Source organism: Kiloniella antarctica (assembly GCF_042682825.1).
Classification (GTDB): domain Bacteria; phylum Pseudomonadota; class Alphaproteobacteria; order Kiloniellales; family Kiloniellaceae; genus Kiloniella; species Kiloniella antarctica.
In genome coordinates this window covers 636,621-1,031,310 of the sequence record NZ_JBHUII010000004.1, presented here as the reverse complement: position 1 = coordinate 1,031,310, position 394,690 = coordinate 636,621, and the positions used below count along the sequence as shown (strand labels likewise).

The 394,690-nt window shown below is 45.1% G+C and carries 356 protein-coding genes (1 of these 356 running past the window's edge); 194 read left to right on the top strand and 162 right to left on the bottom strand.

Annotated elements, in window-relative coordinates; all coding sequences use genetic code 11:
- Positions 1-64 precede the first annotated feature (64 nt).
- Positions 65-1,816 carry a sensor histidine kinase gene (locus ACFSKO_RS11840; protein WP_380251769.1) on the bottom strand — a complete coding sequence of 584 codons (1,752 nt, stop codon included), beginning with the start codon at positions 1,814-1,816 and terminating at the stop codon, positions 65-67.
- Positions 1,817-2,341: 525 nt separating this feature from the next.
- Between ACFSKO_RS11840 and ACFSKO_RS11835 the strand changes: the two genes are divergently transcribed.
- From ACFSKO_RS11835 to ACFSKO_RS11825, 3 genes are all read left to right on the top strand, one after another.
- A complete protein-coding gene (locus ACFSKO_RS11835) occupies positions 2,342-2,695 on the top strand; it encodes a methyl-accepting chemotaxis protein (protein WP_380251767.1) in 354 nt (117 codons plus the stop codon).
- A 154-nt stretch (positions 2,696-2,849) separates the two neighbouring features.
- Positions 2,850-3,830, top strand: a complete 981-nt coding sequence (locus tag ACFSKO_RS11830) for a DMT family transporter (RefSeq protein WP_380251765.1) — start codon at positions 2,850-2,852, stop codon at positions 3,828-3,830.
- A 3-nt stretch (positions 3,831-3,833) separates the two neighbouring features.
- Positions 3,834-4,196 carry a hypothetical protein gene (locus ACFSKO_RS11825; protein WP_380251763.1) on the top strand — a complete coding sequence of 121 codons (363 nt, stop codon included), beginning with the start codon at positions 3,834-3,836 and terminating at the stop codon, positions 4,194-4,196.
- Here ACFSKO_RS11825 and queG read toward each other — a convergent pair.
- The 4 genes from queG to ACFSKO_RS11805 form a co-directional block, all read right to left on the bottom strand.
- The gene (gene queG, locus ACFSKO_RS11820) at positions 4,157-5,377 is read right to left on the bottom strand and encodes a tRNA epoxyqueuosine(34) reductase QueG (RefSeq protein ID WP_380251761.1); all 1,221 of its coding nucleotides are present in this window, start codon (positions 5,375-5,377) and stop codon (positions 4,157-4,159) included. The genes ACFSKO_RS11825 and queG overlap by 40 nt on opposite strands.
- An 82-nt stretch (positions 5,378-5,459) precedes the next feature.
- Positions 5,460-6,632 carry a tRNA guanosine(34) transglycosylase Tgt gene (gene tgt, locus ACFSKO_RS11815; protein ID WP_380251759.1) on the bottom strand — a complete coding sequence of 391 codons (1,173 nt, stop codon included), beginning with the start codon at positions 6,630-6,632 and terminating at the stop codon, positions 5,460-5,462.
- Positions 6,629-7,681, bottom strand: coding sequence for a tRNA preQ1(34) S-adenosylmethionine ribosyltransferase-isomerase QueA (gene queA, locus ACFSKO_RS11810; protein ID WP_380251757.1), 1,053 nt, complete (start codon positions 7,679-7,681; stop codon positions 6,629-6,631). Before queA ends, tgt begins: the two co-directional genes overlap by 4 nt.
- A gap of 150 nt (positions 7,682-7,831) precedes the next feature.
- Positions 7,832-8,470, bottom strand: a complete 639-nt coding sequence (locus tag ACFSKO_RS11805) for a hypothetical protein (RefSeq protein WP_380251755.1) — start codon at positions 8,468-8,470, stop codon at positions 7,832-7,834.
- 221 nt (positions 8,471-8,691) lie between these two features.
- Here ACFSKO_RS11805 and ACFSKO_RS11800 point away from each other — a divergent pair, with 221 nt between their 5' ends.
- The 3 genes from ACFSKO_RS11800 to ACFSKO_RS11790 are packed head-to-tail and all read left to right on the top strand — an operon-like array spanning position 8,692 to position 10,538.
- Positions 8,692-9,906, top strand: a complete 1,215-nt coding sequence (locus ACFSKO_RS11800; RefSeq protein ID WP_380251753.1) for an O-antigen ligase family protein — start codon at positions 8,692-8,694, stop codon at positions 9,904-9,906.
- 18 nt (positions 9,907-9,924) lie between these two features.
- Positions 9,925-10,308, top strand: a complete 384-nt coding sequence (locus ACFSKO_RS11795; protein ID WP_380251751.1) for a DUF423 domain-containing protein — start codon at positions 9,925-9,927, stop codon at positions 10,306-10,308.
- A 2-nt stretch (positions 10,309-10,310) separates the two neighbouring features.
- Positions 10,311-10,538 carry a sulfurtransferase TusA family protein gene (locus tag ACFSKO_RS11790; RefSeq protein ID WP_380251749.1) on the top strand — a complete coding sequence of 76 codons (228 nt, stop codon included), beginning with the start codon at positions 10,311-10,313 and terminating at the stop codon, positions 10,536-10,538.
- Here ACFSKO_RS11790 and ACFSKO_RS11785 read toward each other — a convergent pair.
- From ACFSKO_RS11785 to ACFSKO_RS11775, 3 genes are all read right to left on the bottom strand, one after another.
- Positions 10,535-11,269 carry a DUF4336 domain-containing protein gene (locus tag ACFSKO_RS11785; RefSeq protein WP_380251747.1) on the bottom strand — a complete coding sequence of 245 codons (735 nt, stop codon included), beginning with the start codon at positions 11,267-11,269 and terminating at the stop codon, positions 10,535-10,537. The genes ACFSKO_RS11790 and ACFSKO_RS11785 overlap by 4 nt on opposite strands.
- A 105-nt stretch (positions 11,270-11,374) precedes the next feature.
- Complete coding sequence (locus tag ACFSKO_RS11780; protein WP_380251745.1) at positions 11,375-14,581, bottom strand: efflux RND transporter permease subunit; 3,207 nt, start codon at positions 14,579-14,581, stop codon at positions 11,375-11,377.
- Positions 14,581-15,780 carry an efflux RND transporter periplasmic adaptor subunit gene (locus tag ACFSKO_RS11775; RefSeq protein ID WP_380251743.1) on the bottom strand — a complete coding sequence of 400 codons (1,200 nt, stop codon included), beginning with the start codon at positions 15,778-15,780 and terminating at the stop codon, positions 14,581-14,583. Before ACFSKO_RS11775 ends, ACFSKO_RS11780 begins: the two co-directional genes overlap by 1 nt.
- 347 nt (positions 15,781-16,127) lie before the next feature.
- Here ACFSKO_RS11775 and ACFSKO_RS11770 point away from each other — a divergent pair, with 347 nt between their 5' ends.
- The 7 genes from ACFSKO_RS11770 to ACFSKO_RS11740 all read left to right on the top strand — a co-directional run bounded on the left by ACFSKO_RS11770 (position 16,128) and on the right by ACFSKO_RS11740 (position 24,642).
- Complete coding sequence (locus ACFSKO_RS11770) at positions 16,128-17,063, top strand: histone deacetylase family protein (RefSeq protein ID WP_380251741.1); 936 nt, start codon at positions 16,128-16,130, stop codon at positions 17,061-17,063.
- Between the two features lie 139 nt (positions 17,064-17,202).
- Complete coding sequence (locus ACFSKO_RS11765; RefSeq protein WP_380251739.1) at positions 17,203-17,466, top strand: exodeoxyribonuclease VII small subunit; 264 nt, start codon at positions 17,203-17,205, stop codon at positions 17,464-17,466.
- Positions 17,467-17,494: 28 nt separating this feature from the next.
- Positions 17,495-18,382: a polyprenyl synthetase family protein gene (locus ACFSKO_RS11760; RefSeq protein WP_380251737.1), complete on the top strand. Its 888-nt coding sequence runs from the start codon at positions 17,495-17,497 to the stop codon at positions 18,380-18,382.
- Between the two features lie 165 nt (positions 18,383-18,547).
- The gene (dxs, locus tag ACFSKO_RS11755; RefSeq protein WP_380251735.1) at positions 18,548-20,485 is read left to right on the top strand and encodes a 1-deoxy-D-xylulose-5-phosphate synthase; all 1,938 of its coding nucleotides are present in this window, start codon (positions 18,548-18,550) and stop codon (positions 20,483-20,485) included.
- A gap of 217 nt (positions 20,486-20,702) precedes the next feature.
- Entirely contained in the window at positions 20,703-22,127 is a 1,425-nt protein-coding gene (locus tag ACFSKO_RS11750) for an MATE family efflux transporter (protein WP_380251733.1), read from the top strand.
- A gap of 10 nt (positions 22,128-22,137) precedes the next feature.
- Positions 22,138-22,878: a TlyA family RNA methyltransferase gene (locus tag ACFSKO_RS11745; protein WP_380252269.1), complete on the top strand. Its 741-nt coding sequence runs from the start codon at positions 22,138-22,140 to the stop codon at positions 22,876-22,878.
- A gap of 321 nt (positions 22,879-23,199) precedes the next feature.
- Positions 23,200-24,642 (top strand): HAMP domain-containing sensor histidine kinase, encoded by a 1,443-nt coding sequence (locus ACFSKO_RS11740; protein WP_380251731.1) that lies wholly within the window; start codon positions 23,200-23,202, stop codon positions 24,640-24,642.
- 80 nt (positions 24,643-24,722) lie between these two features.
- On the opposite strand, the gene sppA is transcribed toward ACFSKO_RS11740, so the two are convergent.
- Positions 24,723-26,531 carry a signal peptide peptidase SppA gene (gene sppA / locus ACFSKO_RS11735; protein WP_380251728.1) on the bottom strand — a complete coding sequence of 603 codons (1,809 nt, stop codon included), beginning with the start codon at positions 26,529-26,531 and terminating at the stop codon, positions 24,723-24,725.
- A 218-nt stretch (positions 26,532-26,749) separates the two neighbouring features.
- On the opposite strand from sppA, the gene rlmD reads away from it, so the two are divergent.
- A complete protein-coding gene (rlmD, locus tag ACFSKO_RS11730) occupies positions 26,750-28,093 on the top strand; it encodes a 23S rRNA (uracil(1939)-C(5))-methyltransferase RlmD (RefSeq protein WP_380251726.1) in 1,344 nt (447 codons plus the stop codon).
- Between the two features lie 45 nt (positions 28,094-28,138).
- Here the strand turns inward: rlmD and ACFSKO_RS11725 are convergent, their stop codons facing one another.
- Positions 28,139-28,453 (bottom strand): hypothetical protein, encoded by a 315-nt coding sequence (locus ACFSKO_RS11725; protein WP_380251724.1) that lies wholly within the window; start codon positions 28,451-28,453, stop codon positions 28,139-28,141.
- A gap of 252 nt (positions 28,454-28,705) precedes the next feature.
- Between ACFSKO_RS11725 and hemH the strand changes: the two genes are divergently transcribed.
- A complete protein-coding gene (hemH, locus tag ACFSKO_RS11720) occupies positions 28,706-29,737 on the top strand; it encodes a ferrochelatase (protein WP_380251722.1) in 1,032 nt (343 codons plus the stop codon).
- Positions 29,738-29,815: 78 nt separating this feature from the next.
- Here hemH and aroC read toward each other — a convergent pair whose 3' ends face one another.
- Together aroC and fabI are read right to left on the bottom strand one after the other, a co-directional pair.
- Entirely contained in the window at positions 29,816-30,898 is a 1,083-nt protein-coding gene (gene aroC / locus ACFSKO_RS11715) for a chorismate synthase (RefSeq protein WP_380251719.1), read from the bottom strand.
- A gap of 104 nt (positions 30,899-31,002) precedes the next feature.
- Positions 31,003-31,839, bottom strand: coding sequence for an enoyl-ACP reductase FabI (gene fabI / locus ACFSKO_RS11710; protein ID WP_380251717.1), 837 nt, complete (start codon positions 31,837-31,839; stop codon positions 31,003-31,005).
- Between the two features lie 183 nt (positions 31,840-32,022).
- On the opposite strand from fabI, the gene ACFSKO_RS11705 reads away from it, so the two are divergent.
- From ACFSKO_RS11705 to ACFSKO_RS11695, 3 genes are all read left to right on the top strand, one after another.
- Positions 32,023-33,279 carry a YihY family inner membrane protein gene (locus ACFSKO_RS11705; protein WP_380251715.1) on the top strand — a complete coding sequence of 419 codons (1,257 nt, stop codon included), beginning with the start codon at positions 32,023-32,025 and terminating at the stop codon, positions 33,277-33,279.
- A gap of 130 nt (positions 33,280-33,409) precedes the next feature.
- Positions 33,410-33,658, top strand: a complete 249-nt coding sequence (locus ACFSKO_RS11700; protein WP_380251713.1) for a hypothetical protein — start codon at positions 33,410-33,412, stop codon at positions 33,656-33,658.
- Between the two features lie 12 nt (positions 33,659-33,670).
- Positions 33,671-34,171: a questin oxidase family protein gene (locus ACFSKO_RS11695; protein ID WP_380251711.1), complete on the top strand. Its 501-nt coding sequence runs from the start codon at positions 33,671-33,673 to the stop codon at positions 34,169-34,171.
- A gap of 234 nt (positions 34,172-34,405) precedes the next feature.
- Here ACFSKO_RS11695 and ACFSKO_RS11690 read toward each other — a convergent pair whose 3' ends face one another.
- From ACFSKO_RS11690 to ACFSKO_RS11680, 3 genes are all read right to left on the bottom strand, one after another.
- Positions 34,406-34,726, bottom strand: a complete 321-nt coding sequence (locus ACFSKO_RS11690; RefSeq protein ID WP_380251709.1) for a hypothetical protein — start codon at positions 34,724-34,726, stop codon at positions 34,406-34,408.
- Between the two features lie 187 nt (positions 34,727-34,913).
- Positions 34,914-35,894 carry a DnaJ C-terminal domain-containing protein gene (locus ACFSKO_RS11685; RefSeq protein ID WP_380251707.1) on the bottom strand — a complete coding sequence of 327 codons (981 nt, stop codon included), beginning with the start codon at positions 35,892-35,894 and terminating at the stop codon, positions 34,914-34,916.
- Positions 35,895-36,204: 310 nt separating this feature from the next.
- Positions 36,205-36,672, bottom strand: coding sequence for an RT0821/Lpp0805 family surface protein (locus tag ACFSKO_RS11680; RefSeq protein ID WP_380251705.1), 468 nt, complete (start codon positions 36,670-36,672; stop codon positions 36,205-36,207).
- A gap of 305 nt (positions 36,673-36,977) precedes the next feature.
- On the opposite strand from ACFSKO_RS11680, the gene pdxH reads away from it, so the two are divergent.
- The 7 genes from pdxH to ACFSKO_RS11645 all read left to right on the top strand — a co-directional run bounded on the left by pdxH (position 36,978) and on the right by ACFSKO_RS11645 (position 44,651).
- The gene (pdxH, locus tag ACFSKO_RS11675; RefSeq protein ID WP_380251703.1) at positions 36,978-37,583 is read left to right on the top strand and encodes a pyridoxamine 5'-phosphate oxidase; all 606 of its coding nucleotides are present in this window, start codon (positions 36,978-36,980) and stop codon (positions 37,581-37,583) included.
- An 80-nt stretch (positions 37,584-37,663) separates the two neighbouring features.
- Positions 37,664-38,626, top strand: coding sequence for a cation diffusion facilitator family transporter (locus tag ACFSKO_RS11670; RefSeq protein WP_380251700.1), 963 nt, complete (start codon positions 37,664-37,666; stop codon positions 38,624-38,626).
- Complete coding sequence (locus tag ACFSKO_RS11665) at positions 38,616-39,428, top strand: SDR family NAD(P)-dependent oxidoreductase (RefSeq protein ID WP_380251698.1); 813 nt, start codon at positions 38,616-38,618, stop codon at positions 39,426-39,428. The genes ACFSKO_RS11670 and ACFSKO_RS11665 overlap by 11 nt, the downstream gene beginning before the upstream one ends.
- Before the next feature lie 48 nt (positions 39,429-39,476).
- Complete coding sequence (gene modA, locus ACFSKO_RS11660; RefSeq protein WP_380251696.1) at positions 39,477-40,256, top strand: molybdate ABC transporter substrate-binding protein; 780 nt, start codon at positions 39,477-39,479, stop codon at positions 40,254-40,256.
- A gap of 32 nt (positions 40,257-40,288) precedes the next feature.
- A complete protein-coding gene (gene modB / locus ACFSKO_RS11655; RefSeq protein ID WP_380251694.1) occupies positions 40,289-40,954 on the top strand; it encodes a molybdate ABC transporter permease subunit in 666 nt (221 codons plus the stop codon).
- Entirely contained in the window at positions 40,951-42,096 is a 1,146-nt protein-coding gene (gene modC / locus ACFSKO_RS11650) for a molybdenum ABC transporter ATP-binding protein (RefSeq protein WP_380251692.1), read from the top strand. The genes modB and modC overlap by 4 nt, the downstream gene beginning before the upstream one ends.
- A gap of 383 nt (positions 42,097-42,479) precedes the next feature.
- Positions 42,480-44,651, top strand: a complete 2,172-nt coding sequence (locus ACFSKO_RS11645) for a CHASE3 domain-containing protein (RefSeq protein WP_380251690.1) — start codon at positions 42,480-42,482, stop codon at positions 44,649-44,651.
- Positions 44,652-44,743: 92 nt separating this feature from the next.
- Here ACFSKO_RS11645 and ACFSKO_RS11640 read toward each other — a convergent pair whose 3' ends face one another.
- Positions 44,744-45,169 (bottom strand): Lrp/AsnC family transcriptional regulator, encoded by a 426-nt coding sequence (locus ACFSKO_RS11640; protein ID WP_380251688.1) that lies wholly within the window; start codon positions 45,167-45,169, stop codon positions 44,744-44,746.
- A 149-nt stretch (positions 45,170-45,318) separates the two neighbouring features.
- Here ACFSKO_RS11640 and ACFSKO_RS11635 point away from each other — a divergent pair, with 149 nt between their 5' ends.
- A complete protein-coding gene (locus ACFSKO_RS11635) occupies positions 45,319-46,089 on the top strand; it encodes a carbon-nitrogen hydrolase family protein (RefSeq protein ID WP_380251686.1) in 771 nt (256 codons plus the stop codon).
- A 119-nt stretch (positions 46,090-46,208) separates the two neighbouring features.
- On the opposite strand, the gene ACFSKO_RS11630 is transcribed toward ACFSKO_RS11635, so the two are convergent.
- From ACFSKO_RS11630 to ACFSKO_RS11620, 3 genes are all read right to left on the bottom strand, one after another.
- Positions 46,209-46,742, bottom strand: a complete 534-nt coding sequence (locus ACFSKO_RS11630; RefSeq protein ID WP_380251685.1) for a hypothetical protein — start codon at positions 46,740-46,742, stop codon at positions 46,209-46,211.
- 116 nt (positions 46,743-46,858) lie between these two features.
- Positions 46,859-48,070, bottom strand: a complete 1,212-nt coding sequence (gene hemA / locus ACFSKO_RS11625; protein ID WP_380251683.1) for a 5-aminolevulinate synthase — start codon at positions 48,068-48,070, stop codon at positions 46,859-46,861.
- Positions 48,071-48,362: 292 nt separating this feature from the next.
- Entirely contained in the window at positions 48,363-49,745 is a 1,383-nt protein-coding gene (locus ACFSKO_RS11620) for an aspartate aminotransferase family protein (protein WP_380251681.1), read from the bottom strand.
- Positions 49,746-50,059: 314 nt separating this feature from the next.
- Between ACFSKO_RS11620 and ACFSKO_RS11615 the strand changes: the two genes are divergently transcribed.
- The 5 genes from ACFSKO_RS11615 (at position 50,060) to ACFSKO_RS11595 (ending at position 54,370) form a co-directional block, all read left to right on the top strand.
- The gene (locus tag ACFSKO_RS11615; RefSeq protein WP_380251679.1) at positions 50,060-51,265 is read left to right on the top strand and encodes a response regulator; all 1,206 of its coding nucleotides are present in this window, start codon (positions 50,060-50,062) and stop codon (positions 51,263-51,265) included.
- Positions 51,266-51,622: 357 nt separating this feature from the next.
- A complete protein-coding gene (locus ACFSKO_RS11610) occupies positions 51,623-52,075 on the top strand; it encodes a hypothetical protein (RefSeq protein ID WP_380251677.1) in 453 nt (150 codons plus the stop codon).
- 3 nt (positions 52,076-52,078) lie between these two features.
- Positions 52,079-52,606, top strand: coding sequence for a hypothetical protein (locus ACFSKO_RS11605; RefSeq protein WP_380251675.1), 528 nt, complete (start codon positions 52,079-52,081; stop codon positions 52,604-52,606).
- A 3-nt stretch (positions 52,607-52,609) separates the two neighbouring features.
- Positions 52,610-53,311: an SCO family protein gene (locus ACFSKO_RS11600; protein ID WP_380251673.1), complete on the top strand. Its 702-nt coding sequence runs from the start codon at positions 52,610-52,612 to the stop codon at positions 53,309-53,311.
- 105 nt (positions 53,312-53,416) lie between these two features.
- Positions 53,417-54,370 carry an AEC family transporter gene (locus tag ACFSKO_RS11595; RefSeq protein ID WP_380251671.1) on the top strand — a complete coding sequence of 318 codons (954 nt, stop codon included), beginning with the start codon at positions 53,417-53,419 and terminating at the stop codon, positions 54,368-54,370.
- Between the two features lie 32 nt (positions 54,371-54,402).
- On the opposite strand, the gene ACFSKO_RS11590 is transcribed toward ACFSKO_RS11595, so the two are convergent.
- On the bottom strand, positions 54,403-54,945 hold the full coding sequence (locus ACFSKO_RS11590; RefSeq protein ID WP_380251669.1) for an Lrp/AsnC family transcriptional regulator: 543 nt from the start codon (positions 54,943-54,945) through the stop codon (positions 54,403-54,405).
- 68 nt (positions 54,946-55,013) lie between these two features.
- Between ACFSKO_RS11590 and ACFSKO_RS11585 the strand changes: the two genes are divergently transcribed.
- Positions 55,014-56,183 (top strand): MFS transporter, encoded by a 1,170-nt coding sequence (locus tag ACFSKO_RS11585; protein WP_380251667.1) that lies wholly within the window; start codon positions 55,014-55,016, stop codon positions 56,181-56,183.
- 51 nt (positions 56,184-56,234) lie between these two features.
- Here ACFSKO_RS11585 and ACFSKO_RS11580 read toward each other — a convergent pair whose 3' ends face one another.
- The 9 genes from ACFSKO_RS11580 to ACFSKO_RS11540 all read right to left on the bottom strand — a co-directional run bounded on the left by ACFSKO_RS11580 (position 56,235) and on the right by ACFSKO_RS11540 (position 63,623).
- The gene (locus tag ACFSKO_RS11580; protein WP_380251665.1) at positions 56,235-56,810 is read right to left on the bottom strand and encodes a hypothetical protein; all 576 of its coding nucleotides are present in this window, start codon (positions 56,808-56,810) and stop codon (positions 56,235-56,237) included.
- A gap of 209 nt (positions 56,811-57,019) precedes the next feature.
- Positions 57,020-57,376 (bottom strand): nitrile hydratase accessory protein, encoded by a 357-nt coding sequence (locus ACFSKO_RS11575; protein WP_380251663.1) that lies wholly within the window; start codon positions 57,374-57,376, stop codon positions 57,020-57,022.
- On the bottom strand, positions 57,373-58,035 hold the full coding sequence (gene nthB / locus ACFSKO_RS11570; RefSeq protein WP_380251661.1) for a nitrile hydratase subunit beta: 663 nt from the start codon (positions 58,033-58,035) through the stop codon (positions 57,373-57,375). The genes ACFSKO_RS11575 and nthB overlap by 4 nt, the downstream gene beginning before the upstream one ends.
- Positions 58,032-58,676, bottom strand: a complete 645-nt coding sequence (nthA, locus tag ACFSKO_RS11565; RefSeq protein ID WP_380251659.1) for a nitrile hydratase subunit alpha — start codon at positions 58,674-58,676, stop codon at positions 58,032-58,034. Before nthA ends, nthB begins: the two co-directional genes overlap by 4 nt.
- Before the next feature lie 220 nt (positions 58,677-58,896).
- Positions 58,897-60,219, bottom strand: coding sequence for a chromate efflux transporter (gene chrA, locus ACFSKO_RS11560; protein WP_380251657.1), 1,323 nt, complete (start codon positions 60,217-60,219; stop codon positions 58,897-58,899).
- Between the two features lie 3 nt (positions 60,220-60,222).
- On the bottom strand, positions 60,223-61,041 hold the full coding sequence (locus tag ACFSKO_RS11555) for a chromate resistance protein ChrB domain-containing protein (RefSeq protein WP_380251655.1): 819 nt from the start codon (positions 61,039-61,041) through the stop codon (positions 60,223-60,225).
- 203 nt (positions 61,042-61,244) lie between these two features.
- Positions 61,245-62,288 carry a permease gene (locus ACFSKO_RS11550; protein ID WP_380251653.1) on the bottom strand — a complete coding sequence of 348 codons (1,044 nt, stop codon included), beginning with the start codon at positions 62,286-62,288 and terminating at the stop codon, positions 61,245-61,247.
- A 97-nt stretch (positions 62,289-62,385) separates the two neighbouring features.
- Positions 62,386-62,682 (bottom strand): ArsR/SmtB family transcription factor, encoded by a 297-nt coding sequence (locus ACFSKO_RS11545; protein WP_380251651.1) that lies wholly within the window; start codon positions 62,680-62,682, stop codon positions 62,386-62,388.
- 269 nt (positions 62,683-62,951) lie between these two features.
- Positions 62,952-63,623, bottom strand: a complete 672-nt coding sequence (locus ACFSKO_RS11540) for an orotate phosphoribosyltransferase (RefSeq protein WP_380251649.1) — start codon at positions 63,621-63,623, stop codon at positions 62,952-62,954.
- Positions 63,624-63,894: 271 nt separating this feature from the next.
- Between ACFSKO_RS11540 and ACFSKO_RS11535 the strand changes: the two genes are divergently transcribed.
- Positions 63,895-64,686 carry an enoyl-CoA hydratase/isomerase family protein gene (locus ACFSKO_RS11535; RefSeq protein WP_380251647.1) on the top strand — a complete coding sequence of 264 codons (792 nt, stop codon included), beginning with the start codon at positions 63,895-63,897 and terminating at the stop codon, positions 64,684-64,686.
- A 74-nt stretch (positions 64,687-64,760) separates the two neighbouring features.
- Here the strand turns inward: ACFSKO_RS11535 and ACFSKO_RS11530 are convergent, their stop codons facing one another.
- On the bottom strand, positions 64,761-65,765 hold the full coding sequence (locus ACFSKO_RS11530) for a zinc-dependent alcohol dehydrogenase family protein (RefSeq protein WP_380251645.1): 1,005 nt from the start codon (positions 65,763-65,765) through the stop codon (positions 64,761-64,763).
- A 137-nt stretch (positions 65,766-65,902) separates the two neighbouring features.
- Between ACFSKO_RS11530 and ACFSKO_RS11525 the strand changes: the two genes are divergently transcribed.
- Positions 65,903-66,859: a LysR family transcriptional regulator gene (locus ACFSKO_RS11525; protein WP_380251643.1), complete on the top strand. Its 957-nt coding sequence runs from the start codon at positions 65,903-65,905 to the stop codon at positions 66,857-66,859.
- A 272-nt stretch (positions 66,860-67,131) separates the two neighbouring features.
- Positions 67,132-67,518: a PAS domain-containing protein gene (locus ACFSKO_RS11520; RefSeq protein ID WP_380251641.1), complete on the top strand. Its 387-nt coding sequence runs from the start codon at positions 67,132-67,134 to the stop codon at positions 67,516-67,518.
- 3 nt (positions 67,519-67,521) lie between these two features.
- On the opposite strand, the gene ACFSKO_RS11515 is transcribed toward ACFSKO_RS11520, so the two are convergent.
- Entirely contained in the window at positions 67,522-67,938 is a 417-nt protein-coding gene (locus ACFSKO_RS11515) for a PaaI family thioesterase (RefSeq protein WP_380251639.1), read from the bottom strand.
- A 58-nt stretch (positions 67,939-67,996) separates the two neighbouring features.
- Positions 67,997-68,476 (bottom strand): Lrp/AsnC ligand binding domain-containing protein, encoded by a 480-nt coding sequence (locus ACFSKO_RS11510; RefSeq protein ID WP_380251637.1) that lies wholly within the window; start codon positions 68,474-68,476, stop codon positions 67,997-67,999.
- Positions 68,477-68,626: 150 nt separating this feature from the next.
- On the opposite strand from ACFSKO_RS11510, the gene putA reads away from it, so the two are divergent.
- Positions 68,627-71,764 (top strand): bifunctional proline dehydrogenase/L-glutamate gamma-semialdehyde dehydrogenase PutA, encoded by a 3,138-nt coding sequence (gene putA, locus ACFSKO_RS11505; RefSeq protein WP_380251635.1) that lies wholly within the window; start codon positions 68,627-68,629, stop codon positions 71,762-71,764.
- 123 nt (positions 71,765-71,887) lie between these two features.
- Positions 71,888-72,400, top strand: a complete 513-nt coding sequence (locus ACFSKO_RS11500) for a hypothetical protein (RefSeq protein ID WP_380251633.1) — start codon at positions 71,888-71,890, stop codon at positions 72,398-72,400.
- A 49-nt stretch (positions 72,401-72,449) separates the two neighbouring features.
- Here the strand turns inward: ACFSKO_RS11500 and prfH are convergent, their stop codons facing one another.
- The 3 genes from prfH to ACFSKO_RS11485 form a co-directional block, all read right to left on the bottom strand.
- The gene (gene prfH, locus ACFSKO_RS11495) at positions 72,450-73,082 is read right to left on the bottom strand and encodes a peptide chain release factor H (RefSeq protein ID WP_380251631.1); all 633 of its coding nucleotides are present in this window, start codon (positions 73,080-73,082) and stop codon (positions 72,450-72,452) included.
- Complete coding sequence (locus ACFSKO_RS11490; protein ID WP_380251629.1) at positions 73,082-74,239, bottom strand: RNA ligase RtcB family protein; 1,158 nt, start codon at positions 74,237-74,239, stop codon at positions 73,082-73,084. Before ACFSKO_RS11490 ends, prfH begins: the two co-directional genes overlap by 1 nt.
- Before the next feature lie 366 nt (positions 74,240-74,605).
- Positions 74,606-75,157, bottom strand: coding sequence for a cysteine hydrolase family protein (locus ACFSKO_RS11485; RefSeq protein WP_380251627.1), 552 nt, complete (start codon positions 75,155-75,157; stop codon positions 74,606-74,608).
- 100 nt (positions 75,158-75,257) lie between these two features.
- Between ACFSKO_RS11485 and ACFSKO_RS11480 the strand changes: the two genes are divergently transcribed.
- Positions 75,258-76,247 carry a GlxA family transcriptional regulator gene (locus tag ACFSKO_RS11480; protein ID WP_380251625.1) on the top strand — a complete coding sequence of 330 codons (990 nt, stop codon included), beginning with the start codon at positions 75,258-75,260 and terminating at the stop codon, positions 76,245-76,247.
- Between the two features lie 40 nt (positions 76,248-76,287).
- Here the strand turns inward: ACFSKO_RS11480 and ACFSKO_RS11475 are convergent, their stop codons facing one another.
- On the bottom strand, positions 76,288-76,884 hold the full coding sequence (locus ACFSKO_RS11475; RefSeq protein ID WP_380251623.1) for a hypothetical protein: 597 nt from the start codon (positions 76,882-76,884) through the stop codon (positions 76,288-76,290).
- A 166-nt stretch (positions 76,885-77,050) separates the two neighbouring features.
- Here ACFSKO_RS11475 and ACFSKO_RS11470 point away from each other — a divergent pair, with 166 nt between their 5' ends.
- The 6 genes from ACFSKO_RS11470 to ACFSKO_RS11445 are packed head-to-tail and all read left to right on the top strand — an operon-like array spanning position 77,051 to position 82,546.
- Entirely contained in the window at positions 77,051-77,980 is a 930-nt protein-coding gene (locus ACFSKO_RS11470) for a glycosyltransferase family 2 protein (protein ID WP_380251621.1), read from the top strand.
- Between the two features lie 15 nt (positions 77,981-77,995).
- Positions 77,996-78,766, top strand: a complete 771-nt coding sequence (gene rfbF, locus ACFSKO_RS11465) for a glucose-1-phosphate cytidylyltransferase (RefSeq protein ID WP_380251619.1) — start codon at positions 77,996-77,998, stop codon at positions 78,764-78,766.
- A 39-nt stretch (positions 78,767-78,805) separates the two neighbouring features.
- Entirely contained in the window at positions 78,806-79,876 is a 1,071-nt protein-coding gene (gene rfbG, locus ACFSKO_RS11460; protein ID WP_380251615.1) for a CDP-glucose 4,6-dehydratase, read from the top strand.
- A complete protein-coding gene (locus ACFSKO_RS11455) occupies positions 79,876-81,108 on the top strand; it encodes a methyltransferase domain-containing protein (RefSeq protein WP_380251613.1) in 1,233 nt (410 codons plus the stop codon). Before rfbG ends, ACFSKO_RS11455 begins: the two co-directional genes overlap by 1 nt.
- Positions 81,105-81,638, top strand: a complete 534-nt coding sequence (rfbC, locus tag ACFSKO_RS11450) for a dTDP-4-dehydrorhamnose 3,5-epimerase (RefSeq protein WP_380251611.1) — start codon at positions 81,105-81,107, stop codon at positions 81,636-81,638. The genes ACFSKO_RS11455 and rfbC overlap by 4 nt, the downstream gene beginning before the upstream one ends.
- A complete protein-coding gene (locus ACFSKO_RS11445) occupies positions 81,635-82,546 on the top strand; it encodes an NAD-dependent epimerase/dehydratase family protein (protein ID WP_380251609.1) in 912 nt (303 codons plus the stop codon). Before rfbC ends, ACFSKO_RS11445 begins: the two co-directional genes overlap by 4 nt.
- A 105-nt stretch (positions 82,547-82,651) precedes the next feature.
- Here ACFSKO_RS11445 and ACFSKO_RS11440 read toward each other — a convergent pair whose 3' ends face one another.
- Positions 82,652-84,043: an aldehyde dehydrogenase family protein gene (locus ACFSKO_RS11440; protein WP_380251607.1), complete on the bottom strand. Its 1,392-nt coding sequence runs from the start codon at positions 84,041-84,043 to the stop codon at positions 82,652-82,654.
- Positions 84,044-84,487: 444 nt separating this feature from the next.
- Between ACFSKO_RS11440 and ACFSKO_RS11435 the strand changes: the two genes are divergently transcribed.
- On the top strand, positions 84,488-85,510 hold the full coding sequence (locus ACFSKO_RS11435; protein WP_380251605.1) for a hypothetical protein: 1,023 nt from the start codon (positions 84,488-84,490) through the stop codon (positions 85,508-85,510).
- Positions 85,511-85,625: 115 nt separating this feature from the next.
- Here ACFSKO_RS11435 and ACFSKO_RS11430 read toward each other — a convergent pair whose 3' ends face one another.
- The 4 genes from ACFSKO_RS11430 to nth all read right to left on the bottom strand — a co-directional run bounded on the left by ACFSKO_RS11430 (position 85,626) and on the right by nth (position 88,938).
- Complete coding sequence (locus ACFSKO_RS11430) at positions 85,626-86,378, bottom strand: SDR family NAD(P)-dependent oxidoreductase (RefSeq protein WP_380251603.1); 753 nt, start codon at positions 86,376-86,378, stop codon at positions 85,626-85,628.
- 118 nt (positions 86,379-86,496) lie between these two features.
- On the bottom strand, positions 86,497-87,540 hold the full coding sequence (locus ACFSKO_RS11425) for a M48 family metallopeptidase (RefSeq protein WP_380251601.1): 1,044 nt from the start codon (positions 87,538-87,540) through the stop codon (positions 86,497-86,499).
- A gap of 45 nt (positions 87,541-87,585) precedes the next feature.
- Positions 87,586-88,146, bottom strand: coding sequence for a LemA family protein (locus ACFSKO_RS11420; protein ID WP_380251599.1), 561 nt, complete (start codon positions 88,144-88,146; stop codon positions 87,586-87,588).
- Positions 88,147-88,284: 138 nt separating this feature from the next.
- Positions 88,285-88,938, bottom strand: coding sequence for an endonuclease III (gene nth, locus ACFSKO_RS11415; RefSeq protein WP_380251598.1), 654 nt, complete (start codon positions 88,936-88,938; stop codon positions 88,285-88,287).
- 148 nt (positions 88,939-89,086) lie between these two features.
- On the opposite strand from nth, the gene ACFSKO_RS11410 reads away from it, so the two are divergent.
- Positions 89,087-91,312, top strand: coding sequence for a methyl-accepting chemotaxis protein (locus ACFSKO_RS11410; RefSeq protein WP_380251595.1), 2,226 nt, complete (start codon positions 89,087-89,089; stop codon positions 91,310-91,312).
- A gap of 119 nt (positions 91,313-91,431) precedes the next feature.
- On the opposite strand, the gene ACFSKO_RS11405 is transcribed toward ACFSKO_RS11410, so the two are convergent.
- Positions 91,432-92,346 (bottom strand): DMT family transporter, encoded by a 915-nt coding sequence (locus ACFSKO_RS11405; RefSeq protein WP_380251593.1) that lies wholly within the window; start codon positions 92,344-92,346, stop codon positions 91,432-91,434.
- A 230-nt stretch (positions 92,347-92,576) separates the two neighbouring features.
- Here ACFSKO_RS11405 and ACFSKO_RS11400 point away from each other — a divergent pair, with 230 nt between their 5' ends.
- The 6 genes from ACFSKO_RS11400 (at position 92,577) to pgmG (ending at position 98,836) form a co-directional block, all read left to right on the top strand.
- Positions 92,577-93,413: a division plane positioning ATPase MipZ gene (locus ACFSKO_RS11400; protein ID WP_380251591.1), complete on the top strand. Its 837-nt coding sequence runs from the start codon at positions 92,577-92,579 to the stop codon at positions 93,411-93,413.
- Between the two features lie 214 nt (positions 93,414-93,627).
- Entirely contained in the window at positions 93,628-94,338 is a 711-nt protein-coding gene (locus ACFSKO_RS11395; protein WP_380251589.1) for a VWA domain-containing protein, read from the top strand.
- A 67-nt stretch (positions 94,339-94,405) separates the two neighbouring features.
- Entirely contained in the window at positions 94,406-95,131 is a 726-nt protein-coding gene (locus ACFSKO_RS11390; protein WP_380251587.1) for a J domain-containing protein, read from the top strand.
- Positions 95,132-95,194: 63 nt separating this feature from the next.
- Positions 95,195-96,064, top strand: a complete 870-nt coding sequence (gene galU, locus ACFSKO_RS11385) for a UTP--glucose-1-phosphate uridylyltransferase GalU (protein ID WP_380251585.1) — start codon at positions 95,195-95,197, stop codon at positions 96,062-96,064.
- Positions 96,065-96,101: 37 nt separating this feature from the next.
- Positions 96,102-97,427 (top strand): UDP-glucose dehydrogenase family protein, encoded by a 1,326-nt coding sequence (locus tag ACFSKO_RS11380; protein WP_380251583.1) that lies wholly within the window; start codon positions 96,102-96,104, stop codon positions 97,425-97,427.
- Between the two features lie 29 nt (positions 97,428-97,456).
- Positions 97,457-98,836: a phosphoglucomutase/phosphomannomutase PgmG gene (gene pgmG / locus ACFSKO_RS11375; protein ID WP_380251581.1), complete on the top strand. Its 1,380-nt coding sequence runs from the start codon at positions 97,457-97,459 to the stop codon at positions 98,834-98,836.
- Positions 98,837-98,960: 124 nt separating this feature from the next.
- On the opposite strand, the gene ACFSKO_RS11370 is transcribed toward pgmG, so the two are convergent.
- The gene (locus ACFSKO_RS11370; RefSeq protein WP_380251579.1) at positions 98,961-100,202 is read right to left on the bottom strand and encodes a serine hydrolase; all 1,242 of its coding nucleotides are present in this window, start codon (positions 100,200-100,202) and stop codon (positions 98,961-98,963) included.
- A 237-nt stretch (positions 100,203-100,439) separates the two neighbouring features.
- On the opposite strand from ACFSKO_RS11370, the gene ACFSKO_RS11365 reads away from it, so the two are divergent.
- From ACFSKO_RS11365 to clpA, 4 genes are all read left to right on the top strand, one after another.
- Positions 100,440-101,138, top strand: a complete 699-nt coding sequence (locus ACFSKO_RS11365; protein ID WP_380251577.1) for a hypothetical protein — start codon at positions 100,440-100,442, stop codon at positions 101,136-101,138.
- Between the two features lie 539 nt (positions 101,139-101,677).
- Positions 101,678-102,247: a phasin family protein gene (locus ACFSKO_RS11360; RefSeq protein ID WP_380251575.1), complete on the top strand. Its 570-nt coding sequence runs from the start codon at positions 101,678-101,680 to the stop codon at positions 102,245-102,247.
- A gap of 270 nt (positions 102,248-102,517) precedes the next feature.
- The gene (clpS, locus tag ACFSKO_RS11355; RefSeq protein WP_380251573.1) at positions 102,518-102,844 is read left to right on the top strand and encodes an ATP-dependent Clp protease adapter ClpS; all 327 of its coding nucleotides are present in this window, start codon (positions 102,518-102,520) and stop codon (positions 102,842-102,844) included.
- Positions 102,845-103,193: 349 nt separating this feature from the next.
- The gene (gene clpA, locus ACFSKO_RS11350; protein ID WP_380252267.1) at positions 103,194-105,512 is read left to right on the top strand and encodes an ATP-dependent Clp protease ATP-binding subunit ClpA; all 2,319 of its coding nucleotides are present in this window, start codon (positions 103,194-103,196) and stop codon (positions 105,510-105,512) included.
- A 113-nt stretch (positions 105,513-105,625) separates the two neighbouring features.
- Here the strand turns inward: clpA and ACFSKO_RS11345 are convergent, their stop codons facing one another.
- From ACFSKO_RS11345 to creD, 3 genes are read right to left on the bottom strand one after another with little or no spacing between them, the layout of a single operon-like run.
- On the bottom strand, positions 105,626-105,994 hold the full coding sequence (locus ACFSKO_RS11345; protein WP_380251571.1) for a hypothetical protein: 369 nt from the start codon (positions 105,992-105,994) through the stop codon (positions 105,626-105,628).
- Positions 105,995-106,048: 54 nt separating this feature from the next.
- Positions 106,049-106,327, bottom strand: a complete 279-nt coding sequence (locus ACFSKO_RS11340; RefSeq protein WP_380251569.1) for a hypothetical protein — start codon at positions 106,325-106,327, stop codon at positions 106,049-106,051.
- 52 nt (positions 106,328-106,379) lie between these two features.
- Positions 106,380-107,864 (bottom strand): cell envelope integrity protein CreD, encoded by a 1,485-nt coding sequence (gene creD, locus ACFSKO_RS11335; RefSeq protein ID WP_380251567.1) that lies wholly within the window; start codon positions 107,862-107,864, stop codon positions 106,380-106,382.
- A 219-nt stretch (positions 107,865-108,083) separates the two neighbouring features.
- On the opposite strand from creD, the gene ACFSKO_RS11330 reads away from it, so the two are divergent.
- Positions 108,084-108,686, top strand: a complete 603-nt coding sequence (locus ACFSKO_RS11330) for a DUF1287 domain-containing protein (protein WP_380251565.1) — start codon at positions 108,084-108,086, stop codon at positions 108,684-108,686.
- 4 nt (positions 108,687-108,690) lie between these two features.
- On the opposite strand, the gene ACFSKO_RS11325 is transcribed toward ACFSKO_RS11330, so the two are convergent.
- The 4 genes from ACFSKO_RS11325 to ACFSKO_RS11310 all read right to left on the bottom strand — a co-directional run bounded on the left by ACFSKO_RS11325 (position 108,691) and on the right by ACFSKO_RS11310 (position 116,249).
- The gene (locus ACFSKO_RS11325; RefSeq protein WP_380251563.1) at positions 108,691-109,869 is read right to left on the bottom strand and encodes a GNAT family N-acetyltransferase; all 1,179 of its coding nucleotides are present in this window, start codon (positions 109,867-109,869) and stop codon (positions 108,691-108,693) included.
- 219 nt (positions 109,870-110,088) lie between these two features.
- Positions 110,089-110,556 carry a RidA family protein gene (locus ACFSKO_RS11320; protein ID WP_380251561.1) on the bottom strand — a complete coding sequence of 156 codons (468 nt, stop codon included), beginning with the start codon at positions 110,554-110,556 and terminating at the stop codon, positions 110,089-110,091.
- Positions 110,557-111,031: 475 nt separating this feature from the next.
- Positions 111,032-114,667, bottom strand: coding sequence for a vitamin B12-dependent ribonucleotide reductase (locus ACFSKO_RS11315; protein WP_380251559.1), 3,636 nt, complete (start codon positions 114,665-114,667; stop codon positions 111,032-111,034).
- Positions 114,668-115,310: 643 nt separating this feature from the next.
- Entirely contained in the window at positions 115,311-116,249 is a 939-nt protein-coding gene (locus tag ACFSKO_RS11310; protein WP_380251557.1) for a DMT family transporter, read from the bottom strand.
- A 259-nt stretch (positions 116,250-116,508) separates the two neighbouring features.
- Between ACFSKO_RS11310 and ACFSKO_RS11305 the strand changes: the two genes are divergently transcribed.
- The 5 genes from ACFSKO_RS11305 to ACFSKO_RS11285 all read left to right on the top strand — a co-directional run bounded on the left by ACFSKO_RS11305 (position 116,509) and on the right by ACFSKO_RS11285 (position 119,250).
- Positions 116,509-117,348: a hypothetical protein gene (locus ACFSKO_RS11305; protein ID WP_380251555.1), complete on the top strand. Its 840-nt coding sequence runs from the start codon at positions 116,509-116,511 to the stop codon at positions 117,346-117,348.
- 214 nt (positions 117,349-117,562) lie between these two features.
- Positions 117,563-117,943, top strand: coding sequence for an NADH:ubiquinone oxidoreductase subunit NDUFA12 (locus ACFSKO_RS11300; protein ID WP_380251553.1), 381 nt, complete (start codon positions 117,563-117,565; stop codon positions 117,941-117,943).
- Between the two features lie 102 nt (positions 117,944-118,045).
- A complete protein-coding gene (gene mlaD / locus ACFSKO_RS11295) occupies positions 118,046-118,495 on the top strand; it encodes an outer membrane lipid asymmetry maintenance protein MlaD (protein ID WP_380251551.1) in 450 nt (149 codons plus the stop codon).
- Between the two features lie 61 nt (positions 118,496-118,556).
- Positions 118,557-118,793: a hypothetical protein gene (locus tag ACFSKO_RS11290; protein WP_380251549.1), complete on the top strand. Its 237-nt coding sequence runs from the start codon at positions 118,557-118,559 to the stop codon at positions 118,791-118,793.
- Complete coding sequence (locus tag ACFSKO_RS11285) at positions 118,750-119,250, top strand: DUF2155 domain-containing protein (RefSeq protein ID WP_380251547.1); 501 nt, start codon at positions 118,750-118,752, stop codon at positions 119,248-119,250. The genes ACFSKO_RS11290 and ACFSKO_RS11285 overlap by 44 nt, the downstream gene beginning before the upstream one ends.
- Before the next feature lie 21 nt (positions 119,251-119,271).
- Here ACFSKO_RS11285 and aat read toward each other — a convergent pair whose 3' ends face one another.
- The 6 genes from aat to ACFSKO_RS11255 form a co-directional block, all read right to left on the bottom strand.
- Positions 119,272-119,940, bottom strand: a complete 669-nt coding sequence (gene aat, locus ACFSKO_RS11280; protein ID WP_380251545.1) for a leucyl/phenylalanyl-tRNA--protein transferase — start codon at positions 119,938-119,940, stop codon at positions 119,272-119,274.
- 65 nt (positions 119,941-120,005) lie between these two features.
- Entirely contained in the window at positions 120,006-121,355 is a 1,350-nt protein-coding gene (accC, locus tag ACFSKO_RS11275; protein WP_380251543.1) for an acetyl-CoA carboxylase biotin carboxylase subunit, read from the bottom strand.
- Between the two features lie 22 nt (positions 121,356-121,377).
- The gene (locus ACFSKO_RS11270; protein WP_380251541.1) at positions 121,378-121,815 is read right to left on the bottom strand and encodes an acetyl-CoA carboxylase biotin carboxyl carrier protein; all 438 of its coding nucleotides are present in this window, start codon (positions 121,813-121,815) and stop codon (positions 121,378-121,380) included.
- Entirely contained in the window at positions 121,815-122,270 is a 456-nt protein-coding gene (aroQ, locus tag ACFSKO_RS11265) for a type II 3-dehydroquinate dehydratase (RefSeq protein ID WP_380252265.1), read from the bottom strand. The genes ACFSKO_RS11270 and aroQ overlap by 1 nt, the downstream gene beginning before the upstream one ends.
- 154 nt (positions 122,271-122,424) lie before the next feature.
- Positions 122,425-123,189 carry a DsbA family protein gene (locus tag ACFSKO_RS11260; protein WP_380251539.1) on the bottom strand — a complete coding sequence of 255 codons (765 nt, stop codon included), beginning with the start codon at positions 123,187-123,189 and terminating at the stop codon, positions 122,425-122,427.
- Between the two features lie 137 nt (positions 123,190-123,326).
- Positions 123,327-124,694, bottom strand: a complete 1,368-nt coding sequence (locus tag ACFSKO_RS11255) for a M48 family metalloprotease (protein ID WP_380251537.1) — start codon at positions 124,692-124,694, stop codon at positions 123,327-123,329.
- Positions 124,695-124,754: 60 nt separating this feature from the next.
- On the opposite strand from ACFSKO_RS11255, the gene ACFSKO_RS11250 reads away from it, so the two are divergent.
- Entirely contained in the window at positions 124,755-126,362 is a 1,608-nt protein-coding gene (locus ACFSKO_RS11250) for a gamma-glutamyltransferase (RefSeq protein WP_380251535.1), read from the top strand.
- A gap of 61 nt (positions 126,363-126,423) precedes the next feature.
- The gene (locus tag ACFSKO_RS11245; RefSeq protein WP_380251533.1) at positions 126,424-127,569 is read left to right on the top strand and encodes a pyridoxal phosphate-dependent aminotransferase; all 1,146 of its coding nucleotides are present in this window, start codon (positions 126,424-126,426) and stop codon (positions 127,567-127,569) included.
- Between the two features lie 171 nt (positions 127,570-127,740).
- Here ACFSKO_RS11245 and ACFSKO_RS11240 read toward each other — a convergent pair whose 3' ends face one another.
- Positions 127,741-130,743 carry an Rne/Rng family ribonuclease gene (locus tag ACFSKO_RS11240; RefSeq protein WP_417457762.1) on the bottom strand — a complete coding sequence of 1,001 codons (3,003 nt, stop codon included), beginning with the start codon at positions 130,741-130,743 and terminating at the stop codon, positions 127,741-127,743.
- Between the two features lie 545 nt (positions 130,744-131,288).
- Between ACFSKO_RS11240 and ACFSKO_RS11235 the strand changes: the two genes are divergently transcribed.
- The 3 genes from ACFSKO_RS11235 to prfB all read left to right on the top strand — a co-directional run bounded on the left by ACFSKO_RS11235 (position 131,289) and on the right by prfB (position 136,652).
- Positions 131,289-132,548, top strand: a complete 1,260-nt coding sequence (locus ACFSKO_RS11235) for an N-acetylmuramoyl-L-alanine amidase (RefSeq protein ID WP_380251529.1) — start codon at positions 131,289-131,291, stop codon at positions 132,546-132,548.
- Positions 132,549-132,940: 392 nt separating this feature from the next.
- Positions 132,941-135,439, top strand: a complete 2,499-nt coding sequence (locus ACFSKO_RS11230; protein ID WP_380251527.1) for a penicillin-binding protein 1A — start codon at positions 132,941-132,943, stop codon at positions 135,437-135,439.
- 75 nt (positions 135,440-135,514) lie between these two features.
- Positions 135,515-136,652, top strand: a protein-coding gene (gene prfB, locus ACFSKO_RS11225) for a peptide chain release factor 2 (protein ID WP_380251525.1) whose coding sequence is annotated in 2 segments (ribosomal slippage) — positions 135,515-135,583 and positions 135,585-136,652 — 1,137 coding nt in all. Because the reading frame shifts where the segments join, the coding sequence is not laid out codon by codon here.
- Between the two features lie 252 nt (positions 136,653-136,904).
- On the opposite strand, the gene ACFSKO_RS11220 is transcribed toward prfB, so the two are convergent.
- Positions 136,905-137,222: a DUF1127 domain-containing protein gene (locus ACFSKO_RS11220; RefSeq protein ID WP_380251523.1), complete on the bottom strand. Its 318-nt coding sequence runs from the start codon at positions 137,220-137,222 to the stop codon at positions 136,905-136,907.
- Positions 137,223-137,365: 143 nt separating this feature from the next.
- Here ACFSKO_RS11220 and ACFSKO_RS11215 point away from each other — a divergent pair, with 143 nt between their 5' ends.
- On the top strand, positions 137,366-138,259 hold the full coding sequence (locus ACFSKO_RS11215; RefSeq protein ID WP_380251521.1) for a LysR family transcriptional regulator: 894 nt from the start codon (positions 137,366-137,368) through the stop codon (positions 138,257-138,259).
- 37 nt (positions 138,260-138,296) lie between these two features.
- Here the strand turns inward: ACFSKO_RS11215 and ACFSKO_RS11210 are convergent, their stop codons facing one another.
- From ACFSKO_RS11210 to ACFSKO_RS11180, 7 genes are all read right to left on the bottom strand, one after another.
- Positions 138,297-138,983 (bottom strand): MATE family efflux transporter, encoded by a 687-nt coding sequence (locus tag ACFSKO_RS11210; protein WP_380251519.1) that lies wholly within the window; start codon positions 138,981-138,983, stop codon positions 138,297-138,299.
- Complete coding sequence (locus tag ACFSKO_RS11205) at positions 138,980-139,729, bottom strand: MATE family efflux transporter (protein WP_380251517.1); 750 nt, start codon at positions 139,727-139,729, stop codon at positions 138,980-138,982. Before ACFSKO_RS11205 ends, ACFSKO_RS11210 begins: the two co-directional genes overlap by 4 nt.
- Positions 139,730-139,812: 83 nt before the next feature.
- Positions 139,813-142,302, bottom strand: a complete 2,490-nt coding sequence (locus ACFSKO_RS11200) for a cation:proton antiporter (protein ID WP_380251515.1) — start codon at positions 142,300-142,302, stop codon at positions 139,813-139,815.
- A 138-nt stretch (positions 142,303-142,440) separates the two neighbouring features.
- Positions 142,441-143,985 carry a PAS domain-containing sensor histidine kinase gene (locus ACFSKO_RS11195; RefSeq protein WP_380251514.1) on the bottom strand — a complete coding sequence of 515 codons (1,545 nt, stop codon included), beginning with the start codon at positions 143,983-143,985 and terminating at the stop codon, positions 142,441-142,443.
- A 199-nt stretch (positions 143,986-144,184) separates the two neighbouring features.
- The gene (locus ACFSKO_RS11190; RefSeq protein WP_380251512.1) at positions 144,185-145,573 is read right to left on the bottom strand and encodes an MATE family efflux transporter; all 1,389 of its coding nucleotides are present in this window, start codon (positions 145,571-145,573) and stop codon (positions 144,185-144,187) included.
- Positions 145,574-145,890: 317 nt separating this feature from the next.
- A complete protein-coding gene (locus ACFSKO_RS11185; protein ID WP_380251510.1) occupies positions 145,891-146,733 on the bottom strand; it encodes a ferritin-like domain-containing protein in 843 nt (280 codons plus the stop codon).
- Between the two features lie 71 nt (positions 146,734-146,804).
- The gene (locus ACFSKO_RS11180; RefSeq protein WP_380251508.1) at positions 146,805-147,713 is read right to left on the bottom strand and encodes a hypothetical protein; all 909 of its coding nucleotides are present in this window, start codon (positions 147,711-147,713) and stop codon (positions 146,805-146,807) included.
- 326 nt (positions 147,714-148,039) lie between these two features.
- Between ACFSKO_RS11180 and ACFSKO_RS11175 the strand changes: the two genes are divergently transcribed.
- On the top strand, positions 148,040-148,705 hold the full coding sequence (locus ACFSKO_RS11175) for a hypothetical protein (protein WP_380251506.1): 666 nt from the start codon (positions 148,040-148,042) through the stop codon (positions 148,703-148,705).
- A gap of 110 nt (positions 148,706-148,815) precedes the next feature.
- Here the strand turns inward: ACFSKO_RS11175 and bcp are convergent, their stop codons facing one another.
- Positions 148,816-149,298: a thioredoxin-dependent thiol peroxidase gene (gene bcp / locus ACFSKO_RS11170; RefSeq protein ID WP_380251504.1), complete on the bottom strand. Its 483-nt coding sequence runs from the start codon at positions 149,296-149,298 to the stop codon at positions 148,816-148,818.
- Between the two features lie 135 nt (positions 149,299-149,433).
- Here bcp and ACFSKO_RS11165 point away from each other — a divergent pair, with 135 nt between their 5' ends.
- The gene (locus ACFSKO_RS11165; RefSeq protein ID WP_380251502.1) at positions 149,434-150,270 is read left to right on the top strand and encodes a hypothetical protein; all 837 of its coding nucleotides are present in this window, start codon (positions 149,434-149,436) and stop codon (positions 150,268-150,270) included.
- A 30-nt stretch (positions 150,271-150,300) separates the two neighbouring features.
- On the opposite strand, the gene ACFSKO_RS11160 is transcribed toward ACFSKO_RS11165, so the two are convergent.
- Positions 150,301-153,264 (bottom strand): bifunctional [glutamine synthetase] adenylyltransferase/[glutamine synthetase]-adenylyl-L-tyrosine phosphorylase, encoded by a 2,964-nt coding sequence (locus ACFSKO_RS11160; protein ID WP_380251500.1) that lies wholly within the window; start codon positions 153,262-153,264, stop codon positions 150,301-150,303.
- Between the two features lie 163 nt (positions 153,265-153,427).
- On the opposite strand from ACFSKO_RS11160, the gene ACFSKO_RS11155 reads away from it, so the two are divergent.
- The gene (locus tag ACFSKO_RS11155; protein ID WP_380251498.1) at positions 153,428-156,739 is read left to right on the top strand and encodes a YhdP family protein; all 3,312 of its coding nucleotides are present in this window, start codon (positions 153,428-153,430) and stop codon (positions 156,737-156,739) included.
- Between the two features lie 110 nt (positions 156,740-156,849).
- Here ACFSKO_RS11155 and tyrS read toward each other — a convergent pair whose 3' ends face one another.
- The gene (tyrS, locus tag ACFSKO_RS11150; protein ID WP_380251496.1) at positions 156,850-158,118 is read right to left on the bottom strand and encodes a tyrosine--tRNA ligase; all 1,269 of its coding nucleotides are present in this window, start codon (positions 158,116-158,118) and stop codon (positions 156,850-156,852) included.
- 206 nt (positions 158,119-158,324) lie between these two features.
- On the opposite strand from tyrS, the gene ACFSKO_RS11145 reads away from it, so the two are divergent.
- From ACFSKO_RS11145 to ACFSKO_RS11135, 3 genes are all read left to right on the top strand, one after another.
- The gene (locus tag ACFSKO_RS11145; protein WP_380251494.1) at positions 158,325-159,392 is read left to right on the top strand and encodes an anhydro-N-acetylmuramic acid kinase; all 1,068 of its coding nucleotides are present in this window, start codon (positions 158,325-158,327) and stop codon (positions 159,390-159,392) included.
- A 233-nt stretch (positions 159,393-159,625) separates the two neighbouring features.
- The gene (locus tag ACFSKO_RS11140; protein WP_380251492.1) at positions 159,626-159,970 is read left to right on the top strand and encodes a hypothetical protein; all 345 of its coding nucleotides are present in this window, start codon (positions 159,626-159,628) and stop codon (positions 159,968-159,970) included.
- 28 nt (positions 159,971-159,998) lie between these two features.
- Positions 159,999-161,465, top strand: a complete 1,467-nt coding sequence (locus ACFSKO_RS11135; RefSeq protein ID WP_380251490.1) for a methyl-accepting chemotaxis protein — start codon at positions 159,999-160,001, stop codon at positions 161,463-161,465.
- A gap of 129 nt (positions 161,466-161,594) precedes the next feature.
- On the opposite strand, the gene ACFSKO_RS11130 is transcribed toward ACFSKO_RS11135, so the two are convergent.
- Together ACFSKO_RS11130 and ACFSKO_RS11125 are read right to left on the bottom strand one after the other, a co-directional pair.
- Positions 161,595-161,840: a prolyl oligopeptidase family serine peptidase gene (locus ACFSKO_RS11130; protein WP_380251488.1), complete on the bottom strand. Its 246-nt coding sequence runs from the start codon at positions 161,838-161,840 to the stop codon at positions 161,595-161,597.
- Positions 161,841-162,027: 187 nt separating this feature from the next.
- Positions 162,028-162,624, bottom strand: coding sequence for a TetR/AcrR family transcriptional regulator (locus ACFSKO_RS11125; RefSeq protein ID WP_380251486.1), 597 nt, complete (start codon positions 162,622-162,624; stop codon positions 162,028-162,030).
- Positions 162,625-162,826: 202 nt separating this feature from the next.
- Here ACFSKO_RS11125 and ACFSKO_RS11120 point away from each other — a divergent pair, with 202 nt between their 5' ends.
- The gene (locus tag ACFSKO_RS11120; RefSeq protein WP_380251484.1) at positions 162,827-163,216 is read left to right on the top strand and encodes a RidA family protein; all 390 of its coding nucleotides are present in this window, start codon (positions 162,827-162,829) and stop codon (positions 163,214-163,216) included.
- A 147-nt stretch (positions 163,217-163,363) separates the two neighbouring features.
- Here ACFSKO_RS11120 and ACFSKO_RS11115 read toward each other — a convergent pair whose 3' ends face one another.
- Positions 163,364-164,014 carry an alpha/beta hydrolase gene (locus tag ACFSKO_RS11115; RefSeq protein WP_380251482.1) on the bottom strand — a complete coding sequence of 217 codons (651 nt, stop codon included), beginning with the start codon at positions 164,012-164,014 and terminating at the stop codon, positions 163,364-163,366.
- A gap of 243 nt (positions 164,015-164,257) precedes the next feature.
- Between ACFSKO_RS11115 and cysE the strand changes: the two genes are divergently transcribed.
- The 4 genes from cysE (at position 164,258) to ACFSKO_RS11095 (ending at position 168,096) form a co-directional block, all read left to right on the top strand.
- A complete protein-coding gene (gene cysE / locus ACFSKO_RS11110; protein WP_380251480.1) occupies positions 164,258-165,028 on the top strand; it encodes a serine O-acetyltransferase in 771 nt (256 codons plus the stop codon).
- Positions 165,029-165,107: 79 nt separating this feature from the next.
- A complete protein-coding gene (locus tag ACFSKO_RS11105; RefSeq protein ID WP_380251478.1) occupies positions 165,108-165,620 on the top strand; it encodes an Rrf2 family transcriptional regulator in 513 nt (170 codons plus the stop codon).
- A 141-nt stretch (positions 165,621-165,761) separates the two neighbouring features.
- On the top strand, positions 165,762-166,880 hold the full coding sequence (locus ACFSKO_RS11100) for a cysteine desulfurase family protein (RefSeq protein ID WP_380251476.1): 1,119 nt from the start codon (positions 165,762-165,764) through the stop codon (positions 166,878-166,880).
- 19 nt (positions 166,881-166,899) lie between these two features.
- The gene (locus ACFSKO_RS11095) at positions 166,900-168,096 is read left to right on the top strand and encodes an aminotransferase class V-fold PLP-dependent enzyme (protein WP_380251474.1); all 1,197 of its coding nucleotides are present in this window, start codon (positions 166,900-166,902) and stop codon (positions 168,094-168,096) included.
- A 17-nt stretch (positions 168,097-168,113) separates the two neighbouring features.
- Here ACFSKO_RS11095 and ACFSKO_RS11090 read toward each other — a convergent pair whose 3' ends face one another.
- Positions 168,114-170,144 carry a TRAP transporter permease gene (locus tag ACFSKO_RS11090; protein ID WP_380251472.1) on the bottom strand — a complete coding sequence of 677 codons (2,031 nt, stop codon included), beginning with the start codon at positions 170,142-170,144 and terminating at the stop codon, positions 168,114-168,116.
- A 141-nt stretch (positions 170,145-170,285) separates the two neighbouring features.
- Positions 170,286-171,299 (bottom strand): TAXI family TRAP transporter solute-binding subunit, encoded by a 1,014-nt coding sequence (locus ACFSKO_RS11085; protein WP_380251470.1) that lies wholly within the window; start codon positions 171,297-171,299, stop codon positions 170,286-170,288.
- A gap of 490 nt (positions 171,300-171,789) precedes the next feature.
- Here ACFSKO_RS11085 and ACFSKO_RS11080 point away from each other — a divergent pair, with 490 nt between their 5' ends.
- Together ACFSKO_RS11080 and tenA are read left to right on the top strand one after the other, a co-directional pair.
- Positions 171,790-172,104: a ferredoxin family 2Fe-2S iron-sulfur cluster binding protein gene (locus ACFSKO_RS11080; RefSeq protein ID WP_380251468.1), complete on the top strand. Its 315-nt coding sequence runs from the start codon at positions 171,790-171,792 to the stop codon at positions 172,102-172,104.
- Positions 172,105-172,198: 94 nt separating this feature from the next.
- Positions 172,199-172,879 (top strand): thiaminase II, encoded by a 681-nt coding sequence (tenA, locus tag ACFSKO_RS11075; protein WP_380251466.1) that lies wholly within the window; start codon positions 172,199-172,201, stop codon positions 172,877-172,879.
- Positions 172,880-172,996: 117 nt separating this feature from the next.
- Here tenA and ACFSKO_RS11070 read toward each other — a convergent pair whose 3' ends face one another.
- Entirely contained in the window at positions 172,997-174,256 is a 1,260-nt protein-coding gene (locus tag ACFSKO_RS11070) for a cation:proton antiporter (protein WP_380251464.1), read from the bottom strand.
- Positions 174,257-174,533: 277 nt separating this feature from the next.
- Between ACFSKO_RS11070 and ACFSKO_RS11065 the strand changes: the two genes are divergently transcribed.
- From ACFSKO_RS11065 to ACFSKO_RS11055, 3 genes are all read left to right on the top strand, one after another.
- Positions 174,534-174,905 (top strand): diacylglycerol kinase, encoded by a 372-nt coding sequence (locus ACFSKO_RS11065; RefSeq protein WP_380251462.1) that lies wholly within the window; start codon positions 174,534-174,536, stop codon positions 174,903-174,905.
- 164 nt (positions 174,906-175,069) lie between these two features.
- Positions 175,070-175,654, top strand: a complete 585-nt coding sequence (locus ACFSKO_RS11060; protein WP_380251460.1) for a phosphatase PAP2 family protein — start codon at positions 175,070-175,072, stop codon at positions 175,652-175,654.
- Positions 175,655-175,756: 102 nt separating this feature from the next.
- Positions 175,757-176,200, top strand: a complete 444-nt coding sequence (locus tag ACFSKO_RS11055) for a methyltransferase family protein (protein ID WP_380251458.1) — start codon at positions 175,757-175,759, stop codon at positions 176,198-176,200.
- A gap of 52 nt (positions 176,201-176,252) precedes the next feature.
- Here the strand turns inward: ACFSKO_RS11055 and ACFSKO_RS11050 are convergent, their stop codons facing one another.
- Complete coding sequence (locus ACFSKO_RS11050) at positions 176,253-176,735, bottom strand: DUF2000 domain-containing protein (protein WP_380251456.1); 483 nt, start codon at positions 176,733-176,735, stop codon at positions 176,253-176,255.
- A gap of 176 nt (positions 176,736-176,911) precedes the next feature.
- Between ACFSKO_RS11050 and ACFSKO_RS11045 the strand changes: the two genes are divergently transcribed.
- Positions 176,912-177,808, top strand: a complete 897-nt coding sequence (locus tag ACFSKO_RS11045; RefSeq protein WP_380251454.1) for a LysR family transcriptional regulator — start codon at positions 176,912-176,914, stop codon at positions 177,806-177,808.
- Between the two features lie 129 nt (positions 177,809-177,937).
- A complete protein-coding gene (locus tag ACFSKO_RS11040; protein WP_380251452.1) occupies positions 177,938-178,729 on the top strand; it encodes a substrate-binding periplasmic protein in 792 nt (263 codons plus the stop codon).
- Positions 178,730-178,816: 87 nt separating this feature from the next.
- Here the strand turns inward: ACFSKO_RS11040 and ACFSKO_RS11035 are convergent, their stop codons facing one another.
- Positions 178,817-179,200: a tautomerase family protein gene (locus ACFSKO_RS11035; protein WP_380251450.1), complete on the bottom strand. Its 384-nt coding sequence runs from the start codon at positions 179,198-179,200 to the stop codon at positions 178,817-178,819.
- A gap of 140 nt (positions 179,201-179,340) precedes the next feature.
- On the opposite strand from ACFSKO_RS11035, the gene ACFSKO_RS11030 reads away from it, so the two are divergent.
- A complete protein-coding gene (locus ACFSKO_RS11030; protein WP_380251448.1) occupies positions 179,341-179,934 on the top strand; it encodes a TetR/AcrR family transcriptional regulator in 594 nt (197 codons plus the stop codon).
- A gap of 28 nt (positions 179,935-179,962) precedes the next feature.
- Here the strand turns inward: ACFSKO_RS11030 and ACFSKO_RS11025 are convergent, their stop codons facing one another.
- Positions 179,963-180,832, bottom strand: coding sequence for a LysR family transcriptional regulator (locus tag ACFSKO_RS11025; protein ID WP_380251446.1), 870 nt, complete (start codon positions 180,830-180,832; stop codon positions 179,963-179,965).
- A 74-nt stretch (positions 180,833-180,906) separates the two neighbouring features.
- Here ACFSKO_RS11025 and ACFSKO_RS11020 point away from each other — a divergent pair, with 74 nt between their 5' ends.
- The 5 genes from ACFSKO_RS11020 to ACFSKO_RS11000 all read left to right on the top strand — a co-directional run bounded on the left by ACFSKO_RS11020 (position 180,907) and on the right by ACFSKO_RS11000 (position 185,121).
- On the top strand, positions 180,907-182,193 hold the full coding sequence (locus ACFSKO_RS11020; protein ID WP_380251444.1) for a four-carbon acid sugar kinase family protein: 1,287 nt from the start codon (positions 180,907-180,909) through the stop codon (positions 182,191-182,193).
- Complete coding sequence (pdxA, locus tag ACFSKO_RS11015; RefSeq protein ID WP_380251442.1) at positions 182,183-183,205, top strand: 4-hydroxythreonine-4-phosphate dehydrogenase PdxA; 1,023 nt, start codon at positions 182,183-182,185, stop codon at positions 183,203-183,205. The genes ACFSKO_RS11020 and pdxA overlap by 11 nt, the downstream gene beginning before the upstream one ends.
- Entirely contained in the window at positions 183,205-184,263 is a 1,059-nt protein-coding gene (locus ACFSKO_RS11010) for a cupin domain-containing protein (RefSeq protein WP_380251440.1), read from the top strand. Before pdxA ends, ACFSKO_RS11010 begins: the two co-directional genes overlap by 1 nt.
- Before the next feature lie 30 nt (positions 184,264-184,293).
- Positions 184,294-184,503, top strand: a complete 210-nt coding sequence (locus ACFSKO_RS11005; RefSeq protein ID WP_380251438.1) for a cyclase — start codon at positions 184,294-184,296, stop codon at positions 184,501-184,503.
- Positions 184,504-184,572: 69 nt separating this feature from the next.
- Positions 184,573-185,121 carry a GNAT family N-acetyltransferase gene (locus ACFSKO_RS11000; RefSeq protein WP_380251436.1) on the top strand — a complete coding sequence of 183 codons (549 nt, stop codon included), beginning with the start codon at positions 184,573-184,575 and terminating at the stop codon, positions 185,119-185,121.
- 89 nt (positions 185,122-185,210) lie between these two features.
- On the opposite strand, the gene ACFSKO_RS10995 is transcribed toward ACFSKO_RS11000, so the two are convergent.
- The gene (locus tag ACFSKO_RS10995; protein WP_380251434.1) at positions 185,211-186,974 is read right to left on the bottom strand and encodes a vWA domain-containing protein; all 1,764 of its coding nucleotides are present in this window, start codon (positions 186,972-186,974) and stop codon (positions 185,211-185,213) included.
- A 307-nt stretch (positions 186,975-187,281) separates the two neighbouring features.
- On the opposite strand from ACFSKO_RS10995, the gene ACFSKO_RS10990 reads away from it, so the two are divergent.
- Entirely contained in the window at positions 187,282-188,052 is a 771-nt protein-coding gene (locus ACFSKO_RS10990) for a substrate-binding periplasmic protein (RefSeq protein ID WP_380251432.1), read from the top strand.
- A 97-nt stretch (positions 188,053-188,149) separates the two neighbouring features.
- On the opposite strand, the gene ACFSKO_RS10985 is transcribed toward ACFSKO_RS10990, so the two are convergent.
- The 3 genes from ACFSKO_RS10985 to ACFSKO_RS10975 are packed head-to-tail and all read right to left on the bottom strand — an operon-like array spanning position 188,150 to position 189,090.
- On the bottom strand, positions 188,150-188,524 hold the full coding sequence (locus ACFSKO_RS10985) for a RidA family protein (RefSeq protein WP_380251430.1): 375 nt from the start codon (positions 188,522-188,524) through the stop codon (positions 188,150-188,152).
- A gap of 36 nt (positions 188,525-188,560) precedes the next feature.
- Positions 188,561-188,779, bottom strand: a complete 219-nt coding sequence (locus tag ACFSKO_RS10980; protein WP_380251428.1) for a DUF2798 domain-containing protein — start codon at positions 188,777-188,779, stop codon at positions 188,561-188,563.
- 17 nt (positions 188,780-188,796) lie between these two features.
- Complete coding sequence (locus ACFSKO_RS10975; RefSeq protein WP_380251427.1) at positions 188,797-189,090, bottom strand: putative quinol monooxygenase; 294 nt, start codon at positions 189,088-189,090, stop codon at positions 188,797-188,799.
- A 110-nt stretch (positions 189,091-189,200) separates the two neighbouring features.
- Here ACFSKO_RS10975 and ACFSKO_RS10970 point away from each other — a divergent pair, with 110 nt between their 5' ends.
- Positions 189,201-190,109, top strand: a complete 909-nt coding sequence (locus ACFSKO_RS10970; protein WP_380251425.1) for a LysR family transcriptional regulator — start codon at positions 189,201-189,203, stop codon at positions 190,107-190,109.
- Between the two features lie 21 nt (positions 190,110-190,130).
- Here ACFSKO_RS10970 and ACFSKO_RS10965 read toward each other — a convergent pair whose 3' ends face one another.
- Both ACFSKO_RS10965 and ACFSKO_RS10960 read right to left on the bottom strand, forming a co-directional pair.
- A complete protein-coding gene (locus ACFSKO_RS10965; protein ID WP_380251423.1) occupies positions 190,131-191,603 on the bottom strand; it encodes an ATP-binding protein in 1,473 nt (490 codons plus the stop codon).
- A 183-nt stretch (positions 191,604-191,786) separates the two neighbouring features.
- Positions 191,787-192,704 (bottom strand): LysR family transcriptional regulator, encoded by a 918-nt coding sequence (locus ACFSKO_RS10960; protein ID WP_380251421.1) that lies wholly within the window; start codon positions 192,702-192,704, stop codon positions 191,787-191,789.
- 126 nt (positions 192,705-192,830) lie between these two features.
- On the opposite strand from ACFSKO_RS10960, the gene ACFSKO_RS10955 reads away from it, so the two are divergent.
- Positions 192,831-193,469 (top strand): DUF2306 domain-containing protein, encoded by a 639-nt coding sequence (locus ACFSKO_RS10955; protein ID WP_380251419.1) that lies wholly within the window; start codon positions 192,831-192,833, stop codon positions 193,467-193,469.
- 139 nt (positions 193,470-193,608) lie between these two features.
- Here the strand turns inward: ACFSKO_RS10955 and ACFSKO_RS10950 are convergent, their stop codons facing one another.
- The gene (locus ACFSKO_RS10950; protein ID WP_380251417.1) at positions 193,609-194,397 is read right to left on the bottom strand and encodes a hypothetical protein; all 789 of its coding nucleotides are present in this window, start codon (positions 194,395-194,397) and stop codon (positions 193,609-193,611) included.
- Between the two features lie 305 nt (positions 194,398-194,702).
- On the opposite strand from ACFSKO_RS10950, the gene ACFSKO_RS10945 reads away from it, so the two are divergent.
- Positions 194,703-195,146 (top strand): organic hydroperoxide resistance protein, encoded by a 444-nt coding sequence (locus ACFSKO_RS10945; RefSeq protein ID WP_380251415.1) that lies wholly within the window; start codon positions 194,703-194,705, stop codon positions 195,144-195,146.
- Positions 195,147-195,474: 328 nt separating this feature from the next.
- The gene (locus ACFSKO_RS10940; protein WP_380251413.1) at positions 195,475-195,951 is read left to right on the top strand and encodes a MarR family winged helix-turn-helix transcriptional regulator; all 477 of its coding nucleotides are present in this window, start codon (positions 195,475-195,477) and stop codon (positions 195,949-195,951) included.
- Between the two features lie 63 nt (positions 195,952-196,014).
- On the opposite strand, the gene ACFSKO_RS10935 is transcribed toward ACFSKO_RS10940, so the two are convergent.
- From ACFSKO_RS10935 to ACFSKO_RS10920, 4 genes are all read right to left on the bottom strand, one after another.
- The gene (locus ACFSKO_RS10935; protein ID WP_380251411.1) at positions 196,015-196,740 is read right to left on the bottom strand and encodes a response regulator; all 726 of its coding nucleotides are present in this window, start codon (positions 196,738-196,740) and stop codon (positions 196,015-196,017) included.
- 659 nt (positions 196,741-197,399) lie between these two features.
- Positions 197,400-199,868: a GcvT family protein gene (locus ACFSKO_RS10930; protein WP_380251409.1), complete on the bottom strand. Its 2,469-nt coding sequence runs from the start codon at positions 199,866-199,868 to the stop codon at positions 197,400-197,402.
- A gap of 160 nt (positions 199,869-200,028) precedes the next feature.
- Positions 200,029-200,655 (bottom strand): helix-turn-helix domain-containing protein, encoded by a 627-nt coding sequence (locus ACFSKO_RS10925; RefSeq protein WP_380251407.1) that lies wholly within the window; start codon positions 200,653-200,655, stop codon positions 200,029-200,031.
- Positions 200,656-200,933: 278 nt separating this feature from the next.
- Complete coding sequence (locus tag ACFSKO_RS10920; RefSeq protein ID WP_380251405.1) at positions 200,934-201,380, bottom strand: MarR family winged helix-turn-helix transcriptional regulator; 447 nt, start codon at positions 201,378-201,380, stop codon at positions 200,934-200,936.
- Between the two features lie 106 nt (positions 201,381-201,486).
- On the opposite strand from ACFSKO_RS10920, the gene ACFSKO_RS10915 reads away from it, so the two are divergent.
- Positions 201,487-201,909 carry a DoxX family protein gene (locus ACFSKO_RS10915; protein ID WP_380251403.1) on the top strand — a complete coding sequence of 141 codons (423 nt, stop codon included), beginning with the start codon at positions 201,487-201,489 and terminating at the stop codon, positions 201,907-201,909.
- A 268-nt stretch (positions 201,910-202,177) separates the two neighbouring features.
- Here the strand turns inward: ACFSKO_RS10915 and ACFSKO_RS10910 are convergent, their stop codons facing one another.
- The 4 genes from ACFSKO_RS10910 to gstA all read right to left on the bottom strand — a co-directional run bounded on the left by ACFSKO_RS10910 (position 202,178) and on the right by gstA (position 204,481).
- Positions 202,178-203,140, bottom strand: a complete 963-nt coding sequence (locus ACFSKO_RS10910; RefSeq protein WP_380251401.1) for an NAD(P)H-dependent flavin oxidoreductase — start codon at positions 203,138-203,140, stop codon at positions 202,178-202,180.
- Positions 203,141-203,263: 123 nt separating this feature from the next.
- Entirely contained in the window at positions 203,264-203,479 is a 216-nt protein-coding gene (locus ACFSKO_RS10905; protein WP_380251399.1) for a tautomerase family protein, read from the bottom strand.
- 10 nt (positions 203,480-203,489) lie between these two features.
- Entirely contained in the window at positions 203,490-203,873 is a 384-nt protein-coding gene (locus ACFSKO_RS10900) for a nuclear transport factor 2 family protein (protein WP_380251397.1), read from the bottom strand.
- On the bottom strand, positions 203,870-204,481 hold the full coding sequence (gstA, locus tag ACFSKO_RS10895; protein ID WP_380251395.1) for a glutathione transferase GstA: 612 nt from the start codon (positions 204,479-204,481) through the stop codon (positions 203,870-203,872). The genes ACFSKO_RS10900 and gstA overlap by 4 nt, the downstream gene beginning before the upstream one ends.
- Before the next feature lie 138 nt (positions 204,482-204,619).
- Between gstA and ACFSKO_RS10890 the strand changes: the two genes are divergently transcribed.
- Positions 204,620-205,510 carry a LysR family transcriptional regulator gene (locus ACFSKO_RS10890; RefSeq protein WP_380251393.1) on the top strand — a complete coding sequence of 297 codons (891 nt, stop codon included), beginning with the start codon at positions 204,620-204,622 and terminating at the stop codon, positions 205,508-205,510.
- A 250-nt stretch (positions 205,511-205,760) separates the two neighbouring features.
- On the opposite strand, the gene aqpZ is transcribed toward ACFSKO_RS10890, so the two are convergent.
- Positions 205,761-206,447, bottom strand: coding sequence for an aquaporin Z (gene aqpZ / locus ACFSKO_RS10885; protein ID WP_380251391.1), 687 nt, complete (start codon positions 206,445-206,447; stop codon positions 205,761-205,763).
- Positions 206,448-206,814: 367 nt separating this feature from the next.
- On the opposite strand from aqpZ, the gene ACFSKO_RS10880 reads away from it, so the two are divergent.
- The gene (locus tag ACFSKO_RS10880) at positions 206,815-208,824 is read left to right on the top strand and encodes a bifunctional metallophosphatase/5'-nucleotidase (RefSeq protein WP_380251389.1); all 2,010 of its coding nucleotides are present in this window, start codon (positions 206,815-206,817) and stop codon (positions 208,822-208,824) included.
- A gap of 91 nt (positions 208,825-208,915) precedes the next feature.
- Here the strand turns inward: ACFSKO_RS10880 and ACFSKO_RS10875 are convergent, their stop codons facing one another.
- Positions 208,916-209,680: an SDR family oxidoreductase gene (locus ACFSKO_RS10875; protein ID WP_380251387.1), complete on the bottom strand. Its 765-nt coding sequence runs from the start codon at positions 209,678-209,680 to the stop codon at positions 208,916-208,918.
- A gap of 262 nt (positions 209,681-209,942) precedes the next feature.
- Between ACFSKO_RS10875 and ada the strand changes: the two genes are divergently transcribed.
- The 3 genes from ada to ACFSKO_RS10860 all read left to right on the top strand — a co-directional run bounded on the left by ada (position 209,943) and on the right by ACFSKO_RS10860 (position 213,610).
- The gene (ada, locus tag ACFSKO_RS10870; RefSeq protein WP_380251385.1) at positions 209,943-211,025 is read left to right on the top strand and encodes a bifunctional DNA-binding transcriptional regulator/O6-methylguanine-DNA methyltransferase Ada; all 1,083 of its coding nucleotides are present in this window, start codon (positions 209,943-209,945) and stop codon (positions 211,023-211,025) included.
- Positions 211,022-211,720, top strand: coding sequence for a 2OG-Fe(II) oxygenase (locus ACFSKO_RS10865; protein WP_380251383.1), 699 nt, complete (start codon positions 211,022-211,024; stop codon positions 211,718-211,720). The genes ada and ACFSKO_RS10865 overlap by 4 nt, the downstream gene beginning before the upstream one ends.
- A gap of 180 nt (positions 211,721-211,900) precedes the next feature.
- A complete protein-coding gene (locus ACFSKO_RS10860) occupies positions 211,901-213,610 on the top strand; it encodes a methyl-accepting chemotaxis protein (RefSeq protein ID WP_380251381.1) in 1,710 nt (569 codons plus the stop codon).
- Between the two features lie 32 nt (positions 213,611-213,642).
- Here the strand turns inward: ACFSKO_RS10860 and murI are convergent, their stop codons facing one another.
- Together murI and ACFSKO_RS10850 are read right to left on the bottom strand one after the other, a co-directional pair.
- Complete coding sequence (gene murI, locus ACFSKO_RS10855) at positions 213,643-214,617, bottom strand: glutamate racemase (protein WP_380251379.1); 975 nt, start codon at positions 214,615-214,617, stop codon at positions 213,643-213,645.
- Positions 214,607-214,978, bottom strand: a complete 372-nt coding sequence (locus ACFSKO_RS10850) for a hypothetical protein (RefSeq protein WP_380251377.1) — start codon at positions 214,976-214,978, stop codon at positions 214,607-214,609. Before ACFSKO_RS10850 ends, murI begins: the two co-directional genes overlap by 11 nt.
- A 145-nt stretch (positions 214,979-215,123) precedes the next feature.
- Between ACFSKO_RS10850 and ACFSKO_RS10845 the strand changes: the two genes are divergently transcribed.
- The 4 genes from ACFSKO_RS10845 (at position 215,124) to ACFSKO_RS10830 (ending at position 219,288) form a co-directional block, all read left to right on the top strand.
- The gene (locus ACFSKO_RS10845) at positions 215,124-216,182 is read left to right on the top strand and encodes an ankyrin repeat domain-containing protein (protein ID WP_380251375.1); all 1,059 of its coding nucleotides are present in this window, start codon (positions 215,124-215,126) and stop codon (positions 216,180-216,182) included.
- 233 nt (positions 216,183-216,415) lie between these two features.
- The gene (locus ACFSKO_RS10840; RefSeq protein WP_380251373.1) at positions 216,416-217,129 is read left to right on the top strand and encodes a GcrA family cell cycle regulator; all 714 of its coding nucleotides are present in this window, start codon (positions 216,416-216,418) and stop codon (positions 217,127-217,129) included.
- Positions 217,130-217,471: 342 nt separating this feature from the next.
- The gene (locus ACFSKO_RS10835) at positions 217,472-217,819 is read left to right on the top strand and encodes a hypothetical protein (protein WP_380251371.1); all 348 of its coding nucleotides are present in this window, start codon (positions 217,472-217,474) and stop codon (positions 217,817-217,819) included.
- Between the two features lie 224 nt (positions 217,820-218,043).
- Complete coding sequence (locus ACFSKO_RS10830) at positions 218,044-219,288, top strand: amidase (protein ID WP_380251369.1); 1,245 nt, start codon at positions 218,044-218,046, stop codon at positions 219,286-219,288.
- 282 nt (positions 219,289-219,570) lie between these two features.
- On the opposite strand, the gene ACFSKO_RS10825 is transcribed toward ACFSKO_RS10830, so the two are convergent.
- Positions 219,571-220,089: an adenine phosphoribosyltransferase gene (locus tag ACFSKO_RS10825; protein ID WP_380252263.1), complete on the bottom strand. Its 519-nt coding sequence runs from the start codon at positions 220,087-220,089 to the stop codon at positions 219,571-219,573.
- A 477-nt stretch (positions 220,090-220,566) separates the two neighbouring features.
- Between ACFSKO_RS10825 and ACFSKO_RS10820 the strand changes: the two genes are divergently transcribed.
- The 5 genes from ACFSKO_RS10820 to ACFSKO_RS10800 all read left to right on the top strand — a co-directional run bounded on the left by ACFSKO_RS10820 (position 220,567) and on the right by ACFSKO_RS10800 (position 224,762).
- Positions 220,567-221,070, top strand: coding sequence for a DUF302 domain-containing protein (locus ACFSKO_RS10820; RefSeq protein ID WP_380251367.1), 504 nt, complete (start codon positions 220,567-220,569; stop codon positions 221,068-221,070).
- Between the two features lie 160 nt (positions 221,071-221,230).
- Complete coding sequence (locus ACFSKO_RS10815) at positions 221,231-221,935, top strand: class I SAM-dependent methyltransferase (protein ID WP_380251365.1); 705 nt, start codon at positions 221,231-221,233, stop codon at positions 221,933-221,935.
- 103 nt (positions 221,936-222,038) lie between these two features.
- Positions 222,039-222,848, top strand: coding sequence for a substrate-binding periplasmic protein (locus tag ACFSKO_RS10810; protein WP_380251363.1), 810 nt, complete (start codon positions 222,039-222,041; stop codon positions 222,846-222,848).
- Positions 222,849-223,149: 301 nt separating this feature from the next.
- Positions 223,150-224,259: a SpbR family protein gene (gene spbR, locus ACFSKO_RS10805; RefSeq protein WP_380251361.1), complete on the top strand. Its 1,110-nt coding sequence runs from the start codon at positions 223,150-223,152 to the stop codon at positions 224,257-224,259.
- A 260-nt stretch (positions 224,260-224,519) separates the two neighbouring features.
- Positions 224,520-224,762, top strand: a complete 243-nt coding sequence (locus ACFSKO_RS10800) for a hypothetical protein (protein WP_380251359.1) — start codon at positions 224,520-224,522, stop codon at positions 224,760-224,762.
- A 101-nt stretch (positions 224,763-224,863) separates the two neighbouring features.
- Here ACFSKO_RS10800 and ACFSKO_RS10795 read toward each other — a convergent pair whose 3' ends face one another.
- The 6 genes from ACFSKO_RS10795 to ACFSKO_RS10770 all read right to left on the bottom strand — a co-directional run bounded on the left by ACFSKO_RS10795 (position 224,864) and on the right by ACFSKO_RS10770 (position 231,496).
- Positions 224,864-226,567, bottom strand: a complete 1,704-nt coding sequence (locus tag ACFSKO_RS10795; protein WP_380251357.1) for a methyl-accepting chemotaxis protein — start codon at positions 226,565-226,567, stop codon at positions 224,864-224,866.
- A gap of 111 nt (positions 226,568-226,678) precedes the next feature.
- On the bottom strand, positions 226,679-227,572 hold the full coding sequence (locus tag ACFSKO_RS10790) for a DMT family transporter (protein WP_380251355.1): 894 nt from the start codon (positions 227,570-227,572) through the stop codon (positions 226,679-226,681).
- A 167-nt stretch (positions 227,573-227,739) separates the two neighbouring features.
- Positions 227,740-228,462, bottom strand: a complete 723-nt coding sequence (locus ACFSKO_RS10785; RefSeq protein WP_380251353.1) for a hypothetical protein — start codon at positions 228,460-228,462, stop codon at positions 227,740-227,742.
- A 102-nt stretch (positions 228,463-228,564) separates the two neighbouring features.
- Positions 228,565-229,182 (bottom strand): LysE family translocator, encoded by a 618-nt coding sequence (locus tag ACFSKO_RS10780; protein ID WP_380251351.1) that lies wholly within the window; start codon positions 229,180-229,182, stop codon positions 228,565-228,567.
- A gap of 230 nt (positions 229,183-229,412) precedes the next feature.
- Positions 229,413-230,438 carry a polyprenyl synthetase family protein gene (locus tag ACFSKO_RS10775; RefSeq protein ID WP_380251349.1) on the bottom strand — a complete coding sequence of 342 codons (1,026 nt, stop codon included), beginning with the start codon at positions 230,436-230,438 and terminating at the stop codon, positions 229,413-229,415.
- Positions 230,439-230,755: 317 nt separating this feature from the next.
- Positions 230,756-231,496, bottom strand: coding sequence for a glutathione S-transferase family protein (locus tag ACFSKO_RS10770; RefSeq protein ID WP_380251347.1), 741 nt, complete (start codon positions 231,494-231,496; stop codon positions 230,756-230,758).
- Between the two features lie 94 nt (positions 231,497-231,590).
- Here ACFSKO_RS10770 and ACFSKO_RS10765 point away from each other — a divergent pair, with 94 nt between their 5' ends.
- The 9 genes from ACFSKO_RS10765 to ppdK all read left to right on the top strand — a co-directional run bounded on the left by ACFSKO_RS10765 (position 231,591) and on the right by ppdK (position 242,022).
- A complete protein-coding gene (locus tag ACFSKO_RS10765; RefSeq protein WP_380251345.1) occupies positions 231,591-232,511 on the top strand; it encodes a LysR family transcriptional regulator in 921 nt (306 codons plus the stop codon).
- Between the two features lie 218 nt (positions 232,512-232,729).
- Complete coding sequence (locus ACFSKO_RS10760; protein WP_380251343.1) at positions 232,730-233,494, top strand: substrate-binding periplasmic protein; 765 nt, start codon at positions 232,730-232,732, stop codon at positions 233,492-233,494.
- A gap of 253 nt (positions 233,495-233,747) precedes the next feature.
- Positions 233,748-233,966, top strand: a complete 219-nt coding sequence (locus ACFSKO_RS10755; protein WP_380251341.1) for a putative signal transducing protein — start codon at positions 233,748-233,750, stop codon at positions 233,964-233,966.
- Complete coding sequence (locus tag ACFSKO_RS10750) at positions 233,963-234,736, top strand: tRNA1(Val) (adenine(37)-N6)-methyltransferase (protein ID WP_380251339.1); 774 nt, start codon at positions 233,963-233,965, stop codon at positions 234,734-234,736. Before ACFSKO_RS10755 ends, ACFSKO_RS10750 begins: the two co-directional genes overlap by 4 nt.
- Positions 234,737-234,871: 135 nt before the next feature.
- Positions 234,872-235,747: a S49 family peptidase gene (locus ACFSKO_RS10745; protein WP_380251337.1), complete on the top strand. Its 876-nt coding sequence runs from the start codon at positions 234,872-234,874 to the stop codon at positions 235,745-235,747.
- Between the two features lie 186 nt (positions 235,748-235,933).
- The gene (locus tag ACFSKO_RS10740; RefSeq protein WP_380251335.1) at positions 235,934-236,185 is read left to right on the top strand and encodes a hypothetical protein; all 252 of its coding nucleotides are present in this window, start codon (positions 235,934-235,936) and stop codon (positions 236,183-236,185) included.
- A 92-nt stretch (positions 236,186-236,277) separates the two neighbouring features.
- The gene (locus ACFSKO_RS10735) at positions 236,278-237,267 is read left to right on the top strand and encodes a glycine--tRNA ligase subunit alpha (RefSeq protein WP_417457598.1); all 990 of its coding nucleotides are present in this window, start codon (positions 236,278-236,280) and stop codon (positions 237,265-237,267) included.
- Positions 237,268-237,271: 4 nt separating this feature from the next.
- Entirely contained in the window at positions 237,272-239,353 is a 2,082-nt protein-coding gene (gene glyS / locus ACFSKO_RS10730) for a glycine--tRNA ligase subunit beta (RefSeq protein WP_380251333.1), read from the top strand.
- Between the two features lie 8 nt (positions 239,354-239,361).
- Positions 239,362-242,022, top strand: coding sequence for a pyruvate, phosphate dikinase (gene ppdK, locus ACFSKO_RS10725; RefSeq protein WP_380251331.1), 2,661 nt, complete (start codon positions 239,362-239,364; stop codon positions 242,020-242,022).
- A gap of 60 nt (positions 242,023-242,082) precedes the next feature.
- Here the strand turns inward: ppdK and ACFSKO_RS10720 are convergent, their stop codons facing one another.
- The gene (locus ACFSKO_RS10720) at positions 242,083-243,003 is read right to left on the bottom strand and encodes a DMT family transporter (RefSeq protein WP_380251329.1); all 921 of its coding nucleotides are present in this window, start codon (positions 243,001-243,003) and stop codon (positions 242,083-242,085) included.
- A 421-nt stretch (positions 243,004-243,424) separates the two neighbouring features.
- Here ACFSKO_RS10720 and ACFSKO_RS10715 point away from each other — a divergent pair, with 421 nt between their 5' ends.
- From ACFSKO_RS10715 to ACFSKO_RS10705, 3 genes are all read left to right on the top strand, one after another.
- Positions 243,425-244,576 carry an ABC transporter substrate-binding protein gene (locus tag ACFSKO_RS10715; protein WP_380251327.1) on the top strand — a complete coding sequence of 384 codons (1,152 nt, stop codon included), beginning with the start codon at positions 243,425-243,427 and terminating at the stop codon, positions 244,574-244,576.
- A gap of 92 nt (positions 244,577-244,668) precedes the next feature.
- Entirely contained in the window at positions 244,669-245,730 is a 1,062-nt protein-coding gene (locus tag ACFSKO_RS10710; protein ID WP_380251325.1) for a FecCD family ABC transporter permease, read from the top strand.
- On the top strand, positions 245,727-246,500 hold the full coding sequence (locus ACFSKO_RS10705) for an ABC transporter ATP-binding protein (RefSeq protein WP_380251323.1): 774 nt from the start codon (positions 245,727-245,729) through the stop codon (positions 246,498-246,500). Before ACFSKO_RS10710 ends, ACFSKO_RS10705 begins: the two co-directional genes overlap by 4 nt.
- 14 nt (positions 246,501-246,514) lie before the next feature.
- On the opposite strand, the gene ACFSKO_RS10700 is transcribed toward ACFSKO_RS10705, so the two are convergent.
- Entirely contained in the window at positions 246,515-247,033 is a 519-nt protein-coding gene (locus ACFSKO_RS10700; protein ID WP_380251321.1) for a hypothetical protein, read from the bottom strand.
- A gap of 471 nt (positions 247,034-247,504) precedes the next feature.
- On the opposite strand from ACFSKO_RS10700, the gene amaB reads away from it, so the two are divergent.
- From amaB to ACFSKO_RS10685, 3 genes are all read left to right on the top strand, one after another.
- Positions 247,505-249,010: an L-piperidine-6-carboxylate dehydrogenase gene (amaB, locus tag ACFSKO_RS10695; protein ID WP_380251319.1), complete on the top strand. Its 1,506-nt coding sequence runs from the start codon at positions 247,505-247,507 to the stop codon at positions 249,008-249,010.
- 172 nt (positions 249,011-249,182) lie between these two features.
- The gene (locus tag ACFSKO_RS10690) at positions 249,183-249,659 is read left to right on the top strand and encodes an L-2-amino-thiazoline-4-carboxylic acid hydrolase (RefSeq protein ID WP_380251317.1); all 477 of its coding nucleotides are present in this window, start codon (positions 249,183-249,185) and stop codon (positions 249,657-249,659) included.
- A gap of 81 nt (positions 249,660-249,740) precedes the next feature.
- Positions 249,741-250,352: a HutD/Ves family protein gene (locus ACFSKO_RS10685; protein WP_380251315.1), complete on the top strand. Its 612-nt coding sequence runs from the start codon at positions 249,741-249,743 to the stop codon at positions 250,350-250,352.
- 18 nt (positions 250,353-250,370) lie between these two features.
- Here the strand turns inward: ACFSKO_RS10685 and ACFSKO_RS10680 are convergent, their stop codons facing one another.
- Positions 250,371-251,114: a TetR/AcrR family transcriptional regulator gene (locus tag ACFSKO_RS10680; RefSeq protein ID WP_380251313.1), complete on the bottom strand. Its 744-nt coding sequence runs from the start codon at positions 251,112-251,114 to the stop codon at positions 250,371-250,373.
- 227 nt (positions 251,115-251,341) lie between these two features.
- On the opposite strand from ACFSKO_RS10680, the gene ACFSKO_RS10675 reads away from it, so the two are divergent.
- The 4 genes from ACFSKO_RS10675 to ACFSKO_RS10660 all read left to right on the top strand — a co-directional run bounded on the left by ACFSKO_RS10675 (position 251,342) and on the right by ACFSKO_RS10660 (position 256,677).
- Positions 251,342-253,684, top strand: a complete 2,343-nt coding sequence (locus ACFSKO_RS10675) for an efflux RND transporter permease subunit (RefSeq protein ID WP_380251311.1) — start codon at positions 251,342-251,344, stop codon at positions 253,682-253,684.
- 32 nt (positions 253,685-253,716) lie between these two features.
- Positions 253,717-254,556, top strand: coding sequence for an outer membrane lipoprotein-sorting protein (locus ACFSKO_RS10670; protein ID WP_380251309.1), 840 nt, complete (start codon positions 253,717-253,719; stop codon positions 254,554-254,556).
- Positions 254,557-254,583: 27 nt separating this feature from the next.
- The gene (locus tag ACFSKO_RS10665) at positions 254,584-255,867 is read left to right on the top strand and encodes a hypothetical protein (protein WP_380251307.1); all 1,284 of its coding nucleotides are present in this window, start codon (positions 254,584-254,586) and stop codon (positions 255,865-255,867) included.
- Between the two features lie 261 nt (positions 255,868-256,128).
- Positions 256,129-256,677 carry a DUF1697 domain-containing protein gene (locus ACFSKO_RS10660; protein ID WP_380251305.1) on the top strand — a complete coding sequence of 183 codons (549 nt, stop codon included), beginning with the start codon at positions 256,129-256,131 and terminating at the stop codon, positions 256,675-256,677.
- Between the two features lie 108 nt (positions 256,678-256,785).
- On the opposite strand, the gene ACFSKO_RS10655 is transcribed toward ACFSKO_RS10660, so the two are convergent.
- Together ACFSKO_RS10655 and ACFSKO_RS10650 are read right to left on the bottom strand one after the other, a co-directional pair.
- Positions 256,786-257,217 (bottom strand): VOC family protein, encoded by a 432-nt coding sequence (locus ACFSKO_RS10655; RefSeq protein ID WP_380251303.1) that lies wholly within the window; start codon positions 257,215-257,217, stop codon positions 256,786-256,788.
- Positions 257,218-257,257: 40 nt separating this feature from the next.
- The gene (locus tag ACFSKO_RS10650) at positions 257,258-258,139 is read right to left on the bottom strand and encodes a class I SAM-dependent methyltransferase (RefSeq protein ID WP_380251301.1); all 882 of its coding nucleotides are present in this window, start codon (positions 258,137-258,139) and stop codon (positions 257,258-257,260) included.
- Positions 258,140-258,397: 258 nt separating this feature from the next.
- Between ACFSKO_RS10650 and meaB the strand changes: the two genes are divergently transcribed.
- Together meaB and ACFSKO_RS10640 are read left to right on the top strand one after the other, a co-directional pair.
- Positions 258,398-259,369 (top strand): methylmalonyl Co-A mutase-associated GTPase MeaB, encoded by a 972-nt coding sequence (meaB, locus tag ACFSKO_RS10645; protein ID WP_380251299.1) that lies wholly within the window; start codon positions 258,398-258,400, stop codon positions 259,367-259,369.
- An 83-nt stretch (positions 259,370-259,452) separates the two neighbouring features.
- Positions 259,453-259,851, top strand: a complete 399-nt coding sequence (locus tag ACFSKO_RS10640; RefSeq protein ID WP_380251297.1) for a DMT family transporter — start codon at positions 259,453-259,455, stop codon at positions 259,849-259,851.
- 8 nt (positions 259,852-259,859) lie between these two features.
- Here the strand turns inward: ACFSKO_RS10640 and ygfZ are convergent, their stop codons facing one another.
- The gene (ygfZ, locus tag ACFSKO_RS10635) at positions 259,860-260,753 is read right to left on the bottom strand and encodes a CAF17-like 4Fe-4S cluster assembly/insertion protein YgfZ (protein ID WP_380251295.1); all 894 of its coding nucleotides are present in this window, start codon (positions 260,751-260,753) and stop codon (positions 259,860-259,862) included.
- A gap of 148 nt (positions 260,754-260,901) precedes the next feature.
- Here ygfZ and ACFSKO_RS10630 point away from each other — a divergent pair, with 148 nt between their 5' ends.
- Positions 260,902-261,861, top strand: a complete 960-nt coding sequence (locus ACFSKO_RS10630) for a glycosyltransferase family 9 protein (protein ID WP_380251293.1) — start codon at positions 260,902-260,904, stop codon at positions 261,859-261,861.
- A 30-nt stretch (positions 261,862-261,891) separates the two neighbouring features.
- Positions 261,892-262,701: a glycosyltransferase family 2 protein gene (locus ACFSKO_RS10625; protein WP_380251291.1), complete on the top strand. Its 810-nt coding sequence runs from the start codon at positions 261,892-261,894 to the stop codon at positions 262,699-262,701.
- 48 nt (positions 262,702-262,749) lie between these two features.
- Here the strand turns inward: ACFSKO_RS10625 and ACFSKO_RS10620 are convergent, their stop codons facing one another.
- The gene (locus ACFSKO_RS10620) at positions 262,750-263,775 is read right to left on the bottom strand and encodes a glycosyltransferase family 9 protein (protein ID WP_380251289.1); all 1,026 of its coding nucleotides are present in this window, start codon (positions 263,773-263,775) and stop codon (positions 262,750-262,752) included.
- Between the two features lie 417 nt (positions 263,776-264,192).
- Here ACFSKO_RS10620 and ACFSKO_RS10615 point away from each other — a divergent pair, with 417 nt between their 5' ends.
- The 3 genes from ACFSKO_RS10615 to ACFSKO_RS10605 all read left to right on the top strand — a co-directional run bounded on the left by ACFSKO_RS10615 (position 264,193) and on the right by ACFSKO_RS10605 (position 267,564).
- Positions 264,193-265,353, top strand: a complete 1,161-nt coding sequence (locus tag ACFSKO_RS10615; protein WP_380251287.1) for a glycosyltransferase — start codon at positions 264,193-264,195, stop codon at positions 265,351-265,353.
- Entirely contained in the window at positions 265,350-266,696 is a 1,347-nt protein-coding gene (locus ACFSKO_RS10610) for a dihydroorotase (protein ID WP_380251285.1), read from the top strand. Before ACFSKO_RS10615 ends, ACFSKO_RS10610 begins: the two co-directional genes overlap by 4 nt.
- A gap of 166 nt (positions 266,697-266,862) precedes the next feature.
- Positions 266,863-267,564: an MOSC domain-containing protein gene (locus tag ACFSKO_RS10605; RefSeq protein WP_380251283.1), complete on the top strand. Its 702-nt coding sequence runs from the start codon at positions 266,863-266,865 to the stop codon at positions 267,562-267,564.
- Positions 267,565-267,623: 59 nt separating this feature from the next.
- On the opposite strand, the gene ACFSKO_RS10600 is transcribed toward ACFSKO_RS10605, so the two are convergent.
- Positions 267,624-268,235: a 2-hydroxychromene-2-carboxylate isomerase gene (locus ACFSKO_RS10600; protein ID WP_380252259.1), complete on the bottom strand. Its 612-nt coding sequence runs from the start codon at positions 268,233-268,235 to the stop codon at positions 267,624-267,626.
- 441 nt (positions 268,236-268,676) lie between these two features.
- On the opposite strand from ACFSKO_RS10600, the gene ACFSKO_RS10595 reads away from it, so the two are divergent.
- Both ACFSKO_RS10595 and ACFSKO_RS10590 read left to right on the top strand, forming a co-directional pair.
- On the top strand, positions 268,677-275,246 hold the full coding sequence (locus tag ACFSKO_RS10595) for a DUF5801 repeats-in-toxin domain-containing protein (RefSeq protein WP_380251281.1): 6,570 nt from the start codon (positions 268,677-268,679) through the stop codon (positions 275,244-275,246).
- A gap of 546 nt (positions 275,247-275,792) precedes the next feature.
- Positions 275,793-278,507, top strand: coding sequence for a type I secretion C-terminal target domain-containing protein (locus ACFSKO_RS10590; protein WP_380251279.1), 2,715 nt, complete (start codon positions 275,793-275,795; stop codon positions 278,505-278,507).
- A gap of 124 nt (positions 278,508-278,631) precedes the next feature.
- On the opposite strand, the gene ACFSKO_RS10585 is transcribed toward ACFSKO_RS10590, so the two are convergent.
- The 13 genes from ACFSKO_RS10585 to ACFSKO_RS10525 all read right to left on the bottom strand — a co-directional run bounded on the left by ACFSKO_RS10585 (position 278,632) and on the right by ACFSKO_RS10525 (position 291,555).
- Positions 278,632-279,528, bottom strand: coding sequence for a DMT family transporter (locus ACFSKO_RS10585; protein WP_380251277.1), 897 nt, complete (start codon positions 279,526-279,528; stop codon positions 278,632-278,634).
- 1 nt (position 279,529) lies between these two features.
- On the bottom strand, positions 279,530-280,417 hold the full coding sequence (locus ACFSKO_RS10580; protein ID WP_380251275.1) for an ABC transporter permease: 888 nt from the start codon (positions 280,415-280,417) through the stop codon (positions 279,530-279,532).
- A gap of 15 nt (positions 280,418-280,432) precedes the next feature.
- Complete coding sequence (locus ACFSKO_RS10575; protein WP_380251273.1) at positions 280,433-281,386, bottom strand: ABC transporter permease; 954 nt, start codon at positions 281,384-281,386, stop codon at positions 280,433-280,435.
- Positions 281,383-282,159: an ABC transporter ATP-binding protein gene (locus ACFSKO_RS10570; protein WP_380251271.1), complete on the bottom strand. Its 777-nt coding sequence runs from the start codon at positions 282,157-282,159 to the stop codon at positions 281,383-281,385. Before ACFSKO_RS10570 ends, ACFSKO_RS10575 begins: the two co-directional genes overlap by 4 nt.
- Positions 282,152-282,964 (bottom strand): ATP-binding cassette domain-containing protein, encoded by an 813-nt coding sequence (locus ACFSKO_RS10565; RefSeq protein ID WP_380251269.1) that lies wholly within the window; start codon positions 282,962-282,964, stop codon positions 282,152-282,154. The genes ACFSKO_RS10570 and ACFSKO_RS10565 overlap by 8 nt, the downstream gene beginning before the upstream one ends.
- Positions 282,954-284,519 carry an ABC transporter substrate-binding protein gene (locus ACFSKO_RS10560; protein WP_380251267.1) on the bottom strand — a complete coding sequence of 522 codons (1,566 nt, stop codon included), beginning with the start codon at positions 284,517-284,519 and terminating at the stop codon, positions 282,954-282,956. The genes ACFSKO_RS10565 and ACFSKO_RS10560 overlap by 11 nt, the downstream gene beginning before the upstream one ends.
- Positions 284,520-284,811: 292 nt before the next feature.
- Positions 284,812-285,126, bottom strand: coding sequence for a hypothetical protein (locus tag ACFSKO_RS10555; RefSeq protein ID WP_380251265.1), 315 nt, complete (start codon positions 285,124-285,126; stop codon positions 284,812-284,814).
- Positions 285,127-285,133: 7 nt separating this feature from the next.
- Positions 285,134-286,612: a hypothetical protein gene (locus ACFSKO_RS10550; protein ID WP_380251263.1), complete on the bottom strand. Its 1,479-nt coding sequence runs from the start codon at positions 286,610-286,612 to the stop codon at positions 285,134-285,136.
- Between the two features lie 79 nt (positions 286,613-286,691).
- Positions 286,692-288,332, bottom strand: coding sequence for a GMC oxidoreductase (locus tag ACFSKO_RS10545; RefSeq protein WP_380251261.1), 1,641 nt, complete (start codon positions 288,330-288,332; stop codon positions 286,692-286,694).
- Positions 288,333-288,809 (bottom strand): hypothetical protein, encoded by a 477-nt coding sequence (locus ACFSKO_RS10540; protein WP_380251259.1) that lies wholly within the window; start codon positions 288,807-288,809, stop codon positions 288,333-288,335.
- Positions 288,810-288,822: 13 nt separating this feature from the next.
- Complete coding sequence (locus ACFSKO_RS10535) at positions 288,823-289,542, bottom strand: phytochelatin synthase family protein (protein WP_380251257.1); 720 nt, start codon at positions 289,540-289,542, stop codon at positions 288,823-288,825.
- Complete coding sequence (locus ACFSKO_RS10530; protein WP_380251255.1) at positions 289,539-289,931, bottom strand: c-type cytochrome; 393 nt, start codon at positions 289,929-289,931, stop codon at positions 289,539-289,541. Before ACFSKO_RS10530 ends, ACFSKO_RS10535 begins: the two co-directional genes overlap by 4 nt.
- Before the next feature lie 88 nt (positions 289,932-290,019).
- Complete coding sequence (locus tag ACFSKO_RS10525; RefSeq protein ID WP_380251253.1) at positions 290,020-291,555, bottom strand: multicopper oxidase domain-containing protein; 1,536 nt, start codon at positions 291,553-291,555, stop codon at positions 290,020-290,022.
- A 407-nt stretch (positions 291,556-291,962) separates the two neighbouring features.
- Here ACFSKO_RS10525 and ACFSKO_RS10520 point away from each other — a divergent pair, with 407 nt between their 5' ends.
- The 11 genes from ACFSKO_RS10520 (at position 291,963) to ACFSKO_RS10470 (ending at position 303,538) form a co-directional block, all read left to right on the top strand.
- On the top strand, positions 291,963-292,535 hold the full coding sequence (locus tag ACFSKO_RS10520; protein WP_380251251.1) for a 2OG-Fe(II) oxygenase: 573 nt from the start codon (positions 291,963-291,965) through the stop codon (positions 292,533-292,535).
- A 353-nt stretch (positions 292,536-292,888) separates the two neighbouring features.
- Positions 292,889-294,016: a TIGR04552 family protein gene (locus ACFSKO_RS10515; RefSeq protein ID WP_380251249.1), complete on the top strand. Its 1,128-nt coding sequence runs from the start codon at positions 292,889-292,891 to the stop codon at positions 294,014-294,016.
- 75 nt (positions 294,017-294,091) lie between these two features.
- Positions 294,092-296,143 carry a methyl-accepting chemotaxis protein gene (locus ACFSKO_RS10510; protein WP_380251247.1) on the top strand — a complete coding sequence of 684 codons (2,052 nt, stop codon included), beginning with the start codon at positions 294,092-294,094 and terminating at the stop codon, positions 296,141-296,143.
- A gap of 56 nt (positions 296,144-296,199) precedes the next feature.
- Positions 296,200-296,505, top strand: coding sequence for an STAS domain-containing protein (locus ACFSKO_RS10505; RefSeq protein ID WP_380251243.1), 306 nt, complete (start codon positions 296,200-296,202; stop codon positions 296,503-296,505).
- Positions 296,506-296,983: 478 nt separating this feature from the next.
- Positions 296,984-299,170 carry a methyl-accepting chemotaxis protein gene (locus ACFSKO_RS10500; protein ID WP_380251245.1) on the top strand — a complete coding sequence of 729 codons (2,187 nt, stop codon included), beginning with the start codon at positions 296,984-296,986 and terminating at the stop codon, positions 299,168-299,170.
- A gap of 56 nt (positions 299,171-299,226) precedes the next feature.
- Positions 299,227-299,532 carry an STAS domain-containing protein gene (locus ACFSKO_RS10495; protein ID WP_380251243.1) on the top strand — a complete coding sequence of 102 codons (306 nt, stop codon included), beginning with the start codon at positions 299,227-299,229 and terminating at the stop codon, positions 299,530-299,532.
- 8 nt (positions 299,533-299,540) lie between these two features.
- A complete protein-coding gene (locus ACFSKO_RS10490) occupies positions 299,541-300,323 on the top strand; it encodes an ATP-binding protein (protein ID WP_380251241.1) in 783 nt (260 codons plus the stop codon).
- Between the two features lie 2 nt (positions 300,324-300,325).
- Positions 300,326-301,555 carry a PP2C family protein-serine/threonine phosphatase gene (locus ACFSKO_RS10485; RefSeq protein ID WP_380251239.1) on the top strand — a complete coding sequence of 410 codons (1,230 nt, stop codon included), beginning with the start codon at positions 300,326-300,328 and terminating at the stop codon, positions 301,553-301,555.
- 272 nt (positions 301,556-301,827) lie between these two features.
- Complete coding sequence (gene parS, locus ACFSKO_RS10480; protein ID WP_380251237.1) at positions 301,828-302,247, top strand: type II RES/Xre toxin-antitoxin system antitoxin; 420 nt, start codon at positions 301,828-301,830, stop codon at positions 302,245-302,247.
- A 14-nt stretch (positions 302,248-302,261) separates the two neighbouring features.
- Positions 302,262-302,723 (top strand): RES family NAD+ phosphorylase, encoded by a 462-nt coding sequence (locus ACFSKO_RS10475; protein ID WP_380251235.1) that lies wholly within the window; start codon positions 302,262-302,264, stop codon positions 302,721-302,723.
- A gap of 425 nt (positions 302,724-303,148) precedes the next feature.
- The gene (locus ACFSKO_RS10470; RefSeq protein WP_380251233.1) at positions 303,149-303,538 is read left to right on the top strand and encodes a glutaredoxin domain-containing protein; all 390 of its coding nucleotides are present in this window, start codon (positions 303,149-303,151) and stop codon (positions 303,536-303,538) included.
- Between the two features lie 354 nt (positions 303,539-303,892).
- Here ACFSKO_RS10470 and ACFSKO_RS10465 read toward each other — a convergent pair whose 3' ends face one another.
- Positions 303,893-304,279, bottom strand: coding sequence for a cupin domain-containing protein (locus ACFSKO_RS10465; RefSeq protein WP_380251231.1), 387 nt, complete (start codon positions 304,277-304,279; stop codon positions 303,893-303,895).
- Positions 304,280-304,762: 483 nt separating this feature from the next.
- Here ACFSKO_RS10465 and ACFSKO_RS10460 point away from each other — a divergent pair, with 483 nt between their 5' ends.
- Positions 304,763-306,139, top strand: a complete 1,377-nt coding sequence (locus ACFSKO_RS10460) for a tryptophanase (RefSeq protein WP_380251229.1) — start codon at positions 304,763-304,765, stop codon at positions 306,137-306,139.
- A 152-nt stretch (positions 306,140-306,291) separates the two neighbouring features.
- Here ACFSKO_RS10460 and ACFSKO_RS10455 read toward each other — a convergent pair whose 3' ends face one another.
- Positions 306,292-307,674, bottom strand: a complete 1,383-nt coding sequence (locus ACFSKO_RS10455; RefSeq protein ID WP_380251227.1) for a hypothetical protein — start codon at positions 307,672-307,674, stop codon at positions 306,292-306,294.
- Between the two features lie 259 nt (positions 307,675-307,933).
- Positions 307,934-308,605 (bottom strand): LysE family translocator, encoded by a 672-nt coding sequence (locus ACFSKO_RS10450; protein WP_380251225.1) that lies wholly within the window; start codon positions 308,603-308,605, stop codon positions 307,934-307,936.
- Positions 308,606-308,922: 317 nt separating this feature from the next.
- Between ACFSKO_RS10450 and ACFSKO_RS10445 the strand changes: the two genes are divergently transcribed.
- Together ACFSKO_RS10445 and ACFSKO_RS10440 are read left to right on the top strand one after the other, a co-directional pair.
- Positions 308,923-309,750, top strand: a complete 828-nt coding sequence (locus ACFSKO_RS10445) for an IclR family transcriptional regulator domain-containing protein (RefSeq protein ID WP_380251223.1) — start codon at positions 308,923-308,925, stop codon at positions 309,748-309,750.
- Positions 309,751-309,893: 143 nt separating this feature from the next.
- Positions 309,894-310,712: a cyclase family protein gene (locus tag ACFSKO_RS10440; RefSeq protein ID WP_380251221.1), complete on the top strand. Its 819-nt coding sequence runs from the start codon at positions 309,894-309,896 to the stop codon at positions 310,710-310,712.
- Between the two features lie 334 nt (positions 310,713-311,046).
- On the opposite strand, the gene ACFSKO_RS10435 is transcribed toward ACFSKO_RS10440, so the two are convergent.
- From ACFSKO_RS10435 to ACFSKO_RS10415, 5 genes are read right to left on the bottom strand one after another with little or no spacing between them, the layout of a single operon-like run.
- Complete coding sequence (locus ACFSKO_RS10435; RefSeq protein ID WP_380251219.1) at positions 311,047-312,147, bottom strand: MBOAT family O-acyltransferase; 1,101 nt, start codon at positions 312,145-312,147, stop codon at positions 311,047-311,049.
- 4 nt (positions 312,148-312,151) lie between these two features.
- Positions 312,152-313,093 (bottom strand): sulfotransferase family protein, encoded by a 942-nt coding sequence (locus ACFSKO_RS10430; RefSeq protein WP_380251217.1) that lies wholly within the window; start codon positions 313,091-313,093, stop codon positions 312,152-312,154.
- On the bottom strand, positions 313,090-314,937 hold the full coding sequence (locus ACFSKO_RS10425; protein ID WP_380251215.1) for an AMP-binding protein: 1,848 nt from the start codon (positions 314,935-314,937) through the stop codon (positions 313,090-313,092). The genes ACFSKO_RS10430 and ACFSKO_RS10425 overlap by 4 nt, the downstream gene beginning before the upstream one ends.
- A complete protein-coding gene (locus ACFSKO_RS10420) occupies positions 314,934-315,803 on the bottom strand; it encodes a hypothetical protein (protein ID WP_380251213.1) in 870 nt (289 codons plus the stop codon). Before ACFSKO_RS10420 ends, ACFSKO_RS10425 begins: the two co-directional genes overlap by 4 nt.
- Positions 315,804-315,821: 18 nt before the next feature.
- A complete protein-coding gene (locus ACFSKO_RS10415) occupies positions 315,822-316,874 on the bottom strand; it encodes a hypothetical protein (protein ID WP_380251211.1) in 1,053 nt (350 codons plus the stop codon).
- 204 nt (positions 316,875-317,078) lie between these two features.
- Between ACFSKO_RS10415 and ACFSKO_RS10410 the strand changes: the two genes are divergently transcribed.
- The 7 genes from ACFSKO_RS10410 (at position 317,079) to ACFSKO_RS10380 (ending at position 324,703) form a co-directional block, all read left to right on the top strand.
- A complete protein-coding gene (locus ACFSKO_RS10410; RefSeq protein WP_380251209.1) occupies positions 317,079-317,678 on the top strand; it encodes a dienelactone hydrolase family protein in 600 nt (199 codons plus the stop codon).
- Positions 317,679-317,967: 289 nt separating this feature from the next.
- Positions 317,968-318,831, top strand: coding sequence for a delta-class carbonic anhydrase (locus ACFSKO_RS10405; protein WP_380251207.1), 864 nt, complete (start codon positions 317,968-317,970; stop codon positions 318,829-318,831).
- Between the two features lie 229 nt (positions 318,832-319,060).
- Entirely contained in the window at positions 319,061-320,131 is a 1,071-nt protein-coding gene (locus ACFSKO_RS10400) for a lipid A deacylase LpxR family protein (protein ID WP_380251205.1), read from the top strand.
- Positions 320,132-320,215: 84 nt separating this feature from the next.
- Positions 320,216-320,623 carry a carboxymuconolactone decarboxylase family protein gene (locus ACFSKO_RS10395; RefSeq protein ID WP_380251203.1) on the top strand — a complete coding sequence of 136 codons (408 nt, stop codon included), beginning with the start codon at positions 320,216-320,218 and terminating at the stop codon, positions 320,621-320,623.
- Positions 320,624-320,696: 73 nt separating this feature from the next.
- Positions 320,697-321,674 carry a quinone oxidoreductase family protein gene (locus ACFSKO_RS10390; RefSeq protein ID WP_380251201.1) on the top strand — a complete coding sequence of 326 codons (978 nt, stop codon included), beginning with the start codon at positions 320,697-320,699 and terminating at the stop codon, positions 321,672-321,674.
- 185 nt (positions 321,675-321,859) lie between these two features.
- Positions 321,860-323,488, top strand: coding sequence for a sensor histidine kinase (locus tag ACFSKO_RS10385; RefSeq protein ID WP_380251199.1), 1,629 nt, complete (start codon positions 321,860-321,862; stop codon positions 323,486-323,488).
- Between the two features lie 318 nt (positions 323,489-323,806).
- Positions 323,807-324,703, top strand: a complete 897-nt coding sequence (locus tag ACFSKO_RS10380) for a branched-chain amino acid aminotransferase (protein WP_380251197.1) — start codon at positions 323,807-323,809, stop codon at positions 324,701-324,703.
- 57 nt (positions 324,704-324,760) lie between these two features.
- Here ACFSKO_RS10380 and ACFSKO_RS10375 read toward each other — a convergent pair whose 3' ends face one another.
- Complete coding sequence (locus ACFSKO_RS10375) at positions 324,761-325,996, bottom strand: class I SAM-dependent DNA methyltransferase (protein ID WP_380251195.1); 1,236 nt, start codon at positions 325,994-325,996, stop codon at positions 324,761-324,763.
- Positions 325,993-326,529, bottom strand: coding sequence for an O-acetyl-ADP-ribose deacetylase (locus tag ACFSKO_RS10370; protein ID WP_380251193.1), 537 nt, complete (start codon positions 326,527-326,529; stop codon positions 325,993-325,995). Before ACFSKO_RS10370 ends, ACFSKO_RS10375 begins: the two co-directional genes overlap by 4 nt.
- Positions 326,530-327,093: 564 nt before the next feature.
- Here ACFSKO_RS10370 and ACFSKO_RS10365 point away from each other — a divergent pair.
- Positions 327,094-327,918 carry a substrate-binding periplasmic protein gene (locus ACFSKO_RS10365; protein WP_380251191.1) on the top strand — a complete coding sequence of 275 codons (825 nt, stop codon included), beginning with the start codon at positions 327,094-327,096 and terminating at the stop codon, positions 327,916-327,918.
- Between the two features lie 46 nt (positions 327,919-327,964).
- Here the strand turns inward: ACFSKO_RS10365 and ACFSKO_RS10360 are convergent, their stop codons facing one another.
- The gene (locus ACFSKO_RS10360) at positions 327,965-331,030 is read right to left on the bottom strand and encodes an ATP-binding protein (RefSeq protein ID WP_380251189.1); all 3,066 of its coding nucleotides are present in this window, start codon (positions 331,028-331,030) and stop codon (positions 327,965-327,967) included.
- A 123-nt stretch (positions 331,031-331,153) separates the two neighbouring features.
- On the opposite strand from ACFSKO_RS10360, the gene ACFSKO_RS10355 reads away from it, so the two are divergent.
- Positions 331,154-331,573 (top strand): RidA family protein, encoded by a 420-nt coding sequence (locus ACFSKO_RS10355; RefSeq protein WP_380251186.1) that lies wholly within the window; start codon positions 331,154-331,156, stop codon positions 331,571-331,573.
- A gap of 79 nt (positions 331,574-331,652) precedes the next feature.
- Here the strand turns inward: ACFSKO_RS10355 and ACFSKO_RS10350 are convergent, their stop codons facing one another.
- Both ACFSKO_RS10350 and ACFSKO_RS10345 read right to left on the bottom strand, forming a co-directional pair.
- Complete coding sequence (locus ACFSKO_RS10350) at positions 331,653-333,671, bottom strand: ATP-binding protein (RefSeq protein ID WP_380251184.1); 2,019 nt, start codon at positions 333,669-333,671, stop codon at positions 331,653-331,655.
- A gap of 54 nt (positions 333,672-333,725) precedes the next feature.
- On the bottom strand, positions 333,726-334,736 hold the full coding sequence (locus ACFSKO_RS10345; RefSeq protein ID WP_380251182.1) for an ABC transporter substrate-binding protein: 1,011 nt from the start codon (positions 334,734-334,736) through the stop codon (positions 333,726-333,728).
- Between the two features lie 486 nt (positions 334,737-335,222).
- Here ACFSKO_RS10345 and ACFSKO_RS10340 point away from each other — a divergent pair, with 486 nt between their 5' ends.
- Entirely contained in the window at positions 335,223-336,776 is a 1,554-nt protein-coding gene (locus ACFSKO_RS10340; RefSeq protein ID WP_380251180.1) for a sensor histidine kinase, read from the top strand.
- A gap of 82 nt (positions 336,777-336,858) precedes the next feature.
- Positions 336,859-337,353, top strand: a complete 495-nt coding sequence (locus ACFSKO_RS10335) for a PAS domain-containing protein (protein ID WP_380251178.1) — start codon at positions 336,859-336,861, stop codon at positions 337,351-337,353.
- Between the two features lie 192 nt (positions 337,354-337,545).
- Here the strand turns inward: ACFSKO_RS10335 and ACFSKO_RS10330 are convergent, their stop codons facing one another.
- Entirely contained in the window at positions 337,546-337,773 is a 228-nt protein-coding gene (locus tag ACFSKO_RS10330; RefSeq protein ID WP_380251176.1) for a DUF1127 domain-containing protein, read from the bottom strand.
- A 607-nt stretch (positions 337,774-338,380) separates the two neighbouring features.
- On the opposite strand from ACFSKO_RS10330, the gene ACFSKO_RS10325 reads away from it, so the two are divergent.
- The gene (locus tag ACFSKO_RS10325; RefSeq protein WP_380251174.1) at positions 338,381-339,082 is read left to right on the top strand and encodes a glutathione S-transferase N-terminal domain-containing protein; all 702 of its coding nucleotides are present in this window, start codon (positions 338,381-338,383) and stop codon (positions 339,080-339,082) included.
- Positions 339,083-339,119: 37 nt separating this feature from the next.
- Here ACFSKO_RS10325 and ACFSKO_RS10320 read toward each other — a convergent pair whose 3' ends face one another.
- The 3 genes from ACFSKO_RS10320 to ACFSKO_RS10310 form a co-directional block, all read right to left on the bottom strand.
- Positions 339,120-340,001 (bottom strand): HAD hydrolase family protein, encoded by an 882-nt coding sequence (locus ACFSKO_RS10320; protein ID WP_380252257.1) that lies wholly within the window; start codon positions 339,999-340,001, stop codon positions 339,120-339,122.
- 190 nt (positions 340,002-340,191) lie between these two features.
- Positions 340,192-340,731: a hypothetical protein gene (locus ACFSKO_RS10315; RefSeq protein ID WP_380251172.1), complete on the bottom strand. Its 540-nt coding sequence runs from the start codon at positions 340,729-340,731 to the stop codon at positions 340,192-340,194.
- 374 nt (positions 340,732-341,105) lie between these two features.
- Positions 341,106-341,927: a DUF2189 domain-containing protein gene (locus tag ACFSKO_RS10310; RefSeq protein WP_380251170.1), complete on the bottom strand. Its 822-nt coding sequence runs from the start codon at positions 341,925-341,927 to the stop codon at positions 341,106-341,108.
- Positions 341,928-342,356: 429 nt separating this feature from the next.
- On the opposite strand from ACFSKO_RS10310, the gene ACFSKO_RS10305 reads away from it, so the two are divergent.
- A complete protein-coding gene (locus ACFSKO_RS10305) occupies positions 342,357-342,785 on the top strand; it encodes a hypothetical protein (protein WP_380251168.1) in 429 nt (142 codons plus the stop codon).
- A gap of 175 nt (positions 342,786-342,960) precedes the next feature.
- Here the strand turns inward: ACFSKO_RS10305 and ACFSKO_RS10300 are convergent, their stop codons facing one another.
- Positions 342,961-343,311 carry an Hpt domain-containing protein gene (locus tag ACFSKO_RS10300; RefSeq protein WP_380252255.1) on the bottom strand — a complete coding sequence of 117 codons (351 nt, stop codon included), beginning with the start codon at positions 343,309-343,311 and terminating at the stop codon, positions 342,961-342,963.
- A 390-nt stretch (positions 343,312-343,701) separates the two neighbouring features.
- Here ACFSKO_RS10300 and ACFSKO_RS10295 point away from each other — a divergent pair, with 390 nt between their 5' ends.
- Positions 343,702-344,871 (top strand): acetyl-CoA acetyltransferase, encoded by a 1,170-nt coding sequence (locus tag ACFSKO_RS10295; protein WP_380251166.1) that lies wholly within the window; start codon positions 343,702-343,704, stop codon positions 344,869-344,871.
- Between the two features lie 147 nt (positions 344,872-345,018).
- Here ACFSKO_RS10295 and ACFSKO_RS10290 read toward each other — a convergent pair whose 3' ends face one another.
- The gene (locus ACFSKO_RS10290; protein ID WP_380251164.1) at positions 345,019-345,489 is read right to left on the bottom strand and encodes a hypothetical protein; all 471 of its coding nucleotides are present in this window, start codon (positions 345,487-345,489) and stop codon (positions 345,019-345,021) included.
- A gap of 304 nt (positions 345,490-345,793) precedes the next feature.
- On the opposite strand from ACFSKO_RS10290, the gene ACFSKO_RS10285 reads away from it, so the two are divergent.
- From ACFSKO_RS10285 to ACFSKO_RS10275, 3 genes are all read left to right on the top strand, one after another.
- Complete coding sequence (locus ACFSKO_RS10285) at positions 345,794-345,997, top strand: hypothetical protein (protein WP_380251162.1); 204 nt, start codon at positions 345,794-345,796, stop codon at positions 345,995-345,997.
- 521 nt (positions 345,998-346,518) lie between these two features.
- On the top strand, positions 346,519-347,460 hold the full coding sequence (locus ACFSKO_RS10280) for a hypothetical protein (RefSeq protein ID WP_380251160.1): 942 nt from the start codon (positions 346,519-346,521) through the stop codon (positions 347,458-347,460).
- Between the two features lie 16 nt (positions 347,461-347,476).
- Entirely contained in the window at positions 347,477-347,956 is a 480-nt protein-coding gene (locus tag ACFSKO_RS10275) for a hypothetical protein (RefSeq protein WP_380251158.1), read from the top strand.
- Positions 347,957-348,086: 130 nt separating this feature from the next.
- Here ACFSKO_RS10275 and ACFSKO_RS10270 read toward each other — a convergent pair whose 3' ends face one another.
- Positions 348,087-348,845, bottom strand: coding sequence for a tetratricopeptide repeat protein (locus ACFSKO_RS10270; protein ID WP_380251156.1), 759 nt, complete (start codon positions 348,843-348,845; stop codon positions 348,087-348,089).
- Between the two features lie 356 nt (positions 348,846-349,201).
- Here ACFSKO_RS10270 and ACFSKO_RS10265 point away from each other — a divergent pair, with 356 nt between their 5' ends.
- On the top strand, positions 349,202-349,831 hold the full coding sequence (locus ACFSKO_RS10265) for a DUF1638 domain-containing protein (RefSeq protein ID WP_380251154.1): 630 nt from the start codon (positions 349,202-349,204) through the stop codon (positions 349,829-349,831).
- A 23-nt stretch (positions 349,832-349,854) separates the two neighbouring features.
- On the opposite strand, the gene ACFSKO_RS10260 is transcribed toward ACFSKO_RS10265, so the two are convergent.
- Entirely contained in the window at positions 349,855-350,538 is a 684-nt protein-coding gene (locus ACFSKO_RS10260) for a helix-turn-helix transcriptional regulator (protein WP_380251152.1), read from the bottom strand.
- Positions 350,539-350,684: 146 nt separating this feature from the next.
- Between ACFSKO_RS10260 and ACFSKO_RS10255 the strand changes: the two genes are divergently transcribed.
- The 10 genes from ACFSKO_RS10255 to ACFSKO_RS10210 all read left to right on the top strand — a co-directional run bounded on the left by ACFSKO_RS10255 (position 350,685) and on the right by ACFSKO_RS10210 (position 358,978).
- Positions 350,685-351,620: a DMT family transporter gene (locus tag ACFSKO_RS10255; RefSeq protein WP_380251150.1), complete on the top strand. Its 936-nt coding sequence runs from the start codon at positions 350,685-350,687 to the stop codon at positions 351,618-351,620.
- Positions 351,621-351,858: 238 nt separating this feature from the next.
- Entirely contained in the window at positions 351,859-352,425 is a 567-nt protein-coding gene (locus ACFSKO_RS10250) for a helix-turn-helix domain-containing protein (RefSeq protein ID WP_380251148.1), read from the top strand.
- Positions 352,426-352,432: 7 nt separating this feature from the next.
- Complete coding sequence (locus ACFSKO_RS10245) at positions 352,433-352,963, top strand: GNAT family N-acetyltransferase (RefSeq protein ID WP_380251146.1); 531 nt, start codon at positions 352,433-352,435, stop codon at positions 352,961-352,963.
- Between the two features lie 112 nt (positions 352,964-353,075).
- Positions 353,076-353,300, top strand: coding sequence for an Imm63 family immunity protein (locus ACFSKO_RS10240; protein WP_380251144.1), 225 nt, complete (start codon positions 353,076-353,078; stop codon positions 353,298-353,300).
- 260 nt (positions 353,301-353,560) lie between these two features.
- On the top strand, positions 353,561-354,190 hold the full coding sequence (locus ACFSKO_RS10235; RefSeq protein ID WP_380251142.1) for a hypothetical protein: 630 nt from the start codon (positions 353,561-353,563) through the stop codon (positions 354,188-354,190).
- A gap of 73 nt (positions 354,191-354,263) precedes the next feature.
- Positions 354,264-355,268, top strand: coding sequence for a hypothetical protein (locus ACFSKO_RS10230; RefSeq protein ID WP_380251140.1), 1,005 nt, complete (start codon positions 354,264-354,266; stop codon positions 355,266-355,268).
- A gap of 13 nt (positions 355,269-355,281) precedes the next feature.
- Positions 355,282-355,548, top strand: a complete 267-nt coding sequence (locus tag ACFSKO_RS10225; RefSeq protein ID WP_380251138.1) for a hypothetical protein — start codon at positions 355,282-355,284, stop codon at positions 355,546-355,548.
- 93 nt (positions 355,549-355,641) lie between these two features.
- A complete protein-coding gene (locus tag ACFSKO_RS10220) occupies positions 355,642-355,905 on the top strand; it encodes a hypothetical protein (RefSeq protein ID WP_380251136.1) in 264 nt (87 codons plus the stop codon).
- 115 nt (positions 355,906-356,020) lie between these two features.
- A complete protein-coding gene (locus ACFSKO_RS10215) occupies positions 356,021-357,793 on the top strand; it encodes a hypothetical protein (protein ID WP_380251134.1) in 1,773 nt (590 codons plus the stop codon).
- A 402-nt stretch (positions 357,794-358,195) separates the two neighbouring features.
- On the top strand, positions 358,196-358,978 hold the full coding sequence (locus tag ACFSKO_RS10210) for a siderophore-interacting protein (protein WP_380251132.1): 783 nt from the start codon (positions 358,196-358,198) through the stop codon (positions 358,976-358,978).
- 298 nt (positions 358,979-359,276) lie between these two features.
- On the opposite strand, the gene ACFSKO_RS10205 is transcribed toward ACFSKO_RS10210, so the two are convergent.
- Positions 359,277-360,056, bottom strand: coding sequence for a tetratricopeptide repeat protein (locus ACFSKO_RS10205; RefSeq protein WP_380251130.1), 780 nt, complete (start codon positions 360,054-360,056; stop codon positions 359,277-359,279).
- A 388-nt stretch (positions 360,057-360,444) separates the two neighbouring features.
- On the opposite strand from ACFSKO_RS10205, the gene ACFSKO_RS10200 reads away from it, so the two are divergent.
- On the top strand, positions 360,445-360,906 hold the full coding sequence (locus tag ACFSKO_RS10200; protein WP_380251128.1) for a GFA family protein: 462 nt from the start codon (positions 360,445-360,447) through the stop codon (positions 360,904-360,906).
- A gap of 147 nt (positions 360,907-361,053) precedes the next feature.
- Here the strand turns inward: ACFSKO_RS10200 and ACFSKO_RS10195 are convergent, their stop codons facing one another.
- The 3 genes from ACFSKO_RS10195 to ACFSKO_RS10185 form a co-directional block, all read right to left on the bottom strand.
- Positions 361,054-361,566 (bottom strand): response regulator, encoded by a 513-nt coding sequence (locus ACFSKO_RS10195; protein WP_380251126.1) that lies wholly within the window; start codon positions 361,564-361,566, stop codon positions 361,054-361,056.
- 308 nt (positions 361,567-361,874) lie between these two features.
- Entirely contained in the window at positions 361,875-362,834 is a 960-nt protein-coding gene (locus tag ACFSKO_RS10190) for a DMT family transporter (RefSeq protein WP_380251124.1), read from the bottom strand.
- A 405-nt stretch (positions 362,835-363,239) separates the two neighbouring features.
- The gene (locus ACFSKO_RS10185) at positions 363,240-363,812 is read right to left on the bottom strand and encodes a MarR family winged helix-turn-helix transcriptional regulator (RefSeq protein WP_380251122.1); all 573 of its coding nucleotides are present in this window, start codon (positions 363,810-363,812) and stop codon (positions 363,240-363,242) included.
- A 101-nt stretch (positions 363,813-363,913) separates the two neighbouring features.
- On the opposite strand from ACFSKO_RS10185, the gene ACFSKO_RS10180 reads away from it, so the two are divergent.
- Both ACFSKO_RS10180 and ACFSKO_RS10175 read left to right on the top strand, forming a co-directional pair.
- Positions 363,914-364,702 (top strand): hypothetical protein, encoded by a 789-nt coding sequence (locus ACFSKO_RS10180; RefSeq protein WP_380251120.1) that lies wholly within the window; start codon positions 363,914-363,916, stop codon positions 364,700-364,702.
- Positions 364,703-364,845: 143 nt separating this feature from the next.
- Positions 364,846-365,469, top strand: a complete 624-nt coding sequence (locus tag ACFSKO_RS10175) for a peroxiredoxin family protein (protein ID WP_380251118.1) — start codon at positions 364,846-364,848, stop codon at positions 365,467-365,469.
- A gap of 47 nt (positions 365,470-365,516) precedes the next feature.
- On the opposite strand, the gene ACFSKO_RS10170 is transcribed toward ACFSKO_RS10175, so the two are convergent.
- The 3 genes from ACFSKO_RS10170 to ACFSKO_RS10160 all read right to left on the bottom strand — a co-directional run bounded on the left by ACFSKO_RS10170 (position 365,517) and on the right by ACFSKO_RS10160 (position 368,014).
- Positions 365,517-366,560 carry a succinylglutamate desuccinylase/aspartoacylase family protein gene (locus ACFSKO_RS10170; protein ID WP_380251116.1) on the bottom strand — a complete coding sequence of 348 codons (1,044 nt, stop codon included), beginning with the start codon at positions 366,558-366,560 and terminating at the stop codon, positions 365,517-365,519.
- Positions 366,560-367,465 (bottom strand): 30S ribosomal protein S6--L-glutamate ligase, encoded by a 906-nt coding sequence (rimK, locus tag ACFSKO_RS10165; protein WP_380251114.1) that lies wholly within the window; start codon positions 367,463-367,465, stop codon positions 366,560-366,562. The genes ACFSKO_RS10170 and rimK overlap by 1 nt, the downstream gene beginning before the upstream one ends.
- Before the next feature lie 63 nt (positions 367,466-367,528).
- On the bottom strand, positions 367,529-368,014 hold the full coding sequence (locus ACFSKO_RS10160; RefSeq protein WP_380251112.1) for an ATP-dependent zinc protease family protein: 486 nt from the start codon (positions 368,012-368,014) through the stop codon (positions 367,529-367,531).
- Positions 368,015-368,539: 525 nt separating this feature from the next.
- Here ACFSKO_RS10160 and ACFSKO_RS10155 point away from each other — a divergent pair.
- From ACFSKO_RS10155 to ACFSKO_RS10145, 3 genes are read left to right on the top strand one after another with little or no spacing between them, the layout of a single operon-like run.
- On the top strand, positions 368,540-369,949 hold the full coding sequence (locus ACFSKO_RS10155) for an aminotransferase-like domain-containing protein (protein WP_380251110.1): 1,410 nt from the start codon (positions 368,540-368,542) through the stop codon (positions 369,947-369,949).
- 46 nt (positions 369,950-369,995) lie between these two features.
- The gene (locus ACFSKO_RS10150) at positions 369,996-370,814 is read left to right on the top strand and encodes a fumarylacetoacetate hydrolase family protein (protein ID WP_380251108.1); all 819 of its coding nucleotides are present in this window, start codon (positions 369,996-369,998) and stop codon (positions 370,812-370,814) included.
- A gap of 1 nt (position 370,815) precedes the next feature.
- Positions 370,816-371,988 (top strand): pyridoxal phosphate-dependent aminotransferase, encoded by a 1,173-nt coding sequence (locus tag ACFSKO_RS10145; RefSeq protein WP_380251106.1) that lies wholly within the window; start codon positions 370,816-370,818, stop codon positions 371,986-371,988.
- A gap of 144 nt (positions 371,989-372,132) precedes the next feature.
- On the opposite strand, the gene ACFSKO_RS10140 is transcribed toward ACFSKO_RS10145, so the two are convergent.
- Positions 372,133-373,710 carry an alanine/glycine:cation symporter family protein gene (locus tag ACFSKO_RS10140; protein ID WP_380251104.1) on the bottom strand — a complete coding sequence of 526 codons (1,578 nt, stop codon included), beginning with the start codon at positions 373,708-373,710 and terminating at the stop codon, positions 372,133-372,135.
- 11 nt (positions 373,711-373,721) lie between these two features.
- Complete coding sequence (locus ACFSKO_RS10135) at positions 373,722-374,159, bottom strand: universal stress protein (protein WP_380251102.1); 438 nt, start codon at positions 374,157-374,159, stop codon at positions 373,722-373,724.
- A 384-nt stretch (positions 374,160-374,543) separates the two neighbouring features.
- Between ACFSKO_RS10135 and ACFSKO_RS10130 the strand changes: the two genes are divergently transcribed.
- The gene (locus ACFSKO_RS10130) at positions 374,544-375,455 is read left to right on the top strand and encodes a DMT family transporter (RefSeq protein WP_380251100.1); all 912 of its coding nucleotides are present in this window, start codon (positions 374,544-374,546) and stop codon (positions 375,453-375,455) included.
- 128 nt (positions 375,456-375,583) lie between these two features.
- Here the strand turns inward: ACFSKO_RS10130 and ACFSKO_RS10125 are convergent, their stop codons facing one another.
- Positions 375,584-376,192: a short chain dehydrogenase gene (locus ACFSKO_RS10125; RefSeq protein ID WP_380251098.1), complete on the bottom strand. Its 609-nt coding sequence runs from the start codon at positions 376,190-376,192 to the stop codon at positions 375,584-375,586.
- A gap of 197 nt (positions 376,193-376,389) precedes the next feature.
- Here ACFSKO_RS10125 and ACFSKO_RS10120 point away from each other — a divergent pair, with 197 nt between their 5' ends.
- Positions 376,390-377,301 carry a LysR family transcriptional regulator gene (locus ACFSKO_RS10120; protein WP_380251096.1) on the top strand — a complete coding sequence of 304 codons (912 nt, stop codon included), beginning with the start codon at positions 376,390-376,392 and terminating at the stop codon, positions 377,299-377,301.
- 39 nt (positions 377,302-377,340) lie between these two features.
- Here ACFSKO_RS10120 and ACFSKO_RS10115 read toward each other — a convergent pair whose 3' ends face one another.
- Positions 377,341-378,279 (bottom strand): LysR family transcriptional regulator, encoded by a 939-nt coding sequence (locus ACFSKO_RS10115; RefSeq protein WP_380251094.1) that lies wholly within the window; start codon positions 378,277-378,279, stop codon positions 377,341-377,343.
- Positions 378,280-378,655: 376 nt separating this feature from the next.
- Here ACFSKO_RS10115 and ggt point away from each other — a divergent pair, with 376 nt between their 5' ends.
- From ggt to ACFSKO_RS10095, 4 genes are all read left to right on the top strand, one after another.
- Positions 378,656-380,422, top strand: a complete 1,767-nt coding sequence (gene ggt, locus ACFSKO_RS10110; protein ID WP_380251092.1) for a gamma-glutamyltransferase — start codon at positions 378,656-378,658, stop codon at positions 380,420-380,422.
- Positions 380,423-380,667: 245 nt separating this feature from the next.
- Positions 380,668-381,399, top strand: coding sequence for a transporter substrate-binding domain-containing protein (locus ACFSKO_RS10105; RefSeq protein WP_380251090.1), 732 nt, complete (start codon positions 380,668-380,670; stop codon positions 381,397-381,399).
- A 30-nt stretch (positions 381,400-381,429) separates the two neighbouring features.
- The gene (locus tag ACFSKO_RS10100; RefSeq protein ID WP_380251088.1) at positions 381,430-382,107 is read left to right on the top strand and encodes an alpha/beta fold hydrolase; all 678 of its coding nucleotides are present in this window, start codon (positions 381,430-381,432) and stop codon (positions 382,105-382,107) included.
- A gap of 1,062 nt (positions 382,108-383,169) precedes the next feature.
- Entirely contained in the window at positions 383,170-385,986 is a 2,817-nt protein-coding gene (locus ACFSKO_RS10095; protein ID WP_380251086.1) for a ligand-binding sensor domain-containing protein, read from the top strand.
- Positions 385,987-386,107: 121 nt separating this feature from the next.
- On the opposite strand, the gene ACFSKO_RS10090 is transcribed toward ACFSKO_RS10095, so the two are convergent.
- The 6 genes from ACFSKO_RS10090 to ACFSKO_RS10065 all read right to left on the bottom strand — a co-directional run.
- Complete coding sequence (locus ACFSKO_RS10090; RefSeq protein ID WP_380251084.1) at positions 386,108-386,947, bottom strand: hypothetical protein; 840 nt, start codon at positions 386,945-386,947, stop codon at positions 386,108-386,110.
- Positions 386,948-387,407: 460 nt separating this feature from the next.
- A complete protein-coding gene (gene trpS / locus ACFSKO_RS10085; protein ID WP_380251082.1) occupies positions 387,408-388,415 on the bottom strand; it encodes a tryptophan--tRNA ligase in 1,008 nt (335 codons plus the stop codon).
- A 230-nt stretch (positions 388,416-388,645) separates the two neighbouring features.
- A complete protein-coding gene (locus tag ACFSKO_RS10080; RefSeq protein WP_380251080.1) occupies positions 388,646-389,659 on the bottom strand; it encodes a C45 family autoproteolytic acyltransferase/hydolase in 1,014 nt (337 codons plus the stop codon).
- A gap of 116 nt (positions 389,660-389,775) precedes the next feature.
- Positions 389,776-391,281: a biotin carboxylase gene (locus ACFSKO_RS10075; protein ID WP_380251078.1), complete on the bottom strand. Its 1,506-nt coding sequence runs from the start codon at positions 391,279-391,281 to the stop codon at positions 389,776-389,778.
- Positions 391,282-391,321: 40 nt separating this feature from the next.
- A complete protein-coding gene (locus tag ACFSKO_RS10070; RefSeq protein ID WP_380251076.1) occupies positions 391,322-394,126 on the bottom strand; it encodes an aminotransferase class I/II-fold pyridoxal phosphate-dependent enzyme in 2,805 nt (934 codons plus the stop codon).
- Positions 394,127-394,423: 297 nt separating this feature from the next.
- On the bottom strand, positions 394,424-394,690 hold the 3' end of the coding sequence (locus tag ACFSKO_RS10065; protein WP_380251074.1) for a carbon-nitrogen hydrolase family protein. Its footprint extends 603 nt past the window's final position; only the last 267 of its 870 coding nucleotides appear in the window; its start codon lies beyond the right edge, outside the window; its stop codon occupies positions 394,424-394,426.

The following is a 394,690-nucleotide window of genomic DNA, read 5'->3' as shown; positions in this document are numbered from 1 at the left end:
GTTGTTTAAACAACGGGCCCTTTTTTATATTTAGGATTTAATCGTTTGTCGCGTTTAAACGAGCTTAAGCATTACTGCTCAATATGGTTTGGTCGAATGGTGTGGTACCCGGCCTTTCTAATACTCGAGAGGCAGGGAAAGTGATGGTCGCTGTGGTACCTTTGCTTATTTGGCTAGATAAACTTAAGGTGCCGTCATGTTGCTCCATCAAAGATTTTACAAGCGGAAGACCTAGACCGGTTCCTTCAAAAGCACGTGTCATTGGTGTATCTGCGCGGATAAAGGGCTCGAGAATGCGTTCAAGTTCGTGTTTTGGGATACCAATCCCTGTATCTCTGATTTGAATAGAGAGACTGTGATCTGAATTCTTCATCGCTGATAGGACCACTTCACCGCCTTGTGGCGTGAACTTGACAGCATTGGAGAGGAGATTAAGCAGGATCTGTTTTACAGCTCGTAAGTCCGCTTTTACATAAGGTAGATCGGCTGGAATATCGAGATTAACGGGAACAAAATCTGATGTACTTTGCCCGACGACGAGCTTATGGGCTGCGCGTGCTGTTTGGGCGAGGTCGACTGACTCGTCTTGAAGTTCAAAGGCGCCAGCTTCAATTTTTGATAAATCAAGGATATCGTTAATCAAATCAAGCAGGTGTGTTCCAGATGAATGAATATCATGACAATAAGATTTGTAATGATTAGAGCCTAAAGGTCCCATTAATTCACTCTTCATAATCTCTGAGAAGCCCAGAATAGCATTGAGTGGTGTACGTAGTTCATGGCTCATATTGGCAAGGAATTGTGACTTGGCGGTATTCGCCTGATCAGCAATTTCTTTTGCCCGGCGAATTTCACGCTCTTGGTTCATAAGCGGCGTAATATCGGTAGCGAGAACTACGATCTCTTTGGCGGGAGTTCGTCTGTGGTTAAACTGTAACCAAGTGCCATTACTGAGATGAAGGATCATACGTTCTTGCAAAGACACATGGCCAGAACAGGTTTCTTTGATAAATTCTTCTTCGCGGCCTTCTGTACCAACAAAATCGCCAGCGTACACGAGTTCACGCATAAGGTCTTCAAAGCGAGAGCCAAGAGTAATAATACGTGCTCGTTTGGCAGAAATGTTACGATAGTTACTGTTGCAAAGAACCAGCTTGTCATCTTGGTCATAAAGAGCAAAGCCCTCAGACATGGTTTCGATGGCTTGAGTTAATTGAGCTTCTGAACGCTTGGCACGGAGTTCGCTGGCTTTAACGGCTGCTTCGTAGGCAGATTGTTTTTGTAATAGGTCGTTATAGGCGGTTACGACAGCTCCGAGTTCATCATCTGATTTCCAGTTAACTGCAACACGATTTTTGTGTTGTTTTTCTGTCTGGATGGATTCAAGTAGGAGCTTGAGAGGGATGCCGATATAGGAGTTAGCCCCGAGAAAGGTCAGAGCTGATAGGACTAAAATTGTGACGACCATAACGAGGCCATCAAATATCAAACGTTCCCTTATCTCCGCAGTGATCAAGGCGTCGTGAAAAAGAACTTTGACTGTCCCAATTGTTTCAAGGCGATCAAATGAATTGTGTTTAATCGCGGTTTCTCGAGAAAGAGCGGCGTCTATGGTTTGTGCCGTTTCGCTGGTCAATTCCGCAAGAATTAATCCATCTGTATCGTAAACCTGAGCAGAATGGAATTCGGGGTTTCTAGACAAGGCAAGCAGGATAGCTTGGATAGAATCCAAGTCATAATTCCAGACAGGTGTCGAAAGTGCTGTCCCTTGAATGTCGACCATTTTGTCTAAACGCGTTCCAAGCTCAGAATTCAACTTGTGAATATTCCGGCTTTCCAAAACGGTAAAGAGAAGCAATAAGCTTATGCTAATCAATGGTATATATATTGATAGCAGCTTTCCACAAATGGAGTTGCGTATTTTTAAATTCAACCGGCGCTCCACACCCTAACGATAATTTGCCTTATGCGTTTATCCTGCTCATTTTTCTAATAGAAAAGGCTGCCCCAAAAGTAACAGCATCCCCTTAAGCAAAAATGAATATACGGGCTTCTCGTATTTAGAACAATAGATTGTAACAGTCCTAGATATCAACCTTCAGCGAGAATTTAATAATTTTTATCTCTTTTAACGAGTTATTCTCTCGATATTTGTAAAATAACTTATGGTTGGATTGTGATAATTAATTAATATGAATAGTCGTAACTATTCATCACTGTGATTATGTGGGTTTCTATCAGTAAAAAAGTTATTCAAAAAGCAAGATTTTTCATCGCGGTTAATCTCGCGTTAATGGCAAATTGCTATCAGTGTGGTTCTGTTTAATGGGAGCAAGTGTTAATGAATTCGAATCAGGGTGTTTTAGAGCAAAGTATAGATAAAATTTTCGAGGAAATCGCTCAACTGAGTGTTGAAATTGAAAATGTGGGTAATGTGGCCCAACAAATTGACGCCATTGCGCGTCAAACAAATCTTCTTGCACTGAATGCTACAATTGAAGCTGCCCGTGCCGGGGATGCAGGTAAGGGGTTTGCTGTTGTGGCTGGAGAAGTTAAACAGCTAGCTGGACAAACGAGCCAAGCGACCACAGAAATCGGTGGTATTGTGCAATCTCTTTCATCTCATGTGGAACAGCTTAAGGTGATTAGCACGAAAGCAAAAGATGGCCTTCCTACAGCAGATAATGCAGCTTAAATGAGATAATAATTTTTTACCGATTGTCCACAATCAAGAAATATCTACTCAGCATATTAATTTTGGTTCAGCCTCTAGGGAATTGAATCCACATTACTTTGACTAAAGATGCACAAGCTATTTGCGTTTAAGCGGGTTTCTTGGAACATTGGGGGTGAAATTATTATTGACCCCCATTGGATCCTTATACGAAATGCTCTCAGATAAACCAAAATTCCATCATTACCTTTTGCTTGTACTGTTGGGAGCGATTTGGGGGAGCTCTTTTTTTCTTATTAAAGTTACTTTAGAAACGGTGTCTCCGGTTACTCTTACAGCTTTTCGGCTTTTTTTCGCGTTTCTGGCTCTTACAGCCTTAGTGATGGTGTTGGGAAAGAAATTTCCGACTGACATGGGGACTTGGCGGCGGTATGGCATTATTGCCGTAACGGGAAATATTTTACCGTTTATCCTTATTTCCTGGGGCGAGCTTCATATCGATTCTGGGTTGGCGGCGATTTTAATGTCTGTGGTGCCGTTGACTGCTTTATTTGTTGCACATTTTTGGACCGATGACGAAAAAATGTCCCTACCCAAGATTACTGGCACCTTAGTCGGATTTTGTGGTGTTATACTTTTGGTGGGTCCTGATGTGTTAAAAGGATTGGGAGATTCTGTATTAGGACAGTTGGCCGTAGCTTTCGCCTCTTTTTGTTATGGGGCGACATCCGTTTATGCACGTAAAACCGGCCTGGTTAAACTAGACCCAATTGTGAATGGTTCTGCGATTTTGTTGTGTGCGTCCGTTATGGCCATTCCGATGGCCTTTATTCTTGAAGATCCGCTGTCTTTGGATCCAACTTTAGAGAGTATTGGAGCGCTGATCAGCCTGGCTGTTCTTTCTACCGCGATTGCTTATATTATTTTATATTATTTGCTGGGCTCGGTTGGAGCCAATTTTACAGCATTGAATAATTATTTGGTGCCTGTATTTGGGATGGTGTGGGGGTATATGTTTCTCTCAGAAAGTTATGGTATGGATGCCTTTGTTGCATTGGCGGTTATCCTTTTTGGTATTATCATTACTCAATTGGGAAAAAAACGCAGAAAAATACTTGGCGGCCCTGTGCTTGCTAGTGGGAAAACGGGGGAATAACCGATGCCAATCAGAAACAACGTAATTATACGATATGTGGTCGGGATCTTTGTCCTGCTATTGTCGGCCTGCGCGAATGAGCCCATCAAGGTCGGAGCATCTCGCCCAGTCGTAATGGCCGTGGGTAAGGGCGCGCAAATTTATGGTACAAATGACTATACCCCATGGGCGTTTGGGGTCTGCTATGGCAAGAGTGTTAACACACCTGCACAGATACTCGCTTTTGCAAGAGAGACTTGTGAAGGAGGCCGGATTGAACTTAGAGATGAGGATGCTTTTTGGAATGAATGCCCTGTAATTCAAAAGGTACGGGCATCATTTGTTTGTTATCCTAAAGGCCCGAAAGCATCAGCCTCAGGAGGGTAAGGAGACTTTTCAGAAGAAAGCTCTACCTTTGAAGATTCTGGTGTAGCCCACTCTTTCAAGACATCGGCGTCTTCTTCTTCTTTCGAGTAGGTTGTACGCAAAATTTCGAATTCATTAGATTCTTTTAATCTACCCAAAGCCCACACGGCCATCGCACGAACGAAGGGAGATGGATCTTTCAATAAAGGTTCTATCCGTGGTGTAACTCTGTTGTCGTTACAATTGCCAAGCCCGATCAAAACATTGCGAATAAATCGATCTCGCCCAATTCTTTTTATAGGGGATCCAGAAAAAATTTGTCGAAAATTTGCGTCGTCAAGTTCAACAAGGTCAGCTAATCGTGGCGCAGTAAGCTCAATACGCGGAAAAACATTCTCTTCCGTTGTTGGTTCCGCAAACTTATTCCAAGGACATACCGCGATGCAATCATCGCATCCATAGATATGATTTCCCATTGGGATCCGAAATTCCCGGGCAATGTGGCCGTGGTACTCAATCGTTAAGTAGGATATGCAGCGTTTTGCGTCCAGAACATAGGGCGCAGGAAAGGCGTTGGTAGGACAAATGCTTATGCAGCGGTTACAAGACCCACAATGATCCTCTTCTTTCAGGTCGGTTTTGAGATCCAGAGAAGTATAAATTTCACCAAGAAAAAGCCAAGATCCGTGCTCCCGAGATACCAGATGTGTATTTTTACCCTGCCAACCGATCCCGGCCTGAGCGGCTGCAACCTTTTCTAAAACGGGGGCAGTATCGACAAAGACCTTCACCTGGCAATCAAGGTTTTCAACCATCCAGCGGGCAAGGGCCTTTAGCCGCTTTTTGATAAAATCGTGATAGTCTTTGTTTCGTGCATAAACTGAAATGTTTCCACGATCATCGAACTCAAGATTGGCAAGAGGCGGGTCGGCTGGGCCATAGTTGACGCCAAGAACAATAATGCTTTTGGCGTCGTCCCACATGGCAGTCGGATTTTCACGCCATTCAATACGGTTTTCCATCCAGCCCATGTCGCCATGATAACCTCTTGCGAGAAATTCTCGAAGGTTCGCCTTGGTTTTCTCTCCAATTTCAGCAGGAGAGAACCCAACGGCATCAAACTGTAATTCAAGTGCTTTTTGGCGAATAGCAGCTGCTGGATCAGAAGGGTAAGACAGAGAGTTTTTGATTTTTTTACTCATTTCTCATCCCTCCTTCGTTCATGTTTTTAAAAGACTTTGTTCTGATTACAGTGTTTGTTTTGTAAAAAAGAATAGCACGCGGTTATGTGTGAGAAAAATCTCCATCCAATTCAGGGATGTCGCCCCCTTCTTGCAGACGGTAAAACTCTTCTTGGAAAGTCTTGAAAGTACCGGCTGCAATGGCATCGCGCATACCAGCCATAAGTTCTTGATAGTAGGAAAGATTGTGGATGGTTAGAAGGACGGGACCCAACATCTCTTTTGCTCTAAAAAGGTGTCTCAGATAAGCGCGGCTGAACTGGGTACAGCAGGTGCATTTGCATTGATCATCAACAGGACGGTGATCATCTTCATGACGTTTGTTCCGCATGTTAAGAGCGCCACGACGGGTAAAGGCTTGTGCGTTTCGACCTGATCTTGTCGGTAGGACGCAGTCAAACATGTCGATCCCTCGGGCAACAGCGCCTACAAGGTCTGAAGGTTTACCAACACCCATAAGGTACCTGGGCTTGTCTTTGGGCAAGTGTGGCATGGTGTGGTCGAGCACTTCGAACATCACCTCTTGTCCTTCACCAACGGCGAGGCCCCCGACAGCATAGCCTTCAAAGCCAATATCGATGAGGGATTGCGCAGATTCTTTGCGCAAATCTTCGTAAGTAGAACCCTGTACAATACCAAAGAGACCATAGCCATCACGATCGCGGAAGGCTTTGCGGCAACGTTCAGCCCAACGCATGGAGCGACGCATGGAATCAGCCGCTTCTTTGTGGGTTGCAGGATAGGGGGTGCACTCATCCAGAACCATGGTGATATTTGAATCAAGAAGGTCCTGAATCTCCATGGATCGTTCGGGGGTCAGATTGTGTTTACTACCGTCGATATGAGATTGGAATTTCACGCCTTCTTCGGTGATCTTGCGCAATCCGGACAAAGACATCACTTGGTAGCCACCTGAATCCGTCAGAATTGGATGAGGCCAATTCATAAACTTGTGGAGGCCGCCATGGCGATCAACCAATTCAGCGGTTGGACGCAACATCAAATGGTAAGTGTTGCCGAGTACGACTTCTGCACCTGTGGAGCGGAGTTGCTCAGGTGTTATGCCTTTTACGGTTCCAGCTGTCCCAACGGTCATAAAAGCGGGGGTTTGGAATGTTCCGTGAGCTGTGGTGACTTCTCCGCGGCGTGCAAGGCCATCTGTGGCTTGAAGTTCATAACCAAATTTAGCTGATTTACTTTTTTCTTGATCACTCATAGACGATCCTCACGCTGCAACAGACTGCAGTCCCCGTAGGAATAAAAACGATAGCCATTCTGGATGGCGTGTTGATAGGCCGCGCGCATGCGATCTAACCCGGCAAATGCAGATACAAGCATAAATAAGGTTGAACGAGGCAAATGAAAGTTGGTCAATAGCAGATCAACGATTTTGAATTTGTAACCTGGTGTGATGAAAATATCGGTTTCACCATCAAAGGGGTGAAGAGTGCTGTTATTATCTGCGGCGCTTTCAAGTAAGCGAAGCGCAGTAGTTCCAACGGCAATAATTCGACCACCTCTGGCGCGAACGGTATTGATACGTTCTGCAGTTTCTTTACTGATATGGCCAATTTCGCTGTGCATTTTGTGGTCTTTGAGATCGTCAACCTTTACAGGCAAGAACGTTCCTGCACCGACATGTAAGGTCAAGGTGAGGTGTTCAATTCCCTTTTCTTCGAGGGCTAACATAAGGCGATCAGTATAGTGTAAACTGGCTGTGGGAGCTGCAACAGCACCCCTGTATTTGGCAAATCGGGTTTGATAATCACCCGCGTCCTGGTTATCTGAGCCAGCTTCTCTTTGAATATAAGGTGGCAATGGCATTTTGCCGTATTCTTCCAGATAGGGATACAGTTCTTCCGGTGGCAAATCAAAGGCAAGGAGTACTTCACCGCCATCAAGTTTGTTTTCGACTCTGGCTGTGAAACCATCAGCAAAACGTACGATGTCATCCGGGCGTAATTTTTTTGCAGGTTTGGCAAAAGTCCACCAGCGCGCCCCACCGTCTGGACTTGGCGGTTCTTGCTTGTGTAACGTAACTTCAATACCAGCTTCTCCCCGTTTGCCTTTTAGGCGTGCAGGGATGACTTTTGTGTCATTAAAGACAAGTAAATCACCAGGCTGAATAAGCTCTGGTAAGTCTATCATTCTGTGATCTTCAAAGTCCTTGCCAACGGACAGGAGCTTGGCCATGTCGCGTGGGTTTTCCGGTCGGTGGGCAATTACCTCACGGGGGAGCTCGAAGTCAAAGAGATCCGTTTTCATCTATTCGTATCCTGTTGCTCATCCTGGATCTTGAAACGATCAAAGAGCTATCGGGCGATTGGTATCAGAAGATAGCGCAGGACGCAAAGGGCAGGTGTTATTAACTGCTATGCTTTGCAGGTATAGTTGCCAAACTAAGTGCGATTTGAATTATTGCGCTTTCATTTCGGGTTCTTTGACGTTGTATCTGAGACCATAGCCTACGCGTTCTTTGGTCACGCCTTCGACAAAATGAAATGGGCGCTCTTCTATCCGGGCAAAATTTTTGCCACGCATTAATATCATAACACCTGCTTTTGCTGTCATGCGGGTCGCATTGGTTTTGTTTCGATCATCACAAATATAAAATCCGGCTTCACCTGCAAGTGTTAATATCGCGATTACAGCTTCAAAGCAGATAAGATCGCGGTGCGGTGAGATCCCCATTGAACCTTCGTCATAACGAAGGGCTGCTGTATCATTAAAGGCAAAAGGTGTTTTATAAGGTTGAGGCGTCATCAACTTAAAAGCAGCGTTCAGTTGTTGCTCAAAAGCGATTTGATAATCATTTAGGGCTGAGTGTCCATCGAAATTCATACAAATGCTAAAATCTTGCCGAACTTCATTCCCAGGAGATCCAACCACGGGTGTACCGTTTCTAAATGTGAGATTTTCTGTCGCCTGGAGCATCTTTTCGCAGCCTGCCTCATCGACCAGTGGAAAAGCCGCGGCCCCCTCAAGTGGAAGGCGTTCCATTGCTTTGGCAAGAGAATTCGGGGTTGTTAAAAGGTGTTGGGCAAAAATCGTCATGATTATAATTTCTAAAGAGCAAGAGTAGACGTTAACAAGAAGGCTATTATTTAAGTAAAAGTTATAACCTATTTGTAAAATAATAATGTGCCAAATGCGTCATTATGAAGCTGGTATTGGAGAATGAGATTAAAGGGCAGTTCCCTGTACTGTACAGTTTTGAGAAAGCGGTTTATAGATATTCCCAAGACAATTTTTGTTCATTTTTAAGTGTAGATTTTATGAATAGTCATTTATTGCGACTGTTTTTTTTCGCCGTTCCCACGATCAGTGTTTTCAGCTCAAACGCTTTGGTGCCTGTTGTTGCTTTCGTTGGTGTTGCAACAGCTGTTATCACCTATTTTAAAGATAAAAAAATGCCCAAGTTCAGCAAATTGCAACTTGGATTATTAGTCGCGGTTTTTGGATGGATAACGATCTCTACCTTCTGGACAATTAACCCGCTGAACGCTTTAAAGCTGGATTTGCGGTTATTTGCTTTAACTCTTTGCGGATTATTACTTATTTCTTCGGTTGAATCCCAGTCTGTGCACACGCATAGAGCTTTGGCCAAAGCGCTGTTGATTGGATGTGTTTTGGCGGCACTTTTTTTGCTGGTTGAATCAACTCTAAGTGCGCCAATTACGAAACTCATAAAGGGAAAATCACTTGATTATGGCATGAACCTTTCGCGTTTTAATCGTGGTGCAACATTTTTGGGGATTACAGCTTGGGCCTTGTTTTCCATTTATGGGACACGGCTTTCGTTGTTCTTAAAGTTATTGCTTCCCGTTGTACCTTTGGTGGTCTTATTTTTTGCCCCAAGCGAGAGCACGTTGTTTGCGGTTCTATTGGGATCAATCTGGTATTTATTGTTTTTTGCCATGCCGAGGTTTGGGTTTAAGCTTCTCCCGGTATTACTCGTCGCTTCTGTTCTTGTTATGCCGTTGGTTGCTAAATTTGCGGCCCCGTTACATGGACCAGAATCTTCTCAATCTATTCCTTTTTCAGCAAAGCATAGGTTTTTTATCTGGGAGTTTGTGGGGACGCAAATTTTTGAAAATCCTATTGTGGGATGGGGCTTTGATGCGGCTAGAGATTATCCTAATAAGGGGGTGGAAAATTATGTTCATGTTGATGGAAACGATAAGGAGAGAGCCCTTGGTGGGCGGATAATCTCTCTGCATCCACACAATTTCTCTCTTCAGGTTTGGTTAGAGCTTGGCGGGATAGGTGCTGTTTTGGTGTCATTGATAATCTGGAACTTATTTGGCTATTTAAAAAGAAACGGTTTGGGCGAAGATGCAGCTATTCAGGCAATGGTGGTGTCGACCTTCATTATCGCTTTGTTGGGGTATGGCATCTGGCAAAATCGTTGGTACGTAATGTTCTTTGTTTTTGCTTCCATGGTACCTCTGGTCCGTTCCTGTACTCAGGTCGATAAGAGAAATAAGTAATACGGATATTTGAATTAAATGAATAAATTTTGGATTATTTTTGCCGCCCTTTGGGGGGCAGTATCTGTTGCAGTTGGCGCTTATAGTGCACATGGTTTTAACGGAGATGAAGCCAGAGTTTTGTGGGCGCAAACGGGGAGTTCTTACGGATTTGTCCACGTTCTCGCGCTCATCGGGCTAATTGCGTTGGCGCAGGTCGGTAATGGATGCTCGCGTGCTAAATTTGGCGCGAGCTTATGCTTTTCTCTTGGCTTGATATTCTTCACGGGAGGCTTATTTATGAAAGCCTTGTTTGATGTCTCTCTCGGGGGGCCTTATATCCCGATTGGTGGCAGCCTTTATATTCTGGGTTGGTTACTGGTTGCGGCTTACGGTTTTACATTTAAGGCTAAAGAGGTTTAGATATGGCGGAACATCTACTCGATGCTACGGGGTTAAAGTGTCCTATTCCGGTATTGCGCGCCCGAAAGGCGATGAAGCCTCTGGTATCTGGGGATGTGTTGGAAATTCACGCCACAGACCCAAGTGCGCTGATGGATTTTAAGAATTTTTGTGAAACCACTGGGCATGAGCTGGTTTCATCTCAAGAGCGTGAAGATGACGTGCTGGTTTTATTAATCAAGAAAAGTTAAGTCAGCAACCAGCGAAAGGCACGCTTGAGCTCCGCTGTTCCATTACTGTCGTACCATCTGCCGTGAGAAATTATTACTTTCTCTGGAGCCCAGGAAATCATACGTTCAATGGCTCTTTTTGCATGAGAACGTCCGCTGGAAAAAGCCATCCGCATGTCGATCGGCGCTTTCCCGTCGGGGTCAAGATTTCCTGCCAATTTACAAAGTAAGGTAAAATACCAAGGTAATTTTTTTGCTTCAAAATTTTCAATAAGATCTGTAAGAATCAAGGTTTTGGTTGGCTTATGAAAAAAGTCGATTTCATGCAGAAATTTATTTCCACGTACATAAACCTGATTAATTTCATTTTTCCAATCGGCAGGCGCCGTATCATTTAATTCCTGAGCTACGGGAAAGTTTATCTTATATTCTGAAGCTCTCTTTAAAACATCTGGGGCGGCCCAGACTTGCGCGTTTGGATAATGTTCTTTCCAGCTCCCTACAGAGAGATAGTGAATGTTGTTGGGGGCGATGAGATGCTTAACTCCTCCCAATTGATCGATTTCGTTCAAAAGATTAGGGAGTGGGGCTGTGGGGGAGTGTACCCAAAGATCTCCATTGGCTAAACGGATCAAGGTCATTCTTGTTGGAAAGGGAATACCGTAAAAGGAAACATGGGGACCATCCACGATCCATATATTTTCACCAACGGGCTTTAGTGTGTTGATAGGGGCATAGAGTTTTGTCGTCATCTATTCTCGGTCGCCGATAAATTATTAAGTTAATGTTGCGCCTATAAAAAGAAGCCTTTGGGAACCAAAGGCTTCTTTTTATTGTCAGGTTATGTATTCCCTAAGTTACTCTGCAGCATTAGCCAAACCAGGGCGGGCTTTAAGCGTCTGATTATGCTTGCGATCAATCTCCAGAGTTTTTTCCATCAAGGAAAGCATCGGGGGGATAATGAGCAATGTGAGTACAGCTGAAAGGGAAAGCCCACCGATGACAACTGAGCCCAAACCACGATAGAGCTCAGAACCTGCACCAGGGACAAGAACCAATGGCATCATGCCAACCACAGAAGTAAGTGTGGACATGAAAATAGGCCGAATACGATTTCGCGTGGCTTCCAATATCGCAGCCTGTGCAGGCATGTTTTCCACCCGCAAGTGATGCAAGGTTTGGTGAACCACAAGTATGGCATTGTTGACAACAATCCCGACCAGAATAACAAAGCCAAGCAGGGTGAGCATATCCAGAGGTTGGAAAGTGACAAGGTTGAGGAACACGAGACCTGCGACCCCGCCTGCTGTTGCCAAAGGTACCGCCAGTAGGATGATTAAGGGGTAGAGGAAACTTTCAAACAATACCGCCATTACGAGATAGACAATCACGATTGCCAAAAGCAGATTGACCACCATGGCATCCCAAGTTTGTGCAAGATTATCTGCCGTACCACTCAGGCTTATCTTTACATCACTGGGGAGTCCGGCTGCTTCAAGTGGTGCGATGATTTCAGCGTGAAGCGTATCCAGAGCTTGTTCCAGAGGAACACCCGCAGATGGCCTGAGTTCCAGTGTAATCGTACGTAGGCGTTCGCGATGTCGAATCTCTGTTGGTCCCGACGTCAGGATGATTTCAGCGAGACTGGAAGCTGGAAGAATTGTGCCATCTGACGTAACCACAGGCAGATTTGCAATGCCTTGCGTCTGCGTGATTCCATCCGTGGGTCCTTTAAGAGTCAAATCTAATCGTTTGTTACCGATCGTGATTTCTTCAACACGAAGACCGTCATTAAACACATCAATTGCAGTTCCAAACTCGTTAACGGATACACCGTTATCTGCCAATCTAATTCTATCGGGTAGTATACGGACTTCCGGTGCGCCAAGCTCCAGACCCGGACGTGGTCTGAACTGGTTACCTTCACTGGTTGGAAAGACAGCAAGCATCTTTCCTGTGGCTTGACCAGCAATAGCCAGAATTTCATTTAAGTCGGAACCGGAGATGTCGAGGTCGATTTTCCTTCCCCCACCAATGCCACGACCAAAGAGAGAGGGCTGGTTGATAAACCCAAAAGTGCCAGGTTCTTTGAAAACGGGTTCCTGCAGCACAGGAATAAGCTCGGCTACTCTTTGTCCGTCAACGGCAACAGCGCCTAAGAAAGTATTTGATCTGGTGGCAACAAAGAAGAACCGCTCCATTTTGACTGGTTCACCTTCTTCAGACTCCGGACCTGTTTCAGAGGCCCATAAACTGCGAATGGAGTTCTCAACTTCAATGGCAATGGAGGTCATGGTATCGAGATTATATCCTGGAGGAGGGATGATGACACCAAAGACGAGGTTTCGGTTGCCTTCTGGCAGGTATTCAAGTTTTGGTAAAAATTTCCATGTGCCAAGCGAAGCAATGACGGTAATCGCACCAACCAGTCCAATGGCCATAATTTTCTTTTTCACGACGATGGTCTGAAAGGCCATAACAAAATTAACAAAGCCTCTACCGAACTGGTCAATACCAGGAAGATGAAGACGTTTGACCGTATCACTTCCATCAGTGTCGTGGTCTCTTAAAAAGCGACGAGAGAGTGCAGGAATTACAGTGATAGAAACAACAAGTGAGAGTGTAACGGAAACAGAGATCGCAACGGCGATATCACGGAAGAGTTGCCCTACTTCGAGTTCCATCACTAAAATTGGAATGAAGACCATGACGGTGGTGAGCGCTGAGACAAGGATCGCGCCCCAAACTTGCTGTGCTCCCTCATAGGCGGCAACAGCAGGGGACTTACCTTCTTCTTTAAGCCGGAAGATGTTTTCGAGCACAACAATTGCGGCATCCACAACCATACCGACAGCGAAGGCTAAGCCAGCTAAAGATATTACGTTGATGGACCGTCCTAATACAGCCATAGCAACAAAGGATCCAATTACTGAAACCGGAATAGCCATGGAAATAATGAGTGTGGCCCTAACTGAGCGCAGAAAGATCAAGAGGATAATTGCCGCGAGGACACCACCGAACCATATATTCTGTCTGACCAGTTCAATTGCAGAGCTGATATAGACGGTTTCATCATAAACTTGTTCGAGCTTCAAACCGGCATTGGGAACAGCTTTTGCGTTAAGATCGTCAATGGCCTGGTAGATACCATCCATGGTTTCGATAACGTTTGCACCCGTTTCCCGGGTCGCATTAAAAGCCAAGGCAGCATTGCCAAGCATTCTAATGTTAGAGCTTGGATCTTTGTAGTTAAAGTTAACTCTGGCGATATCCCCGACGGTTACCCGTGCTACGCTACCTGTAAGAGAATCCTGGTAACTGCGAAGAACGACCTGTTTGACCGCTTCAACAGTATTAAGATCACCTTCGGTTCTAACAATGTAACGTCGTTTTCCTTCGTCAACATCGCCGGCGGAGATTGAGGAGCTAGCCGCGCGTAAAGTAGAAACCACCGAGCTTGCGGTTAGACCGTAACGCGCAAGCAATTCAGGAAGAACAACAATCTCGATCTCGCGTTCACTACCACCGTAAATGTTAACGCCACTTATCCCAGGAACGCGTTCCAGACGATCTTTGACAATATCTTCAACAAAATCACCATAGTGATAAATTGGGGTCGTGTTACCTTCTTCGCGAGTGAGGATAAACCAAGCGATGGGATTATCTTCTGCGCCAGCTGTATCCAGTGTTGGTTCGTCAGCTTCAGCAGGGTATCCGTTGACACGGTCCAATCTGTTTGCAGTTAGAAGCAGGGCTTTACCCATATCTGTACCGACATTGAATTCCAGTGTAACCCTACCGGAGCCGTAGGCCGAATTACTAACCATGCTATGAAGGTTTTCCAAACCCTTCAACTTATCTTCTTGCTGGGTAATAATCTGGCGTTCGACCTCTGCAGGAGCTGCACCGGCCCAGTTTGTGCGAATGGTTATAACAGGACGATTTACATCGGGTGTCAGTTGGATTGGAATAACCTGAAGCGCAACAGCACCAAATAGCACGATCATAATCACAGCAGAAATTACCGCGATTGGCCGTTCGATGGATATCTTAATAAGGTTCATTACGAGGCCTCCTCGCTTTTCGTCTTATCTGACTCGCTTGATGTTTGGTCGTCAGATTCTTCCTTTGTCGGGTTAGGCTTTGTTTGCCCGGCTTCATTTATTAGAAGTGGTATGCCCGGGAAGAGCCGTTCGTTTCCTCTGGTTACGACTTGGTCCCCCACTTGGAGGCCATAGATTACTTCAATCCGGTTTCCAATTTGTTGTCCCAATTGGATAGGCCGTGGCTGAGCGTGCCCTTCTGCGTTAAGAAAAACCATAGGACCGTTGGCACTTTGAATGACTGCGTCCTTATGTACGGTGGCAACATCACGTTTGGCTCCGGCTGGAACCCGTAAGGTTATGCTCTGATTGTCTGCGAGTGTTTCAGGATTGGGGAGTTGTGCGCTTAATCTGACTGGGCGGGTTCTCGTTAAAGGATTTTCGCGCGGTAAAATTGCTCTGATGGTTGCCAATAAGGGTGTGCCATCTTCTAGACTAAGGGAAAATTCCATACCAGCTTTTATGGCTTTAAGGCGGCGAGCAGGGACATCAACTTCGATTTCTAAACTGTCCCGAGATAGCAAATCAGCCACGGGATCACCTGCTTGAACATAAGATCCTGCCTCGGTTTCTTTTGAAATAACGACAGCATTATAGGGAGCTTTAATCTCTGTGTAAGCGAGATTAATTTCTGCCCTACGTAGTTTGGCTTTTGCAGTATTAATATCAGCGCGAGCTTGGGAAACTTCGGCCTTGGCTATAACACTGTTTTGTATGGAATCTTCATATTTTGATTTGTTGAATGCAGCAGATTTTTTTAATTTTTCAAATCTTTTAAGTTCTTGATCTGCCAGAACGAGCCGAGCTTGAAAAGTGCTTAATCTACTACTGGAAGCCTGTACTTCACTTGTCGCAAGATCACGGTCAGCACGAAGTGTTGCAGAATTGAGACGCGCAATTACCTGGCCAGTTGTGACGTTGTCGCCAACTTCAACCAAAACCTCCTCCACGGGTCCTGCAATACGTGCGGATACCTTGCCACTTTGGCGTGCAACCAGACGTCCTATAACGGGGACTGTCTGGTCCATTGTTTCTGTGCGAACTTCATCAACTTGAACCAGAGAAGCTTTTTGGGCCGACGCTGTAATTGGGATCGCGATTGAAAAGGTCGTCAGGCAAAACGCCATCAGAAGATTTGAAGTTGTTAGCAGCTGGCGCAACCCGGCCTCCTAAGATGATGCTCAAGCAGAGCTTGGCATTTTATGGTGGTTTGGTTCTGATGGCCAAGACAGGGCCTTAAACAATCAGTGGCTTCATAGGGAGATTGACGGTTTGGTTGCCCTCAGCAACGCCGTTCTCTTTTTGTACTTTAGTAGAGAGGATGGTAATCTGTAAAGGCTAACTCCAGATATTAAAACATTATGTTATTTTTTGATTTGATTGATACTGTTATGAATATTAAACGAAATAAATGAAAAAATCCGTCGGCAGTTTGTGTAATTAGTGTCACAATTATTTTTTTAGTAAAACCGAACTCTAGAAAATGGATTTTATCAGGAGGGTATAGATGGCTACAGCCTTGTTCAGTCACCCTGTCAGTCAATTGCATGACCCTGGGTTGCACCATCCTGAGTCTCCCCAACGCATCGAAGCAATTCTCAGGGCGCTTGCGGAGCCAGATTTCGATGGATTAGATCGCAGGATTTCTCCTTTAATAGATAAGAAAAAACTTCACTGGGCGCATACCGCAGAACATATAAAAGATGTATTTCGCGCCATTCCTGATACAGGCTACGTTGCTATTGATGGCGATACGGTTGTTTGTAAAGATTCTGGCGAAGCCGCTTTACGGGCTGCTGGAGGAATCTGTGCTGCAGTGGATGCGGTTATAAATAAAGAAGTTGATAATGCCTTTTGTCTGAGCCGTCCACCGGGCCATCACGCTGAACGAAACCGTGTGATGGGGTTTTGTCTATTCTGTAATCCTGCCATAGGAGCCTATCAGGCTCGACATGAACATGGTTTGCAAAAGATTGCAGTGATAGATTTTGACGTTCATCACGGCAACGGAACTCAGGATATTTTATGGGACGATCCAGATATGTTTTATGCTTCGACCCATGAATCGCCGTTGTTCCCAGGTACAGGAAGTCTGGGGGAGATTGGTGTTGCGGGAAATGTTTTGAACACACCACTGCCGTCTGGGGCAGGATCATATGAATTTCGCAAAGCCATGGAAGATAGGGTTTTTCCTGCGGTGAGAAATTTTGCTCCTGAAATGATCATTGTTTCGGCAGGCTTTGATGCACACCGAGAAGATCCGTTGGCCTCTATCAATCTGGAAGATGAGGACTTTGGCTGGGTGAGCAAACGGATTGTTGAGTTGGCTGAGGAGCTTTGTGAAGGACGTCTCGTTTCTATCTTAGAAGGGGGGTATAATGTGGAATCTTTGGCACGTTCGGTATCTTTGCATGTGATGGCAATGATGAATGCCGCTGATTAAATATATTCAAAAGTGACGGTTTGAATATGTCGGGATTTCCCAGTTTAAGTATTTTGGGTAAGTATTTTCTGGGACAAATCCTTGTCTGGCTTACTTTGAAGACGTAGAGTGCGGCTGACATAAATTCTCGAGGTTCTCCATGACGGAAAATTCAAAAGCAGTTGATAATGCGGCTGCCATTCAGGCTATGAGCTTTGAAGCAGCACTCGCCGAACTCAAAATGATTGTTGAACGTTTGGAACAGGGTGAAGGCAAGCTTGATGAAGCAATTGATGCGTATGATCGCGGTGCTAAATTAAAGGCCCATTGCGAATCAAAACTTCGGGAAGCTCAGGAAAAAATTGAAAAAATTACCATTGGTCCCGATGGCGAGCCCCGCACAGAACCTTTCGATGTGGCTTAATAAAGCCTGCTAACGGAGTTGTCTTCTTATGCAGGACGTTAAATCAGCCCTCGTTATACGCGCTACTGCTGTTCAAGCTCGGCTTGATGCCTTGCTGCCCCTGATATCGACCCCCGAAGGGGAGGTTGTCGAGGCCATGCGTTATAGTGCCTTGGGCGGTGGGAAACGGTTACGACCTTTTTTGGTTATGGAAACTGCGGCCCTTTTTGATGTCGAGGAAACCTACGCTCTTGAGGTCGCGGCTGCTTTGGAAATGGTCCATTGTTATAGTCTTGTTCATGACGACCTTCCGGCAATGGATGATAGCGATTTAAGACGTGGTCGTCTGACCGTTCATAAAAAATGGGACGATGCCACGGCGATCTTGGCTGGAGATGGCCTTTTGACCGAGGCTTTTGGCGTTTTGGCTGATAGTAAAAGCCATCCCGATGCCGAAGTGCGTCTTAAATTAATAGCCGGATTAGCGACGGCTTCTGGCGCGGCAGGAATGGTGGGGGGGCAAATGATTGACTTGTCGCCAAGCCGTGCAGAATTAGACCTCAATGGGATTACCCGCCTTCAGGCTATGAAAACGGGAGCGCTCATCCGTTTTGCTTGCCAGGCCGGGGCGATTTTGGGGAAAGCGGGAGACGAGGAATATAAAGCTTTGAGTCTCTTTGCTGAGGATATTGGTCTGGCTTTTCAAATTGTCGATGATTTATTGGATCATGAGGCGACACCAGAAGAAACAGGAAAGCCAACAGGCGTTGATTCTGACGCTGGAAAGGCAACTTTTGTTGGGCAGCTTGGTTTGCAAGTTGCGCGAGAAAGGGCTGAGGAATTAGTGCACTTGGCTAAATCTAGACTTGATATTTTCGCAGGAAAGGCGCAGTTACTTCGCGACACTGCCACATTTGTATTAGAACGTAGGTCCTAAGTTAATTGCGGCCCTGTTTAAGGTTACTTTAGCAAGTCGCTTTAAAGTTAATGTGGATTTATTAAGCCGACCAGGAGTATAATTTATAACTGGTTGTCGAGGGATCTAAAAAAATTCATATGCCTTGCAGAAGGTATGTGAGAGATAAAGTTGATGGAGAGACGGGTGAGTCAGTACGGCCATAATCGCCAGACCCCTCTGCTGGACACAGTAAAAAATCCTGCAGACCTACGTACATTAGACGAAAGCCAATTGCCTCAGTTGGCAGAAGAAGTTCGTCTGGATATGATCAATGCCGTGTCCCAGACCGGTGGTCATCTTGGTGCTGGATTGGGTGTTGTTGAGCTGACTGTTGCTATTCATCACGTCTTTAACACGCCGGATGACAAGCTTATCTGGGATGTAGGACATCAATGCTATCCTCATAAAATTCTTACAGAACGTCGGGAACAGTTAAGTACAATCCGTCAAGGCGGTGGAATTTCTGGCTTTACGACCCGTAAGGAAAGTATCTACGACCCCTTTGGGGCGGCACATAGTTCGACCTCAATCTCGGCAGGACTTGGCTACGCTGTTGCGCGGGACCTCGCGGGGAAAACCAATAACGTTATATCCGTTATTGGGGATGGATCCATGACGGCTGGCATGGCCTATGAAGCCATGAATAACGCGGGTGCCATGAATTCCAGATTGATTGTTATTCTTAATGATAATGATATGTCGATCGCCCCACCTGTTGGGGCTTTGAGCGCTTATCTGTCTCGCTTGATTTCTGCCAAACCTTATCAATCTATGCGCCTTTTGGCGAAGGAAATTATCAGTAAATTTCCGCCACGTATTGAGACAGCGGCCAAACGCGCGGAAGAATATGCCCGTGGATTTTTTACGGGTGGAACATTGTTTGAGGAACTTGGTTTCTTTTATATTGGCCCCGTTGATGGACACGACTTTTCGCACCTTCTTCCTGTTTTGAAGAATGTTCGTGACTGTGGATTTGATGGACCTGTTCTTATCCATGCCGTGACCCAAAAGGGTAAAGGCTACGAGCCGGCTGAACAGGCTGCTGATAAATATCATGGTGTTTCTAAGTTCGATGTTGTCAGTGGTAAGCAGCAAAAAACACCACCTAAAGCGCCATTATATCAGAATGTCTTTGCCAAAGCTTTGATTGCTGAAGCCAAACACGATGACAAGATCGTAGCTATGACCGCCGCGATGCCAACAGGAACCGGAATTAATTTGTTCGAAGAAGAGTTCCCTGATCGTACGTTTGATGTGGGCATTGCAGAACAACACGGCGTGACTTTTTGTGCTGGTATGGCCTGTGACGGCTATAAGCCGTATGCAACAATTTATTCTACTTTTTTGCAGCGGGCTTATGATCAAGTGATTCATGATGTTGCGATCCAGAGCTTGCCTGTTCGCTTTATTATTGATCGGGCCGGGATGGTTGGTGCTGACGGCGTGACCCATCAGGGAAGTTATGATCTTGCTTATCTTGGGTGTATCCCGGGTATGATTATTATGGCGCCTTCTGATGAGCTTGAATTGATGAACATGGTGGCGACTTCTGCTGTGATCGACGATCAACCATGTGCTATCCGTTTTCCGAGAGGCGAATCAACCGGACGGATTGAACTGCCAGAGCGGGGAAGCGTCCTTGAGATTGGAAAAGGTCGTATCATTCGTGAAGGCTCTCACGTTGCTATTCTCGCTCTTGGTACGCGGTTGGAAGATTGCCTCAAAGCTGCAGATAAGCTAGCGGCACATGGGTTCAGTACGACCGTTGCAGATGCTAGATTTGCCAAGCCTTTGGATGCTGATCTCGTTCGCTTGCTTGCTAAGAACCATGATGTGTTCTTAACTGTAGAAGAGGGGTCTATTGGCGGGTTCTCTTCCTTGGTTTCTAATTTACTTGCGAACGAAGGCCTGTTCGATAAAGGGCTCAAATTTCGCCCGGTTTGCATGCCAGATATATTTATCGATCACGATACTCCGGCCAAACAGTTGGAACAGGCCGGCCTAGATGCCCAAGGAATATTTAATAAAGCAATGTCTGCTCTTGGTAAGGAAGTTGTGACGTCTTCATCGTCGATTGCCTAAATTCATTTAGTCGTTTTAATCGATTTTGGCATACTGATCCTTGCTGTTCCTTTTCAACGATAGAGACTTTTAAAAAGCTCTATACAACTCTAGTTCAACCCGCTAGGGTGATTTCAAGATCAAGTTTTTAAATTTGCCTAGGCCCCAAATACGGGTGGCGACGAACAACCTTACAGGCTGCGTGCGTCGGTAGATTTCTCATTTAGGAATCAAGTTAATGTCAACCGGACTGTCTTCGGACAGGGCTCTAGAGGCCCCTGATCAATTTTTGTCGCCCTCGATTTTATGGGGCGATGAACTGAAAGCTAGTTTTAAACTTTCTTGGCCGCTGGTCATTGCTCAATTGGCGCAAATGTCACTCTATACAACAGATGTTATTATGATGGGATGGCTTGGGCCCAAATCACTTGCCGCAGGTACGCTTGCGACAACACTTATGAGCCCTTTTCTTTTGTTTGGTATAGGTTTGATTACAGCCGTGGCTCCCATGATGGCACAAGCTATTGGTGCGCTCGATTTTAAATCAGTACGGCGAACAACCCGTCAGGGATTTTGGGCGGCAGTGTTCATTGCGACGATACTGGTTGCTTTGATTTGGAATGCAGAATTTATTTTCCTGATCCTTGGCCAAACATCAGAAAATGCATCGAAGGCCCAGGGTTATATTCGGTTTGCTGTGTGGAGTTTCTTCCCTGCTTTTCTATTCCTTGTTTTACGGTGCCTGCTTTCTTCGCACGGGAAAACATCGGTAGTTTTATACATTACGATTGCTGGTATCATTGTGAATGCGCTGGGTAACTATGCCCTTATGTTTGGTAATTGGGGATTCCCAAGGTTGGAATTACTTGGCGCAGGTATTAGTACAACGTTTGTGAATACTATTATGTTTGTGTTGATTTTGACGTATATCCTTATGCACAGACGATATAAAAGGTACGCTATTCTTGTAAGGTTTTGGAAACCCGATTGGTCACGGTTTCGGGAAATTTTTCGTATCGGCCTTCCGATTGGCTTTACTCTGACTGCCGAGACAGGTTTATTTACGGCTGCAGCTATTCTTATGGGGTGGTTGGGTACCAATGAACTCGCCGCGCATGCTGTTGCTCTTCAATGTGCAGCCCTGGCCTTTATGGTTCCTCTTGGTATTAGTCAGGCTGCTACAATTCGGGTTGGTTTGGCGTATGGTAAAAAGAACCATGACGGTATACGTAAAGCTGGTTGGGTTTCTATTGCCATGGGAACTGGCTTTATGATCTTTACCTGTTTGGCTTTTTGGTTCATTCCAACAACGTTGGTTTCTTTTTTCCTTGATCCAGCTCTTCCAGAAAATAAAGTTACTCTTGGGCTTGCTGTTTCGTATCTTGCCGTTGCGGCACTTTTTCAACTTGTTGACGGATGTCAGGTTGTTGCATCAGGTGCCCTACGTGGGCTTAGTGATACAAAAGTTCCAATGTTTCTAGCAATATTTGGCTATTGGGTACTGGGCCTTCCAATTTCCTATGTTGGTGGATTTGTCCTTGGCGGCGGTGGCCAGGGGATTTGGTTAGGGCTTGCAGCAGGGCTTGCATTTGTGGCAGTGGTTTCTGTTATACGTTTCACACTCCGTGATCGTTTCGGATTGACTAATTACAAGAGCATTTAACGTGGCAAAGATTGGCAAAAAACGTGCGGATCAACTCCTTGTTGATCGTGGCTTGGTTGAAAGTAAAACCAAGGCGCAAGCACGAATCATGGCTGGGCAAGTCTATACCGATACGAAGCGTGTCGATAAGCCAGGTCAACCTCTTGCGGAGGATGCACCTTTAACGGTCAAAGGCGAAGATCACCCCTGGGTTAGCCGGGGTGGTCTTAAGCTTCAGAAGGGTTTGAAGACTTTCAATGTTGATCCTACTAATTTGACATGTATGGATGTTGGAGCTTCTACCGGAGGTTTCACCGATGTCCTTTTGACCAATGGTGCGAGCAAGGTTTACGCAGTCGATGTCGGACACGGTCAACTGGCTTGGAAAATCCGTAAAGATGAACGTGTTGTGGTGTTGGAGCGCACAAATGCGCGGCATTTAACACGAGAACAGATTCCTGATGCCATTGAGATGATTGTTTGTGATGCCAGTTTTATTGGTTTAGAGACGATATTACCTGCGTCTATGGCATTAGCAGAGCCCGGAGCTTTAATGATTGCTTTAATCAAACCGCAGTTTGAGGTTGGAAAAGGACGTGTCGGTAAGGGCGGAGTTGTCCGTGAACCCGAGCTTCATCAAGAGGTTTGTGATCGGATTGAGAGTTGGCTTACGCATGAAACGGATTGGACAGTCCTAGGAGTGACTGAAAGCCCGATTAAAGGGCCAGAGGGAAACATTGAGTTTCTCATTGGGGCAAGAAAGTTCCTGTAAAACTAAGCGGGATAACTCATCTAACATTCTTAAATTTTGTCATACTTCAAATAACCGTAACTACTTGGTAATTTTTCGTTTATGACCTGTTAACCGACTCAAGGTATCTTATTGTGTAAGGATAATAAGATAGTATCTCAGTTGGGCTGCTCTTTTACTTTGGCCGTGTATGCTAAGTATAGAGCTTCAAGAAAATATCCGAAAAGTGATATAATAGAGTGATACTTAGATGGTTAGCAGGGGAATGATATATGTACGAGATTATAAAGTATCGATGTTTGAATAATATTTTTGTGAAATTAGATGGGTAATTAGATCACAATGGTCTTTAAATCTGTCCGAACGAAGTTGTTGATCATCTGTACTTTGTCTGTCCTTGTAACAGGGCTGATCCCTTTTTTGTTTTTTGAAGTTCGTTATTTTCAAATCGAAGAAGAGCGGATTGCTCAACGTGCTTTGGATGTTGCGAACAAAGTGTCTGTACCTTTATCGCGCTCTCTTTGGGATTATGATGAAAGTACTGTTTTACTCGTTCTTGACACCTTGATGAGAGATCCTGACTTAGTTCAGGTACGGATTATTTTGCCTGATAATGGTGGAGAATTCCTTCCCGCGGCTGATCATGATACGGAAAACATTGATCTAACAGACACGAAATTCATACGTATTCCCTTAACGTATACGGTTTTTGATAGTGATGAAGTACTTGGGCATCTAGAGGTTGGTTATACCACAGGACGTGCTTTTATTGATGTGTGGACACGGGTCTTTTTTGATGCCCTGATTTTTTTATTCATTTTGTTAACCCTTGGAGGTGGTGCTGCGGTTGCGATTAACCGTGCCGTTGGACGCCCACTCAGATTATTGTCTCTCTCGATTGAAGAGATGGCCACGCAAAAGAAACCTGTTCTTGTTAAATGGCGTTCCGATGACGAGCTTGGTCAAACTGTTGAAGCTTATAATAATATGCTGATTACAATTGATCAACATGAACGGGTTCTTACCGAGGCTAAAGAAACAGCGGAAATTGCTAACCGAGCCAAGACGTCTTTTCTTGCGAACATGAGTCATGAGTTAAGGACACCTTTGAACGCAATCATTGGGTTTTCTGAGATATTGATGAAAGAAAAAGACTATAAAGTCGATGATGAACGGAGAGAGGAGTATCTTGGTTACATTTTCGAGGCCGGTTCTAGCTTGATGACAATGGTGTCTGACATTCAACAAATTTCGCGACTGGAATCTGCAGAAGCTGGTATTCAGGATGAAGCGCTGGATATCAATGATGAAATTCTTGGCTGTATTCGTGCATTAGAACTGCGGGCTACCGATAGCGGGGTTATCGTTGAAAGTTCAATACAAGAGGAAATCCCTTATTTGAGGACCAATGCTCAAGGCTTTAAGCAAATTGTCGTCAACCTATTGAGTAATGCCATTCATTTCACGCCACGGGATGGTCGCGTGGAAGTTTCCGCTTTGTTTGATGATTATCACGGTTTGAGTATACGCTTTTCTGATACAGGTGTGGGTATTAAAAAAGAAGATTTACCTTTTATCACTGATCCTTTCTGGAAATCGTCATCCGGCGGTGAAGAACGTAGTGGGTTGGGACTTAGTATTGTGAAAGCAATCACAGAGAGAAATCAGGGCACCCTCTCTATTGATAGCGAAGTTGGTAAAGGGACTTCAGTCACGGTTAATTTTCCAACCGAACGTCTGGTAGAGAGATCCAAGCTGCTCAATAATAAAGCTGAGGCTTCTTAACTTATATCAAAAAACCTTGCCTCAGATTTAGTCTGTGACAAGGTTTCCAGAAATCTTAAATCATATAATTTAAGGGATCGTTACTTCCCTATGGGCTGTATCCCAGAGTTAAGAACCGAGACGCGCGGGTCTTGGGTTGCCTGTTCAATTCCTTGTAACATCGGTGAAGCTATCTTCAACAGACTCTTAATGGACTGTAGAACTGCGGGATCACTGAGGATCATTGGTCCGCCCATCACATTTTCCAGAAGTTCTTCGATGGGATCACGCGGAGTTGGGAAGGCGACCAGTTCATGGGCGATATCATCATGGATCATCGCAGCATCACGGGCAGCCTGTACAGCCTGCCTAAAACCGCCAAGTTCATCGATCAAACCATTTTCTTTTGCTTGCAGTCCGCTCCAGATTTGCCCTTTGGCTATGGCGTGTATTTCGGGCTGACTTTTACTCCGTCCTTCCGCGACCTTAACGGTAAAGTCTTCATAAATACGATCAAGAGAACCTTGCAATCGTGCCCAACCTTCGTTGGTGAACTCTTTGTTGGCACTATAGAGATCAGCATTATCGCCGGCTTTAACGCCGTCCCAGTTAACACCAACTTTATCCCATAGTCCGCTTAAGACCATTTTACCGCCAGCAACACCAATAGAGCCTGTGATGGTAACGGGATTGGCCAAAATTTTATGTGCGGGAGCCGAGACGAAATATCCGCCTGAAGCCGCGACTTCACCCATAGAAATAATAACGGGTTTACCGACCTCTTTGGCGCGAACAACTTCGCGCCACATAACATCAGAAGCCACGTAAGATCCACCAGGACTGTCAATACGTAGAAGTATTGCTTCGATTGATGGATCATCAATAGCATCAGCGATGGCTTGTGCGATGGTATCTGATCCCATTGACATGCCGCCACCAAAGAAGGGGTCACCTTTACTTTCGCCAAGGTGAATCTCGCCCTGACCGTAAATCAAGGCGATACGTGAAGCATTTTCGGGGATTTTTGGTTCAGTACTAAAAGCATAATCAGCGATACTCACAAATTCTCTATCGCCAACCAGAGCTTCGCTACGGACTTCATCCCAATAGCCAACCCGGTCAATAAGGTCGGTATCAATCGCTTCTACAGCACTTAAAGGAGAGCGGTTCATCAACGCACCGATTTCACCGGGTTTTTCTCTGCTTATTGAAATTTCTTTTTCTATTTGGGCAAAGATTGAATCGAGAACTCCCTGGGTATTTTTACGTACAGGTTCGGGCATTTTATCGCTGGTGAACATGTTCATCACGCCCTTGTATTCATGGCGTTGACTGAATTGTGGAAGAACACCAATTTCATCAAGAACAGGACGTAGATATGGACTTTCCATACTGAAGCCGGAAATATCAAGATCGCCGGATGGCTGTATCCAAACATTTTCTGCAGCACTGGCTAAGTAGTAATGAAGAGTTCCGTGGCCTGCTTCACCAAATGTTTCTGCGAAAGAGGCGCTCCATTTTCCAGTTTTTGTAAAGTCTTTGATTGCCTGACGTAATTCCTGTGCCTGTGCCAGACCAAGTGGGCCTCTTCCTGCACGTATCAGTATGCCTTGGACACGAGCGTCGTCCTGCGCGCGGTAAAGCGCATTGATAGCATCATGCAAAGGAATGCCGGGTTGTTGAAAAGAGTTACTCAAGTATGAAGACTTGTATGGTCCCTCCCAAATACCTTGGGAGAGATCAAGGGTCAGGATCATTTCTAAAGGCAGATTTTGATTGTCGACTTTTTTCCCGAGTTCATCAGCATTGTTAATCATGACGCCAATAAGAACCGTGATTAAAATGACAAGGAGACCAAGTGCAGCAAAAAGGCCTACAATGCCTTTAAATAGAAATCGAAAAAATGACATGACCTAAAAGATCCAAAAGTTATAAAAAATATCTTAGGGGGTAAGATGATGACCTAGGGACTTTTTTGCAAGCTTGGGATGAGTTTTCTTCACATTTATTCTAAGGGTTGAGCGAATAAGACTGACCTTGAGATTGCGGCTTTGGAAAAAACTGTTAGATTGGCGGAAAATTACCAGAGAAAAGCTGGTACAATTATAAAATATTAGGTGTCAGGAATATGCGACGTAAGGCACGCCGAGGCGGCGGAAAACAGATCGAAATTGAGATCAAGACACTCGGTGCGCGTGGTGATGGTGTCAGTGATCATGACGGAAAACCCGTCTTTGTTCCCATGACATTGCCTGGCGATCGCCTGCTTGTGAAGCTAGTTGGAGAACGTGCCGGTGGTTTGAAGGCCGAAATTTTAGAGCTGCAAGAACAAGTTGCAGATCACGTTGATCCTCCTTGTCAACATTTTGGACCTTGTGGTGGGTGTACAGTGCAGCACGCCAGTCCTGAATATTATCAACGATGGAAAAAAGATATCGTTATTCAAGCGCTAAGGCGTAAAGGCTTTAGTGGGGGAGAAGTCGCGGATCTGATTCAGATTGATGCGGGGACACGGCGGCGCGCAGTTTTTGCTGCCGAAGCTCGGGGTAAAAAGATTGATCTTGGTTTTCATGAACGCGAAAGCCACAAAGTAATAGATGTTAAAGATTGTTTGATCCTGACATCTTCACTTGGTCAAATTCTTCCTCCAATGAGAGAGCTTCTGAAGGTTCTGCTGGGGCCTGATCAAGCAAAAGCTGATATAACGGTTATTGATTCAAAAGCCGGGCTCGATATTTTGATTGCGACAGATGCCAGTTTAACCCTGGTTGGCCGAGAAGCTATCACAGCTTTTTCTGATGCAAACAATATAGCTCGATTTGCTTGGAGCCGTCCTAAAGGAATAGCCGAGCCAGTCGCTATTCGAGATCAACCAATTCAGATGTTTGGTGATGTGCCTGTTCTGCCACCAGAAGGGGCCTTCCTTCAACCAAGTCAAGAAGGTCAAGATATTTTGACCAAGCTGGTTTTGGATTATTTGCCGGATGACGTTGAAACTGTTGCTGATTTGTTTTCTGGCTGCGGAACCTTTACGTTCCCTCTATCCAAAAGGGCTCACGTCCACGCAATTGAAGGCGATGAACGTGCTATTGCTGCGCTAACATCAGCCTCTAGACGTAATGATACGGCACACAAAGTAACAACCGATTGTCGTGATTTGGTTAAAGATCCTGTCACCGCGGATGAATTACTTGGTGGAGATTGTGTTGTTCTCGACCCTCCAAGAACCGGTGCGAAAGAACAATGTTACGAGCTTGCGCAATCTGACATTAACACAATTATCTATGTTTCGTGTAATCCAACGACCTTTGCCCGGGATGCAAAAATTCTTGTCGAAAGCGGATATGTGTTGAAAGAAGTAACACCTGTTGATCAGTTTGTTTGGAGTGGCCACTTAGAAATTGTCGCGTGTTTTGAGGCCGAAGGCTACGAAGATGATGATCTTGAGGGGGTTGGAGAAGAACTGGAATAAGACTGTTCTTTAGCTTTCTTTAGGGGATCTTCGTTCTGTTTTTTTCTATGGTTTAGAAGAAGGAAGATTCTCTAGCGAGGAAAGATGATCTTCTGGTACCGTCATTGAAATTTCTGCCTGTTTACTGGTGAGGGTAGTGCGCATTGTTTCTTTTTCTTTCTCTGTCAGAACAGAGTGGGCAAAGGCCCTTGGATCTCTCTTTGGGGCCGGAAGTAAGAGGTCGTCAGTTACGACAAGTTTTACTTCTGGATGACGTCGATTGGTACAATCTCTCATTTGCATGATCTGGTCTTGGTGAGGAATACCTGAAGCAAAGGCTTCGGTACGATGTTCCAGATTATCCCAAAGAGCGTTGGCCAAGTAGCTGCCAGTATCTGATTTATGCAGACGTGCGCCCCGCCGGAACCTTCTTTTTCTTTTAAGCAGAGTGTAACTTCCTTCCAGGCAGATATATGATGGCCTGCATGAGGCATATTAGCACAATTACATGAATTTAGAAACTCGGGCTTTGCATGAAACAGCTTTGACACTATATTTCAGATGATTGATTTGCGAAAATTTACCACGATAATTGATCAAACCTGTTTGTTTTTAAGCCCTATTGAGAGATCTATGACAAAGCAATCCCTACCTGGTGACCATCCTAAAGTTCCAACAGCGAAGGTTGGTGTGTTGTTAATGAATTTGGGAACTCCTGATGGGACTGACTATTGGTCCATGCGGCGTTATTTAAGTGAATTCCTTAGCGACACGCGGGTGATAGAAGCTCCGAAATGGTTGTGGCAGGTTATCTTGCAGGGAATTATTTTGACAACCCGCCCCAGTAAAAGTGGGGAGGCGTATAAGCAGATCTGGAACAAGGAAAAAGACGAATCTCCTCTTCGGACGATTACCCGAGATCAAGCTGAAAAACTGCAAGAATTATTGTCTAAGACACACTCCAACGTCATCGTTGACTGGGGATGGCGATATGGAAATCCTGGTGTGAAAGGGCGTATTAATGCCTTGAAAGAGCAGGGGTGTGATCGTATCTTGCTCTTTGCATTGTATCCGCAATATTCGGCAACGACGATGGCGACAGCATACGACAAGTGTTTTGATGCTTTGAAAGAAATGCGCTGGCAGCCTGCGGTTCGGTGTGTTCCCGCGTACCATGATGAGCCGGTCTATATCGATGCCTTGGCAAAATCGGTAGAGGAAGGTGTTGCGAAGTTATCCTGGAAACCTGATGTAACCATCGCTTCATTCCATGGACTTCCTGTCGAATACCATGAAAAGGGTGATCCTTATTATTGCCACTGTGCAAAAACAACGCGATTACTTCGAGATCGTCTTGGCTTGTCAGAACAAACACTCAAACTTTGTTTTCAGTCTTTGTTTGGCCCTAAAGAATGGCTTAAGCCTTATACCCAACCAACCGTCGAGGAAATGGCTCGCAATGGTGTGAAGAATTTAGTTATTCTCACGCCCGGATTTTCAGTCGATTGCGTTGAAACTCTGGAAGAGATCGATATTGGTGTTCGTGAAGCTTTTCTTGAGAATGGCGGCGAGAACTTTGCCTTTATCCCATGCCTTAATGCTGATCGAGGAGGCATGGATGTTATTGAACAAATCACTCTCCGCGAATTACAGGGGTGGATTTAGCAAACAAGTTTGTTCGATTTACAGGTTCGTCTTTTAAGACGAAAAAACCGGTAATGTGATTACACATACCCGCTTTTTTTATCTGTTTTGTGCCTTATGACGGAGCCAATGATCCGCGAGAGTCAGGGCCATCATAGCTTCGCCGACGGGAACGCCACGGATACCTACGCACGGATCGTGGCGGCCTTTTGTGAAGATTTCAGCCTCTTCACCATCAGTGGTCACCGTTTTACGAGTTTGCAAAATTGAACTGGTCGGTTTGATGGCAAAGCGGACAACGATATCTTGTCCTGATGAAATACCACCTAGGATTCCACCTGCATGATTACTGGTGAAGTGAGGTTTGCCATCAACCATGCGGATTTCGTCGGCGTTTTCCTCACCGCTATAGGCTGCAGTGCCAAAACCATCGCCAATTTCAACACCCTTTACTGCGTTGATTGACATCATGGCTTTGGCAAGGTCAGCATCAAGTTTGTCATAAACAGGATCACCAAGGCCGACGGGAACATTACTGGCGACGACTTCGATCACGGCTCCCAAGGATGACCCAGCTTTACGGGCAGAATCGAGATAGGTTTCCCACTCTTTTGCGGCAATGGGATCAGGGCACCAAAACGGATTGTTGTTCACCTCACCCCAATCCCAACGGGTGCGGTCTATCTTATGAGGCCCCATTTGGACCAGTGCGCCACGAATTTGCACACCGCCCTCGATCTGGGTGTCTAGAACTTTACGTGCAATGGCTCCCGCTGCAACACGCATTGCCGTCTCGCGTGCTGAAGAACGCCCACCACCACGATAATCGCGAATACCGTATTTTTCCCAATAGGTATAATCAGCATGTCCGGGGCGGAATTTTTTCGCGATATCCCCGTAGTCTTTGGAACGTTGATCGGTATTTTCTATCAGTAATCCAATAGGTGTCCCTGTTGTTTTACCTTCAAAAACACCAGAAACTATTTTTACCAGGTCAGCTTCCTGCCGCTGAGTTGTAAAGCGATTTTGGCCGGGTTTTCGCGCATCAAGATAAACCTGAATTTCTTCCTCGGTAATATCTATAAGCGGCGGTGTCCCATCGACAACACACCCTATGGATGGCCCGTGGCTTTCGCCCCAGGTTGTAAAACGGAAAATTTCACCAAATGAATTGCCAGCCATGATGCTCTCGCAGCGATTAAAATTATCGTAAAAAAGGGAGCGGCAGCTCAGCCACGCTCCCCTATAGAGTATATCTCATAAAACTGGATGAGATATTGTCGATATTATTGCGGGTTAAAGTTCGCCAGCAATTCAGACAGTTCCTTGGCTTTATCCACATTCATCATGCCGACAACATGATAGCCTGAATCGACGTGGTGGATTTCACCTGTAACACCGCCGGACATATCAGAGAGAAGGTAAAGACCCGCTCCTCCAACTTGTTCAATACTAACGTTACGCTGCATCGGGGAGTTCAGTTCGTTCCACTTGAGAATGTGGCGGAAGTCACCAATACCGGACGCGGCCAAGGTTTTGATTGGACCAGCAGAAATTGCGTTCACACGAATATTATCTGGGCCGAGGTCATCAGCCAGGTATTTCACAGAAGCTTCAAGCGCGGCTTTGGCGACACCCATTACGTTGTAATGTGGCATTACCTGTTCTGCGCCGTAATAGGTTAAAGTGACAAGACTGCCACCATCTTTCATCAAAGGTGCAGCGTGTTGCGCAATGGATGTAAAAGAATAACAGGAGATATCCAGGCTTTGAAGGAAGTTTTCACGGCTGGTATTGAGATACTTGCCTTTCAACTCTTCTTTGTCTGCATAAGCAATCGCATGGACAAGAAAGTCGAGCTTGCCCCATTTTTCTTCAATTGCGCGGAATGTAGCTTCAACGCTTGCGTCGTCGGTGACATCACACTGAAGAAGAATATCGGATCCAACGGATTCTGCGAGCGGTGCAACGCGCTTTTTTAATGCATCACCTTGATAGGTAAAAGCAAGTTCAGCGCCTTGATCAGCAACCGCTTTCGCGATTCCCCAGGCGATTGAGCGATCGTTGGCAACGCCCATAACTAGGCCGCGTTTTCCAGCCATTAACGGTTGTGGGTTGGACATAGGGTTCCTCGCTGTGAGATTGTCCTAAAAATTAAGGTGCAGCATCCTACAACATTGCCGAGATTGGTCAAAGAAATGGCAACGTGTAGAGTGTAATTCTGACTTTTTAGCTGGGAATTTACCATTCTGCCAGCGATAGTTAGCTTTAAAGGCTAAATTGGGTATGATTGGGGGGTACATTCGATGATAGATTCGACTTTTAAGCGGCTTTTCGTGCAAGTTCGGAGAATCGCTCAAGAACTGGATCTGAAAACAACTTTTCGATTTATGGGGTACGTCTTTAAGCGTTTTGGTAAAGATAAAGGAACCAGGGTCGCGGCCTCGTTGAGCTACTCATCTCTTTTAGCAATTGTGCCGATGATGACGATTGCTTTGGCGCTTATGTCGGCTTTTCCAGGGTTCGAAGATTCAAAGGATGAATTACAAGCAACCTTGCTAAACAACTTACTTCCGTCTGCGGAATTTGAGATAGCAGTACAACTCAACACCTTTGTTGCAAATGCCAGCGATATGACTGCGATCGGAGTTCTGGCCCTCGCTGTCACGGCGATCATGTTACTTTACACCATATCCAGCTCCTTTAATGCGATATGGCGGGTTCAGGAAAAGCGACCGATTTTTAATCTTATTCTGGTTTATTGGGCTTTACTGACACTTGGCCCTTTAATGCTTGGTGCATCAATTACAGTCTCAAGCTACGGTTTTGCTATGGCACAAATCGCGGATGGTACAGGGTATACTGTTTCTGTTTTGACGAGAATTATCCCAATTTTCTTGAGCGCTACGGCCTTTACTGTCCTTTATTTAGTGGTTCCCAATCGCCCGGTTCTCTTTTCTCACGCGCTTGTTGGTGGGGTGAGCGCAACAATATTATTTGAGCTTCTCAAACGTAGTTTTGGACTTTATCTGTTTTATTTCCCCTCTTACCAAGCCATCTACGGGGCACTTGCAACGATACCAATTTTTTTGATCTGGATGTATCTTTCTTGGATGGTTGTCTTGTTGGGGGCCGAATTAACAGCTGCGCTTCCTGAACGAAGAGCTGTTCTACGACGAGGCATCAAACGTGAAGGTCTTGGGGATCGGTTGTCTTTGGCACTTGCCCTTTTATACAAGCTTGAAAAGGCAGGTCATCAGGGGGCCGCTTTGCAGGAAACCATAATGATGAGAGGACTGCCTGCTGACTTGCAAGCAACTGGGGAAGTCCTGATGGATCTCAAGGATATGCGCATCACAGAACGCACAGGGAGAGGCCGTTGGGTTCTCTGCCGAGATTTATCGAAGATCAGTTTTGGAGATCTTCTTAAGGAACTCGATTTGAATTATGCCCCAAAACGAAACTGGCCTGAAGGTATCGAAGGTGTATTAAAGATTGTGGAAGATGCTCCAATGGAGATTCGAGACAGATCCCTTAAGGATGTACTTGAGGACCTTAAGTAGCGCTGGGTAGTCTATAAGAAAATCAGAATTTTACCACTTGATTTTCAACTCAAGTAAGTTCTTTAAAAGTTGAATAATTTTATATTTATCCCAAACTTTGTTTATGCGGTTTCTCAATCGGGTGGAAATTATGAACTTCGATCACGCAGAGATCTATGCGCCTGAATTTGGAAATCGACATTTGTCCAACCATTTTCCCGTGGCCGCTTTTGCGTTTAAAAAATTGGGAGCTAAAGGCCAGGCCCTTGAGAGGCTGAACCAAAGTAACCTAAAGGCGTTGGATTTAATTCGAGACGTTTCCCGTAATTTGAAAATCACAGATGATAACTTTGTAAAATATCTCGGAGAACGAGAAGCTTATTCAGGTTATTTCTCTTAGTTCAAAGAGAAGGTGGTTCTTGGTAAGGAAATACCCAGAATTGATGAGCTGGCAAAAGGAATATCAGCGGGGGTGTTTCACGCGCTCATACGCATGGGGTATGGTTTTGACGCTCAGGATGTCTCTGAGGTTTCTGCAGGGTTGGCCTGTTTGGCGAGTTCATATCTAGAGGTCACCTCGAACAAAGGTAAAACATTTCGTGTTTCAAGCCAAACTGTTGCGGACTTTATCAAAGGTTTATTGGCCCGCCGTCTCGCTGGAGAATTGGATGCCCTACCAAGCGAGGGTGTGATTTTTGAACGTATGGATATTACAGCCCAAGAGAAGATGAGGCAGAAAGTCATCTCAGAGGCTTATCGAGTTTGCGATCTGTCTTTGGAAAAAGTTACGGAAATGAACCTGGATGTCTTCCTGAGAGCCAACAATTTCACAGCGTTGCATGCGGTAACAGCCTCGCATGCCGCCAGGTTGGTTTTACCTTATGTTAGCGATCATGAAGGGTTTGTTAGGTAGCTTTTTACGGGTATTATTACAGCAGTACTGACAATTCCGAGAAAAAAGTTTCAGTCAGATATTTTCGACCTAGAAAAACTACTTTCGCAAGAAAGCCTTGCTCAAAAAGGACGAACCTCAAAGGATAGCCACGATATTAAATTTATCTATAGCTGTTTGGAGGAATATAAACACTATGGGAATTATAAATATCTTGTTGCGGCCGAACTCCGGCTCAATAAACAGTGATAGGCTTTAACCCTGATTCCGAATAATATTTTCAAGATCTTGCCGCGCATCAGAGGGTAGGGACTGAATTGCAGTAGCAAGGTGGCCAAGAAGTTTACGGAGATTGTATACCTGATCCATGGACCTTAGGATGATCGGCATTGATTCGTAATTTGCGCCGATATCGTGGATCAATTCGCGTAATAGCCTAACGCGAGCCTCATCTTCTTCGTTGAAGATAAGTGTACCATCTTCTTGTGTTGGTAAGACCCAATTACTTTCGATCCAATCAGATAATTCTGATCCGTTGACGTCAAGATCTATGACAATATCGTCAAAGGTTTTCATGGTAGTGGGTCCTTAATCGTATGTATGGTGCTATTTGAGGCGCTAATATAAAGACGCACGACAATAACTGATTGCGCCTTATTTATGCGTTCAGGGAGGGACATGCAAGGTTTGGCTTGATGTCAGTAGTTTTGTGAGCTTGTTTGCATAACTTATTAGGTTATTTCAAGTTAGGGAAATTGAGGGGTTAATCAAACAGGCCCGTATCTTTGCGTGGATCATAACTCGTTGATTTTGACCAACCTCTAAGGAAATCACGCAACTCTTTATCTGTTTCTTCAGGTAGTGTTACCTGGAGGCGAATTAGCTGGTCTCCACGGTTGTGGCCTTTGATATCATCGATACCTTTGCCTTTGAGGCGTAAAATTGTTCCAGTATTGGAATCCGCTGGAATTCTTACTTTAACTTTACCTGTTACCGTTGGCACAGTCAGAGTAGTTCCTTCGACAGCTTCCAATAGAGTTATGGGTAGGTCGAGATGAACATTGTAGCCTTTTCGGGTAAACATCGGATGTTCTTCAATCCGAATTTCAATGTTGGCATCGCCATTGAGGGCACCACCTTTTCCTGGAAGCCCCTGGCCTTTCAATCGAAGGACTTGTTTATCATTTGTGCCGGGCGGGATGGTTATGTTGAGAGTTTTTCCATCGGCGAGGTTTATACGTTTTTTGGCTCCGGCTGCAGCTTCAACAAAGTTTACAGTACATTCGTATTTGACGTCACTGCCTTTGCGTTTGGGAACACCACCACCAGCTCTGCCGCCAGGTCCACCGCCGGCGCCTTGTCGTCTTCCTCCAAACAAATCAGAGAAAATATCTCCGATATCCATCTCTTGGCCAAAATCAAATCCGCCGCCAGGGCCCCCGCCAGAGGTTGGGCCTCGTGGATTTCCCCTTTGGGTATAGCCAGAATGAAATGGATTTTGTTGTTGACCTGTGGCGTCAATTTCACCCCGATCATACTGTTGTTTTTTCTTGGCATCGCCAAGGATGTTATATGCCTGTGAGATCTCTTTAAATTTTAACTCAATTTCCTTATCGTCCGGATTAAGGTCCGGGTGATATTTTTTGGCGAGCGTACGGTACGCAGATTTAATCTCCGCATCAGATGCCGTCTTGGTTGTACCGAGAACTTTATACAGGTCTTGCATTTGTTGGGTGAAACTCATTTTATCGTTACAGATAGCTATAAAGACATAATCTCTTATAATAGCTGATGCAAAGCTAATGTAATAAAAAGATACAAGTTTAAAAGGGGAGTTGGCTATTGTTATCGCTTGTTTGGCTCAAGTTTGGGTCCCTAGAAATGAATTCAATAGCAAATTAAGTGAATTTTGCAAAAAATGGTCAGAATTTATTTTCCTTTTGGGTCTTTAAAGAAAGAGCTCTGATCAAAGCGACCAGAGCTCTTTCTTTAATTTAGTTTTTCAAATATGCAAGCCCGCATTAGGTTTTTAGAGAGCTTTGGGAACCTATAATTTATTGAATTTCCCATGACCCATCTGGTTGGCGACAAGCTGTGCCGTAGGCTTCTTCTGTTTTGCCGCCAATGACAACAGACTGTTGGTATTCACGGCAATACTCACCAGCAGATGATGTGCCGTCACGTACAGGCGTCACTGTACCGGAATTACCTGAATCTGGATTGTTCCATGCGATGGTTTGGCCGACAGGTGCGGTTTGTGCTTTATTGTAAGCGACGTCCGCTTTTTGCTTGTCTTCGTCATCCATATAACGACCAACTTCGCTACCGAGGAAGCCACCAAGAACAGCGCCTGTTGCTGCCGCAACAATTTGACCATTCCCTTTGCCAAATTGAGCGCCGAGAAGGCCACCTGCAATTGCCCCACCTAGTCCGCCGACAGTTTGTTTTACGCCGCGATCATTAGAACAGGCCGTCGTTGTAAATGCGATCAACAAAACTGCTATGCTTGCCTTCAATTTCATGGTCTTGCTTTCTTATGTGCATTTTGTATTGTTTGTACTGGAACTTATACTTTACCATAAGTCTTGCTCTTGCGCCCAGCAATACTAACCTTACATACCTAGATAGAGCTTAAATGAGGCCGCAATATGGCTCCAGAGTTATTTTTGTGTTCACTGAATTTCGAATATTTTATTTTTTCAAAGTTTAGTGAAGTTTGCAAACTTGTCGCAGGGTACATGGTTGTGACTTCCAAGAGTATCTGGTACGCCTTTTAGAGCTAATTTTCATTTCCGATTATTTCACTTTTTAGAGACCGATAACTGTTATGATCCGTGATAATACTCCTTCTGATCCGTATGATGTTTTCGATGTTTGGCTGAAAGAGGCTGAGGAAAAAGAAATCAATGATCCGACTGCCATGTCTTTATCTTCGGTTGATGAAACGGGGATGCCTTCTTCACGAATGGTTCTTTTAAAAGGGTGGGATCGAGATGGGTTTGTTTTCTACACCAATTTTGAAAGCCGCAAAGGTGATCAATTGCTGGCCCATCCAAAAGCTGCGCTCATGTTTCATTGGAAATCGGTCAGGCGTTCTGTGCGTATTGAAGGTACCGTTGAACAAGTTACGGATGCTGAGGCTGATGAGTACTTTGCCAGCCGACCGAAACAGAGCCAAATTGGGGCTTGGGCAAGTGATCAGTCCCGTCCTCTAAAAGGACGGTTCGAGTTGGAAAAAAGAGTGGCAAAATACGCAGCAAAATACGGTCTTGGTAAAGTTCCGCGCCCGCCACACTGGTCTGGGTTTCGGGTTCGGCCTTTGCGAATAGAATTTTGGCAAGATGGCCCCTTCCGGTTACATGATCGTTTGGTATATAACGCAGCTTCTGATGGCGATTCAGGAGAGTGGGTGACAGAGCGCTTATTTCCATAAAATTTGTAGAGATTTTGATCTCTCGTAATACGCGCGTGCCTTGTTACTTGCATTTGTATCGACTTAATTGGCTGGCTGAAATGAACACAGTAATCTTGAGCCACAGAGAACGAACGGCCCAGTTGATGAAACGGGCTGCGTATGCTGCCGTGTTGACGGCGTTGATTTTGATAGCCGCTAAGTTGTCTGCTTGGGCCTATACAGGATCGGTGTCTATTTTAACAACACTGGTTGATTCTCTACTTGATGCTGGGGCTTCGTTACTCAATCTACTTGCCATCAGTCACGCTTTAACTCCTGCCGATGAAGAACATCGATTTGGGCATGGCAAAGCAGAGGGACTAGCTGCTCTGGCTCAATCTGCTTTTATAACAGGTTCTGCAATTTTTTTGATTCTGGAAGCAGGACAACGGCTTGCTGACCCTCATCAAACTAAAAATACAAGTATTGGTGTTGGAGTAATGGTTTTCTCTATCTGTATGACCTTTGCTTTGACCCGATACCAAAATTATGTTGTTAAACAGACTGGTTCTGTGGCGATAGAAGCCGATGCCCTCCATTATTTTGGCGATATTGTCGTTAACTTATCTGTTATTGTTTCTCTTCTGATTGGGCATTATTTGGAATTACCTTGGGTGGATCCGATCTTTGCACTGGCAATCTCTTTTTATATTCTTACCTATGCGTGGAGTATCCTAAAAAAAGCCCTTGATATGTTGATGGATAGAGAACTTCCCGATGATGAGCGTATCAAAATTGAAAGCTTGATTGTAAATCATGCCGAGGTACTTGGGGTTCACGATCTGCGGACACGTATTTCGGGACCAGATTTGTTCATCCAATTTCATCTCGAGCTTGATGGTCATATAAGCCTCTCGCAATCTTATGCGATTGCTGAAGAAGTCGATGACGAAATTTGTACGCTTTATCCCCATGCAGAGATTATCGTTTTACAAGAACCGTACGGGATAGAGGTTCGTAACGTGGTCCGGCGCGAGAAGCGTAATGGCACGGGCGACAAGGAGACACAAAATGCAGGATAGGAACGTGGATAAACCTCAAGCGACGGCAGAAGATGCCGATGATCAACATACTGTTGACCTTAAAACAGGGGATCGGAAAACTGTTATCTTGACTGGGGCAAGTCGAGGGATCGGGCATGCGACGGTGCAGTATTTTAGCCAAAAAAACTGGCGAGTTATAACCTGTTCACGTGAAGATGTTCCTGAACACTGTAAGCGAGATCCGAATTGGGCAGACCATATCGTAACAGACCTTAATGATACGAAAAGCACGCAATTTTTTATCGATCGTGCCAACGAAATCTTGGACGGCGCTCCACTACATGCCTTGGTAAACAATGCTGCCGTCTCTCCTAAAACGCATTATAAAGAACGTTTGGGGTGTTTGAACGGTGACGTTGATACTTGGCGTGAGGTGTTCGAGCTTAATTTCTTTGCACCTTTAATGTTGTGCCGGGGGTTTGCATCGGCGCTGGGGCGCGGGCAAGGGTCAGTGGTGAATATTACTTCCATCGCAGGACATGGGGTTCATCCTTTTGCTGGATCGGCTTATTCTACTTCAAAATCTGCTCTGTCTGCTTTGACACGGGAACTTTCAGCTGAGTTTGCCAAGTTTGGTGTTCGTGTGAACGCCGTAGCGCCGGGTGAAATTGAGACGGATATGATTGGAGAAGAATACGAAGCACTTATCCCTCGTATTCCCATGAACCGTATGGGGCAACCTAGTGAAGTCGCTTCGGCAGTTTATCAACTTTGTACGCCTAACTTTGGTTATGTGACAGGAACTGAAATTTTTGTGACGGGCGGTCAACATCTATATTAAGCCTGTTTTGTTGAAGGTTGGTTTTAAGTTTGGGGATGGGGGACATTCATGAGATTGCTTAAGACACTCAGCTTTTATGCGATTTTGGGTGTCTCTTTCGTGATTACACTCCCAGCCTACGCAGGAAAGGCTCATGTTTCCGTCGCGGCTAATTTCACAGCAACTGCACAAGACTTGGCACAGGCCTTTACCAAGACAACAGGCCATGAAATTACGTTGAGTTTTGGCTCGACAGGAAAGCTTTTCACGCAAATTATCCACGGTGCTCCCTTTGATGTGTTCCTTGCGGCAGATGTGGAACGCCCGGTTCTCCTTGAGAAAGAGGGGTGGGTTGTGCTGGGATCACGCTTTACTTACGCTCAGGGACAGATTGTTCTCTGGAGCCGTGATCCAAGCCGAATTAATCCGAACGGAAACCTTGTTGAACAAAGTGCTTTAATGCGCGATCAAACGACAACTCGTTTAGCCATAGCTAACCCTAAGACAGCACCTTATGGCAGAGCAGCAATCGAAACCTTGAACAGGGCGGGTGTATACGAAGATCTTAAAAGTAAAATAGTACAAGGCGAAAATATTGCTCAGACCTATCAATTTGCCTACACAGGAAACGCAGAACTCGCAATTGTTTCATTGTCTCAGGCTGGTTTGAGCGAGATGGGTTCACATTGGGTAATTCCAACAGAACTTTATTCATCCTTGGATCAGCAAGTCGTTCTTTTGAAAAGAGCAGCTGATAATAAAGCGGCTTTGGCTTTTATGGCTTTTTTGCAAAGTGATGAAGCGGCTGGAATCATTCGAAAATTCGGCTACACTACAATCCAAGATTAGAATAATACTCCGCTGTGGGGAGATATCAGCGCATGTGGGATCCGATCTGGATCACAGTTAAATTAGCCTTTATCACAACGCTTGTTCTTTTGATTATAGGTACACCGATCGCATGGTGGCTTGCCCGGTCAAATGCGTGGTGGAAGGAAGGTGTTGCTGCTGTGGTTGCTTTGCCTATTGTCCTGCCTCCCACGGTGATGGGTTTTTATCTTTTGATTGCGTTGGGACCTGACAGTCCTATCGGACAATTGAGTACGATGCTCTTCGGCAGAGCGCTACCCTTTACTTTTGCAGGGCTTGTTGTGGGATCAGTGGTCTATTCCATGCCCTTTGTCATTCAACCAATCCGAAACGCCTTTGATGCTATTGGTGAGCGTCCTCTTGAAGTCGCAGCCACTCTTCGAGCGTCACCTGCTGACAGATTTTTTTCTGTCGCGCTTCCTCTGGCACGCCCTGGCATCGTGACGGGGGCGGTACTTGGTTTTGCACATACAGTAGGGGAATTTGGTGTGATCTTGATGATCGGAGGGAATATCCCCGGAGAGACAAAAGTTCTCTCGGTCGCCATCTATGATCATGTCGAAGCCTTGGAGTGGGGGCAGGCGCATATTCTCTCTGCCGGATTACTGGTGTTCTCTTTTGTGGTTATTCTCAGCATGATGGTTTTTGAAAAGAAACTGGGAAGACGTTTGAGATGAGTGGATTTGGAATGATTGGTGAGTATCCGAATTCAGACGGCATCGTTGCACGTTTTTCAGGGACTTTGGAGAGTTTTGATCTATCAACAGAGTTTATTTTACCGGGCAGGGGCGTCACGGCTTTGTTTGGTCGATCGGGATGTGGCAAGACCACAGTGTTAAGGTGCCTTGCTGGCTTGAGCCGGATGGAGCAAGGGTTTCTCTCTGTAAAAGGACGGGTTTGGCAGGATGGGGAAACCTTTATTCCAACTTACAAGAGGTCCGTCGGGTTTGTTTTTCAAGAAGCGAGTTTGTTTACGCATCTTTCGGTGAAGGATAATCTGATTTTTGGTCAAAGGCGGGTGAAGAGCCGTGACCGTATTTCAAAACTGGATGAAATAGTTTCTCTTCTTGGGCTGGAACAGCTCCTTTCGCGGTCGGTACATAATCTGTCTGGAGGGGAACGCCAACGGATCGCGATTGGCCGGGCACTGATGTCTGGACCTGAACTCCTGTTGATGGACGAGCCTCTTGCCGCTCTGGATAAATTCAGTAAAGACGAGATTATTCCGTATTTGGATCGTTTGTTTAAGAAGCTTGATATTCCGATGATTTTTGTTAGCCATGATACCGAAGAGGTTGAAAGGCTCGCGGATAATATCGTCTTGATGGATCAAGGAAAGGTTGTTTCTTCGGGCCCTCTGAGCGAAGTTCTTTCTGACCCCACGTTGTTCATTGCTCAAGGTCCAAAAACATCATCGGTCATTGATGTCAAAGTTAATTTCTTTTCTGAAGAGGATAGAATTACTGAGGTTCTGGCAGAAGGGGGCACACTTCAAATCCCGGGGAAACTTGGGGATGTTGGAAGTACGCACCGGATCTCTATCGCTGCGAATGATGTCAGCCTTGCGAAGACAAAGCCATCTGAAACAACAATCCTAAATGTACTGCCAGTGCGAATACTGGATATTCATTTGTTGGATGAATCCCGGTCTAACTTGTTGCTATCTATTGGGCATCAAGAAGATAAAAGCAGCGCAAAGTTTTTGGCACGGATAACTCAAAGATCGCTCCGTAAATTTGATTTTTCAATTGGAGAGCATGTCTATGCGCAAATTAAGTCTGTTTCTATGGTGGGTGGGCCCCATTCTAAAAAGAGCTAAATCTATTTTTGCTCGAAGACTGCTTTTGATGTTTATCCAACCGAGCACATGTTGATAAGATATTCATCTATTTCGCTTTTCAAAACGTTTGACTACTTCAGTAAAGAGCTACTTCTAGCATCTGTTCATCTACTTGGAGTGTTTAATTTTGGCTACCTAAATTGCACTTAAGAAAATATATCATCCAGTGAAGATATAGCTAAAAAGAGATGATTTTTAGGAGTAATAAAACGTGTAAATAGTTTGGCTTATAAATTCTTTCCCGTAAGTATTTTGAGTTAAGCATTTAAAGGGAAAGACGGGAACTATCCAATAGATAGAATTAATTTCTTGGTAATTATAATTCGTTATGGTTTTCGAAAATAATGTATCGGGAAAAAGTTATGATTTGGTCTTCTTTAAAGACGATGCCAAAAATACTTATTGGCATGGCGATACCACTTGCTTTGCTAATTGTAATTAGCGTGGTGAGTATTACGTCTATTGGAAATATTACTTTTGCAAATAAAAAAGTAGAGGATGCACATCTGGTTTTGGAAGAAATGACATCAGTCATTAATTCTGCGGTTGATATGCAATCTTCCATGCGCGGGTATCTACTTGCGGGGCGCGATGAATTTCTTGCTCCTTATGAGGACGGTGAAAAAAAGACCTATGCTCAAATTGCGACACTTAAAGAGCATGTAGGGGATAATCTAGAACAGCAGGCTTTTCTCGACCAGGCTGACGCTACTTTACGTGAGTGGCAGGCACAGATAACTGTACCTGCCATTGCCCTACGTCGCCAGATTGGTGACGCACAAACAATGAATGACATGGCGCGCCTAGTGGCAGAAAACAAAGGTAAGGCGTATTTTGAAAAAATCCAGAACCTTATTGAAACCCTTGTTGGAGAAGTCGTCGAAAAGCGGGATAAACGGCAGAAAAAAATTGATGCCGTTTTAATGTTCACCAAACTTGATGCGACCTCTGTGGGGAACCTTTTGAAGGAAGTCAATAATACAAATGGTGTGATCATCAAGGGGAATGCCGTATTCAAAGCGGCTGTGGATATGGAAACGGGGATGCGAGGCTACCTTCTCGCTGGACAAGAGGAGTTTTTAAAGCCCTACACTGACGGTAGTAAAGAGCTGTTCAAGGTCACGGCTGATCTCAAACAGGTAATCTCTGACAATAAAAAACATGTTGGGCTTTTAAACGAACTTGATGAAACAGTTCGGCAATGGCAAACCAACGTAGTGGAACCAATGATCGCTCTTCGTAGACAAATCGGCTCAGCTAAAACTATGGATGATATGGCTGATCTGGTTGCTGAAGCCAAAGGAGAAGAGTTTTTTGCAGAATTCCGTAATTTAATGGAATCTTTTGCTGCGGGTGAACTCTCACAAATGGAACAGTTGAAAACGGATACAACAAACACTGTAACAACAACAAACACGGTCATCATTGCGGGGAGTATTTTTGCTATTCTATTTGGCGGGATTATTGGGGTTTTGATTGGCCGTGGAGTTTCTTTGCCAATTAATCAGATGACAAGTGTGATGGAGCGGTTGGCAGGCGGTGAAAAGGATGTCGACATCCCGAGCAGAGATCGCAAGGACGAAGTTGGACAAATGGCCGAAGCGGTTCAGGTGTTCAAGGAAAACATGGTAAAATCCGATGAAATGGCGCAGGAACAAGCAAACGTTCAACAACTTCGTGATGAACGAACCAACAAAATTTCAGAACTGACCAAAAAATTTGATACCGGGGTGTCGGCACTTTTAAAATCTGTCGGGGCTGCCGTTTTGGAAATGGAAGACACTGCAACTTCTATGTCCGATATTGCAAAGAAAACAAAAGATCGTGCGTCAGTTGTTTCTGGAGCTGCGCAAGAGGCATCAGTGAATGTTCAGTCTGTGGCCAGTGCAACTGAGGAACTTACATATTCGATTAAAGAGATTAGCCAACAGGTAAATCAATCTTCTGGGGTCGCAGCTAAGGCCGTTGAAGAAGCAAGTCGAACTGATCAGCAAATTCAAGGGTTGGCTCGTACGGCTGATCAGATTGGGGATGTGGTTAGTCTGATATCCGATATTGCAGAACAAACCAATCTTTTGGCCCTTAATGCAACGATCGAGGCGGCAAGAGCTGGGGATGCAGGAAAAGGTTTTGCTGTTGTTGCGAATGAAGTGAAAAATCTTGCCAACCAAACAGCTAAGGCTACAGAGCAGATATCAACACAAATTAGCGCGGTTCAGACGGATACTAAAGAGGCGGTTATTGCTATCCAATCGATCACTTCCACAATTGATGAAATGAACCAAATTGCTTCGGCAATTGCTTCAGCTGTTGAAGAACAGGGCGCCGCAACATCCGAGATCTCACGCAATATTGAACTGGCGGCTAATGGTGCGGGTGAAGTGACCAATAATATTGAGACGGTGAGTATTGCGGCCAACGAGGCGGGCGCAGTTTCTGAACAGGTGTCGGTGGCAACCAAAGAACTAAATCTCAAAGCTGAGGGCTTACGCAATGAAGTCGAGAGCTTTTTACTCGGAATTCGAGCCGTTTAGGTTCACGATCTATTTTCGTATGAGACTAACGCATCATTAGTCTTTTAAAACGAAGCGATTGTATTATTTGGAGGAACAGCTTCGTCTAACGACTATTGATAATGCGTTGCGAGTAGTATGTTGGTTTCTGTTTCCATAACATCTTCGTGGGAACGGATGTCAGCAAGGGCTGTATCAAGGGCCTCCAAAGTTTCTGTGTGGAGTTCTGCCAATATATCAGAAGGGCCACTGATGGTATGAATGGCGGTAACCTCAATTTTTCCTGCCAAATAGGACAGGATTCTCTTATTTGATTTCGATCGCATTTTTATTCGGGTTTGCGCACGTATTGGGGCCTGTTGGTCTGTGTTATTGGTTTTTATGGTAAAACCTTGAATGACTTTGTTGTCGAGTAAACGATCAATTCTGTTTTGTACTGTTGCTCTTGATACGCCAAGAATATGAGCAAGAGATACCACAGGCTGTCGGGCATTCTGTCGTAAATAGGCGATAAGTTTTTTATCTATATCGTCGATCATAATTATCTTTTGTTTTGTGCAAAATGCTTATTAACTTATACAAAATGCTACTTTATTGTGAAAATGATAGCAACTATTAAGCTATTTGTTGGCGTGAAAATTTGCGAAGATTAACTTCCATAATTGATATTTCAAACAGTGAGACAAATATGAAAGTTACCGTTTGCCAATTCGATAATCGCCAAAATTATCTCGAGAATAGTTTTCTGCTTTTGGCAAAACATATTAAAGAAAACCGATCTGAATTTGTTCTGGTTCCAGAGATGTCTTTTTCATCCTGGCTCGCGGCAAGTGACAAGCCATCCGATGTCGCTTGGCGTGCAGCGGTGGAAGCTCATGAACAAATGATCATTCGGTTGGAGGAGTTCGGTGCTCAAGCTGTAATGGGGACGCGCCCGGTCATTGATGGTGGAAGCCGCCGTAATCGTGCGTATCTTTGGAAAGAAGGAGAGAATCTGACAGAGTTCCATGACAAATGGAATTTACCCGATGAAGAAGATTACTGGGAGGCAACTTGGTACGATCGGGGGAATAAGCTCTTTAGCACCAATAGGTACAAGAATATTCGCATAGGGGTAACGATTTGCACTGAGATGTGGTTTTTTGAACACGCGCGCTCTTATGGCAAACAACAGGCACATATTCTTTGTGTGCCACGGGCAACGCCTCACGGGTCAACCGATAAATGGCTCGCTGGCGGACAGGCGGCGGCGGTTGTTTCTGGCGCTTATTGCCTCTCTTCTAATCTTTATAACCCTAAGGGAGATGGAGATAATCTCGGTGGATTGGGATGGGTGATCGATCCTGAGGGTAAAGTGCTTGGGACAACCACACCAGAGCAACCCTTTTTAACTGTAGACATTGACCCAGCCTTTGCTGAGCGCTCTAAGAAAACCTACCCGCGGTATGTGGCTGATTAATAATATGAAATATTTTTTTTAATAAAACGAGAGCGGGGCCGCTGGATTGAGGCCTCGTTTTTATAAATGCATTACGGTGAAAATTGTTTTAGGTGGTTCTTCATATTTTTGTTCAAATGTTAAGCCATGTTTTCGGCCATCTTTTCATAAATACGAAGCTTTTCTGTTGTGTGCTTAATATCAAGATCAAGCCAACCCTCAAACTGCCCTTGGCTTGTTGAATACCCCTGCTTGAGCTCAATCAGTCGTGCGAGCTGCCGCTCATATATATCAACAAGTAGGTTAATTTGCATAGCTTGGGTTTGGAGGTCAGAGAGATGTAACAGACGCATCTTGATCACGATAATGAGTTTGCTCATATCCGTGACTGGCGCACGAAGGTTCGAGGTCATGAGATAAGAGAACTCTTCCCTGCCCGTCGCGGTAAGAGATAACACTGCTTCACCCGATTTACTGTGACTTTCGACAAGGCCTTCAACCTTGAGAACTTCCAAAGGAATACCAATCAAATCTAGAGAAGGACCAACGATCAAACTGTTAAAGTCCCGGACATTTTGGGCCAGTGTGGCATAGCTCATGGGGGCTTCCATAAGCAGGCCAAGGGCAAGAAGACGGGTTGCTTCTGCAGGGACCAATGTGTTGTCGCGGTACATAGAGTTCTCTCTCCTAAGAAGAAGATATTATGGATAGGGCATTGTGACGCAGTTAAAATACCGCGAAGTATAGCCGCTGTCCAGACAAATGAGAACAATTCTCAACTAAGGGTGTTTCAGGCTGCTATTTTTAAGTTGAGTTCTTGCCAGATCTCTCGGAGTGCTTTGACGAGATGGTCTATATCCTCATCGGCATGGACAGGAGAAGGAGTAATACGCAGACGCTCTGTTCCCTTTGGTACAGTGGGGTAGTTAATCGGCTGCACATAAATGCCATAACGGGACATCAAGGTATCGGTGATCTGTCGACAAAGCACGGGGTCGCCAACCATGACTGGCACGATATGAGTTTCCGAATCGGCCACTGGAAGACCAGCTTTTTTGAGGCGGCGGCGGGTTTCCGCTGCACGTTCCTGGTGACGATTACGCTCAAAAGTACTTTCTTTGAGGTGGCGAATAGATGCCAATGCACCTGCTGCAACCGCAGGCGGAAGAGATGTCGTGAAGATAAAGCCCGAGGCATAACTTCTGATGAAATCGACTAGGTTTGTCGAAGCTGTAATATAGCCGCCAACAACACCAACGGCTTTACCTAGAGTGCCTTCGATAATGTCGATGCGATGACAAAGGTTGTCGCGATCAGAAATGCCTCCGCCCCGAGGGCCATAGAGACCAACGGCATGAACTTCATCTAGATAGGTAATGGCGTTGTATTTATCGGCAAGATCACAAAAAGATTCGATTGGCGCGATATCACCATCCATAGAATAGACGGATTCAAAAGCAATAATTTTTGGTCTCGATGGATCAATAGTTTTTAGTTTGGCTTCTAGGTCGTCAGGATCATTGTGATTAAAGATAATCTTTTCGGCTTTGGAATGCCGAATACCTTCGATCATAGAGGCATGATTCATCGAATCAGATAAAATAACACAGTTGGGAAGCTTGGACCCAAGCGTGCTTAATGCGGCCCAGTTAGACACGTAACCAGATGTGAAAAGCAGGGCGGCATCTTTGTGATGCCAATCGGCCAATTCTTTTTCAAGCAAAACATGGTAGTGATTGTTGCCTGAAATATTCCGGGTTCCACCTGCACCTGCTCCACACTTTTCAAGTGCGTCATGCATTGCGGCAATAACTTTTGGATTTTGGCCCATGCCAAGATAATCGTTTGAACACCACACTTTAACAGGGTTTTCGCCATCCGGACCGAAATGTGTTGCGTTGGGGAAATTACCGGCCTTACGTTCCAAGTCAGCAAAAATACGATAATGACCTTCTTGTTTTAGGTCATCTATCGACTTACCAAAAAACTTTTCGTAATCCATGTTGCTCTTCTCGCCTAACGTGAGCCGTTTTGCCCGGCTTGTTCTTGCTTGTTTAACGAGTCTATCAAAAAAACAAGCTTATCACCTGTTGAATTAATGATTAGTTTATCCCAATTCAACAACAATTCGCATACTATCGCGTCGCTATTATAACACCAACGCGACTGATAGCCGCACAAAGATAACAGTCTTTGTACAAAAGACTGTTATCTGTTTATGGGCAGAGAGTAATTGATCGATGTCAATTTGTATCAAAGTTCGTGATAAATCAATTATCCCAATCTCGGTGAGCTTAGAGTAAACCTTCTTTTTTCACCCACTCCAGGGTTTTGTTCAGGGCCGCACTGAACCGTGTGAGAATGTGATCTATTTCATCTCGTGTGATAATCAGCGGTGGGCAGAAAGCAATCGAATCCCCCATGTTGCGAATAATCAGACCTTCTTCTGTCGCTCGATCGTTGAGATAAGAGCCTACTTTGCCTATAGGATCGAAGTTGGCTTTGGTGGCTTTGTCTCGGATAAGTTCAACTGCAGCAATCAACCCAACGCCGCGGACTTCACCGACGAGAGGATGATCTTTAAACTGAGAAAGGCCTGCTTGCAGATAACCACCAACATCTGCAGCATGAGCAAAGAGATCACGTTCTTCGTAGATCTTTAAAGTTTCCAAAGCGACGGCGGCGCAAACCGGATGCCCGGAGTAAGTAAAGCCGTGGCCCAACACACCATTCTTGGCTGAATTGTTAGCAATCCCTTGGTAGAGTTTATCCGAAATCATAATAGCAGAAATGGGCAAATAAGAAGAGCTTAGGGCCTTAGCTACTGAGATGATATCTGGCATCATACCAAATGTTTCAGAACCAAAAGCATTTCCTGTTCGTCCAAACCCGCAGATCACTTCGTCTGCAATTAACAGCACATCATATTTTTTGAGGACGGTTTGTATCTTATCCCAATAGGTTGCGGGAGGAACAATGACACCCCCAGCTCCCATAACGGGCTCTGCGATAAAAGCTGCAATGGTGTCAGGGCCTTCTGCGAGAATCATGTCCTCTAGGTCTTGGGCCATACGGGTTGCAAAATCTTCCTCGCTTTCATCGTCTTTACCAAATCGCCAATAATGAGGACAGGACGTGTGTAGGAAATTGGCGATTGGTAAGTCAAAGTCGCCGTGGTTGGTTGGTAGTCCGGTCATGCTTGCACTGGCAATTGTGACCCCGTGGTAGCCTTTGAACCTGCTGATGATTTTTTTCTTTTTTGGAAGCCCTATGGCATTGTTGTAATACCAAACTAGTTTTACAGCTGTATCATTTGCTTCTGAACCTGAGTTAGCAAAAAACACTTTTGACATTGGCACAGGGGCCATAGCCAAAATTCTTTCAGAGAGCTCTATGCCCGGGATTGAGGCTTTGTGACCAAAGTTGTGATAAAAAGGTAGTTCTCTCATCTGTTTGTTGGCAACCTCGGCCAACCTGTCTTCACTAAAACCCAGGGATGTCGACCACAACCCTGCCATCGCCTCTATGTAAGCCTTGCCCCGATCGTCAAAAACTTCGACGCCTTTGCCATGGGTAATAATCAAGGGGCCTTTGTCTTCATGAGCACGCGCATTGGTATAGGGGTGAAGGCAGTAGGCGACATCGCGACTTGCGATAGAGTTGGGTTTTGTACTCATGGTTCGTTCCTGTTTCGTTCGAAGACCTTGGGTCATTTACTGAGTTTTTAGCGACAAGAACTCAGTATTTTTGTGATTACACCCGAGAGAAGAAAGGACATCAAGAACAGAAATGTTGTTCTATTGATTTTGAAGAAGCTTAAAGGCATTGAAAATTCGATTTTGTACTCGACTTTAAACAGGTGATTGGGTAACGGGATACAGAACGTGTTATGTATAAATATTCCTTCAATGAGAAAAGCCACTATTTAAGGTCGTATATTTAGTAAGTCTCTCAAAACGAATATTCAAAAGGCTTGAAAGATTCCTAACGTATGAATTCACACGATATAGATGAAGGCTTTATTAGATTAAGGGATGAATTTGTTGATCAGTGCCGGATTACCACTGACGATTTAGAGAGCTTGTTAAATCAGGTTTATGATGGTCAGTCGAACGATGTCACCGCCATTCAGTTCATACGCCGCGAGATGCATAACCTCAAAGGACAAGGGGCGGTGTTTGGGTATCCGGTAATTGGTATGATTGCTCATAGGTTGGAAGATTATCTCGCGAGGGTAACCGTTCTGACTTTACCAACTATTAATGAAGTCAATATCTACCTTGATCATATTCGAGGCATTATTTCCCAAGGCAATCCCTTAACTGAAGCAGAGGTTACAGAATTAGTAAGGTCACTTCCTCAGGCTGGCTTTTCGGACCGATCCGATGTTGAAAAAGAGACCATCGTTGAAGACGTCGAAGTAATGGTGGCGACTTCAAGTAAGCTCCATCATCGCCGCCTTGAGCGGGCTATAACTAATCCCGGATGGCGACTTGTTACTTTCTCCAGTACTCTAGAGCTTTTGCAAAATGCACTTGTAAGCCCGCCAAATGGTGTCATCGTCTCAGGGGAAATGCCTTTGGTCACAGGTATTGAACTTGCCTGCGTGTTTCAAACCCTCAGCAAAGTTAAAAACATTCCATTTGCCGTTTTAAGCAGTAGAGCTAAAAGCGACAGTCGGTTTAAAGATTTACCTAGTTCTGTCGAACTCATATCTACGGGGAATGAATTTGATCATGATGTTACAAAAGTCATCGATTTATTCTCACCAAAAACCTTTTGTGCACTCAGAAAAACGAAGGTTAATCACTCTGATACAAAATCGCGTCGACTCAATGTTTTGGTTGCTGAAGATAACCAGATAAATCGGATTTTACTACAACGCTTCCTTTCCCAACAACCCTATGATCTTACGATCGTTGAGAACGGTCTTATGGCCGTTGAACACGTGACGAGCAAAGTATTTGATGTGGTTTTAATGGATGTTATTATGCCCAAAATGGGGGGTGTTGAAGCAACAGAAAAGATCCGTGATCTGGATGTTTCTTGGGCCAAGACAATACCAATTATCGCTTTAACAGCAGATCATTCTGCCGAACACCGGAAAAGATATCTTTCTGTAGGTATGAATGATTGTGTTGGTAAACCGATTGAGGTGGAACGGCTGATTACTTTGATTGATAAGTTAAGCAATTGATTTTTATATGAAAATATCCTGTGGTGGCAACTTTATAATTTTGTCCTAATGTATGCGTTCAAAACGTTTCTTATATACGATTTTCGAACTTCTCTTTTGTGGACGCTTTTAGAGTTATCGTAGAGAGCTTTACTTTGATGTTTTAACCAAGAGTTTAAGACGGTATCTCTCTACACAAGAAATTTATGGATTGTGATATAAGGGCTCAAGCGCAAAAGAGGTAGTGTGTTTTATCCGTTTTGACATCGGTTAAACTGTGACCAGGCTGTTGTGAATATAAAGTTAAAGAAGATCGCGGTATGGTTTCTCATGAAGGCCGATGTTCTGAACCCGAAACCGAGAGGCAATTGAACGTCGATGATAAAAAAACTGAAACTACTACCGGGATTTTTTATTGCTGTAGCGAGTCTTTTTTCAGTAACGAGCACAGCATCTTTGGCGACAACTTCTCCGGAACGGGTTCAGGTCACAGGTGAAATTATAGATACATGGTGTTATGTGACTGAAATTATGGGAGATGCGCAAGGAACGGCACATCATCTTTGTGCCGTGTGGTGTGCCATTGGAGGGATCCCCGTTAGTATCTTGGGAGACGACGGCCAAGTTTATATGGTCCTCCGGGTTGAAGCGGAAGATACCAATGTTGCCAATCCAACCGTTGTGAATATCCAGACCCATAAGGTGACTGTTGATGGTGATCTCTATGAACGTGACGGGGTTAAATACCTTTTTGTTAATCAGGTCGCCGATGATCAGGGGGTGGTTAATCTAAATCACGAAGATTATGGCATTATTCCTTTTGGAGAGTAGGTGATGAAAATAATTACAAAAATATTTATTGCCGCTGCTTTCTTTGTGATCGCAGGAACATCTTCTAGTTTTGCCGCCAATGAGTGGGGCATAGAGGGAGAAGAGCCGAAAGAGTTAAAAGGTACTGTTGTGGATCTGGCTTGTGAGCTTTCAGGGAATTGCCCAGACAATTGCGGTGCAGGTAAAAGACAACTTGGTTTACTTCTCAAAGACGGGACACTTTATCCGGTGGTCAAAGGCGCAACGAATTTTGCCGGGGGAACAGACGATTTGATCGAGCAATGTGGCAAAACCGTGCACGTTGATGGTCTTTTGATTAAAGATCCACTGATGACCCTGTACTTTGTCCAACGCATCCGTTCAGAAGAAACTGGTGAATGGTCAAAGGCCAATCAATGGGGGCAGAACTGGAAAGCGGCAAACCCCGGCAAAAAGCTTGGGCGCTGGTTCCGTGAAGATCCGCGTGTTGCCAAAATCGTTGAAGAAAGCGGTAAGCTTGGTGTGCCTGGTTTGGTTTATGTGGAAGAATAATTGATGATGCCTAAAGCTTGTTTTGTCGGGTTGATCCTCGGTCTTGGGATTACGATAAATTCGGTCCTTGCCGCAGAAACAACCATTACCCATGAAAGCCATACGACCAAACACAAACCGCCCGTGACCAAGCCGCCAGAAACAAAAACACCAGAGACCAAAATGCCACCTGCGCTTGATGCGTTGTTTGGGGGACCTTTTGAACTGACGGATCACGCAGGCAAAATCCGGCGAGACAGTGATTGGAATGGTCAATTCAAAATGATCTTTTTTGGCTATACAAATTGCCCGGCCATTTGTCCTACAACGTTGCAGGATATCACAGATGCTTTGGATATTCTGGGGGAAGATGCTCAGGAAATTCAACCGATCTTTATCACTATTGATCCGCGACGCGATACCAAAGAGGTCTTGGCCGATTATGTCAGTTCTTTTTATCCAGGTTTGGTTGGTTTGACGGGTACAGAACAGCAGATCAGCAAGGTTGCTAAAATTTATCGGGTACAACGTCATAAGATCTTGTTATCAGAAGAAGATCATTCTGCTCATACGGGGCAGGCGGGTGACGTGAACTATGATGCGGCGCATAGTACTTTGACTTACCTAATGGGGCGTGATGGAAAGTTTCTAACGCTTTTTCCTTATGATACGCGTGGTGAAGTTATGGCTGAACGGCTCAGAGGTTATTTAGCGGGCTCTTCTTAAGCGGTACTGAGGGTATTTCTAAAAATTTGAAATCTGAATAAAAAACTGATCTAAGTGTGGGGTCTTATCCTCACACCTATTGCTGTCATTTCAGGCCAAAATTTCATGCTTGTCGTCTTCGAGAGTATCTTCCCGATCTTCGCCATTATTTTGCTTGGCTTTGGCCTGCGAAAAAGTAACTTCGTTCCCAAAGAGCATTGGCGGGTCCTTGAAGAACTTTGCTTCTGGATCTTTTTTCCCTGTATTTTGGCGACGACCTTAATCAAGGCTGACCTTTCTGCGATAGAACTGGGGCCTTATGTCTTTACCCTGCTTGCCATGATGGCCTGCATGGCGGGGGTGACATTGATGTTGTGGCCGCTGTTAAAGCGTTTTTGGGGAACCCGGCGCGGTCAGTTCTCAACTGTTTATCAAGCGACAACGCGCTGGCACGGTTTCATTGCCTTGGCGATTGTCTTAAAACTTTATGGACAAGAAGGTGGTGCCTTGATTGCCTTGGCCATGGCGGTCATGGTGCCAATTTTACAAGTGACAAACATATTGGTTCTGGCCACTTTCTCTGATCATGAAAATCAAGCCGGACCTTCTTTTTCAAAGGTTACGAAGACGATACTGGTTAATCCTCTTCTATGGGGCGTACTCACTGGTTTGATTATCAACCTGCTATCTATTGAAGTTTGGGAACCAGCAATTACCATGGCTGATCTCCTTGGACGCGCAGCATTGAGCATGTCTCTGCTGGCTCTTGGGGCCGGCTTGAGCTTGAAGGCTGCATTGAAACCTTCGAAAGAGCTTTTGGTAGGCTTGGTTGGCAAGCTCTTTATTACGCCTGCGGTGATGACTGCCTGGGCGATATGGTTTGGTGTCTCAGGAATGTCGATCTCTGTTTTGATGGTCTGCGCATCTGTTCCCACAGCGATGAATGGTTATCTGCTTGCTAAGAAAATGGGGGGAGATGCTGATCTCTACGCGGCAACCTCCACCGTACAAACCGCGGTGTCTTTTTTATCTATTCCCCTGATTCTTTGGTTGCTAAAACTCTACGCGGGTGGGATTTAGGTCTTAATCCTTAGCTTCTAGTTTTTTAAGCGTTAGGTTTGATCATCAATAAACTGTTTTCTGATCAGGTCGTGTGAAACTTCGGCCTGTACCGGACGTTCTACATAGGTGGTTAACGCAACGTAACTTTTGGTGCTTCTAACTCCTGGGAGTGCGTAGAGTTTAGCAAGAAAGCCCTCCAAGGCTTCACTGTTTTCCAAGCGGACTTTTAAAAGCATACAGGAATCTCCGGTTACAGAATGCATTTCTTCCAATTCAGGAAGTTTGGCGAGTTCCATTAGTTCTCTGGTTTTTCCCCAGCCTTCGGTATCAAGATGGATAAAGGCCAGAAGGGGTTTACCTATAGCAGCCCCGTCCAAGAGTGCTGCGGTTCGCTTGATGCGTCCTGAGGAACGTAATCTCTTTACCCGTTCGTGCACTGCTGGGGCGGAAAGGCCGACTCTGGTACTGAGATCTGCATAGCTTGTGTCTGCATCTTTGGTCAACTCGCCTAATATCTTTCGGTCTATACCATCCAGATCCCGAGGAGAACTGGCAGATCGCTGAATACTATCTGTTTTTGTGTTGTTCGGCATTTTAACCCCTTCACAATAAAATATTCGGCGATTATCGTGTATGACAGATTTTAAATCAAGGTGTCGCCGTGATCACACTTCCTATCCTTTTGCTGACTCTTTCTGTTGCTATCGTTGGTGCAAACTCGTTGGTTTTGAGCCCCATCGCGGGCTCTGTTGCTGGTTCCTATGCAGATGTTTCAGCTTCGGAGGTTATGATCGCCTCTGCTGCCTATGGTATATCAACCGCAATTTCGGCTCTATTCTTAGCGCCTCTCGTTGATCGCTTCGGTGGTAAGTTTATGTTGCTAATGGCAATGACGGCGCTTGCAGTTGCCCTCGGGCTGTCGGCTCTTACCCCAAGTCTTGTGCTTTTATGTCTGGCGCAAGGGATGTCCGGTGTTGCAGCTGGTGTTGCGCTTCCCGCAGCCTATGGCCTCGCTACTCAATTGGCTCCTAAAGGTAAAGAGAGTGAAAGCCTTGGTATTGTTCTTACCGGTTGGACGCTGAGCTTGATTGTTGGCGTAAGTCTTTCTGCCATCATTGCCGACTATATTCACTGGCGTGGGGTGTATGCCTTCATGTCAGTCTTAGCTGTCCTTGTTACCCTGAGTATCTTCGTGACCAAAACTTGGGGAACCTCTGCCGTCAAAGGAAAGCCGACCTCTCCTTTGACGGCACTTCGGGTGCCGGGTATAGGGCGCGGTCTAATTGTTTGTGCATCTTATATGGTTGCCTTTTATGGCCTCTATACGTACCTCGGAGGACACATTCAGGGAGCTTTGGGACAATCAACGGCGTCTACAGGCTTAACTGCACTGCTTTATGGTATCGGGTTTGGCGGGGCAGTATTCTTGGACCGCTTTATTGATCGTTATGGGGCTGCGCAGATTGCATTATATGTTTTTGTGGGACTGTTCCTGACATACCTGTCTCTTTCTTTTGTATCAGTATCTTTCCTGGGGCTTGTTTTATTCTGCCTGGTTTGGGGGGGCGTAAACCACTTGGGTTTAAACTTGGTGGTGGGACGTTTGGTGTCGTTAGATGAAACGCAGCGTGGGGCAATATTGGGAATCAACTCATCCGTGACTTATCTTTGTGTGTTTATCGGCGCGATGGCCTTTAAACCGATATTTGATAATGCGGGTTTTGCGGTCTGTGCTTTGATCTCGGCTTTATGTATCTTGCCTGCGATTATTGATAGTATCGTGAGTAGGCGGCAAATTATGTTATCTTTAAAAAAACACATGCTTTCATAGCTGGTGCGATGGCCTTTAACCGTTGATTTTTTCTTTATTAAGAGATTGATTCTAGTCGCTGAACGTCAGAAGATCGTTTTCTAGTCGTTCAATGTCAGCATCAATCATGGGTAATATCTCGGTTCTGGCTTTTGACGCAATAACTCCCAAAGCTTTGATTGAACTTTGAGCCAAACTATTCGGTTGCTGCTGTTGGAAAAGGATTGTTTTGTGCTGTCTTACTTCGGAATAAAAGCGCCGTACTGTGGTTAGAATTTCAGGTTTAACCTCAAAAGTACGTGGCGAGTTGTGCATAGTCTTCCAAATCATATCGTCTAACTGATGGCTCTCGGCTGGTGCAAAACGTTTGTCATGCCAGAGCATCGGGCCATCTTTGTACGTTGTCGACCACTTCTCGACCATTGTAATATTATCGGCAACTTCGGCGCGGAGGGATTTTTCTAAATATGATACTTCTGAAGTACTTTGATAACGGTCAAAATTAACAGCTATTTGGAACCCGGCAAGGCTCGCAAGATAAACGCCTGCCACAGTGGATAAAATAATGATTGCCTGGCTGAACCAGTATTCTCTATTCGCGCTGCCCGAGATGTTTAAAAGACGCAAAGGAGACATATTCCCAATCATAATAATTCGCTTTTCAGATTTGTAATTCTGTGATTTTAGAAGGCCCTCTTTAATTAAAAAATTGAGTGATTACAACTAAAACGAACATAATTATTTTCCCCATACTCCTGTTGTATACGAGGTTTGAATTTCGACATATCGATGATTCTTGACCTTCTATCAATCAGGTCGACAAGTCCGCTGTTAAAAAGCGAGCGAAAAGAGGAAAACTAAAGTTCGACGGGATGCCCGTGTGGTGTGCGGAGGTAAGCTTGTCGCCACGCTTCTTTTCGTATTTTCATATCACTTGAAGAAACGACACTTTTATCAATAACCATTTTCTCTAGTACGTTGAGCCAATGATTGTAATAAGTGTCTCCGAGATCTGGATCACCTTCTGCTTGTGCTTGTTTGACTTGCTTGCTGAAGGTTTCAACCCATTCAGCCCAAGTGAAATGACCTTCATCACATAGCCGAACTGCAAGGGCAAAAGCTTGAGCTTGCCAAGGCTCCGCAAAAACAGGACCTTCTTTGTCGGAGGGGAGATTGGGAATATTTTTACAAAAATGTGCGGTGGTGTCACTCATGCTTTTTCCAAGTAGCTTTGCCATAGGTCGACGTGGACAGTACTGTCATTCCCTGATCCCCAGAGTATGTTGCCATCAAAGGAAACGTTATAGAGATGTTGCCCGATCTTGTTTCCCTTTGAGTTCTCGTCGGGGAGAATAAAACTGCCGTGATAATCGCTAATAGTTCCGATATGACCACGCACATAGCGTGGAGCACGAGTGTGGCCGGTCGGGTTAAACTGGATAACACGAACTCTATCGCCAACTTGGAAGTCCTGAGGGTCGTCTGTTGGCAGATCACATGGGCCACCAGAACTTAATATGGCTTCGACGGCGCTGGCAGGGGCACGTTTGCTGGTTAAGGCATCTGGTGCTGGTGTCAGTGCCATACCTTTTTCAAGCTCTTCTGGCGTCACAATCCCTTTTTCGACCAGTAAGGTCTCCAGGCCAGCGAGCCAATTTTCATAATAACTATTGGACAAGTAAGTAACTGGATGCTGGCGTTCCCGGGCATGACGGGAAACATCAATGTTCCACTGGCCAAGCCACCCGGCAGTTAAGGTCAGACCAAGAGCACGCTTTTCCCACTCGGCATGGAACAAAGGCTCATCTCGTTCTGGTTCTGGGTTAATTGGCCCTAGTCCATGCATACCGCCGAGGTCATGGGCACCGTTCATGACTTTTCTCCGGCTTTGATGGCTTTTAACTCTGATGGAGCTAACGCGACCTCAACGCCGATCATCGAATTACGGCTTACCAGCTCTTCTAATTTCTCCACACTCCAGCCTTCCGTGCCTTCTGGCCGTTGAGGCAGAACGAGAAAACGCATTTCAGATGTGGAATCCCAAACGGATATCTTCGCTCCTATAGGGAGTTTGGTGCCAAACTCTTCAAGTACACCTTTGGGATAGGATACTGCACGGGCGCGGAAGGGGGCTGATTTATACCAAACCGGGGGCAAGCCAAGAACCGTCCACGGGTAGCAGGAACAGAGGGTGCAAACGACCATATTATGACGATCGGGGGTGTTTTCCACGACCTTCATATGTTCACCTTGTCGCCCGGTATATCCCATGGAATTTATGGCCGTGTTGGCATCACTTAACAGCAACTCTTTAAAGGCGGGATCTGTCCAGGCGCGTGCAACGACCTTGGCGCCATTACGAGGGCCGACTTTGGTTTCGTAAGTTTCTATGATTTCATCAATAGCATGAGGGTCAATCAAACCCTTTTCAACCAGTAATGATTCCAAAGCCTTGACCCGAAGGGTAGGATCCGACGGCGGATCTGTATGATCGTGAGAGTGGTCGTGGCCCATGATATGTTTCCATTTCTACTTATTTTTGGAAAGTTTGGCAGGGGATGAATTATTACTCCAGTAAATTTTATGTAAGTACGATTGATTTTGTTACGTCGTGCTTGAATAAAAGATAAAACTCAATCTCTTCAAAGTATTTGGTATTATCTCGAGCGTAATGATGAGGTAGGTTGAAGCTGGCAAGATATCTGTATGCCAGCTTCCTGGGTTAGAAATGACATTACCCTAGCCAAGCTAGACCAGCGCCTCCTAGTGCGGATAGCAACAACACAGGTGTTATGCCCCAGTGAAACCGTAGAATAAGCAACCCTGAGACTGTCGAGAGGACAATAATTCGCGAGTCAAAGCTGCTTAGTTCGGGGGTCCACAGAGTGAGGACACCATATTTTGTTGCGCTTACGTCGCTGAAAAAAACATGTAGTCCAAACCAGATAGAGAGATTAAGGATTACACCGACAACGGCTGCGGCAATACCGCTTAGAGCACCGCGTAATCTGGGTTGAGCACCGATCCAGTCAATGTAAGGAGCGCCAACAAATATCCATAAAAAACAGGGCGCAAAAGTAACCCAGAGTGTAATGACAGCACCGAGCAAGCCTGTTGCAAGGCCACCATCTCGATAAGCAGCAAGAAAACCGACAAATTCTGTCACCAGGATCAAGGGACCGGGCGTGGTTTCAGCCAGTCCGAGACCGTCCATCATTTCCCCGGCATTTAGCCAGCCGAAATGAGCGACGACATCCTGAGACATATAGGCCAACACAGCATAGGCCCCGCCAAAAGTGACAATAGCGAGTTTGGAAAAGAAGATGCCTATTTCATTAAGGATGCTTTGGGCTGCGAAGAGATCCAAAAGTACAAGGGGGGTGAACCAGATCAGGAGCCAGAGAAGGATTGTTCCAATTGTTCCTGTTAATGTCCTCTGCTGTCTGTTGTGGACTTCTAGGGGTTCGATTGAATTACTCCCCCTCAAAAAACCAAACAGAGCAGCGACCAAGATTATAAGCGGAAAGGGCAGGTTGAGGACGAAGATTCCGATAAATGCCAAGCCTGCGATAAACCAGTGTAACTTCTCGTGAAGAACCTTTTTCGAGACCCGGTGCAAAGCTTCGATCACGATGATCAAAACACATGCTTTCACCCCAAGAAAAAGCGCATTTACGAGTGGGACATTCCCATAGAGGGCGTAAATCGTTGCAAAAGATAATACAATGATGGCGCCGGGAATGACAAAAAGTAAACCAGCCATGAGCCCACCGATAAACCCATGTAATCGCCACCCCGAATAAGTTGCAAGTTGCATGGCTTCTGGTCCGGGAAGAAGCATGCAGAAACTTAGAGCATTGAGAAATTGACGTTCATTTAACCATTTGCGTTCATCGACAACGATTTTATGCATTAAGGCAATTTGGGCTGTTGGTCCACCAAACGACAGCAACCCTATCTTTAGCCAGACTTTAAAAAGATTACTTAAACTTGGAACGGGCGAGGAAGCATCCGCTGTCTCGTTTTGCCGGGGTATCGACTTTTCTATTGAAGGCATGGCTTATTTACCACCTTTTGGCGCAGGCCAATCATGACTTTCGTTGGTGGCATCGCGTGACCAGCGATAAAAAGCATCATAAAGATCAATACCAGCCGTGAGTTGTTCCAAGTCGTCGCGGTACATGCGTGATAAACCAAGTGAGGCTGCAAGCAGGCCAGCTGATTCTGGTGCAAGATCATGGCGATTTGTATCTGCACCACGCACAATGGTTGCCAATCGTTTTAGAGGCTCTGTTTCCAGATTAAATTCTTCTACCATGGTGTCAAAGGTACATTTTTCGCCGCGGTGGCTCCAAAAAACACCTTCAACGTCAAAGGGAATAGCATCGAACTTCTCTGCTACATCCAGTACTTCAGAAGGGGCCACGTAAAGAAACTGTGCGTTTCGATCGATAAACCGTCGAATAAGCCAAGGGCAGGCCAGTCGATCAATTTTAGGGCGTTGTCGTGTTACCCAAACTGTTCGGCCTTCTTCATTTCTACTGGGTATCTTGTTGAGCGGGATAAGTGGGCCATTTGCTTCGCTCCAGGCGATAAAGCCACCTTCTAATGATTCTGCATGTACGCCGTGATCCCTGAGAATAGCAACGACGCCCTGGCTAATTTTTTTACCTTTGTGGCAGCTTACAACGACGCGTGATGATTTCAACTTTGGTACGAGGGAAGTAATACTTTTGAAAGGATGTCTAAGAGACTGGGGAATCAGCCTTGGATCTTCGGCAAAGTCTTCGTCGATGCGCAGGTCAATAATAATAGGGCAGTCAGCCGTGCCGATAAGACGTAATAGTTGTGATACAGTGATTTCGTTTGGTGATGGCATACGCGCATCCTCCCACACTTTGGTGTTGATCAGGATGCGAAACTTGGGCTGTCGCCTCACGGGGTGTCCGCAGCCCCCATGCCCCTAGTAGTAATGATTTGTTCGCTATGGGTCAATAAAACTTTAATGAAGTTTAAGATAACAAATGTCTGAAAACAGTAGCGCCGCTGAGTAACGCGACGCTACTGTTTGAGGGGCAAAATTTAAATTAAGAGCCATGCTGAATAGGCATATCCAGCTGTGATGGACCCCATAAGGCCGAGTAAAAGGTAGAGAACAAATACCGGTTTTTTCACAAGAGCATAGACCCCCATTGCGGCTGGGATGGATGAAACGGACCCGGCAAGCATAAAGGTCATCCCCGTTCCTGCGCCCATACCAAGTTCAATCAAGCTGTTGATGGTCGGAATGGCAGCGTAGCCATTAAGGTAAGCAGGTATGCCGATAAGTGCACCGAGAGGAATTGACCACCATTGGTCATCACCAAAGAGTAAGGCAACTTTATCAACGGGTAAGTACGCAACCATGAGGCTTTCAAATAGAAAGGCAAGAGAGAGCCATTTAAGTAAGAACCATCCATTTGTAAGCGCTTCATCTCTAAACATAGCTCTTCTAGTCGAGGATTGCCAAAATTTCCAATGGATAGTTGTGCTGGGTTTATCATCATCGCAGCTGGTGCCGCAAGATGAGCTACACCCGGAGGATCCCTGAGGTCGCACGATCTCCTGAAAATATCCAGCACGTACCATTAGATAGGCAACAAGGCCGCCAATTGTTCCCATCAAAAAGGCTGCGACAGTCTTAAACGTCGTAAATTCTAAGCCAAACACGGCGCTGGTTAAAATGAACATCTCAGGATCCATCAGAGGAGATGAGATCCAAAAAGCCATCACTGGCGCCAAGGGAACGCCAGCCCTTAAAAGCCCTGCAATCAAAGGAATAACACCACAGGAACAGAAGGGGGAAAGCGTGCCAAACAAAGCGGCTATCCCGATACTCACCACAGGATTACCTGATGATATTGTATTGATTTTGCTGTCGAGGTTACTGGCCTTTGTATAAGCGGCAACTCCTATAGAGAGGAGGATAAATGGGAGGATGCTGACCAGATTACCAAAAGCAAAAGTGATTGAAGGCCAGACTTGGTTTCGATCGAGAAAAGCAATGAAGATAAGCGTGATTACGAAGACGAGTACGACCCGGTCAATTCGCCAGTTGTTAAATTTTGTAATTTCAATGAAAGACATATCATTACCTTGTTTCTAGAAATATGGAAATGAATGAATAAAAAAATGCATTACTTAATCATTCAGATTTTGGCATAAGTAATTTTTTTTGGGGGTGTTATGACCCGTGCAGGCCTTTACAACAGTCTTTCATGAGATACTCCAATAGATTTTCGGTCAGTTTATAATCTAGGCGACAGCGAAGTACACGGCCTTCACGTGATTGAATGAGAAGTCCAGAGGTTATCATATGTGATATATGGTGGGATAAGGTCGAATGCGGCATATCCAATTCTTTTTGAATGTCGCCAACGGCTAACCCTTCATCTCCGGCCTTAACCAGTAAACGGAACATCGCTAAACGAACCGGGTTGCCCAGCTTTGCCAAACAGATGGCTGCCTTATCTAACTCCATATTAGCACTCAAATATTATTTCGACTATTATCGAAATAATATTTCTGAAGAGTTTTGTCAAGTTGATACATTATTTTGTCGAGTCCTGTAATGTAGAGAGCGTGGGTGTCGCTTTATGATTATTGTTAATTTAATAAGGCAGGAGTAATAATCTTCTCTAGGTAACTGATTCTAGCTATTTAGTTGTAAATAATTAAGCAAAAGGGGCTGCTGAAGTTAGCAACCCCTTATATGTACCGTATTTTCTTTTAGTTATCCTGGACAGAAACTTAATCTGCTTTACCACCGTGCTTACTGGACCATTCGTTGGGATTGCTCAGGAATGATCTGACCGTGACGAGATTATCACTTTCTAAATAGCCTTTTTCTTCGGCAACCTTCAGGGCGTCCCACCAGGTCGCAAGTGCGTGAAGGGTTACACCTTCTTTTGCGAGATCTGTCACGGATTGCGGGTAGATGCCATAATGGAAGAAAACGAAGGTGTGGTCACATTTACCTCCGGCATTACGGATTGCTTCGACAAAGTTAAGCTTGGAACCGCCGTCTGTTGCGAGATCCTCTACCAGAAGAACGCGGCTTCCTTCTGCCATGTATCCTTCGATTTGCGCATCGCGACCAAAGCCTTTTGGTTTTTTCCGAACATAGAGCATTGGCAGGCCCATACGCTCTGCAATCATGGCGGCAAAGGGAATGCCTGCGGTTTCTCCACCTGCAATCGCATCGATTGATTCATAACCGATATCGCGTTGGATAAGTTCGACGGCCATGTCCATTAACTTTGCCCGAGCACGTGGGAAAGAGATGATTTTACGGCAATCGACATAAACCGGGCTGACCCGGCCTGATGTAAAGGTAAAAGGATCTTCTGGACGGAAAAGAACGGCTTCTATTTCCATAAGTATTGAAGCAGTTGTGCGGGCGGTGTCTGTGATCTTGCTCATCGCGGGTCCGGTCCTTTGGTTCGTTACCATTGGTGGTCTGTTTTACTGCCTCAATTTTGAGGCGTATAGAATAAATTGCTTCTGTTTAACCTCTGCTCTGCTTCGCTGCAACGAATTTTAGGTGCAAAAATGCGCGTAACATAACCTTAACATAGTTGGGGCGTAACTGGTGATGGTGAGGCTTTGTCTCGCTCTTGCCAAAGGGGGCATGAAAGAGGCAGTCTTCGCAGAAGAAAATAGTCTTTGTTGTGACAGCTAAAAGAGGTTTGCGATGAGCGATGTGCAAAGTGAGTCGGTTCTGCTCAAGCTTGAGGGAACAATTGCGACTGTCACATTAAACCGACCTGAAAAACTGAACGCCTTTAATTTGGAGATGTGGCAACGTCTTGGCGATGTCATGGAGGATCTTGGGTCGAATGATCATGTTCGCTGTGTGATTATCAGAGGGGCTGGAGGGCGCGCCTTTGCAGCGGGGGCGGATATCGCCGAATTTGAACAGGTGCGGTTTTCTTCCAAGCAAGCTGTACAATACGCCAAACCCATGGACCGCGCCGCCGAGGCCATACGCGATTGTCCCCATCCGACGCTGGCCTTTATCGAGGGCGCTTGTATGGGGGGCGGACTAGAGATTGCAGCGCAGTGTGATCTTCGCATTGCCAATAAATCGGCTAAATTTGGTATTCCAATCAACAAAATTGGCAATGTTTTACCCTATCCGGCGATGTTGGCGCTGGTGGACTTGGTGGGGAGGAGCGTCACGTTTGAACTTTTACTGGAAGGGCGCATATTTACGGCAGAGGAAGCCTATACTAAAGGGCTTGTCGGGCGGCTTGTTGAGGACCGTGATGCAGAAGTTGAAGTCTATGCGTCAGCAAAACGGATAGCGGAAGGGGCGCCGATGGTGGCGCGGTGGCACAAACAGAATGCTACCCGTGCGCAAAACCCCAAGCCGTTGAGTGCTACGGAAAAGCTGCAACCTTTTCTCTGTTGTGATACCCACGATTACAAAGAGGGTATCAGGGCCTTTCTCGATAAGCGCCGTCCTAATTTCAAAGGAAAGTAATTTTGAAAGGCCAAAGAACATAGGGGCGCCAAATCGGTGGACGCCCCTTACAAGAGTGTTCGGTTGGAAATTATTTAGTTCACGATTGCGATCTTGCCAAAGTGGCTCGCGTTTTCCATGGTTTGGAATGCCGCAGGTGTTTCCTCAAAACTGAAAACCTGATCTACAACAGGGCGAATTTCGTGTTTAGAGATCTGTGCGAGCATATTCTCAAACATCTTTCTGTTGCCGACCATGATGCCTTGCAGACGAAGCTTCTTGAACAGGATCGGCAGGGGAGAAATGTTTTCCCCGATACCCGCTTGTACGCCGATCATCGTAACTTCACCATTAAAGGCTGCTGCGTGGAGTGATTGGTTTAGAGTTCCAGGGCCGCCTGTTTCTATCACGATATCAGCGCCGCGCCCTTCTGTAAGGCGGAGAACTTCCTCTGCCCAATCGGGGGTCGTACGATAATTGATTCCAATATCGGCTCCCATTTCTTTGGCGCGGGATAATTTCCCCTCACTGCTCGAGGTGATGATGACCTTGGCACCTGCGGCTTTGGCAAACTGGAGGGCAAAAAGAGACACACCGCCTGTTCCCAGTGTAAGGACGGTTTGTCCTGGTTTGAGGTTGCCTGTTTCCATTAAAGCGTTCCAGGCCGTTAGCGCGGCACAGGGCAGGGTGGCGGCTTCTTCGAAGCTGAGAAAATCAGGGATCTTGACCAGGGCATGAGCTGGTAAAATGACTTCATCTGCGAGAACACCATCAATGGCACCGCCCATTGCCACGCCATCAGAAGAGGCCATGCCATCCATCCAATCCCGCCAGAAAAGATTGGCGACACGATCTCCAAGTGCGAGGCTATTGACATTTTTCCCAAGGGCAATAACTTCTCCTGCGCCGTCGGACAAAGGAATGAGGCCGCCTTCTTTAACGCCGGGGTACGTGCCATTTGCGACCATGAGGTCACGTTTGTTGAGGGAGGTCGCCCGAATGCGGACCCGTACTTCACCTGCGTCGGGTTCCCCGACAATAATATCTTGTTGTTGAAGGTTTAACTGCTTTTCGTCAGGGATAACTTTCCAGGCTTTCATAATGTTCTCCAATATTAATTGAGTGTTAAAATAAGGGGTTAGTCGGTGTTGATCTGAAGATAAGAAACTTATTTCCATATCACTAATTTATTGTTTGAATGATATTCATATGATTTGTGAATGTATTTGGTGGGCCAATGTCGAACGTAGATTTAAATCTTTTGGTGGTTTTTGATGCTGTGATGACAGAGCGTTCTATTACCGGGGCCGCAAATCGAATTGGGATGACCCAACCGGCTGTTTCTAATGCCGTGGCTCGGATGCGGCAGGTCTGGAACGATCCTCTTTTTGTAAAAAATGGACGTGGGATTAAACCCACGCCCCATGCTGAAAATCTTTGGCAGCAAACTCGAAATCCATTATTGGAAATACGGCAGGTGACAATAGGTGGTTCGTTTGATCCAGCAAGTTCAACGCGAGTATTTCGTGTTGGATTAACAGAACACCCCGTAGATATGATATGGATACCGTTGCGTCGGGCGATCGAAACCCAAGCTCCGAACATATCAATTCATTCTGTGCCTATTCACCGTAACACAGAAGAATTACTCTTGGATGCTTCAGTCGATCTGGCTGTGCATTATTATGTCGGTCAGCATAAGCAGATTCGATCCTCCTGGTTATTTTGCAACAAACTAGTTTGTGCTGTCCGACCCGATCACAGAATATTGAAAGACCTAAATCCAGAGGGTGTTCTTCCTCTTGATAAGTATCTTGCTGAAGATCATTTGATGGTATCGTTATCAGGTGAAGCACGGGGGAATGTGGATGAAGCACTTGCGCAACAAGGGTTGCGCCGAAGAGTTGCCATGACGGTTAATCATTTCTCGCTTATTCCCTCTATCCTCAAAGACAGTAATTTGGTTTGTGTTACGCCCCAATCTGTTGTGGCGCGAGAGGTTCGTGCCGGTAACCTTTCTATTGTTCCATTATCCTTCGATGTGGAACCTGCGCCAATATCTCTTCTTTGGCATACGCGCCAAGATAGAGATGCTGGCAATATTTGGATGCGGAAACTTATCTCACGGTTTGCAAATGCTGAGACCGCAAAAATGGCGGCCTGGTTCGGTGGGGAGAATGAGAATTTGGATTAAAATTCGGAAAAGATCTGAGAGATAATTTTTTCTAAGTATGATTGTATAAGGTATTCAATCATAGGTTTGTTTTGCTGAGCCCAGAAATACGAATATACTTACACGGAATAGGATGCTGGTTGTGAAATGATTTTATAGACTTAGTTTCCGGAAATGGTTTTTCATATATGTATCAAATCTTGGACCTAGCAGAAATCCCGGAAAGTAGTCCGGTTTTTTTTATGGCTAAGTATTTTCTGAACTTGCCTTGTGAAGGTGTCAGGGGGGCTAGTATGGCAGCTGTTCCTTTTTGGTCAGATTTCGATCCTGCCGAGATTCGTAAGATCCTGCCATGGACAATGGTCATGCAGCGAAATGGCCCCAATCCTGAGGGGCATCTTATTAAATTGGAGGGGCAACGTATTATCGAAGCCTCTGGTATTAATTCCATGGGTAAGACATTGGCTGAGGCTTTTGAGCCTGAAATGGCCAAGACGAAGTGGGAAGAGATGGAAATGGTCGCGCAAGAAAGGCGACCTTCTTATACTTTGAGCCCGGTACCTCGGGATGATCGTGCGTTTATTGATATTTATCGGGGATGTTTTCCGTTTTGTGATGGGGTAGGAACAATAAATCGATTGGTTGTGATCGTTGCTCCAGTCAATGATGAAATTACTTAGCCTTTAAAAGATTTTCATAACCGCTTCTCCTTGTCCAACAAGTTGTCCTTCTTGATTGTGCACTTCGCACGATAAGAATTTGATATGTTTTCCTCCGCCTTTAAGTACGCCAACCGCTTTGAGGTGATCTCCGACATTTGCTGCGGAGGTAAACTGGGTACTGAGTGATAATGTAACGGCTTTTCGTATCTTGGTCGGATCAGGGTTGTGAATGATGGCATATCCGCAGGCGGTATCGATCAGTGTTGCTAGAACACCACCGTGCATGATGCCTGCCCGGTTAAGGTGGCAGGTGTCGATGGCGAGGGAAACCGTTGCCTGTCCCTCTGTCCAGTCCGAAAGGCTGTAACCTATGTGTTGTCCGAAGTTACTGAGACGATCTACTTCTCTAGATTTAGTGGTATCTTTGTCGTTAACCATTTTGTGTTCCTGTTAAGTGTGGCAGGGCTATTCTTTGTCCGAGTAAAAGTCTTGCTAATCAGAAATTGTCCTTAACGGGTAAGATATTGGTATTCTTGACTTCTTCCATCACCACGTAGCTGTGCGTTTGAGATACACCCGCTGTTGCCGCAAGTTTATCACCGAGAATTCCACGGTACTCAGCCATATCTGCTGCTCTTACTTTAATTAAATAGTCGAATCCACCAGACACCATGTGACATTCAAGAACTTCTGGAATTTGTAACATGGAACGTTTAAATTCCTCAAAGGCCCCTGATGTGGTCTTTTCCAAGGTAATTTGAACATAAACCAACAAGCTGGCATTAATGCGAACTGGATTGAGCGTTGCCATATATCCTTTGATATAATTGCTTTGCTCTAATCGACGAACCCTTTCAAGACAGGGAGTTGGGCTCAGGTTGACCTGTCTAGCCAACTCGACATTTGAAATGCGACCATCTTCTTGAAGGACCCGCAGTATATTACGATCAATACGATCAAGTTTTCGTTCACTCATATCAGAACATATAACTGCAATATGCATTGATTACTAGAGATAATGCTAAGAAATTTTGATATTTGGTAGGACATTTCGCTATTTCAGGCGTAAAATTCTAACCAGAAAAATATCAAACGCACATTAAATGTGGTTTCTGGGAATTGATAAATGATTATTGATAAGAAATTGGCTAATGCCACTCCCTTATTAGCTGCCCTACGTGGGGCCTATCGTATGGACGAAAGCGAAGCCGTAACGGCCTTAATCAACGCGCTGGATTTACCAAACGATGCTCTTGATCGAATTTCGGCTCGGGCGCGTGATCTTGTGAAAGAAGTGCGTAAGTCACGCATTGGCCAAGGCGGTATTGATGCTTTTATGCACGAGTTCGAGCTTTCATCCAAAGAAGGCGTTGTTCTGATGTGTTTGGCCGAAGCGCTTTTACGTGTTCCTGATAGTGAAACCATTGATAAATTGATCCGAGATAAATTGACATCTGCTGATTGGCAGGCCCACCTTGGTCATAGTGAATCCATGTTTGTGAATGCCTCTACTTGGGCCTTGATGCTCACCGGGCGCGTGGTAAATATCAAAAAAGATGAAAGCAAAGACTTTACCGGGCTTCTCCACCGTATGGTTCAAAAAAGTGGTGAGCCTGTAATCCGTAAAGCCGTTCGTCAGGCGATGAAAATTTTAGGTCGCCAGTTCGTGATGGGCCGGAATATTAAAGAGGCTCTGAAAAGAGCAGTTGAGGACGAAAAAAAGGGCTATCGTTATTCCTACGACATGCTGGGCGAAGGCGCTCGGACCATGCCGGATGCTGACCGTTATTTTGAAGCTTACCGGGTTGCGATTGAAGGAATAGGTAAGGCTGCCAATGGGCGGGGAGCTATTAACTCGCCGGGCATATCAATTAAGTTATCTGCTATCCATCCCCGTTATGAGTTCAGCCACCGCGACCGCGTTATGAACGAAGTCGTGCCACGCTTAAAGGAGTTGGCGCTGGCTGCAAAGAAATATGATATTGGCCTGACTGTTGATGCTGAAGAAGCCGATCGTTTAGAGATCTCTCTCGAGGTGCTAGAAGCTGTTTCAGGGGACCCGGACCTTAAAGGGTGGAACGGTTTGGGGCTGGCGGTACAGGCTTATCAAAAGCGATCACCTTTTGTGGTCGATTTGTTGGCCGACATGGCACACCGCCATGGTCGACGTCTTATGGTTCGACTTGTAAAAGGGGCTTATTGGGACACGGAAATTAAAGTTGCACAAGAAGAGGGTCTTGAAGGGTACCCGGTTTACACCCGTAAGGTATCAACGGATGTTTCCTATCTGGCTTGTGCACGTAAATTATTGGCCGATCCTGAAGCTTTCTATCCACAATTTGCCAGTCATAACGCGCATACTGTGGCTTCCATTCTTGAAATGGCAGGGGTCGAGCAGGATTTTGAATTTCAGCGTCTTCATGGCATGGGCGAAGCACTCTATGCCCAGGTCGTGGGAAAAGAAGGAAAAGGGCACCCGGTTCGGATTTATGCTCCGGTTGGCAGCCACGAAGATCTTTTGGCCTACCTTGTGCGTCGCTTGTTAGAAAACGGCGCGAATTCTTCATTCGTGAACCGAATACAGGATGAAAAATTGCCAATTGATGAAATTATTGCAGATCCAATCCTAAAGGCAAAAGGTCTGTTTAAGATCCCCCACCCTAAGATACCGCTCCCACTCCACCTTTATGGAACAGAGCGGCATAATTCCAAAGGGCTGGATTTGGCAGATGCCGTTAAGCTTGCTGCGCTTGGTTCGGAAGTGAAGACTTTCGCAACAAGAGGCTGGAATGGTGCCCCTATTATTGGTGGCGTCGAACAGGCTGGTGTCAATCGAACTGTGACCTCGCCAAGTGATCGTCGCAATAAAGTGGGAGAGATTGCCTGGGCTTCAAAAGACCAAGCAGAGCAGGCGCTCGCCCGCGCTGATCGCGCTTGGTGGAGCTGGGATCAAACTCCCGCTAATCATCGTGCGGACTGTCTGGATCGCATGGCGGACCTCATGGAAGATAACACAGCGGAATTAATGGCGTTGTGTATGCGTGAAGCCGGAAAAACCACGGCGGATGCGATTGCTGAAATTCGGGAAGCTGTCGATTTTTGCCGTTATTACGGAGTGAAATGCCGTAAGGATTTTGGCGATCCTTTGATTATGCCTGGACCAACCGGGGAGCGAAATGAGCTTTCTCTTCATGGTCGTGGGGTGTTCCTTTGCATCAGTCCATGGAATTTTCCGTTGGCGATTTTCTTAGGTCAAATCTCTGCGGCTCTAGCTGCTGGAAACACAGTAATTGCAAAGCCAGCGGAACAAACAGGATTGGTTGCAGCAGCTGCAATTAAACTTTTCCATCGTGCTGGTATTCCGGGTGATGTTCTGCATCTTCTTCCTGGAGATGGGCCGACGGTTGCAGGACCTTTGTTGTCCGACCCGCGTATCAAAGGTGTTGCCTTCACGGGTTCAACAGATACAGCCAAATTGATCCAGCGTGCGTTGGCGGCGCGTGATGGCGAAATCGTTCCTTTGATTGCAGAGACAGGCGGTCAGAATGCGATGATTGTGGATTCAACGGCTCTTCCGGAACAGATTGTGCGTGATGTTTTGGCATCCTCTTTCCAGTCGGCTGGACAGCGGTGTTCCGCACTTAGGGTTCTTTTTCTGCAAGAAGATGTTGCAGATAAGATTTTGACCATGCTGGCGGGCGCTATGGATGAACTTGGTGTGGGGGATTCTTCTTACCTTTCCACGGATGTCGGCCCTGTGATCGATGAAGATGCACGCCAGATGCTTCAAGATCATATCGATCGCTTGAAAAAAGAAGCCAAACTTATCCGAGAACTGCCTTTGCCTGCTAATGTTTCAAACGGAACCTATGTTTCTCCGGCTGCTTTTGAAATTACCGGATTGCACGTTCTGGAAAAAGAAGTTTTTGGCCCCGTACTCCATGTCATTCGCTACAAGGCATCTGAGTTGGATAAGATTATCGATCAGATCAACGGCTCAGGTTTTGGGTTAACCCTTGGTATCCACAGCCGGATTGATGAGACTGTTGATTACATCTGTAAACGGGTACGGGTGGGCAACACTTATATCAACCGAAATCAAATCGGGGCGATTGTTGGTGTGCAGCCTTTTGGCGGCATGGGACTTTCAGGAACGGGGCCAAAAGCCGGTGGGCCGCGTTATTTGCACCGCTTTGCAACCGAGCATTCGATCTCGATCGATACGACAGCTGCGGGGGGGAATACTTCCTTGATGGCACTTTGATCCGGGCTTGATCAAAAAAGAGATACAAAAACCCGGCTATGGTTATCTGCAGCCGGGTTTTTATTGCCTTGAGGTCAGAATAAACTATCGTGAACTTTTTTAAGGAGCCGATGGTTCCTGCTCTTGAAAGATGACCCATTGCATAAAGATGATCTCGAAGAATTTGTGTTGGAAGGGATCAACACAGATGAAGAACTCAGGTGGTTTGAGCGTCCAAACTTTGGCGCTATTTGGCGTGCCGAATTCCAGTCGTCTTTGACCAAGGGATTTTTGTTTTTGGCGGGATTTTCTGGAATTTTATACGCCTTAAGCTTAGTGTTTTCGATCTTTGCAACAGTTTTTGCCCTCCTCTTTATCACGGCATTGGGCGCGGTGATCTTAAGGCTGTCCTGGATATATTATCTTGGGCGCAGGCTCAGTTATGTAATTACATCCAAGCGACTTTTGTATCTTCTCGAAGTCGGACGTCCAATCGAATACAAATCCTATTTTCTTTCCGAAATCAACATTGTTGAACGACAGGATCTCCCAGATGGAAGCGCTGCCATCCTCTTGCCAGAACAAGACGATGGCCTTTATGGGCTTGATGAAGCGGGGACCGTAGAACAGTTGCTGTGCAAAGTTAAATCGGGATAAAAGCATCGACATTGATAGAGCTTTCAACGTCGATGCTTAAATTGCGGATTTAAATTTCTTTGAATTTTACTCCTTTGAAACTGCGTATCGGATTGCCTCTTTCAAGTTGATGATGCAAGAGGTTTTCTTTCCGCTGTGCCTTAGCATTCTTTAGAGTTTGGTGCAGTGCTATCTGTTCGGCCAATCGTTCAATTGCAACTTGTTTGTTGCGATGCTGGGACCGTTGGTCTCGAACCACAACGGCAACCCCGCTTTTTATGTGTGTGGCTCTTACGGCTGAATCAGTGGTGTTTTGGTGTTGTCCTCCCGGGCCTCCAGCCCGAAAGGTATCAAACCGTATTTCAGACGTCTCAAGTACATCCGAAATCGCCTGTTGATGGTCAAGTTTGAATACACCAACAAACCAGTTTCGACGTCGATGCTTGGGCCTGACGGGGCTTTCGCATATCCATTGGATAGTACCGACCCAACGTTTTGAAAAATCCTGTCGATTGATGCCATGCAAAGAAATCACAGCTGAAACCGGGCCGTGTGTATCTGGTTCAGACACAATTGTCAGGTCCAAATCAAGCCCGGAATTTTTTGCTTCTTTGCTAATTTCTTCTATAACATGGCGAACTGCTATCCGACACTCGGTTGGGCCGTTACCGCTAGAGATCAAAAGTCGAAGTGGAGAGGGCATCACCTGTACTCCTCTTTCCTACTTATGACTTTCTTGAAGGTTACCAGAGGCTGAAGCGTTGCGACGGATGTTGCGAGCTTGAAAAGCTCAAGATCTCTGAGGACGTGATTTGCATTTTTGTAGGCTTCTGGTGCTTCCTCGATTAGAAGGTGTTTGTCTTCACATACGACATGACCACCAAAGGATGTTCGTTGTAATTTTATTTGATCAGACTTTTTATTCCGGATACGACCATGCATTGAGCTTCGGTCATACTTTCGTCCTGCACCATGTGCGAGTGAAGAAAGAGCATCGTGAACTTTTTCTCCTGGTGAAAGAAGATAGCTCATTGAATCTCTTGAACCCGCTAGAGGAATTAAAGGGATGTCTGCTTTTGCGGCTCCTTTACGATGAAGATAATGACCTTGGTATTCCTCGATTAAATTATGCGGAGAATCAGAGATTAATTTAAAGTCTGTCCGAAGAGATTCTGCAGCACGTCTTGCGATCAAATAACGGTTTAAACTGGCCCATTGAACAGCGCGGTTGTGAGAGGCTATATATTTCTCGGCCTGTTCAGTTAGGGGGGATAAACCGGCATTAAGCTCATTTAAAACGGAACTGAAAACTTGCATTCCCAAACCGCGTGAACCTGAATGGACCAGAAGGCACGAGGTGCCTTTTGAGAGATCAGCCTTTTTGGCAAGCTCACTGTTATTGATTTGAACAACGGTTTGGAGTTCACAAAAGTGATTTCCACCTCCTATTGTACCAAGAGAAGAAGGAAAATCTTGAGGTGGTAGGCTATTCTCTTCGAGTAACGCACAAGCATTTCCTAGCCATTTTCCTTCGAGAACACGAAATTTTTTTGCGATTTTTTCGGGTTTTATTTTTCTGGCAGGAAGGTCGAGTATGAATAATGACATTCCACAACCGATATCATTTCCAATTAATTGCGGATATAATAGATCAGAGAGAATAGCGCAGCCGACGGGGCCATATTTCCCTGGGTGTAAGTCGGGAAAAGCCGAGACTTTTTGTACGCGATTGAGTTGGGAAACATGTTGGAGTTGTTCCTCTGCCTTTCCTTCAATCCAGGCGGAAGTCGAGTAGTGTCGTTGAATGGTAGCATCGCTCACATTTGAAAGCGACGTACGATTTTTTATTAAAGTGCCCATGATTGTGGCCTTTGAAAGTAGGTAACTTTGGTCGAGAAGTTATAGCTTCTGGACCTTAGAACCTGGCATCGGCGAGTTCTCAGCCTAGCCTAGGATCATTACCCCTAGGGGCAAACAGCGGGATACCTGCATCATCTTGCTCCTGTTTTCAAAGTGGTTGGTAATAAAACAACGTCTTCGTTCTGCCATAGTGGCTTGGATAAGACTTCGTGTTGTTTCGTTGTGAGTTCCCATCTACCGGACATAGTATTTTGGCGCAAGTATCATTACTATTATACTCGCCATTTACGTGTTTACTGTAACATAAATACAACAATTTAGTCCTTCTAGGAAAATTAATACCTATAAGGACTCATAGCAAAGTTGTTATGTCCGACTTATTGCTTCATCTGTTGAAATGACTTTAGCATAAGCAAATGCAAGGCCTGACATGAAGGCATTATGAACCTGTGCCGCGGGGGTGATGTTGCCGTCAAATTCCAAATCGAGAGTTGCGCAAGCATCTTTGGCAACGGTGCAGTCAAAGCCGTAATCTGAGGCTGCACGGGTTGCTGCATCGATGCACATGTGGCTCATGGAGCCGACAATCACGAGTTTGCTGATATTTTGTTCCCTCAAGGCTTGCAATAGATCTGTGTCCTTAAAACAGTTGATTTCCGATTTAATGAAGATTTGCTCTTCTTTTAAAGGAAGGACAGTTTTGTGAATTTCAGAACCTGAGGTTCCTTTTGCAAAGAAAGGGGCTTCTGTGTTGTCAGAAAGATGGCGAACATGAAAAACAGACAGGTTATTGTCTCGGAAATGTTTGAGAAGGCGCACAGCTTGATACGCGGCTTTTTCTTGGTCAACAAGAGGCCATTTTCCATCTGAAAAATAATCGTTTTGAATATCAATAAGGAGTAAAGCGGTGTTGGACATTGTATTTTCCTGATTTGAATTATGTGTAGCGCTATTAAAGGAGGAATAAGTCGTTTAGAGTATGGGCGGATCTGACGTAATAGAGGTGAAATCCGACATAATGAGTACCGTCATCAAAATTGGTATATTGTCCTACCCAGGTGTCATGAGGTCTGCGCTTCATGGCCTGGGTGAAATTTTTGAAGTGTCCAATAGAATAAGATTGGACTATTCCGAAGCCTCTTGGCCAAGGTTGGAATGGAGTTACTGGTCGACAGATACTGATTCTGTTCCTAACTTGAACGCCTCTTCTCATTCCTTAATCACACAAGCGATATCGACGTCAGATCAATCATTGGATGTTATTGTGGTTCCGCCATGGATGGAAAATATAGGTGCTGATGAACAGGGGGCTGTTCGTAGCGATTGGTTACGAACTCAACATCAAAACGGGACGGTTCTGGCTTCAGCGTGTGCGGGGGCGTTTCTTTTGGCGCAAGCTGGAGCCTTGAATGCGCGGCGTGCGACAACACATTGGGGGCTTGCGGATGATCTCAAGGCAAGCTTTCCAGAAATCATTATGTGTGAAGAAGAGCTTCTTATCGACGATGGAGACATCATTACAGCAGGAGGAATGATGGCATGGATGGATCTTGCCTTGAGAATTGTTGAACGCTTTGCTGGTCCTTTTTTAGCTATGAAGCTAAGTAAGTATTTTTTGATCGATACTGGAGCTCGGGATCAGCGTTATTATCAGAGCTTTGTCCCAAATTTTGGTCATGGTGATCCGGATATTCTTGTAATTCAGCAGTGGTTACAGATCCATTTTAAGGAAGCAATTTCCGTTAAAGGTCTTGCTGATGACAACAACCTTACGGAGCGGACTCTTCAACGGCGGTTTGCCAAGGCGACCGGGCACGCCCCATCCGTTTATATTGCGCAACTTCGGTTGCAGAAGTCTCGAGAACTTCTTGAAAGCAGTCAAATGTTGATTGATGAAGTTGTCTGGCAGGTGGGATACGAAGACCAGAGTTCTTTTCGTAAGTTGTTTAAAGCCCATGTTGGTTTGACGCCAAGCGAGTACCGAAAGCGCTTTAAAATAAATAGTTAAGCAGTAAATTCCGTTTATGTGGTTTCTGGTATTGGAAAGTTTAATTTTCAATAATCTCTTTTAACTGAATCAATTTTTGTATTTCTCTTTCTAACTCTTTGGCTTCTCGAATATCGGTAAAACCTATTTTAACATCATGCGTAACGGATTTTGGGGACGGGGCGTCTTTTCTGTTACTGCTTGAAACGGTAGTAATCTGTTTTTTTGCAAACAGAATATTACCGGTTCCATCAGTGTGCTCTGTTCGTTCCAAAAACTCTAGCTTGTGGATGTCAAAGCTCTGAACGGATTTCTTCTTATAATCGTTTATAATTAGAAGGCGATTGCTGGTGAGGGCATAGAAAGTCTGTGTTGCTCGAATTTTTGCTTCTTTTGTCTTGTTTACCAGTTTTCTCGCCAAAAATAAAAAAGGAAGGCCAAAAAATGCAAGTGCTAATCCCGCAATTTTTCCAGTTGAAAAGCTGGTTATGATGACACCGACCATCCACAGAAGTACGACGAGTATAATTAATTTCCCAAAGATTGAAGCCTTACGTTTTTTTTGAGATCGTCGATTGATGTCTGGCGTATCAGCCCAAATTAAAGTCTCGGTTTCTAGTAACTCTTCTTTCGCGCGTTCAAGAGGATTTTTTTTCACTGCTGCAGGACCTGTATTAAGTTTTGTTGTTGCTGAGGCTAAGGTGATAGAAAATAAATCTAATGTATTTTTCGCTCCTCTGCCATGGGTAGGATGTGAATATTCTTGCTATCAAGGGGTAAGGTTTCTAAATTGTGCCACAACTTTTTTGTAGGTCTCACTTGAAATGAAAACCACCCCACCTGATTTGAAAGCCAAAGACATATGGTCCCGATTGACGGTTTTAACTGTCACCCATAATGGGGGGGAAGTTATTGGTGGTATGTTGCAAACAGTGCCAACTGAAGCGCCCCTTATTGTCGTGGATAATGCGTCAACAGATGACAGCCTTGATATTGTTAACAAGATTGCACCACACGCTCGTTTGATTGTGAATGAAATTGGCCTTGGGTATGGTAATGGGATGAATTGCGGCCTTAGGGAAGTCGAAACAGAATTCGCCTTATTGGTTAATCCTGATTCAATTCTGACGGAAGAAGCTATTATCTCTTTAGTTCAAGCTGCGGATCAGTTTCCTGATGGTGGTCTATTCGGGCCCAGTATCCTCAATCCGGATGGCTCTGTTGAGCTTTCTCACGATGTAAATTTGTTTAATCGTAAAGTTTTGGGCAAACGTGTTGGGGAGGTCTGTCCTGAAGGACCGCTTTGCGCAGATTTTGTTTCTGGCGCAGTTATGCTTTTGAGAATGAGTGCGGCAAAAGCCGTCAATTTTTTTGACCCTGAAATTTTTCTGTACTACGAAGATGACGATATTTGTATGCGTTTTCGTCAGGCAGGTTACGGAGTTATTCTTGTTCCTGATGCTGTTATTACTCACATTGGTGGTGGTTCAGTAAGACCTAATCAAGCTTATTATTGGGAAAAATTCTGGCATATTTCGTGGTCGAGGCTCTATTTTGAAAAGAAATACCATGGCTTAAGCCAATCCCGAAAATTGGCATGGAAATACGCTTGTAAATATGCTTTGAAAGCTTTGGGTTATACGGTTGTTCTGAAACGGAGTAAGGCTTGGAGAGACGCAGCTCGTTGTGCTGGGGCTCTAGGCTTTTTGAGGGGGAAGCGCGCTTCTGTCGTGCCCGCAGTTGATATTAAATAAAGAAAGATATTAAAGATGAAAGCTGTAATTCTCGCTGGGGGACTTGGAAGTCGAATTTCTGAGGAAACAGACCTGAAGCCCAAGCCAATGGTTGAGATCGGTGGCATGCCTATATTATGGCATATCATGAAGATTTATAGCAGTCATGGGATCAATGATTTTATTATCTGCCTTGGGTATAAAGGCTACGTCATTAAAGAATATTTTGCGAACTACTTCCTTCATAACGCTGATGTGACAATCGATCTCGCAAACAATCAGCTTGAATACCACGCATCAAAAGCTGAATCATGGAAAATTACCCTGGTTGATACTGGCCCGGTTACTCAGACGGGGGGACGAGTTAAGCGAGTTGCCCCTTATCTCGATCCGCATGAACCTTTTTGTCTGACCTATGGTGATGGGGTTGGAAATGTTAATGTGCGCGAAAGTATCGAGGCGCATAAGAAGGCGGGACGTAAAGCCACAATGACAGTTGTGACACCTCCCGGGCGGTTTGGTGCTGCGATTATTGAAGGCGACGGCGTGTCTGCTTTTACTGAAAAACCGCAAGGCGAGCGGGGCCGTATTAATGCAGGCTATTTCGTCTGCGAACCTTCTGTTATCGATCTGATTGACTGTGATAGTACGATTTGGGAAAAAGAGCCCCTTACGAGGTTGGCCGAAAGCGGTGAACTGACGGCTTTTTCCCATCAGGATTTTTGGCAACCGATGGATACCTTGCGTGAGAAAAATGAACTCGAAGCTATGTGGGCCAGCGGTAAGGCCCCCTGGAAAACTTGGTAAGGTAAACGTGGTAGGGAATATGTTAGTGCAGTCTTTTTAATGAGCGAAGCTATCAAACTGAATCCTGATTTTTGGGTTGGAAAGCGTGTGCTTTTGACCGGGCATACCGGGTTTAAGGGGGCGTGGCTCAATCAGTGGCTTCGTATACTCGGGGCTGACGTTGTTGGATTTTCTCTTCCCTCTGCGACAGAACCAAATCTTCATGGTTTACTTGGGCATGATGATGCTCACAGTAGGATTGGAGATTTGAGAGATCCGGCTACAATTACAAAAGTCGTGCGTGAACACAATCCACAGCTCGTATTGCATCTTGCAGCCCAGGCTTTGGTTCGTCGCAGTTATCGTGATCCGTTGGAAAGCTTTGCTACCAACGTTATGGGTACTGCCAACCTCCTGGAGGCATTACGACCCTGTGATGCTCTTGAGTCCGTACTTGTTGTCACAAGCGATAAAGCTTACGAGAACGACGATCGCGGCATTCCTTTTTGTGAGGGAGATGCTTTGGGGGGCAAAGATCCTTATAGTGCCTCAAAAGGCTGTCAGGAAATAGTCACACACAGTTTTGCCAGGAGTTACTTCGGTGAAAAGGGAGTGGCTGTTGCCACTGCGCGTGCAGGGAATGTAATTGGTGGTGGTGATTGGTCAGAAGATCGTTTAATGACCGACCTGATCAATGGTTTTTATAAAGCACAAGACATTGTTCTTCGAAATCCATTGGCCACGAGACCTTGGCAGCATGTGCTTGAACCTCTAGGAGGGTATCTCCTCTTTGCACAAGCACTTGCCACAAAGGAAATAGTTAATATACCTGCCTTGAATTTTGGTCCTCACGGATCAGATTCTGTACAAAGCGTTGTGGAGAAAATGCTTGCACTGTGGGGTGGTGATCATAAATGGCACCTGGATGGTGCAGAGCAACCCAAAGAAGCCCATGCGCTCGCACTTGATGTTACACTTGCTCGCGAAGCGTTGGGATGGCATCCCCGCCTTGATTTGAGTGAGACGTTACAGTGGATCGTCTCTTGGCATAAAAAACATGCTATGGGTGAATGTGTGAAGCAGATCACATGCTCTCAAATTGAAAATTTTCAGACTTTACTGGCGAAATAATGACCAAGCTTACCTGTCGCTCTTGCGGTACCGAACTCAAACATACCCTCCTTGATTTGGGAGAAACGCCATTGGCTAACTCCTATGTTGAGTTACAAAAAGCAGATCAATCGGATGCGCAATATCCTCTCCATGCAAGGGTGTGCAGTAATTGCTTTTTGGTTCAGGTTGATGACGTTGTGCCGCCGGAAGATATCTTTTCAGATTATGCATATTTCTCGTCTTTTGCTTCCAGTTGGGTCGAACACGCAAAACATTATGCCGACAATGCCGAGAAACGTTTTGGACTAAACTCTTCGAGCTTTGTCGTTGAAGTTGCCTCTAATGATGGTTATCTGCTGCAACATTTTGTAAACAATGACATTCGAGTTCTGGGTATTGAACCCGCAGCAAATGTTGCAGAAGAAGCACGGAAAAAGGCGGTGCCGACCGAAGTGACTTTTTTTGGTAAACTAACAGCTGAAAAAGTTCTAAGTGAGCACGGACCTGCTGATCTTATGGCGGCGAACAATGTCTTGGCTCATGTTCCTGATATTAATGATTTTGTGACCGGTTTTTCCACACTCCTGGCTGATCAAGGGGTGGTAAGTTTTGAGTTTCCAAGTCTTTTGAACCTGATTGAAAACGTTCAATTTGACACGATTTACCATGAGCACTTCTCTTACCTGTCTCTCTTGGCTATTGAAAAGTGTTTTGAGCGAAACGGGCTGCGGGTATTTGATGTTGAAGAACTTCCCACCCATGGCGGTTCTTATCGGGTATGGGCCTGCAAAGCATCATCTGCGCGCGAAGAAACAACCACTTTACATATGGTGCGTCAAAAAGAAGTGTCGGCCAAGCTTGATAAGATAGCTGGTTATGAAAATTTTGAACCCCGCGTGAAAAAACTCCGTGAAGAGTTAATAACCTTTTTGACCAAGGCTAAGGCTGAAGGGAAAAAAGTTATTGGTTATGGCGCGGCAGCAAAAGGGAACACTCTTTTGAATTATTGTGGGATTGATAAAAATCTCATCTCACATGTCGCAGATTTGAGTCCACATAAACAAAATACCCTGCTTCCAGGTAGCCGTATACCTGTGATCGCGCCCTCTGAGATCGCAGTTCTTCGACCAGATTACATCCTTATTCTTCCTTGGAATTTAAAAACGGAAATTTCAACCTCTCTTTCTTATGTCAGTGAGTGGGGATGCAAATTTGTTATTCCTGTGCCAACGACAGAGGTCCTTTCTTGATTTTTCAAAAGACAGAAATTGATGGGTTGCTATTAACCGATCTTGAGTCTTTTAGCGATGAGCGCGGCTTTTTTGCTCGTGCGTTTTGTGAAAAATTGTTCGCCGAAAATGATGTGGCTTTTTCGATCAATCAAATTAACCTGTCAGGGAATGTCTCCAAGGGGACACTTCGCGGCCTACATTACCAAGCTGAACCAAAGCCAGACCCCAAAATTGTCCGCTGTATTCGCGGTGCAGTCTGGGATGTCGTTGTTGATCTGCGTAAAGACTCTACCAGTTATTTGAAATGGTTTGGCACGGAGTTATCTGCCGATAACCGTAAAGCCTTTGTGGTCCCTGGGGGGTGTGCTCATGGTTTTTTGACGCTCCAAGGCGATAGTGAATTATTGTATCTTATGGGCGAAGAATTCGTGCCCGAATTGGCTGGGGGTCAACGTTGGAATGATCCCGCCTTTGGCATTGTTTGGCCGGCTAAGCCTGAGATCATTACCGATCGCGATGCGAACTACCCAGATTACGTAAGTCCATGAGCCGGATACTTGTAACGGGTGGATCTGGATTTATCGGCCGTCATGCTGTCGTGGCACTTGAAAAATCGGGGCATGATGTCGTTCTCTTGTCTCGATCAGGATCATCTAGTCCATCCGGGTATGATTATGTCGTTGGTGATCTTCTAAAGGTTGGAGATCCAGAGCGCATTGCCAAAGATGCAGGTGCGGACCTTTTGCTGCACCTTGCCTGGGAAACTGAGCACGGCCATTTTTGGAATGCAGAATCAAACCATCTGTGGCGTGAGCAGACAATAAGTTTGGTATCGGCATTCTGGAAAGAGGGCGGCCAACGCGCAGTTTGTGCAGGAAGTTGTGCAGAATACGATTGGAATAACCTTTCAAGCACTGATGATCTTGACGAATACAATTCTCCCCAAAATCCAGAAACCCTCTATGGGCAGAGTAAACTGGATTGTTTCAAAGCGTTAACTTTGAAGAGTGATCATGAGAAATCTTTTGCTTGGGGGCGGGTATTTTTGCTTTATGGCGCAGGCGAAACCCCAACACGATTTGTGCCTTCGATAGTGTGCTCCTTACTTTCTGATAAAGAAGCGCGGATGTCTTCGGGAACTCAAGTTCGAGATTTCATGGATAGCCGGGATGTTGGTAGGGCTTTTGCTTCACTGTTGTTATCCGGTGTCGAGGGGGCGGTAAATATTGGAAGTGGGCACGGTTATAAACTTCTTGATGTTGCCAAACTGATTGCAAAAAAACTTGAAAAAGAAGAGCTACTAAAACCGGGAACTTATCCTGATAGAGAGAATGAACCATCGCGCCTTGTTGGAACTGTTACGCGCTTGAAGGAAGAAGTTGGCTTTCAAGGAGACTACACCTTGGATGAAGGGCTTACTGATTGTCTTAAATATTGGCAAGGTAAGACTGGTTGAGGATTTAGTAAACTAGGATTTTAATAAGCTGTCTTCGATAAATATGACAAAGCCCGGCTCCAATTGGAACCGGGCTTTGTAGTTTCTTTTCTTAAGCTAAGATAATTAAATCTTAGTACGAAGATGGAATGACTTTGGACGCGTCAGGTGCTCGTAGGCGACTTTGGAGAGGCTGCAACCACGGCCGGAGTTTTTCACACCAGTCCATGCGAGAGCGGGGTCCAGATAGTCACAACGGTTCATAAACCATGTGCCGGTGTTGATATCATCACCGATTGCAAGAGCCGCATCTGCGTCTTGGGTCCAGATAGAAGCAGTTAACCCGAACTCGCTGTCGTTCATGAGTTTGATGGCTTCTTCATCAGAAGAAACTTTCATCACTCCAACAACAGGGCCGAAACTTTCTTCGTTCATCACCCGCATGGAGTGATCAACACCAACTACAAGCTGTGGTGCGAGATAAGGTGTACCTTCTTTGTCAGCAGCAAAGTAACCCGGATCTATAAGGGCTTGTGCGCCTGCTTTGACAGCTTCTGCAACTTGACCGCGGACAAAATCAGCGGCGCTGGTTTTTACAACGGGACCAAGGTTGGTATTAGGATCTGTTGGGTTGCCGAGTTTGTATTGTTTGAGCAAATCGACAGCGCCTGATACGAAATCATCGTAAACGGAATCATGAACGTAAATACGTTCAATACCGCAACAGGACTGACCAGAGTTAAACATAGCACCATCAACAAGGCTCTCGATCGCATGGGCGACATTTGCATCCGCGCGCACATACCCGGGGTCTTTGCCGCCAAGCTCAAGTCCAGTAGCAATAAACCGACCGGAAGCTGCTTTTTGAATGGCGTGTCCGGCAGGAACAGATCCTGTGAAATTAACAAAATCCACACCGTCTGAACCGATAAGCTTAGCTGCACCCGCATGGCTCATATGTAAGTGTTGGAAAACACCATCAGGAAGACCAGCTGCTTTGAAGGCTTCGGTGAAACGTTCGGCGCAAAGAGGGGTTTGAGCGGCATGTTTAAGTAGAACACTATTACCTGCAAGGAGTGCTGGAACAATGCAGTTTACTGCTGTCATTAATGGGAAGTTCCACGGAGCAACAACAAAAACCACACCCAAAGCTTCTTTTCTAATGAAGCGGGTGAAACCTTCTTTATCACCGACGTTTTGATCGGCTAGGGATTCTGGCGCAATTTTGATCATATAACGTGCGCGTTCTTCAAAACCGCCGATTTCTCCAGGCGCCTGAGAGATTGGACGTCCGATTTGCCATGTAATTTCTTCAGCAATGGCAGCTTTGTTGGCGACAAAGTAATCTACTGCCTTACTAACAATCGCTTGCTTTTCACTGATCGGAACCTTACGCCAGCTTTTTTGGGCGGCAACGGATTTATCCAGGGCTTTCTGGATATCACTGTCACTTGCTAGCGGACGTTCAACGTAAACTGATCCGTCAACAGGTGAAATACATTTCAATAATTCGCTCATGGAAGGCGCTCTCCTTGGTGTTTATGGAGTATTTTGTGGCACCTTCATAAACTGATCGTCTGCCTGCGACAAGATGTACAAAAGGAAGCCCTGATATGTGTTTTGTGCATAGCTGTGTTCGAAAATTGCATGGCTCAATTAATAGATAATTGATTTCATACTTTTTCGAATAAAGTAAATGTAAAAAAGAACTGAGAGTTTTATTTAAGGAGCATTGTTCACTTGCTCGAATCGATAGTCGAAATTTGGAGAATGATCAAGTTCCAGCTAATTCATTATTATAAAAGGTAATTTTTGTTTTGCAATTTTGTTAAGCAATCATTAATATTCATAAATTATTTTAGAGTGTAATCAATTAGTTGTCGGAGCATGTAGCTCATTACCCGCTAATACCAAATACCATGATATGGTGCATATTGGCTGGTACGACCTCAGGAGGAGAAAATGACTCATTCTGCACTAGGCTTGTTACGTCAGGGCTTGGAAAACTTACGCGGTTTTCCTGGATATAACTTGCTTGATCAAAATTCTGGGCAAAATGGCGTTGCTGGCCAAACGGGGCATGGATTTCCTAAAACCCATCCGGTTTCACCAATTGATGATCAAGTTGATGTGCCGGAAAATCTTTTATCTAATGAAAATCCAAGAGACGCTGCGCTAACAAGCGGCTCTTTATCTCCAAAAGAAGTTATCCAGCGGACGCTAAGTAACGCATTGGATTCTATTGTTGGTACTTTGGCTGAAGTCTTTGAACGCCTTGGTAATGGTAAAGATGCTGCTTTAGATCTTGCTAAAAATCTCGTTAACTCGATCAAAGAAGGTGCCGCAAATTCGGATGAATTTAGTTTTTCATTTGAACAGTCAGTTGCGACACGGACACAAAAGTCACTGTCTTATGCTGGGGCTGATGGAGTTGCTTCTGGTGTTAGTGAGCAAACATATTTGGCTGTACAATCACTTGATATATATGTGAACAACAATACGGGTGAGCTATCGTTTAATTTTGCCTCTGTTCAAGCTGAGATAACAAAAACGACAGCCGTGGCTCAATCGAGCTCTGCTGAAGGCGCTAATTCTTTACTTGGTAATGTACTGCAAGGACTGGATACTGGTGGCTTCTACGGCGCGGGTGAAGCTCTTGCTCTCGCTAGAGAGGGTGTTGGTTTGGACGAATTAATCAATACGATTGTGAGTAACCCACCAAGAACAAATGCAGATGATGATGCTGAACTTTTGAGAAAGCTTCCTGGGGAAGGTCCTCTTCTGAGCCTCCGTGAAAAACAAGATATCAGGCCTGAAAAAGAGGGGGATGATCCCTTTACGGTTTATCGGGCAGATCTTTTGGTTCCGCTCGGACACTTGTTTAATGGCGCGAATGGGCCGGAATTCGAAGGCCGCGATGGCGTACGCCAATCGTTATTGGATACTTTAACAAGTAGTGCGGGCGGTGTTGGTGTAGACGCTTAACACTTAACACCACCGTGATGGCAAGATGAGTAATTAATTATACACTCAGATCTCATTTTATTTTTAGAGACGATGTCAATAAGAGGGCTGTGAGCAGCCCTCTTATTTTTTTGTATCAAGGACGGGCTAATAAGCCCCCATCTACAATAAGTTCAGTACCTGTAATGTAGCTAGCATTATCCGATAACAAGAACAGGGTCGCATTTGACATATCCTGAGTTGTTCCTGCTCGTCCAAGCGGAATTACACTTTCGGTCGAACGTTGGATTGAGGGGTCGTGAACCCAGCGATCTTGCATAGGAGACAGTGTTGGCCCGGGTAGGATTGAGTTCGACCGAATGCCATCTGCAGCACCTTCCATAGCAACCGTCTTTGACAGTGATATAATAGCAGCTTTGGAGGCCTGATAAGCGACTTGTGGTTTATCATCGCCACGCATGGCTTGAATAGAAGCGACGTGGACCATGGAGCCTGACCCCGTTTTACGCATTAAAGGCAAGGCGTGACGGCAAGTTATAACCATGGATTTCAAATTAATTTCCATGATCCGATCCCATGAATCTAGATCCGTTTGTTCTGTCGATTTATCTTTATCAAACCAAAGAACCCCAGCTGCATTGACAAGATAATCAAGACGGCCCGTTTTCTTGAAAACATCCCCCATAACCCCCTGAACAAAGGCTGAGTCTGTGACATCACCTTTGGCAAAGTACGTTGTTCCTTGTTTGGTTTGAGTAAGATCTATCGCCGACTCTTTGATGTCTATAAGGACCACATAAGCACCTTGCTTTGCAAGGTCTTGGGCAATGTTGAGGCCCATACCGCCAGCTGCTCCGGTTACAACAGCCGTTTTTCCTGTAAAACTCATGGGGGGTACCTCGCTAGAGCATATAATTAAAAATATTCATAAAATGGATCAGATTATCGAATTTAAATGTTACTTCGCATGATTTCTTTCGATTTCGCGACAAAAAATCTCAACATTACTATTTCAAATTCATCAAGCGTTCAACACGCAGAGATGTCGCGGGATGGGTTGAAGTTAGATTGCTGGCGACTTCACTAAAGCTTCTATTGGGATTGATAATAAAGAGGTGCTCGGTTGCTGCATTTTTTTCTTTTAAGTGGGCATGACCACTTATCTTAAGAAGGGCAGAGGCTAGACCTTTTGGATTTCTTGTCAATTCCGCTGCAGTAGCATCGGCGAGATATTCTCGTTCTCTCGAAATCGCCATCCTGACAAGATAGGCAACAAGTGGAGCCAGAATTGCCGCCAAAACCCAAACAATACCTGCGATTAACATAAGAGGATTGGCGCCATTACTCTTTTTATTTGAACTTGAAGAGCGGCTTGTTGAGGACCGCGAGTAGAAAAATAATCGACTCATTCGGAGCATTATTTCCGCAACAACGGCTATTAAGCCAGCACCTACTGCGACGAGTACGGCATATTGAACATCTCTGTTGAGGATATGGGCCATCTCATGACCAACGACGCCCTGTAGCTCATCTCTTGTTAAGGCTTCATAAAGCCCTGTGGTGATTGTTATGGATGCGTTTTGGGCTCGTAGTCCTGTCGCAAAAGCGTTCAACCCATCATCATGAATGATATAAACCGCAGGTTTTGGTTGCCCGGATGCTATAGACATTTCTTCGACAATGTTATGGAGTTCTTGGTATTTTTCTGGGTCAGCCTCGATTGCATCGTTCATTTTAAGAAGGGTCTTATCCCCTGAAAAGTATGTCCAGCATAAAGCAAGAACTGAAAACACAATCATTCCAATTATACCAGATATACCCCAATCACTTATCAAGGTTAAGCTGAGAAGCTCTAAAATGTTTGTACTATAGGGCATGTTTTTTAATGCGGGATGACTTTGCGTAAAAATTTCTACGCCCCAACCGCTAATATAACCTAGCCCCATAGCCATTAATATCATGATCAAACAAAGCAGAACGGAATTACGTAGATTTTTTTTCTGAGCGGCCTTGAAGTCAGTAGAGATCAGGATCAGTGGTGACGTCGGCATTGTTTGAATTCCAACAACTTAAAGACTTTGAGGGCAATGCATTGTTTAAAAAGATACCTTTGGGGCGTCCTGAGCTGCTTTGCGGGTTGTGTCGTCAAGTTCCCAGAGATCTTCGAGAGCGAATTTAAAAAGTGACGCAATCAAGTTAGATGGAAATTGCTGTATATTATTATTTTGGGAGGTGGTGACGTCATTATAATGCTGACGTGCAAAGGCAACTTTATTTTCTGTTGTTGTCAACTCTTCGGTGAGATCACTGACACTGTCTTGGGATTTTATATCGGGATAATTTTCCATTACGGCCAAAAGGTTCGCGGTGGCGTTGGACAGCAAATTGTTACTCTCAATTGCTTCACTACGGGAACCTGCATTGTAGGCCCGCGTACGTGCTTTAGTGACCTGAGTAAGGACATCTTTTTCGTGCGCCATAAACCCCTTTACTGTTTCCACAAGGTTTGGAATGAGATCAAGTCTGCGTTTTAGCTGCACATCAATTTGCCGCCATGCATTTTCGACTGAGTTTCGCCCAGAAACGAGATCGTTATAAACTTTAATGGCATAAAACACAGTCAATATAACGAGGCCGAGAACGATGTATTCAGTCATTGGAGAACCTTATTTCGTGAAATGAAATCATGAGGTAAATATAAAAGCATTATGTGATAAAAGATGCGATAGTTAATTTTTACTCGAATAATTGAGAGGAATGGGTAGAGTCTGCGTTCGTGGCAAAACTCCTTGGAATCATGATTTTTTAGTTTTAACAGGATTTTTTCTGTCAGGGTAACAAGTCGAGCAGATTTCACATTTTGTGCCGTCACACCCCCGAGCCGAACAGTATTCACGTCCGTAGTAAATAATTTCCAGATGTAAATCATTCCAACGGTCTTTTTTAAATAATCTTTTGAGATCTTTTTCTGTTTGTTCGACATTTTTCCCATTGGTGAGGCCCCATCTTTGCGCGAGGCGATGAATGTGGGTGTCAACAGGGAAAGAGGGCACGCCAAAGGCCTGGGACATGACCACCCCGGCTGTTTTATGGCCAACCCCTGGAAGCTCCTCTAGCGCTTCCATTGATTGAGGTACAACACCGTCGTATTTGTCGATTAGGATTTGTGAAAGTTCCGAAATGGCTTTTGATTTTCGAGGGGAAAGTCCACAAGGACGGATGATCGCTCTGATCTCTTCTACGGGAACCTTTGCCATATCAAAAGGATTGTCCGCGCGCTCAAAAAGAGCCGGCGTAATTATATTTACCCTCACGTCGGTACATTGTGCGGAGAGTAAAACGGCAACCAGTAATGTATACGGATCTTTGTGATCAAGGGGAATCGGCAATGTTGGATACAGCTCTTTTAGGCGCTTATTTATATATACAACTCGATTTTTTTTTAACATTTTGACCCTTATCGCTTAGATTTAGGAAATTTTAGCTTTTGGTATACTTTATGTTAACGCTCCCGACGAATAATCGTTGTTAAAGAAGTAAAAGCAATAACATTTTCGTCTCAAAAATGAGACTTGATAGGTAAGGTCGGGTTAAGTCGTGTCTGAAGAACAAAAAATCACACAAGATGACAGCCAAGAAGAGGTTGCCATTGATGAAGCCGCTCATGAACAAATTCTTGGCGAAGAAGTAACGAATGAACTGGAAGGAGAAGAGGTCGTTGGAGAATCTCAACGTACTACTTTTCTTGGAAATTTTGGAGTTTCGACCCGAATTTCTTCCTTGATGTTACTTGGAATTATTGCCTTGGGCGTTATTTGTACCATTTATTTTGTCGGTGATGTGCTCTTGGCAAACAGCCGAACTCAATTGGCTGAAAATCAGGCCAAACTGGCACAAAATCAAGCTCTTTTAGCGGCGGATCAAGTCGAGCTTGAAAAATCTCAACAAATCCAAAAGCTGGTTGATGAAATTGATGTCAGCATAAACCGTTTGGCGTTAAACGAAAAAGATTTTCTACTTAAAAGCGATTTGAAATTTGAAGATCTGTTTTTTAAAGAAATGGACGTTATTAACGGCAAATTGAAAGAATTGGAGAGCCTTTCAGAGGCACCAGAATTAAAAGATAGTTTAGTAACATTAAAAGCCAATCTTCTGTCTTATGAAGATAGTTTTGGGAATGTTGTTGAGGCTAAATCTACTTTGGGAATGACAAAGAATGCAGGTCTTAAGGGGAAGCTAAATAATTCGGCTTTTGCCATTGAGGATAGTTTGAAGGCACCTTATTTGATTAAACTCGCGGGCGAAATGACATCTATTCGGACTGTCGAGAAAACCTTTATTATCACCCATGAAAAAGAAGTTATGGATGATGTTCTTAAAAAAGGTAAAAAGTTTAATCGTAACGTAAAGTATGCATTGCTTTCCAAAGATGAAAAGAAATCCATTCAGGTACTCGTTGAAACCTACTTAAAGGATTTTGAAAATTTTGCGACAACGACTTTGAATTTTGACGGTGGAACGGATCAGCTCGTTTCTGTTTTTGGCACTCTCGATGAACCTATCAATGCGATGGCCGAATTCAGTAAGTCCAAGCTTTCAACGATTGCATCGCGAGTTGCTTCTGTCACTGCGGATGTCGAAGCCGTTTCTGTTGACGTGAAGAAAGTATCACTTGAAGCCGATGAAAACGCTGCATCTGTTCGTAACCTGATCATTGGTGCTGCGATTGTCATCTTCATTCTTATGGTTGCTATCGGGGTTGTTGTTCTTCGAAGTTTGACAGGCCCAATTCGTTTGATCACAGACGTGACCACTCGGTTATCGGAAGGGGATAAAGACGTTGATATTCCGGCTGTCGATAACAAGGATGAAGTTGGTGAAATGGCGCGGGCATTATTGGTCTTTAAAGAAAATTTGATTGAAAACGAGCGCAATGAAGTCGAACGTCGAGAGCAGAGGCAAGAGCGCGAAGAAAGAGCCCGTCGTCTCGAAGAACTGGCAGAAGCTTTTGATAGTGAAGTTAGAGATGTTCTCTCTGGTTTACAGAGTTCTACGGGTAGGATGGGCGATACGGCTTCAACAATGTCAACGATTGCAGATGAAACCAAAGCGCAGTCCGCTGCCGTTGCATCTGCTTCTGATCTGGCATCGATGAATGTGCAAACAGTGGCATCGGCCGCGGAAGAGTTATCTGCCTCGATTAATGAAATCAGTCGTCAGGTTTCTGATTCTGCATCCGTGACAAACCGTGCAGTTTCTGAGGCGACAAAGACAAGTCAAACTGTTCAGGAGTTATCTGAAGCTGCGCAGAAAATTGGTGAGGTGGTTCACTTGATCAATGATATTGCTGAGCAGACCAATCTTCTGGCTCTGAATGCGACGATCGAAGCCGCACGTGCGGGAGAAGCTGGTAAAGGCTTTGCGGTTGTTGCTTCTGAAGTGAAATCCCTGGCCAATCAGACAGCTAAAGCGACTGAAGAAATATCAGAGCAGATTGCCATGATGCAAAAACAAACCGGTTCTGCTGTTGGTGATATTGAAGGTATCAGTAAAATTATCAATCAGGTTAATGAAATTGCATCCGGTATTTCTGCAGCCGTTGAAGAGCAAGGGGCTGCGACACAGGAAATCGCCCGCAATACCCAAGAAGCTGCAAGGGGAACACAAGAAGTTTCTTCCAACATTTCGGGTGTGAGCCAAGCGGCTGAAAAATCTGGACAAGCTTCTGACCAGGTTATGACAGCGGTTGATGAATTGAAGAGCCAAGGAGACAGATTGAATTCTCAAGTTCAGAATTTCCTTCAACAAATTAAAACTGCATAAATTCAAGGTTATCCTGACAGAGAAATATTTTTTCTAATGCAAAACGGCCGAAGCTAGTTTTAGCTTCGGCCGTTTGTTTGTTATTACCTTAAGTTGAGGTTTTTAGCATCAAAACTCTTTTATCGGTTGCGTTTTAGCCAAGTGGTGAAGGATATCGTTGATATTCGGCTGACGGCAATGCCTGAGACGATGAGTAGTAAGGCTATTATCGTGGTTGACGGAAGACGTTCACTAAGAAACAAGGCACCCCATAACACGCCAAAGAAGGGCACGAGGTAGCCAACGTAAGAGGCAAAGGTAACGCCAACTTCCCGAATAAGGTAAAATCGGAGAACGAAAGCCAGAGCTGTCGGGATGATACCAAGATAAACGAGTGCAGAAAGACTTTGCCAACTACTTATCGTCAAGGTGTGCCAGGGAGCTTCAAATAATAAGCTGACAGGGAGAATGAGCAACGTTGCCGAGATAAGGATTGAGGCTGTTATAACGGTGTTGGATTTTTCTTTTATTCTTCGAACAAGAATACCTGAGCAGGCATAACACATGGCAGCAATCATGGTCGCTAATTGAGCAATAACATCAGTACCAAATCCGGAAAAACTATCAGGACCAAGGATGATCATAACGCCTGAAAAACCAATAATAACACCCAAAAATTTGAAAAGGGTGAAACGATCATCCGTACTGAAAAAATGGGCAAGTATCAGGGCAATCAAAGGTCCCGTGGCCATGAGAATGGCTGTCAGGCCAGAAGCAATATATTTTTCTGCCCAACTGATCATGGCAAAAGGAGCAGCCATGCTAAAAAAACTGACAATAATAATTTGGCGCCAAAAGGCTTTGTCTTTGGGAAAGTGTAGAGATCGTGAATGCATGTAGAAATAGATCACTATACTTGCAATCAAAAGTCTGCTGGCTGCTATTGTAGCTGGCGGTACTTCCTCTACTGTGATTTTGATCGCCAGGAATGCTGAACCCCAAATTGCTGCGAGAAAAGTAAGGAGGAGGAAATCCTTTAGGGTCGGAGCGCGCATGGGGCTATCCACAAATTATCAATTGATACAGACCTATCGTTATATGGCTTGATTTGACAAGGGAAAAGGTTCACTGCAAGACAAAGAAGGAGAGCTATAATATTGCTGAGTTAAAATCGGGGCAGTAAGATGACATTGATCATTCTGTTATGATTCTATTTCGTCTATCTATTCCGAGTGTTAAGTCGAGTTTTGTCTAAGTATTAATTATATAAAAGTAGTTTTCTAAGATGACTGAAAAAAATGAACAGCACCGGCCGCGCATTGTCGTCGTTGGGAATGAAAAGGGTGGGTCCGGTAAATCAACCACCACCATGCATCTTGTTGTTTCTCTTTTAAAAGATGGTTACAAGGTTGGCACGATTGATCTTGATGCGCGTCAAGGAACTCTTTCTCGCTATTTAGAAAACCGCTCACGCTTTGCCGAGAATTCAAAAGACCAAATTTTACTTCCTGAAAACAGGCGTCTTTATCGATCTGAAGCTGTAAATAAAGCTGTGAGTGAAGAGGAAGACAAAGATAATCTTGAACTCGCGATGCATGAACTTTGGGATCGCGATTTTATCGTATTCGATACTCCAGGAAGTGATAATTACCTTTCTCGTCTTGGGCATAGCTATGCGGATATTCTTATTACTCCCCTGAACGACAGTTTTCTGGATATGGATATGTTGGCAAAAGTGGAGATCGAGGAAAAAGAACTGAAATTAACCCCGAGTACTTACAGTCAAATGGTTTGGGAGCAACGACAACAAAGGGCAATACTAAAAAAACGCCCCATTGATTGGGTGGTTATGCGCAACAGGTTGTCTCATATCGATGCAAAAAATAAGCGCGATATAGGTGTGTTGCTTGAACATTTGTCAAAGCGATTGCAGTTCCGTCTGACACCCGGCTTTGGTGAGCGTGTGATTTTTAGAGAACTCTTCCCTAAAGGCCTAACCTTACTTGACCTTGATTCTCCGGGGGCTGGGATCAGCATGAGCATGAGCCACGTTGCCGCTCGACAAGAAGTTCGAGCTCTTTTAAATGCGATTGGGCTGACAAAGAAAAATGCTGCGACCTGAATAATCTAATTAAACAGAGGAACATTGTCTGGAAAATTTGCTCAAAAAGAGCTTCATAAATTGGAGGGGCTTTTGCATACAAGCAGGGATACCTATATTCTATGAATGATAGTTCCTGAAAATTTATTGGAAATTTATCTCCGGTATATGTTTTAGGAAATGTATCTATAGAAAGGTATTCAGGTGAAGCCTTTCCTATCAAAACGGAGATTTTGTGCCAGATAAGAAATCAGACAAAAAACTTCCAATAAAGTCCGATAATCAGGATATCGAAGCTTTTTTACAGAAATTGGAGCAAACGCCTGCGCCAACTTCTGCACGGGGGCGTTTGATTTTTGCTCTGGATGCGACAGCGAGCCGTCAAATGACGTGGGACCATGCCTGTCATATTCAATCAATGATGTTTGAAGAAGCTGGCCGAGTGGGTGGATTGGATATTCAACTTATTTTCTTCCGGGGCTTTCGCGAATGTAAAGCTTCTTCGTGGGTCAGCGACGCGGGGCATTTACTACGTCTTATGACGTCGGTTCAATGCCTTGCTGGAAATACGCAGATCGGTAAGGTTTTTAAACGTGCCTTGAAAGAGACGATAAATAAACGGGTTAATGCCTTGGTTTATGTTGGCGATGCGATGGAAGAAGATGTCGATGCTCTTGGACATATGGCGGGGCAACTCGGCTTATACGGTGTTCCTTGCTTTATGTTTCACGAAGGGAGAGATCCTATTGTGGCCAACGTCTTTAAACAGATTGCTAAGTTATCTGGTGGCGCCTATTGCCCTTTTGATGAAGGGAGCGCACAACAATTAAAAGAGCTTTTATCTGCTGTAGCTGTTTTTGCCGCGGGGGGGCGTAAGGCCCTTGAAGACTTGAGTAAAGATGGGAGAAGTGCTTCTGTAAAACTTCTTTCACAAATGCCTGATTAGTCGTCTGGATCATCGGTTTTTGGTGTTCATGAAGTATCAAAATAAGCGGTAGTGGAGTACAAAAATAATGCCATACTTTATCTTGGGGTTGGGACTTTTCTTTGGCCTGATTTTCTTGGCACATTGGTATAGTAAGGCTAAGCCTGCGGTTGTGGCGAAGACAGTGAAGTTTATCCTTTTGGGTGTGGGCCTTTTTGTTGCCTTATTTCTGATCTTTACCGGCCGCATTTTCCTTGTACTAGCTGCTTTGCCACTTCTTATTCCTTTCTTGTTACGGTCTCGGGCTCTTATGCAGCGTTTCAAAGCGGCAAGTGGTGGAACAGCTGGGAAAAGCTCACATGTGGCTACAGGTTATTTACGGATGACTTTGGACCATGACAGTGGAGAAATGGACGGCGAAGTCCTAATGGGTGCTCATGAAGGGTGTAAACTGTCTGAATTGTCTCTTGTTGAGATAGAGCAACTCTATCGGGTTTATCTAATCGAGGATAATAAGTCTGCTGATTTATTATCCGCTTACGCAGAGCGTCGCTTTGGTTCAGAGTGGCAATATGAAAAAGGGACTGATCAAAAAGCACAAGACAAGGAAGAAGGTAACAATTTTTCAAACAGTGTCATGGATCGGAAAAATGCCTTGGAAATATTGGGGCTGGATGAAGGGGTAACGGAGAATGAGATTAGAGAAGCTCATAAAAATTTAATGCAAAAACTTCACCCGGATCATGGTGGAAATAATTATTTGGCGACCCAGGTTAACAGAGCAAAAGATGTGTTGTTAAAAGGCGCTGGTTGAGTTCCTCGTGTGAGTGTGGCATGACGATGTTTGATTTTATTACTGATGAGGAGCGGGGGATTTATGCGTCGACCCGTACGTAAGGCAATTTTTCCGGTAGGGGGTCTTGGGACCCGGTTTTTACCTGCAACAAAGGCAATGCCTAAAGAGATGTTGCCAGTCGTCGATAAACCATTGATCCAGTACGCTGTAGAAGAAGCTAAAGCGGCAGGTATTGAAGAGTTTATTTTTGTGACTGGTCGTGGAAAAGCTGCAATAGAAAACCACTTTGACCGCGAATATGAGCTTGAAGCTGTTTTAAAAAACCGGGGTAAACTCAAAGAACTTGACGATTTGTCGAGCCTGCTTTTAGAAGCCGGAAGCGTGACTTATACCCGTCAACAAGAGCCTCTTGGTCTTGGTCATGCCGTTTGGTGTGCCCGAAATCTGATCGGGGATGAGCCTTTTGCTGTACTGCTCGCCGATGATTTAGTCCAATCTGAGACAGCTTGTCTTAAACAAATGGTTGATAGTTATCAGGATACAGGTGGCCATCTTGTGGCAGTAATGGATGTGCCAAAGGATCAAACCAATCGGTACGGTATCTTGGATGTTATTGAAGATAATGGATCTTTGGCGCGGGCGCGGGCACTTGTGGAGAAGCCTCAACCCGAAGATGCTCCGTCAACGTTATCCATTATCGGGCGTTATATTCTGGATCCGTCAGTCTTTCATGAACTGGATAAAAAAGAACGCGGCGCAGGTGGTGAGATCCAGTTAACAGACGCGCTGTCGGCGACGTTGGATCAGGTGACATTCCATGGTCTTCGTTTTGAAGGCACAAGATTTGATTGTGGTAGTAAAGCAGGCTTCCTTGAAGCGACCATTGCCTTTGCGCTCGAACGTGAAGATCTTGGTGGTAAAATGAGAAACATTATTAAAAAGTATGCATGAACGGTTGTCGTAGAGGCTGCTTTAAGGAGAATTACGCATGCGCATAGCAATGATTGGCACTGGTTATGTAGGGCTTGTGTCTGGAACTTGTTTTTCCGAATTTGGCACGAACGTTGTCTGTGTTGATAAAGATGAAAAAAAAATCGAAGGGCTCAAAAAGGGTGTTATTCCCATTTTTGAACCTGGTCTCGATACTTTGGTCAAGAATAACACTGAAGCTGGACGGCTAACTTTTACGACTGAGCTTGAAGAAGCCGCGAAAAAAGCCGATGCGATTTTTATCGCCGTAGGAACACCTCCCGGTGAAAAAGATGGTCAGGCAGACCTATCTTATGTTTATCAGGCTGCGCGTGAAATTGCCGCGGTAATTGAGGGTTACACGGTTATTATCACGAAGTCGACCGTACCAGTTGGCACTGGACGTGAAGTTGAACGGATAATTCGAGAAGAACGGCCAGATGCGGATTTTGATGTTGTCTCCAATCCTGAATTCTTACGTGAAGGCGCCGCAATCAGTGATTTTATGCGCCCGGATCGGGTGGTTATTGGGGCGGAAAGTAAACGCGCTCAGGATCTTATGGCAGAACTTTATCGGCCACTTTATCTCATCGAAACACCGATCCTCTTTACCAAGCTTGAAACTTCTGAGTTGATCAAATACGCCGGAAACGCTTTTCTGGCGACAAAAATTTCCTTTATCAATCAGATGGCCGATCTTTGTGAAAAGGTTGGCGCGGATGTGCATCAAGTCGCCAAAGGAATTGGCCTCGACGGTCGCATCGGCCGCAAGTTTCTTCACGCCGGCCCCGGCTACGGCGGATCTTGCTTTCCTAAAGACACTCAGGCTTTGGCCTTTACGGCACGAGAAAACAACGCTCCGGTAAGTCTGGTCGAAGATGTGATCTCTTATAACGATGAGCGCAAACGCCGTATGGCTAAAAAGATTATTGCGCAGTGTGGGGGATCGGTTGAAGGTAAAAAAATAGCCGTTCTCGGACTGACATTTAAACCTAATACAGACGATATGCGGGATTCCCCAAGTCTTGATATTATTCCGATACTTCAGAGCAAAGGCGCGCGTATCAGTGCCTATGACCCAGAAGGGATGGAAGAAGCTTCACATCTGCTTTCCGATGTTTCCTATGGCAAGAATGCTTATGAGATTATGGATAAAGCAGATGCTCTGGTAATTATCACGGAATGGAATGAGTTCAGAAGACTAGATTTGTCTCGGGTGAAGTCTCTTTTGTCGTCACCCGTGATGATCGATTTACGCAATATTTATAATCCTGATGAAATGAAAGAAGAAGGATTTGAGTATTTGTGTATCGGGCGTCCGCTCTCGGCTTTTACAAATATTTAATTGAACTTAATTTTTCAGGCTAGGTAACCGTGCATAATTTTCATCCAAGCATTATTCGAGAATATGATATTCGTGGGATCATTGACGAAACGCTTAACACAACTGATGCGCTTGCTATTGGGCGTGCTTTTGGCACTATCGTCCGTCGGGGCGGGGGAAGTAAAGTGGCTGTTGGATATGATGGCCGGACATCCTCACCAGATCTCGCAGCGGCAATTATTAAAGGCCTAAGGGCTTCTGGGGTTACCGCTTATGCTGTTGGCCTTGGCCCAACGCCGATGCTGTACTTTGCTGCCTATACACTGCCTGTTGATGGCGGGATTATGATCACAGGATCTCATAACCCCGGTAATCACAATGGCTTTAAATTGGTACACAATAGACAAGCTTTCTTTGGTGCTCAGATCCAGCAGATAGATGATCTTGCCCGTACCGGGGACCTTGAAAGTGGTGAAGGTGATTTAATAGAGCATCCTATTTTTGATGATTACATCAAGCGTTTGCTCGAAGAAGTTAGCTTTGATAAAGACGATTTCAAAGTCGTTTGGGATGCTGGCAATGGGGCTGCTGGTGACGCTATGGTTGCTTTGACAAATGCTTTACCAGGTAAACACACGCTATTGTTTGCGGATATTGATGGCTCTTTCCCGAATCACCATCCCGACCCGACGGTTCCAGAAAACCTCGTGGATTTGCAAAAGGCTATTGCAGAGCAGAAGGCTGATCTTGGAATTGCGTTTGATGGTGATGGTGATCGTATTGGGGTGGTTGATGAAGAGGGCGAAATCCTCTGGGGTGACCAGATTATGCTCTTCCTTGCAAAAGGGGTTTTAAGAGATCTACCCGGCGCCACAATTATTGCCGATGTAAAAGCCAGCCAAATTCTATTTAGTGAAGTGGAAAAAGCTGGTGGTAATCCCGTTATGTGGAAAACCGGACATTCCCATATTAAATCAAAGATGATCGAGCTGGATGCACCTTTTGCAGGGGAAATGTCGGCACATCTTTTCTTTGCGGATCGTTATTATGGCTATGATGACGCCCTTTATGCCGCTGTCCGCGTTCTTAATTTAATCGCGGAAGAAGGTATTTCTTTGGCTGAGTTTCGCAAATCGTTACCACAGGCTGTTAATACGCCAGAGCTTAGATTTGAATGTGATGAAACGCGAAAGTTTGCGGTCGTTGAGGAAGTGGCCGCCCGCTTGGCTTCTGCAAATGCAGACGTGGTTTCTGTTGATGGCGTTCGGGTTAATACGGCAGATGGTTGGTGGTTATTGCGCGCTTCGAATACTCAGGCTGTATTGGTTGCCCGGTGCGAAGCAAGTACGGACGCAGGCCTGCAACGATTGAAAGATCAATTGGCATCGCAGCTTTCCTTGAGCCAGGTTGATATGCCTTCTCAACGTTAGGCGAAAAATACTGCCCTCATTTAAAGTGGGTTTAAGCTATAATAATAAAGAGACCAAAAAAAAGAGGCCTGTGAAATCTCACAGGCCTCTTTTTTGTTTTTATTTTAAACTTTGTTATCAACCATTAAAACAGTCCGGGAGGAACTGCGACGCAGGACATGCGTTGTTCTTTGAGTTCCCGGCAAGCGTTACGTGCGGCGACTTCATCCAGGCCCTTTAGGCGGGCGCGGTATAGGGCCCCGTCGGCTTTATCAACCTGTTGAATATGAACTTGGGTACCGTTTGGTTGTGATGTGATTTGAGCAAGAGCTTGATCTGCAGCCATCTTGGCTGGCTCATACTTTTTGAATGCACCGACTTGAATACCCCAATCCGTAATTGGAACATTGATGCTCTGGTTGGAAGTAGTTTGAGTTGGAACTGCTGCAATTTGACCGGGCAAGTTCGCATTGCTGCTTGCTGCTGCTAATACAACTGGGCGAGCTAAAGGCTGTGGGGTTGCTTTTGCCAAGACAGTCTGGCGTAGTGGGTTGCGTTTTGGAATCGCAGGCGCTTTGGCAACGCGGGTGACACCAACCCGCTTGAAGCTTTTGTCCAGAATTTCTTTCATGTGGCGATCACGTGAACGCCCTGTTTTACCGCCAAACACCACACCAATGAGGCGACGGTTGTTCCGGACAACAGATGCTACGAGATTAAAACCAGAGGCGTTCGTATATCCTGTTTTGACACCGTCGGTGCCTTGGTAACTTGCAAGAAGTTTGTTGTGATTACGATATGAGCGATTCTTGTAGGTATAACTCTTGGTTGAAAACAGGCCGTAATACTGCGGAAAGTCACGCTTTAGAGCTATTGCAAGAGTTGCCATGTCACGCGCGGTACTCAATTGTCCCCGGTTTGGTAGTCCGGAAGCATTGCGGAAAGTTGTCCGCTTCATACCAAGTTCGTGCGCACGTTTTGTCATCATGCGGGCAAAGGTCGTTTCTTTACCGCCGATTGCCTCGGCCATAACAACGGCTGCATCATTAGCAGATTTTGTGACTAAGGCCATGATAACGTCTTCAGTCTTAATCGTGCTGCCAATCCTTAGTCCTAATTTTGAGGGAGCCATGCCGGATGCGCGCCGGGAGACAGGAAGTTGTTGATTTATTTTCAACTTACCGTTCTCCAGTGCTTCAAAAGCCATGTAGAGGGTCATCATTTTAGTGAGGGATGCTGGATAATTTCTGGTGTCAGCGTTCCTGCTATAGAGGATTTCGCCTGTATCCACATCTAAAACAAGGGATGCATATTTGGCCTGCGCAGGTGCCATAAGCACAAACAGGGTCAGAAGCATGGTGGTAATAAGCTTCAGTCCTAGTTTCATTAATTCCCCCTCATTAATGGGATTGATTTAAAATACTTACCCAGCGTACTGGATGTTATGACTCAATTCTGTCGCCTAAATGTCTAATACAGAAGGATTCTACATAAAATTGATTCTTCTGTCCAGCTGCCATTAGGATGACATATTTATCTTGTGAATTAGTAAAAATACAGAGCCAATGTTAATAAATGGCAAAAATGGCGGAAAATAGTAAAAATAAATTAGACAGAGGATAAAATGCGTCTATCTCAAATCTGGCCCTTGATTGCGGCTCCGCTATTTCTGGCTACAGCCTGTTCCTATCAGGGAAATATCGATAAACCTTATACTCAAAAAGCGACTTGGTTCAGTTACGTTGGTGGCGATGATATTCGCGCGCGCTGTGCCCCCGGGGTGACAGAATATCGTTTTATATATAACGCCGTGTACGATGAACAACTTAGAACTTATGAAATCAAGGGGACTCCGGGTGGCGCGGCAGAAATGACTTCCCGTGTTCAAGTTGGCTCTGGTTTAAAAAGTAACGAAATTTCGATTTCGCTACCGCTTGCCCAATTTGGGTGGAATAAATCCGTCACAAATCTATCTATTTCTGATATGGCTGAGCTTGAATTGGGGTTGAAGGAAACCGGAGCTGGAGAACCCATTACTAAGGGCGCTCGGTTGCGGTCGGATGATTTTTACTGGGTTTCGGCTCTTTGTTATGATGGAGCATTTGTTTTTAACGGATGGAAAGACGTTGAAGATGGTTTTGAACATCTCAGCTTTATGCCTTTCCTTCTCGCTCACGATGAGACTGGGATCGAAGTCAATTCTTTTAGAGATGTTGGCACCGAGAATGCGGCTCGCATGGGGCAATCCAAAGCTGAAAGACAAAAGCATTTCAATCTTGAAGTGGGAAATAATGGGCTGCTGACCGGCTTTTCTTTCTTCTAAACAAATTATCGTTAGAAGAAAGGTAAGTATCGTATCAAGAATTTATACGTAGGTTTGTTTGATCTTTTAGAAAGGCTGGAAAGAGCCTGAATATTGGTTGTGAACAATTTTTGTCAGGGAGTGTTTTTCTTTGATGATTTAATTGGATCAACCCTTCATGGGTGGTGCTTTCTGAATGGGCTAAGGGCGCGATCCTTATATTCGATTATTACAGGCAGATTTGTTTAAGTATAACAGATCTGCCTGTGGTCATTTAGCCGGCAACTATAAGTTTATTCGTAATATGGAAAATAATCCCATAACTGGTTTGTGGTACTTTCATTACAAAAGAGTTATGTGTTTGTTGCATTGCAGCATTGTACTTGATTTTCTCAAAAATAGGTATATGTTGATGGCTATGTTGCAATGCAGCATATGGCGATTATAAGAGAATTGAAATTGTTTGAGTGTGTTGTCTAGGGTGAGACACTTCGCCCTTCCAAAAGACTGCGGGGCCTGGGTGAAGCGCTCCGAAACGAAATGACCCTAGGGAGACCAACGTGACGACAAGTACGAAGAAAAAGCCTACAGATACTGGCGCAAAGCCAAAAGCTGAGCAGGCTCCAAAGGCAGAACAAACGGTTGAGCCAAAAGCTTCCGTTATTGAAAATGAAGTTATGGAGAATATTATGAAATCAACTATGGACGCCGCTACTAAAGGTTATGAACAAGCTTTTTCTTTCTCTCAAGCTCAGACAGAAAAAGTAATGGAAACTCTTTACAAACAATGTGAAAGCGCTGCTGACCTTGGTAAAGAAAACGCAGAACTTGCTGCAAAATCTGGTAACAGCTTTGCAGAAGGTTATCAGAAACTGAACAACATGTTTATGGGCATGGCACAAGAAACCATGAAAAAGAACATGGCAGTTGTCGAAGCTTTTGTTGGTGCAAAAGACTTCAATGAAGTTTCTGACATTCAGACCAAATTTGCGCGCGAATCTTTTGATACAATGGTCAAAAGCAGTACGGAGATTTCAGAACTGGCAACCAAATTGACAAACGAAGCGGTTGAGCCTGTTCGTAAGCAGGTTACTGAAGCTGTTGAAAAAATGACAAAAGCTGCTGCTTAATCCTCTACGGGTTAACGCTTCTAATATTAAAGCCCCGCTTTTTGCGGGGCTTTTTGTTTTTAAGAGGTACTCTAAGCCACAGAACAAGCGATGAGCTTTGCAAAAAAGCTGTGGTGTTGATCTTGAAGAACTTAGACGTGATCCCTATAATATAGACGGGTAATTTATGTCTCTGAGAGACTTCTTATATCAACTAAATAATATCTGTAGGTTATTCTGATGAACATCAGAGTGTTTACTGAGCAAAAAAGAAATCAGGTAATTATCTCAATGAGCGGAAAAGATCGCGATAACGACTTTGGAACGTCAGATGACATCCTCGTAAAACCGCGTGAAAAAACAAAAAAACCTTCCATGTACAAGGTACTTTTGTTGAACGATGATTACACCCCAATGGAATTTGTCATCCACATACTGACCCAGTTTTTTGGTAAGGATCAGGATGCCGCGACCCGTATAATGTTACAAGTCCATCAAAAGGGCGTTGGTATCTGTGGTGTGTTCAGTTACGACGTTGCTGAAACCAAGGCTGGTCAGGTGGTCGATTTTGCCCGGAAAAATCAACACCCGCTTCAGTGTATTGTTGAAAAAGACTAAGCGTTTTGAGCTCTTGGCCTTGCTGCTCTGCCTTGTTTAAAGATTGCGTCAAATCTTTATTTTTATCGAGGTTTTGAAAAATCTCTGTTCAAATCAAATTATTTTTACTCTTTGTTCTTTTTTTTAAGACTACAATAATCCCAACAAACATACGGATTTTTGCTGAAATTTTCATCGAGTAAAGAGAATTTTTGAAAAGAGTTATTAACTTGATGTCTTGTTGAGTGAATAGAAGCTCCCTAGGTATAGTTTGTGATTAAGGTCAAAGACATGTGGTCAGGGATTAGGGTCCCATTTTATGACCAGGTGATCTGACCCGGATGTTGTGAAGGGAAGTGAATTTATGGCGATGCTATCAAACAATCTGGAACAGACACTGCACAGAGCCTTGGCCTACGCCAATGAGCGCCGGCACGAATACGCCACGCTAGAGCACTTGCTGCTGTCCCTAACAGAAGATCAGGATGGTATTGCGGTCTTTAGGGCTTGCGGTGTTGAGATAGAGACCCTGCGCGAAGACTTGCTCGATTACATTGATAATGATCTGGCTAATTTGACAACAGTCCATCTCGGTGATGCAAAACCAACGGCTGGATTCCAACGTGTCCTTCAACGTGCGGCTATTCATGTTCAATCATCGGGTCGTGAAGAGGTGACGGGCGCCAATGTTCTTGTTGCGATGTTCTCTGAGCGCGAAAGTCATGCTGTCTTCTTCTTGCAAGAACAAGAAATGACGCGGCTTGATGCTGTAAATTACATCAGTCACGGTATTACCAAGGTCGAAGGCCTGGAAGAAACGCGTACTATCAATGGCACAGACGATCCCCTCGAAGAAGGTGGCACAGCCGCTGTCAAAGGGCGCGAGGCTATTGATGCCTATTGTGTCGATTTGAACCAGAAAGCCAGAGATGGCAAGATTGACCCTCTTATTGGCCGCGAGTCCGAGCTTGATCGTACCGTTCAGGTTCTATGCCGCCGAACCAAGAACAATCCACTTTATGTCGGTGATCCCGGTGTGGGTAAAACCGCTATTGCAGAAGGTCTAGCGAAGAAAATTGTCGACGGTGAAGTGCCTGAAGTCCTAAAAGATACAAAAATATTCTCTCTGGATATGGGGTCTTTGCTGGCCGGTACGCGATATCGTGGCGACTTTGAAGAACGTCTCAAAGGCGTGGTCAAAGAAGTCGAGGCCATGGATGGCGCGGTTCTCTTTATCGATGAAATTCATACCGTAATAGGAGCAGGAGCGACGTCCGGTGGATCAATGGATGCGTCTAATCTCTTGAAGCCTGCATTGCAAAATGGTGGCTTGAGTTGTATCGGCTCCACGACCTACAAAGAATATCGTAATCACTTTGAAAAAGACCGTGCGCTTGTACGTCGGTTCCAGAAAATTGATGTGGCAGAGCCGTCCATTGAAGACGCGGTTAAGATCCTGCGGGGGCTCAAGCCTTATTACGAAGAGCATCACAAGGTAAAGTACACCAACGAAGCTTTGCGGTCGGCAGTTGAGCTTTCCGCACGCTATATCGGGGATCGCAAACTACCGGATAAGGCGATTGACGTGATCGACGAAGTTGGCGCGTCCCAGATGTTGCTGCCCGAAGATAAACGCAAAAAATCTCTGGGGGTAAAAGATGTCGAGGCTGTTGTGGCCAAGATTGCCCGGATCCCGCCAAAATCAGTTTCGAAAGATGACAAATCTGTCCTTAAAAACCTTGAGCGTGATCTCAAGACGATGGTTTATGGACAAGACAAGGTTATCACGTCTCTGGCATCCGCAATCAAGCTAGCCCGTGCTGGTCTGCGTACACCTGAAAAACCAATTGGCAGCTATCTCTTTACTGGCCCAACAGGTGTAGGTAAAACCGAAGTCGCCAAACAGTTGTCGCATTCCCTCGGGATAGAGATCACGCGTTTTGATATGTCCGAATATATGGAACGTCACGCTGTTTCCCGCTTGATCGGCGCGCCTCCGGGTTATGTTGGTTTCGATCAGGGTGGTTTATTGACGGACGCCGTTGATAAGACGCCGCATTGTATCCTGCTTTTGGATGAGATCGAAAAAGCTCATCCAGACATCTTCAACATTCTGTTGCAGGTTATGGATAATGGCCGCTTGACCGATAACAACGGGAAAACAATTGATTTCCGTAATGTGATCTTGATTATGACCTCCAACGCTGGCGCCGCGGATATGGCGAAGCCTGCCATTGGTTTTGGCCGTGAAATGCGTATCGGCGATGACGAAGAGGCCGTGAATAAAACATTCACGCCTGAGTTCAGAAACCGTCTTGATGCCATTATCCCGTTCAAGAACCTGTCCCCTGCGGTTATGGCCAAGGTGGTCGACAAGTTCATCATGGAACTGGAAACCCAGCTTACGGATCGTCAGGTTGTTTTTGATTTGGCACCAAAAGCCCGCAAGTGGCTGGCAACCAAAGGTTATGATCCGCTCTATGGCGCGCGTCCTCTGGCCCGTGTGATCCAGAACAAGATCAAAAAGCCACTGGCCGAAGAACTGCTGTTTGGCAAGCTCACCCGTGGCGGAACGGTCCGCATCGACGTCAAAGACGACGAACTGACCTTCGAGTTCCCGGAAGAGCCCAAGGGCAAAGATCCTAAAGGCTCAGGACCTAAAAAATCCAAACGGAAGCAGCCTGCTTAAACTAAGCTTGCAGCATTATCTGAATACAAAAGGCCTCGCAAATGTGAGGCCTTTTGTTGTTGATGAAATTGTGAAGCTCAAAGCTATATCGATTGTGACCTAAATAAGGTTTGTCATACCCATATTAATCTTGGTGGAAGTGAAATTATTTTTACTTCTCCCCAGCCTCCTTCAAGGTAATACTCATCACTGGTATAGGTGAAAACGTCAATGTTTCCTAAATCTTTGCTTCCATTGATGTCCACAGTGAATTTTAAATCTTTAACTAACCAGTTTAGCGACTTCAAATCTTCGAAGAGAATTTTTCCTAGCTTATAACAATATTGTTCCCCTGTTTTTGGGGGATGGTAAGAAGGGTGTGATTCTAATAAGACGATCTCAGTAGTAAATGAAATCTGTGACTTAGATTTCTCTATATTTAGAAGGTAACTATCTTCTAAATATATGTCCCCAAAACCTTTTAAAGTATAATATTTTCCCATAATACACTTGAGCCTTACGCATAATTAGTAGGCATTTCCAATATGATCTTGTACTCAAAACCCTTCAGGTAAGACAAACTCATTTGCCGTTATCTTCAGTTTATCTCCAGTTTGCATTCCGATGTTCAAAGTCATATTGCCGCTTTTATCCCGATCACTAAGGGCGGCTTCATTTATGAATACGCTTGGCCCCCATTCTCTGTGACGTGGTATGCGTAAATCAATCACTCCCGTGGCCCTTAGTTCTATGATCTCTTTATATTCAACCAATTCAAGGATTACGACGCCCTGTTTCCAATCAAAGAATATGTTAAGTAATTGCCAGTCGTGCATTTTTTGCTCCTTAATCGAGGAGCGCTGATGACATGCGCCCCTCTTAAACCCTCTATGTCTCCAAGATCTCCTTATCAGAAGAGATAGCATCGTTATCCTTTTCAGAAACCCTGTTCAAGTTTCGTGTCATATACATCATTACGAGCAACACTAGTAAAAGCAAGCCGCTGCCCATGGTTAGGGCGTAGTCTTCCATCTGCAGGATTGAGTAAAGGAAGCCATAGAGCGCACTGAGTAGAGCACCGATTGCGAGGCCGTTGGTGGTGCCTTTTGTGGCGGCGGTAATGTAGCTGGCAATCGACAGGACTGTGACACCTGCGGCAAGCGAATAGGACAGACTAAAGCTAATGTGCTCGGACAAGGTCAAAAGCAGCAGGTAGAACACCGAGAGCGAAACCCCGACCAGAAGGTATTGCACCAGATGCAAACGGATACCGCGGGTAAATTCAAACACCAACAGCATCAGGTAGGTCAGAGCCACAAACATGATGCCATACTTGGCGGCCCGGATGGAGGTGCCATAGTGAGAAACGGGTTCAAATAACTGAGCCTCGGCGATGATCTCACCAAGGTTGAGGTCGTCAGAATTGTTAAAAATTTGCGGGTAATTGCGTGAGAGATGGCTGACTTCCCAAGTGGCGCTAAAATTATCCGAGGTGATCTCCCGCGTGCTTGGTAGAAATTGACGAAAGCTTGGGTGCGGCCAATCGGCAGAGATTTCTATTTGTGTATTCATGCCCAGTGGTATGGCACTGATATTCCGGCTGCCGCGCAGGGTGGTATCAAACGCAACCGAGAAGGCGGAGAGGTCCTGTTCAGGATCGATTTGGGCGGAAAATCCCCGGCTAAGATAGTTATTCAACAGACCAGTACCCGGCGTCAATTCCAGCTCTTTTCCGGCAAGTGTCACGGTTGGAGAAGATCCAATGCCGCTGTTATCGGTGAGTGCGATTGCGATATAGGCTTGATCATAATGAATTTTTTGCAGGTTCTTGATCGGCGGTGGGTCGAGATGAAAACTCGCAGAGCCTTTTACATCAGCGGTATAGACCAAGCTTTTATAAATGGAGCGTTCGCGAAAGCCGTGCTCGAGATTACTTTTGAGTTTCAGTTGATCGGGTAGAATAATCAGCTTGTCATGGCCGACAACGATCTTGTCCTTGCCATTGCTATCTGTGATCCGGGCTTCGGTGGTAAAGGGGATCACGAGAAGAGGGGCTGCGATGGTTTGTTCCTGTCCCCATTCCTGATCCGTTTCATAGAGAACGGAGCGATAAAGGCTGTGTCGTTCGTTCATGAGATCGTGGACCAGTGCAGTTGGGATTAGCATCAGCAAGGTCAAAAAGCCAATGACCACAGCTTTGATCATCAATGGGTTCGAGTTAGCAAGCCGTCCGCTGAGATCCCCTGTTATGCCAGACGTTTGCTCTGCATAACGGCTATAAAGCCAACGCAAGCATACCAGCCCAATTATTGCACAAATGCCCAAGAATATGACAATGGCGATGACGACAAGAACCGTCGTAAAATCAATCATGTTTCCTCCCCCTTAAAGGAAAATTGGAAGTGTTTGTTAAAATTTGTGAGTGCGTTTATCGGCCATTCAAAATTATGATAAGTGCTCAAACTAGGAGAGGATTAGGTAGTTTTTTTGTGAACAATAAGGCATTCCCGTGTGGAAAGCGCATAATGTTGCCTTACTGCGTCCACCTTGTTTTGTGAGTTTATCTCTAACATTTGACAGGAGATATTCAGCATGAGTTGGAAAATTGGTGGTCTGTTATATACAGCTGTAGGCATAATATTCGTTTTTCAGGCTCAAGCCGAAACGCTTTTTGGTTCTTCTTTGGCAAAAGCTGCTCTGGAACGGACGGATCAAAGCGTGATCTATGATGGCAGTTACCACGCCATGTCTTATCCGGGTGGGGATGTGCCCTCAGACATCGGCGTGTGTAGTGATGTTGTAATTCGGAGTTATCGTGCGTTGGATATTGATTTGCAAAAGCTGGTGCATGAAGACATGAGAGCAAGCTTTGATAGTTATCCAAAGATCTGGGGGCTTACGTCAACTGATCGGAATATTGATCATCGCCGGGTACCGAACCTTCGAGTATTCTTTACCCGTCATGGACAATCGATCGCGCCAATAAATGACCCCACGGATTATCTCCCGGGTGATCTCGTGTCCTGGAATTTGAACGAGAGCGGATCGTTGCCTCATATCGGGATCATTAGCGATCAGAAATCAGGCAATGGTATTCCACTTGTCATCCATAACATCGGTGCAGGGCCAAAGCTGCAAGACATGTTGTTTGATTACAAAATCACCGGACATTACCGCTACGCCAAAATGAAATAGTGACCTAGTCACTCTTTTTGAAAGGGCCGATGCCGCAGAGATGTTTGATTTCATGGTCAACGGCAGGGTTTTCACTTTGAAGAAAGCGGGCGATGGCGTCACGGAAATTGGGGTCGGCGATGCCGTGTAGGCTATAGGTTTTGGTTGGGAGGTAGCCGCGTTGGATTTTGTGCTCACCTTGTGCACCCGCTTCAACCTTTTTTAGGCCATGGGTGATCGCGTAGTCGATGGCTTGATAGTAGCAGAGCTCAAAATGCAAATTTGGGAAGTGGCCGTGGGAACCCCAGTTGCGGCCATAGAGAGTATCTCCGCCGACAAGGTTCAATGCTCCCGCTACCATGACAGAAGTATCCAGAGCTTTGGCCCAGGCGGTGGTAAGCACGACTTTGTCAGCGAGCTTTGTTCCGAGCATCAGGAAAAAATCTTTGTTTAGATAATCATGGGCATGCTTTTTATCGACTGTATTAAGGTAAAGGTTATAGAACTGGTCACAGATTTCAGGTGTGAGGTCTGATCCGGTGAGAGTTTTAATCTCTAGCCCATGGGCGTGGGCCTCGCGACGCTCTTTTCGAATTGCTTTTCGTTTACGTGAAGACAGAGCGCCTAGAAAATCGTCAAAGGTTTCGTAACCATTATTTTCCCAATGATACTGAATACCTGTACGAGCTAGAAGACCTGCCTTATGCAACTGGTGCCATTCTTCTTCTGTGGTGAAGGTCAGGTGCAGGGAAGAAGCTTCGTACTGTTGCAGGATCTGCAGCATGGCATTGAGGAGTGCAATACGCAGGTCTTTGGTGTCTTCTTCAGTCGTTGATGCAACGAGCAGGCGCTTGCCTGTGACTGGGCTGAAGGGAACCGCAGATTGCAGCTTGGGATAATAGTTGCGCCCGGCACGCTCATAAGCGTTGGCCCAGCTCCAGTCGAAGACGTATTCACCGTAAGAGTGGTTTTTTAGGTAAAGCGGAGCACAGGCAATTACCTTGCCGTCGTTGTCTTGAATGGTGAGGTGTTGTGGTTGCCATCCTGTTTCAGCACCGACTGAACCGCTTTCTTCCAAGGCGAGTAAAAAAGCATGGGAAATAAAAGGATTATTATCGGCCGCATCACTTTGCGCACAGCGGTCCCAATCGGTGCAATCTATTCCACTAATTTTGGGGTGAACTTCAACGCGCAACTGGTTCATTCAGGGCCTGATATATTATACTCATACTTGGGTGGGCTTAGCTTGAGATTTGGGCAAAAAGATCAAGAGTAGCAGTTTGTTAAAAGTAGGAAGCTTCGACACGAATAACAAGACGCTTTTTGTTATTGAAAAATAAAAAGGCAGGCCCGATGGCCTGCCTTTTTCGTCACGGGTTTCTGGATCAAAACAAGATGATCGAGAAGCGTAAGCGTTTATTGCTTAGTCGATTTCAGCAATACAATCGACTTCTACAGCGATGCCGAGTGGCAGGCTTGGTGCAGAAACCGCAGCGCGGGCGTGAACGCCCTTGTCACCGAACACTTCAACCATCAGATCAGAAACGCCATTGATGACTTTTGGCTGATCCACAAAATCTGGTGTGGAGTTAACGAAACCACCGAGCTTTACGATGCGTTTCACACGGTCGAGGTTACCATCTGTTGCCGCACTGAGCTGCGCAATGATGTTGATGCCGCAAAGACGTGCTGCTTCCTGGCCTTCTTCGACAGACATGGTGTCGCCGAGCTTGCCTTTGTAAAGCACTTCGCCGTCTTTAATTGTGATCTGGCCGGAAATAAAAACGTTTTTCCCGGAAGTTACATAGCCAACATAGTTGGCGACAGCTTTTGCAGGCTGTGGGACTTCAATACCTAGTTCTTTCAAACGGGCGTCAACAATACCAGTCATAGCTCTATCCTTATTCTTTTCTTATCTGTCATTATTATAAAGAACGCGTCCCCTGCCTTTTGAAGATGTCTCAAAACAGGGATCTCATTAAATGGGACGTGTCCTGAAGTCTGAGTTAGAGCCAACACTCGTACGGTGTTTTATTTCGTAACGCCCAACCAAAACTAAAAAACACGCGAATTCTAGCGCGCCAGATCACAGACGCAAGGAAAGTTAACAAAAGAGATAGAAATGGATGGTTTTTCTAATAGATGCTATCGCCTTTGAGAAACATCGTGTCGTTTATAATGCATGGCTTTCTTCCGAATCTAAAAGGGTCAACGACTTGAAATACAAAAAGGGTGGCTGAAGCCACCCTTTTTGCTGCGAAGAAACGGGATGCGAACGAGGTTGTAAATCTCGAAAGATTTCCTGTTCGCGGCTCACCGCACCTCTACCAGCCATACCTCACTATGGCTGATCCTTTAAGCTCCTGTTAGGAGCAACCTGTGGTCCCGCCACAGGTATCACATTTCAGGCAAGTACCGTTCCGTACAAGCGTGAAGTTACCGCATTCAGGACAGGAATCCCCTTCGTAGCCTTTCATACGGGCTTCGCGGACTTTTTCCATACGCTGGTTTGGTGCCTTGGCTGTGACCGTTTGTGTTGTGGTTCCAACTTCTGGCGCACTGACGATCTCTTGTTTCACTTCTGAGACGATTTCATCAGGTGTGCGACCACCGTTTACGACCATCAACTTGTTCCGAACATAGCCAGTTGAAGCTACGCGACGAACAGTTTCTGCTACGGCGTCCTGTGCTTCTGGAAGGTTACCTTCGCCCGTACCTTTACCAAGTGAATCCGGCATAATGTCAGCAGGCTCAACATGGGCAAGGTCACTACGATCAAGGTAGGATACAGCCAACTCACGGAAGAGGTAATCAAGGATGGAGGTTGCCATCTTGATGACTTCGTTGCCTTCAACCATGCCTGATGGCTCGAAACGGGTGAAGGTATAAGCTTCAACGTATTCTTCAAGTGGAACACCATATTGCAAGCCGATGGAAATCGCGATGGCGAAATTGTTCATCAAGCTACGGAATGCGGCGCCTTCTTTGTGCATATCGACAAAGATCTCACCCAACGCACCATCTTCATATTCACCAGTACGAAGATACACCTTGTGACCGCCAACGATGGCTTTTTGTGTGTATCCTTTACGGCGTGAAGGTAGCTTTTTGCGTTCGGTAACAACTTTTTCAATGACGCGTTCGATGATGCGTTCAGTAACAACTTCAACGCGCTTGGCCGCTGGTGCTTCTGCAACATCATCATCTTCGTCAAGCTCAAGAAGAACACCGGAAGAAAGAGGCTGAGACAGTTTTGAGCCATCGCGGTAAAGGGCATTGGCTTTCAAACCAAGTTTCCAAGACAACATGTACGCATCGTTACAGTCTTCGATCACGGCGTTTGCTGGCATGTTAATGGTCTTGGAGATTGCACCGGAAATAAACGGTTGGGACGCAGCCATCATGCGAATGTGACTTTCCGCAGACAAGAAACGTTTACCGGTTTTGCCACAAGGATTAGCACAATCAAAGATCGAGAGGTGTTCTTCCTTGAGGTGTGGAGAGCCTTCAACAGTCATCGCGCCAGTGCAGAAGATATTCGCAGCTTCGATTTCTTTGCGGCTAAAGCCAAGCTCAACCAACATGTCGAAATTCATGTCTTCCAGTTGTGCATCGGTAAAGCCAAGAACTTTGGTGCAAAACTCTTCACCAAGGGTCCATTTGTTGAATATGAACTTGATATCAAAAGCAGAGCCCAGACTGTCTTCAACAGCTTTGAGGGCTTCTTCGGTGAAGCCTTTTGTTTTTAAGCTGTCATGGTTGATAGATGGTGCATCTTTAAGCGTACCATGACCAACTGCAAACTTGATAATGTCATCGACCTGTTGATCACTATAGCCAAGATTGCTCAAAGCACCCGGTACTGTGCGGTTGATGATTTTGAAATAACCACCACCTGCAAGCTTCTTGAACTTTACCAGCGCAAAATCAGGTTCGATACCTGTGGTATCACAATCCATAACAAGGCCGATTGTACCCGTTGGGGCAACAACAGTTGTCTGGGCATTACGATAACCATGCTTTTCGCCGAGAGTGAGAGCACTATCCCAAGCTGTTTTTGCAGCCTCGACCAGGGCTTGGTCAGGGCAGTCGTTGGCAGCGATTGGCACAGGATTGATTTCGAGGCCTTCATAACCAGCTTCTTTACCGTAAGCGGCGCGACGATGGTTACGAATAACACGCAACATGTCTTTTTTGTTCAAATCATACCGTTTGAACGCGCCGAGTTCGCCAGCCATTTCAGCGGATGTTGCATAGGCTGTACCGGTCATGATCGCAGAGAGAGTTGCGCAGATCGCACGCCCTTCTGGAGAATCATAAGAAACGCCTGTGGACATTAACATGCCACCAATGTTGGCGTAGCCGAGACCAAGAGTACGGAATTCGTAAGAGTACTGAGCAATGGCTTTGGACGGGAATTGAGCCATTGTTACCGAAATTTCAAGAGCAATGGTCCAAAGACGTGTTGTGTGAGTATAGGCTTCAATGTCAAAGCTGCCGTCTTCACGCAGGAAAGTCATAAGGTTCATGGACGCCAAGTTACAGGCGGTATCATCCAAGAACATGTATTCAGAACAAGGGTTCGATCCGTTGATGCGGCCAGACTGTGGGCAGGTGTGCCACTCATTGATCGTGGTATCGTACTGGATGCCAGGATCAGCACAGGCCCAAGCCGCGTAATTCACCTGATCCCATAGTTCGCGAGCTTTCAGGCTTTTATGAACTTTCCCATCGATACGACGGATCAAATCCCAGTCGCCATCTTCTTCCAGTTTTTGGAAGAAACCGTTGGATACACGTACAGAGTTATTTGAGTTTTGACCAGAAACCGTCAGATAAGCATCTGAATCCCAATCCGTGTCGTAGGTATCAAACTCCATACTTGTGTAGCCCTGTTGGGCAAACTGTAGGACACGCTGAACATAGCTCATTGGAACTTCATGACTACGAGCCGTTTTAATAGCAGCTTTCAGAGTGGTGTTTTTACGTGGATCGACACGGTCTTTGTCGTCGAGATCGTCATTGTTGCAAGCGGCCATAATCTGCGAGAGATGCTTTTGGCAAATTTTTGATCCAGCAACAAGCGCGGCAACTTTCTGTTCTTCGATAACTTTCCAGTTGATGAACTCTTCGATATCGGGGTGATCGAGATCGACAGTCACCATCTTGGCTGCACGACGTGTTGTACCACCAGATTTAATAGCACCAGCTGCACGGTCACCGATTTTTAAAAAGCTCATCAAACCAGATGATTTGCCTCCACCGGACAGAGGCTCTTCTGATCCTCGAACGCGAGAGAAGTTGGTACCAGTACCAGAACCATACTTAAAGAGACGTGCTTCGCGAACCCAAAGATCCATGATGCCATTGTCATTGACGAGGTCGTCGCCTACGGATTGGATAAAGCAGGCGTGTGGTTGCGGATGCTCGTAAGAAGACTTGGATTTGGTCAGCTTACCGGATTTGTAGTCAACATAGTGATGGCCTTGTCCCGGGCCATCAATGCCATAAGCCCAGTGAAGGCCCGTATTAAACCACTGTGGAGAGTTTGGTGCAGTCATCTGATTGGTCAGCATGTAACGCATTTCGTCGAAGTAGGTCTGCGCGTCCTCTTCGCTATCGAAATAGCCGCCTTTCCAACCCCAATATGTCCAAGTACCTGCAAGACGGTCAAAAACCTGTTTTGCAGAAGTTTCGCCGATGATGCGTTCGTCTTCGGGGATATCAGACATGGCATCATGGTCAGGCTCAGAGCGCCACAACCAAGACGGGACGGAGTTTTCTTCGATTTTTTTAAGTTTTTGTGGGATACCGCGTTTGCGGAAATACTTCTGCGCAATAATATCGCAAGCCACTTGGCTCCATTTCGCCGGAACTTCGATGTCCTTAGCTTGGAAAACTATGGAGCCATCCGGGTTCTTGATTTCGCTGGTTGTGGTGCGAAATTTAAAAGCGTCATAGACGTCTTTCCCGGTTTCCGTAAAGCGACGTGCGATGCGCATGCCGTATCCCCTTTAAATATAACAAGACTCATTAAAAAAGCTCTGGAACAAAGGCTGTTGATATCCTTAGTCAGAACTCACTCATATAACTAGGCCTGCAAGTCTGATGACTCTGCAGTTTTCTGCGAAGAGAAGCACATTTTGTTGATCTGAAGTGATTTAACCACAATATTTGGTTGTCGTCATCAGTATTTTGCGTATTGACACTACATTTTGTGCTTTAGGTGATCTTGATAAGCCTGTGGATAAATCTGTTGCATAGTGGGTTGACGAAATGTGATGTGCCTTAAAAATGACGTAAAAATCAAGCTCTTCTGGGGATATATAAAATGTTGTTTTCTTTTTATAAAATTACAGAAAAAAAGAGAATAATCAGATCGAATCTAACGCGTAAAACGGATGATAAAAATCTCAGGAATGTATTACCGATTCGTGTCAGGAAAATTAAAGTTCATGATTGAAAGGTGAGACATGTGATTGACTATGTTTTTGTTTAAAAACAAGGTGGAGTGATGGTTTGAATTGGCTGAAAAGAAAGGTGAAGGTGTGCCATGAGTTGTATTTGTCGAGCTTAGACAACTAATAAATTTTCTTTATGGTCAAAATAAATTTGAGAGGTAGCTCCATTCTGTGGACCAAAACGTTAAGCGCGAACAGGTCGGTAACAGGAGATCGCAACCGCACTTAACACACACAAAGCTCCTGCTGTTTGCGGAGAAGTTAAATTTTCGCCGAGTATTATGACCGCAGCTAAAATTGTAACGATGGGTTCTATATTGAAAAACATGGCTGTTCGTGACGGCCCGACATAACGCACAGTACTGATTTGAGCGAGGGTGGCGAGAAGGTAAAGCCCAGCAATGATTGCGGCGTAATAAAATCCAGATTGAGATCCCGACAGGACAATATTCTTAAGCGTCGTAAAATTAAAAGCTTCTGATGTATCAAAGGACCGGCTGATTAAAAAATAAGGTACGCAGAGAATAAGAGCGATAATATTGACGTAAAATACGACAGCAAAGTTATTTACGAGAGAAACCACCTGCCGGCTGATGATGAGTGTCCCAGATATGGACAGTGCAGCGAGGGCGACGAAGCCGAGCCCTCGCCAGTCAAGCCCGTTTAACGATGGTCCCATAGCGATAGCAATCCCCGCAAACGCCAACAGAGAAAGCCCGAGTTGTATCAAACTTGGCATCTTCCGTCGTAAAAGAGGATCAATAATCGTGACAATAATCGGGTAGGTATAAAACAAAATTGCTGCAAGGCTGACGGGAATATAAACAACGGCTGACAGATAAAAAACGGTTACGGTGAAAATAAACAAACCCATAAAAAAAAGAGGAATCCACTTGTCTCGTGGAACATGAAAGCTGATCCTCGCCCCTATCAATAGGAAACTCATGAGAGCTGTTCCCAGTAAAAACCGTATAATGGTGATGTTTAACGGAGAGCTGCCAGCCTCATTGGCAAGGGGAGATAACGGGGTGATCAACCCGAATGAAGCACCACCGATCAGCCCGCAAATCATCCCGATCAATGGAACTTTGGTGGTACTATGGGTTGTTTCGCCTGAAGACAATATCGGCTCTCTCTCATAAGGGTGTGAACCAGCAGTAGAGATGAGCGATAAGAGTGCTTTCTCTGATCTGTTGCATCATGCACTTAAAACTTTTCTGGTGCTTTCGGCAAGAAAAAGCGATTTGTCTGAAAATTTACAAATTTAGAGATCTTCAAAGAATTCTTATAGAACGAACTTTAAACGCTTTAAGCCCGTGTACTTATAGGAGCTGTGTGGTAAATGATGGCATCTGTTAATGCCGTAAATGAAAGACCGATGTATGAGAGTACCGTTGCTCGATTTTCGAGATAAACTTGAAGATTGTCTAGAAGCTCGGGGTGCCCAGGATACCACGCTCGATCGTGCCTCAGACATGATACAGTGGGTTGAACGCATTCATCGATGTGGTATTCGCTATTTGGCGCGCCAAAGTGATGCTTACCGCAAGACGGACATTAACCTTGTGGCGCTTACTTCCGAAAAGGAAAATTCTTCCTTTTTGGATTGCGGTGGTCAATCTCTGGCAGTTGCCGGCCCTCAAGCTTTGGAGAAAGCCTTTATACAGGCAAAAAAAGGCGGTATGGGGCTTTCTGTTCTCTCAGATGTCAGTGATCTGATCGGGGTTGGGCAATTGGTTAACGAAGCAGTAGAGAAGGGCTATGCTTGTTTTGCATCTTTTGTGGTCAATCCATTGAGTGAAGAGGGGCAACTCCTCACGGAAATATATGGCCATAGTCGTGGAATTATTGGTGTTCCAGGAACAGATGAAACCCTTCATATCGAACTTTACGGTCTTCCTGTTAGTCACGACGCTTTTATACAGGGGATCTCGCCCGAAAATATTGGTGATCTTTTGGTCAGTGTCCTGTCTAAAACTGAAAGTCTTATACCAGGCTGTACCTTGCTTTGTTTGGATTTACCAAATCTATATGAAAATATTAGTAAAGGGCTTGAGGCGGGGATCAAGGCAGCTCCCGCGCGGCTTTATAATCCTGCCGATCTTGAGGCTCGAAATCGGGATATTGCCGAAGAGGGTTATGATGTTGACGAACAGGATTGGAAAGCTGTCCTGGAAATGGGCAAACTTTTTTCACCTCCTGAGGGAACTGCTGAATTATAATAAGGGTAAATTTACGACATTATTACGCCCTTTAGGCTGGACTGAGCGGGGTTGCGGTGTAATATTCAGCCCAGAACTTTATTGAAGCATCAAAGTGTGATGTCGATTTGTTAACTCAATAGTGATTGTCACTGTGGCATAACTGTTTAAAGCATGACTAATAAAAGCTAAAAAAAGCTAAGATATAAGGGCGCTGCCCAATTAAGGAAGAGAAATGGCTGGAACTCCTCTTGGAACTCGTTTGTTTACTTGGCTCAAAGGCGAGCTTGTTGGGCAAGATGGCGATGGCAACAAGTTTTACCGTACCAAGGGTGGAAGCGCCGTTCATAAAAATAGTCTGCGTTCAGAGCGCCGATGGGTGATCTATAATGGTGACAATGAAGCCAGTCGAGTTTCTGCTGACTGGCATGCATGGATCCATCATACGACAGACAATTGCCCTCCTGAAGGTGGTTATGCCAAACATGATTGGCAGATCGATCATGAGCCTAATAAAACAGGCACTCCTGATGCCTATCGGCCACAAGGTAGTGCGCTGAAAGCCGGGGAACGTCCACGCGTTTCTGGCGATTATGATGCCTGGCAACCAGAGTAATTTGAATCTCTTTTAATACCTTTTTAACGTTTGATTTAGAATGTATATTCTAAATTTAAGCCTTACACCCTGATTTTTCTCACTTTTTCCGTAGGTGATTACATGAATAGAAGTATTGTTGAAACGATTATCGGTGGGCTGGTTTTGCTTGTCGCAGTTTCCTTTGGCTTCTACGCCTTTAGTAACAATTCTACCGGATCTACTGGTGGTTATGAGATCGTTGCGGAGTTCGATAATGCCAGCGGATTGGTATCTGGTACCGACGTTAAGATCGCTGGTGTGAAAGTAGGTACAGTCCTGCGTCAGGAACTGGATAACGATACTTATTTTGCTGTTGTGACACTTCAGATCAAAGACGAGATCAAGCTTCCAAAAGGTACATCTGCCAGAATTTTGGCGGAGAGTTTACTGGGAGGATCGTTTGTGAGCCTGGAGCCTGGCGGAGACGACGAGTTTATTGAGGCGGGCGGGTCTCTTGAGAATACGCAAGGAGCGGTGAACTTGATGGATCTTCTTGGTCGGTTTGTTTTTTCATCCGTAGATTCTGATTAAAGATATAGCTTAATTAATTAGAGGTTAAGCGACCTAAACTTAAGTTGAAGAGAGATTTTGAATGGGTGAAAAGGATAAATCCCCGATAGTTTGGCAAGATCCAAATGGAGCGCCTTTATCCTGCCTTGAAAAAATCAAAGTCCTCAATGAAAATCTCGACGAAATAAGAGAACTTTCTCAAGATGCCTTGGAAGATGCGGTTCTCATGGGCGGCGACGAACATCAGCTTCGCGAAGTTCTTATGAAAATCGTAAATGAGCTGGTTAACCCCTATGGCAATGAAGGTTCAGAAAATTAATTGTTCTGAAAAAATATCAATGAAGACAACTTTGATTAAAGCAGCGGGTTTTGTATGCGTATTAGTTTTTACTCCAGCTTTAGCCGCTGACCTGATCCGCTATGATGTTGCTGTACTTCAGGGGTTAAACAAGGTTACGGCACGGGTTTCCGAATTTCGCGCCCCTGTTGGTCAACCTGTAACCTTTGGTAGCCTTGAAATCACGGCACGAGATTGTCGTAAGAGTTCTCCAGAAGACACGCCAGAGTCGGTTTCTTTTTTAGAGATTGATGACATGAAGGAAAATGTAGAAAAGACCAGAATTTTTACAGGCTGGATGTTCGCTTCTTCTCCGGCTGTATCGGCAATGGAACATCCGGTTTATGATGTCTGGTTGGTAAATTGCGGGTCGTCTACTGATGTGCCTAAGGACCCTGCTGATTTAGTGCCTGATACAACTATTCAGTCTTCTGAATAATACTCCAGAATATGTCGTGAGCTAGTCGTCCGAATAAACTGCGGGCGAATTGCCTATGTTGCTGTCGATGAAGTCCTCAAGCTCTTTTTGAGTTAATTCCAGAGGAAAACGAGCTGGAACCTGCATTGCTTCAAATAGACACTGTTTATAGATTTCCCGTTCGACTTCTATGGTGCCAAATTGGCTGAGATGCTGGGTCGTAAATTGGGTGTCGAGTAGGCTGTAGTTGCCTTTTTTAAGTCGGGCAGCCAAATGAATGAGGGCCACCTTGCTGGCGTCACTTCTCCGGCTGAACATGCTTTCACCAAAAAAGGCTCCTCCCAGAGAGACGCCGTAAAGGCCTCCGACCATTCTGCCATCCAGCCAGCACTCGACTGTGTGCGCAAAGCCTCTCTCAAAGAGTTGTGTATAAATGCGTTTGATCAACGGATTTATCCACGTGTCTGGACGTTGGGAGGTCGTTGCCGAACACTTCTCGAGCACTTCTTGAAAAGAAGTATTACACCTGATTTCAAAAGGAGCTTTGCGAAGAGTTTTGCGCAAAGAACGTGATATGTGAATTTTGTCGAGGGGAAGGATGCCCCGGTTCTCTGGATCTATCCAATGTAAATCCAGAGAATCGTGACTTTCGGCCATAGGGAAAACCCCTATGGTATAAGCTTTTAGTAGCAGATCAGCTGTGATCTCCATGAACACCTATGCCTTAAACATTTATGCCTGAAACACATTATGCTCGTGTAATCCCTAAGCGTACCTTACTTACTATTTATACTATCAACGAATTTTTCCAACCAGTGGATGTCATAGACACCAGATTGAAACTCTTCATTGTTGACCAACTCCATATGGAGCGGGATGGATGTATTCACACCATCAATGACGTATTCTTGCAAAGCACGCCTTGTTTTCATAATGCAATCGGCACGATCTTCACCATGAACGATGAGCTTTGCAATAAGACTATCATAAGTTGGTGGAATTTTGTAGCCGGCATAAATGGCGGAATCGACACGAATGCCAAGGCCACCTGGTGCATGATACCCTTTTACCAGTCCTGGAGACGGCATAAAGCTGAAAGGGTGTTCTGCATTGATACGACACTCGATGGCGTGACCTTTTAGAACGACGTCTTCCTGTGTCACACTCAATTTGTTGCCCGCAGCAATCAGGATCATCTCACGCATGAGATCGATACCGCTGATGGCTTCGGAAATCGTGTGCTCTACCTGAATACGGGTGTTCATTTCAATAAAGAAAAATTCACCGTTTTCATAAAGGTATTCGATTGTGCCAGCGCTTTTGTAGTCAAAGTGTCTCATCGCGCTGGCCGAAATTTCACCAATGCGATTACGCTCTTCATCGGTCAGCATCGGTGATGGCGCTTCTTCGAGAACCTTTTGATGGCGTCGTTGCAAGGAACAATCACGCTCCCCAACATGGATAGCATTGCCTTGTCCATCACCAAGAAGTTGGATCTCAATGTGACGAGGAGTACTGAGATATTTTTCCATGTAAACGACATCGTCGCCAAAAGCCGCTTTTGCTTCTGTTCTAGCAAGTCTAAAGCCGACGCGAAGTTCATCGTCATTGTTGGCGACTTTCATGCCGCGACCACCGCCACCAGAGCGGGCTTTGATGATGACAGGATAACCGATCTTCTTCGCGATCTCGATACCCTGTTCGGAACTCTTTAGTTCTCCATCTGATCCCGGAACAACAGGGATACCAAGTTTGATCGCTGTTTCTTTTGCAGCAACTTTATCCCCCATAATCCGGATATGCTCAGGTGAGGGACCAATAAAGGCAAAGCCGTGCTCTTCCACCATTTCAGCGAAATCAGCGTTCTCGGAAAGGAAGCCAACGCCAGGATGGATCGCATCTGCACCTGTCATGATCGCTGCGGATAAGATCGCAGGAATATTCAGATAGCTGTCTTTACTGGGTGCTGGTCCAATGCAAACGGATTCATCGGCCAAACGCACGTGCATGGCATCAGAATCAATAGTGGAATGAACAGCAACGGTTTCAATGCCCATGTCGCGGCATGCTCTTTGAATTCTAAGAGCAATTTCACCGCGGTTGGCAATCAGGATCTTTTTGAACATGGAGCCTTCTTTTGCCAGCTTATTATTCAATGACCATCAGCGGTTCACCAAACTCAATTGGGTCTCCATCACTGACGAGTATTTGTTTAACCACGCCTGATTTCGGGCTTGGCAGAGGGTTCATAACCTTCATGGCTTCGAGGATCAGAAGTGTCTGTCCTTCTTTAACCTGGTCGCCAACTTTGACAAAATCAGGTGCGCCTGGTTCTGCAGCTAAATACGCTGTACCAACCATGGGTGATGTAATAGCATTCACAGGAACGCCACCATCTGCGGGGGCCGCAATAGCTGCGCTGCTGACGACTGGAGCAGCTGGAGCTATGGCCTGAACCACAGTTCCGCCACGTACCAAACGGATACGGTGGCCATCGGCTTCGTATTCGATTTCAGTCAGGTCCGTTTCATCCAGCAAGCCGGCGAGGGTACGGATAACCTTCTCATTTACTTCAAGTTTAGACATTATGCTTCTTGTTCGTTGTTTAAAACGTTTGCCATCGCATCCATCGCCAGTAGGTACCCCTGACGTCCAAGTCCACAGATTACCCCGAGGGCAGCTTGCGATACATAGGACTGATGTCGGAAGCTTTCCCGACGGTGGATATTAGAAATATGAACTTCTATGACGGGAAGATCGACGCCTTTGAGAGCATCAAGCAACCCGATAGAAGTGTGGGTGAGTGCACCCGGATTAATGATGATTCCTTCGTGGATACCACGAGCTTCGTGGATCCAGTCAATCAGTTGACCCTCCCAGTTGGATTGTTGGCACACTAAAGAAAGCCCAAGTGCCTTAGCCCGTCGAATACACAGGTTATTAAGGTCTTTCAGGGTTTCAGAACCATAAATCTCTGGTTCACGGGTACCCAACAAATTTAAATTGGGTCCGTTTAAAAGCAACACTGACGGCAAAGGTATACACCATTCATTTCAGTTAAATGAATTGATTAGGCCTAACATAGCCCCGGGCTTGGCGCAATCATTGCTGATTAAGTTCGGCCCTTTTTTATCCTGTGTACAGGACATATATCGGAGCCGAGCTTGGAAACAGTCCTGATTTACGGCTTTTATGTTAGCTTTGTTTATTATTTCTGATGTCAGCTATGAGTTGTTTGAAAGTCTCGTAACTCGTACCGGGTGAAACACTCTGGTCTCCGACAACAAATGCGGGAGTGCCACTCGCGCCAATACGTTGGGCGAGTTGACGTGTTCTTAAAATTGCGGCACCGATTTCAGGAGATTTCATGTCAGTTGAAAATTGATCAATGTCCATGTCGAGTTCATCTGCAAGCGCACGTAATCTGTTTTGTGATAGGTCCTGAGCACTGTCCATCAACGCGAAGTGGTACTCCGCGTATTTCCCCTGCTCGTTAGCTGCGAGAGCCGCGCGTGCTGCTATGGTTGATTCTGGACTGAGTATTGGAAACTCTTTCATTACAACCTTAAGGTTCGGATCTTCATCAATCAGCTTTTGGATGAGTTTAGAAGCTTTGTGACAATAGGGGCAACGATAGTCGAAAAATTCAACGAGAACGACATCTCCGTCCGGGTTACCAAGCACGGGTGAGTCCGGTGCATTGTGTAACTCTTCCAAATTATCTGCGACAGCGAGATGTTTTAGCTCTTGCTCCCGAGAAGCCTGAAGCTCTTGATACCGGGTAAGAGATTCTATGATGATTTCTGGATTTTTTAACAGGTATTCGCGGACAGCTTCATCGAAAGCGTTTTGCTCTTCCAAACTCTTTTCTTGCGCAAGGAGAGGGCTGCCTGAGAGCATAGTGGCTATAATGCCGACAGAAACCAAACTCGTATTTTTAAAATTTAACTTTGGGAACATCTTTTAATCATCTCTGTCTACTTAAATATTCAGTGAATAGTATGTGGAAAGGAGCAGCTTTTAGCAAAGAACTTTCTTGCGAACTAAGCAAGGGCAGTCAAAGTTTCTTGTTGACCAGGCAGGTGGGGTCAATGTTCTTATGAACGATCTTTCTGCTGCTTTTCTTTTCTGTCCGCGGCGCTGTTTAAATCTGAAGCTCTGAGCCAAGCTGGGGAACCTTTGGCTAAAACTTCGGTTGCGCGCCCAGAATGCAATATGGCGTCATCGTATTTGCCGCGACCATACGCTTCCTCTGCTAATGCGAGATACGTCATGCCTTTATCTCCTCTGCGACCATGGATAATCGCAGCCTGACGCCAAACTCCAGCATTGTTGGGCTCAGATTGTAGAATTTTTGTGATGTGCTCAAGGGCTTTGTCATCTTCTGTAGGGATGTTTTCTTCAACAAGAACCCGGACTAAAAGGCTTCTAATGGGATCTGCATCGGGCGCAAGTTCTGTGGCTTTTTCAAGATAGGCTACAGCTTCCCCGCCCTTGGCAAATTCAAATAAAATTTGCCCTTTTAGCTCTAGAAAATAAGGATCTTCCGGCGATTCCGCTAACAGACTGTCCAGTTCTCGGGACGCGTTCTCAATATCTGTTGAGCGATAGTAAGAAATTGCTCGGGCATATCTTGCGGCTTGTGACTGGTCTTCTTCTGGATACTTCCTCAAGACTTGAGTTGAATGTTCTAGGAAGCCTACCAATTTGGCCACTACCCGGTTATGAAATTTAATTGTGTCTGGCGAATCGGGCTTCCCCTTAAAGGGAGAATTAAGAGTTTCATTTTCAAGAAAGTTATAACGTTGCTGAGTTAAAGGGTGACTTCTGAGGTAGGGATCTTGATTTTTGCTGAGTAAGACTTCTTGGCCTCTGAGTACGCCCATAAAGTCTCGCAGCCCTTCTGGCGATTGTTCTGTTGCTCTAAGATATTTTACTGCGGCTTGATCGGCAGCAGATTCTTGTTGCCGCGTGTAGCTTAAAAAATTTCTCAAAGCAAAACCCTGACCTGCACCAATTATAACTGCAGCGGCTTCCCCTTTGCCCGTGGCGATTGCCGCTCCAATGCCGAGAAGATAACTGGCAATGCTGGTGACGACGGCCTTGTCGACGTTCTCTCCGCGAAATGCGACATGCCCTCCGGCGATGTGCCCGGTCTCGTGTGCGATAACTCCGATGACTTCTGAGGGTGTTTTTGCCTTCATAATCAAACCGGTGTTAATGAACATGCGATTTCCAGAGGTAACAAAAGCATTTAGGCTTTTGTCATTGACGATGAAAATCCTTACACTCTGCGGACTAATACCCGCCGCTTGAAAAATAGGGGTGGCATAGCTACGAATTGCATGTTCTGTTTCTGCGTCGCGGATCAAGTTTAAACCTTGAGCTTTTGCTGGTAACGCATAAGTAACAGTGGCAATAAGAGCTATGATACGTAAGATCAGGCTGGATGTGCGTTTTATCAACGTTCATTACTCACTAGTTTAGAGTGTTCAATACAACCAATTGGGGGCAAAGCGTCGGCAATGCAAGATAACTTTTTCCGGAAGACGAAAGTCAGCTCGGCTATCTTAACAGTTTGTTTGGGGGGATTGCTACTCTCCGCTTGTGATACAACAAGTGAGCTCGAAAAAGGATCGCTCCATACTGTGAAGGGATTTGCAGGGTTGGTATCTGCGGATGAACCCCGTGCAGCTCAGGTCGGGCGAGAATTGTTGGGTAATGGCGCTACTGCCGTTGATGCCGCCGTCGCAATGTATTTTACCATGTCTGTTACAATGCCATCCCGTGTGGGGTTGGCTGCGGGTGGTGTTTGTTCTTATTATGATAAAGAAGAAAATAAAGCCGTTGCATTAAACTTCTTCCCGCAATCATCACCTTCAGGTGGCGTCGTACCTAAAGCACCAAGAGTAATGGCAGCACTTCATGCCAAGTATGGATCTGCCCGTTGGCAAAAACTGGTCGCTTACGGTGAAAATCTTGCCCGGTTCGGAAACCCGGTCAGTCGAGCTTTCGCCTATGACTTGGCTCTCGCAAATGAGCGTCTTGGAGTGAATGCTGAACTCTTGGGTAAGTTTGCGCGTGAAGATGGTCGTTTGCCGCGTGAGGGGGATACTCTGACGCAACCTGAACTTTCCGGGGTTCTATCTGGGTTGAGAGCACAGGGTGCTGGTTATCTGTATGCCGGACCTATGACGCGTCGGTTTGCAGAAGGTTCAACAGATGCTGGCTTACCCTTAACCGTCGATGATATTCGCAACTATCTTCCTGTAATGGAAGAACCATTGACTGTGAAAGTTGGAGATGATTTGGCGCACTTCTCTGGCGACTATAGCAGTGGTGCTTATGTTACCGCCCATTTAATCGGGCAGTTAAGTGTTGATGGAGCCTATGACGACGCAGATGTTGAGGATCGTGCGCACCTGTTTGTTGAGGCATTGAAGCGAGCTCAGGCAAGTCGGGGAGGGGTTCTATCTGGAACGTTATCTGCACAAGGTAGCTTGAGCGAGGAGGCACTTGAAACAGACTTTGGTAATTATACTGAAAATCGTGCGACACCAATATCCTCTCTTACCAATCAGCCTGTTGCAGCTTCAGGTAATCCTTATGCAGCAGGTTTCGCTGTTATTGATAGATACAACAATTCAGTTGCCTGTAGCTTTACCCTGAATGGGTTGTTTGGTTCTGGTCGTATGGCTCAAAACACCGGGATTGTACTGCCAGCACCACCACGTTCTGCTGCAGACGGCATTGATACATTAATTAGCGTTGTCGTTGCCAATGACCCCACAAAATTCTCGCGGTATGCTGGTACGGCAGCTGGTGGTGCCGTTGGACCATCGGCACTGGGTAAGGTGATGGCAGATATTCTGCTTGCTAAGCAAGAGTTAAAAACCTCACAAAAAGCATCGCGGTTACATCATAGTGGTAAACCTGATGTCGTCTTTTATGAAGAGAAAAGTGATGCGTCGCTCGTTGCCGCTCTTAAGGAAAAAGGGCATGACGCGAGGCCTGCACCAGCATTTGGCCGGGTAAATTCAGCTTACTGTTCAGAAAGCCTTAAATTTATGCCGGAAACGTGCGTCGCTGCCGCAGATGATCGTGGGTATGGCCTCAGTCGTTTGGCTCGATAAATTTTTATAGCTAATTACACGATCCAATGGATTGTAGAGTTGTTTACCAGAGGATTAGCGCATGGCGTTAAAATTATCGTCCAGAGGGAATATCCCCCCCTTTATCGTGATGGATGTACTTCGCTCGGCGAATGAACGGGCTGCTGCTGGGGAGGATATCTTACACCTATCGCTTGGTCAGCCTGTTACACCCGCGCCGCCCTTAGTTTTGGAAGCTGTAAAAAAAGCAATTGATACCGAAGCTATTGGCTATACGGATGCGCTGGGAATACCACTTTTGCGTCAACGGATCGCAGAGCACTATAAGTATCTCTATAATCAAACCGTTGACCCTAATCGTATTATGGTGACAACCGGGTCCTCGGCGGGTTTCCTGCTTTCTTTTCTAGCGGCGTTTGAGCCCGGAGATAAAGTTGCTCTTGCGGCACCGGGATATCCCGCATACCGAAATATTTTAACGGCTTTAGGCATTGAGCCTGTTCTGATCGAAGTTGGGCCAAAGGAGCGTTTCCAACCTTCTTTAGAGGTGCTGGAAGCTCAGGGAGAAAGTCTGGACGGGCTGATTATTGCCAGTCCGTCTAATCCTGCAGGAACGATGTTGGATGAGGAATCCCTTAAAAGTATTGTTGCTTACTGTGAGAAAAAGCAAATTCGACTAATCTCTGACGAGATTTATCACGGGATTAGCTATGGTGCAAAAGCAACGACGGCCCTAAAATTTACCGATAACAGTTTTGTAATAAACTCTTTTTCCAAATATTTTTCAATGACAGGCTGGCGATTGGGCTGGATGGTACTTCCCGAAGATATGGTCCGTGCTGAAGAATGTTTGGCACAAAATTTCTTTATTTCACCGCCGACACTTTCTCAAATCGCAGGGGCTGCCGTATTCGATTGTTATGATGTGTTGGATGAATATGTGCAGCAGTATACCCGAAATAGAGAGATTCTTTTAAATGAACTTCCAAAGGTTGGTTTTGGAGATATAGCACCTGCTGATGGCGGGTTTTATATCTATGCAGACATTAGCCACAGAACGAACGATAGCCAGGAGTTTTGCCGTCGTCTCTTATGTGACACAGGTATTGCCGCAACACCCGGTGTTGATTTTGACCCTTTTAATGGTGATCACTTTATGAGGTTCTCATTTGCGGGTGCTGAAGAAACAATGCTTGAAGCTGTAAAGCGTTTGAAAGATTGGCCGTAAAACGTCACAGAAATAACTCTCGTTATATCTTGGACAATTTATAGAACTTTAAGTCTTCGTGATCCTTTACAGCTCAAATAGAGTTGTATTGAGATGTGGAATAAAAAAAGCCCCACGCCTATGAAGCGTGGGGCTTTTTTATTTAAGTGAGGTTGGTGTACCTCAACTCATTTAATTACCGGTAATACGGCTCCACCAACCTTTTTTCTTGGATTCAGATGATCCGGTCTTTACAGCCGCAGTTTGTTGCTGCGTTGTAGCGGCGGAGGCTGTCGGTGTTGACGTTGGAGGCACAGGGTTGCTCTTTACAGGAGCTTTTACAGGTGCCGAGGCTTTCACAACAGGCGCCTTTACGGTTTTTGCTGCTGTATCATCGGAGGGTTTGGTAGGAGTTTCTACTTTTGGATCCGATGTCTTTGCTGTTTTCCTTGTGCGCGTCGTCGTGCTTTTTGGCTTGGCAGTCGTCTTGCTTTTGGTTCTCGTTCGAGGCTTGGGTTTCTCTGCCGCATCAGATGTTGCTGCAGGTGCCTCAGGCGTACTCTCGCTTGATGGAGCCGAACTTTTTACTTCGTCGCTTGCCTCAACTACGGTGGCGTCAGCTTTTTTACGCGGACGTCGTGTCGTTGTTGTCGCTCTTTTACGTGGAGCGCGTTTGGGCTTGGTCGGTTTTTCTTCAGTATCCGAAGATACGGTTGATTGTGATGTTTCATCCGTCGTCGTGGCCAAAACCTTAGAAGCTTCCTCTCCAGCTGATTGTTTCTCAGTGGTGGGGGGGCTTGCCTCTGGCGAAACATCACCGATGGCATCAACTGTATTTTCAGGAGCAGGCTTGCGTCGACGGGGAGCACGGCGTTTTCTTGGTTTTTCTTCAACGGTATTTGTTGAAACGTCGCTCGCTGGCGCTGGTTCTGAATTTGTTGACTGTGCTGCAATACCTACTTCTGAACTATTCTCTGATTGTGAGTTGTCAGCAAGAGGTGCTTCAGCTCTATCATTTCCAGATTCATTGTTATCGTTCGAGCTGTCAGTCGTTGAATTTGAATTTTCGTCAAGTTCATTTTCTGGACGGCGCGTTCTTCTGCGTCCGCCTCGTTTACCACGACGGCGCCTTTTTCGAGGACGATCATCATCATCGAAGCTTTCGTCATGAGGCTCGTCATTTGTTTTGGGCTGAGCATCAGCTAAATCTGATTGGACGTCAGTTTCAAGAGTCTGTGGTGTGCCTTCAATACTCGCGTCCTGGCTCTCAGGTATATCTTTACGGCGACGACGACGACGACGACGCTTTTGATCACCCTCAGTCCGTTCACCTGATTCTGAATTATTTGAATCAGACTTGCTGGAATCAGATCGGGTATCTGTCCGTTCGGACCGCTCAGGTCTATCTTCAAATGGCCTACGCATAGGTTTTACGGATGCTGGTTTAACAGGTTCCAGCGGCATGATTTCTTCAACCGGACCGTCGTTATTTGACACCAGTCTTTCCAAACGGAAATTTGGAATAACGATGGTGCTGTCAGCATTGATATCAACGCTAAATTTATAACGCTGCTCAATTTCAATCAGGCGGGTACGTTTTTGATTGAGGATATAGAGCGCGACCTCTGTTGGGACGAACAACTCAATCTTACCTCCGCCCCGACGGATACCATCTTCTTCCAGTGCACGGAGGACATGTAGAGCTGTTGATTCCGTTGTGCGAACTGTCCCAATGCCATCACAATGAGGACATGTAACTGTTGAATTCTCAACAATACTCGGGCGCAAACGTTGACGAGACATCTCGAGCAAGCCAAAAGGACTTATCCTGCCTAATTGTATACGCGCACGGTCAGCCTGCATGGCGTCTTTAAGGCGTCGCTCGACTTCCCGATTGTGCTTGGGATCATCCATGTCGATGAAATCGATAACCAGAAGACCCGCAAGGTCACGCAAACGGACCTGTCGGGCAACTTCCGCTGCGGCTTCCTGGTTGGTTTTGAATGCGGTTTCTTCGATGTGACGTTCTTTTGTCGCACGTCCGGAGTTCACATCAACGGCGACCAAAGCTTCGGTTGGGTTGATGACGAGATAACCACCTGATTTTAGTTGTACGATAGGGTTGTGCATCGCATCAATTTGCGTTTCTACCTGAAAACGGTGGTAGAGTGGGACCTGCATACCCTTGTAGTGTTTAACTTTCTTGGCATGGCTTGGCATCAAGGAACGCATACAGCTCTTTGCCATTTTGTAGCCGCGCTCACCTTCGACCAGAATTTCTTCCATGTCGCTGGTGTAAAGATCACGCATCGCACGTTTGATCAGGTTTGCTTCTTCGTAAATTAAACTCGGAGCTTCCGATTGAAGAGTATTTTCCCTGATCTCATTCCAAAGGCGAATGAGGTATTCATAATCGCGGCGAATTTCCATCTTGGTACGCTGGCTACCAGCAGTACGCACGATAACAGCGATACCCTCAGGAATTTTAAGCTCAGACAATATTTCTTTGAGACGTTTACGATCATTCGGGCTGCTAATCTTACGACTGATACCACCACCTTTATTGGTGTTGGGCATCAAGACGGAATAGCGTCCTGCGAGTGAAAGGTAAGTTGTTAAGGCTGCGCCTTTATTGCCGCGCTCTTCTTTTGCAACTTGGACAAGGATGACCTGTCGACGCTTAATTACCTCTTGAATTTTGTAACGCTTCATGAGGTTTACGCGCGACTTTGTTTTTTCCACAAAATCGGAATCGTCATCATTGATGCTATCGACGGATGTTTCTCCGGCGATTTCTTCAATGGTGTCATCTTGTTGTTTCGCAACACTTTCAGGATCGTCAGAAGAAGCGTTTACGACATCTTCGTCAACTTGTGCAGACTTGTTTTTTTCTTCTGCTTCAGAATCTGTCCCGATATCAACGTCCATAATGCTTTCGCGATCAGCCACAGGGACACGGTAATAGTCCGGATGGATTTCGCTAAAGGGTAGGAAGCCGTGACGGTTTCCGCCGTATTCTACGAATGCGGCCTGAAGTGAAGGTTCAACACGTGTTACACGAGCGAGATAAATGTTTCCTTTTAGTTGCTTCCTAGAGAGTGTTTCAAAATCGAAATCTTCAAGTTTGTTTTCGTTGTGTACCACTACCCGAACTTCTTCCGGGTGGGTGGCATCGATCAACATACGCTTTGCCATACGTGAGTAACTCCAGCGTGCGGCCAGCCCCTCCGGTAAGCCATAACGGAGGCGGCGCACGGTACATCGTTGTAGATGAATTTATATGATCAAGAGCGTTCATTACCGTTTTCTGTGTCCTGCGTTACCGCAAAGACTACGGGAACGCTCTCGTGAGGGAACCGAATAAATGGTTCAAGTAAGTTAAAAATGTCGAAGAGGTAGTTGTTTTTGTAAAACCTTGCCTCGCCGCGTTGGCTTGTTACGCTTGCTTTCCAGGGCGTCTTAATTATAAAGACCGAAATCCACAGGTGTTAACTGCAGAGCCTCCTGGAGCATCAGCGTACGCTAAGCAATGGTCTTTAAGGCCATGATCAGCGCAGAATTTTCTGGGTACAGACTAACAGTAGTGATGCCTCTGTGCTAGAAGGTAATTTCACTTTTTTGAAATCATTTTCTTAATAAGGAGAATTACGGGTCTGCAAAAGGTCAATTTTTCCTGTAACATACTTAAAGTAAAACCATATTTGGTAAAATTTTGTTGTGAGAATTGAGTTAAGAAGCGCATGAACGTTAGGTTTCTTATTTATAAGAAGAGTCTGGGGGCGGTTGTAACGGCTTTAGCACTCTTGTGGACCGTTGTTGCTCAAGGGTCTGACCTTGAAGCAATCCGAATCGGAAAGCATCCGGATAAAACCCGTTTTGTCCTGGAATTGTCCGAGGCACCTGCTTATCGCGTTTTCACTCTTCCGGACCCTTTCAGGATCGTTATTGATCTTCCCAAATTGAACTGGAAAGTACCAAAAGATAAGGTGCCTAAAGCTACAGGGGCCGTTCAGGCACTTCGGTTCGGCCTTTTTGAACCAGAAGTTAGTCGGATTGTTTTGGATGCGTATTATCCAGTTTCGATATCTTCAACCTTCTTGTTGCCTCCAAAAGAGGGGCACAAACATCGGCTTGTTGTGGATATTAAGAAAGTTTCAAAAGACTTTTATGTGAAGTCCGGTGAACAACAGAAGAAGATGGTTTCAATACAGCCACTCAAAATGCAAAGTCAGACTGGCTCTAGTGTTGCGGCCAACCCGACCCCTCCGGCTTTGCTAAATCCGACACCAGCTAAAAAGAAACGGGCAAAAAAAATCATCGTCGTTGATGCGGGGCACGGGGGTGTCGACCCTGGAGCAATAGGATTGTCTGGTGTTCAGGAAAAGAAGTTGGCTCTAGATTATGCACGAAGTTTGAAGGCTGCTTTGGAAAGAAATGGGCGTTACGAAGTTATCATGACGCGTAATAGCGATACGTCTTTGGCTTTACGACAACGTGTAGAAGTTGCGCAAAAAGCAGAAGCAGATTTGTTCATATCTTTGCATGCAAATAAACATTCATCGAGTAAAATCAAAGGTGTTTCCGTTTACAGTCTTTCTGAAAATGGCTCCGATAAAGAAGCAGAAGCTCTGGCATCAAAAGAGAATAAAGCGGATATTATCATTGGCTTTGATTTAAGTGAACAATCACCGGATGTTAGTAAAATCCTCATTGATCTGGCTCAACGGGAAACAAACAATCAAGGTAAGCAGTTTGCCAATGTTCTCGTGAGTGAATTTAAGCGTGAAGCTGATATGTTGGGTCGTCCTCATCGATCGGCTGGGTTTGCGGTTTTAAAGTCACCGATTATTCCTTCCGTTCTTGTTGAGTTGGGTTATATGTCGAACAAACAAGAAGAGAGGTTATTGAGGAGCGACACGCATCGTAACAAGCTTGTTCTTGCTATTTCCAAAGCTGTTGATCAATATTTTGGTAAACTAGAGAGCTATAATCGTCAGTAGTCTTGACCTCTAAAACAGTCATACTTTTACGAACTGTTTGGTGATGGCAATTTGTGGTTTTCTGTTATACAAAAGGCGGGAAAGTTTTTACTGCCTTTTGTACAGTCTTTGTGAGGCTAGGTCTGTGGACGAGGGGGGGGGGGGCGTGGTGGTAGATGAGAGAGCGATCTGGCTGCCATAAGACGGTCACAGTTCTGTTGCAGGTTACATGTTTAGAGCTTTGTGGCTGGAAGATTGATAAGGTTTGTCATATTTGAATTGGGGGATCACATCGTGTGGGCCCCTATATTTTTCACTCTGGAGTTTTTGCTCTGAAGCTTTTCAATTGAAGTTTTCCTCTGGAATGCTTGCTTGAAGTTGGCGTTGAGCTCTATTGGTAATTATTTTAGCTTGTGTATAAGCCAATAGATGGAACCACGTTAAGGGCTGAAGAAAATGATTGGGATGTTGGTGTGAAGTTTCTGAAGATACTCGGTTACTTATTTGGACTTGGTGTGGTTGTCGCCATCGCTGGGGCAGGTGTTTTGATCTATGCTCTTTATGAGTATGGAAAAGGGCTTCCTGAGCACACAGAACTTGCTGATTATGATCCTCCAACGGTTACCCGTGTTCATGCTGGTGACGGTCGTTTAATGGAAGAATACGCGAAAGAAAAGCGAATCTATGTCCCCATTGATGCCATCCCAACCCGTGTGAAAGATGCCTTTCTCTCTGCTGAAGATAAGGATTTTTATACGCACGGTGGATTGAATTATTTATCGCTTGCACGTGCGATGCTGACCAATATCAAAAATATTGGATCAGGTAAGCGTCTGATCGGTGCTTCAACGATTACACAACAGGTTGCAAAGAATTTCCTTTTGACCAATGAGGTCTCTTACGAACGCAAGATCAAGGAAGCCATTCTCACTTACCGAATTGAACATGCTTTTGATAAAGAGCGTATTCTTGATCTTTATCTTAATGAAATTTTCTTAGGTTACCGCTCTTACGGAGTTGCTGCGGCGTCCTTGAATTACTTTAACAAGTCATTGGATCAGCTCTCTGTCCCGGAAGCGGCCTATCTTGCAGCACTGCCAAAAGCGCCATCAAACTATCACCCGGTTCGACACCATGCTGCGGCTCTTGCACGGCGGAACTGGGTTATTGAGCGGATGCTTGAAAACGAAAAAATAACCCGAGAACAAGCTGAAGAAGCCTGGCAGACCCCGTTGGAAGTCATCAGGCGTGATCGTACGGAAATTGTCCAGGCACCTTACTTTGCGGAGGAAGTTCGCCGGGAGCTTATCGATCTCTACGGCGAAGAAGGATTATACGAATCTGGATTGTCTGTACGCACAACACTGCAACCTAATCTTCAAAATATTGCGCAAAGAAGCTTACGCAAAGGGCTGATTTCCTATGATCGACGTCATGGTTGGCGCGGTCCTTTGACCACGTTTGATCCGGACTCTCCGGAAGGGTGGAAGAACAATTTGAAGAGCGTCGAGTTACCCAAAGGGGCCGAGCCTTGGATACTGGCCTCGGTTTTAGAAGTGGGCAAAACAGACGTCGCGATAGGTATGGCCGATGGTACGCGTGGCACAATCCCGATGAGCGAGTTAAAATGGGCGCGTAAGTGGTTGAAAGATCAGCGTTTTGGTGGTGTTCCATCGACGCCGGGTCATGTGCTCGCCGTAGGCGATGTGGTTCTTGTTGAATCTGTATTGAAAACTGCCAAAGGGAAAGATTATCCCAAAGAGACATACGGTCTGCGTCAAATCCCGGATGTAAACGGTGGTTTAATCGCGATTGATCCTCATACGGGACGGATATTGGCTATGTCTGGCGGGTTCTCTTTTAGTCGCAGCTCTTTTAATCGGGCGACACAAGCTGTGCGTCAACCTGGATCAGCCATCAAACCCTTTATCTATTTAAGTGGTTTGGATAATGGGTATACCCCGGCAACTCTTATTCAAGACGCGCCATTTTCTCTGGACCAAGGCGCTGGACTTGGAAAATGGAAACCTGGAAACTATAAAAAGAAATTTTATGGACCAACCAGAATGCGTGTAGGGATTGAAAAATCGATCAACCTTATGACGGTGCGTTTGGCCCAGAACGTCGGCATGGACAAAGTTGTTGAATACGTAAAACGCTTTGGCATTGATAACAATATGCAACCAGTTTTATCAATGTCCCTTGGTGCGGGAGAATCTTCTCTGCTCCAGATGACAACGGCTTATGCAATGCTGGTTAATGGCGGCAAACGTATTACACCTTCATTAATTGATCGAATTCAAGATCGCCGGGGGCGGACAATCTTTAAACACGATAGTCGGGAATGTTTACCGTGTGTTGTAAATGAAGAGTGGCACAATCAAGCCGCTCCTACTTTACCTGATACACGTGAACAAATTGCAGATCCTGCCTCTGTCTATCAAGTTGTATCGATGCTTGAGGGAACTGTTCTTCGTGGAACCGGGCGGAGTATTAAGTCAATCGGGAAACCTCTGGGCGGGAAAACTGGGACAACGAATAAGAGTTTGGATGCCTGGTTTATTGGGTTCTCACCAGATCTTGCTGTGGGTGCTTACGTTGGTTTTGACGCACCAAAAACTCTGGGGCAGCGAGAACAGGGTGCGAGTGCGGCAGCGCCAATTTTCAAATCCTTTATGGAAGAAGCTCTCAAGGATGCACCTGCGACACCTTTTAGGGTGCCAGAGGGAATTCGTTTGGTTCGTATCAACGCTGATACCGGTCGTTTGGCTCGGCCAAATGACAAGAATGTAATTGTCGAAGCTTTCAAGCCCCACAACGTGCCGTCACCTACTTTTTCAGGTGCTGGCGAGGAAAATGACAATCCAATATTGTCTGGAAGCGATCTGCTGAATTCAGAGGGGCTGTACTAATCTGCGACAGGCAGGTAGAAGATTTTGAATTCAGATTTGTATTTAATTTTTAGCTGATAAGGAGGCCGTATAGTTATGCGCGCCGAGATCGAAGCAGCGATTAACGATATAGAGCAATCGTTAGTCCTGCTAAGGAGGCATCTTTGACTGGGATGCTGCACTTAGACGTTTAGACGAACTTAATGTTCGTGCCGAAGATCCAGAATTGTGGAACGACCAGCAACTGGCTCAGGCTCTTATGAAAGAGCGAACCCACCTTGAGCAATCAATCGCCGTCGTTCGTAAGATGGAAAGCGGTATAGAAGAAGCTGCTCTCTTGATCGAAATGGGTGATGAAGAGGGGGACAGCGATTCTGTACAAGAGGGTGAAAGCCAAATCTTCGCGCTGAAAGAACTCGCAGACAAAAAACAGCTCGAAAGTTTACTTTCAGGTGAGGCCGACGCCAATGATTGTTACCTGCAAGTCAATGCAGGTGCAGGTGGTACCGAGGCTCAGGATTGGGCCGAGATGCTGCTGCGTATGTATACCCGTTGGGCTGAGCAACACGGCTATAAAGTTGAATGGCTGGAAGAGAATAGTGGAGACGAAGCCGGTCTAAAATCGGCAACTGTGACCATCAAGGGACACAATGCTTATGGATGGCTGAAAACTGAAGCGGGCGTTCATCGTCTGGTTCGTATTTCTCCCTATGATTCTCAGGCGCGGCGTCACACATCGTTTAGTTCTGCATGGGTCTACCCTGTGATTGACGATAGCTTTGATGTTGAAATCTTGGACAAAGATTTACGTGTGGATACTTTCCGCGCTTCAGGTGCGGGGGGACAGCACGTTAACACAACAGATTCTGCGATCCGTATCGTTCACGAGCCGACAGGGATCGTTGTCCAGTGCCAAAATGACCGTTCTCAACATAAAAACCGCGCCACCGCGATGAATATGTTGAAATCGCGTTTATTTGAGCACGAAATGCAAAAGCGCGAGGAAGTCTCCCAAGCAGAAGCTGATTCAAAAACAGAAATCGGCTGGGGTCGTCAAATTAGATCCTATGTCTTGCAACCCTATCAGATGGTTAAGGATTTGAGGACCGGGGTCGAGACGAGTAATTCGAGTGCTGTTCTCAATGGAGATATCGACATGTTCCTCGAAGCATCACTTGCTTCGAAGCTAAAAGGCGGAACATCGGAAGACGATGGTGCCGAGGAAATTCTCTAAGACATCAAGTTCCGATAGATAAATGTCAGTTATATAAAAAATCCCGGTAATGCCTTAACAGGTCATCACCGGGATTTTTGCTTGTCAAACAGCAGGTTTGTTAAGCATTGGGGTTCAGAAAACGAGGAAAATTTTTAAAACTTCCTAAGCCCCGAGATAAACACATCTTCTATCCTAATCAGATAATCTGTATTGGGATAAAAGGGTGTTTAACTTTAATTGATCGGCAGTCCTATATTGGACACAGTCCGGTCAAATATTAAATATCCGGTAGATGACAGATCGGGCACTGCGATCGGCAGGTACGTCCCAATAAGGTCTTTGGCTTTCGATTTGAACGTCATTATTGCTCAAACCTATGTCGTCCAACTGATGGCTTGTCAGCCCCGCAAGAACGCGGCGCTCTTCTCTGACGGTGAAAGCTATAGCCACCCACGCAATAGCACGATCCAAAAAGGTTGAGATCTTTGCATACTTTACCGATATCTGAGATACGAGTCCGTTATCTGGGGTAAAGGACGTGCCGCATGAACGACTGGCGATCAGGGTCTGACATGATTGTTTTAGCATTTCATCCTCCATTGCGGATTGTGATGGAAATTGAATTATTCATCAATGTTATTGATATATGGCAAAAATGCTGTATTGTTAAAGTGAATAGTTTTGATGACTATCATCACAAAATTTGATACTTGGTTTGAGAAGGAAACTTGATGCATCGTAATTTTGATTTAGGAACGCTGCGTAGTTTTATTGCTGTCGCAGAAACGGGTGGCATGACGTCAGCTGCTAACAAGCTGCACATGACCCAATCAACCGTGAGCATGCAAATAAAGCGCCTAGAAGAAAGTGTTGGTTTGTCATTGCTCGATCGTAATAGCGGACGTGGTATTCGCCCCACAGCGGAAGGGGAGCAGCTCTTGGGATACGCCCGCTCGATGATTGATTTGAATGATGAAATTTGGGGTCGCCTTACAGCACCTAAATACGAAGGGATGGTTTTGCTGGGGGTGCCTGGTGATATTGTTCGTCCACATATTCCTAATGTACTCAAACAGTTCAACCGGGCTTTTCCAAGAGTGCGTGTGAAGTTGACGACGGCCGGGTCAATTGATTTGAAAGCCGCTGTGTTAAAGGGCCAACAAGATATAATCCTTACGACAGAGGTTTATGGAGAGGAGACTGGTGATCTTCCAAATGGGGAACTGTTGAATATCGAACCCTTGCTTTGGACCGGCTCGCTGGATGGTCACGCTTGGCTCTCGCGGCCTTTACCTATTGCGCTTGTCCGGGGGTGTTCTTTTCGAAAGCCAACCGTTGATGCATTGGAAGCTGCGGGTATTACCTGGGTGGATGCGGTTGATACTGATAGTGAAGATTCTACGTCTGTTGCCGTGGCTGCGGATTTTGCTATCCGCCCTGAACTGCCAAGCTTTGATTATCCTGGGGTAGAAGAGATCGCTCATCGGGGAGAGCTGCCCACCTTACCACAATGTAGTATCAATCTCTATCTGGCGGATGGTCCAAATGCGGGCTTGGCGCAAGAGTTAGCAAAATATATTCGCACGGCTTTTGGAACTGAGATTCCAATGAAAGGTGCGGCGTAGGTTTAATGTAACCTGGAACAGCTCTCAATCGTTAGAATCAGGGAAACTTTCTTTTGATATGTGTGATGAGAATTGTGGGTGAGCCCAAAGAACCAATGTGTTTGTGAGCTACGGCATAAGCAACGAGACTGGACAAAATCAACCCGCTCCACACTGCTGCAAAAACTGCGGCCCAAACACCTAAAGGCCCCCAACCCAATAGATAGACAAAAAGTACTGCGAAACCTGCTGATGCAAAAATTTGTCGATAAACGCCTATCCATACTGTCCAGATAGGCCGTTTAATGCCTTGTAAAAATGACATAATGGCAAAGAGCGTGAGATAGGCCGGCAACATGGGAGCTGCGAATAAAAGGTAATCATAACCAACATCATTGACGGCAGGATCAGGGCTAAAGAGGCTTAATAAAAATCGTCCACCAAAAAAAAGGATCACGGCACCCGTAAGCATCATGGCAATGCCCACGCTAACGCACCACCAAAAAGCATAACGAATACGTTCAAAATCCTGAGCCCCGTAATTTTGGGCAATGATGGGCAAAAGGACAATGGTCAAACCCAACCCGGGAAGAAGGATGAGTTGTTCGATACGAAGAGCAATGCCGTAGGCGGCCACTGCAGTAGCTCCAAAGGGTTGGAGGAAATACTGAATGACAAAGACGCCGATGGTGATGGTCAGGAAATTAAGGCTTGCTGGAGCCCCTTGAGCAATAATATCTTTCACGACGTTCCAGCGCAGAATAAAGCATTGCAGTTGGCTGTGTTCCATGGCCCGTGAACCGATAGCTTGACGAAGCATATATAGTGTGCTACAGCCCACTCGATAATCACAGTAGAAGTGGCTAAGCCGTCAAAACCAATACCGGAAAAACCAGGTAGGCCGAAAAAGCTGGGGAACCCAAAAATTAAGAGGGGATTGAGAAGGCAATTTGCTAAAAATCCGCATATAAGGGCGCGTTGATTTGTGGTTGTATCTCCTTGCGCGCTTAAAATTCCGTTGCTTGAAAAGGCAACCATAAAGGCGGGAGCTGCGAACATAATAATGCGCAAATATGCTATGGCAAGACCCCGGTAACCATTTGAAACCCCGAGAAGGTCAAGCAGTAAGGGCGTGGCGCAATATCCTGCGATACCAATGATAATCGAAAATGAAAACGCAAAACTCAGGCCCTGCGCGGACAAATCCTTAGCTTCATTAGCATTTTTTGCGCCAATCGCAGAACCAAGCAAAGCTGAGATCCCCTGACTAAGGCCGATCCCAAAAGCGACTAAAATAAAAAACACGGTAAAGGAAACAGATAAACCTGCTTGGGCGTCGGTCGAAAGCATACCGGCAAAAAAGGTATCGACGACATTATAGAGGGTGTTAAACAACATCCCAATTCCTGCAGGTATGGCTAAGGTACGAAAATGTCCAGCCATGTTACCTTGGACAAGGTCACGTTCTCTCGATTTTTTCAGTTTAGCCAAAAGACTTTATGCCTTCAAAAATGAACGTGTATATCCTGCCCTTAGGGCTTAGGACGGTTAAAAATAAGCAAGGATCACACACATTATGTTTGAGACTTGTTCATTTCCTTGCGTTCTCCCGAAATGTCCGAGAGCTTGCTTCGCCAGTTTGGATGGGAGAGGCTGAGTTCTTTGAACTTATCAATTTCTAATAACAATAGATGAGAGTAGCTGATTGATTTTACATCGGCACTGCGCTGTGTTTCATCAAGCAATGCCATCTCTCCGAAAAAGTTTCCGTGGCCAAGGCGGTAAACCTCGTCGCCGACCCTGATTTCTACGGCACCATTTGCGATGAAATAAATTCCATCGGCCCGATCTCCTTTACGAAATACAAAAGCGTCATCGGCGAGAATTCTCGGGGTTAACTGTCGAGCTATTTGTTCTAGTTCTTCGACCTGAAGGTCGGCGAAGACTGGAAAAGAACTCAAAAGTTCAGCTGTCGTGGGTTTGATATCGACTGTAGTATTGGGGCGACTGATGACATGTATGGAGCTGGCTTCGTTTCTTAGGCTCCGGGCAAGATCGTCACTAATAATGCCTGATTCTCGTAAGGCTTCGATCTGGTCGACTTCTTCCTGATAGGCAAAACGTTCCAAAACACCGTGTTCAAGGGTGCGTGCAAACTTGGGGTATTGTAGGCGCAAGGCATCGAGATGTCGTTCTATCTCATTGAGTCGTTGATTTAGAATTTCGTGTAAAATTTCCAGAACACGTTCGCCCAATAAAGCGCCAAGCTTTAGGTCTAAAAAAGTAACAAGTTCCATGACCATAATACGGTTGATAACGAGGAACAGGAAGTGTTTTCCTAGATGGGCCGCGAGTGGTTTGTTTAGGTGTAAGTGAGTGTGGCACCAGCTTAGAATATGAAATTTGAGGGTGTGTTTATGGGGTTTACGTGCCGCATTGAAGTAACCAAGGCGACCACCTTCTCTTGTGGCATCGATCATATCCTCCAAGGCGAGGAAATATTGATCTACAAGTCTGTGAGGAAGGACACTGCTGAGGCGTTGCTCAAACAATAAGGTTTTTTCTTGGTTGGTTAGCGCAATGAGCCCGAGAGTTAATCGCTCTTTATCGCTGATTTCCTCTTCAAAAGGCTTATCTTCTGCAATTCGGGATAAACGATTACTGTATGGTTTAATGGTAATATCCACGAGCTGCTCATCCAGCTCAAAACGGGTCGCAAATTTATTTAAGCCAATACGCACCGTGGAGAGAGATTGAGTGAGTACCTGGGTACGAAAAGCATGATCAAGAGGAGAAAGTTGATCGAGTTTTAACCATCTCATCAAAGCGGTAAGAGTTGTCCCCTGCACGAGAAGAGTGAAGAGAGCAAACCCTGTTGCTTGTATTGCGATAAAGCGTTGCGTTTGTGGGTCGACAAGATGATTTTCTGTAACGGCGAGGGCCAGTGCGAGTGTGACAGCTCCACGCAAGCCACCCCATATGATGATTACTTTAGTGGGGTTTGTCACGCGCTGTGTGATTTTCGTGGCAGTAAGAAGGGGGAAGACGCCAAAGAGAATAATAGCCCTGGCAACCAGTGCGGCAATAACCGCAACAAGCGTAATGAGGAAATCAGAGGGGACAACGTCTGATAGCAGATCAGGTACAACCAGAGCGGCGAGAATAAAAACGAGGCCGCTTGCCCACCATGCGAGTTGATCGAGGGTTTCTTGGAAGAACTTGAAAATCTCTGGTCTGACCCGTGACCGCGCCATTGCGCTGAGAACGAGGCCACTACTGACGACTGCGATGACACCTGATGTCTCAATATAGGTATTGGCAATACTGTAAACCACAAAGGGGAGAGCCACCGTTATTGTGACCTGAGCTGCGCGGAAAGATTTTAACCAGGTGAGTAGCACAATAGCTAAGCGTCCAAAGATCAGTCCGGTAAGAATTCCTCCAATAAGCGAAGAGAATAATTGTTGGAGGATAAAGCCCTGCTCAAATTTACCGCCAGTGATGGTAAGGGCAAGGAAGGCACTAAAAGCAGCAATTGCGGTTGCATCGTTGAGTAAACTTTCACCCTCTACCAGACGGGTGAGTCGGGCTGGCGCTCCAAGATCTCTAAACAGCGCAATAACCGCACTCGGGTCGGTAGTCGCAACAATGGCACCAAACAACAGACAGACGACGAGTGGGGCAGATGAAACCAGTGAAACTGCGCCACCAATAAGACCAAGCGCGACGACGACACCTAATACCGCAAGGAAGATAACAGGAATGGTGTCCTGGGCTAGGCGTCTTACATCAATGGTTATCGCGCCTTGAAATAATAGGACTGGCAACAGAACATCTAAAAACGTGGCTGAGGACACGGGTATGTTGATAACGAGTTCGGCCACTTCATTGAAGGTATCTGTGAGAGTAGTGTGGAGTAACCAACTGGCGCCGAGGGCTATTAGAACTCCTACGCCCCCAAGTACAACGGTAAAGGGGAGGCCACTACGCCTTGCAATAGGTTGCGTACAGGCAATGACAATAAGTAGAGCAGCAATGACGAGTACGATGTCTGAAATTAGCAAGTCAGAATCCAACAATTTAAATAGGTGTAGCGTAATTATTGCATATATTTAGAGACGTTAATATGGAACTTTTGTAACGTGAAGCAATGACAGTCGTCTTGGTTCTTAACAGGCCTGCGCTTATTCGATTAACAATTTTTATAAAATATCTGAAGCTTCAACGGTTCTTTCTGGCGGGAAGCTTAATGTAATCGTGGTCCCGACGTTAATCTCGCTCGTGATATTTAAGGTGCCACCGTGTAACTCTGTAAGCATTTTACTAAGGGAAAGCCCAAGACCAGTTCCTTCGTGGGCTGTTCTGGCGTTTGTTCTTGCCTGGCCAAAGGGCGCAAGTACTTGAGAGATATCTCCTTCCTCAATGCCACACCCTGTATCCGAAATACGGAGTGTGATTTCTTTCGTGTCAGTTTTGGAAAGGGAAAGGGTGATTTTTCCTGAGGCCTTGGTAAATTTAACAGAATTGGATAGCAGGTTTAGTATAATTTGGCGGATAATGCGTTCATCGCCTCTAAAGTAAATATTACCGTCACTGCTTTCTACGACAATATCGAGCGCGGCAACATCCTGTTTTCCACGCATTATCTGCAAGCAGGCGGCAATAGTATCTTTGAGGTCGAGAACATCTTCGTTGAGGACAAACTCGCCGGCTTCGACCTTAGATATATCAAGCACATCGTTGATCAAGTTTAGCAGATGCTCTCCTGAATGGTGAACATCGTTGATATATTCCCGGTATTTGGGGTGCCCGAGGTCGCCCAGAAGTTCATCACGCATAACCTGGGTGAATCCAAGTATAGAGTTGAGCGGCGTTCGCAGTTCGTGGCTCATGTGGGCTAAAAACTCGGACTTGGTGTTATTGGCTATATCGGCTTCGTCCTTGGCTTGGACCAATGCAATTTCTGTTGTCTTCAGATCAGTGATGTCTTTTTGAATGCTGACAATGTTTCCTTCATCTGTCACCCGGTCACTCAATAAAAGATATCGACCATCACTGAGTTGAACGACCGTCGATTTTGGAGGGCCTTTTTCCATGTCATCGCGGCGTAAAATATAGTTTTCATGATCATCTTGTTTAACAAGAACCGTACCGCGTGCGATATCAATCCTGCCAAGTTCGATGGCTGTGGCACCAACATGGGCGTCCTTATCATTGTAACCATAGAATTGCTTGAACTTGGAATTACAAATGATCAAGCGCCCGTCCTGATCATAGAGCACGAAACCTTCGCTCATAGCTTCCAGTGCGTCGATAAGCATTTTTCGGGAAGTGACGACAGAGTTCGTTATCTTTAATTCCTCTGTAATGTCGTAACCTGTGAAAAGGATATAATTCTTCGAAGATATGGTAATTGATTGAATCGTAATTGAGAAATCGTGTAGAGTTCCACCTTTGCCGCGTAGACAAGTATGGAATCTACTCACTATTTTATCGGTTTTTATACGTTGAATCATCTCCCGGCGTTGATTTGGATGTAGCCAGATATTCAGTTCCTCAGACGTCCGTCCAATAACTTCGTCACGGCTGTATTCCAAGGTTGATAACCAAGCATCGCTGATAGCAACAATTAACCCGGTAATAGGATCTGTAATAACCAGATAATTGCCAGAAGCGCTAAAGAGAGCATCGACAAGTTCTGTGGACTCAAGAGGTTGATCAGGCAACAAAGAATCAAGCGCAGGCATATACATCCTTTAGTAACAAACTAATTTCAGCTTCTCTCTGCTCCAGGTGCGAATATCCGGAACTAAAGCCGATCTAACGGTTCTTTTGTATATCTACCAATATTGCCTCATATGTATGAGACTAAAGAAGGAAAGGAGATAACAAATTAGCAGAAAAGGTTAGTGTATGGCAAATCGTTGAAGATACTTTAAATCACCTTTAGGTTGCCTGCCTAAATAACCCAAGCTTGTAACCTGTTCTATTGGCATTGTGGGACAGGACAAAGAGGGTAAGAAGGAACATTAATACCTCTGTTAAAGGCCCAACGTGCCAAATGCCGATCTCCCCAAAAAATTGAGGAAGTATATAGGTGAGAGGCAGCGAAAACATGTAGGTACGGGTTAGTCCGATAAGTGCCGATCTTTTGGCATCACCGATTGCCTGAAAAAATCCGGACAAGATCATGCTGGGCCCAAAAGAAAAATATAGCATCGTAATGAGAGGTAATATACGGGCTGTTTCTGCAGCAATTTGAGGGTCGCTGACAAAAATAAACCCAAGTCTGTCTGCAAAAACGTTAAAAATGATTTGTAGGCCCAGACAATAGATAAAGGCAGCATAAGCTGCGAGCTTTAAGCTGCTGTTGACCCGTGGCCAGATCTCAGCGCCTTGATTGTTTCCTGCTATGGTTTGGAACGCAATATTCAACCCAAGAAGAGGCAAGTAGCTAAAGGTGAGTATGCGGGTGATAATACCATAGGCCGTTACTGTTGCTTCATAATTTTCATTTCCCCACTGTTGGAGAGAATAGAAAACCGCGCCAGAGGTCAGCGAAACACCGAGATAGCCAAGGCTGGTTGGGGCGCCAAGGGCTAGGTATTCGCGCCAAAAAGTATTTAATTTTTTTGTGCCGACGTTGGCAAAAGTGATCACTGATCGTGTATTGAAACGATAACAAACCACCGCACAAAGAGAGATAAATTGTGCCAACAAGGTACCATAAGCAGATCCCGCGACCCCGAGCTCGAGTTTGACGATAAGAACGTAGTTAAAGAGGATATTTAAAAGGGTCGCGAAGACGGAGATAAAGGCCATGAAACCAAGTTTCCCTTCACACCTGAAAGCATCAACGCTAATTGTAAGCATGAAGACCAGAGGTGAGAAAAAAATCAGAAGAGATATGTATGTATATCCCATTTGGGAAAGCTCGGGTGATCCTTTGGTGACCCAATTTATCAAATTACTGCCGCCACCCAAAAATAAGGTAATCAAAATCAGGCAAACAAGGGCAGATAATATTAGAGCGCTGGCATAGGCTGAACTTGCCGTCGCGTGCTTTCCTGCACCTAATAGTCTGGAAAGGACACTTGAAAATCCCCCGGATACCCAGGTTGAGAGAGCGACAATGAGCATGAATACCGGAAACATCATCGTGACGGCAGTTAGAGCGTTCGCGCCGACAAATTCACCAAGAAAGTAAGCATCAATCAACGTAAATAGTCCGTTTACCAGAAATACCAAAATAATTGGGCTCGCCGTTTTGAGGAATAAAGTGGGCAAGGAGCCAAAGAGATATACGTTTTCTGATTTCGGGGTAACGTTGGTCACGAGAAGATCCTCGACTTATTGATGGTTTAATATTTTGGCTTGGTTTTGGGGCGGTTTTTATCTCTCACGATAAAAAGGAGAGAATATGGGGCGTTAGAAGACCCAAAGAGGAGATATTCAACAAGGTATTACTTAAGATGATATGAGAAGGACAACTTATACGATAACTATCGGAGCTGTCTTGTCATTTTTTGCCATCTGGTTATTTAACTGGCAAACAGTTTTTTGACCTCAATCTTCGCCATGGCCAATCTTCGTCGTCGCCAATCTTTCTCGCAGGCAATTATCAAGGAAATAATCAAAATTTGGGGTAATGATTATAGGTCCGCTATTGGGCCATAAAAATCGATGGGGAAGTTGGCTTTATCGCGACCTGCTTCGTTGAAAGGTGATCTTACCCTTCCTTTGAAAAGGGTAAGAATAATGTTTTGCCAGCTTTCAACTGGATCTTCCTTATCCAATTCGCAGAGATACTCAAACCACTTTTTCCCCTTGGCGACATGGGTGATTTCATCGTCATAAATAACTTGCAGACGTTCTGCACTTTCAAAATCTTTAACCGCCTTGAGCTTTTTTATAATTCCAGGCGTTACATCAATTCCCCGTGCCTCAAGAACCATGGGAACGACTGCAAGACGGGCTTTTAGGTTGTGCTCTGTGACTTCGGCGCCTTTCCATAACCCGGCGTGAGCGGGAAGCGCGCCGTAAAAAGAACCAAGTTGGTCCAGTCTCTCGCAAAGCAAGAGATGATGACGGGCTTCGTCATCTGCAATCGACACCCAGTCATCATAAAACCCCTTTGGCATCGGTGTGGAAGCAAAGCGGGCAATGATATCCCAACAGAGGTTAATTGCATGAAGTTCTATGTGGGATAGGGCATGAAGCATGGCTACTCGGCCTTCAGCCTCTTGGGTTACTTTACGACGCGGAACCTCTTGAGGGGGGACCAAAAGAGGTTTTTCTTCTCGTGCAGGTTCTTTTGGGATCGGCGCTGTACCGACGAGAGATATTTCACCGCTTTGCCAAGCTTTTGCATATTGGCGTGTTACTTGAGCTTTTTCAACAGAATTAGCAATGCCGAGGGCAATGATAGCTGCCTGAGCCAAATGGGTTGGCAGTACATTAGCAGAGGGCTGACTATCTATTTGTTGGTGCGGCATCGTTTATCCTGTTGGGGGTAGTCGTGGCGTTGGTCATGATGAAAGCTAAAGGTAAGGTATCTATTGATAGTTTATGCAAATAAGATATCAAAGTCGATTGGGCCGTGAGATTGGTAAAAATCTTCGGGTAAGGTGAAAGCCATGCCGATTACGGTGTCTTTATAGACAAAATAATCAACACTAACTGTTTCTTTTACCAGATGCGCTTCATCAAGGTAGATCTCTTCATCTATGGTGATAATCTCAACGTCATCCTCAAGAATATCTTCTTGCCGTAATATGAAATACTCTTCTCCGGGCTTTAAACTCTCCCAAGAGTTTTTCTGGGTGTTGTTCGTGAAAATATCTAACAGGTCGTTATTTACGACCAAAAAGTGATAATCATCGACACCAAACAGGGCCAAATCCTCGTCAGAATAGAGTAAATCATCATCATCTAACTCTATTATAATAGAATTCTCAGTACCAAAGATATTAAGCCCAGTGTCTTCAGTATACTTCGTCAAACGCGTAGTAGTTTCGTTTTGAAGCTTGCTGGTATCTAACAATTTGAAGTTATCGTGAGACACGATATTATCCAGCAAAAACAAGTTTTTGGCTTCTTCTGCTACTGGAATTATGGTCAGTGGTGGTTCTGTCGGGTCGATAAAATCGTCTAAGGATAGAGAAGAGCCACTGTCGTTTGTTATCTCTGTCGAAATCTCTATATCCGGTGTGGAGATGGCGGTAATATCTTGAAGTTCTTCCTCGACGTTTAAAGAAACGGTTTTTGCATTAAACTCATCATTAGTTTCTGTTGCTGCCCGTACTCCATTGATTTGAACCAAGACAAAAAACAGAGCTTCTATATAGAGTGATGTGTATAGGCGTTTGAAAAAACTAGGGGTTCTTAATACTGTTTTATTTTCAGTGTTTTGAACATCATTTTCAGAAGTGGGAATTGTTCTCTGTTGGTTTGGCGAGGCAGAAGATGTCGGCATACCGTATCCTGAAGGTGCGGTATTGCCAGAGTTCATTATCTCAACAGGCAGATTATCCTGTACGTCTTTTTCTGGCTGGCTTGGGGGCCTTGATGGTTCGGTATTAAACTTCCTAGAGGATCGCAGGAGTTTATATATTTTCTGAAAATCTTTTAACATTTGACCAATAAAATTTCCGGTTCTTAATGTGGGGCATTAAGTCTGTGGAATATGTCATAAGCGTGACGGGCTTGCCTAGAGGGCGTGGAATAACTTAACTTTATTGTAATATATCGACATCATTTTTTCTGCAACTAATTGATGTTATGTTTTGGGAATATTCAGGTATGGGTAATGGTTTGGTTCGGTGTGGTATTTTGTTGACAACAATTGTCTGGAGTTTAAGCAATTTTGCGTCTGTATACGCTAATGGGGCAACGGTCCCAACACCTGATATTTCTGTAAGTTCCTTTAAGGGAGAACCCCCAAAAAAAGAGGGAAACTTGTTCGAGCAGTATGGGGATTGGCAGGTCACTGCAGAAACCTTTATTACAGAAGACGGGGAGCTAAGGACCGCCTGTTCTATTTATACGGGGAGTGAAGGTGATAGTACTATCCGTGTCGAATTATCCAATGGTGACGCCCTCCCACCGGATGTGATGCCCTCAATTGAATATGATGAAGCAACAGTTCGGGGGTACGCTACACAAATACAAAAAAATCAAGAAATTACATGGGTTATAAAAGCTGATAAGGCCGTTTTTCGATACACAGGCGAGACGTACACCGGATATCAATCCGGTATTCCTTACGCCCGTAATATTATACACTCAAGTACAAAAAATAGTGACGCGCGGGATGTTTTGCGTGCGTTTGGAAAAGGACACCAAGTTATATTGTTTGATGAATATTCTGGCGGAGATTTGTATGTTGGTTCATTAAATGGGTTTTCAGCCGCGTACCGGAAAATGTCAGCCTGGTGTGGATTTTCTCCAGATAATGTCCTTAATTAGCAAACGTCTGATAAATTTGTCTGCCTATCAAAAATACAAAATTTACTTGATCGTATTGAGATAATCTTCCCTAGTAAGCGTATTTATAAATTACCCTCTCTAGGGAAGGTTTATAACGTGTTTTCTTTGCAGAGCTCTTCTAAGGTCGCTTTGACCTCGGCGACATGGTTTTTCACTTTCACTTTACGCCAGATCTTTTGAATAATGCCCTCGGCATCAATAAGATACGTTGCGCGCTCAATCCCCATATACTCCTTACCATAGAGCTTTTTGAGAACCCAAACACCATAGGCTTCACAGATTTCACCGTCCAAATCCGCAACCAGATCAAAGGTTAGCTCGTTCTTGGCAATAAAATTGTCGTGCCGTTTAACGCTGTCTTTGGAAACACCAATAACCTTTGCGTTGAGCTTAGAAAAATCAGGTAAGGCATCACGAAATTCACAAGCCTCAGTGGTGCAGCCTGGTGTCGAATCTTTCGGATAGAAATAAAGCACAACCATTTGACCTTTAAGCGCGCTCAAACTCAGCTCTTCATCGCCGTTAATCGGCGCGGTAAAATCCGGGGCCGGGCTTCCAATTTCAAGTGTCATAGTGAGAGTCCTTACTGCTACATTTCTTATGATATGTAGAGTCAAAATGAAAGATGATCAAGCCTTGTATTTATTTCAAAACCGTATCACGACGCAAACATAATTGTCATAAGAGAAGTCATCTGTAACAATCCCATGATTGTGTTTTTATTATTTTTATTTTGTATGGTTGTGGGGCTTGTGTTGCAAAAAATATCATCGTTATCTTTGGTGTTGCTTCTTTCAGTATTGGGGACAACGTCAGTATTAGCGAATGAAGAGATTAACCAAAATCCCGTTTATAAGGGAGAGGTAGAATCTATAAATGAACCAATCATTATTCGTTATTCACCCTTACCTAAAAGCAGGACTATTGATACTTCATCTTTTTCGGGAAAGCTAAATGGTCGGGTTCTTGATCATAAAACTATTTCTCGGGGGGCCATTGAAATATTTGAAGAAGACAAAAGTCTAAAGATGTTAATTTCGTCTTTTACAACGGAGTTGATAAATAAAAACAAAAAAGAAACGATTAATGACGTTAAAAAAATGACTTTTGATATTTCTCCTTTTGGAAAGATAAATGATTTTAGTCTTTATTCACCAGATCTCACATCCGAAGAATTGGCGTTAACCAAAGAAGCGATGTCCAACATGGTAGAGGAGATCATTTTTCAATTGCCCCCATCTGGTGTAGAGACTGATCACAAATTCAAAACCAATCTTACCCTTGGGGGAATGGCAATAAAGGACGTTGGAACGGTATTAGGCAAAACAATTTTCAATAATAGACAGGCCATTGTCATTGATTATAGGGGGCCTTTATCATCGCTGGTTATTAATCATGAGAAGATAAAGGGGAGCTTTGATGGGTATTCTGTAATGGATATTGCGACAGGTGTTACTGTCTATACCGAGTATTATTTCCAAGCTAAATTTAGTCATAAAAGTAGGGTATATATTTATAATACTCTAAAAACAGAATTCCAATAGTTGACAGAGATCCGGCATTGATATTGAGGCTCATTCTTTTTTCGCTGAAATCTCTGCCGTGATCAGTCGCTCATAAATCTCCGCAATCCTCTCCGTCGTATGAATATACCGTGCCTTAAGTTCGGGGAATCCGGGTTCACTTAGGGCGGTGGCAAGGCGAGATAGGACTTCTGGAGGCGCAGTTTCTTCATCCAGTTTCTCGCCTGTGGTGAGACGGAGCAGGTTTTGGAGTTGGTGGAAGAGATCAAAAGCTTCGATCAGGTCTGCGCAATCAGGTGAGGAGAGCAGGCCTTCTTGGCCGAGCTGTTTAAAGCTCTGTTTGGTGTTGGGGTGCAAAACCTTTGGGTTGTCGTGGGCATGTTTGAGCTGGAGATACTGCGACAGGAACTCCAGATCGATCAGGCCCCCGCTGATCTGCTTTATATCCCATAGACCCTTGGCAGGTTTTCCCTTGGCAATCCGCAGCCTCATGTCTGCGATATCATCAACCAGTTTTTGCGGATCTCTTTTCAGGCAAAGAACTTCCCCGATGACATGGTTGATATTATCGCAAAACGATTTGGTTCCAGCGATAGCACGAGCGCGGGTTAGGGCCATGTGTTCCCAAGTCCAGGCATCGTTAAGTTGATAGCGTTCAAAAGCCATAAGAGAGAGAGCCAAAGGCCCCGCCCCGCCTGAGGGGCGCAGACGCATGTCTATTTCATAGAGCCGTCCCTCTGGCGTCATGACACTAAGGGCATTTGTGAAACGTTGGGTTAGGCGAGCGAAATACTGGGTGGGATCAAGCGGTCGATCCCCATTTGATTGCTGAACGCCGCCGTTAATCTCATAGAGGCTGATAAGGTCGAGATCAGAGGTCACGGTCATTTCATGTGAACCCAGTTTTCCCATGGCTAGGATGGCGAAATTGCTGCTCTCGATATCGCCGTGACGGTTTTTTAGCTCGTCGTGTACTTTGGGCAACAGAGCCTCTATTGTGCTCTGCGCGATATTTGAAAGATCGCGGCTAGCGCGTTCTATTGATCCCGTTGCCCTTAATATTTGCAAACCTACTCGGAACTTTTGATCGTTGGCCCAGCTTCGGCTGAAGTCGAGAACATCTTGAAAATCTCTGGCTTGGTCCAGTGCTGTTAAAAGCTGGTCATGGAGGGCATTTTGATTTGGCAATTGTTGGAAAAAATCTTCACTGAGGACCGCGTCTAAAAGGCGCGGAGAGTGGCTGAGTCTGTCTGCTAGTGCCGGGGCCGATCCCATGATCTCGGCCAGTAAATTCAATAAGTTGGGGTTGGATTGTAACATGGAGAAAAGTTGAACGCCTGTTGGCAATCCTGCGAGAAACTCATCAAATTTGTTGAGGGCGTGATCGGGGGCTGTGGACTTGCCAAAGGCTTCGAGCAGAACGGGCACAATTTCAGCCATCAAACGCCTTGATCTGTCCGAACGCACCGCGCGATAGCGTCCCTGCTTCCATTTTGTGATTAGTTGAAAGACCCATGTCCCGTCTGCAAAACCAATTTTCTGGAGAGATTCGACAAGTTCCGGAGAGGCCTCTTGCCCGGTGAAGACCAGATTTTTAGTCGCAGCAGGCGCGGTGTGTTCTTCTTCAAACAAGGTGGCGTAGTGATCTTCGACGACGTGTAAATGGTGCAACAGTTCATCACTAAACTCTTCAACACTGTCGTAACCGAGGAAGGCTGTGATTTCGGCCAAGCTTTCGTCTGTTTCGGGGAGGAATTGGGTTTGCTGGTCGTCGACCATTTGCAGGCGGTTTTCGACGCGACGAAGAAACCAATAGGCTTCTGTCATGTCTGTGTACGCTTTAAGGGAAATCAGATGTGCATGGTGAAGCTGTTCAAGGGCATAAGCGGTTGAACTGCTCCTCAGTTCGGGGTTCCGCCCTCCCCATATCAATTGCTGGGTTTGAGCAAAAAATTCAATTTCTCGAATACCACCACGTCCTAATTTGATGTTGTGGCCTTTTACCGCGATTTTTGCACCGCCCTTGTGGGCATGAATTTGACGTTTGATAGCGTGAATATCGTTGATGGCCGCAAAATCAAGGTGTTTGCGCCAGACAAAGGGTTTGATTTCTTTTAAGAACCTGTGACCAAGCTCTTTATCCCCGGCGATGGGATTGGCCTTGATCATGGCGCAGCGCTCCCAATTGAGGCCAGTCGTTTCATAATAGGTCATAGCAGCATTAAAGGAGAGCGCGAGAGGGGTGGCGCTGGGGTCTGGGCGTAACCTGAGATCCGTTCGAAAAACATACCCATCCTTGGTCCTGTCATCAAGACACCGTACCAAATCACGGGTCATTCTGACCATGCCTTCGTGAGGACCGCGGTCGTGCAGGTAATTTATTTTCTCGGGATCAAAAAGTATGATGAGATCGATGTCAGAAGAATAGTTCAACTCCCATGAACCAAGCTTCCCCATTGCGAGAACGACATAACCACAATCTTGTTCGGGTGTTTTGGGCGTTTTGAGTTTGATATGGCCTCGTTTCTCAAGCTCTAGCAAGAGATGTGACACTGTTGTTGAAATGGCTGTTGAAGCAAATTCTGTAAGTTCCTCTACAACACGTTGATCTGTCCACTGTCCTGTAATATCGGCAAAGGCAATAGCGAGAGAGGCTTGTTTTTTTGCCCGCCTCAAAGCCGCCATAATCGTTTGTCTATCTGTCGAAGTCGCGACGTTTTCAAGCAAGTGGGTATGGATGTTTGTCAGACTTTTTTCAGCTCCATGCTTTAAAAGGTCGCGAAGGAATTCCATATCCCTAAGAAGACAGTCTGAAAGATAAGGGCTGTTAGAGAAGACAGATCTCAACAGTGAATTAACTTTCGGTGTGTTATAAAAATAGATAAGATCCTGCTTTAAATCAGAATTTTCAATACGCTCAATCCGTTCTTCCCAATGAGTACAGCCAAGTTTGGCACGTTCGGAATTGCCGATTTTGGGTAATGTTTCTTCTGAAAAAGAGAATGATAGTATCATGAATGCCGCCACTTTGTTTCGGGTACCGACTTTATCGTGAGTACCCACCTTGCTTCGAGTACAGTGCAAAGGCTGTAGAAAATGGTCAAGAGATTGAGTAAAAAATTATGCGGCACCTTATCGATTCAGGTCGAACTTTGAGCGCGCGGAGACACTTTATTTAATGATTCGGAAGTCTTCCCTGTTTGTTCTTGAACTGATTGCCGCTTTGCTGGTTATCACGGCTGTTTTTGCAGGTATCGCGATTTGGCGCCTGTCGTCTGGACCTGTCCAGCTTGATTTCCTTACGCCTTATGTGGAAGAAGCTTTTGTTGATCAAGAACAAGGTATGCGCCTTGATGTTGAAACAACAATGCTTGTCTGGGTGCCAAAAGAGCGTGCAATTGCGGTGCAGGTAGAAAACGTTCGGATTATTGACAAGGAAGACAATACCATCGCTGCTGTTCCCTTAATGGGGATTGATTTTGATCTTGGAGCTTTGCTTCGGGGAAAGATTGTGCCTACGGGCGTTGGGGTGATTGGGCCTGAACTTTATCTTGTGCGTGCTGAAGACGGTCATTTTGAGATTGAAAATAGCCCTTCTGGTATGAAGGTTGAAGGTGGTCCAAGTTTTGGCGATATTTTACCCGAGGTACTTGATAGTTTGATGACTGACCGGGAAATAGGTCATCCTCTGGCTTATCTTGATCAACTTGCTATTGTTGGCGCTAAGCTTGTTATCGACGACAGAAAGCTGGGGCTGATCTTTAATGTTCCTTATGCTGATATTAGTATCCGTCGTGATAAACTGGGTCTTGACGGCGAGCTGGATCTTGTTGTCGATATTGCAAGTGAGGAAGCGATTCTCAATGGTGCATTTGTTTATGATAAAACGTTACAAATCATAGATCTGGCTTTTGAGCTTTCGGGGATCAAGCCAACAACATTGGCAAAACTTGACCCAAGTCTTGCGGAACTTTCCACAATTGATATTCCGCTCGCGGCATCGGTTGCGACTTCACTTGATCTGTCAGGAGAATTTGGCCGAAGCCGATTTGAGCTTTCCGGGGGCAGTGGAACGATTGCAATACCAAGCCAAAAAATACCGGAACTTCCCGTGCAGGGGCTTTTCCTTAAAGGCAGTTACAGTAAAACAAATCAAAAACTGACCCTTGATAACGCAGCGATTAATTTTGGTACTGAGACAGAAAAGGGCCCCCAACTCTCTATTGCAGGGAGTGCCTCCGGCCTTGAAGGGGATATGCAAATCCTTGCAGGGGTGAGAGCGGTTGACGTACCTCTTGATGACCTTTCGTTATATTGGCCGGAAGACAAGGCAGGGGATGCACGCGAGTGGATCACGGAAAATATCCGAACTGGTATGGCAGATGAAGCTGTAATTAAGGTTGTTCTGGATATTCCCGAAGGTGATTTTGACAAGGCTAACCTTGTCTCTCTCAAAGGGACGATGAAATACTCTGACTTGGACGTGCACTATTTGCGTCCTTTGCCACCCGTGGGAAAGGTGTCTGGTACGGCCGACGTCCGCGCAGATGGGCTTACACTCTTTACAGAGGGCGGCATGCTTGAAGATATGTCCGTTCTGCCAACGACTATCGAAATAACCGGTTTGGATGTTGAAAATGAAAAAATTGCGATCCAGACTGCGGTTGAGGGACCAGTGAATACTGCCCTCACAATTTTGAACAGTGAGAATTTACGACTTATCGATGAGCTGGGAATCGACCCGAAAGAGACCAGTGGCGCAGCGGCTGTTGCCGTCGACTTTGATTTCTTGTTGCTTAAAGACTTGAAGTTTGAAGACATTGCCATTGATGCTTCTGCTAAAATTAAGAAAACCCGGATTGGTAAGATCTATAATGGCCTTGATGCGACCGAGGGCGAGCTGGAACTGAACGTCACGGGCAAAGGTATGCATGTGACCGGGCCTTTGTTACTTGCTGATATTCCTTTAACCATTGATTGGCATGAAAATTTTGGCAGTGACGTCAGCATACGTACGGACTTGAAGGCAGATATCCCACGTATTGAGCCCAATGGGCTGGAAAAGTTGGGTATTCCTGTTGCAGACTATATTACGGGTCCTGTCTCACTCTCTCTTGCATTGGAAAACAGAACGGATAAAACCGGAGTTGTTCAACTTGCGACGAATCTTCAGGACGCGGTGCTTAAACTTGATGAACTTAATTATCAAAAAGAAGTGGGTGTTCCTGGTCAATTACAAGCCATCGTAGCGTTGCAAAATGGCGAAGCTGTAAAAATTAACAGCTTCGATTTGGAGGCCAATGACCTTGCCGTAAGTGGAGAGTTAACCTTAAGCGATAACGGAATATCCCAGGCTTCCCTTGATCAACTTCAACTCGGAAACTCTTTACTTACCGATGTGATGCTCGACTTGCGGAACGATAAACCTGTCGTGGTTATTGGGGGCGGGGTTCTAGATGCAACCCACTTTATTGGTGATGCGGAAGTACAAACAACTGACACTACCTCAATATCAACAGGCGAGACGGACAGTGTTGTTCCTGAAATCGTTACAAAAGAAACGGAAACGACGGCGCCAATTGTCGTAATAGCTGAAAAATTAGATGCTATTTACATGGGGGAACAAAGGTTCTTTAGAGATGCTTCTCTGTGGATAGACAAAGAGGTGGACGGATGGAAGCGCATCCAGTTCACCGGAGAGATTCCAAAAGAACTTTGGCACGCAGAAGGTGTTAAGGGAACGGAAGAGACCGACAACGTGGTGCGAACCTTTGCGATGGCCTACCAACCCCTTGAAAATGGTCAACAGGGCTTAAGTATTACGGCAAATGATTTCGGTGCCATGTTACGTGCTCTGGATGTCCTTGATACGGTTGAAGGCGGTTCTCTGCAAATTAGTGGAACGGCGTCGAATTATCGAACAGAGACACTACTTAAGGGGAATATTGAAGCGCGTGGATTGCGCCTTGTGAAAGCCCCGACCCTTGCCAAGATGCTGGCCTTCGCTTCATTAACGGGACCTGTGACGACCTTAACGACAGAGGGTATTGCCTTTAACGAGTTGAAAGGCGATTTCACTCTGCAGAACGGATTTTTGAGAAGTGACCTTATCAGACTCTATTCTTCATCTATTGGCCTGACGGCAAAGGGTGAAATTGATACCACTAAAAAATTGCTGGCTGTGGATGGCACCATTGTCCCCGCTTATACGATTAATCGTATTCTAGGTGGCATACCTCTGATTGGGAACTTACTCACGGGAGGCGAGGGCGAAGGAATTGTGGCCTTTAATTACGCTTTAAAAGGTGATTTGGAAGAGCCTGAAGTTTCTATTAATGCTCTATCAGGTCTCGCGCCGGGCTTCCTTCGCAATATATTTGGTAATGCCACTCCGACGACCGAAGGACAAAAGACATCTGAAGAGAAGGCCGCAGAGGAAGCAGAGGAAGCTGAGGAAAAAAAGCAATCCAAAGAGAAGAAAGTGCCTTAAGTTGATTTAAAATAATGTTATTTTAATCAACATGAAAATTTATAGAGCAAAAGAAAAAGGGCTGTAACCTTACAGCCCTTTTATATGATGCAATTTTTTAATGTGTCTGATTAAACGGGTTTTACCAGAATGTGCCTTTTCTTGCCAGCTGAAAGCTTGATAGATCCTTCGGCGTTCAGGTCTGTTAGAGAAATAGACAGGTTATCATCTTTGATTTGGACATCGTTTAAACGACCTCCACCACCTTTGATCAGCTTGCGGGCTTCACCGTTACTGGTTGTGAGGCCGACTTCTTTGAGAAGTACGAAGGCTGGAATTCCTTCTTCAAGACGAGATTTTTCAATGTCAAAACTTGGCAAGTCAGCACTCATGCTGCGTTCTTCGAAGGCCTTCCGTGCAGTTTCAGCTGCAGCTTGAGCCGCTTCCAGTCCGTGACAAAGTCTCGTTGCTTCAGTGGCGAGAACTTTTTTTGCTTCGTTGATGCCGGCACCTTCCATTGTTTCCAAGCGTTTAATTTCATCTTCGGAAAGTTCGGTGAAAAGACGCAGGAAACGGCCGACATCGGCGTCTTCTGTGTTGCGCCAGTATTGCCAGAAATCATAGACGGACAGACGCTCTTCATTAAGCCACACAGCACCGCCGACGGTCTTGCCCATCTTGACGCCTGATGAGGTGGTGAGAAGTGGGGACGTCAGACCGTAGACTTCGTTCCGGCTGATACGGCGCGTGAGATCGACACCATTGACAATGTTGCCCCATTGGTCTGATCCGCCCATTTGCAATAGGCAATCCTGACGTTTGTTCAACTCCATGAAATCATAAGCCTGTAGGATCATGTAGTTGAATTCAAGGAACGATAAAGATTGTTCACGATCAAGGCGTAGCTTAACAGAATCAAAACTGAGCATACGGTTGACGGAGAAGTGCACGCCATAATCCCGAAGGAATTCAAGATAGTTGATGTTGTCGAGCCAGTCAGCGTTATTGACCATCACAGCGTCTGTTGGGCCGTCGCCAAAGGTCAGGTATTTAGAAAAGACCTTTTTAATACCGTCCATGTTGTGTTGAATTTCTTCATCAGTGATCAGCTTGCGAGCTTCGTCTTTGAATGAAGGGTCACCAACTTTACTGGTGCCTCCGCCCATCAAAACGATAGGTTTGTGGCCAGATTTTTGCAGCCAACGTAACAACATGATCTGAACGAGACTGCCGACATGCAGAGAATCTGCTGTGCAGTCAAAGCCGATATAAGCTGAGATTGGACCTTTTTCGAGTTTTGAATCCAGGGCATCCATATCCGTGCATTGATGGATATAGCCACGCGTGCTCAGCTCACGAAGGAATTCTGAACGATGGTTGCTTGCTTGTGGCGCGGTCATTGTAAATCTCGCTTAGTTCGAAAAAGGTCAAAATTATTGTAAAAAGTACGACAGAAAAGTAATCCTCTACTTGCCGTAGCCGCAGGGATTTAACACAATCCCCTTAAGGAAACAATCTTCGATACGATGTATCCCTTGTGTTTTCATGTTAATATCTATTCGGATTTAGGTGTCTGAAATCAGTAAAAGCGTAAGGCGGGAATGGTATGACACAGCAGTGGCTCTTGGGTTTGATGAGTGGAACGTCCATGGATGGCATCGATGTGGCGCTTATCAAAAGCGATGGTGAAGAGGTCTTTGAACAAGGCCCCACCCATAGTCTGCTCTACACAACTGAGCAACGTGCGCAGCTTGAATCTGTGATGGGAGCAAGTAAAGAGACGACCGAGGCCGAAGAAGCTTTAACCTATTGGCACAATGACGCGGTGCATCAGCTTTTGCAAAAAGAGGCTCTTAAGTATTCAGATATTGAGTTGGTCGGATTTCATGGGCAAACAACCTTTCATGATCCGGCTCGCGGTATAACCAAACAAATTGGCGATGGCGCATTGCTTTCTAAACTTTGTGGCATCCCGGTGGTAAATGATTTCAGATCTGCAGATGTTGCTGCTGGTGGGGAAGGAGCCCCCTTTGCCCCACTTTATCACCAAGCGTTGGCGCGGGACCTGAACAAACCAATTGTTGTTTTAAACATTGGTGGCGTTTCGAATATCACCTATCTTGGACCCAATGGTTTTGTCCTTGCTTGCGATACAGGGCCTGGGAACGGACTTCTGGATGACTGGATATTTAAGCATTTTGGAAAATCTATGGATGAGGATGGGCGCATTGCTTCGTCTGGCAAAGTCGACCAAGCAGCATTAACAAAGATGTTGGATAATCCCTTTTTCTCTCTGGACCCGCCAAAGTCTTTAGACCGCTATGACTTCTCAAGCGAGTACGTCCAAGGCTTGAGTCCAGAAGATGGGGCTGCGACTTTGACGGCCTTCACCGCAGTGGTAAATACAAAAGTACTCTCGTATCTTCCGCAGGTTCCTGAAAAGTGGCTTGTCACTGGTGGCGGTCGGCACAACCCTGTGTTGATGGATGCATTGCGTGAAGGGCTTAAAACGTCTGTTGACCCGGTAGAAAACGTCGGTTGGGATGGAGATGCCCTAGAAGCACAAGCCTTCGCCTTCCTCGCCAAGCGTAGCCAGCTTGGCCTGCCGTTATCTCTGCCATCAACAACGAAAGTTCCTGATCCTTGTTTGGGCGGGGTGTTACACGCTGCTTAACGATGTTTATCGGTTGAGCTGAAAGGGTAAGCATGATGATTAAAGCGGGCGATTGATTAATATAATACTTTTAATAACCCTCTGAATTTGACTTGAAATGGCCGTCATACCTGTATGACGGCCTCATTTATGTTGGGTGATTTTTGATAGACTTAATCATTTCCTAATAAAAAATGGTTTATTTACAAATAGTGTAGAGTGAATTTTCCAATTCGAAGTTTAAGGCTTAATTTATGCGGGGAAAATATAGCGATAAGGACAGGAATAATTGTTCATCTTTGAAGGATTTTTTCCCAGCTTTATTCTTGTTGTTGTTTAGCAGCATGTATTTTGTGTACCTCTTTTTTCGCCCGCCAGAAATGACAAAACAAATAGCTGTCTTGTTTCCGCCAAATATTACTTTTCAACAGATCCATTCTTACCTCGCAGAAATAGATGCGCGGATTGTAAGAGTGGGGCTTTGGGATAATCTTGTAGTGATAGATCTAGGTGCAAAATTAGATACCTCAATGATCCAGATTCCAGGTGCACTCCTTTTGCTTGATGCGGTTACGACAGGTGGCTGTTTTTTTTATTAATGCTCGTTGTGAATGAAAGAATACCCTTATGAATGATCTCGGTACCATCCGTAGTCGGGCGGCAAAGATGTTTACGATTTTTATCTTCGCCCACATCATTGCCGTACCAATAATTGGCATAATTTTAGGCATCCCGTTTGTCGACGCTGTGATTATAACTGTTATCGTCGCAGCAGCGGTTGGATTGACTTGGAAGTTTGCGGGACCAGAAGCGCCGGCCACGCTATACATTATCGCTGTTGGGCTTAGCCTGATGCCTGCGATCATAACCTATCTCTTTAAAGGGCATCCTTGGCAAATCGATATTCATATGTATTTCTTTGCCAGCTTAGCCATGATCACGGCCCTTTGTAGTTGGCGCGCAATCGTCGTGGCAGCAGCCACAGTGGCTGTTCATCACCTTGCTCTAAACTTCTTAATGCCTTTGGCGATTTTCCCATCGGGAGCCGATTTTGCACGTGTTGTTCTTCATGCTGTCATTGTAATTGGAGAAACGGTCGTCTTGTTATGGCTCGCAGTTAAACTGGAATCAGCCTTCCGTCAGGCAGCACAAGCATTATCAGAAGCGACACAAGCGCAAGAAGAGATGAACATTGCGCGTGATGAGCAGCGTGCTACAGAGCAAAGAATGGCAACTAAAAACCACGAATCTAAGGTGCAAATGGCGGTTAATTTTGAAACCTCTATTGGGAAGATTATATCTTCTGTATCAAACTCTGCAGATACCATGCGTGTCACTGCTGAAGGTATGGCAACTGCCGCATCGGAATCATCTAATCAAGCCACCATTGTTACGCAGGCCGCAGAAGAAGCTTCTGGTAATGTACAGTCTGTTGCTGCAGCAACAGAAGAGTTATCAGCTTCTATTAACGAGATTAGTTCCCAGGTACAGCGGTCAGCTGATATTGCCAATAATGCGGTCCAGGAAACATCAAGTACGAATACTAAAATTGAAGGACTTGCTGCCGCGGCAGAAAAAATTGGTGAGGTTGTTAAGTTAATCAATGACATTGCTGAACAAACCAACCTTTTAGCTCTCAATGCGACGATTGAGGCTGCAAGAGCAGGAGATGCGGGTAAAGGCTTTGCTGTTGTCGCTTCAGAGGTCAAGTCTCTGGCGAATCAAACGGCGAAAGCAACTGAAGACATTTCGACCCAAATTGGTTCAATCCAATTGGAAACCAAAGAAGCAGTTGAAGCAATTCAAAGTATTTCTCTGACCATTAATTCTATTCATGAGGTATCTACTGCGATTGCTTCTGCTGTTGAAGAACAAGGTGCTGCCACATCTGAGATTTCAAATGCTGTACAGCAGGCAGCGAAAGGAACGGATCAGGTTTCCTCAAGTATCTTAAGGGTACGGGAAACCGCGACATCGACAGGATCGGCCGCGAATGAAGTTCAAATTTCTGCATCCACACTTGCGACAGAGGCTGAACAGCTTGAACACCAAGTTGGTGAGTTTATAAACAAGCTTAAAACGCTAGAGGCATAGTTTAAGGCGTAGAGCGACCTGATAAACGATGATATCCGTTCACGGTTATATCGGTTCAAGGCAATGTGAAAAGGCCACTGGTTACAAATGTAATCAGTGGCCTTTTCATATTTATCACTCGGGAGAGTGTTATTCTTCAGCCGGGATTAGATTGCGGCTGACGTAGTCTTGGATATGGCTATCGATGATTTCCATTTCGTTTTCGAAATAGTGACCAGCGGTCGGTTCTATCCGATAGTCGATCTCAATGTCTTTTTGTGAATTTAGCTTGTCCACAAGTTTTGCCGTTGCGGATTCTGGAACGACATCATCGCGTTCACCCTGAACGATCAGGCCAGATGACGGGCAGGGTGCCAGAAAGCTGAAATCGAACATGTTAGCTGGCGGGGCGATGGAGACAAAGCCGTCAATTCCCGGGCGGGTGCATGAGCAACTGCATGCTGATCCAGGCGCCAAAGGAGAAGCCGGATACCCAGCACTGGCTGGCGATTATATTTCTGATAAATAGATGATCGTAAAAACGGGCTACCTGATTCTTTCTTTGACATATATCGAGACGAAGTCAATGTGAGTGGCAAAGTAGGCCTGTCATTAGCACACGAAAAGATTCAATAGCATTCTCAAGGACCGTGTGCGAAGCATCCTCAGTGGCGACCCACAATGCTGCACTTAGCGCAGCCCCGTTAATCAACCTGGCAGTAACCTCGGGGTTTACTGGTTTGACAACACCATCCGCGATCAATTGCCGGATGGATTGAGATGTTCTACGCAAACAGCCTGTTTGATTTGGCCATTGCGACGGATCGCCCAGAACGGCGGGGCCGTCAAGCAGCATGATACGTTGAATTTCTGGTTCTAGCGCCATTTTAATGAAGGCGATATTTTCATCCATAAGACCTTGCCAAGGCGTCGGTGCTTGGTCATGAGCCGTGATTAAACGGGCTACAATCTCGGTATCTATTTGGTCTATTACAGCGCGTAAAAGTCCTTTTTTGTCCCCAAAATTATGATAAAGAGCACCGCGTGTAAGTCCGGCATCGGCGGTTAAATTATCCATGGATGCAGCGGAAAATCCCTTGGTGGCAAAGGCTTTACGGGCAGTCTTTATCAGCATGTATTTAGTTTGCTCAACCATTTCTGCTCGGTTACGTGGTGCCATTTTACTTACCCATTAACATACGGTGCGTATATTTGTTGACATACGCTTCGTATGATGAAATATTTAAACATACGGTTCGTATATTAATAATCGTTCCGCTAGGCGAAGTCTAGAGAATCTAACTCGAAAGCTAAAGTGCGCTTTGCAGTCAATTTGGGGCTGACCTTTCGTGCTACTTTCTTAATAAATAAGGTAAATATAAATGGCTAAACGCGATGTTATTTTTCCAGCAGATCGACAGGAGCTTTACGAGCTCCACAAATACTCGGCAGCAGTGCGCTCGGGCGAATTATTGTTTGTCTCAGGACAAGTTGGCGGGAGAGAGGACGGGTCTCCTGAGCCTGATTTTGAAAAGCAGGTTACATTGGCCTTTACAAATCTTCAGAGTGTTCTCAAAGCAGCAGATTGTACTCTGGACGATGTTGTCGATGTAACAACATTTCACACTGATCCCGAAGCTCAGTTCGAAACAATTATGGCAGTGAAGTCCCGTTTCTTCGATGAAACACCTTACCCGAACTGGACTGCGCTTGGGGTTAATTGGTTGGCTGGATTTGATTTTGAAATTAAGGTCATTGCACGAATTCCATAAAACAATCCTTTTACAGAGAGGTTAAAGGCGCAGGCAGCAATCAAACCGAGCAAGTAACCTATCCAATTACGGTGACAAAGTTGCAAAAAAGGCCACTGGTTACAAATGTAATCAGTGGCCTTTTCATATTTATCACTCGGGAGAGTGTTATTCTTCAGCCGGGATTAGATTGCGGCTGACGTAGTCTTGGATATGGCTATCGATGATTTCCATTTCGTTTTCGAAAAAGTGACCAGCGGTCGGTTCTATCCGATAGTCGATCTCAATGCCTTTTTGTGAATTTAGCTTGTCCACAAGTTTTGCCGTTGCGGATTCTGGAACGACATCATCGCGTTCACCCTGAACGATCAGGCCAGATGACGGGCAGGGTGCCAGAAAGCTGAAATCGAACATGTTAGCTGGCGGGGCGATGGAGACAAAGCCGTCAATTTCCGGGCGGCGCATGAGCAACTGCATGCTGATCCAGGCGCCAAAGGAGAAGCCGGATACCCAGCACTGGCTGGCGTTGGCATTGACGGATTGTAGCCAATCGAGTGCTGATGCAGCATCGGAAAGCTCGCCTTCGCCGTCATCGAACGTTCCCTGAGAACGTCCCACACCGCGAAAATTAAAGCGCAGAACTGAAAAACCCTGTGCTTTGAAAGAGTTGAACATCGTGTAAACGATTTTATTGTTCATTGTGCCGCCGTGCTGAGGATGCGGATGTAGCATCAACGCAATCGGAGCATTGGGGGTTGGATTGTGAAAATAGCGTCCTTCAAGACGACCTTCTGGGCCGTTCAGAATAATATCAGGCATACAGTCACTGTTCCCTATAGTTGACTTCGAGGCTTTATTTCAGCCGATCACCTGTCTAGACTACCCTCACATAAGTTATTGTGTAGTTTGCCTAAACACTTGTTGCACTTGACCTTAGCGACCCGGATTATTATATCGCAAAGGATGTGCAGTGTTATTCCAATGCACTGTATATAATCTACAGGTAGCTCTTAGCCAAACACCTTTTTCAAGAAAGTAAAAGGTAGTTATAGGAACGAACACATGTTCGAGAGATTAAAAGCTGAAATCGATGCCACAATGTCACGGGATCCGGCTGCGCGTTCTCGCGCTGAAGTCGTGCTGTGTTATCCCGGTTTTCAGGCAGTAAGTCTCCATCGACTATCCCATAAACTTTGGCGTCATGAATGGTATTTACTTGCTCGGTGCTTGTCGCATCTAGGTCGAATTATTACGGGAATCGAGATTCATCCCGGTGCGACTATTGGGAAGGGCTTTTTTATCGATCATGGCATGGGCGTTGTGATTGGAGAAACATCTGTTATCGGCGACAATGTGACGCTCTATCATGGCGTGACTTTGGGAGGGGTTGCCCCTAGTGTTGATTCCGATGCTCAGCGGGGCACCAAACGACATCCTACTTTGGAGTGCGGTACAATCGTAGGATCGGGAGCTCAAGTGCTCGGTCCCATTGTGGTCGCATGCAATGCCCGCATTGGGGCAAATGCAGTCGTGACCAAGGATGTACCATGCTGTGCTACTGTTGTGGGTATTCCGGGTAAAGTGGTGAATCCTAAAGCACCGGCAGTGGTGGATGAACAACCTTTTGTGGCTTATGGAACACCAACAGGGGATGTTCCTGATCCTGTAGGACGTACACTGGAAGGACTTTTAAATGAAGTTCAGACGTTGCGCAGGCGTATAAATGCGTTGGAAGGTCAGGACGATTTTCAATCTAATCTACTGACAAAAAAAGCAGAAGCGGATAAGACCGATAATGCTGGAGACGATATTTCTCCGCCAGGAAAATGTTGATATTCGCAGCGCTGATATTTTAAGGCTGTGATGAGTTGGTTTTGGCCAGATAAATAAAAAAGTTCAGGAGTGATGGGCTGTGAAACTAAGCACTAAAGGTCGCTATGCCGTTATGGCCATGGTTGATTTGGCTCTCTATGCAAACGAGCGCCCGGTATCTCTTGCCGAAATAGCTGAACGTCAGGAAATATCCCTGTCTTATCTTGAGCAACTATTTGCCAAGTTGCGCAGGGAAAGTCTTGTAACGTCGGTTCGTGGTCCCGGTGGCGGTTACAGGATGTCAAAAAAATCCGACGAAACCATGATTTCAGATATTTTTCAGGCCGTCGAAGAACCAATTAAAGCCACAGCTTGTGTTCCTTCCAGTCCACAGGGGTGTCGGAGCGATAAAAGCCGTTGCATAACACACGATTTGTGGCTGGGGCTTTCCAATCATATATACAGCTATTTAAACAGTGTTTCCTTGGCAGATGTAATCGAACATCGTATTGATCCAGGATCAGATTTCTTTTTGCCATCTGGTCCTTGTGATGCTGGTGCAGGTGATCATGGTTCTAACGCAAGTTCGAACAGTGGTGTTGCGGCAGAGTAACGATAAGTTATTCTGTAGAATGCTTTGGTAATAAGTTATTGTTTGTAACCAGTGTATAAATCCATCTTATATGCTTTTGTTTGTTGTGCTGCTGCCTTGGGAATGATTTCCCTATGCTTAAAAAATACATGAGACCTTGAAATGCGCCGTTCCATCTATCTTGATTACAATGCTACGGCACCTGTTCGGCCTGAGGTCATTGAAGCCGTTACTTCTGCTCTTAAGCAAACGGGCAATCCATCTTCTATTCACGAGTACGGACGCGCGGCCAGACGGCTGGTCGAAGATGCTCGCGCGGAAATAGCAACACTTGTGGGCAGCAAGCCAGCCCGCGTGGTTTTTACTTCTGGGGGAACCGAAGCCAATAATCTGGTGCTCAAAGGTTCAGGTCGCAATCGGATTTTAGTGTCTTCTATAGAACACCCTTCTGTATTGCAGGTTTGTGAAGGCGCTTTGCAAATTCCTGTGGATGAAAATGGAAATCTTCAATTAGCTGCTTTGGAAAAGTTGCTCGACGAAGATGGCGAGAACACGCTGGTTTCTGTCATGATGGCCAACAATGAAACGGGCGTATTACAGCCGATTGATCAGATTGTGAAACTTGCACATGATAAAGGGGCATTGGTCCACTGTGATGCGGTTCAGGCCGCAGGCAAAGTAAGCATCAACTGCGAAGAACTTGGCATCGATTTTACGACAATTTCGTCCCATAAACTTGGTGGTCCGCAAGGAATGGGCGCTCTGATTTTGGGCAAAGGCCTTGAGATTACATCCCAGCAACTCGGGGGTGGTCAGGAACGCCGTCGCCGTGGCGGGACCGAAAACGTGCCTGGGATTGCAGGCTTTGGTATTGCGGCAAAGCTCTCTCTTGAGGGGCTTTCTGATATGCAGAAGAAAACCCAAGTTCGTGAGGCCATGGAACAAAAACTTTTGACCGCTGCTCCGATGGCGCGGGTATTTGGTGCTAATACACCCAGAGTTCCCAATACGACAACAATAACAATGCCCGGCGTACCATCGGATACCCAGTTGATGATACTCGATCTTGAGGGCTATGCAGTTTCTTCTGGATCTGCTTGTTCTTCAGGAAAGGTCCAGACCTCTCACGTTCTCAAAGCTATGGGCGCAGATGACAAGGTGGCCGGCGAAGCAATTCGGATCTCGACAGGATGGAATTCTAGCCCGGAAGATTTGGATCGCTTTGCCGATGCGTGGATTGCTTTGTTCCAACGTAAGGGGGAACGACCCACAGATGTCTAATGAAGGCGTTTAAACTGTAATGCAGAACAAAAAAGCCAATCGATCAGTTAAACCTATCTATCTCGATTATCAGGCGACAACGCCTACCGATCCTCGTGTCGTTAAGGCAATGATGCCTTTCTTTAGTGAGAGCTTTGGTAATCCGCACTCTGTTGACCATGCTTATGGCTGGGAAGCAGAAGAGGTCGTTGATAAAGCGCGCCAGCAAATTGCGGATGTGATTGGTGCTGATCCCCGGGAAATTATTTTTACATCAGGGGCTACAGAATCTAACAATCTGGCAATCAAAGGGCTGGCTCATTTTCTGCGTGATAACCCTCGTATTCTTGGCAACGGAACATCGCGTAATCGGGTTGTTACCACAACCGTTGAACACAAATGTGTCTTGGAATCTGTAAACCGCCTGGAACGTGAAGGTTTTGAGGTTCTTAGACTGCCCGTGGATGACATGGGTTTGGTTGATCTGGATGTCTTGGCAGAGGCTGTAACCGAAAATACGGCACTGGTTTCCATTATGGCGGTTAACAATGAGATCGGCGTGATCCAACACTTGAGCCGTATTGGAGAAATCTGTAAGGCAGCAGGGGCAAAATTTCATACGGATGCGGCCCAAGCCGTAGGGAAGATCCCTCTGGATGTGAATAAAATGCAAATCGATTTGATGAGCATTTCCGGGCATAAAATTTATGGTCCAAAGGGTATAGGTGCTCTTTATGTGCGTAGACGCCCCCGTATTCGTCTTGAACCTTTGATTGATGGCGGAGGTCAGGAACGGGGACTGCGTTCAGGTACACTGGCAACGCCTCTTTGTGTCGGGCTTGGCGCCGCAGCTCAGTTTGCGAACGAAGAGATGTTTGGCGAATATGATCGTCTGTCATCTTTGAGCCAGAGATTGCGAGAAGGATTGAAGGCCGGCTTAACGGGCATACATTTTAATGGCGATCCCGAACAAAGGATTCCAGGTAATCTAAATGTAACCTTTGACGATATTTCTGGGGCTGCCTTAATGAAGTCGGTCCCGGGGTTGGCCCTCTCTATGGGATCAGCTTGTACTTCGGCAGATCTTGATCCTTCTTATGTGCTTAGAGCGTTAGGATTAAACGAAAATCAGGCGTTATCATCTTTACGCATTGGTCTGGGCCGCTTTACGACAGAGGCTGATGTTGATGGTGCTATTGATATTTTAACCGCTGCGGTCAAGGAAATGCGTCCCTAAAAGCTTCCTGATTTTCCTTATACGTGGACCTTATTATGTGTGCTTTTCCTGTACTGAACCCAGAGTATGGGAATAAAGAGTACCGCCCCTATGGCCATTGTCGTTAGGCCCGGTGCAATGAACAACAACGAGATTAGACCTAACCACCAGCGTTGTAAGTTGTTTAGATGGGTAAGAAAATAGCCTGCAAAAGCCATTCCTATCATGCTTATACCCATCATAGCGCCTGATAGAGTTATGAAAAAGGCGCTCCAGGTAAAGCCATCAGCAACAAGAAGCAGGGCTGGTGAATAGACAAAGACAAAAGGCACTAGCGCTTTTGCAATTCCCAATCTGAAAGCTGTATTTCCTGTTTGAAAAGGGTTCGCGCCTGCGATGCCTGCAGCGGCATAAGCGGCGAGTGCTACTGGAGGTGTAATGTCAGCCAGTACGCCGTAATAGAAAACAAAAAAATGAGAAACAAGCGGCTGAATTTGAAGTTGAGCCAGTGCTGGTGCCGCGACAGCAACCAATATGATGTAGGTTGCCGTTGTTGGTATTCCTGCGCCCATAATAATACAGGAAACAGCGATAAGAACCAAAGTGAAGAATAGTGCCCATTGTTCGATAGCAAAGAAAGATAATGGCCAGATGCTGCCGACAGTCTGCCCCAAATCAGTTGCTGTTTGAATAACAACATATCCAAGTCGAAATCCAACGCCCGTGAGGGTGACAACACCGACGATAATTCCAACACATGCCGCGGCAGCGCCAACGGCGAGGGTGTTTTTTGCACCTGCTGACAGGGCATTCCATAAATCCATGGGGGTTAAGCGGTTTACTGGGTTTAAAAAACCGACGACAACACAAGCAATGATCCCATAAACAGCGGCAAAATCAGGCGTTTTCCCACTCAAGATTAAATAAACCAGAATGGCTAAGGGGATAATGGAAAGCCAGTGTTGCTTTAAGACAATTACGGCCTTTGGAAGTTCTTCTTTTGAGAGGCCACGTAAACCAAGCTTCTTGGCTTCTAAGTGGACCATTATAAAAATGCCGAAATAATGAAGGAGGGCCGGGAACAAAGCTGCCGCAAGAATGTCCCGTAAAGGGATTTCGAGATATTCGACCATAATGAAAGCCGCCGCACCTAAAATAGGTGGGGTGATCTGTCCACCAGTGGATGCCGTTGCTTCGACAGCACCTGCAAAATGTGCAGGATATCCTACACGTTTCATTGCTGGAATTGTCAAAGCACCTGTCGTGACTGTGTTGGCAATTGAGGACCCTGATATTGTCCCCATAAATGCTGAGGAGAAAATTGCGACCTTGGCTGGCCCACCGGAATAACGTCCTGCGATCACCATCGCTAAATCAATGAAAAGTTGGCCAAGCCCAATACGGGTTGCGAGAACACCAAAGAGAATAAACAGAAATACATACTGGGCCATCACACCGATGGCGATCCCGTATATGCCTTGATTGGTTAGATAGAGATGATTTATCAAACCTGTCCAGCTTGTGCCACCATGTTTAAGTGCGCCAGGAGCAAAGGGGCCGAATAGAGCGAATAGTATAAATATGATACCAATAATAGGGAGCGTTGGGCCAACGGAACGTCGTGCAGCTTCTAGTGTCAGTATCAACAATATTGTCCCCATCAGAACATCGTTCTGAGAGGGGTTTCCTACTCGTACCGCGAGCTGTTCTGGCGGTAAAAGCGGTAAATACAACGCTGAGCCTACGGCTAAAATTGCAAAAATTAGATCGAGAATAGAGATGCCATCGAACTGAAACAAGCCGGTTTTTATACGAGTTGGTTTGATATCTTTGCGATATCCAAAAAGAAGAAAAACAAGACTTAGTACAAAGGAAATATGAATGCCGCGATGTAAAACTTCTCTGATCAGGCCAAAACCTGATGCGTAGAAGTGATATATCGACATAGACACTAGCAGCAGGGTGATAAGAAAAGCTATTTTCCGTCCCGTTGGGCGAAAGGCCATTTCAGGATCGTATTTCTTTTCTATTTCTTCAAGCTGTTCAGTTGTAAGATTATCAGTATTCATACTTTACCTGCCCCTCGATCCGAGATTTTTGTCTCGGTTTCTCCAGGTTTTTACCCTGCTTGTAACCCAAACCTTAATACAACAGTACCAGAGACAATGATGTCTCTGGTACTGTTGCAATTCACACGGTTTAATGCGTCTTTACTTTAGGACGCCAGCTTCTTTATAAAAGCGTTCCGCGCCAGCATGCATCGGGACGCCAAGACCGGAAAGAGCCGTTTCCAATGTAATAGTCTTACCTTTAGCATGGCCAACATCAAGCAATTTACGGGATTGATCGTTCCAGAGGGCTTTGGTGATTTGATAGATCAGCTCTTCATCCTGATCCGCAGATGTATACCATTGCGCGCCAACGGCAACGGTGGAGGTTTTATCTACGCCTTCATAAGCTCCAGCAGGAATATCACTCTGTGAGAAAAATCCATACTTGTCTGTGAGTGCTTTTGCCGCTGCGCCATCAATCGGAACGAGGTTAATGTCGTCGGCAGATGCTAGTTCAACAAGCGAACCTGTTGGATAGCCTGCAACGACAAAGAAGGCGTCAATCTTGCCATTACGCAGGGCTTCTGCGGCGGCGTTACCTTTCAGGGCTTCAGCTGTAACATCTGAAAGTCCAAGTCCATTTGCTTCTAAAATCAGGTTGGCATCCACATAGGTACCGGAACCTGGTTCATCGAGAGAAACACGTTTTCCTTTCAAATCGGCAACAGATTTAATACCGCTTTTATCGAGAACAACGAGGTGAATGTGTTCTTCGAACAATGCAGCAATCGAACGCAATTTGGTAGCTGGCTCGCTATCTTTCATTGTGCCCGTGCCTGTATAGGCCCAATAGGCGACATCGGATTGTGCAAAACCAGAGTTTCTTAACCCGGATAGGATCGAATTGATATTGTCGACTGAACCACGAGAAGAAACCGCTGATGCAATCAAACCTTCTACACCACAACTTCCACCTTCTTCACAAGGGCGTGACCCTGGTGGGCGAGAAATGGCATTGGCAATCACACCACCAACGGGATAATAAGTATAAGCAGTACCCCCAGTACCAATCGTAAAGAAATTAAGTTCTTGTGCTTGAGCAGATATGGCTCCCCAACCTAGCATGGCGACTGCCAGTGCTCCGGTTGCCATTTTTTTAGCTACAAATTTCATTCTCGATCTCCTATTAGAATTAAGCATGTCCTGAATGAGGAACAAAATTGGTTCGACCAATGATTGTTCGATCATTTCCATCTTTGATATTTAATCAAAAGGTTTTTTCGAAATGTTTCTTGGGGTAATTTGTGTGTGCCGATGTTTTTTTAGGTTATTTTTGTATTCTTATTTCACAGGTTAGTTTTTGAAACCTCATTGCACAAGAAGAGAGTTTGCGGGACTCATTAAAAAATGGTGGGGTTAAGCTTAAAAAGTAAATGTCGTTTTATTAGGAGTTAACGCGCTGTTGAAGTGCGATGTTATTTCAAAATAAAGTGGAGGGAGATGAAAATCGCTTCCCATTTTATCCCCAAGCAGCGTATATAGGCAGAAATGTCTGATAATTGCCGCAAGTGTTATGTTGGCTGGTGGAAGTAAGGATATTGGCATCTTTAATAAGAAGTGCCGTTCTTTGTTTCGATCTAAGTTATGTTAGGAGAAGTGGCGAATGCCAAAAATGACGTTTGTCGAAAATGACGGAACTGAAAAAGAAGTGGATGCACCACTCGGTCTTTCCGTACTCGAGATTGCACAACGCAATGATATTGATATCGAAGGTGCGTGTGAGGGATCTCTGGCTTGTGCAACGTGCCATGTGGTTATTGATCCAAGCTGGTACAAAAAGCTGGAAGAAGTATCCGAAGACGAAGAAGACATGCTCGATTTGGCTTTTAATTTGACGGAGACCTCTCGTCTTGGCTGTCAGTTGATTATGTCTGATGAACTTGATGGTTTGAAGGTTAAGTTACCAGAAGCGCTCTGAGCCTGTGACCTATTTGCAAAAGCGATCTGATTATTTTGGATCGCTTTTTTTCTATGTATTTATTGGTGCCAAACGACCTTAGAAGAAAAATAACATGTCCTTTTATGAAGATTTAAAAGCCGAATGCCCGACTGAATGGGCGTCCTATGTCTATCATCCTTTTGTTCAAGCTATGGGCGATGGATCTTTATCAGAACAGGCTTTTAAACATTATCTAATACAGGACTATCTTTTTTTGATTCAATTCGGACGAGCTTATGCGCTCGCTGTTTTTAAGAGTGATAATCTGGAAGATATGTGCCAGTCATCAGCAACTATGGACGCTTTGTTGAATGAAGAAGTGAAGCTACATATCGGTTATTGTGCTGATTGGGGGATTGAAAAATCCATTCTGGAAGTAGAACCTGAAGCCTCTGCCAACATTGCCTACACCCGCTATGTAATGGAGCGTGGAATGTCGGGTGATATCCTTGATCTTCTCGTTGCATTGGCGCCTTGTGTTATGGGCTATGCTGAAATTGGATCTCGTCTGGCAGATGAACAAACGGCAGACCTTATAAATAACTGCTATCGTCCGTGGATCGATATGTACTCAAGCAATGAGTATCAGAAGGTTGCGGCCGGTGCTTATGGTCAACTCGAGCGGGTCGCGATGTCACGGTTGGGCGAAGACTATCGCTCTTCTGGGCGCTGGAAACAGCTTTGCGAAACCTTTGCCACAGCGACCAGACTAGAGGCCGGGTTTTGGGAAATGGGTTTGACAGGATCTATGTAATTTTTTGGTAAATTTCTTGGATAGAAACCTGAGTAAAATCCTGGATTATAAAAAATCTTAGTTTTTCATTTTGATAAGATAAGGCAGCTTAAAAGCTGCCTTATCTGGTTTTGAACTCTACCTTACAAACCGTTCGACGACTTTTTTGACGGTGAGGCCCTGTACAATAATGGAAAAGATGACAATGCCGTAGGTGATGGCAAGCAGGCTCTCTTTTTCAGGGACATTAGGTAAAGAGAGAACCAAAGCCACAGAGATACCGCCCCGAAGCCCCCCCCAGGTTAGAACAATGATGGCGCCGGGGGTGTATTTTTGTTTGAGGCTAAGCAAACTAATGGGCAATCCGACCGAGATAAAGCGTGCAAGCAAAACGACTGGAATCATGACCAGAGTTGCGATCAGATTACTTGTGGTTTCTGTTATTGCCAATATTTCAAAACCGATGATTAAGAATAATGCTGCATTGAGGATTTCGTCAAGTAAGGTCCAGAAGGTCTGCACGTGGTCGCGTGTGCTCTCGCTCATAGCAAAACGCATTCCGCTGTTACCAATCAGAAGGCCGGCAATAACAACGGCAATTGGACCGGAAAAATGCAGGGCATAGGACAGACTATAACTGACCATAACCAACGCGAGAGTGATCAATACTTCAATCGTGTATTCATTAATGCTCTTTAACGCGCGATAGGCAATATATCCTGTTGCAAGCCCCAGCACAGCGCCTCCACCAGCTTCCAGAAGGAAAAGTCGAGTCATCTCGAAAGCGCCAATTTCTTCACCGCCAGAAGAGGATTGGGTCGCGATTGCAACCAGTATGGTAAAAACCACAACCCCTACACCGTCATTAAACAGGCTTTCCCCAGCGATTTTAGCCTTGAGAGAGCTGGGAACCTTTACCGTTTTGAGGATGCCGAGAACAGCAACGGGATCTGTGGGAGCAATGAGACTTCCAAAAATCAGGCAGTAAATTAAAGGAATCTCCAGATCAATAAAGCCAGTGAGAAAGAACATCGCGTAACCAATGAGGAAAGTCGATATCAACACGCCAACAGTCGCCATCAGGGTGATTGCATATTTGCGATGGATCAGATCTTCAATATTAACGTGCAGAGCGCCAGCAAAAAGCAAGAAGCTCAACATGCCTTTCATCAGAGTTTCGTGGAAATCGATTTGGGCCAGGGAAAGTCTGACCGCAGATTGGATGCCGAGTTGAGGAACAGCAATGTCAACGAACATAACAATGATCGAAGTGATCAGGGCAATGACAACCAAGCCTATCGAAATCGGCATCCGCAGCAGGCGATGATTAATGTAGCCGAAAAAAGCCGCTAAGGTAATGGTGATGGTCGCAATGTTGAAGAGAGAAAGTGTTGTCATGAAAGTACGAGTTCTGCTCAACCAATAGGTTCAAAAGGAATATGAAGACTTTAATAACAGATTGATAGGCAATACAGAAGCGATACCATGAAAGTGGGTCTTAATAACCTGTTCCCAGCAATGTTAGAGTATGGATGTTGATGGATCTGAAAAACTGAAGATTGGTGTTATATGGTGAGCGGGTACTTGGACCTGATCCTTGACTATGCCCTGAGTGCGTGTAGAGCTTGCTTCAAAATAAAATCTAAATTTAAAATGACATAGGAAATAGGAAAAGATGGCAGTAAATGATGTTGGAGCAGTATTACGTGCCTTTCGAGCCAGCTTAAAAGGTTTGTTGCACTGCTTGTGTAAGGAGAGAGCTTTTCAGCAGGAGCTTCTTTTTTTTATCCCGTTAAGCATCCTTGCTATATTTGTAACTCCCGATGTTTGGCGTTGGCTTCTCTTAACGTTGCCTTTGATATTTGTGTTGATTGTTGAAGTGCTTAACACGGGTTTGGAGGCTGTGGTCGATCGGGTGGGATTGGAGCATCACGAACTGTCTGGCGTCGCTAAGGATTGTGGTTCCGCCGCTGTACTATTGGCAATGTTCGGAGCTGTTTTGATCTGGGGGGCTTATTTTTTTGAATATCTTTTTTTAAACTACTGAAACTGTCAGGTTCTTGTAAGGAATAATCCATAAAACACACGCTAATATCTTAAAGTCAGTCTATAAGGCTCGGAATTTAAGAACATTTTGTAGGATTGATTTAAAACAAGGAAGACATCGTTTTTTTTGATTTAAAGTGCCTGCGAATTTTGATGGGTGTGTTAATGCACGAGTTTGATTTATATCTATTTTCTTTGATAAATGCGACCTCCGATACAGCGTTGTGGCTGTTGGATTGGGGAAGATTTTTAACTTGGTGGCCACAAATTTTTGCAATTGTATCTTTAAGCTTTCTTCTCCTGCGCAAAAATCAATATGGTTTAGGTTGGTGCGTCAAAGTTTGTGCGACTGTCCTGCTGGCTATTGGATTGAACCAACTTATGAGTTGGGTTCTGCCATTTGTTACGCCACTTAGTCTTGGGGCGGGGCATCATTGGATGCGAGGTGCCGCACAAAATCATTGGGGTGGTAATTATCCAATCTTACTATTTACGGTAAGCTTTGTTTGTTTTTTCTGGAACCAAAGAAGTTATTTTACCGGATGGATTTTCTTTCTTGCCTTAGCTAATGCCTGGGGCGTGATTTTCATCGGAAACTATTTTCCACTACAGATACTGATAGCTCTCGGAATTGGTCTGGTGGCATCAGGACTTGTCGTTTTCATATTCCGGGGACATGATTATTATCTGCACCACTATAAAAGCCAGATACAAGGTCGCCGTGGTAAAGCCGATGCTCTAACTCTTTAAGAAGGGTTGAGTGTTAAATCGTGTATTTAGAAGAATGGGCGCGAGTGTCTAAATTGAAAACAATATGACACTGGAAAGTTTTTGAAGCTTAGAGGAGTTATAATGCGTTGTCTTTTACCGCCATTTTTCTTTCTACTGTGTGTGGTCATCATGGCTCTATTGAATGGTTATGTTCCTCTTGTCCGCTTTGTGGCTTACCCCTGGAATTTACTGGGCGTCGTTGATTTGGTAGGCGGCCTTGCCATTACGTTGGTTGCGGGATCGCAGTTCATGAGGGCAAAAACCAATCTCAAAACCTTTGATCGACCAGATCACTTGGTAACGACCGGGCTTTTTAAGTACAGCCGAAACCCAATGTATCTAGGCTTTGTCATCGCCGCTTTTGGTGTCGCTTTCTATTTAGGGTCTTTGGCGCCATTTTTTATTGTTGTGTTATTTATTTTTGTTGCAGATCGTTGGTATGTTGCTTTTGAAGAGCGGATTATGGCCGACGTCTTTGGCGCGGATTATGAGAAATATAAAAATTCTGTCAGGCGCTGGATCTAGTAATCAATCGATGACTTTTCAATAGATTATATTTACCCGTAAACTTGATTTTTTAACGTAACAAACCAAGATTTCCGGTAAACTTATTAACCAGTTTTTTTGCGCCAAAGAGTGCGATCCCAGAGTAAATCAATTGGTCTTGAGACGTTGATGCCATCACATGAGAATATTCTTTGTAATCTTGTGTTGTGCGTGTGGCTGATATGAGATCAATCACCGTTAAGCTCGGCTCGTAGGCTTTTAGTGTTTCTCGCAATGCCAGTAGTGATGCCGCAGTTCCTTTGAGAATTGGAACCGGGAGGATGGTGATACCATGATGTAAGTCTCCCGCGTTATCGGAGATATCAATTCCGATCATTTCCGGGTGATGGTGACCTATGGAAAGCGAAAGTACGGCGGCTGTGTTTGCTATAATTCCAAGGGGTAGATCTTGATCAATCACGATCACGCATTTATGGGTTGTGGTAATTTTAGAGGTGGAGGCCTGGGGAGAAAAGTCAGTTGTTTTTGCCTGGGTATCACTAAGGGTATCCATGTTTTCTATCTTTCATCTACCCACAAGGAATTCCATTATCAGCGCATTATTCAAGAGTTCTGATTTATGAAGCCAATTAAGTATGGGATATTTTTCATTTCAGAAGAACTATAGCCTTAAAATTACATTGTGATAATATGAGGCAATTAATTTTTACTGTTCGAAAAAAATACATAATGATTGATGAGCTTCGTGCAATGGCTGTCTTTGCTAAAACGGTTGAGACAGGATCTTTTCGGGCAGCATCGAGAGAACTGGATCTTTCGCCTTCTGTTGTCAGTCATCATGTCTCTCAGTTGGAAGAAAAGCTTGGTGTCGCGTTGCTGTATCGTTCCACCCGGCGACTATCTTTGACGCATGATGGCGAAAAGCTCTTTCGCTATGCCAAGGAGATGTTGGTTTCGGCTGAAAGCGGTTTTGATGCGATTGCAAAGCGTGCAAGCGAACCACGTGGAAAACTCAACATCACACTTCCCGCGGGATTTATTCAGGGGCCAATGGTCGAAGACCTGGCTGCTTTTGCACGTGCATATCCAAAAGTTATGCTTTCTATTAATTTCAGCGATCATCAGCTGGATGTCATTCGAGAGGGGATAGACCTTGCCATTCGTGTGGGGACGGTACACGACAGCAGTTTAAAGGCGAAAAAACTTACTGACCTAAAAAGGATGTTGGTGGCTTCTCCAGCGTGCTGCGCCAGACATCCCGTGCCACAAAAGCCAAGTGACCTTAGAGACTGGGAATTTATTGGTCTCAGGATGCGCCCAAATGATAAACTTTTAACCAACGCGTCAGGGAAATCTGTCCGTGTACCTTACCAGCCTCAGATCGTTTTGGACAACATTCATGCCGTTGTGCAGATGGCAAAAGCAGGTCTTGGGGTGGTGACCCCGCCAAAATATCTGGTTGAGGATGATGTTATGAGTAATAAAATGGTTGAGTTGTTGCCCGAGTGGGAAGTTGAAAGCCTGCCTGTTTATGCTATTTGGCCACCAAATGCACCGCGGGAGAGTTTGACCTATCGATGTATCGATTTCCTTGAAACCTGCGAGAAGAAACGTCGTAATGACTAAGGTTTTAGTATCAGCTCTTCGAGAGGAAGAGGGATCCAGAAAAAGATAAGCAAGTGTTTAGATAATAAATACCCTTCAAGCGATAAATGTTGTAGAGTTTATATGATTGTTATTAGTGTGAGACAAATTATGTATCCAACGACTTTGAGCAAGTGGTTACAGGCGTTGGTTTTTACATGCTTTGTATTTATTCCTACTTCGGGTATTGCAAAAGAAATAACGATCGGAATGGGTAATTTCGAACCTTACTATATCGCTAAAGGCGATACCGGTATTTTCACAGATCTTATCGTTGCTGTATTCCACCGGTTACCTGATCATGAACCAAGGTTTATTTTTGGTCGCCCGAACAATCGACTATGGCGGGATTTCAACAATGGCAAGGTTGATGCTGTTTCAAATTTGTTTGATAGTGTCGAGACCAAAAGTTGCCGTTCAGATCCTATTTTTAGATTTCGTGATGTTGCCGTAACCCGAACCAAATCGGATGTTAATCTCGAGAGTATTCGAGATTTGCGGGGTAAAAGAACTATTGCCTTTCAAGGAGCCAAAGAATTTTTTGGTCCTGAATTTTCCTCAGCAGTTAGTGAGGGGAGTTACTCTGAAGCATCAGAACCTCGTTTGCAGGTCCAAGCCCTGATGGACAACCGTGTTGACGTCAGTATTGGTGATATGTTTATTCTATTACATAGTATTCGCAGTAAATCAGAAAAAGGTAATCTTGAAAATGAGATGAGGGCGACTGAATTTCGTATTCATGATATTTTACCGGTAGTGTTCAGTCGTATGGGGTTTTGGGATCTTGATTTGTGCCGGGACTTTAATCTTGCGTTGAAGCAGGTCAAAGATAGTGGCGAATATGAAAAAATATATGCCAACTATCTTAAATCCTTAGGGCTTTCTCTGGTTCCTACTCAATAATCTAAATCCGCTGCGTTAATGGCTCTCTATGAATAGGTTGCAGATATAGGACTAAGTGTTTCTATTGCAAATGATCTGCGCTTGAGATTAAGCAAATAGGGCGACGCCATTGCCAAAGGACCAGTTTTCTTTTTTGGTCTCAACCAGATTAATAATAACATCTGATTGGGGAACGTCGGCATTTTCGTTAAGTAGTTCAGCAATCATTTTATACAGTGTCTTCTTTTGTTCAACAGTACGCCCTTCGGCAGCTGTGATTTGTACAAATACAACTTCTTTTCCGTGCTTTATTCCTAAAAAATTCTCTGGGTAACGTAATTCTTTACCAGTTAGGTGTTCCGTGACGATCTGGAAATAATCGTCCTCTGGAATACCAAAAGCTTGTACCAAAGCGGTGTGGACGCCTTTGGAAAGCGCATTGGCATAATCATTAGTTTTCCCGGATGGGTGAGAAATGCGAACAAGAGGCATGAGGTATCTCCGTAATCGAATTAACATTGAAATATAACGATCGATATGTAATGTTAAGTATGTAACGGTCACTATTTAGCCAAGAGATAAAATATCGATCATTATTAAAAGTTATCCAAACCAAAGCTGGATTTATAAAAATGCAACAGAAGTTGAGTAAAAGAGAAGAGACCCGAAAACGTATGTTGGCAGCGGCTGGGCGCAGTTTTCGGAGTTACGGTTACGCGGGAATTGGGGTCGATGGTATTGCCAAGGAAGCAGGTGTTACTTCAGGCGCTTTTTATGCACACTTTGGATCAAAGGATGGGGCTTTTTCATCTGCTGTTGTGGAAGGCTTGGACGAGGTAATTGAAGGAGTTCCCCATTTTCAACTAAAGCATGGCGTCGAGTGGGTACAGGCTTTTGCAGATTATTATCTGGGGCAACCACACCGGGAAGATCTGGCTTGCGGGTGTGCCATGACAACCCTGACGCCAGAGGTCGCGCGTTCAAATGAGGGTCTACAAAAGCTTTATGAGCAGAAGATGACAAAAATAGCCATGCTGATTGCCGAAGGCCTTTCAGGAGCAACAGAGGATAATCGAATTGCACGAGCTTGGGCTATGCTGGCTGTGCTCATAGGTGGCCTGAACATTACCCGTGCGATGGATAGCCCTGCATTGGCTCAAAATATTGCGGAGGCGGTAAAGGTTGCTGCAGTCAAAACCGCGGGGCAAGCACAAGTTGTTGTTTGAAATTAATTAAAAATATTTATATGTAATTTTATGATGGTTGAGAAATTTCCAATAACCATCGTTTAACAAGCTCAAAGTCCTTTGTTATGGGAAGGCTGGCAGGATGGATCAAACCGTATTGGCTGCCGTCTTCACAAAACCCCATAGGGGCAACAAGGCGTCCTCGCTCTAAATCGTCCTTAGCCAGGACATGAGGACAAAGCGCGACGCCCAAACCATTCAGCGCGCCTTCGATCATCAAAAAATGATGATCTTGATATCGAACTTCTTTCGGGCGTGGCGTGGCGGGGTGTTGCTTTTGCCAATCGTTCCAAGCATTGGGGCGGGTCTTGGAACCAAGCGCGATATAATTGTGATTGGCAAAATGGACCTTCATACCAGGTTGCATGACTGGACCAATGGTCTCGTTCATCATGGGCTCTACGGTCCAGTCTGGGCTTACTGGAAAATCCAAACGACGGATGGCTAGTGTAATTCGATCTTGTTGGAAATCGAGGGTTCCACCACCAACAGATAGATGCAAATCGACTTCAGGGAATGCATCTTGAAATTTACTGAGCCGGGGAATTAACCAGCGCATCGCGACTGATCTTTCACACGATAAAACGATGGGCTCGTTTGCCTGAGAAGATCTGATTTCACTAAGTGCATCCGTCAGTTGTTCAAAAGCGCCAAGGGTTGCCTTGCTCAAAACCTCACCATCACGTGTCAGATGAATGCCACGGCCTCGAGGCTGAAAAAGTTGTACATTAATATCTGTCGCGAGCTTCGAAATACGGCGACTAATGGCCCCGTGCGTTAAGGCAAGTTCTTGGGCAGCAGCCCTGACAGAGCCAAGTCGAGCAACTGATTCAAAGGCTCTGAGGTCATCAAGTGAGGGAATGGTTGATCGTTTCATTGGTGATTATATATCACCAATAATCGTTAAATCATATAGATATTTAATATTTACTGTTCTGATATTATCACGATATGAAAAAGAATGAACTCACATTAAATTCACAGGTCCCAATGGTTGGTATCCTTGCCGATGATTTTACGAGTGCTGCAGATGCTGCAGGGCCGTTTGTTGCGCGAGGGTACGAGGCTATTGTCAGGCGAGGAAATATCAGGGCCGAAGGACAACTCATGCATTCGTTACATGAGGATATCTACGCCATAGATGTTGGCAGTCGATTACTATCAGCATCCGAAGCCGCACAGCTTATGGCATCCGCGGCTTCTAAGTTACTTGCGAGCAAGCTTCTGCTTAAGACAATTGATTCCACACTAAGGGGAAACATCCGGAGCGAGTTGAAAAGTACAATTGAAATCGCCTTTACTTCAGGAGAATATGATCGCGTGGTTATTGCACCTGCCTTTCCGAATGCTGGGCGCGTTACGAGAAGAGGTGTTCAATACATCGATGGTATCCCGGTTTCTCAATCTTCCTACGGGCGTGATATTGTTCACCCCGCAACGACTTCATCAATACAAGACTTGCTCGATCCTTGTTTTGGTAAGCCAGTAATCGTTTCGCATCAGGCCGATATTGCTGAGTTAAACAACGATCAAAATAACGCGCAGATATTAATATTAGACGCGGAAAGCCAAAGGGAACTTTCGCGGCTAATCGCGCGTATAAGTAATCCTGAACGTGTTCTATGGGTTGGCTCTCCCGGTCTCGCTATCGCCTTATCTGACCTACTCTCAGAAATAGTTCAACCAACAAAACCTCAATCTAAGTCGGAACCAAAAATCTGGAATATTGCCACTGCATTTAACCGTAAGCGCGTTCTTATTCTTATAGGAAGCGCCAATAAAGTTAGTCACGATCAATCCGCCCACCTTTTGAATTCTGGTGTTCCTGTATTTGAACGGGCAATGGAAATCCTAAGTCCAAAATTTAGTAAATCTCCTATTGTCTGTTTAACAGTTCCACCTACGAGACAGAGTAATTCTCAAAAAGTGAAGGAAGCTCTTATCACAGAGGCCCTCACATTGATGAGTTTGGGGGAATTCGACACGGTGATTGCCACAGGCGGTGAAACAATGGTGGCGTTTATGGAAACTTTGTTCCTTGATAAAATGTTGCTTAAAGGAGAGTTAGAGCCTGGGTTTCCTTACGGAATAGCAAGGTCAAAAATATGTGGGCACGATAAAACAGCACCTGATTTTCTCCTCGCTATGAAGGCAGGTGGGTTTGGTGCGCCAGGGTTGCTTTTAGATGCCGCCAGAAGTTTTTTGTCTATTTCAACAGAGAAAACAAATGCAAACTAAATCAAAAACCAAACCCTTACTCGTAACAATGGGCGACCCTTCTGGAATTGGGCCTGAGATTATCATAAAGACCTTCGTTGATGGTAATCACGCGACGCCCGCAGTTGTCGTCGGCGATCCATTGGTTATGGCGCAAGCTCTCAACCAATACCAACCAGGTTGGGCAATTGATGAACTCAATAGCCTTGAAGATATTTCGTATGACAGCGCGTTTAACGCAAAAAGTATTCCTGTCTTAAGGTCATCTTCTCTATCGGAATGCCCCGCGGTTGGCCAAGTGTCTTCTGTAAGCGGGCAGGCGGCCTTTGATGCCATTGTTCTGGCAATTAAGCACGCAAAACAAGGGGATGCAACGGGCATTATAACGGCTCCCATTCATAAAGAAGCTTTGGCTGCGGCAGGGGTGAAATATCCGGGCCATACGGAAATACTCGCTGATTATGGCGGAGTAGATCGTGTTGCTATGATGCTGGCCAACGATGTTTTGCGTACTGTTCTTGTGAGCGTTCATTGTTCTTTGCGAGAATCAATTGAACGTGCTGATTTTAAGGCTCAAATATCCGCAATCAGGTTTGCACATGAAGCTGTACTGACCCTAGGGATCAAAAAACCCCGCGTTGCTGTTGCGGGCCTTAACCCTCATGCTGGAGAAGGCGGGCTTTTTGGGGACGAGGAGATCAATATTATTTCGCCAGCAGTTAAGGCTGCGAGATTTGAAGGTATCGACGCATCTGGCCCTTGGCCGGGGGATACTGTGTTTATGCAGGCGCGCGAGGGCCGATTTGATGTTGTGGTCGCGCAATATCATGACCAAGGACTTATTCCGATCAAATACATGGGGGTGGAGCAGGGAGTGAACATCACACTTGGGTTACCCTTTATTCGTACCAGTCCTGACCACGGTACAGCTTTTGATATCGCAGGTCAGGGGATCGCAGATCCATCTAGTTTTAAAAATGCTTTAAAATATGCCGCCAAGTTAGTGGTTGCTCAAAAAGAGGAGACAGCCTGATGGCACTCGATTTTATTTTCATGCTGACCAGAAATGACCGGACCGTCAAAGATGCCATGGTGCATTTGCAAACAGCATTGGCTGCAGGCGTCCATCATATTGGATTTAAGGATATTGGTCTTCCTGTGGAGGATTTAAAAGAACTCAATCAGACAATTCAAGCTGCCGGGGCGACGTCCTATCTGGAAGTGGTTTCCTTAGGCGTCGAAAGTGAAGTTGTCTCGGCCAAGTCAGCCGTGGAGATCGGGGTTGATTTCCTTCTCGGAGGAACACATGTCGAGGCGGTGTTGCCGACCCTTGCGGGATCAGGCATTCAATACTATCCCTTCCCAGGTCGGGTTGTTGGACATCCATCTGTGTTGGAAGGTACGGTGGAAGATATCGTGATCTCGGCCAAATACATGGCCAACCTTGAAGGTGTTCACGGCCTTGACCTTTTGGCTTACCGGGCGAAAGGGGATGTTGAGGCCCTGATGGCAGCGGTTTGTTCTGCTGTTGATAAGCCAGTCATTATTGCAGGTTCGATTGAGACGCCTGAGCGAATACAAGCTTTACAGGATGCTGGTGCGGCAGGCTTTACCATTGGAACCGCGGCCCTTGATGGGAAATTCTTCGCTGGTGATCAGGATCTAGGAAGCCAACTTTCAGCTATTCAGGTGGCATTGGCCAAAATGGAAAACTGTATTTCTCCATATGGGAAAGTTAATCTCGAACAGGAATTTTCCAAGTTCACTGACCACTGGAGCCCCAAGGTTGCCGGGCGTATCAACAATATGCAAGTAAAGATTGCGAAGTTTTCAGGTTCCTTTACTTGGCATTACCATGATGATGAAGATGAACTCTTTTTGGTTAACAAGGGGCTGTTGCTGATGAAATTCAGGGACCGTGAAGAGGTTATTGAAAAAGGAGAGTTCATCATTGTTCCTCGAGGAGTGGAACATTGCCCCGTTGCGTTAACTGACGAATGTGAGATTATTTTGCTCGAACCAGCGACGACGCTCAATACTGGTAATGTTGAAAACGACTTTACCATAAGTGAGCTAGAAAACGTTTCGTAAAATCGAACAGGCACACTTGGGGTAATGGATATGGATAAACGAGTTGTTTTTGACTTTGAGATCGATTTTTCTAATGGCGGTGGCATTCAGGGGCAAGAATTTCGTCTTGATATTGAGGGGGATGATATCGACGACAAGGCGCTGGCAGATTTTATCATTGAAGATATGCGGCTGTTGATGGTTGGTGAGGTACGTATTCTCAATAAGCGTATTATAGAAGAGCAGCACAAACGAACGTAATATCTCTTGCCTGGGTAAGTTTTTTTGTGTGAAATTATCTTTGAAGGTTCCTTAATTCTAGAGACATCCATGAAAAATCACAAAACTAATCATCAAGATATTTTTATCCGTCTTGTTGAAGATAAGGATCTCGTCTCTATCACCGGAATATACGCGGATGAGGTCTTGCACGGGGTTTCAAGTTGGGAGGAAGTGCCTCCTGATAACGAAGAGATGTCGCGCAGGCGGGATGCTATTGTCAAAGGTGGTTATCCTTATCGGGTTGCCATAAAAAATGACCAAGTCATCGGCTATGCTTATGCTTCTTCTTATCGTCCGCGTCCGGGTTATCGCTACACGGTGGAAAATTCGATCTACGTGCACAAGGATGCGCGGGGTTTGGGCCTTGGCCGGTTGTTGCTGGAAGATTTGATTGTCGAGTGTGAAAGCCGGGGCTATCGGCAAATGATCGCGGTGATCGGGGATTCAGAAAACAAACCGTCGATTGATTTTCACAAATGCATGGGCTTTGCTCAGGTCGGTGTTATCAAATCAATTGGTTTCAAGTTTGGACGCTGGATGGACAGCGTGATCATGCAGCGCCCCTTGAATGAAGGAAGCTCTAGTCTTCCCGAATAGGCTTAATTATTATCTAACCAGTCTTTTAAAACAGTTCTTCGCAAGGAAGTATTTGAGAAGAACTGTTTTTGGTTTGTAATCTTAACTTATTATTTTGCTGCAAAAGTCATGGAAGATGCTAGATCCACGAGGTTTAGGAACTCGCGGCGATATCCAAAGGGATCTTCGCCGAGGCCGGAACGGGCCAGTTTGTGAACATCTTCCATAGTCATGTCCCCGGTATATTTACCGCCTTTCAGAATTTGACCAAAGGCTGCCACGGCCGCTGAAAAGCGAAATTGATCATCCGTTTTTTCATTGGCTGTTTTCATATCAGCGACTTCAATCGGGTATGCCAAAAGGTCACTCTTGTCCCCGTCTGGGGCTTTGTAGCGAACTTTTACATAAGCTAATTCATCGTTAGCAGAGAACTGTTTTGTCGATATTGCTTCAGAGATGTTATCGAATTTTCCGTAACGCAAGGGATCAAGCTGGCTGCCCTCTGACCCGACCAAAGCAACTTCATAGAGGGCTGTCACGGTATGGCCCGCTCCAATCTCCCCAGCATCAACCTTATCGTTGTTGAAGTCTTCGCGGTTGAGGATGCGGTTTTCATATCCAATCAGACGATATTCGGCAACGACTGCTGGATTGAATTCTACTTGAATTTTAACATCCTTGGCGACCGTGATAAGCGTCGATGACATTTCTTCGACCAAGACTTTTCGTGCTTCAGAAAGGCTGTCGATATAGGCATGATTGCCATTTCCAGAATCGGCAAGTTGTTCGAGAAGGTGGTCGTTATAGTTGCCGGTGCCAAAGCCGAGGGTGGTTAGGGAAACGCCACCTCTGCGTTTGCGCTCTACCATATCCTTTAGGGCGTCAAAATCGACAGTGCCAACGTTTACATCGCCATCGGTTGCCAAGAGGATGCGGTTAATCCCGCCTTCAATAAACTCTTTTTGCGCCTCGGCATAGGCCAGTTTAATACCGGCACCGCCATTGGTACTCCCACCAGAGGACAGCGCTTCGATGGCGGCGCGGATTTTTGCTTTTTTGTTGCCGGGGGTTGCTGGCAATACCACACGTGTCGATCCGGCGTAGGTTACCAGTGAAATGCGGTCCTTCTCTGTCATCTTGTCGACCATCAGGCGGAGAGAGGATTTGAGCAAAGGTAACTTGTTCTGAGCATGCATTGAGCCTGAAATGTCGACTAAGAATATGAGATTAGCCGCGGGGCGGTCTTCGGCTGGGACATCAAAGGCTTTAATACCGATATGGATCAGTTTGGTATCGGCATTCCAGGGTGTTGGTGCAACCTCGGTAAATACTTTGAAAGGTTGGGTCTGATCTTCGGGTAGAGGGTAGTTATAGGAGAAATAATTGACTAATTCTTCAATTCGCACAGCGTTTTCTTGCGGGAGCGTACCGTCTTTGAGGAAACGGCGAACGTTCGAATATCCACCCGTATCGACATCAATTGAAAAAGTTGAAATAGGATTTTCCTGTGCAAGGTGAACAGGGTTATCTGCGAGGTGATTATAATTTTCCCGATCGATTTCGGATAGAGGTGCAAGGGCTGCGTCTTGTCCAGATATAACAGATGGTAAAGGCATCCCCGCCTGTGGCCCTAATCGTTGCAAAACAAGGCCGTTCGTTTTTTTGACGGCAGGTTCTTCTAAAGCAATCGCCCCACTTTCGTAGAACTCAATATTTTCTGTTTTTTTTGTAAGCTCTGTAGAGGCGTAGTTTTGATCATTCCCTCCCGGAGAACAGGCCGTGATGACTACGAAACCGACCAGTGCTGTCGTTCGCAACAAGCACTGCATATGATAACGCGGTACATGGTTGGAATGTTTTTTGTTTTTTTGCATAACTGTCGTCCCCTTATGAAGTCCAACTTTTTGAACTAGTATTAATAACACTCCCAAATCGTGAGAGCCTGTACGCTGAACTGCACTCGGGGGTGTCGATAAATTTTTTGTTAGGTGCAGTATTATTTGGCCTTAAGGCGCGAACAGGACTGAATTGGGGAGGTTTTACGGCCATTCATGGCAAAAATGTGTACTGAAAATTGATGACGAATATTGATATCTCTATTAACGATTTGTTCTATTGATGTTGCTATAAGGGCAGTGCTGAAATTATGCTCGTGAGGGTGGTTTAGGGAGCAATTATAAAGTGATAAAACATATTTTCCCGAGTAAGTACGTTGGCTTTGGAACAAGTGTGCTCGTTCTTTGTTTTGTATTTTATTATACGAGCTCTAACGTCTTCGCCCAAAACAATGATGCGCTTTATATTGTGACCGAGAACTATCCTCCCTATGAAATGTCAGAACCTCAAAATGAATTGAGGGGTTTTGACTATGAGGTTGCGACCGAAATTTTTAAACAAATGGGGTATCGCTCAAAGATAGATTTTTTACCTTGGGGGCGAGTGTTAATGTTGACCCGAAAAGGTAAAACGGTCGGGGTACTCACCTGTGCAAAGAACAAAGAGAGGTCGAATTATATTATCTTTTCCGACCCCATTAGCGATTTCACACATGGTTTTTTTGTTCGGTCTGAGTTTCAAGGTCCGGTGCCCAAGTCACTCCGTGATGTTCGAGGACAAAAGATCGCCTCAATTAAAGGATATGAAAGCCAACAGGAACTTCTTGATGCTGGTTTGGAGCCTCTTGAGGTTACAAATACACCAAGTGCCATAAAAACGTTGCTGGCCCGTCGCTTTGACTATCTTTATGTTGCAGAGGAAACAACAGCATTTACGATTAAGAATATGGGGCATACGGACAAGTTTGCTTTTCATCCTTTGGGTAAAAAGAGCTTTCATTTTTGCTTTAGTAAAAATTACCCAAATGTTGAGAAAATTGTCGTTGAATTTAATGAGACGCTCGCAAAAATCAAGTTAAGTGGTTGGTATGACGAAATTCATGCAAAATACCGTTGAGCGATAAATGGTCTTAAGTACCAAATGCCGAGAGCCTTTAGTTGTGATCAAGATCCTCGGTTTTGCCCTTGGCTGAGTTTTTGATCTTGGAGAACGGTTAAAGCGCAAAAATGGCTTCTATTTCAATTTTAAGCTCCGGCGCAAACAAACCTTGAATTTTAATGAGTGAGCTTGCAGGAGTTTGTGTGCCGTAAAGATCAGAGAGTGTATTCCTTAGGGCCGCCATATCCATTAGGTCGGTTACAAAGATCGTGACTTTGATTAAATTTTCTAAGTTGGTTTTTTGCGCACGGGCAATAATTTCGAGTTGTTCGAAAATTGCTTTGGCTTGTTGCGAAATTGAACTTTCCTGAGCCTCTGTGCCAAAGGCTGTAAAGCCTGATGTGTATAGTGTGTTGCCATGAATAACAGCATGAGTGTAAGGCCCGACGGGGAGGCCAAGTTGGAGATAGTTGACGCGTTCAACAGTCATAATAGTTTCCTTGCCATGAGTTTGGGTTGATTTAGCTCAAGATATGATTTTGACAATCCGTTGTGTTGTGCCTTGAATAAATGGCCCGAGTAAAAAGGCGATGAAGGCAGCGGCGGGCCAGGCGAGCTGGAAGGCTGCCATCCATTTGTTGATGAAATCAGGTCCCCATCCCAAATTGATCCAGGTGACCCAACAGGTCATGAGGATCGAGAGAACGAGGGACATAAGGATAGAGAAAACCATACGGTGTTTCATCGTAAACTCTCCTACTTTTAAGACGGACTGTTTATTTGTAATCGCTCGATATAGTTGACCTTGGTGTAGTCGTGAGAGAGATAGTCGAGCGTATGAGGGGCTTTGAAATGAGCTTTTAAGGCGTCATCGCTTGTCCAGCATTCCCATAACGTAAAACACTGTGGTTTGTCTTGATGCTGCAGAATTTCAAACTGGATGCACCCTGGTTCTTTCACTGTTTGTTTGACGAGTTCGCAAAGTGCTGTTTTAGTTTTCTTCAAATCCGCATCGTTTTGCAGCTCAATGCCTGCGCTAATCCATAATTTTTTCATATTTATTCTCTTTTCAGAATGCTGTGGTTTGCTTTCTTTACTAGGTCTATATGTTTTCATATATTGGGTATATATCGAAAATTGAGTTCTTAGATTCCAAAAATGAAATTATGATTGATGAGATAGCGCTCTTTGTACATATCGTTCAAAACCGGGGATTGGCTGCTGCGGCTGAACAATTGAACCTACCTCCGGCAACGGTAACCAGGCGATTACAGAAGCTTGAAAGCACCCTTGGATGTCAGCTTATCCATCGCTCAGCGCGAAAGTTTAACCTGACTGCAGAAGGCGAGGTTTATTATCAGGCTTATGCTGATTTAGTACTGCAATTCGAGGCCACGTCGAGAAACCTAAGTGCTGATATTCATCAGTTGACTGGTAAGCTCACAGTGTTGGCGCCGACAAATGTTTCGGTGAAGGTTCTGCAACCGATGTGGTCTGCTTTTATCAAACTGTATCCCGAAATTCAGCTGCATTTGTATTTGAGCAATGAGACAAAAGATATCATGGCCGATCAAGTTGATATGGCTTTGCGGATTGGTCCACAAGTGGACTCTCAACTGTTTCAAAAAAAAATTGGACTGGTATCAACGATCCTGGTCGCATCCCCGGAATACTTGTTTGCTAATGGTACGCCGCAGGGGCTTAATGCTCTACAAGATCACCGTCTTATTGCCGTGAGCACACTACCCGTCTGGCGTTTGAAAAATACAGAAACCGGGTTGGAAGAAAACCTTCATCCTCTTGCGGATACGATGGTTAATGATATTGGCATGGCGTCGCAGTTGGCACGGGATGGTCACGGGGTGGTTTTGTTGCCTTTGAGCGAAATGGTGAATGAACTCCAACAAGGTCAATTGCAGCGCGTACTCTCCCCCTGGTGTGGCCCGGAAAGGGAAATATTTGCTGTGTGGCCAACGGGTCGATTGCTAAGTACTAGAGCAAAATGTCTTCGAGATTTTATGCAAGCTTATTTGGGGAAGCATCCCGTGTTACAAGGGGCGTTAGGGATTAACTAGCGGTCTAAATGGTTTCTATGGTTAATTGGACTGGGCTAATATCCGGTCTGAGGGGAAGAGGACGGAAAAGCTGCTTCCTTTATCCGGAATGCTTTCCATGATCAATTCACCACCGTGCATTTTGGCAAAGTTGTCGACCAGCCATAGGCCAATTCCCATGCCTGTGGCGTGATGATCTGATGCGGAATTACCGCGGTAGTGTTCTTGATGAAGCTTGTCTAACTCTTGTTTTGAGATGCCAATTCCGTCATCCTTTACTGAGAGAACAAGCTTTCCATTTTCTTGCTGGCAGCGAACTGTAATAAGATTTGCTTTACTATATTTGACTGCATTATCGACAAGGTTGGTCAAGATTTGTCGCAAGGCTCGTCCATCGCCCATTAGGGTTATGTCTGAATGAAGAGGCTGCATGACAAACTTAATCCCGGCCATTTCTGTGGCAGATCTCAAAACGGGTTCTATAGACGCAAGTAGTGGGTTAACAGAAAGGGCCTCTTCTTCGTAGCTCCATCCGGTATCTTGAATGGCGCCAGTGTTGAGGAGTTGCTCAATCATCCGAAGTAAGTGTAAGCCACTGCTATGAATGGACTGGGCGTAATCCTTGTATTTAGCATTGTCGATTTTGCCAAAGATCTCGTTATTCATGGTGTCTGAAAAGCCGATAATGGCATTAAGTGGGGTTTTTAAATCGTGCCCAACGCCTTTCAACAGGCGACTTTTAGCAAGGTCGGCATTTTCGAGAACGGCGTTTTTCTTGGTCAGTTCTTCGACAAGGGTTTTATTGTCCTTTGAGGATGACTGCAAGATGTTGACTGTTGGTAACATCACAATTGATCCAAAAATAACGGCGAGTATTGCAAGAAGAATAGCAAAGCCGGTCATTTCTTCTTCGAGAGCGTCGGCACGGGGTAAGTTAATAATGACTTCTCGGACGCCTCGGAAATCACCTACGACCCACTTGCGCCCAATACCCGCTGTGTTATGGCATTCAAGACAATCTTGGTTCATTGAGATTCCTCTCGAGTAACGAACAACATCTCGATTGGCGACCTTCGCAAAACGATAAAAGTGATCTTCCGGATTTTCTTTTAGAAAATTAAGCGCAGCCAGTTGAAAAGCATCAAGCTTTCTTGATGCTCTCCCGGGGAAAGGATAGGCACTGTACATGGAAGTCGTCATACCAGCGCTGACGCGCTCCAGTTCTTCACCGTAAGTCATGGTCATCGTGGCTGGGAAAGGGATTTTATCGGTCGATGTTTCTAGGTCATCTGTAAGCTCAATTCCGCCTGCCTCGGCACGGGGGACAACTTCCTTGGAGTACAAATTGTGTAATGTCGTAATGGAAATTTCAAAAGCCTTCGCAGTTTCAAACGCCAAAGCTTGTCTGGTTCGTTCAAGGTAGTGCTTGGAGCCAACGATAAAGAGCCCAATAACACCGAGAATGACGATTGCGACGACGATTTGTGGATACCGTCCTACGGCCTTAAATACCATCAGACATCACGTTTGAAATATGTCCATTTTTTAGGGTCAAGAAAATGCCATCCTTACTGTTATTACCAGCCTTACAAAGGCATAGTTTCAAATAAAACGATGCCTTATTCTATCTTATGAAAATTTAAACGGGAGTTAATAGCCTGTATAATGCTAAATTCTCGCCCTAGGAGCTGCCCCGCGTTATGAGACGTCTTTGGTAATGTCCTGAATAAGGTCGCGCATCCATTCGTGCGCAGGGTCGCGGTCATGTCGGTGGTGCCAGATCATGTGCACATCGATATTTGGCATAACAAACGGAACTTCAAAACACTGTAAGTTATAACGCTTTAAGAAAGGCCCGGCCAATTCCATGGTTGAGGTTGTAATGAGATCACTATTGGCAACAATAACCGGCCCGGCCATATGACTGGCGATGGTGACGGCGACATCGCGTTGATGTCCCATTTCACTAAGGATGTGATCCACTTTGGTGTTACGACTGCCATCACTGGAATAAATGATGTGGCGTGCCTTGAGATAGGCATCGAGATTAAGAGAACCTTGAATAAAGGGGTGATTTTTAGAGGCAATAACAACGTGTTGACTTGTAAACAGGCGTAAAGATTTAAAACGCGGTGGAAGATCTTTGTAAACACACGCGGCCATATCCAAACGATTGTTTTCAAGCATTTCTATCAATCGGGTGAAGGGTTCGTGATAAAGACTGAGGGAAAGGTTGGGGGCCTCGACCGCGAAACGGTTGAGGATAAGCGGCGCGTATTGTGCGACCGCATGATCGGGCAGACCAAAATGAAAGGCCCGTTGTGATGTTGCAGGATCAAAATCTGTTGGCTGAGTAACTGTGTCGAGGATTTGTCTCAAGGCCTGTTGCAAGGGAGCGGCAATTTCGTTTGCACGGGCTGTGGGCTCAACACCGTTTTTTGAGCGTAAAAACAATGGATCATCAAGCGTGTGACGCAGACGGGACAGGCAATGGCTCACCGCAGATTGGGTCATACCCAGTTTTTCGGCGGCGCGGGTAATATGTCTTTCGGTGTAAATGACCTGAAAGACCTTTAGCAAGTTCAGGTCTATCGTAAGTTCATTAATTTCTTTCATGATAATTATACTAAATATGAATTGGAGTAATTTCCAGCCCTGATCTATTTTTTGTTCCAACAAAGAAAAACAGGCTTTGTATCAAGCAAACCGGATATTAAGCCGGGTATAAAACGGGAGATGAGCGTGAAAATTAAATCCGTCGCAAAAAAAGGATTTTGGCTGTTACTGATGTTGTCCGCAACGGGCATTGCACTTTTGTCGACCCGGTTTTTATTGCCCGACCCGCCCCATGTCGGGCCGGATATTATTGATAATTTTATGGATCACAAGCCTGCTTTTTTGACCCATGTGCTTGGCAGTTTAATAGCGCTTCTCATTGGTCCTTGGCAGTTTGTTAGTACCATTCGCAGGCGTTGGCCTCAGCTGCATCGATGGATGGGACGTATCTATATGATAGCGGTTTTGCTTGGTGGCATCGGTGGTTTCATTGTGGCTTGGACGACGTCTTCAGGTCCTGTCGCGGTCGCGGGTTTTGCCTTGCTTTCCGTGATTTGGCTTTTTGTAACGGGCAAGGGGTATCAAAGCGTACGGGCAGGACGCTATGCCGAACATCGGATGTGGATGATACGTTCTTTTGCGTTGACAGCCGCTGCAATTACCCTGCGTTTAGGGCTTCCAATTGCTCCCGCCATGGGGGTCGAATTTCAAACCGGTTATATTGCTATGTCGTGGCTTAGCTGGTTACTGAACCTCACACTGGCAGAGATTTATTTAAGAAGCGGACGTAACGATCAGGCGGTGTCTAATAGAGCAGTCGTTTAGCTGAAAAGCCAAATAAACCCAGATGTGAAGTCCTAAAATAAAGGCCTCCAATATAAAAGTCCCCAAAATAAAAGCCCTAAGCCGATGAAACAGCTAAGGGCTTTTATAAAACAACGCTCTTTCTTAACAGAGATTTTGGTTATTGAGCAGCTCCAAGCTCAAGGTCTGAGTTGGAAAAGCTTTCGACTTCTCCAACGACAAGTTTACCTTCCCAGCCTGCTTTTACAGTTTCATGATAGCTGATCGTCAATTTTTTCAGCTTGTCGATAAAGGCGGTTTTGTCAGCATCTTTTGCGGTTGAGTTTGGGTGCCAATCACTTGTCTTCCATTCAACATTTACAGGCTCTGGAAAACCATAAGATTGAGGATTAATAGCTAACTCATAATTAAAAAACTGTTTTACCCTCGCAAGGCGATGACCGCTGGCTAGCACAGCTAAGGGCCATTCATACCCTTTGCCTTTTGCGTAATTTACGGCTGATTTTAAGTATTTTCCATACCAGCTTGTCGATGTGATTTCGCCTCTGTAATGGTTCAACCACATGCAGTCCTGGTTTCGACCTTCGAAATTTGCAAAGGTCTCTCTAAAGTGAATTCCGTCACGTTTACAATCTGATGAAGTCGCATAGCCCCAGCGGTTGGGATATTGGTTTGTTGTTAATTCCAGCGTCTGGGCGACACGGCCATTCTTTCCCTGAACAAGAAACATAAAGATGCCTACATCATTTTGATTGTTACGGTCTGTATGAATTGAGGCAACTTCCCAAGGCCCTTCGGGGAGGGGAACGACAAGGTTGTTAAATCCGAACTTGAAATTTCCTTCGATAATATCGCCTTGTTTGAAACCGACATCGCCAGAATTAAGGCCCGTTGTTTGACAGGCGGCCAGACCTGTTAATAGCAAGAATGATAAAATAACATTACGCATTATGTTCGCCTATAAGATTGTAGTATGAAGTTGGTATTACTGAGGTAAGATGAGGAAATAAAAAAGAAGTTTATTTGTAGTGAGGTCGATAACCTATTAAGTAAATTCATAAAATAAAACCCTTAAGTGTAAGGGGATGAGAAAAATATCATTATAATTTTGTGTATTTTATACTTTTTACATTTTAAGGCGTGATTTGTTTTAAAAGTATCTTTGAAAATTTTTCTCTTGATTAATTTAAATTGTGCACAATATAATTAGTCACAATTTAATTGTAATTTCTCTCTCCATAAGGAAACGACGTTATGAGCACAGCCGCACAGAAATTGGAAAAAGTTGTCTACACCGCTTATGCCGAAGCAACGGGTGGACGTGAAGGTCATGTAAAATCGGACGACGGTGCGCTGAACTTCCCACTGACCACACCAACAGAATTGGGCGGCGCCGGGACTTTTGGGGTTAATCCGGAACAGATGTTCGCCGCAGGGTATGCCGCGTGTTTTATCGGTGCGCTGAAAGTGGTCGCGGGCAAGGAAAAGATCAAACTGCCGGAAGCGACCAAAATCGCAGGCGAGGTCAGCATCGGCCCCGTACCCGGTGGTTTTAACATCGCTGTGGTCCTAAACATCAGCCTGCCGGGACTGGAAGCCTCAGCGGCCAATGACCTGATCGCAAAAGCCCATCTGGTTTGCCCCTATTCCAACGCCACCCGTGGCAACATTGACGTTGACCTTAAACTTGTAAGCTAAGGGTTATATCGTTTTTTAGGTTGGATTGCCCGCTCGTCGATTATTCTCTCCTCTATTACTCATTCGTCGATTATTTACGATCGAGTGTTGGTTTGGAGTGTTAGGTTGGCGGGCGATCCTTTCTTTATGTTAGAGAACTTAAGGAATTTATGCTTTGGCATTGCAAATAAAAAAGACAGCAGTAATCTAGGGAAAGTGTAGGGATATCTTGGATTACGCGAGAATGTCTCTATAACCAACAAATTATGTTAAACTACCGTAAATTCCCGTGAATTTCCGTGAATTTTGGGGGGGAGTAACTCCCCAAAACTATGATAGCTGTGAAAATATGAGCCCAAAAAAGCAAACCTCCGCGCCCCCCGTAACCAAACCTTCCGGGGTATCCTTACTGGATGAACAGCTCTGCTTTGCGCTTTACAGTAATTCACAGGCGATTATCAAAAAGTATCAACCTTATCTAAAAGGGATGAACCTGACTTATCCACAGTATCTGGTTTATCTGGCGCTGGAAACTAAATCGGAAACCACGGTAAATGCGCTCGGCAAAGATTTAGGCCTTGATTCAGGTACGCTCTCGCCGTTGCTCAAACGCATGGAAGCCAATGGGTATGTAAACCGTAACCGCGCCGCAGAGGATGAGCGCAGGGTCATGGTCAATCTAACGCCAGCCGCGCGCGCGCTCAGTGAAGATATCATCGAAATGCAACAGGCCGTCGCCTGTTCTACCGGGCTGGATACCAACGAATTTCGCACTCTGCTGGCACAGCTCCACAGTCTCGGAAAAAAAATGGCCGAAACGGACTAAAGCGACCATATTGTTGGTGGGACTAAATACCGTGAGGTTTGCTTCTACAAAGCGATCGTTCCCTTAAGGCGTATAATTCCAGGGAAAGGTATCATCGGGGATAAAGGTAATATCATCTTCGGCGCGGAGTTCTTCTTCTTTTCCGTCAGAATTTTTCCGACGTCGCCGACAGGGGCCGGTGTAGCCTTCGAGACGGACAAAGGGGCGCGGGCGTTGGATGATGCGTTCTATGGCTTTATAGAGCGTCAGGGGCGAGATCGGTTTGACCAAAAATTCGTTCATGCCACTGTCGCGGGAATAGGTGACCTTTTCCTTTGCCGAATGAGCCGTGAGGACGATGATCTGGATAAAGGGCGCCGGGCTGGTTTCTTCGGTCCGTAATTGACGGATCAACTCATTGCCATCATTGATCTCTGTCGCAGGGTTATGTGTTTCACTCTCTTTACCGTCTCCCCCGCCAAGATCATCATCACCACTATGATTACTGCCACTATCTCCAGCATCACCACCAGTATCATCACTATTAGGGACAACCGAAGAAGGCTTTTGCGCGTTTGCAGCGGCCTTCATGGATAGCTCTTCTTTCAATGACTGCGATATGTCGATATCGATAATCGCAATATCCGAAGGCTGGTTCCGCAAGGCCTGAATGGCCTCAGCCGCCGAAGAGGCAACCCGCGGATTGTTAACGCCAAAGGCCCGCAGGATTGTCTTCACAATGCGCTGCATCACTGGATTGTCATCAACGATTAAAAACTCGATGTCTTTCAGATTATAGGCTGTAGGCAAAACGCCCTCACAAAAACAAACGGCACCAAAAAGCGGTAAAATTCACATCAAAGTTCAAGAGCTTGTTTTAGCCTGATAATGGTGAATGTAAGGTTAAATTCCTACGAAATTTAAAGTTATTCCACCTGCCATGAGGTTAAAAGGAGCTTCGGGTTTAGAGTTTTTAAATCTTAAATTTTTAATATTAGAGAATATTATTCAACTTCAAAAACAATATTTTTGGGCAACCAATAAAGTCCTGATCCTATAAATTTTTGTATTTCGGCTTACAGGTATTTCCCTTTTCGTAAAATTCGAATTGTCTAATATAGTTCCAGTTTTCATGAGGCGTTGGCCAAGATTAGAGTTTTACAGAGTATCGTAGTTGTATGCTCAGCATATACTTTTAGCCTAAAGAATGAAGCGTTGCGTTGCATTATATGTCCTTCCTCCAAAAAAAGACCGCAACACTCGCTAGAGTGCTGCGGCAGAGTTGGTCCCTTAATTTGGAACCCAGCTAATGGTTTGTACGGACCTCTTAAGGCTTTGTGGGGTTCAGAGATCCGTACGAGGGCTTTCTTAAGGCCCGGGTCGCAGAGGGTGTTTAATACTTTGATCTAAGAAATACTCTGCCACTGAGACTGGCTGGTACATCAGGGGCAGAGCTTCCGTCAGATTTATCAGTCCTCTGCTTTAGGTCGTTCCGCTTTTGGATCATAAAGCGGTTTTAGGGATAGGCTGGTTTTAAAACGTTCACAGGCGATTTCAACGCTGAAATCATCTTCGTTGATCCAGTCCAATGTTACGCCATCATCGTTATAAACGTATGCCAAACCGATGGTTACACCGAGGGTATGACTGAACATGCCTGCGGTGACTTTGCCAACGATCTTGTCGCCTTTATAGACGGGTTCGTTGTGGTACATCATCGCGTTAGGATCTTCGAGTTTCAGCGAGACCATGCGCTTGGGCAGGGGTTTGCCTTTTTGCGCCATAAGCGCTTCGCGACCGATAAATCCACCGGGTTTGTCCCAGGCAACGGCAAAGCCGAGGCCGGCCTCGAGCACCGTGTCTTCATCGGTGATATCGTGGCCCCAGTGCCGGAAGCCTTTTTCCAGACGCAGCGTGTTCACCGCGTGCATGCCGCCGGGCTTGAGGTCAAATTCTGCGCCTGCTTCGATCAGGGTGTCATAAACGTGGACTGCAAATTCAGCGGGGACGTAAAGTTCCCACCCCAGCTCCCCGACATAGGTAATGCGGCCTGCGTTGATTTTGGCGTAGCCGAGCTCGATTTCCTGACAGGTACCAAAAGGGAAGGCGGCGTTGGACAGATCGGTCGGGGTGACCTTGCTCAACACTTTACGACTGTTTGGACCCATAAGGGCAAACAACGCGTAGCCAGAGGTTACATCGGTGGTGATGCAATGACTGTCGGCAGGTATGTGGCTGTTGAGGAAATGGAAATCACGGGTTTGGGTGCCGCCGGATGACAGTACCATGAACTTGTTTTCTTCCAAACGTGTCACGGTCAAATCGGCTTCGATACCGCCGCGATCGTTGAGCCACTGGGTATAGACCATCTTGCCATTTGGCACGTCGATGTCAGCACCGGAAATGCGGTTCAACACGCCCAAAGCATCTTTGCCCTGTACCATGAATTTACCGAATGAGCTCATATCAAACAGGGCGACGTTTTCGCGCGCGGCCTTACATTCCACGCCACACCAGTCGTGCCAGTTTTGACGCCCATAGGAGTATTCGTACTTAGGCTCTACACCTTCGGGGGCAAAGAAGTTGGCGCGTTCCCAGCCTGCCATTTCACCAAAGCAGGCGTTGGCTTTTTCCAAACGGTCGTGGATGGGAGAGCGTTTGATGTTACGGCTGGTCACGGGTTGTTTGTGCGGCCAGTGCATTTCGTAAAGCAGGCCGAGGGCCTCTGTCGTGCGATCAAACAGGTACTTATCGCCGCCCTGGAAAGGCTGCACGCGGCGGATATCCACATCCCACATGTCTTGGGGGCAGTTGCCCTGAACAATCCAATCGGCAAGAATTTTACCTGCGCCACCCGCAGACTGGATACCAGTAGAGTTAAAGCCCGCCGCGACAAAGAAGTTCTTCATCTCTGGCGCTTCGCCGAGATAAAAACGGTTGTCGGGGGTAAAGCTTTCGGGGCCGTTAAAGAAAGTATGAATGCCCGCGGTTTCCAACAAGGGAATACGGGTCATGGCGTTTTCAAGCGCCGGGGTGAACTGGTCCCAGTTTTCCGGGAGTTCATCAAAGCAGAAGTTATCGGGAATGCCTTCGTGGCCCCACGGTACGGCGTTAGGCTCAAAACAACCGATCAGCAGCTTTCCGGCGTCTTCTTTGTAATAGGTAAAACCATCAGGATCGCGCAGGGTCGGAAGCTTTGGTAGGCCGTCGATGGCTTCTGTCACGATGTAATAGTGTTCCGCCGCGTGCAATGGCACGTTGACGCCGACCTTCTTGGCGATTTCACGCGCCCACATGCCGCCGCAGTTGACCACGATCTCGGCACGGATCTCGCCCTGATCGGTAACAACCCCTGTGACTTTTCCGCCGTTGGGGCCGGGTTCGGTGATGATGTCTTCGACCTTGATGCCTTCCATGATGGTCGCGCCGCCCATGCGCGCGCCTTTGGCCAAGGCCTGTGTGGTATCAATTGGGTTGGTCTGACCATCCCCTGGCAGATACACGCCGCCAATCAGGTTGGAAATATCGGCAATCGGGTAATGCTCAAGAATTTGTTCCGGCGTAATGACCTCGACTTCAAGACCAAAATTCCGCGCCATGGACGCGCCGCGCTTAAGCTCCTCCAAACGGCCCGCGGTTTGAGCGACAGAGACAGAACCTGTGTGCACAAGCCCGGTTTCCTGTCCCGTTTCTGCGGCAAGGTTACTGTAAAGTTCGGCGGTGTATTGCGCCATTTTGGTCAGATTTTCGGTCGCACGAAGCTGACCCACCAAACCCGCCGCGTGCCAAGTGGTGCCACAGGTCAGTTGCTTGCGTTCCAGCAACACAACGTCTTTCCAACCCAACTTGGTCAGGTGATAGGCCACAGAGCACCCAATAACGCCGCCACCAATGATGACAACCTGTGCCTGCTTTGGAAGTGTCTTTTTATTCGCCATCTTAACTTATCCCGTTAAAGCCAATTGGCTTTGTTTATTTTAGGAAGGGTCGATTGACCCTGTTTATTTTAAGGTTTTTGTTTGTTACTTAACTCAGTGTTCTTCTTGGCTTGGCCCTATGCTTTGAACTCAAGCCCAAACTAAACCCGTCAATTGACGGTTAATAGTGTGGGGGGGAGAGTATCCAGAGCACTTGGGCTGTTTCTGCGCCGTTGTTGTAGGTTCTGTGGGGATCGCCGGGGTTGATGCGAAAGCTGTCACCGATGCCGAGTTCGTAGCTCTTGTCATCGATTTCAACCACAATAGATCCCTTGATCACATGGCCGGAAACTTCGACAGTTTCGCGGATGATTTGTTCTTCACCTGTGGCGGCCCCCGGCTCAAATGTGCCCATGATCAGTTCTACATCACCACTGAGATCGGGCGACATCAGTTCTTCGGCCATGCCGGACCCGGTAAAGCTGAGACGGCGGCGATTGTGCGCGCGCACGACGTGGGCTTTTTCCGTTGGGTCAGCGTCGTCTTCGCCATGGAAAAACCACGAGTTGGAAACCTCAAGCGCCGCAGATATTTTGTTGAGGATCGGAATGGAAATCGCTGAAATACCGCGCTCGATCTGGCTAACATAACCCACCGACTTGCCAATTTTTTCGGCGAGGGTGGTCACAGACATCCGCTTGGCCTTGCGCAAATCCCTGATCTGCACCCCAACGGTCACAGACTCTTCTTCGAGGTCATTTTTGTAGAGAGCTTCAACCTTGGACGCTTGAACTTTTAACCGGGCCATATCTCACCAAACTTAGCTGTTGTGTTGTTCGGCACAATAAAGACAGTCTTAAATGAAAAAAGATAGTGAAAATTTCATTTTAATGAAAAAACGCAATAATATTACACGGATGTTATCCGCATTAGTTGGATCGAATTATTGATAAGTTATAGATTTATATGGATAATGTTAAGTAAGGCGAAGCCTTCACGAAAAATGAAAAAGTCCGAGAGGTTATGAAATCTCTCAGGCTTGTGAAATTGTTCAGGAGGCAAATAAGGATTGGTCTTCTTCTTAACTTAGACCTCTGGTAACTTTATTTTCCTCAAAAGCTCGGAGAGGATTTCTATTTCGCTGGGATGAAGTCCTGACCCAAGAATATCCTGGATTGCCTTGGCATAAATTGGCCACATACTTAAGAGAATGGCACGACCTTCTTCTGTGATGACTAAGCGCTGGCCGCGACCATCTTCTTCACAGGGGATACGTTTAAGATACTTGGCCTTTTCTATGCGATCAAGCAGGCGCGATAGGCCGTATTGGGGGAGTAATAGAGCGCGTTCTAATTCAAAGGGACGCAAACCTATATCATCCGAGTGGTTTAGCTCCAGCAGAACATCATACCAGGAAAGTTGAGGAAGTTTGGCGGCTTTTAAGGCCTTTTCCGTGTAAGCGAGTGCCTCTTTCTGAATACGGAAAATACGGCTCCAGACTTGTACGGTTTCTCGTGTCGGTTTGTGCGTCATATCACGATCATGACATATAGATGTAAATGCATCAACCTTGACATTTAAATGCAAATGCATGTACTTAAATGAATATACATGCATTTGCATTTAAATGGAGGTCGTAATGACACAACATGATTTAACACAATTTACCACTTTTGTTCTAAGGGTGGCCCTTGGCATTATGTATCTAGCGCACGGGGTGATCTTGAAGTTTTTTATCTTTGGTCTAGCTGGGACAGCGGCTTTCTTTGAATCTATTGGCCTTCCCGGATGGATGGCTTATGCCGTCTTTGCTGCTGAGCTTATCGGTGGTTTGATGCTGGTCTTGGGAATTCAAGCTCGCTGGGTCGCGCTGGTTTTACTGCCGGTTCTTTTTGGAGCTACTTGGCTTCATGCAGGCAATGGTTGGGTCTTTTCCTACCCCAACGGTGGTTGGGAATATCCGGTCTATCTGATCTTGCTTTCGTTTGTTCAGTTTGCCCTAGGCGATGGTCGGTATGCCTTGAAACGATCCAGTTCCGTTTCATTTATTTCTGCGGAATAGGCGGAATAGGCGGAATAGAGAGAATAGATAAATAATTTTGGTAAAAAATAAGGAGGGCACTCGGCCCTCCTGTCAAAAGGGGCAATTGCCTCATAGGACTTGAACTAACAATAGCTGTAACCTGCGGTAACGACACCGAGAAGTAACGCACCAAGAAAATCCGCAACTGCTCAAGCGCCCATCCACCCATCCACCCATCCACCAACAAAGAGCGCTGGACCTCTGCTTTGCGCTGGGGTTGCCGAAGTGTTGGTGATCTGAATGGATATCAGTTGAACTCTGTTTTGAGCAGGCTTTCGGCTTGCGTCACAATATCTGACATGATGTCAGCAGCGGGTTTTACATCTTTGATAAGGGCAGCATTTTCTCCAACAAATGCATTGGCTATTTTAGAATCTCCAACCGACAAGGCTTCACGCCATAGGACGGCTTCTGCTTCCACATTGGTTTTCAAGCCGGCAATGTTTTTGTGCCATTTGTCCGTAAAATCATTTTTCAATACGCGCGCATTGTAACGGTCCGGCCAATCGTAACCCCGGATAACATCAACGACAGAAGTACGAAGAGTATCGTCGCCATTGGCATCAATCGCTGCCTGCCACATTTTGGGATGGACAAGCGCTTCTTCTGCGGCCCAGAACCGGGAACCGATCAAGACGCCATCGGCGCCTAACATCAAAGAGGCGGCGAGGCCACGGCCATCAGCAATGCCTCCGGCGGCACAGAGCAAAGTATCCGGTGAATGTTTGGCAATATAGTCTGCAACTTCAGGAACAAGGGTGAAGGTTGTGCGTTTTTCGCCGTGTCCGCCAGCTTCTGCGCCTTGTGCCACAATAATATCAGCGCCAAGATCTATGGCATGCCTGGCATCGCGGAAGGTCTGGATCTGACAGATCAAAGGAATATTCGCAGATTTTATGGCCTTTATGTAAGGCGCTGGATCACCAAAAGACAGGAATAACGCAGCAGGATTACGCTCGATAACTTGGTCGAGTAGGTCAGTTTTTTCTTTTAGAACCCATGTGATAAGGCCACAACCAACACGTTGATTTCCCGCGATGTCGAATTGCTCTGTGATCCAGTCTATATCCCCGTAAGCACCACCGATGAAACCAAGCCCACCAGCGTTTGAGGTAGCTACGGCAAGTCTTCCGCCCGCAGCAAAGGCCATGGGGGCCTGAATGATGGGATGTTTGATACCGAGCTGCTTAGTTAATCTGGTTGTGATCACGGAATTCGCCTCCATGGCATTAACGTTTTAATCCGCAATGGCCTTATAGATCCCTACTGATAAATATATGGTAGGATTTATATCACGGCCACTGCGGATGTTAATGGTAAAGTGCTATTGTATTTACAGTTTACGGAACTCGGGTACGGAAAGTCCACCAATACCCCAATCTTCGAGGGCGACTTCATCAATGACAACGAAAGTTGTAGCAGGATTCTTGTTGAGTACTTTTTCCAACAAATCTGTTACCCCTTTGATAAGCTCTCCTTTTTGTTCAACTGTTGGGCCAGTCCCATCGAGGCCCCCTTCTTTTGTGACTTTGATGTTTACATATGGCATTTACGCCTCCTCAGAGTTTTGGTACGTAGGAAAAAACTTTCGAGATGATTTGCCAACGATTATCGTCATAGATAAGTGTCAGGAAATCGAGGTAATCACGTCCCATCATGGTCATTGTTGCTTTGACAAAAGCCATGTGATCACCACCAAATTGGATAGAATTAATGACGTCTTCACGAATTTGCCCGGTGCTTGCTGGTGGTGTACGGAGACTGACCTTTGCAAAGTATTCAGTCATTGCGTAATTCATGTAATCACCGTCCGTTGCATTCACGTATCGGGCATCAGGATGGAAAACTGTCGTCAAGATTTTGCTATCCGCTTGATATAATCCCTCGAAATAAGCCTCCAGAACCTCCATGATATCATGCATGTTTTGATGGATGGGCATCATCCAAGTAATCCTTCTGCTTTCATGGCAGCTTGGGATGATCGGCGGTTTGCAACACGTTCAACGAAGGCGGCAACATTCGACCACTTGGAAAGTTCTATACCTACAAAATTGGACCAGTTACTGACGACGAACATGTAAGCGTCTGCAACGGAGAATTGGTCACCGAGAAGGTAAGTCCTGCCGTCGCTGAATAGTTCGTTGAGATAATCGAACTTTGTACCTACATTTATAATTGCTTTTTGTTTTTCTTCATCCGTTGATGAGCCAGAAAATAAAGGGCTGAATGCCTTGTGTAATTCAGCGCCTGTATAATTCAGGTATTCCTGCATACGGGCCTTGGCAACAGTGCCATTCGCTGGAACCAATCCACTTTGAGGATGCTGATCGGCAATATATTGTAGGATTGATGGGCCCTCGGTCAGGACTTCACCCGTACTCAACTCCAATGCAGGTACATATCCTTTGGGGTTGATTTCTTTATAGTTTCTGCCGGATTTGGTTAGACCAGCATCGGTATCAACTTCTTCAATTTCAAAAGTTGCCGCAGTTTCATGCAAGATAATATGTGAGGCAAGTGGGCAGGCGCCGGGTTTGTAGAACAGCTTCATTAGTTTTCCCTTTTCTCGACAAGTTATGATTTAACTGAGATAAAGGTAGTGATTTAAATGATCGAAAGATAATATTGATAATTCAGCATCATGATCTATTATGTGGATTGTTTTGTTATAGAGAAGATGGACGGTTGGATGACATACGAACAGTTGGTGGTACTGCAAGCAATCGTCACAACAGGTACATTCCGCGCGGCGGCTGAACATTTGAATAAATCGCAATCTGCGATTAGCCATATGCTGAAAAAACTGGAAGACGAGATTGGGATTGTTCTTTTGTCACGGGAAGAATATCGACCTAAACTCACGACTTCAGGAGAAGTGTTTTATCGGCATGCGACGCGGGTTTTACAACAAATGCAACACCTTGGCGGCGTGGTTAAAAACCTCAATGCCAAACAAGAGCCAGAGGTTTTTTTGGCGGTGACTGCAACGTACCCATTAAAGCCTTTACTGGATGTAATTCGAGAGACAACGGATGCTTATCCTGCTACTCATATTCGGCTGTCGAGGGAAAGTATGAGTGGACCTATTGAGCAATTACTCCACGGTGATGCTGACCTCATTGTTGCGACGATGGACGGTGTGCCAGTGGATCAGGTAGAAGCGGTTCCTTTCTCTAGTGTGACAATTATACCTGTAGCTCATCCAGAGTACGCTCCAGCGCAAAATAAGGAAATGAATTCCATTAGAGAGATGCAAAGTTATGTACAGGTTGTCGTTGCTGACAGTGGCAGCGGGAAAAAACCACAAAGTCGAGATTTACTCCCTGGTGGTTTGCGTTGGACTGTTTCAGACTTTGCAGCCAAAAAAGATATTATTTTAGCGAAAATGGGATGGGGCGGGCTTCCAGAACACTTGATCCGGGATGAAATTGACAAGGGGGAACTGATGCCTCTCAATGTAGAGGGATACCCTCAGCGCCAATCTCATTTGTTTCAAATGCGAAGTCGTAACCGGGATGCTGGCATCGTAGCTCAGTCCATTTGGGATCGGTTGATGTCTTTCTCAGGCCAGATTTTGTAAGTGGGTTTTAAATTATATGAATATGAAGATTAGGTAGATTTAAAACCAGAGTTCTTGTTGTGTTGTAAAGAATAGTAAGAATCATGTTCCACAGTATTTATCCAGTGTTTATGCTTTATAAATACTGGATAAATACTGTGGAAGAACTGAAATAAAACCCCGAAACTTTCGTGAAATCTTCGGGGTTTTATTTGGTCTACCGAGCCAAAGTCAACTTTGTGTTCGTTAATTGGTTTAAGCTTTTTTGTATTCAGGATTTGAACCAGCGATAGCTGAAGCCTGCGCCGAGTGCGCCGATAAGTGGGGCAACCCAGAACAGCCATAGTTGTTCAAGCGCCCACCCGCCAACAAAAAGGGCAGGACCCGTGCTGCGGGCCGGGTTTACGGACGTGTTGGTGATCGGAATGGAAATCAGGTGAATGAGTACCAATGCTAGACCGATGGCAAGCGGCGCAAAGCCTGCGGGCGCCTTGTCATCCGTCACGCCGAGGATGATAAAGAGGAAGAAGAAGGTCAGTAGAACTTCGATCAACAAGCCGCTCATCATGGAATAGCCCATGGGGGAATGCTCGCCGTAGCCGTTGGAGGCAAAACCACCGCTCAACGAAAATTCCGGAATGCCGCTTGCGATCAGATAAAGCAGGCCTGATGCTGCGATGCCGCCTGCAAGTTGCGCGACCCAGTAAGGTGCAATCTGTCCTGCTTCGAATTTTCCACCAGCCCAAAGACCTAGGGTAACGGCGGGGTTAAAGTGCCCACCTGAAATGTGTCCGACGGCATATGCCATGGTGAGAACTGTTAAACCAAACGCCAGCGAGACGCCAACAAAGCCAATGCCTAGGTCAGGAATACCTGCTGCTAAAACAGCCGATCCACAACCGCCAAAAACCAACCAGAATGTGCCAAGAAATTCAGCACCGTAGGCCTTCGTATTCATCTTAAATCCCCTTAATGTGTGGCTGGAACTTATTATGACACCGCATCGCGCATGTAGGTTAACTACACTTGCTCCTCGCTTCTCGTGCCCTAAAAAAATGCACCCACTATTATCTGTAAATTGGAAAAGAGGGGGGATGAAATCCCCTCGTTAAAAGGCTCTCTTCTGGGTGGATAATAACAGAACTTGGTTGAAAATCTGCTGCGTAAAGTTACGTATTAATAGGGGATAAGCTCTACGTTAGGCGTAGAGGAGGGGGACCCTTCACTTAAACATCACCAGAAGGTCACATCCCAGTCATACCCCGGTAACACAAGCTGATCATGTTGGCGAAATTCAACATATTCTTCTGAAAGTGAGTTGCCGCATGTCTGATATTCCATTGGGAATGACCCGTCGCCGTTTGTTGTTGGGGGGTGTTGTGGCTGCATCTGCCGTTGGGTTTTCTCCGTTTTTGTCGGTGCGCAGTAATGCCGCGCCACTGGTCGGTGAATTACAATTGGTTCCAGCCACGCCTAATCCTTTGGGAAGTATCGAAAAGCTCTTCTTGCTCAAAGGTGATCCGTTGAAAACACCTATTAATCGTATTGTGACTGAGGACGGAAATGCAGTTCCCACGCCAAAATTGGCAGCAGGGGAGCGCCGGGTTTTGCGCGTTTTGCACTTTAACGATATGCACAATCACATTACGGAACTACATGGTAAAAAGGGTGATACTCACCGGTTTTCTCAAATTGTAAAACGGGTAAAAGAAGTACGCGCAGCGGCGGCAGAAGATGAAGCTGTGCTGTTTGTTTCTGCCGGGGATGATCATACGGGATCAATCTTTGATGAGCTTATGGGGTGGAATGTTGACGAGTTTGTCGCGGATGCAGGTTATCGAACTTATTCTGCGGCCGGGCTTGATATTGCTGCTATCGGTAATCACGAATTTGATCGTGGCGCGGAACTTTTGAAAAAAGCTGTTCAAACGGATGCACGGTTCCCGCTGTTGTCTGCCAATGTACATTCTTCGCAACACATGAAACGTGATGAAGACTATGTCGCAGCCGCGATTGCAGAGATAAAAGGACTGCGGGTCGGGTTGATCGGTTTGACAACCAACATTGATACGCGTGTTGGGCAAGAAGACGACTTAACCTTGGCTGTTGATCGCCCGCTCAAAGCTGTAGAGAATTTGTTACCTGCTGTTGCCGAGGTTTCCGATGTTGTCGTGATCTTGTCACACTGTGGATATGGCGTCGGCAAACACACATCTGGCAAGGCGGCGACGGCGCGGGATGTTGGCGAGGGGGATTTTGCCATCGCAGGATTGGCGAGTAAGTTGACCGACAAGCCCGTTGTTGTGGTCGGCGGTCACACCCATACCCGCCTCAACGAAGAAAAAATTGAAGAAGCCAATTTGATCGACGGTGTATTGATCACACAGGCCGAAGCCCACGGTAAATATCTTGGGGATATTACTATGTCTATTGCTGCGGAAAATGGTCGTAAAGACTGGTACAGCTCGGTTTCCCTGCACCCGATCAAAAAAAGCGACAAGCGTGTAACCGTTGATGACCCCAAATATGCATCTCTTCAACAAGAAGGCGATTACGACGCCGCGTTTGAGCAGGCTAACATCGCCCCCTTGATCAAAGCGTTGGATAGCAAATTGGCCGAAGTTATCGGCGAAGTTAAGGATGCTGATCTGACACGGGACAAGATGGTTGTGTCGCGGTATGTGGGGGAAAACAGACTCGCTAACTACATGAATGATGCTGTTCTTGCCAGATCTCAAAACTTTACGGACGGCCCGGTTGATTTTGCACTGTTCAACGCCACGGGAATTTCAAGCGGTGTCGAACAAGGGGCGCTGAGTTTCAAGAACTGGTACGATGTTATGCCTTATGCTGATGCCATCCATATTGCCAGCCTGAGCGGGCAACAGATCCACGATATGTTGCAATCCAACGCTAAACGTTTGTTGCGGGCTGAAGAGATTGCGACAACGGATCAGGAAGGCTTTGTCTCTCGCGGGTTCTTACATTTTTCATCAGGCATTCGGTATGAAATTGATCCCGGCGCTTCTGCAGAGCAAGCCAAAGCAATTAACATTACCCTCAAAGGCCAACCCGTTGAAGAGTGCTTGGGCAAAACCTTTAGTATGGTGTTGAACACTTATTTGGCACTGGGGGGATTTGGCGAGAACTGGAATGGGAAAGCAATTGGCGGCGGCGTTCCGGGAGATATCCCAAGTTTTGATATGCGTGCTTTGGAATACAATCATACGGGTTTGGTATATCGTAACGAAGTGATTGCTCATATTCGCAACACAAAGGTCATTTCTGCAGATACTGGTGCGCGCATTGATGGGCGCGTGGTGGTTTTGAGCTAAGCGAAGCGTTCTAACGATAACAGGGCCTGCTTTTCTGGCAGGCCCTGTTATTCTTTTGATTAATCTTCATGGGGTGGTTTTAGGTGGAATATCAGGTTTTGTTAATGGATACGCCTCCTTCAACCAGCATGGCTGTGCCTGTAACAAAGCTAGCGTCATCGGAAGCGAGAAACAGTGCGGCTTTAGCAATTTCTTCTGGTTCAGCGATCCGTTTTAAGCCATGAAGGCTTTTTACAAACTCTTCTATTTCCGGGTTAGATGCGACCGTGCGGCCCATAGGGGTGTCGGTGCCACCAGGCAGTAGGCTGTTGACCCGCAAACCTTTGGGGCCATATTCAGTTGCCAGTGCCAGCACCATGCCGTTGATCCCGGCTTTTGAGGCGGCGTAGGCGGCCATGCCGGGCATGCCGATGGTGTGGCCGACAAAGCTGGAAGTAAATATCAGGGAACCGTATTTGCTTTCAAGGAGAGCTGGGATTTGATGTTTGGCACCGAGAAAGGCAGACGTCAGGTTGGTATTGAGAGTATCATGCCACCCTTCGAGGGTAATATCGGGTGTATCGCCCATCGCCCCGAGAGTACCTGCGTTATTAAAAGCAATATCGAGTTGGCCGTAAGTTCCCGTTGCAACTTCGACCAATGCTTTGGCGTAAGTCTCATCGGTAACATCCCCGGCTATGGCGAGGGCTTGACCGCCATCGACCCGAATTTCTTCGATTAGTATATCCAGTTCTGCTTGTCGCCTTGCGCCTGCGATAACCTTGGCACCCTGCGCGGCAAATAGTTTGGCGGAAGCGCGGCCAATGCCCGAACTTGCGCCTGTAATGATGGCAACGCGGTTTTCTAATCTACTCATCTTTTGGTCCTTAAAAAGATATACGTGTTAAAATGTCGGACCTTATGATTGCTGTTACTTGGTTTTAAAAAACTCTGCTTCTTGTTCTGGAATTTTAAAAGGTAACAAAATGAGGGTATGTAGCGTGATTGGAAAGAGGATCTGAAGTTTCTATCAATACAAAAGCAAGAACCGGAGTTCTTGCTTTTGTATTCTCGGTTAGCTTTTAGAAACTGACAAACGAGATTGATGTGATATCAGTTCAAAGACAGGAGCACCTGAGATGAGTAATAGGGCGATGAGTAAACAAAGCCAGTTTCAAAACGATGACAATCGCTATCAAGCGATTGTGGATCGAAATGCTGATGCTGATGACATCTTTTATTACGCGGTACTTACCACGGGTGTTTATTGTCGACCATCTTGTGCAGCGCGGTTAGCGCGACGGGAAAATGTGAGCTTTCATGAGACCTGTAAGGATGCTGAAAAAGCGGGCTTTCGCGCCTGTAAACGCTGCCGTCCCAATGAAATGAAAAAGCAAGAGCGTCAGGCGCTGGCGGTTGCCAAGGCCTGTCGTCTGATTGAAGAGGCCGAAGACGTCCCCGATCTTGATGCCTTGGCAGAGGCCGCGGGCATGAGCCGCTTTTACTTTCATCGTGTGTTCAAGTCGATCACAGGTGTCACCCCAAAGGCTTATACTACGGCACATCGTGGTAATCGGGTCCGTGAAGAATTACGTGGTAGCGAAACCATCACAGAAGCGATTTATGACGCTGGGTTTAATTCCAACGGGCGTTTTTATGCCAACACGAAAAACTTGCTTGGCATGAAGCCAACCAGTTACCGTAAAGGCGGGGTTGATACGGAAATTCGCTTTGCTTTGGGCGAGTGTACATTGGGTTCTATTCTCGTTGCCGCGAGTGACAAGGGCATTTGCTCGATTTTGCTGGGGGATGATCCCGAAGATCTGGTGCAAGACCTTCAAGACCGCTTTGCCAAGGCTATCTTAAAAGGCGGCGATGCGGAGTTTGAGAAATGGGTCGCGCAGGTGGTGGGCTTTGTCGATGATCCGAGTATTGGTCTGGATTTACCGTTGGATATCCGAGGTACGGCCTTTCAGCAGCGGGTCTGGAAAGCCTTGGGCGATATTCCGGTCGGTAGCCGGATGAGCTATTCGCAAGTGGCTGAGAAAATTGGCTCACCAAAGGCTGTGCGCGCCGTGGCTTCTGCCTGTGCTGCGAACCACATTGCTGTGGCCATTCCCTGCCATCGGGTGGTGCGTAATGATGGTGCGCTGTCTGGGTATCGCTGGGGCGTAGAGCGCAAACAACAGTTGCTCGACTTTGAAGCGGTTGCCGCAGAATGAGATCAATTGAGCTTTTAGATGGAGACCAGATCGAAACGGATCTGGATCAGCAGGGCTATGCGATTGTCAAAGGGTTGATCGGAACAGAAGACTGCGTGAACTTGGCGCAGATCTATGATCAAGATGATCCTTTCCGTTCCCGGATTCTTATGGCACGGCACGGTTTTGGACAGGGGGAATATAAATACTTCTCCTATCCGCTTCCCGATCTGGTTTCTGATCTCAGGACGGGCCTTTATCGCCCGCTTGCCAATACGGCCAACCGCTGGAACGCGGCCATGAATATGGAACAACGTTTTCCAGAAACACACGCTGAATATCTCAAGTTATGTCATGCTGCCGGGCAAACCAAACCCACGCCGCTCTTGTTGCAATATGGTGTGGGCGATTACAACTGCCTGCATCAAGATGTGTATGGGGAGCTATTATTTCCGCTTCAAGTGGCCTGTTTATTATCGAAACCCGCCGAAGACTTTACCGGAGGGGAACTGGTTCTCACCGAGCAGCGCCCCCGGATGCAGTCCCGGGCCGAGGTTGTGCCGCTGGAGCAGGGAGATGCCGTCATCTTTCCTGTGCGAAATCGCCCCAAACAAGGCACCCGTGGCACCTATCGGGTAAATATGCGTCACGGCGTCAGCAAAATACGCTCCGGTCAACGCCACACCCTCGGCATTATATTCCACGATGCACAGTGAAGGCATGCTATACGACTAGTCTTTTCTAAACAGAAAAAACTTAACCACCCATAGACTGAAAAACGAATTGTTAACCAAAATATCGGACATTTCCTTACAGTAAATAAAACAAATATAAAATATGAGCACAGTGAAGTGCTCTGCCAATGTGGAAAGTTTGGCGGTAGGGAGTGTTGTGTAATGGAAATGATGGTTGCTGATCCTGGGAGTGATCCGCTTATACAAGCCGAACGGGATGCTTATGCGGCGAGAAGAGAGCTTCATACTCTTGGAGACGCTCTGCAGGGTGAATTCGAAGGAACAATGTCGCAAGCAAAAGAAGCGGGCGACGCGATGCAGGCGGCGAGTGTTGCTACACGACAAGCCATTGAATCGGTCAGTTCTCGTGCGCATGATTTAGAAAACGATGCGAATACCGCAACGCAAAATGTTGATGCTGTTGCGGCTGCAACCGAAGAAATGAATGCTTCTATCTCCTTGGTTGGAGAGCACGTTTCCAAGACTGCCGAGGGCGCAAAGGGGGCTTCTGCGCAAGCGCGCGGCGCAACTGAGACCATCCAAACTTTGGCTCGAGCATCCGAACGCATTGGTGACGTGGTTAAGCTTATCGAAGGCATTGCAGGTCAAACCAACCTACTTGCATTGAACGCGACCATTGAAGCCGCACGAGCAGGTGATGCCGGAAAAGGTTTTGCTGTTGTCGCCAGTGAGGTGAAAAGCTTGGCCCAGCAAACTGCGAATGCGACCAAAGACATAACAAATCAGGTCAATGAAATTCAAAGTGTCACAGCCCAAGTGGTTGATGTAATAGCAAATATTTCTGAAGTTATTGGCTCGGTTGAGGATTTTTCATCTGAAGTCGCTGATCGTGTGCAAGAGCAAGTTGCTGCCATTAATGAGATTGGTCGAAATGCCCAGCAAGCGGCAATTAGTACACGGCAAGTTACTGAGTCCATGTCTGAGGTTGTGAGTGAAGTAAATCACGTTGCAGATAAAACTGGAGAGCAAGAAGCAAGCGCGAACAAAATGCGGGAGCTGATTGAAGCTTTGAATCTTCGATTGCAAACAGCAGTGAATGAAACAAATAGTTCCAGTACTGAGGCCTTGGATCGTATTCCTTTTGATTTATCGATTACGGTTAAAAAGGGCGAACAAGAATACCCTGCTGAACTTCGAAATATGAGTTCTTTGGGTGGTGTCCTTGTCGGGTTGAAATGTGATCTGGCTGGGGGTGATAGGATCGATATTGATCTCCCGCCTTTGGGGGCAATGTCGGCTGTGATAAAGGGGACTTCAAGCGCAGGATTTCAGGTTGAATTTGAAACATCTGCAAAGCAGATAACATCGAAATTCCTAAAGGGACACACCGCCATCGACCAACCCTTTATTGCTAAAGGAATTAAGTCTGCCAATCGTATTGGATCGCGTTTTTCTCAGGCTATTGATACAGGTGAAATTTCTTTGGATGATCTCTTCGACGTCGAATATCAATCTGTCGAAGGGAGTAATCCACAGCAACATCTTACGCGCTATTTGGCCTTTACCGATAAGGCTCTGCCGGAAATACAAGAACCTGTTTTAGACTTTGATGACCGTGTCGGTTTCTGTGCGGCGGTTGATGTGAACGGCTTTCTGCCGACCCATAACCTAAAATATAACAACTCTCAAAAAGCTGACGATCCGGTTTGGAACGCGGGAAATTGCCGTAACCGTCGGATCTTCACCGACCGTACAGGGGCTTCTGCGGGTGCTAACACCGAAAACTATCTGTTACAGAGTTATCTGCGTGATATGGGCGGTGGGAATTTCGTTTTAATGAAAGATCTCAGTACACCGATCATGGTCAAGGGCAGGCAGTGGGGTAATCTCCGCCTTGGTTATGCACCTTAATTATGGGGCGTTTATTTATTGAAGCACTGCCTTTAATCTAGGATTGCCTTGGTCCAATTCTCTTCGATCTCTTGAGAAATAAAACCATCAGACTGAAAGATTTTGGTTGTTTCTCGTACATGATCTGGGCAGCCAGAAGTAAAGTGTAGAATGTTCTGTTGCCCGCTAGGGATCTGGCTAGGGATTTGGCAGGGGATCTGAACGTCTGATGCAATTAAATGTGAGTGCCGTGAGAGATAGTCCTTGAGACTATCGGCACAAATAGAGGGTTGGCAGAGAATTGGCACGGACTGGCCCATGATGTTGCCGATGATTTTTTGTGCAGCTTTTTCAAAAGCATTTTTCAACAATGGATAATGGGTGCAGCCAAGCATTATCCAGTTGGGGATTTTATTGCTCTGATCAACGAGCTGACTGACGTACCTCTCAACCAGAGTATCTATTGTTGCTGTGTCTTTTTTACTTTCCAGCGCAGGAACCAGTTCTGGACAGGCTTGTTGAAGAACATCAAGCAGGGGGGCGCGTTTGCCGATTTCAACAAGGTAGGTTTTGCTTTTGACCGTGGCTTCGGTCGCAAAGATACCAACTGTTCCTCTTAAATTTTGTTGACGATGTTGTTCCCACTTGATCCAAGGACGATCAGTGATGGTCTCTACCATGGGAACGAGGACCCCAAGAATACGATTGTCCGGGGCCCGATTTGGAAGCCATTCTTGCTGAAGCTTCCGCAGGGCAATTGCGGAGGCCGTATTACAGGCAAGGATGACAAGCTTGCAACCTCGGTCAAAGAGAAAGTCAACGCCTTGTCGCGTGAACTCGTAAACTTCAGAACCGCTTTTCGGGCCATAGGGCGCGCGGTTATGATCCCCCAAGTAAATAAATTTTTGATGGGGCAACGCAGCGCGCAACGCGTGTAAAACGGTTAACCCACCTGAGCCGGAATCAAAAACCCCAATAGGCACATTGGGCTCTTTTTCATCAAGACGTGATTTTTGCTTAGCTGTCATCTTTACAGGTATAGTTCCCGCTTATGGCAGGAATTTGACGATGTTGGTAAGCAAGCTCGAAGGGTTGATCTGATACCTGCAAGTGTTTGTAAGTGATCAGCAAACGACAAAATTTCTTCAAGTTATTATCTAATTCCTCTTTTGCCTGACCACCTGTAATGAGAAAGCGAATTTCTGTGTCAGACAAGATTTCGACCTGACCTACACCGAGATCAGTAAGGTTGCCAAAATCAGCAATTGCAGAATGGATTTGCTGACGTTGGTTTACCTCAATCTCTTTTGGTGAGAATAAGGTAAAGCTAGAGTAGGCTATGATTATGATCAGGGAAATTGCCCCGATGATCCACCAGTTTTTGAGCATGGTTGCGTTGTTCTCTTTTCCTGTGTAAAAAAACGGAAGCTTTTATTTATGTACTCAGTTTGGGTACAAAAAGGTTTTAGCCTGTGTTTTGGGGGGATCCCATTAACACCGGGTGTTGGGTGCGGAATATATCACGGTGTTAGTAATGCGAAAGCCAATTTTCGGCAAGTTGCCGCTTATCGGGACGACAGTCTTGGGTATTGCCGTGGGCGTACTCAGTCCGTCTATAGCTTTTGCTGATTTCCAAGAAGGGCAAAAAGCTTTCCAAGCTGAAGATTATTCGGCGGCATTTCGTTATTGGCAGATGAGTGCTGATCAAGGGGAATCCCTTTCCCAATTGCATCTGGCACGACTTTATCGCGACGGCATGGGCACGGATCAAGATAAAATTGCGGCTGCGCTCTATTATTCGCTGGCATCGATACAAAACCTGAAAGAAGCAAGCGCAGAAAAAGAATTACTATTAGAGGACTTTACCGAAGAAGATTCTCAATTGGCCAGTAAATTGATGGCGAGTTGGGAGCCGATTGACGTACCGATGATTTCCGAAAAACGTCCGCTTAGTGTAGAAGATAAGGAAAAGACACGTTGGTTTAAAGCTGCTGAAAAGGGTGATGTAAAAGTCATCGAAGAAATGATTGAAAGCGGATTTGAACTTAATGCCCGCGATAAGGATGGCTGGACGGCTCTGATGTTGGCTGCTTTGAACAATCATCAAGTGACGTCGAGCAAATTGATTAATGCAAACGCAGATCTGACCGTTTCTGATTCTCTGGGGATGACAGCCTTGATGGCGGCTTCTGTTGCCGGAAATAAAAGCCTTGTCGAGTTCATGGTCAAATCCGGTGCGGATATTGAACGTGAAGACAGCGCCGGCGAAACGGCGGAATACATGGCGGAACAGGCAGGGCATGTTACCGTCGCGCGGTATTTCTCGACGATGGAACTTCCTGAAGACCAAGTGAAAAAGGCTCAGGAACTTCTTATCGCCCTGGGGTACCTGGAGGGCAGTGCCGATGGCAAGTCCGGGCCTAAAACCTCCGAAGCTGTGAAAAATTTTCAAAAAGATAATGAACAAAAGCCAACCGGATTGGTTCGTAAACTTCTTTTGGAAACTCTTAAAGGTAAAGTTCCTGTAAAGCCTGTACCTGATGCTGATAAGGAAGAGATTTCATTTGAATCTGCATCGGCGGTGCAAGAATAATTCATGGTTTGGTATCTGAGTGTTTGATATTGGCGCGTTTAAATGGGATATGTCTGCTTAAGAGTTGATTTATGACACATATTTTGCCGTTATCTCGAAATATACAGAGTTATTTCAGTTCAGAGACTCGACTCGGGTTGCCTAAAACTATATGGTGGCCCGTCGTTCGCGGAGATTAGATCTCTAATTCTTCGCTTCATATTTATTCTTTTACATACGTTAAGGCAGTCTAGATGAACTGGACGGAAGAGCGCATTGAGCTTCTGAAAAAACTATGGGCAGAAGGCCATAGTGCTTCGCAAATTGGCAAAATGCTGGGCGTTTCTAAAAACGCTGTAGTCGGTAAAGCCCACAGGATGAAACTGGCTGCAAGGCCTTCTCCTATTAAGCGCAGTGCCAAGAGTGATACTGCTAAAAAGGATGCACCTGCTAAAAAGGCTGCTCCTAAAGCTGTTAAACCTGCTGCTGCGACGGTGAAGCCTGAACCAAAGGCGGCGAGAGCTGCACCTGCCGCTGCGAAAGCGTCTGTGGTGCCACCTAAACCTCGGGGTTTTGCCCCGCCACCACGGCCTGTTGCCCCTAAGGTTCAAAAGGCACCAACCGCTGCTGAGCTTAAAGCTGCTTCTCTTCCTGCAAAAGCACGTCGTAAAGCAAGTTCTGATGCTGCGGATCGTAAGCTTTTTAGTGGAGCACTTGAAAAGCGTAAGGGACCAAAATGTCTCTGGCCTGAGGGTGATCCTGGAGATGATGATTTTCATTTCTGTGGTGCGCCAGCCGTGCCTAGTAAGCCTTATTGTGCTGAACATTGTGCGCGAGCCTATATTACAAAGAGCAGCCGTAACTCGAAGAAGCCGGTGATGCCTTTGGTTGACAATAGCGCCAAAGATAATAAAGAAGGCGCTTCTTCTACAGAAGGATCATCTTCTTCAGAAACAAAATCTGCTTAGGTTATTTTGTTTCGGTCCCTTCGTTAAGGCGGTAAATAATTTAAATCAACCTCTGTAATTTCTACAGGGGTTGATTTTTTTATGCCTTCGGATCTTGTGATATTTTTCAAAAAATATTTTTTATTGAGAATACAGATTCAAAAAAATAAGTATAAATCCCAATTTTGTCAGATTTTCGCCCGAATTATATAATTAACTGGCTTTGTATTATACTGATCGGAAAATTAAGAGCGGTTGTCGCTCTTGTTTCTTTTTAGTCTGAGCGACCTATGTTTTTTTTAATAGTGAACGCTTTTGGGTACGTTAAAAGAGGATAATTTTATGTCAAAGGTACAATACAGAATGAATAAACGTAAATATTCAGGTCTGAAGAAACTGCCTTTAACGATGCTGGTCGTGACTGGTGTTTTAACAACAGTGATGACGTCTCCCCTACATATCCAATACGCTCATGCTCAAGAAGAAGACCCTGGGGAAATGGCCCGGGAGAGTATTGAATTGATGATGAAATCACTCCGCTTGGTTATCGACGCCATCCCTCAATATGAAATGCCTGTCATCAATGACAATGGGGACATCATTATTCGGCGTAAACAAAAAGATGATTGGGAAGATTTGGACGATACGCCTGAGACTGATCCATTGGAAAACAATCCAAACGCCGATGATGGAAGCCCCAAAGAAATTTGATTAAGACAAATACGATAATAAAACAGGTTTGCTAAGGGCTGATTTAAACAAGGCCCGGTAATTTTAAACAAGGTCAGGTAATTTTTAACAAGGTCAGATAATCGCCCCTAAAAATATTACAGGCTTGTTTGTAAAATTGACCTTTGAGGACAAGGACAGCCTTGCAGCAAAGACCATGGCAGGGTAACTCATTTATATAGGAATGAGTATGAAGGAACGATCCCATGTTCGATAGTCTAGGTGCGTTTGTCCCCGGTGGAAATATGACCTTTGAAGGCGCAGAAAAAGGCCCTTTAAAGGGTTTTGGTTTTGCGGTGAAGGATATTTATGACCTGAAAGGGTATGTAACGGGGTATGGCAATCCCGATTGGCAAAGTCGCCGACGACCCTCAACAGCACATGCGGTTATCGTTCAAAAACTCCTTGATGCTGGGGCGATGGTGATCGGAAAAACCATAACCGATGAGTTTGCCAGTAGCCTGGACGGTCAAAACTATCACTATGGTACCCCGGCAAACCCGGAAGCTCCTGGACGTATTCCTGGTGGATCATCCAGTGGTTCTGCCTCTGCGGTTGCTGGTGGCCTTGTTGATTTTGCATTAGGTTCTGATACTGGCGGGTCGATCCGTATTCCGGGAAGCTATTGCGGCCTTTTTGGTCTACGCCCCACGCATGACCGCATCACGAAAGAAGGTGTTTTACCGCTGGCCGACAGTTTTGATACCGTTGGCTGGTTTGCCAGAGATGCTTGGCTGTTAAATTTGGTTGGCGAAGTTTTGATGGACGCTAAAGCCCGTGTTGACGTTATGCCGGAAAAGCTTCTGGTTGCTGTCGATGCTTTTGAGGCGCTTGATGAACGCAGTCGCCAAGCCTTGCGGCCGCATCTCGAACGCCTCGAACAGCGCCTTGGCAAGGCTGAATATGTGAGCCTCAACCCTGATAACCTCCAAGCCACAGGCCTAAGCGATACACCACAGTTGGGGCTTCTTGGTCTCGCGGGACTTTTTCAAGTACTCCAAGGACGCGAAGTTTGGGACACCCATGGCGCGTGGTTTGAGCGGGTGAAGCCCAAGATGGGACCGGATATTCAACAGCGTATGGATTGGCGTAAGACGATAACCGATGAGCAGGTGTCCGATGCCGCTGAAAAGCGGGAATTTTTTAACAGGCGTTTAGCCGGGTTACTAACACCAAAGACGGTGCTTTGTTTACCTTCTGCCCCTGGGATCGCACCGCGAATTAATGAAAATTCCGAAGTGCTTATGGCGCACAGATCACAGCTGCTCGCATTGACTTCGCCTGCAGGATTGAGCGGTTGCCCGCAAATTACCATGCCTCTTGCCACGCTTGATGGCTGTCCGCTTGGGTTGTCTCTTATGTCCGCGCGGGGCGGCGATCTGGAACTGTTGTCATTTGTTGAGAAATTCTGTGGCGGTGAGAATGAAAGTCAATCCCTGTCCCCCTTCTAATGGAAGGCGCTTCGCACTGTGGGGTTCCCGTAAATAATCGGTCGCGGATCGTTAGGGGCAGTCAACGAAACCTTCGGCAAGTTCATTTTATCCACACAAATTATACCCTGAACTTGTTGCTGCTGGTTTTAAGGTTGTGTCGGACGTGATGGTAGTTAGTCACGAAAGCGGAGCATACGGCAAAGAGGGGAGTGATCCGTGTTATAGCTCCCCTCTTTGCCGTATGCTCCGCTAGAACGGGTTGATTAATTCACTGTATTGGGCTTAATGGATAGGGTGTGATTAGTCGTCGTATTGGATCAGGCTTGTTACCGGAATGTTACTCAATTTATCTCTTCCTTTAAGGAAGGTGAGTTCAATTATACAAGCGACTCTTTTGACATCAGCACCTGCTTGTTGCATCAGCGCAATAGCTGCTTCCATGGTGCCGCCTGTTGCCAAAAGATCATCCAGCATAATTACGCGTTGGCCAGGTTTAACCGCACCTTCTTGTATTTCTATAGTATCTGTGCCGTATTCGAGATCGTAAGTGTATGAAATGGTTTTACCCGGTAGTTTACCCTTTTTGCGGATCATCATAAAGCCCATACCCAAGCGCATGGCAAGTGGTGCTGCGAGTAAGAAACCACGAGATTCAATGCCGGCAAGTACGTCAGGTTTTTCTTTTTCTATGATTACAGCAAGGCGTTCAATGGTCTCGTTCCAAGCTTCAGCATGCGCTAAAAGGGTAGAGATATCATAAAAAAGAATGCCGGGTTTAGGATAATCAGGAACTTCCCGGATGTGATCTTTTAAGTTGATGCTCATAATAACATGGTCCCTTTTTTGGGCAATTTATGGAAGGCTTGAACTAAAACCGTTTGGGAGAGGCCGTAAGGTAATCTCTTCGAACAGGCTTTGGGGTTTATGACGTTTTTATAATGATTCTGCAACAATACCTTTTCCCCTTGATAGGTGGTGTGAAACATTTTGTCAGCCATATCGGGCGGTCTTTGGTTCGATACGCCAATTGTTACGTTAGTCGGCCCTTTAAATATTTGAGTTGTTGAGTTCTTTTGGAAGATAACGCAGCTCTATAGGTTTACATTGAGCTGTGTCAAAAATCTGAAGGGCATCACAAAGCGGTGAGGGCTGTTGTTCGACCTTCTGTCTTGTGATGCTATTAGATTGAAGTTTTGTTTAATGGGCGGGAAACCCCCTCTTGTTATTAGAGGTGACATCCCTAAGTGAATAGCTCCACATTCTCAATCTCATATTCGACGCTAAAGGAGAAAGCTCGTGACCAGACACCGTTATGGTTTAATTGGATTTTTTACCAAACTGTTACCTTTGCTGATCGGCGCTGTTGTTGCTGGTGGTTTCTCTGTTGCTATGGCAGATCCGGGTTATCCGCATGATGGCATGGTAAGTATCAAGGTTGAAAAGCCTTACAAAGAGCTCAGTGCGGATTTGAAAGACTCGATTAAAGAAAACAAAATGGGTTTGGTGACGAAGGCTACGGCCAGCGGTGGTGCGGCGACACAGGGCATTACCATTCCGGGAAATATGGTTGTTGGGGTTTATCGTAATGATTTTGCCAGGCGGATGCTCAAGGCCTCTATTCCTGCAGGGATAGAAGCGCCGATCCGCTTTTATCTAACCGAGAACACAGATGGCACCACCAATCTAACTTATCGGAAACCTTCTGCTGTTTTTGCTCCTTATAATTCTGTGGAGTTGGATGTGATGGCAAAAGAGCTTGATGTTATTTTTGATGCCATTGCCCAAGGGGCAGCCAAATAGGTCAGGACCAAAGGATAACTAAATAGAGCCCAAGGGACGCCGAAGAGGTCAGCGAAAGAGGTGTGAAGTAATCGTCTCTTATGGGATAATAGTTTACCCTTTGAGTTGGATAGCGTAGAGGTTATTTCCGATCAGGCGTAAGGGTAAAAGATTAACGGGAATGAAACGACCGACAAAAGAGCGTGGGAAAAACAGCGACGATAAAGTTGCTGTTGCCGATTATTCTAATGTTCATCCTGAAGGTAAATCAGATGAGAATTCATCCGATCCTGTACAGGAAGCTCTTTATTGCGATTTTGTCGGTGGTGCCGTTGGACACCGCTTACGATTTGGTGGTGGCCGCGGGCAAGCTCTGCCAAAAGCCGCAGGCCTGACCAAGGGACGCACACCTAGAATTGTGGATGCGACGGCGGGTTTTGGACGCGATGCTTTTCTGTTGGCGTCTCTTGGGGCCGAAGTCACACTTATCGAACGTTCTCCTGAAGTTCATGCCATGCTTGAAGAAGGGATGAAGCGCGCGCGCGAAGCCGATGATTATATCATAGATATCATCTCGCGCATGACGTTGCTTTTTGGTGATGCAAAGGAAGTCTTAAAAGGCATGTCACCTGATGTGGTAGTGGTTGATCCCATGCACCCGCCACGGAAAACTACAGCATTGGTCAAAAAAGAAATGAGGGTACTGCGGAGCTATGTTGGTGCGGATCCCGACGCTGAGGAGTTGATGGAAGCGGCTTTGTCCGTCGCAACCAAGCGGGTTGTTTTAAAATGGCCTGTGAAGGCGGATCCTCTTGAAAATATCAGAAAACCTTCGCACCAGATTATTGGGAAGTCCACACGTTATGACGTCTTTATGATTGGTTGATACAAACTAATTGTTTCGGTTGTGTAATTTATCCAACTTTTAAGGTATAGTAAGTTTAACTAGGTTGAATATATCGGCGTAGCACTTTTGATTTGGAGGTGTGGTGGGGTATTTTCCTCGATTGGTTTTACTTATAGCTCTCGGTTTCTTTGGGAGCGTATTTTCCTCTGCTGCAAGCTCCTTCGCTCAGGCTGAAACCTTGCGTATTGCCTCTATCGATTGGTGCCCTCAGCTTTGTCCTCAAGAGGATAAAGAAGGTTATGTTCTTGATACAGTAAAAGAAATTTTCAAAAATAGTCCCTATGAAATTGAAGTCGTAACGTATTCTTGGACACGTGCGATTCACTTAGCGCGTGTTGGAAAAGTACATGCTCTTTTATCACCAGCAAAGCCGGAAGCCCCAGATTTGTTATACCCTGAGCAGGAGGTGGGGACGCAAAAGATGTGTTTCTTTGTAAAGAATACCTCGCCTTGGAAGTATGAGGGAATTACATCTTTGCGTGATCAAAAAATTGGCATAGCCATTGATACCTCAATCGAAGAACTGAATACCTTTATCAAAGAGCACAAGGATAAGTTCTTTTTCTCTCCTTATGGGACTGATTATCTTGAGCACTCTTTCAATATGATTGAGCGGGGTCGTTTGGACAGTTTTATCTTTACCTATAACTCGACGGTTTACTCCCTACTGCAACGTAAACTCGTTGATCGCATAAAATCAGCAGGGTGTGTTTCCTCCGGAAATATATACATGGCCTTTACGCCTGATAAGCAGCAGCGGGCTTTTGTGCTCGACGCCATGAGATATTTTGATAAGAAAATGACCGAGTTGGTTCGTAAAGAAGAAATTGCCAATATCATGCGAAACTACGGACTGCCCAGTTGGAAAAATACAGAGCTAAAAGTGTTTTGAATTGAATTTTTAAGACGGTGAGACGTAATTAGTAATAATAATGCACAATATTTTGAGAAAAAAATTAAGAAAATTATTGACCTTATCTTAAGAAACTTTTCAAATTGTGATATTAAGATATTGAAAAATATATAAAAACTTATCTGTTGTGAGATCAAAATTTGAAATTTAGGTTGAAAATAATTAAAGTTTTATTTTTTTATTAAGCATGAATTAACTGGAGGATCAGATAATAGATCCTGAGATAGTCGGTGTACCATTCTGGTCGCCTTATTAACGTTTGGAAAGAAGCTGGAGTGATATGAGTCTAACGCAGCAAGATGTCGCCAAACTTTTGGCAGATTCCTCGCCCGGTGTCCGTGCTGAAACAACGATGAAGGTTGCTTCACATTTTGACGCGAAAGATTTTACGACAGAAGAAAAAGCTGTCGCGGAAGAAATTTTTCGTGCTCTGGTTAAGGATGCAGAGATCGTTGTTCGGGAAGCGCTTTCTAGCTCTTTGAAAGCATCTGATGATTTGCCAAGAGATATCGCATTGGCTATGGCTGCGGATGTGGATTCTGTGTCTCTGCCGATACTGAAATTTTCAGATGTTTTTACAGATGAAGATTTAATTGCAATTTTGTCAAAAGAAGGCGCTGCAAAACAAGAAGCAATTGCGTTGCGAGCGCATGTCTCTGAGGCGGTTTCTGACGCTGTGATTGATACAGGCAATGAGAATGCTGTTGCCAAATTAGTTTCAAATGAAGGGGCTGTAATAACCGAAAACGGTTATGGAAAGGTTATGTCTGAATATAAGGAAAGCGAAGTCGTTGCGGGATCTCTTTCCCGTCGTCCGTCTTTACCTGCATCAGTATCCGAACGTTTGATGAATACACTGTCGGAGCGTCTTAGACATTATATCGTCAGTCGCCATGAGCTGGATTTTGATCAGGCCTCCAACTTGATTTTGCAAGTGCGTGAGCGCGCCACTGTTTCTCTTTTAAAAGAAGGCTCAAGTCACGAAGAATTGGAGAAACTGGTAAAACAGCTTCACCGAGGAAATAAGCTCACACCTTCTTTGGTCCTGCGTGCGCTTTGTTCCGGCGATATGATGTTCTTTGAAAGTGCGATGGCTGAACTTGCGGGTATCAAATTAACCAATGCACAGGCGCTGATACATGATGACGGTCAACTCGGTTTGAAATCCCTCTACAAAAAAGCGGGAATGTTGATGGCTTATTATCCTTTCGTGAAGGCGGCGATCGTTCTCTATCGCGAAATGGACTACAGCGGAGAAAACAATGATCGTGAAATTTTTGCCAGTCGGTTGTTGGAACGGTTACTGACGGTGTTTGAACTTCCAGATCAAGAATTAAGCCCCAATGAAGTTGAATATCTGGTAACTAAACTTCAGCAATACTCAGCATAACGAGATCCAGCCTAAAATCTTTATCTTGTTGAAAAGCGGTCAGTTGTCTGGCCGCTTTTTTATTTGTCTTGAATTTTTACTGACCGTGGTAGTTTTTATCAGGTATCCGCCTCAAAAAAAATTAGAGGTAATTCTCTTGAAAAGTCATTGGGAAGAACGTACCTGATAAACTGAGTTTAGATTATTTTTTCCTGAATTTCCGTCTTTAATAACCCGGCCAACTTTTGGCCGTGTTCGATAAATAAAGGTTATATAAGCGAATGTCAGGCCCAGACTTATTCTGTACCCTGTTAATTATGGGGGCTGGGGCCGTAATTATTGCGGTCGCGGGTTGGTGGTCAAGACGGCCACGAGTGCCCGGAACTATTCGCTGGATTTCACCTACTGCTATTCAGTTTCTTGCTTTAATTATTATTGTTTTGTTGGTGCCGCATCTTATCGGGTTGATGGGCGGGCAGGATTTTGCCGCCCATATATCGGCCAATCGTTCTTATGGCCGGTAGGTACACGTGACGACTGTGGTTTTTTAGGTGGTGAGAGATAAAAATAAGCCCCAGCGGGGGGGCCGGGGCTTATTCATCAAACAAAGGTTAGGGAGTGGAGATCAAGCAACCCTAACTTTGCTCAAAAAGGCCTCAACTTCTTTACCAAGTAAATCAACATTATCGGTCATTTCAGTGATCATATTTTCAACGGCTTGAGCAGCTCCGCTGGCATTTTCAGCTGTGCTGCGAACGCGATCGACCGTGTCCGTTACTTGCCCCGTACTGTATGAGGCTTCTTGGACATTTTGTGCGATATCGTGTGTCGCCTGGTTTTGACGGGCAACAGATTCTGAAATGGATCCGGATATCTCGTCGATCTTGGTGATGATATCCTGAATTCCCTTGATTGCGTCGACTGCAGATCCCGTAGCATTTTGCATGGAGGCGACTTGCTCTGAGATTTCCTCTGTTGCTTTTGCTGTTTGGGTTGCCAGTGACTTCACCTCCGAGGCAACAACAGCAAACCCTTTACCTGCTTCGCCAGCCCGTGCGGCTTCGATGGTGGCGTTTAGAGCGAGTAAATTGGTTTGTTCGGCAATATCGGAGATAAGGCCGACAACGTCACCAATTTTACGGGCTGCTTCGGATAAACCTTCAACCTCTTCATTGGTTTTTTTGATTTGAGATACGGCTTCTGTCGCAACAGAGGACGATTCTTGGACCCGTGTATCAATTTCTTCGATTGAGCTCGTGAGCTGCTGAGAAGCATTGGTTACCGCGTTAACGCTTCTGGAAGCGACTTGGCATACTTCGACAATACCACTGGCCTCAACCGATGTGGCATTTGCCACAGCAGCCATTTCTTGAGCACCAGCACTTGATTGCACTGCGCCATCAGCAACTTTTTGAGTGAGGACGCCAATTGACTGCTCAAAATTATTTGCAAGTTCAGCCAGCATGGTTTGTTTTTCTTCTTTTGTCTGACGTTCTTGTTGCTCTTGTTCTTGCTGCAGACGTTCTCGTTCAAGCGCATTACCATGGAAAATGACTAAAGCATCAGCCATATCCTTGATCTCGTCATTGAACTTTGGTCGGGGTATTTCAGTATGGATGTCTCCATTTGCCAGAGCCATCATGGCATTGGTCATACGGCGGAGTGGGCTGGTAATACTAAGAGTGACGGATGTAGAGATGATAATCGTGATAATCAAGACTGCAGCCATGATTCCGATAAGAAGCTGAGTTTGCCCTTGTAGATCCGCATTGAAGTCATCCATGTAAACCCCGGTACCAATAACCCAACCCCAGTTTTTATAGAGTTGGACGTAAGAAAGCTTTTCTACCGGATCTTCTTGTCCAGGTTTCGGCCATAGATAATCAACATAACCACCCCCGGTTTTTGAAGATTTGATTGCATTAATAAAGGCCGGGAAAATCGCTTTTCCATTGGGATCTTCGAGTTTACTAAGGTCTTTTCCGTCAAGAGACGATTTGACAGAGTGCATGATCATCACGGAGTTCATATCATTAACCCACAAATAATCACCATCGCCATAACGGATGCCGTTAATCGCAGTCAAAGCTGCTTTTTGAGCGGCCTCTTCAGTTATTTCACCTTCTTGTGCACGTTTATAATAGCCGTCTGATAAATTAATCGCGGCTTCGATAATATGTTTCAACTCGAGTTGTTTTTGTTGAAATAAATCATTTCTGAGACTGTTGAGTGAAAAGCCCCCGACAATAAGGAGACCGAGCGATGAGACAATGATCAATGAGATCAACCTATGCCCGATACGAAAACCCATTTTTTTTGTTTGTTGCATTACTCTTCCCGGTTCATTTGACGCCTAGATTACGAGCGTATTGCAAAAAGATTAAAAATATCTTTTTACATATAATTACTATCGGAGAGATCAACTTTGAGCTTATTCTCTTTATCCCAGAAAGATCAATCCTGTTCCAAATACAACTATTAAAGAGCCAATCCAGGCACCAATGGCGGGGCGTTCTTTTGTTCGTATCCACATGATAGGAAGCATGATGACAGGCGTGGTCGCAGATAATGTAGCTACGATGCCGACGTCTCCTTTGGCGAGGGCATAAAGAATCAATGTCATACCTAAGAACATGCCGAGGAACCCGGAAACGAGGATATGGGCAATGATTGTCTTATTGAGTTTAGTTCGTAGTTTAAAAGCTTGAACCGGAGCTGAGCAGAGAATGACCAACCCCAGTGCTGTGATACCAACGCGCATAGCGGAAACGGCAAAGGGATCTGCCCCTGCTGCCATAACTGGCTTAGCTATAAGAGAGCCTACAGATTGTCCAAGAGCTGCCAGTAAACCAATGCCGACGCCAATGACAAGAGGTCCTTTGATTTCTTCCCATTTGTGCATTTGATCGCGACGTTTGCCATAGACAATTGCCAAGATTACGCCAGCGATAACAATGAGCGTTCCAAGTAAAGCCGTTGGCGAAAGCGCCTCACCTAAAAAAATCCATCCCAACAGAGTGCTCATGGGAGCATTCGTTGAAAATAGAATTGCGGTGCGTCGCGGGCCAAGGCGGTTCATCGTCGCAAAGAGAGCCGTGTCACCTAGTAATATACCAATCAGGCCAGAGAGAAGTATTTCCGCAATTTGGTCTTTTTGGATGGTTTCCCATCCCCCAAAAATGCTGACATAAGTACCCAGCATGGCAAAGACAATGAGCATGCGAACTCTGTTAAAACCAATGGTTCCCAGACGCTCTACAGGCATAACGGATACGATGCCACCAATCGCCCAACAAGTCGCAGCAGAAAGCGCGGCAATCTCCACAAGATACATGATGTTAATCTATTCTAATTTTTAGTAGGTTTTGGGTAATTATTTTTCAGGAACTTTAGCCTGATTGTTATATGTGGCAAGTCGAAAAATCTATCTTGTTGGATTAGAAAAAATAATGAAAAAAATCAGTCTTAATTATGTAACCAGTAGTAATACAGAGTTGGGTTTTAAGAGTGCTTTTGGTCCTCTGCCGGGATGCTTTCTTTTGATGAATTATTTTTAGGGTCCCAAATGCGCCATAGGCTTATTATGGCCCAAAGGCCAGGTATCGGGGCAAGCAGAGTAAGCCATATGTCTGTCATTAGGTTACTTATCAATAAAAAAAGAATTGAAAAAACGAGAACAACCATAATGGTTTTACTCAGACGTGAGGGAGGCCCGATGATTTTTTTGCGTTTTTCGGAGCCAGCATCCTTTGAATTTGGGTTTGAGAGGGCCAGGTGGGGATCTGAAGTGGCCTTGGCCCAGTCTGGTTCAAATTTACCCAAAGCGTTGCCGGAATTATTGTCTGAAGTATCTCCGCTACTGCCTTTTTGCCATACGCCGTCCGATATTTCCTCTTCAACGATTTCAGCGTCAATAATCTTGGGTTGAAATTTATTGTTCTCTCCCTGATTTTTATCTTGTTGGGGCTTATTTTTCTGCTTGTCCCGCGCTAACAGTTTGTCGATCCAGTTGATCAGGATGTTGGAGAGGAGGGCGGTAATGCGTACTGACAACCAAACCACGAGGGCAATCGCAAGCATGATGCCGCCAAGTTTGATGATTTCAAATCCGGCAGGTACCTGTTGGTTTTTCAACATAACCACGCTGATAAATATCAGCGGTACAATGATAGCAAGTATGATGCTTAAGCGACTAATCGCTTGAGATGTCTTGAATTTTTCCATTTGATCGCAGCTGTGCTCCCTTACTAAATAGAATAAAGCAACAGCGTTGACAGAGTATTAACGGATTTTAACCAGTAAATTGAATGTAAAATCATGTGAATTTTATGGCGACTCACTGATGGCGAGTTTTAGCCCAAAGCTTGCAAAAGCAAGTGCGGTTGTTCTTCTGAACCAGCGCATAAAGCGTTCACTTCGTAATGCAATCGTTCCAATTAAGGAGGCAAAAGTACCATAACCTACAAATACAACAAAGGTCATCGCCATGAACATACCGCCAAGTGTTAAGGTATCGAAGACCCAAGTTGACGATTGTGGATCGACAAATTGCGGCAGAAAGGCGAGGAAAAATATAGAGAGTTTTGGGTTAAGAGCATTGATCAGTATCCCTGTATAGATGATTTTACGAGTACTAACGGGGGTATTATTTTTTTGATCAACAGCGATTGAGCCTCTTTCTGTTATCGTGAGATATGCGAGATAAAGAAGATAAGCCACACCGCAAAATTTGATAACCTGAAAAAGTAACGCACTGGTGTGCAGTATTGCAGCAACACCAAATACAGCTGCCGTCAGGCTCGGAAGAATACTAATAGTACATCCGAAAGCTGCAGCAATACTGGCTTTTCGACCAGCGGTAAGTCCTGTGGCTATAGTGTAGACGGCGCCTGTGCCAGGAATAAGAATAACTATAATTGAAGTAATCAGAAACTCTATGCTCATAATTATTCCTTTAAATACAGGGGGTTAATCTTAAAAGGTTTGCGGTAAAGATGTAGGTAGGTCACTTGTATGCAGGAGCGAATATTCTAGACAGGGTAATTATTCGCGCTTCTTAAATAGCAGCCTATAGAGGTGTATTAAAAAAAACAATTACTCTTAGCGTAAACGTAACTGATCTAATGACAGGCGCGTATCTCACCTTACTCGAAGTTTCTTTAAGATGAGTCGGTTTAAAAATCGCGCTCTATAGAGAATTCGACAGCGCCAATCAGGGCGCTTTTCTCGATGGAATCTGGGAAGATATCCAACGCGGAGATCGCTTTTGTTACATACTCTCGTGCAGTTGTCATACTGTCTTCAAGTGCGTTGTGCTTAGCTAAGAGGGTAAGCGCTGTGTCGAGATCGCCGTCAGATTGGTCAAGTTTTTCAATAACACGTGTCCAAAAAACTTTTTCTTCATCATTAGCGCGTTCGTACGCCAAAATAATGGGAAGGGTCATTTTACCTTCGCGGAAATCATCGCCCACGGTTTTCCCCAAGGCGGCTTGCTTGGCAGAATAATCAAGAATATCGTCAACGAGCTGAAAAGCGATACCAAGATATTGACCATAATTCTCGAGAGCTTCTTCTTCGACTTTAGGCCGCTCAGCGACAACGGCACCTAGACGGCATGATGCTGCAAAAAGAATGGCCGTTTTACCACTGATTACTTCAAGATAAGCTTCGCGATTGGTTTCGAGATCATTCGTCGTCATTAATTGCTGAACTTCACCTTCTGCAATAATCGCAGAGGCATCAGATAAAATGCGGATAACTTCGAGAGAACTGTCGCGTGACATAAGCTGAAAGGCGCGGCTGAACAGAAAGTCGCCAACCAACACGCTCGGTTTATTGCCAAAAATGGCGTTTGCGGTATCGCGCCCTCTGCGAAGATCACTCTCGTCAACAACATCATCGTGGAGAAGCGTCGCAGTGTGAATGAATTCTATGCAGGCCGCGAGACCAAAATGCCTGTCGCCCTGATAACCACATAGTCTGGAAGAAGCGAGGGTCAGGAGAGGTCGTAACCGTTTGCCACCAGCAGCTATGAGATGACCTGCGAGTTGGGGTATGAGTACGACGTTGGATTGCATGTGCTTCATAATCAAGGCATTTACGGCCTTGAGATCATCAGAAACGAGATCCATGAGGACCTCCATGCCATTTGGTGACACGTTTTCTTTTTGATTAGCTTTCACATCCGCAGCAATGGCCACGTTAATCCCCTAACAAATAACTGGGCACCAAATGTTGGTGCCAGACATTACCGACAGGTCGTTCTTATAGGAAGGCTTAAGGGGAGTAAACCGGATAACGGCAATTTTATGTTGCTGTGACATTAAGTTTTGAGCGTAAATTGTACTGGGCATGGCCCTTTTCCACTTCGAGGTGAAAAGATCATGCCCAGTAAGGGTTTTGGGTAAGGGTTTTACCCATCTTGTTCGCAAGCGTCATAAAGTGAATTTTATAATTCATCTTTGAGTAAGTATTTTGATATTTTACTGTGTGTGAAATGTGCGCGAGGGTTGATGATCTAGGCCGCCTGTTTTTGCATTAAACTCGAAAGGTAAGTTTCTTTCTTGATGAGGTACGCAATTAACAGTTCATGATAATTGCTGGAAACGGCCTGTCTAACAGAGGGGCGGTTCATCAGGTTTTTACGATAAGCTGAAACCTTGGGCGTGGTTGCAAAGAAGTCAAAATCTAAGAACTTTTGTAACACATCAAAATATCTAAAAATTGGCCCATATACAGCATCAATGAGCATGAAACTATCAGAGGCAAAAAATGTGGTGGTGCTCAATTGCTGTTCGAGTTGTTCAAATTTGTTACTTAGAATGTCACGCTTTTCATAAAAACTGTCGCAATCCCTAGCACTATAAAACCCGGCAATCCCTGCAAGGATGCTTGATCCAAATTCAATCCATGACCGGTGACGGGCTTTTTCGAAGCTGTCAGTCGGGTGGATTGTGTTCTCGGTGATTTCATCCAGGTACTCGCAGATGATTGCAGATTCAAACAACACACCCTGGTTAGATTTTAATAAAGGCACTTTTCCCAAAGGAGAGATTTTTTGAAACCAGTCGGGTTTGCTTGAAAGGTCGATATCGATACGTTTATAGGCAATATTTTTTTCCTCCAAAACGATAACCGAGCGCTGGACATAGGGGCAAAGGTTGAAACTAACAAGTTCGAACTCTGAGTCCACGAAGGTCTTTATCGCGGAGGGGGTGGTTTGAAATTTTGTTTTGCTGCCCATTTTCTCTTTCTCCATTAGTGGAAATCTCATGCGCTTGTTTTGGTGGTCTCTATGATTTAACGTGTACATTTGTGTTTATCAATTACAAGAAAATGAAAAGAAATATTTCATGAATGTACAGGGTGAATATTGGCGCGATCTCAGAACTGTTTTGGCGGTGGCAAACGCGGGATCACTTTCTGCAGCAGCGCGAGAGCTTGGAATTAGCCACCCGACAGTATTTCGTCACGTGAACCAGATCGAGAAAAAGCTTGAAGTCAAGCTGTTTGAGAGAAATCGTGATGGGTATAGTTTGACACCTGCGGGTGAAGCTATAACTGGTTTGGTTCAAACATTTGATCGTGATCTTGTGGTTTTAGAACGCCAACTTCTCGGGGAGGAGATCCAGCCGCGCGGGTTGGTTCGCATTACCACGACGGATACTTTGTTGATTAATTTTTTATCCCCAATTCTGACTGATTTGCAAAAATGTTATCCGGACATTGAGTTGGAAATAAATTGCTCAAATGAATTGGTGAACCTTAACCGAAGAGATGCCGAAATCGCGATCCGACCGAGTAAGGCAAGCCCGGACAATATGGTGGGACGGAAAATATCTAATTTGAATGTGGGTCTTTATGGAACCGTAAAAGAGCATAGCCATCTTGTTGATGACACGGGGGAACTCAAAGATTTTTCACTCTTAAAGGAGCAAAACTGGGTCGGTCCCGATGAGAGCCTTGCCCATTTACCTATTTATAAATGGTTACAGGAACATGGTTTTTATCCTCGAGTACGGACTCGTCACAATAGTTTGCTCGCGGTGGCTGATGCGGTTCGTAATGGTGCTGGTGTTGCTGTGCTTCCCTGTTTTATTGCGTCAGAAGATACTCGGTTGCTTGCGCTTAAGTCTCCGTTGACTGAATTTGATAACGAACTTTGGCTTTTGACTCACCCAGATTTACGCAATGTGGGACGTATTCGAGCCTGCATGGATTTTTTGGGAAAAGCGATATCAGAGAAGCGCCCACTTTTAGAAGGTAGAGCCTGAGTTCGATCCAACATTAAGTTCTTTGTTAAGGTCAGGTTGCTCGGTATACTGGCTCGGGTATTTATACACGGTATCAACGAAAATATTTTGCGGTTAATGTTCTTGTTAATAAACCAAGGTATAATGTAGCTGGTTAAAAGTTGATTGAATTGTTCGTGTCGGAATGTCTGGCGAAGCTATCGCCTTGTTGCCAAAATCATTGGACGGTTAGGTTATTTATGCGACGTCATAGAATATTCATTTTGATTTGGAGTGTGTTTGTTTGGGGGATAATTTCCTCCACGGCAAAGTCGTCTGAACCTATTCAATTGGTCACGTTGGATTACCCGCCTTATGAGTATACTGAAAATGATGAAGTTAAAGGCCTTGCCGTAAATGTTGTGCGAGAAATTTTTCGTCGCTTAGATCATAAGGTTGAAATTAGCGTCTTGCCCTGGGCGCGATCCTTGAAATTGGTTGAGCGGGGGGAGGTCGATGGAATTTTTACCATTTACAAAACATCCGAACGGGAACAGTTCTTGGATTATTCCAATGAAGTTCTAATGGATCAGGAAGTATCTTTGTTCGTACGAAAGGGCTTTCCTGTTTCAAAAATCAACCAGCTTACTGATTTGGCGGGATATAATTTTGGCGCCCGTATTGGGGTAAGTTATGGTGAAAAGTTTGATCAGGCCGATGCTGATGGTACTTTGAGAGAGGTTCATCGGGTTTTTGATGGTGATATGCTGGTAAAGCTTTTGATAAACTCACGGATTGACGTTGTTCCCTTTAATCGTTTAGGTGGATTTTACAGATTTGAAAGAATGGGGGTTCGAGATAAACTGGTTGAAATTCAGCCTCCAATCCAAAGTGTGCCAAGCTTTATCGCTTTTTCGAAAAGACGCCACCTTACGGGACTTCGAGATCAGGTCGATACAATGCTCAAAGAGATGAAGGCGGATGGCAGTTATCAAATCCTCACGAGTTTTTCTCCTACCCAGTGAGAATATCGAGCGAGAATGCCCAGCGAAATATCTGGTGAGAAATTTCATTGGTGTTCACCTAAGTTTGCAAACCTCACTAAATTAAATTTATCAATATTATTGCATACTATTTAGCTTTCCCTCTTGTTAAGAGCAAAGGGCATCGGTAGCTTTTGCAGCATCCAGATTGGGTTTTGTTGTTTGTTCTGGGTAAAAACCGAATAGAAGATCCGGTGTAAGCGTTATTTTGTTTTATAGTCAGGACCCTTAGGGCGTGATTGAAATATACCGTACGAATGATTTGGTTAAACTGTCTTGGCTACAAGCTCTTTTGTCCGATAGTGGGATCGAGTGCGTGGTCCTTGATCAGTATGCCTCCATTATTGAAGGTTCCATCGGAGCCATTCAGCGCCGGATTATGGTCCTTGAAGAAGATGCTGTTCAGGCGCGTCGAGTGTTGACTGATGCGGGTGAGTTGGAAAAGCTCTCGTGAGAGAAAGTCTTGAACAACATATTGTTCAGGGCATCGCTCTGACCGAAGATGAATTTATTGGTGGAAAAGTTAAAGTCTTCCAACCAGCCAAAGGGTACCGGGCGGGTATCGACGCCGTGCTTCTTGCGGCAACGGTTGAGACTAAACCCGGAACTAAAATCCTTGATCTTGGTTGTGGTGTGGGAACGGCAGGACTTTGTTTGATGGGCAGGGTGTCTGATGTTGAGGTTACAGGGCTCGAACTTCAATCCGTTCTTTACGAAATTGCTGAGAAAAACCGGATAGTAAATAATTTCAAAGATCGTTGGTCTTTAATTCAGGCGGACCTTTTGCATTTGCCAAAAGACTTGGCTTTGGGGACTTTTGATCAGGTAATTTGTAATCCACCGTTTATGCCCAAAGGTACGTCACATGCTTCCCCCGATCCCATCAAGCTATTAGCCAATCACGAAGGAGAAGCCTCCCTTCGGGACTGGATGTTGGCAGCCTTGAAACTGGTTAAGCCAAAGGGGGCGGTCACCATTGTCCACCGGGCCGATCGCCTCGATGAAATTTTATCGATCTTTCGTGAGAAAAAGGCCGGCGCAATTGAGGTGCTTCCGCTTTGGCCTTATGCCGGACACCCTGCCAAACGGGTTGTTGTCCGAGCACGTCGGGGAGTGTCAAAGCCGATGCTGATTACTGCAGGGCAGGTTTTACATGAAAGAGACGGTTCTTATACGCCAGAGATCCAGGGGGCTTTAAGAATGGGAGAGGCGCTCTTATTTTAAGCTTACTCTTTTGAAGAAAGTCGTAACGGCAGGAGCGTTTTTATACTTGTGCGGCAAGATGTATTCTGTTCCCGGTTGTGGGATCTCTTCTCAAGAGTTACAACGTGTTTGAAACAACTTGATTTAGGGTTAATTATGAAGCTGAAGAAGCTCTTATCCAAACTTCCAATTGAACGCTTTCGCAATCCACCTGCCAAAGTGGCTGTTGTTGCCCTTAATGGGGTGATTGGTGCTGCTGGCCCGATGCGCTCTGGTTTGACACTGGCAACGGTTGAAGACCAGTTGACCGAAGCATTTAAAATGGATGGTATCAAGGCGGTTGCGCTCTCGATCAATTCTCCTGGCGGATCGCCGGTACAATCGGATCTGATCGGCCGAATGGTCCGGGACCTTGCTGATAAACACGAAGTAAAGGTCTATGCTTTTTGCGAAGATGTGGCTGCTTCGGGGGGATATTGGTTGGCGTGTGCCGCCGATGAAATCTATGCCATGGAATCATCTGTGATCGGTTCTATCGGTGTTATTTCTTCTGGTTTTGGTTTCCCCGAATTACTCAAAAAGCACGGTATTGAACGCCGGGTCCGTACCGCAGGGGATTTGAAATCAACTCTGGATCCCTTTGAGAAGGAAAACCCAAAAGACGTAAAGCGTCTCAAGGATCTTCTGACCCAAATTCATGAGAACTTTATCGATTGGGTTAAGGGGCGTCGTGCGGGTAAGTTGTCACATGATGAAAAAGAGATCTTCTCTGGCCAATTTTGGACGGGTACAACCGCTAAGGAATACGGTTTGATCGATGGCCTGGGCTCCCTGCATCAAATCATGAGATTTGAGTATGGTGATAAGGTTAAGCTCATTAAGGTCGAAGGCAAAAAAAGTTGGCTAAAAGCCAAGTTTGGTCTTGGCGGCGAAGCCTTAGCCGGACTTGGTGGTGTCAATGCGGCAGATATAGCTGGCGGCATGATGGCTGCGGTTGAAGAACGCGCCCATTGGGATCGTTACGGTTTGTAAGAATTGCTGACGGTAAGAAAAAACCGTTAAGTGAGTTAAGTATAATCGGAATCGATGATGTTCTATTCGCCTATTCGTGTTTGGGACATCATTGAAACAGGTTGTTGAAGATAAAGAATCCATATTTTATGGGCACGGATTCTCTACGAAGATATTGCCGTATTACGCGGCATAGGTGAGGACACTATGTTTGGAATACCCTCTATAGGAAAGTTACTGGTTCTTGGGCTTATTATTGCCGGTGTCTATCTATTTTTTAAAGCAGCGAAAAGACGCGACATTTCAAGCGCGGGCAGAGGGCAAGGAAATTCCGGTGGATCACCTGCGCAAAATCAAGAAAATCAAAGTGATAGTGGGTCATTGGAAATGGTTCAATGCCCCGCTTGCAAGGCTTACATCCCTGCCAAGAGCACGTGCTCTTGTGGGGGCAATGGCTAAAAGCGACAAAAAATATCTCGAGTCCGGCATAGAGTCTGTTGATTCCTTATCCCGGTCATTATAAGTTCATTCAAATTTCGCACTGCAGCAAAATGACAAACAATAATATGTCCCCGCTTGACGTCCCAAAGTCTGTCACACCAAAAACCAAGGTCATTGTTGACCCTGAAAGGTGTGTTCAACGTCTTATCCTTAAACTCCAGGATTACTGGGCGCGTCAGGGCTGCGTTATTCTTCAGCCTTACGATGTTGAAGTCGGTGCGGGTACATTTCATCCTGCGACGACACTGCGCTCTTTGGGGCCGGATACTTGGCGCGCTGCTTATGTGCAGCCTTGTCGTCGTCCAACGGATGGCCGATATGGGGAAAATCCTAACAGGCTACAACACTATTACCAGTTTCAGGTGATCATGAAGCCATCCCCGGCAAACTCTCAGGAGCTTTATCTGGGATCGCTGGATGCCATTGGCATTGATTCAACCAAACACGATCTTCGTTTTGTCGAGGATGACTGGGAAAGCCCGACCCTTGGTGCCTGGGGTCTTGGTTGGGAAGTCTGGTGTGATGGTATGGAAGTCAGCCAGTTCACCTATTTCCAACAGGTCGGTGGTATTGAATGTAATCCTGTGCCGCTGGAATTGACCTACGGTCTTGAGCGCCTGTTTATGTATGTTCAGGGTGTGGAAAACGTCTATGACCTCGACTGGGATGGCGTGCCTGCTGAAGACGGCGGGAAAACCTATGGCGATGTCTTCCATCAGAACGAAGTAGAATTTTCGACCTACAACTTCGAAATCGCTTCTACGGATGAGCTTTTCAAGCACTTTGAAGATGCAGAGGCCGAGTGCGCCCGTATTTTGAAGTTCGGCGAAGCCAATGCGGAGAAGAACGGTAAAGCCAAAGGCAATCTCTTACCCTTGCCTGCCTATGACCAATGCTTAAAAGCCAGTCACCTCTTTAACTTGCTCGATGCGCGCGGTGTTATCTCCGTGACAGAGCGTCAGGCCTATATCGGCCGTGTACGCGATCTCTCAAAAGCATGTTGTGAAGCCTGGAATAAAACCCAGCTGGAAGAGGCGTAAGGTCATGTCAGAATTTTTACTCGAACTCCATTCCGAGGAAATCCCGGCCCGCATGCAGGCAAAAGCTGCGGCCGATCTCAAAAAGATCGTAAGCGACCAACTCAAAGCGGCTGGCCTGGTTTTTACAGATGCACGTTCCTTTGTGACGCCGCGCCGTTTGGCGCTGGTCATTGATGGCCTGCCTGAAAAACAGCCGGATGTCAGTGAAGAGAAAAAAGGCCCAAAAGTCGGTGCGCACGAAAAGGCGCTCGAAGGCTTTATGAAAGCCAATGCGTTGACGTCGATTGATCAGGCAGAAATTAGAAACACCCCTAAGGGTGATTTCTATTTTGTGGTCAACGAAATCAAGGGACGTGTTACCACAGAAGTTCTTTCTGAAATCGTCGTTGAAGCAATCAAAACCTTTCCATGGCCGAAATCCATGAAGTGGTCGAAGAACTCTTTCCGTTGGGTACGACCGCTACACTCGATTTTGGCGATTTTCAAAGGAGAAACCCTTAAAGGGGTGTTTGATTTTGGAAATCAAACGGTGGAATTTGGCAACCGGACCCGTGGTCATCGCTTTTTAGCCCCGGACTGGTTTGAAGTTAAAGATCTGGATGACTATCTGCACAAGCTTCGTCTTGCCAAGGTTCTGGTTGATGAAACTGAACGCCGAGCACTGATTGAAACGCAAGCAAAGGAGCTTTGCGCTGCTGAAGGTCTGAGCTTAAAAGATGATCAAGGACTTCTTGGTGAAGTAACAGGACTGGTTGAATGGCCTGTTGTTTTGATGGGGCGTATTGCCGACCGCTTTATGTCTGTGCCGCATGAGGTTCTCTCAACCTCGATGAAAGAGCATCAGAAGTATTTCTCCGTGCTGGATAAAGACGGCAAACTCTCCAACCATTTTGTCTTTGCTGCGAACACTGAAGCCGTCGACGAAGGTAAAACCATCGTTGCCGGGAACGAACGGGTTCTGGCCTCGCGTCTGTCCGATGCAGAATTTTTCTGGAATCAGGATAAAAAATCTAAGCTTGAAACCCGGGTTGAAGGGCTGAAATCTATCGTATTTCAGGCTAAGCTCGGGACATTGGCTGAAAAAATTAGACGCGTGCAGGATCTTGCTGGTTCGCTTGCCAAGCAAACAGGGTGTAATGCGGTGTATGCACGTCGTGCTGCTGAGCTTGCTAAAGCAGATTTGAGTACCGGGATGGTTTATGAGTTCCCTGAATTACAGGGTATCATGGGTCGCTATTACGCGTTGCATGATGGTGAAAGCCCGCTTGTTGCCGAGGCTATCGCGGATCACTACTCTCCACTTGGCCCGTCTGATCGTTGTCCTTCTGCCCCAATATCTGTTGCTGTCGCCTTGGCCGATAAGATTGATACACTGGTTGGCTTTTTTGGCATCAATGAGTTACCGACGGGATCAAAAGATCCCTTTGCCTTGCGGCGTGCGGCGCTCAGTATTATTCGTCTCATTACAGAAAATAGCTTGCAGATTAATTTGCGCGAAGCATTCGCTGCAAGCTTCTCGGCCTATACAGGCCAACTGACACAATCCCAGAATGAGACCGTTGATGGTCTGATGTCCTTCATTGCTGATCGTCTCAAGGTCGCGTTGAAAGACAAAGGGGTTCGTCACGATCTGGTCACGGCTGTCTTTGCCCTTGGGGACGAAGATGACCTCGTTCGTTTGCTCTCACGTGTTGATGCGCTTGCCGGGCTGCTGAAGACAGATGATGGTGTCAATTTGTTGGCTGCTTATCGTCGGGCGGCGAACATTGTTCGGATCGAAGAGAAAAAAGATAAAACGGTATTTGATGCGACAGTCGATACCGTGTTGTTGCAAGAGCCTGAAGAACAGGCGTTGCATGAAGCCCTGGAAGGGGCTTCCCAGAAAGCCACAAAGGCACTGGAACGTGAAGATTTCACAGAGGCGATGGCGGCGCTGGCCGGACTTCGTCCTCCGATGGACGCGTTTTTCGATAAGGTAACGGTGAATGATGAAGATCCGGCCTTACGGAAGAACCGTTTGTGCTTGCTATCTCGGATTGGTGTAATCCTGGGGCAAGTTGCAGACTTCTCACGCATAGAAGGATAGATGAGAACATGACCAAATGGGTCTACAGTTTCGGTAATGGCAAGGCTGACGGCAAAGCCGACATGAAGGAACTACTCGGTGGCAAGGGAGCGAACCTTGCCGAGATGTCATCTCTGGGGCTTCCGGTCCCGCCCGGATTTACCATCTCCACCGAAGTTTGTACGGCTTATTATGATAATGATCGAAACTATCCAAGCGATCTTGCTGGCCAAGTTGATGTTGCCCTGAAAGAGATTGAGAATATTGTCGGCGTAAAATTCGGCGATAATGCAAACCCTCTTCTTGTCTCTGTTCGTTCTGGCGCGCGTGCATCTATGCCGGGTATGATGGATACGGTCCTTAACCTTGGTCTAAACGACATTACTGTTGAGGGGTTGGCGAAAATATCTGGCGATGAACGTTTTGCCTATGACAGTTATCGTCGCTTTATCCAAATGTACAGTGACGTTGTTCTCGAAGTTGGTCACCACTTCTTCGAAGACATTCTTGAATTTCACAAAGAAGATAACGGCTTTTACCTCGATACGGAATTGACCGCCGAGGACTGGAAAGCGGTTATCGTTCAATACAAAAAAGTTGTTGAGGACGAATACGGTAAACCTTTCCCTCAGGACCCCAATGAGCAACTTTGGGGTGCCGTCTCTGCTGTGTTTGGTTCCTGGATGAACGCACGGGCAACAACGTATCGTAAACTTAACGATATTCCTGCAGCATGGGGAACAGCAGTTAACGTTCAGGCCATGGTCTTTGGCAATATGGGTGAAGATTGTTCCACTGGTGTGGCCTTTACCCGTAACCCATCTACAGGGGAGAATGCTTTTTATGGCGAATATCTTATCAATGCTCAGGGCGAAGACGTTGTTGCGGGTATCCGTACGCCGCAAAACCTGACCATCAAGGGACGCGAAGAGCACAATTCTGACCTTCCTTCTATGGAAGAAACCATGCCGGAAGTATTCAAGCAATTGGACGAAACCCGTCATATTCTTGAAAAACATTATCGTGACATGCAGGACATTGAGTTTACGGTTCAGTCCAATAAACTCTTTATGCTTCAAACTCGTTCAGGTAAACGGACGACCGCAGCGGCGCTTCAAATTGCTGTTGATATGGTTGAAGAAGGCCTTATCACCACGGAAGAAGCGGTTAGTCGTGTTGAGCCAGCGGCTCTCGATCAGTTGCTGCACCCGACCCTTGATCCAAAGGCGGAGCGCAATGTCATCGGTCACGGTCTTCCCGCATCTCCGGGAGCTGCTTCTGGTCAGATTGTTTTCTCTGCTGATGAAGCTGAAAAAATGGCTCAGGCGGGTAAAGCTGTTATTCTCTGCCGGACAGAAACATCCCCGGAAGACATTCACGGAATGCATGCTGCCAAAGGTATTTTGACGTCACGTGGCGGCATGACTTCTCACGCAGCAGTCGTTGCACGCGGGATGGGGCGTCCGTGTGTTTCCGGTGCTGGTGATCTGCGTATGGATTACAAAAACGGTACCTTGATTGTCCGCGATCAAGAACTTAAGTCCGGCGATATTATCACGATTGACGGCAGTACCGGCGAAGTTATGTTGGGTGAAATCCCAACGATCCAGCCGGAAATGTCAGGTAACTTTTCTACCCTGATGAAATGGGCTGATAGTATTCGCACGATGAAAGTACGAACCAACGCCGAGACCCCGAACGACTGCCGTACGGCTCTCAGTTTTGGGGCAGAAGGCATCGGTCTTTGTCGGACAGAACACATGTTCTTTGATGCTGATCGTATTGTTGCTGTTCGTGAAATGATCCTTTCCGATGATGAAGCGGGACGTCGCAAGGCTCTGGATAAAATCCTGCCGATGCAGCGGGATGATTTTGCTGAGATCTTCAAGATCATGGCTGGTTTACCCGTGACTATTCGTTTGCTAGATCCGCCATTGCATGAGTTTTTGCCACATGGTGAAGCTGAAATGCAGGATGTTGCGGATGCGGCTGGTGTACCAATTGAGAAATTGCATGCTCGCGCTGCCAAGATGTCGGAAACCAACCCGATGCTGGGGCACCGTGGGTGTCGTCTTGGTATTTCCTATCCGGAAATATACGAGATGCAAGCTCGGGCTATTTTTGAGGCCGCAGCTCAAGTTTCTAAAACAGAAGGTCAAACGGTCGAGCCTGAGGTCATGATCCCGCTTGTGGGCATGAAAAAAGAACTCGAAATCCTAAAAGAGCTGGTTGATCGTGTTGCCAAAGAAGTCATGGAAGCCGAAGGCGTAGAGATGAAATATCTCGTAGGCACCATGATCGAACTTCCACGCGCGGCACTACGAGCAGGTGATATTGCAGAAGAAGCCGAGTTTTTCTCTTTTGGAACGAACGATCTGACGCAGACGACCTTTGGGCTATCTCGCGATGATGCTGGGAATTTCCTTGGCGCTTACGAACGCAATGGCATTATTGAACAGGATCCTTTCATCTCTCTCGACCAAGAAGGTGTGGGGGAGCTGGTTGAGATTGCAGCAGAACGAGGTCGGAAAACTCGCGGAGATATCAAATTGGGTATCTGTGGTGAGCACGGCGGTGATCCTGCCTCAATTCACTTCTGCCAGAAAGTGGGGCTGGACTACGTATCTTGTTCCCCATTCCGTGTGCCAATCGCCCGTCTTGCTGCGGCACAGGCTGCGATTAGAAAATAACTGTTCTCTGAGAACATAGATTTAAAAAGGGTGGCTTTTGCCACCCTTTTTTTATGATGTTCAATTTGGGGTTTTAAGTTTTGGCATGGTTGATTTTTTTTCGCTGATCTTTCTTGACGCGATTGCCACACCCCCTGCTGCAACGGCCATACCTGCCCACGCGATAGGAGGCATTGCTTCGCCGAGCAAAAACCATCCGAACAAAGCAGCGAGAGGAGGGACCAGAAACATAAGCGAGGATACACGCGTGACTTCACCAGCGCGGATCATGGCCAGCAATAAGCTCATGGCCAGAATAGAATTTCCGATAACCAGATAGCCAAGTGCTGCGATAAATTCACCAGACCATTGAACCTGCATGGTTTCAAAAGTAAGAGCAATGGGGAAAACGACTGCGAACCCCGCGGCATATTGGGTCATATTGGTGATGATGGGGTGGTATCCACCACCAAAGCGTTTTTCATAGAGCACACCACAGGTTATCCCAAGTAAACCTAGAATACTAAATCCTACACCGATCAGAGTAGGTGGTTCGATGTCCGATCTTGCTATGATCACGATAAGAACCCCTGCAAGTCCGAGTAACAGCCCGAACCAGCGTATCCAACTCACTTTTTCTTGGGCAAGTTTCGGGGCCAGAATGGCAATCAGTATAGGCTGTAGGGACATGAAAATGGCAAGTACACCAGCTGAAACCCCTGTTTTGAACGCCCACCAGCAAAATCCGAAATAAACGGCCTGTACCAATACGCCAACGACGATCAGATGTATCCAGTCGTTTAAACGCTTGGGTAATGCTGGTTTAAAAAACAAATAAAACGGAATAAGTAAAATCACCACCGCTGAAAAGCGCAAGGAAAGTAAGGTCATGGGTTCAGCATATTGAAGCCCAACCTTGGCGATACCATATCCCCCGGCCCAGAGCAGGGTAAAGGCGACAGGTGCCATTATGAGCCAAGTTGGTTTATGCATATTCTTCATAACATACTGATCCAAAATTAATATTTGCACTCACATTATCGATCTGTGAGGTGGATTGATATATCCAATGTGAATTTATTTGTAGGTGCAGCTTTTGGGCGGTAGTTCAGTTTTATTTTGTAATTGTAAATGTTGATTATGCGAATCATTTGCATTCTCAATATTATGCGTTAATGTGCCTCCACTGAATGCTAAGGGTTGAAAGACGAGAGTAAGGTATGGTGCGTTTGTGCTGGCTTTATTTAGCAAAATCAGTAGTTGGGGTGTATCCGTGAGTTGATTGAGACTGGACCGTAATTGGCTCCTATCCAAATTGTATTCAGATCATCAAAAGAACTGATATGCCCCAGTATCTGAAGAACTGCACGTTCTTTGACCGGCACAACTGAATACGGATTTTCATCCCGTTGGAGGAATACAAATGAATATTAAAAGCTTAAAGGCTTTTGCTGCAATTGCAGCGACGACTGTAACACTGGGAATGCTTTCTGGTGCTGCAGTGGCCGAGAAAGTAACGATTACGGATATTGCCGGGCGTACGGTTGAAGTGGAAAAAAATCCAGGGAAAGTCGTCCTTGGGGAAGGCCGGATGGTCTATTCTATTGCGTTACTGGACCGGGAAAATCCTTTTAAACGTGTTGTTGGGTGGAAAGACGATCTTATCAATTATGATCCGGATGCTTATCGAAAGTATAAAGCGCGTTTTCCTGAGGTAGATGATATTCAAAATTTGGGTAGCCCCTATGCCGCTGAATACAGCCTTGAAACTGTAATTTCTCTTGATACAGATGTTGTGTTCTTGAATCTGGGTAATCTTTTAAAAGCGCAGGAAAGTGGCATTATTGATAAACTGGATAAAGCAGGTATTCCAGTTGTCTTCCTTGATTTCCGTCAGCGTCCAACCCAGCACACAGTACCAAGCCTTCAAATTCTTGGACGTATTTTTGATGAACGCGATAACGCGGATGAATTCGTTGATTATTATCAGAAAAATATGATGGCTGTGTTCTCTCGGATTGAAGAGATCAAAGTCGAGGACAAACCGATTGTCTTTATCGAAAATGCAGCAGGTTATAACCCTGATAAATGTTGCACCACTTTTGGCGGGGCCAATCTTGGCCGTCTCGTGGATCTTGCGGGTGGTATCAATTGGGGGTCACGCAAATTCCCTGGATTTCAAGGTAAGGTAAACCCAGAAGTTATCTTTACGGATGACCCTGATGTTATCATCGGTACAGGTGCAAATTGGTCCGAAGCTCAGCCTGGCACCATGGCGGTATTGTTTGGTTATGAAGCAAGTGAAGATCTCGTGGCTGAACGTCTTTTAGCACTAGCTGGACGTAAGGGCTGGAGCGAACTTAAGGCGGTAAAGTCTGGCCAATTCCACTCTGTCTATCACCAGTTTTACAACAGCCCATATCATTTCGTGGCATTACAAGCCTTTGCCAAGTGGTTTTATCCAGAAAAATTCAGCGATCTCGACCCGAAAGCAACCTTTGTCGAATTACATGAAAAATTTCTACCGATTGACTACAGTGGCGTGTTCTGGGGCTCTCTTCCTGCAACACAGTAACTCATGAAATAAACCCGTGGTTTTGATGATAATACTAATCATCAAGAACACGGGTTTACTTTATTGCCATGGATAAAGGCACTGGATCTAATATGTCTGCAAGCTTAGATACTCAGGCGATACGTTCTGATTATTCTCGTCAAATTTTTCGCCGCTATCTCATTTTAGGGGTGGTAGCACTTCTTGTGATGATCAGTTTTTTTGTCGATGTAACAAACGGACCGGGAAATTTTCCACTTTCAGTCGTTTTCGAAACCCTATTGGATAAGACAGCCCATGGGATCAAACTTGAAGTGATTATCTGGGACTATCGGTTACCTATTGCCGTTACGGCGTTGCTGGTGGGGGCTATTTTGGCGCTTGCTGGGGCGCAGATGCAGACTGTATTGAATAATTCACTGGCGGAACCTTTTACTCTTGGGATTTCTTCTGCGGCAAGTTTTGGGGCGGCTTTGGCTATTGTCGTAGGTTGGAGCATTGTCCCGGGCATTGGACCTTTACTGGTTACTTTCAATGCCTTTGTTTTTGCCTTGATTACCTGTATTTTTATTTTGGTTGCAACCCGTATTAAAGGTGTTGGTCCTGAGACAATGATCCTTTTTGGGATCGCGATATTTTTTGCCTTCAACGCGGCGCTTGCCATGATGCAATATATGGCGTCCGAAGATCAATTATCACGTATTGTATTCTGGATGATGGGATCACTTTCCCGCGCAAGCTGGGAGAAAATCGGCATTGGTTCCTTGTTATTGTGTTTTGCCTTACCCTATAGCTTTATCAGGACATGGCAGCTCACAGCCCTTCGAATGGGGGACGACACGGCCATCAGCTTGGGGGTTGATGTCTCTCGTCTACGCATTGAGATGCTAATTGTGGTCTCTTTGCTTGCGGCCACGGCGGTGGCCTTTGTCGGTGCCGTCGGCTTCGTTGGGTTGGTTGGTCCTCACATCGCACGTTTGATCGTGGGCGAAGATCAGCGATTTTTTATCCCGCTTTCAGCTTTGGTCGGCGCACTGGTGATGTCTTTAACATCGATTATCAGCAAAATGATTACCCCAGGCGTGATCTATCCGATCGGTATTATTACGGCTTTAATCGGGGTGCCTGTATTTATTTCCCTTATTCTCTCAACACGAAAGGAAAGACTGTCATGAGTTTGAATATATCTGGGCTTGGTGTTGCCTACGGGAAAAGGGAAGTTCTTAAAGATGTTGAGCTTAAAGACATTAAGCGGGGAGAGTTTGTCGGACTTATTGGTCCGAATGCTTCGGGTAAATCAACACTTTTTAAATCTATAGCCGGGGCCATTCGTCCCCATAGCGGCACTATCAAACTGAACGGCGTTGATCTCATAACGGTAAGTCGATCAGCGCGCTCAAAGCAGGTGGCTTATATGCCTCAAGCTTTTGGTTGTAATGCTGCGTTGAGTGTTTTTGAATGCGTGTTACTGGCGCTAAAACAAACGACGGGCTGGCGTGTAAAAAACAGTGACCTTGATCGTGTGTCCGAAATATTGGCGGTTCTCGACCTTAGCTCTCTGGCGCATAGAGGACTTGCACAGTTAAGTGGAGGGCAAGCCCAGATGGTTGCCGCGGCCCAAACTTTGGTGCGGGAGCCAAGCCTGGTTCTTCTTGATGAGCCAACATCCGCCTTGGACCTTCATCACCAACTTTCAATTCTCTCCAGCATTCGTGACTTTATGGAACAGAGAAATATGATTGTGCTGGCAGCTCTTCACGATTTAAATCTTGCGGCACAGTTTTGCGACCGTCTGATCTTGCTAAAAGAAGGGCGTATCCTTGCAGATGGACGTCCCAATAACGTCCTTGGGTTAGAGGCGATTGATCAGACTTACAAAGTTAAAACGAACTTGGAACAAACCAGTAGAAATACTTTGTATGTAGATGCGAGGCTTTCTGCCTAGAAGGCGAAATTGCTTTAGCTTTTATCCTTGAGCCAAGCGATAGCTTTGCTTCTCGTCTGAAAGGTTTTAAAAGTTTGCTCAGGCGCAAAAGCTTGAATTGCTTTGGCCAGAATGGCGAAAGTTGTGTGGTTTGATACAAAGGCAGTACGTTTGGCAGGGGCGTTTCCATCAAAATGTTGGCTCCACAAGGTGCCAATTTCTTTTAGAGTGTGCCATCCAACATCGCCATTATGAAAACGAATATCAATTATATTATCATAAGCATCAAGATCGGGAATTTGCGCCCAGATATCAAGTACCTTTACAACCAGTTCATCGTGGTGGAGCGTGCCAATATAGGCCTTGTATAGAATCAAATTTTCTTTATCGAGATGGCATTCAATTCGGGGTGGATTCAAAATCGGTGGTGTGTCGATTTCATAGTTGAGGGGCGTGGAGAATACATTCTCCTGAGCTTCTTTGCCCTTCTCAGCCTTGGCCGACTTAAGGGGTATTATATTATCTTTCTTCATGGCCAATTTTTTAGAAGTCATTTGTTGCCGGGTATCCCAAAAGGAGTTTTAGAAAAAACAGAAATAATGGTTTCTCATATACCTAAACTCTAAAGTTACTCCCATTAGTAGATTTTCCGATGGTGTCATGACTCGGCAGTATTATCTATTAGTAATTCAACTTACATCAAGGGGTGAGTGACGTATTGCCAGCTCTGTAATGTTAAATACTCAAATTTAAACAACCCGTTATTCCTTAGGAGTGTTTATTGTGACACGAGAGAAATATTTAACGGGAAAATTACATCATGAGTTTATGTTATGATGTTGCAAGTATTCCTTTCTTTGCAATCGTTATTTTTGATCTTAAATTAATATTATAGAAAATATACAATTCTATCTAATGGATTGTATTTCCTGTATATAATGATTTAAAAATTTTGATAATACAGGATATTTCATAGATAAATCTCGGATCAAACTCGTTTTGCGGGTTACCAAAGGAAAACACACATGAGTTATTCAGAAATTTTAGAAAGTCTTGGACTGACTACTTCCGAAATAAGCGGGGGGACCCTCAAGATTACTTCTCCCATCGACGGGGCCGAAATTGCGGCGGTACAGGAAGTTTCTGCAGCTGATGTTAACGGAATAATTACATCGTCAAAGAGAGCCTTTAATAATTGGAAAGCGGTACCTGCTCCTCGTCGTGGCGAACTGGTTCGTCTTCTTGGGGAAGAATTACGCGCGGCAAAAGAAGATCTGGGACGCTTGGTGACATTGGAATGTGGAAAGATTTATGAAGAGGGCTTGGGTGAGGTACAGGAAATGATCGACATTTGCGATTTCGCGGTTGGTCTTTCCCGTCAACTCTATGGTCTGACCATTGCGTCCGAACGTCCTGGTCACCACATGCGCGAGACTTGGCATCCGGTTGGAGTTTGCGGCGTGATTTCCGCTTTTAATTTTCCAGTGGCCGTTTGGTCATGGAACACAGCATTAGCATTGGTGTGTGGTAATTCAGTTATCTGGAAACCGTCAGAGAAAACACCTTTGACGGCGCTGGCATGTCAAAAAATCTTCGAGAAAGCTCTGGCACGTTTTGGTGATGATGCACCCAAAGGCTTGCATCACGTTATTATTGGTGGTCGCGACGTTGGGGATGCGATGGTTAGTAACGAGGATGTGCCGATTGTCTCAGCGACGGGATCGACAGCTATGGGCCGTCAGGTTGGACCAAAAGTAGCCGCACGTTTTGGACGTTCCATACTGGAGCTTGGTGGTAACAACGCGATGATCGTATCGCCGACCGCTGATCTTGATATGGCCGTACGCGCTATTTTGTTTTCTGCTGTTGGCACGGCTGGACAACGCTGTACGTCTTTACGTCGATTAATTGTGCACAAGGATATCTATGGTGAACTCATGCCGCGGGTGATTTCAGCCTATGCGTCCGTTCAAGTTGGTAATCCTCTTGTTAAAGGTACATTGGTCGGACCATTAGTCGATCAAGAATCTTTCGATAACATGCAAAGCGCCTTGATCGCGGCTAAAGTTGAGGGGGGCAAGGTACATGGTGGTGAGCGTGAACTCACCGGGGATTTCCCGGGGGGATATTATGTTCGTCCGGCGGTGGTTGAGATGCCGTCACAAAGCGAAGTCGTAAAAACAGAAACATTCGCGCCGATCCTCTATGCTATGAAGTACGAAGATTTTGATACAGCGATTGAAATGCAAAATGACGTACCGCAAGGACTGTCATCGTGTATTTTTACGACTGATGTTCGCGAGGCTGAACAGTTCTTGTCTGATATCGGGTCTGACTGTGGCATCGCCAATGTAAACATTGGACCAAGTGGTGCTGAAATAGGGGGTGCCTTTGGCGGCGAAAAAGAAACAGGTGGAGGTCGTGAAAGCGGCTCTGATGCATGGAAATCTTATATGCGTCGTCAAACCAATACAGTAAACTATTCGCGCGAGCTACCTCTAGCACAGGGCATTACGTTTGATATTGATTGATCGTTTTGTTAACACGCTGTTATGAAGGAAAAGGGTCGCTTAGGCGGCCCTTTTTGATGTTACGGGTGGTGATGGTGGTTTTCTATCTGTATATATTTCCAATGATGTCATCTCGTTTAAATAATATAGAGATGGTTATGAGTAATTAAATTTGAATAAATAGGCCCTTAATATGAGCAAAACTGATCTTCCAATCTTAGAACAGCGCCGCATAGAGGCAAATATCGTCAAGCCGATATATGAGGAAATGGTTGTTGAACTTGGTGCGGAACGGGCCAAATCAATCTTGGAAACCGCTATTGTCAAAAATGCCATTGCTCATGGTAAGGCTTATGCGCAAGCACAGGCGAAAACGACATCATTGTTAAGCTTCCACGCCTTGTTGCCACAGTGGATGGCAGATGGTGCCCTTGAGGTTGAGATCCTCAAAGAAGATGATAAAAATATTGATTATAACGTGACCCGTTGTCGCTTTGCTGAAATGTACTGTGAGATGGGGTTAGGTGATATTGGTCACATTTTGTCATGCGGGCGGGACGGTACATTTTGTACAGGTTATGATCCAAAAATACATTTGGATCGTAGCCAGACAATCATGCAGGGCGCTAGCCATTGTGATTTTCGTTATCGATATGAGCATGATGATTAATGCAAGTTTGGCTTCTCTCTAAATTTTAAGAGACATCATTCTAAAAGATATTACTCCAAGACGAATCTTACGCAGGTTGATATGAAAAAGCATCTCAAACAAAGTGACTATAAATCAATGCCGTGGAAAAACGGTTTGGGAACGACGGTTGAGTTGGCGGTTTGTGTGCATGAAATGGGTGTTGAAGACGGCCCTTTTCTCTGGCGTATCAGCATTGCGTCAGTGAGTGAAGACGGCGCCTTTTCACATTTCCCGAATATAGATAGAAATTTAACGATATTACAGGGTAGGGGAATGGTATTGGAGGTTGCGGGCTTCGACGACTTGAGGTTGGATCAACCTCTACAATCGGTTTGTTTTTCGGGGGAAGCGGATGTGGTAGCTCGACTACACGATGGTCCGATTACCGATTTTAACGTGATGGTCGATAGACGCTTTGCTGAGGCGAGGGTTGAGACTTTTAGTCTTGATGATGAAGTGTCGCTTATTTTATCGGCGGACGATAGTTATTTCTTGCACGTACCAGAGACTTCCACTGCGATTATGTTGTCAGGAGATGAAGCTGACGTGCAGATTGATGGTGGTGAAAGTTATCTGTTTGAAGGTATTGAGCAACATATTTCCGTACGTTCGCTGACAAGTACGTCTGCGTCCTTGATACTCGTAAAGGTAACGTTCTCTCCGTCTTCTTGAGAAGGGACGTACCCAATTTTAGCTTTTTAGTTTTAAGCCATAAATAAAACGTTCCACAGTGTCCTCCACGAGTTTTGCAATTTCTTCGTGAGAAGGTGGAGGAGCGGCTGTTACAAGACAATTCAGATAACGTGCGCCAAAAAGCGATGCGTAAAAACTCTGGGCGGCTTCTTGAGGATCGGCGACGTCGATTTCTCCAGCCGCGATCTTTTCTTCGAGATAAGCAGCTAAAAGTTCTCGGGAAACCTTGGGTCCCTCATCCATAAAGGCTATGCCGTGTGTCGGATCACTCTCAGCATGGGAAATCAGAATACGAAAGAGGGAAATACTGCCATGATAGTGCAGCATGTCGAGAAACGTATTTCCAAGTTTGATAAGGCACTCCCGGATGGGGAGGTTGTGATCGGGTTTGACATCGAGCTCTTCACGTTTGATTTCACAAATGTTATTCATGATTTGCGCGAAGAGTTCTTCTTTTGATCCGTAATGGCTATAGACAGTACGTTTTGATACTCCAGCCAGTGCCGCAATTTGATCCATGCTCGCAGTTTCAAAGCCTTGATTCATAAAGACTTCAATAGCTGCGTCACGGATGTCGTTACGTTTTTGTTCTGACCTCGTTAACTTCTGACCGAGAGTCGCAAAAAGACACTTATCCTTGTCCCACCCCAAGTGCTTTACACTGGAGTCTGAGCACGTTGTTTTTTTCTTTTTGTCAGCTCTACGTCCCAGTGAGCCGAGGATACAGTTATTTTTTGTCAATATAAACTCCAAGAAAACTACACTGTGTAGTTTACATTGAATTATAAATAAGTAAACTACACCGGATAGTTTACTTTGGTGTATTACCCTATAGCAAGTATGGTAATAACGCAAAAACCACGGGAATCAAAAACAAATCTATCAGGGTTTGTCTGGTTTGTCTGGTTTGAGTGTTTCGGGTGGAAATCCGATGCCAAAGTTAACGGAATTTTTTCGGAGCTGAGGTAATGAGTAATTTCGTGGACCGCCTGTCAGTTAGTTATGCCAAGAGCATAATTCGCTGGCGTTGGCTTGTTCTTTTGGTGACCATTCTTGCAACACTAGGTGTTGCATCAGGCGGTCGCTTTCTTTCTTTCACAAGTGATTACCGTGTTTTTTTTGGTGATGATAATCCGCAATTAAATGCCTTTGAAGGCTTGCAGGATGTCTATACCAAGACAGATAATATTCTTTTTGTCCTTAAGCCAAGTAACGGTAAGGTGTTCACCCCGCAATGGCTTCAGGTCGTTCAGGACCTTACAGAAGAATCCTGGCAGATCCCTTATTCCATCCGTGTAGATTCTATCACCAACTTTCAGCACACCGAAGCCGTGGAAGATGATTTGACGGTTGCGGATCTCGTTGAAGAAACGGTTGGGCTTAGTCAGGCTGGACTAGATCGTATTGAACAAATTGCTTTGAACGAGCCTGCGCTTGCCGATCGTATCATTTCCGATGATAGCACGACGACAGGTGTTCAGGTTACTCTTCAACTTCCGCCAGATGATGCTATTGCACTTGATGAAGCCGTTCGCTTTGCTGAACGGATGGCCGAAACTATTGAAGCCGCAAACCCGGAACTTGAAGTGGCGATTACGGGTCTTGCTCCATTGAGTAATGCCTTCCCAGCTGCTTCTATTGCGGACATGAGCACGCTAACGCCTCTGATGTTCCTTGTGATTATTGTTTTTCTTGTTGTTTTCCTGCGTTCCTTTACGGGAACGATTGTGACTTTGTTGGTTACAATTTTCTCGGTCATGGTTGCTATGGGTACTGCGGGTTATATGGGGGTCAAATTGACACCACCTTCAGCAATGGCACCAACAATTATTCTGACTATTGCGATTGCGGACTGTGTGCACATCTTGGTGACCATGTTCCATGAAATGCGTCATGGTAAAGAAAAGCGTGACGCAATCATCGAGAGTATGCGTGTAAATATGCAACCTGTGTTCCTGACATCTTTGACAACTGTCATTGGTTTCTTGAGCCTTAACTTCTCTGAAGCCCCGCCATTCCATGATCTTGGAAACATTGCTGCAGTTGGTGTTGTCGCAGCCTGGATTTTTTCCATTGCGTTTCTACCAGCATTTGTTGCGATCATGCCTGTCAAAGTTAAAGCGGTCTCTACTCATAAATCTTCTGCCATGGAGCGTCTTGGCGAGTTTGTAATTGGGCACCGAACAAAGCTCCTTCTTGTCATGGGTGTTATTGTTGTTGGTACATCATCATTCATTTCCAAAATTGAATTGGACGATCGTTTCATTGAGTATTTTGATACATCAGTTCCATTCCGTGTGGACAGTGACTTTACTCGGGATAATCTTACCGGTGTTTATCAGGTGGAATTCTCAATCAATGCCGAAGATTCTGGTGGTGTTTCAAGCCCGGTTTATCTTGCTCACCTGGAAGATTTTGCAAATTGGTTGCGGGCAAAGCCAGAGGTTGTTCACGTAAACTCTGTTACTGACATCCTAAAGCGCCTGAATAAATCTATGCATGGTGATGACGAAAGTTGGTACAAACTGCCAGAAGAACGTGATCTCGCGGCTCAATATCTATTGCTCTATGAAATGTCTTTGCCTTACGGTCTTGACCTTAATAGTCAGATCAACATCGACAAATCTGCATCCCGTATGACAGTAACGTTGGATAACGTTTCTTCTAATGATATGCGTAATATTGCGATGGATTCCAGTCAGTGGTTGCGGGATAATGCTCCGGGTTACATGGAAGCAGAGGGATCTGGTGCTGCGGTTATGTTCTCCCACCTTGCGGACAGAAACATCAAATCAATGTTGATGGGGACTGCTCTTGCATTTGTTTTGATCTCACTGTCATTAATCTTTGCCTTGCGTAGTCTAAAGCTTGGGCTGATTAGTTTGATCCCGAATATGGTGCCTGCGATTATGGCGTTTGGTGTTTGGGGCATCTTTGTGGGACAGGTTGGTCTTGCAGTTTCCGTAATTGCTGCAACGTCTCTAGGCTTGATCGTTGACGCAACGGTTCACTTCCTCAGTAAGTATAACCGTGCTCGTACAGAGCGGAATGAATCTCCCGCTGATGCCGTGCGTTACGGATTTAAGACGGTTGGTACCGCTCTTTGGATCACAACGGCAGTTCTTGTCGCAGGTTTTGCGATCTTGTCTTTATCCACCTTCTCTGTGAACGCAGATATGGGCTTATTAACGGCGATAACTATTGCCATTGCCTTGTTCATTGATTTCCTACTTCTGCCGCCTCTGTTGATGTTACTCGATAGGGATAAGGCAACGGCACCCGATGCAGCATCTGCTGCTCCTGCTGAATAAGCCAAATAAGTTCGATAGTTGGAGTTATTAAAATGAGTAAAAAACTATTAACGACTGTATTCAGTCTTTCTTTGGGGGTCTTAGCCTCTGGGGTGGCCTTTACTTCCAGTGTGGCGCTTTCGAGCGCTGCCCAAGCTGACGAAGCGGCTGACATTGCCAAAGGTACGGCGATTGCAGAAGAATGGGACCGTCGCGATTGGGGATTTGGTGATACTGAATCTTTCATGCAAATGCAGTTAGAAAATCGTCATGGCGATACTTCTATTCGTCAAATGCGTCAAAAAACACTTGAGGTTCCCGGTCATGATGAGGGGGATAAAAGCCTGACCATCTTTGACAAACCTCGTGACGTTAAGGGTACTGCTTTCCTTAGTTATGCTAAAATTTTTGATCCTGATGACCAGTGGATGTATCTGCCTGCAGTTAAGCGTGTGAAACGGATTTCCTCTAAAAATAAGTCTGGGCCTTTTCTTGGATCAGAGTTTGCGTACGAAGATCTATCTGCTCAGGAACTGAAGAAATATACCTACAAATGGCTGAGAGATGAGCCTTGTGGGGAGCTTCAGTGTTCCGTTGTTGAGCAGACGCCAACTTATGAAAACTCTGGTTATACCAAGATGATTACATGGTATGACCTTTCAGAGTATCGTCAGCAAAAAATCGATTATTACGATCGTAAAAGAAAACTGCTTAAAACACTGGTCTCTTCTAATTTCAAACAGCACCTCGGTAAGTACTGGCGTCCATATGACATGTATATGGAAAACCACCAAACCGGTAAGAAAACACGTTTGCTTTTTGATAAAATCGATTTCCAAACGGGTGTCACTGAGAGTGAATTGACCAAGAATAATCTTAAGCGCGTAAACTAAGTAAACACGTTAGTAGAGAGTTCCGTGATGAGATCACGTTTCATATTGTTAAAAAAAATGACGCTCATCAAGCTGACTGCCCTGGTTATTATAACCGGGGCAGTGGCTTTGGGAGCATCAATAGTGTCTGCAGGACAGGCACTGGCTGATGACGCAGAAAGTGACCTTTACTGGGAATACTCAGGGTCGGCATCACTTGATTTGCGCATTTTCCCAGATTCAGCTTTGCACAGTGGGCAGAGAGACCAACATCTAAATCCTTCTATCGTGCTCGAGCCGGAATTTCTGGTCGAGTGGAATGATGGTGATGACCGCATCGATTTTAAACCCTTTTTGCGTTTGGATGCTCAAGATAACGAACGACGTCATGCGGATATTCGTGAGCTGAAGTATCTGCATATTGATGATGGTTGGGATCTAAAGATTGGTGCAGATAAGGTCTTTTGGGGGGTGACGGAATCCCGACATCTCGTTGATATTATCAACCAGACAGATGGTGTTGAAGATACCGACGGTGAAGATAAGCTTGGCCAACCCATGATTAACTTGGGTATCCAGAGTGAGGTTGGTGATTTTAATCTCTTTGCAATGCCTTATTTTCGGGAACGAACATTCCCAGGCCGTAAAGGGCGGTTACGTTCTTCGCTGACGGTGGATACGGATAAGGCGGAATACGAGTCAGATCTTGAAGAATTCCATCCTGATTTTGCCTTGCGTTATGCAACGGTTTTGGGCGATTGGGATCTTGGTCTTGCTCACTTCTATGGCACCAGTCGTGAACCGCGGTTACTTGTTAAATCGGATAGCAATGGTGCGCCAGTTCTTGTGCCACACTATGACATTATCAATCAGAGTTCGGCTGACATTCAGGCGACTTTTGATGAGTGGCTTTGGAAATGGGAAGGTATTTATCGTCGTGGGCAAGGTGATGATTTCGTCGCTTTCTCTGGTGGCGTTGAATACACTTTCTTTGGGGTGATTGGTGATTCTGGTGATCTTGGTGTTCTTGCTGAATACCATTATGATGGCCGAGATGAAGATGAAGCGCCGGGAACCATTTTTGATGATGACATTTTTGTTGGAGCGCGTATTACCCTTAACGATGTTGAGGATACTGATTTTCTTGCAGGGATGATCATTGACCGTAAAAGCCACACCCGTAGCTTTTCAATTGAAGCTGATCGTCGTCTAAGCGAACGCTGGACCGTTGAGGGGGAACTTCGGATATCTGATGCTATCACACGTAGTGATCCTCTTTATGATACACGCCGGGATGATCACATTCAGATACGATTCAATTATTATTTTTAACGATGAATTTTGTCTTTGAATTCTGAGTTTCTGGTGCTGCTATTCCCCGATAGTTTCCTGCCAGAAACAAAGGTGAAAGGGTCGCTTTATGCGGCCCTTTTCATTTATAGATGTGTGTTGAAGTTTAGGACATGATTTCATCTCTCCAGTTAGAGCGTATCAACTACGCGGCATTTCGATTTTTTTGCACGTCGGTTATTTGCTATCGATGACTTAGTTGACTAGCCTTTAATTTTGAATTCACATTTAAAGCGAGTAGTCGTGCCTCTTCAAATTGCTTTGTTACGTGCCATAAACGTTGGCGGACGAAACAAAATGCCAATGGCTGAGTTAAAGAGCCTCTGTCTGGAGTTGGGGTTATCTCAACCCCAGACATATCTACAGACTGGAAATCTACTCTTTGAGGCTGATTGGGATGAGGCACTTAAAGTTAAATTTTTAGAAGGCCTGGAAGCGCAGTTTGGCTTTTGCCCAACTGTAGTTTTTGATCATGCAGGGCTGCTGGGTCAAACGATTACTGATAATCCCTTTGGTGAGATATCTCAAAACGCGCCAAATCACTTGCTGGTTTATTTTTTGGATCGAGTTCCGACAGCTGGTAATATTGAAAGCTTACAAGCAGGGATTATGATTATGGGCGGCGAAAAAATAGTTTTAGTAGAGGATCGGCTCTATGTTTCCTATCACCCAAACGGTATTGGTCGTTCAAAACTTACGGTTGGTGTAATTGAGAAATATTTGGGGGTAGAAGCAACAGGTCGGAATTGGAACACAATTTTAAAACTGCAAGAGCTGATTCAAAATCGCTAAGTTGCCTTTTATAAAACGCCCCCGTAGAACGGTGGTTACCTGCAGAACTAAGTAACCACCGTTTAGAACGCTTTAGTGTTGTTGATAATAAATGTTTTTTTTGGCTTATTAGCTGGCAAAAAGCTCTTTTTCGATATCCTTGAATCCTTTGAATTCTAAGGCGTTTCCTGTTGGATCTGTGAAGAACATGGTACCCTGCTCTCCGGTTTCTCCCTTGAAGCGAACATAGGGTTCGATAATAAAGTCAGAGACAATATTTCGCATTTTCTCTGCGAGCTTTTCCCAATCCTTCATTTGGAGGACGACACCGCAATGAGGGACAGGCACACCATGACCATCAACCGCATTTTTGATTTGGTTCACAGATCCATCCTTACCCAAACTTTCATCTAGATGGACAACAAACTGATGGCCGAACATATCAAAATCAATCCACTTATCGCTACTGCGCCCCTCACGAAATCCCATTTTGGTGCCATAAAAATCTCTCGCTTCTGGAATATCACGTACGGGAATGGCAATGTGAAAAGGCGTTAACATTATGGATCTCTCTTTTTAAATCATGGGGAAAGTTATTTGTTTATTGGGCGCGTTGAAATACGGCTTGAATAACGGTTAGTTTTTTATCAGCGAGGTTCTGTTTCAGGTTTTGAGCTCTCAGTTTGAAATCGTCACCGATAAATAGCTTAGGCCCCAATTCTTTTGGTAAGGATTTTTGCTCTGGATCTTTTGGGGTCCAATTGGCGTTGTAGTTATGGAACCATAGATGTGTTTCTGCGGTTAAGTCGTTCCATATTTCGCGGTGAAATCCGAGCCCCCCAAGTATGTCACGGACAATTTCGCCCTGAACCAAGTGGTTGTGTTCTGGTTTCGTTGCCCAGGGAACGGGTAGTAATAGAGCACGATCTTCTTCGTTAGGGATGTTCTCGTTTGAAAAGATGTCGTGAAACAAAAACATCCCACCGGGTTTTAAAACCCGATGAATTTCACTGTAAAAAGTATGTTTATCGGGAATGTTCATAGAAGTATGTTGGCTCCAAACAATATCAAAATTTTTGTCCGGATAGGGAAGAGAAAGTGCATTGCCGGGAGTTATTTTTATGCGCTTGTCCAAGCCACACAGGCGATTTAAAAGCTCTGCGGTGTGGCAGTATTCTTCTGTAATATCAATGCCGTGGACGTTGCAGACAAATCGTTCAGCAATGAATCTGGCTGGGCCACCAATACCGCATCCTACATCTAGAAGGTTTGAGCCGGGATGAGCCGATAAAAACTCACATAATTCTTGAGTGGCGGCGCGACCACGAGAATGAAGGTGGTCAAACGTTGAAAAATCCTGGGCCGTATAGGTCGGTGTCTCAGTGTTGGTCGTGCCCAACGGAGAGGGGGCCAATAGAGATGCAACATAGGCAGTAAGGTTTTTTCTACCACCATATTGACCAGATTGTGTCTTTGTACTCATCCCTTGGCTTTGTCCTTTTAGACTTGTTCAAATCGTTTAGTCAGTAAGAGAAAACTCTTAGATAAATATCATCTTAGGCAATGTCATGATGCGATAAAATATAAATTTATAATGAAATTTAAAAAAGGAACAGTTAATTAAAGCTTGTGGTAAAAGCGTTTGATAGCATCTCTGCCTATGTTTATGCATTTCACTAATAATAGTACCACGTGTAAAAGCGTTGCCGATAAGAATGGTTTCATGAAGGATAAGTTGAGTATGCATACAGCTGAAAACCTGAATTTAAAGGTGCCAGATCTGAATACGTTACGCAGAGGTGGGAAATTAAGCCTTTCTCGTGCTTTGTCTTTATTGGAACAATCACCAGAGAAGTCATTGAGCCTGCTCAACGATTGTTATCACGCTCCTTGCGCGCACGTCGTTGGTGTTACCGGGCCTCCCGGTGTTGGAAAATCGACGCTGTTATCAGAATTAATTAAGGTTTATCGGGCTGGTGGGCGCACGGTGGGAGTGATCGCCGTCGATCCATCCTCGAAACGATCCGGCGGGGCTTTTTTAGGCGATCGTGTCCGCTTTTCGACAGATCCGGAAGATCAGGGTGTGTTTGTCCGTTCAATGGCTGCACGCGAAAGATTAGGAGGTCTTGCCGATTTGACCATCGCGGCCATGGTATTGATGCGCGCAGTCTTTGATATTGTGTTGATCGAAACCGTTGGTGTTGGACAATCAGAAACAGATGTTTCTGGTGTGGCGGATACGGTGGTGTTCTGTGTCCAGCCGGGGTCAGGGGACTCTTTGCAGTTTATGAAAGCTGGTATTGCTGAAATTCCCCACATTGCCCTGGTTACCAAAGCTGATATGGGAAAAACGGCAGAGCGCGCTAAGGCGGATCTAAGAGGCGCGCTTTCTCTTGCGAGTGATGGCCCTAATGAATGGGCTGTGAAAATTCTCACACTATCAGCGAGCGACAAAACTGGTTTTGATGAATTTACCAAGGCTATAGATCTGCATTATGACTGGTTGAATGGGCAGGGACGTTTGTCTGCTCAGCGGAAGGATCAAGCCAGACAATGGCTGAAAGAAGCCATTCGCGAGTTATATGGTAAACAGGGATTATCATTTTTGGAACAAGAGGGTTTTTCCCTTGATTTAGTTGATGGCGTTTCGCCCTTTGAATTGTTATCACGCATTCAAAAAGAATTGGTCATATCAAAGCATTTAGCTTGTTGAGAAATAATCTTAAGATCAGGAATTTTTAAAATAGTATTTGAGATGCCGCAAACAAGATAGCGGGTTCGATTAGACTATGCTTGATGCAACTGAGGTTAATGCTGATCGGGATTCATCCTGAACAGAGTTTTTTTAGAGAAGGTGCGGAAATGTCGATTTATATGTTGCTGGGAGTGGCAATTATCAGTGAGGTCGTCGCAACTCTGTCTTTAAAAGCCTCTGATGGTTTTACCAAACCTATACCATCCATTGTCGTCGTGGTTGGTTATATCTTCGCGGTTTATTTACTATCAATTATAACGCGCCAATTATCCATTGGTGTGACCTATGCGGTTTGGTCTGGTGCAGGTGTTGTTCTTACCGCCGGGTTAGGCATCGTCATTTACGGCGAAAAGATGGACTTGGCCGGAGTAATTGGCATTGCGCTGATTATTAGCGGCGTGCTGGTCCTTAACCTTATTTCAAATGCATCTGGACATTAAACGCGATCTTAAGACGTAATTTCTATCCAATCTGGCATATTGGGAGTGATATTGGTGTCGTGGCACAACAGTCGATCCGAACCGATGGCGTCGATCCTCAAGGTAGCAAGGCCCTGATCTCCATAAGTGGATCTGAGTATGCCCACATTTTTACCATCTAAGGTGATATCTGTGCCGATTTCAGGTGTGGAACCTATGAGTGTTACCGGAACGAGGCGTTTTTTGATGAGGGCGCGATATTTGGTACGGGCGGTTAATTCTTGCCCGATATAACACCCTTTATCCCAGTCGATGGCGGATAACTCGTTAAAGCCGTTTTCCAAGAGGATTGATTTTTCGACTTCGAGGTCGCGGCTACCGTCTGGGATGCCAAGTGAGATACGCAACTGGTCATATGCGTCCAAGGAGGTTTCGTTTAGATTGTTGGTCGTGATAAAAGTGTCGAGTTGATCCGTCGGAATGATTGCACGGGCGCCAATTCCTAAGTGGCGCGGATCTACAAAAATGATGCTTTTGTCTTTGTGACAACTCGCGCCTTTTTTTAATTCCAACCCAAGGGATGGCGCAGCATCTTGGCCAATTATAGCAACGACAGTATAGTCATCTCCCGTAAGGTCCAGACTGGCTTTAGATCGCATTTTGTAAAGTTTAAGGCGGCGGATCAGGTCAGGCGCGCGTTCTTTTTCGCAATCGACGAAAACCCCACCCTCAGGATTATAGATGATAAAAAACTCGTGCAGGAATTTACCTTGAGCTGTGAGTAACGCGGACCATACAGCATTTTCCGGTGTGACTTTGGTGATATCTTGGGTAATCACACCTTGAAGAAAAGGAACAAGATCTTCGCCTGCAAGTTTGAGAACTGTGCGGTGGTGGAGCGGGATAACCCGTAAATCGCTCATACTGCTGTATCCGTCTTAATGTCTGATTTGTATGGTCGGAAATATAGTCTGCTTGATATATAAGGCGTTACAGCTGTTGATGAAAGAGGTAGCTTGCTATAAATCATCTGCTCCCAGTTTAATGTCTTCTTAAAGGGGAAGGAACGCGTTGCGAATACTCTTTATTACATCGAACCGCATTGGGGATGCTGTCTTATCCAATGGCGTCTTGCAGTCGATGCTCGAACAATATCCAGGTGCCAAAGTTACCGTTGCCGCGGGGAGCGTTTCTGCGTCTCTTTATGAGGCCATTCCCGGGCTGGAAGAAATCATTCCGATAACAAAGCTAAAACACCATGCCCATTGGTTAAAGCTTTGGGCACGTTGCTTTGCTAAGCGCTGGGATGTTGTTGTCGACATGCGGGGAACGGGGCTCAGTTATTTTCTTTGGACGAAACGTAGATTGGTTACTTCGTCCAAAGATGATAAAGTTCATCGCATTGTTGAGTTGTCTCGAGTTCTTGATAGCGTGGAACCTCCGTCTCCTGTTGTCTGGACAGATGATATTCATGATCAAAAGTCTGTTCAAATGGTTCCAAAAGGAGCAAAAGTATTAGCAATTGGCCCTGCTGCCAATTGGAGTGGAAAACAATGGCCTGTCGAGAGGTTCTCTCAATTGATAGAGCGTTTGACTGCAAAGGATGGAATCCTTCCTGAAGCACGTCTAATGGTTCTTGCTGCTCCACATGAGCGGAAACAGATACAATCAGTGCTTTCTTCTTTACCAAAAGAACGGGTTATTGATCTTATCGGGCATGATTTGGTGACGGCAGCGGCATGCTTAAAGCGAAGCGATCTTTTTGTTGGAAATGATTCCGGCCTGATGCATCTTGCCGCGGCGGCTGGTGTAAAAACTCTTGGGTTATTTGGTCCTAGCCCTGAATGGCGTTATCACCCATGGGGAGCTGATTGTGCCTGTGTTCGTACGCCAGAGGGTTATTATGAAATCACACATCATCCTGAATTCGATTATAGTCATGGCGTGAATAGCTACATGGAATCACTTACTTTGGATATGGTTGTCACTGCTGCAGAGGAACTGTACAACCGGGGTAAGGAAATTCCTTAAGTTGGATTTATTTGTGAACAGGAAACGTGTATGCCTTCAGATGTAGTTATTTCGGGGACTATTACTGATAATATTCAATTATCTGCTTTGATCGTTATTCATAACGAAGAAGATAATATTCGTGAATGTCTTGAAGGTGTTAAGTTTTGTGACGAGATTGTTGTGGTCCTTGATCGTTGTACAGATGGTTCAAAAGATATAATTCTGGAATATACAGATAGTATTGTCGAAGGTGGTTGGCCTATCGAAGGTGATCGACGGAATACTGGTAATGATGCATGCCGTGGTCAGTGGGTATTAGAAATCGATGCCGATGAACGCATTACAGATGATTTAGCACGGGAAATTCGATCGACTATTCAAGGGGATGGTGCTGATTATTATTTGATTCCGGTTGATAATTATATCGGTGATCATCTTGTTAGATATGGATGGGGTGCTCAGTTTGGTAAAGCTTCTGCATCATGCTTATGCCGTAAGGGTGTTAAGCGTTGGGGGAAAGACCGTGTCCATCCTGCTTTGCATTGGAAAGAAGGTGTGCGAAGAGGGCGCAAACTGAAACATAGGTTGGTTCACTATGTGGATGATAATATCTCTGACATGATCCGTCGGTTTGATTCCTATAGTACTGCTCGCGCCAAAGATCTGGTTGCCAATGGTGAAATTGGCACCATGCCCCATAATATACGGCGTATATTCAGTAGATTTTGGCGCTGTTTTATCAGCCGTAAGGGGTATCGAGAAGGAGGCTATGGCTTCTTGATCGCAACCTTTGCCGCGCTTTACCCTGTGGTTTCTCATATCAAAGCTCGTTACGAGAGCGATCAACTAAAATCTTGAAATTAAGCTTTCGGATGACGGGAAAGATATTATTTCGGAAAAATTGGCTTAGTCAAAAGTTATGGCAGGCAGGGCTGAGGTCACCTTTTCAATAGACAGATCCTGTAAATCATCCTCACAGATAATTTGCACGTCAGGCCCAATGGGGGAAATCTTGTTGGGGTCTGAAGCTTTCGAGAAAAGCACCACAACCGGACAGCCAGCAGCGGCAATAAGGTGCATCGGGCCTGTGTCATTGCCAACAGATAGCTGTGCTTTTCGGGCGATGACTGCAATTTGTTCTAAACTGGTTTTACCACAAAGGTTTAATACGGCCGGACAGTTTTCCTCAATCTCATTACATTGAGATCTCTCGGCTTCAGTGCCGATCAGGACGGGCGTAATGCCAAGGTGGGTAAGGTGGTCGGACAAGGCGGAATATTGTCCTGTCGGCCAGCGTTTTTCCGGGCGATGTGGCGCGCCGCCGGGGACCAGCATCGCATAGTTTCGTGGCAGGTGCAGGTCAGATATATCAGCTTTAATAAACGAGAGATCAGGTAGTTTTATGTTCGTTATTCCAGCGATTTCAAGTTGGGATTTTTCTCTAACAGAAATATGGTAAATACCGTTCTCTGGCTTTTCATAATAATGCGAACACCCTTTAACGTTTCCAACCCACTCGGGCTTTTGTGAAGGGAAAAGTTTGTAATATAGCTTGGTTCGCTCATTGCGTTGGAGATCATAAACGCGGTTGAATTTACGAGACCTCAGATTTTTTCTGAGCTTAAGAAGCGCTGGAATTTCAAAGATTTTTGGACGTGTATCTGTCAAGACAGAGTTAAAACATCTACTTGCCTCTGCCAGACGAACGTAAGGTTTGGTTGTCAGTAGAGTGATATCAGCACTTGGATGATGAGCACGGATCGCCTGAAAGGATCTGATGGAGAGAATAAAGTCTCCAAAGGCGGAAAGTTTGATGATAAGGATGCGTCGAGGATTACTCGAAGAGTCTTCGGCCGGGACCACATCAGATTCGGGGCCATACAAAATCATATCCGGGTCTTCTGTTGTAATGTCAGGGCGCTCAACCGTCATGTTTCCACCATGTTAAGTCTTGGGTTCAGTTTTGGGTTAAGTTCTTGTCTGATTTATGGGGCGTCCCGGGCCATATTAAGTGTTTTCTTTCGTGTTAACGCGCGCAATTAAATTTTACATAGGCCGGGTAGGATAACATATTTTTCGAAGAATATCTTTGCCGATCAGAGAGAAGTACAATGGGTACTCATGAAAACCTTATAATATAAGGTCTTAGAAATTAAAATAGCGCGTGGTACATAGCCGCAAATTGGTCACAAAGATCGTTTTATCCTTCATGACTCTTTTTTCGCTATCATGGCTTTGAATTAGGGGTAATTTCCGGTAAAGAGATGCCAGAACGTCTTCTGAACAGAAATCTGTAGCGTAGCTTTGGATGTTACCTACTGATTGATATTGAGACAGGGAGTATTACGGGTGAAAATCCTACAAGTATTAGGAGCAGGCGGCGAAGGTGGCGCTGAAACCTTTTTTACTCAATTTACATTGGCGTTGCACAGGGCCAGAACTCAAAAGCAGCAAGGTAATATATCGAGGGGTCAAATTTCTCCTTCTGGTTTCGCAAAAAAAACTGAAGATGAAGTCCCAGAGATTGAAGTCCCAGAGATTGAAGTCCAAGAGGTTGAAGTACAGGCCGTTATTCGTGACAACAATACCCGTGTTGCTCTCTTTGAAGCTGCTGGGATTGAGACTGTAGTCCTTCCTTTTCGTAAGTTGCTTGATTTTAAAACCAAGCGTGGATTGAAGCGCAAAATTGAAGAGTTCAAACCTGATGTGGTTCTCACTTATATGAACCGAGCCAGCAGCCTGTGCCCCAAAGGCGACTTTCTGCACGTTGCTCGGCTTGGCGGCTATTACAAGCTCAAAAATTACAAAAATTGCGATCATTTAATCGGCAACACTCAAGACATCGTTGATTATCTAAAGTCAGTTGGTTGGCCGGAAGATCGTGCGCATCATGTTCCTAATTTTGCGTCTGTATCGAAGGATGATCTTCCAGTAAGTCGGGCAGATTTCAATACGCCTGATGATGCAACCGTGTTGCTTTCTTTGGGGCGGTTGCATGAAAATAAGGCTTTTGATATTTTACTGAGGGCTGCCAAGCTGGAAACACGTCCTTATGTTTGGATCGCGGGTGAGGGACCGTTACGTGCCGAGCTTGAAACCTTGGCCAAAGAGCTCGGAATTGATGAGCGGGTTCGCTTCTTGGGGTGGCGCAATGATCGGGGCGCGTTGCTTGCTGCTGCTGATATCTGCGTTTTCCCTTCGCGGTTTGAGCCATTTGGTTCTGTTATGATCGAAGCTTGGGCAACAAAGACACCACTGATCACAACCCGGACTGCTGGCCCGGAAGAAATGGCAACTCACAATGAAGATGCTTTGATGGTTGAGGTCGATAACTATACAGAATTGGCCCAAGCCATCACACGGGTAATGGACGATAAGGATTTGGCCGCTCGCTTAGTTACTGCAGGGTGGGAAAGCTATCAAAAGAGTTATACCGAAGAGGCTTGTGTTGGAAATTACATAGAGCTCTTCACGAAATTATTGGAACGAGAAAAAGGGACTGTTTCATGAGCGAAAGCTATGACCTGATCATCAAAGGGGGACAGGTTGTCACTCCAAACGGTATCGAGAAAATCGATGTTGGCGTAAATGGTGGCCGTATTGTTGCTCTTGGAGATCTTTCCAGTGCAAAGGCCAAAGAAAACTATGATGCAACTGGTCAGCACGTTTTACCTGGTGCAATTGATACCCAGGTTCATTTTCGAGAGCCAGGGCTTGAAGCCAAAGAAGATCTTGCTTGTGGAACCGCCGCCGCAGCCTTGGGCGGTATTGTTGCGATTTTTGAGATGCCAAATACCAACCCAAATACACTTGGGGCGGTTGAATTGGCGGATAAACTGGCACGGTGTGAAAATCGGGCCTGGACGGATCATGCTTTTTTTATTGGTGCGGCAGAAGAGAACGTCGATGAACTGGCTGAATTGGAAAGATTACCAGGTTGCGCCGGGATCAAAATCTTTATGGGTTCTTCGACTGGCAGCCTTTTGGTGGAAGAAGAAGGTCTGTTGATCGATGTTCTTACGAATGGCAATCGTCGTTGTCCTGTCCATGCCGAAGATGAAAATCGTTTGCGTGAGCGTTTTGCGATGGTGCGTGATGGCGCCGACCCGGTTATGCATCCAGTTTGGCGCGATCCTGAAGCTGCTATACTCGCGACGACACGGATTTGTCGTCTCGCCCGTCAGACAGGCCGTCGGGTGCACGTCCTGCATGTAACCAGTAAAGATGAACTTCCCATTCTTGCCGCCAATAAAGATCTGGTTACTGTGGAGACCACACCTCAGCATCTGACGTTGTCCGCCCCGGATTGTTATGAACGTCTCGGTACTTACGCTCAAATGAACCCGCCGATCCGTGATGAAGAACATCGTCTTGGTCTTTGGGAAGGCATCCGTAACGGAACCGTTGATGTCCTCGGGTCAGATCATGCGCCGCATACCATTGAGGAAAAGGCCAAACCTTACCCAACGTCGCCTTCTGGCATGCCGGGGGTTCAGACTTTGATCCCGTTGATGCTTGACCATGTGAACAAAGGTAACCTGACCTTGGAACGGTTGGTTGATTTGACCTCTGCAGGACCTGCGCGGATTTATAATATCGCAGGCAAAGGGCGTATTGCCTTTGGCTTTGATGCAGATTTCACAATCGTTGATATGAACAAGGAAGAAACCATCACCAAAGACTGGTTGGCTTATAAGTGCGGCTGGTCACCGTTTGATGGCGTCAGCGTTAAGGGCTGGCCAATGGCCACCATTATTCGGGGTAATGTTGTTATGAAAGATGGTGAGTTGATCGGTGATCCCGATGGTAAACCTGTTCGTTTTAGTGATACAGAACCTGCCAAAAACTCTTAAATCGGCACGCAGGTTTTCTGATGTTAGGATTAGGGCGTATCGGTTAGAAACTGATACGCCCTTTCCATTGTAAGGGTAGAGCCTATATTGGCGCTAAATCATTTCTAACTTGCGTGTAAATTCTAATCACGCCACTTTTTCATATGTCCCTTTTGTGGAGATAAGTGTGATCACAAGTAATGTGTTCTTGATTGATAAGGTTCTAACGGGAAGGGCTGTGTCTTTTGGCCCCAAAGATCGTATGAGCGCAATAGATAAGGTTCCCGTTTTTGATGCTCTTCAAGTAACAAAACTTGGATTGTTCGGCGATGAACAGGCTGATCCTCGTCATCATGGTGGTCCAGAAAAAGCGATCCATCATTATGCGGCTGATCACTATGCGACATGGGGGGGCGAATTCCCTGAGATTAATCGTGAACGGTTATACGCAGGCGGGTTTGGGGAGAATATCTCGACAATGGGTTTGTGTGAAGCCGATGTCTTTATCGGGGATGTGTATCGTATAGGTACGGCGCTTGTCCAAGTCTCTCAGGGCCGCCAACCTTGTTGGAAACTTAACGTGCGTTTTGAAAATTCAAAAATGGCGGCACTGGTTCAATCTACGGGGCGCACCGGATGGTATTATCGTGTGCTGGAAGAAGGAAAAATCCAAGCAGGAGATCGTATCTCTCTCGTGGAGCGGATAAATTCCGAATGGTCCCTATCACGTATCCAGCATGTGCTCTATGAGGATACATTGAATCAATCAGCACTTGAGGCTCTGGCCGGGATCAAAGAATTAGCCGAGAATTGGCGCGTACTGGTGCAAAAGAGATTGTCACGTCTAAAAGTCGAGGATTGGAAGCCGAGGTTGGAGACCCCGGCTTAAATCAAATCCGTCCACTTGCTTTGTCGGGTGCTCTGTTGGTTGCTTTGCCGGTGACCTTGTTAGCGCGCTAGAGCATGCTCAACAAACTCCAGGCGGTCTTGTCCGTAGAAGTTTTCGCCATCGACAAAGTAAGTGGGGGCACCGATCACGCCGCGCATGATGGCTTCACGGCAATTGCGATCCAATTCTGCTTGAACGCCAGGGGAAAGCGCTTCGGAAATTAAGGCCTTGATGTCGTTATATCCTGCCGTTTCACAAAGTTCAAAAATAACGTCCTCGTCAGCAATATCGCGGTCGTCCCGCCACAGGGCTTCCACTACTTTAAGGCTGAGAAGATCAAGATCACCGTCATCACCACGTTTCTTAGCCCGTTGAGCGGCAATAACGATGCCTGAAGGAAGCTCGACCGGGCCATCGTGATGGATTGGTTCGCGCAGGAGCGGGATTTGTAAGTACTCAGCACAACGCAGGGCATCGTTCATGGCATAATTGCGCAGCATGGTTGGGCGGGTGTCAAAAGATTGTCCTCCAATCGCAGGCATAGTGACCGATAAAAGGATCGGGCGATGGACAATTTTTCGATTATATTTTTGAGCCAATATATTCAGTCTATCAGCTCCGAGATAGGTAAAATTGGATCGGGTAGAGTAGTAATAATCAATGGTTTTCATAGGGTCAGGTCTCACTAATAAAATGAAGTAGGTCGAGGTGAGAAGAGGTGGTGCTTTAATATGTTGGTATCCTGCTGGTGGATCCGTCGAAAGGCAAGAGATCTTCCTACTAGAGGTACCTATGCGACTGTTATGAAAAATTGTTGAGTTTCGTATTTCTCTCGTAATAGGGCGAGGTATCTCGAGTGAATATAGTTTTCGAACATTTCTTTTTATACTGAGGTTTAACAACTCATTGCACTTTAAGAATAATTTAAATTAAAATTGTAAGTAATTTTATCAAAAAATCATACATAATACTGTTGTTTTTGAGGAACTCATGATTGTCATATATTCCTAAATCTATATGGTAGGTGTCAATATTTAGTAATTCCCCTTGGGTTGCCCTGGCCAGAAGCCGCGACAACCCTTTTTGATAAGAAAACGGAATGGAGTTCATACATGACTGATGGTCTGACACAGGGTGGAACTGAGATGGTTTCTGGCGAAGTAGCAAATGAAACTCTCGTTGGTCAGGCAGCTTCGGCTGTAGAAATTGCTGCACCAGCAGCAGGCGAAACAACAAACGTTGTTCTTAGCAAAGGACAAACCGCAACATTAAATTTCGATGCGACGGCAGCAACCCCGGTAATTGAAGGCAATGACTTTGTTCTGACCTTTGATAGTAACGGTGATGGTAGCGCCGATAGTCGTATCGTATTCCAGAATTTAGTCGCAGAATCCCAAGGCGCGGATGCTCCTGTTCTGGTTATCGGTGGTGTTGAACTTTCCGCAGGTCTTTTGATTGGTCAGGCACAAGCCTTGGTCGAAGGACAAACCCTTGAGACCGCAGCCGGTGCAGGCGCTGGCCCACAAGGCGGTGGCGGTAGCACCTATGACGAAAATCTAGGCGATATTATCGATCTGCTCCAGGCACAACAGGCGCTTGGTGGAACTGGTCTGGAATTTGGTTTGCTGGCGGGTGCTGAAGATATTTCTGACCCAGCGGAAGGTACTTTTGATCTGTCATTCCTGACCGTGACCACCGAAATACCTGATGATGGCGGTGAGGGCGGCGAAAACTTTGTTTCCGGTACTTTCTCTGGCGGATTTGAAGACTGGCAGCCAAACCAGCATTTGGGTGATGAAAGTACATTTCCTATGCAGGTTGAATTCAACTTCACACCTGCTGATAATGAAACACTTGATTCCGTCGTTATCAACGCACTGCCAGATGGCGTTACGCTCTATATTGGCGGTACAGATGCTGCCAATATCTTTGCAGGTTCTTTTCCTGTAACAATTCTTCCTGAAGATTATGATGCGATCTTCATTTTGCCACCAGCTGATTCAGATGCTGATATCACCGTTAATGCGATTGCAAATATTTCAGACCCTGATTCCGGTGATAGTGCATCTATTCCAGCAACCGCAGTTGCAATTGTCGACGCGGCTGCTGATAAGCCTGTGTTTGGCGACGATGGCGGTCTGGATGGCGATGGTCTGGTTGATATGTATCTGTTGCAAGATCTGACCGGGTCTTTCAGTAACGACCTTGCGAATGTGCGTACTGCTATATCTGGCCTGATTGGCAAAATTGATGGCGGTGAGTTCTCTGCGGATATACGCCTTGGTACGGGAAGCTTCAAAGACAAACCTCTTTCTCCTTATGGTGATCGTTCTGATTATGTTTTCCAGAATGCCGAGAATGTAACAGATGATCTTGCTGCGGTTCAAAGTGCGGTTGATGGTTTTAGTGCTACGGGCGGTAATGATGGACCAGAAGGCCAAATCGAAGCACTTTTGAACTTGGCTCAGAATGCAAGTGATCTTGGTTTCCGCAGCGGTGCATCGAAATATGTTGTTCTGACAACCGATAATTCTTTCCACAAAGCGGGTGATGCGTCTAGTCTTGGCGCAAACGATGGCGACGGTGATTTGACGGCTGATCTGGACGAAGATTACCCATCTCTTGCACAGCTGAAAGCAGCATTGGATGCTTCAGGCATCGTTCCGATCTTTATGGCGACATCTGGTTATGTTTCTGAATATCAGGCGTTGGTCGATTATTTGGGTGTTGGTGAAGTTCACGAGTTGACATCTGATAGTTCTAACTTGTTGGCTAATATTCTTGCCTCGGGTGGTACAGGTTCAAACCCTGAAGATAATGTTTATGATGAACAGGCCGAGGTCACTGTACCAGTCGATGTTACCTTCGGTGATTACACTGATGGTTCAGAAGTCCACACAATTGTGTTGAGCGGTATTCCTTCTGACTGGATCCCGACATTTGCCTACGAATTTACCGTAGATGGCCTTGCAGATGGACAAAACCCGGGCGATATCGGGTTGAACACAACTTATAGCATCACAATTGATGTAACAGATCTGGATGACGTGGGCGGTCTGGTTGATATTGACTTAACCTTTAACCCGCAAGACTGGACATCGTCACGTTGGAGTGACGGTTCATCCCATGATGATGGTGATGCGACAATCGGTTTGAAAGCCATTGCTGTCGAAACTAACCTTTCTGGCGATGAGCTGACTGATCTGAACAATCGTGCAGAAACTGATGGTAGCCATACGATCAAGGTTATCGAAGATATCCCCGAAGTTCAGGGCGTGACTTTTACTCACGATGAAACCAAGGGTGTTGATGCTGGGTCAGGTGATGTTGCCGCATTGAATGCTGCTGTTGCAGCCGCATTGGTTGCAAGTACTGTTGGTGTACATGGTTCTGTTATTGGTCAAGCTGAAGCTGAAGTTGCACATGACTTCAAAACGGATGGACCAACAACACCAACTGATGCATCTGATGTTGGCACCGAAAAACTACATTTCCAAGATTACGACAGCTTTGAAGTTCCGGGGATGACAGCTGGTGGGGAAGGCGACGAGAACTCTAGTCCTATCTTCCTGACCCGCGATGATACTAACCCGAATATCGTTTGGGGTCTGGATAATGATGGTAATGCTGTCTTCTCTGTGCATCTTGAACAACCAACAACATCATCCGGTACTGCGACAATGACTTTTGTTCAGTATCAACAGATCAATCATGGCGTTGATGGCGACAATTCATCTGGTGAACATGATGATGCGCTGTCATTGACATTGGATTATGTGGCAATTGATGGCGAAGGCGACGTGAGCGATCCTGCTACTGCTACAATTACAATTGAAGATGATGGCCCATCAATCCAAGCGTCGTCTGCCGCGATGGATGAAAGTGATACACTTTATGGTACATACAGCCTGTTTGGTGCTGATGAGGCCGTAACGATTGATGTGGCAGATGCCGGGCGTGATTCTGCTGGGTATCATAACACGATCGGATACTATGTTTCTGATGCTGACGGAAACCCGATCGGTGGTGAAATCATTCAACCAGACGCACATGATCTGACATCCACTTCTGTTACCTTTAACAAAGCTGATTACCCAGAGGGTGCTACCGTTGGTATCTTCTTGATCCCGAATGGGGATGGCCAAAATACCGGCCTTGCGGCTGGTGATGATGTCACCTTCAAATTTGAAGGCGGCAAGTGGGTTGCTTATAAAGGTGCTGACGCACTTTCTGGCAGTCAGGAACCTGCTTACTTCTCTAACTCTGGTCTAAACCCTGATGGTTCTACACATGTTGTGGATAACCCCTATCCGGGTAATCAGAACTGGGAAGATCTGCGTAATCCGAACGGTGATGGTGATTATAACGATGTGAACCTTCGTGTTCGTGTAACTGGCGCTGACCCTGTTGATGGATGTGGTGTGGCCGTTGGTCAGATGATATTTGATATCGGAACCGACGTTGTTGGACATAGCTTTAGTGTTGAGGCACCAACTGGTGTTACATCCGCAACAGAAACGGTTACAACGGAAACTACTACTTCTGCTGATGGTCGCTTCATCACAATCGAAGCTGAGACCACAGGCGGTGATGCCGTTTATACCTTCGTATTTGATACCACGAATGGTAAATACGAATTCACGCAGTATCGTCAGCTTGATCATGATCAGGATGGGTCAACGCCTGCGGATCATGATGACCTGCTGGCGCTTGGTTTCACTGTGACACTGACTGATGGTGACGGTGACACCGCTTCTGCGGTTGCCACGATCAACATTGATGATGATGGTCCTTCTGCCCAAGCAGATGTAGTTTACACCGATGAAACACCCGGCGTTCAGGGCGATACTGACGAAATCTTTGTTAGTGATATGCCAGATGATTTTCCAGCCCTTGTTCAGGGGTATCCACTTTCCATTGCAAAAGAGAGCCTTTCCTTTGATTTTGGTAAAGACAAAATTGGTGGAAAAGTTGATCTGACAAACGCCGATGGTAACGCTTACAACGGTGAGCTATCAGGTCTAAAGGATGCTACGACAGATCAGGATATCAAGCTTTATAGCGAAGATGAAAATACGGTTGTCGGACGTTTGGATAGTGGCGAAATTGTTTTTGTTGCCTATATGTCGCATTCGACATCTTCTGAAAGTGCAGATTTGTATTTTGCACAGTACCGCGGCATTGAGCATCCAAATACAGGGTCTCATGACGAAGACATCAACCTGAATACGCTGTTCTATACTGTGACGGATGGTGACGGTGATACGGCGACAGCAAATATTCGTGTGAATATTGATGATGATGGACCAAATATTAATGACGAGACGGCAGATCACCTTCGTGAGAGTGATCTTCACAACAACGGTTCAGATAAAGTAACGGGTTCTTTCAGCGGTTTCTATGGTGCTGATGGTCCTGGATCAATTGAAATTACAGATCTCAAGTTTGTCAAAGATCCAGACTATGCGGGCGGTGCGAAAGTACCGTTCACTTCTGGTGGCAAGGATATTGAGTTCGGTGATCCTGTTGCCGATGGTGGCTTCATGGTTCTGACTGGTGTTGCCGCGATCGGACCAAATGGTGCGGAACTTCCGGTTATCACACTGAAGGTTGATAATAATGGTAATTATGAAATTATTCTTCATGAAGCTGTTGATCACCCGGATGCAAATCGCACAGGGATTAGCGATGAACTGGAACCTCATTTCGAGATCGTTATAACCGACGCCGATGGTGATACAAATACGGCAACGCTGAAATTCCACATCACAGATGATGGTGTTAGAGCTATTTACGATACCAATTCTTCTGATATCCTCAAAGAAGATAGCAATCTGGTTTCCGTCGGTAATGTGCTTACAAATGATGATCAAGGTGCGGATGGTGCGATTGTTACCACAACATCCGAAATGGTCGGTACTTATGGTTCTTTGACAATCAATGCTGATGGTAACTACACTTATATACTTAACAATGGTGCAGCGAATGTTCAGGCACTGGCTAATGGTCAAACTGTTTCTGAGACATTTACCTATCGTATGGAAGATGGTGATGGTGATAGCGATACAGCGACGCTGAGGATCTTCATCAAAGGTACCAACGACGCGCCGGTTGCTGTTGCTGATACAGGAATTACAACTGATGAAAATGCATCTGTTGCTATTGATGTGCTGGCAAATGACACCGATGTTGACCATAGTGACAGCCCTGCAAGATTCTCTCTGGATAATGTAAGCTTTGCTTCTGGTGTTCCGGATGCTCCTACGGCAACGGCAACTATCTCTGCTGGCAAATTGGTCTTTAATCCAGGTGCTGACTTTGATTATCTGGCTGATGGTGAAACCGCGACAGTAGTTATCAATTATACCATGAGTGATAGTAATGGGGCGTCATCAAGCTCTACCGCGACCATTACTGTTACGGGCTCTAACGATGCACCAGTTGCTGTTGATGATATTGTTCTGACAAATGTTCAGGGCGAAATTGATATCCCGGATTGGGCATTGCTCCAGAATGATACGGATGTTGATAGCGATTTGGTCGTCGATAGTGTGTCAAATGCTCAAGGTGGTACCGTTTCCCATGATAGCGGGAATGATGCCGTTACCTTTACTGTTGATGCCGGGACGGGTGGTTTTGGTGATAGCTATACGACTGTGATCGAAAATGCTGCAGATCGTTATAACAATCCTCTCAACGACAATCGTGCGACAGCTGTTGATCTGACCGATCGTTCAAAATGGGGCGCTGTAACTGATGGTAACAGTGGCCAGGTCAAGGATGGTGCTCTGCCTTCTATTCTCTTCAAAGGGAAAGTTGATAACCGTGGCTATGGGACGAACCATGATCATGACATGGTTGCTGTTTATCTCATGGCTGGTGAGAAGTTGATCATGGATATCGACACGCATGGTACTGGTGGGGATACAGAATTGCGTGTATACGACGCAACATCTCAACTTATGTATACCGACGACAGTTCAACCTCTAGTGGTGGATCAGGTTCTACATCTAGTTTTGACTCTTACGGTGAGTTTACCGCTACAGTTGAGGGTGTGTACTATGTACACGTGAAAGACTGGGGGAGTGCTAATAATGATGCAACGTATGATCTTTGGCTTTCTGTCGAGGGAAATGCTGCGCCAGTCGTCGACAGCAGCTTCGACTATACTGCCGGGGACGGTTCTCTTGATGATACAGCTTCTGTTTCTGTCGAAGTACAGGACGGTGATACGATCACTGGCACAGATGCAGATGAAATCCTTGTCGGTGGTGATGGTGATGATATTTTGCTCGGTGGTGACGGTGACGATATCCTTATTGGTGGTGAGGGCAACGATACTCTAACTGGTGGTACTGGTGCTGATACCTTTGGCTTCACTGGGGCATTGGATAGTTCGAACCGTGATACCGTAACAGATTACGATATTGGTGAAGGTGACGTGATTAATGTTAGTGATCTCGTGACCTTTGAAGATGCTGCTAATGGGGGTGACATTGCTGATTATCTCCAAGCGTTTGACAATGGTCGCGGTGGTATTGAGCTAAGAGTAAATGCAGATGGTGCTGGTGGCGACTATGAAACTATTGCCCTGCTACAGGGACTTGATGGTGGTAGCCAGATCAAAGTTATTCTGGATGATCAAGAATACACTGTGAATGTTGCTGATATTACAGGTTAATCATCCTGTTTAACTAGCTAGTCGTTTTTGTCTGACTGGGACAAGACTTTAAAAAGCCCTGGATATTTTTATCTGGGGCTTTTTCTTATGGAGCGTCATTATAACTTGTTTTGAGTAATGTTGATCAGGATCGCGCATTTAGAAGTACTTATCATTATAGAGTAATGGGAGGTTTAGGTGGGGCACTTTTTCTCATTAAAATTTGTTTGCTATAAATTTGGTGAAAATTACGTGTCTAATTTGAATAAAATTTTATTAAAATTTAAAGCATTTTTAGATGATAAAAATTAAGCGTTTATGTTAAATTTTATCTATCATCTAAAGGACATTAACTAATTGAAATAAAATATAAATATAATATATGTGTGAATTTTATATTCATACATATATATGTCGTTTTTGTAATTATATTTCTGTTAAAAATATGTGATTTCAGTTAAATTGGACGCTGTGAAAAAAGAGCTCTTTTATTGCTCTGTCGTATTGCTTCGATAGGCCACACGTATAAAAGAGCAGGTGAATTGAATTTAAATGATGGTGAATGTGTTGACACAAGTTACGAGCGAAACAGTATCAAGTAATTTTTCTGGTGAAATGGGCCAAGACCAACTTGTTGGCCAATCTCTCGCTACTGTTGATGTGACTGCACCTGCTGCAGGTGAAACCATTAACGTCGTCCTTACCAAAGGGCAGACAGCCAACCTTAACTTTGACGCAACTGGCGCAACTCCGGTTATCGAAGGCAATAATTTTGTTCTGACCTTTGATAACAATGGGGATGGTTCTGCTGACAGTCGTATCGTTTTTGAGAACTTGGTTGAAGCATCCCAAGGCGCGGATGGTCCCGTTCTGATTATTGGCGGCATTGAACTTTCTGCGGGCCTTCTTATCGGTCAGGCGCAGGCTCTTAACGCTGGGGAAACACTTGAAACAGCTGCGGGTGCCGGGGCAGGTCCTCAAGGCGGCGGTGGCAGTACTTATGATGATGAAACAGGCGATCTTGTCGATCTTCTGGAAGCTCAGGATACTTTGGGCGGCACAGAGCTTGATTTCAATCTTTTAGCGGGCGCTGATGAGCAGACCCTGGCAGCACTTGATGATGCGCCGGTCAACAACGGTGCCCCTCCTGTGAATGTAAAGGTGCACGAAGATGCACTTAAAGGTGCGAATGCTGAAGGCGGTGAAGGTGGCGAAACCCAGGTTTCCGAAATCAGCATTACAGCCGAGGCACTGGCCGCAACCGTAGATGCGGGCGATGATGGCCTTGGCGGGTTTGATTTTAATGAAAATGTAAGTGGTGACACAGGCGTTACATCTCAGGGCGAGGTCGTTACTTATAAAGTGATCACCGACGGAACGGGCGCTGTTATTGCGGTCCAAGGCGTTGCAGGTTCTGGTGATGGCGAGCGTGTGGTGTTCGAGCTGACCAAGGATGGTGATGATTTTAACTTTGCCCTCAAAGATCAAATCGATCACACGCCAAATATACCTGCCAATGATGATGGCCAGTCACTTGATCTCGATATTTCTGGAGCCTTTAAAGCTTTTGATAGCGACGGCGACGAAGTTGTGTTGGAGACAGCTGTAACCGTGACCATTGAAGATGATGTTCCTGTGGCTCTTGCAGATAGCGCAAGTGTGGCCGGGACTGGCACAGATACGACAGTGACAGGCAACGTGCTTGATAACGATGGTGTCGGTGCTGATGGTGGGAAGGTGACCTCTATTACCTTTGATGGTAAAGAGCACGCTGTTGCTGCCGATGGTGTGACTGAAATCATCGGTGAAAATGGAACGTTGCAGATTTCTGCTGATGGTTCTTACAGCTATACAGCTTCGGGTTATCAAGCCGGTGGCGATTTTTCTGTTGGGCGTTCTGGTACGGGTGGTCGCAGCAGTGATTGGGGTGAAGTAAAGCTTTATGCCTATGGCAAGGACGACACACCGGATTTTGATGCGTTAGCAAATACCGGAGCAAATGTTACTTTTGGTAGCCGTGGGGTCGGTGTTTCTGGCGGCTCGCCTGCACCAACTCAAATCAATCACGACGCAGTGACAGGCAATAGTGAAAAGCTGATCATTGATCTTCAAGCGGATGCGACTTCTGCCACTGTTCGCGTTTCCAATCTCTACAAAACAGAAAGCACGGGCGAACAGGGCCGCTGGACGGCTTATGATTCAGAAGGCAATGCAGTTGCTACCGGATTGCTGAACGATACAACGATTTCTTATAGCGACAGCAATGTTGGAACCGCGACGATTGATACTGGCGGTGCCACATTCCAGTATTTGGTGATGGATGCCACAGGTTATGCCGGTGATGGCAACCGTAGAGGTGATTCGTCTGATTACTTCGTACGTCAGGTGACATTTAAAACTGATGAAGACGGCGCAGGCACGGATATCTTTACCTATCAGGTAACTGATGGCGACGGCGATACAGCATCAAGCACGTTGAGTCTGACCGTTGATGGTTCCAGCGCAGATTATTCTACTGCAACAGCTGGCATTCAGGCATTTTTGGATTACGATGGTGGCCCTGTTGGTGGCGCTAATGCGCCCACGGGCGGTGCAAATAATTCAGAGATTAAAGGCAAAGTCGGCCTTTCCAAAGAGCTCGTCAGTGATGACAGTCTCGAAGGTGTTGACGACCTCGTTGCGACAGATTTTGGCGATTATGTTTACGGCAGCGCGGCCGATAATCAAATTTCTTTAGGAGGCGGTAATGATACTTTCGACGATCGTTATAATGGCTCTGGCAATGACACCGTTGATGGTGGTTCTGGCAACGACAGAATGTGGACTGGTGATGGTGAAGACACGCTAATCGGTGGTATTGGTAATGATATACTCTCTGGCGAAAGCGGGAATGATCTTCTGATCGGTGGCGAAGGTGATGATCTTCTAATCGGTGGTTCAGGAGCAGATACCTATAAGTTCTCTGCTGATGATATTGGTGGAACAGATACGATTAACGGTTTCAGTACAGGTCAGGGTGACATTCTCGATCTTAGTGAACTGTTGATCGACAATGGTTCTCTTGCTGGTGCGGGTAATGACGCTGAGTTGGCTACTGCGCTTGATGACTACCTGAACATTTCAGTGGCTGGTGGTAAAACGACGATTACGGTTGATCAGGATGGCATTAGTGGCGGTGGAGATACCGCAACGATTGTTCTTAACACTGCAGGATTTGGCTCTTCTGAAGCTGACGTGATTAAATCATTGCTTGATCATGATAGTCTGGATGTCATTAGTTAAAGGGGTAAAGATACTCGTACCCTGAAGAGTGGGCTATTGCGTTAAATGGCGTCACAGAAGTGAATTTTAAAAATACCCTTTGGATTTTTCCAGGGGGTATTTTTTTGGGTCAAAATTTAATGAGTTAACATCTCGTCGCGGCTACTTTGCTTGGACTTTTGTCCTTTAAAGCGACAAATATTGTGGCAAAGAGAATACAACTCGCGGCGATGTAAAAACTAATACCAGGTATAATGTTAAAGAAAAATAAATCAGAGAAAACAGCAAAAATCAGCGATAGATATTCAAAGGTCGCTAGTTTTGAAGCTTCACTGTATTGGTAACTCAAGGTCATCATAATGTGAGCAATCCCACCGGTAATTCCCGAACCAATTAAAAGAGCCAGTTGTGTATTATCTGGTGTTGGCCAGCCTAACGGAAGAGTTGCGAGACCTGCCACTGTACAGGTTAAGGCAAAATAAAACGCTATTGCTCCGGCATTTTCTGTAAGGGCCAGACTGCGAATTTGAATTTTTGCGATTGCCGTAAAGCCGGCCGTTACAAAGCCTAAGCCAACACCGATTAGATAATTCCGGTCGACATCAAAACTGTTTAATTGGGGCAAGATTAACACCAACATTCCAGCAAAACCGAAAATGACACCAACCCAGCGTGCTTTGGTAACTGCTTCACCTAAAATTAATCTTGCAAGGAGAACGGTTAGAATAGGGGCGAGATATCCAATAATAGTGGCATCGGCAATAGGAAGATATTTTAAGGATGCAAATGAGGTAAACATGGCAATGCAGCCAAAAGCACAGCGTGCAATATGACCACTTGGCCGCTTTGTTTTTAAACCCGACGGGAAATCCCCTGTAATAAAAAGGAAGATAACGAGGGGGATAAGAGCAAAGGCGCTTCGATAGAAAACGGTTTGCCCTACGGGAAGGTCTTCGGCCAGCAGTTTGACGAAAAGAACCATGAAAGTGAAAAATGCTGTGGCGCCTATACGCAAGCAGATGCCTTTAAAATCGGCGGTCATTTTATTTATCCAATATCTGCAAGTGATCGCGTAAGTGATCCCCCGCAAGATTAAGTACTAAAACAGTTATTAAAACAGCTAACCCGGGGAAGATCATCAAATGAGGCGCCGTCAACATGTAAGGTTTTCCGTCTAGAAGCATGGCGCCCCATTCGGCTTGAGGCGGCTGGACACCAAACCCCAGGAAGCTAAGACCGGATATTGACAAAATTGTTCGGGACCAGGAACTTGTCCAAACGACGATGATGCTTAATAGGATGCTAGGAAGATAATGCCTTGATAAAATTAAAAAATACGGAATTTTATTCAATTTTGCCTGAATGACATAATCCCGTTGTTTGACATCTTCTGTTAGTGCCCTGACAAGACGTGCAAAGCGCATCCAGCTAACTAAAATTAGGGCTATAACCATGTTGATTGTGCTTGGTCCTAAGATACCGGTTATCGCAATCGCCGCAATTAATTCTGGGAAAGCAAAAAAACTATCTGTCATGCGCATGCAAAAGCCATCAACAAAACGGCCCAGTGGTTGATCAAGTGATCCGGCGAGTAGTCCGACGAACGTTCCAATCACAACCCCTGTTATTGAAATGATAAAGGCAAGCCCGACAGACCATCCGGCTCCGTATAAAATTCGTGTCGCAATATCTCGCCCCATTTGATCCGTTCCAAACCAGTTTTGCCAGTTGGGCGAGGAAAGGCGATTTAGGAAATCGGCTTCGACAGGGTTATACGGTGTGGCCCAAAAAGCCAAAACAACAAGTCCGATGAATAAGGTGATTGATATAAGAATATACGAAGGTACTTTGCGTGCGGAAGATCTTTCCAAGTTAAAAGGTTCTGGGAGGGAAGCCTGAGGTGTGGGTGAATTAAGAGGAAAACGGATCATGAGAAACTCAACTAACTATGCTTGCCGTGAGACAGGGTTAATGGACCATTGAAATATTTCAACAGCACTGTTTATCGATACATAGGTCACAGCAGAAAAAATAACGATACATTGGATGACAGGAAAATCCCTGCTCATGACCGAATGTACCAACAGTGATCCGATGCCCCCACGGGCAAAAACGACCTCTACAATAACCGCCCCCTCTAAGAGAAAAGCGAGCTCTAAGCTCAGCATGGTAATAAAAGGAACAAAGGCGTGTCGAACGATGTGTTTGAAAAAAAGCTCTTTTGGCCCGACACCTCTTAATTTTAGAGCCTCTAGGAATGGGGCCGCACTTGCTTCTAGCAAGAAGGAGCGGATCAGGCGGGTTTGTGAAGCAAGAACCGATAAACTTAGTGCGGATGCCGGTAAAATAAGATGTGCCATACTTCCCGTTCCATAAGCCGGGAGCCATTGTAATTCTGCAGCAAAGAGAAGTATTAAAAGCAATCCTAGCCAGTAGGACGGGATAGCAGCGCCAACAGATGATACTGCAATGGCAAAGCGATCAATCAGGGTCTTAGGTTTCCAGACAGAAATCAAGCTGAGGGTAAGAGCGAGGGTCATTCCAATAACCAGAGAAGAGATTGCCAGCTCCAATGTTTCCCATAATTGGCTCATGAGAATTTCACTAACAGGTTCTTGTGAAACCAAGGACAATCCAAAATCCAACTGGATTACATCAAAAATCCAGTTATAAAATTGTACAAAAAATGGATGGTCGAGGCCTGTTTCCAGCCTGATTTGTTCGACAAGTTGAGGCGAAGTACTGCCTTCGCCATTATATCGGGCATTAGCTATGGCAAGGGCTTTATCTCCCGGTGCAAAGAAGTAAAGGAGAAAGGTTAAGAAGGAAACGCCCAAGAGCACAAGCAATAGACTAGCTGCTTTTAGGGCGGTTGCTCGTAAAAGATAGATAGGGGTCATGCTGCCTGAAATTCTTTTATTGGTTTTGAGGGTAATGATCCCAAAATATGGGCAGCTTCCAGTAAGTCTCTGCCATAAGCACTTTCCGGGGCCTTAAAAAATGAAATTGCGTCTTGATATTCTTCAACATTCCCATGGTTTAAGAGTAAGATTTTATCGGCATAATGTCGTGCAAATCCCAAGTCATGGGTGATGAAAATATAGCTTAAGTTGTTTTGATTTTTTAACCTCTGCAGGAGCTGGGCAATCTGTTTTTGTATGATTGCATCCAATGCGCTAAGTGGTTCATCAAAGAAGAGAATGTTTGGCCGGGCAATGATAGCCTTTGCAATGCAAACACGTTGCGCTTGGCCAAGGGAAATTTGAGACGGATAACGATTTTCGAAACTTTCGGGTAAATCAACATCGCGTAATGCCTGTTTAATTGCGTGATCGATTTGTCGCTTATTTAATGATGAATGATAAAGGCTTTCCGAAATAGAAAGTTTTATCTTCTGATGGGGGTTTAAGGCGGCGATAGGGTCCTGCATAACCAACTGGGTTGCAGGTAAACCTGTTTGATGCCTTTTGGGACTTTGGTGAAGTTCTCCGTTAAGAGTAACCTTGCCTTCGGATAGAGGTAATAATCCGAGAATAGATCTCATTAATGTTGTTTTTCCAGACCCGCTTTCCCCAATAATGCAAAGAGTTTCACCACGGTTTAATACAAAGCTAATATCATCAAGAAGGAGTTGCTTTTGTAGGAGAACTGATAAATTTTGTACTTCAAGCATGGGAGTTTCCCCAATGGCGGTGTTTTACCAAATTTGCGGTATAGGGATGGATCGGAGAATTCAAAATTTGATCTGTTACTCCGAGTTCGATCAATTTTCCTGATGATAGTACGGCTATTCTATCAGCGAATTGTGCAGCCAAGGCTAAATCATGCGTAACCATAAGTACGGTAATATTATTTTCTCTTGCCGCTTTAACGACCTCTAGCAAGGCTCTTGCCGCGACGATCGGATCTAAGGCTGATGTCGGCTCGTCCAGAATTAGTATTTTAGGTTTTGCCGCCAAGGCAAAAGCAATGAGGAGGCGTTGTTGCATACCTCTACTCCATTGATGAGGGTATTTTTCACCGAATTCTTTTAACTTTAATTGAGTGAGAATGCTTTTTGGAAAATCTACCTCTAGCTTTCTTCTTTCATTTGTATGGAACTCGCGATCTTTGGGCCTAGTCACGCGTATTACTTGCTGCCATTGCCATTTTAATTTCTTTAAAGGGTCGAGACCAATACTTGGACTCTGGGGGACATAGGCTAATGAGTGTTTTGGAAAAGACCCAAATTTTTGATGATCAGAAAGGTCATGCATGTTGCCTTCAAAAGCGAGGGAACCCGAAGTCATAAGGTCATGATTTTTAAGACCCATTAAACTGCGTAAAAGGGTTGTCTTTCCCGCGCCTGACCCACCAACAACAGCAAGTGTTTCTCCGGACTTTATGTTCAGATTTATGTTATCGATCAAGACCTGACCGTTAAACGTAACAGTCAGGTCAATCAAACGTAACAATGGAGGAGGTGCATTACCTTTCAATGTCCAGCTCCGGTGATGCTAGATAGGTTTCTGCGGGGTGGATTTTGTAGCCCTTTATCTTTCCATTTCCTACTGAAACTTGCGTTTTATGGAATACGGAAATTAAAGGGAGGTCATCGGCAATAATCGCTTGAATACGGTCATAAATAACTTTGCGTTTAGCTGGTTCAAACTCTGTACGTCCTTGTTCAAGTAAGGAATCAAGTTCTGCGTTTTCATAACCGGAAAAGTTATAGCCAGCTTTTGAATCAAGTAACGTGGATGGGAAATAATCCGGATCCCCCTGAGGTGCTGTGCCCCAAGCCTGAAGGTGCATTTGAATCTCGCCAAGCTTTAACGCATCATTGTTTGCCTGAAATTCACCCATGGAAATTTCAACTTGTAAGCCAAGTTTACCAAGTAGTGCTTGAGCAACTTCAAGGGTAGGCTTAAGGGCCGGGCGACCTTCATATGAACGAATTTTAAGAACAATGTTGTTGCCGTCAATCTCACGTATACCATCGTTGTCAGTATCCTTGATATTAGCTTTGTCCAGGATCCCAAGTGCTTTGGTTACGTCGTAAGGAGACTTCAGGTCTTTATTTATCCAAGATGCCATTGTTTCTGGGAAAATTGAATGAGCTGGTTGGCCGCCAACTCCTGCCAAGGCTGTTGCTACGATGAGATCTCGATCGAGACCCAAAGATATAGCTTGTCTAAGGTCCTTGTTCGACAAAGGCCCATCAGCCGTTCGCAGCTGGAAGAAAAATAGACGAGTTGTGGCGGCTGAAAAGCGTTGCCCCTGATTTGTTTGTTCTAGGATTGCGAAATCAGGTTCTGCGTAATTGGTTACGAGATCGACATTACCAGCTCTTAAGGCAAGTGCAGCAACGGAAGCATCCGAAATGGTATCTAGGGTAATACCATCGAGTTTTGGCTTGCCGCCCCAATAGCCTTCGAACGCTTTCGTTTTATATGTTTTCCCTGTTATTGCTGAAGCAAAGACAAAGGGACCTGTGCCAATAATCGGAAGGGTTTCGTTTCCTTCTTTAATAACTGAGGCCGTTGGTTCCGTGAGCGACCAAATAAATGCAGAATTTGGTTTATTTGTTTCAAAAACGAGTGTTTTCTCATCTTTGATCGTAATGCTTTTTATGTCGAGTAATTTGGTTAAACGAGGATTGAAAGCGGGATGATCTTTTTCTTCGAGTTTCGAAAACGAGTCTTTAACAATCTGAGTTGTTAAAAGGCTTCCGTCATGAAAGTGAACATCTTCACGCAACTCAAACTCCCATTTGGTAGGAGAGGTGTTTCGATACGCCAGCGCCAAACGGGGAAATATTTTCATGTCGTAATCAAGACCGACAAGCGTTTCTGAAACACCCGCCTTATTACTAATCCAACCATTTTGTCGTGCCCTAGGCTCGGGGGCAGAACTTGTTGGGCCGAAAGGCATAGCAATTCGTAGTATTTTTTCTTGTGCAGAAGCTGAATTAATTGAGAGAGGGCTTACGTTACCCGCTGTTAGGGCGAGGAGAGCGGACGCAAGAATTGTCCGTGAATAAACTGCTTTCATCGTAATGAGGTCCATTAGTGTCTTGTTGGAATTATGGAAGATCTAGTTCATCGTATTTGATTTTGCATGTCATTTGAAATGTTATAACATATCAATTTATGTATTGGTATCTACTTTTTGTATAAATTTCAGCGACACTAAAATTTCAATGAAAATTAAATTGTTTAAAGGAAGTATTGTTATGAAACAGGATATTATGATGGGTGTTTGTTTGATTTCTCAGAATAAAAATATTGATTGATCATTTTGTCTCTGAAAGGAAGCCTCTCGAATGAGGTGCATCCTGTCGAGTTCATTCGGAGGAATTTTTCTTGGTTAGAGTTAATTGTAGAGGGTTGGAGAAAGAATACTTACTGCCTTTCATTGTGAGTGAACCATCGCGAAGAGCGGCGCGGACTTTTTTGTTGATCGGGTTCACTTTTGTAAAGCCGATGTAAAGGTAAGCCACCATCGCAATGCCACAGAGGACTTGCAAAAAGAACACCCCAAGGAAAATCCCCGCCAAGCCAACACCAAGCGCGCCAAAAATTCCCCATGTCAGGACAGAATTGTACTCGTAAGTAATCTGTTGTTCGTTGTCTTCGAGTATTTTGTAAGCTTCGATCATGGTATCCTTAATGTGTTGCAGCGACTTGCGGGTCTTTGAGAGATTTATGCTTGAGCCACAGGCCTTCGATGCAGGGTACTAAAGCAATAACGATGGCAGCAATCTGGGCGATGAAGATCACGCGGTAGGCTTCAACTTCCTGCATGCCGTAAAGTTTTGCACCTTGATAGACGATCTCCAAAACTTCGAGACCGAACTCGGTGCCGAACATAATAATCAATGCAGGCAACAAGGACATTATCGGGTTGCCTCGACATTCGGCCATAACCACACCTACAATGACGGTTGTGACAAGTCCCATACCCGCAGAGGCAACCATCTTGGAGGTGTAGAAGAAAGAAGCATCGACAGGGAGATCAGGATAGCGAATGTACCCCAGTGAGCCAAGCAAGAGCAGTAAAATACCACTGATGAGGAGTACGGGCATAAGGCGGGGCCAACGCACAAAGACAGCACCACCAAACACAACAGCAGCAATCTGGGCGGCGGCTCCAAGAGAGGCTCGGTCTTGAATCAAGTTTGGTGCACAGAGATGACGGACGAGATATGCCCCATCGAAAAAACCGGTTGAGGGAATTTCAAGTATAAACAGGCCGATGAGAAGAAAGGTTGCTGTTGGTGGAAGGCTTTTTCTTATGGTGGTATTTCTTAGGTTTTGAGAAGTCTCTTCAACATTGGCCAACTTTCTTTTCTTAAAATACAACGCTGTTATCAATGCGATCACAAAGAAAATTGCCATCAAAGACAAGCTTATGGGAGAGGTAACACCAGCAAGTGAATTAGACAGGGTCCATGCTTCAAAAGCTGCGATTGCAACGATGATGTAGCTGATGGTTTGCCAATCGATCTTACTGGGAGAGAGAACAGGAGCTGCCTTTAATTTTGGTATTGTCTCTGGTCTTTTAAGGACGGTACGAGTCAAGAAGAGATAGAGGACTGGAAACGCCGAGAATATCAGAAAGTAATTTCCTGTGCCGATATCCAGCGCGACGTACTTGACCAATTGAGGTGTGATCAAAAAGGCAACAGGTTGGGCCGCTGTCCACACCGTAGTGAGTAGGACACGCTCGCGTTCGTTATCAACTTCATTGATTGCGAGTTGGGCAATGGGGGCAAAGAAGGAGATAAAAAAACCGCCAAGTGCAAAACTAGTGATCACCATAAGTTCGCGTAAGAATAACGGCGGTCCCCAAAGCATTGTTAACCCGAGCGCAGCATAACAACCCCCGGCGATAAGCGCAGAGAGTGTCGCGATTTTTTGTGCCCGATCTCGGGTGAGCAAAAACGGTGCGACTGCAAGCGCCATGACTGAACTGCCGATCAGCAGTTCAACCAGGATCTGGGTTTTATCGACGGATATGTTGAGGAAGCTGGCAAACTCGCCCTCGGTAACAAAAACCGTTGAGGTGACAACAGATTTTAGCGCGTTTCCGAGAAAGACAAATGAAAGAACAGCCAGGCTGACGACACCAAGCAGTTTATTCATTGAACTGTAGTTCTATTTATTAAGAGAATACTCAGACTCATCGCGAAAATACTCTGTTTACATATGTTTTCGGGTTCATTTATGGGATCTCCGCCAGTTTTTTCTCCATATGATCCGCTGCACGTATCGCGAGGGCTGCAATGGTCAGAGACGGAGCATTAACCGGCATGGTGATATGAGCGCTGGAACCAATGATATAAAGATTGTCATGATCATGCGTAACAAGATCGCTGTTCACCACGGATGTCTCGGGATTTGTCCCCATACGGGTGGTGCCACCGATAATGGCGTTGGAGAGGTAAGGGTCGTTGTGTGATACCTCTGTCGCGCCCATGTTTTTGAAGACTTCCAGATTGATATCCAGACCGACCTTGAGGCCCTGTTTGGTATAATCATCCATTTTGAACGTGATCTTTGGTTTTGGGATGCCTGCGGTATCCATCTGATCTGAAAGTTCCAGGCGGTTATTGTAATCGGGCAAAACTTCGGCAGAAGAGTTCAGGCGCAGGTGACGCGAAACCTGTTCATTGATCTGGCGTGGAAGGTCCTGACCCACAACGCCTTTGTCGATAAGATCATGGGCCATGTTGATTGCATCGCTGTTGCCGGACCAGCCATTGTTCATAAAGGACGTACCAATGGCGGCGACTTTGCTGCGGAATTCACCATCACGCCGTTCAACCAACCCGGAAGTCTGTTGCGGTCCGCGGTAGGGAAAGACCGGATCCGGTGTGAGGCCCGTGGTGTCCTGATTGGCTTGGGTCAGAAGATAACGGCCAACGTTGTCGGTTGAGTTAGCAATGCCCTCACGGGCATATTCCTGCTTTGAATTGAGTAAAAGGCGTGGATTTTCAATCGCATGGCCACAAAGGGCAAAGACCTTGCCACCAACCCAGAAGGTGCTACCGTCTGGTTTTTGAACTTTCACACGGGTGATTTTGCCGTCTTTGTCTGATTCTATGAAAGTTACAAGAGCGTTGACCTCTACCCGTGCGCCTTCGTCTTCGGCCTTTTGGGCATCGACAGAGGCATCGTACTTAGCTGCGATCGGGCAAATAGGGACGCAAGTATTGTTGCCACAACAAACCGGGCGATTGTCATAAATTTCAGAATTACGTGCATGAGAGAAGACCGCGGAATGCAGACCCATTTTTTCCAAGGCTTTTGTCACCTGTTTGTCGAGAAAGGTCGCGGGAATTGGCGGCATTTCGTAAGGCGCGCCATCCCTTGGGGCACCCCAAACGTGGTTTGGATCGCCCGCAACACCCCAACGCTTTTCGGCGGTCAGGTAGTAGGGAACAACGGTGTTGTAATCAATGGGCCAATCTTCGGCGACCCCATAAAGGCTCTTCATCCGAAAGTCTTCTGGGCGCAAGCGATCCGCAAAGCCCGTCCAGTGCCAGGATGTCCCGCCAAAAATGCGCAAGTAAGCACCAATAAAGAGGTTTTCATTCAGGGTGTCTTTGTCTTGAACGTAAAAATCGGCGTAGCCGTTGTCTTCCGGGTGCGGTGCTGATGGGATGCTGGGATAAGGTGCCTGTGGGCCTTTGACCGGGTTTTCATAGAAGATTTTCAGAAAATCACCGCGCGAGCGACGATCCCCGGCCTCAAGCATAAGGACGTCGACGCCTTTTTCACGGAGAGAGCGGGCAAGGTGTGCGCCTGCCATTCCGGCACCGATGATAACCACATCGGCGTTCATTTTGTTTTCTTTCGCCATTTACATGCTTCCTCCCTTAGAGGGGCCATGCGCCCAGTGACCAAAGGCAGGACCACCGCAAATTCCGGGGGCCTTGGCAAAGGCCAGCGATGACCAGGCAACTGACCAGGGGTAGTAAGGAACCGTCGTTGTGCTGTTGCCTTTATCGTCCTTACGGGTGATTTCCCCGGTATAGAGAACCCGTGCGATCAGCTTGGCTTGTTCTTTAAGTTCGTCGCTGCCATGGGCGAGGGTCTCTGTGATAGAGCGTCCGTCCATCGCGGCAATAAAGGAGTTCATGCCATCCTGCCCGTACTGGAACAGAAATTCTGTTTCCACAGCGCGGACCATGTGGTCAGCAATGTCAACGACACCACCGATTTGGCGGACTGCTTCGCTAAAGACCCGAAAGCCGGAACCCAAACTTAATGCCTGAGCTTGGCTTGCGAGGGGAATTAGCGCAGCAGAAGCGAGTAACGTGCGTCTGCTTAAGTTCATAGGTAATCCTCTTCTATTGGCTAACGATGACAGCGCCGCGCGCTGTGTTGGATGATGTATCCTTATCCAACATCGCTGCGTAAAGCTGGTCGATGGTCAACCAAACCGGAGGATATTTATAACGAGCGACATCAAGAACCAATACGCGGTCGGTGTCTGCATCATAGGCTGCAACAGGGGAGATATGACCGCCCCCTACTTGCCCGATGGGTTTGCGTGAATAGTTGGCAACAAAACGTTTGTCTGGATCGGCAAGTGTTTTTGTAATGGTTTCACGCAGCCATCCTGCATCAAAATCATCGGCGTGTTTATACTCTGCCTTGGCGCCGAGGTTGATGAAGAATTGTGCCAGTTGTGGCAACTCAAGACCTTCGTGCTCAACCATGGCATAGGTTTTTACTTCTTGGTTTGCATCGGTGAAAATCGATGTTTGGGTAAAGAGCGGCCATGGATAAAGTTGGGGCGGGGTCGGACGCTCGATATCGAGGGAATTCATAACCCCGGCAATAGATGCGGGACCACAGAAGGTGAGAATGTGTTCGCTTTCTAGATAACTGGCCAGCTTGAGATAATCGGTAAGGATTTCGGCGTCTCTGAAGAGTTGCTCGCCCTCTGGAGAGGTCAGGTAAATGTTGGTATCAATTGTTGTCACACTGTCCGCGAGAGCAGGACTAATGAAGGAGAAAGCAACGAGGCTAACAGCGGCAACTGTGTTTAATAATAATTTTCTCATTTTTGTTCTCCAAACCATTTTGCGAGGGCTACAATATCTTTATCTGTGAGGTCTTTGACCATTTCCTGCATGACCAGGGCTTGGCCGCCTGTGCGTTGTCCCGACTTGTAGTGTCTGAGCGCATTGGCAAGGTATATCGGTTGCTGTCCGGCAATGATCGGCACGTCTGCCAGCGCGGGGCGTCCGTCTTCACCGTGACAAGATAGGCACTGAGACCCAACGGCTGGTATCGCTGTTGGTGTTGGCGCTGGTGTATCGGCTATGGCATGGCCACTCATTAAGAGGGGACTGAAGAGTCCAAGGGCCAATCCAGCTATTTTAAGTCCAAGTCTCGTTTTAAGTCGAAGTGCGAGAAGGCCACTTCTGGCGATCATGTCTGATTTCGTCATTTTAAGCGTTCCTGTCTGGTCAAAAGTTCCAGTCTGGTAGGTGTTCTAGCCCGGTAAGTATTTTGGTCTGTAAAATATTCAGTTTGGACTAGGCTTCGATGTTCACGTTGATCATCATGCCGGTATCTTCGTGGGGGAGGATGTGGCAATGCATGACATAACGCCCTGAAAAATCCAGAAACCGGGTTCTGAAAACAACAGATCCTGCGGCTGGTACGGCAATGGTATCCATCCAGGGTTTATCCGGATCGGCTACCCCGTTCACAGACATCACCTGAAAAGGATTGACGTGAATATGGATGGGGTGTGGGAAGGGCGTTGTGTTAATCAGGGTCCATTCTTCTACGGCACCGACTTTCGAGACCACATCATCACGGCGGGGATCAAAAGGTTCGCCGTTAATGGTAAACAGTGTGTCGTGGAAATAGCCCTTAACGTCTTCAACACCGAGCACAATTTTCCGATGTGCCGTGATCTCGTCATCGGTGATATCTGTCAGTATCCTGTTTTCGGGCAGATCGCCTTCAGGAATACTGTGACCAAAGGGTGTGCCTGCTGGAACGCGGGCATCGTCTTTGGGAATCACAAAGATATTGGCAAGATGTACAGGAGGAAGAGACGCTTTTCCTTGGTCGAAGAAAGGACGCGCCAACAGATAAGCTCCGGCCTTAACACCTTTGACGAGGATATCAACCCGGTTACCCGGTGCAAGATCAATTTGATCCACGCGTTTGGCTTTTGGCAGCGGGTTGCCATCGCGGCCGATTTCGTAAATTTCCAGACCATCGATTTTAAAGGGAAAGAATTGCGCATCGCCCGCGTGGAGGATACGCCAACGTTGAACCTCGCCCTCGCGGATATAAATCCGGGGTTTGTATTTCCCATTAACAAGGAAATCGCGTTCTGCATCCAACGGCCAAATTGGGTCTTCTGCATCCAAAATACCATCAACACCGGGGATGGGGGCCTGTATGACAAGGACGCGCTCAACGGCTTCCTTGATCTCAGGAACTTCATCAAGAGTTCCGGTAATCACGGCCATTCCTGCGGCGCCAGAGGCAACCTGGGCAGAGACCGAACCGTGGCGATGGGGATGATACCAATAACTTCCAGCTGGATGGTCGTCCGGAATTTCAACCACGTAATTGAATTTTTGGTCAGGTTCGATATTCAAATAGACGTTATCGCTGTTGCCCTTTGGGCTAACATGAAAGCCGTGGTAGTGCATGTTGGTTGTGTTGAAGTGGTTGGGAATATTCACTTCTGTCGGTTGGTCCGGTGTGTTTTCCGGCATCCGGTTTTCAAACGCCAGCTCCAGAGTATCCCCGGGATTGATTCGAAGTGTCGGTCCGGGCAGGCTGTTGTTAAAGTTCCGCAACATCGCGGTGCCGCTTGGTAACTCAACCTTGTTGTAACTCATGTAAATTTGAGCACGGAGTTGACCGTCTACGGATCTTAATTCTGGTGGATTTGGAAGGTCATCGGTAATACCCAATGGCGAAACACTGTCGTGGACTTCTTGTGCATAGCTAAATCCACTGCTGGTGATTCCCTGAAAGACGATTCCACCTGCTGAAAGGGCGGCAGCCCCTTTCAAAAACGTACGCCGTTCTATTTTTTTCATTAAAACTCCCCTGAGACAGCAATATTGGGGTGACAATACTAATGTCTGGTTAACATTGGCAGCTTATCATGACTGCTTTTATTTTTTTTGTGGTGTTACAATTATTTGTTGAAATTTATGAATCTATATTACTTTATATCTGTTGTTCAAAAAGATCTATCTCTATGAATTAAAAGTGAAATATTTTAATCGGAAAATTATAAGGTATTATTATTCCGTGTCTATGATTTTTTGAGCTTTTGAATTTTTCGAGAATTACATTCATCTGTTTTTATGTTCGGTACGGGGTTATACCGATTTACTTTGGCGTTTATTTATACAGGCTTTAATCTTTCCTCTTGTCTTTCTTCTGGCTCTTGAAGACAAAGAAGAACCTTGTTTATACAAAACTGAAAGCAGCCCTCGTTATGAAAATGACCCGTCCTTGTGTGAGGGAAAAAGTACTGTCATCCAGGGAATGTCGACAACTGATCGATTTTTTTGAACAATCTCAGGACGTTGCCTCAGCTAAACTTGCGGGTGGAGTGAAGAGTTCCATTCGCGAGTGCCAGTATCTTTGGCTGGATGACGGAGACGAAACCGCTTGGATATTCGGTAAGTTGGCGAAATTGGTATCTCGGGTAAATCAGGACTGGTTTGAATTTGACCTTGAAGACTTCAAAGAAGGTCTTCAGTTAATCAGATATGATGCGCCAATCGATCCTACGGCACCTGCGGGGCACTATGGCGCGCATATGGATATCGGCTCTTCAGGCTCTACGATTACGCGAAAGCTGTCGATTTCGATCCAGCTCACGCATGGCGCTGCTTATAACGGTGGTGAACTAATCGTCGATAACGAAGGCCGTGACTGGACGGCCCCAAAAGATCAGGGAACGGCGGTGGTTTTTTCCAGTTTCCTCCAGCATCAAGTCCGTCCGGTGACCAAAGGGACAAGGTACGCGCTTGTTGCTTGGGTCCATGGGCCAGCTTTTCGATAAGCTGAATATTTCTCACGTAGATTTTGCCAAGGTTATACCGCATTTACCAGAATATGGAGATTGAGGTTGATGTCAAAACTTCGTGAAAACAGGTTGAGAACCTTGAAAATTAAGAGAAATGTGCCAATTCCAAACATGAGATTAAGATTTCAAAATATCTTGATGCGTATTAAGAACGGGATTTAAGTGAAAATTATTCCTTTTGCGGGATGGTGGGGTTGCGCAATGGTGAGGGCACACAATGGTACAGGTGACGTAATGGCCGCATGGGGAACGCGGTAGTATGGGTAGCACTCGTTGTATGTGTCGCACAGTAGTATATGTAATACTGTGGTATTAACTGGCCCGTTGCCATGAGCGACCAACTTACCAAGACAACTTGGAAGTATGTATTGGGTTCATTTATCGGGACCGATTTAAATATGACGAGCGAACCAAAATTATGGTCAGGTGCATCTCTTACAACGGTGCTTAAAGGCCAATCTATTATTGATTCTGATAAGCTACAGGTGAGCAGCTTGAAAGAAGCTGAAGCCTTTCTTGAGTGTTATGGATTTGATTATCAGCAGCTTGAAGATCGTCAGGAAATTGAAGGCATACGTCAAGAAGCCATTACCTTTATAGAAGAAGTCCTGCTTCAAGAGGGTGAGGAAATTACGCCAGAAGTCCGTAATCAGGAAAGCGTTTTACAACTTTTGTTGTGGGTGTCGGAACCTGTCGCAACCGAACGATCACAATGGGCCTGTGCGTTGCTGCGGGTCATGCATACCTTTTCACACTGTGGGTCTTATTTTAACGAACGCTATCATACACAAATTCAGCAACAGATATTCGGGCGCTTCGAACAACATATTCGATATACATCTAATGGTACCTATATCGGTGATATAGAACTTAGTTCATACGAGCGAAAATCCTCTAAAACACGTCATTCGGCGGTTTTGAAAATGTTGCATAAGGCCGAAAATGTTGCCGCCGATATTTTTGACTGGTTGGGTATTCGCATTGTCACCCGTGATCTGCTCGATGCGTTAAAGGTTCTTTGCTATCTGCGCGAGTATAACGTGGTCATGTTCGCAAACATTAAGCCTTCGCGTTCTCGCAATACTTTGATTGATGTGGAGTGGATGGAAGAAAGATGGAAGGACATGGACGATCTGGAAGCTGCCAGACTAGAAGGTGATTTGATCAGGTATCCCGACGAAGTGGACCGCGTAACCGATAATCTTTTTAGCGGATCGCATTATCGCTCGCTCCAATTCACTTGTCGACAACGTGTCCGTCTAAAAGAAGACGACGGCACGCGCATCCGCTTTTATTTCCCCTATGAAATTCAAATTTTGGACGAAGCTAGTTATCAATCCAACCGTCATGGCGAAGCCTCACACGAGCAATACAAGTTAAGACAAATCAGATCCGTCCGCCACCGTGTGATGGGCCCCCTGTGTCGCCAGACTAAACAGGACGTGCATCCTGAATGAGGCTTGATTAATAAAAAATTTACAATGTATGGTTTTAAGTGTTCTTATAATTAATCCTATTAAGGATGCTGCTCCATGCCAAATCAAGAACACATGATTTCTTTAATGGGTATCCGCTCATCAAGTTTTTTTTCCAATTTAAAAATTAACCAAAAGCTATTAATTGGTTTTGGCTCGGTTATCATTTTATTTTTATTGGTTCTTGGGCTGGCTTACTCAAATTTTGTGAAAATTGGGCATGAAGTTGAGGAGATGGAGAGCGCTGCTAAAGAGTTAGATCTGGCGACAAATATTGAACTTCAGTTTTTGAAAATGAGCCGATCTGCACGTGCTTTTGTCCAAAAAGGTGATAATACCTCAGAGGAAGCGACGCATAAAAATAAAGAGAAAACGTTAGAGGCGATAACGCGAGCCAAGGAAGGAATATCAATTGAGCAACATCTCAAGTTTGTATCCGAAATTGAGGTAGCGTTTAATGCCTATGCTAGGGATTTTCTGAGCGTTGCAAAGAAAAAGCACGAGTTCATGACAGCGGTTAATCAGGAATTAGAACCCGCGGCTGATCTTATGATAAAGGATCTAGATGGGTTGATTGTCAATGCACAAGCCGAAAATAACGGAAAGTTAAGCAGTCTGATTTTTGAGGCTCGAGAACATGCCTTCCTTGTCCAGATCAACACGGGGAGGTTACTTTTTGAAGGAAAGAAGGAGTATGCAACTAAAATTTCTGATGAACTCGCGGCGTTTGAGGGAACGTTAAAGGTTGCGGAGCCAGAACTTAATACAAATAGCGAACGCAAACTTCATAAAGAACTTCAAGAGCTTAAAAAAAGGTACGAAATTATTTATAATAAGGCTCTGAGCGATCAATTAGAATTGACGGATATGATGGACGTTGTTATGCCGAATTTTTCAGCAACCATATTAAATCGTGCTGTGGAATTGGCTCGTATTGCGTCTGAGCACGAGCGTGAAATAGCGGAACAAGCTGCCCATGAAATTGCGTTTGCTGAAATGGTATTGATTGTTGTTTCTGTGTTAGGATTACTTCTTGCTGTTGGTGTAGCGTTGTTTTTGGGTTGGGTTATTGGAAGTCCTATCAAAAAGATGACCGAAGCTATGCAGCAGTTGGCCGGAGGGGATAAAACCGTTGTAATACCGGCACAGGGTCGTACAGATGAAGTCGGCGAAATGGCTGCGACTGTTGAAGTTTTTAAAAACAGTATGATTGAGACAGAGCGCTTGGCGAAAGAGCAATCTGACGCAGAGGCGTCCAAGCTAAAGCGAGCCGGGGAAGTGTCCGGGTTTATTCAGGGTTTTGAGGGTCAGGCTTCGGATTTGATTGAGCAGGTTATGGCCGTGGCGGTACGTATAGTCGGTGCTGCATCTTCATCAGGTACAGAAACAACCGCGACAGGGAGCCGATCATTTGAAGTTGCGCTATCAGCGGAACGTACATCGTCTAATGTTGATACGACCGCCGCCGCCGCTGAAGAGTTATCGGCCTCGGTTTCTCAAATATCTGAACAAGTCGCACAATCTTCAAGAATTGTAGAAAGTGCGGTTACAGAAGTTGATCTAGCAACAAGCTTGGTTCGCGGATTAGAAATGGAAAGCCAGAAGATTAGCGAAGTTTCAGAGATGATTTCTGCGATTGCCGAACAAACAAATCTTTTGGCGTTAAATGCCACCATTGAAGCTGCCCGTGCGGGTGATGCGGGGAAGGGATTTGCTGTTGTCGCGTCCGAAGTCAAAAGCCTGGCAACTCAAACGGCAAAAGCGACAGAGCAGATATCATTAATAATTGGTAATATTCAAGGATCTACCGGCAAATCGGTCACCGCGATTGAACGTATTGGAACAGTTATCAATGATATCAACTCGACCACAACAGTAATTGCGAGCGCCATAGAAGAACAAAATGAAGTTACTCAAGAAATTGCACGGACTGCAAGCAGTGTCAGCACAGATGCGACCCTTGTTCTTGATAGTGTGGGAACACTTACGATGTCGGCGGCACGTTCTTCACGAAGGTCTATTCAAATGCTGTGGGAGGCTAAATCCCTGGATAAAACGATGAACAATTTTCGAACCGAAATTCAAAGTTTCTTAAACTCTGTCAGATAAATCTCACATCAAAATTCATGTTAATATTTGGGACTATATTATAGGATTATAAGACATTGAATTATTCATCAAGGCAAAATGGCGACACTCTATCGGTCTCTTTTCAAGGGGAATTCGGGTTTTCCGACAACACTCAAGTAGAAGAAGTTATTGAAGAGATGTCCAAAAACAACTGTTCACATTATTCTATTGATTTAAGTGGATTGGAAACCATTGATTCAGCGGGGCTCGGGATGCTTTTACTGATCAATGATGCGGCTGTAGATTGTGGCAAAAGTTTAGAATTGTGTAAGCCAGCTGGGCAAGTCCAAAAGATGCTTGAGATTTCCAAATTTTCAGAAATTGTTTCTATCAAACTGTAGGTTTGGGCATGTTCGATGATGCAATGCCTAGAGTTATACTCTTCACGTAAATCTACCGACATCCGTCGGTAAGTGGTTTAATATTTTTATGAATGAAATTGATAATCTGCTAAACGTTTACGGTTAGATATATAGCACTTTTTTTTCTTGCTTAACTAAACATTTACAATTTATGGTTTTAAATAATATTGAAAATATATTCTTCGAAATTAAGGGTTCATGATTAATAAAATAAAAATGAATCCTATAGTGAGCAACAGTTTGTATAGGTTTTTTAAAAATTTAAACAAGTAACTGTAACCGAATTTAACAATTAAGATCTTTTGCTCATCGTTATACGCTTACAGTCGGAGTTAGATGGAAATTCTTTTTGCACAACTCTTAGATGTGCGTAGTGCTCTCTGTCGTATCCATGTGATGAAGTTAACATACATAGTAATTATGAATTTAATAAAGCGCTATGAGGATCAATAAGGTTATGAATTTATCCAACATGTTTGGTATGAAAATATCAAAAAAACTCCCTATTCTATTTATCACTATTTCTACTATATCGGTGTTTTCCGTTGGGGTATTTAGTGTTCAAAATACATCATCCAGCCTTATCCGTGAAGCAGAGCGAACGCTGGAGGCTTTGAGTGAGTCTCGAAGTTCCGCTTTGAATGATTACCTAGAATTCATCAAGGAAGACCTGTCGTTATCAGCCAGTAATGGGTACGTACAGAATGCAATGTCTAACTTAACACTTGGATTTCAGGATGAGCAAAGGCTGCACGGGAGTGCACTCAAATCGCTGCAGGGGATTTATATCAATGATCAAACTGCTGAAGCCGTAAATCCAGAAGGAAACCCCGAAAAGATTGGGGAGAAACACCTTTATGACGGGCCAAAATTTGAAAGCGCCTATCATACAGAGCATCGTCGCTTTCACCCTTGGTTTCGAGAACTGCTTCTTATACGCGGCTACTATGATATCTTTATGGTCGATGTTGAGGGAAATGTTGTGTATTCCGTATATAAAGAGTTGGATTATGCAACCAATTTGATCAGTGGAAAATACAAAGATACTGGGCTCGCCCAAGCTTTCAATGCAGCTATGGCAAACAAAAAAGTTGGCAATCTTAGCTTTATTGATTTTGCTTCCTATTCTCCCAGCTATGGTGCACCTGCGAGCTTTATATCAACGCCTATAATTTCAAAGGACGGCCTTCAAGGCGTTTTAATCTTCCAAATGCCCATTAGTAAAATGAACAAAATTTTGCAGCAACGAGCAGGTATGGGGGAAACTGGTGAATCTTACCTCGTTGGCCAAGATTATCTCATGAGAAGTGATTCCCGGTTTTCAGAAGAATCAACAATATTAAAATCAAGCATAAAAACTGACACTGTAATTAAAGCCTTGGAAGGCAATAAAGGTGTTCAAGTTTTACCGGATTACCGGGGTATTGATGTAATATCGGCTTATGGACCTATAGATTTTCTCGGGGTGCGCTGGGCTCTTCTGGCTGAAATTGATATAGAAGAGGTTTTATTACCTTCTGATGAAGCCCGAAACAAAATTGTCTTAATATCATTAAGTGTTCTTTTTGTTGTCGGTATAATCAGTTGGTATTTTGCTCGCTCTATTGTGAAGCCGTTGCAAAGATCAACATCGGAAATGCTTATGCTTGCTGAGGGTGATAAGTCATTTGAAATCTCTAACGGTGAGTCAACAGATGAAATTGGTGATATCGCCTCTGCACTGCAAGTTTTTAAAGATAAAATGATAGAAGCAGAACGCTTGGCGAAAGAGCAATCTGACGCAGAGGCGTCCAAGCTAAAGCGAGCCGGGGAAGTATCCGGGTTTATTCAAAGTTTTGAGGGTCAGTCTGAGGATTTGATTGAGCAGGTTATGGCCGTGGCGGTACGTATAGTCGGTGCTGCATCTTCATCAGGTACAGAAACAACCGCGACAGGGAACCGATCATTTGAAGTTGCGCTATCAGCGGAACGTACATCCTCCAATGTTGATTCGACCGCCGCCGCTGCTGAAGAGTTATCGGCCTCGGTTTCTCAAATATCTGAACAAGTCGCACAATCTTCAAGAATTGTAGAAAGTGCGGTTACAGAAGTTGATCTAGCAACAAGTTTGGTTCGCGGATTAGAAATGGAAAGCCAGAAGATTAGCGAAGTTTCAGAGATGATTTCTGCGATTGCCGAACAAACAAATCTTTTGGCGCTAAATGCCACCATTGAGGCTGCCCGTGCGGGTGATGCCGGGAAGGGATTTGCTGTTGTCGCGTCCGAAGTCAAAAGCCTGGCAACTCAAACGGCAAAAGCGACAGAGCAGATATCATTAATAATTGGTAATATTCAAGGATCTACCGGCAAATCGGTCACCGCGATTGAACGTATTGGAACAGTTATCAATGATATCAACTCGACCACAACAGTAATTGCGAGCGCCATAGAAGAACAAAATGAAGTTACTCAAGAAATTGCACGGACTGCAAGCAGTGTCAGTACAGATGCGACCCTTGTTCTTGATAGTGTGGGAACACTTACGATGTCGGCCGCACGTTCTTCACGAAAATCTATTCAAATGCTGTGGGAGGCTAAATCTCTGGATAAAACGATGAACAATTTCCGAACCGAAATTCAAAGTTTCTTAAACTCTGTCAGGTGAATCTCACATCAAAATTCATGTTAATATTTGGAACTATAGTATAGGATTGTAAGACATTGAATTATTCATCAAGGCAAAATGGCGACACTCTATCGGTCTCTTTTCAAGGGGAATTCGGGTTTTCCGACAACACTCAAGTAGAAGAAGTTATTGAAGAGATGTCCAAAAACAACTGTTCACATTATTCTATTGATTTAAGTGGATTGGAAACCATTGATTCAGCGGGGCTCGGGATGCTTTTACTGATCAATGATGCGGCTGTAGATTGTGGCAAAAGTTTAGAATTGTGTAAGCCAGCTGGGCAAGTCCAAAAGATGCTTGAAATTTCCAAATTTTCAGAAATTGTTTCTATCAAACTGTAGATTTGGTGATGTTCGATGATGCAATGCCAGAATTTATCACGGAGTGCGTTTCAAAGGAAAATCTTGAAGCGCTCGTAAATCTTGTAAAGCCACGCCTTCGGCAAAAACCTATTGTGGCTGCGAAGGGTTTACCAACGCCGTCGTCGGTAAAAGGGGGGCATCAGCCTCAGATACTCGTTTGTGCGAAACCCACGGAAAAGACTTTTTCAAGAACGGTTCTTTCTCAATTTTTCGGTGTGTTTGAGCTAAACGAAAATCGTAAGATAGAACAATCTGCCAATCAAATTTTAGATCTGTTATATAAACCAACCTGGTTCGCGTCGATTTCTTCAAGTCGTATATATAATAGTGGTTTTGTGGAGCAATTATGCCAAAAAATTGCCATTGAAAATAACGTTGACCAAGCTAATCAGGAATTGATGCGTACGGCTGTTCATGAAGCCCTTTGCAATGGCGTTGTACATGGAAATTTGGAACTAGAAACACCTTCGATGGACAATATTGATAAATTTTCCGCTTTTTACACAAAAATTAATGAACGTTTACAGGTCTCAAAGTATGGTGATCGCCATATTACTTTCCGTGCTTGGACTGCGCACAATGGTATCTGGGTGTCTGTGACTGATGAAGGTATGGGGTATGTTAAAAAGCAAACACAAAAAGAAATCGCTGCTGAAAGTTCAGTACCTAATGGGAAAGTATATTCTGGCCGTGGTTTGAAAATTATATCTGGTTTGGCAAAGGAAGTTCAGATTGGTTGTCATGGGCGATGTTTGGCAATGAGGTTTTAGGCATGGAAATCGTAAGGAGTATTGGCTCTTCTCATGACACTAATTCAGAACATCAAGGCGATAAATCGGCCAAGCTAATTGATCTGCAAACCTGTACTATTTTGATTGTCGATGATGAATTTTTGATTCGCGAACTTATCAGAACCAAACTAAGTACAGCAGGATTTGGTGCCATTGAAGTTGCAGAAGATGGCCTATCTGGGTTGAATCGGATTAACGATACTAAACCTGATCTTGTTATTTTGGATATTGAAATGCCTAGCATGAATGGCATAGATGTTCTTAAGAGAATTAGAGCTAATCCGAATTTTGATGATATGCCAATAATCGTGGAAACGGCGCACGACGATAAAGATTTTCGAAACGAAGTTCTTTTGGCTGGTGCCACGGATATGATTTCTAAACCGATTGATTTTGAATTGTTACTTGTCCGTGTGAAAACTCATTTGGAGCACCGACTTCTGGTCAACAGTCTTAAATCGTATCAACAAAGGGTCGAACAAGAGTTGGAAGCTGCTCGATCCATGCAATTACAATTACTACCGCGTGAACAAGACATTCAGTGTGTAGAGAGAATGTACGGGGTAACGTTAGATTGGCATTATCAGGCTTCGTCAGAGCTTAGCGGTGATTGTTGGGGGATGCATCCAATCAATGATCATAAATTTGGAGTTTTCATCGTGGACTTCACAGGGCATGGCGTCAGCGCTGCGGTCAACACTTTCCGACTTCACACGGTGATGAATGACTTGCAAAAGGACATTGAAAGTCCAGGCCAGTATTTGGCAATACTAAACAACCAGTTGATAGATCTAATTCCACGTGGCCAATTTGCGACGATAAATTATTCAATTATAGACGTTGTAAACAACACTCTCACATATGCCTCGGCCGGGCACACGGCTCCTATTGTGGGTTGTGCTTTGACCAAAGATTTGTCGGTCGGTAATCCTACCGGGTTACCAATAGGGATTAAAAAATCTGTAAAATTCGAAGATCATGAAATTGCATTTGGTGATGGTGATTTTTTATTCTTATATTCGGATGCTCTTATTGAAACGCCGGGTGACACTGCGCCACCATTGGACGATAACGGTCTTGTTGAACTGGTTCGTGAAACGTTAACCTTGCCAGATAAGGCAAGACGACTTGAAAGCTTGCTTAATACTTTTTATGAACGTTCAAAGGTGCTGCCACCGGATGATGTAACGGCGATTTGGGTTCAGCGTTAACCCCATTCTTATAAATCATTTCATTAGATACCGTGACAAAATTGAAAATTCAATGGTGATATTTACTTTAGCGGGGTATTTGCGCGGTTGTTCGTAAGTAATTGAGTATGTTGTAAATTTCATTTTTATTTCGTAAGTACGCATGTTGTGATCGAGCCATGTACTTAAATATACCCTATTAATATGGCGACATATGTCTGTTGACAATGTGTCATATGTCGCTATATTAATAGAGTATAAGTGAGGTGATTTAGCTCCAAGGAGGTGATAATATGTACGCAACTGAATATGCCTTACTTGGTGGTAACGCCAAGGCGATGGATACCACAGAAAACGCACTTAATGTGATCAGAGAGGGCTTGCCCGTTGATATGATTGATCACGCAGGCGATGTTTTGTGCGTCACAAAAAGCGATCTGGTACCCTTGATCGGGGGGAACCTGCGCAGCTTCCAACGGAAAAAGAAAGACAGCCATCTGACCCCGCAACAGAGCGAGCACACGCTGGCAATCATCGGCGTTTTGACCAGCGCGACGGAATATTTCAGCGACCGGGAAACCGCCTTGACCTGGATGAAGACACCACAAATGGTTCTGGGGAATAAAAGCGCCTTTTCCTATCTGGATACCATGGCGGGCATTTCGTTTGTGAACGATATCATCAACCGCATGAAATACGGCATGACGGCCTAGGGTTTGATCTTAAAATGGAACTCTATCGGCTGGCCCATAAAAATTTCACAGACCTTTCAGGACGGGGCGGGCTTTATGGATCGGGACGCTGGCACAACAAAGGCCTTCCCATCCTGTATACCGCGTCTTCGCGCTCCCTCGCAGCACTGGAACGCTTTGTCCATGAAGCCGCGTCAACCTTACCCAAATTGGTGATGCTCACCATCTGGGTGCCGGATAACCTGTCCATCAAACGGATCACAGAAAAACAGCTCCCCAAAGGCTGGGACCAGTTGCCAGATACCCATGCTTCCCGCGACTTCGGCGACAGATGGTTACAAAAAGGCAAACAAGCCGCTTTGGAAATCCCCTCTGCCATCGTCAGGGACGAATACAACATCCTGATCAACCCCAATCACCCGGAAACCGCGCAGCTAAAAATAGTGGAAAAGACGAATTTTTATTACGACCCCCGTCTACAAAAAATGATCAGGTGAGAGTGGGGGGAGGATATCGTAAGGGTGCTTCAATCGTATGCTCTGTGAAAATGAGTGAAGCCAGCTTTGTGTTAATTGTGAACGATCGAATACCAGTGCCCAACGGTTGTCGTGTGCCAGAAGGTGACGCTGAAAATTTAGCTAACGAACACGACGTCCTGTTGATAATTCGTCAAACACGAGTATTTTTTAGTGTTTGAACATTCTTTACATCATGGCGATTTCATACAGCCAAAATATTAGTCGATATGATAAATAGGTCAACAGCTTGACTATAAAACATACATTAAATATACATGTTAAAATAATAATCGATTAAATGGCAAATTTTGACGCAGGAATACAATTAGCCTCAGAAATCTAAAGCTGAAAAGTAGTTAGATAGCTGGGTAGTATGAATATCAAACGAATGATGAGTTGGAAAAATGAAAAAGCAAATTCAACAGAATTTAAAAGACCAAAAGGTAGTGCTTTACAGGAAGGGTACTCGTGAGCACTCGTCTTGTGTCTTCTCATCTCACATGGTGCAAATATTAGATCACTATGGTGTCAACTTTACATCTCATGATGTTTTACTGTCGGATGATTTACGTGCAGGTATAAAGTCATATTCTGGGGTCAAAACACTTCCACAGCTGTTTGTGGATGGTGAATTTGTCGGCGGCACGGACGACATCCGTAATCTAATTGAGAATGACAAAATCGTTCCCTTTTTTCAGGAAAAAAATATAGAGTTCAATGCTGATAAAAGTGCCATTCGCTTAGTTTTAAATGACGTGTCACGAGACGAAAAAATAGCGTGTGCAAAGCAGTAGAAAATATTCAATTTATAGATGGAATAACCAAACTCAGGAGCCCAAAGCAGTGATCAAGTTGAGATTAGGGGGCAAGCACTTACCGCTCGTTTTTATAGAAGGTGCATATTGCTAATATGCACTGTGTTGATCTCTTCCGTCACTTCTAAAGCTGAAAATATTATACCCAGTAAACAAAAATTGTATTTCGCCTTTGTGCCAGAAGCGGACCTCGATAGAGGTTCACAATTAGAACTTCCATATCTACCGACTCTCCCGCTCGGGAACAGGAAGAATTGCTGGAATGATTCTGGCATATATGATCGAAGACACGTCCCCGCTGCGCACAATACGACAATTGCGCCCACACCAGGACTACAGCGGTTCATCCAGGCCGTTTGGCAGAGAAATCCAAAGAACGAGTTGAGAGTCTGGCGAATGACGCGAGAGATGGCCTTTGCCATGTGTGTCTTCGACGAGAGCAAATTCGCCCGCAGCAATCTTCCGGACCTCACCGTCGCTTGTCTCGTACTCTACAGCGCCATCCAGTCTCACTGTGAGTACTCGATCAGGCACCGTGTGCCAATCGACCTGACGCATACCCGCCGGGATACGTGTAAAACGTACACGCGATGCTGGATAACTGGCAGTAACATCGAACGGTGTGGCCTCAGGGTGGACCGGCACTTTTCCCGTTGGTATCTCGACCTCATCAAAATGAGATTCCCCATCCGGCGTGGCATAGATGCGTAGGCACTTCACTTCGCGGTCTCCTTTGGGCTTGCCATGGTTCAGTAGTAGAGTGATACCGTTGTCTTGGCGCCTTGGTTGATTCCAGCCCCTTGGTCCGCATAGTTGTCGTTTCACCATCTGAACGGTAGTGGACCGTTTTGGGTTGAAAGCAGGCTTCTTTTCCCTAAGGCCTGCTTTATTCTTGTTGATAGTGGAAGGTGCGATGTAAAAAGATTTGTGGTACAACTTTAGGTGTAATGGGTGCGATTTGTAAAATAATTTTTCAACTCGCTGTACTTTAAAGATCTTCCCACAAAATCCACTTGCCCCCTTGCAATAAACGCCGGGAAACGATAATTTTATGATGTATGAATTTGGGCGCTGAGCGCGGCAGGCTGATGGTCAGCAGGCAACCGCGGCGCTTCTGCCCTGATTGAATACGGTCTTCATTTTCTCTTCTTTGTTGAAGGGCAGTGAAGCTCTCAAAAGGGGCGAAAGCGGAGAACCCTTTTGATGAAAACCATAATTGAACCCTTTCGTATTAAATCTGTAGAACCTATTCGTATGACAACGCCGGAAGAACGGCGGGAGTTGTTGAAGGCGGCGGATTATAACCTTTTTAAACTGCATTCTGATGATGTGTTGATCGATCTGTTGACCGACAGCGGGACGTCGGCGATGTCTTCGCAGCAATGGTCGGCGATTATGTCGGGCGATGAATGTTACGCCGGATCGCCCTCGTTTTATCGGTTCGAGGCGGCGGTGCGGGATTTGATGGATTTCAAACACATTATCCCAACGCATCAAGGCCGCGCGGCCGAGGCCATTTTGTTCTCCATTTTGGGCGGCGCGGGGAAGTATATCCCATCAAATACCCACTTTGATACCACGCGGGGGAACATTGAAAACAGCGGGGCAATGGCGGCTGACCTTGTGATTGCAGAGGGCAAAGACCCGGCGTTGATCCACCCGTTTAAGGGGAATATGGATTTGGAACGATTGGAAAGTTATCTCGACCAACATGGGGATAACGTGCCCTGTGTGATGCTGACCATTACCAATAATGCCGGGGGCGGACAGCCCGTATCGCTGGAGAATATTCGGGGCACAGCGACACTTGCGAAACGTTATGGCAAGCCGTTCATTATTGATGGGTGTCGCTTTGCCGAAAATGCGTGGTTTATCCAACAACGCGAAGAGGAGCAGGCCGGACGGTCGATCAAGGATATCGTGCGTGATTGTTTTGCCTTAGCGGATGGTATGACCATGTCGGCGAAAAAGGATGCCTTTGCCAATATCGGCGGCTGGCTTGCGCTCAATGACGACGAACTGGCCGAAAAAGCCCGCGCGCGTTTGATCATGACAGAGGGTTTTCCGACTTATGGCGGTCTTGCCGGGCGCGATCTGGATGCCATTGCGCAAGGATTGAAAGAGATCGTGGACGAGAATTATCTGCGCTATCGCATTCGCACCAACGAATATATTGGCGAGCGACTGGATGCGCTTGGCGTGCCTGTGGTTAAACCTGCGGGCGGACATGCGGTCTTTGTCGACGCCCGTCGCTGGTTATCACATATTCCGCCCCTGCAATATCCGGGGCAGGCGGTTGCCTGTGCGCTGTATGAGCTTGGCGGTATTCGAGGCTGCGAAATTGGTACGGTGATGTTTGGGCGTCAACCCGATGGGTCGGAACAACCTGCGGCGATGGATCTGGTCCGTCTGGCAATTCCACGGCGCGTTTATACGCAATCCCATGCGGATTATATGGTTGAGGTTTTTGAAGAGCTTTCAGAAATCAAAGCGCAGCTACCGGGGTATCGCATTGTTCAGGAGCCAAAAATGCTGCGCCACTTCACGGCAAGTTTTGAACCTTTGAGGTCAGATGCTTAAACAAAAGACGACACGGTGAAATGATCTAAAGGACCCCGGCCCGTTCTTGTCGAGCGGGCCGGGGCCTCAAGGTTTATAAGAGACTATTACTTAAAGTTGCCCCCAAAGCTGTTCTTGCAACTGCTTGCAAAACTGTTATCAAAGGGCGACTTTTAAATATTCCACTTTTTCTTTAAGGCGATCTCTATTTGCTGGGTGCGTAAAAAGAAGGTGCCTTCTTCGGCGTTTTCTGATTCGATCCATTGCGCAAGCGGGCGCATAATATTCGAGCTTAGGAAAATACTGGCGCAGGCTTTGAGTTCTTGTTCAAAGCGCACCTTGTTAATTTCCCGGATGATGTTTCTAAAATACTCGAGCTGCTCTTGCATTTTTGGCAAGTCGCCGGTTGTTTTGCTTGTGTCGGAAACAATCTGCTTTGCCAGATGTATGGGTTGGCGGCCGATTTCTGCAGAAATAAGCGGTCGGGCTTCGATCATGAGTTCCCGTGTTCTGCCTGAACCGATACAACAATCCATAAGAGCGCGATAGGTCATGCGGCTTTTTTCATTGCCAATGTAATGCGCGGACAGGGCGCTGATGTCAAAATCCAGTTCGCCCATGTCGTTGAGCAAGGCGTCAAGTTGAAGAACCACCTGATTATGGTCGTTACCATATTTTGTGGCATTGACGATTTCCTTTACCGCATTTACAAACCGTCCTCTGTTAAGGCTGTAGAGGTGGCTTAATATATTGAAGCCAGCGGATCGGGGCAGAAAGTATTCGTTGATTTCTGAGTGTAGTTTAAGTTTGTCCAACAGTTCTTGAATAAGACAATCTTCCGATGAATACTCAGTTGAACGGCTCTGGCCTTTTGTGTTCATTCCGGCTTTATTATCTCTGAGACCCACTTCCACTGAGGCCGCCCAATCTAGCAGCTTTGTCACCTGTTCTTTGATGTGAAGACGGTTTTCTTCAAAGTAGATCGAAGGGTTTTTCCCCTGATCAATGAAGTCTCTTTTCAGGGGGGTATAGATTGTTGATTCTATGCGCGGATTTCGAAATCTGACGATGATGAGCTTGGTGAGAAGATCGCGTATTCCCGAGGCATAGAGCGTGGAGAATAAACAAAATGGCGGCACTATTTCTTCACGTCGACCCAGACGGAAATTTGGATGTTGGGAAAGTTCTCCACGGAGCAAGGCTAGGGTATCGCCGATCGCATTGCTCACGAAGTTGATCAGAAGGTATTCTGCTCTCAGGTGTTTGTAATCATCAACTTCTTCATCGGTGTCTTCTTTTTCGTACAAAAGGGGGATGATTTGCTGAGATATGGATTGTGCGAGTTCGACACGTCCGGGATGAACCGTTGAACGCAGACTGTTGAGAAAATCAAGAAGGTCGGCAATAGATTTTCGTGCTTTTGCTGTATCGGGAGTGTTTTTGACGGTCTTGTTTAGATCTTGAATAACGGCTGCAACAGAACTCTGAATTTCTTCCTTATTGGATTGATTATTCAGGGTCGCAAAAATTTGTAAAGATGGCAGAGAAGAAGCCATGAAAAAATCCACTGGGTAAATAAAAATAGTAAGGCGAGAAGGTAATGAGATAAAAATAACACCTTGGTTATGAGATAGTGTTAATAGATTGTTTTTTTAGTGATTTTTTATAAAACACCTTAATTACTTAAAATTACAGGGTTTTCTGTCTAAAAATTTTATAAAAATGCTGAAATGAGTTTTGAGGTTTGGCTCATAAATACTTTAGACGTGTTTTCCGTTAACCATATTTAGGGGGCGGGGAAGAGAAACGTGCCACTTATTGCTGAATGGTGGCCAGTTTTACAGCAAGGGCAATGAAAACAAGACCCGCGGCCTTATTCATGACGTTCTGAGCGCTGGTTGATTTTTGTAATCGGGTACCGATGCTGCCTGCAAACCAGGCGATAGAACCAAAAACAATCAGGGTAGACAGGATGAAAAACCCACCAAGCTGGACCATCTGAAGCGACATGCTGCCTCTTGTAGGATCGGCAAACTGTGGCAAAAAGGAAAGAAAGAAGATGGAGACCTTTGGATTGGTCACGTTCATTATAATACCACGGCGATAGAGTTTTCCTGTGCTCCGCTGAGGATTTTTTTTACTTTTTCCTTGTTGGGCTTGTCCTTGCGAGGGCGCTGTATCCTCAAGAGGTATTTCCTCTGCTTTTGCCCGTAATGCGCCCCAGGCAAGATAAAGCAGGTAAAAAGCACCAATGATTTTTAATGTGTTAAAGGCGATGCTGGAGGCTTGAAAAATGGCCGCGACGCCCAAGGCAACCGCCGTGGTGTGAACCAGTACACCAGTAGAAAGACCAAGTACCACAAAAATTCCGGCCCACCGTCCATAAAGTGCAGATTGCGTCAGGACAAAAATATTGTCCGGTCCCGGTGTAAGGGCAAGAAAAATGCAAACAGGGAAAAAGACCAACAGGACATCAAGGGGGATCAAATTAATTACTCCGGATCTTCTGGGCTTGGGGATCAATTAAATTGGTCCTTGGTTTTTTTTGGAGGTGTTACCACAAGCCCCAAACTTAATTAAATCGTAACAAGGTTATTGAAGATAATGCCGGGGTCGTCCGCTGTGTCGAAGGAGCCCTATGTACAATCCGGCTCGGCAACCGAAATTGTAGAGGTACGACACACGAACCGTCGGCAGGCCCAGCATTATCTTCCTGGTTAATTTTCTACTCAACTTTGATCGCTGTGCAATCATATGTTAATAAATGTTCATATGGCGAACATGGTAAGTGGCGGTACATAGATGTGATTAATAAAATGGACGATGCCATTCATAAACCCGTAAGAGCATTGTCACGGGGGTTGCTGCTTTTACAGGTTATGAACCGGGAAGGCCCAATTTCGGTACAGGATTTGGCGCAAAAGACGAAACTTAATCGTACGACAACCTATCGGCTATTGGATACCTTGGCGCAGGATGGGTTTGTGCAACCAAGCCCGTTATCAGGAAATCTGTGGCATTTAACAATGGGGGTGAAGTCTCTAAGCGAGGGGTATGATCACAGGGATTGGGTGACGCAAATAGGCGCGCCAGTTTTAGGGAAGTTACTCAAGGAAGTGGTCTGGCCCACAGACATTGCGGTCTTTGATGGCAAGGGAATGGTTATCCGCGAGACGACCCACAAATTTAGCCCGCTTTCAAAAAATCGTAGCATGATCGGTGTGCGCTGGCCCGTTCTGTCCTCTTCTCTTGGTCGGGCCTTTTTTTGCTTTTCGCCTCAGAAAACCCAAGGCTCGATCTTGGAGGTTTTACAGGCATCTGATGACCCGGAAGATCGTTTGGCCCGTGATGGGAGTTATGTGAAAAATTTGATTACCAACACACAAAAACAAGGCTATGCCCAGTCTGTAGATGAAACGGTAAACGGGATATCATCTATTGCCCGTCCGGTTTATTATAAGGAACAGGTTGTCGCTGCGATCAATTTAGTATTTTTCAGCTCTGCGATGAGCACGCGTACAGCGGCTGAAAAATACCTGGATGCCATGAACACGGCGATAAGGGAGCTGGAGGAAAATTTAATCGACAGCAGCGATGGGTTGCACCAACAGCTTGCGCAGACCTTTGTATGAAAGGGCTCTTTGATCAACCAATTTATGATTTTAAATTTAATGAATCGCGGATGAGTATTTCGTGATAGAGTTGTGTCGTTTCATCCTGAAATATTATAAATATCCACGAATATTGTTTACAATTATCAGAGAGGACGACCGTTATGTGCGACGCATGTGTCATAGATTCTGTGAAGAGAAAAATGCTCTCCCGAAGAGACTTGTTTAAAAGAGCTTCGACGGGGGTTGCCGCTGCGGCACTTGGCTCTGTTGCGACGACGGCGCCTGTTCTTGCTTCTGGTGTGGACAGGGTTGAAGACATGACCCATGAGCTTCACGAGGACTTCCCAACTTATTTTGGAGAGCAACAGTTTTTCCGGGACCAGAAGTTTAATTACGCAGAGCATAAGTTCAATCTTTTGGAACTGCGTATGAACGAACATACAGGTACCCATGTGGATGCGCCGTTGCATTTTTCTGAAAATGGACAATCGGTTGCGGAAATACCTGTCGACAATCTGGTGGTGCCTTTGTGTGTTGTTGATATCAGAGAAAAAGCCGCGGCCAACGCCGATGCACAGGTGACACCGGACGATATTAAAGCATGGATTTCAGATCACGGTCCTATCCCTGATCGGGCGTGTGTCGCCATGAATTCCGGCTGGGATAAATACGTAGGCGACGACAAGTTCCGCAATGTGGGCAATGACGAGAAAATGCACTTCCCCGGTTTTCATGTTGAAGCAGCACAAATGTTATTGGAAACCAAGGCTGTCGGTATTGCGACCGATAGTCTGTCGTTGGATTTTGGTCAGTCTGGTGATTTTGCCACCCACTATGCCTGGCTCCCCACAAATCGCTGGGGCATTGAGTGCTTGGCTCATCTCGATAAAGTCCCTGCGGCGGGTGCCACTCTTATTGTTGGTGCCCCAAAACACCGTGGCGGCACCGGAGGTCCAGCCCGAATTTTCGCCATGGTCTGAACGGTAAACGGTTATTTATTACCGTAGCTGAGGGGAATAGAGTTTTCCCTCAGCTACGGGCTTTGTTGATAAAGCTTCTTTGGGGCTAGTGATGTTACAGATCCCGTGATGTTACATGACCGAGTAATATAATATCTTTGCGATATTATATTTTTCCGTATCGAAAATCGGCTTGAGGCTCAACAACACAAAATAAAATAAGAATGATTAATAAAGAAAACCAAAACCCCGTTAATAGTCTTGCCAACATGGGCGGAAAGTATGCCGATAAAAAGCTATATATGAACAAGGGGGATCTCCTTTTTCTCATGAGCAAAATTGTCTATGCGTAAAGTCAAAATTGTATTTCGCGGACAAGATAAAACCCGAACCAAACATAATGTGTCGTTAACGCAATTGAGGATACTTTAATCAAGAAACGTAGGGTAGGGTTCTCTATAGGATATCGCCGCCAATACTGACTACCTTTTTGCCAAAGTATAATCCCCAGGCCATGATATAATCCCCATAATAAATAGCGGATAGATATCTCATGCCATAAAGCAACTGCGATTAAAGTGGCAATGGATCCTAAAGATGGACTTCTGGTGATCGCAACAACAGGACCATAAACATAATCACGACACCAGCTTGTTAATGAAATATGCCAGCTGTTCCAAAAGGCTGAGATATTACTTTTGAAATAAGGCCAATTGAAATTTTCGAGAACCCGAAATCCTAGTAAGCGCGCAAAGCCAATGGCAATGTCGGAAAAGCCTGAAAACTGAAAATATAGATTGAGGCCAATTTGGACCATCAACAGGTAGCCAGCCAGGATTGATCCATCTTCGGAAATACGATCCGAAGATTCAGCAAAGATACGTGAAATCAAGAAATTGCCCAGTACTGCAATCTTGAAATACCCGTATATTATGCGCTCAATGCCCTCTGAAAATAGCTCACTGTTCCAACGATGCCGTCTTAAGTCGCGAGAGAATTCAGGTTGACGGTGAATGGGGCCGATAAAAATTGTTGGTAAGAAAAATAGATACGCAACGAGGTCGAGCAAGGGAATTTGTTTGCTGTTCCCCTTATATGTTTCAATAAGATAATGTGCACAGCGGAGAGTGTAATACGACAGTCCAAGGGGGATAATAGTGCCCGTTAACAGATCGTTCCCGGAGAATTTACTGAGAGCTTTGTAGCCAAACAATAGAATAAATATAGGTGTGAGGCCTAGAATGAGGCGTTTACTCTCGGTAAAAGGTAATCGTGCTGCCCCATATGTAATCAATGTTAATAGAACAAGAATTCCGCATGAAATCGGATCGTAGATTATAAGGAAAACTGCCGTAGCAATGGCCAATGACATTAGTTTGAACGGCTGTGGCGTGGCCCAAAATACAGCCGTCACACCAACCATCCACCCGATCCACTCGAAAGACAGATACACCACTTAGTTAATCCTTAGTATCGTCATCGGTTTCATTAGTTTTTGCGGCATGCAAAGCCAAGCTTGTCGCGTATCGACGGCGCGCGGCAGTTGTTCCAATTTCTCCGGTGTTTTCAATTTCGTCATACCCAAGTTCGGCTAAGAGTGGATTTAATAACTCTCCTAATCTTTTAACTTGGGGACTTGGTAGGGAACGCCATCGGTCGATACTTTTTTTGTGGATGGATTTTTCCTGTAGAGATTTGTGGTCGCTAAAACCAATCTCTGGAATGGAATTAAATATAGACTGTGCTTGGTCACAACCGTGTTCTTCGTCAACAAATTGGAAAACGGAATTCATAATTTCATTTTCGTCTTCGATGATGTCTTCATATCGAACCATGATAAATCGTGAAGAACGTTTGCGGCCAAGATCCATCAAGGCTTTTGTTGTTTCAAGCCAGGACATTGCGAATGCTTCAATTGGTTGTGGGTAACGTTTGATATATTCATGCAAAGTTGATGGATATGTCCCCATAGAAGTACAGAACTCGGTACAGCTAACGGCAACGTCGAGAGGATGACGCACAATAGCTACATAATACACATGGTCTTCACAGAGTTTTTCGATGTTTTTGAGATGGAAAATGTCGAAAGCTGTTTTTTCCGCCCACCTGGCTTTACCTTTACGTTCGGCAATGCGCTGAAGAAATCCAAATGAGAATTGCCGTAACTCTTTAAGTACATCAGATTCAGAAAACCCCGAAAAATCTAATCCGGCGAGTACCCCCATGTCGACCCCATCGGCGGTCATGTCTGCATCAAGAAATCTGGCGCAGGCACTTAATAAATGTGTCTCAGGAGGGGAGCTGATATTTGGATGTAAATTGATCAACCGCCTCAACAAGGTTGTGCCTGATCGGGGGTGCCCCAGTACTACAATTCCATCGTCGTCGGTATTTCTTGTCATAGGGTTCGCCCTAATTTATTTTCAAGAACTCTTACTGCGTCACCCAGAGTGGAGATAGACATCACCTCTCGGGGTGAAAAACTACAATCAAACTTGCTTTCAAGCGCGACCACGAATTCGAGAAACCCGAATGAGTCCCATCCTTGAGTGTCGTGTTGAGTTTTGGATAAGTCCAAGTTTGTAACAGACTGTTGAAAAATGATGGCTGCTATATCTAAAACTTGAGAACCAATCGATGCGTTGGGATTGCTGGAATGATCAATCTCTTGAATTCGGCTGTTGATTAAACTCTTTAATTTTTGGAGTTCAACTTTGCCAGATGGCCCTAATGGGAGTTGATCCATAAGTAGTATAAGATTGGGGATTTTTTCTGGTGATAATTTCTCCCGGCAATAATCCATTATTTCCTGTTCAGTGATATTTTTAGGGGGATGAGAAACAATGCAACTGACAACTTTCTCTCCGAATAAAACATCAGGTATACCAACTGTCGCGACGGAATCTACGCTTTCATGTCGATGCAAAATTTCGTTTATGTCTTCAGGGTAAACATTGAGACCACCCTTAATGATGACATTCTTTGTACGGCCAACGATCGTGTAAAAGCCAAGCTCGTCGCAAATTGCAATGTCTCCTGTATCGAGCCAAGCTTCTTTGAGAACGGCATCGGTAGCTTTTGGATCGTCTAGGTAACCCAACATAACGTTTGAGCCACTTAGCTTGAGAACCCCGGATTGACCCGTTGGAACCTCTTGGTCGTACTCATCAACGATTTTGGCAAGGCAGTCTACAGGTTTGCCTATGGTTCCAACTTTTCGAGTGCCTGGTGTTGGCCCACAATAGAAGGCCTCAATTGCTGTTTCCGTTAAGCCGTAGGAATTGATGATTTGAGTGTCGAAGCGTTCTTCAAAAGCTCTCCATACAGTTTCGTCCAGAAAACCTGCTGTTGACGATACGAATTTAAACTCACTAAAACCAAAACTATCATCGTAGGAATTGGGGAGCTTTAGGATCATTGCGATCACAACAGGTACCGTAATGAAATGGGTAATAGACTGTTTATATGCCATATCCAGAACGCGATCCAGGTTCTGCATATTTGCATTTGGTGGCCTAATCAGTGTTGCACCCAAGGCCATGCTTAAAAGTATACCGTGATTAAGGCCATCGGTATGATGCAAGGGAAGGTGGTTCGCTATACGATCGCTTTCTTCATAACCGTATTGTTTTCTAAAAGTCTGGAGTTGTGCTGCTAAATTGGCCCGGGTTAACATCACTCCTTTCGGTCGGGAGGTGGTGCCTGAAGTAAATAATATGAGTGCAATGTTATCATCAGAGATTGCCAACTTTTGAAGGCGTAGCTCCTCAGTATCCAGCATTTCCGGGTAGGTTTTTCCTTGGTGTAATGTTGACTTTCGTTTTCTTAATAAACCAAATGATGTTCGTACTGTCGGTTGTGCAATAGAAATTGTAGTTACGCTATTTGTGTGAGCGAGATCGGTGGCACGCTCAAGTACGACACTATCTAAGAGTATTAATTGAGGAGCAACCTTTGTAATAAATACATTTGCTTCTGAAGCCGAACATTTCGGATCGACGACTGCCAGGGTAATTCCTTCTAGCAAACAAGCCGCGTAAACACAGGCGAGAACTTCATCAATTTCAGATCCGATAACAACTCGGTCACCAACGTTAAGACCATGGCGTTGAAAGAGGCCTCGCGTTCGAGATACCTGATCATTGAACTCTCCATAGCGAAGAGTTTTTTCAGATACGAGGAATGGTTTTCTTTTTGAAACTTTGCCTGACAGCCCATAAAGAAGATCTGATAATTTAAGCGTCAAGGTTGGACCTCCAATAGTACGGTCGCAATTTGGTCAACAAACCACTTGGAATAAATTTGGCGGCCTGTCGGGTTCATGTGCACTGTATCGCAATAATCATTATCTTTGATAACACCGGGATAAGCCATAATTGGCGTGTCGTGTTTAAACCTAAAGCCAGGTAATTCAGACCTCGCGGCAGAAGAAACCGGAATTCTTAAAATAGGTACTTTTAAACCATTACCGATGAGGCTCTTTCTTCGCTCGGTTAATTTAGTTGCATTTGGACCTTGTGGTTCAAATCGCATCCAGAGCTTAATACGCTGTTTTCTCTCTTCAATTGTTTCATTTTCCCTGAGCACGGAACATCGTCTTTCTTTTTGAAGTAGATGTTGATCAACATCTCCGGGGTTCCATTCTCCTGTTCCAAATAAAAGCCAAATTAAATAGGATCGCCACTGTAGAAAGTTAGCCGGTGACGCTCGTTCTTTTGCAAAGAGCTCTTCTTGAATAACAATTACATTTAAATTCGAACGTACTAAATTTGGAAGAAGATCTTCAAAATCACTATATACAGCCCAATTGTTATTCAAGGATAGAACTCTAACATCCTTACGAGTTCTGGTGGATATCTGTTCTGAAAGAATTTCGTCTGGGACCAAAGCATAGCGGGATCTTGAATCTCCTAGAATGGCAATGCTCACTGTCTTTGGGTTAAGTTGTCCCGTGAATAATTCAAGCCGTTTTATGTTATGGATAAAAAAAGCTTCTGATTTTGGTATTGGATTTTGAATAATCATCAGAACGACTATGCACCATATTATGGTGAATAAGATCGTATAGATCCAAACCAGTGATGGGATGAGTTTTGTGGAAATATTACGCATTAATCCCTCAGAATTGCATTAAGAATTCTTAATTCCCAAGGTCTTTTGCATTTTTGGTTTTCTCATTTTCCAAATAACTGAATCGACGATGTAGTGATGAAAATTAACGGTCTGATAAAACAGAACCGTGAGAGGAAGTCCGACGAGAAGAAGGTCGCGGCTAATAACAACTGAAAGAGATCCGTAGACTAAGGTACTGATGGCGAGAGTGACAAAAAAGTACCGTAGAATATTCTTTGGTTGGCTGATTGTTGACAGGAAGAGCGCTTTGTCATCAATTCCTTTTTTGTAACGATTAACGTTAAATAGCCAAACAAACAGAACATACTGTGCATTATGCCATATGTTGATCACGAGCCAACCATAGGTGATATCTTCTATAAGCCCATAGCCAACATAGAAAATTACAAAGTGTGAAATCATATAGTAGGTATGGGCGATGGGCAGTTGTCCTGCACGCCATGCTTGGATACGGGTATAGACCCAGGCAAGCACTGAAAGCACGGCGAGAACGCCCGTGATATCCACTAATAACTCTGGTATCGGAATAACCCGAAGTTCAACAAATATAAACGTATCAGGTGCCTGCCAAGAGCGGTGGAGGATTCCCCATATGGGGACCAGATAGAAAGATAACTTGGCAAAAAGAGGATTGTCTTTTACCAGACCACCTGATTTTCCGCGATAAGCCTGACTAATCCCCCAACTTTGTCGGGTGTAATGGAACCACTGCCAGTAGAGATAAATCGTTGCGATAACCCAGACACCGATAAACCAGGCGGTAGCAAAGGTGACTGAGAAAACAATCAAAGGAAGGACAAAGACAAAGAACCGATATTCGCGCAAATTATCTTTGTTGAACGCCAGTCTGGTAAAGGTTGCAATCACGTGGTGATAGCCAAGGAGCCAAAGATCGGCAATGAGGACAACAGGAAATAATTCTGGTTTCATAACCACAATGAACCCTGAAATCAGGGCTATGAGGGCGATACCACCAATAAAGGTATGGTCAAACCAGGCACTTCTAAACCAACCTATAGGATTGGGGGGAGGAGTGGTTATTTCAGACAATGTTAATATCCTCTATTGCACCTGTACTCAAAAAAGAGCGAAAGTTTGTTGCTCTTATTATATATTTTTTCGACTTATAACGGTTTGTTGTCATTAAAATTATGTTACGCCACTGTTTGAGAAGGAAGAAGGGTACGGGCAGACCAATAATTTAGTCATAGGTTATAAGTATTATTTTTTTCTTAAACAGAGGCGTTTGATAGCGTGCAGGTTGTAATTGTTACGGATATATTTGGTCGAACCCCGGCAATTGATTTGATGGTTGATTGTTTGGAGAGGCAATCTGTGGAGGTACACTCGCTTGATCCTTATGGAGGCATAAAGAAAAATTTTACTGATGAAGCCGTCGCTTACACCGAATTTGTATCTCTTTGTGGACATGATCATTATTTTGAGTTGGTTACGCAAAAAGTATCGGTGCTAAAAGAACCAATACTTTTTATTGGCTTTAGTGCGGGCGCAACGGCGATCTGGAGATGTCTGGGTAACTTGTTTTCCCATAAGGTTCAGCATTTTATCGGGTTTTATCCCGGCCAAATCAGAAACTATCTTGGTTTAACCCCTCTTTGTCCTTCAACACTGATCTTTCCCGCTAAAGAAGCACATTTTTCTGTTAATGAAATAATGGAAACGCTCAAATGCAAAGAGCTGGTCCACTGTCATCAAGTGAGTGGGTTACACGGATTTATGAATGAGCAGTCTGGTAACTATTCCGAAGATATTGCGGATGAATATTATGGCCTGTTGGAAAACGTCGAGCTTAGTTCTCATCAAGATTTATTTTTAAAACATCTCTGTGGTTGAAATTGGTCAGTTTATCTATGGTCTTCATCTCGAGTGTAAAGCCCTGGATAAATGTAGGGATGCGTCCTAATTAAAAGATCATATTTAAGAGTGTATTTAATCGTATGAGTAATTTTTTTTAATAGATTTTTTTATTAATATTGATCGTGAAAATTAAAAAATAAGTAAACAATACATGATGTTATGCCTAGGTAATATTCCTAAGTATTACCAATTTTAGTAATTAATTACGGTTGTAATTAGATGTAAGAAATTAATTTAAATTACTCAAAAATATGAAAGTAATACTATGAAGATTATTTGTTTGTTATCGGCTGCTGCAATATTACTCCCTGCCTATGCGAGTGCAGGTAGCTCTACGACTGATGCTCACAAACAAGTCACTGATGAAGTTATTTCCTCACAACGAAGTGCATTGGCAACAAATACAGATGACAAAGGATTTGGTCCTCAATCGCCAAGAGATATTGATTCAGTCGTTGGCAACAACACCCGTATGTTTGAGGCAGCCCCCGCGTTTTCAATGATGAACCTCTGTAATGTTCACTTTCATAAAAACGCGGAGCATAAAGGGGGGGAATTCACAAAACATGCCGGTAATGGCGATGGGCACGGATATCAAAGCGGTTATGAGTACGATGGCGAACTAAGTACTTCTGAGTTAACAAAGCTCGATAAAGAGATCGGTGCAGGAGAACATGGTGGTCTTTCTGTTGGCGATACAATTGAAGTTCACTATGTACATTCAACCGCACAAGTAAAACCTGGACCAACATTGGGTGCGTGCTTAAGCGATTCCATTAAAAACCCTCAATTACGTGTAGAAACACAAGTGTATGTGTTGGTGAATGATAAAAGTGCTCTAAACTTTGGTGATTTAACTAAGCACGGTAAAAAAGATGGGATGTACCAAGCATTAAACATTCCAACTAATACTGGTGCGCCAGTTCAGTATGCTGGCTCAACGACAGGCCCCGGTTACAATGAAAAAGGGTCTCCGTTCCAAGTGACATGGAGTGTCCGGCCTAAAGTGGCAAAGGTGAACATTCTAACCGTTGGTGATTGGTTTAAGGACAATGTGTATGAAGAAGATCATGCACATGGCGTAAGAAACTTAGTTGTTAATCCAGATTTATTATCCAAAATTCAGTAATTTGGAGAGGCAAAAGCTTGAACGATTGTAGGTAATTTATGAAATTAGAACGTAGTATTTAATCTTTTAAACTTGAAATATTTTACACAAAGGCCCTTAACTCTTATGAATTAAGGGCCTTTGTGGTAACTGGGCTCTGGAATTTGGCATTTAACATGTTTATGCCATGATTTGACTTTATCTCTGACGCGGTTTGGTTGAATTGCATTAATAACGATTTGGAAAATTGATGATCTCAAAGATCTCTATGGGTATTCTTGCCACTCTTGTTTTTGGAGGAACGCCTGCTGTTGCACAAGATAATACTCAAGGCGAGTTTGGCGATCCAACTTTCCAAGAGGAATTAACGAGCAAAGTGATTGGGAATGAACAAGATCAGATTATTACTCTTGTGATCGAAAATGATTCCCTTGGGGCCGCAGGCACTGATAAAAACTACACCAGCGGTGTCAGGCTGGGATATTTGGATGTGAACGCTGATCTTCCGGAAATTGCTTATACTTTGGATCGTGTGGTGCCGACCTTTGGCATCAACGAAACCTCAAGTGTATTTTATTCGTTGGGCCAGAATATTTATACGCCGCAAAATATTTCCCAAACCAGCCAAGATCCTGATGATCGGCCATGGGCCGCCCATATGTACGGTTCTATTGGATTGGTAACTGTCACAGATAACCATATGGATGAGATTGAAGCGTCCCTCGGTATTGTTGGTCCATCTGCTTTGGGTGAACAAGCACAAAAATTTGTCCACACTCATATCACCACAGACAGCCCGACACCGCACGGCTGGTCAAATCAGCTAAACCATGAGCCCACGTTAAGCTTGGGCTGGCAGCGGCGGTTTCCGAATTATTGGCAAGTCAATGGTGGTGGTCTTTCGCTTGGGGCATCACCTTATTACGGTGCGACCCTTGGGAATGCGCATACTTTTGCTGACGCAGGGATGACCTTTCGCCTGAGCCCGGAACGAGACACATGGCAAGATGAGCCCGTTCGTGTGCGTCCGGCGCTTCCCGGAACGGGGTATTTTGACAGACCAGAGGATGGTTGGAGCTGGTATCTCTTTGCTGGACTTGAAGGCCGTGCAGTTGCCCGCAATATTTTCCTCGATGGTAATACCTTTAGTAACTCGCACTCTGTCGACAAAAAGTATTTTGTTGCTGACGCCAATGCTGGCCTCGCGCTTACTTACGAGCAATACCGTTTCAGCTATACCATGGTTTATCGCACCAAAGAATTCGAAGGCCAAGACGACCCTGGCGTATTTGGTGCTTTGAGCTTCGGAGTTGGTTTTTAGACTGGTAGTTTCCGTGCAGGTGTGATTTTCTTAACCAAACACAAGAGGTTAACTCAATCCTCCCCGTACACATAGGAGCGTGCCATGTCCACTGTTGTTCCCCCTAAGAGCCCTGAAAGCGATCCCCGTGTGAAGGCGGTGTTTGATGATATTCGTGCTACACGACAATCGGATTTTATCAATAACATATGGCGTTATCTTGCGTTTGATGCCGACCTTCTCGAGCGCACATGGGATGAAGTAAAAGCTGTGATGGCGACGCCATCTGATCTTGATCCTCTGACCAAAGAACTTCTTTATCTCTCTGTCTCGATCATCAACAACTGTAACTACTGTGTACACTCCCACACCGCCGGTGCCAAAGCCAAAGGTATGTCTCAAACTCAACACGCAGAAGTTTTGAAGATAGTGGCGTTGGCGTCCAAAACCAACCAGCTCGCTACGGCCTTGCAAGTACCTACTGATCCGGAGTTTTTATTGGAAGAGGGGTAATTATCTCTCCATGCTTAAGTAGGGTTACTTTCTATTGAAGCCCCGTAATTACTGAAAAATATGGAATAAATACATGAGTTACGCCATTATCGCCCGTCAAACAGGCGGCACGGATGTTTTAAAGCAGATCAATCTGGATATCCCAAGTCCAAAAGAAGGTGAAGTTTTGATCCGCCATACCGCGATTGGCGTCAACTTCATTGATACCTATTTTCGCAGTGGGCTTTATCCTTGGCCAGTTGAGAAAGATTTGGTGCTTGGTAGTGAGGCAGCAGGCGTTATAGAGCAACTGGGTGAGGGTGTTTCTGGTTTTACTGTTGGAGATCGTGTGGCCTATACTCTTCCCAATGGTGCGTATGTTACTCATCGCGCTTTAGATGCCAAACATCTGGTGAAGTTACCTGATGATATTTCGGATGAGGTGGCTGCGGCATCAATGCTCAAAGGGCTCACCGCGCATTATTTGCTTCATAGAAGTTATGCGCCTGAACGTGGACAAACAGTTCTGTTTCATGCTGCAGCAGGTGGTGTTGGTCTGATTGCTGGGCAGTGGCTTTCGGCAAAAGGTGTGAACGCTATAGGAACGGCAGGCGGACCTCAAAAATGTGCGCTGGCGGCGGAACACGGTTATGGCCATACAATTGATTACAGGTCCGAGAATTTTGTTGAGCGGATCAACGAAATAACTGATGGGCAGGGTGTTGATGCTGTTTATGATAGCGTTGGAAAAGATACTTATCCGGGATCTTTAAATTGTCTAAAAATCTTTGGTTCTCTTGTGAATTTTGGTCAATCTTCCGGTCCGGCACTGGACTTCAAATTATCTGATCTTGCCGTAGGGTCTTATTCCGTTACGCGTCCAATCCTTTTCCATTTTACCGCTGAGCCAGGGTATTTACAATCGGCCTCTGACGAGCTTTTTAAAATGATCACTTCTGGAAAAATCAAGATTAATATCAATCAAAAATTTAGTTTATCAGAAGCAGTAAAAGCCCATGATCAATTGGAGGGACGTAAAACGACCGGTTCTACAATTTTACTGCCAAATTGAATAATTAAGCTCTTATTGAATTTGGTTTTATGTGAAATGAAGGCTATGGTTGTTCGTGATCGGTGTTTGGAGAATGGTTACTGCTAAGTTATAATTAGGGTTGTTATTGTAATTTTGGGTAATAAAACTTAATAAAATATAGAAATTTTTAAACAAAACTCTAACCTCTCATGAGGGGGTATTTAATGGACGAGCCACCAATTTTTGATGATTTTATTGATGGTCCTACAAGAGAATTACTTCGGCTGGTTAATAATCATGCGCTTGTTTATATTCTGTCTGATGACGGAATAATTGAATATTCAAATCAAAAATTGTCTGATCTTTGCGGTTATTCTATCGAAGAACTCAAAGGAAGTTCTGTTCGTAAGTTAAGGTCAACACATCATCCAGACTCTTTTTACGAGGACATGTGGAAACGGTTGCGAGAGGGGGAAACCTGGACAGGAGAACTGTGTTGTACCGGACGATCAGGTGCTTATTATTGGGAAGAGTTATCAATTTCTCCTCTATTACTCAAAGGCAAGACCGAGCAATATTATTTAGGTGTTAGCACTGATATTTCATTGTTAAAAAATCGCGAACAAACGATGGCGGCCTATAATGAAATGCTTATAAACATTACCAAAGGCGTTTCATTAAAAGATAACTTTGATCGGTTAATTCATAACGTTGAAGCAATTTTCCCGTATATGACTTGTTCGATTATGTTACTGGAAAATGGAAAATATCTCCGTAATATCTCTGGCCCGAATATCCCTCAGGCTTATGCCAACGCTGTTGATGGATTAGAGATCGGTGAAAATATAGGATCCTGTGGCGCGGCGGCAAAAACACAAGAACTGGTTGTCGTTGAAGACCTGTATAATCACCCAAATTGGGCGCCATATCTGGATATAATTAGGCAAACTGATTATCACGCGTGTTGGTCGCATCCAATTGTGAGTTCTAGTGGCGTTACTTACGGCACCTTCGCTATTTATTACAAAACAACTCGAGGCCCAACAAAACTAGAGCTTAATCATATCCAGTCCTTGGCTTTCAGTTGTCGTGGCGCGTTTGAAAGTCATAATGCACGACGTGAACTGGTTGAGCAGAAAAATCGTGCAGAAGCTGCTAATCATGCAAAAAATCAGTTCCTTGCAAATATGAGCCATGAATTGAGGACACCTTTGAATGCGGTTCTTGGTTTCTCTGAGATCCTTGAGAGGGAGCTTTTTGGCCCCATCGGCACGCTTAAATATAAGGAATATGCAGCTGATATTCAGACATCGGCAAATTTTTTACTCGAAATTATTGGCGATATTCTTGATATATCTTTAGTTGAAGCGGGCAAAATATCTCCTGAACCTGAAAAATTACCAGTTTCGAAGTTGATGGGATGTTGTGTTCAACTGGTAAAGAGTAAAGCTAATGAAAAGCAGGTGTTTTATCAGGTTGTGGAACCTACTGAGGATTATTATATTTTTGCAGATAAACAGCACGTTAAACAGATCCTTACGAATTTATTGATTAATGCCATCAAGTTCACGCCGGCTGACGGTGAAATTATTTTTTATACTGAGATAACAAAGAATAAATTTATTGATTTTGTTATTAAAGATAATGGTATTGGTATTTCCAAGGAAAATTTGGATAAGGTTTTTGAGCCCTTTAGTCAGGTAGAAGATAGCATGACACGTTCACATGAGGGGGTCGGACTGGGTCTTAGTCTGGCGAAAAGGTTGGCATCAGCGCAAGGTGGGGAACTGCGCTTAGAAAGCGTTTTAGGGCAAGGCACGACAGTTTATGTCAGTTTGCCATTGGTGTCGTGACGTTATGAACAGTTGTGGTTTGTTGTCTATTTTAAGTTAATAATTTTTTACATTAGTCATCATTTGTTGCCACCCAAACTGTGCGATAGCCTTTTATGTCGATGCCAGTTGTTCAAAAGTGTTGGATGAAATCCTTTTGATTCATAAAGACTAATTCTTAATTCCCTATCCTAAAATTCAAAAATTTATAATGACCTCGTTTGATACTTTATCTATCGATTAGGAAAGCTGGGTAATGGGATTAGGAATATTGGGCTTGAAGAAAGTAATCTGGCCGACTAAACCTGAAGTATAAACAAACAAGATAACCAAGTAGCAGTGGTTAATAAAAACACAGGTAAAAGAGAAGGCAAGCGAATGGCAATCGGTGAAGTAATCTGGACCTATTTCAAGGGCGAATGGCATGAGGGTAATCTGCCGATTATGGGGGCGGCGGATCATGGAACCTGGCTTGGCTCTCTTGTCTTCGATGGGGCGCGGTCTTTTGAAGGTGTTGTGCCTGACTTGGATTTGCATTCGGCCCGCGTTAATGCTTCGGCTGAGGTTATGGGGCTGAAACCAACCCTGACAACTCAGCAACTTATTGAGCTTACCCTTGAAGGTCTCAAGAAATTCGACAAAGATGCTGCTGTTTATATTCGTCCTATGTATTGGTCAACTGAGGGGGGGGCGGGCACCGTAGTGCCGGATGCAGATTCTACGGCGTTCTGTCTTTGCCTTGAACAGTTCCCTATGGCACCAACGACCTATACTCAAACCCTGTGTCGGACCAGCTTTGTCCGTCCCATGGTCAGCATGGCTCCTGTAAATGCCAAGGCTGCCTGTCTCTACCCAAACAATGGTCGTATGATCCGTGAAGCACAAGCGCGTGGATACAATAACGCTTTGGTGGCCGATGCGTTGGGAAATGTTGCAGAAACGGGTACGGCGAACATCTTTATGGTCAAAGATGAGGTTATTTATACACCGATACCAAACGGCACTTTTCTTAACGGTATCACCCGTCAGCGGGTCATTGGTTTGCTACGTGAAGCTGGGTGCGAAGTCATTGAAACCACATTATCGTTTGAAGATTTCGAAGGCGCTGATGAGGTCTTTATGAGTGGAAATATTTCCAAAATCACACCAGTTGTGAAGTTTGAAGATGTTGAATATCCAATTGGCCCGGTAAGTAAACTCGCCCGTGATCTCTATTGGAAATGGGCTAAATCCTAATAAAATAAAGTTTGAAAATTTTAAAGGCCTTATCCAGTATAATTGGGTAAGGCCTTTTTATTTATTGGGTTTGAGCTCCGCAACAACAATAATTTCTTTGCTGTCCGGCTTTAGAGGCGAGGAATTCCAATCTCCATAAACTTCATGAGGTGTCAGGCCCGCTTGATCAAGATGAACGAGTACTTCTTGGTAGGTGAGAAAGCGGATGGTTGCCGAGGTTTTTATCGGCGTGACATTGATCGGGGTGGTCGAGGTGGAAAACGTTTTTCGATATAAAGTATTGTAACGTACCAGTTTACCTGCGCCGCAGTCTTCGACACTTTCAATGTCATGCCAAACATCCAGAGCTTCTTCCTGGGATTTGGATGATTTAGATCCCATGGATGGGGGCACGATGAAGTGTTCTCGAGTGTTTTCCTCTGTCCAGGTTTGCCAGGCTTTAACTTCGGGGTTTCTTATTTCAAAAGCGATACGACCCGAGGGTGCAAGATGTTCCCTCATCGTTATCAAGGCTGTTTGAATGGCGTTATCGCTCAAAAACACCTGAAAGGCATGACCACTAAGTATAATTAAATCAAAGCGGTCTTCACTGGTAAAGGATTGGGCAGTGGCTTTTACCCACATAACCTTATCACCATTGGGTTTCCTAATTGCGCGGTTCAGCATTTCAATGGCGGGATCTACGCCCGTGACACTGTGACCTGCTTTGGCAAAAGCCGTAGTGAGAATGCCAGTTCCGCACCCGATGTCGAGAACTTTCAACGGGGAATTATGTGATTGGGCCAGTGAGAGGTAGAAATCATAATCAGGCCCCCAAGGGTTTTGCAGATCATATAAACGCGTAAGCAGGGGATCATGATAGTGGTCGTTTGTATCGACTGGGGGTTCTATATCTGGATGAGGGACTGCTTCCCCTAAAGAGATTTGGTCGAAAGAGGTGGCGTTCGAAGTCGGTTCCTCAATACCGATGAAAGAGAGCTGGTGTTTTAGTTCGTTGAGCCTGTCGGTATTTCCTTGATAACTATGTAAAAGTTGCGTTCTCCATCGTTGCCAATTATTTTTAATGCCTTCTACAGCCTCATTGTTGGTAAGAGGATTATCATCATAGCCGATTTGGAACATGCAATTACAAATCTCAAAAGACGGTAACCCTTTTTCCCGGTAAGGCTGTTGGCTGAGTTCAGGAGAGCCACAGGCCGGGCAGCACCATAAGTTATCCAAGGTTTGGAAAAGAATAAGCTCTTCCCCGGTATCGGTTTTAATGGTTTTCGTTTTATAGTTTGTTGATTTCACGTTTGTTGCCCGCACAGCTCTCTAATTGCCTGTTGATGACGTGTTTTACTGGCTTCATCAAAGCAACAAAAAATTACTTGTTCAATTTTGTCAGTATGAGCCAAAAACTCAACTGTTGCCTTGACGGCAATCCGGGCTGCAGCATCCATTGGAAACCGATAGGCCCCGGTGGAAATGGCCGGAAAGGCCACACGAGGACAATCATTTTGGATCGCAACCTCTAATGAACGCCGATAGCAAGAGGCTAGTAGATCCGCTTCGCCTTGGTTGCCACCCTGCCAAACCGGGCCAACGGTATGGATGATGTAATAAGCAGGCAGATTATATCCAAAGGTGGATTTGGCATCACCAGTTTCGCATCCGTTCAGATTTGTACATTCGGCCAATAGGTCTGGTCCAGCAGCGCGGTGGATCGCGCCATCTACACCACCACCACCGAGAAGTGATGAGTTCGCGGCATTAACAATGGCCTCGACCTTGAGGGTGGTGATGTCTTGTTGAATGACGGTTAGTTGATCAAAAGGCATAGACATAATTTGACGTCCTGCAGGCTTACGGTATGGGATGTTGCTTAATCGTTAGAGGAATAAACTTTGAAATGCTTTGGAAAATGGTGCCGTAATTATTGGTGCCAAGTCAAGAGAGGGTTGAGCTTTGGTGGTGAAAATCGCGGTTTGATCGGATGTTCCCCGTGGACAATTTGAAACAATAGCTCACTAAAGTTTCCTCTTTAAGATGTCATCATTAATTTTATAATCAGATGAGAAAGAATTTGTATCTATTTTTATGGGACATTTATGGAGATATTTATTTTTTTCTGTCGTTTGTAAACAAATCATCTCTATTAGAAAGAAATTACTGTGGCGGCATTTTTCAGGTAGATACGTGGTCAAATTATGGTTAATCTATTGAACGGAAAGTTAATGATTTGCGTGTGACCTTCATCAAATTTTAGCTAATCTAAATGATACTTTTGTAAATTTTTGTTATTCTAAGATAAGAAAGCTTCGATAAAAACTGTGAAGCTGTGTACTCAATTTTTGTTCGACACATATTTTATGAAAATAATAACGTCGCTTTGGGTGTTTAGTATTGTCATGCTAAATCTGCTTGGGGGCTTGGCGCAAGCGCAAGTGATAGCCCCTGAGATCGCGAGCACACCTGAAGTTGCGCAAACAAAACCCCAAGTACGCATCGTCACAGATGAATTTGCCCCGCTTCAATACCTAAACGACGGTACGCCGGATGGTTATGTTACTGAATACATTCAGGCTATAATTGAACGGGTAAAGCGTGTTTATTCTTTTGAAGCGACCGCTTTTGAGTTTCTTCCGTGGAAACGGGCATTGCTGGAAGCAAAAACAGCCCCTAATACATTGTTTTTTTCTCTTTCAAGAACAGCGGAGAGAGAGCCACATTATCAGTGGTTAGGCACGGTTTCCCCCTATCGACAGTCGTTTTACAAATTAAAAAAGAACACCCATATAACTGTAGAAAATCTTAATGCCTTGCGCGATAGTGCGTATGTTGTTGGTATCCAACGTGGCGGATCTGCTCAAAGTCTTGTGGATAAATTGGGCTTTAAACAGGCGCGGGATTACACGACCTACACTCATTATTCCCAAGGCATACAAATGCTCTATAATGATCGTATTGATATGTTGCCGCTTACAGATTTTCTGGCCCGCAATGCTGCTTGCCGCGGAGGATTTAATGGGGATCTCTTGACGCCAGTAATCGCCATAAATACTTTGGCAAATCCTCTATGGGCGACATTTAGCAACAACAGTGATCAACAGCTGGTTGTCGCTTTTAAAGCAGCGATGACTGATCTGAAAGAAGAGGGGATCTATCAAGAAATCCTTGATCGCCACCTTACGAACTGGAATAACCAACCGTGTATTGCAGAAGAATCCCAATAAAAATGATCGTTTATGTCGTCCGTCGATGGGGTAATTTACTAGAAATCTAAGAAACTTTTTTATTCCACCATGCCACAGTTTCAGACATTGTTGTTACCAAAGTTGGCATCATTTCGCGTACACTATCAATATCAGTACAACAATCTTCTATCACGGCAGCCTGTCTTGAAAGGCGGGGAGCGAGCATTGAGCCAGCTAATCCTTTGAGACTATGTGCAGCTTCTTTTATTTTGTCATGATTTTCTGTTTCAATCCCCTCACGAAGATCTTCGAGAAAATGTTGCACGGTACTGGGAGTTTCACCGATGAGCTGACAAATGACATCTGGTCCCAGTTGTTTCTTGAATTCTTCAAATTGTTCTTCATTGCCGATGGGTGTGTTGTTCATATCCTCAGACAATAAGTTGGGATCAAGGGTATCGATCAATATGAAGGATTCATCAGTATCATGAACTGGTTTAATATCTGAAACCTCCGGCGTCTCGGGGCGGTTACTTACTGCCTCTGATTTCTCAAATTCAGAAATTGGTTCGGGAGCCTTCTTCATGGTGGCAATAAGGTGGTGGCGAATGATAAGCGCCTTGAGTTGGTCTTCTTTGAAGGGTTTGGTCAATATATCATTCATGCCCTCCTTTTTAAAAAGCACATGACGATCTTGAAAAGCCTCTGCTGTTAAGCCAATTATGGGAATATCAGCATATTTCTGATCCATTTCCCGGATGAGCTTTGTGGCTTGGATCCCACTCATGATGGGCATATGGACGTCCATCAGAACGATATCAAATTTGTCTTTTCCCATTGTGTCGACAGCTTCTTGTCCATTTATAACATGCACAATTTCATGACCAAATTTCTTAAGAAAAGCTATCGCGATCATGGCATTGACCGGGTTATCCTCGGCGAGGAGAATTCTTAACGACCCGACATCTTCTAGTTCGGTGTCTACGTTAGATAACTGTAAGGTTCCAATTTCTAGCTCTGTTCCAGCCGTTACAGGAAGATTGACCTCAAAACGGCTTCCAACACCGACGGTACTTGTAACATCGATGTTACCTTGCATCATTTCGATGATGCTTTTTATAATACTTAGGCCTAAACCTGTTCCACCAAACTTACGTGTTATTGAATTGTCTTCTTGAATGAAGGCATCGAAAATAGTTTCGAGGCGATCCTTTACGATACCTGGACCGGTGTCTTCGACCACAACTTTCAAGTTGAGAGCTTGTTCCTTTAATTTGGTAATTTCTACGGTGAGTGTGATGCCACCGTTTGCGGTGAATTTGAAGGCATTACTCAGAAGGTTATTCAGTATTTGAACCAAACGAATTTGGTCACTGTTGATAAAGTGAACGTCTTGTGTTTGATAAATAATATTGAAGAAAAGTTCTTTTTGTTGTGCGATGTGTTGGAAAGGAACAATGATTGATTTCATTATTCCTTCTAAATCAAATGTTGTCGTTTCAATTTCAATTGCACCACTTTCAATTTTACTCATGTCCAAAACGTCATTGATTATTTCCGACAAGTTTTGGCTTGATGAAATTAAGAGCGATAATTTCTCTCTTTGATCGTCGTTTAATTTTGTATCTTTAAGCAGATTGGCCATCCCGACCAATCCGTTAAGAGGGGTACGAATTTCGTGACTCATCGTGGCAAGGAAGTCTGATTTTGCAGAGTTGGCCATCTCTGCTTCTTCTTTGGCTTCTTGGAGCGCCTTTGTTCGTCGTGTAATGGTGTGCTCAAGGTTTCGATTGATTGCATCGACCTCTGCTTTTGAACTCTCAAGTTTTTCTTCAACTAATTTTAAATCAGTTATGTCTTGAATAATTCCGGTTACTTGAAGCACCTTACCTTGGTCATCACACTTCATTGTACAGTGATTTATGATGTGATGGATGGAGCCATCCTGGTGGAGAAGTCTAAAACTCAATGAAAAAGGTTCACCCTTATCGAGATGCTGCCCTTGTATTCTTTCGACGTCTTCAACGTCATCAGGGTGTACACATTGGATGAAAGATTCATAACTGGCTTGAGTAGCAGGGGGGAGACCATAAATTTCAGGAAGAGTTTCTGACCATATCTCATAGTTCGTTGTGCAGTCTAAAAACCAGTGTCCCATACGGGCTACTTTTTGTGCGCGATATAAGTTGGTATTATTTTGATCCAGTTGATCAGATAATTTACGGCGGGAATCATTTTCTTCCTGGAGCTTTAATAACATCTGGTGGACACGTTCGAGTATGCTGTTAAAAGCAGCGCTCAATGTACCGATTTCATCTTGGGAGATGATGGGCATTCTTTGATCCATGTTACCATTTTTGATCTCAGAACTAACCCGTGACAGCTGTAAAATTGGCTTAATTATCTTCTTATTTAAATGAAAAATCGAACCAATGGCAAAAATAATAGTTAAAAATATTAAACCCATCACAGTATTAAGGAGGTCAGTACCAGCAGCCTTTATTGTTTTAATTTCTTGAGCGGTTCGTATGTCGACAGCCTTACTGAAATTATTGATTGGATGCATAATTTTGGTTTTTTCTTGAAGGTATTCAGGGCCATATAAAATATCGAGGGCCATTTTTTTATCTACGGGACCCGGGTGGATTAAATTACCATTTCCATCAGCGTATAAACCCTTCATGGCCGCAAAGGCTGTTCGCTCGAGTTCAACCAGGTGGTCAGAGTTAATTTTTGCGAGGCGTAAAAACCTGATTTCTTCTTTTGTCAGGTTAGCTTCATCAATCAATTTTTCGAGTGAAATCAAGGAGCCATCTTTGAGGGATCTCTCTTGCTCATGGATAACAAAATCCCAATAGACTTCATGATAATTTTCGGGGCGTGGAATGAGGCCTTCTCTGATACCTAAAATATCGGAGAAGTATTTTTCATATTTTGGGTCGCCTGTTGCGACATAAGTTCGTGCCATAACAGTTAAATCAGCTGAACTCTGTCTAACTAAGTCTGCGAGTTTTAAAGACTTAGATCTGTTAATTTCACTTTGGGATAGTTGTGTTGTATTCTCAAGAAGATAGCTTGCTGCAAGGGTTGTCGCACTGAGGAGCGCAAGCAGAATAAAAAAAACGGAAAATATGCGAGCTTTAATGGACATGGCCAATTACGTCCTTTGGTTTGGCCTCAGCTTAAGTTGTTACAATTAAAAATATATTAAGGATAAAAAACTCTATTTTAAATTGTCTGAAATTGGAAATCTGGTCACAAAAATGAGGTTGATATGAAGTACAAACGCGAACTCATTACAAACGGCAACCCGATGGAAAAGATCGTTGGGTTTAGCAGGGCTGTGAGGGTTGGACCTTATATTTCTGTGGGCGGGACAGCACCCGTGGATCGACAGGGTAATACCGTCGGGATCAATGATGTCGCCGCTCAGGCTAGGCAGTGTTTTGAAGTTATAAAACAAGCGCTCGAAAGTGCGGGGTCTGGGTTGGAAGATGTGGTTCGAACTCGGTTATTTTTGACAAACATTGATGATTGGAAAGAAGCCGTTGAGGTCCGAAAAGAGTATTTTCTCGACATCCGCCCGGTGGATACCATTATGGCCGTTAGCGGCTTTGTTAATCGGGAGTGGCTGATTGAAGTTGAAGTTGATGCTGTGATGGCAGACAGGCCAGATAAATTTCATTCATTATAAAACACTTCTTGTGATGAAAAAGGTTCGTTTGGTTTTCCGAGAAAGAAGTCTCGTTCATTAAAATATCTGTGCTCATTTTCTAGATGTCAGGAGAGTGTATTGCCCGGTGGATTTCTTTCCCCATTACCTGATTTATTGCCTGTAGAAGTTTAAAGGTATCGATGGGTTTGGGGACAAAAGAATTCATACCCGCTTCGTAATATTCTTTAACATGCTCATCCATAGCATCTGCGGTTAAGGCGATGATGGGGATTTGAGCGGTTGGACCTTTGCTTGCTCTGATTGCGATGGTTGCCTCCGGGCCACTCATCTCAGGCATGCGTACGTCCATCAAAATAAGATCAGGCGTTTGGCTTATCTCAGGACCTGCCTTGGTGACACTGTCAACGGCTTCTCGTCCATTTTCCGCCAATAATACCTTGTGACCATTTTTCTCCATAATAACCTGAATAATACGGCGGTTAAGTTGATTATCATCAACGACGAGTACTGTCAGAGGAGATTGAGTTTCATAAGTTATTGCCTTGTCTGAAGTGGGTAGGTTTTGAACATCACTTTTTGAGGGTATTAAAGGTATTGTTACTTCGAAAGTCGAGCCCACGCCTTCTTCACTTTTGATTGATATGCTCCCCCCCATATGTTCGGTTAAACGTTTGGAAATCACAAGACCAAGCCCGGTTCCTTCATAGCGACGCTTGATGGAGGTATCGGCTTGGGTGAAGGCGTTGAACAACTTGTCTATGGTGTCTGGGGCGATGCCTATTCCGGTGTCGCTGATTTTGAATATCAGTAAGGGAGTATCTTTGCCTGAAGCTGGTTGCTTTTCAACTTCAAGGGTGACAGTTCCCTTTGCGGTGAATTTTACGGCGTTGCCGAGAAGGTTAATAAGGATTTGACGAATACGTGCGGGGTCACCGTTTAGCCCTGTAGGAATTTCATCGGATATGTTTATCACGAGATTGAGTGATTTTTCTTCGGCTAAACGTTCAATAATTTCAACGGCTTTTTTGATTTCTGACCGGAAGTGAAAGTCCGTATTCTCCAGCTGTAGTTTACCGGCTTCAATTTTTGATAGATCCAAAATGTCGTTGATAATGACCAGAAGTGATTGTGTGGCACCCTTAATTTTTTCGATTTTTTCGCGTGTTGTTGATTTTAGTTTTTCATCAAGAAGCATATCGGAAAGCCCCATAACGGCGGTCATTGGGGTTCGAATTTCGTGGCTCATCGTCGCCAAAAATTCTTGTTTACTTTTATTCGCGGCTTGGGCGGCTTCGTATTGTTGTGCAAGTTCAGCCGTTCGTTCTTTAATACGTTGTTCAAGCAGTTCTGCTGATTCAAGTAATTCAGCCTCTGCCATGTTGCGTTCCCCAACCCGCTGGGAAATTGAATTTAATAATCGGTTCCCGGAATCTGCCAAGATAGAGAGTTCATCACCAATATTTCGATTGGGGATGATAAGGTGGGTTCCTTCTGGATTATCAGGATCTACATAAGCCAAGTCATGGGAGATCTGTTGGAGCGGCCGGACCAATAACCTATAAAACATTAAGGAGAGTATCGCCGCGACGATTAAACTACGTAAAATGTTAAAAATAAATTCTGATATTGTGCGACTAATAAATTGATTAACGGCAACAATCGGGTCAGCGATGATTAATAAATAACCAGCTTTTACTTCAATGTCGTCAGCTGTACGCAACTCGATTTCGTAATTTTGCAATCCCCCGAATGGCCCCTCGGCGAGCCACCTATAAGGGGATGACTGTAAATTTTGCGACCTGCTGGCTAAGGTATTGTGCAAATCGTCATGAATAGTAACTGATATGATTGCTTTATATTCCATCAATCCATCGGCAACTTCTCCGGCGAGTTCTGAATTGAGGTTATAGGCAGATCTTGACGCGGGCCGGTTAACTGTTTTGATGACTTGTTCAACGTTTAATTTGAATGATTCTCTTGTTAAAATGATGTCTTTATAAGCGAGATAAATGCTGATCAATGAGCCGATCAATAAGGATACAAAAACAACATTCCGGGCAAGCTTGAACGCAAGGCGCTTTGATGGTGCTGGTGCAAAATTTTGTCTGTCAGGCACTTAGAGATATCTTCTGTTCAAGGATTACAAAGGAAGATTTTAATTCAGGGAATGTTATTTGCTACAGGTTTCCGCTCCCCAGGTCGAAATCAATGCTGTGTTATCTGATATCCATTTGTCTGCGGCTTGGGTGTGGGTCATGCCATCGGCATCAACATAGGCTGCAATTTGGCTGATCATCGCATTGTCAAAGTTCATGTCATTAAGAATGGCATGAGCACAGGGCCATTCTTGTTCCGTTTGTACCCAAGTCACTTTTTTTAACCAGCCATTCTTTGGATTACCGCAATCATATAATCGCGTGCTGTTTACACCCCAGGTCGGATCTGTCTCACACTTTGGATCGTATTCTGGAAACTCCACAAACTCCCCATCGAAGCGATCTTCGATCCAATTCGGGCTCCAGTTAAACAAAACTATAGGGGCTTTTTCGGTGTAGGCTTTGTTGAGTTCTATCCATAGATCATCAGCAACTTTTACGGGCTTAACTACAAAGTCCATTTCCAGGGCTCTGATCCGCGCTCGTTCCGGCTTTTCCCACGGGCCAGCTACGTATCGTCCTTTGGGGGATGTGCTTGAGTCAGAAAATAATACTGCACATTTTTTAAGGGCTTGCCAGTCAGGAAGGCCTGGGCAACGTTCTTCTACGTAACTGGGGTACCACCATTCTTCACGGGTTAATGCATCATGATCCCCGGCTTCAATGACTTGTCCAAGAGCACTGGTCCTTGCCAAATCTTCTGACATAGTGCCCTGCCAAACCTCAACCTGGATGTGTGCAAGTCCCCGGTGTAAGTGGGCCCATTGATCTTTGGAAGCCAGCTCTTTGTATTCAACTGTATAGCCTTTATCGTGATAAATTTTACCAAGAATTTCTGTCATGACGATTTGGCTGGTCCAGTTATTTATAATCAACCGGATAGGTAGAGGGCTTTCAGGGATACTCGTTGCGTATGTTGGAGAGTGGGTGAATAGACTGATTGTTCCAAGTGCAAGCAGAGAAGCTTTAAATGAGCTGAAAATTACACGCCTTTCGTTGAATCCTGTCTGTGAGCGTGAAGACATCGAGCACCTCTTGTATTAGGCGGTAGTATTCTAAATGTAGGTACTACCTGAATTGGGTTCGTTGTTGGGTGCTTTTGAAGATAGGCGACAATAGTTAAAAATTCATTCGCCGCTGGGAATTCATTTGTAGCGTATTGTTCAAATGATCGAAATTATTCCAGAGGAAATAACTCACAGAGTATAAAGTGAATATAAAGCGGACTTTCTTGTAACAGCTTATAATTTTAAAATAATAATACTATTAACCGGTTGCTTGTGAAATGTGATAAATATTTCTGAGGTATAGGGAGGAAACATAGGGACGTTCCATCACAGTTTTTCGGAGTTGGACTAAACAGGTCGTGACTATAAGGGAATTTACGTATTTGAAAGATGAAAGAGAGAGGGATATTTGATATACATCTCGTTATAATTGAAATATCTTTGTAACTCTTTCTTCTTTTGTAATGAAACGCTATGGTTTTAAGGCAATGAGTGAGGGGCAGCATGTCTGTTGAAATCAAAGGCGCAGCAGATTTATCGCTGGCGACACCAAAAACGGAAGATAAATTCGAAGCTGGAATCTTAATCTTGAGTGAAGATGGTCTTTCTTTGCTTGAGGTTAATAAACGGGCAGAAGAAATGCTTGGATACAGCAAGGAGAGGCTCCTCTCTCTCGCTCCACAAGATTTACTGGATAAATCAAAAGAAAACTGTCCAAGTCATGAAACAAAAATATCCTGGTGTGACATCGGGGATACGATTTCTTTGCTGCATGCTAACGGACAATCCCTATTCTGTCGGGCGTCAGCAGGCGTCATTGAATTAAAGGGCGAACGTCAAATTATTCTGACACTGACACCCGCGTCCCAAGAAGCGCATCAATCGCGCATAAAAGCACTTTTAGGCCTTGCTGTTGAACATATGCCTGATGCAATGATTATCTATAATACAGATGATCGGTTGATTTATTTTAATAAGGCATACAGACGATTCTTCCCTTATATGCCACCTTTTGAAGAACTTGAGAATAAACACTATCTTGATGTTGTTCGTATATCCATGGCAGATCCAGGGGCTATCACGGACCCACTTTGCATAGAAGACCCAGAAATCTATCTGGCAAAAAGAATGGAGCGTCTACACACCCCTCAAGAGGATCCTTTTGTACAAAAGACCGCGAATGAATGGCACCTTGTCCACGAAATGCGGATACCTGGTGTTGGGTTTGTAAGTCTTCGTAGGGAAATTACAGCCGAAAAAATCTACCGTGACGAAATGACGGAAGCAGCTGGGGCGATGGCGCTTTCTCATAAAGAAGCCATTGAAGCTCGAATTGCTGCGGAACAGGCTAATCGTAGTAAAAGCGAATTTTTGGCGATGATGAGCCACGAATTACGTACGCCTTTGAACGCCATTATTGGTTTTTCCTCTTTGATGCAAGAGGAGATCTTCGGCCCTGTAGGAAATGAACGTTACAAAGAATATCCCGGTATGATCAATGAAAGTGGCAATCATTTGCTGGAAATTATCAATGATATTTTGGATCTGGCCAAGATTGAGGCCGGCAAAATGGAGTTGGATTGTCAGTTGTTAAACGCAAATGACACGATCAAAGCATGTGCGCGATTGGTAAGAGGATTGGCTGAATCGCGCAACGTTAATATTGAGGTCCGGGTTGAAGACAAGGATGCTCAGTTTTGTGCCGATGCGCGTTTGACAAAACAAATGGTAGTTAATTTGCTCTCCAATTCTTGCAAATTCACACCTGCCGGGGGACGTATTATTCTCAGTTTTTCTCATAACGAAAACAAAAAAAGTGTTATATCTGTACAAGATACAGGAATCGGTATGAATAAAGCCGATCTTGAGTTGGCTTTATTGCCTTTCCGTCAGGTTGGGGAAGTGTCAACCGCTTCGGAATTTGGAACGGGATTGGGTTTACCGTTGGTTAAGTCTTTTATTGAAATGCACGGTGGGACACTGGAGATAGAGAGCGAACCTGAAAAAGGGACAACCGCTAGGCTTTGTTTCCCGAGTGTTGAGCCTGCGATGGTATAAAATATTCTCTTGAAAAAGTGATGATAGCCATGCTGTAAAAATCAGGTATGATAACTGTAATTTATAGGGAGATGAGTTTTAAGTGATACAGTTACGCTTTACCTCAAACAAGGCTTACGATGAGAGTTTTCTTGCAATTTGTGATGTGAAAATTCGTGAATTTTATGAGTTCTATTGTTCAAAAAAGCAAGGCCGTAAAATGCCAAGCCGTCACGATTTCGATCCCGTAAAAATGACTCGTTTTTTGCCAAGTATCACGTTGGTTGATGCTGAATCTGGAGATTATCGCTATCGACTTGTGGGTACCAAGGAAGTTGAAGTTCGTGGTAATGACCCAACCGGGAAAACCGTAAAAGAAGCATTTTATGGTTCGTTATTGGAAGAGGTCGAGGAAAATTATAACTACGTCTGCCAGAGTAAATCCTTTATCTACGATCATAACAATGAGACCGAAGACCCTAATCAAATTCTTTATGATGAAACGCTGTTCTTACCGCTTTCAAATGATGATATTACCGTGAATATTGTAATGCTTTTTTCCGTGCAGCAGTTTAAATCTGGACGAGGCTCTTTTTAACTGCCGATTAGAGTGAAAGCCTATTCAGGTAATTGTGTTTAACCATAGAAAAACCCCGATGAAAAATTCATCAGGGTTTTAATGTTGTGAAAACATCCAGCGCGACATCCCCTTACAAATATCAGCAATCCATTTAACAGGGATTGTTGATGGGTGCGCGCGAGCTTTCTTTGAACACGGCCGCTCTAAATATTAGAGTTTCGCAACGATACCTGGGATGTCGTAGCGTGTGAGGCCGATATCTTGTAGTTGTGCTTCTGTGCAGTTTTCAAGCGCGAGGCGGGTTTCTCTACGAAGCTTGTAACCTTCAATGGCTTCAATCGTAGAAACAAAAAAGTTACCAAGAGCAAAACCAATACGGTCTGCATAGTTTGCAGCTGGGTTTACTGGAAGTGTTTCAGTGAAAGTTACTGTAGCCATTGTGTTAACTCCTAAACAGTAGATATATAGTTTAGACGCTTCCCGAAAGGTTCGTGTTCGTCCGATGAGCCAGATATAGTCTCCTTGATTTATTTTTACGAGTGGCATTCCTACAACTCCGATATGCAGAAAGTGCATGTCATAAAACCGACATTTTCTGCGGGATACAGCGCGGGTACATGTTGCAGGGTATAGGACCAGAAAAGCCTATGGTTCCTCTATGCTCTGATCGGTTGTAGGGGCCATTTTAAACCATATAGAATTCCAAAATGTCGCAAATAAGCGATCTGAAAAGCATAGTCGTGTAGTTTTTTCGACGCAAATATATCATTTTTCCGTCACAGTTTGCATAGTCTAGCAATGCGGGAAAGGTATTTCGTGGAACCTGCGTCTGTAATTGGATGTTATTATCTGAGATTAGAGGACACATCTGCGTCGATAAAAACGTGAGGTCGAATTTCTTTTGAGACTTAAGAAGAACGCATATGCTATCTACGTTAAGTCTTTTTACGGTACACTGTGTTCGGAGGTTTATTAATCCTCGTTGTTAATTTCGCAAAGATTTTGAATAATCACGTATTTAAAAGCTATCGAAAAGGTTTTGCCTGTGTCTAATGATCTTTCTTCTTTTGCCATCACCAAAAAATGGCCAGCGCTCCACCCTGAATATTTGCAGCTTTATTCCTTGCCGACACCTAACGGGGTTAAGGTATCGATCATGTTGGAGGAAACAGGCATCCCCTATGAAGGGCACCGTGTTGATTTCGGAAGTGATGATCAGTTGTCGCCAGAATTTCTTTCTCTGAATCCCAATAACAAAATTCCCGCGATCATTGATCCCAATGGTCCGGACGGTAAACCGCTTACGTTGTTTGAATCTGGTGCAATCCTGCTTTATCTTGCTGAGAAAACAGACCAGCTTATCCCGCGGGATGCTCATGGTCACTATCAAGCCTTACAATGGTTGATGTTTCAGATGGGAGGTATTGGACCGATATTTGGGCAGGTGGGCTTTTTTAATAAGTTTGCGGGTAAGGACTATGAAGACAAACGTCCCCGGGATCGTTACGTAACAGAAGCACGACGACTTCTCGGTGTGCTGGATCAGCGTTTGGCTGATCGCTGTTGGTTACTTGGCGAGAACTATTCGCTTGTTGATATTGCAACCTTTCCCTGGGTTCGAAATTTAATAGGTTTTTACGAAGCCGGAGATTTAGTGAAGATTACAGAATTCCCCCACGTTACACGAACGTTGGAGGCATTCTTGGCAAGGCCCGCGGTTCAGCGCGGATTGACCATACCTAAGTAATGTCTAACTGGAATAGTTTGGAGGGAAGCCTGGCTTCTTAGTTGTTTGCGATTGGGCGTATGTAGGTTTTTTCCAAATAGTCGATCACCGCACCATCTTTATGATGACCGATGATTTCACGGGCGCTGGCTTTTATTTCCGTGCTGGCGTTAGATACTGCTATGGGATGGTCCACGGTGTTGAGCATCTCTAAATCGTTAGAGCTATCGCCAAAGGCAGTCGTCTTGGAAATTTTTACGTTAAGATCAATAGTAAGATATTTTAGTAATCGATTAATGGCGTTACCTTTGTTCGCGTCTGCTGCGGCTATGACTATTTCCCAGTCCCCAATATAATGATTGGGGTACGTGGTGATAAGGACATCGGGAGCAGTATGACTTATAAGCTTTGCTATGGCTTCTATCTCAGGTTTGGGGCCGAGATAAGTAAAAGTCAGTATGTCGTCAAAAAATCTATTTGTATGGGATGAGCCGGGGCTTGTTTTTTGATTAAAAAGATCTTTGGGGCAGGGTGTCAATCTTGGGTCTGACCGTGCAATTTTTTCGTCGAGAAACCACTGCATTCCAGGATTGTTGAGTTCTGGATAAAACAGCGGATTTTGATCACCGATAAGTGCGGATACGTATGGGGTGACGCCTAACTCCATAAAGCATTTATAAATGGGGAGTGCGGTGTTTACGCCCAAGCCCCTATGCTCAAGGATTTGCCCGCTGTGCAGGTCACGTATAATAGCCCCGTTAAGTTCTATAATGGGAAGTTTAAGGTCGACGTCTGCCATCAAATGCCTGATCGACGGTGCCGCACGGGCTGTTGCAACTGTAAATTTCATGCCATCTGTTATCAGGCTATTCAGTCGCTCTGCAGAATGAAGAGGGAAATTACCATCGCTGTCGAGCAGCGTGAAATCGAGGTCCGATATAAAGAGTGTCAGGGCGATCCCTCTCTTCAGGCAAGGGCGGACCGGGTAAATGGTCCGTCAGGAAAATAGATGCGGAGGAGAATGCCACAAAAATTCGTAGCGTTAAGTATTCTCTAGAAGGGGTATAGCATTTGAGGGAGGGCGTTTGAAACCTATGTTTTGTTCGGAGCCATCGAGCCTATTTAGGGATTTAATCAAACAAGGCATCAATATCATCTTGCGAAATGGCCTCATCAAGTTTCATGGCTGGTCCTTCCATGGGGATCTCTTCGTCAGGTTCTTCATTCGCGGATAGTTCAAGACCGAGGGTATTGATGGAAGACTGGCCATAAATCTCTGCCATGGAATTGACCCGATCTTCGACAAACTGTACAGAACGCAGTATTTTTGTGACCCGCTGTCCGGTAATATCTTGAAAGCTGCAGGCTTGAAGAGTGTTCGTTGCGCTTGTTGTGATTAAATCACAGAGTTTATTCCGGTCTTCTTCGCTATTTTCTTCGCGTAGTTTGTCGACAGTTTCTAAAATGTCCTCGCTGGATTTCAAGATTTCGTATGAGGCTTCTTCTGTGTTTTTGATCAGGGCGTCCAATTGATCGGACATGTTTTCAAAGTCGGAACGATCACCCTTTTTCCGGGTGATATTTGCGAGTTCCAGACGTACGCGCTCAACGTAGTGAATAAGTTTCGCGAGCTCAGAGTGAAGGCGCTCGTCTGTCGCTACAATAGCCATAGAAAAATTCCCAACTTTTATCTGGGGCGGAAGGCAAAATTTATCATTCTAAACTAGTCCTTTAGCAAAATCAGATATATTTTAAAGGAAAGTATTCCTTTGTGATTAATTGCAGCAGCGATCCATATTAGAAATATTAACAACCCCTTATAGGTGGACGAGTTTAGCCTCTTGCTATTAACGCAGTATTAAAGAGTATAAAGTTTTAGTTTTTTCAATAAAAAAATGATAGCTTTTACTGTTGTTCTTCAAACGCTTGACGATCTTTATCCCAAAAATCAATATAGGTGAAATTGAAATTTAGGATTTTATACTTATAAGTTTATTTTTTTTGAAAATATAATTTTGGCAATGAAAATATTTCCTAATACCGTTTAGGTTGTATCCTCTACGGCGCGGCGATAAAGGTGCCATGAGGCGTGACCTAAAACTGGAAGTACGATTAAAAGGCCCAACAAACCAGTTATCAAAGACAGAATAATAAAAGCTGCAATGGTTATACACCATACTGCCATGGGGAGAGGGTTCTTCATAACCATCCTGACAGAGGTGACCATAGCGGTGACAAAATCAATGTCTCTGTGATACAGCATTGGAAAGGAAACAACGGAGAATGAAAAGACCACAAAGGCAATAAAGGTTCCAACGCTATTTCCAACGAGTAGAAACAGCATGCCTTTTTGTGTGGTGAAAATTTGAGTTAGTAACTCTGAGAAACCGACAAGTTTAAATCCAAAAAAACTGAGGGTAATAAAGGCGGCCATATCGACCCAGATAAATAATGAAAATCCCGTGACCAAGGCCATCCATCCCAGATCTCGACTGAACATGGTTTTTACCACACCGAATGCTTTCCCCCAGCTCAGGGGTTGTTTCTCTTCGAGTTGATGGGAAATAAAATAAAATCCACAGGCAATAAAGGGGGCAATAAGGGCAAAGCCGATTGCGAGAGGATATACAAGGTATGGAAGCCCGAGTTTAAAAAGTAATATGATAAGTAACCAGCCGCCTGCAGCATAAATACCGCCGAAGAAAAGGCCGTATTTTGCGGCTGCAAAAAAATCAGAAAGGCCAGCTTGTAAAATTTCGGGTACGATCTTTACAGATACAGAATTGACTGTGGGCCAGTTTGATTTTTTATGTGTTGCTACATTTTTTGGGGGTTCAGATGACGTCTGAACAGTTTTTTCTTCCATTGCCCTGTTACTCCCTGTTACGCGCAATCTGAGTTTGGGTTTGGGCAGCATTGTATATTCTTTTTGGCGAATTGGCGCACACCCACGAATGTATAGTAGAACAAGTCTGGGATACTTTGTAGAGTTAATTAGATGATACTGTTATATATTTAACTCTAATTGCGAATCATTCTTGACTGAGAAGGTCGAATTTTATAAGAATTAGTGATCCGCGCGAGAACGGATAAATAAAAGACACGCCAGGACATTATAATAATATCGCGATAAAGCTCGGCCTCTCAGCGGGAGAGCTTTATCTGTAAAATAATGAGCCTGAATGAAACTATGACCTGTCTAAATACGAACGGCCGACAACACTGGCCGCAAAAAACACCGAGCTTTCCATTAAAAAATTATAATTTTCAACCGTCCGAGCTGTTGGTACTGGAGATGCTACGTCATTATTGCCAAAGCTATGCCGATCCTTCTTCCCATGCCTGGGATAAAGTTTTTGTGTTGGGCGAAGATGAGCTGGGTCCCTATGATGGGGCGTGGGTTGTTTCTGCTGTGGGAAGTTTTATCAGGTCTATTCGGAACGGACGAAAAAGGTCGTTTGAATTTATTGTTTCTTGCTGCCCAATTTGTCGTCTACAAATCTGTACGGCGGAATTGAACGCTCTTTGGTTGGTTCAAGCTGCGCGTACGGAGAATGTGATTGGGATGGAAACCGCTGCGATACTGACGTTGGATGGTCACAATACGCAGGATCTGATTTCCAGCGCGCACCACTTGGGTTCTGTTTTGAGAGAAGTCTTTCCAGAAGAGCGCGAGCATCGTTACAAGCCATCAGTAACGGGCTATCCCGGATCCACGCATTAGGCTTGGTGTGAATTACAAGTTTAAAACTTAGGTGTTAATGCACACTATATTGATATCTAATGATGCGAAAAGAGCGACAAATACTGGACACAAGGTTTCAGAATTCTTCAGAGAAGTCGCGTAAAATGCGTGGCTTCTCTTTGATGTTTTAAATTGAAAAGGGTTCGCCCTTCTCCTAGGCCATTTTAGTTTGCCACCAAAGGATTGTTTCAGCAGCTGTTTTTTCTAAGGTCGTAAAAAGGGTAAGAGCAGCACTAGTGTCCTTCGAAAGACTCTCCATCTCTTTTGCAATAGCTGCCAATTTGGGCGCAAACATTGAACCTGCAGTCCCCATTATTGTATGGGCGGCCAAATAGAGAGCATCGCTATTTTCTGATTTGATGGCTTCGAGCAGATTCTTCATATGTGTTTCAATGGTATCTGGAGCCATAGACAGTAGCTCAGCGAGAACTTCGTCGCCAACTTGTGAGCGGATTTCTTCGAGTTCGTGTTCAGACCCAATTGGGTATTCATCATGGTTTGTCATTGGCACTTTGATGTAACTCTCATGGTTATGTTAAGGAGGGTCTAGCTGTTGGTTTGGCGCCTTGAGGGGCGTACAGGAAAGCACACCTTTTGTAAGGTTTATCCATCCTAAAGTAGGGTGTTATGAATTGTAAACGCGGCATATCTCATATCCTTATACAATTTGGATAATAAATGCTTAACAGCCAGAGGCTTACCGTCTAAAAATTCAGTTTTAATAAATTTGATTTTACATGATTTAAAATTGACGTTTTCTTTAGTATTATAAGAATTGTTGCGGTGCAGCGTAAGGCTTTTGGTTTAAAGTTTACCTGTGTTAGAGTTGCCATCCAAACCTTGGTTACGTTCGTAGCTAAACATTTTCAAAATTAAATGAACGCGGGAGTTTATTATGTCGGCTTGTATCGTTGGTTGGGCGCACACCCCTTTTGGAAAGCATTCTGAAGAAGACGTGGAAAGCCTGATAACTCAAGTCTCCCGTGGAGCATTGCAAGATGCCGAGGTATCAGCAAGCGATGTTGATGAAGTTGTTCTGGGCACTTTTAACGAAGGTTTTTCACCACAGGGTTTTCCGGCTTCTTTGATCTTACAGGCAGATGAGGGGTTGCGGTTTAAGCCTGCTGTTCGGGTTGAGAATGCTTGCGCTACGGGGACGGCTGCACTTCATCATGGGCTGCGTGCTATTGAATCCGGGCAGGCACGCATGGTGCTTGTCGTGGGTGTTGAAAAGATGACCGCCTTACCTGGACCAGAAATCGGTAACACTTTGCTAAAAGCGGCTTATCTAAAAGAAGAAGGGGATATTAAAGGCGGATTTGCCGGAGTTTTTGCTCATATTTGTGATCTTTATTATCAGCGTCATGGCCATCAGAGCGACGCGTTGGCACGTATTGCCGCGAAAAATCACGCCAATGGTGTCCATAATCCCTTAGCACAAATCCGTAAAGATCTTGGGTATGATTTTTGTCGTACTTTATCTGACAAAAACCCAACAGTGGTTGGGAATTTAAAGCGCACTGACTGTTCGTTAGTGTCAGATGGTGCGGCTGCGATTATTCTTACTGATGAGGAAACGGCCCGAACCATGAAACGTGCGGTGCGTTTTCGTGCGGCCACTCATGTCAGCGATTACCTGCCCATGAGCAAACGCGATATTGTTCGTTTTGAAGGTTGTACACATGCATGGCAACAGGCTTTGCAACATGCAGGAGTGACATTGGATGATCTGTCCTTTGTCGAAACTCACGACTGTTTTACAATTGCTGAATTGATCGAATATGAAGCGATGGGGCTTACGCCTCCAGGACAAGGTTTTCGTGCCCTTGAAGAGGGGTGGGTCTACCCCGGAGGTAAGCTTCCAATCAATTTGTCTGGTGGGTTAAAGGCCAAGGGGCACCCTGTTGGCGCAACCGGTGTCTCCATGCACGTTTTGTCCGCGATGCAGCTTACAGGAGCGGCGGCACCTGAAATTCAGGTTTCTAACCCGAAAATGGCGGGGATCTACAACATGGGCGGCGCAGCTGTGGCCAATTATGTCTCTATCCTGGAGCCTTTGGTTTAGGGGCGTTTTGGAACAAGGTCTTAAGTTGGTATTATAATCTGCACTACGTGTCTGGCGTTGGAATTCCTTCGTCTTTGACAAGAACGACCCGTCCAATGGGCGGATCGTTCTTTTTGAGGGGTTAAAATATGAACGAGGAGTAGGTTGTTAGTTTGTTATGTTCCATAGCGCACGCAACATGGCGATTTGGGCCATGAGAATATAAGCCATCAGCATAAAGAGCATGATGTATCTGTGCGCATTAGACTCATTTCGTGATTTGAGCGAGCGTAAGCGTTGAAAAGAATTGGAAAGCCCGCTGGATATATTGCGAAGAATACGCTTTTCGTTAATTTGCCAAAATTGTAGAAAGATTACGACGGCAATAGCAAAAATTGTCAGTATAAAAGAGCAGACAGTCAGGTAGTTTAAAAACTTAGGATCGTAAGGATTTGCCTTGGCGAGAAGATATATACCGACAAAAGCCATGCTGAGATAGGCGAGAGCCATCCATTGTTGGCGTTTGGCGAAGAGTAAGTTTTCGCCAGCCTCGTGGTAAAGCATCAAATATTCCGCATGGCTAAGATCGTCGAGAGAGCTCTCTATATGCTCAAATCCATCATCGTGTGCTGCAGCCATATGGCCCCCCTTTATTTCCTGCTTTGTTTGGAAATGGTGTGTTTGTAAGGTTCGACGGTTTTACGACTATTGGGATATGCTGACAGAGTTCGGTTAACAATTAATTTATAAAAGATGATTTCCCTTATTCTCCAGTGGCTTCTGGTGAGCACAGGGTGTTTTTTGAAATTACAGGGGCTGTGTGATTCTAGCTTGTTATTTATTTTTTGACATACCCTGTGACGAAGGATGTAACTTGGCGCGAAACTTGTAGGGATAGAAACATGGGGTATGTGTTATCCTGTTGGTAGAGGAGAGAACAGTTATGGGTTATTTGAGAGCCGGGTTTGTTGTTGCAGTATTTGTTTTGGTTTTTGGTTGCTCGGGTGTTTTTGTGGAAAAAGAACCGGTTAGAGTAATTTCAGCACCTCAAACGACAACCTATTGTTACCGCTCGTTGGCTAACGTCGATTGTTACGAACAGCCTGTGCCGGGAGACGAACGCACTCTTTTAATCCCAACAGAGTGATGTTCCATTGGCAATATAATCGTTATTTTGTGTAAAAATTGCAGGCCTAATTTGAGTAGGGGGTAATCCCTGCCCTTTGCCCTTTGCCCTTTGCCCTTTCTACTTCATCGAACTTATACCGTTTTTCAAATTACTTTTATTTCTTCCAGCCTGTACTGGAGGGCGTGCTTACGTGCCATGTTTTCTTTCACGAAGGCTTGAGTAGTGCTTGCGAGTCTTTTTGGCGGTTTTTTTGAAAATAAACGTCTTTGTACTTTAAAATTTGGCTATCTGTCTAAATTGGGAAGTTGCAGAATTTTGTTCTGATGAGCTGTGATCGAAATGCGTTCATTTATGCTCAATCCCTTATCTCCGTTTGAGTGTTCGGACCTTGTAACACAAGGGATTTTGGCGTGCGGGCTAACTTATTCAATTTATTCACTCATCTATCTAATTTTATAGTTGCAATGGTTAATGGAAGTTAATAGTATCATCTAGTAAATTAGATAGATGAGTGAATAAACGCTCTGCAGGGGGACATCGTGACGAGATCACAACTGGATTTGCACCGGTTTGAAAAGGTATTGGCTTTGCTGGATTCAGCCGTCGAAGGAGAAGCTTTGGCTGCACTTGGGCGCGCCAAACACTTGCTCGCAGGTGCAGGTATTAGCTTTGGAGAGCTAAAGGTGGGGATCTCCAGTTTTCAAGGCGGTGCTCAGAATATGAATAAGGGTGAAACTGTTGAAACAGCCCAAATTCAAAAGCTTGAAGCCGAACTTGAGTCTCTCCGATGGTCCCTTGCACGTCATGAGTTGCAGATTGCATCATTGCGCCAATCTGTCGAAGAAAAGGCCGTGTTAATTAAAAACGAACAAACCAGGCGACATTCTTATGAGGGTGAATTGGCTGGTTTGCGCAAAGCTCATGCAGTGCAAATGGAAGAAGCTCTTAATCGTAAGGAAGAAGTCCAAAAGCTGGAAAGGCAACTAGAAGCTTACAAGGCTTTGAAAAAGGTTATTTTTGAGAAGAAGGCAGCTGCCGAGAAGGCGCAAAGAGCTCGGGCGAAATCAAAGTCAGCAACCAATCACGCCGGTATTGAAAAGTCCGGTATTGAAAAGTCGGGCGGGGAAACTCACGCATCGACTACGGAGTGCGCGCCAGTGGTAGGGAGGGCACCTGTAGCGGAGAGCACGCCCGCTGTAGAAAAGACTAAAAAAGTTTCAGCAAGGCCTGTCGCTTCAAAAAAATCTCCTTCCCTTGTTGTAAAATCAGGAACAAAAACCGAAGAAATTATGCTCCAGCAAGGTGCTTTGAATTTAATTGGGGGAGAGGATAAATCTGTGGGCCAAGAGTATCGTTGGGCGCGGGTTGAAGATAAATACCAAATGGTGGTTGAGGATGATGCGAGGGTCGATATTGGAAATGATGTGGGAAAGAATGTTCCTGCTCAAGGCCCTGATATGAAAATACAAGCCGAAGCGTAAGGTTCGGACTTAGATCATGACCAAAGAACAGAAAAATAAGCGTACAGGACCTGTTGTCGGTTCAAAAAAATCTGGCGACCAGTTGGGTGTCTTGCAAGATAGTTTACGTCAATCAGTTGCTCAGGTGGAGCAATGGGGGAATTGGGCTCAAAGCTTGCTCGAAAGCCGAGATGGTGAAATTGCCGCACTACAAGCTCGGGTTGATGCCTTGGAACAGAAGTTTTTGCGTGAAAGCAGTGGTGAGCCTCGATTAACAAATGCCCAAAAACGAGAGGCAATTACGTCTTATCTGACTGACCCGGAACGGACCAACTGGTCAGACCGTGAAATAGCTCGTCAGGTTGGGGCCTCTCCTCAAACTGTTGCAAATTGGCGTCAAAGATTGTCTGTGACCAGCCGTAGTGGCCAAGCCCGAAGTCATCAAAACAGGACGGTTATTCGGGGTGGCAAGGTTTTTAAAATGCGCACAGATAATATTGGTCAAGGCAAAGACTAAACGTGGGCGGTGGTGATCGTGATACTGCTGCTGCTGCTGCTGCTGCTGCTGCTGCTCTTCTTTGATTGGGCGGAAGGCTCGTCTTATTGGAAGAGTTCCAGAGGTCACCCTCTCATAAGTCTCGCCAATTTTAGTTGGTATCGAGCCAAGTGTCGGCAAGATGTTCGGCAATGGCGATAAGTTCTGGGGTCAGCTTCACAACAGTTGCCTTTCTGCGGGCCGCTGCTTGGGGATGGCCATTGAGATCTGCAAGAAGTAACCATTTATAGGCGGTCATGGAATCCTGTTCGACCCCATAACCTTGATCGTATTTAATGCCGAGTGTGAATAGAGCTTCTGGAAAGCGTTGTTTTGCAGCTTTCATAAGCCAGCTCATTGCTTTTTCAGGATTTACAGGAGTGCCTCTGCCCTGATCATGCATGAGACCAAGGTGGTATTGGGCTTGAGCTACTTTATGTCGTGCGGCGAGTAGATACCATCTGATTGCTTCTTTATGATCAAGATCTGAGTTACTTTTTTTATCAAGTAAAAGGGCAAGATTGAGCTGCCCGCTGAGATCACCTTGATTTGCCGCCCTGAGATACCAGGATGTGGCTTTTTGGAAATCATCATCAGGATCATCGACACCGTCGTGATAAAAAGCGGCCAAATTGCGTTGTGCGGCAACCATGCCCCCTTCGGCTGCTTTTTCAAGCCAGTAAAGAGAATATTTTTGGTCTCGCTCGACGCCTGAATTTCCTTCATAAATAATACTCAGGTAATATTGTGCCTGCGGGTGTCCCAGATCTCCGGCCTTGGTTAGCAGGCTGATCGCGTTATCATAATCTCCCGCCCGATAAGCGCTAATACCATCTTCGTAATCTCCAGCCAGAACAGTGTTTGTACACAATAGATCCAGAACTGTGTTTGTACACAGGAGGCATAGAATAAACGAAAGAAAAGGACGTGGAGCTTTCATATCGGTTCTGCTCGTTTGTTGTTACTGAAATCGGTTATCAATCAATGCAAAACGATTAGGGGTAGAAGAGGGCGTTGGTCTATTCTAAGGTCGGGACGTATTAATTCAACAGTGCTGACAATTTTGTTGGGATATTAGAACTATTCTTGGTCTTGGCTTTGGAATTTGAATTTTTTTCAAAACTCTTTTACTTTAAGGCTTGCTCGTCCTATTCCTCGTCGTTGGGAAATGATTTGTTGGCGCGTAAATGACATGTTGGACGACAGATATCCTGTAGTGTCGATGATATGGTAGGGAATTCGGATTTCATTTTTAAGCGAGGAAAGGGTACAACACTGCTCATTGGCTGTGGTGCTCTTGGTCGTGAAATTATTGATCTTATCAAGGTCAATAAATGGGAACATCTGGATGTTACGTGTTTACCAGCCAAACTTCATCACAATCCTCAACTGATACCTGAAGCTGTTCGCGAAAAAATCAGAACGGCCGGGGATTGTTACGAAAAAATATACGTACTCTATGGTGATTGTGGAACCGGAGGGCTGCTAGATAAAGTCCTGGAAGAAGAAGGTGACATTGAGCGTATTGCCGGACCTCATTGTTTTTCGTTTTTTATGGGAAATGATACTTTCTCAAATAGCGCCGAAGATGAGATTACGACATTCTTTTTAACGGATTATTTTTGTCGGTTTTTTGATAAGTTTGTCTGGGAGGCCTTGGGTCTTGATCGTCATGAAGACATGTTGGATATGGTATTTGGAAATTACACTAAGTTATTGTTCATGCCGCAAGTCAAAGATCCCGAGCTTGAAATCAAAGCGCAAGAGATCGCCTCGCGTCTTAAGTTGAAATACGAATATCGTTTTTGTGGCTATGGCGATTTTGAAACATCGATCAAATCACTAAAGCAGAGATGACTGTATAAATGAACTTCTTTATCTCAAATAAGGCCATGTTGTTTTTGCCAGTCATCTCGAAGTTGAGTGCTCATGTCCGAGAAGTAGGTTTCGGAAAGGCGACAGTGAATAAGGCGGTCGATGCGAAAGTGCCTAAAGTCTTGTCGTAATTCACACCAGGCTGCGATCACGACAGCTTCAACATAATAGAGTACAACAAGCGGTAGGATTGTTCTGTCTGATATCTGGTCGTCAGCATTTTTGTACTGGATTATCAGGCCCTGTTCATTACGAACTGCCTTGCGGATGAGGGCTATATCGACTTTGGAGGTTGGAACTGTGTGCCAGTTTGAAGCGTCCAGTGATGGGACTTTAAAGCGAGATGCTGTTTCTTTGGGGACAATGTCACTTATCTTTCCGATGACCCCTTCTGCTGCACGCTGCAAGCCGACATCGCCCGTCCGGGGGAGCAGTGCGAGACCTACGATGATGGCTTCAATTTCCTCTGGTGTGAAAGTAATGGGCTGAAGGTCAAAGCCGGGCCGAAGGATGTAGCCAATGCCTGCTGCACCATCTATCGGAATACTCATGCTTTGCAACGCGACGATATCCCGGTAGGCGGTACGTTGTGAAACCCCAAGAGTGTCCGCAATATCTATTGCTCTCAAAGGACGCTTTGCCTTGCGAAGAAGCTGTATTATTTCAAACATTCTAATTGGTTTGCTCATTTCTATCTCCTGCCTCAAGGTAACAGATCACTGCTGACAGCTAGGTGTCAGTAGTGATCTGTTACCAAGAAATGCTCCCGTTATTAATCCAAAGGATGTGTGGCTGGGAGGTGAAAAATTGCATAGGTACGTTTAGGGGCTGGGCAGTGGTGCAGAATAATAAAATGACAGAGATTGAGCGCGTTAAGGTTTCAATGAAAAGCCAAGATAATCACGGTGATTTGGTAATCGATGCAAAGGATCATGCTCAAAAAACACACCTTAACGGCGTGCTCTTGATCATGGTATCGGCCGTTGTGTTCAGCACGGTGGGCATCTTTGTAAAAGGGATTGAAGCGCCTGCATGGGATATTATCTTTTGGCGTGGTTTGTTCTCGGCTGGTTTCACAATTATTTGGACCGTGAAAAGAGGAACGTTTAAGAAGAATTTTTATAATATTGGGGGTAGTGGCTGGGCGGCTGTGATAATTGGTGCTTCGGGTTCTGCCGCATTTATTTCAGCTCTTAAAATCACAAGCATTGCCAATGTTTCCCTTATTTATGCGGCCGCCCCTCTTGTGGCTGCGCTTATTGCGTGGCTGTGGGTGGGAGAGCGGGTTACCTTCAAAATGTTTTTAGCCTGTTTATTTGCTATTATGGGTGTTGGCATTATCGTTTGGGGATCTATTGGCGAAGCAAACCTGCTTGGAGATCTACTTGCATTCTGGATGGCTTTTTCGATGGCGATTTTTATGGTTATTTACCGTCGTTTTCCAAATACGCCTTCTGCTGGGCCGGTTGTTTTGTCATCACTTTTATTATTACCTTTTGCTTTTATTCTGGGAAATCCTTTCGCTGTTCCTCTCGATGAATTAGCAATTCTTGTTGCTTTTGGGGTTGTGTTTGCCGTGGCTTCAGTAACTTTTACCGAAGGTGCTAAGCGGGTTCCTTCTGGTCAAGCGGCGTTGTTAAGTGCCCTTGAAACTCCTTTGGCTCCTATTTTTGCATGGCTCGTTTTTGCGGAGTTTCCCGCTCAGGCTACCTGGGTTGGTGGCGCTCTTATTTTGATTGCTGTATCCAGCACGTTATGGAAAAGCAAGTAATTGGAAATAAGGGAAGGCGAGGAGTAGGATTATCTAAAGAGCAAAGTTGTTTAATTCCTGAACTCCTCATTAATTATTTCCCTTTAAACGCAAGATGCGCGGTTAACGTCAGACGGCTTAAGGCGGGCCGGGCAGAATATCGATTGCTGATGATAGTGACTACTTGACTTCGGTCCATATATGAGAATATATCTCTTATATGGACAAGAATTGTAGTGCCAGGATTGATCGTCAAAATATGAATTATCCCAAAACAGATAGTAATGATGTCCGTCTTGCTGAAAGACTGAAATCTTTGCGTACTGAGCGTGGTTGGTCCCTTGATGAATTGGCCGAGCGAAGTACGATTAGTCGAGCGACACTCTCACGTATGGAAAAATATGAAGTTAGCCCGACTGCATCGGTACTAGGTAGATTATGCGCCGCTTACGGCTTAACCATGTCGCGTTTGATGGTGATGGTCGAAGCTGATCACCAACCTCTTGTGAAAAAATCTGAACAACCTGTGTGGCGTGATGATGCGACCGGGTTTGAGCGTCGTTCGGTGTCACCTCCGGCAGAGAGTTTAAGCTGTGAGGTGCTGGAATGTCGCCTGCTGCCAGGCTCGGAAATCTACTATCCTGGCCCCGCAAAGCAAGGACTGGAACATCATCTGATTTTACAAGATGGCGGCTTGGAGATCACCTTTGAAGACGCCGTTCATATTCTAAAGCCGGGTGACTGTCTGCGCTATAAACTACACGGGGCGAACACCTTTCGTGCCGATGAGAAATTAGGCGCGCGTTATTTGCTGATCGTATTGTGAGGTCCAAGTGAAACAGTCATCTATTTTGTGTCTCGATGTAAAAGGATTTGATCTTTACATTGAAGATCTTGCCAATTTATTGCGCGACTGCGTTCACGACGGCGCCAGCGTTGGTTTCGTACAGCCCTTTTCTTTGGAAAACAGTCGTGGTTTCTGGGTAGGTAAAATTCGCCCCTCTCTTGTGAGCGGAGAAACCACCCTTATGATAGCCACAGTGGCGGGAGAGGTTGCAGGGACTGTACAACTTTGTACCGGAAGCATGCCGAACCAAACCCACAAAGGGGAGGTTTCCAAACTTTTGGTCTCTCCTAAATTTCGAAAGCGCGGTACCGCTAAAATGCTGATGGCAGAGCTGGAGAAACAAGCCCGAGATCGGTATTTCACATTGATCACTCTGGATACCCGCACAGGCGATAACGCGGAACCGCTTTACAAGCTGTTGGGATACGAAACTGCAGGCGTCATTCCAGGCTATGCCCAAGACCCCCACGACACGGGTAAATTCGATCCAACCACTTATATGTATAAGCAGCTTTAGCTTTGGCTTTGTATGTCATGAGGGGAGTAGTTAACGCAGTATAAGTGCCTAGTTTACTGCTTTGATCTGTGTCTAATGTAAGCTCGGTCCTTGGCCATTAATTCGATATTTTATGCTTGCAGGCTTTTATTGTTTTCCTAACTTGGTATCGAGTGATGTTTCAGAACTTGCGACTAAGTGGGAGCTTGAAAATAGAATTGAAAATCAAGATGCGCGCCGAGGGTGGTTTAAAAAAGAACTAGAGCTTTTAAACCTGATAAAATCCGAGTGGGCGAATAAAAGAGAAAGCGATCAGCTAGTGATCCTAAGTAAACATCCATTCGATGACAGTATTTAGATGATAACATTTGACGCTTGAAGTTGAAGTTTGATTCGGTCATTTACCATTTTGGGGACAGTAATTTACAATTCAGCCAGAAAAGATCGTATTCTAGGTTCAGATTAAAATTTTGCTTCAGAGCTTTGGATATTCCTGTGAGACCAAAGTACTCCTTTGCCCTTTTGGTTCACCGTAAAGAAAAAATAATGAACCTGTAAGCTCCGTTGCCCGACAAACAGGTAAATTCTTTCATCAAAATTTTCGAGCGAAGGTTCAAAATGATGGTACATGAAGCGGTCACGGTATTAGAACGCTTTTGTAGGTCCGGGCGATTCCTGCTTTTATTTTTTCTTTCTGCTCTGTTCCTTCCTGCAATTGTTCAAGCTGATGAAGAAGTCATCCTTTTGTCCAAGCAGCAGGAAAATTGCCAAATTCAGGTCAGCGCTTTCCTCGTAAGTGGAACTGGCGATGCCACACTCTGGTTTGATGCCTTCAATATTGATCAACTTGGTTATCATGTACCTTGTTCACCAACGAAAGACAGTGTGTCTAGAAGCATGAAAACGATCTTTTCTGACCATAAGCAGGAAGCTAACCCACTACGCTTTACGTCACTTTTTGTTGGCAGGTTGATTGAATACAGTTGGATAAGGGATTATCTGGCCAATTTTGGTCGACCCCTAGAGGTATCTCCATTGGACACGCAAACTGCCATATCCCGCCCCGATTACGAAGTTCTAAAAGAGTTTGAAGCAACCTTACTGAACTCAACTATACTTGATCCCTTTAGTCTGCCAGCTACACAAGCAGGGTATTCTGTAAAACAACTAAGTTGTGAAAAACTAATAAGAAGCAAGAACGGTGTACCAATCGACGCACTGTGCTGGCTGGTCTTCGAACAGGAATGATTATGAAAAACATTCGCCTGCACAATTATCTGCACAGCCATTCACAACGAATAAAGACAGAAGAAGCAAGCTGATGTTTCGTCTAGGCTTCCTCACCTTTATTGTCACCTACATCTTGTTTTTCAATGAACTGTCTCAGTCCCTGTTCCAGATCAACCTATGGAAACTGGTCGTTGCCTGGTGGCGGTATGACACGCTCCGCTATCTCTGTTTATTTATGAATTTTGTTTTTTTTATCGCCGCGTTACTTTTTGCACAGGTGATCAATAATCTAGCTGCACTTTTGTTGGGGAAAAAAGAGACTTTTATCTATCTCGGTAAAGCTCTTGGAAAAGGGCTCTATGTTTCAAGAGAAAGTGATCCGCGTGAAGAAGTTTACTTGCCGGGCGATTTTACAATTTTTGGCAGTGCCGGATTTGACAGCCTCTATCGCCGGATTTTGATGGTGAGTTGGAAGGGTATGATCTATGCCCCACAAGATCTTCATCCCTTTAAAGCATTTTTCCTCTTATCAGGTTGCTTGATTACCCTACTGTTTAGCACCGTTACCAATCTTTTTGTCTTCAAGATATACGCCTTTGAAAATTTCCTGTTTCCCGATTATATCACCAGTAACAATACAAATATCGAAGGTCTGGCTACGCTGCTGGCAGAACAAGATGAGATTGTCATTGCCCCATGGTTGTTGAGTGCTTTGGTTCTCTTTGGTGTGATCATTCTGATACAGCGGATTGCTCAGCCGGCCAGAATGTCTGACAAGACACGTATGATAAGTGTTCCTGCTAAAATTCGTCCCGGGTATGAGATGCAGGGCCAGATTTTAGATCAACAGATCCACTATGGTCAAAAAGGCCGCGTGATCAACTATATCATCTACCTTATCAAGCTTGAAAAACCTTTCAAACCAAGCGTTTATATGACTTGGTTTTGTGATGATCCCAATAGCGATATCAGGAAAATAGTCGATAAGGCCTGGGGGGTGAAAAGGCCTGTAACCATCATGGTTCGGGATTTCCAACCCGCTGTTAAACCTTCTGGTGCGTACGAAACACCTTACACTTTTGAGATCATCGGATAATGGAGAAGGCACAGTGAATGAGTCACCAATAAATGAACCAACATTAAAACCCAACGAAGATCGATCTGCTTCAAAAACAGTGCTGATTTTTGGTGTTTTTTTGATCATTTCGGGCATCGTGTTGTATTTTTTTGCGATGAGCGGCCCGCCATCGGGCGTCGCCATGAACGGTATTTTCTGGGGACTGTTGGCCTTGTTTGGCTGGGCACTGATTGGCTTGGGTTTAATAATTTTCTGTTGGCTGATTATCAGGAGAATTATAAAAAACTGCTACGGCTGACTTGGCAATGTGCGCCATGCCAAGCATTCATGTTCTTCTCTCATTACGACGCATGAGGCAAAGAATTTTCTGCTATCAATAACAGGTGGTAAAATGAAGAAGGGCAAGTTGAGTAATGAAAAAGATCCTGAGCGAAGTTCATGCCATGTCTTGCTAATCAGCAGTTTTTTGATACTCGCTGGCACAGCTCTTTATCTCTATGCCATAAGTAATTCAGGTCCGGGTATTGTGAAATACGGGTTTTTCTGGGGAGTTATGGGCTTACTCGGCTGGCTGTTGATTACCTTTGGCCTGTTGATTTCATGCTGGGTTGCCATCAGAAAAATTATTAAGAATTTTCAATCTCCTCCCGGTTGAGATTTTGCTCAGTAGCTTCTTTTCTTAAAACTTTGAACCTTTTCCCGGCAAAAGCCGACCAACTAGAAAATGGTCGATTAATCATTTGCTTTTAACACGCAATGGGAACGGTCTTATGAAAAATAAATATCTCTCCTGTACCAGTCTCCTACTTGCTGGAACGATCTTACCGTCTCTGGCTGTAGCGGATACCGCCAAAACCTTTCTGCAATGGATGAGCAATCCTGATATCACTGTTGCCAACGACGGCGAGACCTATACGGCTGTTGTTTCGCCAACGGAGCCCTTGCAGGGTGCCTTTATCGTAGAGATCGACGCTGAAGTATCTGGGCGGGTGAAAAGCTGGAAATCATGGCCCTCTCTGGCGCTCCAGCCGGATGATCCGGTGACCCCTGGTAACTGGTTTCCTTTTTTGAATAACGGCGATACGGCAAATTACAATCGTCCACGGCCGAAATCGGTAAATACAGCGGCGCCCTTTTTTCTCGATAACGGGAACTACGGTTTTCTTGCTGTCACGGCCTGTAACGCTGAAGCCACTAGGCTGAGTAATCTGGGCATGAACAACAGCGAAATTTTCTCTCAAGATCGTGATGTTAAAATTGCTGTTCGTGGAAACCTCGATTACGACACTACCGGGATCACTGGTACACAGACCCCTGAAGAAGTCGAGAGCTGGAACAGCTTCAAAGCAATTACAGTTACCTGCTTGAAAAGCGACACATCGCTTGACCCAGTGGTACAGTCGATTGAGGAGGCGATACTTTCTGCCCAAACAGCCCAGATCAGCAATGTTAGTGGTGCTTGTGAAATGACTCTCAGCGGTCAGATCACCTCTGCCAACCCTAACAGTCAGGTTCGCTTTCGTTATCATGATAACAGTGGCCAGCAAAGCGATGAAAAAACCATCACGACCAATGGTGCAGGCCTCAGCAACTTCGAACATATCTATCCCATTAGCGCGAACATCGCTGATGGTCAGGTCCGGATGATCGGCACCAGCCATGCCTTTCTTTCAAACTGGGCCAATTATCATGTCAACTGTAGCGCAGCCCCCGGCGAATTAATGGCCCAGCTGCCGCCCAAGGCAAGCTTGATCGTGGCGGTCGATGGTAAGATCCTTCATCGAGGGATGAGCTGCCCGGCTACGGTCAATCTTATTGGTAAACTAGATGGTCGAGGCAAAGCTTCTGGTGCCGCCGCTATCCTCGCAGGAGGACAGATCAAGGCATTGAAAGCCTATGACATTGCCAACAACGAAAATATCTTTTTTCAGGGACAGCATGCACTTTCGTGGGAAGGTCTGACTTTCTTGCAGAAGTCCGTTACTTTCACTATGAATGTCACCAACGCGATGGGTGATGTCGTGGATAGCGTTGAAAAAAATAGCGTTTTTACTTGCGATCCGGTTACGACTTCATCTTTGGCAGGCGGAGCAGCAGGCGATTATACTGAACCTTCCACGGACCCTTCTGCCTCTGAGCCTGTTACACAGAAAAGGCCCATAAACAAACTGGCTTTAAAGGCCTCTCCAGCTGCATTCCACATTTTGGCCCCTAAAGGTCAGATCCGCAGCGGGACTATTAAACTCACTGATGGCAAAAAAAGTTACGATCTCTTTTTCTACCAAAAAACATCTGGACGTTACCTACCTTTTCAATCCTCTCAACTGCCCCGGAGCATGATAGGCACAAGTGCCAACTTTAAGCTTGAGGCTCTGACCGGAGCAACAGGCTGGCGTCTTGAGGTTTGTCCGAAAAACCCCGCAAGTAAAAATACCAGTAAAAGTACTTGTAAATACAGCGACTTCTCTCTTCCCACTGCCAGAATTTCCCTGCCAGAGATTCAAAAGAAACCTGACAGGTTGAAGCGACGGACGGCGCCTTAAGGTGTAGTTTATAAAAATAAATGGGGCGCTGTTTTACACATTTGTGTTGAGTGCTGAGCCTCATTGTGTGGGTTCCTTGCTGAGGGATCTCTGATTTAAATCAGAGTTCTCTCTCTGGAACATTACCATTTTTGATTTGTGTGAGAGCGCGAGGCTGGGTGGGTAATGAATATTGGGAAATAAAGTACATCAAGCATGAATTTATCGTGAAAACGCGTTTGTTAAGAACGATTCTCATTGCATTGTCATAATCCTGACTTATATTCCCTGTAGATATACTCGCGCTGGGAAAGCCATCAAGGAAGGCTCGCAAGCCCCTTTGGTATAACCGCGTATATCATTGCCATGATACCGTTTTTAAAATTGATACACGATCAACCTGCCGAATGGGGGGATTCCATTATGAGTAAACGCAAGCCACCAAGAATACTTTCAGTGGTCCGAACAGAGCACCTGACGCCTCATATGTTACGCGTAACATTGGGTGGGATTGGCCTTCACGGTTTTCCTGAAGGGCAAGAGGGCGCGCATGTTAAAGTATTGATTCCTGAAATTGATCTGGATCCTGCTGCTTTTATTGCTCAAATTGAAGATGGTCATCGGCCAACTATGCGGACCTATACCATCCGCCATCATCGGGTTGAGGCCAACGAACTAGATATCGACTTTGCGATACATGGTGATGGTGGCCCGGCCAGTAATTGGGCCAAAGAGGCATTGCCTGGTGATTATATTGGGCTTTTTGGTCCAGGGCCGAAAAAAATGACATATCTTGATGCCGACTGGTTCTTGCTGGCGGCCGATATGACGGCGATACCTGCGGCTGCGGCCGCATTGGAAGAGCTACCGGAAGATGCGGTTGGAACGGCCGTGTTTGAAGTAACATCCGAAGATGATCGTCAACTTATTGATGCACCACGCGGAATTGATATTCACTGGTTGGTACACAAAAACCCTGATAAAGCCAGTACGCAGCAAAGTGATTTTATCCGGGGTATGCGTTGGCGTCCGGGGCATCCAAGTGTCTTTGTTGCTGGTGAAGCAGGTGTGGTCAAAGAACTCCGCAACCACTTGCATAAAGAACGGGGTATTCCAAAGGAAGACACTTATGTTTCTGCCTATTGGAAGATCGGTTTGGAAGAAGATGCACATCAGATCCAAAAGCGCATGGCTGCCGCGGCTTAAGGTCTTATACAAAATTGTAAAGGGTCTGAAGAAGGTGTCTTATGAACATCACTTCTGGCCCTTTTATATGTCTAAGGAATAGCCGGACGTGAAAAAGCAAATCCCGGTTCCTAGGCTAGATGGTTGCGCAGTGCGAGCGCCCTAAGGACCGGGAAAAGTTACTTGCGTGAGATTATTAAAACCTATTTTCATCCTTTATGGCAGTGAAAAATACGTGAAATCTTACATGTAACTTTTACGCGTAGCTCTTACACATAAATGTGGTGGGGCTTTTCATCCCATACTATTTTATATGTTTTTAGAGGTTGTTTTGTGCTTCTTTAAGTTGATCAGTACTCATTTTTTTTGAAATTTTCTTTTTTAATATTTCGCCTTCAGAAACATCATTTTTCGAGGCTGCGGTGGCCCAGTGATAAGCTTTGATTAAGTCTTTACTGGTGCCGCGACCTTCGTTGTACATCACGGCCAGATCGTATTGCGCGTTTGGAATGTTTTTTTCTGCGGCTACTATGTACCATTGAACGGCCTTTTGCGAATTCACATCTGTTCCTTGGCCGTTTGCGTAAGCGACAGCTAGGCTATACATGGCCTCAGAAAATCCTCGTTCCGCTGATTTTTTAAACCAGTTAAAGGCCTGTTGGTAATTCTGCTCGACAACGAGGCCGTCGGCGTACATGAAGCCAAGTTTATACTGAGCCTTAGCGTAGCCCTGTTCTGCTGCTTTATAAAACCAATTATAAGCTTCATTACCATCTGTGGGGCGACCTTCTCCCCGGGCATACATGTTCCCGAGCTGATCTTGAGCGAGTACGTATCCTTGTTGAGCAGACTTAAGCATCCAGACAAAGGCTTCTTCGGCGTTAACTTTGGTTCCCAATCCTTGACGATACATGCGCGCAAGGTTGTATTGTGCTTTTGCTGATCCTTGGTCAGACGCCAGCGTATACTGTTGCAACGCGGTTGTGTAATCCCCTTTTGCATAAGCCATAACCGCATCGCTGTATTCATCGGCATGGACAGAGGCGGCAGTAGAAGAAAAAATCAGTGTTACAGCAAAAGCAAAACTAAGGGTTTTCATCAAATTCTCCGAATAGGGGACCTTAAGGTATGTCGTTCATTTCAATAATACTTTACCCAACTGAAGAAACGTTCAATTGGTGTCGACTGGAAACTTAACGGGGTAGATTTTTAACATGAATTTCCAAGCATATAGTGTAGCGCGGAAATGTAAGTGCACATATTGAGCGCTGTTATCAAGGGTTTCGGGTTTAATTTTTATCATGGGAAATCTACTGACACAATGTTGTCAGTAGGGGGGCGTTATGTTTCCGTTTATGGAAGCGTTCGTGGGAATGACTATTTTGGAACGCGTACCAGAAGATTGAATTTAGATTGAATGGCATAAGTCAATTATGACTGTTGCAGTGACCCTTTAAAAGGGGCTGCGCCGAAGAGGGACTAGAGCAATGACAACCGACACGATACTCAAGAACAAAGACGAAGAAGACATCATAACAATGACTATGGCCGGAAGCTGTCTTTGTGGTTCTGTTAAATTTACTGCCACGGGTGTAGGTGGGGATCATGGCGTTTGCCACTGTGGCACATGCCGCAAATGGTCTGGGGGGCCAACAATGGCTATCCACGTAGAAAGCTTAAGCTTCGAAAATGAGGAAAAGGTCAAAGCTTATATATCTTCTGAGTGGGCTGAACGTGGGTTCTGTCAAGAATGTGGGACGCACCTGTTTTATCGGTTACGTGATGGCAGCATGACGGTTGTATGGGCTGGGGCTTTTGATAAAAATGATGGCTTTTCACTTGGTAGCGAAATCTATATCGAGAGCAAGCCCGAAGGCTATAGTTTTGCCGGTGAACATCCCCGTATGACGGAACACGAGTTTCTCAAATCCCTTGGGATGGCTGAGTAACAGGGAACTTAGTTAAATTAAAAATTCTATTTGAATTGATTGTGGTGAGACGTTTGGAGGGGCATTCTTTAGGAAATAGAAAGCCCCTCTATAATTCAGGAGATTGATACTTGTTAACTCGATAGTTGATTATTCTGACGAGAACCATCAGTCATCGAGGCTGATTTCAATGGTTTCGTCATTTTCGGATAGATTGTTGTTATTCCTGCGTTGTCTTGCTAAAGGGGCGGTGCTGTTCTCAGGTTGATGGCTTAGGGGGATCCTGTTTTTAAAGATAGCTTCTATTCTCTTTTGTAAGAGAAGAGGTGACACAGGTTTAACCAAATAGTCGTTGGCCCCTGCGATCACAGCCTTTTCAACAAACTCACGTTTGGAATGTGCTGTTAACATTATAATGGGGACAGACGAAATAATGGGGTCAGAGTCTTCTCTAATTTTCTTTACGAGATCGATCCCAGTTGTGGGTTTCATCGTCCAATCAATAAAAATCAAATCTGGTGCCTTGATTCTTAAAAGCTCATAGGCTTCCGTTCCATCGGAAGCGAGACGAATATTTTTTGCCCCTAAAGATATCAGCATGGTTTTTACCAGCTTTTGCATAAAGCTGTCATCTTCGGCGACGCAAAAATCCAACAATCCAAAATCCAAAGTTTTATCCATTACCCAATATCTTTCTTTTGTGCTTAATACAGAGCAGTCCCTCACGCATAAATTGAGTAAAACATAATTATCTACCTTATTACAGTATAAGTTGGTTTTGTTATGATTTTCTTAATGTTGTCAGAAGGTTGTTGAAAATTTGTACTAAATTAAAAGAAACCTTAAGTTGTTTTAAGATTTGTAAAATGTCGTTTATGCGAATAATAATTTGTGATTGTGGGATGCTTTGGCAGGGCTATTCCATAATTTTGTAATATGAAAAGGGATCCTTTTATCTGGTAGGTCCCTTTTTGACTTTTTATATTCGGTTATTGCACTTCAGGTTGTTTCTCGCGTTCTTTTTTCCGCACCGCTGATCTGTGTACGGTGTAGAAGGTTGAGGCGATAATTATACTCGCCCCGCCTAATGTCCAAAGAGTAGGGATTTCCGAGAAAAACATGACACCAATGCCTGTTGCAAACAACAAACGCACATATTCGACTTGGGCGACAGTAACAGCTTCAGCGACCCGGTAAGCTTGGATATAAAACCATTGCATCGCAGAAAGCAATGCAGCGATCGTAACGATGATTATCAGTTCGTTCAAAGTAGGTTCTTGCCAATACCAAATGGCTGGCCCCATCATAAAGAGGGTGATCAGGATTGATTGGTACATCATGATTGTCGATGGTTTATCAATTTGGGAAAGTTTTCGCAGGATGACCATGATGGCGGCGACAAAAAAAGCAGAGACCAATGCCATAACAGCATATATATTTAAGCCATCCGCATCCGGCCTGACAATAATCAACACGCCAATAAAACCGATAATGGTGACTGACCAACGCCTGATTCCGACCACTTCGTGTAAAAAGACAATAGCAAGAAGAGTGGTAAAGAGGGTTCGAACAAAGCCAATGGCCGTTACTTCTGCCAAAGGCATATACACCACGGCTGTAAACCCGGCACTCATGGCAACAAAAGAAAATACCCCCCGTAATAAATAGAGTTTCCAGACGGATGTTTTAAAAGCATCAGGACCAGAACGTATAATGACAGGTGAGAGCAAGATTAGGGCAAAGAGCTGGCGAATAAAAAGGATTTCAAATACTGGAATTCTTTGCCCGACAACTTTAATTAAAGCCCCCATTACCGCACCGCTAAAGGTCGCGAGTAATACGAGAATGGCCCCGCGAATATTGCCGGGCATAGCTTCCCATCGCCCTAAAAATTTGGGAAGAAAGTTATCAAGCCAATAGGTCGAAACGCGTTCGGGCACGAACTGCATAGCAGCGAAAATCCTCTATTTTCCCTCCTCAGTTGAAGAAGAAAAGCAATGGGCCCGCAAGATGCAGGTCGTTGTAGAAAGGTGCCCTGTTAAGGTGAGTAATTGTCAGATCTTTGCGAATTTATTGCAAAGTCTGGCCCTTAATATATGCGAAAGGAAGGCCAGTACAGGGACACGAATAAGTTAGTAGGTCGAAGATGATCCGACAAGATACAAGCTCGGAATAGGAGTAGAATGAGCTATAAAACTCACCATAACTTGCGCTTCTTTCTTTGAGGATGCAATGGGGTTTATAAAACATTTAAGGATATCGGTACGATGAGAAAGGCGTGATGTTTAGGGATGAGAGATAGAAGCTGACGAAGGAACCAACATCAAAGGTTTATTTACGCTGGAGCCCAATAACTAAGCCGCTTCCTGTTCTATGCAAATTTTTTCGCAGTCAATCTCGCTTAAGGGTTCTTTGAGTAGATCACAGAAGTGCGGAGCACCTGTAGGGGCGGCTTTTCGAAAATGACGACAGGTTTTACATATGCCAAAGGGGCGATTGCCTTCGCTTCTAAGTTTGGCGAGGAGGATTTTTTCCAATGCCTCTTCGATAGCTTTTTGATCGTCTGTTGGAAGGTGTGCTACCACATTTTCAAAGGGACGCAGGGCATCTTCCTTTGCAAGGGTTTTTCCTGCCGTCGTCAGATCCAACCCGACAGAGCGTTTATCATTGGGATCTTGTTTTTTTTCAACCAATCCCTTTTTTTCTAGTGACATCAATGTTTGGGAAATCGTGCCCTTAGTGGCGCCAAGGTAAGCTGTCAGTGCGCCGGGATTACGGGAAAATCTGTTTGCCTGAGCCAGATATCGTAAAGCGTCCCATTGTGCGGGCTTGAGGCCTGCGGCATGACCTTCATGGTTGACGAGACGTGAAAGTCTGGAAAGTAGACTAATGAAATGGGTTCGGTTTTGGTGGTGTGCTTTGTTCATAATTAAAATGGTATCGACTAAAAACAATTGTTGCAAGTGTGAAGAGTCATGTTAATTATATAAATGTATCGAGTCGATACTATTAATGTGGAGCAATGAACATGACCTTTTCAAAAAAGCACTGCTTAGCAAGTCTGGCCTCAGGGCCTTTTCTTGTTATGGCTATTCTTAGCACAAGTATTTTCGGAATTGCCGAAAATGCTGATGCGCATGATATCAAAAGCGCAGTGAATAAAGAAATCATCCCGCCTTTCGATATTATCAAAGCTTCGGCCAATACGGACGGGCGCTGGGCAACTTTTTTAATGGAGTTGGCCGGGGATACCGGATCTGTAACACCAGAGAAAACAGGAACCTTCCGGGGATCATCTGTATTCGCTTATGTCTGGCCAACAAAGATTGACCCGGCAGGGGTTGGCTTTACCACGAACTCTGGCGTTCTGGCATTGGCGATTACCTCGCACCCGGATTTTGATGACACGCCGCTTTATGATGAAAATGCTGATGGTGATCCTGCCAATGATGGCAAAACCTGGCACGCACATTGGGCGGTTTTGACTCAGGATACAGCTTGTGGTGCGGGGTTCAAGGTTCGAGAAATATCTCCGGGTCAAGATCTTGTGCCAGCCACGATGCCGGACCTGCCAATCGCGTTGGACGCTCCGGGCCAAAGTCCAATCCTGTTTGATAACCAGTTGAAAGTAACACTTCCCGTTAAAGGGGCCGAGGGTGCCAATTTTGACGCCATGACGGCAGTGCTGAACGTTTCAAACGAAGGTAGTGACAAACCCTTGTTGTGTGTAAATCAAGCACATGATGTCGCTTCGGGCGATCTTTCTTTTCCGGGGATCATCATGAAAAAAGATGAGTCACGCTTCGTTAAAAATTGACTGATCTTGTTAAGTTAAATTCGATAAAATTGCTCGATAGGCACCAGGAATAAACGATTTATCCGATCGAGATCAGAGGCCTGTCAGGACCAAGAATTCCCGCTTCCTGACAGGTTTTTATAAAATATAAGGAGAATTAGGTGATGCGACAAACCTTACAGAAGGCGCCCGAACTTCATGTTGATCAGTGGATGAATACCCAAACTGATATCACCCTTGAAAATTGTTTGGGAAAGGTTGTTTTGATCAAAGCCTTCCAGATGCTGTGCCCGGGTTGTGTCGAACACGCTCTGCCACAAGCACAAAAGGCGTATAAACTTTTTTCACCCGATGATCTGGTGGTGCTTGGTTTACACACTGTTTTTGAACACCATACCGCTATGGGGCCGGAAAGTCTGAAAGCATTCTTACACGAATACCGAATTTCCTTTCCCATTGGAATTGACTGTCCAGCGGATAAAGGGCCTGTGCCTAGAACGATGGCGCGTTATCAACTGCAGGGAACGCCAAGTCTGATCTTGATTGATCGTTGGGGACGGATCCGCCGACAAAAATTTGGTGCAGTCTCAGACCTTCAACTGGGAGCCGAGATCATGGCTTTGATCAAAGAAAAGGGAGGCAATGAACGTGGCTTACATCGGGATAATCCTGATGTTTTGGTGCAAGCACATAATCCTCAAGTTATTTTTAGTGAGGACGACAGAGACGATGATCAGGAGAGGAAAAGTAAAGATGTAAGATGTTGTGATGCAAAAGAAAGAGGTTAAGTAAGGGGTAACTCATTAATTATTTACCCCTTACTTATTTTCTGTCTTTAGATGATTTCATCTTCATCAAAGAGCGGATCTTGTTCCAGTTGGGCGGTGAGACCGTCAATAGTTGCAGCGGCATCTTCGTCTCGGCGAATTTTCGCGATATGGACCAGACCATCCCCTTCATTGATGACGGGTAGATTGGTTCGGCCGATTATGAGCCCTTCTTCCTGAGTAAGAATTTCAGTTTCCTTTTCGCCAAAGGGGTCTGAAATCACACCGAGTAAGTCGCCTTTTTTAACTTCGTCGCCAGCTGATTTGAATAAACGCAAAAGCCCGCCGGCAGGAGAGCGTACCCAAAAGCTGGAGGAGGATAATATGGATCCTACTTTTGGTTTGGCACCACTTTTTGTTGAAATCATATCAAGATGCCGCATAACGCGGACAATGCCGGAAACCCCGACCCTGGCGGCAATTTCATCAAATCGAAGGCCTTCTCCCGCTTCATAAACCAGGATGTCGACACCTTTTGTATGGGCTGATTCACGCAGAGAGTTCGGACGGATTTTTGACGTCAAGATCAAGGGGGCACCAAAGGCTTTTGCCAAGGCCATGGTATCTGGTTTGTGCGGAGTGACTCGAATTTGCGGTAGATTGGTACGGTGGAAAGACGCGGAGTGTAGGTCGATACCGACGTCAGATCGGGATACAATCTCTTCCATAAATATATGGGCCAGGCGCGAAGCTAGGGAACCCTTTGGTGTGCCGGGGAAGGAGCGATTGAGGTCGCGTCTGTCAGGTAGGTAGCGTGAATGGTTCATAAAACCAAAGGAATTCACAATGGGGATTGCAAGCAGAGTTCCGCGTAACTTGTTCAACGCAGATGTCCTCAGAAGACGCCTTACAATTTCTGCACCAATGACTTCATCGCCGTGTATAGCGGCACTGACAAACAAGGTCGGCCCCGGTTTTTTGCCGTGTATTACATGAACTGACATACTTGCCGGGGTGTGATCGGAGAGGAAGCTGACAGGAAGATCAATAGTCTTCCTGGTTCCAGCTTCGATTTTAAATTCTCCAATTTCAAAGGGCGGACGTGTAGGCATTATCCTTTACCCTTTGTTTTGGTATTTCCCAGCTTTGCTTTTTTCTCTAAAAACTCGATAATTTTACCAGCAATATCAATTCCGGTCGCATTTTCAACACCTTCTAAGCCGGGGGATGAGTTAACTTCCATAACTACTGGACCGTGATTGGCACGTAACATATCTACGCCACAGACGTTCAATCCCATAGATTTTGCCGCACGAATAGCTGTCGAACGTTCTTCAGGAGAAATTTTAATGGATTTTGCACTACCGCCACGGTGAAGATTTGATCTGAAATCTCCTTCTGCGCCGGTACGCTTCATCGCAGCAACAACTTTACCGCCGATAACAAGAGCGCGAATATCAGTACCGCCAGCTTCCTTGATAAATTCCTGAACCAGTATATTAACTTTAACGCCGCGGAAAGCTTCGACCACCGAGGTGGCGGAACGGTCTGTATCTGCCAGGACAACTCCGATACCCTGTGTGCCTTCCAGAAGCTTGATCACGAGGGGGGCGCCGCCTGCAAGTTTTAAAACTTCATCGGTTTGTTTGGGGTCATGCGCAAAGGTTGTGACAGGCAAGCCAATGCCATCGCGGGCCAACAACTGCATGGACCGCAGTTTATCGCGCGAGCGCCCTATGGCGACTGATTCGTTAAGCGGATAAACACCCATCATTTCAAATTGACGTAAAACCGCTGTCCCATAAAAGGTTACAGAGGCACCAATCCGAGGAATAACGGCGTCATAGCCTGTCAACTTTACGCCGTTATAATAAATTTCCGGGCGGCGAGAGGCGATGTTCATGTAACATCTCAAAGTGTTGATAATGTCGAGCTCGTGCCCGCGCTCTTCAGCGGCGGCTTTCAAACGCTGGTGTGTGTAAAGGTTCGCGTTTCGGGCTAACATGGCTATTTTCATGGATTTATTCCAGTATCAACAAGAGATGTAAGTGTTTATTTTCGTGTTCAATCAGAGTTGTGTTCACGTCGATTTTTTTAGACGCGTTATCTTGGGAGCAGAAAACACGATATGGCGTCCAGCAAGGTAAGAACCACCAGGATTAAGTAAAAAATGCTTGTCCCGAATTGCAGCGCGACCAATGATCAGGGGGAACCGCATTGAAAGTCGGTTGGTTAAGGATACCTCAATTGGCCAGCTTTCGTCACCAAGAATGAGGATTGTCTCTACAATGTAACGTTCCTCTGGAACGCCACTGGTATTTTTGATGGGGCGTTTGTCCGTGACTTTTACTTTGCAGCGGATGCCTTTTGGACAGCCGTCTACTGGGACGAGAAAGGATACAAATTCAACGCCGTCTTCTTTTGTTACAGTAATATCTTCAGCGTGGAGAGCCGAGGTCCGAGCACCGGAATCAATTTTTGCTTTTATCTTATCCAGATGGAATTCGGGTAAGCTGACATACTCTCGCCAGCCAATCTCCATCGCTTTTCTACTATTTGATCTCATCGTATAATTTTATCCCAAGGGCTGTTTTCTTATCACAAACGGCAGGGTTGATATCAATTGGTTCGCTTATCGGTACCGTGCCCGCGACAAGATGGGTGTTAAATCAGTCGGCAGGTGGGCGCAGGTATAAATGAATAGAATAAGGGCCAAACGGTTAAATAATTCAGAATCCAAGTTTGGCAATTTCGATGCCTTTAAACTAAAGCTAATTCCTTGACTACAAAATAATGGTTAAAGCTAACTTTTGATTGAATAAAAAACAAGTGATCGATGGTCCAGCACGTTTGGAAACCTTATCAATACTCTAAACACTCAGGTGTTAACGCCTTCTGGATGGGTTATATAGGTGTATTTTGGTTATGTTGGGATTCAGCTGTTGTACTGATAAAAAGTACATAATGGTTCTTTTTCTGATAGAACGAAATTAACGTACCAGGTTACGCAACCTGAGCTATGAATTCTTTTTAAATAAAATGAGTTCAATATAGTAATTGAATCTCCTCGTAGGTCTAATAAGCTTTGTCTATGTGGAAACCAAGCATAAATAGACATACAGCAAACAAAGTCCAGACACTGCTATATATCCTGAAAAAAGATATTTCTTCGGGACATCTTGTTGCGGGTGAACAATTACCAACTCAGGATGAGCTGGTAGAACACACCGGGATTGCCAAAAGTACTATTGCGCGTGCTTACCAAGCTGCTAACTCAGAAAAACTGATCAATACGGTCGTCGGCAAAGGGTCCTTTGTGGCTGGAAAAAGTGATCCTTTTTTCCAAGCTGTAGATCATCAGTGTAATGAGATGTTGGATTTGCGGATCGACTATCCGCTCTATGCGTTTGATCCCTTATTATCCGAAACTCTGGCTCAAATTTCAAAGGAAGATTGTCAGCATCTATTGAGCTATCAGGATCATTCCGGGCATATTGTTTACCGGGAAGCTGGTTTGCGTTGGTTGCATTTAAATGGTGTAGATTGTGTTTTGGAGCAGGTTTCTCTTACGGGAGGATCCCAACATGCAATAACGGTTTGTCTTTCCAGTATTGCGGAGGCTGGCGAAGCGGTTGTTGTCGAGGAACTTACTTATCCCGGTATACGTGAAACTGCGTTAATGCTGGGAATTACGCTCATTCCTGTAAGAATGGATGAGGACGGCGTTATTCCCGAAGCACTCGAAAACATTCTTTTTGAGCACAAGAATGTTAAGGCTTTTTATACCCTGCCAACGGTGCATAACCCGACCACAATTCTCACCCCTGAATACAGACGGAGAGAAATTGCTGATATCTGCCGCAAGCATCGAATTTTCATTGTTGAAGATGATATCCAGCGCCTGTTTTCTGATGAACAACCCGTTCCTTACGCCAATTTACTACCAGAATTGACTTTTTTTATTGCCGGAATTTCCAAAGTGATCAGCGGCGGGCTCCGGATTGCTTATGTCTCTGCCCCCAAAGAAACGGTGAAGACCGTTCGAAGGCGGTTGCTTGCTACCTATTGGACGCTGCCGCCCTTGATGGCCGAAATTGCAACACGGTGGATCAACGACGGCACAGCTTTGGCTACTCTGAAAGCTAAAAAAGAAGAAGCCAAACAAAGACAGTTATTGGTCCAAAAACTGTTGGGTTCACCTTATGTCGTACAGAAAATATCCAGCTACTACACTTGGGTAGAACTTTCTTCTGAATGGTCCTCGGAAACCTTTATCAATGAAGCGCACAAAAATGGTGTTGCTTTGCTTGGTACGGGGACTTTTCAAATAACGCAACACAGCGGGCAAAGTGCCAGTCAAAACTTAGACCAGACCTTTGGCGCTAATGGTGTCCGGTTATGTTTGGGGGCGGCTTCCAACCAGAAAGTCTTGGAAAGAGGCCTTAAGAAAATAAGTGAACTGCTCAAGGACGGGCCATCTAGTGCCATCGGAGTTTTGTAAAAAGCTCGGTTTATAAAATTTCATCTAATATTTAAGGAATTAGGTCATGAGAATATCTAGCTTAGTTGAAAATAATCACGTCCAAATTGTCGAAATTTCATCTGAAGGTCAGGTTGTAGGCCCTGTGGAAATTGCGTGGCTCCCAGTCGATGACTTGCCGATAAACCAAAAGACGGGATGGGGTGTTCCTGTTTCCAGATCAGCGCGCATTTTTTGTATTGGGTTGAACTACAAAGACCATGCTGAGGAGGTGGGGGCTGAAATACCAAAATATCCGACGCTCTTCAGTCGGTTTTTAAGCAGTTTTTCCGCACATGATCAGGCCTTGATTAAACCAGACAGTAGTGAGCACTTTGATTATGAAGGTGAATTGGTCGTTGTGATTGGCAAGGAAGCTTCAAAAATAAGTAAAGATCAGGCGTTAGCGCATGTCTACGGTTATAGCATTGCGAATGACGGTTCGATCAGAGATTTTCAATTACGTACTCAGCAGTGGATGTCGGGAAAAATTTTTGATCGAAGCGGTGGTTTAGGGCCCGTTATTGTATCAGCTGACGAGTTACCTCTGGGGGCATCGGGCTTACGGATTGAGACTAGATTGAACGGCGAGCTCGTCCAATCATCCAACACGGATCAACTGATCTTCCCCGTTGCAGACCTGGTATCTTACATCAGCCAAATTATGACGTTACTGCCAGGCGATATGATCCTGACAGGAACTCCCGCTGGTGTTGGGGTCGTTCAAGAGCCACAGTTGTTTATGAAGCCGGGAGATTGCTGTGAAGTCGAGATCGAAGGCATAGGAACTCTTAGAAACACTATTTCAAGTACTGAGTTAGGTACAATTTCGGGCACAGGAGAATAACATGGATGGATTTATTGCATCACGAGTGAGAGAACTTCACCCATCGGGAATTCGGGCAGTTATGACACTTGCTGCCGAAAGGCAGGCGCGAGGTCTTCCCGTCATTCATATGGAGGTGGGGCAACCTGACTTCACCACACCGGAACATATTGTTGAGGCTGCGTTCAGCGCTGTGAAAAATGGCTGTACGGGATACACACCCAATGCAGGGTTCATGTCTTTGCGTGAGGCCGTTGCTGAGCGGGTGGCACAGAAAACCGGTGCAGAAATTTCAGGCAAAAATATCTGTATTACCACCGGTGGCGTGATGGCGATTTACTTAAGTTTAATGTCTTTTGTGGAACCGGGGGATGAAGTTTTGGTGCCAGATCCGGGTTGGCCAAATTATCTTAACGCGATCTCCATGGCAGGGGGTAAATCAATTCCCTATGCTTTACATTTTGATAAGAACTATCAACCTGATATTGACGAACTCCAAGATAAAATCACGAGCAAAACACGGGCAATTTTTATAAACTATCCAGGTAATCCAACAGGAGCAAATCTGTCAGTTGATAAAATGAAAAAACTGCTCGACTTTGCCGAACGTAACAACATCCTGCTGATCTCGGATGAAATATACGAGGACTTTATTTTTGAGGGTGCGCATGTTTCTGCCTTGTCTAATGCCTTGGGCCCAGATCCATTAAACCGCGTTATTATGATATCTGGAGCGTCCAAGTCTTATGCTATGACAGGATGGCGCATCGGGTGGATGGTTGCCAATGAGGCGACCATTAATGCGGCGACAAGGTTGGTTGAATCAATTGTGTCTTGTCCGCCTGCAGTCAGTCAGGCAGCCGCCGAGGCGGCAGTGAGAGGGTCTCAGGACTGTGTCAAAACAATGTGTCAGGCTTACAAGAGACGTTCGGCGTTGGCTGCTTCCATTCTTGAACCTGATGGCTTTCTTCTAAATAAGCCCCAAGGGGCTTTTTATGCGATGGTCGATATTTCCAAAGCAGAGAAAAGTTCAAATGATTTTGTTCGGGAGTTACTTGAAAACACAGGCGTAGCTGTTGCGCCCGGCGAGACGTTTGGCTCTTTGACCAAGTCATCCGTGCGGATATCAACTGCAATTTCAGATAAGGACGTCATCGTGGGGTGTCGACAAATCCGTGATTATTTAAATCAATAATTTTTGAGTCAATCACCCGCTATTAAGGAACAAAAGAGGCTTAGTTAATTTCTAATGTACCTATTTTTGTATTGTGTTTGTAAGGTGTAACGAAAACGGGCGATCCGTAGATCGCCCGTTTTTGGTTTTTGTCAACGCTGAGGTTTATTCGGCGGCTGTTCCTTTTGGAACGGGTTTAGACGAAAACTTTTTGATCTCACCAGATTTAAGGCGAGAGAGATAGCTGTTGAGCTCCCTTTTGACAATTGGCATCAGGAAATAGAGCGCGGTAATATTGACCACGGCCATCGCAAAGATTGCTGCATCTGAGAAATCAATAACCGGACCAAGACTGGCCGCGGCACCGATAATGATAAAGATGCAGAAAATGATTTTAAAAGTCAGCTCGGAGCCTTTTCCTTCACCAAAGAGATAAGTCCAGGCCTTAAGACCGTAGTAAGACCAGGAAATCATGGTAGAGAAAGCAAAGAGTACAACAGCCACTGCCAGAACATATGGGAACCAGTCAAAGGCTGAAGCAAAAGCTGCAGATGTCAGAGCCACGCCCGAAACGCCTGTTGCCGTCACGATTTTACCACCTTCTACGATATAGTTCCCAGTTTCCGGGTTAATGGTCAGCTGACCTGTAATAATGATCACCAGCGCGGTCATTGTACAGATCACGACAGTATCAATAAATGGCTCAAGCAGTGAAACAACGCCTTCTGTAATTGGTTCTTTTGTCCGAACCGCAGAGTGGGCAATAGCCGCTGAACCAACACCAGCTTCGTTAGAGAAGGCTGCACGTTTGAAACCTTGGATCAAGGCCCCAACGAAACCACCCGCAATACCAAGTCCGGTAAAGGCGCCTTCGAAAATTTGACCGAAAGCCCAGCCGATCTGACCTGCATTCATAATCAGAATAACAAGAGCTGCCGCGACGTAGAGGATACCCATGAAAGGCACAACTTTTTCGGTAACGTTAGCAATGGATTTGATCCCGCCAACAATTACGGAGAACACGACACCCGCAAAGATTATACCCGTGATCCAACCGGGATAATCCCCGACGATACCCGCAATCTGGGCGTGAGCCTGGTTGGCTTGGAACATGTTCCCGCCACCAAGAGCACCAAGAATACAGAAAACTGAAAAGAGGATCGCGAGGTATTTACCACAAGGTAATCCGCGTTCTTTGAAACCCTTTGAAATGTAGTACATAGGGCCACCAGAAACGGTACCGTCTTCGTATTCATTCCGGTATTTGACGCCTAAGGTACATTCGGTAAATTTAGAAGCCATCCCGAGTAGCCCAGCAAGGACCATCCAGAAGGTTGCACCCGGACCGCCGATACCAACAGCAACAGCAACACCAGCTATATTCCCAAGCCCGACAGTACCTGATAACGCAGTGGCGAGTGCTTGGAAGTGACTGACTTCACCAGCGTCATTGGGGTCGGAATAATCCCCTTTTACCAATGAGATCGCATGACCAAAGAGGCGAAACTGTATGAAGACAAAGTAAAGCGTGAAAACTGTAGCGGCAATCACAAGCCACATCACAATCCATGGAAAGCTGGTTCCGGGGAAGGGCGCGAAAATGAAGTTTACAAACCATCCGGTAGCAGACGCAAACCCAGCATTGATTGTTGCGTCAATGCTCCCGGATTCTTGTGCGAGAGAGACGGATGTCGTGCTCAATAGGGCGAGCACGGGAAAGAAAAATTTAAAAATTCTATTCATGGCTACTCTCCTTATCCAACAACAGTGACGGGAACGCTGGCGTGCATCACCAGATTGGCGGTAGAGGTGCCAAAAACACGTTTTACAAAGCCACCTTCAGAAGAACGGGCGACGATGATTTGTTCGGCTTTTTCCTCAACGGCGACGGCGTCGAGCAGGTCGGCAACATCACCATGGCGCACGATGCCTCTGGCCGTAATACCATCCGATTGCACGGAGGATACAGCCGGGTTGACGATCCTCTCCGAGGCCATGACAATTTCTTCCTCGCGGCGTTTGTGCCGTTCTGAATTTTCTTCTGCAGTTTGGAATGTATAAGGTGACCATTCGATCACATAGACCATAAGAAGTTCGCAATCTCCGATAAGTTTTGCGAGTTTCTTAGCATAGGCCACGGCGCGTTCACCGGAGCCTGTACCATCCAGTCCAACGATTAAAGTAGCAGTCATCTATTTCCCCCTTTAGATATAACAATATTAGCAAAAACACCATGTACCGCCCGATTAAGCGTTCTTTACTAACGGTTCCAACTTCTTTTATGTCGTACTTATTTTATTAATAACTCGGTAACCATAACCTAGAGGCGAAAAATTTGCGACAATTTTTCTATTCATAAATTATGATGCGAAAGTTTTGAGGGTTTGGGGGGACGCGAATAAACCTTAATTTTATTGAAGGGAGTGTTTTTTAGAACAGTTCGTTCTTTGGCGAAGCATCTGGCGATTTTTTTGTTCTACAATTATGTTCAATCTTTAAACTTGGACGATGATCCTTGTTTGAAGGGGCGTACAAAAGAGCGTTTAAAAAGCGCAATAAAAAGGCATAATTATTTTATGAACACTTCTGCACAAGTGAAGCTTCCTGTTGAAATTGGTTTTTTGGCGTTACTAGCCCTGCTATGGGGTTCTTCCTATCTTTTTGCCAAAATTGCGATCACCGAAATTCCCCCGCTTACGCTTGTTGCTGTTCGAGTGAGTGGGGCGGCGATCTTCCTTATGATTGTCTTGTTTGTTAAGGGTGAACGTTTGCCGCGAGATGGTCGCAGCTGGTGGATGCTTTTGATCCAATCGACATTAAGCTCAATTGCGGCCTGGACCATTTTGGCCTGGGGGCAGCAGTACGTGGATAGTGCACTGGCCAGCGTGTTAAATTCTACCTCACCGATCTTTGTGTTTTTCATCACATTGATTTTTACCCGTCATGAGAAGATTACAGGTTTAAAGTTTTTGGGGGCCACACTCGGGCTTCTCGGTGTTGTCTTTATTGTTGGGGTTGATGCACTGGACGGCTTGGGCCAAGAGGTCATTGGCCAGCTTTGTGCTGTTGGCGGAGCAATGCTCTATGGGTGCGCTGCGATTTATGGCAAACGTTTTACGCACCTGAGTGCCCCTGTTATTGCCACGGGAACAATGCTGTGGGCGAGCGTGGTTTTGGTGCCTGTTAGTTTGATTGTCGATCGTCCCTGGACCTTGAACCCTTCCTTTCAGGCCATTGGGGCGCTTTTGATCTTGTCGATTTTTTGTACCGGCGTTGCCCTGTTGATCTATTTCCGCCTCATTAAAACGCTTGGGTCCCTTGGGGTGGCAAGTCAGGCTTATTTACGAGCGGGGATCGGTGTGATGTTAGGCGTTATCTTTCTGGGAGAGCAGATCTCTATCGTTATGGCAATTGGTATCGCCGCCGCAGTTATTGGTGTCGCGGCGATCAATATACCAAGCCGGAAAGCAGTCGTTCCAAGTCGCTGAGGAGGTTCAGTCTGAAGCGACAAGACATATTTGGTGATTGATGTCTTGTCGCTTTATCAAATCAGTTTAGTGATTTTTATCAAAACGAAGCTGTTATGTTGATCATCTGTGGTTGTGACGATAAGAGCTTAAGCGTCAACGAAGATTACTTCACCTGTGATAAAGCTATCAACCGAACGCTCGAACGCCTTACCAACAAGGACGCTTGGTACAGGTTGGAACCCAGGCATCATTTCACCATAGACATCCCAAGCTTCTTCGAGCACGGTGGGGTTGATCGAATTAATACGAATACCCCGTGGCATCTCGTACGCAACACACTTTACGAATGTATCTATTGCCCCGCTTGTCGTGGCATCCGCTATTGCAAAGGGGATTGGCTTAACGTTTAAAATTCCTGTAATCAGTGTAAATGAACCATTGTCTGCAATGTATTCCTGACCAATCCGTACCAAGTTGATTTGCCCCATCATTTTGCTCATGACGGTCGTCATCCATTGCTCTTGAGTCATTTCAGCAAAGCTGGCGTATTCACAAACACCCACCGTATTTACGACGGCGTCAAATTCTCCAATTGTTTTAAATAAATTTCTGACCGAAGCTTCGTTGGTAATATCTACTTGGTAGTCATAGCCCTCGACCGAACGACCGGCGGTGATTACTTTGTGATTTCCCAATCCGGTTAAGGCTGCTTGGCCCATTTTCCCTTGGGCACCAATAAGAATAACGGTTTTCATAAAACAACTCCTGACATCTTTATGTGTTCTGTAGGTACAAAATCTTGTAGCCAACTTTCGATTTGTAATATCAGGATCCGTGGTACAAATAGAAACAGTATTAACTTGTAATAGATACAAGTTAAATTTTATCCCGCGGTTTCTTATATTGTTAAAGGGGCTGTCCTAGATAACAAAAACCAGAAAGTTCATAACTTTTGACAATAACAAGTTCAAAAAACGTTCAACGTTTGGAACTCAAGCAGTTGAGAATATTAAAAGCCCTGTTGTGCGAAAGAAATGTCTCTCGTGTGGCCAATTCGGTGGGCTTAACGCAACAAGCTGTTAGCGATCAGCTTCGTAAAATGCGGGAAATATTTGAGGATCCATTGTTTGTCAGAACCAGCAATGGTTTGATCCCGACACCCACTGCCGAACAATTGGGGGAACGTCTTGAGAAAATCTTGAGCGAAGTCGAAGGGCTGTTTGATGAGGCTGAATTTGATCTGGCTACGATCGACAAAGTCTTTACGATTGCCGCAACTGATTATGCTCAACTGGTAATATTGCCTCATTTATTACCAAAGATTTGGCGAGATGCCCCGAATTTAAAAATTAATTTAGAAGATTTCGATATTGATAATCTTCACAATGAAATGGTGACGGGGAAGGTGGATTTAGCTCTTGCCTTTCCAAGTTTTGTTTCTGAATCCTATCCTAGAATCTCGTTGTTTAAAGAGCATCACATCTGTGTTGCTTCAAAGGAGTCACACCTTGCTGGACATCAGTTAAGCCTGGTTGATATCGCAGCTATACCTCAAATTATTGTTTCCCAATCAAGGCCGGATTTTCGAGGATCGATTGATACCCTGTTCGAAGAGCAGGGTATGAAACGTAATGTTATCATGTCTGCGCCCTGTTTTTCTGTCGTCCCTCATTACATAAAAAATAGCGATGCTATTGCATTTATACCTTCTCGGAGTATGCCGAAAGATGGACTGATCGAGCTTAATCTTGAAGAGAATACTCTCGAGTTTGAAGTCATCGCGGCCTGGCATTCTCGCTCCAACCACGACCCTTTGCACAATTGGGTCTTAAGTCTTTTAAAGGAAGAATTTTCTCGTAATTAAATAAACTTAGGGAACTTTAATGTGTTTTTTTAGGGGATATTACCAGAGATTAAGTTTTGTTGATAACTCTGCAAAAGCATCTGGAATCACTTGTTTCAGCTCTCTTTCCGTTTCCGAGCTTTGCAGCCAAGGGGAGACAGCAAAATAGAAGTGTGTCTTTTGCTCGAACTCTTCGATTTCTCGCCAGACGAGGCCAGGGTTTTTCTGGCAGAAAAGTTCAGCGATTAAAATGTTGCCGATATAAAGGGCATTAAATTCTTCTGCCATTTGCATGGCAAGAGTTGAATAGGGCGTTTCAAGAAGGTTTTGGATCTGTAAATTGTGACGGCGGATGATGTCCTGATGCTCACTGTAGCAAGGATCACTTTTGGGGACTGATATCATTTTCTGATTTTGCAGATCGGTGACAGTCAACTGTGGTTTTTCTGCTAACGGATGCATTGTGGGAAGGATGCAAACTTGACGGGCAGAAAGAAAACGCTGGTTCTCGATACTTTTGTGGTTCAGTGGCCTAGTATGAAAGGCAACATCGGCACGATTTTCTGTCAAGGCACTGATGGAATCTTCTTGGGACGCTGACGTGACTTGAAAATGCATGCTGCGTTGTCGCGGTAATCGTGTAAGTAAGTGTGGCAGTACCAAAGATGAGTTTGAGAAAGAAGCGCAAATGCGTAACTGGTTGACCTGACGGGTCTGACCACGACGCCACTTGGTGAAGGTCTTATCTATTCCCGTGAGTAACTCTTCTACGTCTTCGTGCAGGATCTTGGCGCGTTCGGTTGGGAAAATACGTCCGTTTTGACGCATGAAAAGGTCAGTCTCGAATGTGTCTTCCAGCCTTTGGATGTGTTGACTTATAGAGGGCTGGGTCACCCCGAGCTTTTCCGCTGCCTTGGTAAGGCTTCCTGTCTCCATTACTGCGGCAAAGGCTTCGAGAGATTTCAGGTGAGCAAGTTTATTTTCTTTAAGGCTAAACATTGGGTGGTTTTTTCGCTTATTTGTTCCGAAATCTCAGCGGCAGTCTGAGCATGTTATTTAAAGTTGTGTCATTTTATGTGTGACGTTGCCAAACAAATTCATTAGGGACTATGTTATTAAGACAACCTATAAGATCATAAGTTTATTTTATAAGATTGTCGATTTCTTCGTAAAGCTATAACCGTTATTGTCGTAATTATTTGTTTATCTCCTTTTGTTTGTTGGAGGTCTCTCTCTTCACAGTCCTTGACGTTGGTCTCTTAGTTCATAAATAAAATCTATAATAAACACTCATCAGCTAAAAGAATTCACTAAAAAATACCTGTTGGTTACCGCCTCATACTGAATATTAAAATAGAACACAGGGAAGAATTTAATGTCCATTCTCCACAAAAAGGCCGTGTTAGCCTTTGCGTCCACTTTACTTACCTCAACAATTTTAACAGGCCTGTCTGGCCCTCTCTCAGCACAGGAAGCTGTGCAGCCTGAAGCGACCCATGCTGTGGTGGAAAAGCAGTCTGTTAAGTCCGAGAAATTCATGGTGGCTTCGGCTAACCCAATTGCTACCCAAGTTGGTTATGAAGTGCTTGAGCGCGGCGGTACTGCTGCCGATGCTGCGGTTGCGGTACAGTTCATGCTCAATCTGGTCGAGCCACAAAGCTCTGGCATAGGCGGTGGAGCCTTTATGGTTTATTGGGATGCCAAGTCCAAAACCCTGACCACCTTTGATGGCCGTGAAAAAGCTCCGATGGCTGCCACGCCAGATTATTGGTTGGGTGCAGATGGGCAGCCTGTGGGCTGGTTTGACGCCGTGGTCGGTGGTAAGTCCGTCGGTGTGCCGGGAACGCTTAAGCTGATTGAAACGGTGCAGCAGCGTTATGGAAATCAGGACTGGGCGTCTTTGATTGAGCCGACCCGCGCGCTGGCTCAGGGTGGCTTTCAAGTCTCTCCGCGTCTGGCGAGCCTGATTGAGAAAGCCCAGGGCAAACGCAAACTTGAAACAATGGCCGGTACCCGGGATTATTTCTTTGATAAAAACGGCAATCCGCTCAAAGCCGGGACCTTGTTGCGCAATCCCGAATTTGCCGCAGCCCTTGCCCTAATCCAAAAAGAAGGCTCGAAAGTTTTCTACGAAGGCCAGATCGCCAAGGATATTGTTGCCGCTGTGAAAACAGAAGAAAACGGTGGTGTGCTCACGATGGCTGATATGAAGGCCTATACTGTCGTTGAACGTAAGCCTGCCTGTGCGGATTATCGAGGTTATGAAGTTTGCGGCATGGGGCCACCTTCTTCCGGCGCACTGACTGTTGGGCAAATCCTGTCGATCCTTTCTAACTATGACATTCCTGCCATGGGGCCGGGCGCTGAAAGCACACACCTTTATCTTGAAGCTGCCAAGCTCGCCTATGCGGATCGGGGTCTTTACATGGCCGACAGTGATTTCGTGAAAATGCCAGAAGGCCTGCTCGACGCAAATTATCTCAAAAGTCGTGCTGCCCTGATTGATCCAAGCAAAGCCATGGCCAAAGCTAATGCCGGAACCCCGCCCTGGAAAGAGGCCAGTATTTACGCGCCTGATACGCAGTTAGAGCGTCCGGGAACCAGCCACTTTTCTATTGTCGATGCGCAGGGCAATGTGGTGTCGATTACCACCACCATCGAAACAGGCTTTGGGTCACGGGTGATGAGCAACGGATTTCTGCTTAACAATGAGCTGACAGATTTCTCTCGCGCCCCGGAAGAAGACGGCAAACCGATTGCCAATCGGGTCGAAGGCGGCAAGCGCCCGCGCTCTTCCATGGCCCCGACCATCGTCCTCAAAGACGGCGCACCTGTGCTGGCTATAGGCTCGCCCGGTGGGTCGCGCATCATCAACTACGTGGCCCAGTCCATCGTTGCTATTCTAGACTTCAACATGGACCCGCAAGTGGCGATCAGCCAACCGCACATCGTCAACCGCAATGGTGCCACGGATATTGAGGAAAACACCGATGCTGTTGCGATGATCCCGGCTCTCGAAGCGCTTGGTCATGAAACCAAGGTCAGCGACCTGAACTCTGGCCTGCACGTCATCCAGATCAAAGACGGTGCCCTGATCGGCGGTGCCGACACCCGCCGCGAAGGCACGGTGATGGGAGACTGATAATCAGCCATTTTTGAAGGAACACCGGGCCTGTTTTTGGCTCGGTTTTCTTTTGTATGGTTGGAGTTCTATCGAAATGGAGATTAGATAAAGGGCATTTGGAGGTGCTTTTTGCAGGATTTTAAAAGCGGCTCGTTGCTTGGCTTTTAATAATATATGAAGTTATTCTCTACAAACTGATGAGAAGTTATATATTATTCGTATTAATTTTTCCGATCATGAGAGAAATCGAAATTAAAATCTTGATGTTCCGAACACTCTTTTCGCTGTTATTTAGTTTTTTACTCTGCTTTTGGAGCAGCCTCGCTTCTGCAACAACGTTACATGTCAGTGTGTTTGATCTTCATCCCTTTGGCAGCCGGGATGCCGAGGGGAGGGGTGTTGGGATTATTCCTGAAATTCTCCAAGAAATTTCTCAGGAAACCGGGCTTGATCTAAATGTGAGGGTGGTGCCCTACAAGCGAATGTTTTTCGAGCTCGAAACCGGGGATACGGATTTTGCGATATTCTTTCGGACCACAAGAAGCGAGCAGATCGCCACGCCAAAGGTTCGGGTTTATACCTTGCGCAATATTGTTGTCGGTAAACGCGGGATTGATCTTTTAGCTTATAATGATCTTTACAGGCACACGATTTCTGTGCCGAGGGGAACTTTCTATCAAGAAAAATTCGACAATGATCCCGTGTTAAAAAAGACTTTAGTTCCCGGGTTTTCCAATGCGGTCAACCAGCTGTTAGAAGACCGGGCTGAACTCGTCGCAGGGCCAGAGATATCCATTGTTTATCATTTGAGAAATCTCGGGCTTTCAAAAGATATATTGGGGCAATCTCTTTTCCTCAGCAATAGATCTGCCTGGTTACAGGTATCCGAAAGATCTAAAAACCTGACCCCGGAAACTCTCCAAATCCTTGTTGATACAGTCAATAAGCTTCATCAAAACAAAATTATTGAAAACATCATGAAAAAGTATAATTAGGCATCTCAAGGGTCCTTAAGGGGAGGGATTTTGAAGATTGTTCTTTTGCCGGGTTTGGATGGAATGGGTGACATGTTCGCACCTTTTCTTTCGGTGCTTGATGGTTTTGAAACACAAATTATTGCTCTTCCAAATACAGGCAAACAGGATTACGAAACTCTGACAAGTTATGTAATGTCCCAACTTCCAGACGAGGCGTTTATTCTAGTTGCGGAATCATTCTCTGGCCCGATAGCCGCACAGATATCTGCAAAATCACCGCCTCACTTAAAGGGAATTGTATTTGTCGCCTCCTTTCTTTCATCGCCGAACAGAGCCTTACTGTTTCTTGCCAAGTTGTTGCCTTTAAATCTTTTGGCTCGATTACCCTTAAGTCGGTTTGTATTGCGGTTTCTTTTTCTGGGGTCCGTTGCAGGTGACGACCTAATGGATTTATTCCAAAGCACAGTGAAAAAGCTGTCCCCAAAGCTAATGAAGGCCAGGCTCGAAACCCTTCAATCCTTGGATTTTGAATGTTTCTCAAGTGAACTGCCAGTAGTGTATATTTTACCATCATCTGACAAGCTGGTCCCCCAATTCAAAAGCGAGCAATTTAAAGTCTGCTACAAAAATGTTGAGATTAAGATAGTCGAAGGTCCTCACTTTTTATTGCAAGCAAAGCCTGTGGAAGGGGCATATATCGTAACTGAGTTCGTGAATTCGTTATAAAATAAAACACCCTGCCCGGGGATTTTTGATACCAAGCTTTGATATGTTTTACAGAAAAATTGGCCAGGGTGTCTTTTTTGCGGGACCACTTTTAAGGAGGGTAGTTGTTATTTCACTTCTCAGTTATGACCGTTTAACTAATTTAAGACTGCAACAGATAATTCTGACCGCCGTGAGTGTACCCCTGCCCATTGTATGTCCTGAGGATTAATGTTTGAGATACTGTTGAATGTTTTCGCTCTTTTTTTAGAAAATGTGTGGAGCTTGTATATGGCAAATGAATGTTTAAAAATGTCATCTATAGGTGAAATTAATTCATAAATTTTCTCAATTAAGTATTCAAAATTTAAATATATCATTACCTTTCGTTGAAATTAACCTTTTGCTTACCTCCTCAGTTCAATATGCCCGTAACGGGTGAGAAGTGTCGATAAAATAAGAGCATAACGTTAAAGGCTTTCAACCACATTGTTGGCTGTAGGTCGTTCCGCGGAAGACATAATGTAAATGAGTTTGTTTCGAGTATTTCTGTTAATTTGTAGTGTGATCATTCTTTCTTTTGTAAATAATGGTACTTCCATAGCGGGACATCCTGCGAGTGGGCAAGCAAACCTTCGGTGTTTTTCTGTCAACGAAGGGTTATCCTCAAGTTTGATATTCGAGCAGACTTTTGATCAAGACGGCTATTTATGGATTGCCAGTTCAAATGGACTAAACCGTTATGACGGATATGATTTCACGCTTTTTAGTAATGCCCCGGAGAATACGACTGGTATTGTTGGGGCTAACGCGCGGAGCGTGGTTACAGATCAAGAGGGGCGGATTTGGGTCGGAACTCATAAATTAAGCCGATATAGTGATAATAAGGGGAGTTTTCAAAATTTTGGTGTATCCAGTCAAAAGTTAATTCATTCAATACATCAAGATCTTGGTAAACGATTATGGATTGGTGGGGCGAGCTTTGGATTAAGACAGGTTAATCCGGATACAGGCGAACTGGTTCAGGTCTTAATCAATGATGTCAGCGAAAAAAAATCTATCATAAGCAATACAATCCATCGCATGATCGATGGTGAAAATGATGATTTATGGATTGCGACAGATATTGGGTTAGAGCATTTTGATATTAAAACAGGCATTTTTACTCACTATTCGTTGAGCGACCTTGTTGCAACAATAACGCATAATTTTATTCGTGACCTTACGCTGGATAATAAAGGAAATATCTGGATTGCGACTGCTGAAGGTGTTGTTGTTTTTAATCCGAATAAGAATACGTGGGTTCATTACCAACATTCCAAACACGATAATACATCAATTGCTACGGATGATGTCTGGACAGTTTTTGAAGATACTAAAGGACAGATTTGGATCGGCACAGATAAACGTGGCGTGAATAAATATTTACCAGAAACAGATAATTTTTCTCATTATCAGTCTGGTACAGGTCGAAATTTTATTCCTACTGGCGCCATATTTGATATCAAGGAAGATATGAATGGTGCTTTGTGGTTGAATATTTTTAATCACGGTGTTTGTCGCTTTAGCACACATGATCTCAAGTTTGAGGTTTATCAAACGAACCCTGCGGACCCATTAAAGGGGCCAAATTTTGATAACCTTCTTGATATTCATGAAGATAAGAATGGTAAAATCTGGATAGCGACAGATGGTGGGGGGGTAAGTTTATTTGATCCTGAAACGAGGTTATTTCGCCATTTTTCTCATGATCCTGAAGATCAAAATAGTTTGAGTAGTAATTCGGTTATCAGTATTGCCGAAGGCAAAGACGGTATTCTGTGGTTTGGAACATGGGGCGGAGGGTTAAATAAGTATGATCAGATCAATGAAACGTTTATCCGTTATAAAAGTGACGAGGTGTATCGAAACGGCCTTTTGGGTAACAATGTTTTTAATATTCGTATAGATAGTAACGATATTTTGTGGCTCAGCGTTTGGGATAAAGGGTTGCAAAGATTTGATCCCAAAATTGAGATATTTACCGATTACAGTCTTACTAGCGAAGCTGCTCCGTACAAAATTTCAAATCAACATATAAACTTTCAGCATGAGGACAAAAGTGGAAGGCTTTGGTTTGGTGGTCACGATGGCCTTGAGATGGTTAATCCAGAAAATTTAAATGTTAATTCCATCATACTTAATACTCAAAATGATATTTATGATGTTTATGAAACTATGGAAGGGATTTTATGGTTTGCAACTTCAGATGGACTTGTTCGTTATGACCCTGTTACAAGTGAAAAGGAATCATATGGCAGAAAACAGGGGTTATCAGACAACTTTGTAACGGGGATAGAAATTGATGATAATGAGTTTTTCTGGCTTGGAACCCGAAAAGGCTTAAACAAGTTTGATCCACGGACAAAAAATATCGAAACTTTTGGCCTTTCTGATGGCCTCCAAGGTTGGGAATTTAATCGATTTAGTCATCTGAAATCAAAAGATGGTATTATGTATTTTGGTGGTACAAGGGGATTAAACGTATTCGATCCCAACCACCATTATAAGAATAACAGAGTACCTAAAGTAGAAATCACAGGCTTGGAGATTTTTCAAAAGCCGGTTTCTATTGCGGAAGAAGGCCTTCTTCCTGAAAAGATCAGCGCATTAAAAAAAATTGAGTTGTCATACGATCAACGAGATGTTGCTTTTAGATTTACGGCGTTGGATTTTAGCGTTCCTGAGAAAAACCAATTTAGATATATGCTGGAAGGTTTTGATAAGAACTGGACGCTGGTTGGGAGTGATCGGCGAAGAGCCCATTACACTAATTTAGCGCCGGGAGACTATATCTTTAAAGTTAAGGCGGCTAATAATGACGGGGTCTGGAACAATGAAGGTGTATCCTTGATTGTCGTGATTACACCACCATGGTGGGATACTTATATAGCTAAAATTAGTCTTTTTGTTTTGATTGCTGTTTTTGCTTACGGCTTCCACTGGTTCCGATGTTCTGGTAACCAAAAGCGAGAAAAAGAATTAGAAATCCTTGTTGAACAAAAGACCGAAGAGCTGGCAAACTTTAATCGGTTTTTGGAAGATCGTGTTTTGGAACGCACCAAAGAATTAGTGGCAGCAAAAGAAAATGCAGAAATAGCCGATACATCAAAAAGCGCATTCTTGGCGAATATGAGTCATGAGCTTAGAACACCGTTAAATGCAATCATTGGCTTCTCGCAAATGATGCAATCTGAAGTTTTTGGATCTTTGGGGAATATTAAATATCGGGAGTATACCGAAGATATCCATAAATCAGGCTCGCACCTGTTGAGCTTGATTAATACTATTCTTGATGTGTCTCAAATTGAAGCCCGAGACGTTATGCTATACGAAGAATCTATTCGACCACGTGATATTATTGATGATGTTTTTTCAATGGTTTCTCATATGGCGAAGAGTAAAAAACTGGATTTAATTGTTGAATGTCCCTCTGATCTACCAATGCTTTATGTGGATAAAACACGGGTGAAACAAATTTTCTCTAACCTTATTTCAAATGCGATCAAGTTCAATAAAGATTGTGGAAAGATAATCGTCAAAGTTAGTGAAACGTCAGGTCATGAACTAAAAGTTGAGATTGAAGACACGGGGATTGGTATTGAGAATAGTAAAATTTCCGGAGTTCTTAAGCGATTTGGACAAGTTGAATCCAGCTTTAGTCGCCTCAATGACGGCATCGGTTTGGGGCTTTCGATTGTGAGCGATTTCTGTAGGCTTCACCAAGCTCGGTTTTCTTTAAACAGTGAACTTGGCAAAGGAACTGTTGCGACAGTTATTTTTCCGAAAGAACGAACGGTTACACCAAAAGACCCGGATACTGCAGGGTCTTTAACTCAGTTAAAAAAGAGGCTGGTCTAAGCTGAGCATTCAAAATAAAACACCCTGCCCGGGGGTTTTTGTTATCAAGCTTTGATATGGTTTACAGAAAAATTGGACAGGGTGTCTTTTTTTGCAGGGCCCCTTTTAGGAGGGGCAGTTGTTATTTCACTTCGTAGGCAGCTGAGTTCGCAATTACAGCGCCGATTACTTCTTTGACAGCTTCTTCAGAGAAATCGGCATCTTGATAGATTTTGTAGAGTTTGAAGTCGGAAATCCGGCTGAGGACAAACCATGCCAGGCGGGCAGCTTCGGGGGACTCTTCCTTATAACCCAAATCGACGGCAACGGACCTGATCCACTTATGGGCAAATTTTCCGGCGACATAGTGGGAGAAAGACCAGCTACCATCGGAATAGGATGAGAGGAACCATTCGGCCATACGCTTGTCTGGGTTGAGCTGTGGCGCTTTTGTGCCTGCATATTCTGCGGCTTCTTTCATGGCCGGGTTAAAACCTTCTGCTTTACCGTCCTTGTTGGTTACTTCTATATCCCAATGCGGGTCGAAGTGGGTTGCTGCTGCACCAAAGAGCAATTTTTCCGGCGCTTTACGTTTGAGGAGTTCGGCATAGACGACCGCCCCGTGTTCGCCCATCCATCCCCACTTGGCCACGCCGTCTTTTCCACCCCATGAACCGGGGAACCATTCCGGTTTGATCACGGTACCTGATTTTACGTCCCAGTTGTACCAAACTTTACTCCAGTCATGTAGTGCCAGCTGGGCAATCACGAGATCTCTGTCGCTGTTACGGATGCCGTGAACCTGATCAAAGGTGTTGAGCCAGCCCAAAGCGATCTCGATGACTTCGACCAGATGCACAGCCAGACCACCGGGATAGTGATGGTGACCGGGGCCACCCGTTGCCGGAGCTGTCCTCAGGGCATCAGCAGATGCCTTGCCGTTGAAGACTGTTGATTCTGGTGTGGCATACATGTCGAGCACCAGGGTTCTGAGCTCCGGGTCCTCAATCGAATTGATATAGCCCATCAGGCGGTCATAGGCTGCTGTGGTCCAAGCACCACTTTTGGCCATATCGGTTGGGTCCATGGCGAGAATTTGGTTCAACCGTTGTTGTGGAACTTCGGCTGCCTGAGCCGTATAGCTGTAACTGCCGAGCAGAAAGCAGACGAGAAGGAGAAGGCGTGGTGTTTTCATGATTATTTGCTATCCAAAAGTGTTTACGCAAAGGATCTCTTCGATAACTTATGGAGGTGACAGATGGATGACGGCAGCAAGTCAGGTGTGTAAAGTTTTTGAAACAAACGCATTCCGCAGATCAACTCGTGATCAACAACAGTAAGAGCATCGATGTGGCAAAATAAGTAATTATTTTGGGGTAAACGTTTTGGATGAACATGGACCACCTGACTTGCGGCACGATATTTAGTAGTGTTTGAAATAGCTAAATACGAAACAAGCCCAAGGCATTTGATACATCGCGGTATGTTGCATCTGTAATGTTACGAGCGCGGTCCGTACCTTCTTTAATAACATCTCTAACATATCCGAGGTCCTTAGAAAGATGCATCCGCTGCTTGCGGATGGGACGAAGTAAATCCTGCAGGATGCCTTCAAGCCGACGCTTTAGAACCATATCGCCAAGACCGCCGTGACGATATTGTGCTTTTAATTCCTCGACAGCCTGATGGTCCTCATCAAACGCATCCAGATAGGAAAAGACGACATTACCTTCAACCTGTCCGGGGTCCTCGACCCGTAAATGGTTGGGATCTGTGTACATCTGTTTGACTGCGGCGCTTATGTCTTCTGGGGAACTGGAAAGAAGAAGGGCGTTGCCAAGAGATTTACTCATTTTTGCCTTGCCATTGATTCCCGGCAACCGACCCATTTTTGGAATTACGGCGGTAACTTCCGGTAATACATCAACCGAAGCGGTAGCATTAATCCGTCGAACAATTTCGTTGGTTTGTTCAATAAGAGGGGCCTGATCATCACCGACGGGAACGATTGTTGCCTTAAAGGCTGTGATGTCTGCGGCCTGCGCTGCCGGATAACAGAGAAATCCTGCGGGAATGTCGCGTCCAAAATTTCGGGCGCGGATTTCTTCGCGGATAGTTGGGTTACGCTCAAGCCGGGAAACAGTTACAAAATTTAAGTACAACATAGAAAGTTCGGCGAGGGCAGGTAAATGCGATTGGAGACAAATGGTTGTTTTGACCGGATCAACACCAACAGCAAGGTAATCAAGAGCGACTTCGAGAACGTTGGAGCTAACCTTGGTAATATTATCGGCGTTGTCCGTTAGGGCCTGCGTGTCAGCCAAGAGTAAATATTGTTCGTGGTCTTCTTGAAATTGTAATCTGTTTTTAAGCGAACCTACGTAATGTCCGATATGTAGCGGACCTGTGGTGCGGTCACCTGTAAGTATGATGGGTTTCGTCTGGGACATTTTGCTCTCAATTTTAAAAGAAAAGGGAGAGCCGCCACATGATGCAGTATACATAGAAAAGCCGCCTCACGGGCGGCTCATAAACGTGACATATCGTCGGGCCGCTCCTATGGAGAGCGCCACCAATTTCTAACTGCGTATGTTTGACAATATTTCATGGTCGCTACTTAGCATTGCAAACGAAGATCACGCAAGCTCATAAAATTTAAATTTAAGGAGAAAAGGTGTTTTTATCCACCCGTATGAGCATAAGTACTGTTTGGAATAACGTGATCAGGATAGCGAATGAGGCGACTGTCATTGGTCGGTTGATCAAAGCTGTGTTGCCAAACAGCACCCGGCCAATAAGTTTCGGCCATTCTGCGGGTTGGCCAATAGACAGAGGTGTATAGGGTGCCAAAACCTTTGGAGAAGTTGGTGGAATAAAGCGGTGGTTTGAGGAACGCAGCGATAAATTTGTCGGCAGGTTCTTCGTGCATGGTCAGACGGCGAAGGAGAAAGCGCTCGCGCTCGACAGTTCCTGTTGCTAGTGCGTGCTGGTGCCATTCAACATGTGCTTGATGATTGGTGGCAACCCTGGCGGTGGTTTCAACAATTTTACGGTCAGGCGACAAATAGACGGTGGTATAATCACCTGAACGATCGACACAGGTGATATTGTATGCCATGTGGCAAGGAACCCGACGGAGCACGGCTATGGCTTCTTTTGTGGTGTCACAAAATTCGAGAATATAGCGCAGGATCAGAGGGACACCAAACCCGTCCCCCAAGACGCGGCGGCCACCAAAAGTTAGAGACAGAGCAAGGCCGGCATCGTTCATGCCATCAACCACACCCCACATTCCATCCGAGGTCGCAAGGACACGTCTGCCATTCCAAGCGCTATCGAGAATGATGCCATCACACAACTCGGGATTATAATCGTAATTGCGCACAAGCATTGGCTCATCATCACCAAGCCATACGGCCTGAGAACAACCAGAGAGATAAGGAGGCGGGCGGTAGAAGCTGAGAAACCGCGCCGCGAGATCACTGCCACCGGCCAACTCACAAAGTGTTTCATAAGTGGGTACAAGTTCGGGCATGTGTTGTTTTAGAGCCCGTAAACCCGAGAGATAGGTTTGGCGCGCAGATAGGCTCTCGCTCAAAAACCACTTCTCATAGGCAGGCCAGAGCTTGTTAAACTGCTCTTTCCAGGCGGGACCCGCCTTGAGTTCGTGAATTTTATCGAAGATCAAATCCATAGTGCGTTATACCAAACTAAATTATTTCTCATGTTCGAATTAAACGGTTTTTACAAATAGAGCCCAGATAGGTTTTACGATTTATCTGGGCTCTATATTTAATATCGCAATCTTACTTACATTATTTTAAAAGCAGGATCACTTATAGGGAGCGCCTCTGCAGTTGGCAAAGGTGTGGCCTTGAACTTTGACTTGATGCCTTCAATCCATTGTTTGGATCTCGGGTTAAGCTGGAACGCCTTATTCATTGCACGTCCCCGGGTCACAAGAATACCAAGATCTGCGCCTTCATAGCGGTAATCGCCAACATTGGAAATTCGCAGGAAAAAGGCCTCTGTGTCAGAGGAAACAGCCCGGCGGTGATAATCAAAGCGGTCAAACTCGACACTGCCATCGGGGAGTAACTTCCAAATGCCGCTTTCAGGGGCTTCTGTGAGTATGTCCACGCTGTCATCGGTGTGTTTGATCACCATTTGACACCAGTCGTCGATGTTGTCGCTGTCGGCCCAACGGTTGTTCAGTTCTTTGACATCAATTTTGAAAGGAATGTTGGAAAATTCAAGGAGATGAAAAAGGAAAAGCGGTGCATCGGCATGTGCAAAGGCGGCGTGATTGGTCATCGAGCTTGCGCCCGTCACACGCGGGTTACACTCGCCGAGATAAACTTCGCCATCATCTTTGTCGATAAGGAAATCAAGCTCGAAGTAACCACGATAGCCTTCTTTTACCAACTGGTCGCCGAATTTTTCGGTATAACGACGAGATTTTTCGCGAATTTCTTCATCAAAAGCATCTGGGAATATTTCATTCCCACACCACCCGCCTCGATAAGGGGTAAGCTGTTTAAAGCCAACGAGTTCTGTCATCAACGGACCAACAAGAGTTCCTGCTTTGGTGGCACAGGCTTCCACGGCAGAGCCCCGGTTGTTGATGCGTTTCATGATTTTGATTTCGCCCTGACCGACGATATCTTTTTCATGACGCTTGAAGTCTTTTTCAGTTTTGATAAAGAAGGTGGTGTGACCGGAATCACCAAAGGCGGATTGCAGAACCAGATCGGTGCCGACTGGTTTGGCGACCTCTTGTAGATGTTTCCAGCTTTTTACCTGGCTGAGCACATTTGGGACACTTGGCACACCTGCGGCATTACCAATACGTACGGTTTCAATCTTGTGATCAATCTTTTCGCGCAAGGCTGCTTTGGGGAACCAGACGTCGATTTTCAGTTCTTTACAGATCTTTTCAATCCGGGCGTCAAACATCAAGAACACCACTTTGGGTTTCTTTTTACAGGCCTTGATTTGATCAATGACTTCTTTATGTTCAAGCAAATAGACGTTGATGTCTTCTATCGACTCAAATTCTTGATGTTCAATTTCTGTCGGTACGAATACGTTGGGATGCCGACCATCAAAACAATCAATATAGCTGATATATTTAAAGTTTCGACACCATTCATCAATCCCTAGCAGGTTAAAGTTGGTTGCACTTATAAAAAATATCGGTTGTTCGTTACGGTGAAAAAAACGCCGAATTTCCGAAATGTTATCAAGTGATTTAGGCACTTTTTTTGATGGCTTTTTCCCCGTAGCCTTCTTTTTTTTTGCAACAGTACTGTCCATGTTTAAGCTCCCTGTTATGGTCTTTATTTGGATGTCTGATTTATTCAGCTTTTAGTTTTTTTATTTTTTTTGGCTTTGGTTTACTTTGTATCTGTTTTTCAATGGCTTCTTGTGTGAATACCCGAAGGCCAAGTTCTGGTCTGTAACCGTGGATTTCCTTCACATCTAAATTGCGGAGGAACTCTATGATTTCAGTACTGGCGACTTGTCCTGGTACCAGAATAGGAAACCCTGGTGGGTAAGGAATAATGAAAGAGGCGGATACAACATCTCTTCCTTCGGCCATTGCGTTATCAAGAGTCCTGTCGTTCAAGTTCATGTATTCACAATTGTTTGAATCATAGGCTAAGAAGAAGGGTGTTCTTGAATCTCCTTCGGCAACATCACCAGAAAGATCATGTCTGAAGGCATCGTGAAATCTTGAGAAATCAGGTAATGGTGGAAGGTCTTCCACCATTGACTTAACGCTCTTGTCGTAAATTGTACGCTCGGCCGGGCTCATGTCTTCGAGTTGTTGTTCTAGCTCATGAGCGATCTTAACAAGCACTTCGATTAGATACGCAACCGAACTACGTGTGGTCCCGATATTTGTCATAAACAATACGGAGTTCCGGGATGTTTTGTTAATCTGAATACCGTATTTGTCCATCAAAATTTTGTTTTTGAAGGTATCTCCATCCATTCCGGTATCACCAACAAAGAGAGTGATACGGGTGGCATCAAGACAGAATTCGTCCGTTTCCCAAGCATCCCAAATATCATTCCAGCCTTGTTCTGGATCATAATAACTTTTGATCCCCGACTGGCGATATTCCGGCGGAACCATATCTGCAACAGTCAGAATACGGAAAAACTTTTTTAACTTTGGATGTGTCATGATGCTTTGACGCAGAACCATGGCCATTTCGACCTGCTTTTGCACCAGCTCAAAACCTTCCAGTTCGACCTGTCTTCTTCCCACATCCAGTGACGCCAAAATCTGATAGTTTGGCGAAGTGGACGTGTGGGTCATATAGGCTTCATGAAAAGCTTCTTCGACCTTTGATTTATAATCCTGATCGTAAATGTGGATCATGGACCCCTGCCGTAAGGCAGTAAGAGTTTTATGGGTCGATTGTGTTGCATAAGCCCTAATGCGTACATCTTCCGGATTTGGATAAAGTCGTTGATCCAACCAGGCCTCGGTATCATCTTCAGCGATATGCGCGGTTTCTTCTTTGAATGTGTTGTATTCTTCGAGATAGCTCTCGGACCGATAGCGTTCTTTTAAATGAGCCGCGGAGAACATGGCTGTGCGTTGTCGGTAAGTTGGACCAAAGCGGGCAAAGCCGAACCAGGCTTCGTCCCAAAGGAAAACAAGATCCGGCTTGATGGCAAGACACTCTTCCATCACCCGTTGCACGTTATAGATGATCCCGTCAAAGGTACAGTTGGTGAGCAAAAGCATCTTAACGCGATCAAGTTTACCTTCAGCGCGTAATTTCAACAGTTTCTCTTTTATGCTGCGCAGAGGAACCGCGCCATACATTGAATATTCGCTCAACGGGTAGGAATCTAGATAGACCACATTGGCCCCGGCAAGCACCATGCCGTAGTGGTGGGATTTGTGGCAATCTCGGTCAACCAGAACGATATCATCAGGACGCACCAGTGCCTGAACGACAATCTTATTACAGGTTGAGGTGCCGTTGGTGGCAAAGAAAGTAACCTTGGAGCCAAAAGCGCGGGCTGTGAGGTCTTGGGCTTCTTTGATGGGCCCGTGAGGCTCAAGAAGAGAGTCTAAACCACCAGAAGTTGACGATGTTTCGGCCAGAAAAATATTCAAGCCGTAAAATTCGCCCATATCCTGAATCCAGTGGGATTTGATAATGGACTTGCCGCGAGAAATCGGCATGGCATGAAAAACACCAGTAGGTTTTTCCGAGTATTTTTTTAACGCGGTAAAAAATGGCGTTTTGTAGCGGTCATCAATACCACGAAGAATATTGAGATGCAGTTCAAAGAAATCTTCGCTGTTGTAGAATACCCGGCGACAAGTTTTTCCGACCCTGCCAGCGATGTCTTCAACCGACTGATCCGTGACAAGAAACAGATCCAGTTCTGGTCGAATACGCGAAAGGGCATCGGCAAGGATAATGGCGTAGTCGCTGCTTTCAGCATCATCAATACCATCGACCTTTGCATCGCGTAAAAACTTGTTCAAGACCGGCAGTCCGTTTTCGGAATGCAGATCAAAACCAAAACGAATTACGACGGATTGGATACTATGGTTAAAAGATGCTGCGATTAGGGCGTCGTCCAAACTCGGAACAAAAACCGGAGCATAAGTAAACAGGTCGGAATCAGTTCGCATAGATGCCAGTGCAGCACGTTGTGATTCCTGTTGAGCATCAGAAAGATCATCAACAATCAGGACTTCGAAATAGGGACGTTTGCGTGCGCGGTCGAAATTGGTGTAACTCCCCGGTTCGATAGAGGCGTCACGCTCTGCAACTGTTTCGGCATCTCCATTAAGATGGATGTGCTTGCGTCTGTATTCTCCGCTCAAAAGGGCAGTTGCGATGCGTTTGATTTTATTTGCAAGGATCTCGTAATCTTCCAATTGCTCATCAAGTATGAGCTGTCGGAAGGCTTGCGGCCCAGGAAAGGCCCAGTAAATTTCTACTGGAGCAAGGTAATCGAGAAGTTCCCGTACTTTTGTCAGATGTTTATCGCTGTTGGGGCCACCATTTGCCAACTGACGGCTGGTGCTTTTAAGCTTATTCCAGGTATCAATACGAAATTGCGAAGCGTTATAGTAATGGCTAAGTGATTTTTGGTTATAAACTTTCTTGGTTTTCGCCATATTTCCCTCTTCCCTGCTAGCATCTTATTGTGATGATATTTTTGTTATTCTTCTTTTTGTTCTTATTTCCTGTTCTTAATTCTTTTAATTACTCCCAGTACTGTGGGCTATCAAATGTGCACCCTTTGTACTGGGGTTTGTTTCCTATGGATCATTCACCGTGGTTATCCGCCGTGGTTATCCGCTGTGGTCTGCATTTTGATTTAAGGTTTTGTTTTCGCCTTTGATTTCGTATTTATGTGATAAGTGTCTAGGTCCAACTGGTTAAGGTCAACGCGTAGGTGTTTAATTCTTAAATCAAGTCAGATTGTGCGGGTGCCGCCGTGCCATTTGAAGAGGCCCAAGGCTCTCATGATACGCGTGATCAAATTTGGTCTTATCGTAAACGGAAAAATCAACATTTTTGTCTCTAAAACTTTTGAGAACTTGTCCCAAGCCGTTTTGTCCGAGTGAACGTTGGTGCCTGACCAGATCCATATCAATTTCGATCGGGATAATTTCTTCGCTACCGCGTGCTTCGTAAAGCATATTACCACCCGGACCAACCACACAAGAACGGCCAAT

Coding starts and splice junctions, on each gene's coding strand:
- ACFSKO_RS11835 (WP_380251767.1), top strand. CDS start 2,342: ATGAATTCGAATCAGGGTGTTTTAGAGCAAAGTATAGATAAAATTTTC.
- ACFSKO_RS11825 (WP_380251763.1), top strand. CDS start 3,834: ATGCCAATCAGAAACAACGTAATTATACGATATGTGGTCGGGATCTTT.
- queG (WP_380251761.1), bottom strand. CDS start 5,377: ATGAGTAAAAAAATCAAAAACTCTCTGTCTTACCCTTCTGATCCAGCA.
- tgt (WP_380251759.1), bottom strand. CDS start 6,632: ATGAGTGATCAAGAAAAAAGTAAATCAGCTAAATTTGGTTATGAACTT.
- queA (WP_380251757.1), bottom strand. CDS start 7,681: ATGAAAACGGATCTCTTTGACTTCGAGCTCCCCCGTGAGGTAATTGCC.
- ACFSKO_RS11805 (WP_380251755.1), bottom strand. CDS start 8,470: ATGACGATTTTTGCCCAACACCTTTTAACAACCCCGAATTCTCTTGCC.
- ACFSKO_RS11800 (WP_380251753.1), top strand. CDS start 8,692: ATGAATAGTCATTTATTGCGACTGTTTTTTTTCGCCGTTCCCACGATC.
- ACFSKO_RS11795 (WP_380251751.1), top strand. CDS start 9,925: ATGAATAAATTTTGGATTATTTTTGCCGCCCTTTGGGGGGCAGTATCT.
- ACFSKO_RS11790 (WP_380251749.1), top strand. CDS start 10,311: ATGGCGGAACATCTACTCGATGCTACGGGGTTAAAGTGTCCTATTCCG.
- ACFSKO_RS11785 (WP_380251747.1), bottom strand. CDS start 11,269: ATGACGACAAAACTCTATGCCCCTATCAACACACTAAAGCCCGTTGGT.
- ACFSKO_RS11780 (WP_380251745.1), bottom strand. CDS start 14,581: ATGAACCTTATTAAGATATCCATCGAACGGCCAATCGCGGTAATTTCT.
- ACFSKO_RS11770 (WP_380251741.1), top strand. CDS start 16,128: ATGGCTACAGCCTTGTTCAGTCACCCTGTCAGTCAATTGCATGACCCT.
- ACFSKO_RS11765 (WP_380251739.1), top strand. CDS start 17,203: ATGACGGAAAATTCAAAAGCAGTTGATAATGCGGCTGCCATTCAGGCT.
- ACFSKO_RS11760 (WP_380251737.1), top strand. CDS start 17,495: ATGCAGGACGTTAAATCAGCCCTCGTTATACGCGCTACTGCTGTTCAA.
- ACFSKO_RS11750 (WP_380251733.1), top strand. CDS start 20,703: ATGTCAACCGGACTGTCTTCGGACAGGGCTCTAGAGGCCCCTGATCAA.
- ACFSKO_RS11740 (WP_380251731.1), top strand. CDS start 23,200: ATGGTCTTTAAATCTGTCCGAACGAAGTTGTTGATCATCTGTACTTTG.
- sppA (WP_380251728.1), bottom strand. CDS start 26,531: ATGTCATTTTTTCGATTTCTATTTAAAGGCATTGTAGGCCTTTTTGCT.
- rlmD (WP_380251726.1), top strand. CDS start 26,750: ATGCGACGTAAGGCACGCCGAGGCGGCGGAAAACAGATCGAAATTGAG.
- hemH (WP_380251722.1), top strand. CDS start 28,706: ATGACAAAGCAATCCCTACCTGGTGACCATCCTAAAGTTCCAACAGCG.
- aroC (WP_380251719.1), bottom strand. CDS start 30,898: ATGGCTGGCAATTCATTTGGTGAAATTTTCCGTTTTACAACCTGGGGC.
- fabI (WP_380251717.1), bottom strand. CDS start 31,839: ATGTCCAACCCACAACCGTTAATGGCTGGAAAACGCGGCCTAGTTATG.
- ACFSKO_RS11705 (WP_380251715.1), top strand. CDS start 32,023: ATGATAGATTCGACTTTTAAGCGGCTTTTCGTGCAAGTTCGGAGAATC.
- ACFSKO_RS11700 (WP_380251713.1), top strand. CDS start 33,410: ATGAACTTCGATCACGCAGAGATCTATGCGCCTGAATTTGGAAATCGA.
- ACFSKO_RS11690 (WP_380251709.1), bottom strand. CDS start 34,726: ATGAAAACCTTTGACGATATTGTCATAGATCTTGACGTCAACGGATCA.
- ACFSKO_RS11685 (WP_380251707.1), bottom strand. CDS start 35,894: ATGAGTTTCACCCAACAAATGCAAGACCTGTATAAAGTTCTCGGTACA.
- ACFSKO_RS11680 (WP_380251705.1), bottom strand. CDS start 36,672: ATGAAATTGAAGGCAAGCATAGCAGTTTTGTTGATCGCATTTACAACG.
- pdxH (WP_380251703.1), top strand. CDS start 36,978: ATGATCCGTGATAATACTCCTTCTGATCCGTATGATGTTTTCGATGTT.
- ACFSKO_RS11670 (WP_380251700.1), top strand. CDS start 37,664: ATGAACACAGTAATCTTGAGCCACAGAGAACGAACGGCCCAGTTGATG.
- ACFSKO_RS11665 (WP_380251698.1), top strand. CDS start 38,616: ATGCAGGATAGGAACGTGGATAAACCTCAAGCGACGGCAGAAGATGCC.
- modA (WP_380251696.1), top strand. CDS start 39,477: ATGAGATTGCTTAAGACACTCAGCTTTTATGCGATTTTGGGTGTCTCT.
- modB (WP_380251694.1), top strand. CDS start 40,289: ATGTGGGATCCGATCTGGATCACAGTTAAATTAGCCTTTATCACAACG.
- modC (WP_380251692.1), top strand. CDS start 40,951: ATGAGTGGATTTGGAATGATTGGTGAGTATCCGAATTCAGACGGCATC.
- ACFSKO_RS11645 (WP_380251690.1), top strand. CDS start 42,480: ATGATTTGGTCTTCTTTAAAGACGATGCCAAAAATACTTATTGGCATG.
- ACFSKO_RS11640 (WP_380251688.1), bottom strand. CDS start 45,169: ATGATCGACGATATAGATAAAAAACTTATCGCCTATTTACGACAGAAT.
- ACFSKO_RS11635 (WP_380251686.1), top strand. CDS start 45,319: ATGAAAGTTACCGTTTGCCAATTCGATAATCGCCAAAATTATCTCGAG.
- ACFSKO_RS11630 (WP_380251685.1), bottom strand. CDS start 46,742: ATGTACCGCGACAACACATTGGTCCCTGCAGAAGCAACCCGTCTTCTT.
- hemA (WP_380251683.1), bottom strand. CDS start 48,070: ATGGATTACGAAAAGTTTTTTGGTAAGTCGATAGATGACCTAAAACAA.
- ACFSKO_RS11620 (WP_380251681.1), bottom strand. CDS start 49,745: ATGAGTACAAAACCCAACTCTATCGCAAGTCGCGATGTCGCCTACTGC.
- ACFSKO_RS11615 (WP_380251679.1), top strand. CDS start 50,060: ATGAATTCACACGATATAGATGAAGGCTTTATTAGATTAAGGGATGAA.
- ACFSKO_RS11610 (WP_380251677.1), top strand. CDS start 51,623: ATGATAAAAAAACTGAAACTACTACCGGGATTTTTTATTGCTGTAGCG.
- ACFSKO_RS11605 (WP_380251675.1), top strand. CDS start 52,079: ATGAAAATAATTACAAAAATATTTATTGCCGCTGCTTTCTTTGTGATC.
- ACFSKO_RS11600 (WP_380251673.1), top strand. CDS start 52,610: ATGATGCCTAAAGCTTGTTTTGTCGGGTTGATCCTCGGTCTTGGGATT.
- ACFSKO_RS11595 (WP_380251671.1), top strand. CDS start 53,417: ATGCTTGTCGTCTTCGAGAGTATCTTCCCGATCTTCGCCATTATTTTG.
- ACFSKO_RS11590 (WP_380251669.1), bottom strand. CDS start 54,945: ATGCCGAACAACACAAAAACAGATAGTATTCAGCGATCTGCCAGTTCT.
- ACFSKO_RS11580 (WP_380251665.1), bottom strand. CDS start 56,810: ATGATTGGGAATATGTCTCCTTTGCGTCTTTTAAACATCTCGGGCAGC.
- ACFSKO_RS11575 (WP_380251663.1), bottom strand. CDS start 57,376: ATGAGTGACACCACCGCACATTTTTGTAAAAATATTCCCAATCTCCCC.
- nthB (WP_380251661.1), bottom strand. CDS start 58,035: ATGAACGGTGCCCATGACCTCGGCGGTATGCATGGACTAGGGCCAATT.
- nthA (WP_380251659.1), bottom strand. CDS start 58,676: ATGGGCCACGACCACTCTCACGATCATACAGATCCGCCGTCGGATCCT.
- chrA (WP_380251657.1), bottom strand. CDS start 60,219: ATGCCTTCAATAGAAAAGTCGATACCCCGGCAAAACGAGACAGCGGAT.
- ACFSKO_RS11555 (WP_380251655.1), bottom strand. CDS start 61,041: ATGCCATCACCAAACGAAATCACTGTATCACAACTATTACGTCTTATC.
- ACFSKO_RS11550 (WP_380251653.1), bottom strand. CDS start 62,288: ATGTCTTTCATTGAAATTACAAAATTTAACAACTGGCGAATTGACCGG.
- ACFSKO_RS11545 (WP_380251651.1), bottom strand. CDS start 62,682: ATGGAGTTAGATAAGGCAGCCATCTGTTTGGCAAAGCTGGGCAACCCG.
- ACFSKO_RS11540 (WP_380251649.1), bottom strand. CDS start 63,623: ATGAGCAAGATCACAGACACCGCCCGCACAACTGCTTCAATACTTATG.
- ACFSKO_RS11535 (WP_380251647.1), top strand. CDS start 63,895: ATGAGCGATGTGCAAAGTGAGTCGGTTCTGCTCAAGCTTGAGGGAACA.
- ACFSKO_RS11530 (WP_380251645.1), bottom strand. CDS start 65,765: ATGAAAGCCTGGAAAGTTATCCCTGACGAAAAGCAGTTAAACCTTCAA.
- ACFSKO_RS11525 (WP_380251643.1), top strand. CDS start 65,903: ATGTCGAACGTAGATTTAAATCTTTTGGTGGTTTTTGATGCTGTGATG.
- ACFSKO_RS11520 (WP_380251641.1), top strand. CDS start 67,132: ATGGCAGCTGTTCCTTTTTGGTCAGATTTCGATCCTGCCGAGATTCGT.
- ACFSKO_RS11515 (WP_380251639.1), bottom strand. CDS start 67,938: ATGGTTAACGACAAAGATACCACTAAATCTAGAGAAGTAGATCGTCTC.
- ACFSKO_RS11510 (WP_380251637.1), bottom strand. CDS start 68,476: ATGAGTGAACGAAAACTTGATCGTATTGATCGTAATATACTGCGGGTC.
- putA (WP_380251635.1), top strand. CDS start 68,627: ATGATTATTGATAAGAAATTGGCTAATGCCACTCCCTTATTAGCTGCC.
- prfH (WP_380251631.1), bottom strand. CDS start 73,082: ATGCCCTCTCCACTTCGACTTTTGATCTCTAGCGGTAACGGCCCAACC.
- ACFSKO_RS11490 (WP_380251629.1), bottom strand. CDS start 74,239: ATGGGCACTTTAATAAAAAATCGTACGTCGCTTTCAAATGTGAGCGAT.
- ACFSKO_RS11485 (WP_380251627.1), bottom strand. CDS start 75,157: ATGTCCAACACCGCTTTACTCCTTATTGATATTCAAAACGATTATTTT.
- ACFSKO_RS11480 (WP_380251625.1), top strand. CDS start 75,258: ATGAGTACCGTCATCAAAATTGGTATATTGTCCTACCCAGGTGTCATG.
- ACFSKO_RS11470 (WP_380251621.1), top strand. CDS start 77,051: ATGAAAACCACCCCACCTGATTTGAAAGCCAAAGACATATGGTCCCGA.
- rfbF (WP_380251619.1), top strand. CDS start 77,996: ATGAAAGCTGTAATTCTCGCTGGGGGACTTGGAAGTCGAATTTCTGAG.
- rfbG (WP_380251615.1), top strand. CDS start 78,806: ATGAGCGAAGCTATCAAACTGAATCCTGATTTTTGGGTTGGAAAGCGT.
- ACFSKO_RS11455 (WP_380251613.1), top strand. CDS start 79,876: ATGACCAAGCTTACCTGTCGCTCTTGCGGTACCGAACTCAAACATACC.
- ACFSKO_RS11445 (WP_380251609.1), top strand. CDS start 81,635: ATGAGCCGGATACTTGTAACGGGTGGATCTGGATTTATCGGCCGTCAT.
- ACFSKO_RS11440 (WP_380251607.1), bottom strand. CDS start 84,043: ATGAGCGAATTATTGAAATGTATTTCACCTGTTGACGGATCAGTTTAC.
- ACFSKO_RS11435 (WP_380251605.1), top strand. CDS start 84,488: ATGACTCATTCTGCACTAGGCTTGTTACGTCAGGGCTTGGAAAACTTA.
- ACFSKO_RS11430 (WP_380251603.1), bottom strand. CDS start 86,378: ATGAGTTTTACAGGAAAAACGGCTGTTGTAACCGGAGCAGCTGGCGGT.
- ACFSKO_RS11425 (WP_380251601.1), bottom strand. CDS start 87,540: ATGCCGACGTCACCACTGATCCTGATCTCTACTGACTTCAAGGCCGCT.
- ACFSKO_RS11420 (WP_380251599.1), bottom strand. CDS start 88,146: ATGACTGAATACATCGTTCTCGGCCTCGTTATATTGACTGTGTTTTAT.
- nth (WP_380251598.1), bottom strand. CDS start 88,938: ATGTTAAAAAAAAATCGAGTTGTATATATAAATAAGCGCCTAAAAGAG.
- ACFSKO_RS11405 (WP_380251593.1), bottom strand. CDS start 92,346: ATGCGCGCTCCGACCCTAAAGGATTTCCTCCTCCTTACTTTTCTCGCA.
- ACFSKO_RS11400 (WP_380251591.1), top strand. CDS start 92,577: ATGACTGAAAAAAATGAACAGCACCGGCCGCGCATTGTCGTCGTTGGG.
- ACFSKO_RS11390 (WP_380251587.1), top strand. CDS start 94,406: ATGCCATACTTTATCTTGGGGTTGGGACTTTTCTTTGGCCTGATTTTC.
- galU (WP_380251585.1), top strand. CDS start 95,195: ATGCGTCGACCCGTACGTAAGGCAATTTTTCCGGTAGGGGGTCTTGGG.
- ACFSKO_RS11380 (WP_380251583.1), top strand. CDS start 96,102: ATGCGCATAGCAATGATTGGCACTGGTTATGTAGGGCTTGTGTCTGGA.
- ACFSKO_RS11370 (WP_380251579.1), bottom strand. CDS start 100,202: ATGAAACTAGGACTGAAGCTTATTACCACCATGCTTCTGACCCTGTTT.
- ACFSKO_RS11365 (WP_380251577.1), top strand. CDS start 100,440: ATGCGTCTATCTCAAATCTGGCCCTTGATTGCGGCTCCGCTATTTCTG.
- clpS (WP_380251573.1), top strand. CDS start 102,518: ATGAGCGGAAAAGATCGCGATAACGACTTTGGAACGTCAGATGACATC.
- clpA (WP_380252267.1), top strand. CDS start 103,194: ATGCTATCAAACAATCTGGAACAGACACTGCACAGAGCCTTGGCCTAC.
- ACFSKO_RS11345 (WP_380251571.1), bottom strand. CDS start 105,994: ATGGGAAAATATTATACTTTAAAAGGTTTTGGGGACATATATTTAGAA.
- ACFSKO_RS11340 (WP_380251569.1), bottom strand. CDS start 106,327: ATGCACGACTGGCAATTACTTAACATATTCTTTGATTGGAAACAGGGC.
- creD (WP_380251567.1), bottom strand. CDS start 107,864: ATGATTGATTTTACGACGGTTCTTGTCGTCATCGCCATTGTCATATTC.
- ACFSKO_RS11330 (WP_380251565.1), top strand. CDS start 108,084: ATGAGTTGGAAAATTGGTGGTCTGTTATATACAGCTGTAGGCATAATA.
- ACFSKO_RS11325 (WP_380251563.1), bottom strand. CDS start 109,869: ATGAACCAGTTGCGCGTTGAAGTTCACCCCAAAATTAGTGGAATAGAT.
- ACFSKO_RS11320 (WP_380251561.1), bottom strand. CDS start 110,556: ATGACTGGTATTGTTGACGCCCGTTTGAAAGAACTAGGTATTGAAGTC.
- ACFSKO_RS11315 (WP_380251559.1), bottom strand. CDS start 114,667: ATGCGCATCGCACGTCGCTTTACGGAAACCGGGAAAGACGTCTATGAC.
- ACFSKO_RS11305 (WP_380251555.1), top strand. CDS start 116,509: ATGAGAGTACCGTTGCTCGATTTTCGAGATAAACTTGAAGATTGTCTA.
- ACFSKO_RS11300 (WP_380251553.1), top strand. CDS start 117,563: ATGGCTGGAACTCCTCTTGGAACTCGTTTGTTTACTTGGCTCAAAGGC.
- mlaD (WP_380251551.1), top strand. CDS start 118,046: ATGAATAGAAGTATTGTTGAAACGATTATCGGTGGGCTGGTTTTGCTT.
- ACFSKO_RS11290 (WP_380251549.1), top strand. CDS start 118,557: ATGGGTGAAAAGGATAAATCCCCGATAGTTTGGCAAGATCCAAATGGA.
- ACFSKO_RS11285 (WP_380251547.1), top strand. CDS start 118,750: ATGAGCTGGTTAACCCCTATGGCAATGAAGGTTCAGAAAATTAATTGT.
- aat (WP_380251545.1), bottom strand. CDS start 119,940: ATGGAGATCACAGCTGATCTGCTACTAAAAGCTTATACCATAGGGGTT.
- accC (WP_380251543.1), bottom strand. CDS start 121,355: ATGTTCAAAAAGATCCTGATTGCCAACCGCGGTGAAATTGCTCTTAGA.
- ACFSKO_RS11270 (WP_380251541.1), bottom strand. CDS start 121,815: ATGTCTAAACTTGAAGTAAATGAGAAGGTTATCCGTACCCTCGCCGGC.
- ACFSKO_RS11260 (WP_380251539.1), bottom strand. CDS start 123,189: ATGTTCCCAAAGTTAAATTTTAAAAATACGAGTTTGGTTTCTGTCGGC.
- ACFSKO_RS11250 (WP_380251535.1), top strand. CDS start 124,755: ATGCAAGATAACTTTTTCCGGAAGACGAAAGTCAGCTCGGCTATCTTA.
- ACFSKO_RS11245 (WP_380251533.1), top strand. CDS start 126,424: ATGGCGTTAAAATTATCGTCCAGAGGGAATATCCCCCCCTTTATCGTG.
- ACFSKO_RS11240 (WP_417457762.1), bottom strand. CDS start 130,743: ATGGCAAAGCGTATGTTGATCGATGCCACCCACCCGGAAGAAGTTCGG.
- ACFSKO_RS11235 (WP_380251529.1), top strand. CDS start 131,289: ATGAACGTTAGGTTTCTTATTTATAAGAAGAGTCTGGGGGCGGTTGTA.
- ACFSKO_RS11220 (WP_380251523.1), bottom strand. CDS start 137,222: ATGCTAAAACAATCATGTCAGACCCTGATCGCCAGTCGTTCATGCGGC.
- ACFSKO_RS11215 (WP_380251521.1), top strand. CDS start 137,366: ATGCATCGTAATTTTGATTTAGGAACGCTGCGTAGTTTTATTGCTGTC.
- ACFSKO_RS11195 (WP_380251514.1), bottom strand. CDS start 143,985: ATGCCTGCGCTTGATTCTTTGTTGCCTGATCAACCTCTTGAGTCCACA.
- ACFSKO_RS11185 (WP_380251510.1), bottom strand. CDS start 146,733: ATGCCGCACCAACAAATAGATAGTCAGCCCTCTGCTAATGTACTGCCA.
- ACFSKO_RS11180 (WP_380251508.1), bottom strand. CDS start 147,713: ATGCCGACATCTTCTGCCTCGCCAAACCAACAGAGAACAATTCCCACT.
- ACFSKO_RS11175 (WP_380251506.1), top strand. CDS start 148,040: ATGGGTAATGGTTTGGTTCGGTGTGGTATTTTGTTGACAACAATTGTC.
- bcp (WP_380251504.1), bottom strand. CDS start 149,298: ATGACACTTGAAATTGGAAGCCCGGCCCCGGATTTTACCGCGCCGATT.
- ACFSKO_RS11165 (WP_380251502.1), top strand. CDS start 149,434: ATGATTGTGTTTTTATTATTTTTATTTTGTATGGTTGTGGGGCTTGTG.
- ACFSKO_RS11160 (WP_380251500.1), bottom strand. CDS start 153,264: ATGATACTATCATTCTCTTTTTCAGAAGAAACATTACCCAAAATCGGC.
- ACFSKO_RS11155 (WP_380251498.1), top strand. CDS start 153,428: ATGATTCGGAAGTCTTCCCTGTTTGTTCTTGAACTGATTGCCGCTTTG.
- tyrS (WP_380251496.1), bottom strand. CDS start 158,118: ATGACCGCGCCACAAGCAAGCAACCATCGTTCAGAATTCCTTCGTGAG.
- ACFSKO_RS11145 (WP_380251494.1), top strand. CDS start 158,325: ATGACACAGCAGTGGCTCTTGGGTTTGATGAGTGGAACGTCCATGGAT.
- ACFSKO_RS11140 (WP_380251492.1), top strand. CDS start 159,626: ATGCGGGGAAAATATAGCGATAAGGACAGGAATAATTGTTCATCTTTG.
- ACFSKO_RS11135 (WP_380251490.1), top strand. CDS start 159,999: ATGAATGATCTCGGTACCATCCGTAGTCGGGCGGCAAAGATGTTTACG.
- ACFSKO_RS11130 (WP_380251488.1), bottom strand. CDS start 161,840: ATGTTCGATTTCAGCTTTCTGGCACCCTGCCCGTCATCTGGCCTGATC.
- ACFSKO_RS11125 (WP_380251486.1), bottom strand. CDS start 162,624: ATGGCACCACGTAACCGAGCAGAAATGGTTGAGCAAACTAAATACATG.
- ACFSKO_RS11120 (WP_380251484.1), top strand. CDS start 162,827: ATGGCTAAACGCGATGTTATTTTTCCAGCAGATCGACAGGAGCTTTAC.
- ACFSKO_RS11115 (WP_380251482.1), bottom strand. CDS start 164,014: ATGCCTGATATTATTCTGAACGGCCCAGAAGGTCGTCTTGAAGGACGC.
- cysE (WP_380251480.1), top strand. CDS start 164,258: ATGTTCGAGAGATTAAAAGCTGAAATCGATGCCACAATGTCACGGGAT.
- ACFSKO_RS11100 (WP_380251476.1), top strand. CDS start 165,762: ATGCGCCGTTCCATCTATCTTGATTACAATGCTACGGCACCTGTTCGG.
- ACFSKO_RS11095 (WP_380251474.1), top strand. CDS start 166,900: ATGCAGAACAAAAAAGCCAATCGATCAGTTAAACCTATCTATCTCGAT.
- ACFSKO_RS11090 (WP_380251472.1), bottom strand. CDS start 170,144: ATGAATACTGATAATCTTACAACTGAACAGCTTGAAGAAATAGAAAAG.
- ACFSKO_RS11085 (WP_380251470.1), bottom strand. CDS start 171,299: ATGAAATTTGTAGCTAAAAAAATGGCAACCGGAGCACTGGCAGTCGCC.
- ACFSKO_RS11080 (WP_380251468.1), top strand. CDS start 171,790: ATGCCAAAAATGACGTTTGTCGAAAATGACGGAACTGAAAAAGAAGTG.
- tenA (WP_380251466.1), top strand. CDS start 172,199: ATGTCCTTTTATGAAGATTTAAAAGCCGAATGCCCGACTGAATGGGCG.
- ACFSKO_RS11070 (WP_380251464.1), bottom strand. CDS start 174,256: ATGACAACACTTTCTCTCTTCAACATTGCGACCATCACCATTACCTTA.
- ACFSKO_RS11065 (WP_380251462.1), top strand. CDS start 174,534: ATGGCAGTAAATGATGTTGGAGCAGTATTACGTGCCTTTCGAGCCAGC.
- ACFSKO_RS11060 (WP_380251460.1), top strand. CDS start 175,070: ATGCACGAGTTTGATTTATATCTATTTTCTTTGATAAATGCGACCTCC.
- ACFSKO_RS11055 (WP_380251458.1), top strand. CDS start 175,757: ATGCGTTGTCTTTTACCGCCATTTTTCTTTCTACTGTGTGTGGTCATC.
- ACFSKO_RS11050 (WP_380251456.1), bottom strand. CDS start 176,735: ATGGATACCCTTAGTGATACCCAGGCAAAAACAACTGACTTTTCTCCC.
- ACFSKO_RS11045 (WP_380251454.1), top strand. CDS start 176,912: ATGATTGATGAGCTTCGTGCAATGGCTGTCTTTGCTAAAACGGTTGAG.
- ACFSKO_RS11040 (WP_380251452.1), top strand. CDS start 177,938: ATGTATCCAACGACTTTGAGCAAGTGGTTACAGGCGTTGGTTTTTACA.
- ACFSKO_RS11035 (WP_380251450.1), bottom strand. CDS start 179,200: ATGCCTCTTGTTCGCATTTCTCACCCATCCGGGAAAACTAATGATTAT.
- ACFSKO_RS11030 (WP_380251448.1), top strand. CDS start 179,341: ATGCAACAGAAGTTGAGTAAAAGAGAAGAGACCCGAAAACGTATGTTG.
- ACFSKO_RS11025 (WP_380251446.1), bottom strand. CDS start 180,832: ATGAAACGATCAACCATTCCCTCACTTGATGACCTCAGAGCCTTTGAA.
- ACFSKO_RS11020 (WP_380251444.1), top strand. CDS start 180,907: ATGAAAAAGAATGAACTCACATTAAATTCACAGGTCCCAATGGTTGGT.
- pdxA (WP_380251442.1), top strand. CDS start 182,183: ATGCAAACTAAATCAAAAACCAAACCCTTACTCGTAACAATGGGCGAC.
- ACFSKO_RS11010 (WP_380251440.1), top strand. CDS start 183,205: ATGGCACTCGATTTTATTTTCATGCTGACCAGAAATGACCGGACCGTC.
- ACFSKO_RS11005 (WP_380251438.1), top strand. CDS start 184,294: ATGGATAAACGAGTTGTTTTTGACTTTGAGATCGATTTTTCTAATGGC.
- ACFSKO_RS11000 (WP_380251436.1), top strand. CDS start 184,573: ATGAAAAATCACAAAACTAATCATCAAGATATTTTTATCCGTCTTGTT.
- ACFSKO_RS10995 (WP_380251434.1), bottom strand. CDS start 186,974: ATGCAAAAAAACAAAAAACATTCCAACCATGTACCGCGTTATCATATG.
- ACFSKO_RS10985 (WP_380251430.1), bottom strand. CDS start 188,524: ATGACTGTTGAACGCGTCAACTATCTCCAACTTGGCCTCCCCGTCGGG.
- ACFSKO_RS10980 (WP_380251428.1), bottom strand. CDS start 188,779: ATGAAACACCGTATGGTTTTCTCTATCCTTATGTCCCTCGTTCTCTCG.
- ACFSKO_RS10975 (WP_380251427.1), bottom strand. CDS start 189,090: ATGAAAAAATTATGGATTAGCGCAGGCATTGAGCTGCAAAACGATGCG.
- ACFSKO_RS10970 (WP_380251425.1), top strand. CDS start 189,201: ATGATTGATGAGATAGCGCTCTTTGTACATATCGTTCAAAACCGGGGA.
- ACFSKO_RS10965 (WP_380251423.1), bottom strand. CDS start 191,603: ATGGTATTTAAGGCCGTAGGACGGTATCCACAAATCGTCGTCGCAATC.
- ACFSKO_RS10960 (WP_380251421.1), bottom strand. CDS start 192,704: ATGAAAGAAATTAATGAACTTACGATAGACCTGAACTTGCTAAAGGTC.
- ACFSKO_RS10950 (WP_380251417.1), bottom strand. CDS start 194,397: ATGCGTAATGTTATTTTATCATTCTTGCTATTAACAGGTCTGGCCGCC.
- ACFSKO_RS10945 (WP_380251415.1), top strand. CDS start 194,703: ATGAGCACAGCCGCACAGAAATTGGAAAAAGTTGTCTACACCGCTTAT.
- ACFSKO_RS10940 (WP_380251413.1), top strand. CDS start 195,475: ATGAGCCCAAAAAAGCAAACCTCCGCGCCCCCCGTAACCAAACCTTCC.
- ACFSKO_RS10930 (WP_380251409.1), bottom strand. CDS start 199,868: ATGGCGAATAAAAAGACACTTCCAAAGCAGGCACAGGTTGTCATCATT.
- ACFSKO_RS10925 (WP_380251407.1), bottom strand. CDS start 200,655: ATGGCCCGGTTAAAAGTTCAAGCGTCCAAGGTTGAAGCTCTCTACAAA.
- ACFSKO_RS10920 (WP_380251405.1), bottom strand. CDS start 201,380: ATGACGCACAAACCGACACGAGAAACCGTACAAGTCTGGAGCCGTATT.
- ACFSKO_RS10915 (WP_380251403.1), top strand. CDS start 201,487: ATGACACAACATGATTTAACACAATTTACCACTTTTGTTCTAAGGGTG.
- ACFSKO_RS10905 (WP_380251399.1), bottom strand. CDS start 203,479: ATGCCATATGTAAACATCAAAGTCACAAAAGAAGGGGGCCTCGATGGG.
- ACFSKO_RS10900 (WP_380251397.1), bottom strand. CDS start 203,873: ATGATGCCCATCCATCAAAACATGCATGATATCATGGAGGTTCTGGAG.
- gstA (WP_380251395.1), bottom strand. CDS start 204,481: ATGAAGCTGTTCTACAAACCCGGCGCCTGCCCACTTGCCTCACATATT.
- ACFSKO_RS10890 (WP_380251393.1), top strand. CDS start 204,620: ATGACATACGAACAGTTGGTGGTACTGCAAGCAATCGTCACAACAGGT.
- aqpZ (WP_380251391.1), bottom strand. CDS start 206,447: ATGAATACGAAGGCCTACGGTGCTGAATTTCTTGGCACATTCTGGTTG.
- ACFSKO_RS10880 (WP_380251389.1), top strand. CDS start 206,815: ATGTCTGATATTCCATTGGGAATGACCCGTCGCCGTTTGTTGTTGGGG.
- ACFSKO_RS10875 (WP_380251387.1), bottom strand. CDS start 209,680: ATGAGTAGATTAGAAAACCGCGTTGCCATCATTACAGGCGCAAGTTCG.
- ada (WP_380251385.1), top strand. CDS start 209,943: ATGAGTAATAGGGCGATGAGTAAACAAAGCCAGTTTCAAAACGATGAC.
- ACFSKO_RS10865 (WP_380251383.1), top strand. CDS start 211,022: ATGAGATCAATTGAGCTTTTAGATGGAGACCAGATCGAAACGGATCTG.
- ACFSKO_RS10860 (WP_380251381.1), top strand. CDS start 211,901: ATGGAAATGATGGTTGCTGATCCTGGGAGTGATCCGCTTATACAAGCC.
- murI (WP_380251379.1), bottom strand. CDS start 214,617: ATGACAGCTAAGCAAAAATCACGTCTTGATGAAAAAGAGCCCAATGTG.
- ACFSKO_RS10850 (WP_380251377.1), bottom strand. CDS start 214,978: ATGCTCAAAAACTGGTGGATCATCGGGGCAATTTCCCTGATCATAATC.
- ACFSKO_RS10845 (WP_380251375.1), top strand. CDS start 215,124: ATGCGAAAGCCAATTTTCGGCAAGTTGCCGCTTATCGGGACGACAGTC.
- ACFSKO_RS10840 (WP_380251373.1), top strand. CDS start 216,416: ATGAACTGGACGGAAGAGCGCATTGAGCTTCTGAAAAAACTATGGGCA.
- ACFSKO_RS10835 (WP_380251371.1), top strand. CDS start 217,472: ATGAATAAACGTAAATATTCAGGTCTGAAGAAACTGCCTTTAACGATG.
- ACFSKO_RS10830 (WP_380251369.1), top strand. CDS start 218,044: ATGTTCGATAGTCTAGGTGCGTTTGTCCCCGGTGGAAATATGACCTTT.
- ACFSKO_RS10815 (WP_380251365.1), top strand. CDS start 221,231: ATGAAACGACCGACAAAAGAGCGTGGGAAAAACAGCGACGATAAAGTT.
- spbR (WP_380251361.1), top strand. CDS start 223,150: ATGAGTCTAACGCAGCAAGATGTCGCCAAACTTTTGGCAGATTCCTCG.
- ACFSKO_RS10800 (WP_380251359.1), top strand. CDS start 224,520: ATGTCAGGCCCAGACTTATTCTGTACCCTGTTAATTATGGGGGCTGGG.
- ACFSKO_RS10795 (WP_380251357.1), bottom strand. CDS start 226,567: ATGCAACAAACAAAAAAAATGGGTTTTCGTATCGGGCATAGGTTGATC.
- ACFSKO_RS10790 (WP_380251355.1), bottom strand. CDS start 227,572: ATGTATCTTGTGGAGATTGCCGCGCTTTCTGCTGCGACTTGTTGGGCG.
- ACFSKO_RS10785 (WP_380251353.1), bottom strand. CDS start 228,462: ATGGAAAAATTCAAGACATCTCAAGCGATTAGTCGCTTAAGCATCATA.
- ACFSKO_RS10780 (WP_380251351.1), bottom strand. CDS start 229,182: ATGAGCATAGAGTTTCTGATTACTTCAATTATAGTTATTCTTATTCCT.
- ACFSKO_RS10770 (WP_380251347.1), bottom strand. CDS start 231,496: ATGGAGAAAGAGAAAATGGGCAGCAAAACAAAATTTCAAACCACCCCC.
- ACFSKO_RS10765 (WP_380251345.1), top strand. CDS start 231,591: ATGAATGTACAGGGTGAATATTGGCGCGATCTCAGAACTGTTTTGGCG.
- ACFSKO_RS10760 (WP_380251343.1), top strand. CDS start 232,730: ATGCGACGTCATAGAATATTCATTTTGATTTGGAGTGTGTTTGTTTGG.
- ACFSKO_RS10745 (WP_380251337.1), top strand. CDS start 234,872: ATGAAGCTGAAGAAGCTCTTATCCAAACTTCCAATTGAACGCTTTCGC.
- ACFSKO_RS10740 (WP_380251335.1), top strand. CDS start 235,934: ATGTTTGGAATACCCTCTATAGGAAAGTTACTGGTTCTTGGGCTTATT.
- ACFSKO_RS10735 (WP_417457598.1), top strand. CDS start 236,278: ATGACAAACAATAATATGTCCCCGCTTGACGTCCCAAAGTCTGTCACA.
- glyS (WP_380251333.1), top strand. CDS start 237,272: ATGTCAGAATTTTTACTCGAACTCCATTCCGAGGAAATCCCGGCCCGC.
- ppdK (WP_380251331.1), top strand. CDS start 239,362: ATGACCAAATGGGTCTACAGTTTCGGTAATGGCAAGGCTGACGGCAAA.
- ACFSKO_RS10720 (WP_380251329.1), bottom strand. CDS start 243,003: ATGAAGAATATGCATAAACCAACTTGGCTCATAATGGCACCTGTCGCC.
- ACFSKO_RS10715 (WP_380251327.1), top strand. CDS start 243,425: ATGAATATTAAAAGCTTAAAGGCTTTTGCTGCAATTGCAGCGACGACT.
- ACFSKO_RS10710 (WP_380251325.1), top strand. CDS start 244,669: ATGTCTGCAAGCTTAGATACTCAGGCGATACGTTCTGATTATTCTCGT.
- ACFSKO_RS10705 (WP_380251323.1), top strand. CDS start 245,727: ATGAGTTTGAATATATCTGGGCTTGGTGTTGCCTACGGGAAAAGGGAA.
- ACFSKO_RS10700 (WP_380251321.1), bottom strand. CDS start 247,033: ATGACTTCTAAAAAATTGGCCATGAAGAAAGATAATATAATACCCCTT.
- amaB (WP_380251319.1), top strand. CDS start 247,505: ATGAGTTATTCAGAAATTTTAGAAAGTCTTGGACTGACTACTTCCGAA.
- ACFSKO_RS10690 (WP_380251317.1), top strand. CDS start 249,183: ATGAGCAAAACTGATCTTCCAATCTTAGAACAGCGCCGCATAGAGGCA.
- ACFSKO_RS10685 (WP_380251315.1), top strand. CDS start 249,741: ATGAAAAAGCATCTCAAACAAAGTGACTATAAATCAATGCCGTGGAAA.
- ACFSKO_RS10675 (WP_380251311.1), top strand. CDS start 251,342: ATGAGTAATTTCGTGGACCGCCTGTCAGTTAGTTATGCCAAGAGCATA.
- ACFSKO_RS10670 (WP_380251309.1), top strand. CDS start 253,717: ATGAGTAAAAAACTATTAACGACTGTATTCAGTCTTTCTTTGGGGGTC.
- ACFSKO_RS10665 (WP_380251307.1), top strand. CDS start 254,584: ATGAGATCACGTTTCATATTGTTAAAAAAAATGACGCTCATCAAGCTG.
- ACFSKO_RS10655 (WP_380251303.1), bottom strand. CDS start 257,217: ATGTTAACGCCTTTTCACATTGCCATTCCCGTACGTGATATTCCAGAA.
- ACFSKO_RS10650 (WP_380251301.1), bottom strand. CDS start 258,139: ATGAGTACAAAGACACAATCTGGTCAATATGGTGGTAGAAAAAACCTT.
- meaB (WP_380251299.1), top strand. CDS start 258,398: ATGCATACAGCTGAAAACCTGAATTTAAAGGTGCCAGATCTGAATACG.
- ACFSKO_RS10640 (WP_380251297.1), top strand. CDS start 259,453: ATGCAACTGAGGTTAATGCTGATCGGGATTCATCCTGAACAGAGTTTT.
- ygfZ (WP_380251295.1), bottom strand. CDS start 260,753: ATGAGCGATTTACGGGTTATCCCGCTCCACCACCGCACAGTTCTCAAA.
- ACFSKO_RS10625 (WP_380251291.1), top strand. CDS start 261,892: ATGCCTTCAGATGTAGTTATTTCGGGGACTATTACTGATAATATTCAA.
- ACFSKO_RS10620 (WP_380251289.1), bottom strand. CDS start 263,775: ATGACGGTTGAGCGCCCTGACATTACAACAGAAGACCCGGATATGATT.
- ACFSKO_RS10610 (WP_380251285.1), top strand. CDS start 265,350: ATGAGCGAAAGCTATGACCTGATCATCAAAGGGGGACAGGTTGTCACT.
- ACFSKO_RS10600 (WP_380252259.1), bottom strand. CDS start 268,235: ATGAAAACCATTGATTATTACTACTCTACCCGATCCAATTTTACCTAT.
- ACFSKO_RS10595 (WP_380251281.1), top strand. CDS start 268,677: ATGACTGATGGTCTGACACAGGGTGGAACTGAGATGGTTTCTGGCGAA.
- ACFSKO_RS10585 (WP_380251277.1), bottom strand. CDS start 279,528: ATGACCGCCGATTTTAAAGGCATCTGCTTGCGTATAGGCGCCACAGCA.
- ACFSKO_RS10580 (WP_380251275.1), bottom strand. CDS start 280,417: ATGATCCGTTTTCCTCTTAATTCACCCACACCTCAGGCTTCCCTCCCA.
- ACFSKO_RS10575 (WP_380251273.1), bottom strand. CDS start 281,386: ATGACCCCTATCTATCTTTTACGAGCAACCGCCCTAAAAGCAGCTAGT.
- ACFSKO_RS10570 (WP_380251271.1), bottom strand. CDS start 282,159: ATGCTTGAAGTACAAAATTTATCAGTTCTCCTACAAAAGCAACTCCTT.
- ACFSKO_RS10560 (WP_380251267.1), bottom strand. CDS start 284,519: ATGAAAGCAGTTTATTCACGGACAATTCTTGCGTCCGCTCTCCTCGCC.
- ACFSKO_RS10555 (WP_380251265.1), bottom strand. CDS start 285,126: ATGATCGAAGCTTACAAAATACTCGAAGACAACGAACAACAGATTACT.
- ACFSKO_RS10550 (WP_380251263.1), bottom strand. CDS start 286,612: ATGAATAAACTGCTTGGTGTCGTCAGCCTGGCTGTTCTTTCATTTGTC.
- ACFSKO_RS10545 (WP_380251261.1), bottom strand. CDS start 288,332: ATGGCGAAAGAAAACAAAATGAACGCCGATGTGGTTATCATCGGTGCC.
- ACFSKO_RS10540 (WP_380251259.1), bottom strand. CDS start 288,809: ATGAACTTAAGCAGACGCACGTTACTCGCTTCTGCTGCGCTAATTCCC.
- ACFSKO_RS10535 (WP_380251257.1), bottom strand. CDS start 289,542: ATGAGAAAATTATTATTAAACACAGTTGCCGCTGTTAGCCTCGTTGCT.
- ACFSKO_RS10530 (WP_380251255.1), bottom strand. CDS start 289,931: ATGACGAAATCAGACATGATCGCCAGAAGTGGCCTTCTCGCACTTCGA.
- ACFSKO_RS10525 (WP_380251253.1), bottom strand. CDS start 291,555: ATGAAAAAAATAGAACGGCGTACGTTTTTGAAAGGGGCTGCCGCCCTT.
- ACFSKO_RS10520 (WP_380251251.1), top strand. CDS start 291,963: ATGAAAATGACCCGTCCTTGTGTGAGGGAAAAAGTACTGTCATCCAGG.
- ACFSKO_RS10515 (WP_380251249.1), top strand. CDS start 292,889: ATGAGCGACCAACTTACCAAGACAACTTGGAAGTATGTATTGGGTTCA.
- ACFSKO_RS10510 (WP_380251247.1), top strand. CDS start 294,092: ATGCCAAATCAAGAACACATGATTTCTTTAATGGGTATCCGCTCATCA.
- ACFSKO_RS10500 (WP_380251245.1), top strand. CDS start 296,984: ATGAATTTATCCAACATGTTTGGTATGAAAATATCAAAAAAACTCCCT.
- ACFSKO_RS10490 (WP_380251241.1), top strand. CDS start 299,541: ATGTTCGATGATGCAATGCCAGAATTTATCACGGAGTGCGTTTCAAAG.
- ACFSKO_RS10485 (WP_380251239.1), top strand. CDS start 300,326: ATGGAAATCGTAAGGAGTATTGGCTCTTCTCATGACACTAATTCAGAA.
- parS (WP_380251237.1), top strand. CDS start 301,828: ATGTACGCAACTGAATATGCCTTACTTGGTGGTAACGCCAAGGCGATG.
- ACFSKO_RS10475 (WP_380251235.1), top strand. CDS start 302,262: ATGGAACTCTATCGGCTGGCCCATAAAAATTTCACAGACCTTTCAGGA.
- ACFSKO_RS10470 (WP_380251233.1), top strand. CDS start 303,149: ATGAAAAAGCAAATTCAACAGAATTTAAAAGACCAAAAGGTAGTGCTT.
- ACFSKO_RS10460 (WP_380251229.1), top strand. CDS start 304,763: ATGAAAACCATAATTGAACCCTTTCGTATTAAATCTGTAGAACCTATT.
- ACFSKO_RS10455 (WP_380251227.1), bottom strand. CDS start 307,674: ATGGCTTCTTCTCTGCCATCTTTACAAATTTTTGCGACCCTGAATAAT.
- ACFSKO_RS10440 (WP_380251221.1), top strand. CDS start 309,894: ATGTGCGACGCATGTGTCATAGATTCTGTGAAGAGAAAAATGCTCTCC.
- ACFSKO_RS10430 (WP_380251217.1), bottom strand. CDS start 313,093: ATGACAAGAAATACCGACGACGATGGAATTGTAGTACTGGGGCACCCC.
- ACFSKO_RS10420 (WP_380251213.1), bottom strand. CDS start 315,803: ATGCGTAATATTTCCACAAAACTCATCCCATCACTGGTTTGGATCTAT.
- ACFSKO_RS10405 (WP_380251207.1), top strand. CDS start 317,968: ATGAAGATTATTTGTTTGTTATCGGCTGCTGCAATATTACTCCCTGCC.
- ACFSKO_RS10400 (WP_380251205.1), top strand. CDS start 319,061: ATGATCTCAAAGATCTCTATGGGTATTCTTGCCACTCTTGTTTTTGGA.
- ACFSKO_RS10395 (WP_380251203.1), top strand. CDS start 320,216: ATGTCCACTGTTGTTCCCCCTAAGAGCCCTGAAAGCGATCCCCGTGTG.
- ACFSKO_RS10390 (WP_380251201.1), top strand. CDS start 320,697: ATGAGTTACGCCATTATCGCCCGTCAAACAGGCGGCACGGATGTTTTA.
- ACFSKO_RS10385 (WP_380251199.1), top strand. CDS start 321,860: ATGGACGAGCCACCAATTTTTGATGATTTTATTGATGGTCCTACAAGA.
- ACFSKO_RS10370 (WP_380251193.1), bottom strand. CDS start 326,529: ATGTCTATGCCTTTTGATCAACTAACCGTCATTCAACAAGACATCACC.
- ACFSKO_RS10365 (WP_380251191.1), top strand. CDS start 327,094: ATGCTAAATCTGCTTGGGGGCTTGGCGCAAGCGCAAGTGATAGCCCCT.
- ACFSKO_RS10360 (WP_380251189.1), bottom strand. CDS start 331,030: ATGTCCATTAAAGCTCGCATATTTTCCGTTTTTTTTATTCTGCTTGCG.
- ACFSKO_RS10355 (WP_380251186.1), top strand. CDS start 331,154: ATGAAGTACAAACGCGAACTCATTACAAACGGCAACCCGATGGAAAAG.
- ACFSKO_RS10345 (WP_380251182.1), bottom strand. CDS start 334,736: ATGTCTTCACGCTCACAGACAGGATTCAACGAAAGGCGTGTAATTTTC.
- ACFSKO_RS10340 (WP_380251180.1), top strand. CDS start 335,223: ATGTCTGTTGAAATCAAAGGCGCAGCAGATTTATCGCTGGCGACACCA.
- ACFSKO_RS10330 (WP_380251176.1), bottom strand. CDS start 337,773: ATGGCTACAGTAACTTTCACTGAAACACTTCCAGTAAACCCAGCTGCA.
- ACFSKO_RS10315 (WP_380251172.1), bottom strand. CDS start 340,731: ATGGCTATTGTAGCGACAGACGAGCGCCTTCACTCTGAGCTCGCGAAA.
- ACFSKO_RS10310 (WP_380251170.1), bottom strand. CDS start 341,927: ATGGAAGAAAAAACTGTTCAGACGTCATCTGAACCCCCAAAAAATGTA.
- ACFSKO_RS10305 (WP_380251168.1), top strand. CDS start 342,357: ATGCTACGTCATTATTGCCAAAGCTATGCCGATCCTTCTTCCCATGCC.
- ACFSKO_RS10300 (WP_380252255.1), bottom strand. CDS start 343,311: ATGACAAACCATGATGAATACCCAATTGGGTCTGAACACGAACTCGAA.
- ACFSKO_RS10295 (WP_380251166.1), top strand. CDS start 343,702: ATGTCGGCTTGTATCGTTGGTTGGGCGCACACCCCTTTTGGAAAGCAT.
- ACFSKO_RS10290 (WP_380251164.1), bottom strand. CDS start 345,489: ATGGCTGCAGCACACGATGATGGATTTGAGCATATAGAGAGCTCTCTC.
- ACFSKO_RS10285 (WP_380251162.1), top strand. CDS start 345,794: ATGGGTTATTTGAGAGCCGGGTTTGTTGTTGCAGTATTTGTTTTGGTT.
- ACFSKO_RS10275 (WP_380251158.1), top strand. CDS start 347,477: ATGACCAAAGAACAGAAAAATAAGCGTACAGGACCTGTTGTCGGTTCA.
- ACFSKO_RS10265 (WP_380251154.1), top strand. CDS start 349,202: ATGGTAGGGAATTCGGATTTCATTTTTAAGCGAGGAAAGGGTACAACA.
- ACFSKO_RS10260 (WP_380251152.1), bottom strand. CDS start 350,538: ATGAGCAAACCAATTAGAATGTTTGAAATAATACAGCTTCTTCGCAAG.
- ACFSKO_RS10250 (WP_380251148.1), top strand. CDS start 351,859: ATGAATTATCCCAAAACAGATAGTAATGATGTCCGTCTTGCTGAAAGA.
- ACFSKO_RS10240 (WP_380251144.1), top strand. CDS start 353,076: ATGCTTGCAGGCTTTTATTGTTTTCCTAACTTGGTATCGAGTGATGTT.
- ACFSKO_RS10235 (WP_380251142.1), top strand. CDS start 353,561: ATGATGGTACATGAAGCGGTCACGGTATTAGAACGCTTTTGTAGGTCC.
- ACFSKO_RS10230 (WP_380251140.1), top strand. CDS start 354,264: ATGTTTCGTCTAGGCTTCCTCACCTTTATTGTCACCTACATCTTGTTT.
- ACFSKO_RS10220 (WP_380251136.1), top strand. CDS start 355,642: ATGAAGAAGGGCAAGTTGAGTAATGAAAAAGATCCTGAGCGAAGTTCA.
- ACFSKO_RS10215 (WP_380251134.1), top strand. CDS start 356,021: ATGAAAAATAAATATCTCTCCTGTACCAGTCTCCTACTTGCTGGAACG.
- ACFSKO_RS10210 (WP_380251132.1), top strand. CDS start 358,196: ATGAGTAAACGCAAGCCACCAAGAATACTTTCAGTGGTCCGAACAGAG.
- ACFSKO_RS10205 (WP_380251130.1), bottom strand. CDS start 360,056: ATGAAAACCCTTAGTTTTGCTTTTGCTGTAACACTGATTTTTTCTTCT.
- ACFSKO_RS10200 (WP_380251128.1), top strand. CDS start 360,445: ATGACAACCGACACGATACTCAAGAACAAAGACGAAGAAGACATCATA.
- ACFSKO_RS10195 (WP_380251126.1), bottom strand. CDS start 361,566: ATGGATAAAACTTTGGATTTTGGATTGTTGGATTTTTGCGTCGCCGAA.
- ACFSKO_RS10190 (WP_380251124.1), bottom strand. CDS start 362,834: ATGCAGTTCGTGCCCGAACGCGTTTCGACCTATTGGCTTGATAACTTT.
- ACFSKO_RS10185 (WP_380251122.1), bottom strand. CDS start 363,812: ATGAACAAAGCACACCACCAAAACCGAACCCATTTCATTAGTCTACTT.
- ACFSKO_RS10180 (WP_380251120.1), top strand. CDS start 363,914: ATGACCTTTTCAAAAAAGCACTGCTTAGCAAGTCTGGCCTCAGGGCCT.
- ACFSKO_RS10175 (WP_380251118.1), top strand. CDS start 364,846: ATGCGACAAACCTTACAGAAGGCGCCCGAACTTCATGTTGATCAGTGG.
- ACFSKO_RS10170 (WP_380251116.1), bottom strand. CDS start 366,560: ATGCCTACACGTCCGCCCTTTGAAATTGGAGAATTTAAAATCGAAGCT.
- rimK (WP_380251114.1), bottom strand. CDS start 367,465: ATGAAAATAGCCATGTTAGCCCGAAACGCGAACCTTTACACACACCAG.
- ACFSKO_RS10160 (WP_380251112.1), bottom strand. CDS start 368,014: ATGAGATCAAATAGTAGAAAAGCGATGGAGATTGGCTGGCGAGAGTAT.
- ACFSKO_RS10155 (WP_380251110.1), top strand. CDS start 368,540: ATGTGGAAACCAAGCATAAATAGACATACAGCAAACAAAGTCCAGACA.
- ACFSKO_RS10150 (WP_380251108.1), top strand. CDS start 369,996: ATGAGAATATCTAGCTTAGTTGAAAATAATCACGTCCAAATTGTCGAA.
- ACFSKO_RS10145 (WP_380251106.1), top strand. CDS start 370,816: ATGGATGGATTTATTGCATCACGAGTGAGAGAACTTCACCCATCGGGA.
- ACFSKO_RS10140 (WP_380251104.1), bottom strand. CDS start 373,710: ATGAATAGAATTTTTAAATTTTTCTTTCCCGTGCTCGCCCTATTGAGC.
- ACFSKO_RS10135 (WP_380251102.1), bottom strand. CDS start 374,159: ATGACTGCTACTTTAATCGTTGGACTGGATGGTACAGGCTCCGGTGAA.
- ACFSKO_RS10130 (WP_380251100.1), top strand. CDS start 374,544: ATGAACACTTCTGCACAAGTGAAGCTTCCTGTTGAAATTGGTTTTTTG.
- ACFSKO_RS10125 (WP_380251098.1), bottom strand. CDS start 376,192: ATGAAAACCGTTATTCTTATTGGTGCCCAAGGGAAAATGGGCCAAGCA.
- ACFSKO_RS10115 (WP_380251094.1), bottom strand. CDS start 378,279: ATGTTTAGCCTTAAAGAAAATAAACTTGCTCACCTGAAATCTCTCGAA.
- ggt (WP_380251092.1), top strand. CDS start 378,656: ATGTCCATTCTCCACAAAAAGGCCGTGTTAGCCTTTGCGTCCACTTTA.
- ACFSKO_RS10105 (WP_380251090.1), top strand. CDS start 380,668: ATGTTCCGAACACTCTTTTCGCTGTTATTTAGTTTTTTACTCTGCTTT.
- ACFSKO_RS10095 (WP_380251086.1), top strand. CDS start 383,170: ATGATCGATGGTGAAAATGATGATTTATGGATTGCGACAGATATTGGG.
- trpS (WP_380251082.1), bottom strand. CDS start 388,415: ATGTCCCAGACGAAACCCATCATACTTACAGGTGACCGCACCACAGGT.
- ACFSKO_RS10080 (WP_380251080.1), bottom strand. CDS start 389,659: ATGGATTTGATCTTCGATAAAATTCACGAACTCAAGGCGGGTCCCGCC.
- ACFSKO_RS10075 (WP_380251078.1), bottom strand. CDS start 391,281: ATGGACAGTACTGTTGCAAAAAAAAAGAAGGCTACGGGGAAAAAGCCA.
- ACFSKO_RS10070 (WP_380251076.1), bottom strand. CDS start 394,126: ATGGCGAAAACCAAGAAAGTTTATAACCAAAAATCACTTAGCCATTAC.